A 457,829-nucleotide genomic window follows, 5' to 3' on the forward strand; every position below is an offset into this window, starting at 1 on the left:
GCCAGGAAGCTAGCCCCACTAGCGCATATCGGAAACCTAAAGACGAGCTAGCTCAGCTTCAGCAGGTATAGTTTGTACTTAAATTCGGAAAGCTTATGTACAAGCCCGCCGATCTCACTCTTGCCAGAGAGTTTTTCAACACAATAGGCCGATTGCGGACAGTCGGGACGAGCAAGTGTATGAGGATGCGGGTGCAGGAGCAAGACCTGGGTTTGTGAACCGTGTTTCGCCTAGCCCACTACCGCTGACCACTCTTGAACGAACGCCGGCCCGGAGTCCCCCTGGAGGCGCTCCTCGCCCTTCAACAGTATCTTGTTTCCGTGCATGGTGATAAGCCGTGCTTCGAACAGCTGGGGAAAAGGGAGCCAGGGTCAGGTCTGACTTTAGACACGGCCTCAACGGAGTGGCTGTTCGCATCCATAAACGCGCAAGTTGTCGGAATCATCAAAATAGCGATAGAGCGCAGCCGACGCTTGGACATGATCGCTGACCTTGTATTCAGATGTCAGACCCGACCCTATCCCTCAGGAGCGCCCAGATTTGATCTGTCTGAAGCTGGCCGTTGACCCTTGCCAACTTATCTTAACCCAGCAGCCTAAAAATGACCTCCTTACATTGAGGAGGCATCATGGGATACTTCATCTATCGCGGGGATGTGGAACACTTGGAAGGGCGTGAGCCCTTCCGTGACGGCGAGTGCGTGACTCTGGTACAGGAGACGACGAGGGTTGGACACCAGCCATTGGCGTCCTGGTCCACGCGTTGTCGACTTGAGCTACCTCAATCCGCGCACCGTGATCGCCAACTTCGTTTTCGACCGCAACGGAAGAGCACGATTCCCGAACAAGCATGGCTATCACGCAGCGCTATTCATGGGCTTTGGTGGGCGCAGCGTTTCGACCGGGAAGGTAATGCGCATTCAGGTATGGATCAACGGGTAGGCCGGAAAGTTGGACAGCGGCCCATATTCGCGCTCGGCAAAAGTCATGCCGAGGGGAGTGCCTCTAAGGATGCAGATAATGCCGATCAATTCTATGTTGTAGTTCACGAATGAAGACGGCGATCCTGACGATTGCCTTGGCCGCAAGCACAGCGCATGCCGACCTTGTCGAGTGCCCAGCAACGCAACAAGGTGCACGCCTGACAAACGCAGGCGTGTATATGCGGGAGGAAAAAGTCGAGCTGATGGGCGCCCCCAGGAGGGTGCCCGGCGGGATAGACGCAGACTTCGGCTTCACCCGCGACGACGTAAAGTGGCTCGCATGCAAGTATGAGGCTGCGACAGTGCGCTGGTACCGGCTCAGTGCGAAGGCAACGCGGTGCGATCTTAAAAAGCGCGGGGACGCCGGTGGGAAGGTAACGGCCACGGTGCTATGCAAGTGAGCTGGACGCTCACGTAGCCGGCCAGAACTTATCGAGCTGCCGCTGCAGGAGCGGGCGCCGATATCTCCGTCCGACCACAAGTGGAACTTGAAACGAGCCGGCGCGCTCGTTTCGCCATCTGACGTCCTGCAATGGGACGTCAGATGGCTTTCACAGCTAAGCCACATATGCTGGCATAGATATCAATCATCTCAGCGACGCGATCGCGGTAAAATGACAAGTCCTGGCTTTGCACCCCGCCCTGCCGCACGACCATCGAAGAAATGACCACCGTTCCAGCTGAAATCAACGCCGCCGCCCTCAAGAACAGCACCGCGGAAAAGCTCACACCGATGATGCAGCAATACATGCGCATCAAAGCCGATTACCCGACCATGCTGGTGTTCTACCGCATGGGGGATTTCTACGAGCTGTTCCTCGAAGACGCCGAGAAGGCGTCACGCGTCCTAGGCATTACGCTGACCGCGCGCGGTTCCATGAACGGCAGCCCGATCAAGATGGCGGGCGTGCCCTTCCACTCGCTCGACGGCTATCTGGCCAAGCTGGTCAAGCTGGGCGAATCCTGTGCGATCTGCGAGCAGATCGGCGACCCGGCGCTCGCCAAGGGCCCGGTCGAGCGCAAGGTGGTGCGCGTGGTCACCCCGGGCACCCTGACCGACAGCGACCTGCTGCCGGAAAAAGCCGATCGCCCGCTGCTGGCGATGTGCATGCACAGCCAGCGCAAGACCGTCACGGTCGGCATGGCCTGGCTGTCGCTCGCGAGCGGCAACCTGCGCCTGATGGAATTCTCGGGTGATGCGCGTGTGGTCGAAGCGCGCCTGGCGCATGAACTCGAACGCATCGCGCCGGCCGAGATCCTGCGCGCAGACTGCGCCGACATGTTCGAATCCGAACCGGTGGCGCACACCCAGCGCATGCCGGAATGGCATTTCGATGTATTGAAGGGCCACCAGTCGCTGCTCGACCAGCTGGGCGTGGCCACCCTTACCGGCTTCGGCGCGGACGGCCTGGGCGCCGCCTTTGGCGCGGCCGGCGCGCTGCTGCGCTATGCGCAGTCGACGCAAGGGCGCGGCCTGCAGCACGTGAACAGCCTGGCCTGCGAACTCGAAAACGAATACATCGGCCTGGACGCTGCCACGCGCCGCAACCTGGAACTGACCGAGACCATCCGCGGCCAGGAAGCGCCGACCCTGTTCTCGCTGCTGGACGGCTGCCGCACCGCGATGGGCTCGCGCCTGCTGCGCCACTGGCTGCACCATGCAAAGCGTAACCAACGGGTGGCGCGCTCGCGCCACGAAGCGATCGAGGCGCTGGCCCAGCTTGACGCTACCGGCTCGCTCTCAAGCACGCTGGCGAATGTGCCGGACATCGAACGCATCACCACGCGCATCGCCCTGCTGTCGGCGCGTCCGCGCGATTTGTCTTGCCTGCGCGACGGCCTGAAGCAACTGCCGGCCCTGCGCCAGCAGGTCGCGCGCTGCTTCATCCCGGGCCCTACCAGCCTGCTGGGCGAGATCCACGAACTGCTGGCCACGCCGGAGGCCTGCGTGGACCTCCTGACGCGCGCGGTGATGGAAGAACCGAGCACGATGGTACGCGACGGCGGGGTGTTCGCGCGCGGCTTCGACGCCGAACTCGATGAGCTGCGCGCGCTGTCCGAGAACGCCGGCCAGTTCCTGGTCGACCTGGAAACGCGCGAGCGCGCCCGCACCGGCATCAGCAACCTGCGCGTCGAATACAATCGGGTACACGGCTTCTACATCGAAGTCACCAACGGCCAGACCGACAAGGTGCCGGACGACTACCGCCGCCGCCAGACGCTCAAGAACGCCGAGCGCTACATCACGCCGGAACTCAAGGCCTTCGAAGACAAGGCGCTGTCGGCGCAGGACCGCGCGCTGGCGCGCGAGAAGATGCTGTACGACCAGCTCCTGGCCGACCTGGCACCCTTCATCGGCTGCCTGCAGTCGATCGCGAATGGGCTGGCGCAGCTCGATACCCTGGTGGCGCTGACCAGCCACGCGGTGCGCAACAACTGGTGCGCGCCACAGCTGGTGGACGAGCCGTGCTTGAGCATCGTCGAAGGCCGCCACCCAGTGGTGGAAAACCAGATCGAGCGCTTCATCGCCAACGATTGCCGCTTGTCGAACGACCGCCGCCTGCTCCTGATCACCGGCCCGAACATGGGCGGTAAATCGACCTTCATGCGCCAGGTTGCCTTGATCACCCTACTCGCCTATGTCGGCAGCTATGTGCCGGCCACCAGTGCCACGATCGGCCCGATCGACCGCATTTTCACCCGCATCGGCGCCAGCGACGACCTGGCCAACGGCCGTTCGACCTTCATGGTCGAGATGACCGAATCGGCCGCGATCCTCAATGGCGCTACCGAGAATTCCCTGGTGCTGATGGACGAAGTCGGCCGCGGCACATCGACCTTCGACGGCCTGGCGCTGGCGTGGGCGATCGCGCGCCACCTGATCGACACCAGCCGCAGCTTCACGCTGTTCGCGACCCACTATTTCGAACTGACCCAGCTGCCGGAGACGCATCCGAGCGCGGTCAACGTGCACCTGTCGGCGGTCGAGCACAAGGACAACATCGTGTTCCTGCACGCGGTGCAGGACGGCCCGGCTTCGCAAAGCTATGGTTTGCAGGTGGCGCAGCTGGCCGGTGTCCCTCCTGCCGTGATCAAGGCCGCGCGCAAGCACCTGGCGCGCCTCGAATCGCAGGCGCTGGATGCGACACCGCAGCTCGACCTGTTCGCGATCGGGAGCGAGGCGCCGCATGATGAAGTCGATGAGGCTCCAGCGACCGGCGCAGCCTTCGACGACGGGCTGCGTGATGCCCTTGCCGCGATCGACCCGGATGCCCTCACGCCGCGCGAAGCGCTCGAACGGCTGTACGAGCTGAAACGGCTCGCCGCCTGATGCCGGCGCGCCGTCCCCTCCTCCTTGCTGTGCTGCTTGCGGCCGCCCTTGCCGCAGCGCCGGCCATGTCCGCCGGTGGGCGCGACAAGAAGAAGGAGAAGGAGAAGGAGAAGGACGAGCAGGCCCACCATTTCGCCGTGGTCGGCCACCGCGCCGCGATCGACGGCGAGGCGGCGCTGAAGGAAGTGCTGGATAATGCGAAGGACGAAGACCTTGCCTTCCTGGTCGTCACCGGCATCAAAGGTCCGCAGGAGCCCTGCGGCGACCGCGTATTCCAGAAACGGCGCGATTTGTTCGACAAGGCCAGCCGGCCGGTCATCGTCTCACTCACCGGCAGCGACTGGACCGGATGCCGCAACTCGCTGGGGCGCACCAATGCCATCGAGCGCCTGAACCGCCTGCGCGAACTGTTCTACGGCGAGCCGGAATCGCTCGGCAAGGAAAGGCTGCCGCTAACGCGCCTGTCGAGCAGCCCGCGCTTTCGCAGCTATGCCGAGAACACGCACTGGCAGGTCGACAAGGTGCTGTATGCCACCATCAACCTGCCGGCGGCGAACAACCACTACTTGCCGGCGGCGGGGCGCAACAGCGAATACGAAGACCGGGCGGTGGCCAACCGCTTCTGGCTGAACCGCCTGTTCGCGATCGCGAAGCAGGACAAGGTGCATGCGGTGGTGCTGTTCTCGGAGGGGAACATGCTGCCGCTGCTGCAGCCGGCCAATGGCCTGCGCGCCCTGCTGCAGCGCGCACCCTCCGGGCATGACGGGTTTGCGGACACGCGCCGCCAGGTGCAGATGCATGCAGCGAAGTTCAAGGGACAGGTGCTGCTGGTCGACAGCGCCGGGCTGCCAAAGGATGCGAAGCCGGCGATCGAGTGGCGCGGCAATGTGGGGCATTTGTCCGTCGGGGCGCACGCAGTGGAAGTGCGGGTGGCGGATGAGGGGAAGAATGTGTTCAGCCTTGGTGAAGGGCTGCGCTGATCAGCGTTTTCAGCTGCTCAACAAACTTGGGTCCCGGCCTGCGAGGCGATGACGTATCAAGGGCCAGTGGCCCAATGCCAGTCAATTAGTCTGAACCGTAGGGTGGGCGGCTTGTAATCTGGTCCACCGGACCAGATTACCCCACGCGGTGATAGTTGCAATATGAGCCGGCGCACGGGCTGCAGCACCGTAGTTTGAACGCGTGGGCAAGGTAATTCAGGGCAATGCCCTGAATTACAAATTGCCCACCCTACCAGTAACCGGCGGCTCTTAAGTGATCGGCATTAGGGCCAGTGGCCTCAAAACCGTCATCCCCGCGCAGGCGGGGACCCAATTTACACGCATACCCGCGGCGTCACAAAGCCGCAGGCGCAGACAAATTACTGCAGCGGCTGGCTACGGAAATGGTCGCCTTCGTCGCTGTCGTCCATCTCTTCATGATGGTGGCCATGCGCGCCATGCACGTGGCCGTGGGCGATTTCTTCGTCCGATGCGGCGCGCACTTCGACTACTTCGAGTTCGAAGCGCAGTGCCATGCCGGCCAGCGGGTGGTTGCCGTCGAGGACGACCTTGTCGTCGGCGATGTCGGTCACGGTGAAGATGGTCGGTTCTTCGTCCTCGCCATCTGCCACGCCTTCGAACTGCATGCCGACTTCGAGCGGCTCAGGCAGGCGCTTGCGGTCTTCGACCTTTACCAGGGCAGGATCGTAGTCGCCGAATGCGTCGTCCGGCTCGACCTGGATCGTCGACGAATAGCCAGCTTCCTTGCCGTCGAGTTCTTCTTCGATCTTGGGCAGCGTGTTCTCGTAGCCGCCGTGCAGGTAGACCATTGGCTGGGAACCTTCTTCGATCAGGTTGTTCTGGGCGTCCGACAGCTTGTAGTTCACCGTCACGACCGTATTCTTGGCAATCTTCATCGCGATTCCTTTCATTGTAAGGCTAGGATTATAACCTTTGCCCGGGCGTCGCCTCGGTCTGGCTGGTTATAATGACGCATGAAAAAATTACAGCTCCTAGGGAATATCACTCCCGCCCAGTTCCTGCGCGACTACTGGCACAAGAAGCCGCTGCTGATCCGCCAGGCCATCCCCGGCTTCAAGCCGCTGCTCAAATTCGAGAAACTGGCCGAGCTCGCGCGCGAGAATTACGTCGAGTCGCGCCTGGTCACGCAACGCGACGGCCAGTGGAACATGCAGCACGGTCCCCTCACCGAACTGCCGGCGCGCACCGAACGCGAATGGACCATGCTGGTCCAGGGCGCCAACCTCTACGACGAACGGGCCGAAGAACTGCTGCGCCAGTTCCGCTTCATCCCTGACGCCCGCCTCGACGACCTGATGATCAGCTACGCCACCGATGGCGCCGGCGTCGGCCCGCACTTCGATTCCTATGACGTGTTCCTGCTGCAGGCGCACGGCAAGCGGCGCTGGCGCATCAGCGCCCAGCAAAACCTGGACCTGGTCGAGGGCCTGCCGCTGAAGATCCTCGCCAACTTCGAGGCCGACGAAGAATACGTGCTGGAGCCAGGCGACATGCTCTACCTGCCGCCGCACTACGCGCACGACGGCATCGCCGAAGGTGAATGCATGACCTATTCGATCGGCTTCCGTTCGCCGGGCTACCAGGAAATCGGCGAAGCTTTCCTGCAGTTCATGGCCGACTCGATCGACCTGCCGGGCCGCTATGCCGATCCGGACCTGCAGCCGGCGAAAAATCCGGCCGAGATCCCGCGCGAGATGCTGTCGACCGTCCTCGAGGAACTGAACAAGGTACGCTGGGACGAAGAAGACGTCGCGATCTTCCTGGGCGAATACCTGTCCGAGCCGAAGCACAACGTGTTCTTCACCGCCCCGGCCAAGCCGCTAGTGGTCGGCCGCTTCATGGAACAGGCCGCGAAGAAGGGCTTGAAACTGTCGAGCAAGACCCTGATGCTCTACCGCGGCAAGAACGTCTTCATCAATGGCGAGTCGTTCGCCGTGGGCCGTGCCGACAAGGCCGTGCTGGACGTCCTGGCCAACGAGCGCCGGCTGGCCGGCGCTCAGCTCGAAGGCGCCACCGACGATGTGCTCGAAGCGCTGTACACCTGGTACCAGGACGGCTGGGTCGAGCTGGGCTAAGAAAATCCCCGGAGGAACCATGCAGGAAGCACGTACGCTGCGTTTCGATACCCGCGCCGAGTTCGACGCGCAGTGGCGCGCCTGCCTGGCGGCTGCGCGCATGCGCCTGGACCTGTTCGATCCGGACTTCGAGGTTTTTTCGTTGGGGTCGAGCGAGGCCGATGCGGCACTGCGCGCCTTCTTCGCGCGTGGCGGCGTGCTGCGCCTCGCGATGCACTCGCCTGCGCACATCGAGCGCCACTATGCGCGTTTCCTCCGCCTGCTACGCGATTTCAGCCACCGCGCCGAATGCCGGGTTACGCCAAGGGCGCTGCACAACCTGACAGATTCGTTCTGCATCGCGGACGACCTGCATGTCGTGCGGCGTTTTCATAGCGACCACATGCGTGGCGAGGCCGCTTTCGACGCACTCGGGGCAGTCGACCTGCCGCGCCATCGTTTTGATGCAATCTGGGACGAATCTCGTAGCACATTGCAGTCAACCAAAACGGGTCTCCAGGCGTTATAAGGCAGTTATCAGTAGTCGCTGGGCTTGCCGGTTGCAACTTGTAACAATATGAAGCTTATTAAAGCGCAAAATACTTTCGCCAGAGCATGAGTTCGCTATTGCGATTAAGTAAATTTGGCTATAATATCGGGTCAGGAAGGTTCCGTTGCCTATCTGGCAGTCTTGCTTTCTATGAAAGCACGAGAATTCCTCTGAGCAATAATTACCGGTAATTATTATTCAAACAAGCAGTACTTACTTTTGAAATATTAAGGAAAATCATGAAAAAATCCCTGCTGATCGTTTCCCTGATGGCTGTTGCTCTGGCTGCTTGCAGCAAGAAAGAAGAAGCTGCTCCAGTCGCTCCGGCTGCTGTTGAAGCGCCTGCTGCAACCACCGACACCACCGTCGTCGCTCCAGCTGCTACCGACGCAACCGTCGCTGCTCCTGCTGCTGACGCTGCTGCTGCTGCTTCGATGGCCGCTTCGAACGCTGCCGACGCTGCTGCTGCCGCTTCGAACGCTGCTTCGCAAGCTGCTGACGCTGCAACCAAGTAATCAGATTTATCTGGTTAAGAAGAACCGGCCTTCGGGCCGGTTTTTTTACGCCTGGGGGTTTTTGTGGATACCTTAACCGGCTGCTCCAGGGCGGACAAGGAGTAAATGCCGATCACCAAAGATCGGTCGCGTACTCGTAGGGTGGGCAGGGTAATTTCGGGCAATGCCCGGAATTACGCCCGCGCGTTCAACCAAGCGGTAGCACGGACGCGGTGCGGTTTTCCCGCGATACCTATCACCGCGTGGGCGGGAGACCCGCCCACGCTACGTTTCTCACTAATTGACGGGGTTCTGCAGCAGGTCCAGTTTTCTATATCGGGCGCGTAAAAAAACCGGCCACCAGGGCCGGTTTTCCGTTTCAGCGTGAAGCTGATTACTTCAGCTCATCCGCCAGCAGCTTCAGGATCTTCGCGCCGGTCGCGCCGGTATCCGACTTGCCGTCATTGGCCTGCACGGTGACTTCACTGGTCGAGGCGCCCTGCGCGCCCTTGACCAGCACGCGATAGCGCTGGGCTTCCTTGGCTTTTTCTTCCGCGCTGCCGAAGGTGAACAGCTTCTTGAAGAAGCCTTCCTTGTTGGCGGCATCCGGATCGACGTAGCGCACGAAGTACACGCCCTGCACGCGGTCGCGGTCTTCGACGGTGAAGCCGACGCGGTCGAGCGCCAGGCCGACACGGCGCCAGGCGCGGTCGAAGCCTTCGTCCAGTTGCACGGCCGAGCCCACCAGCGTGGCGTGCTGGGTTGCCACCGGTGCGTTGGCGACCATGCCTTCGGCAGCCTTGGTTTCCTTGACGCCGGTCAGCTGGGCCACCAGGCGGCCCAGGAACTGCGATTCCAGGCCCGGGTCGTTCGGACGGGTGGTCCAGACGGTGGTTTCCTTGGACGAGCCGCTCAGCACTTCTTCGGCGCCGCGATGGCTCACATAGATCTCGGTCGAGCCGTCTGGCAGGCGCTCGAGGCGGGTGCGGAACTTGTCCCGCTCGCCAGTCGAATAGGCGCGGTCAAAGACGCGGCCCAGCGCGTTGCGGATGAAGTCCTGCGGGATCTTCGAGCGGTTCTCGACCCAGTTGGTTTCCATGGTGCCGGTCGTTGCCGATTCGGTTTCGACGGCAAAGCCCTGGTTTTCCCAGAACTGGCGCAGCTGCGGCCACAGTTGTTCCGGGGTCTGCTTGACCACTAGCCAGCGCTGGTCGCCGTTACGCTGGATGCTGACGGCGTCGGTCGAGACCGGGCCGATCGTGTCCATCGAGCCGGCGACTGGGGTAACGCCCTGGGCGGCGACTGCGCCGCGCTGCTGTTGCTGGAAGCTGGAAGCGGTAGCGACGCCCTTGCCGTCAGGGACGGCGTAGCGGTTGTCGCGCTGCAGGGCGGTCAGGTCCGGCGGGACTTCCAGCGCGGCTGCCTTCTTGGCGCCGCGGTAGTCGACCTTGTCCGATTCGAAGACGGTGGTGCAGGCCGCCAGGCTCAGGGCGATCGCGGAAAGCGTCAGCACGCGGACGGCGGCAGGCGCGGAAACCAGTTGCGCCGGGTTCAAGTTCTTATTGGTGCGAATAGTCATGTCGTTCGATGTCAGTTGCTGGGAACCGGAACCCTTGCGGGATCAGGACTGGATGAGGCCCGCCTGGGCCAGTGCGGTGCGCACGGTATCGTGGAAAGGGCTGGAGAGCGGCGCCAGCGGCAGGCGCAGGCCGGACGGGATCTTGCCCATCTCGGCGAGTGCCCACTTGACCGGGACCGGATTCGGCTCGACGAACAACCTGGCATGCAGGTCGAGCACGCGGTTGTTGATCTCGACGGCGCGCGCGATGTCGCCTGCCATCGCAGCCGCGCACAGTTCGTGCATGGCGCGCGGGGCGACGTTGGCGGTGACGGAGATGTTGCCGGCGGCGCCGCAGAACATCAGCGCCATCGCGGTCGGGTCGTCGCCCGAATACACGGCGAACGACTTGTCCACCATGCGCAGCAGTTCGATGCCGCGGCCGACGTTGCCGGTCGCGTCCTTGATGCCGATGATGTTGTCGATCGCCGCCAGGCGCGCGACCGTCTCGTTGCTCATGTCGGCCACGGTGCGGCCCGGCACGTTGTACAGGATGACCGGCAGGTCCACCGCTTCGGCGATGGCCTTGAAGTGGCGGTACATGCCTTCCTGGGTCGGGCGGTTGTAGTAAGGGACCACCTGCAGGGTCGCATCGGCGCCGACTGCTTTCGCGTGGCGGGTCAATGCGATGGCCTCGACCGTCGAATTGGCGCCCGCGCCGGCGATGACGGGGATGCGGCCGGCGACGTGTTCCACCGCCAGCTTGATCAGTTCGCCATGCTCTTCGGGGGACACGGTGGCCGACTCGCCGGTGGTGCCGACGATGACGATGCCATCGGTGCCTTCCGCGATATGCCAGTCGAGCAGCTTGCGCAGGGAATCGCGGTCAAGACTGCCGTCCTCGAACATCGGGGTGACGATTGCTACGATACTTCCCTTAATCATATGCGTTGACCGTGCCACTGAGTAAATAAAAGTCTGATTGTAGCGGATCGCCCGCCAATATGGTTCATTTCACGGCCACATTATGGTCGAGCCTGGCTTCGGTTTTGGCGAAGGCCGGGCCCGCCGCGCACAGGCGCTGGACCTGGGCCGGATGCGGGCGCTCGACGTGGCCGTCTTCATAGGCCAGCACCTGCAGCCCGCCATTCGCCGCCAGCGCCAGCAGTTCGCCGGGCGCGAGCAGGAAATCCGGGTTCGACGGCTTGCCGAATACCTGGTTCCCCTGCGCGAAGGTTTCATAGATCAGGATGCCGTCCGGCCGCAGGCTGCGCGCCAGGTCGGCGAACAAGGGGCGGTGCAGGTAGTTGGTGACGACGATCGCGGCGAAGCGGCCGGCTGCGAAGGGCCACACGGCGTCTTCAAGCTCGAGGTCGTGCAGCAGCGTGGTGACGTTCGGGCCTGCGAGCGACGCAAGGTGCTCGCCATTGCGGTCCAGCGCCAGCACGGGCAGGCCGCGCGCGGCGAACAGGCGGGTATGGCGCCCGGCGCCGCAGGCCAGGTCGAGCACTTCGCCCTCTCGCACCAGGGGCGCGAAGCGCGCCACCCAGGGCGAGACCGGCAGCGAATCGGGCAACTTCATCATCGGGTTCACGTCAGCAGCAGCGTCAGTGGCGAAGCGATCAGCTGCAGCAGCATACGGCCCAGCATCATGACCGGGCCGACCCAGAAGGACAGCAGGTTGAAGAACAGCAGCCCCAGCACGATGAAGAAGCCATAGGGCTCGATCCGCGCGAACTTGTAGGCCAGCGCGTTGGGCAGCATGCTGGTCAGGACGCGGCCGCCGTCGAGGGGCGGGATCGGGAGCAGGTTAAAGGCGAACATCAGGAGGTTGGCGATCAGGCCGGCCTGCGCCACCTTGTGCAGGAATTCCTCGCTCACGTTGAAGGCCACCAGCAGCACCGCGAAGATCAGCCACATCAGCGCCATGATGAAGTTCGCAGCCGGTCCGGCCAGCGCCACCCAGGCCATGTCGCGCTTCGGATTGCGCAGATTGCCGAATTCGACCGGCACCGGCTTGGCATAGCCGAACACGAAACCGGTGGTCAGGTAGAGCGCGATCGGAATCACGATGGTGCCAAAGAGATCGACGTGCACCAGCGGATTCAGGGTCATGCGCCCGGCGGCATAGGCAGTGTTGTCGCCGAAATAGCGGGCGACATAGGCGTGGGCGGCTTCGTGCAGGGTAATCGCAAAAAGAACGGGCAGCGCGTAGACGGCAATGTTACGAATCAGTTCATCCATGGGGGGATTCTATCAGAGGCGGGAGGGCCGGCAGTTAGGGCAGGCTGAAGGAGGCAATCGCGCAGGCGGGCCGGTTGTGGCCCGCGCATCGAACTACAAGCCAAACGCGGCCGGGTCGCCCCTGCCCTCGCGCACCAGCACCGGCGCGTCGCCGGTCAGGTCGATCACGGTGGTCGCCTCCAGCGTGCCGGCGCCGCCGTCGATCACCAGCTCGATCAGCTTGTCGAGGCGCTCGCGCACTTCGTCGGGATCGGACAGCATGTGGTCGTCGCCCGGCAGCTGCAGGGTGGTGCCGATCAGCGGCTCGCCCAGCTCTTCGAGCAGCGCCAGCATGATCGGGTTCTCGGGCACGCGCAGGCCGATGGTCTTGCGCGACGGGTGCGACAGGCGGCGCGGCACTTCGCGCGTCGCCTCGAGGATCACGGTGTAGGGCCCCGGCATGGTGGCTTTCAGCAGCCGGTACTGCGTGTTGTCGACGCGCGCGAAGTGGGCCAGCGCGGACAGGTCGTGCACCAGCAGCGTGAGGTGGTGCTTGTCGTCGACCCCGCGGATGCGGCGCAGCTTGTCGACCGCGCTCTTGTCGTCGAGGCGGCACACCAGCGCATACGCCGAGTCGGTGGGTACGGCGACGATGCCGCCACTGCCGATGATCTGCGCGGCCTGCTTGATCAGCCGTACCTGCGGGTTCTCGGGGTGGATCTGGAAGTATTGGGCCATTCGGGAGCCTTCTTGTTAAGTTTGCGCCTGGCGCAGGGCCTGGAGCGCGGCGATGCGCTGCTCCATGGGCGGGTGGGTCGAGAACAGCGCGCCCCAGCCGCCACCGCTGCCGGAAATGCCGGAAGCGGCCATCGACGAGGGCAGCGCGCCCGGTTCGAGGCCGCCGAGGCGGGCCAGCGCGTGCTGCATCGGCACCGGGGTGCCCATCAGCTTCGCAGCGCCGGCGTCGGCGCGGAATTCGCGCTTGCGCGAGAACCAGGCCACGATGATCGAGGCGACGATGCCGAACAGGATCTCGCACACGAACACGGTGACCATATAGCCGATGCCCGGGCCGCGGCCTTCGTTGCGCAGCAAGACCTTGTCGACGAAGAAGCCGACCACGCGCGCCAGGAACACCACGAAGGTATTCACCACGCCCTGGATCAGGGTCAGCGTGATCATGTCGCCATTGGCGATGTGGGCGACTTCGTGGCCCAGCACGGCCTCGACTTCGTCCTGGTTCATGCTGGCCAGCAGGCCGGTGGACACCGCCACCAGCGCGGAATTCTTGAAGGCGCCGGTAGCAAAGGCATTCGGCTCGCCGTCGTACACTGCGACTTCCGGCATCCGGATGCCGGCCCGCCCGGACAGCTTGCCCACCGTCGTGAGCAGCCACTGCTCGGTGCTGTTGGCAGGCGTTTCGATGACGCGCGCGCCGGTGGACCATTTGGCCATCGGTTTGCTCAGCAGGAGCGAGATGAAAGAGCCGGTGAAGCCAACCACCAGCGAGAAGACGGCCAGGGAACCCACATCGATCCCCTGCCCCGTGACGGCGCGCCCCACCCCGAGCAGGTTCAGGACGAGCGACACCACCAGCACGACGGCCAGGTTGGTGGCGAGGAACAGCACAATGCGTTTCATGGACGAGCCTCTTGCAGCAGAAAGATATCAGGCTGCCAAGATTGGGCTATGGGGTGGGAAATTCAAGGGCTCGGCCATACGGTTTGGATTGTTGTAGGGTGGGCGGGTCTCCCGCCCGCGCGTTCAGCCAGCATCAGATCATTCGCTGCGTCTGCCCACACGTGATGTGAACGCGCGGGGTGATCTGGTCCAGTGGACCAGATCACGAGCCGCCCACCCTACGAAAACCAATCGTGCCACACCGGCGTCACCCCCGCCGGCAGCGGCGGCAATTCCGCGAACTCCACCCGCGCTTCGCCCGGCGCATGGAAATCGGTGCCGCGCGAGGCCAGGAAGCCATAACGCCGCGCCACTTCCGCATAGGTGCCGTACTGGTCCGGCGTGTGGCTGCCCGTCACCACCTCGATGGCGGCGCCGCCGAGCTGGCGGAATTCGTCGAACAGCGCGCCCTCCGCCGTATCGCTGAACTTGTAGCGGCCCGGGTGGGCGATCACCGGGATGCCGCCGGCGCCGCGGATCCAGCCGACCGCCTGCCCCAGGGTAGCCCAGCGGTGCGGCACGTAGCCGGGCTTGCCTTCGGTGAGGTATTTGCGGAAAACTTCCGAGGTCGCGCCGCACACGCCGATCTCGACCAGGTAACGCGCGAAGTGGGTGCGCGACATCAGGTCCGGGTTGGCGACATAGTTGAGCGCGCCCTCATAGGCGCCGGGGATGCCGGCCGTTGCTAACTGGGCCGCGATCTCGCGGGCGCGCGCCTGGCGCCCGTTGCGGGTGTCGGCCAGGCCTGCGAGCAGCCCTGCGTTGTCTTCGTCGACCTGCAGGCCGACGATGTGCACCGTCTCATTCGCCCAGGTGACCGAAATCTCGACCCCGGCCACAAAGCGCATCCCGAGCTCGCGCGCGGCGGCGCGGGCCGGCTTGATGCCGCCCACTTCGTCATGGTCGGTCAGCGCCCAGACGTCGACGCCGCTCTTGCGGGCGTAGGCGGCCACCGCGGCAGGTGCGAGCACGCCGTCGGAGACATTGGAATGGCAGTGGAGATCGACTTTCATGGCACGGCGGACGCGATGGCGGTGAAGGCGATGATTGTACGCGCCAACGGCCGGCCGTGCTTTAGTAAGACTGCAACATCGACCGGATCGTGCCCTCTTTCGCCAGCACGTAGTCATGCCCCGCCAGCACCAGGTTGGTCGACGGCTGGATCACCTTGACGTTGATGAAGATGGCGTCGCGGGTCTCCGCGTACGAGCCAACCACCACCGCCTGCGCGTTGTGGGTGTGGGCCACGTCGCCGATCTCGCGCGTGAGCATCAGTTCGCCCTGGCCGCGCTTGAGGTAGACGCTGTTACGCAGCTTCATTTCCAGCATCTTCATCCCGCCCTGCGCCAGGCGCGTGGACAGCTGTTCGGACACCAGGCGGCCCAGCATCGAGGTTTGCTCGAGCGAGTCGATGTTGACGACGGTTGCCATGATCAGCGGCTTGTCGTCGAGCAGCTTGCCGCGCAATTGCAGCGCCAGCGCGTCGGCGGCGCGGTAGTTGGCCGCGACAAACGCGTTGGCCGAGACCGAAGTGTAGTTGGTGTCTTCTTTCGACTGGCTGGCGCAGCCGGCCAGCAGCAGGGCCGAGGCCAGCGCCGCGGCGCGCAAGATCGTGGTTCGCATGGCGGGCCTTTAGTGGTTGCGGACCAAGAAGGTCTTCGATGGCTGGTGGGCGGCGTCATAGAGGGCGCGGTCGCTGTCCGTGGTGTAGTACACCGAGGTGGTGCGCGCGTAGTAGCGGTGGTCGTCGGCCAGCGACAGGTTGACGATGATCTCGGTCTTCGGGGTGGCGCCGGTGGCGAACTGGGAGCGGAACCAGGAATAGGCGTCCTGGCCGGCGATGGCGGCCGTGGCCAGCCATTCGACGCTATGCTCGATCCCGGTCAGCACCCACATGCTCGCCACCAGCGCGGTACGCTCGCCGGCGAACTTGTACTGCGGGCGGTTGGGCGAGAACGCCACCACCTGGGTATCGAGCTCGATCCGCAGCGTGTTCGCATCCGCGACCTTGACCACCGTGTAGCCGTCATTGACCAGGGCCGTGACCAGGTGGGCGCTGACGCCCTGCGCGAACGCCGACGACTGCTGGGACGACACGTAGAGCGGACGGCGCACGTTCACCTTGAGCGAGGGCGCAAGCTGGGTCGTCATGTGGCGTGCGATCACGCCCCAATGGGCGGCCGCCTGCAGCTTGGCCTGCTGGGTGCCCGGGAAATTGGTGGCTACCGGAGCCGGGCTGTGGCGCATGGCGCAGCCGGCCAGTAGCAGGGCGCCGGTGAGCGCGATGACGGCGCGAACTTGCATGGGAATCCTGTGGGTCGGTGACGGCCGCGGGTGGCCGCTAAAGCAGCGACTCTAGCATAGTCATTTCCACAGGGCAATTTTGTCAACGGTTCGTGAGGGGTGCTTACAACGTTCGTGGCAGGCGACGAACCTGGAGCACGCGATGCCAGTGGCATCGCGTGCTCCTTCGCCGGGATGACGGTTTTTTGGCTTATGGTGCGAACTGACGCCGCATCTCATTTAGATGAAGACATATGCACGTCGCCCCGGCGAAGGCCGGGGCCCAAGTTTGGCACGATCAACCCGGAACCTCCGCCCCAGTCAGAAACGCCTCGATCATGGCGGCCAGCATCTCGGGCTGGTCATGGTGCAGCATATGCCCCGCCCCCGGCACCATGCGTGCCGTGACCTGCCTGATGTGGTCGCGGCGCCGGTCGACCTCCGCGCGCGCCTGCTCCTTCGGGCCCATCCAGCGCCACATGTCGGTATCTTCCGCCTCGACCCACAGCACCGGCGCGGTGATCCCGGTCCAGCAGGCCAGCACTTCGTCCGCGTGGTAGAGCAGCGGGCCGGTCATCTTGTGCGCCGGGTCACCCAGGATGCGCCACTGGCCATCCAGATCCAGCGCCGACCAGTGCCCGGCCAGGAAGGCCGCGCGCTCGCCCGGCAGGCGCGGGTTGGTCTTCTGCAGCCGCGCCGCGACTTCTTCCAGGCTGGCATAGCCGCGCATTTCGGGCTTTACGCGCAGCTCATCGAGCCATCGGGCGAAGCGCTTCGGCGCCTGCGAGGGACTTGATGCGGGCAGGCCGAAGCCCTCCAGGTTGACCAGCTTCGCGATGCGCTGCGGGCGCACGCCGGCATACAGGCTGGCGATGTTCCCGCCCATGCTGTGGCCCACCAGGTTGACCGGCTCATCCGGTGCGTAGTGGTCGAGCACCGATTCGAGGTCAGCCAGGTAGTCCGGGAACCAGTAGGTGTCTGAGTGCGAGCGCTCGCTCAGGCCGAAACCGCGCCAGTCGAAGGCGATCACGTGCCAGTCGCCCTGCAGGCAATCGACCACGAACTGGAACGAGGCCGCGACGTCCATCCAGCCGTGCTGCATGAAGATCTTGGGCGCACCTTCGCGGCCCCAGTGGCGGACGTGGGTGCGCAGGCCGCGCACGGTGAGGAATTCGGAACGGGAGGGTTGCATGCGGCCTCGGACTAGAGAGAAGGAAGAAAAAAGTACGGTCGTTCGCATTATACCGCCGCGTTTATCCCCTTGCATGCAGGCGTGCTTGATTTCGCGTTGCCCGGCCCCATTTGCCCTCGACCGGACGATGGCGGGCGCAAGGTTTACAATAGCGGCAATTCCAGCTTCCGCGAGCACATCCATGGCGATTTACCAACTGGGCGAGGTTGCGCCCGAGATCGACGCATCGGCCTTCGTGGCGGATTCGGCAACCCTGATCGGCAAGGTCACGCTCGAGGCGAACGCCTCGGTGTGGTACGGCGCGAGCCTGCGCGGCGACAACGAACGCATCACCATCGGCGAAAACAGCAACGTGCAGGAAGGCACGGTGATGCATACCGACATGGGCTTCCCGCTTACGCTGGGCAAGAACGTGACGGTCGGCCACCAGGCGATGCTGCATGGCTGCACGGTCGGCGACGGCTCGCTGGTCGGCATCCAGGCCGTGATCCTGAACGGCGCAAAAATCGGCAAGGGCTGCCTGGTAGGCGCCGGCGCCCTGGTCACCGAGGGGAAGGAATTCCCCGACCACTCGCTGATCATTGGCTCGCCTGCCAAGGTGGTGCGCACCCTGACGGAAGAAGACCTGCTGCGCCTGCAGGCCAGCGCCGCGAGCTATGTGGCGCGCGGCCAGCTGTTCAAGGCGCAGCTCAAGAAAATTGGATAAAGAATGACGACCGACGCTATGACCGATGCTATGACTGACACGCGCGACACCCTGCAAAAATTCATCTTCGATAACGCTGCCGTGCGCGGCGAGCTGATCGAGATTTCCGACACCTGGCGCGAGGTGCAGGCCCGCCATGCCTACCCGAAGGCCGTGCGCTCCGCGCTGGGCGAGATGGTGGCGGCCAGCGCCCTGCTCTCGGCCAACCTCAAGTTCAATGGCGCAATCGTGATGCAGATCCACGGCGACGGGCCGGTGCGCCTGCTGGTGGTCGAATGCGACGCCGACCTGCGCATCCGCGCTACTGCAAAACTGGCGCCGGACGCCGAGATCGCGGACGACGCCAGCCTCACCTCGATGTTCAACGCGCACGGCAAGGGCCGCTTCGTCATCACGCTCGACCCGGCCGACAAGATGCCGGGCCAGCAGCCTTACCAGGGCATCGTGCCGCTCGACGGCGAAGACATGGCGACCGTCATCGAAAACTACATGCTGCGTTCCGAGCAGATGGACACGCGCCTGTGGCTGGCGGCCGACGACAAGGTCTCGCGCGGCATGCTGCTGCAAAAGCTGCCGCGCCACAGCGGCAAGGACGACCAGCAGAAGCAGGCGACCGAAGAGGAAGACCTGGAAACCTGGCACCGCGCCGTCATGCTGGGCCAGACCCTGAAGCGCGAGGAGCTGCTCAGCACCGGCATCGAGACCCTGCTCAAGCGCCTGTTCTGGGAGGAAACCATCCGCGTGTTCGATCCGCAGCACCCGCAGTTCCACTGCAGCTGCACGCGCGAGAAGGTCGGCAACATGCTCAAGATGCTGGGCAAGCCCGAAGTGGATTCGGCGCTTGCCGACTTGGGCGAACTGGGCATCAACTGCGACTTCTGCGGCAAGCACTATTCGTTCGACAAGGTGGATTGCGCGCAACTGTTCGCCAGCGACATCCCGGTGGAAACGATGTTGCCGCCGAGCGGCAGCATCAATTAATTCCAGCCTGCCGGGATCGAACACGCCCCGTAGCGAATCGTGCCAATTATGCGTGCTTTCAACACGCTTTGTGGACAATGACCGCTACGGGCATCTCCGTCGGCTCACCTTCAACCTGACCGCAGGGACCGAAGTGTCCTTCGATTCGTTGGTGTGCGAATGACCGGCGTCGACCTCAATGGCGATGGCCTGATCATACTTTCCTCCCCTCACTCCCCGCGCCCCAGCGCTTCCATGATCTTGCCGATGTCCGCCGCATACATGCGCGCAGTCATCTGGTAGGGCCTAGCACAAGCCAGCTCCAGCGATGCACCGGTTCTCAGGCCCAGCGTGACGGCCTGCCGGCTGGCACAGGCCGCGACCATGGCCGGCAAGGCCAGGTCCCCGCCGAACACGGGCTTTCCTTCGACCTGCACCACCTCGGCATCGGCACGCAGGCGCCGGCATCCGGGCAAGCTCTCAAACAGCACGCTGTCCGGCGTCGGCGTCATGCTGCGCCGGCCGCCGCAGTCTTCCTTCACCAGCGCGGTGAGCGCTTCCAGCATCATGGCATCGACCTGCGACCGGGTCGGCAGCGTGGGCGTCGCCAGCCCCGTGGTGTCCAGTAGCGCCGCCCAGCTTTCCCGCATCGGGGCCTGTCCGTCCAGGAGGGCCGGCAGCACCCGCGGGGTGCAGGGCTGCGCGCCGCATTCGAGCGCCTGCGCGAAATCCGGTGTGGCGCCGGTACCCAGCAGGCTGTAGAAGGCGTCCAGCCGCGCGTAGGGCGATCCCCTGCCCTGGCGCGCCGCCAGCGCATACACATAGGCGGGCAGGCCGCAACTGTATTCGAAGCGGTTGGTCGCGATCTCCTGCTGCGGCACGGCGCGCCAGCGGCGATTGGCTGTCCCCAGCATGCAGGCGGCCAGCGCATCGTCGAGTTCTTCCGCAGCCTGCTGCGGCGTGAGCCAGCCCTGGCGCAGCGATACCGACCAGCGCAGGAACTCGGCGCCGCCTTCGTGGATCAGGCGCGCATCGGGATAGCCGTCGACCGCGTCGCGCAGCTGGAACCGGTGGCTCATCTCGTGCGCCACCAGCTTGTTCATCTGGCGCTGGTAGTGCGGCGCCGGCGCGTCCGGCCAATTGAACAGCGACAGCAGCAAGACCTCGCCGGCACTGCCGCCGATATTCGGGCCGCCCGGCTCGCGCGCCAGGGTGGCGGCGACGATCGGGCGCCGGAACGCGGCCTTCGGCATGGCCGCCTGCAGGTAAGCGGCGGTGCCGGCGGCCACGCTGCGGATCTGGCTGACTGCGGCCGCGTCCAATGCCGGATCGAAGTAGTCGGCATCCCTGCCGTCGAATGCCTGGCGGGTCGGGAACAACAGGGCCGGTGCATCGGCATCGGCCGGCGCCTCGCCATCGAACTGGGTCCTGGCGGTCCTGATGCTGCCGGTCGAGGCGAAGCGGTAGGCTACCTGGCCGCAATCGGAGCCCACCGCATAGTTGGACATGTGGGCATAGATCGCCCGGCCGACCGGGAAGGAACCCGGATAGCCGCTGACCTTGTCGCTGGTGGCCGGCACCCGGAAACGCAGCGCCGGGCAGCTGGCACTGCTGCGCTGCAGGGTATCGCCACCGGCCGTGCCGCAATCGCCTTGCGCTTCCCAGCGCGACCGGATTTTCGCCGCATCCGGTCCGTCCTTCACGAACGGCAGGCGCTTGCATGCGGCGGGCAGCGCGTAGCTCACTTCGAGCGCGCCGGCCGCGGCCTGCCGCACCGTCACCACGACCTCACCGGCACGCGCGGCCTGCGCGGACAGGACGATGATCGCGGCCGGCAGGATGCGGCGCAGGGCGCCCCCCCTTTCGATGGATGCAAGCCGCCCGCTCACGGCGTACCTGCCGGCTTCGCTTCGGCATATTCGTACACGACCAGCGCGTCGTTGTCCCAGCTCTTGTCGCGCATCGGCACCATGTATCCCGCCCCGCCTTCATGCAGTGCCAGCCCGGCCTTGCGCCCGCCCGACACCACGGTGGCCGAGGCCAGGCGCTTCGGCGCGCGGAAAATATAGCCCACCATCGGCAACTGGCAAATGCCTCCGGCCGCTACCGCACCGGCGCGGTACAGCAGCGGGATCTCTTCCTTGCGGATTGCGTGGGTAATTTCACATTCCAGCCGCAGGTCGCCAAGCCGGCGCGCATGTTCGGGCACGCCGGGCGTGCGCACCTGGGGTCGCCAGCGGAACTGGTCTTTCTTGCGATTCAGGAGCAGGTCCGCTTCGTCGTCATAGGCTTCCTGGCTGCGCGGCAGCACGAAGGTCGCATCGGCATCGATCGGCAGCGGGATATCGACCTTGTCCCCGGCAATGCGCAGCGCCAACCCTTCGGGCTGGGCCGGCTTTCCATCCTGCGTCAACAGCTCGAAACGCAGGCGCGCGGCCGGCGCCAGCCCGCGCTTTTCATCCCAGGCATCGAGCCCACGCAGCATGCGCCGGTAGGGCCGCAGCGCCGGGTCCTTGATGGTGCTGACCGTCACGGTCTCGACCGGCTCGGCCGCTGCCGGCGCGGCGTCTTGTCCGAAGGCGGGCATGCCCGCCGCCAGCCCGGCAGCTATCACGATGAGTCGTTTCATGCGGATCCTTTAGGAAATGATCACATGATTGTAATGACAAGCCAGCTGTAAAGATGCGCATATTTCCACGCCCCGGGGTTGAACCGGAGCAGCGTGCCGCATGAAATTCGAGCGAGTGCTAAGCTGATGCATCTTTGACAGCGTTGCGAAATGATTACGACGCTGCCGCCTTTGACCACCAGGAGAATTTGCTATGCATATGGATACAGGCATCAATACCGAAGACCGCGCCAAGATCGTCGAGTCGCTGTCGACCGTCCTCGCGGACGCCTACATGCTTTACCTGAAGACGCACAATTTCCACTGGAACGTGACCGGCCCGATGTTCTCGTCCCTGCACGTGATGTTCGAGGAACAGTACACCGAACAGTGGACCGCGCTGGACGACATCGCCGAGCGTATCCGTTCGCTGGGCCATTTCGCGCCCGCCACCTACAAGCGTTATGCCGAGCTGTCGAACATCACCGAAGAGCCTGAAGTACTTTCGGCCAAGGAAATGATCCGCCAACTGGTAGAGGGCAACGAAATCCTGACCCGCACGCTGCGCGCGGGCGTGAAGGTCGCCGACGAGATCGACGACTTCCCGACCGCCGACATGCTGACCACCCGCATGGAAGTGCACGAGAAAAACGCGTGGATGCTGCGTTCCTTCCTCGAGCAGGGTGCGGGCGCGAAGCAGGGTGACGCGTCGTCGGATTAAGCAGGAAGAAGGAGCAATCAGCTGACATGAAGCTGAAGATCAGCTGAACTGCGCCCCCTGGGAGACCGGGGGGAAACCATGCGCCGGGCGGCGCAGGCGTCAAATCAGGCGCGGCCGCCCGACATATGCAAATCGACCACCTTCATGATCTCGAGGGTCAGGTCGAGATTGAACTCCTCGGCGCCCAAGGCCGCATGCAGCGCATCGCGCGACATGCCCACTGCGGCAGCCAGCTCGCCCAGGCCGGGCGCCTGCGCCACGGCCGCCATGGCGGCGGCGATCACGGCGCCCTCGCCGTCCTCGAAGGCTTCGGCCAGGCAGTCGGCGATCGCATCGAGCGAGTCGAGCTCCGCCGGATTCGGTGGGGTGATGGGTTCGGTCATGCAACACTCCTCTTGAAGCACGTTCAGCGCTTCGTCTTGTCTTTTGGCGCAGGCGGTGGCGGCGGCACGGTCATCGAGACCGCCGGCTGCTCGTCCTTGCGCAGCACCTGCACGAAGATTTCATTCTGCTTGATCATGCCCAGGTCGTAGCGGGCACGCTCTTCGACCGCGCCCGTGCCTTCGCGCAGGTCGCGTACTTCCGATTCGAGCTTGGCGTTGCGCGCCTTGAGCCCGTCGGTCTTGAGCCGGGTCGCTTCGACCTGGCCGCGCATGTCGGCAACCGACAGCCAGCCGCCCTTCCCCAGCCACAAGGGGTACTGGATCAGCAGCAGCAGGACGGCAAGCGCAATGGTGATGAGTCGCATGGGCGCGGGGTGAAGGCGATAATATGGCCGGACAGCCTGTAAGCAGCCCGGCCGTTTGCCTTACCTGAGGCTTATTTCAAATTATAGAACGCGTCGCGGCCCGGGTAGCTGGCGACGTCGCCCAGGTCTTCCTCGATGCGCAGCAGCTGGTTGTACTTGGCCATGCGGTCCGAACGCGACATCGAGCCGGTCTTGATCTGCAGGGCGTTCAAGCCCACCGCGATGTCGGCGATGGTCGAGTCTTCGGTCTCGCCCGAACGGTGCGAGATCACGGCGGTGTAGCCGGCGCGCTTGGCCATCTCGATGGCGGCGAAGGTCTCGGTCAGGGTGCCGATCTGGTTGATCTTGATAAGGATCGAGTTGGCGATGCCCTTCTGGATACCCTCTTTCAGGATCTTGGTGTTGGTGACGAACAGGTCGTCGCCCACCAGCTGCACGCGCTTGCCCAGTGCCGCGGTCAGGATTGCCCAGCCGTCCCAGTCGCCCTCATGCATCGCGTCTTCGATCGAGATGATCGGGTACTTGTCGCACCAGGTAGCCAGCATGTTGGTGAAGTCGGTCGCGGTGAGCGACAGGCCTTCGCCCTCCAGCACATACTTGCCGTCCTTGTAGAATTCGCTGGCGGCGCAATCCAGGCCCAGCGCGATCTGCGAACCGGCTTCGTAGCCGGCCTGCTCGATCGCCTGCATGATCAGCTTGATCGCTTCTTCATGGTTGGCTACTGACGGGGCAAAACCGCCTTCGTCGCCGACCGCGGTGGAGAGGCCCTTGGAGTGCAGGATCTTCTTCAGGGTGTGGAACACCTCGGCGCCCCAGCGGATCGCTTCCTTGAAGCTTGGCGCGCCGACCGGGATGATCATGAATTCCTGGATGTCCAGGTTGTTGTCCGCGTGCGCGCCGCCGTTGATGACGTTCATCATCGGCACCGGCATCTGCATGGCGCCCGAACCGCCGAAATAGCGGTACAGCGGCAGGCCGGCTTCTTCGGCGGCGGCCTTGGCCACGGCCATCGAGACGGCCAGCATGGCGTTGGCGCCCAGGCGGCTCTTGTTTTCGGTGCCGTCGAGATCGATCAGGGTACGGTCCAGGAAGGCCTGTTCATTGGCGTCCAGGCCCATGATCGCTTCGGAGATCTCGGTGTTGATATTTTCGCAGGCCTGCAGCACGCCCTTGCCGAAATAACGCTTCGGGTCGCCGTCGCGCAGTTCGATCGCTTCGCGCGAACCGGTCGATGCGCCCGAAGGCACGGCGGCACGGCCCATCACGCCCGATTCCAGCAGGACGTCGCATTCCACGGTCGGATTGCCGCGCGAGTCAATGATTTCGCGGCCGATAATATCAACGATAGCACTCATGTTTTACAGTCTCCGGAAGGGTAAGAATTCGGTAGGCAGCTCACACTGCGGCGCGCGCTATGCCGCAGGACGCGTGATTGAATCGGTTACTTGAAGTCCGCTTCGAGGAAGCCGGTCTTCTTGACGATGCGGTCGATCTCGACCAGGGTCGTGAGCAGTTCCTTCATGCGTCCCAGCGGCACCGCGTTCGGGCCGTCCGACATGGCCTTGGACGGATCCGGATGGGTTTCCATGAACAGGCCGGCGATGCCCGCGGCAACCGCCGCGCGCGACAGCACCGGGATGTGCTCGCGCTGGCCGCCGGACGAGGTGCCCTGGCCGCCCGGCAGCTGCACCGAGTGGGTCGCATCGAACACCACCGGGCAGTTCGATTCGCGCATGATGGCCAGGCTCCGCATGTCCGAGACCAGGTTGTTGTAGCCGAACGAGGCGCCACGCTCGCAGGCCATGAAGTTATCTTCCGGCAGGCCCGCCTCGCGTGCGGCGGCGCGTGCCTTGTCGATGACGTTCTTCATGTCGCCCGGAGCCAGGAACTGGCCCTTCTTGATGTTGACCGGCTTGCCCGAACGCGCACAGGCATTGATGAAATCGGTCTGGCGGCACAGGAAGGCCGGGGTCTGGAGCACGTCGACGACGCTCGCGACCATCGGGATCATCTCTTCGTCGTGCACGTCGGTGAGCACGGGAACGCCGATCTCGCGGCGCACGTCGGCCAGGATCTCCAGGCCTTTTTCGATGCCGGGGCCGCGGAACGAGGCGCCCGACGAGCGGTTGGCCTTGTCGAACGACGATTTATAGATGAACGGGATGCCCAGTGCCGAGGTAATTTCCTTCAGCATGCCGGCGGTGTCCATCGCCATCTGGCGCGATTCGATCACGCAGGTACCGGCGATCAGGAAGATTGGCTTGTCGAGGCCGACGTCGAATCCGGCGAGTTTCATGCTGCGTCTCCTTGCAGTGCGGGCGCACTGGTTTGAACCTCAGTTTGCACATTCGCGGCGACATTCGTGTTCGCCGCCTGGTGCGCCAGCGCGGCGCGGATGAAGGACGTGAACAGCGGATGGCCGTTACGCGGGGTCGACTTGAACTCGGGGTGGAACTGCACGCCCATGTACCACGGGTGCGCGTTGTCGCCGCTGCGCGGCAGTTCCATGATCTCGAGCAGGTCTTCGTTCGGGGTGCGCGCCGACACGATCAGGCCCGCAGCTTCCACCTTCGGCAGGTAGTAGTTATTGCCTTCGTAGCGGTGGCGGTGGCGCTCGGTGACCACGTTGCCGTAGATTTCGGCGGCCAGCGTGCCCGGGTTCACCGCGCAGGTCTGCGCGCCCAGGCGCATGGTGCCGCCCAGGTCGGAATTCTCGTCGCGGCGCTCGACCTTGCCGTCGTGGTTCTGCCACTCGTTGATCAGGGCGACGACCGGCTGGTCGGTGTCCTGGTCGAACTCGGTGGAGTTCGCGTTCGGGAAGCCGGCCATGTGGCGCGCGTATTCGATCAGCGCGACCTGCATGCCCAGGCAGATGCCGAGGTAAGGGATCTTGTTTTCACGGGCGTAGCGGGCAGCCATGATCTTGCCTTCCACGCCGCGCTTGCCGAAGCCGCCCGGGACCAGGATGGCGTCGTACTTGGCCAGGTGGTCGCAGCCCTTCGACTCGATCTCTTCCGAGTCGAGGTATTCGATGTTGACGCGGCTTTCGGTATGGATGCCGGCGTGGCGCAGCGCCTCGGTCAGCGACTTGTACGATTCGATCAGGTCGACGTACTTGCCCACCATGCCGATGGTGACTTCGTGCTTCGGATTCTCGAGCGTATGGATCAGTTTGGTCCACACCGACAGGTCGGCTTTTGGTGCTTCGAGGCCGAGGGCTTCGAGGATGATGTCGTCCAGGCCCTGGTCGTGCAGCACCTGCGGCACCTTGTAGATGGTGTCCACGTCCCAGACCGAAATCACGGCCTGCTCTTCGACGTTGGCGAACAGCGAGATCTTGGCGCGTTCGTCGTCCGGGATGCGGCGGTCGGCGCGGCACAGCAGCGCGTTCGGCGAAATGCCGATCTCGCGCAGCTTCTGCACCGAGTGCTGGGTAGGCTTGGTCTTGAGTTCGCCGGCCGAGGCGATCCACGGCACCAGGGTCAGGTGCACGAAGGCCGCGCCCTTGCGGCCCGAACGCAGCGACAGCTGGCGCGCGGCTTCCAGGAACGGCAGCGACTCGATGTCGCCGACGGTGCCGCCGATTTCGACCAGCGCCACGTCCACGCCTTCGGCGCCGCGGCGGATGTAATCCTGGATCTCGTTCGTGATGTGCGGGATCACCTGCACGGTCTTGCCGAGGTATTCGCCACGGCGCTCCTTGCGGATCACGGACTCATAGATCTGGCCGGTGGTGAAGTTGTTCACCTTCTTCATGCGGGTGCTGATGAAGCGCTCGTAGTGGCCCAGGTCCAGGTCGGTCTCGGCGCCGTCGTCGGTGACGAAGACTTCGCCGTGCTGGGTTGGACTCATGGTGCCCGGATCCACGTTGATATACGGGTCGAGCTTGAGCATGGTGACTTTGAGGCCGCGCGATTCGAGGATCGCAGCGAGAGAGGCGGCCGCAATCCCTTTGCCAAGGGAAGACACGACGCCGCCAGTGACGAATACAAATTTGGTCATTGTGCTGAAGGTGCCGAACGGCACACGCGGGAAATAGAAATTATACCTTAAACGGCGCAAATACTTCTGGTCACCTGGCCAACCTCAGCCCGAGAAGTTTGCGCAGAGCAACACCGTAGGGTGGGCAAGTCCCTTGCCCACGCGGTGATAGTTTGCAGCCAGATCATCCGGCACGACCACGGAGCCCGCATCTATCACCGCGTGGGCGTGGTTCAGTCCACTGGACTGAACCACGCTGCCCACCCTACGGGTTTCGACAGTTCTACATCTTTCTCAAAGAATATGCCTGAGCAATTGACCTGTTGGCATGGGGCAATCCTATTCTGCATCTTTTTGCGGCGCTGCCATGCATACACTCTCCGACCAACCCGTCACCCCCGGCATCGCCCCGCAAGAGGCCGCGCCGCGCACCCTCGCGGCCAGCGCCTGCGCGAAGCGGAGCTGGCCGCGCAGGAGAAAGACGAAAACTGAGCATCCGCGTTGTAAATTGTCTATACAAGGGCGGATGAACCGTGCATTCGAGTTTCGTTTGGGCAATAATAGTTACTTCGTGAACCAACCACTGTAACGCCTGGCGCCTCTATGGGGCGCTGGCCACACCGATACTCATGCGCACCTTGAACAACTTCCCGATCGGCATCCGCCTGGCTGCCGGATTCGCGCTGACCCTCCTCATGGCGGTCATGATCGCCGCCACCGGCATGTGGCGCCTCGACCAGGTCGCCACCTCCGCCCGTGACACCCTGGCCACGCCGCTGGCCAAGGAGCGCATGATCGCCGAGTGGTACACCCAGATCTTCGGCGCCGTGCGCCGCACCGCCGCCATCGTCAAGAGCAGCGACCCTGGCCTCACCGCCTACTTCAAGGAAGACGCCGCCGTCACGGCCAAGGCCGCGGCCGACCTGGTCAAGCAGATCGAACCGCTGATCGCCGGCGACAAGGAAACCGCCCTGTTCAAGCGCATCCAGGACCAGCGCAAGGCCTACGGCGCCGCGCGCGACAACGCGGTCAAGGCCAAGGCCGAGGGCAACCAGGAACTGGCGGACAAGATCCTCGACGAGGCCTTCACCCCGACCGCGAAGGTGTACCAGGAATCGATCCACGAACTGGTGGCGCTGCAGCGCGAGAACATCGCCGCCACGGCCGCAGACATCGACGCCACCGCGCGCCGCGGCAACTTCATCATCGGCGGGCTCACCACCGCCGCCGTCGTGCTGGGCGCCCTGTTCTCGTGGATGCTCACGCTCGGCATCACGCGCCCGATCCGCGAAGCCGTGCAGGCAGCGGAAACCGTGGCCGCGGGCGACCTGACCGTGCGCATCGGCGCCGGCCTGGACGCGACCCGCCGCGACGAAACCGGCGCCCTGCTGCGCGCGCTGGGCAATATGAACGATAGCCTGGCCAAGATCGTCAGCGAAGTGCGCAGCGGCACCGACACCATCGGCACCGCCTCGGGCGAGATCGCCGCGGGCAGCCTCGATTTGTCGAGCCGCACCGAACAGCAGGCCGCCTCGCTCGAAGAGACCGCGGCATCGATGGAAGAACTGACCGGCACCGTGCGCCAGAATGCCGACAATGCGCGCCAGGCCAACCAGCTGGCGGTCACCGCATCGAGCGTGGCGACCCAGGCCGGCGACGTGGTCGGCCAGGTGATTGCGACCATGGGCTCGATCAACGAGTCCTCGCGCAAGATCGTCGACATCATCGGCGTCATCGACGGCATCGCCTTCCAGACCAATATCCTGGCGCTGAACGCGGCAGTGGAAGCGGCGCGCGCCGGCGAACAGGGCCGCGGCTTCGCAGTCGTGGCCTCGGAAGTGCGCACGCTGGCCCAGCGCTCGGCTGCGGCGGCCAAGGAAATCAAGACCCTGATCGGCGATTCGGTCGCCAAGGTCGATGCCGGCACCAAGCTGGTCGACCAGACCGGCGAGACCATGGACCAGGTGGTCGCGTCGATCCGCCGCGTCACCGACATCGTGGCCGAGATCTCGTCGGCGAGCCAGGAGCAGATCCATGGCATCGACCAGGTCAACCAGGCGATCGGCCTGATGGACGAATCGACCCAGCAGAACGCCGCGCTGGTCGAGGAATCGGCGGCGGCGGCCGGCTCGCTGCAGGACCAGGCATCGCGCCTGGCGCAGCTGGTGAACGTGTTCAAGCTCGACGCACGCATGGCCGCGCCGGTCACGCCTGCCGCACCTGCGCTGTCGCGTTCCCTCGTGGCGCCGGCCAGGCCGGCGGCGCGCAAGCCGGCGAGCAAGAAACCAGCGCCGGCAGCGGGCAAGCCTGCGGCACCGGTTGCGGCCGGTGCGGACGAATGGGAAACCTTCTGATCGCGCAGCAGCGAATCCAGCAAAAAACGCCCGGTTTCATCCGGGCGTTTTTTCGTCCGCGTTCGCCGCGGGTGCTGCTTTTGTAGGTTGGGCGGGTCCTCCCGCCCGCGCGTTCAACGAACGCCAGGAAGCCACCGTGCGTCCACATCAACGTGATTTGAACGCGCGGCCGGCAAAGCCGGCCACCCTACGACAATCACTTCGCGCCACAGTACCGTCACCCGATCCCGATCAAGGCAGTTGGCGCTACCTTTCCTGTTCCGAATGCGTGTAGCTTGAGACGGCAGTACTATTCGCACCGCGTCGCGACTACAAACGCACTCCCGATTGACTCGACCGTACCGACATGACCACATCCAGCCGCCCCCGCCTTCTTCACCGCCTCGCCCTGTTCGCCGTGCTGCTCCCTGGCGCCGGCGCACCCGTCACTGCCGGCATCCTGGACGAGGTACCGGACATCGGCGCCGTGACCGACTACCGCCCGAAGATCCCGCTCCGCGTCTATTCGGCCGACAGGGTCCTGATCGGCGAATTCGGCACCGAGCGGCGCGACTTCGTCCCGATCGCGAAGATCCCTTCCCAGATGAAGGCGGCCGTGCTGTCCATCGAGGATGCGCGCTTCTACGAGCATGGCGGCATCGACTGGATCCGCGCGCTCGGCGCCGCCAAGGCCAACCTGGCCAGCCTGGGCGGCGGCTACCGCCAGGGCGGCTCGACCATCACCATGCAGGTCGCGCGCAACTTCTTCCTGTCGCGCGACAAGACCCTGCCGCGCAAACTGACCGAAGCGGCCCTCGCCTACAAGATCGAACAGGCGCTCACCAAGGACCAGATCCTCGAGGTCTACATGAACCAGATCTACCTGGGCCAACGCTCGTATGGTTTTTCCAGCGCGGCGCGCACCTATTTCGGCAAGCCGCTCGAGGCCTTGACGCTGGCCGAGACGGCGATGCTGGCGGGGCTGCCGCAGAACCCGTCGCGCCACAACCCGGTCGCCAATCCTGAACGCGCGCAGCAGCGCCAGCACACCGTGCTGCGGCGCATGTTCGAGTTGAAGCACATCACCGAGGCGCAGTACCGGCGCGCCCTGGCCGAACCCCTGAAGGTACGGCAGGACGGTGGCGGGCCGGGTGCGGGGGCGGAGTACGTCGCGGAACTGGCGCGCCAGGCTGCCTTCACCCGCTTCGGTCAGGCGGCCTACGAGCGCGGCTACAGCGTCATCACGACCATCAATGCAGCGGAACAAAGCGCAGCCTACGAGGCGGTGCGGCGCAATGCCATCGCCTACGACAAACGCCACGGGTACCGCGGCCCCGAAGCCCGCATCAAGCTGCCGGCGCAAACCGCAGGCCGCGAGGAAGCCATCGCCACAGCCCTGCAAGGGCGTCCCGCGATCGCGGGCTTCGCGCCGGCCGTCGTGCTGGCCGCTTCGCCGAAGCGGGTGCGCGTGGCGACCCGCGACGGCGACACCATCGAGATCACCGGCGCCGGACTCGGTTTCGCTGCTCCCGCCCTGTCGGCCACGGCAAAGGCAGGCCTGCGCCTGGCGCCGGGAGCCGTGGTGCGCATCAGCAGCGCCGGCAAGGGAACGTGGTCCATCAGCCAGGTGCCGCAGGTCGCTTCGGCCTTCGTCGCGCTCGATGCACAGACCGGCGCCTACCGCGCGCTGGTCGGCGGCTTCGACTACCAGCTGCAAAAGCTCAACCACGTCACGCAGGCATGGCGCCAGCCGGGGTCCAGCATCAAGCCTTTCGTGTATTCGGCCGGGCTGGAACAGGGCTTCTTCCCTGGCACGGCCATCCTCGACGAACCATTAGACTTTTCAGATGACAAGGCCTACGCTAACTGGGCACCGCGCAACGACGATGGCCTGTACCAGGGCGTCGTGACGGTGCGCCATGCGCTAACGCATTCGCGCAACGTGGCGACAGTGCGCATGCTGCGTTCGCTCGACATGAGCGATACGCGCAGCCACCTGGCGCGCTTCGGCTTCGACATGGCGCGCCATCCGTCCAACCTGACCCTGGCCCTCGGCACGGGCGCGGTGACACCGCTGCAGCTAGCCGGCGCCTATGCGGTGATCGCCAACGGCGGTTATCGCGTTGAACCGCTCCTGATCACCACGATCCAGGACCGCGACGGCAAGGTCCTGTTCGAGGCGCCACGGCCACGGCCACGCCAGGACAGTGCGCGCTTGCTGGATGCCCGCAACGCCTTCCTGGCCGACAGCATGCTGCGCGACGTTGCCCGCGTCGGCACCGGCGCGCAGGCCTCGCGCCAGCTGCAGCGCAGCGACCTCGCCGGCAAGACCGGCACCACCAGCAACGCGATCGACGGCTGGTTTGCCGGCTACGGCGGCAACGTCGTCGCCGTCGCCTGGATGGGCTACGACGAGCCGCGTTCGCTGGGCAGCCGCGAGTTCGGCTCCACGCTGGCGCTGCCGGTCTGGATCGACTACATGCGCGTCGCGCTGGCCAAGGTGCCGGAGCGCGCGCCGGTAGCGCCCGAAGGCGTGGTGCGCGCGGGGGATGACTGGATTTATGCGGAGTTTGCCGGGCAGGAGCCGCAGCCGTTGGCGGATCCGGCTGCGGGCGTAGCGCCGGTGGCGGATCCCTCGATGTGATTACCTCGGCGGCATCGGGAACTGGATGGCAGGCCCCTCGGCAACGCGGTCCGGCGGGACAAAGGCCGGCGCCGGTTTTCCGGCCGGCCCCAGGTGGCGTATGAAGCGGTAAATCGCACGCAGGTCGTCCTTGTGCATGTCGCGCAAGGTAAACCACGGCATCGGCGGGCGCGTCTTCATCGTGCGCGCCAGCTTGATCCAGTCGTTTTCGCCCATGGCGTTCATGGTCAGGCGCAGGTTGGATGGATAGGTCGTACCCCAGGGGCCGCGCCAGCCCAGCTGGTCACCGGTAAGCCATTCTTTTTCGGGGACTTGTCCGGCGCTCATGGCATAGCCGGCTGTATGGCAATCGTTGCAGCCGCCGATGCGGACGAGATAGCGGCCGCGTTCGATGTCCTTGCCCGGCGCGGCCGTTCCTGCCGCCAGCGCCGCCTTGGGATGGACGGCATCCTGCGCCGCGCTCGCCGCGTGCGGTAGAGCGAGGGCCGACAGCAGGGCTAGCTGGGTGGCCTTAGCGGCGCACGCCTTCTGGAGTGAATTGACCATGGCTGCTTTCCTCTCTGGAGACGGTTGTAACCGGTGCCCAATACCGCTGCCCGGCAGCGTAGTCCCCGGAGACCCGCCGCCGACGCAGGAAAAAGATAGCGTAAATGCGGCCTTGCGGACCTCTCGCATTGGGGATATGGGCTGGGCTTCGCGCAGCCTCGGCCAGGCCGGCTCACGGCAACTTCGGGGCCGGTGCCGGCCCATGCGTTCCCTGGCAGCGCCCATCCAATGCGCGATCAGCCTGCCGCAGAAAAAGCACCCGCTTTCGGGCGAACGGAGGCAGACAGCCCATCGCCGGCGAATGCTACTATTCCCAGTGTCAGGGAGCCCGCGTATCGGTGCTTTTTCATCGTGTACGCTGGTGTCGTGCCATGGCAGCCAGGCTAGCGCATTGGCCATGCGCAACATGCGCATCGTCACCACTGCCTGGCCCCAAGGAGAACAGTCATGGGGCACTGTTCTACGCCGCCGCCGTCTTCCCGTCCGATGCGGTGACGGTTGAAGGCGTGCCTCGCGAGTATGCGGGGCGGTTCTTCTGTCCCCGCTGCGGCTCGTCCCTGTTCGCAAGGAGCGAGGACGAAGTCGAAGTCCACCTGGGAGCACTGGATGAACCCAGCCAGCTGGCGCCCACTTACGAATGCTGGGTGATCCGGCGCGAAGCCTGGTTGCCGCCGTTTCCGCTCGCCAGGCAATACGAGCGCAATCGCGCGTCCACAAACCGCAGCGAGGAGTGAATGATGCGAACCCTGCCCGTCCGGCTGCACCCGCGACAAGACCTGCGCGGCGCGCTGGCATCGATTCTGGCCGACACCGGGGGCGGCGCTGCCTTTGTCTTGCAGGGAATCGGCAGCCTGAGCGTGGCGCGGATCCGGTTTGCCGGCAAGCCCGAGGCTACCGAACTGCGAGGCGACCTCGAAATCCTCACCCTGGCGGGGTCCTTGTCGTCCGACGGCTGGCATTTGCATATCACCGTGGCCGATGCACAGGGACGCGTCACGGGCGGCCATGTGGCGCCGGGGTGCATCGTTCGCACCACGGCCGAGATCCTGCTGGCGCTGCTGCCGGAAAATGCGTTCAGCCGCGAACCGGATGCGGAATCGGGCTGCAATGAGCTGGTGATCCGGCCGGTCGCGCCGCCGGGCGGCGCCTGAACTTCAGTCGGCCACCACGTGCCAGACGCCCTTCATCTTGTCGCCCTTGCGCTCGCCCGGCTTGGCATCGTTGGCGAACAGGTACAGCGGCTTGCCCTTGTAGGCCAGCTGTTTGCTGCCGTCGTCGCGCGTGACGATCGAGTACGGTGATTCGATCCGCTCGACGGTGAGCGGAACCGGTGGCCACATCTTCGCGCACTGGGCATTGCAGCTGCTCTTGCCGGAGCCGGCGATATCCTTGTCATAGGTATAGATCGTCATGCCCGCGCCGTTGACCAGGATGCCGTCGGCCACGTTGACGGGTTGTGCAATGGCGTCACCGGCGGCCAGCAGGAGCGCAGCGCCGAGGGCCGCAAGCAGGGGGTGAATCGCTTTCATGGCCATCTCCCGGAAAATGGACTGCATGTGTCCAGTATAGGCCGGGGATCGGGCGTTTGCGGCGAAGATGCATCGCATGCAGCGGCAAGCTTTCCGCGCGTGAAAGGAAGCAAGCCCGGCGGTTTCAGGCGCTCAGCTTGCGACCATACGGTGATCCCGCGCCCATTCACGCAATGCGTCGTTGAGACGGGTTTGCCAGCCCTCGCCCGTTCCCTTGAATGCCTCGACAAGGTCACGATCCAGGCGAATGTTGGTCGCCACTTTGGTTCCACTTCCGGCAGGCCGCCCGCGGCCACGAGTGGGCGTGACTGCTGCCCATTGCGCATCGGTGTAGGGGATCGCGTCGGGGTCCTGCATGGCCGCTTTGGTGATGGCAGCGTCCTCTGCTTGAGTAGGGAGAACCGTTCCCGGTTTAAGTTTCGGCATATCGTTGCACCTCTCTCAAATTTGCTTTACGCAGGCTGATAATGCGGCGTACTTCTTCACGGTCCACATACACCACGTAATAAAGACGGTCGCTGATATAGGCGATCGCGCACATGCGTGTTTCGCCGTAGTCGTAGCGCTCATCCTTCCACGTCAGTGCGTCCTCCCATTCGATCGCTGCGGCCGCCGCCAACGAAATACCGTGTTTCCCGGTATTGGCCTTGTCCTTCGTGGTATCGAATGCGATCTCCATAACATAATTGTAGATACATTAAATGGAGATGTCAAAATATTTGTATCTACAAATATTCATTCTTCAGACTGGCTACTACGTGCTCTACCAGCATGGACGGCGACTGGCGCAGGTCAAGCGTCATGCCGCCCTCGTCTCGCTGCAGTGGCTCGAGATCGCGCAATTGGCTGTCGAGCAGCGACTGCGGCATGAAGTGGCCCGCTCGCGCAGCCATCCGCTGCGCGATCAGCCCGCGCTCGCCGTGCAGATGGACGAAGCGGACAGCACCACTGTCGCCGCGTAAGATGTCGCGGTAAGCGCGCTTCAGGGCGGAGCATGCCAGCACTACCTGCTCGCCCGCGTCCCATGCGTGCTCGATCTCTGCACGCAGCGCCTGCAGCCATCCCTGCCGGTCCGCATCGCTCAGCGGCACACCGGCTGACATCTTCGCCACGTTTTCCATAGGATGAAAGCGGTCGCCCTCAATGAAACGAGCGCCCAGAGTTTGCGCCAGGCGCATGCCGACTTCGCTCTTGCCGCATCCGCTCACACCCATGACAACCCAAGCAATCGGCGCTTTCCTACGTGCATTCGTTTTCATCAACGTATTCTCGCGCATCCTAGGCAGGCTTAGGGCGCATCAGCAGAAATCCCGGCTCTGCGAGCTTAAGAATGCCTAACAAAACCACTTACTTGCCCTGATAGAAACGACCTCGTACACTGCGGCAATCCGACTGTCCGCTTTCGGCCCAGCCTGTGTAAAAATGTAAGGCCGCGTAAACGAAACCGCATCGGTAAACGTTGAGCCAGTATCTCATCACTACGGGTGCCACATGAAGCGCTTTATCGAAGGCGAAGATCGCGGACAGGGCACGCTGTTTCCGGAGCACCTGGACGACTATGTGACCGAGAATTATCCGGTTCGTGTTGTCGATGTATTTGTCGAAGAGCTTGATCTTGCCAGCCTCGGATTCGAGCGCGTACATCCGGCAAAGACGGGGCGACCGGCCTACCATCCCGCCGTGCTGCTCAAGCTCTACATTTACGGCTATCTCAACCGTATTCAATCGAGCCGGCGGCTGGAACGGGAAGCCCAGCGAAACGTCGAACTGATGTGGCTGACGGGTTGCCTGGCGCCGGACTTCAAGACGATAGCGAACTTCCGAAAAGATAAGGGCAAGGCGATCGGCAAGGTCTGCCGGCAGTTCGTCGTTCTGTTCCAGCAGCTGGATCTTTTCTCCGATGCAGTCGTCGCGATCGACGGAAGCAAATTCAAGGCCGTCAACAGCAGTGACCGCAACTTCACCGATGCGAAACTCAAGCGCCGGATGGCAGAGATCGAAGCGAATATCGGTCGCTACCTGGCGGAACTTGACACGGCTGACCGTCAGGAGCCAGCCACTTGGCGCTCAAGTTGCAAAGCCTGCCCACTCAAGGATAAGTGCACGCCGAGCTCGCAGCGGCGCGTGACCCGTTGGGAACATCAGGACGTGCTCGACGACATGCAGGCGCGTCTTGAACAGGCGCCAGACGCCATGCGAATCCGGCGTTCGACTGTCGAGCATCCGTACGCGACGATCAAGGCGTGGATGGGAGCAACGCACTTCCTGACAAAAGGCCTGGAGCGTGTGAAAGCCGAGATGAGCCTGCACGTGCTCGCCTATAACTTCAGGCGCTTGATGGCGATTCTGGGCATTGAAAAGATGCTGGCAGCAATCCGGGCGTATGCCCGTTTTCTGACGCTGCATGCCCTGCTTGAAGCGTTCTCTGTGCTGACATTGATGAAACTGCCCAATTGGGACTACGCGGCCTGGAACGCTTCGTTGTTTTCCAGGATGAGCGTTGGCGCGTACAAATCGGCCGCCAGTCCTTCAATTTGAGTTTTTACACAGGCTGGGCCAAGAGCGGACGTCCGCAGTTGTAGCGAGCTGCAGACGATGCAGCCAGCCACCGAAGTTTCTTTACGTGGCCGGTCGGCTAAGTCCCCAATCCCAAAGTATGATTGCCGACAGAGCACCTTGTAGCATGACACCTTGGATATGAGACCCGATTTATCCTGAAACTGGATCGCGAGGTGATATGGAAAAACGTCTTGTGTTCGCTGTTGCGGTTGTAGGTGTCGTCCTCGCGATCATCGTACCCCCATGGCTGGCCTGGAACGAAGCGCAGCGTCAGGCCTATCAGACCGAGAGCACACTCGCGCTCGGGTATGCGAAAGACGTCCTTCGCCGACTTGATGAAACTGGAGGTCAGTCCCTCCAAGGCATTGAACGGCTGGAGCGCATCGGTTCGGGGCCTTGCTCGCCTGAGGCGCAGGCACTGATGCGGCAGATCGATCTGACGTCGACCTATATTCAGGCGATTGGACACATCAGTAACGGCACGCTGATTTGTTCGTCGATGGGCTATGCGCCTGTATCACTCGGGGCGCAAGCATTCCGATCGTCCACCGGAGTTATCCTTTATACAGCCATACCAATCGGCGACAGCATAATGAGTCGGCTCGTTGGTTTTCAGCGCGGTAAATTCGTAGCGTTGTTTCACCGCGACCTGCCGCTCGACACCTGGACCGCCGTGCCAGGCGTATCGCTAGGCGTTGTGCATCTGGATTTACCGGTTACGGGGGATCCAATTATCCACCGCGGACATGTAGACGGTCGTTGGCGGCTGCGGTTGGAGAGGCGGTTTGACACGACGTTTGTCGCCGACGGTTACCTTGTTGCCGTCGTGCGGTCACGGCGATTTCCAATTGTCGGCATTGCCGCGGTGCCGGAAATTCATTTAAGCCACCAGACAATGAACCTGGCGAAGCGTCTGGTACCAGCGAGCATGTTGGCCGGACTGGCGTTGGCGGTTGCAATCGTATTGCTCGCAAGACGCCAGGTCTCGCTTGCGAATTCGTTGAGGCAAGGCTTGCGCCACCACGAATTTTTTCTGGCTTACCAGCCGGTCGTTGAGCTGACGAGCGGTCGCTGGGTAGGCGTGGAGGCGCTGTTGCGCTGGCGCCGTCCTACTGGCGAACTGATCGGCCCCGACGTGTTCATTGCCGTTGCCGAACAAACCGGTACTATCAACAGGCTGACTGAGCGAGTGCTAGAACTTTTGCAACACGATCTGGGCGACTTTCTAGTGCATCACCCGGAATTCCATATTGCACTGAACCTCTCGGCGCACGATCTGACCTGCGATAACATTGTCAGAATGCTCGAAAGGCTGCTCATGGAGACGGGCGCAAAGCCCGCGAACTTGATCGTTGAAGTAACCGAGCGGGCGTTACTCGACTTAGCGTCCGCCGGGCCGGTGCTCGCAGCCTTGCGAGCACGGGGAATCGAAGTAGCAATCGACGATTTCGGCACTGGCTACTCGAGTTTGTCGTACCTTGAGTCGCTTGAACTGGATTTCCTGAAGATCGACCGCTGCTTTATCGAGACAATTGGCACGCGGGCCCCGACCAGCCAAGTGGTACAACATATCATCGCGATAGCCCGTACCATGGGATTGCGGATGGTCGCCGAGGGCGTAGAAACCGAAGCGCAGGCACGTTACCTTGCCGAGCATGGGGTGCAATATGCCCAAGGATGGCTTTTTGCGAAAGCCATGTCCTTCAAGGAGCTTGTAAGCGCTTTAAACGAGCACGGGTCGACGGTGAACGTGACCGCAACCAATGACCGCTAGCGGCAGTTTGGTGTCGATGCAAACGGCGGATTCACAAACTCCAGATGGTGAGAAGGTAGGTCAGGTCAAACGTTCAGCGACGACCTCTACCAGCGATCAACAAGTAAGAGATAACCCGGCGTTAGGAGAAGGTCTGCAATGGGGTCGAGAGCTGTCGTGCACTGGACGGCAGCAACCGGCCCATCAGTGGACGTACACAGTCTTAGTCCACGCCTGAAGATTGGCGGCCGCGTTCGCAGACAGACTGATGCCATGGCGCGAGCACTTCTCCCAGAATACCTTTGGGCGCTTATAGCAATTTATCTCGCGACGCGCTGGCGACTATTGAAATCGGTATGCCCGGTGAGTATTACCGCGCCGAAGCATCAGCAGAAATCCCGGCTCTGCGAGCGCAACTTCCCCAGCAGATGCGACATGTCCACCAGCCGCTTGGCCACCAGGTGGCGCACCTCGCCCTGCTTCTGCCAGATCCCGTAGACGCCCAACAAGGGCGCGTTGAGCACCTCGCGCCGCTGCTGCTCGACCAGGGTCGGCCAGATGATGACGTTGATGTTCCCGGTTTCGTCTTCCAAGGTCATGAACAGCACGCCTTTCGCCGTGCCGGGGCGCTGGCGCACCGTGACCAGGCCGCAGGCGCGCGCCAGCTGGCCGTCCTGGAAATCCATCAACGTGGAAGCCGGCAGGAAGCGTTTCGCCAGCAGCTGCTCGCGCAGCAGCGCCAGTGGGTGGCGGCCCAGGGTCAGCCCTTGCGCGCGGTAGTCGCCGACGATCTCGTCGGCTTCGGACGGTGCGGCCAGCACCGGTACTTCTTCCAGCAGCGTAGTCGGGCGCAGCAAGTCCTTGTCCGGCACCGCGCCCACCGCCTGCCACAAGGCTTCGCGCCGGTGCCCGGCCAGCGACTGCAGCGCATTGGCGCCGGCCAGCACCTGCAGGTCGCCCCGGTCGAGGTTGGCGCGGCGCGCCAGGTCGGCCACGCTCTCGAAAGGCCGGATCGCGCGCGCATCCTCGATGCGGTTGGCCACCTCGTGTTTCAGGCCGCGCTGAAGCGAGAGCCCGAGGCGCACCGCCGGCTGGCGCGAACGGTCGAGCGGATCGAATTCTTCCAGTACCGAATCCCAGCCGCTGATGGCGACATCCGCCGGGCGCACCTCGATGCCGTGGCGGCGCGCGTCCTGTACCAGCTGCGAGGGGCTGTAGAAACCCATCGGCTGGCTGTTGAGCAGCGCGCACAGGAAGGCCGCCGGCTCGTGGCATTTGAGCCAGGAGCTTGCATAGGCCAGCAGTGCGAAGCTGGCCGCGTGCGATTCGGGAAAGCCGTATTCGCCGAAGCCCTGGATCTGGCTGAAGATCGCCTCGGCGAATTCGAGCGTGTAGCCGCGCTCGAGCATGCCGTGCACGATGCGTTCGTAATACTGTTCCAGCCCGCCCTTGCGCTTCCAGGCCGCCATCGCACGGCGCAGCTGGTCGGCCTCGCCCGGCGTGAAGCCGGCGCCTAAAATCGCCACCTGCATCACCTGCTCCTGGAAAATCGGCACGCCCAGCGTGCGCTCGAGCGCCACTTTCATCTCGGAGCTGGGGTAGACCACCTTTTCGAAGCCCTGGCGCCGCCGCAAATAGGGATGGACCATGCCGCCCTGGATCGGGCCGGGGCGCACCACCGCCACTTCGATCACGAGGTCGTAGAAGCGGCGCGGGCGCATGCGCGGCAGCATGCTCATTTGCGCGCGCGACTCGATCTGGAATACGCCCACGGTGTCGGCCGCGCAGATCATGTCGTAGGTCGCGACGTCGTCGGGCGGGATGTCCTGCATCTCGAACAAATTGCCGTGACGCTGTCCGACCAGCTCCAGCCCGCGCCGCAGCATCGACAGCATGCCCAGCGCCAGCACGTCGACCTTCATCAGGCCGAGTTCTTCGAGGTCGTTCTTGTCCCACTGGATCACACTGCGGTCCGCCATGGTGGCGTTCTCGATCGGCACCAGGCGCGAGAGCTTGCCGCGCGCGATGACGAAACCGCCCGGGTGCTGCGACAGGTGGCGCGGGAAGTTCAGCAGCTTGTCGGCAAGCGTGGCCCACTGCTGCGCCAGCCGCGACTCCGGATCGAGTCCCGCTTCCGCCAGGCGCGCCAGCAAATCGGCACGGCTGTCGAACCAGTGATGGGTCTTGGCCACCTTCTCGACGATGGCCAGGTCGATGCCGAGCGCGCGGCCGCTGTCGCGCAGCGCGCTCTTGGGACGGTAGCTGATCACGACCGCCGCCAGCGCGGCCCGGTCGCGCCCATATTTGTTGTAGATGTACTGGATGACTTCTTCGCGGCGCTGGTGCTCGAAGTCGACGTCGATGTCGGGCGGCTCGTTGCGCTCCTTGGAGATGAAGCGCTCGAACAGCAGGCTGGCGCGGGCCGGGTCGACTTCGGTGATGCCGAGGCAGTAGCACACCGCCGAGTTGGCGGCCGAGCCGCGTCCCTGGCACAGGATGTGCTGCGAGCGCGCGAAGCGCACGATGTCGTAGACGGTCAGGAAGTAGTGCTCGTAGCGCATCTCGGCAATCAAGGTGAGCTCATGCTCGATCTGGGCCTGCACCTTGGCCGGGATGCCGTCGCGGAAGCGCCGGTGCGCGCCGATATAGGTTTCCTCGCGCAGGAAGCTGCTGGCGTTGTGGCCGGGCGGGACCACTTCGTCCGGGTATTCGTAGCGCAGCTCGTCCAACGAGAAGGTGCACAGGCGCGCGATGCGCACCGTCTCGTCCAGCGCCTCGCGCGAATAGATGTTGGACAGGCGCAGGCGTGAACGCAGGTGCTGCTCGGCGTTCTGCGCCAGGCCGTAGCCGCATTCGGCCACCGGCTTTTTCAGGCGGGTGGCGGTGAGCGTGTCCTGCAGGGGCTTGCGCGAACGGACGTGCATCACCACGTGGCCGAGCGCCGTGATCGGCAAGCCGTGCTGCCAGCCCACCTCCTCCACCGTCATGCGGTGCGCCTCGTCGAAAGCGCGGTGCAGCAGCGTGAGACCCAGCCAGGCGCGTCCCGGGAAGGTGGTCGCCATCCAGGCGGCCTGCGCGTGCAGGCGGTCGACGTCTTCCGCTTCGTGCCCCGGATACTGCGGCAGCAGGATCGCCAGGCAGTCGGGCAGGTGCTTCAGGTGCTTGTACGCGGGCGCGGGATCGGCCAGGTCGCCCGGCGTGAGGAAGTAAGTCCCCTTCTCGCTGCGCGTGCGGCCCAGCGTAATGAATTCCGCCAGGTTGCCATAGCCGTTGCGGTTCTTGGCCAGCACCACCAGCGACAGCGCCGGGCTGCCGTCCGCGTTCGTGAGGTGGAAGTGGGCGCCGATCACCAAGGGAAGGCCGGCCTTCTTCGCCTCGGCATGGGCCCGTACCACGCCGGCCAGCGAGCATTCGTCGGTCAGCGCCAGTGCAAAATAATCGAGCTTCACCGCCCGCGCCACCAGTTCTTCCGCATGCGAGGCCCCCTCCAGGAAGGAGAAGTTCGACAGGCAGAACAGCTCTGCATAGGTTGGCAAAGCCTGGGGTGGCGGTGAAAATAAATCAGTCATCGGCATGCGGTCATCGAGCAGGCTACAATGCTGGATAAACCGATAGTACTGTATAAAAACACAGTATAACCGAGCCGGTCCCTGCTGCAAGGAAAACCCATGCAAGTTCGTGCGTTGAAATGTTTTGGTGAAGCGCCAGGGGGCGGCAACCCGGCCCTCGTGATCGAGGGCGACAGCTTGGATGAAGCGGCGCGCCGCGCCTTTGCGCAGGCACGCAATACCACCTGCGTCTTCCTCGATGGCGAGGTCGTCGATTTCTACTACCCGCACATGCGCAGCCCGCTCTGCCTGCACGCGACCCTGGCCGTAGCGCATGCCCTGTTCGCGCGCCACCCGGAGGCCCCGGTGCTGGCAGTGACGACCGCGATGCGCGGCCAGCGGCTGGAACTCAGGCGTGACGGTGCGGATTATTTCGTGCGCCTGCAGCCGCAGGAAGTCCCGCAGCCGCCGCTGGCGTCCGGCCTGCTGGAGCGCCTGTTGGCGGCGCCCTGCTTCGTGCCTGTGTCGCCGCCGCACGTGGCCTCGGTCGGCAGCCCCAAGCTGCTGGTCGAGCTGCCCGATGCAGCCGTACTGCATGGCCTGCGCCCTGGCCTGGACGCCATCACCGCCTGGGGCAAGGAACTTGGTGTGAATGGCATCTATGCCTGGTGCCGCCTGCCAGACGGCAGCTACGAGGGACGCAACTTCAACCACCTCGATCCGAAGCTGGAAGACAGCGCCACCGGCGTGGCGGCCGGCGCGCTCACCGCACTGCTCGGCCACGGCCTCACGCTGCGGCAGGGCCACGCCGCCAGCCAGCCATGCCTGATCAGGACAAGGATGGAGGACGGCGCGATCCTGGTCGGCGGCCGGGCAGAAGCTGCGGCCATCGTCGTCGCGTAGAACGTGGGTCCAGGCCTGATGCCGGCCACTCGAGAGCCGCCGCTGACTCGTAGGGTGGGCGGATTCCGCCCACGCGGTGATAGTTAGCGTAGAAAAGCCGCACCACGTCCGTGCAACCGCTGGTTGAACGCGCGGGCGGCGAAGCCGCCCACCCTACGGTTTTCCCTAGGCCGGCCGGTGCTCAGTGCCCGCACCGCGCGTCACATGCAGCATGCGGCTCGGCGCCCGCACTTTCGCGGTATGCCACACCCCACGCGGCACCACTGCCGCACCGCTGCCATCGAGCGCAATCGTCTCCACTACGCCGCCGCACTCCAGTTGCAGGTCGACGGCGCCTGCCAGCAGGTACACGAACTCGTCGCCGTGCGGATGCATTTCCCAGTTCGGCCAGTCTTCGGTGAAGGCGAATTCGCTAATGACCCAGTCCTGGCCGAGCTGCGCCATCACGGCCTCGGGCAGCTGCCAGAAACGGTCGCCAGGGATTTCCTGTGCCTTGCCGTCGGGCGCAAGATGAACGTAGGTGTGCTGGGGATTGAGGGACATCGCCGCTCCAGAGATGCTTCGGATACCAGCCATCCTAGCAGCCGGCGCTCCAAATTGTTATTACTACCATCAACAAATTAGCATACAAAATTCGGCAAATGCCAGATTTTTCGCTGAAACGTTTTGTAGCATTCCTTACCGGACTGGACCACCTGTGTGCGCCGATGTGCGGTGTAATGGGTCATCGACATTCCACCGTGCCACCAGGGAGAACCAAGCATGAAAACCAAATTGATCGCATCGGCACTTCTTGCCTTGAGCGTGGCCGCCAGCGGCAGCGCATTCGCCCAACGCGGTGACCATGGCAACGACAACCGCGACGGTTACGCGCAGCGCCAGGATAACGACCGCTACGATCGTGGACACAATGAGCGCGACCGCTATGATCGCGACCGTCATGATGCCCCACGCAGCAATGGCCGTGACTATCGCGGGAGCGATGCCCGCAACTACGATCGTCGCGACGCCCGTAACTACTATCGCGACGACCGCCGCGGCGGCGGCCCCCGTCACGACCTGCGCCGCGGCCAACGCCTGGGCAACGAGTACCGCGGCAACCGCTACGTCGTCAACGACTGGCGCGCCCGCCGCCTGAGCGCGCCGCCGCGGGGGCATCACTGGGTCCACGCCGGCAATGACTATGTGCTGGCCGCCATCGCCACCGGCCTGATTGCCCAGGTTTTGCTGAGCAATTAAGTCCTGCACTAAAACACAGGCCGCACCCCGCAACAGGGTGCGGCTTTTTTTCGTGCCTTACACGAGCTGCTTGTAGAACACCAGGGTGTCGACCAGGCCGCCGTCCGGCCATAAGGCGTAGTCGGGAATGCGCCCGCACAGCTGCCATCCCAGGCGCAGGTACAGCCGCTCGGCATCCGGGCTGGCGGTGTCGAGCACCAGCAGGGTCTTGCCGGCATCGCGGCCGGCCTCTTCGGCGGCACGCATCAGCGCCTCCCCGGCGCCGCTCCTGCGTGCCGCGCGGTGCACCAGCAGCTTGCTGATCTCGGCGCGGTGCGGCTGGTTGTCGGGCTGGGCCAGCACGAGCTGCACCGTGCCGACCACCGCTCCGCCGGTTTCGGCGACAAACAGCAGGCGTTCCCGCGCCGCCACGCCACGCGCAACGCCATGCCAGAAGTCCTGCACCCGCTCCGGCGTGAGCGGATTCATGAAGCCGACCGACGCGCCACCGTCCACGCAGTCTGCCAGCACGGCAGCCAGGGCGGCCAGCAGGGCCTCGTCGGGTTCATCGATGCGGCGTATCGTCAGGGACACGGCGACTCCTTCAGGCTGGGGTGGACAGGATCACGACGGCATAGCGGGCAGCCGTGGCGTGTGCATTGGTGTAGGCGACGGGCCGGTCGAGGTCGAACGCCAGGCAGTCGCCCTGTGCCAGGGCCCAGGATTGCTCCCCGACCACGAGCTCGATCGCGCCGTCCAGGACCCAAACCTGCTGGCGGATGGCGCGGGAATGCTGGGAGGTGTCATACGCCACGTGGGCGCCCGGCGGCAACTCGACCTCGACGATGCGCAGTGGCGTGACCGAGGGAGATGGCGAGACGTTACGCCGGACATACCCGGTTGCAGGATCGCGCCAGACCACCTGCTCGGCGCGGCGCGACAGCGGCGACGCGCGTGGTCCGGTATCGTCGAATAATGCGGCCAACGGCAGGCCCAGGCCCGTGGCGAGCTTTTCCAGCACGACTGCGGTCGCATTGCCTTCACCCCGCTCGATCAGGGAAATCGTCGAACGGCTGACGCCGCTGCGTGCAGCCAGGTCGTCCAGCGAGAACTGCTGCTCCTTGCGCAGCGCCTTCACGCGCGCTGCAATACGGGCACTAATATCCATCGCTACCTCCAATACAATGGACAAATATTCCAATATACTGGACAAATTGTCAAGCAGGGGGGCCGAAAAGCCGGAAAAGCGCGCCAAGCGCGGCTGGATTCCAGCCGGCAAAGCTGGTATACACTCCGGCACGCTATTCCAGCCTATCCATACTGTGCAAATGAAACCACAACTCCTTGCCTACGCCCTCCCCCTGATCCTGTTCGGCGCTGCTGCCACCGCGCGCGCCGACGTCGACTACCAGCTGCGCATCACCGACGCGGCCCAGCACCTGGCGGAAGTGCGCGCTACCTTCCCGGCCACCAACGGCACCACGCTGGACGTGCAGATGCCGAACTGGCGCACCGGCCGCTACAACATCCTGAACCTGGCCAACGGCGTGCGCATGTTCAAGGCCTTCGACGCCAAGGGCGCGCCGCTGGCAGTGGCCAAGACCGACAAGGGCACCTGGCAGGTCCGCACCAAACCGGGCGACGCGGTGACCGTGCAGTACGAGTTGTATGCCAATACCCTGGGCGAACGCACCCGCCACATCGACGACACCCACGCCTACCTCGATGCCAGCGGCGTCTTCGTCTATGCCGCGCCGTTCCGCAAGGAGCCGGTCAAGGTCAAGCTGGACGTGCCGCAGGGCTGGCAGTCGCGCTCGGGCATGGACGCGGGCAGCTGCGGCCACTGCTTCGTCGCGCCGAACTACGACGTGCTGGTCGACGCACCGATCGAGACCGGCATCCACGAGTTCTATACCGAGAAGGTCGACGGACGCACCATCGAGCTGGCGCTCTGGGGCCAGGGTAACCACGACGGCAAGCAGATGATGGTCGACCTGAAGAAGATCGTCGCCGAGACCGCGAAGCTCTACGGCGGCAAGTACCCGTTCCAGCGCTACCTGTTCATCGTCCACGCCACCGACGGCGTCGGCGGCGCCACCGAACATGCCAATTCCACCGTGATCCAGAAACCGCGCTGGACCTTCGCGCCGCGCAAGCAATACCTCGACTTCGTGCGCGTCGCCGCCCACGAGTTCTATCACACCTGGAACGTCAAGGCTTACCGTCCGAAAGAGATGGTGCCCTACGATTACCAGAACGAGAACTACAACCGCCTGCTGTGGATCGCCGAAGGCCATACCTCGTATTTCGAAGAGCTGATCGTGCTGCGCGCCGGCCTGGAAAAGCGCGACGAGTTCATGGAGGAATACGCGAAGCTGGTCGACGACTACCAGCACCAGCCCGGCCGCTTCCAGCAAAGCGCCGCCGATGCCAGCTTCGACGAGTGGATCGCGGTCGGCGGCGAGCGCGCGCGCAACGCCTCGGTGAACATCTATTCGAAGGGCCAGCTGCTGGCGCTGATGATGGACATCGAACTGCGCAAGCAAACCCGCGGCGCCAAAGGCCTGGAAGACGTGCACCGCATCCTGTTCGAGAAGCACTCGACCGCCCAGGGCGGCTACGACATCGGCAACGTACAGGCCGCGCTGCGCGCCGTGAGCGGCCAGGACTGGACCGGCTGGTGGAACCAGTACGTGGACGGCACTGCCGAGATCCCGCTCGATTCGCTGCTGGCCCAGGTCGGGATGCACAAGTTCATCGACGTGCCGAAGGACCAGGAACAGAAAACCGAATGGTGGTCCGGCTGGACCCTGCGCGAAGGCAGCGACCCGGCGGTGGTCACCGTCGTCGAGCGCGACGGCCCGGCGTGGAAAGCCGGCGTGGTCGCCGGGGACACCCTGCTGGCGGTGAACGGCCTGCGCGTGTCCGCCAAGGACATCGGCGACAAGATGTCGCTGTCCAAAGCCGGCCCGTTCAAGCTGCACCTGTTCCGCCGCGACGCGCTGGTGGAAATGCAGGTCTCGCCCGTGCTGCAGCCGAAAGGCAAGGCCAAGATCAAAGCGCTGGACAAGGCGAATGCCGCGCAGAAGACGATGAACGCGGCATGGCTCGGCGTGGCATGGCCGAAGGAAGACGCTGCAAAGGCCGACGCGCCGAAGAAGTAATTCCCTCCTCCGCCTGATGCTTGGGGCAAAGCCGCGGCCTTGGTCCAGTACCAAGGCCGCGGTTTTTTGGCGCTGCGCCCGGCCTTCAGGCGCGATTGATCGACAGGCCGCCATCGACCAGGCTGGCCGTGCCGGTGACGAAACTCGCGTCGTCCGATGCAAGGTAGAGCACCGAGCGCGCCAGTTCTTCCGGGGTCGCCACGCGCTTGAGCGCATGCAACTGGGTGACGAAGGACGTCTTGTCGGGCGTGTCGTTCATCTCGCGGTACATGGCGGTGTCCACGGCACCGGGCAGGATCGCATTGACGCGGATATTGTTCGGTCCGAACTCCGTGGCCAGGGCCTGGGTCAGTCCAATCAGGCCCGACTTGCTGGCCGCATAGGCGGCAAGGCCGGGAAAGGCCGCGGTATAGCCCACGAAGGTCGAGGTGAAGATGACCGAGCCACCGCCGTGCTTGAGCATCTCGGCGATCTGGTGCTTGGCCCCCAGGAAGGATCCAGTCAGGTTGATGGCAATGGCATCGTTCCAGCCGGCCTCCGAGATACCGGTGGAGGGACCGGCCTCGCCCATCACGCCGGCATTATTGAACGCGATATCGAGCCGGCCATAGGTCGCTACGGCCAGTTCGACCAGGGATTTCGCATAGTCTTCCGAGCGGACGTCGCCTGCCAGGCTGACCGCCTGTCCGCCGGCTTCGACGATCTCCGCCACCAGCCCGGCCAGTTCGTCGGCACGGCGGGCCCCGACCACCAGCAGCGCGCCTTCGGCGGCAAACAGCAGGGCGGACGCGCGGCCGATGCCTGCGCTGGCGCCGGTGATGATGGCGACTTTATTGTGTAAACGTTTCATGGCTATTTCCTATTAAATGAATGGGTGTATGGATCAATCGATAAAGGCGCGGATTGCGGCGATGGTGGCGGCGGGCGCCTCCTCCATCAGCCAGTGGCCGGCGTCGGGGATGACCACCTCGGTCACATCGGTAGCGGCGTGGCGCATGACCATCGCTTCGTTCGCGCCAAATGACTTGGCGCCACCGATCGCCAGGACCGGCATGCGGAGCTTTTTGCCGGCGAGGGCTTTGCGGTTGTCTTCGGCGTCCTGGGGAAAGCTGCGGAACTGTGCAAAGGCAGAGCGCATGGCGCCGGGACGGGCGTAGAGCCTGGCGTAGTAGACGCGGGTAGCCTCGTCGACTTTCGCGGGATTGCCGGCGAACTCGTTCCAGAAACGGTCGAGGTAGATGCGCTCACGGCCGGCAACCAGGCGTTCGGCATCCGGGCCGCCAAAGGAGAAATGCCACAGCAAGGGATTGCGCACGATCTCGTCCCATGGACCGATACCTGGCACCGGCGCATCCATGACGACCAGGCGCTCGGTTTTTTCTGGATAGCGGGCCGCATACGCGAACGCCACCATAGTGCCGATGTCATGGCCGACCACCGCTGCGCGGTCGATGCCCAGGCGCGACAGGACGGCGCGTACGTCGCCGGCCTGCGTCCATTTGTCGTAGCCCCCCTCGGGATGGGACGACAGGCCCATCCCGCGCAGGTCGGGAACCACGACCGTATGCCTGGCGGCCAGCTCGGCGGCCAGCGGCGACCACATGGCGCCGGTGTCGCCGAAGCCGTGCAGCAACACCACCGCAGGCCCTTTGCCTCCCACCATCACGTGCAGGGTGGCGCCCTCGGACTGGACCTGCTGCGCCCGGAAGGACGAAGGAAAAGGCTGGACTTCCGCAGAGGCCGGCATGGCCAGTGCCAGGGCGATCGCGGCGCTTGCAATAAACTTGAACATGGTGACCTCCTTTCCCTGGCATGGGTGGCCGGCTGGCCCTCGCACTGCCCTTGGGAATGGATCGAGTATGGTTTAGGATGCTTGCAGCGGGTAGCCACCACATGCCGCACCAGCTTTCCGGAAAAAGCGAACAATCATGAAACTCGAGGGCATCGCCACCTTTGTTAGCGTCGCCGAATGCGGCTCGCTGACCGAAGCCGCGCGCCGCATGCGCGTGTCGCGCTCGGTCGTCAGCGACCGCCTGGTGGAGTTGGAACGTTCGCTCGGCACCCGCCTGCTGCAGCGCTCCACGCGCAAGGTCAGCGTGACCGAGGATGGCGCCGCATTCCTCGAGCGCGCCGTGCGCATCGTGCGCGAGGTGCAGGACGCTGCCGCCGAGTTGACCGAGCGCCGCGGCTCCCTCAGCGGGCCGCTGCGCATCTCGGCCCCGGTCACCTTCGGGCGCATGCACCTCGGCCCTGCCCTGTATGCCTTCCTTGCCCTGCATCCTGACATCCGACTGACGCTGGACCTGAACGACCGCCGGGTCGACCCGACCTCGGACGGTTTCGACGCAATCGTCCGCCACGGCCCGATGTCCGACAGCTACCTTGTCGCCTGGCCGCTGGCCACCAGCCGCCGGGTGATGGTCGCGGCGCCGGACTATCTGGCCCGGCACGGCACGCCGGCCTCCCCGACCGAACTGGAAGGCCATCGCGGCATCTTCTACAGCAACCGCGGCAGCGACGACTGGCGCTTCCTGCACCAGGGCCAGACTCTTGTGGTCCAGGGCCGACAGGGCGTGGTACTGAACAACGGCGACATGATGCGCGATGCGGCAGTTGCCGGACTGGGCATCGCGCTGCTGCCCTCCTTCATCGTCAGCGAGGCCCTGCAGGCGGGCACGCTGCGCATCGTCGATATCGGCATCGAGGCCGACCAGGAACACATCTATATCGCCCATCCGGACGGCCGCAACCCGTCCGCCAAACTGCGGGAACTGGCGGCCTGGCTCAAGGAGTCATTCGGCAGTCCACCCTATTGGGATAAAGCGGCAGCGGCCGGAAACGGCGATAGGACTTAGTTAGACCTTTACAACGTTGTGTTAATACCACATCGCCTTGGTACTCCGGCAGGGATTGTTTAGTATTCAATTTTCCCCCGGAGAAATCTGTGCTTACACTCAAACGCCTTCCCCAGTCGGTCCTGCTCGCCCTGTACGGCGGCGCCGCATTCGCCGCCCTGATCCCAGCCGCCCACGCCCAGGACACCGCATCGACCACGCCGACGGCGCCGGTCGCCGCGCAAGCCGAAGCCGTGCAGAGCGTGAGCATCGTCGGCTCGCGCCGCGTCGGTAACGCTTCCTCCACCGACACCGCGGTGCCGGTCGACTTCATCCCGATGACCAAGGCCACCGAGCAAGGCGGCCAGTTCGACCTGGCCCAGGTGCTGAACAACGTCTCCCCTTCGTTCAACTCGACGCGCCAGACCGGCGCCGACGGCGCCGACCTGGTCGATTCCGCCGCGCTGCGCGGCCTGGGCTCGGACCAGACCCTGGTGCTGGTGAACGGCAAGCGCCGCCACACGACCGCGCTGGTCAACCTGTTCGGTGCGCGCAACCGCGGCAACACCGGCACCGACATGAACGCGCTCCCGCTGATGGCCATCCGTAACGTGCAGGTGCTGCGCGACGGCGCCGCCGCGCAATACGGCTCGGACGCGATCGCCGGCGTGATCAACATCGAATTGAAGAAATCCCTTGGCTGCGAATCGGTGCTGGGCTATGGCCAGTACAGCGAAGGCGACGGCGAAAACTGGCTGGCCTCGGCCTATTGCGGCGTGGCCGTGGCCGGCGGCGTGCTGGGCATCACCGGCGAATATTACGACCGCGGCCGCTCCAACCGTGCCGAAGAAGGCAACCCGCGCATCATCGGCGACACCAAGGCGCAAAATAAGACCCTGTACGTGAACGGCGAATTCCCTGCCGGTCCGGGCAAGCTGTACCTGGCCGCGGGCGTGCAGACGCGCGACGCCTCGTCGGCGGCATTCGCCCGCGGCGGCCTGGGTTCGGACGACATCCCGTCGCGCAATTCGGCAGCCATGTACCCGGACGGCTTCGTCCCCTTCATCAACGGCGACGTCGATGACCGCTGGGGCACGGTCGGCTACCGCTGGCGCGTGGGCGAATGGAATGCCGACCTGTCGCAGACCTATGGCTACAACCGCCTCATGTACAACATCGCGAACACGCTCAACGCGTCGATCGCGAACCTCGACCTGACGGGTGGCGGCCGTGGCGTGAGCGCCTCCGCCTTCGATGCGGGCGGCTTCTCGTTCCGCCAGGCGACCACCAATGTCGACGTCAGCCGCTTCTACGGCGGCGTGATGAACGGCATGAACGTCGCCTTCGGCCTCGAGCACCGCCGCGAGAACTACAAGATCTTCGCGGGCGAAACCGGCTCCTGGATCGACGCCGACGGCGTCGGCGAAGGCGGGAATGCCGGCAGCCAGGGCTTCCCGGGCTTCCAGCCGGGCGACGAGACCGATGCCGACCGCCACAGCAGCGCCGGCTACGTCGACATCGAAACCGACGTCACCGACCGCTTCAAGCTGCAGGCCGCGCTGCGCCACGAGCGCTATTCGGACTTCGGCTCGACCACCACCGGCAAGCTGGCCGGCGCCTACCGGATCAACCCGCAGGTACTGCTGCGCGGTTCGGTCAGCACCGGCTTCCGTGCGCCGTCGCTGCAGCAGGCTTACTTCTCGTCGACCTTCACCGACTTCGTCAGCGGCCAGCCGCTGGACGTGGTGCTGGCGCCGAACGGCGGCCCGGTGGCCAATGCCGCCGGCATCCCGCAGCTCAAGGACGAACAGTCGAAGAGCTATACGCTGGGCCTGACCTGGTCGCCAACCCAGGCCACCTCGGTCACGGCCGACCTGTACCGCATCAACATCGACGACCGCATCGTGCTGTCGGGGCGCTTCGACGCCGACAACTACCCTGCCCTCGGCGCCACCCTGCAGCAGCTGGGCGTGGGCCAGGCGCAGTTCTTCGTCAACTCGGTGGACACCAAGACCCAGGGCCTGGACGTGACGGTGTCGAACCGCATGGACCTCGGCCCCGGCAAGCTGAACACCTTCCTGGCCCTGAACTTCAGCAAGACCGAAGTCACCGGCGTGCATGCACCGAGCGCCCTGATCGGCTTCGAGGACGTGCTGCTGTCCGAGCGCGAACGCCTGTTCATCGAAGAAGGCGCACCGCGCCGCAAGGCCACGCTGGGATTCGAGTACGCACTCGGCAAGCTGGAAACCTCGCTGCGCGTCGTCCACTTCGGCCCGCAGACCCTGGGCACCTTCTCGGGCCCGCCGGTGGCGAACCAGTATTACGAGGCCAAGACCTCGGCCGACCTGTCCTTCACCTGGGCCTTCACCAACAAGACCAAGTTCACGGTCGGCGGCACCAACATTTTCAACGTCAAGCCGACGGTGCAGGATGCGAACGAGACCGACAACGGCTTCAAGTACGAGAGTGTGCAGTTCGGTCTGAATGGCGCGGCCCTGTTCGCGCGCCTGTCGCACCGGTTCTGATACCAGTCCTGGCCGGGCAGCAGCATGGAGGGTCCCGATGGGACCCTTTTTTTTGTCCCGGCCCCATGCATGGAATGAGTAGTGTTCGCTTGGGAACAGAGCGCGCGCACGCGGATGCGTATAATTCGCTGAACAATCCTCGTTGGGTCTCAAGCAACGATTTTGACCAAAGTCCCGCGCCTCGGCGAGGCACCGATAGGCTTTCCATGAACACTACTGTCACACCCCGCATCTCCACCGGCATCACCGGGCTCGATGACATCCTCGGAGGCGGCCTGACGCCCCAGCGTGTCTACCTGGTCGAGGGTTCGCCCGGCGCCGGCAAGACCACGCTTGGCCTCCAGTTCCTGCTCGACGGCGTGGCCAAGGGAGAGTCGGGCCTCTACATCACCCTGTCCGAGACGTCCGACGAGCTCAGGGCGGTCGCCGCCAGCCATGGCTGGACCATCGAGGCGCTGTCGCTGTTCGAGCTGGCCGACGACTCCGAGCTCGACCTGGATGCGCAGCAGTCGGTGTTTCATCCGTCCGAAGTCGAACTGGGCGAGACCACCCGCAAGGTCATGAACCAGGTCGACGAAGTCAAGCCGGTGCGCGTGGTATTCGACAGCCTGTCCGAGATGCGCCTGCTGGCGCAGAATCCGCTGCGCTACCGCCGCCAGATCCTGGCGCTCAAGCAGTTCTTCTCCGCGCGCGCCTGCACCGTGCTCCTGCTCGACGATAAAACCAGCCAGGCCGACCAGCACCTGCACAGCATCGCACACGGCGTCATCAGCCTGGAGCAGATCGCCAAGGACTTCGGCAAGGAACGCCGGCGCGTGAACATCATCAAAATGCGCGGCCTGCGCTTCCGCGGCGGTTACCACGACTATACGCTCGACACCGGCGGCATTACGATGTACCCGCGCCTGGTGGCGGCCGAGCACACCAGTGAGTTCACGCCCTCCATTCGCTCTACCGGATCTGCCGGTTTCGACGAACTGCTCGGCGGCGGCCTGGTGCGCGGTACCAACACCCTGATGGTCGGGCCTTCCGGGATCGGCAAGACCACCCTGTCGACCCGCTGCCTGATGTCGGCCCTGGAGCGCGGCGAGAAAGCCTCGCTCTACCTGTTCGACGAAGGGCTCGGCACCTTCTTCGTTCGCAGCGCCGCGCTTGGCATGGACATGAGGCCATATGTGGACAGTGGCCAGCTGCTAATCCACCACATCGATCCGGCCGAACTGTCGCCGGGCGAATTCGCGCAGATGCTGCGCGACGCGGTCGAGCTGAGGGGCGTCAGTTTCCTCATCATCGACAGCCTGAACGCCTACCTGCAGGCCATGCCGGGCGAGCAATTCCTGATCCTGCAGATGCACGAACTGCTGTCCTACCTGAACCAGCAGGGCGTCACCACGGTGCTGGTGCTTGGACAGCACGGCATGATCGGCGAAGTAAAATCGGACGTCGACCTGAGCTACCTGAGCGACAGCACCGTGCTGCTGCGCTTCTTCGAATCGAACGGGCGCCTGCGCCGCGCCATTACCGTCATCAAGTGCCGCGCGGCGGAACACGCGCAGACCATCCATGAACTGCAGCTCAACCGCGATGGCATCGGCATCGGTGCGCCGATGGAAGGCTTCGAAGGCGTCCTGACCGGCCTGCCGAGCTACCGTGGCACGACTCCGATGATGGCCGCGCTGCCGCATGCAGCAAGCTAGCCCGCACGAAGAACGGATCCTGATCCTGGCGCCGCGCGGACGCGACGCCGAGGTCATGTGCTCGGTGCTGACGCGCGACAGCGGCCGTTGCGAGGTCGTGCACAGCTTCGCCGAACTGTCCGCCGGTATCGAGCATGGGGCGGGCAGCGCGATCGTGGCCGAGGAAGCGCTGCACGGCATCGACCTGGCGCCGCTGCATGCCTGGCTCGCACGCCAGGAGCCCTGGTCGGACTTCCCCTTCGTGATCCTGCTCGCCAAGGCCATCGGCCTGCCGCAGGAAAGCGCGCGCGGAAGGGTGGAAGAGCTGGGCAACATCATCCTGCTCGAACGCCCGCTCAACGCCCAGACCCTGCGCAGCGCCGCCAATTCGGCACTGCGCGCGCGGCGCCGCCAGTACCAGGCACGCGACCTGCTGGCCGACCGCGAACGCACCGCGGCCAGCCTGCAGCAAAGCCAGCACGCCCTGCTCTCGCTGAACGAGACGCTCGAGTCGCGCATCGAGGAGCGCACCCGCGCGCTGGCCCAAGCCAATGACCGCCTGATGAATGAAGTGATCGAGCGCGAACGCGTGCAGCAGGCGATGGTGCAATTCCAGAAGATGGAAGCGATCGGCCGCCTTACCGGCGGCATCGCCCACGACTTCAACAACCTGCTCAACGTGGTCCAGGGCAGCATGGACCTGATCCTGCTGCTGTCGAAAGACGAGGTCGCGAAGGGGCGCGCCGAGATCGCGCGCCGCGCCTGCCAGCGCGGCGGCAAGCTCACCAGCCAGCTGCTGGCCTTTGCCCGCAACCAGAACCTCGACCTGCGCCAGTCCGAAGTCGAGGCCCTGTTCGACGGCGTGCGCGAGCTGGTGGCCACCTCGGTCGGTTCCGCGATCCGGCTGCATTTCGAGGTCACCCAGCCCTGCGCCAGCGTGCTGGCCGATGCCAACCAGATGGAGATGGCCTTGCTGAACCTGGCCATCAATGCGCGCGATGCGATGGACGGCCATGGCGAATTGTCTTTCCACGCGGGCGACGCGGCGCCGCCGGACGGGCTGCTGCCGCCGGGCGACTATGTCCGTATCGCGGTCACCGACAGCGGCCAGGGCATGACGCCGGACGTCATCGCCAAGGTGTTCGAGCCCTTCTTCACGACCAAGGCGGTCGGCAAGGGCACCGGCCTGGGCCTCTCGCAGGTGTACGGCATGGCGCGCCAGTCCGGCGGCGCGGCGCGCATCCTCAGCCAGCCTGGCGCCGGCACCACGGTCGAGATCTGGCTGCCGGCCGCGCGCGGCCTGCACGAGCCCGAGCTGGCGCTGCCGCCCGCGCTGCCTGAAGTCAGGCAGGGAGCGCGCATCCTGATCGTCGAGGACGACAATTTTGTGCGCGAATCGATGGTGTCGTCCCTCGAGGCCTTCGGCCACGTGGTGACCCAGGCCCCCGATGGAGAAGCTGGCCTGCGCGAGCTGCATCGCGCCCGCCCGGACCTGATCATCACCGACTACCTGATGCCGGGTATTACCGGAGCCGAACTCATGTTGCGCGCGCGCGAAGTCTTCCCGGGAATCCCGATGATCATCGCCACCGGCTATGCGGACATGCATGCGATCGACGAGGTGCTCGGCAATGACATCCTGCTGCGCAAGCCCTTCCAGCTGGCCGAGCTGGCGGTGAGCGTCGAACGCGCGCTCGAGCGCGCAGCCCAGTAAGCGCTGCCGCGCTGGGCGGCACCGGCCCTTTACCGCTCCAGCGGATTGCTGCGCACATAGGCGATACAGCGGCGCAGCTTGTCCACCTCCGCCAGCGCCCGCTCGCTCCACAGTGCCTTGACGCTGGTGCGTTCCAGCAGTTCGGTGCACAGGGCTTCGAGCTGCGGGTCGCGCGCATAGTAGGCGGCCAGCACGTTGCGGGTGCAGCCGGGGTAACCCGTGAAATAGAAGGAGCTCGATACCGGCCTCGGATTGAGCACGACATTCAATCCCCTGGCCGTCTTGAACAGCGCCAGGATTGGCAACAGGCGCCGCTTCATCTGCAGCGCCATGTCGGCTACCGTGCGCCCTGCGTCGCCCGCCGTCCTCACGACATAGGTCTTGCCGCGGCCGAGTTCCACGCCCGGCGGCGGATCCATCAGCCAGGCCTGTTGCTCCAGCACGAAGGCTTCGTCGCCGGCAGCATGGTCCGGCGCAGTCGACCCGTATTCGAAATAGGCCGCGACCCTGCCTATCTTGTCGAACCAGCTGGCGACATCGAGCTTCCACACCAGGTGGTCCCCTTGCGCGGCGACCGACAGCCGCAATTCATGCGCGCCGTTCGGGAACGCGTGGCGGTACTGCCTGCAGGCGTCGTCCTGCGGATGCGGTGACGGCATGGCGGGTTCGAAACCCTGCTCCTCCAGCAGCGGCCCAAGCTGCGCGGCAATCATGGCCAGCAAGGGCTCCGGTTCGGAAAACAGGAAAGCGTGGCCGGGCAAGCCGCCCGCGCCAGCCGGCAAGGGAGGTGCATCCGGCTGCTGCCTGGCCTGCATTACATGACTCATCTGACGTGATTCCGGCCCCGGTGTGTTGACAAGGGCGGAGCATAGCACCGGCATGTACGGGCTAAAGTCATCAATTCTCACATCCGCCCGATGCCGGTGCCTTTCATTTCCCTTGCATTGGCAAGGCGACCTGGACGCCGTCGAAAACGAGTCGGTGCCACACTTGGCTCACCCAACGACATGCACCGAGGAGCAACCATGAGTATCGATCCGCACACGCAGGACCACGACGACGACGTGCACGCCGACGCAGAACAGGCGCACGAAAGCAAGGCCGGGCCGAACGAGGTCGACGGCCTGAAAGACAAGAAACCGGAAGACCTGACGCCGGAGGAGCTCAGGCTGATGGCCGATACGATGCCGGGCGAAGGACCGGGCAACTGACATGTTCCTCTTCTTCTCGAACAAGCTCGGTTGCCTCGGTTCCATCGCGGTCTCGGTCGTGCTGACGCTGCTGGTGCTGCTGTTGATCGGCGTGTTTTAGGTTCTTCTGTATCCAGAACCTTCAAACTCCGGTTAACCACCGGACCGTAGGGTGGGCGGATTCCGCCCACGCGGTGATAGTTGGAAAATGAACAGCCGAGCGGGCTGCAGCACCGTGATTTGAACGCGTGGGCGGACGAGCCGCCCACCCTACGGTGCAGCGATTACCGGCTTTTCAGCGTCCGCACATGCGCCAGCACTTCTTCCTCGCGGCCCGCGGCCACCGCCTGCGCCGCGGACTGCCCGCCCAGCGCAGCTTGCGGCTGGTCCATCCAGGCACTGGCCGCATCATCGCTTCCCAGCACGCCGCGTACTTCGTGCATCACCGTGTAATAGGCCTGCGCCTTGCGCGACTGCTGCCCGAAGCGTTCGCGCAGCGCGGCAAATGCATCGGGGTTCAGTTGCTTGTCATCCGCCATGGCGAGGTGTCCTTATTTGGTGACGGCCAGCAGCGAACGCTTGCCGCCCTTGAAGGTGTACAGCGTGATGGTGCCGTCGCGGATGTCGCCGCGTGCATCGAACGCGATCGGCCCGGTCACGCCCTTGTACTGGATCCTGGCTAGCACCGGCAGGTAGCTGGCCGGCGCCGAGGAACCGGCTTTCACCATGGCCTCGGCCATCGTCATTACCGAGTCAAAGGCATAGGGCGCGTTGATCTGCACGTCGATGCCGAAGCGCTTTTTATAATCGGCGCGGAACTTGTCCATGCCGGCCCTGGCCTCGCCCTGCACGCCGCCCGCTTCCGCGCACACGACCTGGCCATCCGCCATGGTGCCGCCTGAGAGCTTGTGGGTTTCGTCCGAGCAGATGCCGTCGCCCCCCATCATGCGCACGTTCATGCCGAGCTGCTTCATCTGGCGCAGCATCGGGCCGGCGGTCGCGCTCATGCCGCCAAAGAACACCAGGTCCGGTTTGGTCGCGCGGATGCGCGTGATGATGGCGCTGAACTCAAGCGCGTGGTCGTTCGTGAACTCGCGCGCCACCACCGTGCCGCCCTGCTTCTGCAAGCTACGCGAGAATTCAGTGACCAGGCCCTGGCCGTAGGCGGTGCGGTCGTCGACCACCGCGACACGCTTGGCCTTCATGCTGCCAACGGCGTAGCGGCCCAGCGCCTGGCCCAGCTGCACGTCATTGGCCACCACGCGGAAAGCCGTGTTGAAGCCCTGCTGCGTGTACTTCGGGCTGGTGCTCGACGGCGACACCTGCGGGATGCCGGCCGCGTGGTAGATCTTCGAGGCGGGAATCGTGGTGCCCGAGGTCTCGTGGCCAACCATGCCGTGGATCTTCGCATCCACCAGTTTCTGCGCCACGCTGGTGGCCTGCTTCGGGTCGCCCGCGTCGTCTTCGGCACGCAGTTCGAAACGCACTTTTTTCCCGCCGATGCTCGTGCCCCTGGCGTTGAGCGCCTCGATCGCCATGCGGGCGCCGTTCTCGGTGTCTTTGCCGAAATAGGCCACTGGGCCGGTCACCGCGGCCGCGTGGCCGATCCTGACCACTTCCTGGGCCGAAGCCGGAAGGCTCACGGCAAGGGCCGACAGCACGGCCAACAGGACTGCTTGCTTCTTCATCGATTCCTCGTCAATTTATCCGCCAGGACCGGCAACATTGGCCGGCCCAAAAGAACATTTTAACGTCAGCGCGCCAGCCCTGCCGGCGAGCCCATGTACGCTTGGAAAATCGCGTGACAATTGGATAGAATTCAGCCGGGAAACTCTTGTATTCTGCCCAACTTGCATACAGAGAGGGCCGGCCCGGCCAGGACCCCTCCAAGCCCGCGGAGACCACCATCCTTACCCCATCCTTGCGACGTATTGCCCGTTTTGCGGCAAGCGTGCTGCCATTCCTTGCCCTTGTGCCGGCCCACGCCGGCCAGCTGTCCGCCGACCACCCGCCCTACCGCTGCGACGACGGAGGCCGGACGGTGGTATCGGCAACGCCCTGCCCCGGCGGTAAAAAGCCGGATGAGCCAGTGCGGCGGCAGCGGCTTGGCGCCGAGGCCAAGCGCGAATGCGGCCTCCTGCAGACGGCCATCCAGGAATCGGAAACTGCCGAACGGGGACCGCGTTCGCCGATGATGGAATCGGTGCAGCAGGACCTGTTCATCCTGCGCAAGCGTTATAAAAAGCTGGGCTGCCAGATTTAGTCAGGTAGGATTGCAGTCGTTTGCGCATGCATGCGGTCAAACCAGGTCTACCATTCCAGCGAGCAGGTTTGTCGAGTACGAGCTGATTCCGGATTACAAACAGGTCATCAATTAAGCGCCGGGTTCTTCAGGAGGGAAAGTGATTACTCGCATCGCGTCTTGTAGTTGCGGCCAGCTGACGGCCCAGGTTAGCGGCGAACCGGTCCGCAACTCGATCTGCCATTGCCTGGCTTGCCAGCGCCGTACGGGCAGCCCCTTCGCGCAGCAAGCCAGGTTCCCGCGCGAGAACGTGCGCTTCGCCGGCACCTCGACCGAGTACGTGCGCACCGGGGACGAAGGCACGCGCGCCCGCTTTCACTTCTGCCCGCAATGCGGCGCGACGGTCTGGTATGAACCAGAAGCCTTCGACGGATTCGTGGGCATTCCGGTCGGCGCCTTTGCGGACCCCGCCTTTCCCGCCCCGACGGTGTCGGTCTACGAGGAGCGCATGCATGCCTGGGTCGTCCCTCCCCGCGATGCAGAGCATTTTTCCTGAGTTCGCCCATGCGGCAACAGGCCGGCGCGAAAAACTGCAGCGGCATGTCGAAACCGGGACTGCTGCTTCGTCATAGCACCAGAGGGTCGTCCTCTACTTCCAGTCAAGGGAACCGATCATGTCCACCAATACCGTAGAACTGCACCGCGTCCTCAAATCCACGGCCGACCGCGTGTACCGCGCCTTCACCACGCGCGACGCCTTTGCAAAATGGCTGCCCCCGAATGGCTTCATCGGCACCGTGCACGAAATGGACAGCCGGGTCGGCGGCCGTTACCGGATGTCGTTCACCAATTTCACGACGCAGCACAGCCATGCCTTCGGCGGCGAATACCTGGAGCTCGAGCCGGGCAAGCGCCTGCGCTATACCTCTGCGTTCGAGGATCCGAACCTGCCGGGCCAGATGCAGACCACAGTCACGCTGCGCGAGGTATTTTGCGGTGTAGAAGTGAAGATCAAACAGGAAGGGATCCCCGCGATGATCCCGGCGGAAGCCTGCTATCTCGGCTGGCAGGAATCGCTCGAGCTGCTGGCGAAGCTGGTCGAAGCCGAGATCAGGGACTAGCCGAAGGGTGAGTACTCAAGCCTTGAAGGCCACAGTGGCCGACAGGCCGCCCAGGCGTTCCGACTGCCCCAGCACCAGGCTGGCCCCATGCCGCTCGGCGATGGCCTTGATGATCGCCAGCCCCAGCCCGCTGCCGGCGGCCTCGCTGCCGGCGACGCGGTAGAAGCGGTCGAACACGCGCTCGCGTTCGTCAAGCGGGATGCCGGGGCCGCTGTCCTCGACCGTGACCACGATTTTATTCGGCTCGTTGCGCACCGAGATATCGGCCGTGCCGCCACCCGGCGTGTACTTGATCGCATTGTCCACCAGGTTGCGCAGCAGGATCTGCAGCGCGTCCGGCTGCCCTTCCACGCTGGCCGGGTCGGCTTGCTGCACGCCGACGTCGACGCCCTTGGCCGCAGCCACGCCGGCCAGGTCGGCCACGGTGCGGCGCGCGAGGTCGGCCAGGTCGACCTGGCGGCACACCGCGCCGGTGGCGGCGCTGGCTTCCTGGCGCGCCAGCACCAGGAGCTGCTCGACCAGGCGGGTGGCGCGGTCGATGCCGGCGGTCAGGCGCGACACCGCGACTTTGCGCGCTTCTGGCGACTCGGCGCGGTCCAGGCTTTGCGCCTGCAGCCGCAAGGCGGCCAGCGGCGTGCGCAGTTCGTGCGCGGCGTCGGCCACGAAATTCTGCTGGGCGTCGAAGGCGGTCTGCACGCGCCCGAACAGCAAATTCAGTTCCTGCACCAGCGGGCGCACTTCGTCCGGCAGGCCGTTGTCGGAGACCGGCGACAAATCGTCGGCCTGGCGCGAAGCCACCTGCTTGCGCACGCGCGCCACCGGTTCGAGCGAGCCGCTCACCACCCACCAGACGACCAGCATCAGGATCGGCATCATCACCGCGATCGGCCCCAGCGTGCGCAAGGCCAGGTTACCGGCCATGTTGCGGCGCACGGCCAGGTCTTGCGCCACCTGCACGGTCTGGTTCTCGGTCTGGATCGAGAACACGCGGTAGACGGTGTTGTTGGCCTTGACGTTGGAGAAGCCCAGTACCGCGCGCTGCGGCAGCTGGGCGCGCGAGACGCTGTGGAACATCTGCACCCCGTCGGGGGACCACATCTGCACCACCATGTCATTGCTGCCGCCTTCGGCCTGGACCCGCGCCTTGGCCTCGGTGTTCGACAGCGGCGTGCCGGAACGCAGCGACAGCGCCATCTGCTGCATGTGGTAGTCGAAGATCTGGTCGGCGTCGTGCAGCGCGGTGCGGTAGGCGATGGAAGCCTGCGCCAGCGCGGCGATGGTGATCGCCGCCAGCAGGTACCACAACAGGCGCCCACGCAACGAGTGGGTAACCTTGGATTTGAACTTCATGCCTTCGGCACCATGTAGCCGACGCCGCGCACGTTCTGGATCACGTCGCTGCCCAGCTTCTTGCGCAGGCCGTGGATATACACTTCGACCGCGTTGCTCGAGACCTCGTCGCGCCAGCTGTACAGCTTTTCTTCGAGCTGGGCACGCGACAGCACGGCGCCGGGCCGGGCCACCAGCGATTCGAGCACAGCCCATTCGCGCGCCGACAGCGAAACCGGGACGCCGTCGACCAGCACTTCGCGGGTGGCGGGATTGACCGTGAGGTTCTTGTATTCGAAGATGGGTTCGGCGCGTCCGGCAGCGCGGCGCAGCAGTGCGCGGATGCGCGCCAGCATCTCATCTAAATCGTAGGGTTTGAGGACGTAGTCGTCCGCACCGGCGTCCAGCCCGGCAATGCGCTGGGCCACCGAGTCGCGCGCGGTGGCGACCAGTACCGGCGTGCGGTCCTTGCGGGCGCGCATGGTACGCAGCACCTCGAGGCCGTCCTTGCGCGGCAGTCCTAAATCGAGCAGCACCAGGTCATAGTTCTGGTTCTGCAGGAGGGCCGTGTCGGCCATTTCGCCGTCCTTGACCCAGTCGACGGCGTAGTGCTCGGCCCTTAACAGGTCGAGCACTACTTCGCCGATCATCGTATCGTCTTCTACCAACAGTAGCCGCATGAATTCCCCGTTCTTGAAACACCTGCGGGCAAAGGACGCTACGCTTCCTTAACCAATCCGCACAGGAATGAAGATTCTGTCACTCCCGCGCTGGATCAGCAAGGCCACTGACTTGGAGGCCTTCGCCACCACGTCGCGGACCTGGTCGAGCGAATTGACCGCCCGGCCGTTAACTGAAATAAGTACATCGCCCGGCTCGACGCCGGCAATCGCCGCCGCACCCGAGGTTTCCTCGATCACGAGGCCGGACGCGATACCGCTCTGGCGGCGCTCGATCGGCTCCAGCGGACGCAGGGCCAGGCCCAGGCGCGCGCTGTTGTCGGGCGCTGCCGCCAGTTCTTCTTGCGGGCGCCTGGTCTTCTCGGCCGCATCGCCCAGGGTCGCATCGACCCGTACCAGTTTGCCGTCGCGCCAGACATCCAGCGCCACGCGTTCGCCCGGACGGGCCAGCGCAATGATACTCGGCAGGTCGCCCGAGGAGACGATCATCGTGCCGTTGACGCGGCGGATCACGTCGCCCGACTTCAGGCCGGCGCGTTCGGCCGGGCCGCCGCGCTCGACGCTGGAGATGAGCGCGCCTTCCGGCGACTCGAGGCGGAAGGAATCGGCAAAGGCCTGGCCGACTTCCTGCACGCTGACACCGAGCTTGGCATGTTGCACCTTGCCGGTAGCGACGATCTGGTCCTTGATCTTGACCGCGACGTCGATCGGGATCGCGAACGACAGGCCCTGGTAGCCGCCGGTCTGGCTATAGATCTGCGAGTTGATGCCCACTACTTCGCCGCGGGTGTTGAACAGCGGGCCGCCCGAGTTGCCAGGGTTGACCGCGACGTCGGTCTGGATGAAGGGCACCACGCCATCCTGCAGCGAACGGCCGGTGGCGCTCACCACGCCGGCGGTGACGGTGCTTTCCAGGCCATAAGGCGAGCCGATGGCCAGCACCCATTCGCCGGCAAGCAGGGAGCGCGATTTGCCGACCGGGGCCACCGGCAGGTTCTTCGCATCGATCTTCAATACGGCCACGTCGGTGCGCGGGTCGGTGCCCAGGACCTTGGCGCGGAATTCGCGGCGGTCCTGCAGCTTGACGGTGACTTCGTCGGCGCCTTGCACCACGTGGGCGTTGGTCAGGATGACGCCGTCCGGGCTTACGATGAAGCCCGATCCGGCGCCGAAAGTGGGAGCTCCGCGGCCGCCGCCGAAGCGCGGATCCTGGAACTGTCGGAAAAAATCGTAGAGCGGATGGCCCGGCTCGACCTGCGGCGCGTTGCCGCGGTTCGCGGTCTTGGTGCCGCCCCTGACCTGGATGTTCACCACCGCCTTGCCATGGTTGGCGGCGATGCGGGTGAAATCAGGAAGGGTGACCGTGGCGGCAGGCGTGCCCGCAGCAGGGGCGGGTGCCGGCGCGACGGCCTGCAACGGTGCAGCGACAGCGGCTGGCGCAGTTTCGGCTGCAACGTTGTTGTGGTTGACGGCAAGCGCACCGACCGCTCCGCCGACGACGCCGGCGGCACACAGGGCCAGCGTGAGGCGTTTGGCAGTGATGGCTGTGACGGCACCTTCGTTACGCATGTATGTGCTCCTGATGAAAAATGGTTGACCGATGATGGTGTCCATCGATGGTTGTATCTTCCCAAAGCTGGCTTAGACCATGCTTAAGCTGGCCTTAGGTAAGTCTTAACGTAGGGTGGGCGGGTCTCCCGCCCGCGCGTTCAAATCACGGTGATGAACACGCTCCGTGGTTTATCCACGTTCGTTGAACGCGTGGGCGGCGAAGCCGCCCACCCTACGAACCCCAATCGTCAAAAAGGGCGCCCCTCGGGACGCCCTCTTTCACACTACTGCCCTGCCTTAAGCGGCGTCGCGCTGTTCCAGCGTCTGCACGTTGGAGACCGCGCCGCTGGCATCGCCAATGTTGATCTTGCGCGGCTTGAAGGCCTCAGGCACTTCGCGCACCAGTTCGATGGTGAGCATGCCGTTATCGAACGAGGCGCTGGTGACCTTCACGTGGTTCGCCAGCTGGAAGCGCTGCTCGAAATCGCGGGCGGCGATGCCGCGGTGCAGGAAGGTATGCTGGGTCTCGTCTTTCTGCTTGCGGCCGGTGACGTGCAGGGTGTCACGCTCGGTGATGATTTCCACTTCGTCGCGGGTGAAGCCGGCCAGCGCCATCACGATGCGGTATTGGTCTTCGCTCACCAGTTCGATGTTGTACGGAGGGTAGCTTGGCTCGCCGCGCTGCTCGAGCAATGTGGCCAGGCGATCGAAACCGATGGCGGAACGGTACAGGGGAGTCAGGTCGAAAGTACGCATGGTAAGTATCCTTGTGATTTAAGCGATAAGTTGCCGGACCTCATCGTGAGCATCCGGTGACTCCAATCTAGTGCCATGCCAGGCCAGTTTCAAGGCATACGAAATATCGATTTTTAGGCAATTTTGCAAATTTTATTTGCATCGATATCGCACGATGGATCCAGGCCCAATGCTGTCGCTGCCTTGCGCTGGTTGCGCCCGTTTCACACCCCACCCGCACGCGATTCGCGGATCTGCGCTACCGTGGCGGCCACAACCACGACCCTTGTTCCCATGTTCTCGATTGTCCTCAACATCATCGGCACCCTGCTCCACCTGTACGTCACTGCCCGCCTGTATTCGATCGACGCGATCCGCAGCCGCATCCCGGCGCGAGCGTGGATCGTGGGCGCGCTCCTTGTCTGGCTGGTGTATTTCGCCGGCGTGCGTATCGGCGACGAAGCCCTCGACTGGCGCTGGTGGCCGGGACAGTTCGCGCTGACCTGGCTCGGCATCCTGTTCGTGATGGCGCTGCCCCTGCTTGCCGCCGACCTGCTCACCGGCTTCGGCTTCTGGTGGCGCGCGCATGCGCAGAAAGTACGGGCGAGCGCCGCCATCGCCGGCCTGCTGCTGGCCGCCTTCGCCCTGTTCCAGGGCATGCGCGCCCCGGTCATCGTCGAGCAGGAAGTCGTGCTGAAGAACCTGCCGCAAGCGCTCGACGGCACCGTCATCGTGGCGGTCAGCGACATCCATCTCGGCGCCCAGCGCCGCTCGGCATGGCTGGCGCGGCGCGTGGAGCAGATCAATGCGCTGCAGCCCGCGGCGGTGCTGATGCTGGGCGACCAGGTCGAGGACAATCCGGTCGGCGAAGCGCAACTGGCCCCTACCCTGCGCGCCCTGGACGCGCCGCTCGGCGTGTGGGCGGTGACCGGCAACCACGAGTTTTACGGCGATGCCGAAACGACGGTGCGCGAGTTCGAGGAAGGCGGCGTGCGCTGGCTGCGCGACCGCCAGGTGGAGCTCGCCCCGGGCCTGGTGCTGGCGGGGATCGAGGATATCGGCGCGGCCATGCGCCGCGGCGGCAGCCTGACCGGCGGCCTGGCGCGCACGCTGTCCACGCCTGGCGGCACGGCGACCATCCTGATGTCGCACATCCCGGCCGGCGCCGTGATCGACGAAGCGCGCGCACGCGGCGTCGACCTGATGCTGTCCGGGCACACCCACGGCGGCCAGATCTGGCCATTCAGCTATGCGGTGCAGAGCCGCTTCCCGAAATACATCGGTGCGCATGACATCGCAGGAATGACCCTGTACGTCACGCGCGGCGCCGGCAGCTGGGGCCCGCGCATGCGCCTGTGGCAGCCGGGAGAGATCATCAAGCTGACGCTGCGCGCGCCGCGCTGAGGTGCCTCAGAGCTCCCACTGCAGCTTGACGGTCAGCGACTTGCTGCGCGTGGCGGCCAGCGGCGACTTGTCATCCACATAGCCGGCCGACACCGAGCGCCCGTGGCGCCACAGGTGGCGGTACAGCAGCGAGCGGTGTACCTGGCGCTCGCTCCAGGCCTCGAGCTGGGTGACGCCGTCGTCGCGCCGCGCCGCCCAGGTGTTCTGGGCCAGCAGCCGTAGCGAGTCGCGCGGGGTAAAGTGCAGCATCGCGAGCGAGCGCCAGGCGTTGTCGGCAAAGGCCGGGTGGCCCAGGGTGCCCTGCACCCAGGTGCGGTTCCAGTGCTGGTCGAGTTCCAGCGCCCAGCCGCGCTGCAGCGGAAAGCGCAGGCCGACGTCGAGCGCCAGGTTGCCGCCCGGGCCGACGCGGTCGGCATCCACATCCAGCTGGCGCCCGAGCGTGACTTCGGCTGCGATCTTCGACACCCACGGAAACGGCGCCGTCTCGACGCCGAAGTGCAGTGCGCGCGTGTCGTGCAGCCTGCCGCCGCGGCGCCCGCGCTGGTGGTCGAACCCGAGCTGGGTCCAGAACTTGGTCTGGTGGGGCGCCGATATCCAGAATCCCGGCCGCAGCTTGCGCTCGACCACTTCGTTGCCCGGCTGGCCGGAGAGCGCATCGCCGAGCGTGCGCGTCTCGTGCACTCCCAGGTGCGCCTCGAATTGGTACAGCTCCAGGCCCCCCACCCGCTGTTGCCCGAGGATCCGGTTCAGGTCGATATCCATCTTGACGATACCGGCCTGCGGCACGAAACCGTTATCGTTGACAAAGCCCGGCCCGATAGCTTCAATCGCGAATTCGTTCCACCAAGCTTCCGAACTGTGGAGGTATTTGGCCTGCAGGTAGGCGCCGCTGCGGCGCGCGCTGCGAACCGGCAGCATCGCCTCGTCGAAGCCGGACGTGGTCCGCGAATGCATCGCGGTGACCGTGACCTGGCGCTGCCCCTCCTCGCCGCCGCCGCGCCACTGGCCATCGGCGCCGACCACCTCGTTGGCACCGAGCCCGCCGTAGGCGCGCTGCGAGGCAAAGGCGCCCAGCAGCAGCCCTTCGCCGTGCCAGCGCGCCCGCCACAGGCTGGCCAGCGTGGAGCGCAGCTGCACATACTCGAGGGTTTCGTAAGGGCGGCCGCGCAGCACCAGCCCGCCCTCCTGGTCGCGCAGGCTCATGGCGGTGGCATCGGCGCCCGCCGACCGCCAGGTGGCGCGCAGGCCCCAGGCCGGATCGCTCACCGTGCGCGAATAAAAGGCCGGCAGCGGCAGGCCCAGCACGTCCGCACTCTCCAGGAAGAAGCCGCGCTTTTCGGGGAGGCTCAGGGCGATATTGCCGGCGCCCTGGGATACCGGCTGGTCGACCTCTACTTGCGAATAATCGGGGTTGATGGTGGCATTGAACACCCAGTCGGCACGCGGGCGGGCGTTGATCTCGAGGCCAAGGTCGGCCGAACGCCCCCGCTGGCGCAGGGCGCCGTTTGCAGTACGGTCGCCGCGCATCGTGAGTTCGGGACGCAGTTCGAAGAAGCGCCGGTCGCGCGCCGCGGCGACCGTGCCATCCATGCCCTCGACCGGCTGCAGGAAAGCCAGGTGGCTCAGCGCATCGGTGCGCAGGGGAGCGCTGACCAGCATGGAGCCGCCTGCATGCGGGATGCTGCGCTCGACCATGACACGCCACTGCTTGCCGCCGGCATAGGGAAAGCGCAGGTTCGACAGCGGCCAGCGCACTTCCATGCTATAGCCGTCCTGCAGCCGGATCACGGCGGCGTCGATGGGAAAGTCGGGCCCCAGGTCGGACTCGTCGTCGGCGGCGCGGTGCAGGCCGTCGCTGAGGACGCCGGCGAGGTTCACGCGCACGAACTGGGCGGCGCGCCCATGGCCGACCGGATCGATCCAGATGCCGATGAAGTCCTGGTCCACGTCCACCTTGTCGCGTCGCGCCAGCGAGCCGCGCATCGCGGCCGGCGCATCGTCCCAGGCGCGGATGCCGAAGACGAGGGCGTCATCGGTGGCCAGCAGCCTGGCCTCGGTGCGCACGCCTTCCGGCAGAGGCTTGCCGTCGCGCGGCGCGTGCTTATGGAAGGCCTGGTAGGCAGGCGCGCCCTGCCAGGCCGGTTCGTCGAGCCGGCCGTCGACCACGGGCGCAGGCATGCCGGCGATGCGCATGGCGCGCATGCGCTGGCGTGGTTCGCCGCTCTCGACGGGAAGCTGCGCGCCGGCGTCGGCCGCAGCTAGTACGCCTGACAGCAACAGGCCTGGGACTTTCAACAGAAGGGTGGGCACGCCGCAACAATGAACCGCTCAGCCAAGGGGAGCGGAGTGTAGCATGGTCATATTGCAAGATCTACACTGCGAAAGCGCTCAGTCCTGCAGCCGCGCCCCGCTGCAGACCATCTCCTGCAGCGTTTCCTGCGACAGCGCCGGACTGAAATAAAAGCCCTGCATCTGGTCGCAATCGTGGTCGCGCAGGAAGGCGAGCTGCTCGCGCGTCTCGACGCCTTCGGCGATCACCCTCATCTTCAGGTTGTGCCCGAGCGCGATGATGGCGCGGGTGATGACGGCATGTCCGTCATGGACGACGTCGCCCAGGAAGGAGCGGTCGATCTTGATGAAATCGACCGGGAATTTCTGCAGGTAGCTCAGGCTGGAGTAGCCGGTGCCGAAGTCGTCGATCGACAGGCGCACGCCGAGCGCCTTGAGTTGCGCCAGCGCTTCCATGGCGTCGTTGGGCTGGTCCATCAGCTGGCTTTCGGTCACTTCGAGCTCGAGGCTGCGCGGCTCCACCCCGTGGCGCTCCAGGGTGTGCGCCAGCCGCTCGGCGAAGTCGCGCTGGCGCAGCTGGCGCGCCGACAGGTTGACCGAGATGATGAAGTCCTCGGCACCCAGGGCGCGCAGCGCCTTGAGGGCCCCACAGGCCTCGTCGATCACCCATTCGCCCATCGGCACGATCAGCCCGGTCTCTTCGGCCACCGGGATGAAGCGGTCAGGCAGGATGGTGCCCTCGACCGGGTGCTTCCAGCGCACCAGCGCCTCGGCCCCGACCACCTTGCCGGTCTTGAGATCCACCTTCGGCTGGTAGCCCAGTACCAGCTCGTGTTCCCGGATTGCCCGGCCCAGGTTCGCTTCCAGCATCAGGTGCTCGTGCACGATCTGGTTCAGGCGGGCGGAATAGAACTGGAAGTTGTTCTTGCCGAGTGTTTTCGCGTGGTACATCGCGGCATCGGCGGCGCGCATGACTTTCTCGGCGCTGTCGCCGTCGTCGGGGAACACGCTCACGCCGATGCTGGCGCCGGGCCTGATTTCATGCCCGTCCCAGGTGATCGGTGCATTCACGCTGCGGCGCGCCCGCTCGACCAGGTCGGCGATGCGGTCGTGGCTGGGCTGGTTACAGATGACCAGCACGAACTCGTCCCCGCCGACCCGGGCGACGGTGTCGTCGTCGCGCATGTTCTCGCGCAGCCGGCCCGCCACCTCGCGCAGCACCAGGTCGCCCGCGTCGTGGCCGAAGTTGTCGTTGATATGCTTGAAGTTGTCCAGGTCGAGGAAGGCCAATGCGCCAAGCGTCTTGTTCTTGACCGCGAAATCGACCGCGGTTTTCAGGCGCTCGTGCAGCAGCGTGCGGTTGGCCAGCCCCGTGAGCGGGTCGTGGTGGGCCATGTGGTGCAGGCGGCGCTCGTAATGGCGCGCCTCGGTGATGTCGTTGATCACCCCGACGAAGTGGGTGACCTCGCCGTCGACATTGGCCACCGGGTCGATGCGCAGGTCGTTCCAGAAGATCTCGCCGTTCTTGCGCCGGTTGCGCAGCACCGAACGCACGCTTTCCTTGCGCTTGAGCGCTGCGCTGATGCGCTGGTGTTCATGCGTGTCGCAGTTCTCAACCCGCATGAAGCGCGGATCGCGCCCCTTGATCTCGGCCAGTTCGTAGCCGGTGAGCTGCTCGAAGGCCGGATTGACGTATTCGATGCGGTGCTCGCCTTCCTCGCAATGGGTGATGACGATGGCGTTGATGCTCGAATAGATGGCGCGTTCGCGCACCCGAAGGCCGTGCTCGGCATGCTTGCGCGCTGTGATGTCGAGCCCGGTGCCGACGACGGCGGCCAGGCTACCCAGGCTGGTGCGGGCACAATGGAACAGGAAGGTGGTGCGCTTGCCGTTTTTGCCGACCAGCTCGGCTTCGTGCGAGGACCCGCCATCTTCGAAGGCGCTGAGGATCTTGGCCAGGATGGCGGGACGGTCGACCTCGTCGAAAAAGAACTGGACGTCGGAGGTCGGCATTTCTTCGCTCGACATTTCCAGCGCATCTTCGAGCTGGTGGTTCCACAGCAGCAGGTGGCCGCTTTGGTCGATGACGTAGAACACGCACGGCAGCGCGTCGATGAATTCGGCAACCGGGAGATCCTGGATCAGCGCGTAGCGCGGCTGGGCCTGGCCGGGACGGGGAATCACGATGACGCTGAAGGTGCCAGGCTGGTCGGGGTCGAAGGACTGCTCGGCCACCAGCACGCGCACCGCCAGCCTGCGGCCGTCGGCGCATTTCAGGATGCCCTCGGTCTCGATGTCGGCACGCTGGGCGATCGTTGGCGCCGGCCCGGGCGGGTCGTCGAATTCGATGATCGAGTCGAGCGTGCCGCCGTTGATGTCCGCCACGCTATAGCCGGCGAGCTTCTCGCAAGCCTTGTTCCAGCTCGACAGCTTGCCCGCCGCATCGACCACGAATACTGCCAAGGGCATGGGTGAGAGGTTCACGGTTCCGCCTGTCTCGCCGCGCCGGCGCTTCCGCCATGGAACCGTCGGCCGGCAACACCATCATACCGCAGCCCGTAAATACGAGCATGTGACTGTGTCCTGCTGTGCGAGGGGTACATTGCCGCACCCTCAACTAGAATGGCGACATGGCGCCGCAGCCCGCGGCGCCGATGAAACGGGGAAGCAGGATGGAGGCGGTGATCGATCCGGGGGAAGTGCAATTCAGCGCCATCCGGGCCCAGGGGCCGGGCGGCCAGAACGTCAACAAGGTGTCGTGCGCGGTGCACGCGCGCTTCGACATCACGGCCTCGTCCTTGCCCGAGCACGTCAAGGCGCGCCTGCTGGAGATGCGCGACAGCCGCATCACGCGCGAAGGCGTGGTGGTGCTCAAGGCCCAGGCCTCGCGCAGCTTGGAGCAGAACAAGGAAGACGCCCTGCAGCGGCTGCAGGCGCTGGTGGACCAGGCCGCCATTGTGGAACTGGTGCGCCGCCCTACCCGGCCTACCCGCGGCTCGCAGCGGCGCCGGCTCGACGGCAAGACGCGCAGCGGGCTCGTCAAGGCTTTACGAGGCAAGGTCACCGAATAAGGCAGCCTTGCCCTGATGCCAGTCAGTTGAGAAGAATTTGTAGGGTGGGCGGGTTTCCCGCCCACGCGGTGATAGTTACGGTTGAACAGCCGCACGGGCTACAGCACCGTAATTTGAACGCGTGGGCAAGATAACTCAGGCCAATGGCCTTATGCCAGTCAATAAGAAGAATTTGTAGGGCGTGGGCGGGTTTCCCCGCCCACGCGGTGATAGTTACGGTTTGAACAGCCGCACGGGCTACAGCACCGTCAATTGAACGCGTGGGCAAGGTAAATCAGGGCAATGCCCTGATTTACGAATTGCCCACCCTACGGGTGACCAGCGGCTCTTAAGTGTGACTGGCATTAAGCCTTGCCCCTGCTTGATCAGGCGGCCGGTATGTCCTTGCGCGGTTCGCTGCCGGCGGGATCCGGCCCGGCCTTGGCGATGATCACGGCAACGTTCTGCAGTTCCCGCACCACGCCGATGACGGTGGGCTCGAAGCGTTCGAACATGTACCGGGTTGCCGCCTCGGGCGACAGGCCTTCGGGGGTTTCGTGCACCAGGCGTTTCATGGCCAGCTCACGCACATGGTAGGCAAACAGCAGCTCGGTATGGTCCATTCCAGGCTCATCGCGGTAATATGGAAAGCGCAACGATAGCACGCGCGCCCACCGTCACGCGTGGCGGTGGCAGTCCACGATTCAGCCATTCCGACCATTTTTATCCATTACCCCGCATGGACAATTTCAACCCTTCTGTTTCGATGCTGGCGGCGCTCGACCACCCGGTGTGGTCGGCGCTGGGCAGCGGCCATCAAGCCCTGGCGCTGGGCGATGGACTGGCCAGGCGCTACCCGCGCGACATCGGCCCCTTCGCCGCGCTGGCCGACGCCAGCCCGGCCGCCTGGGCGGCATTGGGCAGGCTGCTCGCAGCCGGCGAAGCGGCCATGCTGGTGACGGCCGCGCAGGTCAAGGCCCAGCCCGGCTTCACGGTCACGCCGCTCGATCCGGTCTGGCAGATGGTGGCCACGCGCGACCCCGGCCCCCCTGCCGCCACCTTTACGGTGCTCGGTGAGGCGGATGCGGCCGGGATGCACGCCCTGGCCACGCTGACCAATCCGGGCCCGTTCGGGCCGCGCACCCACCAGCTGGGGGAATTCCTGGGAGTGCGCGACGGCGGCAGGCTGGCCGCCATGACCGGCGAGCGCATGCGGCTGGAAGGCATGGTGGAAGTGAGCGCGGTCTGCGTGCATCCGGACCATCGCGGCAAAGCCTATGCGCGCGGCCTGATGGTCGACAAGATGCGCCGCATCATCGACCGCGGCAGCATCCCTTTCCTGCATGTCTACCCGAGCAACCACAGCGCGGTGGCGCTGTATGAATCGCTGGGCTTCGTGGTGCGCCGCCAGCTGCACCTGGCACGGGTGGCAGTGACGGGCTGAAGCACCGATCCATGCGACAATTTGCGGATGATGAAACTCAGCGACTACCAGGCACTGTTCCGCGCTTCTCCCTACCCCTACCTGGTGATGGCGCCGGATCTCACGATCATCGGCGCCAGCGGCGCCTACCTGCGCTCGGTCCAGCGCACCGAAGCAGACATCGTCGGGCGCTATGTCTTCGATGCCTTCCCGGAAGACCCTGACAATCCCGAGGCTACCGACATCACGGAAGTAAGAGCCTCGCTGCTGCGCGCGCTGGCCAAGGGCGAGCCGGACACGACCGCGTTCGTGCGGTATGCGGTGCCCATCGAGACGCCCGAAGGCATCAAGTTCGACGAGCGCTACTGGAGCACGGTGCATACGCCGGTGCTGGGCGAGGACGGCACGCCGATCATGGTGGTTCAGAACCCGGTGGACGTCACCGAGCTCTACCGCTTCGATGAGCAGTCGCAGGTGGCCACGCTCCAGCTGACGCCCCCGAGCAGCAACAATGCCGAGAATTTCAACCGCGCCCAGATGCACGAAGCCCTGTCGCGCATCCTGAACAACGAACGCGAACACCTGCGCAGCCTGTTCAACCAGGCGCCCGGCTTCGTGGCGGTGCTGATGGGGCCGAAGCACGTGTTCGAGATGGTGAACGAGGCGTATTACCAGCTGGTCGGGCACCGTGAACTGGTCGGGAAAGCCGTGTGGGAAGCGCTGCCGGAAGTGGCCGGCCAGGGCTTCGAGGAATTCCTCGACCGGGTCTACACGACCGGCGAACCCTGGGTCACGCGCGCCATGCCGATTGCAGTCCAGCGCGAACGCGACGGACCTATCCTCCAGCGCTACATCGACCTGGTCTACGAGCCTTACCGCGACGAGTAAGGCACCACCATCGGCATTTTCGCTCAGGGCTATGACGTCACCGATGCGGTCGAGGCCCAGGCCGCCAAGCGCGAAAGCGACGAGCGCCTGCGCGACGGCATGGATGCGACCAAGATGGTGGTGTGGGAGTGGAATCTGGTGACGGACGAGCTGGTGTATTCGGAAAATACCGCGGTGGTGCTGGGTTTCTCGCCTTCCTCGATGGGCAAGGCCTCGCAATACATCCACGCAGAAGACCGGGACAAGGTCGCCAGCGCGCACCGGGCCGCCCTGGACGGCGCCGGCGCCTACGAGGTGGTGGTGCGCTTCATCCGTCCCGACAACGGGCGCCAGATCTGGGCCGACAGCCGCGGCAAGCTGCGCTACGACAGCGAAGGCCGCCCTGCCCGCATGCGCGGCGTGACGGTGGACGTGACCGAGCGTTACCAGGCCGAACTGGAGCTGCGCGAAGCCAACCGCAAGAAGGACGAATTCCTGGCGATGCTGGCGCACGAGCTACGCAATCCGCTGGCGCCGATCAGCACGGCGGCGGAAATGCTGCGCATGACGGCCGGCGGCGACGCCCGCACCCGCAAGGCCAGCGAAGTGATCAGCCGCCAGGTCAAGCACATGACCTCGCTGGTGGACGACCTGCTGGACGTGTCGCGCGTGACGCGCGGCCTGGTGCACCTGGAAAAGGAGACCATCGACGTCAAGTCGGCGGTGGCGAGCGCCGTCGAGCAGTCGCGGCCTCTGATCGAAACGCGCCACCACTCGCTGACAGTGCGCACCGACGCCGCCCAATCCACTGTCCACGGCGACCGCACCCGGCTGGTGCAGGTGATCGTCAACCTGCTCAACAATGCCGCGAAATACACGCCCCAGGGCGGCGAGATCGCCCTGGCGGTGCATGCCGGGGCGGACATGGTCAGCATCAGCGTGGCCGACAACGGCATTGGCATCGACAGCCGCCTGCTGCCGCAGGTATTCGACCTGTTCACGCAGGCCGAGCGCACGCCGGACCGCGCCCAGGGCGGGCTCGGCATCGGCCTGGCCCTGGTGAAAACCATGGTGACCCTGCATGGCGGCACGGTGACGGCGGACAGTGCCGGGCCGGGCCTGGGCAGCACCTTTACCATTTCGCTGCCGGCCATCGCGCAGGGGCAAAATCGCCGGCCGGACGCGCCTGCTGGTGGCGATGCCGCCGGCGCGCCGGCGCGGCGCGTGATGATCGTCGACGACAATGTGGACGCCGCCGAGTCGCTGGCGGTTTTGCTGGAAGCGCAGGGGCACCAGGTAGCGGTACAGTCGCATCCGCACGATGCGATTGCCGCGGCGAAGCAGGATCCGCCGCAGGTCTTCATCCTCGATATCGGCTTGCCGGAAATGGACGGCTATGAACTGGCGCGGCGCCTGCGCGCCGACCCGGCGACCGGGCAGGCGCTGTTCGTCGCCCTGACCGGCTATGGCCAGGCCCACGACCGGATCCTGTCCAGGTCGGTCGGTTTCGACCACCATTTCGTCAAGCCGGTGGAACTGGAGAAGCTGAAGGGCATCTTCGCGACGCTGCGGGACTGAGGGGCAGGCGCGGGCGTAGCCGGGGCTGCACTCCTGCGGCCCGTTCGGCTTCAGGTCTGCAGCAGTTTGATGAGCTGGCCTATACGGTAGGGCTTGGCGATGAACAGCTGCTTCAAGGGCTGGCCCTGGGCCAGGGTGGGCGCCATATAGCCTGAGGCCAGCACAATCTTGACTTTCGGATAGCGCCTGCCGATCTGGTCCGCCAGTTCGAGACCGTTCATGCCGGGCATCATGACGTCGGACACGACGGCGTCGATGTCGGGATGCATGGCCAGCAGGTCGAGGGCCTCGGCAGCGGAATAGGCAACGAGCGTATCGAGCCCGTGCGCCGTCAACAGCACTTCGGTGAGGTCTGCCACGTCGGCTTCGTCGTCGACGACCAGTATCTTGCGGATGGTCCCGGTTTTCTCCCCTTCTTGCCCAAATGATTGCACGCCCCAGGATGAACTGGGCGGGCGCCCTGTGCCGCTAAACATGCGACTGTTCAGTGATCCGAACACGCGACCTCCACTGATGTCATTGTTTATCGCACATGCCGTGCGATCCGATGACTCTAGTATCGGCCAATGCTGGCCATGGCGGCGCTCGGTTTACGGATGGAATTGGTCCTGCCCTTCGGCAATGAAATAGTCGCGCGTCGGCTTGTCGCTTTACGATACGGAAGAATTGAAACATAGCTGGTCAAGGTAGTAGGGGCAACTGCTATAATTTCGCGACATTTTCCTGGTGATTCCCTTGCGTCGGATTGTCCACATCCTCCTGCTGCTGTGCTTGCCCCTGTATGGTTTCGCCATGCAAGGCAGCCTGCCGCCTGTCGCGGCCGCGGTCTCGCTCGTCCACGAGCTGGAGCACGATGAGGGCATCCACCACCACCATGAGGACGACGGTTCCGTTCACTATGACGAATCGGACGAGTCCCTCGATCACGCGCAGGAACATTCCTCGCCGTCACAACCCGTCAGCTTCGGTCTTTCGCGCCTGGTACTCCCTCCTGAACAGCCTGTGTCCGAGCTGGATCCGTATGTCCCCCACACGGTTCCTGAACCGTTCCTCGACGGACCACACAGGCCCCCTGCTTTCTCCCTCGGCCACGCTGCCGGGGGCACGCTGCACGCATAGTCGAAAGATGCAGGCGCAACGCAGGTTGCGCTGACGTGCTCGCCCTCGGTGATTCTGAATGTCACCCGATGGAGAACACATGCGCACCTGCCGCCTGTCCCTTTACCTTATCGGTGTTGCACTTGTCCTGCCATGCCAGGTCATAGCAGCACCGTCCGCGCCGACTGTAGTTGGCACCACATTGAAGCAAGCCGTCGAGAGCGCATGGCAGCGCGCACCCGCCGCCCGCACGGTCGAAGCGCGCCAGGACGAAGTGCTTGCTGCGCGCGACAATGCCCGGTCCTGGCTCGCTTCCAACCCGACGCTCGGCTTGTCCCAGCGTACGGACCAGGGTTCGTCCGAGCGCGACCAGCGAGAGTCAGAGATCTCGATATCGTCTTCGTTCTGGCTGCCAGGCCAGAAGAGCGCCCGCGAAGCGCTGGCCGCACGCAGCACGGAAGAAGTCACCGCTCACATCGGCGCCACGCGCCTGGCTGTGGCTGGGTTGGTACGCAACCGCATGTGGGAAGCCGCAGCCGCGCAGGTCAGGCTTGAGGAGAAGCAGGACCACCTGCATCATCTGGAGGGGCTTCTTGACGAGGTACAGCGTCGCGTCAAGGCTGGCGACTTGGCACGCAGCGACGGGCTGCTCGCGCAGCAGGAAGTCCTGGCTGCCCGGATCGATGTCGCGAATGCCCGCACTGCGGCCTTTGAAGCGCTGGCACGCTATCGCGCGCTGACCGGCCTGCCTGACTTGCCGGCGCTCGACCCCGAACCGCTCCCTGACGGCAACGCTCCTGCGAATCCGCGCCTGGCAGCCGCCCAGGCTTCCGAACAACGGGCGCGGGCGGCGCTGCGCCTGGCCGCTGCTTCCCGCTCGGCGCCGCCGACGATTGCCTTGTCGGTTCGCAGGGAAGATGAAAGGCTGCTGCGGGAGCCTGTCAACAGTATTGGCGTAGCCCTGCAGATCCCGATTGGCACCGCCGCACGCAATCGTACGAACGAAGCCCAGGCACAAACCGTGATCGCGACTGTAGCGGCGGAAGCAGCCGAGATCCAGGCAAATGCAGTGGCCGATATCGAGATCGCGAAAGAACGGCTTGCGAATGCACGCACTGCCCTGGAGACCGCTACGGCACGCGCTGCCGCCCTGCACGAACACACTGCGCTGTTCGAAAAAGCGTTTCGACAGGGCGAAAAGGGGCTTGCCGAACTACTCCGTTCGCGGGCACTCACCCACGAGGCCGACGTCGCCGTCGCCCAACAAAAGGTTGCACTCGGGCTCGCTCATGCCCAATTCAATCAAGCCTTAGGAATTCTTCCATGAAATACCTGCACCTCTTGTTTGCCGCCATGCTCGTCATGTCGCCGGCATTCGCCAGCCCCGGCGCACACGGGCCCGACGGGGAACACCTCGACGGCCAGGCGGCCGCCAGCGGCACCGCCTCGTCCGTTCCCCGCATCGAGACCTTCACAGAGGCGTTCGAACTGCTCGGCCATCTTTCCGGCGGCGAGTTGTCGATCATGATCGACCGCTACGAGACCAATGAACCTGTGCTGAACGGCGCACTTGAGGTCCAGTACAAAGACCTCAAGGCGAAGGCGAAATTCCACGCCGATCTCGGCGACTACGCAATCGACGATCCAAAGTTCCTTGCCGCCATTTCCAAGCCCGGTACGCATGCGCTGCTGTTCACCCTGGTTGTAGGCGAAGAGAGCGATCTGCTGGAAGGTAGGCTGACGGTGGCCCAAGCCGTCCGCGACCACGGGCACGATCATCCGCTCGATCGCCGCTGGCTGCTGGCGGCGGGGGCAGCCACCACACTGGCCGCTGCCGCAGTGTTCGTCGTGCGCCGCCGGCGTCAACGCAAGGAAGCTTGATATGAAAATGACCCAACGAATCGTTGCCGGCCTTGTCACCGGTATGCTTGCGACCTCCCTGTTCGCCTCACCCGGAGCGCACGGGCCAAACGGCGAGCACCTGGACGGCCAGGCCACCGCCACCGCCGGTGGCCTGGCGCGCCTGCCCGATGGCAGCGTCAACGTTCCCAAGTTGGCGCAGCGCCGCATGGGCGTGCGCACGCTGATGGTGAAGGAAGGAGAATATGCCCGCACCGTGGCATTGAACGGCCGCGTGAGCATCGACCCGAACGCGGGCGGGCGGGTGCAGGCGCCGTTCTCCGGCCAGATTGCGCCGGGGCCGAACGGCCTGCCCGTTGCCGGCCAGCGTGTTGTGAAAGGCCAGGTGCTGGCACGCCTTCGTCCCACCGGCGGCGCCATCGAGCGAGGTAATCAGGCGGCACAATTGGCAGGGCTGCGTGCCAATCGGGGGCTGCTGGCGAAGCGGGTGGAACGCCTCAAATCGCTCGAAGGCGTGGTGCCTGCCAAGGAAATCGAAGCCGCCCAGGCTGAACTGGCCGCCACCATCGGCCAGGAGCGGGCGGTCGCCGGTTCGATCAGCGGCGTCGAGGCGATCCTTGCCCCGGCCAGCGGCATCATCGCCAGCGCGTCGGTGCTGAACGGCCAGATCGTCGAGTCGCGCGACGTGCTGTTCGAGATCGTCGATCCGCAGCGCATGGTCATCGAGGCCTTGTCATCTGATGTGGGGATCGCGCGCAAGATCAGCGCGGCAAGCCTCGTCGATGTGCCGGATGCCGGGCTGACGCTCATCGGTGGCGGACGCAGCCTGCGTGACGGCGCCGTACCGATCAATTTCCGTGCGCGAGGAACTGCGCTCGACCTGGCAGTGGGCCAACCGGTGACGGTCCTGGCCAGGCTCGATACGAAGGTCAAGGGCATCGCCCTGCCGGCCGCGGCACTGGCCCGTAACCCCGCCAATGAAACGGTGGTCTGGATCAAGTCCGGCACCCAGCGCTTCATTGCCCTGCCGGTGGAGGCAACTGCCCTGGACGCGCGTACCGTCATCGTCACCAAGGGGCTCAGCCCTGACAACAGGGTGGTGGTCATCGGGACTTCCCTGATTAACCAAATTAGATAAGCTGATCAGGTGACCATCCATGTTTAATTCGATAGTTCGCTTCAGCCTGCGCAACCGCCTCTTTGTCCTGGCGGCAGCACTGATGCTGATGGTCTACGGCGCATTGAGCGCATTGCGCACGCCGGTAGATGTCTTCCCTGACCTGAACAAGCCGGTGGTCACGGTGCTGGCCGAAGCCGGCGGCATGGCCCCGGAAGAGGTCGAGCAGCTGGTATCGTTCCCGATCGAGACTTCGCTCAACGGCATGCCGGGCGTCACGCGCGTGCGCTCGGTGTCGGGCGTCGGTTTGTCCATCGTGTATGCCGAGTTCGACTGGGGAACCGACATCTACCGCAACCGGCAGCTGGTCTCCGAGCGGATCACGCTGGTCAAGGAACAGCTGCCCGGGAACATATCGCCGGTAATGGGACCGGTGTCCTCGATCATGGGCGAGATCATGCTGATCGCACTGCCGATCGATGTCGCCAAAACCGACCCGATGAAGGCGCGCGAGTATGCCGACTTCGTATTACGGCCGCGTTTGCTCTCGATCCCGGGAGTGTCGCAGGTCATTCCGATCGGTGGCGAGGTTCGCCAACTGCGCGTCGAGCCGGATACGGCGCGGATGGCGCAATTTAATGTGTCGTTGGAACAGGTGACAACGGCGCTGCGCGGCTTCGCGGCCAACACCAGTGGCGGTTTCGTCGACCTGAACAACCGCGAATACCTGATCCGGAACCTGGGCCGCACCAATCGACTGGACGACGTCAAGGGCCTGGCGATTACCTACCGCAACGGTACCCCTGTCCTGCTTGAACAGGTCGCCGGCGTGACCTACGCCCCGGCCTTCAAGCGCGGCGATGCTGGCCTGGACGGCAAGCCGGCTGTCATCGTGAGCGTGCAAAAGCAGCCTGCCGGCAACACCGTGCGCCTGACACGTGACATCGAGACCGCACTGGCGGAGCTGAAACAGGGCCTCCCGCCTGGCATCTCGCCGCCGGTCGTCCTGTTCCGGCAGGCCAATTTCATCGACGCTTCCATCGGCAACGTCGTCGAGGCCCTGCGCGACGGTGCGATCCTGGTCGCGATCGTCCTGTTCGCCTTCCTGCTCAGCGTGCGCACGACCCTGATCTCGCTGATCGCCATTCCCCTGTCGCTGGCAGTGACGGCACTTGCCTTCCACCTGCTCGGCCAGTCGATCAACGTGATGACGCTCGGCGGCCTGGCTATCGCCATCGGCGAACTCGTCGACGATGCGGTGGTGGACGTCGAGAACATTGTGCGCAGGCTCAAGCAGCGTAAAGAAGATGGCCAATCGGTGCTGGAAACCATCTGGCATGCATCGGTCGAGGTGCGCTCGGGCATCGTGTACGCCACCGTCATCGTTGTGCTCGTGTTCGTGCCGTTGTTCGCTTTGCCCGGCATCGAGGGCCGCCTGTTCGCGCCGCTGGGCATCGCCTACATCGCCTCGATCCTGGCCTCGATGCTGGTGTCGATGACCGTGACCCCGGTCCTGGCCTACTACCTGTTGCCGAAAATGAAGCGCCTCCACCGCGGCGACAGCCCCATCGTACGGCGCATGAAGCAATGGGATACGGCCGCGCTGAACTGGTCGTTCTCGCGTGTACGCCTGCTGCTGGCGACCGCCCTGATTATCGTGGTCGCGGCAGCGGCCTCCGTGCCGTTCTTCCCGCGCGCTTTCCTGCCAGCCTTTAACGAAGGCTCGCTGGTGATGGGCATGACCTTCACGCCCGGCACGTCGCTGGCGGAGGCGAACCGCATGGGATCGCTGGCCGAGACCCTGATCGCCCAGGTGCCGGAAGTGACCCGGGTCGGGCGCCGTACCGGCCGCGCCGAACTGGACGAGCATGCCGAAGGCGTCCACTCGTCCGAGATCGACGTCGACCTCAAGGCTTCAAGGCGCTCGCGCGAAGAGATCATGGCAAGCATCCGCAACCAGCTGTCCGTGATTCCAGCCTCGGTCGCAATCGGACAGCCGATCTCCCACCGGCTCGACCACCTGCTCTCCGGCGTGCGCGCGCAGATCGCACTGAAAATCTACGGCGACGACATCGACACCCTGCGCGGTCTCGCAGACGGCCTGCAGGGGCGCCTGCGCGCGGTGCCGGGCCTGGTCGACCTGTCGGTGGAGCGGCAGGTATTGATCCCGCAGATTAAGGTGCGGATCGACTACCGCAAGGCCGCGCAGTATGGCCTGGCGGCCGGCGATGTGCTGCAGGCGCTGCAGGCCCTGGCCGAAGGCACGCGCGTCACCCAGGTCATCGACGGCGCGCGCCGCTTCGACCTGGTCGTGCGCCTGGCCGACGTCGACCGTTCGCCGCAGGACCTGGCGCGGGTGATGCTCGCCAGTCCTGCAGGACAGATTCCGCTCTCGAGTGTCGCCACCGTCGAAGAAGGCGATGGCCCGAACCAGATCGGCCGGGAGAACGGGCGCCGCCGGATTGTTGTGTACGCAAATACGGACGGCTCCAATATGTCACGCATTATCGAAGACGTGCGCAAGACGGTCGCCGCCAGCCAGCTTCCGGGTGGCTACTTCGTCAGTGTCGAAGGACAGTTCCAGGCGCAGGAGCAGGCGCAGCAGCTGATCGCCGGCCTGTCGCTGGCTTCCCTCCTGCTGATTTTCCTTGTGCTCTATTCGCGCTATCGCTCGTCGACGCTGGCACTCGTCATCATGGGCAATATTCCCTTCGCCCTGGTGGGCAGCGTGGTCGCCATGTGGATTGCCGGCGTGTCGCTGTCGGTCGCCTCGATGGTCGGCTTCATCACTCTGGCCGGCATCGCAACCCGCAACGGCATTCTCAAGGTGAGCCATTACATCAACCTCTGCAAGTTCGAGGGCGAGACATTCGGCTGGCCGATGATCGTGCGCGGTTCGATCGAGCGCCTGACCCCGGTCCTGATGACGGCACTCGTCGCGGCCTTCGCATTGACGCCGCTGCTGCTGGCCGCGGACGCGCCGGGCAAGGAGATCCTGCACCCGGTCGCGGTCGTGATCTTCGGCGGCCTGATCAGTTCCACCTTGCTCGATTCGCTGCTCACGCCGCTTATTTTCTGGAAGGTAGGACGCCGCCCGCTGGAGAGGCTGCTGGCTGAAAAAGGCGGCGACGCATATTGATTCATCACGGGCCAAGTGGCGGCGCCCATTTTCAGCCGCCACAGTTTTCTGGAGCATGTAATGAAAAAGATTTTCGTAGCAGCGGCCCTCGCGGCCAGTATTGTCTTCTCAAGCAACGTCCTTGCGCACGGTGCCAAGCCCAAGCATGGCGGCATCGTACAGAGCGCGGGCGACCTGGCGTTCGAACTGGTCACCAAGGACGGCGGCACGACGATTTATGTCGACGACCATGGCAAGGACCTTTCAACCGCAGGCGCAACCGGCACCTTGACGGTATTGAAGGGTGCGAAAAAGACCGAGCTGCCGCTCGAGGCGGGTGGCAATAACACCCTGGTCGTCAAGGGCGGCGCCAAGCTGGCCCCGGGCAGCAAGGCAGTCGCTGCGATCACGTTTGCGGACAAGAAGGCAGTCAGCGTCCGCTTCTCCATCAAGTAATAGCCACTCCGGTGGCGGTTGCGGCGGTCACCGGAGAGCGAACTGGGTAGACTTTGCGCATACATGAAGCTTAAGGATAGATAATGAAGTGGCTCGTCACGAAATATTTGATTACTGCGGCGGTCGTCGTACTGGTGTCGGAGGCCGCAAAACGCAGTGATCGCTTCGGCGGGTTCGTCGCGGCCCTGCCGATGATCACATTACTTACCCTGGTGTGGCTGCATATCGAAAACCAGCCAGAGGCCAAGCTCGCGAATCACGCCTGGTACACGTTCTGGTATGTGGTGCCGACCCTTCCAATGTTCCTGGCATTCCCGTGGCTGCTTCAGCGTTTCGGGTTCTGGTGGACCTTGGGCTCTTGCGCACTGATCACGATGGCTTGTTTTGGAGCATTTGCACTCGTGGTGAAACGGTTCGGGATCACGCTGCTTTAAGGTCGGGCATTGGAAGGCGCTTCGAGCGGATTGATAAGCTTGCGCTGGAGGTGTCAGGCCGATAGCGTTTGAGCAGAGTTTGTCCTGCATCCGCCGCTCTTGCGCAACTGCTACCGCAGGCTGGCCAGCTGCACTCGCTACCCGAACAAGCCATGCAAATACCAGCGCGGCTCGGCATCCTCGCCGGCGCCGACCATGCGCTCGCAGTAGATCCAGTACAGCGCATGGTCTTGTCCTCGCACCTTTTGCTGCACTGGCACCCATTCGTTCCTTTTATCGCGATTCACTGCGATCTTTCCCAAAAGTGAAAATATTCACAGCGCATATTTTTGATGAAAAGTATTCAAATTTAGTTCAGACTGTGAATCGTATCGCCGGGAGTCAGCGATGAGCCGCAGCATTCTCGTACCGCAACGTTTATTCCGCATCCGCGTCAGCCGCTCGTGCGGCTGGTGCTCAGCTTTCGTTCTTGTAAAGCAGTGTCAGGAGCTCGCAATGAATATTCTGTTGGTACGCAGAAATGCATATTGCTTGATGTTTATCCTACTCGCCGGGTGGCTCCCCTTCATCGGCGGATGCGCTCGCAGCGACGCGACCACCGAGGGAGCCGATACGCCTCCGGCGGTATCGGTCGCGCCGGTGGTCCGTCGCACAGTGCAGGAATTCGATGAATTTACAGCGCGCCTCGAGGCGCCTGGCACCGTCGAGGTGCGTTCGCGGGTAGCCGGCATGCTGACCAGGGTGCACTTTCGCGAAGGGCAGCCGGTCAAGCAAGGTGACTTGCTCTTCACGATCGATCCACGTCCATTCGCCGCTGAGGTGGCGCGCGCCGACGCCCAGCGCGCAGCGGCGCGGACCCAGGTCGAACTGAACAAGAGCGAGCTCGCGCGCGCGGATAAGCTGGTGGCAATCCGGGGCGTCAGCGCCCAGGAGATCGACCAGCTGCGTTCGGCGCTGAAGACGGCGGAGTCGAACGTGAAAGCGGCCGGGGCGGCCGTCACGCAGGCTCGGCTTAACCTGGAATTCTCGCGCATCACCGCGCCCATCGCCGGCCGCACCTCGCGCGCCAACATCACTGAAGGAAACCTGGTCGGGTTGGGCGACCCGGTACTGACCACGGTAGTATCGAGCGATAAGGTCTACGCTTACTTCGACGCCAGTGAAGCGATCTACCTGAAATACATGCGCGCGGCCCGCGAGGGCAGCCGTCCATCCTCGCGTGAAACCCCGAACGAGGTGCGGCTGGGCCTGGCCAACGAGGAAGGCTACCCGCACACGGGGCGGATGGACTTCGTCGACAACCGGCTTAACCCGGCCACCGCGTCCATCCGCGGCCGCGCCGTATTCGACAACCGCGACGGCCTGTTCACGCCAGGATTGTTCGCCCGCATTAAGCTAGTAGGTAGCGGCAGCTACTCTGCATCCCTGGTGCTGGACCGTGCGATTAGCACCGACCAGACGCGAAAGGTGGTGCTGGTGGTCGGCAAGAACAACGTCGTCGAACAGCGCGAAGTCAGGACCGGCGCCCTGTTCGACGGAATGCGCGCCGTAACCGGTGTCAATCCCAATGAACTGGTTATCGTCGACGGCCTGCTGCGCGCCTTTCCCGGCGCGCCGGTCACGCCCCAGGTGCTCAAAGTCGATGCCCAGGGCCGGCCGATCCCGGCACCGCCGGGCATCCCTACCCTCCCCAAGAACTAGGAGCGCACATGGATATCTCGCGCTTCTTCATCGATCGTCCGCGCTTCGCGACGGTCCTGTCGCTGTTCATCTTCCTGTTCGGGCTGATCGCGATCTTCCAGCTGCCCATTTCCGAATACCCCGAAGTGGCGCCGCCACAGGTCGTGGTACGGGCCCAGTTCCCGGGTGCCAATCCACGGGTGATTTCGGAGACGGTCGCGGCGCCGCTGGAAGAACAGATCAATGGCCTGCAGAACATGCTTTATTTCGAAAGCCAGGCCACCGCCGACGGCAGCATGACCTTGACCGTCACCTTCCGCGTTGGCACCGTGCCGGAAGACGCAGAGACGGCCGTGCAGAACCGCATCAATCGCGCCCTGCCCCGCTTGCCTGACATCGTGCGCCAAATTGGCGTGACGACCGAGAAACAGGCTCCCAACCTGACTATGGTGGTGCACATGGTTAGTCCAGACAACAGCCGCGACGCGCTCTATCTCCGCAATTACGCCAACTTGAACGTGCGCGATGACCTGTTGCGCATTCCAGGCATGGGCTCGGTGCTCCTGTTCGGCGCTGGCGACTACGCCATGCGGATATGGTTGAATCCCCCGGCACTGGCGGCGCGCGGCATGACCGCGGCGGACGTGATCGGCGCCATTCGCGAACAGAATGCGCAAGTGGCGGCTGGAGTGGTGGGTTCCCCACCGGCACCCGACAACACCGATTTCCAGCTGCAGGTCAATGCCCAGGGCCGGCTGGCGCGCGAAGAAGACTTCGCCGAGGTCATCGTACGCAGCGATCCCGCCACCGGCGCCGTGGTGCGCGTGCGCGACGTCGGCCGGGTCGAGATGAGCGCCAACTCGTATTCGCTGCGCAGCCTGCTCAACAACAAGGAGGCGGCGGCCATCGCGATCTTCCAGTCGCCCGGCTCGAACGCGCTGCAGCTGTCGCAGGACGTGCGCGCCACCATGGAAAAGGCCAAGGCCAGCTTCCCCAAAGGGGTGTCCTACGACATCGTGTACGACCCCACGCGCTTCGTCCAGACCTCGATCGAAAAAGTGGTCACCACCCTGATCGAGGCGGTGCTGCTGGTGGTGCTGGTGGTCATCATCTTCCTGCAGACCTGGCGCGCCTCGGTGATCCCGCTGCTGGCGGTGCCGGTCTCGATCGTCGGTACTTTCGGCATGTTGCTGGTGCTCGGCTACTCGATCAACACCTTGACCCTGTTCGGGCTAGTGCTGGCCATCGGCATCGTGGTCGACGATGCCATCGTCGTCGTGGAGAACGTCGAGCGTAACATCCAGGACGGCCTGACACCCCACGAGGCGACCGTGCAGGCGATGCGCGAGGTGAGCGGGCCGATCGTGGCCATCGCGCTGGTCCTGTGCGCCGTGTTCGTGCCGCTGACGTTCGTGCCTGGCCTGTCGGGACAGTTCTACAAGCAGTTCGCGGCCACCATCGCGATCTCGACCGTCATCTCGGCGTTCAACTCGCTGACCCTGTCGCCGGCGCTGGCGGCCCTTCTGCTTCGCCCCCACGACGCGCCGAAAGACCGGGTGATGGTGGTGATGGACCGGCTGTTCGGCCGCTTTTTCCATTGGTTTAACTGCTTCTTCCAGCGCCGCAGCGGGCAGTACAGCCGTGGCGTGACCGGGCTGCTCGCCCGCAAATCCCTTGCCATGGCGGTCTACGGCCTGCTGCTGGCCGCAACCGTCCTGCTGTTCGCCCGCACCCCCACCGGCTTCGTGCCGGCGCCGGACAAGCAGTACCTTATCGGTATTGCCCAGCTCCCTGCGGGCTCGTCGCTGGCGCGTACCGAGAAGGTCATCCGCGACATGAGCGACATCGCCCGCAAGGTGCCCGGCATCGTCGATTCGATCGCCTTCCCCGGCCTGTCGATCGCCGGCTTTTCCGCCGCGCCTAACGAAGGGATCGTGTTCTTCGGACTCGCACCGTTCGAGAAGCGCACCGCCTCTTCCCTGTCCAAGGACGCCATCCTGGCGCGCGTCAACGGCGAGATCCAGGCGATCCAGGGGGCGCGCATGTTCGTCGTTCCGCCTCCCGCGGTCGATGGCCTGGGCAGTGCCGGCGGCTTCAAGCTGCAGATCCAGGACCGGGGCGGCCAGGGCGAGCAGGCGCTGTACGGCGCCGCATGGGGCCTGCTGGGGCCGATCTACGGCAATCCGAAGTCGACCATCGGCACGCCGTATTCCACTTACGACATCAACGTTCCCCAGCTGTTCGCCGATGTCGACCGCACCAAGGCCAAGCAGATGGGCGTGCCGCTGCAGGCCATCTACGACACCCTGCAGATCAACCTCGGCTCGCTCTACGTGAACGACTTCACCCGCTTCGGCAAGACCTACCAAGTGGTGGTGCAGGCCGACTCGCCGTTCCGCTCGCAGGCCGACAGCATCGCCCGCCTCGAGACCCGCAACGCCGCCGGACAGATGGTGCCGCTGGGCTCGGTGATGCAGGTGACGCCGACCTTCGGCCCGACCCGGGTGACACGCTACAACGGTTTCCCCTCGGCCGATATCAACGGCGCGCCCAAACCCGGCTTCTCGAGCGGGGAGGCGGAAGCCGAAATCGAGCGGCTGGTGCGCGGACTGCCACGCGGCATGTCCTACGAGTGGACCGACCTGACCTACCAGGACCGGCTGACCCGCTCGGTGACGCTGCCGGTGCTGGGCACCGAAGTGCCGACCCTGGCCGCAGTGCTGCTGCTGTCGGTGGTGCTGGTGGTTCTGGTGCTGACGGCGCAGTACGAAAGCTGGTCACTCCCGCTGGCCATCATCATGATCGTCCCGATGTGCATCCTGTCAGCCCTGTTCGGCGTCTGGATCTCGAGCCTGCCGCCCTTCTCGCAGACCGGCGACCTGAACCTCTTTACCCAGGTGGCGCTGGTAGTGCTGGTCGGCCTGGCCTGCAAGAACGCCATCCTGATCGTGGAATTCGCCAAGGAGCTTGAGGAGCGCGGCATGGCGATACGCGACGCCATCATCGAAGCCTGCCACCTGCGCCTGCGTCCGATCCTGATGACCTCGATCGCATTCTGCGCCGGGGTGATGCCGCTAATCCTCGGCAGCGGCGCAGGCAGCGAGATGCGCCGCGCGATGGGCATCGCGGTATTCTCGGGCATGGTCGGCGTCACCCTGTTCGGCATCTTCCTGACACCGGTGTTTTACTCGCTGCTGCGCAAGGGCACCGAGAAGCACCGCGAACACGCCGCTGCCGTGCGGCGCGAGGTCGACGCCTGCGCCCACCCCTTCCATCCCGGCGTTGACGATGCCGCGCAAGGCAAGGAGCAGACATGAACGCTTCTCCCAGCATCGGTCGCGCCAGCGCCCTGGCGCTCGGGGCGCTGGCGCTGACTGCCTGCTCGCATGCGCCCATGTTGCCCATGTTTTCCCCGCCCGCGCAGGAGCGTTTCGTGCACGCGCCGCAGGATGCGCAGGCCACGGAACCGGTAGGCGCATTCTGGAGCGGCTTTCAAGATCCGCTGCTCGACGACCTGGTGCGGCGCGCTCTCGCCGCCAACACCGATGTGCGCAGCGCCGCGGCTAGCCTGCGCGAAGCGCGCGCCATCAGCCGCGGCGCCGACGCCAACCTGCTGCCGAGCGCCGGTTTGGCGCTGGGCGCGGCGCGGGTGCGCGCCCAGGACGACCTGGGCGTGTCCTCAACCCGCAGCAACTACGCGGCCGGCCTGGACCTGCTGTGGGAAGCCGACCTGTTTGGCGGCCTGGGCGATGCCCGCCGCGCCGCGCAGGCCGGCGTACGCGCCGGTGCCGAGGGCGTGCGCGCGGCACGGGTGAGCGTGGTGGCCGAAGTGGCGCGCAACTACTTCGAACTGCGCGGCCTGCAACAGCAGCTGCGCGTGGCGACGGCCTCGCTCGACACCCAGCAGCAGGCGCTGCGCCTGGTGGAGGCGCGGCTCGACGCCGGGCGCGGCACCGCGCTCGACACCGAGCGCGCACGCGCACTGGTGCAGTCGACCGCGGCCAACGTGCCGGCGCTGGAAGCGGCCCTCATCCGCACCCGGCACCGCATCGCCGTACTGTGCGGTCGGCCGCCGTCCGCGTTCGACGCCGAGCTGGCGCCCGAACAGCCGCTGCCCGCGCTGCAGGCGATCGCCCTGTCCGGGATCGGCTCTCCGGCCTCGCTGCTGCGGCGCCGTCCGGACATCCTGGCGGCCGAGGCCCGGGCCGCCGCCGCCGCCGCCCAGGCCGGCGTGGCGCGCAGCGCGTTGTTCCCGCGCGTAATCCTCGGCGGTACCCTGGGCCAGAACGCGTCGCGCCTGAGCGCCTTGGGCGACGGCGCCTCGTATGTCTACAACCTGGGCGCGCAGCTGACCTGGAACCTGCTCGACTTCGGGCGCATTCGCGCGCGCATCGCCGCCGCCGATGCCCGCAATGAACTGGCGATCGTCGCCTACGAGCGGACGGTCCTGGCCGCACTCGAGGAAACCGAAGGCGCACTGGCTGCCTACACGCGCAGCCAGCGCCAGGCCGAGCTGCTGTTCGATGCGGCCCGCGCATCCGAGCAAGCGGCCCTGATCGCGCGCGAGCGTTTTTCGGCCGGCTCCACGGACTTCCTCACCGTGCTCGATGCCGAACGCGAGCTGCTGGCGGCGCGCGACCGCCTGGCGCAGTCCCAGACCGGGGCGGCAACAACGTTGGTTGCTGTCTACAAGGCGTTGGGCGGGGACTGGGAGGCGCCCGTCCCGGCAGCGGCTGCGCCGACGACGGCGCCTGTCCAGCCGGCCGGAGTGCCATGATGAGCGAGGACGCCACTTCGGTGATCGTGACGCGCCGCGCCCAGGCCTTTCCCAAGCTGGACGCGGGCGAGATCGCCAAGTTGCGCAGGTTCGGCGCCGTCCACAGCTGGAACGACGGCGACTGCCTGTTCGCCGCCGGCGCAGCGGGGCCAGGCATGTTTGTGGTGTTGTCGGGCATCGTCAGGGTGAGCCGGCGAGACGGCTTGGGCGGCACTGTCCCGGTGGTTGATCAGGGTCCTGGCGAGTTCCTTGCAGAAGTCGGTCAGTTATCGGGAGGTCCGGCGTTCGTCGACGGTCACGCTGCCGGCGCGGTCGACGCCCTGCTCATCCCGCCAGAACAGTTGCGCGCCTTGGTCGTGGCGGAGGCCGAACTCGGCGAGAAGATCATGCGCGCGCTGATCCTGCGCCGTGTCATCCTGATCGAACAGGGCAGCAGCACCGTGGTGGTTGGGGTCACCGGTGCGTCCGACACGGTCCGCCTGGCCGGATTCCTGACGCGCAACGGCCATCCCCACCAGGTCGTCGATCCGGGCGCTGAAGCTGCCCAGGCACTGGTCCAAGCGCATGCGGCCGGGCCCGCCGACCTGCCTCTCGTGCTGTGCCCGACTGGCCAGGTGCTCAAGAACCCACGCGAATCGGAGCTGGCACGCTGCATCGGCATGGTCGACCCCGCACGCGTGGTCGGGCGCCGCTTCGACCTTGCCGTTGTAGGCGCGGGCCCGGCTGGACTCGCGGCTGCGGTGTACGCGGCCTCGGAAGGCTTGTCGGTGGTGGTGCTGGACGCCCGGGCCTTTGGCGGCCAGGCGGGCTCGTCCGCGCGGATCGAGAACCTGCTCGGTTTCCCGACCGGCATCAGCGGCCAGGCGCTGTCGGGCCGGGCATTCGTGCAAGCCCAGAAGTTCGGCGCCGAGATCGCCATCCCAATGACCGTGTCCCGCCTCGACTGCAGTTCCGCCCACGCCGGCCTGCTGCGCCTCGAGCTCGGCGAGTACGGTGCGTTCGGAACGCTCGAGGCACGGACCGTGGTGCTCGCCACAGGTGCGCGCTACCGGCGCCTGGACCTGCCAGGACAGGAACGCTTCGAAGGCCGTGGCATCGCGTTCTGGGCCACGCCGCTCGAAGCGCGGCAGGTGCAGGGCCAGGAGGTGTTGCTTGTAGGCGGCGGCAACTCGGCCGGACAGGCTGCCGTCTACCTGGCTGGCCACGCCCGGCGCGTGCGTATCCTGGTCCGCCGTCCGCTGGTGGAAACGATGTCGCAATACCTCGTTGATCGCATTGCTGCGTCGCCGGCCATCGAGGTGGTCGTTGGCGCGAGGGTTGTCGCCCTGTCGGGGGACGAGGAACTGGAGCGCGTGCGCTGGAAAATGGCAGATGGGGAAACTGACGAGCCGGTCCGGCATTTGTTCCTGTTCATCGGCGCGGAACCGGCCACCGAATGGCTTCACGGCTGTGGCGTCGCGCTTGAGCGTGGCTTCGTCCTGACCGGCGGCTCGCTTCCCGTGGATGCGGCCGGCGCCCCTTCCGCCGTGCGCGCCCCCGCCCAGCACGAAACCAATGTGCCGGGCGTGTTTGCGATCGGTGACGTACGTGCCGGGTCGGTCAAGCGGGTGGGCGCCGCCATCGGCGAAGGCGCCGCGGTAGTGGCGCAACTGCATGCCTACCTGGCTTTGCTGCCTTGCGCCTGAAGCGACCGGGTCCACATACAGGACCAGCCCTCATGTGCTGATGTACCAGATAGCTTTCACCAAGACTGGATTGGGTCCTGCACGTCGAATTCGCGCTGCAGATGAGAGCGCCATCAGCGAAGGCGCGCCGCCGCGTTTGTACTTGCCCTTGACGCGCCTGTTTTGCGAACAAATCCCGGCCGAGCTCTGCGGACCTGCATTCATGACCGGCTCAACATGGCCCTCGGCAATTTCACCCCAGCCGAAACTTGCTCTTGCCGCCTGACATCTACTTTCAGCGTGCTCTGAAAATAGGGAATCAGCATGTTAGTTCTATCTATTTATTCTCAATCTCGTGGTTCCGAAATCGATAAATTTGCGCAGCTTGAGAGGCAACGCAGCAACGCGCCGCTTATGGCAGCCAAAAACACATTTATTCAAGGGTGAGTACTTAGTCAGGCAAGTACCATGCTCGTGCGCGAGATGGGACAAGCAGGCCTTCGCCACTGGCGGCCACGCATCATTTATTAAGCTACGAAGAGCATGCCAAGATCTATTTCATAGTCGTGTTGCTCAGAATGCGCGGGGGGGGTTGGTATTGATCAAAAGACTTTGACGTTGAGCCAGAATTTTTCTTTAGATGTGGACAACTTGCATGAGGCAACGCGCATCAATGTCGCTAACTGGCATACCGCAGATGGAAATTATATTTCTTTTATCAAAAAGGGAAATCCGATGCGGGCTTCACGGATTATTTTCGCAGCTTCCTCTGCTGTAATGAGTTCGTTGAGTCCAAAGAGCAGACAGGGCTGTTGATTCGGACGATCCGCGATTATTTCGTCGCGGAGAAGATGGACGCGGAGGAAGCAAAAAAATATTAAGGAAAAAGCCTTCAACTATTTTTTGGAACAGGCTCGCGATGGAAAAGGTGTTAGCCTATAGATTGCCATGCAAGGCATTACAAACCAGGGTGGCTGGCATGCTCTGCGCATCGCCCAGCCACGAACACTGTGCGGGAACAGGTCGAGCACGACGGCCAGGTACAGCCAGCTAAGGCCGGTGCGGATGTACGTGATATCCAATGCGTAATTCAAGTTCGGCGCTCATAACGAGAAGACAAGGGAAAGCGGAAGGAGCGGTAATCACCACCGCTATCTGAGCAACAACGTCAGCCCTTGGTTCAGCCATAGGATTCTTTAGGCGCGAATTCCCGTCCGTGGATGCGAATGGAATACCCATTTCATGGCGTTCGCCATTCGAACCAGACAGTTCCGCTTCATCACCCTAACTCTGTCCATATTGCCTATTCGGCTTTGGTATTAATATCACCAGATTGCCTGATGAAAACATGGCTTGAAAAAACGGAGTGGAAAAGGATGAGCAGCACATCCCAAAGAAATGCCGTCCAGTCTGAACTGAGCGGCATCACAGTGCAACGAGCGAAGTGCTTAATACTTCGATTTAACGACCAAGGTCGCCGTGGCTTCATGTTGGTTGCTGCCACAGACGGTCTGTAACGCACCTGGTTTCAGTCTGTTCACATAGATTCCCTTACGATACGAGGTTACCTTGACCGTTATCGTGCACGAGCCCATTGCCGGGATGGTGCCATTGTGCAAGGTCACTGTCGAGCCCCCGTTGGGCGCTGTCACTTTCCCCTGGCAAGTCGTTCTGGCGCCGCTGTAAGAGCTGCTGACGATCTGCACTCCGTATGGCAGCGTGTCAACGAGCTTCTTGATCAGGCTTGCGGCCATGTAGTTGGGATTAATCAACGTAATGGTCAGCACCGACAACTGACTTTCCTTGATAGTCGATGGGCTGAATGACTTCTTCACAATGGGCGGAATGTGTTTGACGATGACCGTCAAGGTCGCCACCGCCGGCGCGGTATTGCTGCCATTCGTAGTCTGCAAGGCACCGACACCCAAGGTGTTGGTAAAGTACCCTGCAACGTTCGAAGTGACCCGAACCGTTACTCTGCAGGAACTATTGGCAGGGATGATGCCTCCGGACAGGGTTACCGTCGACCCGCCGGGGGTGGCCGTGACGATCCCGCCGCAGGTAGTTGTTGTGTTCGCTGGCGAGGCAACGACAACACCGCTAGGCAAGGTGTCGACGAGCGGCACAGTCTGGATGGCGGGAAGAGCACCTGTGTTGCTCAACGTGAGGGTGAGCGTCGAGAACCCACCCTTGGCAATGGTCGCCGGGCTGAATGCTTTGCCCAGCGTTACGGAAGAGGTTGGGGTAACCGGGGTAACAGTGAGGGTCGCAGTAGCCGGGCCTGTGTTACTGCCATTGCTGGTTTGCAACGAACCAGCGGCCACGGTGTTGAGATACGCTCCCCCGGTGGTGGCAGTCACGTTCGCGCTTACAGTGCATGAGCCATTCGCGGGGATTGCGCCTCCAGTGAGGGTCACCGACGAGGTCGAGGTCGTGACCGCACCACCGCACGTGGTGGTGGCATTGGGTGTAGCCGCAACCGTCAAGCCAGTGGGCAAGTTGTCAGTAAATGGAGCGGTCAGGGTAGCGGCTGAGCTACCAGTGTTGCTCAATGTGAGGGTGAGGGTCGACGTTCCGCCGGCGGCGATGGTCGGCGGATTGAATGCCTTGCTCACCGAAACCGACGCAGCGACACAGGTGGCGGGAGTGACGATATTCGAGTCGAGCGTCACAGAACCATTTCGCGCCAGGGCTCTGCCCGCAAGGGTTGCATTGGTGGTCAGCGTAATGCTTGTGAGCGCAACGATATTACCGACGAAGTTCGTGCCCGTACCAATGACCGCGGAACTGCCGACCTGCCAGAACACGTTGCAGGCCTGAGCCCCGTTAATCAAGGCCACAGTCGCGTTGCTGCCGGTAATAAGAGTGCTCCCGGTTTTGAAGATAAATACCGCATTCGGATCGCCCTGCGCATCGAGGGTTACCGTGCCAGTCAACGACGCTGAGGACGCAAAGCAATAGACACCGGGGACCAGCGTCATGCCGCTGAGATCGGTTGGCACGCCGAACGTGGTGTTGCATGGCTGACTCGCGAGGCTGTTGTAGGCAATCGTCGTGTCCGCCTGCGCACCCTGCGCGACGGCATCGGCGGCATGTATCGCACCGTTCACGATCCCGGGTGGAAAACCCGTGATCGCACTCCCAGGGAAAACCCCCAGATCTCCATTGAGGATTGTCGGGCCAGTATTCGTGACCGTTTGGCCACCCAGAACTGCAAAACTGCCGGCAGTACCCAATGACGGTGCCACCTGAGCAAAAGCGGAATTAAAAGGAGCTGCCGCGCACAGCATAATCAGCATGACTAGCGCTAAACACTTTCGCGAGACCCACGAATTGATGGAATCTTTGGGCGTTCGCCATGTAGACGGAACCGCCAGCGTCCGAGCAAAATCTATTACATCGTGTTTCAATGTGCCATGCATGATTTTTCTCCTTTTTATCCTGAAAATAACCCAATCTTCCTGAAAAACAAAAGCCCGATAGCACGCAAGGCAAGCGTCGATGATTGTTTTCAATCGTCAAAAAAAGATAGGGAAACGAATTACTTTCCTCGATCACAATTCAGTTCATTTTTTCGTCGCCTCCTTCCGTTAATCTATTGATTTGCGTTAGCAGTATTATCTCAATGTTATCTGGGCAAAAAAAACGCACCGACGTAACTAATGGTGCATACAGATTTATACGAAATAACCTCCTACCGCAAGCGGCGCACGAATATTTAATTGAATGCGCTTCAATCGAAAAAAATTGGAGAAACTTATTTCGATTTGGCTAAGTAGTTATCCAAAATTTATTGTGAACTTGCTTTCGAAGCCACTCATCAAGGACTGAACCTCGTCAAGCAGGTCCGCCCCGCTTTTGGCGGCGAAGCGGCGCCAAAAATGCTTGGCGCGCTTCCACAGAATCTCGATACGATTAAGTTCTGGACTATAGGGCGGCAAATAATACAAGTACAGCCCGTGCCTCGCCCACTGGCGGCGCTTCTTTTCCATGGGCTTACCTTTGTGAATCCCTGCATTGTCGATCAGGACAACGCGTGGAACCGAGGGAGGGTGGGCTGCAATTTGATCGAAAAAAATGATCATATCGTTGCGTGTGGTCGGTCGCTGCTGAGTTGTCCAGGTCAATTGGCCGTCGTGGCGCAATGCCCCAGGCACATTGCCGCGCTGCCGATGCGCCAACGGTTCGACTGAGCGCGCCGATCCTGCTCCAGCCGTACAACGGTTCGACTGAGCGCGCCGATCCTGCTCCAGCCGTACTGCACCGGGGGATTCGGACTGAAGCCGGATTCGTCGAAATATAGCAGCTCGCATTGCTGCTCTTGATCGAGCCCGGCCAGCGCCCCCATCACTTTGCTGGCGTGCTCGAACGCCTCTTGATTCGCTTTTTTTTAAACTGTACCGATAGCGCTTGTACGTGAAATCCATCTCCTTGAGATACCGTTTGGCCGTGTTCTCGCTGATGGGTGCATGGTCTCGGCTTTGCTCGATCTGACGCAGCAAGGCGACCACGGTCCCGCCTTCGGATTGCGCCAGCTCGCCAAGAGCCTGTTGCTGCTGGGGCGTCCACTTCCTCGGCCGGCCGGTATGACGCCCTTCGTACAGTCCGGCCAGCCCAAGCTTGCCCCAGCGCTGACGCCAATGCTCCACGCTGTTCAAATGCACACCGAACTCGTCAGCAGTCTTTTGAAGGGTCAATCCCTCGCTTAACCGCAAAATCCCTTGAGCTCGCATCCGTGTCCTGGGGTGCGGGTGAAAAACGCCCATCTCACGCAGCGTGCGTCGCTCGTGCTCGGACAGTTCCAAGTGCTTCATCGCTCAGCTCCTGCTGCATTGCCAATTCGACTTTGACAGCAAAAAATGGGCGACTACTTAGTTTGGCTGAGGAATTCGAAATATTACGGATAAAACAAATTTCGTAATTAATTTAACGAGTTAATGCCGGTTTAATAACTTACCGGAAACCCATTGTCGTACAGGCGTCCCGGCAGCGGCACCGCAAGGCACGCTCCCGCAGCAGTTCTCTGTCAGGAAGGCAATCAGGCCAAGGCTGGGCCAGCTGCACTCGCTAGCCAAACAGACCATGGAGAAACCAGCGTGGTTCAGGGTCTTCGCCGGAACCACCCACCCGCTCTCGATAGACCCAGTACAAAGCGTGCTCCTGACCTTCTGCAATCCAGTAATCTCTAGCGGCCGTATCGCCCCACCACCCTGCTTCTACACGTTCCGGGCCTGACACCATTCGCAGCGGCGAACCATAGAATGGCCTGTGGTTTCGTACAAGCAGCAGGATGGGCTTCACTAGCAGCCACGTCGGTCGAAGAACGCTGCTCAGGTTCTGCGGTAGCTGGTCAGCAACCACCGCTTCGCGCACCTTCTCATGGATGGGTACCCACGTATTCGCAACCTCGGGTCGATAATCCGCCACAGGCCTCACCTGGCGAACCTTGTCCTCACCAAGGCGCGCTACGAGCAGTTCAATCATGCGTGCCTGGTCCTCCTCAGTGCCGCCGGGCTCAGGGAAAAGCGACTCGGTGGGAGGTTCCATTGGTTGCAGTTGGGTCGTCTGGAGCGCCAATCCGATCACTGGAGCTTCCAATACCAATTTCCCAAGTCGTTCCTTCAGCAAACGCACGATGTGATCGCTATGCCAGATCGGCTCGGCCAAGAGGATCTCGACTTCGGTCGGCGCGCGTGCAACCCGGCCGCGCTCATGTTCCAGCTTGAGCGTGAGACCCCTTACTGCGAACTGCATCGCACACAGCCAGCCGATCAGCTGTAGAACCAGGCGTTGCGCGCCTGCTAGCAGTAGATCGGCATTCTCGATGCGGTCAAAAAGCTCCATCTTTGCCTCGAACTTCGTGGGCGCCTCAATCCATTCAAACATCTCAGGCACGCTGCCGAAAGCGCAATCGAGGAGGTCGAGCAATGCACGGCCACATCGGCGTTGAAGGCCTGGGCGCGGTAGCCGTCGTAGGTCGTCGATCGTATCGCAGCCAATCCCCTCAAGCCAGCTAGCGAAAGGCCTCGCTTCTGGGAGAACCATTGCAGGAAGACGATACAACGCGCGGTCTGATGACTGTTGCTTTAACCTGCGACCGCCGCCAGCTCGAGCGAGCATCCACGCTGCCCGCGCGGTTGGAGCGCAGCTCAATTTCCCCGTGAATCCCAGGTCACGAAGATCGGCGCGAACGCGCCTGCATAACGATCGTATGCCACCGAACAAGCTCAAGCTCGCGCCGATATCCAGCAACAGCGTCGACTCTTCCGCGAGCGTTACTTGCGGCGTGTACTGCAACATTGCCATCGCGACGGCCTGTAATGCAGCTACTTCCCGTGCCGCAGTACGCTCGTAGAGTCGAGCATCTGGTATCAGCATTAACACACCACCGCGACGCATTGCGGGCATGACGCCGGCAATGCGTGCGCCGTGCGACATCGTCAGCACCTTTTCTCGCTCGAGAACAACCGTAACGCTGTTACTCGACCAGCTCGGTTCGAAGACCTCGAGCGGAAGTTGGGGTAGATATAGTCCGATCCACAGGCGCATGGCGATGAACAAAAGATGGGGACAAGGGCAAGAACAGCGCAGTTTCACGCTGCGGGCCCCGACGTTTCAGAAAGTCGATCTCGATACCGCCGAACGCTGGCCGGATCCCGAGTCGAAGCAGCGCAGGTGAAGCATCCTGTGATGCTGCAAACGGGCGGAACAAAAAGAAAAGGCTCTCTCCGTCTGCAGCCGCCAAACTCAAACGTCGCAGACTCTCGTTTCGAATATGGCCTGGCCAAAACAAAAGAGCGTGACACCCCCCACTTCGGAGGACTTGTTCTGCTGCCCAAAGGGCGTCGGCTGTACGATCAGGCTGCACCCAAGTGACTTGAGATGGGTTCAACCCCATCGCGGCCAGTGCAATCGAATTTGGGACATGTGGCGGCTGAATTAACATTACCCGGCGTTTTCCAGCTGCCGCCAAGGCGGGTTGCAGAAGCCTCAGCTCGCCTGTACCGGGCTGGCGTAAATGTAGCTCAACCATGCTGCTGGCCGGCCACCCCCCTCCCGGTAACTGGGCAGATAGAACAGGATAGCCAGTGTCAACACAGCGTGTGCCCGAACGACCGAGCTGCGAGGCGCGCCATAGCGACGGATGAATCAACTCCGGTGCCGAATGGATCTTAGGCAACATATCAACCTCATAATACTGTATATCCATACAGTATATGATCGATGAGGTTTTAGCAAGCCGTGGATGCTTGAAGCTCCATCGAGCGCCGCCTTTCCTCCGGCCCGCATTCTGCCTGTATCCACTGAGCAACATTGCGGTGCATGGGGCGGCTGTAGCAGGACAATGCAGCGCTCGGCGCAGGCTTGCAGGGCCGGGCGCGGCAGGCGCATTTCATCGATGCCTGGCTGCTGCTGTAACAGCTCGACGAGGGTGCCGGACGGCCAGCCGCCGCCGGGCAACTGGGACGAGAGCGCCGCATGCCCCGTGTCGATGCAGCGCGTGCCGGCATGCGCCAGTTGCGATGCGCGCCAAAGCGAAGGATGCAAGTTCAGCGCAGCCAGATGAGGTGAGCAGTTCATGATGATCTGGCAAAAATACTGCATAAACGTACAGTTCTAGTTCATTCCGGATTTGGCAAGATGTATTCATGTTGAACATACCAATCGGAGCATTGGTATTGACAGAAGGCAAACTCGCACCGCTCCTAAAAACCCGGCTGCAGCAGGGAAACATGGAATAATGATGGCTCGTCCATTTACATCCAGACAATGCTCCTTAAGTCCCCTGCTCCCCACGGAGCCCGCCCGTGACTTCGCTCCAGCTCGTCGGCGCCGTCCTGTTCGCGATTGCCCTGGTCCATACCTTTTCCACCAAACTGTTCCACTCGCTGGCCCGGCGCCATCCGCGCCACGCCGGCCTGTTCCACCTGCTGGGCGAGGTCGAGGTGGTGTTCGGCTTCTGGGCCTTCGTGCTGGTCCTCAGCATGGCCCTGCTGGCCGGCGGCGACGCGGCCATCGGCTATGCCGAATCGCGCCATTACACCGAGCCGCTGTTCGTGTTCGTCGTGATGGTGATCGCGGCCTCCCGGCCGGTGCTCGATGCCGTGCGTGACCTGCTGGTCTTCCTGGCCAACCTGGCCCCGGTGCGCACCGAGGTGGCGCTGTGCTGGCTTGGCCTGGCGCTGGTGCCCCTGAGCGGTTCCCTGATCACCGAACCGGCCGCCATGACCCTGGCCGCCCTGATGCTGGCGCCGCAGGTGTTCAGGCCAGGCATTCCGGAAGTGCTGAAATACGGTGCGCTCGGCGCGCTGTTCGTAAACGTCTCGATCGGCGGCACGCTCACCTCCTACGCGGCCCCGCCGGTGCTGATGGTGGCCGGCGCCTGGGGCTGGGACAGCGCCTTCATGGCGTCCACCTTCGGCTGGCGCGCGGCGGTCGCGGTGGCCTTCAACGCCACCATCATCACGGTGCTGCTGCGGCGCTACCTGACGCCCGCGGATACTGTGGCCGACGTGCGCATGCCCCTGGTGGTGTCCGGCGTCCACCTGGCCCTGCTGGCCGGCGTCGTCCTGTTCGCACACCACCCGGTGCTGTTCATCGGCCTGTTCCTGCTCTTCCTCGGCTATACCCAGGCCTACCCGAAACACCAGTCGCCGCTGATCCTGAAGGAAGGCCTGCTGGTGGGTTTCTTCCTGGCCGGGCTGGTAGTATTAGGCGGCATGCAGCAGTGGTGGCTGCAGCCGCTGGTATCAAGCCTGGAGCCGACCGCGCTGTTCTTCGGCGCGCTGGCCCTGACGGCAATCACCGATAATGCAGCCCTGACCTACCTCGGCTCGCTGATCGAGGGGCTGTCCGATCACGCGAAGTACATGCTGGTGGCCGGCGCGGTCGGCGGCGGCGGGCTGACCGTGATCGCCAACGCCCCCAACCCGGCCGGCGCCGCCCTGCTGCGCGCGGGCTTCGAGCACGGGTCGATCGGCATGGGCGGACTGTTCCTGGGAGCGCTCGCTCCCACCTGCGTGGCCGCGGCGATGTTCCTGATCTGAGACGAAGGAGACGCAATGGACGACGACATCCTGGTCAGCAAGGCCGGCACCATCGAACGCTGCTGCCGGCGCGCGCGCGACGAATACGAGAAGGACCCGGCCACCTTTTCCGGCGACCTCACGCGCCAGGATGCGGCCACCCTGAACGTGATCCGCGCCTGGGAAGCCGCCATCGAGATGGGCGACTACGTGATCGGCAACGCCCGCCTCGGCCTGCCGCAGGACGAACGCGAAGTCATCACCCTGCTGGCCGAACACGGCTGGATCGAAGCCACCCTGGCCGAAGACCTCAAGCGTACCGGCGAATTCTGCCGCGCTGAATGGGATTACCAGGAAGCGCCGCTGCCGGCGCTGGTCACCATCATCAAGCGCGGGCTGGACGACTTCACCGCCTATGCGGGGGCGCTGGTGAGCGGCGCCGCGACGGCCTAGGCGCCACTGTCTGTCGGGGCGCGATGAACAACCAGGAACCGCAGCAATATGCCTTGCAGGCCTTGCCCAGGTGGCATCCGATGGGCGGCGTCCGGCGCCGCCTGGTGCGCAAGGGCCAACCCCTGCCCGTCGTGGTGAACGGCGACGCCCTCGATTTGCAGGTGGCGCTCGGCCCGTTCACGCTGCTGGCGACCAGCTACGACTATTTCGACGGATGTCATCACTGGCTCTACCTGCTGCGCTGGGATGGCACCCTGGTGGACCAGCTGCGCATGCCCGACCAGTTCGGGTACATCCAGGACGTGCTGGTCCTGGCCGACAACGATCTGTCGTTCGGCTATCTCGGGACCAACGACCGCTGGCGCCTCGCCATCAGCGAACAGGGCTTCCGCTCGTTCTCGCCCAGGGCACTCCTGATGCGCCCGAACCGCTTCCTGTTCGCCAGGCGCCACCTGCTCACGCAACGGACGGCCGGTATTCCCTGGTCCTGTCCACCGGAGGACGCGTCGCCCGGGCAGCCGCCTGGCGCGTGACAAACCGCGCAGCTTGCAGCGCGCCGGCAATCAGGCGCACTTCCTCATGCGACGGCATGCGCCGCCAGGCGGCGCTGCCCGATACGCAGTACCAGGGCCTGCAGCGCGCCAACGAAGGCGGATGCTGCCCAATACAATCCCACGCCGGATGCCAGTTTCCACATGACGAATGCCGTGACCAGGACTTGCACGGCAACCATCCACACAGCCGTGCCGTTTGCCGATGGGAAGTACCAGGCCGAAACGGCCGTCAGCAGCAGCACCAACCCCGTCAGCAGGACATCGGGCGCTGCCAGGCTCCTGATCCACAGGAAGGAGCCCGCACCGGAACTGGCCTTGCTGATCGCCTGGTAGAGCAGTGCGAAGACCGGCAACTGGAGCAATCCTCCCAGCAGGCTGGAACGATCCAGCAGGTGGGCACCGTTTTCCTTGTACAGCACCGAGATCGCCTTGAACATTTCCTGGGGATGTGCCGCCAGGCGCTCCCTGATCGCCGTCACTTGCGGTTCCAGTGCTTTGATTTTCTGTTGGTTCGCCAGCATCTTGCGCGACAGGTGCAGCGTCAGTGGCAGCAGGGCCAGCCGTACCGCGAGCGCCAGCACCAGGATGGCCCAGCCCATGCTGCCATCGAACAGCTGGGCAAGGAAAGACATCGCAGACGCCAGGAATTCATTCATTTGCTCGCTCGCTTTCATTAATAAAGAATCAATGACAGCGATTGTATAGAGGAATTACTCAGGGAAAATATACCCTTTTCGATGTTTTACTTCCGTTTTCCAGAAGCATATGTAGATCGCGTCCAGGCGCGGCAGCCCGGACAGGGATGACAGCCCTGAAGCTTGCTGCCATGATAGTTCCATTCGAAAGGACATTCATGATCGACATCGACCCGAGGCAGCAGCAGGTCAGCACACTGAGTGACGAAGGCCGGCTCGGCGAGGCACTGGCCCTGCTGCAGGAGCTGTACGCCGAAGCCGAATGCGAGCCGGCGCCGGACAGGACGCGCTATTTCATGACGCTGTTCCAGTGGCAGCTGCTGACCGAGAAGTATCCACCGGCATGCACGGCCCTGGCCGCGGTACGTGACGAGCAGGCCGCGCGCCTGCTGGCCGGTGAACTACATGCCGGCCGTGAAGACAGCGAAGCCAGTCGCAAAGAGCCATGGCGGCGCGTGTCGCGTTTCGCGCTCATCATCGACATGAACCGCACGCTGGGCGATGCCCACGCGACCCGCGCACTGTTCCTGCAACTGGAAGCCTCGCAGCCGGAACTGGCGCGGCGCTATGCCTGGCAGGCGCTTCCCGACATCGTCGAGGCAGGCGATTTCCTGCTTGCAGACCGCTATCGCGGCAACCCGCTCGCGCTGCTCGATGAAGTCAACCAGACCGCCCTGCGCATGCCCTTGTTCCCGCCTGACGGCAAGGCGCCGCGCCTGGGCGCGGAGCTGATGAACCTGGCGGGCGAGGTGCGTGTCGGCATCGCTGTCCTGCGTGGCCTGGGCCATGAGGCGCAGGCCGCGGCACTGCGCACCGCACTGCTGGCTGGCCTGGCGGCCGGGCCGCTGCGCACGCTGGCGGAGCGCGAACTCGACGAGCCGGGAACGATCAGCCGCGAGCTCGGCGCGCACCAGATGGCCTGCGAAAACAAGGCACTGCCGGGCCAGGCAACTCCTGCCTGAGAGCTTGTGCGCTTCAGCCCTGCGGCTCGTGCACGTCGGATACTTCCACGTCCTCGGCAGCGATCTTTTCCTCGGCCAGCGCGTGGTCTTCTTCATCCGCCGCCAATCCCTCCTGCTCCACGCCACGTGCCATGTCATAGGTGAGCTCGACCAGCATCGGGAAATGGTCCGAGCCGAAGTGGGGAAGCCGCTGGATGTGGGACAGCGTAAAGTGCTCGCTGTGGAACAGGTGGTCGAGCGGCCAGCGCGCGAACCAGTAATCGGCATGGAAGGTATTGAACATGCCGCGCCCGATACGCGGATCGAGCAGGCCGCTGATCTTGCGGAACAGCCGGGTGGTGGTCGACCACGCCACGTCGTTCAGGTCGCCCGCAACGATCACCGGGGTGTCCAGCCCGGCCTCGCCCACGCTCTTGGCGACCACCAGCAGTTCGGCGTCGCGCTGGGTCGATTCCTCGTGCTCGGTCGGGCTGGGCGGGGTCGGGTGCAGGAAATGCATGCGCACCTTTTTCCCGCAAGGCAATATCACCAGCGTATGGATCGAGGGAATGTCGTCCTCGACCAGGAATTGCAGGGCGCTGTCTTCCAGCGGCAGCCGCGAATACACGTGCATGCCGTATAAATTCTCGAGCGGGCATTTGATTGCATGGGGGTAGTCTTTGTCGAGCACATCGAGCTTTTCCTGCCACCATGCATTCGTTTCCAGGGTGACGAAGATATCCGGCTGGTGCTCGCGGATCAGGGCGATCAGGCCATCGGCATTCCGGTTCGGCATCAGCACATTCGCCGTCAAGATACGGAACTGGCGCTGGGTCTCGGCGTTGACGGCTGCTTTCACCTCTCGGGGAAAGGCTTTGGTGTACGGAATGATCCACCAGGCCTGGTAGACCAGGCAGGCGGCATTGGCTACCAGGATCAGGTGATGGGTGGGGTCGTCCCATCCGAGGAAGACCAGCTGGCCTACCAGCACGGCAAGGGAAATAATGGCCAGCTGCAGGCGCGGGAAATCCCAATCACGAATCCACCACACGGGATTGCGTAGCAGCGGCAGTAGCGTCGCAAGCACGATCACGGCAACCAGGGTCGCGAAAACGGGTAGCAGCATGGCAGTCTCGAAGGCAGTTAATCAACTCATCACAAAATGCGATGGCCCGAGTATGCCGACGTCAGGTGCGCCAGTCTGTGCGCTAGCGTGCGTAAACGCATAGGATTATTAAAATACCAACTGAATCCGGCGCGCCAAACTCTTTCTTTATTACAGCTACTTACACAAAGCATTCGGGCCCGCCTTCTCAAGGGTGCACCGGGCTTGTACCATTAGCGCCATCGAAGTTTTTCCACGAAAGAAGTCCATGACCACCAGCACCCTCCCCCGCGCGCTGAGCCTGGCCGCCGTATTGGCCGCCTTCGCCGCCTGCGCCGTGCCCGGCCAAGCCAATGCCACCAGCTTCACCTCCTCGGCTTCCAGCGCGGGTTCGGCCTCGTCGGGCAGCGTCTCCGACTCCATCGGCAGCTCCAGCAACAGCTCGGGCGACGACAAGAAAGTGGCTGCCGGTGAATACCGGGTGATCGATGTCGCCCAGGCCCCGGCCAAGCCGAATACCACCCGCATGACCCTGCGCGCCGTCGCTGCTGGTGCGGCGCGCGAGTTCCACCTCGACGTGCCGAACCGCGCCCTGGCCCAGCGCCCGGTGAACGCTGGCGAACTGGTGCAGGTCAGCGAACGCGCCTACGGTTATGAGTTCGCCCACGCCGATACCAGGCGCTCCTTCTTCCTGGCGCTGCAGGACGACTGGTACCGCGACCTCGGCTCGCGCAAAGTCACGATCTGATGTTTCTCCGTTCGGCCGCCGCTGCGCTCCTGCTGGCCGCCAGCGCGGGCGCATCGGCGGGGCTGCCCACCTTCTGCGAAAGCTCGCTCGACATCAGCGCGGCCGACCAGGACCGCGTACTGCGCTTCGCCGCCGCCGTCAAGGGGGAGCTGGAGCGTTCCGGCGAAGGCGTCGCGCTGATCGCGCGCGCCGGCCTGGACCTGAGCCGCTTCGGCCAGCTGTATTCGCATGCCGGCATCGCCCTGCGCGACAATCCCGGCGGCCCCTGGGCCGTGCGCCAACTCTATTACGCCTGCGACGAATCGCGCCCGCGCCTGTTCGACCAGGGCATCGCCGGCTTCGCGCTTGGCGCCGATGCGCCCTCGCGCGGCCATATCTCGCTGCTGTTCCTGCCGCAAGAAGACGGCGCGCTCCTGGCGACCGCCGCACTGGACAAGCGCCTCGGGCTGTCCCTGCTCTCAAGCCAATACAGCGCCAACGCCTATGCCTACGGCACCCGCTACCAGAACTGCAACGGCTGGGTGGCCGAGCTGATTGCCAGCGCCTGGGGCCGCCTCGACGGCCGGGAGCACGCGCGTGAGGACGCACAGGCGTGGCTGCGTACCCAGGGCTATACCGCCGGGCCGGTCAGGATTCCTTCGCACTGGATGATGTTCGCCGGGCAGTTCGTGCCGCTGGTGCACATGAACGACCACCCGGTGGAAGATGCGCACGCCCTCGCGCTGCACGTGAGCGTGCCGGCCTCGATCGAGGGCTTCGTGCGCCGCCAGGCGCCGCAGGCGCGGCGCGTGGAGCTGTGCCACGACAGCAGCCGCATCGTCGTGCGCCGCGGTTGGGAGCCGATCGGCGCCGCCTGCGAGCCACAGCCGGGCGATGAGGTGATCAGCCTGGCGCAGTAAATGCCCGCGGCCGGCGTAATGGCGTTCAGTTAAACGCAGGGTGGCCGGGGTAACTCGGGCCAGTGGCCTGAGTTACGAACGGCCGCGCGTTCAACTTCGATGTGATCTGCCACAGCGCGTCGGTGATTTGAACGCGCGGCTGGCGAAGCCAGCCACCCTACATTTTCATGCTAACTGAACGGCATTACTGTAGCCGGCGGCTGTTTATTTGCCGGCGATATTCAGGATATTGCCATCCGGGTCTTTCAGCCATGCGACTTTCATCCCGCCGCCGACGTGGATGTCGCCTTCCAGCCGCATGCCGTCCATGTTGTAGTGCTCGAAGCTGGCACCCTTCGATTTCAGGTCGACCACGATTTCCTCGATCTGGTCGCCGACATCCCAGGTAATGGCGGTGGCCTGGTTGGTGCCTGCAAACTCGGACCGGTACACATAGATCTTCGAATTGCCGCTCTGGAAAGACAGCACCTCGCCTCCCGTGCAATCGGCCGCATCGCCTTCCTGCAGTCCCAGTACCGTGCTGTAGAACTCCCTTGCCTTCGCGATATCGCGTACACCGACCGTTGCAATTGCTTGCGCATTCGACAGCATGATCGCCTCCCTCGGGAAAGTATGCGGATAGCCTACTGCGATCCGGTCAGGCGCAGCGCACCACTGAGAGAACTTTTAGACAAGAAAAAACCCCACATCAAGCGGGGCTTTGGACTGGCGCCGGCACGCTGCTTACGCTGCGTGATCCGCCAGCTTGCTCAGCACGGCAGGCGAGACCGAATCGCGTCCGCGGCTCATGCTGTAAAGCGCCCAGACGTCGCCGGCATCGGCCTTGCGGAGGGCACCCGGCGACGGACGGCTGAACAGGCCCTGGATAAAATCGAGGGCGATACTGGCGATATTGGTCGAAGCTGGCAGGGTAAGCGACATGATATTCCTCACGGGCGAAAAATTTGATACCTCCAGTATGCGCTCTTTAAGATAGAAATCAAATTGCGATCCATGATGATCGTCATTCACAAATCAACTATCTTGCGGATGCCGTGCGTGCCCTGCTATAAGATGAACTGGTATCATGCGCGTTTTCCGGACGCCGGCCCCGACGCTGTCTGACAGCGCGCCCGTCCCTCACCCTACAGAAGATCAAGAATGAGCACACCATCCAACCTGCCCTCCTTCTGGAGCCGGCTCTCGATCGCTTTTGGCAGTTTTTTCAAGTCGCTGGGCGACGCGGAATTCGCCGCGCGCGTGCGCGATGACGGGGTCGGTCCTGTGGCCTCTCCTCCACCGTCACCGGCCCCTGCTCCGGCACCTGCACCGGCCGCACCAACGCTGCGCGTGCCGACCGCCGAATCGGCCCTGCAGCTCCTGAACCTGTTCCAGCGCGAAGCACGCCTGATCGACTTCGCCCACGAAAACCTGGGCGCCTATTCCGACGCCGATATCGGCGCCGCGGCCCGCGTTGTCCACGAAGGCTGCGCGCGCGTGCTGCGCGAGCATTTCACCATCGAACCGGTGCGCAGCGAAGCGGAAGGTTCCCGCATCACGCTGGAAGAGGGCTTCGACGCCGCCAGCGTGCGCCTGACCGGCAACGTCGTCGGCCAGGCCCCGTTCAAGGGCACGCTGTCCCACCGCGGCTGGCGCGCATCGAAGGTGCAGCTGCCGCAGTTGGCGGAAAAGCACGACGCACGCGTGCTGGCCCCGGCGGAGGTGGAACTGTGAGCGACGCACAAAACGCCCGCTACGCGATCGGCATCGACCTGGGCACCACCCACAGCGCCCTGTCGTATGTCGACCTGCAGGCCAGCGACGGCGAAAAGACGCTCGACGGCGTGCTGGCCATCCCGCAGCTGACCGCGCCGGGCACGGTCGAAGCGCTGCCGCTGCTGCCGTCCTTCCTCTATCTGCCGCACCCGGACGAACTGGCGCCGGGCGAACTGGCGCTGCCGTGGAGTGAGGATGGCGAAGCCACGATTGCAGGCGAGATGGCGCGCAGCCGCGGCGCCACCACGCCGATCCGCCTGGTGTCGTCGGCCAAGAGCTGGCTGAGCCACCCGAGCGTGGACCGCCGCGCCGCCATCCTGCCGCACGACGCGCCGGAAGAAGTCACCCGCGTCTCCCCACTCGAAGCGTCAACCCGCTACCTGGCGCACCTGGCCCAGGCCTGGAACGCGGCCTATCCGGATGCGCCCTTCGAGCAGCAGCAAGTCACCGTCACCATTCCCGCTTCCTTCGACCCGGGCGCGCGCGAACTCACCGCCGAAGCGGCGCGTCATGCCGGCTTCGTCCCGACCCTGCTGGAAGAGCCGCAGGCGGCCCTGTACAGCTGGATCCAGGGCAGTGGCGGCGCCTGGCGCAAGCAGGTCAAGGCCGGCGACATCGTGCTGGTGGTCGACGTTGGCGGCGGCACCAGCGACTTCTCGCTGATCGCCATCCTCGAACGCGACGGCAAGCTGGAACCGCACCGCGTGGCCGTGGGCGACCATATCCTGCTGGGCGGCGACAACATGGACCTGGCGCTGGCCCACCTGGTGGCGCGTAAACTCCAGGCGGGCGGCACCCAGCTGGACTCCTGGCAGATGCGCGCCCTCACCTATGGCTGCCGCAGCGCCAAGGAACACCTGCTGGCCGACGCCGAAGCCACGACATGGCCGATCGTCGTGCCGAGCCGCGGCTCGAAGCTCATCGGCGGCTCGATCCGCACCGAACTGACGCGCGACGAAGTCACTGCCTTCATTACCGATGGCTTCTTCCCGCGCGTGGAAGCATCCGCCCGCCCGGCGGTACGTACCCGCGCCGGCCTGACCCAGGTCGGCCTGCCCTATGCGCAGGACGCCGCCATCACACGCCACCTGGCCGCCTTCCTGGCACGCCAGGCCGGCGCCGCCGCCGAGCTGGAAGGCTTTGGCGGCCGCGATGGACACAGCTTCCTGCACCCGAGCGCGGTGCTGTTCAACGGCGGCGTGTTCAAGTCCGCCATCCTGTCGCAGCGCGTGATGGACACCATCAACGACTGGCTCTACATGGAAGGCGCGGAGCCTGCGCGCATGCTCGCAGGCGCGGACCTCGACCTGGCGGTGGCGCGCGGCGCCGCTTATTACAGCTACGCGCGGCGCGGCGGCGGTGTGCGCATCCGCGGCGGCACGGCCCGTTCCTATTACGTGGGCGTGGAGTCGTCCATGCCGGCCATTCCGGGATTGGCCCCGCCGATCGAGGCGCTGTGCGTAGCGCCCTTCGGCATGGAAGAAGGCAGCGAACTCGAATTGCCGGGCCAGGAATTCGGCCTGGTGGTGGGCGAGCCGGTCACCTTCCGCTTCTTCGGTTCCACCACGCGCCGCCAGGACCGCATCGGAGAGGTGCTGGAACTCTGGGGCCCGGACGACCTGCAGGAACTGAACGAAATCCAGGCTACGTTGCCGGCAGAAGGCCGCGTGTCGGGCGACGTGGTGCAGGTGAAGCTGCACGCACTGGCGAGCGAATCCGGTACGCTCGAACTGGCCGCCGTCGCAAGGGATGGCCAGCGCTGGAAGATCGAGTTCGACGTCCGCGGCGCGGCGGGCGTGCAGTGATCCCTCCATTGACTGCGCAGTGACCTACCTCGTCAGCATCGACCTGGGCACCACCAATACGGTGCTGGCCTATGCCGCCCCTGGGGCTGCGCAGGTTGAATTGCTGGCGATCGACCAGCTGGTGGCGCCCGGCGAAGTCGCCGGGGCGCCGCTGCTGCCGTCGATGCGCTATCACCTCGCCGAGGGGGAACTCGCCCTCGGCGAACTCCAGTTGCCGTGGCCGCCGCAAGACCCGGCCGGGGTCGAACGCGTTGCGCTCGGCCGGCTGGCGCGCGTGCTCGGTGCGCAGGCGCCGGGGCGGCTGGTGGCCAGCGCCAAGAGCTGGCTCTCGCATGCAGGCGTCGACCGCATGGCGCCGATCCTGCCCTGGGGCGCGGATGACGCCGACGTACCGAAGGTGTCGCCGGTCGTGGCCAGCGCCAGTTATCTAGCCCACCTGCGCGCCGCCTGGAATAAACGCTTCCCCAGGGCGCCGCTCGAACGCCAGCAGATCGTCCTCACCGTTCCCGCCTCTTTCGACGAAGGCGCGCGTGCACTCACGCTCGAGGCGGCGCGCATGGCGGGACTGCCGGAACTACGCCTGCTGGAAGAACCGCAGGCCGCGCTCTACGACTGGCTGTACCGGCACCGTGCCACGCTGGCCGAAGACCTCGCGCAGACGCGGCTGGTGCTGGTGGCCGACGTCGGTGGCGGCACCACCGATTTCAGCCTGGTCAAGGTGGAGTTGGGCGAAGACGGCCAGCCGAAACTCACCCGCATCGGCGTGGGCAACCACCTGATCCTCGGCGGCGACAACATGGACCTGGCGCTGGCCCACCTGGCCGAATCGCGCCTCGGTGGGCAGGATGCGCAGCAGGGGTCGCACCCACAGCGTTTATCCGCCGGCCGGCTGGCCCAGCTCACCGAACGCTGCCGCGCCGCGAAAGAACAACTCTTGGCCCCCGATGCGCCGGAACAGGTCAACGTCACCCTGCTCGGTGCCGGCTCGCGCCTGATCGGCGCCAGCCGATCGGCGGCGATCACGCGCGGGGATGTGCAGCGCATTGTCATGGACGGTTTCTTCCCGCCCAACGAAGCGCAGGAGCCGGCCAGGCGGGCGCGCGCCGGCATCGTCGAATTCGGTCTGCCGTACGCGAGCGACCCGGCCATCACCCGCCATCTGGCCGGCTTCCTGCGCCAGCATGCGCAGGCGGCGCGCGAAGCACTCGGCATCGAGGACGACGGCAGTTTGCCGGTGCCCGACACCCTGCTGCTCAACGGCGGCGTGTTCCGCGGAGCCACACTGGCGCAACGCCTTGGCGACGTCTTGTCCGGCTGGCGCGGCGCGCCGGTCCAGGTGCTGCACAACGACGACCCGGACGTGGCCGTCGCACGCGGCGGCGTCGCCAATTCGCTGGCGCGCGCGGGCCAGGCGCCCGGCATCGAGAGCGGCTCGGCGCGCAACTATTACCTGCTGCTGGATGCCGAACATTCGGGTGAGCTGCTCCGCGCCGTTTGCCTGTTGCCGCGCGGTGCGCCGGCCGGCGACGAGGTTCGTCTCGAGGGCCGCAGTTTCGCGCTGCGCCTGGGACGGCCGGTGCGTTTCCACCTGGTCTCATCGACGGCCGATCCGGGCGGGCGGCTGCCGCAGCCGGGCGAGCTGCTCGACCTGCCGGCCACCGATATCGTGCGCCTGCCGGCCATCTCCACCGTCCTGCGCGGCGGGGGCGCAACGCGCGCGGCGGAGATCCCGGTGCAGCTGGCCGCGACCCTGTCGGAAGTCGGCACGCTCGAGGTGTTCTGCGTGGCCGAAGACGACGCCTCCCGCCGCTGGCGCCTCGAATTCCAGCTGCGCGGCGAAGGCGACGAACCGGTGGAGGATGCTGCGCTGCCACCGCAACTGATTGATGCGATCGAGCGCATCGAGCGCATCTTCGGCAATCGTTCGCAGCAGGTCGACCCGCGCGAAGTGCGCCAGCTGCGCGCCTCGCTCGAACATCTGCTGGGCGCGCGCGAGCGCTGGACTACGCCGCTGCTGCGCCGCCTGTTCGACGCATTGCTGGCGCGCGCAAAGGGACGCCGCAGGTCGAGCGAACACGAACGCGCCTGGCTGAACCTCGCCGGCTACTGCCTGCGTCCGGGCTTCGGCCATCCGCTCGACGAATGGCGCATCGAGCAGCTATGGGCGCTGTTCGACACCGGCGTGCAATACCACAAGGACAGCCAGGTGCGCGCCGAATGGTGGACGCTGTGGCGGCGCGTGGCCGGCGGACTGTCCGTCGAGGCCCAATTGCGGCTGCTCGACGATTTCGCCTTCAATTTACAGGCCGATGCCTCGGAACGCGGCCGCCGCCCCGTCACGCTGGTGGACGGCACCGAGGACGACATGCTGCGCGTGGGGGCCTCGCTCGAACGTATCCCGTCCGCCTACAAGTCCGAGATCGGCGAATGGTTAATCAAGCAGATCATGGAGATGCCGCGTGGGGCCAGGATCGACGCCCGCGCCGCGGCCAGGTACGCCCGTTACTTGTGGGCGCTGGGCCGCGTCGGCGCGCGCCAGTCCTTCCATGGCGCCGCGCACGAGGTAGCGCCCGCTGCCTCGGCCGAAGCCTGGCTGGCCCGGCTTTTGACGCTCGACTGGAAGAAAATCGAACCGGCCGGCTTTGCCGCCGCCCATATCGCGCGCATGACCGGCGACCGCTCGCGCGACATCGGGCAGGCGGTACGCGACGAGGTGCTGCGGCGCCTGTCCTCCACCGGCGCGCCTCCAGCCTGGGCTGCGATGGTGCGCGAGGTGGTGGAACTCGACCAGGCCGTCGAGACCCGCATGCTGGGCGATGCGCTGCCGCCGGGCCTCAAGCTGCTACGCTGACGCACCAACGCTCGCTTCGGCTTTAACAGAACACGAAGTCTTCGTTGGATGCGGGGACACCGCGCACCACGTCACCGAACACGAACCAGGCAGACCCGGCAACCCCAACGACAGACAAGACCCACAACAAGAATGCAGACATGATCGACTCCTTGGCAAGCTCAAGTTTCGCACACATGTGCGAAATTACTTCAAAAAAATGGACGGACCTGTCCTGTTCCGCCCCGACCACGCGACCTATTCCAGGTCGCTGAAACTCTTGTACGTCGATATCAGCCGGTTGAACGCCCGCTGCGCCCTGCGCGGCACAGTGTCGTCGTGCAGGAAGCGCGCGTCGTGCATCACGCCGATCACCAGGCTGTAGATCTCGAACACCAACTGCTCCGGCTCGGTGTCCGGCCGCAGGTGCCCGGCTTCCATCGCCTGCAGCACGGTCTTGCGCAAGGAAGCCCGCCAACGCACGACTCCCTCTTCGATCCGGTCGCGCAGCGGGCCGGGCACGTCGTCGAATTCAAAGGCGCCTGCCGCATACAGGCAGCCGCCGCGCGCCGTCTCGCTGCCGATCTTCTTGAGCCACAGATTCACCTGCAGCGTCAGGCGCGACAAGCCCTTGGGCACCTGCAGCGAGGGCAGGAACACTTCGTCCGCAAAGCGCCGGTCGTATTCGTCCAGCACCGCACCTTGCAGCGACTCCAGCGAACCGACACGTGAAAACACGCCGCTCTTGCTGATGCCGGTGCGCTTGGACAGCTCGCCCAGCGACACCTTGCCGATACCCTCGGCTGCCGCCATGTCGACCGCAGCCTCGAGGATCGCGGCGTAGGTCGCTTCGCTTTTTGCGGTGATGGCGGCGGTGGTGTTCATGCGCTCACTTTAGCACACGTGTGCGAAACCACAAGAAGATTTTGAGGACGATTGCAGGATAAGTACACACAGGCAGCGGCAGGGGAAGTAGTCAGGCGGACAAAGCGGACGAGCTAGCCAGGGCATTCCCGGCTGACTTCGTCAATGGACATCGGACTATTGACGCCTCACCACCGGACACGATGACGGCGTACCCGGTGGCAGCGAACGGCGAGACAACTGAGACTGGCGCGCGGGCTGGGGCCAGCCCGCGCGCCAACGCCCCGGCTCAGCGGCGGCTAAGCCAGCCCAGACGGGCGAAAACGGTATCGAACAGCGAGATCACCGAGCGGGTCGGAATCAGTTTGCCCAGTGGGCCAGCATAGTTGCAGCGCGAGTTGACGGTCATTTGTTTTATCTCCGAAACATTACTTGGCACATTAACCATAGAGCAAATCGTTTTCTGTGCGCTAACTCGCTTAGCGGGCGAACTCGGCGTTTTCTGCCGCGCGCGGCAGCATACGATTGCGCCATATCATTCAACTAGCGAGGTCGCTCCCTACCCTTGATGGATAGCTTGGCTGGCTTTGCCGGTAACCCAACCGACCATGGAGGTAATGATGAGCTACGCAGATCGTGACAGGTATGGCATGTACAAGGACACTCGCAGCACCGGTCCCGGGCCGGCGCTGATGGGCGCGGACACACTGATCAGTGATAGTGTAGTCAATGCCGCAGAGGAAGATCTCGGCGACATCAAGGAAATCATGCTCGACATGCAGACTGGCCAGGTGGCCTATGTCGTGCTGGCTTTCGGCGGTTTCCTCGGGCTGGGCGAAAAGCTGTTCGCCGTGCCCTGGCAGGCGCTGCACCTCGATACCGTGAACAAGCGCATGGTGCTGAATATAGAGAAAGACCGGTTGAAAACCGCGCCCGGCTTCGACAAGGATGCCTGGCCGGACATGAGCGATGTCACCTGGGCCAGCAGCATCCACAGTTTCTATGGCACAGATATCAGCCGCCCGGGCGCGCCTTCGATGGGGCCGGGCTCGTCGGTGCGGGGCATGACGGGCAGCACCGGCGCCGGCTCGGCGATGGGCAGCGGCATGGGGTCGAGCATGGGTGCGGGGTCGGCCGGCACCAGCAGCGGTGCGGGCAGCAGCCTGGGGGTAAGCGTGGGCTCAGGCAGCGTGCACGGGGACTCCTATGGGGTGGGCGGCAGTGCCGATCCACGGCCGGGGCATGACGGGGATGACAAGGACCTGAGCCGGATTCGCGGCAGTAATATCGGGTGACCTTGTAGGGTGGGCGGGTCCTCCCGCCCGCGCGTTCAACCTACGTTTGAATGGCCACAATACGTGTATAAAATCGCGATTTGGACGTGATTAAACACGGATTGTGGTCATTCGTGGTTGGGATGTTTCATCATGCCGCGTCATCGCACATGTGATTTGAACGCGCGGGCGTTCGTAATTCCGGGCATTGCCCGAAATTACCCCGCCCACCCTAGGGGAATCGGCAAATCAATTACCCGCTCACCGGATCATCGATTCCCACACCTTCTGCAGCCGCTTGGCCGACACCGGCATCGGCGTGCGCAGCTCCTGCGCGAACAGCGACACCCGCAGCTCCTCCAGCATCCAGCGGAACTCCAGCATGCGCGGGTCGTTGTTCTTGCTGGAGAGATTCTTGAGCGTGCGCTGGAACTGGCTGGCCGCCGTCTGCCATTCCGCCATCAGCTGCGCATCGCGCGACGGGTTGCCGCGCAGTTTCTCCAGCCGCACGTTGATCCCCTTCAGGTAGCGCGGGAAGTGCGACAGCTGGCTGTACTCGTTGTCCGCGATGAAGCGCTTGTGCACCAGTCCTTGCAGCTGGGCCTGGATGTCCGCCGCCACTGCCGGGGCCAGGCTCTGGATGCGCTTGGGCATGCCGTGGAATTCCGCCAGCACCGAGCCCACCAGCCGCGCGGTCTCGTTGATCAACAGCCCGATGCGGGCCTTGCCTTCGTCCCGGCGATTGTTGAACGAGGCTGCATCCGTCGGCAATGGATCCTGCAGGCAGGCGATGTCGACCGCCTTGGCGATGATCTGGTCGCGCAGGTCTTCCTGCGAGCCCACGCTCATGAACTGCATGCCCATGTTCTGCAGGCCGGGGATGTTCTTCTCGGCGAACTTGAGCTGTTCCTTCAGTTGCAGCATGAACAGGCGGCGCAGGCCGACGCGGTGCGTGCGTGCCGCCACGTTCGGGTCGTCGAACACTTCCAGGTCGCAGTGCGTGGTCTTGTCCACCAGCGCAGGGAAGCCGATCAGCGTCAGCTTGCCTTGCGTGATTTCGAGCAGTTCCGGCAGCGGGCCGAAGCTCCAGGTGCTCAAGCCGGTGTGCTGGCTTGCGCCTGCCGGCGCCGCCGGTGCAGCCGCAGCGGCAACCGGCTTGGCGCCGGCCGAACCGACGGCGGGTGCCCCGCCCTTCCCCTTGGCGGCAACCGGCGCAGCAGCAGGTGCCGCGGCCGGCTGCAGCCGCGCAGGCGCTGCCGACGGCGTAGCCTCCGCCAGCTTCTGGAAGCTCTCGCGCGCCTGTCCGCCCAGCTCCGCCTGCAGCGTCGCCAGGTTGCGGCCCATGTCGAGCTGGCGCCCGTGCTCGTCGATCACCTTGAAATTCATCGACAGGTGCACTGGCAGCGTCTCCAGCTTGAAGTCGCCGGTCAGCACGTTGACCCCAGTCTGCTCGCGCACGTCCGCAATCAGGACGTCGACCAGGTCGCCCCGGCCGAACGTACCCGCGCGGTCGATGCGCTCGACGAAGCGCGCCGCGTAATCCGGCAGCGGCACGCAATGGCGGCGCAGCTTCTGCGGCAGCGATTTCAGCATCAGGTGCACCTTCTCCTTCAGCATGCCCGGCACCAACCAGCCCGCCCGCTCGTGCGGGATCTGGTTGAGCGCAAACAGCGGCACGGCGAGGGTCACGCCATCGCGCAGGCTGCCCGGCTCGAAGTGGTAGCCCAGTCCCATCTCGATGCCGGTGACGTTCATCGTCTTCGGGAACAGGTCGGTGGTGACGCCGGCCGCCTCGTGCCGCATCAGCTCTTCGCGGATCAGGTAGAGCAGCTTGGGGTTCTCGCGCGAAGCGTCCTTGTACCACTTCTCGAAACCGGCGCCATTCACGACCGCCTGCGGGATTTCCTTGTCGTAGAAGGCGGCGATCAGCTGCTCGTCCACCAGCACGTCCAGGCGGCGCGACTTGTGCTCGAGGTTCTCGATGTCCTTCACCAGCTTGTGGTTGTGGGCGAAGAAAGGCGCACGGGTCTCGTAGTCGCCCGCCACCAGCGCGTCGCGAATGAAGATCTCGCGCGCTTGGGTCGGGTTGTACTGGCTGTAGTTGATGCGGCGGTTGTTGTAGATGACGATGCCGTACATCGTCGCGCGCTCGAGCGCCGTCACTTGCGCCTGGCGCTTCTCCCAGCGCGGCTCGCCCCAGGACTTCTTCAGCAGGTGCGCGCCCACCTTCTCCACCCACTCGGGCTGGATCTGCGCGATCGTGCGCGCATACAGGCGCGTGGTCTCGACCAGCTCGGCCGCCATCACCCAGCGCCCCGGCTTCTTGGCCAGGTAGGAGCCTGGCCAGATATGGAACTTGATGCCGCGCGCACCCAGGAACACCGGCTCGTCCTCGGCCTTGAAGCCGATGTTCCCGAGCAGGCCGGTGAGCAGCGCCAGGTGCAGCTGGTCGTAGGTGGCAGGGGCCGTATTCAGGCGCCAGCCCTGTTCGCGCGCGACCGTCAGCAGCTGCGAATGCACGTCGCGCCACTCGCGCAGGCGCAGCTGCGACAGGAAGTTGGCGCGGCAGTTTTCCTGCAGCTGGCGGTTGGTCTTCTTGTGCTCGATGGCGTCTTCGAACCAGGCCCAGATCTTCAGGTAGCTGAGGAATTCGGACTTCTCGTCGGCGAATTTCTTGTGCTTCTCGTCGGCCTGCTGCTGGTATTCGATCGGGCGGTCGCGCGGGTCCTGCGTCGACAGTGCCGAGGCCACAATGAGCATCTCGGTGAGGCAGTCATTGTCGACCGCGGCCAGGATCATGCGGCCCACACGCGGGTCGAGCGGCAGCTTGGCCAGCTTCATGCCCAGCGGGGTCAGGTCGTTCAGCTCGTCGACCGCGCCGACTTCCTGCAGCAGCTGGTAGCCATCCGCGATCGCGCGGCCCTGTGGCGGCTCGATGAAGGGGAAAGTCTCGACGTCCGCCAGGTGCAGCGACTTCATGCGCAGGATGACCGAAGCCAGCGACGAGCGCAGGATCTCCGGGTCGGCGAATTTCGGGCGCTTGTTGAAATCGTCTTCTTCGTACAGGCGGATGCAAACGCCGTCGGCCACGCGGCCGCAACGGCCGGCACGCTGGTTGGCCGACGATTGCGCCACCGGCTCGACCTGCAGTTGCTCGACCTTGTTGCGGAAGCTGTAGCGCTTTACGCGCGCCAGGCCCGTGTCGACCACGTAGCGGATGCCCGGCACCGTCAGCGAGGTCTCGGCCACGTTGGTGGCCAGCACCACGCGGCGCGCATTGGTGGTCTTGAACACGCGGTCCTGGTCTTCCACCGACAGTCGGGCGAACAGCGGCAAGATCTCGACGTGCGGCGGATGGTGCTTGCGCAGCGCCTCGGCGCAATCGCGAATCTCGCGTTCACCCGGCAGGAACACCAGCACGTCGCCCGAACCGATCCGGCACAGCTCATCGACCGCGTCGACCACGGCTTCCATCAGGTCGCGCTTGTCGCGTGCCGCCTGGGCCTTGGTCGTGCCTTGCGGCGCCGGCTCGCCCGGCTTCGGATTGGTGGCCGTGACCGGGTCGCGGTCGACCGGGCGGTAGCGCACTTCCACCTTGTACAGGCGGCCCGACACCTCGATGACGGGCGCGGGTTTGCCCGGCGTGCCAAAGTGGCGCGAGAAGCGGTCGGCATCGATGGTCGCCGAGGTGATGATGATCTTCAGGTCCGGCCGGCGCGGCAACAGCTGCTTCAGGTAGCCGAGCAAAAAGTCGATGTTCAGGCTGCGTTCGTGCGCTTCATCGATGATGATGGTGTCGTAGTTGCGCAGCAGCGGGTCGGTCTGGGTCTCGGCCAGCAGGATACCGTCGGTCATCAGCTTGACCGAGGCGCCGCGCTGCAGCGTGTCGGTAAAGCGCACCTTGAAGCCCACGTGCTCGCCCAGCGGCGAGCCGAGTTCCTGCGCGATGCGCTTGGCCGTGCTCGATGCGGCGATCCGGCGCGGCTGGGTGTGGCCGATCAGGCCTTTCTGGCCGCGGCCCAGCTCCAGGCAGATTTTAGGGAGCTGGGTGGTCTTGCCGGAGCCGGTTTCGCCGGAGACGATGACCACCTGGTTCTCTGCGATCGCCTTGGCGATTTCGGCGCGGCGGCCGGAGACCGGCAGGTCTTCGGGATAGACGATCGGCGGCAGCGGCGTGCGGAAGGGCGCGGGACGCTCGCCTTTTTCGGGACGCGGTTTGGCTTCGCCGCGCGGCTCGGTACGCTGTTCGCCCTGCTGGCGCGGCGCGCGTTGCGGCTGCGGCGGGTTTGGCTTGCGCTCGCCTTGCTGCGCGGGCGGGCGCTGGCCCTGCTGGCGGGCGGGACGCGCTTCGCCCTCGGCACGCGGTGCGCGCGGTTCGTTGCGCGGCCTCTTGGTCTGCAGTTCACCATCGCGCGTCTGCGTCATCGGCGCACGCAGTTCACCCTCAGGGCTGCGCTTGCGCGGCTCTGGAGCGGAAGGATTCTGGGAAGCGGCACGCGCCGGTGGAGGCGAAGGCTTGTTACTCTGTTCAGACATTAGTTTTTACAAGGTATTTGGTGCGCACATCGCGCAGCGAATTATAATGCGGCAAATGGAAAATCCTACCCAATTCGTCCAGTGGCTGCGCTCTGTCGCGCCGTACATTCACGCCTTTGGCGGCAAGACCTTCGTTGTTGCATTCCCGGGTGAACTGGTCGCCTCCGGCGCCCTGCCGGTGCTGGCGCAAGACCTGTCCCTGCTGGTGGCGCTCGGCATCCGCGTCGTGCTGGTGCACGGTTCGCGTCCGCAGGTAGCCGAACAGCTCGGCCTGCGTAACGTCGAGGGCCGCTTCCATAACGGCGTGCGCATTACCGACACCGCCGCGCTCGAGTGCGCGAAGGAAGCCGCCGGCGAACTGCGCCTCGACATCGAAGCCGCCTTCAGCCAGGGCTTGCCGAACACCCCGATGTCGCACGCCCAGATCAGCATCGTATCGGGCAACTTCGTCGTTGCGCGCCCGCTTGGCGTGATCGACGGCGTCGACTTCGAACTCACCGGCGTCACCCGCAAGATCGCGGCCGAGAAAATCCACCCCATTTTGCAAACCGAAGACAGCCTGGTGCTGCTGTCGCCGCTAGGCTTCTCGCCAACGGGCGAGATCTTCAACCTGACCATGGAAGACGTGGCCGCATCGACCGCGATCGCCCTGCACGCCGACAAGCTGATCTTCATCACCGAAACCCCGATGATGGTCGATGCCGCCGGCACCGAAATCCGCGAACTGTCCTCGCACCAGGCCGAAGCCGTGCTGCAGGCGGGTTTCCTGCCGCCGGACGCCGCCTTCTACCTGCAGCACGCCGTCAAGGCCTGCAACAGCGGCGTCGACCGCGTGCACGTGGTGCCCTTCGAAATGGATGGCTCGGCCCTGCTCGAGCTGTTCACTCACGACGGCGTCGGCACCATGATCAGCCACGAGAACCTGGAAAGCCTGCGCCAGGCCACAATTGAGGACGTCGGCGGAATTATCAAGCTCATCGAGCCACTGGAAGCCGACGGCACCCTGGTGTACCGCGGCCGCGAGCTGATCGAGCGCGAAATCGACCAGTTCTCGGTGATCGACCACGACGGCGTGATCTTCGGCTGCGCCGCGCTCTACCCGTTCCCTGAATCGAAGATGGGCGAGATGGCCTGCCTGACCGTGAGCGCCGAGGCGCAAACCCAGGGCGACGGCGAACGCATCCTCAAGCACATGGAAAACCGCGCCCGGGCGGCCGGCCTGACCAAGCTGTTCGTACTGACCACCCGCACTTCGCACTGGTTCAAGAAGCGCGGCTTCGTCCCGGCCTCGGTGGACGACCTGCCGAAAGACCGCCAGCACATGTACAACTGGCAGCGCCGGTCACAGGTTCTGATCAAAACCTTATAATGCCGGTTTCGCACTGAACCGCGTTTAACACGATAACAGGAGTACACGATGGCCCGCACCGTCCAATGCATCAAACTGAACAAGGAAGCCGAAGGCCTGGACTTCCCGCCGGTCCCAGGCGAAATGGGCAAGAAGCTCTACCTGTCGGTGTCGAAAGAAGCCTGGCAGGCCTGGCTCAAGCACCAGACCATGCTGATCAACGAGAACCGCCTGAACCTGGCCGATGACCGCGCCCGCAAATACCTGGCGACGCAGATGGAGAAGCACTTCTTCGGTGACGGCGCCGATGCGGCCGTGGGTTACGTGCCGCCAACGGCCTGAGTTTCCACACACGCGGCTCAATCCCGGCCGCCGCCCAAAAAACGTCGCTCCGGCGACGTTTTTCGTAGGGTGGGCAGGTTTCCTGCCCACGCGGTGATAGTCACCCTGAGCAATCCACAGCGCGTCCGCGCTACCGCTGGTTGAACGCGCGGGCGGCGAAGCCGCCCACCCTACGTAAAGCGGGAAATTCGGATCCCCTACATCTTCACGCACTGCCTCAACTCGCAACGCGCCGTAAACACCTTCCCGCGCATCGCCCCATCTTCGCAGCGCATCCGGTAAACCTCCACCGGCCCCGCCTCGGTCATCAGCCCCGCGCCCTGCCCGCCCGTGCAGCCCTGCGCCTTCGCCATCTTTTCGACAGTCGCCGACGACACGCCGGTGCGGAACGGCACGCGCTCGATGGGCGCACCATGACCGTCGGTCAGCACAGGCGTGGCCGGCCTCGCAGCCGCCACAGCCACCGGCGCCGGCGGCATGGTGCTCCTGAACAGGGAACAGCCGCTCAACAACACGGCCGTCGATACAGCCACCAGCAGCGCATGCTTCATCGTGCGTTCTCCGGGTAGGAGTTAAAAGGTCAGGGTCTTGACGCCTTCGGCGGTGCCGAGCAGGCAGACATTGGCGCCGGCTTTAGCGAACAGGCCGACGGCAATCACGCCCACGATCTGGTTGATTCTCTCTTCCAGCGCTACCGGGTCGGCAATCGACAGGCCGACTACGTCGATCAGCTCACCGCCGTTGTCGGTAATGAAGGCGTCACTGCTGCCCGGCTTCGTGCGCAGGCGCGGCTCGCCGCCGAGTTCCGCCAGCTTGCGCATCACGGAGGCGCGCGCCATCGGGATGACTTCGACCGGCAGCGGGAATTTGCCCAGGGTCTCGACCAGCTTCGAGCCGTCGGCGATGCACACAAAACGCTTCGCTACCGAGGCCACGATCTTCTCGCGTGTCAGGGCCGCGCCGCCGCCCTTGATCATGGCGCCGCTGGCGGTGATCTCGTCCGCACCGTCGATATAGACCGCCATCGAGGTGACGTCGTTCAGGTCGAACACCGGAATACCATGGCCGCGCAGGCGCGCAGCGGTCGCTTCCGACGAGGCCACGGCGCCCTGGATGCGGTCCTTGATCTTGGCCAGCTCGTCGATGAAGAAGTTGGCGGTCGAGCCGGTGCCGACGCCGATGATCTCGCCTTCCACGACATATTGGATGGCGGCGCGGGCTACTTCTTGCTTGAGTTCGTCCTGGGTCATGATGCTTTTAAGGGTAGAGAAGAAAGACGCCATTTTAGCGGATCGTACCGTCCATACCGCGAAAACGTCGTTTCATCCCACCGGCTTGCCAGTCGATGCACTACGCATTGCAATGATTGCATCACTGCATCAAACTGGATTTTTTCCCGCTGGCTTAACGGAATCCCTGATGAAACTCTTGACGAAAAAACGCGTGGCGATTGCAGCCGGACTGATCGTGGTGGCCGGGTCGGCTTACGCCTGGCTGGCCCCGAAGGCAGAAGAGGTCGCGCCGCCGCCGAAATACCGCTTCACGGCGGTGGACGTAGGCAGCATCAACCAGACCGTGACCGCCACCGGCACCATCAACCCGGTCGCGCTGGTGAACGTCGGCTCGCAGGTGTCGGGCACCGTGGTCGAACTGAACGTGGACTTCAACGACCGCGTGACCCGGGGCCAGGTGCTGCTCAAGCTCGACCCGACCATCTTCAATGCCCAGGTGCGCCAGGCCCAGGCCAGCCTGGCGTCCGCCCAGGCATCGCAGCGCCTGGCCCAGGCCAACTTCCAGCGCAACGAGCAGCTGGTGAGCCGCAGCTTCGTCTCCAGCGTGGCGCTCGACCAGACCCGCCGCGAGCTGGACGTCGCCAAGGCGAACATCCAGCTGGCCCAGGCCCAGCTCGAGCGCGCCCAGGCGGACCTGAACAACAGCGTGATCCGCTCGCCGATCGACGGCGTCATCATCAAGCGCACCATCGACCTGGGCCAGACCGTGGCAGCTTCGTTTACCACGCCGAACCTGTTCCAGATCGCGCGCGACCTGACCAAGATGCAGATCGATACCAGCGTCTCGGAAGCCGACGTCGGCGCCCTGAAGGATGGCCTGCCAGCCCGCTTCGTGGTCGACGCCTATCCGGACCGCGAATTCCACGCGACCATGCGCCAGTTCCGCCTGGCCGCCAACGTGGTGCAGAACGTCGTCACCTACAACGTCGTGCTCGATGTCGACAACAAGGACGAGATGCTGAAACCCGGCATGACCGCCCAGGTGCGACTGGTCGTCGCCAATCGCGCCAACGTGATGCGCATCCCGACCACCGCGCTGCGCTTCACCCTGCCCGAGGAAGAGCTGGAAAAGCAGAAAAAGCTGGAAAAGGAAACGAACAAGGGAGCGGTCAAGACGGTGGCCCTGACGCCGGCATCGGTCCAGGACGACGATCTCGCTTTCCGCAGCGCGAACGAGACCGCGCGCATGTTCAAGGTCTACCGCCTCGATGCGAAGAACGAACCGCAGCCCGTGGACATCCGCGCCGGCCTGTCGAACTTCCGCTATACCGAAGTGGTGGGTGGTGGCCTGAAGGCGGGCGATCGGATCGTCACGCGCACGCTGGTGCAGAAACAGGACGATGACCTGTGATCGCGCACCCTGCCAGCGCACCGCTGATCGAAATCCGCGGCGTCACCAAGACCTATACCAGCGGCAGCGTCGACACCCAGGTGCTGTACGGGATCGACATGCAGGTGATGCGCGGCGACTTCGTCTCGGTCATGGGCCAGTCCGGATCGGGCAAATCGACGCTGATGAACATCCTCGGCTGCCTCGACCAGGCCACCGGCGGCAGCTATTCCCTCGACGGCGTCGACACGCGTTCGCTGTCGCGCGCCCAGCTGGCCGACATCCGCAACCGCAGCATCGGCTTCGTGTTCCAGAGCTTCAACCTGATCAAGCGGATGAACGTGGCCGAAAACGTGGCGCTGCCGCTCATCTACGCGGGCGTAAGCCGCGGCAAGGCGTATGCGCGCGCGGTGCAGGAACTCGAGCGCGTCGGATTGGGGGGACTGGCCAAGCGCACCCCGAGCCAGCTCTCGGGCGGCCAGCAGCAGCGCGTGGCGATCGCCCGCGCCCTCGCCACCGATCCGCCTATGCTGCTGGCGGATGAACCCACCGGTAACCTCGATACGCAAACGAGCGACGACATCATGTCGAGCTTCCGCCAACTGAACCAGGAGCGCGGCATCACCATCGTGCTGGTCACCCACGAGCCGGATGTCGCCGCTTACAGCCGGCGCCTGGTGCGCCTCAAGGATGGGCGGGTGATCTACGACGGGCCGGCGGCCGCGGGCCTCGGAGCAAGCGTCGTCCACGCGGAGGTGATGGCATGAACTTCGTCCAGGTATTGATCGAATCCTTCCGCTCGATGGCGGCCAACCGCCTGCGCACTGCCCTGACCATGCTCGGCATTATCATCGGCATCGCCTCGGTGGTGCTGCTGCTGGCGATCGGCGACAGCATGCAGCGCTTCATCGGCAAGGAACTGCAGGCGCTCGGCACCAACATGCTCTATGTGATGCCGGGCGGCGACCGCACCGCCGCGCAGCGGGCCCGTGCCGGCGCCGTGCCTTCGCTGTCGCTGTCCGACGCCGCCGCGCTCAACAAGCTGTCCAGCCTGGTCGCCGCAGCCCCTGCCCTGCAGGGCAACTTCAAGCTCAGCGCCGGCAACGAGACGGCGAACAGCATGGTGCTGGGCGTGACCCCGTCCATGTTCAAGATCCGCAACTGGAAGCTCGACCAGGGCAACAGCTTCAGCGAAGCCGACATCCGCGCGTCCGCGCGCATGGTCGTGATCGGCCAGAAAGTGGCGGACCAGTTCTTCTACAAGGCCGATCCGCTCGGGCGCTACATCCGCATCGAGAACGTCGCCTTCCAGGTGATCGGCGTGCTTGACGGCGAAGGCAAGCAGATCGACGGCTCGGACCTGGCCGAACTGGTGCTGGTGCCGATCACAGCGGCCAGCGCAAACCTGATCCGCACGCCCTTCCCGCAAAACGTGCACTACATCGCGACGCAAGGCCGTCCCGACATCGCGCTGAGCGACGCGATCGAGGACATCAAGGAAACGCTGCGCGACCGCCACCGCATCCGCCTCGACGATCCGGACGATTTCCGCGTACAGAATATCGCCTCGTTCGCGGAGACGGCCAACAAGATCAGCGCCGGCGTCGCCATGCTGCTCGGGCTCATTGGCGCGATTTCGCTGCTGGTGGGCGGAATCGGGATCATGAACATCATGCTGGTGTCGGTGACCGAGCGGACGCGCGAGATTGGTATTCGCATGGCGATTGGCGCGCGGCCGAGTGCCGTGCTGCTGCAGTTCCTCGCGGAGTCGGTGGTGATCTGCGTGGCTGGTGGCCTGGTGGGCGTGGCGATTGCGATGGGTGGGGCGGCGGCGATTACGTCGACCGGGAAGTTCGATGTTTACCTGACTTTCCAGGGGGTGCTGGTGGCATGCGGGTTTGCGACGGCGGTGGGGGTGTTCTTTGGCTTCTACCCGGCACGGCGGGCGTCAAAGTTGCTCCCTGTGGACTGCCTGCGCTATGAGTAAGAAAGGTACTCGGCCATGAAGCACCTGAAACCGGCGTCACGGCTCTGGATCGGCGTGGCGGCAGTGATCGCCGCGCTGGGCGTTGCGATCCACCTGGCCTGCATCGCGGGCGGGCCCTCCTGGTATGCCTTCTTCGGTGCGCCGCCGCGGATCGTGGCGTCTGCCCGTGATGGAACCTGGCTCGCGCCGGCTGGCACCGCGGGCATTGCAGTCCTGATGGGCATGTGCGCTGCCTATGCCTGCTCAGCACTCGGCCTGATCCAAAGGCTGCCTTTGCTGCGCCCGGCATTGGCGGGCATTGCCGCAGTTTGCCTGGCGCGTGCCCTCGTGCTGGTGCCATTCGCCTGGATCCATCCTGAACTGCGTACGCAATTCGAATTGATCGCCGCACTCACCTGGGGAGTGGCAGGGACTGGATTTTCCGTCGCATTCGCTACTGCACGCCTTCGCTGAGCTGAGCAGTCGCCAACTGCCTGGTATGCGTTCATGCGCGCCTTGCCAGCCAGCGTGCCGGCCCGCGATGCAGGTTGTGCCGGTCCCGAGGGTCAACAAGGAAGGACGCCAACACCTGCTCATACAAGACCAGGCTGTCGCAATAGTGCTGCTGGCGCATCGCGTGCGGCTTCTTCAAGTACTTGAGCACAAAGTAATCCGCCAGCAGGTCACCTTGCGCTTCCATGTTGTAGTCGCTCAGATCGGCATCTGCGCGCAGGGTATAGCCATAATGAAGACCGATCCGGACGGCCCCGCGCAGCCTTACCGGATACCCCAGCTGATGCTGCCAGACATGCACCATCTCATGCATGAACCAATGGATGGCGCCGGGATCGGCGCGGGTGTAATCGGGCAGGAAGCAGGAGCGGTGGAAGTACATGCTGCCGTTGGGCGTCATGCAGCAGTTCTTCGGCTGCAGGGGCATGTAGCGGCGGCCGTGGATACGGACGCGGCTGTAATCGATGGCGTCGCGGAACAGCAGCGACGCCATCGCGATCTCGGCCTCGGTCAGGGGACGGGATCGCGGTCGTTTCATGCGAACCTTAAGCAGCGCGCAGCGCGGCCGCCGCCTTGGCCAGCGCGGTGATCCCGGCCCAGTCGCCGGCAGCGATCAGGTCCTTCGGGGTCAGCCAGGAGCCGCCGACACAGGCCACGTTCTTACAGGCCAGGAAGGTCGGCGCGGTCTCGATCGAGATGCCGCCGGTCGGGCAGAAGGTCACGTCCGGCAGCGGGCCGCCGATCGCGTTGAGCATGCCGACGCCGCCCGCCGGCACCGCCGGGAACAGCTTGAGCTGGCGGAAGCCGGCTTCGCGCGCGGCCATCACTTCGGAAGGCGTCATCACGCCCGGCAGCAGCGGCAAGCCGCTCTTTTTCGCCGCCTCGATCAGCATCGGGGTCAGGCCCGGCGAAACGCCGAACACGGCGCCAGCGTCGCGCGACAGCGCGAATTCTTCCGCCTGGGTCAGGGTGCCGACGCCGACGATGGCGCCTTCGACCTGGCTCATGGCGCGGATCGCGTCCAGGCCGTGTTTGGTGCGCAGCGTCACTTCCAGCACGCGGATGCCGCCGGCCACAAGGGCCTTGGCCAGCGGTACGGCGTGCTCCGGATCGTCGATGGCGATGACAGGGATGACGCTCGCCGAGCGCATGATTTCAAGTAAGGTCATTTCTGCGTCCTAAAGAGAAAGTCTTCATCGGAACCTGGCACGACTTCATCGGCATTGATGCCTTCGTGCAGCGGTACGGTAGTCGGGATTGGGGACGGCATCGGGAAGGTGGCCGCGCCCTGCTCCGCCGGCGTGCTGGCGTTGCGGAACATGGCGAACAGCTCGCGCCCCATGCCGATGTGGCTCTTCGACAGGTCGGTGGTCGCCATGCTGCGCGAGGCCCAGACGTTGTCGGGCACCAGCGCTGCAAACGAACCGGTGGTGGCGTCGACGCGAATGAGGTCGCCGTCGCGCACCAGGCCGAGCGGGCCGCCTGCCAGAATTTCTGGCGACACGTGGATCGCGGCCGGCACCTTGCCGGAAGCGCCGGACATGCGGCCATCGGTCACCATCGCCACCTTGAAGCCGGCATCCTGCAGGTTCGACAGCGCCGGGGTCAGCGCGTGCAGTTCCGGCATGCCGTTGGCGCGCGGGCCCTGGAAGCGGATCACGGCCACGAAGTCGCGATTGAGCTTGCCGTCCTTATAGGCCTGCATGAAATCTTCCTGCGAATCGAAGGTCAGCGCGGGCGCCTCGACCACGTGGTATTCCTTCTTCACCGACGAGATCTTCATGATCGCGCGGCCCAGGTTACCCTGCACGAGCACCATGCCGCCGTTGTCGCTGAACGGGTTCGCCGCCCCACGCAGCACGCTGTCGTCGCCGCTTTGTTGCGGCACATCGCGCCACACGACCTTGCCGTCTTCACCAAGGAAAGGCTCCTTGCAATGGTTGCGCAAGCCGTGGCCGAGGATGGTGTTGACGTCTTCGTGCGCCAGGCCGGCGTCCAGCAGTTCGCGGATCACGAAGCCCGGGCCGCCGGCGGCCTGGAAGTGGTTCACGTCGGCTTCGCCGTTCGGATAGATGCGGGTCAGCGACGGCACCACCTTCGACAGCTCGTCGAAGTCGTTCCAGTCGATCACGATGCCGGCAGCACGGGCGATCGCCACCAGGTGCAGCGTGTGGTTGGTCGAGCCGCCGGTCGCGTGCAGCGCGACGATGGCGTTGACGATGCTTTTTTCGTCGACGATGCGGCCGATCGGCATGTAGCTGCTGCCCTGCTGGGAGATCGCAACCGCCTGGTGGCTTGCTGCGCGGGTCAGCGCATCGCGCAGCGGCGTGCCCGGGGTGATGAAGGCGGCGCCCGGCAGGTGCAGGCCCATCATCTCCATCAGCATCTGGTTGCTGTTGGCGGTGCCGTAGAAGGTGCAGGTGCCGGCGTCGTGGTAGGACTGCGCCTCGCATTCCATCAGCTCTTCGCGGGTGGCCTTGCCCTGCGCGTAGAGCTGGCGCACGCGCGCCTTTTCCTTGTTCGACAGGCCCGAGGTCATCGGGCCGCCCGGAACAAAAATGCCCGGGATATGGCCGAAGTGCAGCGCGCCGATCAACAGGCCCGGCACGATCTTGTCGCAGATGCCGAGGTAGAGCGAGGCGTCGAACATATTATGCGACAGCGCCACGGCGGTGGACATGGCGATGGTGTCGCGCGAGAACAGCGACAGCTCCATGCCCGGCTGGCCTTGCGTCACCCCGTCGCACATGGCCGGCACGCCGCCCGCGAACTGGGCCACGGCGCCGATCTCGCGCACCGCATCCTTGATCAGTTTCGGGAAGTATTCGAAGGGCTGGTGGGCCGACAGCATGTCGTTGTAGGAGGATACGATGGCGACCGAGGGCTGCTTGTACTCGCGCAGCTTCAGCTTGTCGTTGGCCGGGAAGGCGGCGAAGCCGTGCGCCAGGTTGGTGCACGACAGCGCGCCGCGCTGCACGCCCTGGATCCGGGCCGCTTCGAGATGCGCCAGGTAGGCCGCGCGCGACGGGCGGCTACGCTGGATGATCCGCTTGGTTACCTGTTCGACTACGGGGTGCAGCGCCATGATCGTTCCTTCTTAAATTTGGTATCTGAAATTTTACTACAGTTTTATTGAGGTTGTCTGGTAGGGTGGTCGGGTTTCCCGACCGCGCGTTCAAATCACGATGACTCTGCCCTTGCAGCTGCTCACAATCCACCTATCACCGCGCGGGCGGGGTACCCGCCCACCCTACGAATTCGGGCTGACCTTACGCTGCTGCCCTTGGCAGCCTCACAACACAATGCGAATACGACCACTTTATATGTAGTGAATTTACGCACGCATATTGTATTATTCGATAATCTGCTATTGACAACATTGTGCCATCGACACCGACCCCATGCGCCAGCTTTCCCTGACCTCTACCTCCAGCTTCCAGGCCCTTGAAACCCACGCCATCGAGGCTGAAGACTGGGAGATGCGCAGCCTGTTCGCCGCCGATCCCCAGCGCTTCGAGCGCTTGTCATGCGAGGCCGCAGGACTCTTCCTAGACTATTCAAAAAATCGCCTCGACGGGCGCACGCTTGAACTGCTCGCGGCGCTGTTGCGCGAGCGCGGCGTCGAGGCCCGCCGCGATGCGATGTTCGCCGGTGAACGCATCAACAACACCGAGAACCGCGCCGTATTGCACACGGCCCTGCGCGCGCCGCGTGGCGCGAAACTCGTCGTTGAAGGCCAGGACGTGAACGCCGACGTCCACGCAGTGCTCGACCGCGTCAAGCTGTTCAGCGACGCCGTGCGCAGCGGCGACTGGCTGGGTTATACCGGCAAGCCGATCCTTGATGTCGTCAACATCGGCATCGGCGGCTCCGACCTGGGCCCGAAGATGGTGGTGCTGGCGCTGCGCCACTATGCGCATCCGCGCCTGCGGATGCATTTCGTGTCGAACGTGGACGGCCACGACATGGATGCGGCGCTGATGCATGTCGACCCGGAAACCACGCTGTTCATCGTCGCCTCCAAGACGTTTACTACCGCCGAGACCATGATGAACGCGCAGACCGCGCGCAAGTGGTTCCTGCAGAATGCGCCCGAAGAAGCGCTGGCCAGGCACTTCGTCGCCGTCTCGACGAATACCGAGGCCATCAAGACCTTCGGCATCGACCCGGCCAACATGTTCCCGTTCTGGGACTGGGTTGGCGGCCGTTATTCGGTCTGGTCGGCCATCGGCCTGCCGGTCGCACTGGCCGTGGGCTTTGGTTATTTCACCGACTTCCTGGCCGGCGCGCACGAGCTGGACGAGCACTTCCGCACCGCCCCGGTGGAGGAAAACCTGCCGATGATCCTGGCCCTGGTCGGCTTCTGGAACCGCCAGTTCCTCGGCGCCAGCTCGGTCACCATCGCGCCCTACCACCAGGACCTGAACCGCTTCCCGGCCTATTTGCAGCAGCTCGACATGGAGAGCAACGGCAAGCGCGTCACGCGCGACGGCGAGCCGGTCGACACCCCGACCTGCCCGGCGATCTGGGGCGAACCCGGCACCAACGGCCAGCACGCCTATTTCCAGCTGCTGCACCAGGGCACCGACCTGACCCCGATCGACTTCATCGCCGCCCTGCGTCCTGCGCATGAAATGCAGAACCACCACACTGCCCTGCTGGCGAACTGCTTCGCGCAATCCGAAGCCTTCATGAAGGGCAAGACCCTCGACGAAGTGCGCGTCGACCTGCAGCAGCAAGGCCTGGCGCTGGGCGAAATCGAGCGCCTGGCGCCGCACAAGACCTTCCCTGGCAACCGCCCGAGCAATACGATCCTGATGGAGCGGCTCACGCCCGCGACGCTGGGCGCCCTGATCGCGCTATACGAGCACAAGACTTTCGTGCAGGGCGTGCTCTGGGATGTCAACAGTTTCGACCAGTGGGGCGTTGAACTGGGCAAGGTGCTGGCCAAGAAGATCGAAGCCGAGCTGGCTCTTGATGCGCAGCCCGAACTCCACGACAGTTCCACCAACGGCCTGATCGCGCGCGCCAAGGCCGCCGTCTGAACCCCAACTGAACGATTACATGGCAACCGATAAATTCGAAGTGGCGCACGACGCGCCGATGCTGGTCGGCGAATCCGCAACCTGGCACGAGGTCGAGTCGGCCCTGTACTGGGTCGACATCAACGGCCTGACCGTCAACCGCGTACACCCGGCCAGCGGCAAGTTCACGTCCTGGAAGATGGGCTCGGAACCGTCGGCACTGGCCATCGACGGCGACAACAACCTGATGGTCGCCACGCGGGCCGGCCTGGTTTGCCTGAACACGACCAGCGGCAAGGAAGTGCCGATTGCCGATGCGCCTTACGACACGTCGATCGTGCGATTCAATGACGGCCGCGTCGACCCGGCGGGCCGCTTCTGGATCGGCACCATGTACGAGCCGCGCGACAAGCCGGCTGCGGAGATGTACGTGCTGGAGCGCGGCCAGCTGCGCCGCGCCTGGCAAGGCGGCATGACCAACTCGAACGGCCTGGCCTGGAGCCTGGACGGCCGCACGATGTTCCACGCCGATACGACGACGCACCGCATCGACTGCTACGACTTCGACCCGGACACCGGCGTGCAGTCGAACGGGCGCACGATCAAGACCTTCTCGACTGATAAGGCAGCCGCGGATTATGGCGGCCGTCCGGATGGTGCGACGGTGGACAGCGAAGGCGCTTACTGGGTGGCGATGTTCGAAGGGGGGCGTGTGCTGCGGATTGCGCCAACCGGCGAGATCCTGCGCGAGATCGCGCTGCCGGTGCGCTGCCCGACCTCGGTGGCGTTCGGCGGCTCGGACCTGCGCACGCTGTATATCACCAGCGCCAGCCATGGGCGGTCGGCGGAAGAGCTGGCGAAATATCCGCTCAGCGGGAAGCTGCTGTCGATTCGGGTGGATGTGGCGGGGCGGGAAGAGCCGGAGTACCAATCGTAAACATTGCGATCGATCGAAACCGCTTAAATCAATGTCACCACTGAATCGTAGGGTGGGCGGCTCCACCCGGTAATGGGATCAATTCGCGCCGTATGTACACAGGTGAATCCGACAAAACGGTGGAGCCGCCCACCCTACGAAGCCCATCGGTTTCGTAGTATATTTTCTTGCTAACACGATATTCGTGTAGTAAATTTACATCCAAGTCCTCACTCTCTCCCAGATTCCTATGGCACTTTCCGATTTCGACCTCGTTTTCTTCGGCGGCAGCGGCGACCTTGCGATGCGCAAGCTGCTCCCCGCGATGTACTCGCGCGATGTCTGCAACGACTTGCCTGATACAGCCCGCATCATCTGCGTCGGCCGCGAGGAAGCGACGCAGGAAGAATTCCTGAACATGGTCGAGACCAACTCGAAGCAGCACATCAAGGAAGCGCCTGCCGAGGAAAGCTGGCAGCGCTTCCTGAAGCGCATCGTCTACGTGTCGCTCAACGCCACCGACCTCAAGACCTACGGCCCGCTGGTCGAGGCGCTGCGCAAGGACGAGTCGCTGACCCGCGTCTACTACCTCGCGACTCCGCCGCATTTGTTCGCCACCATCTGCGACAACCTGGCCGCAACAAGCCTGGTATCGCCGAACTCGCGCGTGGTGCTGGAAAAGCCGCTCGGGCGCGACCTGGCCTCGGCCAAGCAGATCAACCTGGACGTCGGCAAGGTATTCGCCGAGTCGCAGATCTACCGGATCGACCATTACCTGGGCAAGGAGACGGTGCAAAACCTGCTGGCCCTGCGCTTCGGGAACATCCTGTTCGAGCCGCTGTGGCGCCGCGAGTGGATCTCGGACGTGCAAATCACCATCGCCGAGAAGATCGGCGTGGGCAACCGCCTGGGCTATTACGACACCTCGGGCGCGCTGCGCGACATGCTGCAGAACCACCTGCTGCAGCTGCTGTGTATCGTCGCGATGGAGCCGCCGACCTCGATTTCGCCGGATGCCGTGCGCGACGCCAAGCTGCAGGTGCTGCGTTCATTGAAGCGCTTTACGCCGACCACGCTGTCGCAGAACATCGTGCGCGGCCAGTACCGCGGCGGCTATGTCGATGGCCAGGCGGTGCCGGGCTACCGCGACGAGCCGGAAGCGCCAAAGGGCTCGAAGACCGAGACCTTCGTGGCCGTGAAGGCCGAGATCGACACCTGGCGCTGGGCCGGCGTGCCCTTCTACCTGCGCACCGGCAAGCGCATGGCCGATCGCCTGGCAGAAATCGTGGTGCGCTTCAAGCCGATCCCGCATTCGATCTTCAACCAGCCGACGTCGAGCTTCCAGCCGAACAGCCTGGTGATCCGCCTGCAGCCGGACGAAGGCCTGTCGATGAACCTGATGGCCAAGACCCCGGGCGATTCCATGCGCCTGAAGCAGGCCGAGTTAGAGCTGGACTTCCGCGAGCAGTTCAAGAGCCCGCGCATGGAAGCCTACGAACGCCTGCTGGTCGACGTGCTGCGCGGCCAGCTCACCCTGTTCATGCGCGGCGACGAGCTCGAAGCGGCCTGGGAATGGGTCGAGCCGATCCTGGAACACTGGGAACAGGACGATTCGACCCCGGTCCCTTACACCTCGGGCACCTGGGGCCCGGCCGCCTCGAGCGCGCTGATCGGCCGCGACGGCCTGCAGTGGCGCGAAGAAGTGCTGCCGGAAGATTAAGGCGTATTCACCATGCTGCTCGATTCCATCCGCACCCAGCTCGACTCGCTCTCGAAATCCGAGCGCAAGGTGGCGCTCGCCGTGCTCGCCGCGCCCTCGAGCACGGTGAGCCAGAACATCACCGCGCTGGCCAAGAACGCGCAGGTGTCCGAGCCGACCGTGGTGCGTTTCTGCCGCACCCTTGGCTACGACGGCTGGCACGAGTTCAAGCTCAAGCTGGCACAGGGCCTGGCACTGGCGCTGCCTGGTGCGAACGAACAGCCGGCGCCGGACGACCTGGCGGCGGACCTGGTCAACAAGATCTGCAGCCGCTCGATCAACACCCTGCTCGACCTGCGCAACAACCTGAAACCGGAGCTGGTACAAAAGGCGCTCGATATCCTCTCGCGCGCCAACAAGATCGAGTTCTACGGCCAGGGCTCGTCGGGCTTCGTCGCCTGCGACGCCCAGCACAAATTCTTCCGCTCGGGCGTGCCCACTGTGGCCTATACCGACCCGGCCATCCATTCGATCGCCGCGGCGCTGCTGCGCGAAGGCGATGCGGTGGTGGCGATTTCGCAACGCGGTAACAATCCTGCCCTGACCCGCTCGGCCAAGCTGGCCCGGCGCGGCGGCGCCGACGTGATCGTGCTGGCGCCGTCCGGCACACCACTGGCGGAGATCGCGACCCTGTTCATCCCGATCGACCTGGTGTTTGCGATCGACCCCTACACGCCGATTTCGGCGCGCCTGGCTTACCTGGTGGTGATCGACGTGCTGGCGGTAGGGCTGGCGCTGCAGCGCGGACCTGAGTTTCGCAAGAAGATGCAGAACGCCCAGAAGGCGCTGCAGGAGTTTGATATGCAGTTTGACTCGTTTATTGGCTGAGGCGGTTAACGTCAACCTGGGCCCCGGCCTGCGCCGGGGCGACGGGCACATGTTGTTGGCCTCAAAACCGTCGCTCCCGCGCAGGCGGGAGCCCAATCTTGATTGAGCAGCCGCGGCGTTGAAAATGCCGCAGGTGTAAAATACCCGGTTTCCAAAGCATCCCGGGCTCCGCCATGCATATCAATCCAGAACGCAGCACCCGTCCCGACTACGCCCTGCTGGAGCGCCAGGTCGAGAGCGTCCTTGAAGGCGAGCGTAGCCTGATGGCGAACGCCGCACAGTTTTCCGCCCTCGTCTACGACACGCTGTCCGAGCTGAACTGGGCCGGTTTCTATTTCACCGTGCCGGCCCGCAAGGGCGACGGCCAGGACCTGCTGGTCGGCCCCTTCCAGGGCAAGCCGGCCTGCGCCCGCATTCCGTTTGGGCGCGGCGTCTGCGGCACGACCGCGGTGGAGCGCAAGACCATCGTGGTCGCCGACGTGCACGCCTTTCCCGGCCATATCGCCTGCGATTCGGCCTCGAATTCGGAGATCGTGATCCCGCTGATCAAGGATGGCGAAGTCGTTGGCGTGTTCGATATCGACAGCCCGGTGCTGGACCGGTTTTCGGACGAAGACCGTGAAGGGCTGGAGCGCATGATTGCCGCATTCCTCGACGGCACAGACTTCTCGTAACCCGTAGGGTGGGCAAGTCCCTTGCCCACGCGTGCAAATCACGGTGCTGCAGCCAGTGCGGCGGTTCATATTGAGCTATCACCGCGCGGGCGGGAGACCCGCCCACCCTACGAAAAACATTCACTCTTATAGTAGCCAAGCCATGAACCAACTCGAACAACTCAAGCAATACACCACCGTCGTCGCCGACACCGGCGACTTCCAGTCGATCAAGGCCTACACGCCGCAGGATGCGACCACCAACCCGTCGCTGATCCTGAAGGCCGTGCAGAAGCCGGAGTACCGCCCGCTGCTGGAAAAGGCGATCGCCGATGCGCCGCACGCGAGCATCGATGAAATCGTCGACAACCTCCTGATCGGTTTCGGCGTCGAGATCCTGAAGTTCGTGCCGGGCCGCGTCTCGACCGAGATCGATGCCGCGCTGTCGTTCGATACCGAAGCCACCGTGGCCAAGGGCCGCGAACTGATCGCCCTGTACGAAAAGGCCGGCGTCTCGCGCGAGCGCGTGCTGATCAAGATCGCCTCGACCTGGGAAGGCATCCGCGCCGCCGAGGTCCTGGAAAAGGAAGGCATCCACTGCAACCTGACCCTGCTGTTCTCGCTGTGCCAGGCGATCGCCTGCGCCGACGCCGGCGTGCAGCTGATCTCGCCGTTCGTGGGCCGCATCTATGACTGGTACAAGAAATCGACCGGCACCGACTACCAGGGCGCGGACGATCCGGGCGTACAGTCGGTCAAGCGTATTTACCAGTACTACCGCACTTTCGGCTACAAGACCGAAGTAATGGGCGCGAGCTTCCGCAACACCTCGCAGATCCAGGAACTGGCCGGCTGCGACCTCTTGACCATCTCGCCGGACCTGCTGCAGAAGCTGGCCGACAGCGATGCCCCGCTCGAGCGCAAGCTGGTCGCCGAGGCGCAGGCCGGCCTCGAGAAGATCACGATGGATGAAAAAACCTTCCGCTTCATGCTGAACGAAGACGCGATGGGCACCGAGAAGCTGGCCGAAGGCATCCGCGCTTTTGTTGCCGACTCGATCAAGCTCAAGCAGATGATCGCAACGATGCGTTAAGCAAAACGCATGCAGTAAATACAAAAGCGCGCCATGGGCGCGCTTTCTTTTTGGGGTTCGTAGGGTGGGCGGATTCCGCCCACGCGGTGATAGTTGTGACATGAACCGCCGCACGGGGTGCAGCACCGTCACTTGAACGCGCGGGCGGGAGGACCCGCCCACCCTACGAAACCATCAGCAGTTGCGCAACCCCGACAAATACGTATCCATCACCGCCCCGCCCAGTTCCACCAGGTCGTAGGCATCGGTATCGAACAGCCAGTTGCGGATCAGGCCATCCATGATGATCCACATGCCATTGGCCACCGTCACGGGATCGAGATCCTGCCGCACGCTGCCCAGCGCCTTGGCCTGCTTCAGGCGTGTTTCGACCCGCTGCATCCAGATCAGCTGCTTCTCGCGCCGCCCCTCGCGCATGACGACGGCATCGGCCACGAATTCCATCTTGAGCGTGACGATCTCGAACACGCGGCGTGCTTTCGGATCGCTGGCCGTGACCCGCAGCACCGTCATCACGTACTCGCGCAAATCCTGCATCGGATCGCCGCCTTCATTGGTATCGAGCAGCAGCATGGCTTCTTCCAGCGGCATCTTGGCCCGCTCCATCATGGCCTGCAGGAGGGCGCCCTTGTCGAGGAAATGCCAGTAAATCGCGCCGCGCGTCACGCCAGCTTCGCTGGCAATATGCTGTAAAGTTGTCCGTGAAACGCCTTGCTCGGCGAACAATTTTTCAGCGGCGTCCAGGATGCTGTCTCGGGTCGCGGCAGCTTCCGCCTTGGTTTTACGTGCCATTTTTTTCCTTGCCCTTCATTTGAAGGCTACCTCAAACATTAAACATACAACCGTGATAGTATATAAAACTGCTCGTAATAGCCAGTGACGATTCGTATGGTGTGGAAATGCCCGCATACGTTTGTCCAATCAACAAACCAGAATGAAAGCACACGTAATGCGCTCACACCACTCTACCCTGCCGCTCACCCGGATCGCCGCTGCCACCCTGGTGGCCGCCGCCCTGCTGTCGGCCTGCGGCAAGAAAGATGCAGCCCCGGCCGCCGGCGGCCCCGGGGGAGGCATGCCGGCGCCGGAAGTCGGCGTCATCACCACCAAATTCGAATCGGTCGCCCTGCAGACGGAATTGCCGGCCCGCGCCGAGCCGGTGCGTACCGCCCAGGTCCGTGCCCGCGTCAACGGCGTGGTGCTCAAGCGCCTGTTCACCGAGGGTAGCGAGGTCAGGGAAGGACAGTCGCTGTTCCAGATCGATCCGGCTCCTTACCAGGCGCAAGTGGCTGCGGCACAGGCCGATCTTGGCCGCGCCCAGGCCAGCCTGACCCAGGCCGCGTCGCTGGCCGAGCGCTACAAGCCGCTGGTCGAGGCCAACGCCATCAGCAAGCTGGAATACACCAACGCCGTCGCCGCGCAGAAGCAGGCCGAGGCTGCGGTGGCGGCCTCGCGCGCCCAGGTGCGCATCGCCCAGATCAACTCGGGCTACGCCAACGTCAATGCACCGATCTCGGGCCGCATCGGCCGTGCGCTGGTGACCGAAGGCGCACTCGTCTCCGCGGCTGAAGCGACCCAGATGGCGCTGATCCAGCAGAACAACCCGATGTACCTGAACATCACCCAGTCGGCCACCCAACTGCAGCGCCTGCGCAAGCAAGCGGGCGGCGGCGCCAAAGACGCGCCGGTCACCGTGATGCTCGACGACGGCACCGAATTGCCGACCCGCGGCCGCCTGCTGTTCTCGGACGTCACCGTCGACCCGGGAACCGGCCAGGTTACCTTGCGCGCGACGGTCCCGAATCCGGACAACGCCCTGCTGCCGGGCCAGTACGTGCGCGTGCGCCTGGCGCAGGCCCAGGTACCGAACGGCATCATCGTGCCGCAGCAGGCCGTCACCCGCGGCGGCGCCCAGGGCGACACCCTGATGGTGGTCGGCGCCGACAACAAGCCGACCCCGCGCACCGTCAAGATCGGTTCGCAGCAAGGCGCCAGCTGGGTCGTCACCGAAGGCCTGAAAGAAGGCGAACGCGTGATGGTCGACGGCTTCCAGAAACTCCAGATGCTTCCGCCGGGTACCCCGGTCAAGGTGGTGCCGTGGGCTCCGGGCACTGCCGCACCGGCCGCCGGCTCCGGCGCAACAGTATCCGCCGCCGCACGCTAAGCGCCAGCAACAAGAACAGGATTTAACATGGCACGTTTCTTTATTGACCGCCCAATTTTTGCCTGGGTGATCGCGCTGTTCATCATGGTGATCGGCGGCGTCTCGATCACCCAGCTCCCGATCGCACAGTATCCGAACGTGGCACCGCCATCGATCGTGATCAATGCCGCCTATCCGGGCGCATCGGCCCAGACCCTGGAAGACTCGGTCATCTCCGTCATCGAACGCGAGATGAACGGCTCCCCGGGCCTGATCTACATGGAATCGAGCAGCTCGGCCAACGGCAGCGGCTCGATTACCCTCACTTTCGAGACCGGCACCAACCCGGACCTGGCGCAGGTGGATGTCCAGAACCGCCTGGCGCGCGCCACCCCGCGCCTGCCGCAGGCGGTGAACCAGCAGGGCGTGCGCGTCGACAAGGTGCGCGCCAACTTCCTGCTGTTTACCATCCTGTCGTCCAGCGACCCGAAATGGGACCCGATCGCGCTGGGCGACTACGCTTCGCGCACGGTCCTGCCCGAGATCCAGCGCATCAAGGGCGTGGGCACCGCGCAGCTGTTCGGCACCGAGCGCGCGATGCGCATCTGGATCGACCCGGCCAAGCTGGTGGGCTTCCGCCTGTCGCCAGCCGACGTCAATAACGCGATCCGCAGCCAGAATGCCCAGGTGGCATCGGGCACCATCGGCGAACTGCCGCTGGCGCAGGGCCAGGAAATCAGCGCTACCGTGGTCGTCACCGGCCAGCTCACCACCGCCGAACAATTCGGCAACGTCGTGCTGCGCGCGAACCCGGATGGTTCCACCGTGCGCCTGAAGGACGTGGCCCGCATCGAGATCGGCGGCCAGAGCTATTCCACTTCGGCGCGCCTGAACGGCAAGCCGTCCACCGGCATCGGCGTGCAGCTGGCGCCTAGCGGCAATGCGCTGGAAACCGCGCGCCTGGTGCGCGAGCGCATGGAAGAACTGTCGAAGTTCTTCCCGCCCGGGATGAAGGCCACCGTGCCTTTCGACAGCTCGAAGTTCATCGACATCTCGATCGAGCAGGTGCTGCATACCCTGATCGAAGCGATCGTGCTGGTGTTCCTGGTGATGTATTTGTTCCTGCAGAACTTCCGCTACACGATCATCCCGACCATCGTGGTACCGGTGGCGCTTCTCGGCTCGCTGGCGACCCTGCTGGCGCTGGGCTATTCGATCAACGTGCTGACCATGTTCGGCATGGTGCTGGTGATCGGTATCGTGGTCGACGATGCCATCGTGGTGGTCGAGAACGTCGAGCGCATCATGAGCGAAGAAGGCTTGAGCCCATTGCTGGCGACCCGCAAAGCCATGGGCCAGATCTCGGGCGCCATCATCGGCGTGACCGTGGTGCTGATGTCGGTGTTCGTGCCGCTGGCCTTCTTCGGCGGCGCGGTGGGTAACATCTACCGCCAGTTCGCGGTGGTCATGGTGTCCTCGATCGCCTTCTCGGCCTTCCTCGCGCTGTCCCTGACCCCGGCGCTGTGCGCGCACCTGCTCAAGCCGGTCGAAGCGGGCCACCACCACGAGAAGAAAGGCTTCTTCGGCTGGTTCAACCGCCGCTTCAGCCGCACCGCCAAGGGCTATGAAGGCTGGGTCGGCAAGATCATCCGCGGATCAAGCCGTGCGCTGGTGGCCTTCGTCCTGATCGTCGGCGTGGTCGGCCTGCTGTTCGCCCGCATGCCGAATTCCTTCCTGCCGAACGAAGACCAGGGCTATGTGATCGCCAACATCCAGTTGCCGCCGGGCGCCACGCTCGAGCGCACCAACGAGGTGATGCGCACCGCCGAAACCTTCATCATGAAGCAACCGGAAGTGGCCAACATGGTCAGCGTGCTGGGCTTCTCGTTCTCGGGCGCCGGCCAGAACATGGCGCTGGCCTTCATCCCGCTGAAGGACTGGAGCGAGCGCAAGGGACCCGATTCAAGCGCCCAGTCAGTGGCCAACCGCATCATGGGCGGCCTGTCCGGCGTGCGTGACGCGTTCATCTTCGCCCTGTCGCCGCCGCCTATTCCCGAACTGGGACGCGGCACCGGCTTCACCTTCCGCCTGCAGGACCGCGGCGGCGCCGGCCACAATGCCCTGCTGGCGGCACGCAACCAGCTGCTCGGCATGGCCTCGCAAAGCCCGGTGCTGGCCGGCGTGCGTCCGGAAGGCCTGGAAGACGCGCCGCAGGTGATGCTCGACATCGACCGCGACAAGGCGCAAGCCCTGGGCGTGAGCTTCGAGTCGATCAACAGCGCGATCTCCACCGCCCTCGGTTCGTCGTACGTGAACGACTTCCCGAACGCCGGCCGCCTGCAGCGCGTCGTGGTGCAGGCCGAAGCCAGCGCCCGCATGCAGCCGGACGATTTGCTGGAGCTCAATGCGCTCAACACGCAAGGCCAGCCGGTACCGCTGTCGTCGTTCGCCTCCACCCGCTGGGTGACCGGCCCGATGCAGACCATCCGCTACAACGGCTATCCGGCGATGAGCATCGCGGGCGACGCCAAGCCTGGCTATTCGACCGGCGACGCGATGGCCGAGATGGAGAAGCTGGCAGCCAAGCTGCCGCAGGGCTTCGCCTTCGAGTGGACCGGCCAGTCGCGCGAAGAGGCGCAGTCCGGTTCGACCATGGGCATCCTGATGGCCTTCTCGATGCTGGCGATCTTCCTGGCGCTGGCGGCCCTGTACGAAAGCTGGTCGATCCCGGTGGCGGTGCTGCTGGTGGTGCCGCTCGGTATCCTGGGCGCGATCCTGGCGGCCATGATGCGCGGCTACCCGAACGACGTGTACTTCAAGATCGGCCTGGTGACCATCATCGGCCTGGCGGCGAAGAACGCGGTGCTGATCATCGAGTTCGCGAAAGACCTGCAGGCGCAGGGACGCTCGCCGATGGAAGCGGCAATCGAAGCGGCGCACCTGCGTTTCCGCCCGATCATCATGACCTCGCTGGCCTTCATCCTCGGCGTGCTGCCGCTGGTGATCGCAGGCGGCGCCGGCTCGGCATCGCAGCGCGCCATCGGTACCGGCGTGATGGGCGGTATGATTACGGCTACCACGCTGGGCGTGCTGTTCGTGCCGATGTTCTTCGTGGTGGTGCGCAAGCTGTTCAAGGGCAGCGAGCGCCAGCGCAAGAAGTACGCACATGAAGAAGAAGCTGCAGCCGTAGCGGCAGTTCACGAAAAAATATGATCGCCATGATGAAAAAAAATAATCGACTGGTACGGCTGGCGCCGATGGCGCTGGCACTGACGCTGGCAGGCTGCATGTCGCTGGCGCCGAAATACGAGCGCCCTGCGGCCCCGGTGGCCCAGGCCTTCCCCGAAATGCCGAAACCGGCCAACGCCCCTGCCGCCAGCCTGGCAAACGAGGCGCCGGTCAACCTGGCCTGGCAACGCTTCTTTAACGATGCCCGCCTGCGCGGCCTGATCGAGCAGGCGCTGACCAACAACCGCGACCTGCGCATCGCAGTCGCCAACATCGAGCAGGCGCGCGCGCAGTTCCGCATCACCCGCGCCGACCGCCTGCCGACCATCGGCGCCGCGATTACCGGACAGCGCCAGACCACCGGCGAAGATCAGCCGATCGACAGCATCTACCAGGCCGGCCTGTCCGTCTCGGCCTTCGAGCTCGATTTGTTCGGCCGCGTGCGCAACCTGTCCGATGCCGCGCTGGCGCAATACCTGGCCACCGAAGAAGCGCGCAAGACCACCCAGATCAGCCTAATCTCGTCGGTGGCCAACGCCTACCTGCAACTGCTGGCCGACGAGGAACTGCTGGCGATCACCCAGCAGGCGCTGGGCACGCGCCAGGAATCCATGCGCCTGACCCAGCTGCGCTTCGATAACGGCGTGGCCTCGCGCCTGGACCTGCAGCAGGCCCGCTCGCTGGTGGAAACCGCGCTGACCACCCTGGCTGCGCAACAGCGCCAGCGCGCCCAGGACATCAACCTGCTCACGCTGCTGGTGGGCGGATCGATCGACCCGAACCCGGCCGGCACCACCCTGGCAGCGACCGACCTGCCGGACCTGCCGGCCGGCCTGCCTTCGGACCTGCTGATCAACCGCCCGGACATCCGCTCGGCCGAACAGGGCCTGATCGCGGCCAACGCCAACATCGGCGCGGCGCGCGCGAACTTCTTCCCGCGCATCACGCTGACCGGCAGCGTCGGCAGCGCCAGCACCGAACTCTCCGGCCTGTTCAAGAGCGGCACCTTCGGCTGGACCTTCGCGCCGCAGGCGATCCTGCCGATCTTCGACTATGGCCGCAACGTCGCGGTGCTGGGCTCTGCCAGAGCCGGCCGCGACATCGCGGTGGCGCAGTACGAGCGCTCGATCCAGACCGCCTTCCGCGAAGTGGCCGATGCGCTGGCCGGGCAGTCGACCTTCAGCGAGCAGCTGCGCGCCCAGCGCGCGGTCGCCGAAGCCGAAGCCGACCGCTTCAACCTGGCCGACCTGCGCTACAAGAACGGCGCAGCCAGCTACCTCGACCTGCTGGACGCGCAGCGTTCGCTGTTCCAGGCACAGCAGGCGGCGGTGCAGGCGAATCTGCAGCGCTTGCAGAACCAGGTGACCCTGTACCGCGTGCTGGGTGGCGGGTGGAGTGAGCCGGGGACGCCGGTGGCGGCGCGCTGAGCGTTTCTCGATGATGAAAGGCCGGGCTGTTCGCAGTCCGGCTTTTTTTTGCCTGCATTATCGTGCGCTGCAAAATTGGGCGAGCAAACCCTTATCGCCGGATGGGGCAACATGGACTTCAACGCCCACATGCGCAACACCGCCTATCTCGACAAATCCGCCGACGTGCGCATGATGTCGTGACATCGACCGCGGGGCTGGTTCGACCTTCGCCAGCGCAAGCTGACGGTGCCGCCCGCGAACCTGGCCGAACCGCTGCGCGCACTCGACCACAGCGACGACTTCCAACTGCTGCCGTACAGCGCGCCCTAACCCTTCCATCGGGCGCGCTGAATTGAAGCGCGGAATTGACGCGGCGGGGCTTTGCCAATCTGGCTACACTGGATGCATCGAAGCCTGAAGGCTGCGTCACTGCCATGCGCAAATTCGCCCGCTCACACTGGAAGATCGTCATTGCGATCCTGCTTGCGGTCGCGCTGGCCACCCTGACGCTGGAGACCGATTCCGCCCCGCCGGTTCCCGACCTGTCCGCGCGCCTGCTCAGCCACGTGCAGGCGATCGCTGCCGAAGAGCACAATACCGCCCACCCGCGCCAGCTCGAGCAGGCGGCGCGCCACATCGAAACCACCCTGCAGGGCTATGGCTACCATCCGCGCCGGCAGGTATACGCTGCCGGCGGCCGGAAGGTGCGCAATATCGAAGTCTCGGTGTCGAACACGGCGCCGGGCGCCAGGCCCGAACGCATCTTCATCGTCGGCGCGCATTACGATTCCGCACGCGGCGCCCCCGGCGCCAACGACAATGGCAGCGGCACCGCGGCCGTGCTGGAACTGGCACGGCTGCTCAAGGCCATGCAGCCGAGCCGCGGCACCGAGGTGAAATTCGTCTTTTTCGTGAACGAAGAGCCGCGATGGTTCATGGGCGAAGAAATGGGCAGCATGCAGCATGCGCGCGAACTGAAACTGGCCGGACAGAAGGTGGAAGGCGCGCTGATACTGGAAACGATCGGCTGGTATTCGGAAGCGGAGAACAGCCAGGGCCTGCAGCCGGGACTCGAGAAACACTACCCTAGCACCGGCAACTTCATCGCCTTCGTCGGCACGCTGGAATCGTCTGCCCTGGTGCGCCAGGCGCTGGCGGCCTTCAAGGCGCAGTCCGATTTCCCCGCCGAGGGGCTGGCGGCCCCGGCCCACGTGATGGGGGTGACGCTGTCCGACCACGCCTCGTACAACGGGCAAGGCTATCCGGCGCTGATGATCACCGACACTGCCTTCCTGCGCTATCCCTACTACCATACTGCCCAGGACACGCCGGACAAGCTCGATTACGCCAGCATGGCGCGCGTGGTGAAGGGACTGGCGCGCACCATCGAATCGCTGGCGGGGGCGAAGTCGATCTGAACCCACGCCATGCCCAATGCCGGTCGACTAGTGAGGACCGTAGGGTGGGCGGGGTAATTTCGGGCAATGCCCGGAATTACGAACACCCACGCGGTGATAGTTGCAATATGAACCGACGCACAGGCTGCAGCACCGTAATTTGAACGCGTGGGCAGGAAACTTGCCCACCCTACGAGTTAGCGGGGTTCTCAGTGACCCGGTATTACGCCCTGTCTGACTTCTAGAGCGTCAACCGGCCAGGAACATCTCCTGCAAATCATTCAGGAAGCGCTGCCCCAGCTCAGTCGGCCGGATCAGCTTGTGGTCGCGGTACAGCAGGCCCTTGGCTTCGGCCTCGTTCAGCTGCTTGCCGATGGCGCTGATGTTCATGCCGGTACGCTCGCCGAACAGGTTCGGGTCGAAGCCGTCGACCAGGCGCAGGGTGTTGAGCATGAACTCGAAGCCCATGTCGGCGCGGGCGATCTCGTGCTCTTCCTGCACCGGGTTGCCGCGCCTGGCCGCCTCCATGAAGGAGTTCGGCTGCTTGTAGCGCGCCTGGCGCAGCACGCGGTGCGGGAACGAGATCTTCGAATGCGCGCCGGCGCCGATGCCGAGATAGTCGCCGAAGCCCCAGTAGTTCAGGTTGTGCTTCGCCTGCTTGCCGGCCTTGGCATAGGCCGAGACTTCGTAGTGCTGGTAGCCGCTGGCGCTTGTGGCTGCCAGGATCATGTCCTGCATGTCGGCGCTCAGGTCGTCGTCCGGCAGGGCCGGCGGATACTTCGCGAAGACCGTGTTCGGCTCCATCGTCAGGTGGTACATCGACAGGTGCGGCGGCGCGAACGACATTGCCGTTTGCAGGTCGCGCTGCGCCTGCTCGAGCGTCTGCCCGGGCAGTGCGAACATCAGGTCGAGATTGAAGTTGTCAAACGTCGAACGTGCGATCTCCACCGCGCGCAGGGCTTCGGTTTCGTCGTGGATGCGCCCCAGCGCCTTCAGGTGGGCGCCGTTGAAGCTCTGGATGCCGATCGACAGGCGGTTGATGCCGCTGTCGCGGTAGGATTTAAAACGCTCGGCCTCGAAGGTGCCGGGGTTGGCTTCCATCGTGATCTCGGCCCCGATCTCCAGCGGCAGCAGGGTGCGCACGTCCGACAGTAGCCGGTCCAGCCCCGCTGCCGACATCAGGCTTGGGGTGCCGCCGCCGATGAAGACGGTGTGGATCTTGCGGCCCCAGATCATCGGCAGCGACTGCTCCAGGTCGAGGCGCACGGCGTCGAGGTATTCTTTTTCGGGCAGCTCGCCCTTGGCCTCGTGCGAATTGAAATCGCAATAAGGGCATTTGCGCACGCACCACGGGAAGTGGATGTAGAGCGACAGCGGCGGCAAGGCCGTCAGGTTCAGCGCGCCCGGTTTCAAGTACTGCAGCGCAGTCGTGGCCGGTGAACGCGGCTCCGACGGCGTGGGGCCGGCGACTTTAATCGGGATCATCGCAGCTTCTCTACCAGCGCGCGCAGGGCCTGGCCGCGGTGCGAGTGGGCGTTCTTTACATCCGGTTCGAGTTCGGCGGTGGTCTTGCCGAGCAGCGGGATCAGGAAGTGCGGGTCGTAGCCGAAGCCATTGGCGCCGCGGGCCGTAGCGATGATCTCGCCGTTCCATCGCCCGTCGGCGATGACCGGCTGCGGGTCATCGGCGTGGCGCACGTAGACCAGCACGCAGTAGTAATACGCGGACTTGTCGCCTTGCTGCGCCAGGTCGGCGACCAGCTTGGCGTTGTTGCGGGCGTCGGATTTCGGTTCGCCGGCAAAGCGTGCCGAATACACGCCGGGAGCGCCGCCCAATGCGTTGACGCAGACGCCCGAGTCGTCCGCCAGGGCCGGCAGGCCGGTCAGGCGCGCCGCGTGGCGCGCTTTCGCCAGCGCATTTTCCACGAAGGTGCCGAACGGCTCTTCCGCTTCCGGGACGTCGAATTCGCCTTGCGGGTGCAGTTCGAAGCCGATGGGTTCGAGCAGTTGCGCGAATTCCTTGAGTTTGCCGGCGTTGTTGGAGGCGAGGATCAGGCGTTGGGTCATGGGGTGTCGAGGGTGGTTGCTGCGGAGGGTGGGTATTTTAGCGCGTTGGGCTAAAGGATGCTTTGGTAGCTGCGGTGCGGAATTGGATCCCGGCCTCCGCCGATGACGGTCTTTCAGGTAACGGTGAACTTAAGTGATCGCCATACTCAAACAACGTCGTACCGGCGAAGGCCGGTACCTAATTTTCTATCCGGAGTCGCACGACCAGATCAGCCAACAAGGCCCAATGACTGCTTCTGCAACCTGATCAACTCCGTGATTCCCAGTTGCCCCAGGTCGAGCAGCCGGTTCATCCCCGCCCGATCGAACGCCGCCCCTTCCGCCGTCCCCTGCACTTCAATAAAGTGCCCCTGCTCGTTCATCACCACGTTCATGTCGGTATCGCAGTCCGAATCCTCGATGTAGTCCAGGTCGAGCACCGGCATGCCCTTGTAGACGCCGACCGAGATCGCCGCCACGAAGTGCCTGACCGGCACCGTACTCAAGAGGCCCTGCCCCACCAGGGCATTGAAGGCGTCGTAGGCCGCGACCATGGCGCCGGTGATCGAGGCGGTGCGGGTGCCGCCGTCGGCCTGGATCACATCGCAGTCCAGGTGCAGGGTGCGCTCGCCGAAGGCTTCCAGGTCGAAGGCGGCGCGTAGCGAGCGGCCGATCAGGCGCTGGATCTCCTGCGTGCGGCCCGACTGCTTGCCGCGTGCGGCCTCGCGGTCCATGCGGGTGTGGGTCGAACGCGGCAGCATGCCGTATTCGGCGGTCATCCAGCCCTGGCCCTTCCCTTTCAGGAAGCCCGGCACCTTTTCTTCGATGCTGGCGGTGCAGATCACCTTGGTGTCGCCGCATTCGATCAGCACCGAGCCTTCGGCGTGTTTCGTGTACTGGCGGGTGATGCGGATGCTGCGCAGCTGGTCGACGCTGCGGCCGCTCGGGCGTTGTTCGAAGCTCATGGAAGGCCTTTTTTATTTAAGTAACTGGGAAGACTTTTCGATCGCCTCGCGGATCTCGGCAATCGCTTTTTCGATTTCGTTTTCGTCGAAGGCGTCTGCAAAGATGTCGGGAGCGGCGGCCAGGGGCTGGCCGGCCGTGATCGTCGAGCTGACGGCATCTTCGGCCAGCATCTGGGTCGAGATCATGTCGGGCGCGGTGCCGGCAGCGGCCTCCGCGCCCTGCCAGGTAATCGCCAGCGCCGTCGTGTTGTCGCCGCGCGCGCCGCCGATGGCGGCCGACATCGCCACCAGGTCGGGCACTGCCTGCACGATGGTGGAGGTGGACAGCCGGTGCACGATCTCGGTTTCCGGCAGCACTCCCCACAGGCCATCCGAACAAAGCAGCAGGGTGTCGCCCGGTTCCAGGCTGGCCTGGCGCGAGATGTCGATTTTCGGTTCCTGGCCGGCGCCCAGGCAGTTGTACAGCTTGTTGCGGTCGGGGTGGGTGTTGCGGTCGGCCTCGCTGGCCCTGCCCTTCTCGATCAGGTATTCGAGGTGCGAATGGTCGCGCGTGCGTGCCAGCACCTGGTTGCGCCGCACCCAGTACAGGCGAGAATCGCCGCAGTGGGCCCAGACGGCGCAGTTGTGCTGCACCAGGCAGGCCACGATGGTGGTGCGCGGCGTTTCTGGCAGCTTGTTGGCCTCGGCATAAGCCAGGATGTCCCAGTGCGCCTGCTGAAGCGCCTCTTCCAGGAAGCGCTCGGCCTTCTTGATGTACGGGCGGGCCTGCATGCGGAACATCATCGACAGCGTCTGCAGCGCGATAGTGGCGGCGATCTCGCCGCGCAGGTGGCCGCCCATGCCATCGGCCAGCACCAGCAGCAGCGCGTCGCGCGTGAAGCTGTAGCCCATGCGGTCCTGGTTGACCTTGCGCCCGCCGATGTGGGTCTGCTGGTAGACGGAAAACTGCATGCTGCCTCCTTCAATCCTGAGTACGGGCCTTGCGGCCGATGCCGCCAAGCCGTCCGACCAGCCCGCGCCAGCCCGCCGCGGGCGCTGCCGGCTCCTCGTCTTCCACTTGTGCCGCCACCGACGGCGCCGCCTGCAGCACCTTCTGCATCGCGAACACGCTTGGCAAGCGCGCGAGCGGATCGAGCGCCATGCACGACCCTACCATGTCCACCAGCTCCGGCGAATAGCTGCCTGCCAGTTTCGCCAGCTGCGCAGGGGTCTTGTCGCCCTGCTTGCGCGCCTCGACCGGCTGCGGCATCGAGCGCGTCATGCAGGCGTACATGGCGGCGCCGATGCTGTAGATGTCGGTCCAGGGCCCCAGCTGGGCGGCCTTGCTGTACAGCTCGGGCGCGGCGAAGCCCGGCGTGTACATCGGCGCCAGCATGGGCACGTCGATATTGATGGTCTGGCGCGCCGCGCCGAAGTCGAGCAGCAGCGGCGAACCGTCGCCGCGCAGGTAGATATTGGCCGGCTTCAGGTCGAGGTGCAGCAGCTTGTTGGCATGGACTTCGCGCACGCCGGCGCAGACCCCGTTGAACAGCTGGCGGATCGAGTCTTCGCCCATGCGGCTGCCCCTGGCATGCAGGCGCGCGATGTGGTCCTGCAGCGTGTGGCCGGATTCGTAGGCCATCACCATATAGACCGTCTCGTTGGCGCGGAAGAAATTGACCACCCGCACCACGTTCGGGTGGACGATGCGCGCCAGCGCCCGTCCCTCTTCGAAAAAGCACTTCAGGCCGATGCGGAAGACCGCCAGGTTGGGCTTGGAAACGCTGGGCGCGAGCTCACCCGGAGCGCGCAATGCGAGCTGGCTGGGCAGGTATTCCTTGATGGCGACGGCATTGCCTTCGGCGTCATATGCCAAATAAACAATACTGAACCCGCCGGACGCAATTTTCTTTACAATGCGATATCCAGCAATTTCCAGGCCATCAGGCAAGGGTGCGTTGTTCTGTGCGGCCATCCAGGAGATCCTTGCTTAACAGGACGATTGTGTGGGATAAATGTTCGCTTTGTAAAGGGCAGCTGCCCTATAGAATAAAACCGGGGACTTCTTTGAGCATTTCTAGCATGACAGGTTATGCGGTAGCCACCAGCGAAGGCGCTGCCGGCACCCTCACAATCGAGATCAAGAGCGTCAATTCACGCTTCCTGGACCTCCAGTTCCGCATCAACGACGACTTGCGCGCGCTCGAACCCGACCTGCGCTCCGCGATCATGGCCGCGATCACCCGCGGCAAAGTCGAAGTGCGCCTGTCGTTCGGCCGCAAGACCACGGGCGGCTCTCAGGCGCTGAACCAGGAACTGCTGGCCGACCTCGCCCGCCTGCAAGGCGAAATCGCCAGGCACTTCGCCGCGGCCGCGCCAATGAGCATCGCCGAACTGCTGCGCTGGCCCGGCGTGATCGAAGAATCGACCGTGGGCCAGGAGTCGCTCCAGCTCGACGTCGCTGCCCTCACCGCCACCACCGTCGCCGCTTTCGTGGACAGCCGCCGCCGCGAAGGCGCGGCGCTCGAAGCCATGCTGCAGTCGCGCATCGAAACGATGGAAGTGATCGTCAAGCGCATCACGCCGCTGATCCCGCAGGTGATCTCGCAGTTCCAGCAGAAGGCCATCGAACGCATGCAGGACGCGCTCGGCCTGGCCGGCCACGGCAACCCATCCACGCTCACGCGCCAGGAAGTACTCGAGCGCATCCGCCAGGAAGTGACACTGTACGGCATCCGCATCGACGTGTCCGAAGAGCTGTCGCGCCTGTCGGCCCACCTGAACGAAACCCGCCACATCCTGAAGAAGGGCGGCCAGGTCGGCAAGCGCCTGGACTTCATGATGCAGGAACTGAACCGCGAGGCGAATACGCTGGGCGCCAAGGCCTCGGTGAAGGAACTGGCCGATGCGTCGATGGAGCTGAAACTGCTGATCGAGCAGATGCGCGAGCAGGTGCAGAACCTGGAATAATTTGTTGTCGGGGCGCAACGCTGCGCGGCCGGCTTTGAACGCGCGGGCGGGGGACCCGCCCACCCTACGACAGGCGATACGCTTTACGTAGGGTGGGCAAGTCTCTTGCCCGCGCGTTCAAACTTATAATGACCACCACGCGGCCTCATCTCACCGCGAACACGTACTAAGGATAAACAAAATGATCACTCCCGCCCTCTCCGGCAGCCTGTTCGTCGTCGCCGCCCCGTCCGGCGCCGGCAAATCGACCCTGGTCAACGCCCTGCTGAAGCTGGAACCGGGCATCAAGCTGTCGATCTCGACCACCACGCGCGCCCCGCGCCCGGGCGAGCAGGATGGCCGCGAATACCATTTCACCTCGGCCGAAGACTTCGTCTCGCGCGCGGACCGCGGTGAATTCATGGAATGGGCGGAAGTACACGGCAACTACTACGGCACCAGCCGCCTGAGCGTGGAACAGGAAATGAAGCTGGGGACGGATATCTTGCTGGAGATCGACTGGCAGGGCGCGCGCCAGGTGCGCAAGCAGTTCCCCGACGCGGCCGGCATTTTCATCTTGCCGCCTTCGATCGAAGCGCTGGAAGAGCGCCTGCACAAGCGCGGCACCGACGAGCCCCACATCATCACCCGCCGCCTGCTGGCCGCCGGGGGGGAGATCGCTCACGCTCCGGACTTCGAATATGCTATCATCAACGAAGAGTTCAATGTCGCCCTCTCGCAGCTGCAAGCGATTGTCATCGCGACACGTTGCCGCTTCGCCCAACAGGCGGCCCGCAACGCCGACTTGTTTGCCCAGCTTGGAATCCACGCGCAACAACCAGCTTAGTATCCCGCAAGTGCGCGGCGCCGCAAGGTTCGCCGCAATATCGTCTATCTAGGAGTAACCATGGCCCGTATCACCATCGAAGATTGCCTCAAAAACATCCCGAACCGTTTCCAGCTGACCCTGGCCGCGACCTATCGCGCACGCCAGCTGCTGCAGGGCCACACCCCGAAAGTCGAAGCCAAGGACAAGCCGACCGTCGTCGCGCTGCGCGAAATCGCCGCCGGTAAAGTGGGCATCGAGATGCTCAAAAAGGTGCCGATGTAATACCCCGGGGTGGCTTGAATTCGGGAATCGTTGAATCTGTTATTCTGTGCCTACACTGGCTGATCGATATAACGCATGAAACTGACTTCCCCGGATTCGACCCATCCAGGCACGACCCCTACCCGCTCGCGACGATCGGGTAAACCGCAAGACGCCGAAGCACCGGCGCCCGCCCCGGGCGTTGCCTCGGTCACGCAGCTGATCAACAAGCTGTCCGACTACCTCACTCCCGCCGAACTCAAGAAAGTCAAGGAAGCCTACCGCTTCTCGGACGAGATGCATCTCGGCCAGGTGCGCAAGTCGGGCGAGCCGTATATCTCCCATCCGATTGCCGTCGCGGAAATCTGCGCCGAGTGGAAACTCGATGCCCAGGCCATCATGGCCGCGCTGCTGCACGACGTGATCGAAGACCAGGATGTGAAGAAAGACGACCTGGTCGAGCGCTTCGGCGCCCAGGTTGCCAACCTCGTCGACGGCCTGTCCAAGCTGGAAAAAATCGAGTTCCAGAGCCAGGTCGAGGCGCAGGCCGAGAACTTCCGCAAGATGCTGCTGGCGATGGCCTCGGACGTGCGCGTCATCCTGATCAAGCTCGCCGACCGCCTGCACAACATGCGCACGCTCGGCGTGATGGTCGCGGCCAAGAAGCGCCGCATCGCGCGCGAAACGATGGAAGTCTACGTGCCGATCGCGCACCGGCTCGGCCTGAACAACATCTACCGCGAGCTGCAAGACCTCTCGTTCTCGCACCTGTATCCCTTGCGTTACCAGACCCTGGCCAAGGCCATCAAGGCGGCGCGCGGCAACCGCCGCGAAGTGGTCAAGAAGATCCTCGAATCGGTCAAGGCGCAGCTGGCCACGGCCAGCATCACGGCCGAAGTCTACGGCCGCGAAAAGACGCTGTACGGCATCTACAAGAAGATGCGCGACAAGCACCTGTCGTTCTCGCAGGTGCTCGACGTGTACGGCTTTCGCGTCGTGGTCGATACGGTCCCGAACTGTTACGTGACCCTCGGCACCCTGCACGCGCTGTACAAGCCGATGCCGGGCAAGTTCAAGGACTACATCGCGATCCGCAAGATCAACGGCTACCAGTCGCTGCACACGACCCTGATCGGCCCTTACGGCACCCCGGTCGAATTCCAGATCCGCACCCAGGACATGCACCGCACCGCCGAAAGCGGCGTGGCGGCGCACTGGCTGTACAAGACCGGCGACTCGAACATGTCGGACCTGCAGCAGCGCACCCACGCCTGGCTGCAGTCGCTGCTCGACATCCAGCAACAGACCGGCGATTCGGCCGAGTTCCTCGAACACGTGAAAGTCGACCTGTTCCCGGATTCGGTCTACGTGTTCACGCCGAAATCGAAGATCATCGCGCTGCCGCGCGGCGCCACCGCGCTCGACTTCGCGTACTCGATCCACACCGGCATCGGCGACCATACGGTGTCGGTCAAGATCAACAACGAGACAGCGGCGCTGCGGAACGAATTGCACAACGGCGACATCGTCGAAATCGTCACCGACCCCGAATCTCGCCCGAGCCCGACCTGGCTGAGTTATGTCCGCACCGGCAAGGCGCGTTCGGCGATCCGCCACTACCTGCGCACGGTGAACGTGAACGAGTCGGTGGAGCTGGGCCAGGAACTGCTGGCCGGGGCCCTGGCCGCGCGCAACATCAATCCGGACCTGTCCCCAGGCGCCATCGAAAAACTGCTGGCCGAATCCTCGGCCAAGTCGATGGACGAGCTGTATGCCGACATCGGCATCGGCAAGCGCATGCCGGCCCTGGTGGCGCGCCATATCTCCAGCCTGATCGAAGCCGACCCCGACCACCCGCCTTCGTCCCAGGCGGTCCCTGGCAGCGACATCGACCCGGTCACGATCTACGGCAGCGAAGGCGTGTCGGTGCAGCTGGCGCCATGCTGCCTGCCGATCCCGGGCGACCAGATCCTGGGCCAGCTGCGGCGCGACCAGGGCCTCGTGGTGCACACCTACGACTGCCTCCCGGCCAAGCGCGTGCGCGCCAAGGAACCGGACCGCTGGATCGCCGTGCAGTGGGGCGAAGAGCTGAACCGCCGCTTCGACTGCCGCATCCGCCTGCTGATCAACAATGAAAAAGGCATCCTGGCGCGCGTCGCGGCCGAGATCGGCGAGTCCGACGCCAACATCACCTATGTGGGCATGGACGAGGACGACGAACACCTGATGACCCAGCTGCGCTTCACCATCCAGGTGAAGGACCGGGTGCACCTGGCGCAGCTGATCCGCAACCTGCGGCGGGTGGCGGGCGTGAACCGGGTCGAGCGCGAGCGCTCCTGAGCTGCTCGCCACCAGCCGCGATGCAGGAACCAGCCATGCCGGCGCCCGGGGACGAAATCCAGGCGCTCGCCAACGAAGCGATGCAGGCCGCGCTGCGCGAAGCCGAGGTGGGCCAGCTGCAACAGGCAGACGCGCTGTACCGCGCCGTCCTCGAGCTCCAGCCTGGCCACCCAGGCGCACACTTCGGCCTGGGATCGATCGAACTGCAGGCCGGGCGGCTGCTCGGGTCGCTCCCGCATTTCGCCAGTGCACTGCAGGGAGATCCGGGCGAAGAGCGCTACTGGCTGACCTATATCGATGCGCTGATGCAGGCGCGCCAGTTTGCCACCGCGCGCGAGCTGATCGGGCTTGGCCGGCGCCACGGCCTGCAGGGCCCGGCGGCGGATGCGTTCGAGCAGCAGCTGGCAACAACCGGCGCCCCGGATACGCAGGAGATCGACGCCGCCGCCGCCCTGTTTGCGCAAGGGCAGGACGAGGCGGCCGGCAACGCGGCGCGGGCGCTGGTCGAACGCTTCCCGCAGCATGCGTTCGGATGGAAGCTGCTTGGCGCCGTCCTCTACAAGAACCGCCTGCTCGCGCCGGCCATCGAAGCGATGCAAAAGTCAGTCAGATACGCGCCTGACGACGCGGAGACACTCAGCAACCTGGGCCTGGCACTGAAGCAGGCCGGCGTGCTGGCGGAGGCAAAGACCGTCCTCGAGCAGTCCATCGCACTGCGCCCGCGCAGCAGCCATGCGCACAACAACCTGGCCGCCACGCTGCAGGAGATGGGACGCCTGGCCGAAGCGCACGCCAGCGCCAATACCGCCCTGGCACTCGACCCCGATAACGTCGACGCCTGGAACACCCTCGCGGTCGTGCTCGGCAACCTGGGCCGGTCCTGTGAGGCAGTCGCAGCCTACCGCCGCGTGCTGGCGCGCAGTCCGAACGACACAGATGCGCATGGCAACATGTTGTTTTGCATGACGCACATGGAGAGCGTGACGCCGGACACCCTGTTCGACGAGCACCGCCGCTTTGGGCAGCGGCTCGAAGCGCGCCTGGAAACGCGGCGTGCATGGGACAATACCCCCGAGCCGCGGCGGCGCCTGCGCGTCGGGTTCGTATCGGGCGACCTGCGCAACCATGCGATTGCCAACTTCGTCGAACCGGTATTCAAGCGCCTTGCCATGCAGCCTGGCCTGGCCTTGCATGCGTATTACAATTACCCGCTCCACGACGACGTGACCGCACGCCTGCGCGGCACCATGGCGCAGTGGCGCGACGTCGCCGCGCTCGACGACGACGCGCTCGACGCACTGGTCCGCGCCGACGGTATCGACATCCTGATCGACCTCTCCGGCCATACCGGCCACAACCGCCTGCCCGTGTTCGCGCGCAAGCCGGCGCCCGTGCAGGCGTCCTGGATCGGCTATCCAGGCACCACCGGCCTGGCGGCGATGGATTATTACCTGGCCGACCGCCATGTCCTCCCGCCCGGGCAGTTCGACCACCTGTTCACGGAGAAGCTGGTGCACCTGCCGGTGGCCTGGGCGTTCGAGCCGGCTGCCACGGCGCCGGACCTGGCAGCACCACCCGCGCTGGCGAACGGCTACCTCACCTTCGGCAGCTTCAACCGGATCAGCAAGATCAGCCGCAACGTGGCCTCGGTGTGGGGAAAGCTGTTGCGCAGCCTGCCGGATGCGCGGCTGGTCGTGGCCGGTATGCCGGTCGCGGGGGGCGGCGACGAGCAGCTCCAGGCCTGGCTGCAGGAGGAAGGCATCGATCCTGGGCGCTTGCGCTTCCATCCGCGCGCCGGCATGCGCGAATACCTGGCTTTGCACAACCAGGTCGACATATGCCTCGACACCTTTCCTTACTCGGGCGGCACCACGACACTGCACGCGCTCTACATGGGCGTGCCGACGCTGACGCTGGAAGGCGCCACGATGGCGGGACGGCAATCACGATGCTTGCTTGCGCATTACGGCTTGATGGAATTCATAGCCAGCGATGCCGAGGATTTTGTCAGCAAGGGCGTGGCGGCAAGCAGGGACCTCGCGGCACTGGCGCAGGTGCGCTCCGCGCTGCGCGGCAGTTACCCTTTATGGACAGCGGATGGCGTCGACCGGATCGCCGCCAGCCTCGACAATGCGCTGCGCCTGATGTGGGAGCGCTGGTGCGCGGGCCTGCCGGCCGCGGCGTTCGAAGCGCCGGCGGCGCCGGGCGATGCCTGACCGTCCGCGGCCTGTCACAAGGCTCTGCCATTCGATCGAAGACCAGCCGCCCGTCCTGGTTTAAGCTGGGCACTCACCAGCCATCGGAGAAACCACATGGTCAGCAAGAACACGATTTGCCTCTGGTACAACGGCACTGCCCTCGACGCTGCGCAGTTCTACGCAGCGACCTTTCCTGACAGCACAGTCACGGCCGTCCATCGCGCACCCGGCGACTATCCTGCCGGCAAGCAGGGCGACGTGTTGACGGTGGAATTCACGGTGATGGGCATTCCCTGCCTGGGCCTCAACGGTGGCCCCGGCATGACCCACAACGAGTCGTTCTCGTTCCAGGTCGCGACCGACGACCAGGAAGAAACCGACCGCCTGTGGAATGCGATCGTCGGCAATGGCGGCCAGGAAAGCGCATGCGGCTGGTGCAAGGACAAGTGGGGCCTGTCGTGGCAGATCACGCCGCGCGTGCTGATCGAGGCGTATACCGACCCCGACCAGGCCGCGGCCAAGCGCGCCTTCGACGCGATGATGCAGATGACGAAGATCGACGTGGCGACGATCGAAGCGGCGCGGCGCGGCTGAGGCGTCCGGCATTGCACGAGGGGTACCAGGGCAGGCATGCCGGCGATGCGGATGGTCGGATGCTGTCGCGCCGGCACAGGATAACAAGGGCCGCATCCATCGATGCATAAAATTTCGCCAGGCGTTGACGGGACGATAAGTTCATCAATATAGTGTTATCTTTTTCTACACACTATGCCCACGAAAATCATCCTCGCACTGGTACTCGCCGTCTGCTCGGCCATGGCCCAGGCCTCGGTCGTCACGTATTCGTTCAGCGGGGTATTTGGCGCGCCGACACGCACCAATATGTCCGGCAAACCTGCACTGGAGCCGCTGTTCCAGGATCTCGTCAAGGAAGGCGATCGCTTTTCGGGAACATTCAGCTTCGACACCGCAGCTGTCGCGACCTCGTATGCAGAAGCGCCGTTCAACTGGGCACTCTATCCAGGGTTGGACTTCCAGCTGAAAGCGTCCGGCGCATTCAATGCGGCCGTACCGGCCTGGACCCCCTCGCACATCCAGGTCACGGACGACAATGCCCCCTTCGGCGGGACCGCCTATGACGAGTTGATCGCCAATGGCAGCGCCAGGCTGGACAGCCAGCACACACTGTCGGTCGTCCTGCGCCTGGCGCCGGTGGACAGCAGCGCATTCAATGATTTCCGGGTGCCACACGGCTTCGACAGCTTTGCCGACGCATTTATCGGACTGCGCCTGTTCCACTACGACCAGTTCATGTACGACTACGTGAGCGGCCACCTGCAGGTCACGCTGGTCGACACTGCCGCCATTCCGGAACCGGCTACCGGCCTGCTGATGCTGGCCGGCCTCGGCGCCCTGGGCCTGCGCCGCCGCCGCTGATTCAACAGCTGGCTCGCCGGCCAGCCTGCCGGCGAGCCGGCGGCTAGCCCGCCAGCGCCGCCCGCTGGCGCTCTTCCTGTTCGCGCAGTTCCGGCGTCATGGTGTCGCCGAAGTCTTCCATCTCGAAGATCTGGCGAATCTCGATCTCGGCTTCGCCGCTCAGCATCGGCATCGGCACCCGCTTGACCCAGTCGATCGCTTCCTGCTTCGAGTTCACGCGCCAGATCCAGAAACCGGCCAGCAGTTCCTTGGTCTCGACGAAGGGGCCGTCGAGTACGCGCACGCTGCCGTCCTTGCTAAAATGCACGCGCGCTCCCCGCGATGACGGCTGCAGGCCCTCGCCTGCCAGCATTACGCCCGCCTTGATCAGTTCGTCGTTGAAATTGCCCATCGCCGCCAGCAGGTCTCCGCCCGGCATCACGCCGGCTTCGGTGTCCTTGTCCGCTTTCAGCAAAATCATGAATCGCATCGCATCCTCCGTATAGTTGGGTTGAATACGGCCTCGGCTTGTACCTCCCTCGCCTGCCGTTTGACAAGTCGACGATCGGCGCGAAGCGATATCGACACGGGATCGGCATCGGCGCGGACTATTTTTGAATTATTTTTGCGGCACGAGTTCCAGGATGCTGTCGAAGGCCGCGCAAGCGCCGGCGCAGGCCTCTGCAATCTCTTCCGCGCTGCGCACGTTCGCGCGCAGCGCCAGCATGAAAGCACGCCAGCGCGGCCCCGGGCCACCCTGTTCGCCGCGCAGGTAGCGCAGCGGATGCGGTCCGAAGCGTTCCGCCAGGCGCGCATGCAGCACGGCGCCGCCCAGCTGCGACCCCTCGATCACATAGGCCACGCCCCAGCGGTAGGCGGCGCTGGCGCCGCGCGGCCACTCAGCGGCAGGGCGTACTGCCGGCGGCACCGGCATGCCGGGCTCGCGCAGGTCGGCGTCGATCAGGGACAGGCGGTGGGTCGGCGGCAGGCTTGCTTCGGCCTGCGGGCCGTCGGCATAACCGTCCAGCCAGGCCTGCAAGGGCAGCAGCCAGTCGCGCACCATCAATAAATGCCCGGCGTAGTCGGGCAGGGAGGGTGCGGGAGCGGACAGGGGCAGGCCGCTGTCGAGCCGCTCGTGGCGCGCGCCGGTGGCGGCCCGCAGCGCGGCCAAAGGGTCGGCCAATGCTGCAGCGCCGCGCGCGGTGTCGTTGGACCGGTTCATGGAAGAGGGGTAAAACGCCGAATTGCTCATCTTACCAGCCCTCCCCCTCTCAGTCGGCGATCGGCTCCGGATACTCAACAGAAAGAATCTCCAGCTCTTCGGCGCCGAGCGGGGTCTGCAGGGTGATGACGTCGCCCTCCCTGGCCTTGGTGAGTGCGCGCGCCACCGGCGAGACCCAGCTGATCTTGCCCTTGAGCGGGTCGAGCTCGTCGATGCCGACGATCGTGACGGTGTGCTCTTCGCCTGCCTTGTTCAGGTAGGCGACGGTGGCGCCGAAGAAGACCTGGTCGTTGCCATGGTGAACGCTTGGGTCGACCACGGCGGCCGAATCGAGGCGCTTGGTAAGGAAGCGGATGCGCCGGTCGATCTCGCGCAGGCGGCGCTTGCCGTAGATGTAGTCGCCGTTTTCCGAGCGGTCGCCGTTCGAGGCGGCCCAGTGCACGATGCGCACGACTTCAGGACGGTCGACGTCGATCAGCTGCAGCAACTCGTCCTTGATGGCCTGGTAGCCGGCGGGCGTGATGTAGTTCTTGGCCCCGGCAGGAATGGCCTGGGCGAGCGCCAGCGCTTCGCCGTCATCGTCGTCGTTGTCGGACTCTTTTACAAATGCCTTGTTCATGGTGGGTATTGTAACGGCACCTGTCTCCGGAGCGCCTTGTTGCCGTATCATGCGCTCATGAGCGGAAAAAATACGGGTGCCGATCGGGATGAAAAAACGCGCTTGCCCGCGCGGGTAACGCTACAGCGCGCCAGCGCCTTCTGGCGCCGCACCCGGGTGGCTGTCTATGCCGCGCGGCGCGGCCTGCGCCAGTTGCTGCGCCGTGCGGGGCGCCAGCCCAGCCACCTGTCGCGCGTCCTGCGGCGCTTGGGCATGCGGTTCAAGGTGCGCCAGCAGACCCTCGCCGACAAGAAGGCCGACACCGAACACTCATGAGTCCGAATCCGACCCTTGCCGCCGAAATGCAGGCGGCCGCCTCTGAAATTTACCTGCTCGACGCCGCCACCCTCGGCATCGTCGACGCCAACCAGGCCGCGCGCCTGAACCTGGGCCATGACGCCGCAAGCCTGGGCGCGATGGATGTGTACGCCATCGCGCCGGCGCTCGACCCGGCCGTGCTCTCAAGCCTGCTGGCCGGCCTGGGCGAGGAAGTCGGCGCCCAGGTGGGCCTGCGCACCCGGCTGCGGCGGCTCGATGGCAGCAGCTATCCAGTGAAACTGTGTTTCTTGCGCATCGTGCGCGACGGCCGCTCGCTGCTGCTGGCGATCGCCGACGACCTGACCCTCGAACAGGCGGCCGCCCAGGCGCTGGCGCAGTCGCAGGCGCGTTTCGACGCCATCGTGCGCAACACGCCGGGACTGGTGTTCCAACTCGCGCACTATGGCGACGGCCGCCTTGAATTCCCGTGGCTGAGCGACGGCTGCCAGGCCCTGCTCGGGCTATCGGTGCTCGAACTGCAGCGCGACGCCAGCCTGTTCGAAGGGCTGATCCTGCCGGAAGACCGCAAGGGCTACCTGGAATGCATGCAGGTTTCGCGCGACGAGTTGACTGCCTGGAACTGGGAAGGCCGGATCTGGATCGACGCCTGGAAGGACGTCAAGTGGATCAACCTGCGCGCCACCCCGCACCCCGTCGATGGCGGCGCGGTGCAGTGGGACGGCATCATGACCAATATCAGCGACAGCAAGCAGGAGCAGCACGAGGTAGTGCGCTCGCGCTCGCGGCTGGCCGAGCTCACCGATCACATCGAGCAGGTCAAGGAACAGGAACGGGCCCGCATCGCGCGCGAGATCCACGACGACCTCGGCGGCAACCTCACCGCCATCAAGATGGCGCTGGCCATGCTGGCCGCGCGCCTGCCCGAGCAGCCGGTGCTGCTGGAAAAGGCGAACTACCTCGACGACCTGGTCGATCGCACGATCGAGGCGGTGCACCGGATCTCGCTCGACCTGCGCCCGACCATGCTCGACCTGGGCATCGTGGCCGCGCTGGAATGGCAGGCCAGGGAATTCGAGAAGCAGATGGGCATTGCCTGCGTGTTCCGCAGCCCGGACAAGGACATTCTTCTCGACGATGACCACGCGACCGCACTGTTCCGTATCTTCCAGGAAGCGCTGACGAATATCGCCAAGCATGCCGCCGCCACCCGCGTGACGGTGTCGCTGCGGCAGCAGCGTGCCCACCTGACCCTGGTCATCTGCGACAACGGCCGCGGCATCGAACCCGCCGACCGCCTCAAGCCGCAATCCTTCGGGCTGCGCGGGATGAGCGAGCGGGCCAAGGCGCTGGGCGGTACGCTGGCCTTGTCGCCGGCGCCCGGAGGTGGCACGATGGTGACTATCAAGACTAGGCTGGCTGCCCCGCGACTTCCGCACGAGGCGCCAGCCCATGAGTTGAGCAACAGCGCAGGACAGAATGACTGACAAAGCAACCATCCGTGTATTCATCGCCGACGACCATGCCATCGTGCGCGAAGGCCTGAAGCAGATCCTGGCCGAGCAGGGCGACATCATCGTGGCCGGCGAAGCGGAAACCGGGCTCGACGCCATCAAGCTGGTCGGCAAGTCGCGCCCGCACGTGATGCTGCTCGACATCTCCCTGCCCGACCGCAACGGCATCGAAGTGCTGAAACAGGTGCGCAAGGACTGGCCCGACCTGGCCGTGCTGATGCTGTCGATGCACCGGGAAGACCAGTACGCGATCCGCTCGCTGAAAGCCGGGGCGTCGGGCTACATGACCAAGCAGAGCGCCCCGCGCGAGCTGGTTACGGCAATCCGCCAGGTGGCTGCCGGCCAGAAATATGTCAGCGCCGCGCTGGCCCAGACCCTGGCCGCCCAGGTCGGCGAAGACCACGACGCGCCGCCGCACGACGCTTTGTCCGACCGCGAATACCAGACCCTGACCATGATTGCCTCAGGGATGTCGGTGAGCGACATCGCCCGCGAACTGTCGCTGTCGGTGAAGACCGTCAGCGAGTACCGCGCCCGTTTACTGGTAAAGATGAAGCTTAAGAACAGTGCCGAGTTGACGCATTATGCGATTCGGAACCAGTTGGTGGGCTAGCTTGTCTGGGGTGGGGTGGGCGTTCCCGTACCGTTACCTACGAACCGCCGCTGACCCGTAGGGTGGGCAAGTTTCTTGCCCGCGCGTTCAACCAGCGGTAGCACGGACGCAGTGTGGTTTAGCTACGCTAACTATCGCCGCGCGGGCGCATATCAGGCCACTGGCCTGATATGCCCTGCCCACCCTACGGTTTAGCGGTGAATCACAGGTAATGGTACTAGGGAGCGCCGAACCCTTCAGAGTTGCGAATCTAGCCTCAGAAAGATTTGTTACTGTTTTTTAATTGATGGTTGGCAAGAAAGTTGCTTATCATTACGCCAAACAGCAATCCGCGTCATTACAGCCATGTCCACCACGTCGTCCCCCTCCCCTGTCGTCCCCGGCCAGAACCCTGCCGATATCGCCCGTGAAGCGTTCCGGCGCCTGGCGACGCGCCGCATTGCGCCGACCCCGGATGCCTACCGCGCCATCTATGATGAGATCGCGGGCGTTCCACCTGCCTCGCCGGCACCGGTCGCCAACCCGGCAGCCGACGTGCTGGAAGCGTTCGCGCGCCGGTTGGCCGATACGCCCGGCGAGGTCTCCGAATACGGCCGCCGCCTGCAGCGCGCCGCCAAGACCGCCGACTGGAGCACCTATACCCAGGCGCTGGGCCAGATGGCCGAACGCCACCTGCGCCGCAACACCCCGGTGATGGCAATGGGCGACGAAGACCCGGACATGCGCCACCTGCGCGACATGCTCGTCCGTTCTCTGGCCTTTGCCCTGGCTACCCTGCTGGCCGGCAGCAAGGATTTGGTAGTGGAGGCCGAAACGCTGGGCGGCGCCGTCAAGCAGGCGCGCGGCGAGGAACTCGGTGAACTTTCAAGCCGCCTCAAGCAGCTGTGCTACCAGGTGGAGCTGCACAGCGGCGACCAGTCCGAGCAGCGCGAACTATTGCTGCGCCTGTTCCGCCTTCTACTGGATAACGTCAACGAACTGCTCGACGACGACAGCTGGATGCGCGGCCAGATTGCCGCCGTGCAGGACCTGATTTCCGGCCCGCTCGACACCCGTTCGCTGGAAGACGCGACCCGCAGCCTGAAGGACGTGATCCTCAAGCAGGGCCAGCTCAAGCACAGCATCTCGGACGTGCGCGCGACCGTGAAGAACATGATGATGACCTTCATCGACCGCCTCGGTTCGGCGGCGGCCTCGAGCGGCGACTACCACGCCAAGCTGGGCGGTTTCTCGAAGCGCATCAGCGGGGCCGCCAACATCGACGAACTCAACGACGTGCTGGAAGAAGTGCTGCGCGAGACCCGCCTGGCGCAGGACGAAGCGCTGGCCTCGCGCGACCGCATGGTGGCGGTGCACCGCGAGGTGCAGGAAGCCGAGGAACGCATCCGCCTGCTGGAAGCGGAACTCCAGCATATGAGCGAGCTGGTGCGCGAAGACCAGCTGACCGGCAGCCTGAACCGGCGCGGCCTGGAAGAAGTGTACGAACGCGAGAGTGCACGCGCCGACCGCCGCAACACGCCGCTGTGCGCGGCGATCCTCGACCTCGACAATTTCAAGAAGCTGAACGATACCTACGGCCACCTGGCCGGCGACGGCGCCTTGAAGCACCTGGTGAAGGTGGTGCGCGACACGCTGCGCTCGATGGATGTGATCGCCCGCTTCGGCGGCGAGGAATTCCTGATCCTGCTGCCGGAGACCACGGTCGAGGCGGCGGCGGCGGCGATGGTGCGGGTGCAGCGCGAGCTGACACGCCATTTCTTCTTGTACGAAAACGAGAAGATGCTGATCACCTTCTCCTGCGGCGTCGCCCTGCGGGTACCGAACGAAGGCCAGGAGAGCCTGATGGCGCGGGCCGACCGCGCCATGTACCAGGCCAAGCAGACCGGGAAGAACCGGGTCGTGGTCGCTAATTAAGCTGCGCTAACCTGCCTGAGAGTAAGATTAACCGGTCTTATTGTACGAGCGCGCCCGGCCGTGGCGCGTTGCGCATCTCGTCCTTGGCGCCTTGTGCGCCCACCGCCTTGAGCATGCGGTCGGTCGAGGTACGCTTGGTCAGGCGGCTACCGGTCATCGTGTGTCCGTCCTGACCGGCCGTATTGAAGCTGTCGGCGGCGACTTCCGCCATCGTCGGCGTTGGATCGGTGTCGGGCGCCGAGGCGCATCCCGCCAGTGCCAGCGCCAACACGGCACATCCTGCTGCAATCGTCTTCATTTCTGTCTCCGGGCAAGAACTGCGGTTGTTCGTTTTATCGTCCATTGGGCAGCGCCCGACAAAATCGTAACATTTGTTCATCACACCGGCTCATCTGGAGAAAAATTATTCGCGGCGGGTCAGTCTTTCTTGCCAGGACGTCACGCTTCTCGGGCCGCCATGGGCTGGCGGATAGGTTTTTTTCGCGTCCTTGAGAGGAAAAATAAAAGTTTTTTTGCCCTAAAGTTCGGAAATTCACGGTCGTTTAGACGTATCGCCCAGAGGAACTTGAGAAAAAAAACGCGAAATTAATTGGGTGCCAGCCCTCAAGTTCTTGCCGCAAAGCACGTTACCAGCAACAACAGCGGTGTGATCGTCACGGAACAGCGTGGCGCACCAAAGTGAACAGGGCAAGGCAGCCCACCCCTGAAAGACCTAGTCTGGAGAAACACCATGGCATCCGTAATCAATACCAACGTCGCATCCCTGAACTCGCAGCGTAACCTGTCGACCTCGCAAGCTTCCCTGAACACCTCGATCCAGCGCCTGTCGTCGGGTCTGCGCATCAACAGCGCCAAGGACGACGCTGCTGGCCTGGCAATCTCGGACCGCATGAGCTCGCAGATCCGCGGCATGAATCAAGCAACCCGCAATGCGAACGACGGCGTGTCGATGGCCCAGACGGCTGAAGGCGCCCTGTCGAGCTCCGGCGACATCCTGCAACGTGTCCGCGAACTGGCAGTCCAGTCGTCGAACTCGTCGAACTCGGCCAGCGATCGTAAAGCACTGCAGACTGAAGTCACCCAGCTGACCTCGGAACTGAACCGCATCTCGAACACCACCGAATTCAACGGCCAGAAGCTGCTGGACGGCTCGATGGGCACCGCGAACTTCCAGGTTGGCGCCAATGCCGGCCAGCTGATCTCGATGACTGGTTCGAACTTCAGCACCTCGACCTACGGCAACAACCGCCTTGACGCCAGTGCAGTCCAGGCCGGCACCGCAGCCACCAATGGCGTCACTACCGGCGCCTTGGCCATCAATGGTTCGGAAGGTTCGAAAAGCATCACCGTGAACGCCGGCGACTCTGCCAAGACGACCGCAGCGGCCATCAACAATTCGAGCGGCGAAACCGGCGTCACCGCAAGCGCCAAGACCGAATCCCTGGTGATGGCCACCGCAAACAAGTCGTTCTCCTTCGAGCTGACTTCGGACAACAGCACCGCGGTCACGGTCTCGTTCTCGGTCGGCGCCGCCGACTCGAACGGCTACGCCGCCGCGGTCAGCGCCTTCAATGCCCAATCGGCCAAGACCGGCGTTACCGCATCGTACGATGCGGATAACGGCGGCCTGAAGCTGACCAACGCCCAAGGCAACGACATCAAGCTGAAGAACACCTCGGCCGATGCCGCTGCGGACGCGACCATGGGTACCTACGGTCCAACCGGCGCGCCAGTCGCTGCCCCAGCGGCCACGGAAGGCGCCGACGGCGCTACCGCCGTCGGTCGCCTGGTGCTGGACTCCGAGAAGAGCTTCTCGGTGACCGACGCCAGTGGTTTCAACCTGGACGGCGGCGGCACGACCGGCTCGTCGGAACTGAAGTCGGTCGCCAACCTCGACGTGAGCACCTTCGAAGGCGCACAGCTGGCCATCAAGGTTGCCGATGCAGCCCTGGGCGCAGTCAACGGCCAGCGCGCTGAATACGGCGCACTGCAGTCGCGTTTCGAATCGGCAATCTCGAACCTGTCGTCGACCACCGAGAACCTGTCGGCATCGCGTAGCCGCATCGTCGACACCGACTTCGCTGCTGAAACCGCGAAAATGACCCGCGGCCAGATCCTGCAACAGGCTGGCACCTCGATGCTGGCCCAGGCCAACTCGCTGCCGAACGGTGTCCTGTCGCTGCTGCGTGGTTAATTATCGACGGACTAACTAGTCCATCCGTGCTGTAAAACGGTTCCTCGGCTGAAGAAATTCAGCCGGGGAATTTTTGCTAGGGAGTCACATGAACATCCAATCTCTTGGTTCACCCGTGGCGGCGCGGCTGGAGGAGCGCACGCTCCCGGCGATCGAGCAGAAAAACGCGCAGCCGGCCAATACGGTGAAAGCCGCCGACGCCGACGCCGCCGGTGCCGTGACGCCGGCGCGCGAGCAGCCGTCGCGCGAGCAGGTCGACGATGCCGTCCGCAAGATCAACGAAGGCATGGCCGCCACCTTGCAAAGCCTGGAATTCGCGATCGACGACGAGAGCAAGGAAATCGTCGTCAAGATCATCGACCAGGGCACGCGCGAAGTCGTGCGCCAGATCCCGTCGGTCGAAGCGCTCGAGATCGCCAGGTCCATCGACAAGATGCGCGGCCTCCTGATCAGCCAGACCGCCTGAACTGGTTTCACCCGCTTTGCCCAAGCCGGCGTGCCTTCCTTTCCGGAACGCGCGCCGCGCTCCCACGCCTGCCGCCGGCACCCGAACCGGCGAATGATGTCTGCCTGTCATCCCTATCTTTAACTATTTGAATTGGGATACCTTTCCCGCTCTTAAGTCCGGTTTGCTTCTGCCGATAATGACTTACATTATCGCTTTCACGGGAGAAACAAAGTGGGCATCAGTTCATCCGGTATCGGTTCCGGCCTCGACGTCGACGGCATCATCGCCAAGCTGATGCAGGCCGAGGCGGCGCCGCTTGCCAACTTCGACAAGAAGGCAGGCGCGCTGCAGACCCGACTGGCCGCGCTGGCCAAGGTCAACGCCGCGGTCGGCAGCTTCCAGGGCGCCCTGACCTCGCTCAATTCTCCCTCGACCTTCAGCGCCCTCAATTCACTGTCGAGCAACAAGGACCTGTTGAGCGCCAGCGCCGGCACCGGCGCGGTGCCTGGCAAGTACAGCATCAACGTGTCGCAACTGGCCTCGGCCCAGAGCCTGACCACTGCCGGGCGCGCCAGCATGAGCGCCACCATCGGCAGCGGCGCCAAGACCACCCTGACCTTCCAGTTCGGCAGCATCGGCGGCGGCAGCTTTGGCGTGGCCGGCACGGCGCTGGGTCCATCGATCGCCACTGGCGGCATCAGCAACGGTTCGCTGTCGGTCAATGGCACCGTCATCGCCACCGGCGCGGCCACCCGCAGCGCGGCCCAGCTGGCCGAAGCGATCAATGCCAAGACCGAAACCACCGGCGTCACCGCCAAGGCCGGGACTGCCACCAGCGCGGCCAACCTGTTTGCCGGCTTTGGCCCGGTCACCACCGCCGCCAGCGCCAGCTATACCCTGTCGGTGGGCGGCGTCGCAATCGCGAGCCAGGCCGGCACCGGGGCCACGCTCGATGCCGCCGGTATCGATGCCGCGCTGGCAGGCGGCACCGTCAGCGCGGCGCTGGCGACGGCCAATATCACCTTCACCGGCAACGCCCAGGATGGCAGCCTGCAGTTCACCGCGGCCGACGGCTCCAACCTGACCGTGCTCGAGGCGATCGGCGGCAGCGGCGCCGTCACCGGCGGCCTCGAAGGCGCCGGCGTGGCCAACACGGGCACCAGCGTGACCACCACCGCCGGCGTGACCCTGAGCTCAAGCGAAGGCAAGCAGATCATGGTCGGCGGCAGCAATCCGGGAGCAGCGGGCCTGGTTGCCGGCAGTGCCGGCAGCTACCTCGGCGGCGCAGCGTTTGCCCAGGACGGCGCGCAGGCCAGCGGCACGGTGACCCTCGACGCCGGCAGCCAGTCGCTGCAAGGCATCCGCGACGCCATCAACAAGGCGAACATCGGCGTGACCGCCACCATCGTCTCGGACGGCGGCGACAACCCCTACCACCTGGTGCTGACCTCGAACAAGACCGGCGCCAAATCGTCGATGAAGATCGGCGTCGACGGCGCCGACGGCCAGCCGGCCGACCCGGCCATCGCCGCCCTGCTCGGCCACGATCCCTCCGGCGCCCAGGGCCTGACCCAGACCAGCGCCGCCCAGGATACCCTGCTCAACATGAACGGGATCGACATCCGCAGCAGCAGCACGACCGTCACCGATGCGGTGCAGGGCGTCTCGCTGGACATCACCGCGACCGGCAGCACCAACCTGAACGTGACCCGTGACACTGCCTCGATATCGACGGCGGTCAACAATTTCGTCAAGGCCTACAACGAACTGAACAAGACGATTTCCAGTCTCACGGACTACAACTCGGAAACCAAGAAAGCCGGCGCGCTACAGGGCGACGCGTCGGTGCGCTCGATCCAGAGCCAGCTGCGGCGCCAGCTCGGCGGCGCGGTCGAAGGCCTGGGAGGCAAGCTGACCACGCTCGGCCAGGTCGGCATCACCTTCCAGAGGGATGGCAGCCTGGCCGTCGATACGACCAAGTTGAACAAGGCCGTGAACGACAACTATGCGGAGATCGGCGGCCTGTTCGCGGCGGTGGGCAGCGCTACCGACGGCATGATCAAGTTCGACAAGTCGTCCGCGGCCACCAAGCCCGGCACCTATGGCATCAATATCACCAGCCTGGCCAGCCAGGGCACGCTCACCAGTGCCGCCGCCCTGAGCGGAGCGACCACGATCGGCGCGAACACGACCTGGCGCATCACGCTCAACCAGACCGACCCGGTCAGCGAAAAGAAGACCCAGGACATCACATTGGCCGCCGGCACCTACACCAATGCGCAGCTGGCAGCCATGCTGCGCGCGGCGGTGAATGGCAATACCACTTTCGCAGGCGCCGGCGACACGGTCGAGACCAAGGTCGATGGCGACGGGCGACTGTCGATCTCCTCGAGCAAATACGGCTCGACCTCGAACCTGGCGATCGCCAGCGTCAGCGGCAGCTCGCCCGACATCGTGTTCGGCAGCGCCACGCCAGAGGCCGGCAAGGATGTCGAAGGCACGATCGGGGGCGTCGCCGCAACCGGCAATGGCCAGGCGCTGACCGCTGCCGCGGGTTCGCCCGCAGACGGCATCCAGGTGTCGATCAATGGCGGCCTGGTTGGCGAACGCGGTACCGTCAATTTTTCCAAGGGCTTTGCGTTCGAGCTGACCAACCTGGCCACCGGCTTCGTCGGCAAGGACAGCCTTATCTCCAACAAAACCGACGGGTTGAACATCTCGATCAAGTCCATTGCTACGGCGCGCGACCGGTTCAGCGCGCGCCTGGAAACCATTGAAAAACGCTACCGGGCCCAGTTCACCGCGCTCGACAGCGCCCTGATGTCGATGCAATCGACCTCGGCATACCTGACCCAGCAGCTTGCGGCGCTCAGCGCGAACGCAGGCTAATCTCACAGTACCTGGAGAACAAGATGTTTGGAACCATGCAACGCGGCGTTGGCGCCTATGCGAAAGTCGGTCTCGAGACCGGCGTCGCGTCCGCCTCCCCGCACAAACTCATCGTCATGCTGTACGACGGCGCCCTGGTGTCGATCCTGGGCGGCATCAGCAACATGAAAGCCGGGAATGTCGCCGCCAAGGGCGCCGCCATCTCGAAAGCCATCAACATCGTCGACAACGGCCTGCGCGCCGCGCTCGACAAGAAGGTTGGCGGCGAGATCGCCGAGAACCTGGACGCCCTGTACGAATACATCAGCGCGCGCCTGCTCAAGGCCAACCTGTCCAACGACCCGGCGATCCTGGAAGAAGTGCACGCCCTGCTGTCCGACTTGCGCGACGCCTGGAATGCGATCGACCCGCTGGCCGCCGCGCCTGCCGCCGCCGCCGCCGCCCCTGCGCCAATGCGCGCACCGACCCTGATGAGTGCCTGAACCATGCCACAGATGACCAGCGAAGATATCGTCGACGTGTACGAGACCATGGCGGTGATCACCGACCAGATGCTGCGCGCTGCCAATGACAACGATTGGGACCGCCTGACCCAGCTCGAGCAGCAGTGCGCCCTGCACGTGCGCCAGCTGAAGGAACACGAGCCGCAGCCGCTGGCCGGCGCCGCACGCGTCAAGAAGGTCGATGCGATCCGCCGCATGCTTGCCGCCGACCGCCAGATCCGCGACCTCACCACCCCGTGGATGGCGCGCCTGTCGGCCCTGATCAGCAACACCTCGACCGAACGCCGCGTCGCCCGCGCCTACGGTATCTAGGGCCGCAAGGCCTTTTGTAGAGCATGCTTCCGCGCGACCTCGTCTCTGCCGTCGTGCGCACCGGCCCGGTCATCCCGGCCGATCAGGTAGCCAACCCGCGCGAGCAGCAAGCCTTCGCGCGCGCCCTCGCTCCACAATTGGGCAAGGCACTCCACGGTGAAGTCCTGGCCAAGCTGGCCGACGGCAGCTTCGTCGTCAAGGTCGCCAACATCGCCGCCCGCATGCAGTTGCCGCCAGGCGCCCAGGTCGGGGCAGACGTGCCGCTGACCCTGCTGTCGGTCTCCCCGCGCCCTACCTTCCAGGTCGGCACAGGCGCCACGCCGGTGTTTTCCGAAGCCGGCCCGCCGCTGCCGCAAGGCACCGACCCAGACAAGGCGCCGCTCGCCATGCGCGAAGGCGGCGCGGCCCAGGGCGCCGCCGCGGCCGGACGCACCGCCGCCCTGCTGCAGGCGACCGCGGCCGGCGCCGGTGCACTGCTCGGCAGCTTTGAGGCCAACACCACCACGCTGAGCCAGGCCGGCAAGACCATCGGCGGCGTGCTGGCCGCCGCCTTGAGTGCCGAGTCGCCGATGACGGCGCTGGTCGGCCGCGCCCCGCTGGTGGCGGCCAGCGGTGCCGATGCCGCCAGCATCGCGAAAGGACTGGAACAGGCGGTCGGCAAGAGCGGCCTGTTCTACGAATCGCATGTCGCCGAATGGGCGCAGGGCGCCCGCGGCCTCGCCGAACTCAATGCCGAACCGCAGCAGCAGCTGGCGCGCGAAGGCGTGCGCCAGTCGCCGCTCGACCCGGCCACCGCCCAGTTCATCAACCTGCAGCTGGCGACCCAGGAACAGGCTCATCTCGCGTGGCAGGGCAATTTGTGGCCGGGCCAGCCGATGCAGCTGGAAGTCGCCCGTGATACGCACGAAGGTCACGACGGCGCCGACGAAGCGGAAGCGTCCTGGCACAGCCGCCTGCGCCTGCATTTCCCGGAGCTCGGCGAACTCGACGCGCGCCTGAGCTTCAGCGGCGGGCGCCTGCAGGTGCAGTTTGCCGCCGGCAGCGAGGCCACCGCCGGCCTGCTGCGCCAGCACATGGGGAGCCTGGCCGGCGCGCTGGATGCGGCCGGCACCCAGCTGGCCGGCTTCGAGGTACGCGCGCCTGCATCCGATGCCGGACCCCGCCCCCAGGCGGACGAGCAGGCAGGATGACCGGCAAGGACACGAAGCGGCGCCAGAACGCCGTCGCGATCGCCTATGGCGCCGGCGACGCGGCGCCCAGGGTCGTGGCCAAGGGCCAGGGCCTGGTCGCCGAGCAGATCATGCGCCGCGCGAGCGAGGCCGGGGTCTTCGTGCACGAGTCGAAAGAGCTGGTCCAGCTGCTGATGGGCGTGGACCTCGACCGTGAGATCCCCCCTGCCCTGTATCGCGCAATTGCGGAACTGTTGGCATGGCTATATCATATTGAGTCGGCTCAAAAGCATGGGACCCCAATGTCCCCGCCGGATCCGACGCCCCACCTCAACCTGGACGACGCGGCGAACGCCGGTATAAGCAATGAATAATCAGGAACTGGAAAACTGGCACGACTACGAGGTGGAGTCGCGCCGTGAAATCGTGGCGCTGCTGCGCCAGATCGGCGAGAAGCACCAGCTGATCCGCATGCTGGTCAAGGGCGAGGCCGATGTCTGCGTCACCTCGATCCTCGAGGTCGATCCCGACACCAACACCATGGTGCTCGACCGCTCCATCGACCGCAGCCAGAACGACCGCATCGTCGCCGCTGGCGAGGTGCGCTGCGAGACCTCGCTCGACAAGATCCGCATCCTGTTCACGGCCGACGAGCTGCGCCCGACCCAGTTCGAGGGCAGGGACGCGCTGCGCGCGGATATCCCCGCGACCCTGATCCGCCTGCAGCGCCGCGAGTATTACCGGATGGAGACGCCGGTGTCGAACCCGGTGCGCGCGATCATCCCGCTGCCACCCGAGCTCGCCATCAGCACGGGCGCGAGTTCCGCCGTATTCCCGCTGCACGACATCAGCTGCGGCGGCATCGCCATCCTCGACAACAAGCTCCAGCTCGACACCACGATCGGCGCCGACTTCCCGAACTGCCGCATCGAACTGCCCGAGATCGGACCGGTCACCGTGACGCTGCAGGTGCGCAATTCGCTCGACATCACCCTGTTGAACAACAAATCCAACCGCCGTCTCGGCCTGCGATTCATCGACATCTCGCGTGGCGGCATGGCGGGCGTGCAGCGGTATATCACCAAGCTCGAACGCGAACGCAATGCGCGCCTGGCCGGCCTGGCCTGAGCTAGGCGCAGCATCATGGTGGTGACTTCCCTGCTGCGTCGAACCTGGTAGTTCTGATAGGTGATTTTTTATTAACGATCACTAATTCAGTTACACTAGCGGTACCTTATCCCAGGTATCGAGATGCCATGCATTCCCCGGCCGCCAACTTTTTTTTCAGCGCGTTTGCGCATTCCGCCGTTGGTATGGCGCTGGTTGGGCTGCATGGCGGCTGGCTGGAGGTTAACCCTGCGCTGTGCCGTATGCTGGGTTACGCGCGCGACGATTTGATGGCGCGGACCTTCCAGGACGTCACGCATCCTGACGACCTGCCGCGTGACCTGGGGCTGATGAACCAGGTCCTGGCCGAGAAAATCGACTGCTACCACCTCGAGAAACGCTATCGCCAAGCCAACGGGGACATCATGTGGGGCCTTCTCACTGTGTCACTCACCCGCGACGTTGCCGGCCGTCCTGAATGTTTCCTTGCGCAGGTCATCGATATTACGCAGGAAAAGCAGGCAGTGGCCGAACGCGAGGCCTTCTTTGCGCTGTCGCCTGACCTGCTTGCCATTGCTGACCGACGCGGCTTCCTGGTCCAGGTCAATCCATCGTGGACTGAAACCCTGGGGTGGACTGCGGAAGAACTGACTTCGCGCCCCTTCATCGACTACGTTCATCCCGACGATGTCGCCCGCACCCGGGCCGAAGCCGCGGCCGTGCGCCAGGGAGGACTGGCAAAAGGCTTCCGCAACCGCTCTCGCGACCGGCGAGGTGATTACCGCTGGCTCGAATGGAATACGCGCGAGGCGGGTAACAGCCTGCTGTACTGCACGGTACGGGACGTCACTTCCCAGATGGAGAACGAGGACAGGCTGCGCAGCCAGGAACAAAAAATCCGTCTTCTCATCGATAACGCCAACGACGCCTTCCTCGGCATGAACGAGCTAGGCATCATTACTGAATGGAACAAGCAGGCGGAGACCACCTTCGGCTGGTCGGCACAGGAAGCCATCGGGCAGCCGATGAGCGAGCTGCTGACACCCCCGCGGCTGCGCCAGCGCCATCTCGACGGAGTGAGCACCTTCCTGCGCGATGGCCGCGAACAGGCCCGGCAAAAGCGGGTCGAGGTGCCGGCCTTGCGCAAGGACGGCTCTGAAATCATGGTCGAAGTCACGGTCGGGGTGGTCCCCTTCGCGGGTGAACAGTATTTCCACGCCTTCCTGCGCGACGTGTCCGAACAGCGCCGAATGACCGAACAATTGCATTACCGTGCCACCCACGATTTTCTCACCGGCCTGCCAAACCGCTATGAATTCATGAGCCAGTTGCAGCATGCGATCGAGGCCGCAACGCGGGCTCCGCGCCCGCTGGTATTACTGTTCATCGACCTCGACGGCTTCAAGGCGGTGAATGACATGTTCGGCCATGAAACCGGCGACACCGTGCTGATCGAATTCGGCCGCCGCCTGGAACACGCGGTACGGCGCACCGACCTGGTGGCGCGGCTGGCAGGCGACGAATTCATGGTGGTGCTCGACCACGTCCCGGAGTTGTCCTACGACGCCATCGAGGTCAGCCGCAAGATCCTCGAGGCTGCCGGCCAGCCCTATGCCGGGGTCGCAGGCCGCCTTGAACTGGGCGCCAGCATCGGCGTCGCGCACTACCTGCAGGGCGATACCGCCGACACCCTGCTGTCGCGCGCCGACGCGGCCATGTATGTGGCGAAGAATGCGGGCAAGAGCCGGGTTGCGTACTTGCGCGAGGGTGAATGGGTGGTGAGTAGCTGATCGCCGCGTGAATAGGAGCATGCCGGACAATTCACAATTGCCCGTGAATTGCCGCGAATCGTAGGGTGGGCAGGTTTCCTGCCCACGCGGTGACAGGTTGACGATGATAAATCGCGGCAGTTCCGGCGGTGGTTGAACTGCCCGTGAATTGCCGCGAATCGTCGGTTCTAGGCCCCGGCACTTGCCCCGCCTCCCGGCCGGATCAGCCCCCGCTGGGTCGCCACCACCACCGCATGGGTGCGCGCCGTTGCATCGAGCTTGCTCATCACGCCCTTGACGTGGGTTTTCACGGTGCCGACCCCGATCCCCAGCTTGCGTGCGATCGACTTGTTGCAGCAGCCCTGCGCCAGCAGCTCCAGCACGTCGGTCTCGCGCCCGGTGAGCGCTTCGCGCGTGAGGCTGTCGGCGACGCTGCGCGTCATCGATTCGCTCAGGTAGCGCTGGCCGCGCGCCAGCAGGCCGACCGCGTGCGACAGTTCGTCCGGTGCGCAGGACTGCAGCAGGTAGCCCGACACCCCGGCATCCATCGCCAGGCGCACTTCCCACTCCTTGTCGAACTGCGTAACGACCAGCACCCCGGGCGGCGGCCCGGCTACCGCGGACTTGCCGGCGGGCTGGCGCGCCAAGGCGATGCCGGCGTCGTAGTCGGTAATGAGCACCCGCGCAACGCTCTGGGCCTCCGGCTGTCCCAGCTGGGTACTGACGCGCAGGCCGGGATTCCCGGACAAAACGGCATGCATACCAACGGTCATGATCGGGTCGGCGTGCATGATGTGGACGGCGAATAGATTCGGTTGCATGTGCATGCTCCTGCGTAGGGCAGCGGCAATGGCGCGGCTAGCTCCCATATTGAAACGACAACGCCGGCAAGGCAAGCAATGATATGTAAAAACTGGTTAAAGTGTCTCTCCGGCGTCAGGGGCCCCTCCGTATAAGGGCGTATGCGATATACTTGGCCGATCATGCGCCTGACTTCCTTCACCGATTACACCTTGCGGACCCTGCTCCACCTCGGCAGCAATCCCGGCCGGCTCGTGACGATCCAGGAAATCGCGGACCTGCACAGCATCTCCAAGAACCACCTCATGAAAGTGGTGCACGAGCTGGGCCGCAATGGCGTCATCGAGACCATTCGCGGTCGCAACGGCGGTTTCCGGCTGGCGCACCGGCCCGACGAAATCAATATCGGCGCCGTGGTGCGCCAGAGCGAGAGCGATTTCTACATGGCCGAGTGCTTCGACCCGGGCGGAAATCCCTGCGGCCTGGTCAAGGCCTGCGCGCTCAAAGGCGTGCTGACCAACGCCACCGCCGCCTACCTCGCCGAGCTCGACCGCCACACGCTCGCCATGCTGCTGCCGGAACCGGCGCCGCGCGATGGCAGCGTCCCGATGACCTTCCAGCGCAAGGAAGCGCAGGCGGCGTAGGTAAAAATTACTTTTCTGCAATCATGTATGGCGGTAGGCTTGGCCTTATTCGCCTTCGCCGCCGAATGCCATGCATGCTTTCAAACGTCTTGCCCTGCCCCTCCTTCTTCTCGCAACATGCATGGGCGCCGCCTGCGCCGCTCCTGCCACGCCAGGCTGGGAAGCCGCAGTGCGCAAGGCCGACGCCTCTTACTGGGACGCCTATAGCCGCCGTGATCCGGCTGCGATAAATGCCTTCCTTGCCGACGACGTCGAGTTCTACCACGACCGCGGCGGTACGCTGATGGGCAAGGCCGAGCTTGGCAAGGCCAACGATGGGATGAAAACCAGCAAGGCACACCTGCGCCGCGTCCTGGTTCCCGGCACCCTGCACGTGTGGACGAGCAGCGCAGCCTGGCAGCCGGCTTCAAGCGCCACTTGGTCAAGCCCATCGACGCCCAACTGCTGCTGGGCGCTGTCAACGCTGCCTGAGGCAAGCGTCGCCCTGGCCACGTTGCTGTTCCGCTTCCCCTGGCGGCAGGGTGGCCGGCTGCGCCGGCCGTGCGTTCAGGTCACCGATGCACAGCGGCAAATCACACCGGAGTTGAACGCGCGGCCGGAAAATCCGGCCACCCTACGTTTTCCAGCCGGTTTTGTCCCAAAAAGGCAACGCCTGCTATGTCCGTTTCCGCACAGAACGAACTCTTGGCCAGGGATATGCTTGAGGTGTGACGGGGCGCATCCATTGCCCGATTCCATGAGCTCGACCACTGGCCGATTACTGCAGCTTTACCGAAACTGAACCATGCCTACCCCTGCCAGCACCAACGCCGCGACGAACGACATTCCGGCCGCCACCAAGAACCGGCGCCGGGCGCCCTTGTCCCTCGCTGCATGGAAGCAATTCGTCAGTGTCGCTAAGCCCTACTGGCTGGAAGAAGAAAAAAAGAAGGCGTGGTTCCTGCTGTCGCTCCTGATCGTGCTGATGCTGGTCGAGACCAAGTTCGCCGTCATGCTCAACAACGAGGCCGGCGAGATGACCTCGGCGCTGGCCGGCAAGGACGGCGGCCGATTCTGGGGATCGGTGCGGGCCTGCCTGACCATCCTGGCCTTCGCGATCCCGATCTACGCCTTCTATTACTACATGCGCGACCTGTTCGCCAACCACTGGCGGCGCTGGCTCACCAGCCGTTTCCTCGACAGCTACCTGAAGGGGCGCAAATATTACGAGCTCGGCTCCAGCAGCGAGATCGACAACCCCGACCAGCGCATCAGCGAAGACATCAACACCTTCACCGGCAGGTCGATCCACTTCCTCTTGATTTTCCTCGGCTCGATCATGCAGCTGGTCGCCTTCAGCGCCGTGCTGTGGTCGATCTCGCACCTGCTGGTCGGCGTATTGGCGGTCTACGCGCTGGCAGGTACCGCGATCGCCCTCTACGTCTTCGGCAACCCGCTGATCCGCCTGAACTTCTGGCAGCTGCGGCTGGAAGCGGACTTCCGCTTCAGCCTGATGCGCGTGCGCGAAAACGCCGAGTCGATCGCCTTCTACCGCGGCGAGGAGCAAGAGCGCGCCCACATCGACAGCAAGTTCGACAAGGTAATCCAGAACTTCGCCCGCCTGATCAAGAAGCAACGCAACCTCAACCTGTTCCAGCGCACTTTCAGCCAGCTCACGCTGGTGCTGCCCTTCGTGATCCTGGCCCAGGGCGTCCTGTCCGGCGAACTCGAAGTGGGCCGGGCGATCCAGGCAGCCGGGGCATTTACTGCCGTGCTCGCTGCGGTGGGCGTCATCGTCGACAATTTCGAGAGCCTGAGCCGCTTCGTGGCGGGCATCGACCGCCTGCAGGGCTTGTCCAGGCTGGTGCTGCCCGACGCGGAACCCAAGCTTGATGCCGACATCAAGCATCCGCGCATCCAGCGCCATCCGGGCGAGCGTCTCGCGCTGGATGCCCTCACCCTGCATCCGCCACGCTCCGAGCGTGTGCTGATCAAGGAGCTGAGCCTGGCCCTGAGGCCGGGCGACGCGCTCCTGATCACCGGCGACAGCGGTTGCGGCAAGAGCTCGCTGCTGCGCGCAATCGCGGGGCTGTGGCATACCGGCAGCGGCGCGATCCACCATCCGCCTGCGGAAGATTTCTTCTTCCTGCCCCAGCAGCCCTACCTGCAGCACGGCACCCTGCGCAGCCAGCTGATCTACCCGAGCGCGCAGTCCGACCTGGGCGACGAGGAGCTGCTGGATATCCTGGAGCAGGTCCACCTGCCCCACCTGGCCGAGCGCGTCGGCGGCCTGGGCGCCGAGCAGGACTGGGAAAAGCTGTTGTCGGTCGGCGAACAGCAACGCCTGGCCTTCGGCCGCGTGCTGGTGCACGCACCGCGCATCGTGATCCTGGACGAAGCGACCAGTGCGCTCGACAGCAGCAACGAAGCCTCGCTGTATGCGCGCCTGCGTGAAAGCGGGACCACCCTGATCAGTATTGCGCACCGGCCGGCAGTACTGCGCCACCATACCCATGTGCTGCGCTTGCTGGGTGAAGGGGCGTGGGAGCTGCATGAGGCGAGTGGGTATCAGTTCGATGGGCAGCTGCCGGAATCGCGCGCCAGCGCTGCCGATGTGCCGACGACGCGGGAAGCGCGTGTGGTCGCGGTCGCGGGGTAGGCTGGCGGGAACGACCGGGACGGTCAGGCGTTAGCAAACGTAACTTCGATTGAAACCCAGCGGCGCAAGCCTAGACTGGGCTGAAGCCAAGCTAATGGGGGTGGAGATGACTATCCGAAGCGTACGAATGTTGACACGGTGTGCAGCGGGACTGCTGCTCGCTGCCGGGCTCGGGGGATGCGCCGTGTATGGGCCGCCCTCCGGCTACTCTGGCTATGATCCCTATTACGGGAACAGTGGCTACTCCGGCTATTACGGTTCGCCCGTGGAGCTGAACCTTGGCCTCGGCTACTACGGTGGCAACCGTCATGGAGACTATCGCCGCGATGGGCACAGGCATGACCGACGGCACCATGATGGTCGACGAGGCCGTGACCGGGGCCGCGATTAGGTAGATCCGGAGCCCGCTTCCCGTTGAGCGACAGCGTGATGCTTTCGACGGGCGGCGGCTGTCCGGCGGTCTGCTTTCGACCAAAGCAGACCTTCCGCGACTGCGTTTAATTTGTTCTCGATCAGAAGATCGGATCCATTGTTATTTACCAAATCTCACCATTTGGCCGACAGCAGAAGCAACAATCTATCGATCTGCCTACGAGCGACTTTCTGGATCAGTTCGTCGTTCAGGAGGAATGCCCTCCTCAAAGCCCGCTACGAACAGCATGAGCAAGTCGTTGGCAACTTTCTCATGTCCTGCTTCCAGCAAGTCATTTGCGATCTTTGTCAGCTCGACCGGGCTGGCCTTAGCGTCCATGTTATCGACTGCATGTCTTGTCACCTTGCCAAGCTGGAACGCTAACTCAGCAATCATAGTTTTTTCTGTGGCACTCATTCACACTCTTTCATCTTGGTCGCGCGCTTGTTCACGCTAAGGTCTGTCGCAGGCCGAACCTGCCCGCTCGGCGCAGCATATCAGGTTGCCGTTGAGGGAGGTCACGGTTGGTACGAACGGCAGGAAACGACCCGAAGCGGTCATAACACGCCAAGCCTTTCCAGCTATGTCTGCGATGCCCGATGGCGAATCTGCCGCTCTTGCGGATAAGGATCGTGATCAGCCGGATCACTCGGTATGTACTCACCGCGCTCATGCAAGCAATAGCAGTTCGTCATCGCGTCCACGTGGTATGACGCCTCGAATGTTGCAACCAAACGTGCGCCGTCACCAGGTTGTGCTCGAGCATCTTGCCCGGCCCAACGAGGCAGAGCGAGTCGAGCAACAGGTCAATGGGTTCATGGCCGCATGCGCTTTACCGACCGTCATCATTACTTTTCCTTGTTGATCATCTGCAGAAGCTTGAACGCTTCTCGCTCGATCGCCGGTTCGGCCTCCGCCAGTTGCTTGCTCGCCTGAACATAGGCAGCACGCTTGCGTTCCTTCTTTTCTTCCGGCGGGACGACCGGCTTCATGCCCGGCATCATGATCTGCGAGCCGCTGTTGTACTTCTGATGGATGACCTTCTTGCCGTAGGGAGTGCCATAGAAACGGGTCATCTCGGTGGCGGTATCGGCAGAAATGACGGACGCCAGTGGCGCCGCCATGCGCTGGTACACCACTGCCGGCGGCGTTTTGTCGAGCTTGGCAAACACGGCCTTGCGCTGCGCTTCGCTTTGATAGCGGCTGCGGGCGGCAACGCCGCGCACGACCTTTTCGGCCTGCATGGCGCCAAGCAGGTCGTGCACTGCCTTGATGTGGACGGGTGTCATCGCCGCAGCCTGGCTTGCGGGCGCCGGCGCGGCGGCGAAGGCGGGAGTGACGGAAAGCAGCGATACGCCGAGCAGGGCTTGAACTGCAAACTTCATGGTGTTCCTTTCGGATGAGGATGAGCTCGCCACTCGCGCGCGGGCGGGAATGACGCATGTCGAACGAGACAATGCATGCCTGTTTGCAGGCAGCCGATTTTAACCGGGAGACCGGCAGGCTGGTGACACGCCAGACCGCATGGAACCTATTTCGCGCTCGTGCGTGCAGCAGCGAGAGCCCGGCACTGATCGATATTGCGCTGCGCCTTGGGACCTTGCCGCTTCTCCCACAGCGCGAGCACCGCTTGCGCACGCTCGAGCGCGGGACCGAACCAGGCCCGGTCCTTCTCGGCCACGGCCTTGTCCATGTGTGGAAGTTCGCGATCGATTAGCGCGACAGTGTCAGCGGGAAAGGTAGCGGCCTGGTCTTGGGCATTTGCCGTCAGTGAACACAGCAGCAAGAAGGCGACAAAAGTACAACGCATCGGTTCCCTTGAAAAAGAAAAGATCGCACAGCAATAACTGGTCTCGCATTGCCCAGGCCACAATGCACAACCGGCCTTGCGGCCGGTTCGATGCTATCAGTTTGCCAGCAGAAACAGTCGCCTTACACCTGCATGTTCATGATGTCATGATAGGCTGACACGAGTTTGTTGCGTACTTGCACCGTACTCTGGAAAGCGATGCTCGATTTCTGCATGGCGATCATGGTGTCGGACAAACTCACGGTATCATCACCCATCGCAAACCGCTTGCCCAAATCGGATGCCTCCTTCTGGGTCGCGCTGACGCTTTCCAGCGTCGTCTTCAATGCATCAGCGAAGTCGAGCTTGGCAACCGCGGGGCTGGCGCCTGGTGCGCCGAGGCCGACGGGCGCAACCGGGCTCGCTGCCGGCTTGGTCGCCGCAGCTTTCAATTGCTCCATCATCGCCTGGATCCGGCCTGGATCGATACCGCCGATGCCGCCAATACTCATTGCTTTCTCCTGCTGGTCAAGGGCTGTCAAATACAACCGCTTTATTCAGGCTTCCAGAATATCAGCCTGCAGCCAAGTTCCTCCCTCGAAGAAGCACGGTTTTCCACCCCTATTTCAAGGTTTGAATGTTGCTCTGTGGCTTCATAATGCGTCTAATCCCTCCATCCCGGACACCAACCCACCATGGCAGCAGTTGCTGAAGACTTGATCGACACCCCGGCCGCAGGTCGCCAGGGCTTTTTCCAGAGCACGATGGGGCGCCGCGTCGCCCTTGGCGGCGGCATTGCGCTTGTCCTTGCCATCATGATCGCGCTGTGGATGTGGAGCCAGGCCCCGGAATACCGCGTGCTGTTCTCGAACTACAGCGACCGCGACGGCGGAGCGATTACCGCTTCGCTCGACCAGATGGGCGTGCAATACAAATTCTCCGAAGGCGGCACTGCGATCCTGGTCCCGGCCGAGCAGATCCACGATTTGCGCCTGAAGCTGGCCTCGCAAGGCCTGCCGAAGGGCGGCAACGTCGGTTTCGAGCTGATGGAAAACCAGAAGCTGGGCACCTCCCAGTTCCTCGAACAAGTGAATTACCAGCGCTCGCTGGAGGGCGAACTGGCGCGTTCGATCCAGTCGCTGGGCTCGGTCAGCGCCGCGCGCGTCCACCTGGCGCTGCCGAAACCGTCGGTCTTCGTGCGCGACCAGCAAAAGCCGACCGCCTCGGTGCTGCTGAACCTGCAGCCGGGCCGGGCCCTCGATCCGGGCCAGGTCAGCGCCATCGTCCACCTGGTCGCTTCCAGCGTGCCGGAACTGACGGTCGGGAATGTTACCGTGGTCGACCAGACCGGCAATTTGCTGTCGGATACCTCGAACAAGGGTCCGGGCGCCAAGGGCCTGGATGCAACCCAGCTCAAGTATGTCGAGCAGGTGCAGCAGAACATCATCAAGCAGGTCGAATCGATCATCGTGCCGCTGGTCGGCAAGGGCAACGTGCGCGCCGAAGCCACCGCCGAAGTCGACTTCGCCCAGGTCGATACGGCTGCCGAGATGTACAAGCCGAACTCGCCGCCGGAGCCGCAGGCCATCCGCAGCCAGCAGACGTCCGAGTCGAGCCAGCCGGGCCCAAGCGCCTCGGGCATCCCGGGCGCGCTGTCGAACCAGCCGCCGGGCGTGGCCACCGCGCCGATCGACGGCCAGCCGCCAGCCGCGGGCGCAGCGGCGGCTGGCGGCCCAACGCGCAAGGACGCCACCACCAATTACGAAGTCGACAAGACCATCCGCTACGAGCAGCGTCCGATGGGCGGCATCAAGCGCCTGACCGTGGGCGTGGTCGTGAACCACCGCCGCACCGTGGACCCGAAATCCGGCAAGATCATCGTGCGTCCGCTGGCCGCCGCCGAAGTGGCCCAGATCAACGAGCTGGTGAAGCAGGCGATGGGCTATTCGCAGGCACGCGGCGACACCCTGAACGTGACCAATGCCCCGTTCGAAGGCGTCGACCGCCCGGATGACACCATCCAGCAGCTCGACTGGTGGCGCGACCCGGCCAACCTGCCGCTGGCCAAGGAAATCGGCAAATACCTGCTGCTGTTCGCGATCCTCGGTTTCCTGTATTACCGTATCCTGTTGCCGCTGATGCGCCCGGCGATCAAGAAGTTCGATGAAGCCACGGCGCCGCCGCCGGAACCGGAACCGGAAAGCACCGAAGCCGCCGATGCCCAGGCCGTGGCGGTCGAGGAAGAGATGGAAGAACAGGAAGTGGAACGCCAGAACCAGGGTTACCGCGCCAACCTGGTGATGGCGCAGGAACTGGCCCGCAAGGATCCACGTATCGTGGCTAACGTCGTCAAAGCATGGTTGGGTACAAATGAGTGACAAGGATAAAGAAGGCATCCAGCAGGCAGCGATCCTGATGCTGGCCCTGGGCGAAGCGGAAGCTGCCGAAGTGATGAAATTCCTGGGCCCGCGCGAAGTGCTGAAACTCGGCGGCGCAATGGCGCAAATGAAGGCCGTGCAGCATGGCGAAGTGGTGAAGGTGCTGGAAGCCTTCGTCGTGGAGACCAACCTGCATTCGACCGTGGGCCTGGATTCCGACGAATATATCCGCCAGGTGCTGACCAAGGCGCTGGGCGACGACAAGGCCGCCGTGCTGCTCAACCGCATCCTGGGCGGCAAGGACGCCTCGGGCATTGAAAGCCTGAAGTGGATGGACTCGCCGTCGGTGGCCGAACTGATCCGCAACGAGCACCCGCAGATCATCGCCACCATCCTGGTCCACCTCGAGCGCGACCAGGCCTGCGAAATCCTGGCGAACTTTACCGAACGCCTGCGCAACGACGTGGTGCTGCGTATCGCCACGCTCGACGGCGTGCAGCCGGCCGCCTTGCGCGAGCTGAACGACGTGCTGACCAAGCTGCTGTCGGGTAACGAGAACATCAAGAAATCGTCGCTGGGCGGCGTGCGCACCGCTGCCGAGATCCTGAACTTCATGAGCGGCGAGCAGGAATCGGCCGTGATGGACAACATCAAGAACTACGACAACGACATGGCGCAGAAGATCATGGACGAGATGTTCGTGTTCGATAACATCATCGACATCGACGACCGTGGCATCCAGCTGCTGCTGCGCGAAGTGCAGTCCGAGATGCTGATCATTGCCCTGAAAGGCGCCTCGCAAGACCTGCGCGATAAGATCTTCAAGAACATGTCGCAGCGTGCGGGCGAGATGATGCGCGAAGACCTGGAGTCAAAAGGTCCAGTGCGCCTGTCCGAGGTCGAATCCCAGCAGAAGCAGATCCTGCAGATCGTGCGCCGCCTGTCCGACGAAGGCCAGATCGTGCTGGGTGGTAAAGGTGAGGATTCCTTCGTCTGATGATTCCTAAGGAACAGCAAAGCGCCTACCAGCGCTGGGAAATGACCTCGTTCGGCGACGAGCGCCCGAGCACGGTCGCGCGCCGCGCCGCGATGGCGCCGCCGGCCGCGCCGGCCGCCCCTGCGGTGAACGTGGATGCGGGTGAAATCGTGCGCAACGTGCCGATGCCGACCGCTGAAGAACTGGAAGCGATCCGCGAGCAGGCGCGCGCCGAAGGCTATGCCGAAGGCCTGCTTGAAGGCCAGGCTGCGGGCCAGGCCCAGGGCTATGCCGACGGCGCCGCCGCCGGCCAGCTGGAAGCCAGCGCCGAGCTGGAACACCTGCGCTCGATTGCCGCGACCTTCAGCGACGCCGTGGTGCAGGCCGACGAAACCATCGCCCACGACGTGCTGGAACTGGCCCTGCGCCTGGCGCGCGGCATGGTGCGCACGGCGTTCGAGGTGCGTCCCGAACTGATTTTGCCGGTGGTGCAGGAAGCGATCGGCTACCTGCCGGTGCTGGCCCAGCCGGCCGTGCTGACGCTCAACCCGCTGGACGCCGAGATCGTGCGCGACGCCATGGGGCAGGAGCTGATCAAGGGTGGCTGGCGGATTGCGGAAGATATCGGCATGGCGCGTGGCGGGTGCAAGGTGGATACGGCGAGCAACCAGATCGATGCGCAGGCTGCGGCGCGTTGGGGGCGGTTGACCCACTCTCTGCAATCCAATGTCGACTGGATGGGTTCGTAGGGTGGGCGGCTTCGCCGCCCGCGCGTTCAACCTCCGCCGGAACCACCGCGACATAATTAATTTCGGCGATCACCGCGTGGGCGTTTGTTATCCATGCCCCCGGCATGAATAACCCCGCCCACCCTACATTGATCAACCGATGACGAATCACACCGCCGACCGCCACACCGCCCGCTGGAAATCGTTCTTGAAAGACTGCGACTCGCTGGTAGGCTTCGCCGAACCCATGCAAGTCTCGGGCCGCATCACGCGCGTGGCCGGCCTGGTGATGGAATGCGTCGGCCTGAAGCTGGCCGTGGGCAGCGCCTGCACCATCCCGATGCCCAACGGCACCCGCATCGAGGCCGAGGTGGTCGGTTTCGAAGGCGAGCGCCTGTTCCTGATGCCGCAGAGCGACGTCGAAGGCGTGGTGCCCGGCGCGCGCGTGTTTCCGGTCGAATCGGCACTGCCGAAACCCGGCAGCGTGCAGCACCCGCGCCGTCGTCCGAGCGACCGTACGCGCCACCTGCCGGTGGGCATGCAGCTGCTGGGCCGCGTGGTCGACGGCGCCGGCCGCCCGCTCGACGGCAAGGGTCCGCTCAGCACCGACGAAGTCGGGCCGCTGAACGCCCGCCCGATCAATCCGCTCGACCGCGCGCCGATCACCGACACCCTGGACGTGGGCGTGCGCGCGATCAATGCCATGCTGACGGTCGGCCGCGGCCAGCGCCTGGGCCTGTTCGCGGGTACCGGTGTCGGTAAATCGGTCTTGCTGGGCATGATCGCGCGCTACACCACGGCCGACGTGATCGTGGTCGGCCTGATCGGCGAACGGGGCCGCGAGGTAAAGGAATTCATCGAGCAGATCCTGGGGCCGGAAGGCCGGGCCCGCTCGGCGGTGGTGGCCGCGCCGGCCGACTCCCCTCCCCTGCTGCGCCTGCAGGGCGCGGCCTATGCCACCGCCATTGCCGAACATTTCCGCGACCAGGGCAAGAGCGTATTGCTGATCATGGATTCGCTGACCCGCTACGCGATGGCGCAGCGCGAGATCGCCCTGGCGATCGGCGAGCCGCCGGCCACCAAGGGCTATCCGCCTTCGGTGTTCGCCAAGCTGCCGGTGCTGGTGGAACGCGCCGGCAACGGGCTGGAGGGCGGCGGGTCGATCACGGCCTTTTATACCGTGCTGTCCGAGGGCGATGACCAGCAGGATCCGATCGCCGATGCGGCGCGCGGTATCCTGGACGGCCACATCGTGCTGAACCGCCACCTGGCCGAGGCCGGCCACTATCCGGCGATCGACATCGAACAGTCGATCTCGCGCGCCATGCACGGCATCACCACCCACGAGCACCAGCTGGCCGCACGCAAGCTCAAGCAGCTGTACTCGCGCTTCCAGCGCTCGCGCGACCTGATCAGCGTCGGCGCCTACGCCGCCGGCAGCGACCCGGTGCTCGACCAGGCCATCGCCAAGAATGACCAGATCGAAAATTTCCTGTGCCAGGAAATCCACGACAACGCCACCATGCTGGAGAGTTTGGGGCAATTGACCTCTCTATTCTAAAGATGAAAGGATGCCGGGCGGAACTATACTGTGCTCATTAATTGTGAACCTTTATGGCCCAAGCATCCGCATTAACTACCCTGATCGACCTTGCGCAGCGCGACTCCGACGCGATTGCCAAGCGACTCGGTGCGGCCCTGAAGGCGGTCGAGGAAGGCGAGCAGAAGCTGGTGATGCTGGACGGCTACCGCGACGAATACGTGCGCAAGCTCGACGCGGCGCAGATGGCAGGCATCACCCCGTTCTCGTACCAGAACTTCGTGGCCTTCATCGGCAAGCTGGACAACGCTATTCAAGGCCAGCGCGAAGTGATCAAGCATGCGCAGTACAAGGCGGATACCGAGAAGAAAGCCTGGCAGGAAAGCGAGCGCAAGCGCCTGTCCTACCGCACCCTGAACGAACGCGCAGCAAGCGAAGCGCTGGCGATCGAGAACAAGCGCGACCAGAAACTGATGGACGACCACGCAGCCCGTGGCGCCCGCTACAAACAACGCTGATTCACCGCCGATTTAGGCCCAAACGCATATGACGATGCAGACGACACCCCTTCCGTTCCAGGTCTCCGGCGCCAACGCGCTGGCGCAGCCGCAGCGCAATGCCGCTGCCGGCGTGCAGGCGCCGAATGCGGGCCAGTTCGGCGCCACGCTGTCGCGCGAAATCGCCCAGCGCCAGCAAGCACCTAGCAAGATTACCGGCGCACCGATGCCGGCGCCGAGCCCTGCTTCCGCGAACAAGCCGGCTGCGCCCGCCAGGCAGCAGGCCGCCGAGAAGCCGGCCGCGCAAGGCCCGAAGGCCGCCGCGCGCGAACCTGCGAAACAGAACGAAGCCGTAGCCGATGCGCCTGCAACCGCCCAGTCGGGCGCGCCTGCGAAAGCCGAGGGCACGGAAGACGCGGCAGCTGCCGCTGAATCGGCCAGCGCGGCCGCTGTCGCCGCAGCCGAGGCCGCAGCCAGCCCGGTGACCGACATGCTCGCCTTCATGGCCAGCCTGGCGCAGCCGGCAGCTGCCGTCGCCGTACCGGTAGCCGCTGAAGCCACCGCTGCCGCCACCGGCGCCGACGTTCAGCTGGCTGCGCTGCAGTCCGCGTTTGCCAAGCTCGACACGCTTGAAGTCGCCGTGACCACGGGCGATCCGGCCCTGGCCACCGCCACCGAAGGTGATGCCGGCTTCTCGCTCGCCACCGGCGTGCAGCCGACGACGCAAGAATCGGCTGAACTGCGCGCCGACCTGCGCACCCTGCAGCAGACCGCCCAGGCCGCCGTGCAAGGCGACCCGAAGTCGCTGCAGGGCGGACGCGAGGCTGCGGTTGATGCCGCCGCCATCGTCGAAGCGCCGGCCCCGGCCGCCACCCAGCTGCAGGCCCAGGCCGCGAAGCTCGAGGCACTGGCCCCGGCTGCCGTGCCGGCCGACCGCATCCCGGCGCGCGTCGGCACCCAGGCCTGGGACAACCAGGTCAGCCAGCGCATCGTCTACATGGTCGGCAAGGAGCAGGCCGCGACCCTGACGCTCAACCCGCCGGACCTCGGCCCGGTGCAGGTGGTGCTGAACGTGAGCAACGAAGGCACCAGCGTGGCCTTCTCCTCGAATGAACTGCAAGTGCGCCAGGCCCTCGAAAACGCCCTTCCGCGCCTGCGCGAGATGATGAGCGAGAGCGGCATCATGCTGGGTAACGCGACGGTGGATGCGGGGACGCAGGAACAGCGGCAGGCCCAGGATGGCGAGCGGCGCAATGGGAATGGCAATGGCCGTGCAGGCGTCGACAATGGCGGCACGCTCGCTGCCGCCGATGACGCCAGTGCTCGCCCGGCTACACGGACCGTGATGCTCGGCGACAATGGCATGGTCGATACGTTTGCGTAAGCCGTAGGGTGGGCGGCTTCGCCGCCCGCGCGTTCAACGAACCCGGCCGAACCCACGGAGCGAGTTCATTGACGTGATTTGAACGCGCGGGCGGGAGACCCGCCCACCCTACGAGCAACTATCGCCGGGATTGCCGCCCGTTATCCCCTCTTTTCGGGGCTTGCCGGCCTACCCTTCCCACCGATAATGCCATAATGACGCACCCATTCTTTTAGGCAGTAAAGAGGCATCTTGAAAGCGAATCCGAAAATGAAGGCCGACCCGAAAGCAGACGCAGCCGTCGTAGTTCCGGCCGGCTCCAAGAAAAAGCTGATCGTCATTGCCGTGGCGGCCGTGCTGCTGCTCGGCGGCGGCGGCGCTGCGGGCTGGTATTTCCTGAGTGCGGGCGGCGACGAGGCTGCAAGCGCCACTGCCAAGGATGACAAGAAGAAGAAAAAGAAAGAATCCGGGGTCAAGCCCGAATACGTGCCGGTCGAGCAGTTCACCGTCAACCTGCAGCCGGAAAACGGCGAGCAATACCTGCAGGTGCAGTTCACGCTGCAGGTCGAGGGCACCGAACAGGGCACCCTGATCAAGGACAACATGGCGATCGTGCGCAACCGCGTGCTGCTGCTCCTGTCGGGCAAGAAGGCGTCGGAAATCAGCACCGTGCAGGGCAAGCAGCAGCTCGCCGCCGAGATCCAGGCCATCATCCGCGAGCCCTTCGAGAAAGAAGGCGACGAGCAGGAAGTAACGGACGTACTATTTACCTCGTTTATCATCCAGTAGGCTTGACGTACCATGGCCGATAATTTCCTCTCCCAGGAAGAAGTCGATGCCCTCCTCAAGGGGGTCAACGGCGACCAGGACGACATTGCCGCGCCTGAAGACACCTCGGGGGTACGCACCTATAACCTGGCGACGCAGGAGCGGATCGTCCGCGGCCGCATGCCGACGCTCGAGATCATCAACGAGCGTTTCGCCAGGTATTTGCGGGTGGGCCTGTTCAACTTCCTGCGCCGCAGCGCGGAAGTGTCGGTCGGCTCGGTGCGGGTCTCGAAGTACAGCGAGTTCATCCGCAACCTGGTGGTCCCGACCAACCTGAACCTGATCCACATGAAGCCGCTGCGCGGCACGGCGCTAATGGTGTTCGACCCGGGCCTCGTGTTCCTGCTGGTGGACAATTTGTTCGGCGGCGACGGCCGCTTCCACACCCGCGTGGAAGGCCGCGACTTTACCCAGACCGAGCAGCGCATCATCCTGCGCATCCTGGACATCGTGTTCGAGGCCTACGGCAAGTCGTGGGAACCGGTGTATCCGGTCGAGTTCGAATACATCCGTTCCGAGATGAACACGCAGTTCGCCAACATCGCGACCCCGAACGAGGTCGTGGTGTCGTGCACCTTCACCATCGAACTCGGTTCGGTGTCGGGCCAGATCCACTTCTGCATGCCGTATTCGATGATCGAGCCGATCCGCGATGCGCTGACCTCGAGCCTGCAGGGCGAGGCGCTGGAAGTCGACAAACGCTGGGTGCGCCTGATGACGCAGCAGATCCAGGTCGCCGAAGTCGAGCTGGTGGCGGTGCTGGGCGAAGGCCGCGCCAACTTCGACGAGATCCTGAACATGAAGATCGGCGACGTCATCCCGATCTCGGTGCCGGAAACCCTGCAGGCCACGGTAGACGGCGTGCCGGTGATGGAATGCAGCTATGGCGTCTTCAATGGCCAGTATTCGCTGAAGGTAGAGAAACTGCTGGCCAACAGCGACAGCTTCAACAAATAACACTAAGATATTGCAGTCATCAATAGCGGCAGCAATTAATAGCAGCACGTAATGAATTGACCGGCGGCGTGCCGGCAACAGGAGAGCAAGATGTCTGATACCCAGGATGACCAGGACGGCCTCGACGATTGGGGCGCGGCGATTGCCGAGCAGGCCGCAGCCGAAGCGGCGGCGCTCGAACGCCAGCAGCAGCAAGCAGCAAGCGCGCCGACCGCTGCCGTGTTCAAGGATTTCTCGAACAAGGGCACGCGCAACGAGACGCCCAACGATATCGACTTCATCCTCGACATCCCGGTCCAGCTGACGGTCGAACTTGGCCGCACCAAGATCGCGATCAAGAACCTGCTGCAACTGGCGCAAGGTTCCGTGGTCGAGCTCGACGGCCTGGCCGGCGAGCCGATGGACGTGCTCGTCAACGGCTGCCTGATCGCCCAGGGCGAGGTCGTCGTCGTGAACGACAAGTTTGGTATCCGTCTCACTGATATTATTACGCCATCGGAACGGATCAGAAAACTGAATAAATGACCTCTCGCAACGTCGCTTCACCGCATTCTCTCAATCCTGCTGTGCGACCGGTGGCGGACGACGTTGTAGGGCGGGCGGGGCAAAACAGTCCAGTGGACTGTTTTGCGCCCGCGCGTTCAATCTTGGCCAGATCTGCCCGTGCGTTTATGCCGCCGCTAACTATCACCGCGTGGGCAGGGAACCTGCCCACGCTACGGGTTGCGGCAGCGGCGCTGTTGCTGCCCTTGTCAGCGTGCGCGGCGCCGGTGGGCGCCGATCAAACGCCGGCGGCCCAGCAACAGGTCAGCGCGCCTGCAGCAGCGCCGGCAGTTGCGTCACAGCCTGCCCCCCGCGTTGCACCGACTGCTCAAGAAGTCACCGCGCCCATTCCAGTCACGCCTCCCGCCTCCGTCGAAACCCAACCCCTGCCCCGCGGCGCCACCACGGCCGGACGCCCGGCCACCCCGGCACGCCCTGCACCATCCGGCCCGATCTCGACGCCGGTACAAGGCCCGGGCCCGGATGCCCCGACCACCGCGACGCCAGCGGTCCCTGCTGCTGCCGACACCCCTGCCGCGACCACCACCGCCCCCGCCGCCACGCCGGCTCCCGGCCAGCGTCCGCCGCAAGTGGTCATGCCCGGCTCGGCCACGCCCGGCGCCGGCAGCCTGCTGCAGACCATCCTGGCCCTGGTGCTGGTGCTCGCGCTCCTGCTCGGCATGGCCTGGGTACTGAAGCGCTTCGGCCCGCGCGGCATGATGGGCGCGAGCGCGAACCTCAAGCTGGTGGGCGCCCTGAATATCGGCGGCCGCGAACGGATCATGGTGGTCGAAGTCGGCGACCAGTGGATCGTCGTCGGCGCCTCGCCCGGCCGCGTGAATGCGCTGGCCACCATGCCGCGCCAGGAAGGCGCGCAGGGACATGATGCGCAACTCGCCGCGCACACGACGCCGGCCGCCAGCTTCGGCGACTGGCTCAAGAACACGATAGACAAACGCAATGCGAAATAAACGACTCCTGCTGTGGGTGGGACTGGCGGGACTGGCGCTGCTGCCGCTCGCCGCCTTCGCCCAGTCCGGCATCCCGGCCTTCACCTCGCGCCCCGCCCCGGGCGGCGGCACTGCCTTCTCGCTGCCGGTCCAGACGCTGATCCTAATGACGGCGCTGACTTTCCTGCCCGCCGCGCTCTTGATGATGACTGCCTTCACCCGCATCATCATCGTGCTGTCGCTGCTGCGCCAGGCGCTCGGCACCCAGACCGCGCCACCCAACCAGGTGATGGTGGGCCTGGCCCTGTTCCTGACCTTCTTCGTGATGGGCCCTACTTTCGACCGCATCTACACCGAGGCCTACCTGCCGCTGCAGGAGAACCGGATGGAGATGAGCGAAGCGCTCGACAAGGGCGTGGTGCCGCTGAAGGAATTCATGATCAAGCAGACCCGCCAGTCGGACCTCGCCCTGTTCGTGAAGATCTCGCGCTCGCCGGCCCTGCAGGGCCCTGAAGACATCCCGCTGCGGGTCCTGATCCCGGCTTTCGTCACCAGTGAACTCAAGACCGCCTTCCAGATCGGCTTCGCCATCTTCATCCCCTTCCTGATCATCGACATGGTGGTGGCCTCGGTGCTGATGGCGATGGGTATGATGATGATGTCGCCGGCCGTGATATCGCTGCCCTTCAAGCTGATGCTGTTCGTGCTGGTCGATGGCTGGCAACTGCTGCTGGGCTCACTGTCCCAGAGCTTCTACTAGGAGGCCCGCATGACTCCCGAAACAGTCATGACGATGGGCCGCAACGCGATGGAAGTCACGCTGATGGTGTCCGCCCCGCTGCTGCTGGTGGCACTGATCATCGGCCTGATCATCAGCATCTTCCAGGCCGCGACCCAGATCAATGAAGCCACGCTCTCCTTTATCCCGAAACTGGTTGGCATCTTCGTTGCGCTGGTGGTGGCTGGCCCCTGGATGCTGTCGGTGATGCTCGACTACATGCGCCAGGTCTTTACCGGCATCCCCGGCATGATCGGCTAAGGGGACCTTGCGCCGATGCTGAGCCTGACCACGGGCGAGATGAATGCCTGGATCGCAGGGCTGCTCTGGCCGCTCACGCGTATCCTCGGCCTGGTCGCCTCGGCGCCGCTGTTCGGCAATACGGCCGTGCCGATGTCGATCAAGGTGGGCCTGGGCGTGCTGCTGGCCGCCGTCATCGCCCCCACCGTCCCCGAAGTGCCGGCGCTCGACCCGAGCTCGTGGGCCGGCCTGCTGATCCTGGTGAAGGAACTCCTGATCGGCGTGGCCATGGGCTTCGCGATGCGCATCGTGTTCGCCGCCATCGAGTACGCCGGCGAGGTCGCCAGCATGACCATGGGCCTGGGCTTCGCCATGTTCTTCGACCCGAATTCGCGCGGCCGCTCGTCGGCGGTCGGCCAGTTCCTGGCGCTGGTGGCGACCATGGCCTTCCTGGCCGTGAACGCCCACCTGGTGCTGCTGGCCGCACTGGCCGAAAGCTTCGTCACCCTGCCGATCGCCAGCACCCCGTTCTCGGGCAACGCCCCGCTGGAACTGGCGCGCTGGGGCGGCCGCATTTTCTCGGCCGGCCTGCAGCTGTCGCTGCCGATCGTCGCCGCCCTCCTGATCACCAACGTGGCGCTCGGCATCCTGACGCGCGCCGCGCCGCAGCTGAACATCTTCGGTATCGGCTTCCCGGTGACGCTGGGCGTGGGCTTCCTGACCCTGAGCCTGACCCTGCCCTACCTCGGCATGCCGATCGTGAACCTGTTCAACCAGGGGATCGAAGCCGGGCGCGCGGTGCCGCGCGCCGGAGCGCAGCGGCCGGCGCAGCCGGCGCCTGTATCGGCATCGACACCGGCGCCGGTTGCACCGATCCCCACGCCGGGATAACAATCCCGGGCATCAGCGCACCGCCACGGACTGCTTGCCGGCAGCCGAGATCACCTGCTGGATCGCCGCCTTCACGATCTCCGGCGAGGTCAGCGCCATCTGGTGGCTGGAATCGGCGACGACGATTTTCGCCTTCGGATAGAGCGCGCGCACCTGCTTGCGTGTGTCCTCGTCCATCCGGAAGGCACCAAAATCCACTGCAACGGCAGTCGAGGAAGTCGGCCGGTTAACCAGGCGCACGATCGGCTTGTCGTCGATGCCTTTCATGCCAAGTACCATGTCGCCGGTCTCGTCGATCTTTTCGATTTCGCGCCAGACCGAGCGCGAAAATCCCAGCTGCCCGGCCAGGCGCGACCACAGCGGAAACTCCTCCACCGGCTTGACCATGCGCGGATACAGCGAGTCGACCAGCACCAGGCCCTTTACTTCTTCCGGATAGGCGCGCGCGAACAGCTGCATGTACAGGCCGCCGAGCGAATGGCCAACCAGCACATAGGGCGGGCGCAGGCCCTTGTGGCGCAGGACCTCGCGCAGCTCCTCGACAATGGTGCGGCCGTCGCGCGGCGTGGCGGCGACGGAGCTGTTGCCATAGCCGGGACGGTTATAGGCGAAGACGGTGGCGTCCAGCCCGAGCTGTTCCGGCACCGTGCCCCACTTGTCGATCGTATTGCGCGAACCGCCTTCAAACACCACCACGTCCTTCGACGCGGGATGGCGGATCGTCAGGGACTCGACCTGGCGCCCGCCGATCGTGTCGACGACAGGTGCGGGTGCAGCGGCGCAGGCCTCGCCCGGAGCACCAAGCAAGGACAGGCAGAAGGTGGACAGGATCAGTGCAGGCTTGAACATGGGCGTCTCCATAACGAAAACGCCAGCATCGCCGCCGCGCGATCCCGGCGCACCCGCATTGCGACGGATCGACGGCACACGCGACGAATGGCAAGCTCCCAGTACCGGCTACATCGCCTTGAACAGGTGGACAAAGGCCCGGCTGACCGGCAGCTCGTCGGCATGGCCGCGCATGCGCAGGAACAGGCGGCTTGCCTCGTCGCGCCGGGTGCCCTCCAGCCAGGCCAGGTTGACCACGGTGGAACGGTGCACCTGCCAGAACCCGTCCGGGTCCAGCTGCGCGGCCAGGTCGGTGATCGTGGTGCGGATCAGGTATTCGCCATGGCTGCTCGCGACCACGGTGTATTTGTCGTCGGCGCGGAAAAAGCGGATATCGGCGACATCGAGATGGCGCGTGCGTTCACCCTGGCCGGCCAGGATGTAGCGCAGCCGCGGGCGGGCCGGCGCGGCCATCAGCTGCTGCAAGACCTTGGCCAGCGCCGGACCCGAGGTATCGGCATCCGGCGCGGAACCAGGCACCGTAACCCGCGCCGCACGCAGCCGCGCCACGGTGCGCGCCAGCCGCTCCGTGCTCACCGGCTTGAGCACGTAGTCGAGCGCCGCATGCTCGAAGGCCTGCAGCGCGAATTCGTCGAAGGCGGTCACGAACACCACCCGGGTATGGCCCTCGATCCCCTGCGCCACCTCCAGGCCGGACAGGCCCGGCATCTGGATGTCGAGGAAGGCCAGGTCGGGCTCGAGTTCGGCGATGCGGGCGGCGGCATCGATGCCGTTGCGCGCCAGGTGGACGATCTCGAGTTCGGGCCACAGCGCCAGCAGCTGGTCGCGCAGGTAATGCGCCAGGTGCGGCTCGTCGTCCGCGATCAACGCGCGCGTCATGCCGCCACCGCGGCCGCGACAGGTGCGCCGCTCTCGTCGCCACGGTAGGGCAGCTCCAGTACCGCCTCGGTGCCCGCCGTTCCCGCCTGCAGGACCAGGCTTGCGCCCGCGCCGTACTGGGTGTGCAGGCGCGAACGCAGGTTGGCCAGCGCCATCCCGGCCCCGGGACGCAGGCGGCGGCTCGGGGTGTCCAGGCCGATGCCGTCGTCCGCCACCTTGACCACCAGGCGGCCGCCGCGCACCTCGGCGCTGACGACAACCGTGCCGCCGTCGAGCGTCGGCTCGAGGCCGTGATGAATGGCGTTCTCCACCAGCGGCTGCAGCATCAGCGTCGGCATTCGCGCCGCGCGCGCCTCAGGGCTCGCCTCGATGCGGAACCGCAGGCGCTCCTCCATGCGGATCTGGAGCAGCGACAGGTAGCTGTGCACCATCTCGAGCTCGGACGCCAGGCTGCTGTCGGTCTGGCGCAGCTGGGACAGGCCGGCGCGCAGGTAGCCAGAGAAGGTCTCGAGCATCCGCTTGGCGCGCGGCGGGTCGGCATCCATCAGGCTCTGGATGTTGGCCAGGGTGTTGAACAGCAGGTGCGGCTCGATCTGCCCCTGCAGCAGGCGCAGGCGCGCCTCGTTCGCTTCGCGTTGCAGCTGCTGCTGGCGCAGGCGCGAGCGCCACCACGCCCAGTTAACCCCCATCACGAACAGCAGGAACACCGCGAACTTGGTCAGGGCTGCAGGCAGCGAGATGAACATGCCGCCCAGGTCGAAGCCGACCAGGATCGGCACGATGGTGAAACCGATGGTCATGCCGAGGATAATCGCCCCCAGTGCCAGCGCACTGAGCGCCATGCCGGCGCGGATGTCGCGCACGTCGGCCATGCGCTCGACGAGCAGCCCCGGGAGCCAGCGCGGCGCCAGGCGCAACACGCCGAACAGGGTGTGCACGATGCACAGGCAGATGCCGACATTGGGCAGCAGCGAGGCCCACCACCACCCGGGCCGGTCGACCCGGCCGAAAATGGCGACGAAGGACATCAGCCCCAGGGCCAGCGCCACCGCGACGAAGGAAGCGAGGAACAGGCGGGTGGCGAGGGGCACGTCGTAGTCCGGGCGCAGCTCCCACAGCGAGCGCCAGCCCTGCAGCAAACTTGTTTTTCTTGGCATGGCGCGAGTGTACCGATCAGTTGCCGCGCTGGCGAGCATTCGCGGCGCGACCGGCCATCTCATCGGCGGGCGGTGAGAATGTGCGAAGATTGACAGGCTTTTAAGAAATATACTGACTGGTTATCCGTAGCAAATATGTCATAACCAACAGGAGACAGGATGAATTCGACGACCATGTCGCGCCGCCGCTTTACGGCGCGCGCAGTAGCAGTTCTGGCAGCACTTCCACTGACCTGCGCGATGGCCGCGCCGTTTTCCTCGGAGCGCATTACCGTGCGCACCGAGGGCACCGGGCCGGACGTGGTGCTCATCCCCGGCCTGAATTCGTCGCCGCGCGTGTGGGCCTCGACCGTCAAGAAGCTTCCCGGCTACCGCTACCACCTGGTCCAGGTTTCCGGATTCGCCGGGCAGCCTGCCGCCGGCAACAAGGAAGGAACCGTGGCTGCGCCAGTCGCCGACGAAATCGCCCGCTACATCGAGGCGGCGGAACTCAAGCAGCCAGCGGTGATCGGCCACTCGATGGGCGGCACCATCGGCATGATGCTCGCCAGCCGCCATCCCACCCGCCTGTCGCGCTTGATGGTCGTGGACATGTTCCCCTTCCTCGGCACTTTCTTTGCCGGTCCGGGGGCGAGCCCGAGCCAGGTCGAAGCCGTGGCCGACCGCATCGGCGCCGGCATGCGCGCCGCCACGCCGGAGCAGCGGGCAAAGAGCACCAACGACACCATCGCCGGCATGATCGACACCGAGGCAATGCGCCCCGTCGCAATCAAGGATTCCACCACCAGCGACCCGGACGTCAGCGGCCGCGCCTATCGTGAACTCATCGTCACGAACCTGATTCCCGAACTCTCGAGGATCAGCGTACCGGTCACCGTGCTCTACGTCCAGCCAAAGACAGTGCCGCTGGCGCCCGCACAGTTCGATGGCGTCTACAAGGGCGCCTATGCACCAGTCAAGCAGCTGACCCTGAAGCGCATTCCGGACAGCGCCCACTTCATCATGTGGGACCAACCGCAGCGCTTCCAGAGCGAAGTGGCGTCGTTCCTGTCGCCGCGCTGAGTACGCAAACAGAGGGATAAGCGAGCATGCCCACCCGGGAAGACATCGTCCTGCTGGCGAGCTATAACGCGTCCATGAACAGCAGGCTGTATGCGGCGGCGGCCGCGTTGCCGAAGGACGCGTTGAGCGCGGACCGGGGCGCCTTTTTCGGCTCGGTGCTGGGCACCCTGAACCATATCGTGGCCGGAGACACCATCTGGCTGCGCCGGTTCATGGGGCATCCGTCGGATTTTTCGTCGTTGCAGGCCATGGCCGGGATTGCCGCTCCTGCCGGTCTTGCGTACCCCTACAGCGATGACCTGGATTCGCTCCGGGAACATCGCGTGCGGCTCGATGCGATCATCGAGGCGCTGGCGGCAGAGCTGTCGGATGGCGACCTGGTACAGCCGCTCTCGTACCGGAATTCGCGCGGCGAATCGCGGAAGCATTTCGGCAGCTTGCTGCTGCACCTGTTTAATCACCAGACACATCACCGGGGTCAGGCGAGTACCTTATTGTCGCAATTCGGCGTTGATATCGGGGTTACTGATTTGCTTGGATGGATACCCGAGACCAGTAGACACTAACGTAAGTAATTTTGCCTAGCATTGGCGGTTGAGTTTACAGTCGAGAGCGGACGGCTGCTGATTTCTGACAGCTCCGATTTCGGCCAATTGCGGACGCTGAAATGGCTTAGTGTACGGCCTTGTTAATCTCGCAACAAGACGGCAGGTTTTATTCGATGCTATAAGCCTAGCAAAATCTATGTGATGCGGGACCTCGTCGACATCGTCGCGTGATAGTAAAGAGTACTGCTAATCCATCTTGCGTGCGATTGCCGGAGGTCCGACCTGCACGAGTCGCCGAGCTCCGCTATTGCCCGCGAGCAGCCGACTCACGCGTTTTCATGAGGTATTTTGAATGTTCTCCCACACTACAGTACAGTATGGACAGGTTGCTTGTCTGAAGAATACGGGTCGTGGATTAACTTTGTGGAGCTCGATGCATAAAGCTCGCGAAGAAGATCTCTGCCGGTAGCGGCCGACCTGTGAGAAAGCCCTGGATACTGTCGCACTCTGTTCCTTCCAATACTGCACGCTGTTCTTCGGTTTCGATACCTTCACATATGACATGCAGGTTTAGAGACTTGGCCAAGGCAACAATGCCTTTGATTAGTGGCAACGCCAATTCATCTACAGCAAGTGCAGTAACAAATGAACGGTCGATCTTTATGGCAGTAACAGGTAGCCGGCTGAGGTAAGCCAAGTTTGAGTACCCGGTACCAAAATCGTCGAGTGCAATACGAAAGCCCTTCATTTTAAGAGCTGCCAAAACCTGCGATGTTGCGTCAAAATCCTGTGCAAGCATGCTTTCCGTTACCTCGAGCTTGATGCAGTCCGCACTAATTCCGTGATGCTTGGTCACTTGAGCCAGCATCTCCGGCAAGTCGCGGTTTGCGAGTTGACGCGCCGATACATTGACTGACATCTTGAGCGAGTGGCCCTTACTCTCCCATTCACGGAGCTGGCGACATGCTTCATTGAACACCCAAGCACCCATTTCGATAATCAGCGGCGATTCCTCGGCGATTTCAAGGAACGCAGCGGGACTGAGTAGCCCAAATTCTGGATGCTGCCACCTCACCAGTGCCTCTGCCCCAACGACGCTATTGTCTCGCAGGCTAAGTTGTGGCTGATAATACAAGAGAAACTCGCCGTTCTGAATTGCGTGCAGCATGTCGTTTCGCAAACGATGGCGCCGCATGTCCCAACTATTCGCCTCGCCGTTGTAAACGCTAAGTGAATGACGGCCGTTTACCTTGGTAAGATACATTGCGGTATCAGCCTGGTTGAGCAACTCGTCCGCAGTTTGCGTGCCGTCATGCGCTAGCGCAATTCCGATGCTCGCGCCGATGGTAATGTCGCGTCCGCGTAGCTCGATCGGGGTTGCGATTGCGGCTAGGAGCTGTGACGCAAGAGTGCGAATATGCCCCTCGTCACTGCCGGACACGATTACGACGAACTCGTCTCCGCTATTTCGGGATGGGTAGCAGGTCTCCGAAGAAAATTTCTGTAATCGGTTTCCGATTGCAACCAGAACCTCGTCGCCGGCAGCATGGCCAAAAGCATCGTTTATCTCCTTGAAGCGATCTAGATCGATGAAGATGGCCGCTACCTCATCTCCTGACGCGCTATTAGTGTGAAGCCGACGAGTAAGCGTTCTGAGACAAGCGGTGCGGTTAGGCAAACCTGTGAGAGCGTCATGGGTAGCCGCATATACGAGCGCAAACTCATATTCTTTGCGGTGCGAAATGTCTATGAAAAATATCCTCAATCCCTCTTCCGATGGATATGTTCTAGCTTCAAGCCAGCGCCCAACGGGTGCGTAGAACGCCTCACAATGACCAAACTGCTGAGTGCGCATCACACGCTGGTATGTCTCATGGAACACCGAACCTACTGCTTGGGGAAATTCATCCCATAAGTTTTTGCCGACAAGGTCGGTAGGCCGCCTGTCGAGCCAAACGCCAGCCTGAGCATTTATATAGGTAATGTTCCAATTATGGTCGACCGAAATACAGCCTTCGGTGATCCTGCTTAGGATTGACGCCACCTGCGCGTTGGCTCGCGTGACTTCATGCTCGGCCTTACGCCTTGCGGTGATGTCATGTTGAATGCCAACGAAATGGGTGACGTCGCCAAGCTCATCGGTAACCGGAAACATGTAAAGATGAGTCCAGAATAGTTGACCATTTTTGCGATAGTTCCGGAAGATTGCCTCGCACGAGGTGCCCGTGCGGATCGCTTCAGAAAGGACTGCGCGGCCAGGTTGCTCCCGGTCGTTTTGCTGAAGAAGTCGGCAATTGCGCCCAAGAACTTCATCAGCGCGGTAACCAGTGTAGATTTCGAAAGCGGGGTTCACGAAGACGATCGGATTATCAATACCCTTTGCATCAGTGATCAGGATTGCGGAACTGCTGAGCTTCAGCATCGCGCGAAGGAAGTGCTCACTGTTTCTTCCTATACTTCGGAATTCCATTGCTGCTCCTGACGAGTATCGTTCCAATCTTACTGTTCACGTCGATTCGCTAGCGTATGACGGGTATTGCCCCTCCAACAGATGAGAATCCGCTAGCGAAAGAACGGCATAATGAATGTTGGCTCGACACTCGTGGCCGACCTTGAGGCGGCGAAATCGGTTGAGCCAACTAGGGCTTCGCTCCAAGACCTGGCGCCATCAGCCAAGCCGTTCGTGCCGCCACGCCGAAACACGCAATCCCTGCTACGATTCCTTACCAATGCAGCAAAGCTCGATTGGCAAGTAGCTTTTCGGGACGCTTACGAGCTGAGCGTCACAGGCCTTTGACAGCCAAGATCGCGTCGTTAAGCGGTATGACTAGCGGCTAGCCATACACTTGCGCACGCGGCGTTCGGACAACTAGGGCACTCCCCATAGCTTAATATTTGAATAAACGTGTAAAGTCGATTGCTTTGCCTAAACCTACCATTTTTCATCCAGAGCATTGTAATGGATTGTAAAAATATTATGCTGAACGCATATTTTGATGTGAAGAGGTTTTACATATCAAATAAAATTTCTCTTGCGTAATATGTGTCCTATGATGGAGTCATTTTCTGAATAGATTGAATAGGGGTGGCATGCGCTAACGCTCGATGCGTTTGATAATAACGGTAATCCGTAAGTCGCTCTGTTTCAGCTGTAAGCATAGTAAGTTTAAGCGCCTACCTCGGGTCGTTGCTATGCCCGAATCCGAACCAGGGAGTCCCTGCAAAAGGCAGACAGCTTACACCTTCAAAAATCGACCATACTGACGAAATTTCGAAGGTCGTTGAACAGATCGGTTTCGAATTTGAGGTACGCGGCGACGTCCTTAGAATTTGGTATTACATGCCCAAATCTTACGAGGACTTACCGCATGCCTAATCGATGCCGAAGGTCTGCTTTGGGTAGAAACCTGCCATGCACTAGACGGCTGCAGTCGGCCATTTACGGCCGTTCTCTACTCAGCGCGCGCGAGTTTTCATTGTCAAATGGAACAAGAATACCGCGACGACCAGGCCAACGAACGTGCCGCCAATATCGTGGGGATCGTAAATCAATGTGCGACTCGTCCGCTGCATCATTTCCCAACCAATCAGGGCGGCCGCAGTCGCGAGCACGAGCCACATAAACACCTGCCGCGCCGCCAGGTACGTCGCAGCGGGGCGCTGGTCCAACCAGATGCTCAGAGCGATAAACGGGATCGCGATCGCGGCTGTAACATTAGGAAGCACGCCTAGTAGGTAGGCAACGGTCCCTGGATCAGGCTCGAACCGGCGCGCGAAATGGACCAGGCTTAGAGCCGCGAGTGCTGCGATTCCCACAAGTGAACAGCGGGTAGAAGGTTTCATATCAGAAAGGCTTAGTCAAATCCGTCGAGCAGGCAAATTACTTTTTTGTTATTGCGCAGTTGTCAAAAGCAGCGGCCCCTAACCCGGAAGACGATCGCCCTGTTGCGAACGTTAGCGTCGGGCCGAAGGCGGCCGTTCAGCTCAGCATAGCCTGTCGCCAGGGCGGAAAATCGCGGTCTGTCACGAAGGACTGGATACGACCCATAACGGGCGTTGCTTAAACCAGCACCCGGCTTTTGCGCAAAATCGAAAGCGAGATAAAAAAAGTCCAAAGTGCGAAAAGTGAGAAAAAAGCTCGCTGTGTAAATCCTCGAAGTGACTCAGGGTCATTGCCAGTCAAGTTGAGCCAAAGGTAGACGACGCCCGCCAAACTTGACAACGCGGTGATCTGACGGTGCCAGGGTTGGTCAAGCCAGCTCTCTAGTTCCATATGGGAGATTGCTGGTGCAATCAGATTAATTACCCCGGCTGCATATAGTCCATGCATCGGCGTCCCCATAGGCCAAATGCCGTTTGATACCATGGAGAGGCCGAATATAATCCAAGTCATCGCGGCCAGCGATAATTTTTGGCGAGACAATTTTCCAACGGCAAAACCAAACAGAATGAAGCCGATACCAGAGCCCATAGCTGCTACCCGCATAAAAACACTTGAGATTTCGCCGCTTGCCAGAAGCTCGCTCCCATGCTGGGCTAGCGCGCTGTACCCAGGCTGAGCGAGGCCAGCTGCCGAAAGCCATAGGATAAACCAAGGTAGTGGTAGTAACCCCGCGTGGAGCATTACTCGTACGCTTGTCTTTTGATTCGTGATTTCCATGGTGCTTGCTGTTCCTTCGAAACTGTTTTTATTTTTTTTGAACGGTGATTGTGAGCCGTCAGTGCCGTGCCTCATCATTTCCCCGGTGGGGCAGGCGTGGCGCTGACGAGGTGATTCGTCCAACAGTATTCGCGCGCAATAGCGCGCAGCAATTCCGCCAACAGCGCACCGCCAAGCGTGAGAATTTCGTAGTCTAGCGTGCAAATTCTATCCCGCCTACCATTTTCGGATAAACATGCGGTCCGCCAACCAGGTGCAGATCAAGAACCCAAAGTTTGGAAAAATTACATGGGAACTGGATTGAACTTCAACAAAAGTGAATTTACTCTAGTTCCGCTTGGACCATAAGCTATCAGCAGACTCGACACCGCCTAAGCGCCTATTAAGGACAATTAAGCTACGCGCCTCATTTCTAGCGATAGCGATTTCGCGAAACGGCCTGCACTCTCTATTACCGCCAGGCGGAAGTGATGTTGGTTGACTTACGAGCTCCTCCTGGACTAGAGGCAAAAACAAAATAGATCAAGTGAGGTCCGCTTTTGGCCGAACTCGGCCGTTCGACACAGCATAACAGGTAGCCGAAGCGGAGGACTCTCGAACGATTACGACCGACCGGAACCGACCCAAAGCAGACCTAGGACGCGCTGACGTTAGGCGAACTTCCGTAGAAGACAAACAGCCGGGAACTGTCTTCGCTCATCCTCACACAGCGGCTAGTACCGGAATTCTTGGTTTGAGCCATAAAATTCCCCTCTTCATCGGATTGATTGGATTGGCAACGACGTTATCGCATAACATTCTTGACAATCATTCATCCTGGAGAACCCATGAAATCACCGGCATCCGCCCTATTAGCCGCATTGCTGCTGGCAGGTTCTGTCTCCTTCGCCCAGGATACTAAGAAACTGTCAGAAGCCAAGGTGACTGGCGCATCCATTCATGCTAATGCATTGCTCGAACAGGCACGCATTGCGGGTAACCCCTTTAGACCAGCTCCTTGTGAGACGGGTATTTTCCAAATCAATAAGGCAACATTCGTCGCTGTTACAAGAGCAGAAAGTGGATTTAACTATACTTTTAGCGACGGGATTGTCGGCAACACGCAGCACGCCAATGCGCTGATCAAGTGTGGGCAAGGTGCGGTTCTCGTTGGCGCAAAGGAGACCTGGCCGAGAGTTGCCGTTGTCGAATCGAATACACGATTTGAGTCTAACGGCGTCACGCTCGCCGGCCGCTTGATGGAACTCCCGGGCGCGGGAAAGGACACGCCTCTGGTCGTCTACGCGCATGGTTCCGAAGATGACGGCTGGATTGATCGCGCGGGCGATCCTTACCAAATGGTGGGACGGGGCGTGTCGGTATTCGTCTATGATAAGCGCGGCACTGGGCTTTCCGAGGGAGAGTATACGCAGAATTTTCCACGCCTGTCCGATGACCTGGTAGCGGCGTCGCGCGAAGCCAAACGGCTGGCGCAGGGCCGCTTCGGTCGTTTCGGACTGCTCGGCTTGAGCCAAGGTGGATGGATCGCCCCGCTCGCGGCGGTGAGTGCCAAGGCAGAGTTTCTCGGCATCGGCTTCGGCTTGGTCGTTGACATCGCAGAACAAGATGCTGCTCAAGTCACGAAGGAACTGCGGGATCGCGGCTATGGCGACGATATCCTTGCCAAGGCCAAGGCGGCGACGGATATAACGCGAAGATTGGTGAAATCTGGATACAAAGAGGGTCTGGACGAACTTGCAGATTTCCAGAATAAATTCGGAAAAGAAGCTTGGTTTTCTCTTGTAAAGGGTGGGTACACCGGCGTGTACTTGAGTATGTCCGTGGATGATCTGCGCAAAAATGGCGTACCGCAATTAGATAAGCTGGGTGTCGACTGGTCGCAAAATCCCATGCAGGTCTTAAAAAAGGTCGATGTGCCGCACATGTGGGCATTGGCAGATGAAGACCGGCAAGCCCCTATTGCGCTGACCGTTGAGCGGCTCTCGAATTTGCGTAAAGAAGGTCAGGACATCTCAATGTATATATTCCCCGATACCGATCACGGCATGTGGAATTACGAGCAAGCGGCCGATTTTTCGCGCAAGCATACTCGAATTACTCCGGGCTTTTACGATCTGATGGCTGACTGGGCAAAAGGCAAACTCGGCGAAAAGTACGGGAAGGCGTATCGCAGATAGCGGCCGTAAGCGGGAGTCCCACGTTGGCCTGCTGAAGCAGGCCAACCGCACCCCAGGAGCATTCACCGACATCGAAGCGAGTCAGATGGCGACCGCGTATTGCGTGCAGCGGGCCGATCTTGTCGGGCTACCAGTCAGTGGCAGATAATGCTGGTTCGCGGCAATGGAATGCAGGCCGGCGCGGTTACATGTAGGTTCGTTTGCAGCTAGTTTCTGCCGCTCGTCGATACGATGGCCCGGAAACACAAGCGCCAAGTCGACGGCAGTTAGCCCATAGATGAGACCGATATCAAGGTCAGAATTCGCGAACGGTCGCTGTCGGCCGCGCAGTCGATCACTGACGGTCTGGTTTCGACCCAAAGCAGACGGATCGGAACACGGATCCGACGTTGCGTTTGCCGAGCTAAATATCATCATTTCGTCAACCCGATTGATCTCGAAGCACTTTCGAAAGTCCTCGCACTGTAGGTTGGCAGGACCGCCGCAACGCTTCACGGACCCACTGACAGGCTCGACTTGGTCAATAAATATAACGTTTCTTGCATGTAAGTTAAGTAATAGTCTCCTGATTGTTGGAAATGATGTCATACTGAATTTTCGTCTCGTGATTTTCAAGCTACCACTCTAACGTTCCGGCAGGAAAGTTCTAGCCTCACTTCATTAGCAATACTACTGGCACTCTGCCAGGGCACTTCGGCCCGCCTATCTTTCGATTTTTTACGCTCGTCACATCAAGTGATGAGCGCTCGGCCGTTCTCGGCCCGGTTTTTCTTCGTACTAGCCTCGCAAGTTGCGCATCAATTAACGTGCAAATGCCGGCTGGGTATGGCTGCTTCCCGACAAATCGGAATTGCAGCAACCAATAGGAGTTCATCATCGACGATATTTCAGGTTTTTCTTCATTGAGTCAGATCGATATTGACGTGATCGATCTAGCAGAATTAGGTAAGGGTGTTTTCGAGGGCAGTCCAGACTGCATCAAGCTGCTGGACGCCGACGGTCACATACTCGCGATGAATCGTAATGGCATATGTGCCATGGAGATCGATGACTTCAAGTCCGTGCGCGGGGCCATGTGGCCAACCCTTTGGACCGAAGAGAACCGCCACGCCATTGAAGCGGCGATCGTAGCCGCCCGCAGTGGGCGCAACTACAGCCTGAATCTGGCATGTCCGACTGCCAAAGGCTCGCCACGCTGGTGGGATGTAACGGTGTCACCGATTATCAGCGCCGATGGGCGGGTCAACAGAATCCTTTCCGTGTCACGCGACATCACAGAAGCGCGCTTTGCAATGGAAAAGGTGCGTGTGAGCGAAGCGAGGTTCCGCTCGCTCGTGACTGCAACAGCTGCAATCGTCTGGGGTATGCCTGGATCGGGCCAATTCGATGAAGAGCAACCTGGCTGGTCCTCGTTCACGGGCCAGCTTTTCGAGGCAATGAAAGGTCTTGGCTGGCTCGATGCCGTGCACCCTGACGATCGGCAGGAGACAGCCGTCTTGTGGGACCAGGCAGTCAGTACCGGCGGTCTGTTCGAGGGCGAACACCGGCTGCGTCGAGCCGATGGCCAGTTCCGTCACATGAGCATGCGTGCCATGCCGATCAAGGGGCATGACAACACCATTATCGAATGGATCGGCGTTCACACTGACATTCATGACCGAAAAAGCGGGGAAGCGATTCTTCGCGACAATGAAGAGCGCGTGCGGCTTGCAACTGAGTCGGCCGAACTCGGCTTGTGGGCATGGCTTCCCAGCACCGATGAGGTCGTTTGGGAAAACGACCGGCCCTATGAAATATTTGGCCTTGATAAACGCGAGCCTGCAGTGACAGCGCGCGAGTTTTTGACCAGGTTCGTTCATCCGGACCACATTGCCGAGTTTGGGCATGCCGTCACAAATACGATTGAGACCGGCGCGCGCCTGCATTTCACGGGAAGAATTCGACGCACGAACCAAGAGCTGCGCTGGGTGGAATTTTTTGGTAATCTGCAGCCGGACCTGGACGGCGACCCGTTGCGCATCATCGGCACGGTGGCCGATATCACCAGTGGTAGGGAGCGTGAGGAAGAGTTACGACGCCTTGCAGCCAACCTGTCTGAGGTTGACCGCCGGAAAACAGAGTTTCTAGCCGTTCTTGCCCACGAATTACGTAATCCGCTTGCACCGATACAACACGGGCTGCAACTTATTCGTACCCAGCCCGGAAATGCTGACGTATTGGATAAAGTACGCACCATGCTGGACCGGCAGGTGAATCAGATGGTTCGGCTCGTCAATGACCTGCTTGATGTCGCCCGTATAACCAGCGGAAAAGTCGAACTCAGGAAGCGCCGTGCTGAAATTAGCGACTTGGTGCAGATCGCCGTCGAGACGAGCATGCCGTTGATTAACTCCTCGAACCATAGTTTTTCGATCAAGGTTCCTACTGAATCGATGCCTGTTTATGTCGATCCGGAGCGCATCTCCCAAGTCATCAGTAATTTGCTGAACAATGCCGCCAAGTACACGCCGTCGGGAGGCGAGATCTCGCTCGACGTCAGTTGTCATCAACACGAAGTAATCATTTCGGTGACCGACAACGGCATCGGTATTGCACCGCAGTCGATCGGAGGCGTGTTCGACATGTTCCGTCAGGTTGGGCAGGACATCGAGCGGTCTCAAGGTGGGCTTGGCATTGGACTGTCCTTGGTTAGACAGCTCGTCGAGCTACACGGGGGAACGACATTTGCAACAAGTCCAGGCGAAGGCGGCGGCAGTACCTTTGTGATCCGTCTGACGATGATCGATGCACCGATGGCGACACTACTGCAGACTGAGACGCTACCGGTACTAATCGAGCCCAAGAAACTACGGATATTGGTTGCTGACGACAACATCGACGCGGCCGAGATTTTTTCGATGCTGTTACAGGTTTTAGGACACGATATCGAGATTGCCCATAATGGCCACGCAGCAGTAAAAATGATTCGCGAGCTTCATCCAGATATTGCCTTTCTTGACATCGGAATGCCGGGTCTGAACGGATATGAAGTTGCAAACGCTATCCGCAACAATGCAGAGTTGGCTGACGTAACGTTAGTCGCGCTTACTGGCTGGGGCAGCGAGCAAGATAAGAAACAATCCACAGCATCTGGCTTTGATTATCACTTCATCAAGCCTGTGGACATGAAGCTCATCGATAAATTGTTATTGCAGATTATCGCCTCGCATTGAGATTATGCGTCTCTAATTGAAATTTATGTCTGCCTGAATGTATGACAAACGGTGATTTTTAAGTCAGCGCAATATGCCCTGTTTCAGGGCGACTATTTTGCGGCAATACGTTGATCAACTCATCTAATAACCGACGTAAGAAGCATGACCGGAAATCAAACGAAGATCGGGTTTTCCCAGTAAGAGACCAGATATAAGTTAGCAGTCGTACTTTACAGCCTGGATACGGATTGTTTGCGAGGTGTTAGCTCGGCGGCGCCCGAAGGCCGTCCGGCGGCCCGATAGATTAGGCGTCATCTAGCCACGCGACGCCGGTGAACGAGCCAATAGTGATGAAGGCATGGCCAGCCGTGCGGCAAACAGCCTCAGAGCTTCTTCGGCCCCATCACTTTTACCGTGCGCCAGCGAAAGTTGTCGTTATCCGCCGGAATCCACTGCTGGCACCAGAAGTTGATGCATTCCTGCCCTTCTGTTCCGGGCGCGATCGCCAAGAAACTTTCCTCGTCGTAGTGCTGCACCTGGGACCGCTGCCAGGTCTGGCAGAACTTGCAGCGGATTTCTCCAAAGCCTTTCTTCATCGCGAGTTCCAGGGGCCAAGGTAAGCGGCGCCGGAACGTTCGAAGCAAGTTGAGGGCATCGACAAGGACCATAAGAATATCGAAGGCATGGCCCTTGTTCGCTTCCGCTTGGTCGACCAGTTAAGCTTGTAGACAGCGATCATCAACATTGAATGCAGTACGACCATGCCGAATGACATAAAGCGACAGCCTAGGTCCTTCTCGGTTCGGGCCCGTCTGTCGCAGGTCGCGTTCCATATTTTCATCTTGACTGGCTGCTATTGGCCGGCAGCAGACCTACCAAGACCGTTTGCTGCTCATTTGGCAGCAAGCGCTCCGGGTAGCCGCGTGAACCGCTGGCGGTCAGAAGTTCTTGGTAGGACTTAGGTGCGGAGATTAGATGCGGAAGTCAGCCAGCGTCTTACCGCCTGCGATGGCTTCGGCAATCCACTTCGGCTGCCGTCCACGGCCGGACCAAGTTTGAGCGTCGTCCGCCGGATTTTGATACTGCGCCTTCACCTTTTGACCTTTCCCTTTGTTCGACTTTTTCGTACCCGTAGCAAGCAGCTCATCTACAGATAAGCCGGCCTCTTGAGCAATCGAAAGAATCTGCTGCCGTGCTTTGGCCAGGTCACCCTGTTGGCGGCTCTTGATCTCTTTTTCGATGTCGTGCTGCAGGCCCTTCAGCTCGCTCAGGTTGTAGCTTGACAGGTCTATGTTCGCCATTGAAGTTTCCTTTTCGATGAGGGTTGAACGTACTTTCTTCGATTCTACTATGCGCTTGGGAATTCAAATCGCTATGAAGTGCCGATGGTGTCGTTTAGGAGGGCGAGACACAATGCTTGGAGCAAAATCAGCTTCCACCACCAAGGAGTAATCATGGACGAGCGCATCGACAAAGGAAAGCTTTTTGTGCCCTGGAATAAAGGACGGCTGGTAGGTCAAAAGCTGCCACTCAAACTACGAGAAATTTGGGCAATTAGAATACGGTTACAGCTAGCAGAACGCTTAAGAGATCTTGCCCTGTTCAACCTGGCGATCGACAGCAAGCTCCGCGGGTGCGACTTGGTGAACCTTCGGGTAAAGGACATCGCACAGGGCAGAAATGTTTCTCATCGCGCCATAGTCATGCAACAGAAGACTCAGCGGCCTGTACAGTTCGAAATCACCGATCTAACTCGTCAGTCTGTCCTTGGCTGGATCGACAACCAGGGCCTGAACCCTTCTCAGTTCCTGTTTCCAAGTCGAGTCTCAGCCGTGCCTCACCTCTCTACTCGCCAGTACGCTCGCATCGTTTCCAGATGGGTAAAGTAAACTCAATTGGTCTAGATTGCACTGCCTACGGCACACATTCAATGCGGCGGACTAAGCCGACGTTGATCTACAGGCGGACGAAAAATCTTCGGGCGGTTCAGCTGCTTCTTGGGCGTACTAAGCTTGAAAGCACTGTACGGTATCTTCGGATCAAGGTGGATGATGCCCTTGAGATTGCGGCGCAAACTGGCATTCCCCCATCGTCACGGAAAGACCGGGGTCAGGTCTGACATCCAGGCACGACCTCTGCCTTACTTGCCGAACAGGGTCGGGGTCAAGTCTGACGAGAGGTCTGGTAACTAAGCCCGGGGATCGCGATGATCTCCCCTGCTAGTTGAGGCCCCATCGTAGCCCCTCACCCAGCCGCGGAACGAGAAAAAGCGGCATGGAACAACGCAGGCTCCACGGATCCCGACTCACGCAGCAGCGCTTCTTCCCGACTTGGAGCCAGCATCGGCATGCGCTCCGTCAGCGGCCGCTTTGAACCGCCGGCACTGACGCCGTGCTCGGGCCAAGCCACCATTCGCCGGTATAGGCAGCCGCCTGCGGCTGTTCGCGGTAAGCAGGCAACGAGCCTACGGGCGCCGTGCCAGGTGCCGGCCATGCCGTGACGCCGCACTCCGGCGTGCAGACCCATGCTGTGCCGCTCGTTGTTGCCACCAAAACGGAGACTGGCGACAGGTCCGAGAGCAGCACGCCCATCGGAGTCGGCAGCCTTCGCCCATCAGGCATCGGGGGCATTGCTTGCAGGCGGTTATGAACATTGCCAGTCAGGGTCAACACGATTGCCTCGGGACGGCGCCTGCGCTCGGCGCGCACGCGCGCCGCCATGCGCTCGTCGCCCGTCATGCCAAACGCGGCCCCAGCTGCTACACCCTCCTCCAGCACGAAGACGTTCAGGTTTGGCGAGCGCTGTTTTGCGAGGCGGAGTTGTTCAATGACTGAGCATGGCCATACTCGAGCGGCCGTCCTGGAAGGCGCGCGTCCAGAACGGGGAATCCAGCAGCTTCGCGACTGCAGGCTTGCCGCCATCCGAGGCGAGATAGCCGGCGAGCGGTTCGACCTGGTCCGGGCCGAGTTCCAGTCCGACCGACACTGCGTGGCCACGCTCGAGTGCGTTACACACCGCGGCGTCGAATGCGGCCGGTGTTTCGGCGGTCCCGTGCACCTCGCCCATCAGGATCAGTTTCCCGGGCTGAAATAAGCTCGCGAGCCCCGCAGGCACCATGCAACCCGCGACGGCATGGGCGGACGCGATGACAGGCATCGCGAGGCCGACCAGGGCGGTGAATGCAATGCCAGTGGAAATACGGAGAAAGCGGGTTGGGATCGTCATACGTTCTCGTTCTGGACTGCCTCATGTCGGCGACATGAAGGAGAACATGGTACCGGTATCGAACGAAGGGAAATCCTCGCTTTCTATCAGCTGGGAACGGACATGCAGTCAATTCCGGCAGCGTCTCGCGAGTGTGCGGGAGCGACGAGTAAAAGCCGCCTCACACCAGCCAGCGCCAGATGCCAGCCGCCCACCCAGCCATCGGAATGTGCGCCCAGGTCGCCAGCAGCCAGAACACCAGCCCACCGCCAAGCGCATGCGCCCCGAAGCCGCCGAAGCGCGCCCGTCCCTGCGCGATGGCCGCAAACGGCCAGTAACTCGTGCGCCCTTCCCACGCTGTCCACCCCTGCGGATCGAGCCCGGCCTTCTTGCGGTCCTGGAGCGCGGCGCCGACTAGCGACAGCACGATGATGGCCACGGCCACGATGATATTTTTCGTCACCGGATACACCAGGATGTGCACGATTCCCCAGATGGCGAAGGCCCACATCATCGGATGCCGGGTGATGCCGAACACGCCGCGCGCCTCTGCGCTGGCGGCATTGCTGGCGCCGGGCATGGCCGGGTTGCGGATCAGCGATCCGAGCAGCATGACGGAAGCGGCCAGCATCAGGACAGTGGCCAGCGCCCACAGGCCATCGCCGACATTCCATAACGGGGCCGTTTCCGGAGCCTTTGGGTAGACCGAGGCCATTCCACCCAGGGTAGCGAAGGCAACCACGGAATACAGGGCCAGGAAGCCTTTTTCGCCCATGGCGGCAACCAGGGGACGGCGCAAGGGATGCGACAGGATGAAATGCGAGCCCACGAACGCGGCGGCAGATGCCAACAGCAAGATCGAACCGTCCATGCGCAGCTCCTCGTTGATTGATGAGTAGCGCAAACTATAGCACTTGCAATGCGGTCAACCTGGCCAATTCGATGCAAGATTCCGCAACGACTGGCGGATGGTCAAGGTGCGCTTCCGAATCGCGCGGCAGCGTGGCCCGGGCCTGACGTCTTGCTTCGTGGCGTGGGTGGCGACACGACAGTAAACAGCGTGTTTAAAATTGAACAAACCTGACAGGCAAAGGCCGCTCCAACGCGTGCGCAGGAAGCGCGCTCGATTGACTGGCCGGCCTCCGCTGCCGGAGCCCCCTGCCCCGGCAGTTCGAACCACGTCCACACGCATAGGAATCAAGAAGAATGAATACTCCCAGCCTGCTTTCCTCCGCCCTGATTGGCGCCGTCGCCAGCGCGCGCTCGATGACGCCCATGGCCACCCTCGCGGCGGCCCGCCTGGCCGGCCGCCGCACCTCGGGCGAGCTGTTCCTGCTGGATCGTCCCCTCTTTAAATATGGCGCGCTCGCCATGGGCGCCGGCGAACTGTACGGCGACAAGATGAAGTCGGCGCCCGACCGCACCGTCTTCCTGGGCCTGCTGGCGCGCGTCATGAGCGCCGGCATCGCCGGCGCAGCGCTGGCGCCGCGCGGCCGGGAAACGGCCGGAGCGGCAGTTGCAGTCGCCACCGCCGTGCCGCTCGCGTATTGCACGCTGGCCGCGCGCAAGCAAGCGATGGCGCGTATCGGCCAGACCAAGAGCGGGCTGATCGAAGACGCGCTGATCATCGCCGCGGGCATTGCGGTGGTGGCACTGGCGACGCGGCCGAGCCGCGGGTGAGCACGGTCCACTGGTAAGCGCCCACCAAAGCAAAAGAGCCGGCTCGCGCCGTAATGCGGATCACTTAAGCGCCGCTGGTCCCGTAGGGTGGGCAAGTCCCTTGCCCACGCGTTCAAACTACGGTGCTATAGCCCGTGCGGCTGTTCAAACCGTAACTATCACCGCGTGGGCGGGAAACCCGCCCACCCTACAAATTCTTCTTAACTGACTGACTTTACGGCTCGCGCCGGCTCTTTGTCCTTGCGCCCTGCCCCGCCGTTTACAGGTAGTTAAACAGCGACAGCCCCGACATTGTCTTGAACGACATCTGCGCCGCCTGCAGCGTCATCTGCTGCTGCGAGAAATCGGAAATGGCCTTGACCATGTCCAGGTCCTGCAGGTCCGACAGCGTGGCCGCGTACTGGATATCGAGGTCGTCGCCGGCGCTATCCAGGTAGTCGAGTTCCTTCATGTGCGCGCCCACCGATGCCTGCACGGTCAGCACGTTGTCGTGCGACGACTTCAGGTTGTCCAGCGCGGTAGCGATGTTGTTGGTCAGCGCAGCCTTGCCGGCCGAGCCATCGGCCGGGGCGCGCAGTGCCGCGATCAGGTTGGTCACGGTGGTGAAGACCGACTGCTTTTCGCTCGGTTTGGCGGTGAAGTTGTCGCCGTCGGCCGGCTGGCCCTTGATGTCGAAACTCAGGCCGCCGAAGGTGATCGCCTTGCCGGCCTCGTAGGCCTGCGCGGTCATGCCCGGTACCGCGACGTCGGTGCCGGTGGTGGTGTCGACCACGCTATAGGTGGTCACCGCCGGCGTACCGGTAACGGCGAAGGTCAGCTTGTAGTCGCGGCCGGCATCGGCCTGGACGCGGTCGACCACCGATCCTGACGAAATGATGGCGGCGCCCGTGTTGGCGGCCGCGGCCTGGGTCTGGAAGTTGCCGTTACCGGTCGGGTTGTTCTCGAACACTGCGCTGCCCGAAGCCGACAGCGGCATGCGGCGCGACGCGGCCACCTGCAGCTGGCGCTGGCCCTGGTCGCCCTTGTAGTCGGCGCCGCCGGGCGTCGTGGTAAACGGCTGGGTGGTGGCCATATAGCCGGAGAACAGGTAGCCGCCGGCGCCGTCGGTGGAATTGGCCACGCCCAGCAAGTCGGCCAGGCGCCCTTCCAGCTCCGTCGCCAGCAGCTGGCGGTCCTTGGTCAGCATGCTGCCATTGCCGGCGGTGACAGCCAGCTCCTGGATGTCCTGCAGCAGGTTGCCGGCGTTTTGCAGCGCGCCTTCGACGGTGGTCAGCGACGAGCGCGCGCTGGCGCGGTTGGTCGCGAACTGGAGGTTCATCTCCTTGGTCTGGCTCACTTCGAGCACGCGCGCCGAGGCCACCGGGTCGTCGGCCGGGGTCAGAATGCGGCGCTCGGTCGAGAGCTGCATCTGGGTGCGCGCAAGCGCGCTCTGCAGCGAATTGAGCTGGCTGGTCGCGTTGCCGTAGATGGACAGTGAACTGATGCGCATGGGTGCCTCGTGTTTTTTCTGTGACTGATGCGGTGTTTCGATCAACGGCCGATCGACAGCAGCGTATCGAAGATGCTGCCGGCGATCTGCATCACCTTGCCGGCGGCCTGGTAGGCCTGCTGGTACTTGATCAAATTGGTCGCTTCCTCGTCCAGGTTCACGCCCGAGACATCCTGGGCCGCGGCCTGGGCCTGGGTCAGCAAGGCTTCGCCGGCCTGGCCATTCACCTGCACTTCGCGGGTCTTGTTGCCGACCGTGCTCACCAGTTGGGCGTAGGACGATTGCAGGGTGGCGGTGCCGTTGTTGAAGATGTTCTTGGTCTGCAGGTCGCCCAGCAGGCCGATGTTGCGGGTGTCGCCGATGCCGCCGCCGTTGCTGGCAATCTTGAAGGTGTCGCCGTCGCCCGGCGCACCGCTCATGGTCACGCTGATGCCCCCAAACGTGTAGGTCGAACCAGCCTTGAATTGCACGCTGCCCGAGGGGACCGTGCTGGCGGCGCCGGTGCTGTCGACCACGCGTACGGTCCCGGCCGGGAAGCCGGTCAGGTTGCCGCTCGCCTTGTCGAAGCTGAGCGTCACCGGCAGCGCCGGGGCGCCGCCCAGGAAGTTCGCGTCGACCTTGCCTTCGCTGATCTTGGCAGTGCCGGTATTGCCCACCGGTGCGCTGGTGGCGATCGGCGCGGCCGCGGCAATGCCCGCCACATCCTTGACCAGCACGTTGAAATTGGCGGCGCCGCCGATGGTCGGGCGCACCAGGAAGTTGTCTTCTTTGGCCGCGGTGCCGGTGATCTTGAAATCGACGCCGTAGATGGTCTGGGCCGCACCGGCGCCGGTGTAGGCGGTTTTCTGGTTGTCCGACAGGCGGATCACCTGGTAATCGGTACCGTCGAATTCGACCTTGAAGTCGCTGTCCGCCAGGGCCGCCGGGTTGCTCACCACCGCCTCGACCTTGGTGGTGCTGGTCGACGCATTGTTGATGTTCTTGCCGACATAGGCCGGCGCCAGGCTGAAGAAGTCGCCGCCGGGTGCGCCGTTCTGGTCCAGGCCCAGCTTGTGCTGCTGGTTGAACTCGAAGGCCAGGCCGATCGCGACCTTGCCCAGCGCGCTTTGCGCCGGGTCCAGCGTCTTGCTGCGGAACTCCAGGGCGCCGCCCAGGGTGCCGCCGGACAGGGCGTTCTCGCCCAGTACCGAGACCTTGCTGCCGGTCACGTAACCGACTTCGAGGCGGGTCAGGTCGGTCGGCGACTTGGTGGCCGCCAGCTCGAAGGCGCGCTGGCCGACGACCAGCGGCTGGCCGCTGCCGATCGACACCGTCAGGCTGCCGTTGTCGCCCGGGCGCACGGTGGCTTTTACTTGCGTGTTCAGTTCCATCACCAGCTGGTCGCGCTTGTCGAGCAGGTCGTTCGGCGCGCGCTGCATGGCCGAGGCGAAGGTGCCGATCTTCTCGTTCAGGTCGGCGATCTGGCTGGCATAGGAATTGATCGTGGTGATGCTGCTCTCGATCGTGCTGTTGATGCCTTCGCGGATCTCGCCGAGGCGGCTATCGAGGGCCTGGAAGCGCGTGGCCAGGGTGTCGGCACTGGACAGCATCGACTGGCGCGACGGGACCGAGCCGCGGTTGGCGGCCATGTCCTGCACGCCCTTGAAGAAGCTCTGCAGCGACGGCGACAGGCCGGCGGTCTGGTCGGCCAGCATGTTGTCGATCTGGCTGATCTGGCTGTAGTACGAGTCCAGCCCGCTCTTGCTGGCCTGGGCGTTGCGCACCTGGGTGTTGAGGAATTCGTCGCTGTAGCGCTTGATCTGGTCGATCTGGGTGCCGGTGCCGATGAAACCGACGCCGGTCTCCATCATCGGGGCGGTCGACTGCACCACGGTCTGGCGGTTGTAGCCGGCCACGTTGGCGTTCGCGATGTTGTGGCCGGTCGTGGACAGGCCCGCCTGTGCGGCGAACAGGCCGCTCTTGCCAATGCTGAGGAGGTTACCGGACATGTTTGCTTTCTTTCTCTGACTATCTTATCTACGGCAACTTTTCAGAAAACTGTAGGGTGGGCGGGTTTTCCCGCCCACGCGGTGATCGCTATCGGCTCCGCTATCGTGCCGGATGATCTTGCTGCGAACTATCACCGCGTGGGCAAGGTAATTCAGGCCAGTGGCCTGAATTACGAATTGCCCACCCTACGGGGTTCGTGGTCATTTCGTTCGGCGGCGGGTCTTGAGTCTGTTTAAGCCAATGAATTCTTGATAACGCGGGTCAGCTTGGCGGCGTAATTCGGATCGGTCGCATAGCCGGCGCGCTGCAGGCCGTGGGCGAAGGCCGAGGCGTCGCCGCCGCTGGCCAGCACTTTTTCGTAGCGCGGGTTCTTGGCCAGCATGTTAGCGTAGTCCTTGAACGAATCGGCCGGCGTGTCGTAGGCGCGGAACTTTTCTACTTTCTGCTGCGGACGGCCGTTGACGTATTCGGTGGTGACTGCGGTGGCGACCTTGCCCTTCCAGCCCGGGCCGGCCTTGATGCCGAACAGGTTGTTGCTGTTGGTTCCGTCCGCATTGCGGATCATGCGCTTGCCCCAGCCGCTTTCCAGCGCGGCCTGGCCCAGCATGAACTTGGCCGGCACGCCGGTGGCGCGCTCGGCTTCGGCGGCATGGGCGTGCAGCTTTTCCTGGAAGGCGCGCACGTGTGGCGTCTGCACGCGGCCGGTGGCGGTGGTCAGGGGCAGCGGCGCGGCGCCCGGGGTGCTCAAGCCGGTCTTCATGATGGTGGCGGCATCCTTCCCCGGCGGCATGCCCTGCAGCGGCGCGACCGCGGTTGCGGCGGCGGCAGCCTTGCCGGCCGCCCCGGTATCCGACGTGCCGTCCGCGCCAATGGCCAGCGCCTGGGCGCCCATCTGGTTCGAGGTCAGCTGGCGGGTGAGCATGTCGGCCAGGCCGACGCCGCGCTTGGCCAGGTTCTGGCTCATCTGCTGGTCGAGCATGCCGGTGAACATCTTGGACTGCTGGTTGTCCATCATCCCCTCTTGCGGGGTGGCGTCGCGCATGCTCTTCATCATCATGTTGATGAACATGGCTTCGAACTGGGTAGCCGCCTCCTTCAGCGCGGCAGGCGAGCCGGCCTTGGCCGATTGCTTGAGATCGCCCAGGCCCTTGGTGTCGAGGGCGAACTTGCTGGTCAGGTCAGTGGAAGGAGAGCCGATCATATGAGTGCTTTCTTAGATGATCTCGAGTTCGGCGCGCAGCGAGCCGGCGGCCTTCAGGGCCTGCAGGATGGCCAGCAGGTCTTGCGGGGTGGTGCCGATCGAATTCATGGCTTTCACCACTTCGGCCAGCGAGGCGCCGCCCTTGACCATCAATACGCGGCCCGGGTCTTTCTTGACGTCGACCGAGTTCGACTGGGTCACCACGGTGGCGCCGCGCGAGCGCGGGGCCGGCTGGCTCACGTTGGTGTCCGCGCCGACCGTCACGGTCAGGTTGCCGTGCGAGATCGCGCAGTTGTCCAGCATCACGGCCTGGTTCATCACCACCGAGCCGGTGCGCGCATTCATGATCACCTTGGCCGCATCCTTGGCGCGGGCGATGTCGATGCTTTCCAGCTGGCCGATGAAGGCCACGCGCTGGTCGCTGGAGGACGGGGTGCGTACGCGGATCACGCGGCCGTCCAGCGCCGTGGCAATGCCCGCGCCGAACTGGTCGTTGATCGCTTCGGTCACGCGGGCGGCGGTCGAGAAATCGGTTTCCTTCAGCTCGAGGCGGATCTGGTTGTCCGCGCCGAGGGTCGAGGCGACGGCGCGTTCGACCGTCGCGCCGGCGGAGATCTTGCCCACCGACAGGTGATTCACCTGCACCTGCGCACCGCCCGACTGGGCGCCGACGCCGCCGACCAGCACATTGCCCTGGCCCATGGCATACACCTGGCCATCGGCGCCGTGCAGCGGGGTCATGAGCAGCGTACCGCCGCGCAGGCTTTTCGCGTTACCGATCGACGACACGGTGATGTCGATGGTCTGGCCCGGCTGGGCAAAGGCCGGCAGCGAGGTCGTGACCATGACGGCCGCGACGTTTTTCAGCTGCAGCTGGGTGCCCGGCGGCAGGTTCACGCCCTTCTGCTGCAGCATGGCCTGGATCGACTGCACGGTGAACGGGGTCTGGCTGGTCTGGTCGCCGGTGCCGTCCAGGCCCACGACGATGCCGTAGCCGGACAACTGGTTCTGGCGCACGCCGGCGATGCTGGCGAGGTCTTTCAGGCGCTCGGCCTGGGCCAGTGGAGCGGCGCCCAGCAAGGCGGCGCACAGCATGGCGATCGAGGTGATTTTCATCTGCATATCCTCAGAACGGCAGCATCGACTGGAAGAAGCGCGAGAACATGTTGCTCACCTCGGCGCGGTCGACGCGGCTGTTGGTGCGGTATTCGACGCGCGCGTCGGCGACCAGGGTCGACGAGACCATGTTGCCCGGCTGGATGGTGTCCGGAGCGACCATGCCCGAGAAGCGGATGTACTCGACGCCCTTGTTCATGGCGACCTGCTTCTCGCCGGCGACGATCAGGTTACCGTTCGGCAGCACTTCGGTGACGGTCACGCCCAGCGTGCCGCTGAAGTTGTTCGACGCGCTCTGGGTGTCGGCATCGGCAAACTTGTTCGCGCCTTCCAGCGCCACGCCGGTGCCGAGCTTGGCTTGTAGCGGGCCCGGGATCGAGAAACCTGCGCTGCCCGACTTGCTGCCGGTGCTGGCGCCGGACTTGCCGGCCGAGGTGCGCTCGGAAATGTTCACCGTCAGCAGGTCGCCGATATGGCGCGCGCGGCGGTCTTCGAACATCGGGCGGTAGCTGCCCGCGTTGTAGATGGCGCCGTCGTTGGCGGGCGCGGTCTGCACCAGCATCGGGCGGCTCGAGGTCGGGCCCTGCACGATGCTGCTCGGGGTGGTCGAGCAGCCGGCCAGCGCCAGCAAACCAGCAAGGATAAAGAGAGAAGCGAATTTAGAGCTCATGATCATAACTGCGACAGTTTCTGCAGCATCTGGTCGGACGTGGTGATCGCCTTGCTGTTGATCTCGTAGGCGCGCTGGGTCTGGATCATGTTGACCATTTCCTCGACCACGTTGACGTTGGAGGATTCGACATAGCCCTGCATCAGCACGCCGGAACCGTTGGTGCCCGGGACGTTCAGGTTCGGGTTGCCCGAAGCGCCGGTCTCGACGTACAGGTTCTCGCCGCGCGATTCCAGTCCGGCCGGGTTGATGAAGGTGGCCAGTTGCAGCGAGCCGACCTGGGTCGGGGCCGCGGTGCCCGGCAGCTTCACCGACACGGTGCCATCGCGGCCGACGGTGATCGATTCGGCATTGGCCGGGATGGTGATGGCAGGCTGGACGACGAAGCCGCTGGAAGTGACCAGCTGGCCGTTGGCATCGGTCTGGAAGGAGCCGTCGCGGGTATAGGCCTGGGTGCCGTCCGGCAGCAGCACCGGGAAGAAACCGGAGCCGTTGACCATGACGTCCTTCGAATTGCCGGTCAGCTGGGGATTACCCTGGGTGAAGATGCGCTCGGTAGCGACGGTGCGCACACCGGTACCGATCTGCAGGCCCGAAGGCAAATTCGTCTGCTGCGACGATTGCGCACCTGGCTGGCGCACGTTCTGGTACAGCAGGTCCTCGAACACCGCACGGGAACGCTTGAAGCCGTTCGTGCTGACGTTGGCGAGGTTGTTGGTGATGACGTCGAGGTTGGTCTGCTGCGCTTCGAGGCCGGTCTTGGCAATAAACAGCGATCGGATCATGGAATTCTCCTAAGTGCAGCGGACACGGTCCGCCACGTACAGGAGAATTATGCTGCAGCAACTATCAATTCAAAGCGAGGATCTGGGTGGCTTTCGCGGCGTTATTCTCGGCGTTCTTCAACAGGCTCATTTGGGTATCGAAGGAACGTGCCAATGCGATCATGTCGACCATCGAATCGACCGCGCTGACATTGCTGCCTTCCAGCGCGCCGCCGGCCACGCGTACCGCCGGGTCGGCCTGGGCGGCGGAACCGTCCTTCAGGCGGAACAGGCCGTCGTCGCCGCGCACCATGTTGCCCGTTGGCGGATTGACCAGCTTCAGGCGGCCGAGGATGTTGGCGGCTGCCGGCTGGTCGGTGGTGGAGACGGTCGAGATGGTGCCGTCGCCGCCCACCGTCACGATGACGTCAGGCGGGATCGTGATCGGGCCGCCCTCGCCGGCGATGGTGGCGCCGTTGGCGGTGGTGAGCAGGCCATTGGCGCTGGTCTGCAGCGAACCGTTGCGGGTATACGCTTCGGTGCCGTCGGCCATCTGCACCGCCAGCCAGCCTTCGCCCTTGACGGCGACGTCGAGGTCGCGCCCGGTGACCTGCAGCGCGCCCGAGGAGAAATCGGCGCCCGGTGTCGAATTGACCACGAAGGCGCGCGTCGGCAAGCCTTCGCCTTGCACCGGCACCGCACGGAACACGTCCATCTGGGCCCGGAAGCCCGTGGTGTTCACGTTGGCCAGGTTGTTCGAGGTCGTGGCCTGCTTTTCCAGGATGTGCTTGGCGCCGCTGCCGGCGGTGTAGATCAGGCGATCCATCGTATATTTTCCTCGTTGCGACTATTCGAATTCTTGCTGACCGCGTGGGCAGGAGACCTGCCCACCCTACGGGTTCGTGGCTTTTTTGCCGATGCGGCCATCGACCGGTTTTCGTTTTTGGTAGGGTGGGCGGGGTAATTTCGGGCAATGCCCGGAATTACAAACGCCCACGCGGTCAAATCACGCTGGCATTAACGCAAATTCACCAAGGTCTGCAACACCGAATCCTGCGTCTTGATCGTCTGCGCATTGGCCTGGTACACGCGCTGCGCGGTGATCATGTTGACCAGCTCGGCGGTCAGGTCGACGTTCGAGCTCTCGACGGCCGACGACTGCAGCACGCCCATGCTGCCCGAGTTCGGGGTGCCCATCAGCGGCACGCCCGAGTTGGCCGACTCGGCCCAGGCATTATTGCCGAGCGGCTCGAGGCCATTCGGGTTGGTGAAGTTCGCCAGCACCACCTGGCCCAGCGGCTTGGTCTGGCCGTTGCTGTACTGGCCCAGGATGATGCCGTCCTGGCCGGTGGTGAAGCGCTGCAGGTTGCCGGCGGCATAGCCATCCTGCACGATTTTCTTTTCGCTGGTGGCGGTGCCGTACTGGGTGGTGCCGTCGTAGTCGATCGTCATCGTCATGATCGCTTCGGCGCCGGTGGCCGGGAACACCGGCAGGCTCGCGGTCATCTTGCCGGCGCTGGTCGAGGTAACCTTGTTCAGGCCGCCATTCGTGTCGAACACCAGGGTGCCGATGCTCTTCGGCGGCACGTCGACGGCCTTCGCCATGGCTTCGTCGACTTCCGCCGGCGTGGTGCCCGGCACCAGTGCGGCATTGGTCGCGGCAGTGGTGATCGCGGTCTGGTTGGCAGCGGTGCCGCCGGCGGTGCCGGCAGCGGCCGACACCATGGCCGAGGCCGCAGTGGCGTAGCTGTTCAGGGCGGCAGCGATGGTGGCCGGCACCGGCGGCACGGCCTTGGTGGCGGCTTCCCAGTTGGCGCGGGCGGTGTTCACCGCGGTGAAGGCGCCGCCGGTACCCTGGGCCGCGCCGGCAACTGCCAGGTTGGTCACTTCGGTGCCGTCGTTGGCGGCGTACACGTCCCAGCCGCCGGTGGCATTGCGTGCGTAATAGGTCGACAGTACGTGCGGATTGCCCAGCGTGTCGTACACGCTCATCGGGGTCTGCTTGTTGTAGGTGGTCGGGTCGTCCGCGTTGAAGGGCGAATTGGCCGGGGCCTGGCTACGCGAGTCCAGGTTCAGTTCCATCTTGACTTCCGAGGTCTTGACCGGCTGCAGGTCGGCGGTGTCGATCTGCAGCGGCGCCGGGGCGCCTGCCGAGAGCTGGCCGTTGGCATTCAGGCCGTAGCCGGTCAGCTTGGCACCTTGCGCGTTGACCATGAAGCCGTTCTTGTCGAGGTCGAACTGGCCGTTGCGGCTGTACTGGACCAGGCCCGAGGTTTCGGTGCGGAAGAAACCGGCGCCGTTGATGGCGATGTCGAGCGGGTTGTTCGAGGCTTCGACGTTACCCTGGGTGAACTGCTGCGCAATGCCCGCCACCTTCACGCCGATACCGGCGGTGACGCCGCCCGAACCGTTGAGCGAGCTGGCGTAGACGTCGGCGAACCGGGTGGTCGAACCCTTGAAACCGACTGTGCTCGCGTTGGCGATATTGTTACCGATGACGTCGAGGGATTTGGCAGCGCCGTTCAAGCCGCTCAGGCCTTGTTGGAAAGACATGGTGTACTCCTAATAGGTTGGTAAGCGGCTGGCTTACAGGATTTGTTTGATATCGGCCATGCTGACGGAACCCTTCACCGGAAGGTTCAGCTTGATGCCGTCCTTGCCGCTGGTGGTCACGCTCGCGACGCTGTCGAAGGACAGCCCTTTTGCATCGGTCAGGGCCTCGCCGCCGCGGGTAGCAACGACGCGGAAACTGTAGTTGCCGTTGGGCAGCGTCACCGGCTTGCCGGCGGCATCGAGGTTTTTCGGGTCGGGTACACCGTCCCAGGCCAGCGGCAGCACGCCGGCGGCCTGGGGGCCGAGATCGATGGCCTGGACATCCTTGCCGGTGACCGGATCGGTGATCACCACCTGCACCTTGTCGGCCGCGCTGCCGAGCTCGACGCCGAGGATGGCCTTGCCCGACTGCAGCTGGACCTTGTTGCCCTCGACCAGCACGCCGTGGCCGATCAGGTTGGTCGCCTGCATCGCCTCGGCCGACTGGTAGCTGGTCTTCAGCGATTCCAGGGTGGTATTCAATTTGTTGACGCCGGTGACGGTGGACAGCTGGGCCAGCTGGCTGGTGATCTGTGCGTTGTCGAGCGGGTTCAGCGGATCCTGGTTCTTCAGCTGGGTGACCAGCAGGGTCATGAACTTGTCGGTGTCGGCCTGGACGCTGTCGGTCTCGACCTTCTTCTTGGCGTTCATGGTCGACATCAGGTCAGTGATGTTGGCGGCCGGGCTGTTGTTGGCGATGGTGGTCATGGTGTATTGGTGTCTGGTGTTACTGGCCGAGGGTCAGGGTCTTGAGCAGCATGGTCTTGGCCGCATTCATGGTCTCGACATTGGTCTGGTAGGAGCGCGAGGCCGACAGCATGTTGACCATCTCGTCGACCACGTTCACGTTCGGCATCGCCACATAGCCCTTCTCGTCGGCCATCGGGTGCTTGGGGTCGTAGACCTGCTTGAGCGGCGACGGGTCCTCGACCACTTCGCGCACCCGCACCCCGGTGGCGCCGGACTGCTGCGGCACCGCCTCGAACACGACGGCCTTGGCGCGGTAGGCTTCGCCGTTGGCGCTGGTGGCGCTGTCGGCATTGGCCAGGTTGCTGGCCACGGTGTTCAGGCGCTGCGCCTGGGCGCTCATGGCCGAACCGGAAACGTTGAAGATATTGAATAGCGACATGAGTTACTCCTTACTGGCCCTGGATGGCCGCGAGCAGGCCCTTGATCTGGCTGTTGATCATCGTGATGCCGGCTTCGTAGCGCAGCGCGTTGTCGGCAAACTGGTTGCGCTCCACGTCCATGTCGACCGTGTTGCCGTCGACCGCGCCCTGCACCACGCCGCGGTACATCACCGGGGTGCCGTTCGAGAGCATGTCGCCGGTCGGCTTGCCCTGGCCGATGTGGTTCCGGGCGGTGGTCGCCATCGGGCCGGAAGCGCCCTTGGCCGCCAGCGCACCCTGCAGCGCGGCGGTGAAATCGATGTCCCGCGCCTTGTAGTTGGGCGTGTCGGCGTTGGCGATGTTCGAGGCCAGCAGCTCCTGGCGCTGGGCGCGCAGGGACAGGGCCTTCTCGTTGAAACTCAGGTACTGGTCGACTTTGCCGATCATGCTGCCTCCGGGCTGGGACTTATTGGGACAGCACCGATCATACGGACGGGCAACAAACACCAATCGATGGAGAAAGGACGGCAAACCCCGGCTATTCAAAGTTTCGCCATGGAATCATGCTGCCTAAAATGGCAGCATTCGAGGTAACGCTTGCGTTGCCGCGGATCGTAGGGTGGGCAGATTCTGCCCACGCGTTCAACGCCGGGGTGATTTGCCGCGGCGCGTAAATGCATACGTGATTTGAACGCGTGGGCAGGAAACCTGCCCACCCTACGGACATCCTCTTACCGGAGTTAGCCTTTCATGAAACACCACATCGCTGCCCTGCTCCTGCTGATCGCGCCATTCGCCTCCGCGCAACAGCCTGTCGCCGCGCGCCAGAACCTCCCTGCCCTGCGCGCGGTGGTGGAACAATACCTGCAGACCCAGACCGCCGGCCTGCCGGGCCAGGTGAGCGTCAAGGTCGGCAACGTCGACCCGCGCACCAGCCTGGCCGCTTGCCCGGCGCCGGAAGCCTTCCAGCAGCCGGGCGCGCGGGCGTGGGGGAAAACAACGGTGGGCGTGCGTTGCACCGCGCCGGCGGCATGGACGGTGTATATTCAGGCGAGCGTGAACGTGGTGGCCGATTACGTTGCCGCGGCCGTGCCGCTGGCCCAGGGCCAGGCAATCGACGCCAGCCAGCTCGTCATGATGAAGGGCGATATTGCGGCGATGCCGAACGGCATCATCACCGACATGGCCCAGGCGATCGGCCGTACGCCGACCGCCTCGCTGCAGGCGGGAACGCCATTGCGGCTCGATACGCTGAAAAGCAAACCCGTGGTCCAGCAAGGCCAGGCAGTGCGGCTGGTCTCGAAAGGCGCGAATTTCTCGGTGTCCGCCGAAGCGCGCGCGCTCGGCAATGCCGGCGAAGGCCAGGTGGCGCAGGCGCGCACCCAGTCCGGCACCGTGGTGAGCGGCACCGCGCGTAGCGGCGGCGTTATCGAAATCGCTATCTGAGGCTGCAGCCAGCGACGGCGCCTAATTTCATTCAATGGCCTTTTCTGCACTAAAGTTTGTGAAATCCGCGCCGTTACCGGATGCAGATACCGGAGTTTCCGCTCCGAACAGAGAAGGATGATGCTGTGAAAATCAACGATACCATCAAGGGCAACCCAGGCCTTCAGCCGGCGACGACGCCGGCCAACAACACCCGTACCGACAAGGCCGCGACCACCGCAGCCACGCCGGCGGCGACCGATAGCGTACGCCTGTCCTCGCAGGGCCAGGCCATGGCGGCTGCGGTCGGCGGCAACAACCAGGTGTTCGACACCAAGAAAGTTGAACGCATCAAGATGGCCATCGCCGATGGCCAGTTCCAGGTCAATTCCGAGAAAGTCGCCGACGGCCTGCTCGACACCGTGCGCGACTTGCTCCATTCACGCAAGCGATAATTTTTCATGCCCACCAGCCCAATCTCGACCCTCGCCACTGAACAGCAACACGTCATCTCCCTGCTGGAGCTGATGAAGCAGGAACAAACGCTGCTGGTCGCAGCGGACGCCGATGGGCTGGCGGAACTTACTCCACGCAAGAATGCGCTGTTGCAGGCGCTGGCCGAGCTGTCGGCCGAACGCCACGCGGCGCTGCTTGCTGCCGGCTGCGAAGGATCGGAAGCGGGCATGGAACCGTGGCTGGCTGTCGGCGGCACCGCCGAAGCGCGCAGCCAATGGGAACAACTGTTAGAGCTCGCCCGCCAGGCCAAGGAACTCAACCGCGTCAACGGCATGCTGATCAACAAGCAGCTGGCCCACAACCAGGGCGTGCTCAACGCCCTGCGCATGCCGGCCGGCGCCGAAGCCGGCGGGGTGTATGGTTCCAGCGGGCAGACGGTGGGCAGCGGACCGTCGAAGCGCTTCGTGGTCGGCTGAGGATTCCCGCATCAAACAACAACGGTCGCCCAGGCGGCCGTTTTGCGTGAGTGAGAGACGCTGATCAAACCAGTCATCCAGATTGACGACGTTCCAGGCAATACTGCGCTGCTTTCCGCGCTCGATCTCAGCCGATGCGAGACTTGATGTGTGTTCCCGGGCGCACATCGGCCTTCGCCAAAACGCGTGCGATAACGCCTTCAGGAATCCTGACGCTTTCCAGGAACTCTCTGGTGTATTCACAGCTGAGTGAGCGGCGCAGCACTACACCGACATCAACCAGCATTTGTTGATGGGTGTTGGTGCGGCGTTCGAAGAGACATTCGCTGTTCGAATCATTCATACACCTGAGCCACTCCTGAAAATGCTTACTGTATGCTCGGGTCGCCGACCGATACGGGTTCTACCAGATCGCCGCACTGAAGTTCACAGCATGGGCGGACTGCGCCTGGCAAAAGTATTCGAGCAATCACGGCTTCCGAGGTTTTCACATCCTCCAGAAATCCGCGCGCGTAGGCAGAGCCGCAATCCCGCCGCAGAGCAACGCCAATGTCCACCAACGCCTGCCGATAAGTGTCGATACGGCTGTCAATCATGTCGTCCATACCAGCCTCCATCGGTTCACTATACGCCGCAAACGACTTGAGCTTGCCACCATATTTCGGTATCGACCAGGCATACAGGATAGGTCTTACGTCTATTGCATCCCAGGTTGAAGTCACGCTTCCAGGAATGAGTCATTCCGTCACGACGAATCGGTCGATGAGCCAGGCAGGGTCGATTCGGGATACAGGCGGCGCCTGGTTGGTCGTGTTAATACGCGGATGATCACATCGGGTGGTGTGTGCTGGTCAAGAAGTTCTTCCGCGGCGGAGAACACATCATGCGAACTCGCCGCATTGATTGCCGCATCGATCAGCAGCGACGTGCGGAAATCGGACCGGCGGTCTGTCGGGTAGTCCAGGCTATATCTCATGGCGGCCCCTGGTAGATGCTGATTCGCCCTTGTTAGATACCTGCGTTCACGAGACAGACTCGAACCAATCGAAAATTTACATAGATTGATGTATGGCTCCGGGACAAACCTGGAACGGCGAAGGCCATGCGCGAGTGTTGCGGTCAGGCGCCCACACTGCATGCAGCGGTCCGTCGAGCGCTTTCGCAGGTAGAATTCGCTCTCGATAAAATTAAGGAAAACAATGAAAAAGACCGACCTGGCAAAGAGCGACGCCAAGAAACTGATGAACCAGATGGGCCCGAAGGGTGGCGCCTTCGGCGCGGCCAGCACGCCTGGGCTTGATCGCCGCGAACAGCGCGAGCGTGAACGCGCGCTGGGACTGGTGCCGTTTGCCGTCAAGCTCAACAGCGAACTGGTGCAGCAGCTGCAGGCGCAGGCGACAGAGCGCGGCGTCGACATGAACGCGCTGGTGGCGGATTTGTTGCAGAAAGGCTTGTCCGCCTGAACATGGAGCCGCGAACCCGCCATGCGGGCTCGCGACCATCGTTATCAATGCCCCGTGCCGATGACGGTTCAGCGCCCTGGCGTCGCTGCGACGCTGGCCAGCACCTCCGTCAGCGCACCGACGTCGTACGGCTTGCCAAGCACGGCCGACCGCTCCAGGCCGCTCGTGCTGCTACGGCCGGAGGCGAACACCACTCCCAGCCCGGGAGCCTGCCTGCGCGCAGCCTGGGCGAGTTCCTCCCCGGACATGCCCGGCAGCTCCAGGTCCGTCATCAGGATATCGGCTACGGCCAGCGCGGGCAGCGCCAGCGCCGCCTCGCCGCTGGCCGCGCTGGAGACCATGTAGCCGAGCAGCTCCAGCAATTCCGTCGTGGTGGTGCGCAGCGACTCGTCGTCTTCGACCAGCACGATCCTCAGGGCGGCCATTGCCTTGGCTGAGGCGGCGGCTTGCGACCGGGCCTGGGCCAGGTCGCGCACCGAACCGGCGCGCTGGTCGCGGTTGGCCAGCACGTGGCGGATCTTGGAAGCCAGCGCGGCGCGGGTATAGGGCTTGCCCAGCAGTTCGACCCCGGCGTCGAGGCGCCCGCCGTGGACGATCGCGTTTTCGGTATAGCCCGATGTGAACAGCACGGCCAGGTTGGGAATGGCTTCGCGCGCCTTGCGCGCCAGGTCGGGACTGCGCAAGGGTCCCGGCATCACGACGTCGGTGAATAGCAGGTCGATCGGGATGCCGCTCGAGACGATCGCCATCGCACTGGCGGCGTCGGGTGCTTTCAGCACACGGTAGCCCAGCTCGCCCAGCATGTCGACCACGGTTTCGCGCACGCCCTCGTCGTCTTCGGCAACCAGGATGGTTTCCGTGCCGCCCTTGGGCTCGCGCAGGTCGACCGGGGCCAGCGCGTCCTCGGCCTCCAGGGAACGGGGCAAATACATCTTGACGGTGGTGCCGAAACCCATCTCGCTATAGATCTTGACATGGCCACCGGACTGCTTGGCGAAGCCGTATACCATCGAAAGCCCCAGCCCGCTGCCCTTTCCTTCGGCCTTGGTCGAGAAGAAGGGTTCGAACGCCTGCGCAACGACGTCAGGCGGCATGCCGCTGCCGGTGTCGCTGACGGCAATCATCACGTACTGGCCCGGCGTGACTTCCGGGTGCGTTTCGGCGTAGTGATCGTCGAGCTGGGCGTTACCGACCTCGATCGTCAGCTTGCCGGCGCCGTCCATGGCGTCGCGCGCATTGATGCACAGGTTGAGGATGGCGTTCTCGACCTGCGAAATATCGACGAAGGCATTCCACAGGCCGGCCTGGATCACGGTTTCGGTCTCGATCGCCTCGCCCAGCGCGCGCCTGAGCATGTCGTCCATGGCAGCCACGTTACGGCCGATACGCACCACCTTCGGCTCCAGCGCCTGGCGCCGGCCGAAGGCGAGCAGCTGGCTGGCCAGCTTGGCGCCGCGCAGCACGCCCCCCATGGCGTTGTCGATGCGGCGCTGCGCGCGGGGATTGCTGGCCACGTCCGTGCCGAGCAGTTGCAGGTTGCCGGCGATGACTTGCAGCAGGTTATTGAAATCGTGCGCGACGCCGCCGGTGAGCTTGCCGATGGTCTCCATCTTTTGCGATTGCTGCAAGGCCTGCTCGGTCCGGCGCATGGCGGCGGCCGCTTCGCGCTCGGCCGTGACATCGCGCGCTACCGCGTGGATGAAGCCGGCATCGGGCGAGGCCGACCAGGCCAGGATGCGGTAGCTGCCGTCGCGGTGGCGGTAGCGGTTCTCGAAGGTGAAGGTGGTGCGCCCCTCGCTCAGGCCGGCGACCTCGCGCAGGGTCGCGTCCAAGTCCTCAGGATGGACGAGGGACAGGAAAGCGGTGCCGACCAGGTCCGCTTCCGTCCATCCCAGGACCGTGGTGAACGCCGGATTGACGGCCACGATCGTCGAGCTGAAATCGGCCACCAGCATCAGTTCGGTCGAGAGCCGCCAGATGCGGTCACGCTCCGCGGTGCGCTGGCTGACCTGTGCGGCCAGGTTGTCGTTGAGCGTGGCGAGCGCGTGGGCCGCGGCCTTCTGGTCTTCGATGTCGGTATTGGTGCCGACCCAGCGCGTAATGGCGCCGGCCTCGTCGCGCACCGGCAAGGCGCGGCCCAGGTGCCAGCGGTAGTTGCCCTCGCGGTCGCGCAGGCGGAATTCGATTTCGTAGGTGCTGCCGGTGGCCAGGGCCTGGCTCCACGCGGCCACTGCGGTTCCGATGTCGTCGGGATGGACCAGCTCGGCCCAGCGCCCTGCGTCCAGCTGGCCGGGCTGGTGGCCGGAATAGCTGTAGACGCGGTCGTTGAACCAGTCCAGCAGGCCGTCCGGCGGCGCCGACCAGACCTGGTTCGGCAAGGCCTGGGCCAGGGTGCGGAACAGCGTTTCGCTGGCCCGCATGGACTGTTCCGCCACCACGCGGTCGGTGACATCCGCGCCCTGGACAAAAATGCCGTACACGGCGCCATGCTCGTCACGCACCGGCTGGTAGACGAAGTCGACAAATACTTCCTTCGCGGGCGCATGGTCGGTCGCAACGGTGGCAAACGGCGTCGCGACGCCCGAGAACGCCTCGCCGCTCGCGTACAGGCTGTCGAGCAGGGCCGCGAAGCCCTGCTCGACCGCTTCCGGCAGGGCCTCGGCGATGGTTTTGCCCATAACATCGCGGAAACCCACCAGCTCGCGGTAGGCCTCGTTGACCTGCACGAAACGGTGCTGCGGTCCTTCGAGCATGGCCATGAAGCCGGGCGCCTGGTTGAACATGGCTTGCAGGCGCGTCCGTTCGCCCTGCAGGAAGCGCTCCACGCGCACCTTGTCCGAAATGTCGGCCACCATCGCCATGACGCCGACCGGCAGGTGGGCTTCGCCAATGATGGGCGAATAATCCAGGTCGAACCAGATCTGCTCGTCGCGGCCGTTGCGGTTCAGCGTGAGCTCCTGGCCGGCGTAATGCAGGGTCTTGCCGCTCAGGCAAACGCGCATGACCTCGTCGTTGAAGTCGCGCGCTTCCGGCCACGCGGCGCGAACGTCGATGCCCAGCAGCGCCGGATGCTTGTCGCCCGCGATCTCGGCATAGCCACCGTTGTAGATCATGACGCCGGCCTCGCCCCACATGGTGGCGATCGGGAAGGTGGAATGCAGGATCAGCGAGACCGTGCTTTTCACGCTTTGCGGCCAGGACTCGATGGGGCCCAGCGAGGTCGCCGACCAGTCGAAACGGGCAATCAGTTCGCCGATGTCGCCTGTGTTATCGAGAAACGACATGGCTACAGGCAAAGGCAGGGCACCAGGATGATTCATGGGAGCGAGAAAATTGGGGCGGTGGGCGATTATACGTGAGCACGCCGGAGCACGGACGCGCGTGCGGCCTGGGCGGGTGCTCAGCCCCGCCCCGCCCGCAACATGGCCTCGATCCGCCCCGGCTCCACCGGCCGGCTGAAGTGGTAGCCCTGCATCTGGTCGCAGCCCTGCTTCGACAGATAGGCCAGTTGCTCGCCCGTCTCGACCCCTTCCGCAATCACGTTCAGCTTCATCGAGTGCGCCAGCGCGATTACCGCGTTGACGATGGCGGCGTCGTCGGCGTCCTGGGTCAGGTCCATCACGAAGGAGCGGTCGATCTTGAGGCTGTGGATCGGGAAGCGCTTCAGGCTGGCCAGGCTCGAATAGCCGGTGCCGAAATCGTCGATCGCCAGCTGCACGCCCATGGCGGCCAGCCGGCCCATGGTCTCGGCGGCGGCGATCGGGTTTTCCATCAGCACGCTCTCGGTGATCTCCAGGGTCAGGTAGCCTGGGTCGCAACCGGTGCGCGCCAGCAGCCCGGCCACGCACTGGGCCACGTCCTGGCCCAGGAACTGGCGCGCCGACAGGTTCACACTGATCCGCACCGGGGGCAAGCCGGACTGGCGCCAGGCCACCTGCTGCTCCATGGCCGTCAGCAGCACCCATTCGCCGATCGGCACGATCAGGCCGGTTTCCTCGGCCAGCGGGATGAAGTCGGCGGGCGACACCATGGCGCGGTCTTGCGGCTGCCAGCGCAGCAGCGCTTCGACGCCGGTGACCACGCCGCTGCCGATGTCGACCACCGGCTGGTAGTGCAGCAGGAATTCCTGGCGCTGCAGGGCGCGCTGCAGGGCGCCTTCCATGCGCAGGTGTTCGACCGCCTGGGCGCCCATCTCGGCGGTGTAGAACGAATAATGGTTGCCGCCCTGCCCTTTTGACCCATACATGGCGCTGTCGGCGCATTTAAGCAGGGTGGCGCTGTCCTCGCCGTCGCGCGGGTACATGGCGATGCCGATACTGCCCGACGGGAAGACTTCCTGGCCGCACAGCGTGGTCGGCTGGAACAGGTTGTCCAGCAGCTTGCGCGCGACCCGGGCCGCGTCTTCCTGCCCCGCCAGGTCGGGCAGCACCACCACGAATTCGTCGCCGCCCTGGCGCGCCACGGTGTCGCTCTCGCGCAGGCTGTTCGACAGGCGGCGCGCGATCTCGACGATCAGGCCATCGCCGGCGTCGTGCCCGAGGCTGTCGTTCACGTGCTTGAAGCGGTCGAGGTCGATGAACATCACCGCCACCTGCCGCCCTGCCCGGTGCGCATGCATGATGGCCTGGCCCAGGCGGTCCTGCATCAGGACCCGGTTCGGCAGGCCGGTCAGGGCGTCGTGGTTGGCCATGCGCAGCAGCGCTTCCTCGGCCTGTTTCTGGCGCTGGATGTCGTTGATGACGCAGATGAAGCGCTGGCTGCCGTTCACGTCGCGCATCGACGAGACGTTCACGCTGACCCAGACGCGGGCGCCGTCGCGCCGCAGCAGGCGTTTTTCCAACTGGTAGTCGCTGATCTGGCCGAGCTTCAGGCGTGTCATCAGCGCCTGTTCTTCCGCCATGTCTTCCGCGCAGGTGAGCTGCTGGAAAAAGCGCTGCAGCAGCTCGATCTCGGTATAGCCGAGGATTTGCGACATCTTGCTGTTGGTGCGAAGCACGCGCCCGTCGGCGCCCAGCAGCACGATGCCCACCGCGGCCTGGCTGAAGGTGAGCCGGAAGAATTCCTCGCTCTCCTGCAGGCGCAGGCGCGCCTTGCGGCGGAAGGTGATGTCCTGGCCGATCAGCAGCAGCATGTAGCTGCCGTCCTTGCGGGTGCGGCGGATGTTGAAGTCGACATAGCGCACGCCGTCGGCGCGGCCGTCGAGCGTCACCAGCACGTTGTCTTGCGGCGTGCCGGAAGCCAGCGCCTCGGCCGCGTGGCGCGCCAGTTCCGGGCAGGCGATCAGGTCGTCCAGCGCCAGTTCCTGCTCGAGCAGCAAATCGTCCGGCACGCCGAGCAGGTCGGCCATCATGCGGTTCATCGAGCAGGCGCGCAGCGCGGCATCGACCATCACCAGGCCGGCGGGCATGGCATCGATCACCTGTTCGAGGTAATTCTGGTTCTGCAGGTGGGGATCGACGAAAATTGAGCTCATGAGGAACCTGCAGCGGGTCAGGCAATATTTATGCTGGGATAGTGTCATTGCATCATAGCAATCGACGCTGCGAGAATCGAGTGAATAATCACGAATTATCACAGCTGTTGTGAATACACCATATTGCGAGTGTGGTTTTGTTGCCGACGGTCAATAAAGTCTTGGGATAGCGCAAGACATGGGCTCGATGGCGGCAGCACAGTAGGACGAATCCCATCCTGCCGAGGAGCCTGCCATGCTACGCCGCCTTCCCCTTTTCCTGTTGCTTGGCCTCGCTGCCGCCCCTGCCCTGGCCCAGGACGTGAGCGTCACCATCACACCCGTGCGCCAGAATTTCGCCCGCAGCGACGACGTGCGGGTCGAGGTCACGCTGTCCAACCATGGGCTGGCGCCGCAGTTCATCCTGAAATGGCATACCCCGGTCGAGGGCGTGGAAGCGCCGCTGTTCGACGTGCAGCGTGATGGCCAGCCGGTGCGCTACCTCGGCATCGAAGCCAAGCGGTCGGCGCCGGGCCCGAACGACTACGTCCGGCTGGAGCCGGGCGCCTCGATCTCGACGACCGTCGAGCTGTCGGCGCTGTACGAGATGAACGTGACCGGCGCCTACACGCTGCGCTACCGCACCGCTGCCGCCGGCCTGTTCGGCAGCGCCAGCGTGCGCCAGATGACGGGCGCGCTGGCCTCGAACACGGCCGGGATCTGGATCGAAGGGCGGCTGCCGCGCGGCGCAAGGGGGCCGGCCAAGCAGGCCGCCACCGGCAGCGGACTGGAATTCAGCAAGTGTTCGAATGCCCAGCAGGAGCAACTCGTGGCTGCCGTCGATGCGAGCCGTGCGATGACGGTCGACAGCCACGCTTACCTGAGCGCCGGCAAAGCCTACGGCGCACGCTACGGCACCTGGTTCGGCGCCATCGATCCCGAGCGCGGCGCGGCAGTGACCAGGAACTTCGCGGCGATCCGCGACGCCTTCGAGACCAAGCCGTTAAAAATCGACTGCGGCTGCACCGCCTCCTACTTCGCCTATGTCTACCCGGCCCAGCCCTACACGATCTATGTCTGCAAGGCCTTCTGGACGGCGCCGCTGACCGGCACCGATTCGCGTGGCGGCACCCTGCTGCACGAGCTGAGCCACTTCAACGTGGTGGCCGCCACCGACGACCATGTGTACGGGCAATCCGGCGCGTCGGACCTGGCGCGCAACGACCCGGCGCGTGCGGCGAACAATGCGGATTCGCACGAATATTTCGGGGAGAATTCGCCGCCACTACAGTAAGAGAATATTAATTTCTAGCACTTGTACATACGAATTCCCAGCGCACGATTGAAGATTTTGTCACTTGTTGACTTTCCACAAAAATTGTCACGTTCGACGCGAATCAACTTTACACATACTCATCATTCCGTGATTATTCACTTGAGTTAATTCCATATCACCGGAGTAACTCAATAAGGCTGAGGTAAGGCCACATAACTATTTTTCATACGGAGAAATGAATATGAGCTGGAACGGCATCTTGAAATCGGCAGTAGGCGCGGCGGCGCTGATGGTGGCATGTGGCGCGGTCGCGGCGCCCAAGGGCGTGACGGTCAGCGTCGTGCCCGACAAGAACGCGCTGGGCAAGGAAGACGACGTGGTGGTGAAGGTCACCTTCACCAACGCGTCCAGCACGCCGCAGTACATCCTCAAGTCGCGCACGCCGTTCAACGGCATCGAAGAAGCACTGTTCGACGTCAAGCGCGACGGCCAGCCAGTGCCTTACCTCGGCGCCCACATCAAGCGCGGCGCGCCCACCGCAGCCGACTACTTCGTGCTCAAGCCAGGCGCCTCGCACACCGTCAAGGTCGAGCTCTCAAGCCTGTACGACATGAGCGTGAGCGGCGACTACCAGATCAGCTACAAGCAGGCCTCGCCGCAGCTGTTCCTGGCAACGCCGGCGGCCAATGGCCGTTCGGGCGCCGCCGCTGCCGCCGATGCCGACTCGGCCAGCGCCGACAATGGCTCGCTGGTCTCGGCGCCGGCTTCGGTGTGGATCGACGGGCGCGTGGCGCGCGGCCAGAAATCGCAGGTGATGCTAGACATCGAAGCGATGAAGGCCGCCGCTGCCCAGCCGTCCGCGGCCAGCGTCAGCTACAGCAAGTGCACCACCTCGCAGCAGACCACGATCGCCTCGGCACTGGCGGCCGGCTCGACCATGGCCAACAACAGCGACGCCTACATGCAGGCCGGCGCCATCGGCACCCGCTACACCAAGTGGTTCGGCGCCAACAACGCCACCCGCGTTGCGACCGTGAAGGCGAACTTTGCCAAGATCAAGGATGCGTTCGCGAACAAGCCGGTGGTGGTCGATTGCGGGTGCAACCAGAACTACTACGCCTACGTGTACCCGACCCAGCCGTACAAGATCTGGGTCTGCAAGGCCTTCTGGACCGCGCCGATGACCGGTACCGACTCGAAGGGCGGCACGCTGGTGCACGAAATGAGCCACTTCAACGTGGTGGCCGGTACCGATGACCACGTGTATGGCCAGTCGGGCGCAGCAAGCTTGGCGATCAGCAACCCGGCGCAGGCCGTGGACAATGCTGACTCGCACGAGTACTTCGCCGAAAACACCCCGGCGTTGAACTAAGCGTTTGGGGCGGATCCGTCTTGAACGTTTGGGCAGATCCAACATGATCGTTTGGATTTGATCCGTCGCGGATCGTTCGGATCTGGTCGGTCCTGAGCGTTTGGGACTGATTCGTCGCGGACCGTTTTGGTCTGATCCGTCGCGGATCGTTTGGGGCTGATCCGTCGCGGATCGTTTGGGGCTGATCCGTCGCGGATCGTTTGGAGCTGATCCGTCGCGGATCGTTTGGGGCTGATCCGTCGCGGATCGTTTGGAGCTGATCCGTCGCGGATCGTTTGGGGCTGATCCGGCGCGCATCGTAGGGTGGGCAGATTCTGCCCACGCGTTCAAACCGTGCATGAGCAAAGGTATCGTTTATTCATGAGCTGGTTGAACGCGTGGGCAAGGAACTTGCCCACCCTACGGTGTGCGGCAATTCTCCTGTCAGCGGCTGAAACTGAACCGCACCGGCACCGCCGGGCTGTGCGTCACCGCATCCAGCTTCCCCACATCGGCCAGCCACGGCCCGTCGTAGCGGATCTCGTAGCTGCCCTTCCCCTTCTTGAATGCATAGGCCGGCGTGATGTCGATGGTGTTCATGTGCATCGTGTGCGGCGCGACCGGGTGGTAATCCTGCGCCGTGAGCGCACCGCGCTTGACCATCATGCCGGTGTAGTCGAGCGGCTTGCCGGCCTTGTCCAGCACCTCGAAGCGGCGGCCGGTCAGCTCGTCCCCGGCGGCCACTTCGCGCGGCACGTAGATCGTGCTCTCGCCATGGTTCTCGACCGTCAGGCGCACCCGCACCTTGCCTTCCGTGGTCTCGACTTCGAGTTGATGGCGGACAGTCGCGTCTTTTTCCACCGCGCCGACGGCGCTCACCAGGCCACCGAGCGTGAGGAAGAGCAGCGGAAGGATTCGTTTGACATGCATTCGTGCTCCTTGAAAGAATATTTCAAACAGACGGCAAAAACGTTATTTTATTTCACCCGCCTATTGCAGGCCCGCGGGCAGCGGCTCCGGCGTCGACGCCAGGATCATCACGGCAACGCGCCGGTTGCGCGCCTGGTTGACCGGGCTGTCGTTGCGCGCCACCGGCCGCGTCGAGCCATGCCCGATCGCGGCCAGCCGCGCCTCTTGCACGCCGCCCTCGATGAACAGGCGCACCACGCTGGCCGCGCGCACCGCAGACAGTTCCCAGTTCGACGCAAACTGCTTTGTTGCGATCGGCAGATTGTCGGTATGGCCCTCGACCTCGATCTGTTGCGGTGCGTTCTTCAGCAGCCCCGCGACCTGGCCCAGCACCTCACGCGCTTCGGACTGCAGCTCGACCTCGCCCTGGTCGAACAGCACGCTGGCATTGATCTCGACGCTGATGCCGCGCGCATTCTGCGTCACCCTCACCTGCCCCGATTTCACCAGCGGCAGGAGGGTCGCCGACAAGTCCCTGGCCAGGGTATCCATACGCTGGCGCTCGCGCCGCGCGGCCTCCAGGCGCTTGCGGTTGACGATATGCGACAGCGGCAGCACCGGCTCGACGCTGGTGGCAGCCTGCGGCGCCATGGTGCGTCCGCCGAAGGCGTCGCCCAGCGATTCGGACAGCACCGCGTACTTGCCTTCGTTGACGATGGAAATCGCGTACATCACCACGAAGAACGCGAACAGCAGCGTGATGAAGTCGGCGTAGGAAATCAGCCAGCGCTCGTGGTGCTCGCCGGAGGCGGAATGATCGTCGTAGCGTTTGCGCGCCATGGTCGAGGGCTTAGTGGCGCATCAGCAGGCTGGCCACCCGCTCGTCGACCACGCGCGTGTGGTCGCCGCTGGCGAGGTCGTGGAAGACTTCGGCGAGAATCTCGTACTGGGTCACCTTGTCGGTGACGATGGCTTTCAGCTTGTTCCCGACCGGGTAGAAAAACAAATTGGCCAGCCCCACGCCGTACACGGTGGAGACGAAGGCCACCGCGATACCGGAACCCAAGCGCGACGGATCCGACAAATTTTCCATCACGTGGATCAGGCCCAGCACCGCACCCAAAATGCCGATGGTCGGCGAATAGCCGGCGGCCGATTCCCAGATGCGCGCAGCCTGGCGCTGGGCGAATTCGTAGGCGCTGATTTCGCTCTCCAGCAGGCTACGGATTTTATCGGGGTTGATCCCGTCCACCACCAGGCGCAAGCCCTTCTGGATGAATTTGTCGGGCGTCGCCATGTACTGTTCGAGCGACAGCAGGCCGTCGCGGCGCGCCGTTAAACTCCACAGCGCGATCTCGCGCGAGAGCTTGTCGCGGCCGGACTTCGGCGGGAAGAACACCCAGCGCAGCATGCGCATGCCGTTCACGAAGCTGCGGGTTTCGCTTTGCAGCAGCACCGCACCGAAGGTGCCGACCACCACGATGGCGAAGGCGGCCGGCTGGACCAGCGAGGCGAACTTGCCGCCGTCGAGGGTGTGGCCGACCAGGATGCCCGCCAGCGCGAGCACCAGTCCGGCTACGCTGGCCCAGTCCATAACTGCTCCTTGAGTGCTGCGCGCAGCCGCGCCACCGCCTGGGTGTGCAACTGCGAGACGCGCGATTCGCTCACGCCCATGACCGCGCCGATCTCCTTCAAATTGAGTTCTTCCTCGTAGTAGAGGCCCATCAGCATCTTCTCGCGCGGCGGCAGCTTGTCGATGGCGTCGATGACGGCCTGGCGGAAGTCGGTATCGAGCAGCGCGCGCAGCGGGTCGGCATCGTCCACCGCATAGCGGTCGAGGAAGCCGGCGCTGCCGTCGCCGTCGTCGTCATGGAAATCTTCGTAATACAGCAGCTGGTGGCCGCCGCCGTCGCCCAGGATGTCCTGGTAGTCCTCGAGCGACATCTTGAGCGACTTGGCGATTTCGGATTCGCTGGCCGGGCGCCCCAGGCGCTGCTGCAGCGCTTCCATCGCGGCTTCGACCTTGCGCATGTTCTGGCGGGTGCTGCGCGGCATCCAGTCGCTGCTGCGCAGTTCGTCGAGCATGGCGCCGCGGATACGCAGCACCGCATAGGTCTCGAACTGGGCGCCGTGGTTGTCTTCGTAGCGGTTGATCGCATCGAGCAGGCCGATCATGCCCGCCTGTACCAGGTCGTCCACTTCCACCGAAGGCGGCAGCTTGGCCTTCATGTGGTGGGCAAGACGCTTCACCAACGGCATGTGCTCCGTCAGTAAATGGTTCTTGTCCGTTATGCCTTTGACCGTATACATGCTTTAGCTGTCTTCTCTTCTTCTCTACAGTCAGGACCCGAAATGTGCGCTGCCTCCCCGGCCCATCGCGTGCAGCGCGAACTTGCCCGCCAGCTGGCGGAAGGCAACCGATGCACCCGCAAGCGGGAAGGCATCGACCACGGCGCGGCCAAGGCGTGCGGCGCGCTGCAGGTATTCGTCGGCCGGTACCGAGCCCATCGAGTTCAGCGTCACTGCCAGGTAGCGTGTTGCCGCAGTAGACATATTATCGTATACAACCTTGGCTTCCGCCTCTGTCGCACCGGTAACCAGGATGCCGAAGGGACGGCGGCCGAGCTGGTGCGACAAATGCTTGATCAATGCGTAGGCATTCGTGATCGAGGCGGCCGAGGTGCCGACCTGCACCACGATCTCGGAACTGGCCATCAGCGGCAGCGGCAATTCGCCGTCCTGGCCGAGTTCGGCGTCCACCATCACGATGCCGGCCTGCTTGACCAGCACGTCGAAAGTCTTGGCCAGGCGGCGCGTATCTTCGGCGCGCTGCGAGGTGCCGAGCGAGGCCACCGAGAAGCCCTGCGGCACCGCGTGCAGCACCTGGTTCAGTCCGCATTCCTGGCGCGCCACATTGGCCAGCGAGGCCGCGCGGCTGATGCCGAGGCGGCGGGCCACGCCATATTCGCGATCGCAGGCGTCGACGATCAGCACGTCATTGCCGGTCTGGGCCAGCGAGGCGCCCAGGTTGACCAGCATGGCGCCCTTGTCGTCTTCGGGGGTGGCGGAAAGGAAGGTGACGATGCGCGGGCGCGGGCCCTGCAGCATCCGGCGCAGGCCTTCGGCCTGGTCGAAATCGAAACTAGCCAAGGGACACCTCGCGCAGGCTGCGGTCGTTGTGCAGGTTGCCCGCATTGGCGCCGGCGGCGGCCATCATCAGCGGCAGGTCGGCATCGGAGAAGCCGTTGCCGGCGCCCTTGCTGCGGAAGGCACGGTCGACCAGCATGGCGCGGTCGGCCAGGTGCAGGTCTTCCGGCACGCGCTGGCCGTTCGAGATGTAGTGCAGGTTCAGCTTCTGGCGGATGACGACGTCGAGCACGTTGCCGATCGCGGCGGCTTCGTCGAGCTTGGTCATGATGCAGCCGGCCAGGCCGCTGCCCTGGTAGGCGCGCACCACTTCGTTCAGGGTCTCGTTGGTCGAGGTCGCGTTCAGGCACAGCAGGCGCTTCACGTCGGCGCCGGATTCGCTCAGCATGGCCACTTGTTCCGTCACCATCTGGTCGCGCTGCGACATGCCGATGGTGTCGATCAGCACGGTGTGCTTGTTCTTGAGTTCTTTCAGTGCGATGCGCAGGTCGGCTTCATCCTTCACCGAGTGCACCATCACGCCCAGGATCTTGCCGTAGATGCGCAGCTGCTCGTGGCCGCCGATACGGTAGGCATCGGTGGTGATCAGGGCCAGCTTGTCGGCGCCGTGACGCATCACGCAGCGCGCTGCTAATTTTGCGGTGGTGGTGGTCTTGCCGACGCCGGTCGGGCCGACCAGGGCGAACACGCCGCCACGCGACAGCAGGTCGTCTTCGTTGGCGATGGTGGTCAGGTTACGGGCCAGCACGGTCTTGATCCAGCGCAGCGCTTCGGCGGCATCCTTGGTGGCCGGCATCTTGTCGATCAGGTAGCGCGCCAGCGTCGCAGAGAAACCGGCAGCCAGCATCTCGCGCAGCACGGCGTTCTTCTGCGGCTCGCGCTGCGAGCTGGCGTTCCACGACAGCTCGGCCAGCTGGGTTTCCATCATGCCGCGCATGGCGCGGATCTCGCTCATCATGCCGCTCATTTCAAGCGTGGCCGATTCCTTGGCCTGGGCAATGGCGGCGCTCATCATCGAGCTCATGGCAGCCATGTCGATCGTGGCTTCCTGGGCCGGGGCGCGGCGGTTGGCATAGGTCGGCGGGATTTCTTCGGCGGCCGGCGCTGCGCGGCGTTCCACATAGGGCCGGGCCACGCTTGGCTGGCCGGCGAACGGGTCCATCTGCGGCTGCGGTGCGGTGGCGCGCGGTGCGGGCTGGCGTGGTTCAGGGGCGGTAAAGGCAGGAGCGAAGGCGGCCGGGGCGCGGGCGAAGGCCGGTTCCGGGTCGAAATCGTTGTCGAAGGCGCCAAACTGCGGCGTTGATTCTTCGATGCTCGGGGCGGACAGCGAAGCGACGTCGTCGTTGTCCAGCGCCAGGATCTCGACCACGCCGTCGACCGGGCGGTTGGAGAGGATGACTGCGTCAGGGCCGAGCGCCTCGCGCACCTTGCGCAAGGCGTCACGGGAGGTAGCCGCTGTAAATTTCTTCACGTTCATCGTTGTTCTCCGCACTTCGCTTGTTTGTTCTATGTCTGCTGCAGGCGAAACCGCCCGTCCATAGGTCACATTATTGGCGATGCCGTGCGGAAACCATCGGGGGAGAAGGAAGGGGAAAAGGGTCTATTTCAAATGGCATCGCAGATTTGTAGGGTGGGCGGGTTCTCCCGCCCACGCGGTGATAGGTGGACGTGGATATGCCGCGGCGGTGTCGACAACCGTGGACCGCGTGGGCGTAATTCCGGGCACTGCCCGGAATTACCCCGCCCACCCTACAAAATCACATCGGCACACCCACCAAACTGGTCACCCGAATCGTCTTGGTCTCCGGAATCTCGTTATGCGACAGCACCTTCAGCTGCGGCACCGCGCGGCGCAGGAAACGCGACAACAGCACGCGCAGTGGCGCCGGCACCAGCAGCACCGGGGAGAGGCCAAGCTCTTCCTGCTGCTGGGCCGCATTCGCCGCCTGCTGGGCGATGGTGTCGGCCAGGCCCGGTTCGATGCCGGCGCCCTCGCCGCCCGTGCCCATGGCCTGCATCAGCAGCCGCTCGAGGCGGTTGTCGAGGGTCATGACCGACAGCTCGTTCATGCCCGGGAACAGCTGCTGCACGATGGCGCGGCCCAGCGCCACCCGCACCATCGCGGTCAGCTCGTTCGGGTCTTGCGTCTGCGTCGCATATTCCGACAGCGCCTCGATGATGGTGCGCATGTCGCGGATGTGGACGCCTTCCTGCAGCAGGTTCTGCAGCACTTTCTGCAGGGTCGACAGCGAGACGACCTTCGGCACCAGGTCTTCCACCAGCTTCGGGGTTTCCTTGCCCAGGTGGTCGAGCAGCGCCTGCACTTCCATGCGGCCCAGCAGCTCCGAGGCGTGGGTCGTGATCAGGTGGTTCAGGTGGGTTGCCACCACGGTGCCGGCGTCGACCACGGTATAGCCCATGCTCTGCGCTTCGTCGCGCAGGGTGGCGTCGATCCAGGTGGCCGGCAGGCCGAAAGCCGGGTCGACCGTCACGATGCCGGGCAGCGTGCCGCTGGCCATGCCCGGGTTGATCGCCAGGAACTGGCCGTTCATCGCCTCGCCGGTGCCCACTTCCACGCCCTTGAGCGTGATGCGGTAGGCCGAGGGCTTGAGTTCCAGGTTGTCGCGGATGTGCACCGGCGGCGCCAGGAAGCCGACTTCCTGGGCGAATTTCTTGCGGATGCCCTTGATACGCTTGAGCAGCTCGCCGCCCTGGGTCTTGTCGACCAGCGGGATCAGGCGGTAGCCCACTTCCAGGCCGAGGGTGTCTACCGCCATGACGTCCTGCCAGGTCGCTTCTTCCGATTCGCTTGGCGCCGCTGCACCGCCGGCGGCGCCGGCAGCAGCTGCCTCGGCTGCCGCGGCCGCTTCCTGGGCCGGCGCCTCCTTGCGGCGCTTGGCGATCATATAGCCGCCGCCGACCAGGGCGCCGCCCAGCAGCAGGAACACCAGGTTCGGCATGCCCGGGATCAGGCCCAGCGCCAGGATGATGCCGCCGGTGATGTACAGGGCTTCCGGGCGGGCGAACAGCTGGGTGGTGAGCTGGGTGCTGATATCGTCGTCGTTGGCCACGCGCGAGACCACCATACCGGCCGCGATCGAGATGATCAGCGACGGCAGCTGGGCCACCAGGCCGTCACCGATGGCCAGCAGGGTGTAGACCTCGGCCGCTTTGCCGAAGGCCATGTCGTGCTGCACCATACCGATGATCAGGCCACCGACAATGTTGATGACGGTGATCATGATGCCGGCGACGGCGTCACCCTTGACGTACTTCGAGGCACCGTCCATCGCGCCGTAGAATTCCGCTTCCTGGGACACTTCGCTGCGGCGCTTGCGGGCGTCGGCTTCGCCGATCAGGCCCGCATTCAGGTCGGCGTCGATCGCCATCTGCTTGCCCGGCATCGCGTCCAGGGCAAAGCGCGCGCCGACTTCGGCGATACGGCCCGCACCCTTGGTCACCACCGAGAAGTTAATGATGGTCAGGATGACGAACACCACGATACCGACCGTGTAGTTACCGCCGATCAGGAAGTGGCCAAAGGCCTCGATGACCTTGCCGGCGGCGGCGCCACCGGTATGGCCTTCGGTCAGCACGATACGAGTCGAGGCCACGTTGAGCGACAGGCGCAACATCGTGGAGACCAGCAGGATGGCCGGGAAGGCCATGAAATCGAGCGGCTTGACCGTGTACAGCGCAGTCAGCAGGACGATGACCGACAGCGCGATGTTAAAGCTGAAGAACACATCGAGGATGAAGGCCGGCAGCGGCAGGATCATCATCGCCAGCAGGACGATGATGAGCAGCGGCGCGGCCAGCGCGTTGCCGCCCCTGGCGCCGAGGCCGTTCATCCATGCTGGCAGTCTGATGCTGTTCATTAGTGCGTTGCTCCGTTATTGAGGCTGCCCGGACCCTTGTAGGCCGGATCGTTCGGGTCCATCTCTGCCGGCACCGCCAGTCTGGTCGGTCGATCCGGGTAATCGCCATCGCCAGTCTTGTAGGCGCGCAGCTGGTAGACATAGGCCAGCACTTCGGCAACGGCCGAGAACAGCTTTTCCGGGATCTCTTCGTCGATGTCGGTGTGCTTGTATAACGCACGGGCCAGGGCCGGGGCTTCCAGCAGGGTCACCTTGTGCTCGGCGCCGAGTTCGCGGATCTTGGCGGCGACATCGTCGATACCCTTGGCCACCACGCGCGGCGCGCCCTTCTGGCCATCGGCATACTTCAGCGCTACCGCATAGTGGGTCGGGTTAGTGACGATCACATCAGCAGTAGGCACATTCTGCATCATGCGGCCGCGTGCCATTTCGCGCTGGAGCTGGCGAATCCTGCCCTTCATCTGCGGATTGCCGTCCGATTCCTTGGATTCCTGGATCATTTCCTGGCGCGTCATCTTGAGCTTGTCGTTGTAGTGCCACAGCTGCCATGGGCCGTCGATGGCCGCGATCACGCCCAGCGCGCCGACGATGAACAGGAAGGCTTTGCCCATCAGCTCGCCCACGTGGGCGCTGCCGGCATTCAGCGGCTCGACCGCCAGGCCGAGCACCGCTTCCTTCTGGCCCATGATGACGACCCAGGCCACGGATCCGACCACCACGGTCTTGGCGATGGCCTTGAGCAGCTCGATCAGTGCATTGGTGGAGAACATGTTGCCGATGCCTTTGATCGGGTTCAGCTTCATGAAATTCGGCATGAACGCCTTGGACGAGAACAGCCAGCCGCCAATCAAGAGCGGCGAGGCCAGCGCGACCAGCATGATCAGGCCGGCGAGCGGCAGACAGGCGATCAGGACGCCCACGAGGTCGTTCGTGATGCGTTCGATCAGGATATTCGGGTTGTAGACCTGCTCGCGGCTCAGTGACAGGCCGGAATGCAGGGTCTCGCCGAGCTTGCCGGCAAGGGTGCCGCCGGTCGCGTACAGGCCGGCGCCGGCGGTCATCAGGACGGTGAAGGTAGCCAGTTCGCGCGAGCGGGGAACGTCGCCATCCTCACGGGCTTTCTCGAGCCTCCTGGGTGACGCTGGTTCGGTCTTCTCTGCATCGCTGTCTTCCGACATCCACTGCTCCTGTTAATTACTACCAAGAACAGGATTATCGCAGGTGTTGCCGTACGGCTAGAAGCGAAACAGGGTGGGAAAGGCCCTCTATTTGCTGTTATGTGCGTGGAAGCTACTCAGCAGTAAGTTGGACGGGGACAGACAATTGTCGAGACGGCAATAAATTCTCTCACCCGGGCTCGTCCCGGGCCTGGCTGCCGCAGCCCCGCGGCCCTTCACGCTCCTGCGCGCGCTGGTAGCTGCTCTCGAAAATCGACGCCGTCACCACGGCCAGGTCGCAGTCGCCATAATCGATGATGACGTCGCCAGCGTCCGCGCGCAGGGTGCCGCGCCCGCCGGACAATTCAATCTCGATGCTCGCGCTGCTGCGCCAGGCCCATACTGCCTTGTGGCGTTTGACATACGAGCCGTTATCACCCGCCTGCAGTGGCGCGACCGGATCGTAGGAGGCGAAAAAGCGTGCCCGCGGGACCGGCCAGCGCTCTTTTTCAATGCCTGACAATATGGCATCCCCGGCCTGGTAGCGCACCTCGCCCTCACGGGTCGTGACCCTGCCGTCCCGCCCGGCGAACTCGACGGTAACCGGCAGCGGGCGCTTCACGGCGAGGAAGGCCCCCGGCTGGCTGGCGATGTCGAACGCGCTCATACCAGCTCGAGCGGCTGGTCGGCCATCAGCTCGGCCCATGCATCGTGCTCGGCATACATGGTCGCGGCGGCTTGCACGGCAAGGGCGCGCAGGGCCAGCGGATCGCCACTGCCGCGCACCCCTTGGATCAGGCGCTGCAGCATGTCCAGCCGCTGGCACATGCGTCCCGAATTCTTGGCGAGGCGCTGCAATTCCGCCTTGGACGCAATCCCGTGCATGGCGGCGGCAAGCGCCGGGAGAAATGCGGTCAGGAAAAGCGGCCAGCGCGCCCCATGGAGCATATCCGTCGGCAGCAAGGCGCAGTTGGGACGCAGGATGCTGGGCGGTGCATGGCAGTATTCCATGATCATGTGAAAGCCCACCCACAGCACCACCACGCAGAATACGCATGCGATCGCGTCGCGCAGACGGTGGTGGGTCTGCTCGTAGCGGCCCCTGCTGCGTTGGTGATAGGTTTTCTGGTCCTCGATCAAGGCATCGAGGCTGTCCACGAGGTCGGGAAACCGCGTCTTGACACAATGCCGGCCCTCCTCGCCCGGTATGCCCGCGTCGCGCAGCAGCTGGATCACCAGCCAGTGGAAGGGCTTGTCGAGCACCGGCTGCGGCCTGTGGGTGGCGTCGTATTTCCAGACTCCGCGATGCAGCAGCGGCAGGCTGGCGAGCAGTGGATGTAATAGCGCGCTCAAGCGTAAGGCTTCCGCCGACTGGCGGAAATGGACCCACCGGTCGTGATTGGTCATTTGCCGGTGACGATTACCATAGACCGTCAAGCCGATCAGCGCCACCAGCAGCAACTCGAGCAGCGGCCAGGCAGTCCAGGACAGCCAAACTTGTCCCGCCACCGCGGCGAATACCGCCAGGCTGGCCGCCAGGTTGACTACCACGACCTGGTCGCGATGGCTGTACGCCGCATAGGTCGCCGCACGGTCGATCCGGTCGAACCATTCCCAGGTCGCTGCGCGCAACCGGCTCTGCTCCACCAGTTTGGCCGGCCCGCGCTGCTCTTGCACCGGGCTGAAAAACTTGACCTTCCAATTGCCGAACAGCGTGAGGAACAGTGTGTAAAACATGCCGTGCCAGGTTGCGCGCCGGCCGGGATCGCCGTAGCGGAGCCGCAGCATCGCATCGATCGCCGCGGTCTTCTCGAGATTCCAGTAGACAGCGAGCCGTTCCTCCATCCTGGCTCCCAGTGCGGCCGGTTCGACCTGGTCGACGAAGTCGTCGGCGATCCTCCGCACCTGCTCCTCGTCCTTGCCCAGGGTGGTGACGGCCCACTCGTCGAGTCCCCGGGGCCTGAGGATGTGGATCCCGCCGGCGTCCTCGGCACTGATGTCGATCCATACGATCGGCATGTGCCGGCAAATGGCTTCGACCAGGATGCCGTCGCGCTCCGCCGAGTAATCGCTCAGCGGAGCGCCATGGCAGAGCACCACCATCGCATCCGCGTAGCCAAGCTTGGCTTCGTCGGCGGCGTCCGCGGCGGTATCCGGGGAGGCACAGGTATTTTCCATGAGCAGTGCGACACGGTCCGGAGGCAAGCCGCTCTCGACCCAGGACGGGGCCAGGACATGCCGTTCGCACCCGTATTTTTTTGCAATCTCTGCCGAGCTGGCATCGATGTCGGCGGCGGCGCCGGTGATGAGCCGCAACTGCGCGCCTTGCTGCAAGGCCACGTGCAGGAAGCTGCGGATGACCTGGTCGAGCACGCCAAGGACGCGCTTCTTGTGGTCCGCATCGTCGGGTAGCCCGGTACCGCGCGCTGCCATCACCCAGACATTGCGGGCTTGCCGCCTGAACGGCGGTGTCGGCTTCTCATCCATCCCTGTACCCGTGCTCATGGAGGAACCGTTTGCCGTTCGGCAGTGATTTTTATCACGCCGCCGACCTTGCGCAACTGCAGGACTTCGCGCACCCGCCCCTGGCGTTCAGTTTCAGCATTGCTGGCGGTGATATCCACCGTAAAAGCAAGATAGGCAACCTGTCCGTTCTCGGCGAATTCGTGTTCGATTTCACTGCTTATTTGGAAGCGGATGTTCGGCCACGCTCTGTACAGGTCCTGCTTGTCCCTCGCCACGAACTGTGCTCCCCGTCCGACGTCGAGGTAGTCCACTCCATCGTCGTAGAGCGCGAGGATCTGCCCGATGTCGCGGCGGTTATGGGCGATGACGAACCGGATAGGAAACAGCTGGAGATCATCGATGTTGATCAGCTGCAGTGCAGGCGCCTGCGGCGCATCCGGAACAGCGGGCGGGACGGGATCGGCCTGTGCCTGCGTGGTGGACGGCTCGCTGGTGTTCGCCGGGCCAGTGTCGGAAGCGGCCCCGACGGGAGGCGGCGCGGAGGCAGGCGGCGTGCCGGCAGCAGCCTCGCCGCCGGGATTGGCCTGCACCGGCCCGGCCGTGGGCGGCTCCACCGCGGGCGCGGGATCCTGCTGGCTGGTTTTCTGTTCCGGTTCGACCTTGCCCGATTCGGACACCAACCCGACGATCAACAGGAAGAAAAACATCAGCGCCCCACCCAGCGCCACGTGGCGCCACTTGCCCCCGCGCCGGCCCGGACCGGCTTCATTCCAGCCCCCCACCGCAGCTCCAGCGCCCATCGAATCGATCACCGGTTCAGGTACAGCCGGTGGCGGTGGCGGTAGTGGCGGCGGCGCCGCGTGCGGCGGCGTGCGAGGCGCTGACCGCTTGGCCAGCGTGGCAAGGAGTTCCCCGTAGCCCTGCTGGTATCCGGCAGTAAAGTCGATGTACTGGATCCGCTTCAGGCGAAATGGAATTTCGCACGGATGCAGCAGGATCGGGACGACCCGCTTTTCCTCGCCCAGGGTGTAATACACCTCATCGAGGACGTTGAACGAATTGACCGAGGCCGGCGACAGCACCACCACCAGGCAGGAACAGCCCTTGAGCGCACCTTCGACCGATTGGTCCCAGCGCGCGCCCTTCGGAATGTCGAGCTGGTCGACCCATAGCTCGACGCCGTCCACGCGCAGTGAGCTGGCGATTTTGAGGACGAACTCGGCATCGCTGCGCGCGTAACTGAAGAAGACCCTGCCCTGTGCGCCAGGGGGCGCACCGCTTTCGTTGCCGGGGCTGGAAGCTTCATCGTTGCTGTCGTCAGACGTCATCGCTGCGACCGGCGATCAAGGCGTACCCTGCACAACGATGTCCGACACATCCGCTGCCATGTCGCCCCTCCGCATTGTAGTGAGCGCCGCTCTACCTGAGTTCGCTAACAGCAGGGTGAAACGCGTCAATGATCACATTACACTAGGCCAGAAACATGTAGACGCTTTGCGCCACCGCAAACGTGCGGTGCCGGACGCACAAAAAGCGGGATGCTTGATGGGATGTCCCGGATGCTGCGGCCTTCCCCGGTCAGCCGGCCAGTTCCGCCACCGCAAACGGCGTCCCGTGCCTGTCTCGGTCCGACAAGGATGGCGCACCCGCCAGCGGCCAGCGGATCGCCAGCTGCGGATCGTCCCAGGCAATGCAGCGCTCGTGCTCCGGGAAATAATAATCAGTCGACTTGTAAACGAACTCCGCCCCCTCCTCCAGCGCCAGGAAGCCATGCGCGAAGCCCGGCGGGATCCACATCTGCCGCTTGTTCTCCGCGCTCAGCACATTGCCTACCCACTGGCCGAAGGTCGGCGAGCTGCGCCGCAGGTCCACCGCCACGTCGAACACGCTGCCGGCGATCACGCGCACCAGCTTGCCCTGGGGGTGCCGGATTTGATAATGCAGGCCGCGCAAGACGTTCGCCGCGGACTTCGAATGGCTGTCCTGCACGAATTCCACCGGGCGCCCCAGCAGCTCCTCGAAACGGCGCGCATTGAAACTCTCGAAGAAGAAACCACGCTCGTCGCCGAACACGCGCGGCTCGAGCAGCAGCACGTCGGGGATCGGCTGAGGCGTGGCAATCATGGGATGAGGTTCGGCTCGCTGAGCACGCGCATCAGGTACTGGCCGTAGCCATTGTTCTGCATCGGCGCGGCCAGTTCGGCGAGCTGGGCGGCGCTGATCCAGCCCAGCCGGTACGCGATCTCTTCCGGGCAGGCCACCTTGAGGCCCTGGCGCCGCTCGATGGTGGCGATGAAATGGCTGGCGTCGAGCAGGGACTCGTGGGTGCCGGTGTCCAGCCAGGCATAGCCGCGGCGCAGGATCTCGACCTGCAGCCGGCCCAGTTCCATGTAGGTGCGGTTCATGTCCGTGATCTCGAGCTCGCCGCGTGCGGACGGCGTGAGCGCACGCGCGATCTCGACCGCCTCGCCGTCGTAGAAATACAGGCCGGTCACCGCGTAGTTCGAGCGCGGGGCGCGCGGCTTTTCTTCCAGGCTGATGGCGCGGCCCTGGGCATCGAATTCCACCACGCCGTAGCGTTCCGGGTCCTGCACGTGGTAGGCGAACACGCTGGCATCCTCGCGGCCGGCTGCGCGGTGCAGCATCTGGAACAGGTCGTGGCCGTAGAAGATGTTGTCGCCCAGGACCAGCGCCGACGGGCTGCCGGCCAGGAAGCCTGCACCGATCAAATAGGCCTGGGCGATGCCGTCCGGGGATGCCTGCACCGCATACGAGATGTCCAGCCCGAAGCGCGAGCCGTCGCCCAGCAGCTGCTCGAAGCGCGGGGTGTCCTGCGGGGTCGAGATGACGAGGATCTCCTGGATCCCGGCCAGCATCAGGGTGCTGAGCGGGTAATAGATCATCGGCTTGTCGAACACCGGCATCAGCTGCTTCGACACCGCCAGGGTGGCCGGGTACAGGCGGGTGCCGCTGCCGCCTGCCAGGATAATGCCTTTACGCTTCATGGGTTTCCTTGCTCCGCCAGTTCGGCGATCAAACGGTCGATATGGTAGCGCCAGTCCGGCAGCGCGAGGCCGAAGGTGTTGCGGAATTTGCCGGTATCGAGCAGCGAATTGGCGGGACGCGCGGCTGCAGCGCCCCAGTCGCTTGCCGCGACCGGCACAATGCGCCCGCGCGTGGCCTGCAGCCTGGCGCCGCGTGCCAGCGCCTGCCCGACAACATGCACTGCATAGGCGTGCCAGGTGGTGTGGCCGGCGGCCGTCAGGTGATAGGTGCCCGACAGCGAAGGCGCCGCGTCACCCGCCAAGGCGATGCGCTGCAGCGCCAGCGCGGTGGCGTCGGCCAGCAGTTCCGCGCTGGTCGGCGCCCCTGACTGGTCGGCGACGACGTCGAAGCCCGTGCGCTCCCGGGCCAGGCGCAGGATCGTCTTCGGAAAATTGGCGCCGTGCCGCCCGAATACCCAGCCGGTACGCAGGATCAGGTGACGCGCGCCGCTGGCGCGGACGCGCTCTTCGCCCTCGAATTTGCTGCGGCCATAAGCCGACAGCGGATTGGCGGCATCGGTTTCGATATACGTGCCCGGCTTGCGTCCATCGAATACGTAGTCGGTCGAGTAATGCACCAGCCAGGCGCCGCAGGCCGCGGCTTCTTCGGCCAGCAGGCCGGGCGCCAGCGCATTGATGCGGTGGGCCAGGGCTTCGTCGGTTTCGGCGCGGTCGACCGCCGTGTATGCGGCGGCATTGACGATGATGTCCGGCTCTAAGGCGCGCACGCAAGCGCGCAGCGCATCGAGGTCAAGCAGGTCGGCGTCACGGTGGCCGAGTGCGCGCAGCTCGCCGAGCGGGGCCAGCGAACGTCCCAGCTCCCGGCCGACCTGGCCATCCTTGCCGAACAGGAGGATCTTCATTCCCTGTAATGCCCGGAGACCCACTCGCGGTAGGCGCCGCTGGTAACATTCGCGACCCAGTCTTCGTGTTCGAGGTACCAAGCGACCGTCTTGCGGATGCCGGATTCGAAGGTCTCCGCCGGGCGCCAGCCGAGTTCGCGCTCGACCTTGCCCGCATCGATCGCATAGCGGCGGTCGTGGCCGGGACGGTCCTTCACAAACGTCACCTGGGCCGCGTACGAAGCGCCGTCCGCGCGTGGGCGCAGCTCGTCGAGGATCGCGCACACGGTGTGGACGACGTCGATGTTCGCCATCTCGCTGCAGCCGCCGATGTTATAGGTCTCCCCTACCCGGCCGGCGTCGAGCACGCGGCGGATCGCGCTGCAATGGTCGCGCACATAGAGCCAGTCGCGCACCTGGCGCCCGTCGCCGTATACCGGCAGCGGCTTGCCTTCGAGGGCGTTGTGGATTACCAGCGGGATCAGTTTTTCCGGGAAGTGGAAGGGCCCGTAGTTGTTCGAGCAGTTCGTCGTCAGCACGGGCAAGCCATAGGTATGGTGCCAGGCGCGCACCAGGTGGTCCGAGGCGGCCTTGCTGGCCGAGTAAGGGCTGTTCGGCTGGTAGGGGTGTTCTTCGGTAAAGGCCGGTGCCCCGGGATCGAGCGAGCCGTAGACCTCGTCGGTGGACACATGCAGGAAGCGAAAAGACGCGCGCTCGTCCTGCGGTAGCTCGGCCCAGTATCCGCGCACCGCTTCCAGCAGCTGGAAGCTGCCCGTCACATTGGTCGCGATGAAGGCGGCCGGGCCGGCGATCGAGCGGTCGACATGGCTTTCGGCGGCGAAGTTGAGCACCGCGCGCACCCGGTGCTCGCGCAGCAGGCGCGCGACCAGTGCGGCGTCGCCGATATCGCCGCGCACGAAGTGGTGGCGCCGGTCGCCTTCGAGGGCGGCCAGGTTGGCCGGGTTGCCGGCATAGGTCAGCTTGTCGAGGTTGACGACCGGCTCGTCGCTGGCGGCAAACCAGTCGAGCACGAAGTTCGAACCAATGAAGCCTGCGCCCCCGGTCACTAGGATGGTCATACGCTAACCCGTTTATTGAATCCGGGCATGCGCCCGCCAACCCGGATTATGGCGCGTTTTTGACGCTTCCGGGTTGGCGTGGGGACTTAGAGCCCGCGCTGGATGAAGGAGGAGTTCGGCTGCTCGAGCACGATATCGGCGACCCGCTCCGGGCGCTTCATGCGGCGGCGGCGCGCCCACCAGGCCGAAACCACGAAGGCATACACCGACAGGTACAGCAGGAAGCTGGCCAGCACGCCCTGCAGCAGCGCTTCGGGCATGTCGTAGAAGCGCACTGCCAGCATGGCAGGCACCACGGCGACCGCCCAGGAGAACGGCGACACGCAGGCATTGCGCAGCGAAGCCGGTAGCGCGCGGAAATAGCGCGCCGCGATCGCGGTTTTCACCAGGCTGTGCAGGTGCCAGCTGTCCGGATGACCCGGATGGCGGCGGCACCACAGGCGGCGCCCGATGGTGAACAGGGTCTCGAAGATGGGGTAGCCGCAGGCCAGCAGCGGCGCCCAGGGCGACACGCCCGGGTTGCGGTAGACCAGCATGACCGACAGCCAGGACAGCAGGAAGCCGAGCAGGTAGGCCCCGCCATCACCGAGGAATAGTTTACCGAAGGGGAAGTTCACGACGAAGAAGCCGGCGGTGACCGCGCACACGATGAAGCACAGCTGGGCCAGCTCGGCGTCGCCTGCGTTCTGGGCAATCAGGCCGACTGCCGCCATGCCGATCAGCACGGTGCCGCTGGCCAGGCCATTGAAGCCGTCGATGATGTTGACCGCATTGGCCACCCCGCCGACCGCGAAGGCAGTGAACAGCACCGAGAACGGCAGCCAGGCCAGCAGCGCGTCTAGCGGCGCTACCCCGCTGGATACCAGGCTGATGCCGGTCAGGCCCCAACAGCAGACGCCGCTGGCCATGGTGGCGAGCAGGCGCGCCCGCACCGACACATTGCCGGTCAGGTCTTCGGCCAGGCCGAATACGAAGGCGGGCATAGCGGCCACCAGCACCGGCAGCAGCAGCTCCTGCTGGCTTTCCGACAGCGCACCTAAAGTCAGCCACAGGCCGAGCATGATGGCGGCGCCACCGACGCGCGGCGTCGGGGTGATATGGAATTTCTGGACGCCTTGGGTTGCGTCGAGCGAATAGCGGCCATGCCAGCGCGTCGTCAGGACAAGCAGCAGCGAACAGAACAGCGTGATGGCGAAGCCCAGCTCAAGGCCGGCATAGGGAAGATTAAAAATACTCATAGAACCACTTTGTTAACTCGTCAATTCTATCGCATTTCAACATTATCACGGTCCGGAGGTGTTACAAGCTGTTTCAGAAGGACCGTCTGCAAGTCCTTGATTGTGAAAGAACAATTGGGCGATTCTAGTGAGTTTGATTATCCACAATCAACCTTCCTTGAACTTCTCCTACTATTTCTCCACAATTTGTTACACTTTTCTTGCGGAAATATTCGTAGTGAATAACATTCCGCGCCAACGAAAGCTGGTCCATGGCATCTTTCTTCCAGCGTCCTGCCGCGTCCCGTTGTTTCCTGCCCTTCTTTCTTCTTTTTGCGATGGCCAAGCCTGTCCACGCCCAGCCGTCCACCGAGCTGGCCGAACTGCGGGCGCGCCAGCTCGAGGCGGAAACGCGCCAGGCAGTGGCCGAAGCCGAACGCGCCGAACTGCTGGCGCGCCTGCCCCCGGCCCAGTCCAAAGCCCTGGCCGGCACGGTGGACACGCGCCAGTTCGGCACCGCCGGGCTGGTCCGCGCTTTCGACCTGGCACGCGAGCTCGCCGGTGAACTGTGCGCGCAGCTGCCCGCCGACCGCCAGGCCGCCCTCTACGACCCAACCACGGCCCAGGGCATGGTGGCGGCCCGTACCGTGGACAGCGCCCTCTCCCGCCTGTCGAGCGACATGGCCGCCAAGAACAAGGAACTCCAGCTTTACCTCGACACCAACCGCCCGCCCGGCTCCGGCGCGGCCGCGCTGCCACTGGCGGTGTTGGCCGTCGTGCCCGCGACCGTGCGCGCCGGCGCCGACATCGCCGCCTTGCTGCGCAGCGACGTGGCAGCAAGCGGCATCGGCTATGGCGAAGGTGCGCGCAGCCTGTTCGCCAGCGCCCTGGCGCAAGCCTGCCCGGGCCGCATCAGCGGGCTGGGCGCCGGCTATCTTGGCGAGCTCGACTGGGCGCGCTACGAGAAGCTGCTGGGCCGGGTCGGCGCACTTGCCGGGCACCGCGCCGCCTACGCCGGGCGCATCACCGAGCTGCAGGGCCTGGTCGATGCCGTCAAGGGCGAGCAGAAGAAGGAATTCGCCGCGGTGGCGCAGGCGGCGCTGGCGCAACTCAAGGTGGTCGATACCTTCGTCGATTCGCTCAAGGCGGGCGAAGCCAGCGAAAAAAGCCCGCTGTTCAACGCCGCCCGCTACCTTGGCTACAGCGAACGTACCGCCGGCAGCCTGGTGCTGGATGCCGACCTGCGGCTGGAAGGCTTGGCCATCGTGAAGGAAAACCTGTTCACGGGCCAGCACCTGCGCCTGTCCGGCGTGGCCTTTCTCTGGTACCGGCTGCACGAAGCGGACGGCCGCCTGCTGCGGGCCGAGGCGCTGCGCCGGATCACCCGGCCGGTGGAAGTCGACCTGCGCGGAACCGGCGCGCCGGATACCTTCTGGTCCGGTCCGTAGGGTGGGCGGCTACACCGTTCTGGGTGATTAACTGGCAGGTTCGAGCCGCCCGCGCGTTCAAACCACGGTGATAAGCATGCTCCGCGGTTTGCATACGTTCCTTGAACGCGCGGGCGGCGCACACGGTACGGGATAATCCCCTGCACAGGTGCAGCCGCCCACCCCACGGGTCAACGCTGCTTCACCGCCTGGTCGATCGCGCCGAACACCGACTTGCCCTTCTCGTCCAGCATCTCGATGCGGATCGTGTCGCCGAAGCGCATGAACGGCGTGCTGGCTTCGCCATCGGCGATCATCTCCAGGCAGCGCTGCTCGGCAATGCAGGAATAGCCCTTTTTTGTGTCCTTGTTCGAGACCGTGCCCGAGCCGACGATGCTGCCGGCGCGCACGTTGCGGCTCTTGGCCAGGTGGGCGACCAGCTGCGGGAAGTTGAACACCATGTCGGTGCCGGCATGCGGCTGGCCGACCAGGTGCCCGTTCCAGCTCGAGCGCAGGGGCAGGTGCACCTTGCCGCCGCGCCAGGCCTCGCCCAGTTCGTCGGGCGTGACGGCCACCGGCGAAAAACTCGTGGCAGGCTTCGACTGCAGGAAGCCGAAGCCTTTGGCCAGCTCGTCGGGGATCAGGTTGCGCAGCGAGACGTCGTTGGCCAGCATCAGCAGGCGGATCTGGCCGTGCGCCTCGTCGGGCGTGGCGCCCATCGGCACGTCGCCGGTCACCACCGCCACCTCGGCCTCGAAATCGATACCCCATTCCTCATGCGCCAGCACGATGTCGTCCATCGGCCCCAGGAAATCGTCGCTGCCGCCCTGGTACATCAGCGGGTCTTCCCAGAACGAGGCCGGCATCTCGGCCTTGCGCGCGCGCCGCACCAGTTCCACGTGGTTCACATAGGCCGAGCCGTCGGCCCACTGGTAGGCGCGCGGCAGTGGCGCCATGCAGTTAGCCGGGTCGAAGTCGAAGGGGCGGCGCGCGCGGCCTTCCGCCCTGCCCTCGTTCAGCAGCAGGTAGAGGTCTTGCAGTTGGGGCGCGATGTAGGCCCAGTCGTCGAGCGCGGCCTGCAGGGTGGGCGCGATACCGTCGGCGACGTGGGCAGTCTTCAGGTCGCGCGAGACGACCAGCAATTGGCCGTCGCGGCTACCGTCTTTGAGTGTGGCGAGTTTCATGGCGGGTTCCTTTGGCAACCCGCCATTTTAAACGCCCGGATTAATACTTGACCATGACGCCGGCGCCGATACTGCGCTGGAAATAGTTATAGTCGATCAGGCTCTGGCCATAGCCCGAGAACCAGTTGACATAGCCCTTGAGCGGTCCGGCCAGCGGGAAGCCCCAGCCGAGCTGGGTCGCGCCCTTGTTCGTATGCAGGTTACGGCGCAACATGGCCGAGAACTCATGCCCGTCCATGCGGTAGGTGCCGGTCAGCTCGGCGTGGCCCAGGTAGTCGAGGATGTCGGGGTTGTTGTCTTCCTCGAGTGACTCGTTGACGCGCTTCCAGACGCGCGCGCTCATGCTCAGCGGGCCACGTTCCAGCCCGACCTGGGCATAGAAACGGTTCCAGCTGCGCGAAAGGCTCGCCGACTGTCCATTCGACTGGTGGGTGAAGCCCAGGTTCAGGAATTTCACATTCGTGCCCAGCACGCTGAAGTTCAGCGGCGTCACCAGCATGATCTCCGGCTGGTAATTCGTCTCGCGGAAAGGACTCGACGATTCGCGGTTGGCCGCCTGCCAGAAACTGTTCTGGGTATAGCCGAACCACAAATCGACCGGCAGCTCGAACGCGGTCTCGACCACCTTCATCTTGAAACCGAGCTGGAATTCCAGTTCCGCGTGCGACAGCTTGCCGGTGAAATCCTTGGCGCGGAACGGCTCGTAAGGCGACTCGTTCGGGCGGTAGGTACGGTTGGCGATCAGGTAGTTCGGGTTATGCGGGCGGAACACGAAGGTGCCGCGGCGGTGCTTCTCGTTCAGTTCCCAGTGGCTGTCCGTGGTGTGTTCGGCGGCGGCTTCGACGGCCGGGTCGATCGAGGCGGCTTCGTCGGGCTGGGGCTTGGTCGGGAAGGCGGTCGGCTGCATGACGGGGGTCGCCGCGGCGTTCGCGTTTACAACAGGCACCGCGGGCGCATTGATCGCGCCATGGGCAGCGGCCAGGCGGTCGAAGCAGGCGAGGCGCTGGGCGGTGTCGGGGAGCTGGGCGCAGCCGGTGAGCTGGGCGGGGAGTTGCTGGGCGGTGGCGGGAAGGGCGAGCAGGAGCGGCAACAGTGCTGCGGGAATCGATTTCAAATGCATGGGACTTTCTTCGGAAACGGTGGTACGGCCGTGATGTCACCTGAGTGACATTACGGATTTTCAACAGTTTCGCGGAAAAAACGGATGCGTGTCGCACCGCTTGCGGCGGTGCAACATCGGCAAGGGGGTATGTTGCTTTGGTAGGGTGGGCGGGGTCATTGCGGGCAATGCCCGGAATGACGAACGCCCGCGCGTTCAACCAGTGGCAAGATCATCGTGCCAGGTATTTCAGCCACAAGCGATCACCGCGTGGGCGCACAGCAGGCCACCGGCCTGCTGTGCCCTGCCCACCCTACGGTGTGCGGCAATTCTTACGGCACCAACAAATCCAGCTGTTCCTTCTCCAGGAAGCACCATTCGCCTTCTTGCAGCCCCAGCGCTTCCAGCGTCAGCCCGCCGATCTGCGAGCGGTGCAGCGAACTGCAGTGATTCCCCGCCGCCGCCAGCATGCGCTTGACCTGGTGGTATTTGCCCTGCTCCAGCACGATCTCGAGCAGGTGCTCGCCGCGCTGCACGCAGGACAGGGCTTTCAGCGGCGCCGGCTCGTCGTGCAATTGCACGCCTGCCAGCAATTGCTCTACCAGTTCCGGCGTCACCGGCTCGGCGGTCGTGGCCTGGTATACCTTGGGCACGTGGCGCTTGGGCGAGGATTGCGCGTGGATGAAGGGGCCGTCATCCGACATCAGGAGCAGGCCCGTGGTGTCGTGGTCGAGCCGGCCGACCGGCTGCACTTCCCGCCAGGTAAATTGCTCGGGTAGCAGGGTCAGCACGCCCGGATGGTGGCTCGGCTTGCGCGAACATTCGAAATTGGCCGGCTTGTACAGCGCCACGTAGAGATGCTCGCGGTAGCGCCATTCCTCGTCGAATACCGTCAGCACCAGGTCGGCGGTGTCGAAGGTGGCCTTGTAATTGTCTTCGACCGTGCCGTTGACCGACACGTCGCCGTCCTCGATCAGGGCACGGCAGTATTTGCGGGTGCCGAATCCCTGCGATTGCAGGATCCGGTCCAGGGAAAGTTTGCTCATGGGGCGCCACTTTAACAGAACGGGCAGGCCCGAACTAGCTTGGACTCCTACCCGCCAGCAGCAGCTCCTACCCCACCAGGGTAGGAGCTGCCCCACCCCGCTGGAATGATCCTGCGAGCGGACGTTCAATGCATTCACTCATTTGACGAACGTCAAGCTTCGGAAATTTCCTATTGATAGACTTCAACGCGTTAGGAATCCGCCTAACGGCTCGAGGAAACCTTTAGAGTAGCGTTACCTCGCATCGAAGAATAGGACATGACCGTGCATACCGACGCGCAACTGACCGATGGACCATTCCAGCCACATAACAACACGGCGGAACGGCACAAGATTGCCCGATTTCACGCTTCCGGTTTTCCGGCCCAGTTGGCCTTGGCACGCTGGCAATATGGTGGGGAGGCGCCCCACCTGCACCCCGGCGTGCCGGCCCTGCGCGCCGCCTTCTATGAAGCTGCGCGGCACGACTTCCAGGCCTGGCTGGAGTGCGGCGGCTTCCACGCGGTCGAGCTCCCGGTGCCCGACGAAGCGCCCGTCCCCAGGAAATCCCAGCCCGTGCCCGGCGGCGATACGCAGCAGGTCGGTACCCTCAATTGAGCTGCGTGGCGCTGGAAATGAAAACGACGGCCGGAGCCGTCGTTTCCATTTCCTGAAAAGGAACACAACTGTGAGGAATTGAATTCTCTCGAAGCCGCACCCTTGGTGCAGTTGGGGGAGCGTCTTTCAGTTGGGATATTCACACCTCTGAGTGTGGCCTGCCCGTCCCGCAAGTCGCTACACACAATATAGAACAAGAAATGCGGGATGCAAGCAAAATGTCATCTTAATTGCGGCACCGCGCCGCGGTAGGCGGCATTCACGGCCCCATTGCCGACTGCCGCGCCGAACTTTTTCAGCACGCGTTCCGGCAATCCTTCGTGGGCGGTGTAGTCAACGATATCCTCGGCCTTGACGATGTCGCGCGCCACGGTATCTACCGTGCCGAAGCCATCGGCCAGGCCCATTTCCACGGCTTTCGCCCCGGTCCAGTACAGGCCCGAGAAGGTTTCCGCGGTTTCTTTCAGGCGCTTGCCGCGGCCGGCGCGCACCACTGAAATGAATTGCTGGTGGATTTCGTTGAGCATCGCCTGGGCGTGGGCCTTGTGCTTGTCCGACTGCGGGCTGAACGGGTCGAGGAAGCCCTTGTTCTCGCCGGCCGTCAGCAGGCGCCGCTCGACGCCGAGTTTTTCCATGGTGCCGGTAAAGCCGAAGCTGTCCATCAGCACGCCGACCGAGCCGACGATCGAGGCCTTGTTCACGTAGATGCGGTCGGCCGCCGAGGCGATGTAATAGCCGCCCGAGGCGCACATCTCGTCCACCACCACGTACAGGGGCTTGTCCGGGTAGCCGCGCTTGAGGCGCTGGATCTCGTCCACGATGATGCCGGCCTGCACCGGGCTGCCGCCGGGGCTGTCGATGCGCAGCACCACCGCGGCCGAGCCGGAATCGGAGAATGCCTTGTTCAGCGAAGGAATGACGGTATCCGCCGCGCCGCTGCCTTCTGCTTCGATCTCGCCGTTAATTTCGATCAACGCGGTATGCCGCCCCAGGTTTTCGTCGCCGCCCAAGCCGAAGGTGGAATCGTAATAGGTTAACAGGGCAATAATTCCCAGCAACAGAAAGCCAAGCTTGAAGAAAATGCCCCAGCGGCGCGCGGCGCGGCGTTCGCGCACGGTGGCGAACACCAGCTTTTCGAGGGTCTCGCGTTCCCAGTTGCCCGCGGTCGGGTTGGCGGCGAGCCGCTTTTCGGCTGGAAGCTCGGCTTGATGGTCGTGACTCGGTTGGTCGCTCATAGGTTCCAAAATCGGTTCCGGATTCTTAAACTGTCCCGCCAGCTGCCGGGACCTGCACCATGGCGTCGGGTTGCCACCAGATACCGCCGTCGTATTCGAGCACGGCGATCGGCCGCAGCCGCCCGCCCCGGCACGGGCCGCCGGCGCATCTGCCGGTGTCCGGTTCATACATGGCGCCGTGGGTCGAGCACATCAGGTACAGCCCGCTGGACTCGAAAAAATCGCCCTGCGACCAGTCGAGCTCGATCGGCACATGGGCACAACGGTTCAGGTAGGCAAATGGTTTACCGTCGTAACGTACCACAAAGCCCGTGGTGGGGTGCCCAAAGGCAATGACCGGGAAGCGCACGCCCTTGCCGCCGTCGAGCAGCGCGGCGGCTTCGCAGACATACATGCCGCGATCTTCCACGATTATCCCGTCATCCTCATGCATTCTCCAGCAACCAGGCATGCAGCTCGGGAATCGACTTGGCCGAGAACAGTGGCCGGCAAGCCTGCAACTGGTGCACTGGATGCGCGCCGAACTCGACCGCGATGCCGGAGGCGCCGGCATTGGTCGCCATCATCAGGTCGTGCGTGGTGTCGCCGATCATGGCGGTGCGGCGGAGAATCTGGCCCAGCTCGCGGGTGAGTTCCTGCAGCATCGCCGGGTGCGGCTTGGAGAAAGTCTCGTCGGCGCAGCGGGTGGCGTCGAAGGTCGACAGCAGCCCGGCCGCGTTCAGCGAACGGTTCAGGCCGACGCGGCTCTTGCCGGTTGCCACGGCCAGGAAATAGCCCTCCTGCTTCAGTTCGCGCAACATCTCGCGAACGCCCTTGAACAGCACCAGTTCGTGGTCCTTCGTCAGGTAATGGTAGCGGTAGCGCTCGACCATCCGCGGATACATGGCCGGCTCGATGTCCGGCATCACGGCCTGCATCGCCTCGGACAGGCCGAGGCCGATCACGTGCGCAGCCGAAGCGTCGCTCGGCACCGGCAGGCCGAGGTCGCGCGCCGCCGACTGGATGCAGCGGACGATGGTCGCCGTGCTGTCCATCAGCGTGCCGTCCCAATCGAAGACGATCAGGTCAAATTGCTTTCTTGGCATTATCGTAGGCAGCCTTGCTGCCGAATCCTTGGTTTGTAGGGTGGGCGGGTTTACCGCCCACGCGGTGATAGTTAACGGATGAATAGTCGTGCGGGATGATCTTGCGGCCGCTTGAACGCGCGGGCGGGAAAACCCGCCCACCCTACGAAAAACAAGCATGCAACATTATCGATCATGCCACGGCTTGCCCCAAGCTTACCAAGAATCGTTCGCATTCGGCAGGCAGCGGCGCGCGCAGGGTCATCGGCTCGCCGCTATCCGGATGCGTGAACGTGATCTGGTGCGCATGCAGGAACATGCGCTTGAGCGCGCCGCGGGTCGCGGTGCCCTTCTGCAAGGCCTTGTTGAACGGGAAATCGCCGTACTTGTCGTCGCCCAGGATCGGGAAGCCGCTCGAGGCCAGGTGCACGCGGATCTGGTGCGTGCGCCCGGTTTTCAGTTCGGCCTCGAGCAGGGCAAATTCCTGCCACTTGCGCTTCAGATTGAACACCGTATGCGATTCCATGCCGCCGGCCTGCACCACGACGCGCCGCTCGCCGTCCGCCGTCGTGTATTTATGTAAAGGAAGCTTTACATGCTGGCGTTTATTGATCCAGTCGCCGTGCACCATCGTGAGGTAGCGCTTGTCGGTATGGCCATCGCGCATCTGCTCGTGCAGGTTGGTCAATGCGGAACGTTTTTTCGCCAGCAGCAGCAGGCCCGAGGTTTCGCGGTCCAGCCGGTGCACCAGTTCCAGGAACTTGGCCTGCGGGCGCGAGGCGCGCAACTGCTCGATGACGCCATAGGACACGCCCGAGCCGCCATGCACGGCCACGCCGGCCGGCTTGTCGATGACGAGCAGGTGGGTGTCTTCGAACACGATGTCGAACTCGGCGCCGGGCGCCACCTGGCTGCTGCTTTTCTCGGCGATGCGGATCGGCGGGATGCGCACCACGTCGCCTTCGACCAGCCGGTACAGCTGGTCGATGCGGCCCTTGTTGACCCGCACTTCGCCGGAGCGCAGGATGCGGTAGACGTGGCTCTTCGGGACGCCTTTACAGATGCGCAACAGGTAATTGTCGATGCGCTGGCCGGCTTCTTCTTCGGCGATGGTAAGGAACTGCGCCTGTAGTGCTTGCTGTGATGAAGGGGGAACAACATCGTTTTGTATCGCCATTCGCATTGTCTTCCCAGAAATTCTCTCTAAGTCCTTCATTTTGAATATATAATCGACAGGCGGCGGTCAAACCTCTGCTGGTGTAAGAATTAAAACGATATTTTACACAGGGGCGCGCTCCATCGGCCCCGCCAGAGTGCAAATCGATGGAAAAAACGTGTACGCACATTCAGGCGCGAATCAGGGTTGCACCTGCAGTTGTAATCGGGTTGCGCGCGTGGGTGCAGGATTGGATTGTTTGGATTTATAAGGATAAGTACCGGCGAGCCGCCCCGTTTGGCGGCTCGCCGGTTGATGGTGTCGATAACGCTTGTCGTTGTGGCCCGACCCGATGGTGGCTTCACCTGAAGGCTTGAGAATATAGGCTGGTTGATCGCCTCGTATCAAGGTCCTGGTTGTTCGCTGGCTTCGGTCTGGCTCGTTGTTGCACACCGCCTCGCTGTTCCCGCCGTGCCCACCCCAACGTGGTGGCAGTCGGAAGCAGTTGCAGGTTGCGGCGTGCGTAGACAATGACGTTCGGCTCCATTTGCGCCCTGTGCGGCCGCGACGCTACGCGTCGCCGTGCCCCACACCCGGGTATTCCCCCCTCCAACATTCTTTCTCCGCGTACATCCCATGTACTTTCGCCGCGTCTTACAAACGCGGCATGACACGGCCCCCGGGCCGCGGAGTTAATAAAAATGAAACGCATGTTGTTTAACGCTACGCAGCAAGAAGAGCTGCGCGTAGCAATCGTCGATGGACAGAAACTGATCGACATCGACATCGAAACAGCCGGACGAGAGCAGCGCAAGTCCAATATCTACAAGGGTGTCATCACCCGCATCGAACCTTCCCTCGAAGCCTGCTTCGTCAGCTATGGCGAAGACCGCCACGGTTTCCTCCCCTTCAAAGAAGTCGCCCGCACGTATTTCCGTGACGGCGTCGACGTGCGCAACTGCACCATCAAGGAAGCGCTGCGCGAAGGCCAGGAAATCATGGTCCAGGTCGAGAAGGAAGAACGCGGCAACAAGGGCGCAGCCCTGACCTCGTTCATCTCGCTGGCGGGCCGCTACCTGGTCCTGATGCCGAACAACCCGCGCGGCGGCGGCGTGTCGCGCCGTGTCGAAGGCGAAGAACGCCAGGAACTGCGCGAGACGATGGACAAGCTCGACCTGCCGCAGGGCATGTCGGTAATCGCCCGCACAGCAGGCATCGGCCGCAACGTCGAAGAACTGCAGTGGGATTTGAACTACCTGATGCAGCTGTGGCGCGCGATCGAAGGCGCCGGCAAGTCGGCCGGCGGCGCCTTCCTGATCTACCAGGAATCCTCGCTCGTGATCCGCGCGATCCGCGACTACTTCCAGCCAGATATCGGCGAAGTCCTGATCGACACCGACGACATCTTCGACCAGGCCCAGCAGTTCATGAGCCACGTGATGCCCGACATGGCGCACCGCGTGAAGCGCTACAGCGACGACGTGCCGCTGTTCTCGCGCTTCCAGATCGAACACCAGATCGAAACCGCCTACGCGCGCACCGTGCCGCTGCCATCGGGCGGCGCGATCGTCATCGACCACACCGAAGCGCTGGTCTCCATCGACGTCAACTCGGCCCGCGCCACGCGCGGCTCGGACATCGAGAACACCGCCTTCAACACCAACTGCGAAGCGGCCGACGAAGTCGCCCGCCAGCTGCGCCTGCGCGACCTGGGCGGCCTGATCGTGATCGACTTCATCGACATGGAAGTGGCCAAGAACCAGCGCGAAGTCGAGACCCGCCTGAAAGACGCCCTGCACCACGACCGTGCACGCGTCCAGATGGGCAAGATCTCGCGCTTCGGCCTGATGGAACTGTCGCGCCAGCGCCTGCGTCCGTCGCTGTCGGAGGGCTCGCACGTGACCTGCCCGCGCTGCTCGGGCACCGGCCACATCCGCGATACCGAATCGTCCGCCCTGCAGGTGCTGCGCATCATCCAGGAAGAGGCGATGAAGGAAAATTCGGCCGCGATCCACGTGCAGGTGCCGGTCGATGTCGCCGCTTTCCTGCTCAACGAAAAGCGCGGCGAAGTGCTCAAGATCGAGAGCCGCCACCGCATCACCGTGATCCTGATCCCGAACAAGCACCTGGACACGCCGCACTACAAGCTCGAGCGCATCAAGCACGACGACCCGCGCCTGGAAGACGCCCACGCCAGCTACACGATGGCGGAATCGGCCGACACCGACATGGCCTACGCCAAGCGCCAGAAAGAAGAAGCCAAGCCGCGCCAGGAAGCCGTGGTCAAGACCATCACCCCGGCCCAGCCGGCACCGATGGTGGACCGCAGCGAAGCGGCCAAGCCGGCCAAGCCTGTTGCCGCCGCCCCGGCTGCCGCGCCAGTCGCCGCCCCGGCGCCTGCCGAAACCGGCTTCTTCGCCCGCATCCGCAACTTCTTCATGGGCGAGCCGGTTCCACCGGCGCCGGCCCCGGCCCCCGTCGTGGCTGAAAAGCCTGCTGCCCCGTCGACGGGCGAACGTGGCCAGCGTGGCCGCAACGGCAGCGGCCGTGGCGCCAAGGGCGGCCGTGACCGCAGCGAGCGTGACGCAACCGGCAAAACCGACGAGACCGTGAAAGCCGCAGAGCTCGAAGGCAAACCGGCACGTCCACCGCGTCCACCACGCGAACCACGTCCACCGCGCGAAGCGCGTGAGGGTGGCGAAGCCGCACAAGCCGCACCACGTGCCGAGCGTGGCGAGCGTCCGGAACCGGGCGAGCGCAAGGAACGCGCACCGCGCCAGCCGCGTGAGCGTGGCGAACGCGCCGCCCAGCCGGTCGAAGCCAAGGCAGAAGAACTGAAACTGCACGCGGTCCCGGTGCCGGTCGAGGCCGAACTGTCCACCAGCACCCCGCACGGCGATGTGCTCGAGCACGCGGTGAAAGTCGCCTCGACCGGCCCGGCCGGCGAGGAACTCGACGCCGACGGCGACGAGCCACGCCGCCGCCGCCGCCGCGGTGGCCGCAACCGCAACCGCCGCGACCGCGATGGTGTCGAGGGTAGCGAGGCCGTCGAAGGTGCAGAAGGCGCACCGGCCTTTACGCCGGTTGCCGACGAAGAAGCCGCTAAAGTCGCGGCCCAGGGCCGTCCGCCACGGGCCAAGCAGGCCGCGGCATCGGCCGAGCCGGCGCCATGGGCCTTCCCGACCTCGGCGTCGGTGGCTGCTGCCGCTGCTGCCAAGGCGCAAGCCGAGGCGCCTGCTGCTGTTGCTCCTGCTGTTGCTCCTGCTGCTGCTCCTGCTGCAGCACCGGTGGCGACTGCCGCCGGCGAAGCGGGCGCATGGGCCTTCCCGACCAGCGCGTCGGTGGCTGCTGCGCAAGCGGCGGCTGTTCCGATTGTCGAGGCTGCTCCTGCTCCGGTCGCTGCTGCTCCAGTTGCTGCTCCTGCTCCTGCCCCGGTCGCTGCAGCACCTGCGCCTGTGGAAGTTGCTGAGGCACCTGTGCCAACTGCCCCGGCACCGGTTGCGGCTCCTGCGCCTGTGGCCGCCGCACCGGCTCCGGTTGCGCCTGCACCAGCCCCGGCGCCTGTCGCCGTCCAGCCAGCGGTGAACATGGACGACGTGCTGTCCAAGGCCGGCCTGCAACTGGCATCGACCGATCCGGAAAAGCTGCGCGCCGCCCAGGAAGCCGCTGCCCAGGCCGCGTCGACCCAACGCGTTGGCCGTGCCCGCAAGCCGGTGGCCGCACCGGTGGACGAGCCGCTGATCCAGGTGGATACCTCGCGCCAGTAAGCCTTGGTGCTTAGATGGTGAAAAAGGGAAGCTTCGGCTTCCCTTTTTCGTTTGCGCTGGTGGTGTGCTGCGAACTTGGGTCCCGGCCTGCGCCGGGACGACGGTTTTTAAGTTAGAGGTACAAACAGCGCAAACTTTTTACCCGCTCCCCCGGCACGTCATCCCGGCGAAGGCGGAAGCAATGCCACCGGCCTTGCTTCCGCCAAGCTTCGCAACCGAAGTCCCTTCAGCAAGCCCCGCGACATATTGATGGGTTACGATCACACCATGCAAGCCCCCGACCCCATCCCCCTCCGCGTCGCCCTGCTCTACTGGCTCAAGCTCGGCTTCATCAGCTTCGGCGGCCCCGCCGGCCAGATCGCGCTGATGCACGCAGAACTGGTCGAGCGCCGCCGCTGGATTTCGGAGCAGCGCTTCCTGCACGCGCTGAACTACTGCATGCTGCTGCCCGGCCCGGAAGCGACCCAGCTGGCGGTCTATATCGGCTGGCTGCTGCACCGCACGCTGGGCGGTATCATGGCCGGGCTGCTCTTCATCCTGCCCTCGCTGCTCTTGCTCATCGGGCTGTCCTGGATCTACCTGGCCTGGGGCCACCTGCCGGCGGTCAGCGGGATCATGGCCGGGATCAAGCCGGCGGTGGTCGCCATCGTTATCGCAGCCGCCTGGCGCATCGGCACGCGCACCCTGCGCAACGGCGTGCTGTGCGCGATCGCCGCGCTGGCCTTCGTTGCGATCGCCGTGTTCGATATCCCCTTCCCGCTGATCGTGCTGCTGGCAGCCATGGCCGGCCTCATAGGCGGGCGCATCTGGCCGCACCGATTCCAGCCCGGCGGTGGCCATCCGCTAGAGCGCAAGCATTACGGCCCGGCGCTGATCGACGACGACACGCCAACGCCCGAACATGCCCGCTTCTCGCTGCGCCACCTGCTCAAGGTCGCGCTGATCGGCTGCGGGCTCGCGCTCGCCGCCTGGCTGGCCCTGGCCGCCGTCTACGGCGTGGACGGCACCCTGGCCCGGATGGGCTGGTTCTTCACCAAGGCAGCACTGATGACCTTCGGCGGCGCCTACGCGGTGCTGCCCTATGTGGTGCAGGGTGCGGTCGAGAAGTACGGGTGGCTGAGCGCGGCGCAGATGATCGACGGGCTGGCGCTGGGCGAAACCACGCCCGGGCCCCTGATCATGATCGTGGCCTTTGTCGGCTTCGTGGGCGGCTGGACCCATGCGCTGTTTGGTCCGGATTCGCTGCCGCTTGCCGGCGCGGCCGGCGCGCTGGTGGCGGCGCTGTTCACCTTCCTGCCGTCCTTCGTCTTCATCCTCGCCGGCGGCCCGCTGGTCGAGTCCGGGCGCGGCAACGTCCGGTTCACGGCGCCCCTCACCGCCATCTCGGCCGCCGTGGTCGGGGTGGTTGCCAGCCTGGCCGTATTCTTCGGGCAGCATGTGTTCTTTGCGGGCGGCACAGCGCAGCCGGCGGCGATCGTCATCGGCGCGGCCGCCAGTATCGCCCTGCTGGGCTTCAAGGTCGGGCCAATCCGCCTGATCGCCGCCTGTGCGCTGGCGGGCCTCGTGCTATCGTATTGGCATGTCTGAAAAAATCATCATGATCAACGACTTGCGCTCGCCGATGCTGACAGTGCCGGCAGAGGCGGACGCGCCCACCGGACGGCTTGTGGACGCCCTCGGCAGGCCGCTGCACGACCTGCGCATCTCGGTCACCGACCGCTGCAATTTCCGCTGCGTGTACTGCATGCCGAAGGAAGTGTTCGACAAGGACTACGCCTACCTGCCGCACAGCGAGCTGCTCTCGTTCGAAGAGATCACGCGGGTCGCCCGCATCTTCATTGCGCACGGCGTCGAGAAGATCCGCCTGACTGGCGGCGAACCGCTGCTGCGCAAGAACCTCGAACGCCTGGTCGGCATGCTGCGCGCCCTGCCCACGCCGAGCGGGCGTCCGCTCGACCTCACACTCACCACCAACGGCTCACTACTGGCGCGCAAGGCACAGGCCCTGAAAGAAGCGGGCCTGGACCGCGTGACGGTATCGCTCGACGCGCTCGACGAGGCCATGTTCCGCCGCATGAACGATGTCGATTTTTCGGTCGCCGACGTACTGCACGGCCTGGACGCCGCGCACGCGGCCGGGCTCGGGCCGATCAAGGTCAACATGGTCGTCAAGGGCGGCACCAACGACGGCCAGATTTTGCCGATGGCGCGCCACTTCAAGGGTTCGCCCTTCATCCTGCGCTTCATCGAGTACATGGACGTGGGCGCCTCGAATGGCTGGAACATGGACGAGGTCATTCCTTCCGCAGAGGTGATCCGGCGCATCGGGGCGGAGTTGCCGGTCGCACCGACCTCGGCCAACTACGCGGGCGAAACCGCCGCGCGCTGGCGCTACCTCGACGGCAGCGGCGAAGTCGGCGTGATCTCCAGCGTCACCCAGGCCTTCTGCCACGACTGCTCACGCCTGCGCCTTTCGACCGAGGGCAAGCTCTACACCTGCCTGTTCGCCACCCGCGGCAACGACCTGCGCGCCCTGCTGCGCACCGGCCGCGCGGACGAGGAGCTGTCGGCCGCCGTTGCCCAGCTCTGGCGCGGGCGCACCGACCGCTATTCGGAAACCCGCACCATCGATACGTCGGGTCTTGCGCCGGGCGCGAAGCGGGTCGAAATGTCTTACATCGGCGGTTAAAAAAAATGGACAAGAAACTCATTACAGGACTGGTCCTGGCGGGCGGGCGCGGCTCGCGCATGGGCAATGTGGACAAGGGCCTGCAGCCCTTCCGCGGCAGCACGATGGCCCAGCATGTGATCGACCGGCTCGTGCCACAGGTCGGCAGCGTCATGGTCAACGCCAACCGCAACCTGGAAGCCTGGCTGGAACTCGCTGCCCCCGTGTGGGCCGATGAAACGGCCGGTTTCGCGGGTCCGCTGGCCGGGCTGGAAGCCGGACTGCGCCACTGCGTCACTCCATGGCTGCTGGCCGTGCCCTGCGATTCGCCCTTCCTGCCGCAAGACCTGGCTGTCAGGCTGGCCGCCGCGGTCGAAGACGCGGACGCCGACCTCGCCTTCGCCGTGACCCAGGAGCCCGGCATGCGCCCGCAGGCGCATCCGGTGTTCTGCCTGGTGAAGGCGAGCCGGCTGCCGGTGTTGTCGCAGTATCTTGCCGAGGGCGGACGGCGCATGGATGGCTGGTACAAGGGCCTGAAGGCGGTCGAGGTATTGTTCGACGATGCCGATGCCTTCCGCAACATCAACACGCTCGAAGAGCTGCACGTGTTGGACGACACGCTGCCGCCGACGCTGGCCAAGGTAACCAGCTGCCTGGACGGCTACGACCCGGACGCGCTGCCGGTGCGCGACGCCCAGCGCATCATCCGAGACTTCGTCCAACCCGTGCGTTCGATCGAAAAGGTCGCGCTGCGCGCTGCGCTGGGCCGTGTGCTCGCTGTAGATGTCATCTCGCCGATCGACGTGCCTGCGCACGACAATTCGGCGATGGATGGCTTTGCGCTGCGTGGCGACGACCTGCTTGTCGATACGCCGGTGACGCTGCGGGTGATCGGCACGGCTTTCGCCGGCAATCCGTCCGGCCTCGTTCCGCAATCGGGCGAATGCGTGCGCATCATGACGGGCGGCGTCATGCCCCTTGGCTGCGACAGCGTGGTGCCGCAGGAATTCGTCAAGCAGGATGGCGACAGCATCAGCCTGGGCGCCGGCGTGATCCGCCCTGGCGACAACCGCCGCTTCGCCGGCGAAGACCTGAAAGCCGGCAGCGAAGCACTCAAGGCCGGCCGCATCGTGCGCCCGGCCGACCTGGGCCTGCTGGCATCGCTCGGCATGCCCGAAGTCGCGGTGCAGCGGCGCCTGCGTGTCGCTTTCTTCTCGACCGGCGACGAGCTGCGTTCCGTCGGCGAACCGCTTATTGAGGGCTGCGTCTACGACAGCAACCGCTACACGATCTACGGCATGCTGCAGCGCCTGGGCTGCGACTTCATCGATATGGGCGTGGTGCGCGACGACCCGCAAGCGCTGGAAGACGCCTTGCGCAGCGCCTGCGAGAACGCGGATGCCATCATCACCTCGGGCGGGGTCTCGGTCGGCGCGGCCGACTATACCAAGCAGGTCATGGGCAAACTCGGCGACGTGACTTTCTGGAAGATCGGCATGCGCCCCGGGCGCCCGCTGGCCTTTGGCCGCATCAAGTCGAACGGCCGCAGCGCTTTCCTGTTCGGCCTGCCGGGCAATCCGGTGGCGGTGATGGTGTCCTTCTACTTCTTCGCGCGCGAAGCGCTGCTGCGCATGATGGGCGCCGACGCCCCGCTGCCCCTGCTGCGCGCACGCTCGAGCGTAGCGATCCGCAAGAAGCCCGGCCGCACCGAATACCAGCGCGGTATCCTGTCGCAGGGTGCGGACGGCCAGCCAGAAGTGCGCATCACCGGCTCGCAAGGTTCGGGCATCCTGCGCTCGATGTCCGAGGCGAACTGCATGGTGGTGTTGCACGACGAGCAGGGCAATGTCGTGACGGGCGACATGGTCGATGTCTTAATATTTGAGGGTTTGATGTAGGGTGGGTGGCTCTGCCGCCCACGCGGTCAACGTTTGATCGGCCACACATCGCCTTTTGGATGCTGCCCTACGATGCGCCGATGTCCTCCTATCGCCGCGCCTTCACCGGCACTTCCTACTTTTTTACGGTCGTGACTCACGACCGGGGCCCCATCCTGTGCGATGAGCCTGTACGCCAAGCCCTACGCTCTGCGATCAAACGGGTTCGACTGCGCCTCCCGTTTCAGACCGATGCGATGGTGCTGATGCCGAATCATCTGCACTGCATCTGGACGCTACCAGATGGCGATACCAACTTCTCCACACGATGGTCGCAGATCAAGCACGACGTTTCCTACATGTGCCGCGACTTGTACCCCGCATCGTTGTCCAGATCGCGACAGCGCCAGCGCGAAGCGCCGATTTGGCAGCGCAGGTTTTGGGAACACCAGCTTCATGACGAGCACGATATGGAACGCCATATCGATTACATCCACTTCAATCCAGTGAAACATGGGTTGATCCAAGCGGCGTCGGCGTGGACGTATTCGACGTTTGCGAGATATGTTCGTGAGGGGATTTATGCGCCGGATTGGGGTGGCAATCCGGAGTGTGAAGACATGAGGTTCGAATAAGCAGCGCGAGGACGCATCCGTTCGACAGCGTGGGCGTTCGTAATTCCGGGCATTGCCCGGAATTACCCCGCCCACGCTACCGTCACTCATCAATATCCGATCTTTCCGAGCCGAGCAGTAGTTGCGCCGCTTCGGCCGGCAAGGCTTCCACCGACTTCAATTTTTTCGCCATGGCGCGGCTGCGCACTTCGGCGCCTTCGATGTTCCTGGCGGCCTTTTCCAGGGTTGCCTTGGTGGTCGCCAGCACATCACCGAACTTGGTGAACTCGGTCTTCACCGCGCCAAGCACCTGCCACACTTCGGACGAGCGCTTTTCCAGCGCCAGCGTGCGGAAGCCCATCTGCAGGCTGTTGAGCAGTGCGGACAGGGTCGACGGGCCGGCAATCGACACGCGCAGGGTGCGTTGCAGGTCGTCGGCCAGGCCGGGACGGCGCATCACTTCCGCATACAGGCCTTCGGTCGGCAGGAACAGGATCGCGAAGTCGGTGGTCTGGGGCGGCGACACGTATTTCTCGCAGATGGTCTTGGCTTCCAGGCGCACCGCGCGTTCCAGCTCGGCGCCGAAGCGTGCCACGCCGTCGGCGTCGGCCCGGTCGGCGGCTTCCAGCAGGCGTTCGTACTGCTCTTTCGGGAACTTGGCGTCGATCGGCAGCCACAGGGGCGCGCCGCCATCAAGCACACCCGGCAGCTTGATCGCGAATTCCACCCGCGCGCCGGTGCCGGCGACGGTCTCCACGTTCTTGGCATACTGGTCATTGGTGAGCACCTGCTCGAGCAGCATCTCGAGCTGCACTTCGCCCCAGGTGCCGCGGGTCTTGACGTTGGTGAGCACCCGCTTCAGGTCGCCCACGCCGATCGCCAGCTGCTGCATCTCGCCCAGGCCCTGGTGCACCTTGTCGAGCCGGTCGCTGACCTGTTTGAAGGATTCGGTCAGGCGCGTTTCCAGCGTGGCGTGCAGCTTTTCATCGACGGTCTGGCGCATCTCTTCCAGGCGCTTCGCATTGTCGTTCTGCAGGTCGCGGATCTTGGTTTCCAGCGTGCCGCGCACTTCCAGCATGCGTTGGGCGTTCGATTCGGTCAGGTTCGACAGGGTCTGCTGCAGCGTGTCGGCGAAGCGCTTGAGCGCGCGCGCCTGCTCTTCGCGGCCGCTGCTCGATTGCAGCTGCATCTGCTGGCGCATGCTGTCGAACTGCTGCACGCCGGCGGCATGGTACTGGCCCATGTGCCCTGCCATCTCCTGGCGCGTGGCCTGGGCGGTGGATTGCAGCTCCAGGCGCAGCTCGCGCTCCAGGCGTTCGATGTGGCGGCCGTCGCCTGCATTGCGGGCGCGGTGAAGTAACAGCAGCTGCAGGACGATGATGATGAGTGCAGCCAGCACGATCAGGAGTTCAATGAATCCCATGTCAGTCCGCCTTGTTCCGCATCCAGTCGGCAGTCTGGTAGAACGACTGCATCAGCCGCATCCGCAGTGCTTCGTCGTATCCGAGGTCTTCCATCGCCCAGGCCATCGCGCGCAGCCACTGGTCGCGCTCCTGGGTGCCGATCGCGAACGGCAGGTGGCGCGCGCGCAGGCGCGGGTGGCCGTGGCGCTCGACGAACAAATCGGGGCCGCCGGTCCAGCCGGACAGGAACATGAACAGCTTCTCGCGCGAGCTGTCGTTGGGGGTCGGGTGCATGGCGTGGATGACGGCGAATTCCGGCTCCAGCTCCATCAGGTCGTAGAAGCGGTCGACCAGTTCGCGCAGGCGGCTGGCGCCGCCCATCACGTCGTACAGCGTTTGGGATTCAGGGATAGACGATTGGGACATGGGCAGCATGATAGCGCAGCCGGGACGGCCCGTGGCCCTCCCGGCACACCCCTGTTGCAAACCTGCTTAAGCCTCGCGCAGGGTCTGCAGCGGCGGCTGGCGCAGCACGCTGCGCAGGCCCAGCCAGCCGCCCAGCAGCGCACACACCACGCCCACCGCCACACCGGCCAGCCACACGCCCGGCTCGAAACGCCACGGGAACTTGAAGACGTATTCCGCAAGCGCCCAGCCCATCGCTGCCGCACCGCTGGCGGCCAGTACGCCGGACAGGCTGCCCACCAAAATGAATTCGATGCGCTGGGCCGTCGCCAGCTGCCCCTTGGTGGCGCCGAGCGCGCGCAGCAGTCCCGCTTCGCGCGTGCGCTCTGACTGCGATCCCATCAGCGCCGCATACAGCACCAGCACGCCCGAGGCGAGCGTGAACACGAACAGGAATTCCACCGCCACCACGACCTGGTCGAGCACGTCCTGCAGCTGGCGGATGATGCCGGAGACGTCGATCACGGTCAGGTTCGGGTAGGCGCGCGTCAGGCTGTTGGTCAGCCCGCCCGCGCTGCCGGGAAGGTGGAAAGCCGTCATGTAGCTGCGCGGGGCATTGACCATCGCTTGCGGATTGATGATGACGAAGAAGTTGGCCCGCATCGAGCCCCATTCGAGCTTGCGCAGGCTGGTCACCTTCGATTCCACCACCAGGCCGCCCATGTCGAAACGCATCACGTCGCCCAGCTTCAGGCCCAGGGTCTGCGCCAGCTTCTGCTCGACCGAGGCTTCGCCCATCGCCGCGGCCGCGCCGGGGACGTCGGCGAACCACTTGCCGGCCACCACCTCGTTCGACTCCGGCAGCTCGCTTGTGGTCGACAGGTTGAATTCGCGTTCCGCCATGCGGCGCGCTTCGCCGTTCTGGAAGCTGTCGCGGGTGAGCTGCTTGCCGTTGATGGCGGTCAGGCGGCCGCGGATCATCGGGAACAGCGTCACATCCTTGACGGCGGCGCCCGCCAACTGGCGTTCGACGCCCGGCGCCTGTTCCGGCTGGATATTGATGATGAAGCGGTTCGGCGCATCCGGCGGCGTGGCCGTGCGCCAGGCCGACATCAAATCGCCGCGCACCACGGTGAGCAGGAGCAGCGCCATCAGGCCGAGCGACAGCGACACCACCTGCACCACGGTGGCGCCGGGACGCCGCTGCAGCGAGGTGATGGCGAAGCGCCAGCCCTGGTGCTTGAAGGCGCCGCGCAGGTGGCGCAGCAGGCGCAGGCCCAGCCAGGCCACCAGCGCGAACACGCCCAGGCCGCCGAGGAAGCCGCTAGCTGTCATCAGGGCCAGCTTGGTATCCCCGGCCTGCCACAGCAGCAGCGCCAGGAACACGCCGATGCCCAGGCCATAAGTGGCCAGCGCCAGCGGCTGCGGGGCCGCCGCTTCGCGCCGGATAACGCGGTTGTGCGGCACGTTGCGCAGCTGGAGCACCGGCGGCAGCGCGAAGCCGACCAGCAGCAGCAAACCGGTAGCGATGCCCTGCAGCGCCGGCAGCATCGACACCGGCGGCAGGTCAGGCGGCAGCAGGCTGCCGATCAGCTCCAGCAGGATGAAGTGGGCGCCGAAGCCCACCAGCACGCCCAGCACGCTGCCCGCCAGGCCGACCAGCGCAAATTCGATCAGGTAGAGCGCGCCCACTTCGTTCTGGGTCATGCCAAGGCAGCGCAGCATGGCGCAAGCATCCAGGTGGCGCTGCATGAAGCGGCGCGCCGCCATGGCTACCGCTACGGCCGCCAGCATGGCCGACAGCAGCCCGACCAGCGACAGGAAGCTGTCGGCGCGGTCGAGCGTAGCGCGCATCTCGGGGCGGCCGTTTTCCAGGGTTTCGATACGCACGCCGCGCACGTTGCGCGCCGCCAGGTCGGCACGCAGCCATTTTTCGAAGGCGGCGACGGTCGCCATGTCGTTCTTCGAGGTCGACGCCACTTGCAAGCGGTAGGTCACGCGCGAGAATTCGTCCACCAGTCTGGTGGCCGGCAGGTCTTGCAGCGACAGCATCACGCGCGGCGCAAAATTGGCGAACGAGGCGCCCTTGTCGGGTTCGGTGGCGATCAGCTGCGCGATGCGGAACGTCTTGTCCCCCAGCTGGATGTTGCTGCCTACACCGACGCGCAACGCCGGCAGCAGGTTGGCGTCGACCCAGACCGTGCCCGGCTCGGGCGTGGCGCGGGTCTTCCGGCCGATGGCGCCACTCGCCTCGTCGGGATTGGTGGTGATGCCGAGCTGTCCACGCAGCGGGTAGCCCGGCTCGACGGCCTTCACCGCGGCCAGCTGGGCGGCGGAGGCGTCGCCCTCGCCCGCCTGCGCCATGCTCTGGAAGGCCACGGTTTCCGCCACCAGCAGGCCGCGCCGGCGCGCTTCCTCGCGCCAGGTTTTCTGGATCGGGTCGTCGGCATTGACCAGCAGGTCGGCGCCGAGCAACTGGTGGGCGTCGCGGTTCAGGCCTGCGCGCATGCGGTCGATGAAGAAGCCGACCGAGGACAATGCTGCCACGGCCACGATCAGGGCCACCAGCAGGAAGCGCAGTTCGCCGGCGCGCCAGTCGCGCGCGGTCATGCGGAGGGACTGTCTGAACATGTGCTGCCCTTATGGGTTGGCGAAGGAAGGGGTGGCGAAGAAGGCGTCCACCTCGGCCAGGTAGGCGCGCTTGCGCTCCGGGTCGAGGAAGGAGGCGGCGAAGCTGTTGTGCGCCAGCTGGCGCGCGTGGCCTGCATCGAGCGGCAGCGCTTCGAAGGCGGCCAGAAAATTGTCGTTCATGTAGCCGCCGAAATAGGCCGGGTCGTCGGAATTGACGGTGGCCACCAGGCCCTGGTCGAGCAGCTCGCGCAGGTTGTGACTGCCCATGACGTCGAACACGCGCAGCTTGATGTTCGACAGCGGGCACACGGTCAGCGCCATTTTTTCGCGCACCAGGCGCGCCACCAGCTCCGGGCTTTCCAGGCTGCGCACGCCGTGGTCGATGCGTTCGACCTTGAGCACGTCGAGCGCGCTTTCGATATAGGCGGGAGGGCCCTCCTCGCCCGCATGCGCCACCAGCCGCAGGCCAAGCTGGCGGGCGCGCTCGAACACGCGTGCGAACTTCTCGGGCGGATGGCCGACCTCGGACGAATCGAGGCCAACCCCGATGAACTTGTCGCGGTAAGGCAGCGACTCGTCGAGCGTGGCCAGCGCTTCTTCTTCGGACAGGTGGCGCAGGAAGCACATGATCAGGCTGGCGCTGACAGGGCTGTCCTGGCAGGCGCGCCATATGCCCGTGATAACGGTCTCGAAGGGAACGCCGCGCGCGGTATGGGTCTGCGGATCAAAGAAGATCTCGGTGTGGCGAACGTTATCAAGCGCGGCGCGCGCCAGGTAGGCGGCCGTCATGTCGTAGAAATCCTGCTCGGTCAGGAGCACGCTGGCGCCGGCGTAATAAATGTCCAGGAAGGATTGCAGGTCGCTGAACGCGTAGGCCTCGCGCAACGCCTCGACCGAGGGATAGGGCAGCGAGACACCGTTTCTTTGTGCCAGCGCAAATATCAGCTCCGGCTCCAGCGAGCCTTCGATATGGATATGTAATTCGGCCTTTGGCATGGCAAGCAGAATGTGGCGCAGCTGGTCGTTCAACATAGTTTCTCCGGCGGGACAAGGCATGACGGACAAGTGTAACGCATGCGTGCCAAAGGCTTTCCGTCATAGGCAAAACCGGTACTTCCCGAGTGCTATTTGCGTGCGCCGCCGCTTGGGCATACAGTGCAGTATCGGCACGCGATCACGGAAAAGACGGCAGGCCGCACGCAGGCCCACAGGCATCGATCGACAGCCATGACGGGAAGACAATAACGTCGATTTGTAGCCTTTCCGCCACCCTGAAAAAACCTTCTTTCCTTATTCGATTCAAGCACTTACAGAACTTACATCAGCTTGCACGACACGCTTTGACTTCGGGAACTATTAGGCACATAATAAATTTCACAAACGCAAAAAATGACCCTCCCCAACAGCTGGGAGACCGGACGCCCTAGTCCGGGTCAATAACAATTCGCAGCATCCGCGGCGCCGGCCATCCCGGTTCTGCATGCGGGCGACCAATGAGGAGCAAGCCCAAGAAAACCCCGGGGCCCGAGGCTGCCTTTGAAATTTCTTCTGCCATGACAGTGATCGTTGCTAGCACACGCTGTTTGTACATAAAGGACATTCGAAATGAGCATCTTTGACAACTACGCAGCCCGCTACGAGCGCACCCGGGAAGAGGAATATTCGATGTCGGAGTTCCTCCAGTTGTGCAAACAAGACCCCCTGACCTACGCCACTGCCCCGGAACGCATGCTGGCCGCCATCGGCGAGCCGACCCTGGTCGACACCCGCCTCGACCCGCGTTTGTCACGCATATTTGCGAACAAGGTCATCAAGATCTATCCGGCCTTCCGCGAGTTCTACGGCATGGAAGAAGTAATCGAGCAGGTGGTCTCCTACTTCCGCCATGCGGCGCAAGGCCTGGAAGAGCGCAAGCAGATCCTGTACCTGCTGGGGCCGGTCGGTGGCGGCAAATCGTCGATCGCCGAAAAGCTCAAGAGCCTGATGGAGCACGTGCCCTTCTATGCGATCAAGGGTTCGCCCGTCAACGAGTCGCCGCTCGGCCTGTTCAACGAAGTCGAAGACGGCACCATCCTCGAAGAAGACTATGGCATCCCGCGCCGCTACCTGCGCGCGATCCCGAGCCCGTGGGCGGTCAAGCGCCTGCACGAGTTCGGTGGCGACATCAACAAGTTCCGCGTCGTGCGGCGCTATCCGTCGATCCTGAAGCAGGTCGCAATCTCCAAGACCGAGCCGGGCGACGAGAACAACCAGGATATTTCCTCGCTGGTCGGCAAGGTCGACATCCGCAAGCTCGAGGACTATGCCCAGGACGATCCGGACGCCTACAGCTATTCCGGCGGCCTGTGCCTGTCCAACCAGGGCCTGATGGAATTCGTCGAGATGTTCAAGGCGCCGATCAAGGTGCTGCACCCATTGCTCACGGCCACGCAGGAGGGCAACTACAAGGGCACCGAAGGCTTCGGCGCGATTCCATTCGAGGGCATCGTGCTGGCGCACTCGAACGAGTCCGAGTGGAAGACCTTCCGCAACAACCGCAACAACGAGGCTTTCCTCGACCGCATCTATATCGTCAAGGTGCCTTACTGCCTGCGCGTGTCGGACGAGATCAAGATCTACGACAAGCTGATGCACAACTCCTCGCTCGACAAGGCGCCCTGCGCCCCGGGCACGCTGCGCATGATGGCGCAGTTCGCGATCCTGTCGCGCCTGAAGGACCCGGAAAATTCCAGCGTCTATTCCAAGATGCTGGTCTACGACGGCGAGAACCTGAAGGACACCGACCCCAAGGCCAAGTCGCTGCACGAATACGTCGACTATGCCGGGGTGGACGAAGGCATGAACGGGCTGTCGACGCGCTTCGCCTTCAAGATCCTGTCCAAGGTCTTCAACTTCGACAATACCGAAGTGGCGGCGAATCCGGTGCACCTGCTCTACGTACTCGAACAGCAGATCGAGCGCGAGCAGTTCCCGCCGGAGACCGAGCAGCGCTACCTGTCGTATATCAAGGAGCACCTCGCGCAGCGCTATGTCGATTTCATCGGCAAGGAAATCCAGACCGCCTACCTGGAAAGCTATTCGGAATACGGCCAGAACATTTTTGATCGCTACGTGACCTTTGCCGACTTCTGGATCCAGGACCAGGAATTCCGCGATCCGGACACCGGGGAGAGCTTCGACCGCGAATCGCTGAATGCCGAACTCGAGAAGATCGAGAAACCGGCCGGCATCTCGAACCCGAAGGATTTCCGCAACGAGATCGTCAACTTCAGCCTGCGTGCGCGGGCCACGAATGCCGGCAAGAACCCGGCATGGACCAGCTACGAAAAATTCCGCAGCGTGATCGAGAAGAAGATGTTCTCGAATACCGAGGAACTGCTGCCGGTGATTTCCTTCAACGCCAAGGCGAGCGCCGAAGATGCCAACAAGCATGCCGACTTCGTGGCCCGCATGGTCGAGAAAGGCTATACGCCGAAACAGGTGCGCCTGCTCTGCGAATGGTACTTGCGTGTAAGGAAATCCTCCTGACAGGGCGCAGCGCACGCCGCAAAAATGGCGTGCGCCGCACACGCGATTGCGCTGCGTATTAAGATAGACGTATCGAGATTTCGCAGCCCGCCCGCATAGCATCGGCGGCTCGAAGAACCGTCGCGAGCGGCAGCAGTTGCGGTCGAGAAGCGCAACCGTACAAGCGTACGGTGAGCATCGCAGACCGCAACTGCAACGCGCAGCAGGTTCTTCGAGCCGCCACCACAGGAGGCCAGTTTTGACTTATCTCATCGACCGTCGCTTGCAGGGCAAGAACAAGTCCGCGGTCAACCGCGAACGCTTCCTGCGCCGCTACAAGGCGCAAATCAAGGATGCGGTCGGCCGCGCGATCAAGGGCCGCTCCATCACCGACATCGAGAACGGTGAAAAGGTCACGATTCCCGTCAAGGACGTGAGCGAACCCCATTTTGGCCATGCCCATGGCGGCGTCTGGGAAACGGTCAACCCCGGCAATACCGAATACCAGAAAGGCGACCAGTTCAATCGCCCCCGCAGCGGTGGCGGCGGCGCCGGGCGCGGACGCGCCGGCAACAGCGACCAGACCAACGACGACGATTTCATCTTCGAGCTGTCGCGCGAAGAATTCATGAACTATTTCTTCGAAGATCTTGAGCTGCCGAACATGGTCAAGACCCAGCTGGCCCAGACCATCGAGTTCAAGAGCCAGCGCGCCGGCTACAACGTGTCCGGCACCCCATCGAACATCCACGTGCTGCGCTCGTTGCGCGGCGCACTCGGCCGCCGCATCGCTGTCGGCGGCCCGGCCCGGCGCCAGCTCAAGGAGGCCGAAGAAGAATTGCAATTGCTGCTCGATGCCGGGGCCCCCGTCGACGACGAGATGGTGGTGGAACTGAAAGAGCGCATCCACCACCTGCACATCCGCCTGAATGCCATTCCTTTCATCGACCCCTTCGACCTGCGCTATTCGAACCGGATCAAGGTGCCCAAGCCGAGCACCCAGGCGGTGATGTTCTGCATCATGGACGTCTCCGGCTCGATGGACGAGACCCGCAAGGACACCGCCAAGCGCTTCTTCATCCTGCTCTACCTCTTCCTCAAGCGCGTCTACGAGAAGATCGAAGTGGTCTTCATCCGCCACCATACGGCGGCGGCCGAGGTCGACGAAAACGAATTCTTCCATTCGCGCGAATCCGGAGGCACGGTGGTGTCCTCGGCCCTGCACCTGCTGCAGAAGGTCATCGCCGAGCGCTACGGCAGCTCGGACTGGAACGCCTACGTGGCCCAGGCTTCGGACGGCGACAACTGGGACAACGATTCGGTGCTGTGCAAGCAGATCCTGAACAACGCCATCATGCCGCGGGTCCAGTACTACACCTATGTCGAGATCACCGACGGCCCGCCGCAGAACCTGTGGGAGCAATATTGCGAGGTGGCCGACCACCACAAGAATTTCGCCATGCAGAAGATCGTCACGCCGGCCGACATCTACCCGGTCTTCCGCGAGCTGTTCAAGAAGCAGCCGAAGTAACAGCGAAGCAAAAGACGATACGGAGGCACCCCATGCCACGAGACCCGAACAACCCGCGCGCCCTGCCCGAACAGTCGGAATGGACTTTCGACCTGATCGAGCAGGCGCACGACGAAATCAAGCGGGTAGCCAAGCGCTACAACCTGGACACCTATCCAAACCAGCTCGAGATCATCACCGCCGAGCAGATGATGGACGCCTACACTTCGGTCGGCATGCCGGTGTCCTATAACCACTGGTCCTTCGGCAAGCATTTCCTGTCAACCGAGAAGAGCTACAAGCGCGGGCAGATGGGCCTGGCCTACGAAATCGTCATCAATTCGAATCCCTGCATCGCCTACCTGATGGAAGAGAACAGCCTGACGATGCAGGCGTTGGTGATCGCCCATGCTGCTTACGGGCACAATTCCTTCTTCAAGGGCAACTACCTGTTCCGCACCTGGACCGATGCCGACGCGATCGTCGACTATATGGTGTTTGCCAAAAACTATATCGCCGAGTGCGAGCAGCGCTATGGCATCGACGCGGTCGAAGACCTGCTCGATTCATGCCATGCGCTGCAGAATTACGGGGTCGACCGCTACAAGCGCCCGGCTAAGCTCTCGGTGGCGCAAGAGAAAGCGCGCCTGAAAGAGCGCGAGGAATACGCCCAGACGCAGGTCAATTCCATCTGGCGCACCCTGCCGCTGCGCGAGGAACAGGTGCTTAACGCGGCGCCGGTGCGTTTCCCGCCCGAGCCGGAAGAAAACCTGCTCTACTTCATCGAGAAATACGCGCCCCTGCTGGAACCCTGGCAGCGCGAGCTGGTCCGCATCACGCGCAAGATCTCGCAGTATTTCTATCCGCAGCGCCAGACCCAGGTGATGAACGAAGGCTGGGCCACCTTCTGGCACTACACGATCCTGCAAGACCTGTACAAGGAAGGCATCGTCGGCGACGGCTTCATGCTGGAATTCCTGCAAAGCCATACGAACGTCGTCTACCAGCCGCCGGCCACCAGCCCCTACTACAGCGGCATCAACCCATACGCGCTCGGTTTTGCGATGATGACCGACATTCGGCGCATTTGCGAAGAGCCCACCGACGAAGACCGGGCCTGGTTTCCCGACATTGCGGGCAGCGACTGGCTCAAGACCCTGGATTTTGCGATGCGCAACTTCAAGGACGAGAGCTTTATCGCCCAATACCTGTCGCCCAAGTTGATCCGCGACTTCCACTTCTTCGCCGTACTCGACGACGACCGCAGCGACAAGCTGACAATTTCGGCGATCCACGACGAACAGGGTTATCGCTACGTGCGCCACAAGCTTGCTGAGCAGTACAACATCGGCAGCCGCGAACCGAATATCCAGGTCTGGCAGGTCAATACCCGGGACGACCGCGCCCTGACCCTGCGCCACACCCAGTTCAACCGGCGTCCGCTGAACCAGCAGGCGCAGGAAGTGCTGAAGCACGTGGCCCGCCTGTGGGGTTTCGACGTGCGCCTGGAAACCGTGGACCCGAGCGGACACGTGGTGAGTTTCCTTGAGTGCCGGCGCGAGAAGCGCGGCCGCTGACGGCTCAACCCCTTCCCCCTCGCCCACCCACGCCTGCGGGCCTGCGGATGGGCGATTCCGCCCCCCCCGCTCCATCGATGCCTCGCGCAAGGCGGGACGCGCCCTTGCCTGACCCCGGGACTCGGATTACCATGCATGCGGCATAAAGGTGCACTTGCGTGTTAGAAACCGTACTTACCGGTCAAGGTGCGTATCCAATTGCCGGTAGATACCGTTGCCCATTACACTTTTTTCCTCGGCATCCCCGGCTGGGTTGCCATCCCATCCCCACCCCGGCCTCCAGCTCCCCGCAAGTTTTTTTGCGCGTCAGTGCGCTAACACACTGTTCAAACCGCTCGGACTCATGTAGTTTTGCTATGCAGACGTCGCGATGGTGGAGCCAAATGCTTATTATTCGCACAACTGAAGCATATCAAGACGCGTTTCACCCATCACTTTCATTTATGGGTTATACGAGAAAGCGTGCGGTTTTTGGCAGGTCAACAGTACGCACGGGTTTCATAAAACTGGCTATAGTTTGCAGAAAGATCACAAATTGATCATATGAAATTTGCCAGATGCCGCTTTGGGCATGAAAAATTTGGTAAAACCGGCATTCCTGCCTGACGATCCACACCTGGAGGACAACCGCGACAAACAATTACAAATCATCCTTGCTTTCTGGACCACAAACACTCTGGCGCCAGGCACATATAGATGAGCTTGTTTGCCTGTTTTTACAGGCAGATAGGACTCTTTTGGGGATGCAAAAATGTATGCCCAAAAAAGAATTCGTAGGTATAATTCTTTGATGTCCCGCAAGCGGCCCTAGATTTTTGTCGTGTTGAGTGGGTTTAGTGGCAACAAAAAAGAGTTGGTATTGGAGAAAGATGGCATGAATTTTACGCATGAGAAGAACCCGGGAAAGAATTTCACAGGTCTCGCCATTGTCATCCTGTTGCACGTACTGGTAGCTTGGGCTGTAGTCAATGGCCTGGGCACCCGGATCGTTAACAAGGTAACCGAGGCTGTGGAAACGAAACTGATCGAAGAGGTGAAGCCGCCGCCACCGCCGGACACGCCGCCACCGCCGCCACCGCCGGAAATGAAGGCTCCGCCGCCGCCATTCATCCCGCCGGTCGAAGTGCAGGTGCAAACGCCTCCGCCGCCGCAGAATGCGATCACGACGGCAACTAACACGCCGCCGCCGACCACCTCGCTGGCACCGCCCGCACCACCAGCTCCGCCGGCACCACCGGCAGCAGGGCCACGTGGTCCGAGCCGTACCGAAGCAGTGGCCGACTTCAACACTTGCGCACGCCCGGAATACCCGCGTTCGTCGCAGCGTAACGAAGAGACCGGTACCACGACCCTGCAGTTCCTGATTGGTGCTGATGGTCGCGTGATGGATTCCAAACTGCAGAAGTCGAGTGGCTTCCGCGACCTGGACCGAGCCGCACAGTCGGCTCTGAGCAAATGCCGATTCAAGCCGGCCATGGTTGATGGCCAGCCGCAACAGGCGTGGACAGCGGTGCAGTACGTCTGGACGCTGGAATAAAACCGAGACAGAACACCGTCTCAACTCTTGATTTTCGTTGTTATAAGTTCAGCGAACTGTCTATTTTATATATTTGGAGGAAGCATGTTTAAGAATACCCGTTTGTCCGCTATGCTGGCGGCTGTCCTGTTCTCGGTAACGGCAGCATCGGCCCTGGTCTCCGCACCAGCCTTCGCTGACGCTCCTGCCGCAGGCGCCACCGCTCCGGCGGCTGACGCGGCTGCTCCGGCGGTCGACGCAGCTGCAGCACCAGCAGCCGACGCTGCCGATGCTGCTGCTGCTCCTGCTGGCGACGCAGCTGCTCCGGCTGCTGCCGGCAGCACCGAAGAAGTCCACAACCCATACGGCATCGGCGCCATGTGGGAAGAAGGCGACTTCGTCAACAAAGGCACCATCATCATCCTGGCCCTGATGTCGATCGGTTCGTGGTACATCATCATCACCAAGCTGATCGACCAGCAGAAGATCATGCGCCAGTCGAAGGAAGCTTCGGCCAAGTTCTGGAAAGCTCCATCGATCGCTGCCGGTTCGGCATCGCTGAAAGAAGGCTCGCCATTCCGCTTCATCGCTGAAACCGGCACCAAGGCTACCCAGCACCACGACGGCGCCCTGCTCGAGCAGATCGACCTGTCGACCTGGGTCACCATGCAGATCCAGCGCGCAGTGGACCGCGTCCAGTCGCGCCTGCAAGATGGCCTGTCGTTCCTGGCAACCGTCGGTTCGACCTCGCCGTTCATCGGCCTGTTCGGTACCGTCTGGGGCATCTACAACGCGCTGACCGCCATCGGTATGTCGGGTAACGCGTCGATCGACAAAGTCGCAGGCCCAGTGGGTGAAGCACTGATCATGACCGCATTCGGTCTGTTCGTTGCAGTTCCTGCGGTCCTGGGTTACAACTGGCTGGTGCGTCGTAACAAGTCGGTCATGGAAGACGTCCGTTCGTTCTCGGCTGACGTGCACTCGGTCCTGATCTCGGGCGCCATGTCGACCTCGAACGCAGCGACCGGCGCCAAGAAGGCTGGTTAAGTCATGTCGATGAGTGTCGGCTCCGATTCCGGAGATGAAGATGCCGTGATGTCAGAGATCAACACGACGCCGCTAGTCGACATCATGTTGGTTCTCCTGATCATCTTCCTGATCACCAGCCCGGTGGTTCTGAACCTGCAGAAGGTCGCCCTTCCGTCGGAAGCGAACCAGGTCACCAAGACCAAGCCGGAGGACGTCAACATCACCATCAATAAAGATGGCGAGATGTACTACAACCAGACGCGCATCGCGAATACGGACGAGCTGTTCAAGTTCCTCGCGGAGCAGTCGGTGAAGCAGCCGCAGCCGGCGGTGAAAGTTCGTGGCGACCAGCAAAGCCGCTATGAAGCCATCGGCCGGGTCATCTACACGGCTCAGCGTGCTGGGATTCAGAAGGTCGGTTTCGTGATCGAACCGCCTGACAAGGGCTAATACCCTGTCCGCGATATCAAGGCTCCACTGGAATCTTGATATCGCGTCCGTTGCCCCAACATTTGAAAAGGAAACACCATGAGCATGAACGTGGGTTCGGGCTCCGCACAAGGAGCCGATCCGGAACCGATGATGGAAATGAACATGACGCCGCTGATTGACGTCCTGCTCGTTCTGATCATCATGATGATTATCACGATTCCGAAGCAAAACCACTCGGTCAACCTGAACATGCCGGTCGGTACCCCGCCGCCATCGAATGTGAAGCCAGTGGTAGTAACGATCGACGTGGACTTCGACGGCACCATCCTCTGGGACGGTGAAGTCATTCCAGATCGCCCAGCCCTTGAAGCGAAGATGAACAGCGTCGCTGCAATGCCTGACCAGCCGGAAGTGCACCTGCGTCCGAACAAGCTGGTCGAGTACAAGGTGGTTGCCGGTGTCATGGCAACGGCCCAGCGTCTCGGCGTCACCAAGATCGGCATGGTCGGTAACGAGCAGTTCCAGTAATCGACACATGTATGACCAACACGGCAGGGTTTCCCTGCCGTGTCCATTTTGAAGAAGGATGTTTTCCGATGATTAAATTCCGTCTCGCACACCTTGGCCTCGCACTGGCCGCCCTCGGTTTCACCGCTGCCGTGCCGGTCGTTGGCCTGGCCCCTGTGCATGCCGCGGTCCTGCGCGCCGAAATCGGCAAGCCGATCCAGCAAGCCCAATCGCTGATGAAGCAAGGCAACCACAAGGGTGCCCTGGCAGCCCTGCGCGACGCGGACAAAGCGGCCAAGGACGACAACGAACGCTTCCTGATCGAGCGCGTACGCGCCTCGGCGGCCTCGTCTGCCGGCGACTGGAGCACCGCTGCCACCTCGTTCGAAAAGCTGCTCGATTCGGGCAAGCTGAACGCCGGCGAGCGCTCGCAGTTCTCGGAAGGCCTGGTCGGCATCTACATGCGCGCCGGCGACCTGAACAAGGCGAACGCCACCATCCAGAAGCTGCTCAAGAACGGCAACGATCCAAAGCTGCGCGCCTACCTGATGCAGAACTACTACAAGCAGGGTAATGTTGCCGCGCTCGAGCAGGAACTGCGCAATGCTGAAAAGAGCGGCCGCCTGAGCGAAGACGAACTCGGCATGCTGGCGAACATCCAGCTGAAGAAGAACGACAAGGCCGGCTACGTCAACACCATCGAAAAGCTGGCCTCGAACTACCCGAAGGCCCAGTACTGGACCGACCTGCTGAACCGCGTGCAGGGCAAGCCAGGCTTCTCGAGCAGCCGCCTGGCAGTCGACATCTACCGCCTGAAGCTGGCCAACAACCTGCTGAAGAAGCCGAGCGAATACATGGAAATGGCCCAGCTCGTCCTGCAGGCCAAGGCTCCGGCTGAAGCACTGAAGGTGATCGACAAGGGCTACAAGGCCGGCGCCCTGGGCACCGGCACCGACGCTCCTCGCCACCAGCGCCTGAAGGAACTGGCCGAGAAGAACCTGGCTGAGCAGAACAAGAACGTCGCTGCCCTGGAAGCCGAATATGTGGCCGCCAAGGACAACGACGCGCTGGTCGGCCTCGGTTATTCGCTGGTCCAGGCTGGCCAGGCCGACAAGGGCCTGAAGATGATGGAGAGCGCGATCAAGGCCGGTGGCCTGCGCTACGCTGACGAAGCCAAACTGCGCTTGGGCGAAGCCTATGCCGCAGCCGGCAAGAAGCAGCAAGCCATCAACACCCTGAAATCGGTGGGCGGCAAGGAAGGCACTGCCGACCTCGCCCGCTACTGGATCATGGCAATCAACCGCCCGATCGCTTAATCGGGCAGCAGTCATGAAACGCCGCCTGTTCGCAGGCGGCGTTTTTTTTGCTCGGGCCTTGGCCTGCGGCGTGTGCGCTGCCGGGATCCGTAGCGCGGGCAGGGCTGTTGAGTCCAGTGGACTCAACAGCGCCCGCGCGTTCAAATCACGATTGCGTTCACGCGCCACGGCAAATTACACGGACGTTGAACGCGCGGGGTGATCTGATCCAGTGGACCAGATCACGAGCCGCCCACCCTACGAGTGCAAGACCAACAGCAGTGACGCCGCCCCACGTTGCTGTGCAACATCCGAGTTACCGTATAATCAGCATTTCGCGCCGGAGCGGCCGGCTGCGCAACTGGAACCATTGATGAAGGTATTTCGCGGACTTCCCAACGACAGGGCGCGCGCACCCTGCGCCCTAACGATCGGTAACTTTGACGGTGTCCACCGCGGCCACCAGGCATTGTTGGCCCACGTGCGCGGCGCCGCCGCGACGCTGGGGATCGAAGCCGCCGTCATGACCTTCGAACCGCACCCGCGCGAATACTTTGCGCAGCGCGCAAACGACCTCTCCAAAGCCCCCGCTCGAATCGCCAACCTGCGCGACAAGCTCAGCGACCTGGCCGACTCCGGCATCGACCGCGTCATCGTCGAACACTTCAACGAACACTTCGCCGCCCAGGCGCCGCAGGACTTCGTCAAGCGCGTGCTGGTCGACGGCCTGCATGTGAAATGGCTGATGGTCGGCGACGACTTCCGCTACGGCGCCCGGCGCGCAGGCGATATCGCCATGCTCGAGGCGGCCGGCCGCGAATTCGGCTTCCAGGTCGAAACATTGAAAGCCGTGCTGCACGGCGAGCGCCGCATTTCATCCTCGGCCGTGCGCGAAGCGCTGGCCGCGGGCGACTTCGGCGCCACGCAAGAATTGCTGGGCCACCCCTACACCATGTCGGGCCACGTGATCCACGGCCAGAAGCTCGGCCGCACGCTCGGTTTCCCTACCCTGAACCTGCGCGTCGCGCACCGCCCTGCCCTGTGCGGCATTTTCGTGGTGCAGGTGCATGGCCTGGCCGACGGGCCCTTGCCGGCCGTCGCCAGCCTCGGCGTGCGCCCCACCGTCGAGGACGCCGGCCGCATGCTGCTCGAAGTCCACGTCTTCGACTACCAGGCCTCCGCCTACGGCAAGCTGGTGCGGGTGGAATTCCTCGCCAAGCTGCGCGACGAAGAAAAATACATCGACCTGCCCACCCTCACCGCCGCGATCGATCGCGACGCCGTGCAGGCGCGCGCCTGGTTCGCACACCGCAACGGCGCGCTGACCGCGACCGACCGAATTTGACGCCGCCTGGAACCCTCGAGCGCTGTCCGCGGCCCCGCCGCGACCTGACCTGAATCCCCTAGAGAAGAACCCTATGTCCGATACCAAACCTGTCCAGAATGCCGCGCCGAAAAGTGCGAAGAAGCCAGAGAGCAAATACCCGGTCAATATGACCGACACCCCGTTCCCGATGCGCGGCGACCTCGCCAAGCGCGAGCCGGGCTGGGTCAAGCAATGGCAGGAAAAAAAGCTTTACCACCGCATCCGCAAGGCATCCGCCGGCCGTCCGACATTCATCCTGCACGACGGTCCTCCGTATGCGAACGGCGACATCCACCTCGGCCACGCGGTCAACAAGATCCTGAAGGACATGGTGGTGAAATCGCGCACCATGGCCGGTTTCGACGCGCCCTATGTACCGGGTTGGGATTGCCACGGCATGCCGATCGAGATCCAGATCGAAAAACTGTACGGCAAGAACCTGCCGACCGCCGAAGTGCTGCAGAAGGCCCGCGCCTATGCGCTCGAGCAGATCGACCGCCAGCGCGCCGGCTTCATCCGCCTGGGCGTGCTCGGCGAGTGGGAAAACCCGTACATGACCATGGCCTACGGTAACGAAGCCGACGAACTGCGCGCGCTGGGCAAGCTGCTGGAAAAAGGCTATGTGTACCGCGGCCTGAAACCGGTCAACTGGTGCTTCGACTGCGGCTCGGCCCTGGCCGAAGCGGAAGTCGAATACCAGGACAAGCGCGACCCGGCGATCGACGTCGGCTTCCCGTTCGCGGAGCCGGAAAAAGTCGCCGCCGCCTTCGGCCTGGCCGAGCTGCCGACCGCCAACGGCTTCATCGTGATCTGGACCACCACCCCGTGGACCATCCCGTCGAACCAGGCCCTGAACGTCAATCCGGAAGTGACTTATTCGCTGGTGCAGACCGAGCGCGACGGCCTGCCGCTGCTGCTGATCCTGGCCTCCGACCTGGCCGAGTCGGTGCTGGCACGCTACAAGTTCGAAGGCACCACCATCGCCACCACACTCGGCGAAAAACTCGGCGGCCTGCAGTTCAAGCACCCGATGTATGCGGCCGATCCGTTCTATGACCGCAACTCGCCGGTCTACCTGGCCGACTACGTCACCACCGAAAGCGGCACCGGCGTGGTCCACTCGGCGCCGGCCTACGGCATCGAAGACTTCCAGTCGTGCAAGGCGCACGGCATGAAGGACGACGACATCCTCAAGCCTGTGATGGGCGATGGCCGCTTCGCCTTGAGCCTGCCGCTGTTCGGCGGCATGACGATCTGGGAAGCCTCCAAGCCGATCTGCGCCGCGCTGACGGATGCCGGCGCCCTGTTCGAACTGAAGATGTTCGACCACAGCTACATGCACTGCTGGCGCCACAAGACCCCGATCGTCTACCGCGCGACGTCCCAGTGGTTCGCCGGCATGGACACCATCCCGAAGGACGGCAGCAAGAGCCTGCGCGAGACCGCGCTTGCTGGCATCGCCGAGACCAAATTCTTCCCCGAGTGGGGCCAGGCGCGCCTGCACGGCATGATCGAGAACCGTCCGGACTGGACCCTGTCGCGCCAGCGCCAGTGGGGCGTCCCGATGGCCTTCTTCATCCACAAGGAAACCGGCGACCTGCACCCGCGCACCCCGGAACTGCTGGAGCAGGTGGCCAAGCTGATCGAAGCAAACGGCATCGATGCCTGGCAGAGCCTCGACCCTGCCTCCCTGCTGGGCGACGACGCCCACCACTACGAAAAGAACAAGGACACGCTGGACGTGTGGTTCGACTCGGGCGCGACGCACCAGACCGTGCTGCGCGGCTCGCACGCCGAACAATCCGCCTTCCCGGCCGACCTGTACCTGGAAGGCTCCGACCAGCACCGCGGCTGGTTCCATTCGTCGCTGCTGACCTCGTCGATGCTCAATGGCCGCCCGCCCTACAAGGCGCTGCTGACCCACGGCTTCACGGTGGACGAGCATGGCAAGAAGATGTCGAAGTCGCTCGGTAACACGCTGGCGCCGCAGAAGATCTCGGATACCCTCGGCGCCGACATCCTGCGCCTGTGGGTCGCTTCGACCGACTATACCGGCGAGCTGTCGATCAGCGAAGAGATCCTCAAGCGCGTGACCGAATCCTACCGCCGCATCCGCAACACGCTGCGCTTCCTGCTGGCCAATACCTCGGACTTCGATCCAAGCAAGCATGCCGTGCCGGTGGCCGACATGCTCGAGATCGACCGCTATGCGATCGCCGCAATGGCAGCACTGCAGAAGGACATCGGCGCGCACTTCGAGCGCTACGAATTCCATCCGGTGGTGTCGCGCCTGCAGAACTACTGCTCGGAAGACCTGGGCGGCTTCTACCTCGACATCCTGAAGGACCGCCTGTACACCACCGGCATCGACTCAAAGGCGCGCCGTTCGGCCCAGACCGCCCTGTGGCATATCGCCCAGTCGCTGCTGCGCGTGATGGCGCCGATCCTGTCGTTCACCGCCGAGGAAGCCTGGGCCGTGTTCGCCGACAGCCAAGCCTATGCAGACAGCGATGAAACCATCTTCACCCAGACCCAGTGGACCTTCCCCGAGTTGGCGGACGGCGAAGCGCTGCTGGCCAAGTACGCGGCGCTGCGCGACGTGCGTACCGACGTCACCAAGCAGCTGGAAGAAGTGCGCGCTTCCGGCGCCATCGGCTCCTCGCTGCAGGCGGAGCTGAGCATCAAGGCTGCCGGCGACAAGTACGCGCTGCTAGCGAGCCTGGACGATGACCTGAAGTTCGTCTTCATCACCTCGCAGGCCAGCGTCGAGCAGGTGGCCGATGCCGCCAACGAAGCGGTGGCCGTGACACCGTCGGAGGCAGCCAAGTGCGAGCGCTGCTGGCACTACCGCCGCGACGTTGGCCACGACCACGAGCGTGCGGGCCTGTGCGGCCGCTGTACCAGCAACCTGTTCGGCAGCGGCGAGCAGCGCCGGTTCGCATAACAGAACCCCAGTCCCCTCGCGGGGTCCACCGCCATGCCGTTCTTGAGAACGGCATGGCGGGTATCGACACATTCATCATGGCTACCAAAAAGAAAACCGCACCCCTGGGCGCCAAGCCCGTCTACAAGAGTTCGGCCAGCCTGCTGCCGTGGTTCGGCATCGCCCTGGTCATCGTCCTGCTCGACCAAGTCACCAAGCTCACCGTCGAACGCAGCTTCGCCTACGGCGAAACGCTGCCGATCACCGGCTTCTTTAACCTGATCAAGGTGTACAACCCAGGCGCGGCGTTCAGCTTCCTGGGCGATGCCGGCGGCTGGCAACGCTATTTCTTCACCGGCATCGCGGTTGTCGCCGTCGGCTTCATGCTCTACCTGATGAAGAAGCATTCCAGCCAGCGCCTGTTCTGCTTCGCGCTGGCCCTGATCATGGGCGGCGCCATCGGCAACGTGATCGACCGCCTGGCCTATGGCCACGTGATCGACTTCCTCGATTTCTACTGGAAGGGCGTCGGCCACTTCCCGGCGTTTAACATCGCCGACATCGGCATTTCGATCGGCGCCGTCCTGTTCATCATGGATGAACTGCGCCGCGTGAACAAATCGTGATGCGCAAATCCTGATTCTGGAGGCAGCATGAACATGGACCTCAGGGGCAAGAAGATCGTCCTCGGCCTGACCGGCGGGGTGGCCTGCTACAAGGCGGCGGAACTATGCCGCGCCCTGGTCAAGCAGGGCGCCAGCGTGCAGGTGGTGATGAGCGAAGCAGCCACCCACTTCATCGGCGCGGTGACCATGCAGGCGCTGTCCGGCCAGCCGGTCTTCACCGACCAGTGGGACCCACGCATGGCCAACAACATGGCCCACATCGACCTGACCCGCAACGCGGACGCGGTGCTGGTGGCGCCCTGCTCGGCCGACTTCATGCGCAAACTGGCGCATGGGGCCTGCGACGACCTGCTCTCGACCCTGTGCGTGGCGCGCCCGCGCCATGTGCCGCTCCTGGTAGCACCGGCCATGAACGTCGAGATGTGGGAAAACCCGGCGACCCAGCGCAACGTCGCGCAGTTGCGCGAGGACGGCGTCGAGCTGTTCGGCCCAGCAGCGGGCTCGCAGGCCTGCGGCGAAACGGGCCTGGGGCGCATGCTCGAGGCTGAGGAACTGGTCGAGGAACTGATCGCTTCCTTCCAGCACAAGGTGCTCGCGGGCCGGCGCGTGCTGATCACGGCCGGACCGACGTTCGAGCCAATCGACCCGGTGCGCGGCATCACCAATCTCTCGTCCGGCAAGATGGGCTACGCGGTGGCGCGCGCCGCGCGCGAAGCCGGCGCCGAGGTCACGCTGGTGTCCGGCCCTACCGCCCTGCCGACCCCGCACGGGGTGCGCCGCATCGACGTGCTCACCGCGCAGCAGATGCACGATGCGGTCATGGCCGGCGTCGAGGGACAGCATGTCTTCATCGGCGTGGCGGCGGTGGCCGACTGGCGCGTGGCGAATGCGAGCGGCCAGAAAATGAAGAAAACAGACGATGGCGCCGCACCGCAGCTGGAATTCGTGCAGAACGCCGACATCCTGGCGTCGGTTGCCGCCACCACCTCTCTGTCGGGCTGGCCCTATTGCGTGGGCTTTGCCGCCGAATCCGAGAACCTGGTGGAATTCGGCGCGGCCAAGCGCCTGAAAAAAGGTATTCCCCTGCTGGTGGGCAATATCGGTCCCCAGACCTTCGGGCAGGATGAGAACACGATCATCCTGTTCGACGACAGCGGCCACACCCTGCTGGAGCGCGCCGACAAGCTCACGCTGGCGCGCCAGCTGGTATCCGAAATCGCGAAGCGCCTGGAACGGCGATCGCTGCTGACCTGAACCAACACAAGAAGAACATGAAGAACATCGACCTGAAGATCCTCGACCCGCGCATGAAGGAGCTGCTCCCAAGCTACGGCACGCCCGGCAGCGCGGGCCTCGACCTGCGCGCCTGCGTCGACGCGCCGCTCACGATCGAGCCCGGCCAGACCGTGCTGGTGCCGACCGGCCTGGCCATCCACATCGGCGATCCGGGCTATGCCGCCATGATCCTGCCACGCAGTGGACTCGGCCATAAGAACGGCATCGTTCTCGGCAATCTGGTAGGCTTGATCGACTCCGATTACCAGGGACAGCTGATGGTCTCGACCTGGAACCGCAGCCATACGACCTTCACGCTGCAGCCGATGGACCGGCTTGCCCAGCTCGTGATCGTGCCGGTGCTGCAGGTAGGCTTCAACGTGGTAGACGAGTTCGCATCCAGCGAACGGGGCGCCGGAGGATTCGGCAGCACCGGCAAACAGTAGGGAGTTCGAAAAACCGTCGCGAGCGGCAGCAACCCGGCCCGAGAAGCGCAGCTGTACGAAAGTTCAGTGAGCATCGCAGGCCTGGAGTGCAAGGCGCAGCAGGTTTGTCGACGCTTCCGATAACAAGAATAATTTGAGGAGGACCATGAACCGCATCCATCGCCTGCGCCAGGCTGCGCTGGGCGTCACACTCGCCGCATTGCTGTCGGCCTGCGCCACGCAAGGCCCAATGCAACCGGGGCAACCCCGTCCCACCGCTCCCGGCGAACCGGCCGCCCCGCAAGTGACTCCGGAAATGACGGCGGCAGCCGACACGCTGACGAAAATGGCGGCGCTGCAGGACCGCCTGTACAAGGTCGCGGCTCCGCTCCTCATCGACAATGCGGAACTGTGCACGCGCCATGCGCGCAACCTGCTCGGCTTCACCGCCAAGAACCGCTACACCTATCCTGGCCAGTACAACGAAGCCGCGCACCTGGTGCTCGGCATGGGCGAGCGCCTGCGCGTGACCAATGTGCTGGCCGGCAGCGGCGCTGCCAAGGCCGGCCTGCGCCAAGGCGACGAACTGCTGGCCGCCGGCGGCACGCCGCTGCCGCCCGGCCCGAATGCGCTGACCCAGGCAGGCGCCGTGTTCCGCCCGATCGTGGCCAAGCAGGCCTCGCTGCCGCTGACGATCGAGCGCAATGGCAAGCCGCGTGACCTGACCGTCCCGGTCACGCGCGCCTGCGCCTTCGGCATCGAACTGGGCAACGCGGACAACGTCAACGCCTACGCCGACGGCCAGCGCGTCATGCTCACGCGCGGCATGATGGGCTTTACCCAGAGCGACGACGAGCTGGCCTATGTGATCGCACGCACGATGGCGCACAACATGCTGGGCCACGCGGCCACGCAGCGCAATGCGGCCACCATCGGCGGCATCATCGAGAACCTCACGAACATCTCGCCGGACACCTCGATGCTGATCGGCAGCGGCGGCATCAAGGCCATGCCGGCTGCGCTCGACGCGGCCGCCGACCGGCTGGCGGTCTACCTGCTGGCGCGCGCCGACTACCGCATCGACGGCGTGGCGACGTTCTGGAAGCGCTTCCTCGGCACCTATCCGGCATCGGTCCTGAATGGCCACACGGCCAACCACCCGTCGATGGCACAGCGTATCGCCGCCATCGACAAGGCGGTGGCCGAGGTCAAGGCCAAGAAGTCGGCCAAGCAGCCGCTGACGCCGTAGGGAGTGCAGTTGTAGCGTGGGCGGGGTAATTTCGGGCGATGCCCGGAATTACAAACGCCCACGCGGTGATAGCGAACGCTTCAGCAGCCGCACGGGCAGTGCCACCGTGATTTGACCGCGTGGGCGGGAGGCCCGCCCACGCTACATATGCCCTCTTCGGCAGACCACTCCCATTTTTTGTATCATGGTCCATCTCCACCACTTGTGCCGTGCACACGGCCGGCATTCATGGACAGCATCGACCTCGACGTACTGAAGACCTGCGACGCCTGGCTGGCCTCTGGGCACCGCTGCCAGCTGGTCACGGTCATCAAGACCTGGGGATCGAGCCCGCGCCCGATCGGCGCCACTCTCGGTATCCGCGACGACGGCACAGTGGTCGGTTCGGTGTCCGGCGGCTGCATCGAGGACGACCTGATCGACCGGGTGCGCAACAAGGGCATCGAACTGGCGCGTCCCGAGATCGTCAGCTACGGCATCAGCGCCGACGAGGCGCACCGCTTCGGCCTGCCCTGCGGCGGCACCATCGAGCTGGCCATCGAGCCTTTATCCAGCGACAGCCGCATCCGTGAACTCCTGGGGCGCCTGCTCGAGGGCGAACTGGTCGAACGGCGCGTGAACCTGGACACCGGCGCGGTCACGTTGGAGCGCGCCGCGGCCAGCGCCATCCAGCGCGTCGAGGACGGCGTACTGGCTACCATCCACGGCCCTCGCTGGCGTTTGTTCATCATCGGCGCCGGGCCGCTGTCGCGCTTCCTGGCCCAGGTGGCAAGCGGCATGGATTACCGCGTGACCGTCTGCGACCCGCGCGAGGAATACCGCAGCGGCTGGAACCTGCCCGGCGTGGAGCTGGTGCACGCCATGCCCGACGATCTCGTGATCGAGGCGCGGCTGGATGCACGCAGCGCCGTGGTCGCCCTCACCCACGATCCCAAGCTGGATGACCTGGCGCTGATGGAGGCGCTCAAGTCCGACGCTTTCTACGTCGGTGCGATCGGCTCGCGTCTGAACAACGAGAAGCGGCGCGAACGCCTCAAGCTGTTCGACCTCGACGACGCCCAGTTGGCGCGCCTGCACGGGCCGGTCGGCATCTACATCGGCAGCAAGACGCCAAGCGAGATCGCGATATCGATCATGGCGCAGATGACCGCCGTGAAGAACGGCGTGCCGGCGGATTTGCTGGTACCGCATGCGGCGGCACCGGCGCCACCGACGACCGCCGCCTGCGCGCGCGACACCTGAATGCCCTTGCAAACAATTTGAATGCAATAAACGGATGGCGCAACGGTGGGCGCGCCGCCATAATCGCAGCTTCGCCCCGAACCTTCCTTCCATGAACACCGTCAACATGCTGCGCCTCGTGGCGCTGGCCGCCATCTGGGGCGGTTCCTTCCTTTTCATGCGCATCGCGGCACCCGTGCTCGGGCCTGCGGTTCTGATCGAATACCGGGTCCTGTTCGCGGCCCTGTTCCTGGCCGGCGTCGCCTGGTTCATGCGCTTGCGCGGCAAGGGCGCGCCGCTCGAGCTGCGCCAGCACTGGAAGCATTACCTGATCCTGGGCTTCTTCAACTCCGCCCTGCCCTTCCTGCTGTTCGCCTTTGCCGCGCGCACGCTGTCGGCCTCGGTGCTGTCGGTGCTGAACGCGACCGCGCCGATGTGGGGCGCCCTGGTTGGCGTGGTCTGGGCGCGCCAGTCGCTGGGCGGACGGGCGGCGCTTGGCCTGCTGCTGGGCACCGCGGGCGTGGCGCTGCTGGTCGGCTTCGACCACGTCTCGGAGCGCCCGGGCGCCTTTGTCGCCATCGGCGCCGCGCTGGTGGCGGCCTTCAGCTACAGCATCGCCAGCCAGTACGCCAAGTCGGCCAAGGCCGTGGCGCCCTTCGCGAATGCGCACGGCTCGATGTGGGCCGCGACGCTGTGCACCATCCCGGCGCTGGCCTTCTTCCCGCCGCCGGGCGAACCGACGGTCGGCATCATGGCTGCCGTGCTGGCGCTGGGCGTGGTCTGCAGCGGGATCGCCTACATCCTCTACTTCAAGCTGATTGAGGAAGTCGGCACCACGTCGGCGCTGACGGTGACCTTCCTGAACCCGATGTTCGGCATCTTGTGGGGCGCACTGTTCCTGCATGAGGTGATCGGCTGGCATACCCTGGTGGGTTCGGCCATCGTGCTGGCCGGTACGGCGCTGGTGACCGGCTTCCGGCCCTCCTTCCTGCGCACGCCCGGCGCCGTGCAGAGCAAGTGATGGGAGCGCAGCGCGACATCGCCCTGCCCCCTGGGTACCGCATCCAGGACGTGCTTGCCTTCCACAGCCGCGATGCCGAAGGGGTCGCGGAACAGGTGGGGCCGCAAGGCTTGCGCAAGGGTGTGCTGCTGGATGGCGTGCCGGTCGTGCTGGAGGTGACTTTCGACGCCGGTGCCGCGCGCTGCACGGTCGATGCCGATGGCGGGCTGACGCCGGCGCTGCTGGCACGTGCGAATGAAGCACTGCTGAATATCCTCGGCCTGCGCATCGACCCCGCCGCGTTCGCTGCCTTCGTGCGCAACGACCCGCTGCTCGCGCCGCTGGTGGCGCGCCAGCCGGGCCTGCGCATCGTCCAGTCGGCAACTGTGTTCGAAGCCCTGACCTGGGCCATCATCGGCCAACAGATCAACCTGCCGTTTGCGATCTCGCTGCGGCGCAGCTTCATCCAGGTGGCCGGACGCCCGCACACGAGCGGCCTGTGGTGCTATCCGGAAGCGCAGGACGTGGCGAGCCTTGCCTTGGAGGACCTGACTAGCCGCAAGTTCTCGCGCTCGAAAGCCGAGACCCTGCTGCGGCTGGCCCAACTCGTCAGTGACGGCGCCGTCGTGCTCGACCGCGAGCGGCCGGTTGCGGAGGTGATGCAGGAACTGCTGGCGATCAAAGGCATCGGCCCCTGGACCGTGAACTACGCGCTGCTGCGCGGCTATGGCTATCCCGATTGTTCATTGCATGGCGACGTGGCGATCCGCACCGCCTTCCACCGCTTGCTGGGTGGCGATGAACGTCCGGATATACCGGCGACGGAGCGCCTGCTGGAACCCTATGCGCCGCACCGCACGATGGCGGCTGCCTACCTGTGGGCCAGCCTCAGCGATGCAGGCAATTAAGCCAGGTAATCAAGCCGGTCGCACCAGCCCGGCAGGCTTCGTATCATTAGTTCCATCGCGGCAGTACATCGAACTGCTGCGCGCCCTCCCCTGAAAAACGTATCAGCTCAGGTAAGGGAACCGTAGCAAGATTGTCGCGTCCGTAATGGCCCCCGAGGGCACTCGGGATCCGGAGGCAATACTTGCGGTCGTCGGTGAGCGGTCCCAGCGTCGCTTCGGCAAGGTGCACGACTTCCGGCATATACCAGTCGTTCAGGAAATCCTGGTTATAGGACAGCGCATCGAGCGCGTCGCGGCTGTCGGCCAGCGGTTCGCAGCACAGGTCTTGCGGCCGCAGGCGCCAGTAGCGCCCCTCGTCGTCGCGGATGATGAGATTGCCGAATGCATTGGCCCCGAGGACCTCGACGGCGGTCAAGCCAACCCAGCCCCAGGCCTCGTTGATGTCGTCTACGTTGATCATGCTGTTGTCTGCCCTTTAGCGTCATCGACCGGGATGGCACCGGCCGTCAGGTGTTCGACTGGGCTGGGCAGGCAAGATTGCGGGCACACGCCCGGGGTTTGACCTGCGTCGCAAGAGTGGAAAGAAGCATGGGGAAAGACCAAAGAAAAAGCCGCCGACTCTTGCGAATCAGCGGCTTTTGAATTTGGTTGCGGGGACAGGATTTGAACCTGTGACCTTCGGGTTATGAGCCCGACGAGCTGCCAGACTGCTCCACCCCGCGGAATGAATTATACGCCGGCCGACCGGATTACGCAAATGCAATTCCTTAAAAGACTGAATTTGCAGTACAAGCCCGCTCCGGCCACCGGCGGCGACACAGTGCGCCGGGCTGCGCGGCACCTCATGCACGCGGGATTTCAGTGTAAAGTAAGCACAATTCCACACTCCCGACGCCCTATGAAATTCTGTTCCGAGTGCGCCCACCCGGTTGCCCTGGCCATCCCCGAAGGCGACAACCGGCCGCGCTATGTCTGCCCGCAGTGCCAGGCCATCCACTACCAGAATCCCAAGCTGGTGATCGGCACGCTTCCCGTCTGGGAACAGGATGGCAAGCTGCAAGTGTTGCTGTGCAAGCGCGCGATCGAACCGCGCTATGGCTACTGGACCTTGCCGGCGGGCTTCATGGAGAACGAGGAAACGACCGAGCAGGCCGCCATCCGCGAGACCGAAGAAGAAGCCGGCGCCGACATCGAACTCGGCAAGCTGTTCACCCTGCTGAACGTGGCCCACGTCCACCAGGTGCATTTGTTCTACCTGGCGCGCCTGCGCAGCCTCGACTTTGCTCCGGGCGAGGAAAGCCTCGAGGTGCAGATGTTCACGCAAGACGAGATCCCCTGGGACGACCTGGCCTTCCCGACGGTGCGCAACACGCTTGAACTGTTCTTCGCCGACCGCGTCAAAATTCGCGAGGGCGGCAGCTACGGATTCCATAGCCGGGACATCGTGCGCCCGATGCTGGCCCCCCGCGAACCCGATTGACCCATTGAAGGCCGCATGATCCCCTGGCTCGAGCCGACTTCGCCGTTTCCCGACGTGTCCGAGGCATTGACCATGGACGCGCCGGGCCTGCTCGCGGCCGGCGCCGACCTGTCGCCGCAGCGCCTGCTGCTGGCCTACCAGAACGGCATCTTCCCCTGGTTCTCGGAAGGCCAGCCCATCCTCTGGTGGAGCACCGACCCGCGCATGGTGCTGCATACCGACCGCTTCAAGGTGAGCGACAGCCTCAAGAAAACGCTGCGCCGCATCGAGCGCAGCCGCACTGAGACCGCGGGTGGCGACGAGCCCCGCTGGGATGTCCGCTTCGACAGCGCCTTCGAGGACGTGATGCGCGCCTGCGCCGAGCCGCGCCGGGATGGGCCGGGCACCTGGATTTCCGAAGACATCATCGACGGCTATACCGGCCTGCACGCCATGGGCTATGCCCATTCGTCCGAAGTCTGGCTCGATGGCGAACTGGTGGGGGGAGCCTATGGCGTCTGCATCGGCCGCATGTTCTACGGCGAATCGATGTTCGCGCGCGTGCCGGATGCCTCCAAGGTGGCGCTCGCTTACCTGGTCGCCTTCCTGCGCAAGCATGGCGTGCGCATGATCGACTGCCAGCAGGAGACCGGCCACCTGGCTTCGCTGGGTGCGGCGCCGATCCCACGCAGCGCCTTCCTCGCGCACCTGCGCGAAGCCATTCGTGAGCCCGCCATCCCGCGCTGGGAGGTAGCGGCACCGTTGACTCCTTAACGGTTGCACGGCCCCGAATTCGCTAAAATAGGTGCACCACGTCGTCCCGAGAGCTTTGCATGACGCACCTAAATGACCTGCCCTTCGCCACGCTGCAGTTCTATACGACGGCGCCCTATCCGTGCAGCTATCTCGATGCACGGCAGGCTCGTTCGCAGGTCGCGACGCCTTCGCACCTCATCAACGCCGACGTGTATTCCGAACTGGTGCGCAACGGCTTTCGCCGCAGCGGCATCTTCACCTACCGCCCTTACTGCGACGGCTGCCAGGCCTGCATCCCGGTGCGTGTGAAATGCGACGACTTCACGCCCAACCGCACCCAGCGCCGCGCCTGGAAGCGCCATGGCGACCTGGTTGCCATGGTGGCCAACCTGGCCTTCTCGGACGAGCATTACGCGCTCTACTTGCGCTACCAGACCACCCGCCACGTCGGCGGCGGCATGGACCAGGACAGCCGCGACCAGTACGCCCAGTTCCTGCTGCAAAGCCGCGTCAACACCCGCCTGGTCGAGTTCCGCGAACCGGACGGCACCCTGCGCATGGTGTCGATCATCGACGTGCTGTCCGACGGCCTGTCCTCGGTCTACACCTTCTTCGACCCGGACCTGCCGGGCGCCTCCTTCGGCACCTATAACGTGATGTGGCAAGTGAACCAGGCGCGCGAACTCGGCCTGCAGTATGTCTACCTGGGCTACTGGATCGAGCAGAGCCCCAAGATGGCCTACAAGATCAATTTCCGGCCGCTGGAGGCGCGCATCAGCGGCGAATGGGGCGTGCTCGACCGCTGAGGGCAAGACCGCCTTCTCCGCGCGTCTGCGCGCCCCGGGTAAAATAGCGGGAGTCACATTCTTGAGTCCCCCATGTCCCTGTACACCCTCGCCCGCCCGCTCCTTTTCTCACTCGATGCCGAGACCGCCCACCACCTGACCCTGCCGCTGCTGCGCAGCGCCGCTTCGCTCGGCCTGACCAAGCTCGCCGGCAAGCCCGCGCCAGACCCGCGCACGGTCATGGGGATCAGCTTCCCGAACCCGGTCGGCCTCGCCGCCGGCCTGGACAAGGATGGCGCCTATATCGACGGCCTCGCCTCGCTCGGTTTCGGCTCGATCGAAATCGGCACCGTGACCCCGCGCGGCCAGGCCGGCAACCCGAAGCCGCGCATCTTCCGCCTGCCGCAGGCCCAGGGCATCATCAACCGCATGGGTTTCAATAACGGCGGCGTGGATGCCTTCGTGGCCAATGTGCAGGCTTCCCGCTTCTACCAGGACAAGCAGGGCGTACTCGGCCTGAACATCGGCAAGAACGCCGACACCCCGATTGAGCGCGCGGCCGACGATTACCTGCACTGCCTGCGCAAGGTCTACCCTTACGCCAGCTACGTGACGGTGAACATCTCCTCGCCGAATACCAAGAACCTGCGCCAGCTGCAGGGAGAATCCGAGCTCGATTCCCTGCTGGCGCAGTTGAAGGAAGAACAGTTGCGCCTGGCCGACCAGCACAAGCGCTATGTGCCGGTAACGCTGAAGATCGCACCCGACATCGACGGCGACCAGGTCCGCAACATCGCCGGTGCCCTGCTGCGCCACAAGATCGACGGCGTCATCGCCACCAACACCACGCTCAGCCGCACTGCAGTGCAAGGCATGCAGCATGGCGAGGAGACCGGCGGCCTGTCGGGCGCGCCGGTGTTCGAGTTGTCGAACACCGTGATCCGCTTGCTGAAGGCGGAGCTGGGCGACGCGCTGCCGATCATCGGCGTGGGCGGCATCATGCGCGGCGAGGATGCGCGCGCCAAGATCGCCGCCGGCGCCCAGCTGGTGCAGCTCTACAGCGGTTTGATCTACGGCGGCCCGGCGCTGGTGCGCGAGTGCGCCGCCGCACTGCGCCGTTAAACAAGGAAGCCCATGGACCGCAGGCAGCTGGGACAAAGCGAGTTGATGGTGTCGAAGGCCTGCCTCGGCAGCATGACCTTCGGCGAGCAGAATCTTGAAACCGAGGCGCACAGCCAGCTCGACTACGCGCTCGAGCGCGGCATCAATTTCATCGACACCGCCGAGATGTACCCGGTGATGGCGCGCGCCGAGACGCAAGGCGTGACCGAGCGCTTCATCGGCAGCTGGCTCAAGAAAACCGGCCGCCGCAGCGAGGTGGTGCTGGCCACCAAGATCGCCGGGCCGAACACCAACATGCCGTGGATCCGCGGCGCCCGCCACAACCTCGACGCCACGAATATCCGCACGGCCGTCGAAGACAGCCTGCGCCGCCTGAACACCGATTACATCGACCTCTACCAGGTCCATTGGCCGAGCCGCAATTTGCCGATCTTCGGCGCCAACAGTTTTAATCCCAAGGCCGAACGGGCCGCCGTGCCGATCGAGGACACGTTGGAAGCGCTGGGCGAGATGGTCAAGGCAGGCACGATCCGCCACATCGGCATTTCGAACGAAAGCGCCTGGGGCGTGTGCGAGTACGTCAAGCAGGCGGAGGCGCGTGGGCTGCCGCGCATCGCGACGGTGCAGAACCTGTACAACCTGACGGCGCGTGCGTTCGAGACCAGTTTGATGGACGAGGCCTGCTACCGCGAAGGGGTGAGTTTGCTGGCTTACAGCCCGCTGGCGTTCGGGCAGCTCACGGCTAAATACCTGGACGATCCGCAAGCGCGCGGGCGGCTGACGATCTTCCCGCCGAACTGGAGCCCGCGTTATGTGCGGCCTGGCGTGCTGGCTGCGACTGCGGAGTATGCAGCGCTGGCGCGTTCACACGGATTGAAACCGTCGCAGATGGCGCTGGCGTGGTGTTATTCACGCTGGTTCGTGGGGTCGACGATAATCGGGGCCACGAATCTGGAACAGCTGAAGGAGAACATCGATGCGGCGGACGTGGTGCTGCCGGCGGAGGTGGTGGAGGGAATTGAGGGGATTCATGCGAGGTACACGAATCCGGGGCAGTGAGGGGCTGATTGAGACTACGACTTCGGAGAAAAACTTGGATCCCGGCCTGCGCCGGGATGACGGTTTTTAGGTTGGCAACTTACGACAGCATCTTCGCCCTGCGTCCCTAGCACGTCGTCCCGGCGCAGGCCGGGACCCAAGTTCGCATGGCACCTACTAGTTCATGCGCTGGTCACCATCATCAGCGCCAACAACCTCACTCCGCCGTCTGCAACGCCTTCTCGATATCCGCCCTCGTATACCCCTGCGCAAACCGCTCGATGAAGTGGAAAGCATACGCGCGCAGGTAAGACCCGCGCCTTACCGCCAGCCGGGTCACGTTCGGCGCAAACAGGTGCGAGGCCTCGATCGCACGCATGCCCTTGTCGCGTCCATGATCGAAAGCCATCGAAGCCACGATTCCCACGCCCATCCCCAGCGACACGTACTGCTTGATGACGTCCGAATCCATCGCGGTCAGCACGATGTCCGGCGCCAGCCCGGCTTCGCGGAAGGCGGCGTCGATGTGGCTGCGGCCGGTGAAGCCCTGGTCGTAGGTGATCAGCGGATACTCTGCCAGGTCGTCCAGCCGCAGCGGCGTGGCGGACGAAAAGATCGGGTGGCCTTCAGGCGCCACCACCAGGTGGCTCCAGCGGTAGCAGGGGAAGGACACCAGGTCCGGAAAGGCCGACAGCCCTTCGGTGGCGATGCCGATGTCGGCTTTGCCCGACAGGACCCATTCCGCGATATGTTCCGGGGCGCTCTGCTGCAGGGCGATGCGTACGCCCGGGAAGGCGTTGCGGAAGGATTGCACCACCTGCGGCAGCGCATAGCGCGCCTGGGTGTGCGTCACCGCCACCGTGAGGGTGCCGCTGTCCTGCGCGGCGAATTCTGCACTGGCCTGCTGCAGGTTTTCGGCTTCCACCAGCAGGCGTTCGACGATCTTGAGGATGCCCTTGCCCGGCGGCGTGAGGCCGGTCAGGCGCTTGCCGTTGCGCTCGAAGATCACGACCCCGAGTTCGTCCTCGAGCTCGCGGATCTGGCGCGAGACGCCCGGCTGCGAGGTGAACAGCGCATTGGCGACGTCGGTCAGGTTGAAGTCGCGGCGCGCGGCTTCGCGCACGGAGCGCAGTTGTTGGAAATTCATAGGCCCGCCATTCAGATTCCGTCGCCTGCATCCACGAAGACTTCCATCCGGCGCGGCTTGACCACCAGCGTGTCGCCTTCCTTGAAGCCGTGGCGCGAGAACAGCTCGTTCGGCATCACCGCTTCGATCAGCTGCTGGTTGTCGGCGCGTTCCAGGTCGAGCTGGGCCAGCGGGCCGATGGCATGCGCGCGGCGCAGTTTGGCGACCACGCCGCCGGTGTCGCCGGCGCCGGGGATGTAGCGTTCGACGTCGAGGTCGTGCGGGCGAACATAGCCGATGCCGTTGCCGTTGCGCGCGCCCGCTTCGCCGGGCACCTCGAACTGCACGGCGCCGCTGGCCAGCACGCCATCCTGCACGCGGCCGTGGAACAAATTCACGTTGCCGAGGAAGCCGTAGACGAAGGGCGAGGCCGGGTGGTTATAGACGGCGTCCGGCGTGCCGAGCTGCTCGATGCGGCCCTTGTTCATCAAGACCACCTGGTCGGCCACTTCCAGCGCTTCTTCCTGGTCGTGGGTGACGAAGATCGAAGTCACGTGCAGGTCGTCGTGCAGGCGGCGCAGCCAGCGGCGCAGCTCCTTGCGTACCTTGGCGTCGAGTGCGCCGAAGGGCTCGTCGAGCAGCAGCACGCGCGGCTCCACCGCGAGTGCACGTGCCAGGGCGATGCGCTGGCGCTGGCCGCCCGAGAGCTGGGGCGGATAGCGATCGGCGATCCAGTCGAGCTGCACCAGCTCGAGCAGCTGGCGCACCTTGTCGCGGATCTGCTGTTCGGACGGGCGATCCTTGCGTGGCTTGACGCGCAGGCCGAAGGCGACGTTCTCGAACACGGTCATGTGCTTGAACAGCGCGTAGTGCTGGAACACGAAGCCGACCTGGCGCTCGCGCACGTGGCGGTGCGAGGCGTCCTCGCCGTCGAGCAGCACGGCGCCAGAGTCCGGATGTTCCAGGCCCGCGATGATGCGCAGCAGGGTCGTCTTGCCGCAGCCCGAAGGCCCGAGCAAGGCGGTCAGCTGTCCGTCCGGGAACTGCAGCGAGACGTCGTCGAGCGCGGTGAACTGGCCGAACTGCTTGCGGATGTGTTGGACTTCGATCGTCATGCTAGCGCTTCCTTCTGTCGTTCGTCGGCGGCGGCCTTGCGGGCTTGATGCAGGCGCCATTCGATAAAGCTCTTCACCGCCAGGGTCACCAGCGCGAGCAGCGCCAGCAGCGATGCGATCGCAAACGCGGCCGTGAAGTTGTATTCGTTGTAGAGGATCTCGACTTGCAGCGGCATGGTGTTGGTCTCGCCGCGGATATGGCCCGAGACCACCGACACCGCGCCGAACTCGCCCATCGCGCGGGCATTACACAGGATCACGCCGTACAGCAGGCCCCACTTGATGTTCGGGAGCGTCACCCGCATGAAGGTCGACCACCCGGAGGCGCCCAGCACCAGCGCCGCTTCTTCTTCTTCGGTGCCCTGCTGCTGCATCAGCGGGATCAACTCGCGCGCGACAAACGGGAAGGTGATGAACACGGTGGCCAGCACGATGCCCGGCACGGCGAACAGGATCTTGATGTCGTGTTCCATCAGCCACTCGCCGAACCAGCCCTGGGCGCCGAACATCAGCACGTAGATCAGGCCCGCGATCACCGGCGACACCGAGAACGGCAGGTCGATCAGGGTCAGCAGGATGCTCTTGCCGCGGAACTCGAACTTGGCGATGCACCACGCAGCCGCGACCCCGAACACCAGGTTGAGCGGCACCGAGATACCGGCCGCGATCAGGGTCAGCTTGATGGCCGACAGCGCGTCCGGGTCGGTGATCGACTCGACATAGGTGCCCCAGCCCTTCTTCATGGCTTCGGTGAAGACTGCCGCCAGCGGCACGAACAGGAACAGGGTCAGGAAGCCCAGCGCCACCGCGATCAGGAGGTAGCGCACCCAGTCCGGTTCCAGCACATTGGTCGACGGGCGCCGCACTGGTGCAGCCGCTTTTGGCGCGGCCTTGATGTTGTCGAGGACTGCGCTCATTTCTTTCCTGCCCGTTTGCGTGTCCAGGCCTGCAGCAGGTTAATCGTGAGCAGCAGGATGAAGGAGATGAGCAGCATGACCACGGCGATGGCGGTGGCGCCCGCGTAATCGTACTGCTCGAGTTTGGTGATGATGAACAGCGGCGTGATCTCGGAGACCATCGGCAGGTTGCCCGCGATGAAGATCACCGAGCCGTATTCGCCGGTGGCGCGCGCGAAGGCCAGCGCGAAGCCGGTCAGCAGCGCCGGCGTAATCGTCGGCAGCACCACGCGAACGAAGGTGTGGAGCGGCGAGGCGCCGAGGCTGGCTGCCGCTTCTTCGAGTTCGCGCTCGGCTTCTTCCAGCACCGGCTGCACCGTGCGCACCACGAAAGGCAGGCCGATGAAGGTCAGCGCGACCAATATGCCAAGCGGGGTGAAGGCCACCTTGATGCCGAACTTGGCGAGCTGCTCGCCGATCAGGCCGTTGTGCGAGTACAAGGCGGTGAGCGTGATGCCGGCCACCGCGGTCGGCAGTGCGAACGGCAGGTCGACCAGGGCGTCGATGATGCGCTTGCCGGGGAAGGTATAGCGCACCAGGACCCAGGCGACGATGCCCCCGAAGATGACGTTGATGAAGGCTGCGATCAGGGAGGTGCCGAAGCTGAGGCGGTAGGAAGCCATCACGCGCTCGGAGGTGACCGCGGTCCAGAACGCCTCCCAGGTCATGGTGAAGGTCTTGAGGAAGACCGCCGACAAAGGGATCAGCACGATCAGCGCGAGGTAGAACAGCGTGAAGCCGAGCGAGATCCCGAAGCCGGGGATGACCCGACCCGGTGACTTGCGTGGCTGAGCGAGCGATGTCATGGAGGAGCCCTTATTACATATTCTTCTAACGGGCTGCCATATTCCCACACAGCCCTCATATTACAAACGAAGCAATCCTTATTTGCATAGACAGATCAGCTATTAGCTTTGGCGAAATGCGTCACAGCACCAGCTTGGCTGCGACGCCGGTGAGGGTCATGGCCAGCAAGGCGCGCAGGAAGCGCTCCGGCACCTTGCGCGCCATCATGGCGCCCAGCGTGATACCCGGCACCGAGCCGATGAGCAGGGTCGCCAGCAGCATCCAGTTGATCGAGCCCAGCCACCAATGGCCGAGCGCGGCGATCGCGGTCAGCGGCACGGCATAGGCGATGTCGGTGCCGGCTACCTCGGCGGAGGTGAGCCGTGGGTAGAGCATGACCAGCAGCGTGGCGCCGATCGCGCCGGCGCCAATCGAGGAGACAGTGACCAGCACGCCCAGCACGGCGCCCGAGATGATGGTGGCCGCGGCCAGCTTGCGTCCCTGCAGCTGGCGCCCGGGATGGGCATTGATCCAGCGCAGCATGCGCGCGCGGAACAGCAGCGCGACCACGGTGAGCATGACGGAGACGGCGATCGAATAGCGGATCACCTGCCCCACCTGCGGGTTGACGGTGCCGAACTGGCTCAGGGCCAGCGTGGTCAGCAGCGCGGCCGGCAAGGCGCCCAGGCAGAGGTGGCGCACGATCGGCCACTGGACGGTGCGGTTGAAGCGATGGGTGATGGTGCCGACGCCCTTGGTGATCGAGGCGAAGGCCAGGTCAGTGCCGACCGCGACCGAGGGCGAGACGCCGAACAGCAGCGTGAGCAGCGGCGTCATGAGCGAGCCGCCGCCGACGCCGGTCATGCCGACCAGCAGCCCTACCGCGAAACCCGCTATTACATAAGTCATCGACATGCCAGTGCCCTCATTTAAGGCACAGCGTAAGGGGACTCAGCGGTAATGGGAAGGACAGGTTTCTTATTTGCTTATGCAGGAAGGATCTGGCCGTTGTAGGGTGGGCGGGGTAATTCTGGGCAATGCCCCAATGCCAGTCAAGTAGTGAGAACGTAGGGTGGGCAGGTTTCCTGCCCACGCGGTGATAGTTGCAATGTAAGCAGCCGCACGGGCTGCAGCAAAGTGGTTTTAACGCGTGGGCAAGGAACTTGCCCACCCTACGAGTCACGGGCAGCTCTTAAGTGACTGGCATTAGGGCAATGCCCGAAATTACAAACGCCCGCGCGTTCAAATCACGGTACTGCAGCCTGTGCGGCTATTCAAATCGCAACGATCACCGCGCGGTCGGCGAAGCCGACCACCCTACGGATCACTTGTTTGGCTGAGGCGTCAGGCGCAGGTAAGGACGCGGCGAGGTATAGCCCTTCGGATACTTCTGCTCGATAACGGCAGGATCTTGCACGGTCAGCGGAATGATCACGTCGTCGCCATCCTTCCAGTTGCCCGGCGTGGCCACGGTATAGCCGTCGGTCAGTTGCAGGGCGTCGATCACGCGCAGCACTTCGTCGAAATTGCGGCCAGTGCTCATCGGATAGGTGATGGTCAGGCGCACCTTCTTGGCCGGGTCGATCACGAACAGCGAACGCACCGTGGCCGTGGCCGAGGCTTCCGGGTGGATCATGTCGTACAGGGTAGACACCGAACGGTCGGCGTCGGCGATGATCGGGAAGCCGACCACGGTCTGCTGGGTTTCCTCGATGTCCTTGATCCAGTCGCGGTGCGTGCTGGCCGGATCGACCGACAAGGCGATGGCCTTGACATTGCGCTTGTCGAATTCAGGCTTGAGCTTGGCGGTCAGGCCCAGTTCGGTGGTGCAGACCGGGGTGAAGTCGGCCGGGTGCGAGAACAGTACTACCCAGGAATCGCCCGCCCACTCGTGGAAGCGGATCTTGCCGGCACTGGAATCCTGCTCGAAGTCAGGGGCGGTATCGCCGAGGCGTAAGGTCATTATTAACTCTCCATGGTGATGGGACTGCGGGGCATATGAGCGGTCGATTAAGGGTCGTACCGGGCGCGCCAGACTCCCTAGTCTAAGGAAACCCGGCGCTTACGCAAACGACAAGTTTGTTATTTGCTTGTGCGCCGGCGGTGCTGAAGGATATGCAGTTCTTGCTGGAGCCACCTTGATCTTGCCAAGGTGGCTGGCTGACCTATCCGCTACAGGTAGCGGGTATACAGGACGACAGCCCAGGTCGCCACCGCCAGCAGCAGGGTGAGCGCCACTGCGGCGCTGCCCATGTCCTTGGCCACTTTCGACAGCGGGTGGCGTTCCAGCGAGATGCGGTCGACGATGGCCTCGATGGCCGAGTTGATGATCTCGACGATCAGCACCAGCACCAGCACCCCGACCAGGGCCAGCTTCTGGAACCCGGATACCGGCAGCAGGAGCGCGACCACGGTCGCCACGGCGATCACCATGATCTCCTGGCGGAAGGCCGCCTCGCTGCGCCAGGCCCAGGCCACGCCGTCCCAGGTATTGCGGAAGGCGGCGGCAATGCGTGCCATGCCGCGCTTGGTCTTGAATTCGCTGATCGGTTGTTCCATCGTAGGTAGGCGCAGGCTCGGTTGGTTGATGACAATATCGAACTGTCATTATGCCGTGCCGGTGGAATGTTGCCCATCGAAGCCCGCCGGTTTGCGTCCGCGTTTCACATCATGGTATAAAGAGGCTCGATACTGCACCGCACCAACCACATCATGAAAATGGAAACCCCAGAATCGGCAGCAGCCGGCCCGGCCAAGACGTCGATCCAGGTGATCGACCGCATGATGGCCCTGCTCGACGCCCTGGCCAGCTATTCCGACCCGGTGAGCCTGAAGGAATTGTCCAAGGTATCGGGCCTGCACCCTTCCACCGCGCACCGCATCCTGAACGATATGGTGGTGACGCGCTTCGTGGACCGGGTCGAGCCGGGCACCTACCGCCTCGGCATGCGCCTGCTGGAACTGGGGAATGTGGTCAAGAGCCGTTTGTCGGTGCGCGAAGCGGCGCTCGATTTCATGCGCGCCCTGCACAAGAAGACGCAGCAGACGGTGAACCTGTCGGTGCGCCAGGGTGACGAGATTGTCTACATCGACCGCGCGTTTTCCGAGCGCTCGGGCATGCAGGTGGTGCGCGCGATCGGCGGGCGCGGCCCGCTGCACCTGACCTCGACCGGCAAGCTGTTCCTGTCGGTCGACGATCCGAAGGGCGTGCGCGCCTATGCGACCCGTACCGGCCTGGCCGGCCACAACAAGAATTCGATCACTGAGCTGGCGCGCCTCGAGCGCGAGCTGAGCCTGGTGCGTTCGCGCGGCTATGCGCGCGACAACGAAGAGCTTGAACTGGGTGTGCGCTGCATGGCCGCCGGCATTTTTGACGACAGCGGCAAGCTGGTGGCCGGCCTGTCGATCTCGGCGCCGGCCGACCGCCTGCAGGAAGAATGGCTGGAAGACCTGGTGCAGACGGCGTCCAGCATTTCCTCAACGCTGGGTTACCGCCCTGCTCTGCAGATATAAGAGCGCCCGACAACCCACCATGACTTTGTTGCATCGTCTCGCCGTACTAGCGTACTGTCCTCGACGATGCGCCTTGTCCTGGCGGGTTGTCAGCCGCTCTTGTTAATGCAGGGCGCCTGTCCCGCTGGCCGCGCTCATCACCGGATTCGGCACCGGCCCACCCAGGGTGCCGGGCGCCAGTACCTGGATCTTGTCCGGCGCCATGGCTTCCAGGAAGCGGCGCACCCGGCCCGCGTCCGCGGTACGCGACATCTTTCCCTTTGAATCCAGGAAGACCATGATCACACTGCGGCCGTGAATCGCCGCCTGCATCACCAGGCAGCGACCGGCTTCGTTGATGAAACCGGTTTTCTGCAGGCCGATGTTCCAGTCCGGCAGCGCCACCAGGTAATTGGTGTTCGCATAGCGCATCGGCCGGCCGCTGGCCCTGACGATTGAATTCGGCGTGGTGGAATATTCGCGCAGCAGCGGTTCGCCGTAGGCCTTGGCCACGAGCCGCGCCAGGTCGCGCGCGCTCGACACGTTACGGCTCGACAGGCCACTGGCATCGACATACCGCGTGTCCGTCATGCCCAGTTCGCGCGCTTTCGCGTTCATCGCGGCAATGAAGGCGTCGGTGCCACCCGGATAGTTGCGGCCGAGCGCAGAGGCGGCGCGGTTTTCCGAACTCATCAGGGCAATATGCAGCAGTTCGCGGCGCGTCATGCGCGAGCCTACCGGCAGGCGCGAGCTCGAATATTTGTGGCGGTCGACGTCGGCATCGGTGATGCGCAGGACTTCCTCGAGGTCCAAGTTGGCCTGCACGACCACGAGCCCGGTCATGAGCTTGGTGATCGAGGCGATCGGCAGCGCGACGTTGGCATTCTTCTCGAACAGGACTTCCGAGCTGTCCTGGTCGAGCACCAGCGCTACGTTGGAGCGCAGCGACAGCGAATCGGCGGTGCGGCTCAGGCCGGCGACGTCGCCGAAAGTGCGGGGAGCGTAGGCGGCGACGCGCGGCGTGGACTTGCCCGCCCGGCGCACCAGCTGGTAAGTGACCTTGCGCTTGCCGCGCACCATTTCCACGCGGCGCACCATGCGCTCGCGGTTATCGGCAGCGATGACGTGCGCCAGGTCCTGGCGCTTGCCGCGTGCAGCCTTGCCACGTACGGCTTTCTTTCGCACTGCCTTCTTGGCGACGGCCGTGCGCTTCTGCTTCTTCTTGACGCCCTGGCTTTTTTCGGCGCCGGCTCCGGCTCCGGCTCCAGCGGCCTGGACAGGCTGAAACGCAAACAGCAGCGACACGATGGCAGCCAATGCAACTTTGAACATCTGGAAACCCTTCGACGCAAACTGATGAGGTACAAAATGCAGTTTAGCCGATCAAGACGCCATCGCAAGTGAAATGTAAATTCCGTGCGGCAACACAACGAAATATTCCTGCCGCCTCCGATAGCTTACCGCCTTTAGTCGAAGAACCGGGCGAATTTGCTTGCCGGCTCGCGTTCCGTCACCAGCGAATTCTCGATTTTTTCGGGATCCGCCCAGCCCAGGGCCATCCCGCACACGACCATTTCATTTTCCGGCAACTGCAGCTGTTCTGCAATCACGCGGTGATATTGGGTGAACGCGGCTTGCGGACAGGTATCGAGCCCGCGTCCGCGCGCCACCACCATGATGCTCTGCAAGAACATGCCGTAGTCAAGCCAGGAACCCTGCTCCAGGATGCGGTCGATGGTAAAGACCAGGCCGACTGGCGCGCCGAAGAACTCGTAGTTGCGCGCATGCTGGGCGGCCATGCCCGCCTTGTTGTCGCGCGTCAAGCCCAGCAGCGAGTACAGGTCCCAGCCCACCTTGCGGCGGCGGTCCACGAAGGGCGACACCCATTCGCGCGGATAGTAGGCGTACTCCTCGGTGTGCTGGCGCGCCTGCTCGGGGTCGGCGTTGACGGCCTGGATCGCGGCGCACAGGTCCTGGCGGGCCTGCCCCGTCACGACATAGACCTTCCATGGCTGGGTGTTGGTGCCGGAGGGCGCGCGTGCCGCCACGTCGAGGATGCGCTCGACGTCAAGCCGGTCAACCGGCCTGTCCAGGAAAGCGCGGATCGAACGGCGCGACGTGATGGCCGCATCGACGGCTTCCTGCTGGGGGGTCTTGATCATGGGGTCTCCTTATTTTTTGACAACGAATGCAACGCCGAGCACGGCAAGCGCCATGCCGGCCAATGCGAGGGCGCTGAACGACTCGCCGAACAGCAGCCAGGCCATGATGGCGGTGGTGGGCGGCGTCAGGTACAACAGGCTGGTCACCTCAAGCGCCTGGCTGCGGCGAATCAGCGTGAACAGCAAAAAGATGGCGCCGATCGACAGCGCGAAAATCGACCACAGCCAGGCCAGGATGAAATCGAGGCTCCAGTCGACCGTCGACAGCTCCCAATCCAGTCCTTCCAGCACGATGGCCAGTGGCAGCAGCGCCGCCACGGTGGCGGCGAACTGGATGACGGTGCCGGTGCGCAGGTCGAAAGCCGGGCAATAACGGCGCTGGTACATGGTGCCGGCCGTGATGCACAGCAGCGCCAACACACACAGCGCGAGGCCGGCCGCGCTCAAGCCGGCCAGATGGAACTTGGCCACCACGACCAATGCCACACCAGACAAGCCGAGCGCCAGCCCGAGCCACTGGCGCGGCCGGACCCGTTCGCCGATCAGCGGCGCGGCGGCGGCGGTGAGGATGGGCTGCATGCCGACAATCAGTGCGGTGAGCCCGGCAGGCATGCCGAGCTTGATGGCGGCCCAGACGCCTCCGAGGTAGCCCGCCTGCAGCAGCAGGCCCGCCACGGCCACATGCAGCAGCCGGCCACGCGGCCAGGGCGCACGAAAAAACAGCACCACCGGCAGCAGCACGGCCAGCACGCCGAGGCTGCGCAGGATCAGGAAAGTGAGCGGCGGCGCATACGGCAACCCCAGCTTGGCGACGATGAAGCCGGTACTCCAGAGGAAGACGAAGAACAGCGGGACTGGCGACAGCCAGGAAGAAGATGCGACAGCGGGCGCATTGGTAGGGGTGCCGGGCGACATGGCAGGCGCTGCTGGGCAGCTTGAGAAAATCACAAGTAGGCAGTCTAACATGGGGCACGGCAGCCGTTTGGCCGACGAGCCAAACGCCGATTTGTTGCTATAAATCAAACAAAAGCGGTTGAAATTTCTTGCAAACAATGCATTCCAGAAAATTATGCACATCGGATGGTGCAGTGCGTCAAAATCGCTTGACTCGCCTGTCCACTTGGTTCAAAATTCGCTCTGTTGCGGTGCACAAAAAAGAGTTTCGTCGAAACCAAACGAATAAAACCTGCCTCACCGGTCCAAGCAACATTTCATCCACTTGAACTTTTTGAATTTTGGAGATCCACATGTTTGCAATCCCTGAGCAGTTCTCGAACGCCACCAAAGCCAACCTGGAATCGCAGTTTGCGCTGTTTTCCTCGCTGACCGCCAAGACCTTCGAAGGCATGGAGAAACTGGTCGAGCTGAACATCAACGCCGCCCGTACTTCGCTGGAATCGTCGCAGAACGTCACCCGTCAGCTGCTGAGCGCGAAAGACCCGCAAGAATTCTTCTCGGTCACCACCTCGCAAGCCCAGCCAACCGCTGAAAAAGCGATGTCGTACAGCCGCCAGCTGGCCTCGATCGCCAGCGGCACCGGCGCCGAGTTCTCGAAAGTCGCTGAAACCCAGATCGTCGAAACGAATCGCAAGGTCATCGCACTGGTCGACGAAGTGAGCAAGAACGCCCCGGCCGGTTCGGAAAACTTCGTCGCCGCCGTCAAGACCGCGATCAGCAACGCCAACGCTGGCTACGAACAGTTCAGCAAGACCAGCAAGCAAGCTGCTGAAGCCATCGAAACCAACGTGAGCGCCGCCGTGAACCAGTTTTCGGCAACTGCTAGCAAGGCTACTGCGACCGCTACGGGCGCTGCAGCCGCCGCCTAAGCTGCGACTCGTTAAGTGAAAAAGCCGGAACGGTGACGTTCCGGCTTTTTGTTTTTTGTGGGTGGCCGTCCACTGCCGCATATTTTCACCACGTCCCGATGAGCCCTCATCCCGGCGCAGGCCGGGATCCAATCTTGTGTGCGCGCCGCTATCGTTTGAAGCAAGAGGTACGCAACGAACCTGGATCGCGGCCTTCGCCGGGATGACGGTCTTACGGTTGGTGGGCGGAAACGCGTTAGCGTGCAGTGTTGCGCTGACCCGGTGAAGCAGGAAGCAGTAAGGCGGCAGAACCGCCCGGCCTCACTCCCCCAGATACGCCGCCTGCACCCTTGGATCATTCAGCATATCAGCCGCATTCCCCGTCATCGTCACCTGCCCCGACTCCATCACATAGCCGCGGTGCGCGGCCTGCAGAGCCAGCTTGGCGTTTTGCTCGACCAGCAGGACCGTGATCCCCTGCTGCGACACGTCGCGGATCACTTCGAAGATTTTCTCGACCATGATCGGCGATAGGCCCATCGACGGTTCGTCGAGCAGCAGCAGGGTCGGATGGCTCATCAATGCGCGCGCCATGGCCAGCATCTGTTGCTCGCCGCCCGACAGGGTGCCCGCCAGCTGGCTTGACCGCTCCTTCAGCCGCGGGAACACACCGTACCACTTCTCGATATCCAGCGCGATTCCCGCCGCATCATCGCGTGTGAACGCCCCCATCTGGAGGTTCTCATGGATGGTCATACGGGTGAACACGCCCCGCCCTTCCGGCACCATGGCCAGCTTCTGCTGCACCATCCGGAACGACTGCGTGCCCTTGAGCGACTTGCCCAGGTAGGAAATCTCGCCTTCGACCTTGCAGGGCGGAAGGGTTCCGGTAATCGCCTTGAGGGTGGTGGTCTTGCCGGCGCCGTTGGCGCCGATCAGGGTCACCAGTTCGCCCTTGTTCACTTCCAGGTCCACGCCCTTGACCGCCTTGATGCCGCCATAAGCGACCTTCAGGCCGGACACTTTCAGGATATTTTCGCCCATCGCTTTTTCGTTCATCAGTGGGCTCCGCCCAGGTAAGCCTTGATCACGGCCTCGTTCTTCTGGATCTCGGCGGGCAGGCCTTCCGCGATCTGCTTGCCGTATTCCAGCACCGTCATGCGGTCGCACAGGCCCATCATCAGCTTGACGTCGTGCTCGATCAGCAGCACGGTTTTGCCCTGCGCCTTGATCTTCACCAGCAGCTCGCGCAGCCCCAGCTTTTCGGTGGCGTTCATGCCGGCCGCGGGTTCATCGAGCGCCAGCAGCTGCGGATCGGTGGCCAGTGCGCGTGCGATCTCGAGGCGGCGCTGGTCGCCGTAGGACAGGTATTTGGCCGTGCGGCTGCCAAACTGGCCGATGCCCACGAAATCGAGCAGCTCTTGCGCACGCACGCGGATCGCCGCTTCTTCTTCGCGCGCCGCCTTGTGGCGGAAGATCGCACCGAACACGCCCTGGCGGGTGCGCACGTGGCGGCCCACCATCACGTTTTCGAGTGCGCTCATTTCGCCGAACAGGCGGATGTTCTGGAAGGTGCGGGCGATACCGGCCCTGGCCACTTCGTGCGGGGCCGAGGGCGAATAGGGTTTGCCGCCCAATTCGAAGCTGCCGCTGTCCGGCTGGTACAGGCCCGTGATCACGTTGAAAAAGGTGGTCTTGCCGGCGCCGTTCGGACCGATCAGGCCATATATCTGGCCGCGCTCGATGCGGATGCCGACATCGGTCAGCGCCTGCAGGCCGCCGAAGCGTTTGTTCACGCCGGCGATGTTGAGAATGAGGTCGCTCATGCTTTCGCCCCCTCTTCCTCGTCATGCACCAGCGCCGCGTTCGGGCGCTCTTCCTTGTTTGGCGACGGCCACAGGCCGGCCGGGTTGACCAGCATGATCAGCACCAGCGCCAGGCCGTACAGCAGCTGGCGCAGCACTTCCGCTTCGATCACGACGGTACCGAACAGCGCCTGCTGCGCGGGCTCCACCACGTGGCGCAGCACTTCCGGCAAGGCCGCCAGCAGCACGCCGCCCAGCACCACGCCGGGAATGTGGCCGATCCCGCCCAGCACCACCATCGCCAGCACGGCGATCGATTCGGTCAGCGAGAACGATTCCGGCGACACGAAGCCCTGGAAGGCGCCGAACATCGCGCCGGCCACGCCGCCGAAACTGGCGCCCATCGCAAAGGCAAGCAGCTTGACGTTGCGGGTATTGATGCCCATTGCCTTGGCTGCGATCTCGTCTTCGCGGATCGCCACCCAGGCCCGGCCCAGGCGCGAATGCTGCAGCCTCGAGGTGATGAAGATGGTCGCAATGGTCAGGCCCAGGAACAGGAAGTAATACGCGTTCACCGAGGGCATCGAGAAGCTGCCGATGTGCACCGTGGCCTGCGAGCCCGCCTCACCGGCGAGCGACACCCCGAACACGCGGATCGGGTCGATCATGTTGATCCCCTGGGGCCCGTTGGTGAAGTTGATCGGGTCGTTCAGGTTGTTCATGAAGATGCGGATGATCTCGCCGAAGCCCAGCGTCACGATGGCCAGGTAATCGCCGCGCAGCTTCAGGGTCGGGGCGCCCAGCAGCGCACCGGCCAGGCCCGCGACGATGCCTGCCAGCGGCACGATCGCCCACACCGACAGGTGGATACCGTTCTGCTGGATCTCGGGCCCGAAGAAGGCCACCAAAGCCTCGCCTAGCGCGGGCGAATAATAGATCACCGATTCGAGCAGGGCCGCGAACTGGGGCGAGGAGAACAAGCCGACCAGGTAGGCGCCGACTGCGAAGAAGGCGATATAACCCAGGTCGAGCAGGCCGGCAAAGCCGACCACGATGTTCAGGCCCAGCGCCAGCATGATGTACAGCAGCGCGATGTCGATGATGCGCACCCAGGAGTTGCCGAACTGGGCGGCGACAAAGGGGAAGACCAGCATCAGCACCAGCACCGCGGCCATGCTGAGACGAGCCCGGCGCGGCTTGTGCTGGAGGTCGAAAGTCAGGAGTGCCATGGTGTTTGTCTCCTTGCTTTTTAAGCGCGGTCGGCCACGCGCTCGCCCATGATGCCGGACGGGCGCAGGGTCAGCACGAGGATCAGCACGACGAAGGCGAAGATGTCCTGGTAGTGGCTGCCCAGGAAGCCGCCGGTCAGGTCGCCGATATAGCCGGCGCCCAGCGCTTCGATAATGCCCAGCAGGATGCCGCCGATCATGGCGCCGTAAATATTCCCGATCCCGCCCAGCACCGCGGCGCAGAAGGCCTTCATCCCCGGCAGCACGCCCATAGTAAAGGTGATCGAGGCGTAGTTCGCGCCCCACATCACGCCGGCCACCGCCGCCAGCGCGGCGCCAATCGCAAAGGTGGCGACGATGACGCGGTTCGAATCCACGCCCATCAGGCCCGCCACACGCGGGTTCTCGGCCACCGCGCGCATCGCGCGGCCCATCCGGGTGCGCTCGACCAGCAGCACCAGGCTGAACATCGCGATCGCGGCCAGCACCAGCAGCAGCACCTGAGTCTGAGATATCAATGCGCCGCCGATCGAGATCGGTTCCGGCGACAGCAGTTGTGGGAACGGCAGCGGGCTGCGGCCCCAGATCATCATGGCGAAGGTCTGCAGCAGGATCGACACGCCGATCGCGGTGATCAGGGGCGCCAGTCGCGGCGCATTGCGCAGGCGCCGGTAGGCGACCCGCTCGATCAGGATATTCACCAGCATCGCCACCGGAATTGCACCGAGGATGGCGATGGCCAGCTGCAGGTAGCCCGGCAGGCCGGGAGCGTATGCGTCGAGCAGCTTCAGCAGGCTCAGGCCGACCATCGCGCCGATCATCAGGACGTCGCCGTGGGCGAAGTTGATCAGGTTGAGCACCCCGTACACCATGGTGTAGCCGAGGGCGACCAGGGCATACATGCTGCCCAATACCAGGCCGTTGAGAATTTGTTGGATGAAGGTTTCCATCGTTTCGCTTGTCTAGTTTCCAAAAAACCGGGCCGGCTAACAAAAAGCGGCACTCCGGGAAACCCGCAGTGCCGCTCATGGCCGTGCTATCGCATGCTTGCTTTGTCTATGACGACGATTCCGAGCGCTGTCATCATAACTTGGCAGACGGAAAACTAATACCCGAAACAGTACCGTTCCAGCAAATTCATCGCGAAATCGTAGGGTGGGCAGGGCACAGCAGGCCGGTGGCCTGCTGTGCCCTCACGCGGTGATCGCTGACGGCTTCGCTCTCGTGCGGGGGATCTTGCAGCTAACTATCACCGCGTGGGGCAGAATCTGCCCACCCTACGAGATCCGGCTTACCTTATACCCTACGAAACCCGCGCCCCGTCCAGGCCTTTCGGCAGCGGGAACACGACATTCTCTTCCACGCCTTCGAGCGCACGGACGCTGGCCGCGCCCAATTCCTTGAGGCGGTCGATCACGGCCTGCACCAGCACTTCCGGGGCCGAGGCGCCGGCGGTCACGCCGATGCGCTTCTTTCCGGCGATCCACTGCGGATCGATGGCGGCGGCATTGTCGACCATATAGGCCGGCGTGCCCATCTTGTCTGCCACTTCGCGCAGGCGGTTCGAGTTCGAGCTGTTCGGGCTGCCGACCACGATCACGACTTCCACCTGGGGCGCGAGGAATTTCACGGCTTCCTGGCGGTTGGTGGTGGCGTAGCAGATGTCGCCCTTCTTCGGCTCGATGATGTTCGGGAAGCGTGCTTTCAGCGCCTCGATGATCTCGGCGGTATCGTCGACCGACAGCGTGGTCTGCGAGACGTAGGCCAGCTGGTCCGGGTTGTTGACATGAAGCGTGGCGACGTCGCCCACCGTTTCAACCAGGTGCATGCCCTCTTCGGCCTGGCCCATGGTGCCCTCGACTTCCGGGTGGCCGTCGTGGCCGATCATGATGATTTCGCAGCCCTGCTTGCGCATCTTTGCCACTTCGACGTGGACCTTGGTCACCAGCGGGCAGGTCGCATCGAAAATCGTCAGGCCGCGCGATTCCGCCTCGAGGCGGACGGCTTTCGAGACACCGTGTGCCGAGAAGACCAGCGTATTGCCGGGCGGGACGTCGTCGAGGTCTTCAATGAAAATCGCGCCTTTGTTGCGCAGGTCTTCGACCACATACGCGTTGTGCACGATCTCGTGGCGCACATAGATCGGGGCGCCGAACTGGCGCAGAGCGCGCTCGACGATCTCGATGGCGCGGTCCACGCCGGCGCAGAAGCCGCGCGGCTGGGCTAGCAGAATTTCGTTTTCCATGGAGGGTCCTGTTTTACAACACCGAAATCAGTTTCACTTCGAACTGCAGGGCCTGGCCGGCCAGCGGGTGGTTGAAGTCGAACAGCGCCGAGGTCTCGCGCAGTTCCAGCAGCATGCCGGCAAAGCGTCCGCCCTTGGGCGCATTGAACTCGACCAGCTCGCCCACCTTGTAGTCCGCATCCGGCACCGAATTCTCGGCCAGCGTGGCCTTCGACACCGACTGCACCAGCTCGGGGTTGCGCTCGCCAAAGGCCTCAAGCGCGCTCAGCTCGAAAGTCTGGTGCGCGCCTTCCGCCAGGCCGATCAGGCGTTGCTCGAGGAACGGTGCCAACTGGCCCTGTCCCAGCATCAAGGTGGCCGGATTGCCCGCAAAGGTAGTGATCAGATCAGTACCGTCGGCGGTAGCCAAACGATAATGCAGGGTCAGGTAGGACGCGTCGTTGACGACAGCAGCAGACGGGGTGGACGACGGGACGTTGGACATGTTCGTTTGTTATGACAGGCAAGCCTGTTGCAGGCAATCCGCTATTTTACCGCTACTAAGCCACGGCCGGGCTCCCGCGCCGCAGGACGCTCTTTTTTATGGCAAGGATCAGACATGGGAATTTGTGACTGGCCGGAGCAGCAACGCCCGCGCGAACGCCTGATGAGCGCCGGCGCGGGCGCGCTCTCGGATACCGAACTGCTGGCGATCTTCCTGCGCGTCGGCGTGGCGGGAAAAAGCGCCGTGGCGCTGGCGCGCGACACCTTAGAGCATTTCGGCTCGCTGCACCGGCTGCTGCATGCGACTGCGGGCGAGTTCGGCGAGCTGCACGGCCTCGGCCCCGCCAAGTATGCCCAGCTGCAGGCGGCCGTCGAGCTGACGCGGCGCGCCGTGGCCGAGAATTTCGAGCGCACCGGAATGTGCTCGCCGGACGCAGTCAGGGAATACCTGCGCAGCCAGTTCGCGCTGCAGGCGCATGAGTCCTTCGTCGTGCTTTTCCTCGACGTCAAGAACCGGCTCATCAGTTATGAAGAAATGTTCCGCGGCACACTAACGCATACCAGCGTCTACCCGCGCGAGGTCGTCAAGGCCGCCCTGCGGCGCAATGCCGCGGCCGTCATCCTGGCGCACAACCATCCTTCCGGCGCACCGGAACCCAGCGAAGCGGACCTGCGCCTGACATCAAGCCTGGTCCAGGCGCTGGGGCTTGTGGATATCCGGGTGCTCGACCATTTCGTGGTGGCCGGCATACAGGTGCATTCGTTTGCCGAGCACGGACAGCTGTAAGGCTTACTTGCCGAGGACTTCTTCCACCTACTTCTTGTCGACAAATTCCGCATCGGCGCTCACCGCCTCATTGACCTGCTGGTTCGACATCAGTTCCATCATGGCGACTTCGCCCAGCGACTTGAATGCCGAGGCCATGCCTTGTCCACCGGCTGCCTGGATTGCCACGCGCGTCTGTGCGGCACAGTTGACGGTCAGCAGGCGGGTCACGAGGGCGCCCATCTGCTTGTTGGCGTCGATACGAGCGGTGTCGATGACAGCTTGGGGGCGCCGACTCTAGCATGCCTGTCTTGTGAGCAACGAGCTACGGGCTCAAGGATGAGAGTCGAAGGCGATCCGCAACAATGGCTGGCATGGATGCAAATACGACGCCGCCAGCTGTACGAACTGTCCGGGCGGGGCGTGAAAATCCCGCCATATCGAGCTCATCTACAATTGTTAAATTTATGTATCATCGAAAGTCACAATTGTTTTCTGCAAGTGATTGATTTGCTGTCTGTTTTCACGCTATACTCTCGTTTTTCCAGTCCTGGAACATTATTTAAGGAGTGCACTATGGCACGTGTCTGCCAAGTTACTGGCAAGGGCCCGATGGTTGGTAACAACGTCTCCCACGCTAACAACAAAACCAAGCGTCGCTTCCTGCCGAACCTGCAGAACCGTCGCATCTATGTGGAATCGGAAAACCGCTGGGTCTCCCTGCGTCTGTCCAACGCCGGTCTGCGCGTGATCGACAAGCTCGGCATCGATGCCGTGCTGACCGACATGCGTGCCCGTGGCGAAAAAGTTTAATTAGGGAGCTATCATGGCAAAAACTGGCCGCGACAAAATCAAGCTGGAATCGACCGCAGGTACCGGTCACTTCTACACCACCACCAAGAACAAGCGCACGATGCCGGCGAAAATGGAAATCACCAAATTCGACCCAAAAGCACGTAAGCACGTGATCTACAAGGAAACCAAGATCAAGTAATCGATCTTGCTTCTCCCGAAAAGCCGCCCGTTTCGACTGGCGGCTTTTTTATTTTTCCATCTGTAAAAATTTCTGCCCTGCCGGCCAGCGTTGGCATGACCGTAGGCTGGCCGGCTCCGCCGGCCGCGCTTTCAACTCACTGGCGCGCTGTGGCAGATGAATTCGGCGCCAGACTGCTCCGCACGCCAGGCCACAAACAGTGAGTATCCAGCGCACGTAAAAAAAGCTCCCGAAGGAGCTTTTTTGGTATGCAGTTTGAAGCTTGCTTATGCGTAGCTGCGCAGGCGCAGCGAGAACTCCTGCAGCGACTTGATGCCCGAGGCTTCGGCGCGTGCACACCAGTCCTGCAACTGCTGCAGCAGCTGGTCGCGGGTCGCATGCGAACGTTCCCAGATCGCGCCCAGTTCCACGCGCATCTGGTGCATCGTTTCCAGCGCCTTGCTGTGCTCGAACAGTTCGACCAGTTGCTGCTTCTGCGACGATTCCAGCTTGGCCGGCTCGCGCTGCATCAGCTTGCGCGAGCTCTTCAGGAAGCGCGTCTCCAGCTCGGCCTTGTGCTTCAGGTGCTCGAATTCCTCGCGGAAAGCATGGCGCACCGACAGGGCGTACTTCGCCATCACGTCGTAGCGGTTGGCGATCACCGACTGCAGGGTGTCGAGGTCGGCCACCAGCTTGTCCTTGGCGAACTCCGGCTTTGGCGCGACTTTCTTCACCTTGGCCAGGCGCAGGGTTTCCAGGATGCGGATATAGCCCCAGCCCAGGTCGAACTCGTACCACTTGCTCGACAATTTGGCCGAGGTGGCAAAGGTGTGGTGGTTGTTGTGCAGCTCTTCGCCACCGATCAGGATGCCGAACGGGATGATGTTGGTTGCCGCATCGCTGCAGTCGTAGTTGCGGTAGCCCCAGTAGTGGCCGATGCCGTTGATGATGCCGGCGGCAGTAATCGGGATCCACATCATCTGCACGGCCCAGACCGAAATGCCGACGATGCCGAACAGCGCAACGTTAATGAACAGCATCAGCACGACGCCCATGGCGCTGTGCCTGGTGTACAGGTTGCGCTCGATCCAGTCGTCCGGCGTACCGTGGCCATACTTCTCCATGGTTTCCTTGACCTTGCTCTCGGCACGGTACAGCTCGGCGCCCTCGAACAGCACCTTGCGGATGCCGCGGGTCTGTGGGCTGTGCGGGTCTTCCTCGGTATCGCATTTGGCGTGGTGCTTGCGGTGGATCGAGGCCCACTCCTTGGTCACCTGGCCAGTGGTCAGCCACAGCCAGAAGCGGAAGAAATGGCTCGGGATCGGGTGCAGGTCGAGCGCCCGGTGCGCCTGGTGGCGATGCAGGTAGATCGTCACAGCGGCGATCGTGATGTGCGTCAGCCCCAGCGTGGCGAAGAATACTTCCCAGCCGGTGAAGTCAAGCAGGCCGGTGGACATGAATTGCAGCACGGCTTGCACTGGTTCGCTACTAAAGAAATCCATTGAGTCTCCAAGAAGTTGCCTGGGCCACCTTGACGCGGCAGCCTGCAACCATGCATTTTACGCGGTTCTAATGACGCACGGCACGCGTGCGTGCCTTAATTCACCTTAAACCGGGGTGCGTGCCACAAGCGATGTTATATGCGCATCGAGTAAGCGGGTATCAATAGTCGGATGACCAAGTTTTATCGTCCCAGCCTTCACCAGGGCGTAAATTTTCTGGTTGACGTCCGAAATCGGACCGCCCTGCCCGTTCTCCGGATCGCCCAGCCAGAAGCCGACTTCCAGTTCGTAACCGTCCGCCGCGAAGGCATTGAGCAGCACGTTCGGGGCCGGATCTTCCAGCACGCGGGCGACGCCGCTCGGCTGTGCTTCCAGCAGCGGCATGACGACCGACAGGTCGCTGTCATAGGACACGGTCAGCCTGGTGGTGGCGCGCACGTTGCGGTTGAAGGCAGACTGGTTCAGCACCACGCCGGTGATCAGCATCTCGTTCGGCAACAGGGTCTGGGTGCCGTCCGCGCCGCGCAGCACGGTATAGCGCGTGTTGATGCGCGCCACCTTGCCCGAGTATTTGTCGATCGTGATCGGGTCGCCGATGGTCAGGCTGCGTTCCAGCAAAATGATGAAGCCGGACACGTAGTTACTCGCTATACGCTGCATGCCCAGGCCAAGGCCGACGCCGAGGGCGCCGCCAAACACCGACAGCACGGTCAGGTCTAGCCCCGCCAGCGACAGGCTGAACAGCACGGCAACGAGGATCAGCACGGCGCGGCTCATGCGCGCCAGCACCACCTTCAGCGAGCTGTGCATGCGGTCGACCCGCATCAGGCGCTCTTCCAGCGCGGCGCCGGCCCATAGCGCCAGCATCATCAGCACCACGATCGAGACGATGCCTTCGACCAGGTCGGACAACTTGATGCCGTTTTTACCCAAGGGCAGATAAGTACGCTCGAAGAAGCGCATTACATCCGGCAGCACGCCCGTGATATGCAGGGCCACGCCGAGCCAGACGACCAGTGCGAAGATCTTTTCGAAGGTTTTCAGCGCTTCGCCCAACTGGCCGCGCCGTGCAAAGATGCGGCGCAGCAAGTAGAAGAAGGTGCGGATGACTGCCAGCGAGGATGCCAGAGGCACCGCAACGTCGAGCAGGTGCACGCTCTGGTAGCCGGCCATGACAGCGCGGGTTGCCGCCAGCAGGCCGAGGGTCAAGAGCGGCCCCAGCACGCGGCCAAAGCTGCCCATGCCGACACCGATCAGGCCCGTGTGCTGGTGATTCTGCAGCCACGAGCGGTGGATCAGCCGCGCCAGGCCCCAGCCGGCGGCCACGCACAGGACGATCGCAAGCGCCTGCCACAGGATGGCAGGCTTGGGGATGTCGCCGAGCAGGTCGGCCAGCAGTTGCTGGAGCGGCATGCCCGCGGCCTCAGGCGTCGGTGCTACCGGATGCGTCCTCGGTAGCGTCGTCCGCGTCGGCGGCGGCCTTCTCTACTGGCTCCGCCTTGGCCTTGGCCTTGCGCTCCAGCACGGCAGCGAAGAAGCCGTCGGTCTGGTGCTTGTGCGGCAGCATTTTGAGGTAATCGCCCATCTCGAGCGGGATCTTCTGCTCGGCCAGGACTTTGCTCATCGGGACCAGCTCGAAGTCCGGATGCGTGCCCAGGAATTGCTCGACGATGAAGTCGTTCTCTTCATTCAGGAGGCTGCAGGTGGCATACACCAGGCGGCCGCCGCCCTTGAGCAGGCGCGCCGCGCCGTCCAGGATCGCGGCCTGCTTTTCCTGCATCTCGCCGATGGCTTCAGGGCGCTGGCGCCACTTCACGTCCGGATTGCGGCGCAGGGTGCCCATGCCGCTGCACGGTGCGTCGACCAGCACGCGGTCGATCTTGCCGGCCAGGCGCTTGATCTTGGCATCGCGCTCGTGCGCGATCAGCACCGGATGCACGTTCGACAGGCCGCTGCGCGCCATGCGCGGCTTCAGCTTGGCCAGGCGTTTTTCGGATACGTCGAAGGCATACAGGCGGCCGGTATTGCGCATGGTGGCGCCCAGTGCCAGCGTCTTGCCGCCGGCGCCGGCGCAGAAGTCGACCACCATCTCGCCGCGGCGCGCGCCGACGATCTGGGACAGCACCTGGCTGCCCTCGTCCTGTACTTCGATGGCGCCGTCCTTGAACAGCGGCAGGTTCTGCAGCGCAGGTTTTTTCAGCACGCGCAGGCCCAGCGGAGCGTAAGGCATCGGCTCGGCGGCGATCGGCGCCTTGGCCAGTTCGGCCATCACGTCGTCGCGGTTGGACTTGATCGAATTCACACGCAGGTCGAGCGGCGCCGGGGTATTCAGCGCAGCGGCCAGTTCCAGTGTTTCCTTCTCGCCGTATTGGGCGACGAACTTGTCGTACAGCCAGGTCGGCAGGTTGGCCTGCATCTGTGGCGGCAGCAGGGTACGGTCGACTTCCTTGATGCGGGTGAGGAAATGGGTCTCGTCCTCGCTCAGGCCGCCGAGGGCGTCGATGCCCGCGGTTTCAGCCAGGCCCAGCAGGGCCAGCTTGCGCATCGACGGCGTGTTGCCGGCGCCGGCGAAATCGGTGAAGAAGGATTTATTGCGCAGCACCGCATAGACTGCTTCGGCGATGACGCCGCGCTCGCGGCCACCGAAACGCGGGTGGTCCTTGAAGTAACGCGACAGGGTAACGTCGGCCGGCGACATAAAGCGCAGGACCTCGCGCAATACCTCTTCCGTATTGCCGAGGATTGCTGGTGGCAATCTCATGAATTTCCTTAGTTAAATGCTTGTGGTTTCGGCGGGCGCAGCATTCGTGATGCGCACTTCGCCGTCTGTAATACTGAGCCTGTCTTCAACGAACAGGCGCACCGCATGGGGATACAACTTGTGTTCCTCGACGAGAACGCGGGCAGACAGCGTGTCTTCGGTGTCGTCCGGCAGCACCGGCACGCGTGCCTGCGCCACCACCGGGCCATGATCGAGCTCGGCCGTGACGAAATGGACGGTCGCGCCATGCTCGGTTTCACCGGCATCGAGTGCCTGCTGGTGCGTGCCCAGCCCCGGGAACAGCGGCAGCAGCGACGGATGGATGTTCAGCATGCGCCCTTCGTAATGCGCCACGAAAGGCGCTGTCAGGATGCGCATGAAGCCGGCGAGCACCACGAGGTCGGGGGCAAAGCGATCGATCGATTCCTGCAAGGCCGCGTCGAACTCGGCCCGGCTGGAAAAGTCCTTGTTGGCCACGACGGCTGTCGGGATGCCGCGGGCCTTGGCAAATTCCAGGCCTTTTGCTTCCGGTTTGTTGCTGATGACCGCTGCGATACGGGCCGGCCATCCTTCGTTTTCGGCTGCACGTACGACCGCTTCCATGTTGCTGCCGCGGCCGGAAATGAGGATCACAATATTTTTCATACCCCGCATTGTACCGTAAGGCACGGGGGCAACCCCGGGAACCGGGGGAGGCTTCGGTTCTTACGCCGGAATGGCGAAAGAGTAAAATACTCTAAATGGGACCTTCTTTTCGGCCCAGAACTCGGCCGCGTCGCGGAAGACGTCGAGCAGGTTCTCGCGTGCTTCCTTGTCGAATTTCTGGGCGCTCGGCAGTTGTTCCAGCACCACAAGAAAGCCTGGCTGAGGGCCGGCTTCGGCCACGGTCTCTGTCAGGCAGCGGCGCAGCGCGTCGAAATTCTTGCTGCAAGGTTTGGGGAAATAAAAGTTTTCGCCGATGCGGGAGCAGACCTGTTGCTTGGTCAAGGTATTGGCGCAATGCGCATACAGGAAGTGCTGACCCAGGCGCGCAGCCTCCTGCTGCAGCTCGGCCACGCGGAAGGCGCGGATCGATTGCACAAGATTGGGCGGCACTCTCATCAACAAACTCATTTTGTCCTCAAATTGACCATGTGGGTAGCACGTATTCGCCAAAGCGCCACGCCGCGACGGTTGGCATACGTCGCTGTTCTCTCCTGCTTTCGTTTCCAAACGCCAATAAAAGTCCCTGATTTGTGTAAGGGTAACGTTTTGTGGTATTGGAAGCAACCCAAATGTGATTCCAGGAATCGACTTTGTAAGAATTGGTAGGAGCAAATACGGGGCTTCCGGGCTCTCTGCACGAGCCCTGTCATTCTGGCGATAAGCAGAAATGCCTCGCACCCCTGTTACATTTTGTTGCCACGCGGATCCGGTGCACCCTGCCAGCGGGATTACCATATGAAGTATGAAAGTCCAGGGGATGTTCTCCCTCCGGACTCCTTGATTCCCACTATGAGGTAGAACATGAACATCCAAGCCAAACTGATGATTGCCGCCATGGGTTTTGCCGCTCTGCCGCTGGCCCAGGCCCAGGGCACCGACTTCGAAGACTTCGGCCGCGTGGTGCGGGTGCAGCCGCGCGTGGAACAGATCCGCATGCCGCGCCAGGAATGCCGCACCGATTACGTGCAGGTGCCGGTCCAGCAGGAACGCGGCGCCGGAGGCGGTATCGTCGGCGGTATCGTCGGCGGCTTGCTGGGTAACCAGGTCGGCAGCGGCAGCGGCCGCGTAGCCGCCACGGCGGCGGGCGCCATCGCTGGCGCCATGGTCGGCGACCGTGCGGAAAATAATAACCGGCCGCAAGGCGTGCAGGAACAGGCCGTGCGCCAGTGCCGCAACGTCGATGCGTACGAATCGCGCACCGCCGGCTACGACGTAACCTACGAATACCGTGGCCAGTCCTACACCACGCTGATGAACCGCGATCCGGGCAACCGCGTGCGCCTGCGCGTGTCGGTCCAGCCGATCGACGGATATTGATCCGCTGCCGGCGCCGCTGCCGGCACTGATTGGCAGCACCGGGGCTAACGTGCTTGCGCTGCGGGAACCCCTCCCCCGATAATAGGGCGATTCAACCAGGTCGCCCTATGCTCATCAAACGCAAATCCATCGAACAGGCCGAATCCTCGCGCCGCCCCACGCGCAAGCCCAAGTTCGCCCCCGTCACCTTGTCCGAACAGGACGGCGTCCGCTACCTGCACTTCGGCACCGAATGGGTGCAAGGCGCGATGCGCCTGCGCAAACCAGACTGGCCGGAGCTCGAGTACGCCCAGCAGATGATGGCCTGGATGCTGTTCATCGAATCGCCGCGCGCCATCGCCCAATTGGGACTCGGTGCTGGTACCTTGACCAAATTCTGCTATCGCCAGTTCCCGCAAGCGAGCGTCACCGCCGTCGAGCTCAATGAATCGGTGATCGGCATCTGCGCATCGATGTTCAAGCTACCCGAGAACGACGAACGGCTGGCGGTGTTGACGGCCGACGCCATGGACTTCGTGCACGACCCAAGCAACCATGGCGCTTTCGATGTCCTGCAATGCGACCTGTATGACGCAACGGCGCGCGGGCCGGTGCTGGATACTCCAGAGTTCTACCAGGCCTGCAACGACTGCCTGGTTGAGGGTGGCATCATGACGGTCAACCTGTTCGGCGACCACCCGAGTTTTGCCAAGAATCTAAAAGCCATGAAGTTCGCCTTCGACCATGTGATCTGCCTGCCGGAAGTCCATGACGGCAATGTCGTGGCGCTGTGCTTCCGCGACCGGCCGCAACTCGATAAAGAAGTATTGGCTGCCCGGGCCGCGCAGATCGTAGCCGCCACCAAGTTGCCGGCCAAGTCCTGGGTCAAGGGCATCTTCGCCGCCGACTGAACGTTTACTGCCGGGAGCCGAACGTGAACACGCATGCCGTCCCATCGACCGCCAAGCCGCCGCGCCTGCGCGCGCTCGACCTGCAATCGATCTTCTCCTGGCTGCTGGCTGACGGCATCGTCACCAAGGAAGCGGTCAAGGCGCAATTCGCCCAGGCCCAGGGCATCCTGAAGAATGCGGTCGGCTCCATGCATCCGCTTACGGCCGTGGCCCAGTGCAAGCTGGTGTCCGCGCAACCGCCGCACCGGCTGCTGACCCTGGACGTGCTGACCGAATGGTGCGCGACCAAGGTCGGCCTGCCCTTCATCCGTATCGATCCTTTAAAGATCGACTTCACCAAGGTGGCGGACGTGATGTCCGCCAGCTATGCGGCGCGCTTCAATATCCTGCCGGTGGAAATGACCGGGTCAACGTTGGTTGTGGCGACAGCCGACCCGGCGAATATCGAGTGGGAAGCGGAGATCGCCAAGGTCTCGCGCCGCAAGATCGAACTGGTGCTGGCCAGCCCGCTCGATATCGCCCAGTACATCTCGCAGTTCTTCAGCCTGGCCAAGACGATCCGCGATGCCAACCGCCACACCGGGCAGGACCTGGCGATGCGGAACAACTTCGAACAGCTGGTCGAACTGGGGAAATCGAACAAGCAGTTCGATGCGAATGACCAGCACATCGTCAACATCGTCGACTGGTTATGGAGTTATGCCTTCGAGCAGCGGGCCTCGGATATCCATCTGGAGCCAAAGCGCGAAATGGCGGTGATCCGTTTTCGCATCGACGGCGTGCTGCACCAGGTCTACCAGGTGCCCGCAGTCGTCATGATTGCGATGACGGCGCGGATCAAGCTGCTGGGACGGATGGACGTCATCGAAAAACGCCGTCCGCAGGATGGCCGCATCAAGACGCGTACCGCTGGCGGCCAGGAAGTCGAATTGCGCTTATCGACGCTGCCGACGGCATTTGGCGAAAAGCTGGTGATGCGTATTTTCGATCCGGAGGTGGTAGTCAAGACCCTGCCGGAGCTGGGATTCCCGCCTGAAGATGCGCAGCGCTGGGATGCGCTGACCAGCCGCCCGCACGGGATCATCCTTGTCACGGGGCCAACCGGGTCGGGCAAGACCACTACCTTGTATACAACGCTCAAGGCGCTGGCCACAAGTGAGGTGAATGTCTGCACGGTCGAAGATCCGATCGAGATGGTCGAGGCAGCGTTTAACCAGATGCAGGTACAGCCGGGGATCGACTTGTCTTTTGCGGATGGCGTGCGTGCGTTGATGCGGCAGGATCCTGACATCATCATGGTCGGCGAGATTCGCGATTTGCAGACGGCCGAGATGGCGATCCAGGCGGCGCTGACCGGGCACCTGGTGTTCTCGACACTGCATACGAATGATGCGCCGGCGGCTGTGGTGCGTTTGCTGGAGCTGGGAGTGCCGGATTATCTGCTGGAAGCGACGCTGATTGGCGTGATGGCGCAGCGGCTTGTGCGCACGCTCTGCCCTGATTGCAAGGCGCCGGGCGGCGAGATCAGCGACGAAGTGTGGCAGAGCATTGGTGGGGCCTGGAATATTCCGAAGCCTGCCGTTGTGTATCGGCCGATCGGCTGTCCAGAATGCCGCCAGACCGGGTACCGGGGCAGGATTGGTATCTATGAATTGCTGACGGTCAGCGAAGGGTTCGCGCACATCGTTCGGGAGTCGGGCGATATCCAGAAGCTGCGCCAGCAAAGCGTGGCGGATGGGATGAAACCGCTGCGGATCGCGGGGGCGATGAAGGTGGTCGAGGGCGTCACGACTGTGGACGAGGTGTTGAAGGTGACTGCGGCGCTGGCATCAGCGTGAGTTGCACAATGGACACTAGCGCAAACCGGAACACCCGGCTATAATGCTGCCTCTTTCGGGTCGTTAGCTCAGCTGGTAGAGCAGCGGACTTTTAATCCGTTGGTCGCAGGTTCGAATCCCGCACGGCCTACCACGAATTACCAAGAAGCCCACGAATTCACGTTCGTGGGCTTTTTGCGTTCTGGTCGCTCTCTGGTCGCTTCGGAAAGCGTGCAGCCTCGTTTGGCCCTCAGCATCAACAGCGACTTTCTCTGACTACGCAAGTCGAAACCGACTTCAACACGTGAACGATAGTGCACTTTTGTTGGACAACCTCTGGTCACAAGGGGTCCGGCAATCCAATCGACATTTCCCCGCTTCGTCAACTGTGACCACAGCCATTCAATCGCGTCCAATTAGGCGATATTATTAATATTGCGTACAATTGGCATCGTCCAGTTCCTCATAAAATGGCCCCATCCATAACGATTAGCGATAATTACGGAAAGATCGAAACGACCAATCTCACTAGACGCGAGTTAGTCGGGAAATGGTGATTTTTAAACGTCTATTTACGTGGAGACAAACACAATGGAACACCCCGAAGCGGATAAGCGGTTAAACATAGAAGAATTTTTTGGGCAAGCACGGTTTGACATTGAACATGCATTGAGCATGTATGCATTGAGCTATTGCACAATTCCCGCTGAAGCGATATATGACAAAGATGCTCTGGCGCCTTTCATGAGCGTTATAGAAAAATGTCATATCTATCTCATTGGATATACTCCAATAATTGAACTTACCAGCGTCGAACAGAAAGAAAGTACCCTAGAGCTTAAATTCGAAGTTCTAGGAAAACAGTACAGCATTTCTTATCCTATACCAGCCGGTTTTTCGCTAAAAACAGATGAGAACCGGTCTTATTTGCAAAATAGTGCTGGCGAAAAGATATGGCCGAAAGATGACGACATCCAGCAGAAGGTTAGTGCAGAGTCAAAGGATATTCTCTTCGAGGTTAAATATGTGGGACAGGCTTACGGCCAGGATGGATCACGGAATGCTATCGACCGCCTACTTAAGCACGAGACACTCCAGAAAATTTCGTTAAAAGGCGTGCCGAAAGGTTATAAAATAACCTTACTACTCTTGGCGGTTCAGCCAAATAATCAGATTATCACTTCCATGAATCCATTTGCTAAAACGCAAGAGGATGGTGCAGCGAGAATCGAGTCCGGCTTGACAAAATTGTTTAACACGACTGAGGCCGAACGTATTTCTTTGTATGAGGCCGCACTGATTCGATATTTCTATCCTGAGTTCAATAGGGAATTCAAAGATAGTTTCCCATCAACAAACCTAAAAATCCTTCAGGATTGTTACAAGAAAGATTTTTGCTCAATAATTGCTGAAATATGTTTTGATGAACTTCCATTTCAGCTATGGTCAAATTCAATCGACCCTTCGCTGTACCATGCAGCGAAATTCGATATACATAAGGATGAAGATCGAAGGATGTTCTTTGGATTATGATGTATTCTAAGTGTGCAAAACATTTTCGCGCACCTCGAAATCGAAATTCTTCTGATTAGCCTAGTGTAGACAGCCCCCTCGCACGAAAATTAGGGCACTTCGAGGAGCCTCGCGAATGCGCTGAATGGGGGGGCAGTCATCTATCCAAGCCTTCCCCCGACGTTCCCTGACTATAACCGCTACAGGGCACTTGTAGAGAAACGCTATAGGCTGGGAAGAACGTCGTTCGTCTTCCAGATTTGCTAACGCTCACGCTCGGCCATGCTAGTGATCCGATTGAACAGCGCCACTGTACTGCTTCAGCACCGCCAAGTCGGAGCGGATTGAATAAAATCTGTACATCCGACAGTGATTGGGGTCCAACCGCTAAAGCGGAAGCAATAAGTACATCACCGCATTAATTCTTTCTGGAACCTCTTCCACAATGGGCGCAATTGTTTCCTTATTTCCTTGGAATCCAGATATTGTGCAGCTCTATATCCATAGCTAATGAAATTACGTCGACCGAAATAAGTGTACTTCCTCAACAAGCTCTTCATAAATAAGGGCCGCGGCTCCCCTCCTCGATCGATTCGCAGTTGATTCCTCTTGCGCATCGTCGCCTTGGCTAATTTTACTCCACGACGGAGGCGATCTGAGTATCGTGCCAAAGACGCAGACCGTAACAGCACGCGCTGCCCATCAAATAAGAAGCCTAAATATTGGAGTGGCTTTTCTGAGCGCAAACAACCGTTAATTGTTTGAAAGTGCCTTCGCTCAGTTTTCGAAGGCTGGATTCCCAGCTTAATACCTGATATATAATCGGTAGCGAATTTTTCGCAATTCGACGCCTCATTAGGCGGAACTATAAATAACATATCATCACAATAGCGGAAATATTTCCCGCCAACACTTCCTACATAACGCGCAATTCGCTCATCAAACTCAAGCATGTAAATATTCGACAAGAGAGCGCTTATTGATGATCCTTGAGGTATGCCCTTTACATCACTGTGTTTGCGTATGATTTTGGCCGAACGAATCTTTTCGCGGAAATCCTCAGGACTGCACAGCCTGAGACCAGCAGCGCGTTGATTGTGCTTAGAAAGTCCAAGGATGTCCAAAGTGGCATCCAGGTTCACCATCGAATAACGGGTCAACGCGCGAAATACCGCGTAGTGATCATGCGGCAGAACGTTCATACCGAGAACGGAAGCCCACTGGGACTTGAGGATTGCGTGATCAAGATTATCAAAGAACCCCTTGATATCCAATCCTAGAACATGGCATTCACTGTGTTCCGCAATAGAAGAAAATGCCTCCGCAGCAAAATTTATATTGCTTTTGCCCAAGGTACGGAACGCCAATACATTAGTATTTAGCCCTCGCTTATTGAGTTCGCCCTCATACTTCGAGGTTAGAAGATGGCAATAATAGGAAAATATGTGGCTGTCTATGTGCGATGCATACGCCACTTTGCGGGGCTTTGATTTGCGTACTAACCTTCGTAAGTCATCACACCACTTCACTTTAGAAGTGACAATGTCAAAATCAATGAAGGGAAGGAAACCGCGTTTAGCAACCCGCTGGGGGTCGGTCACAATTTTTGATGCAGTTAAACAAGAAACAGGACGATCGAAATGGGTGTACCCACGCCTGCGAAACCAAGGTTCCTTTTTGGATAGCATTCTGATTCCAGTCTAGCAAACCGAGAGAGCGAAGATGGCGGCAATCTGAAAACCGCTCTCCCGGATAGACCAAGTAATCCTCTTACCTTTACACCCGTAGGGGCCAAACCGCGTATGTTAGAAATGTCGTACCATGCTCACATGCAACTGGAGGTGTCCTTGCGGAATCCCGTCGTCACTCTGTTATCACTTGTCCTGGCTTGGCTGCAGCTGGGCGAAGTTGACAACTTGTAACACTCCTCCATGTCAATACATGGAGCAGTGTTACTATAGCACTATTTCCCAAACAATACTCATGTCATCTCACCATCAGGTAGTGATGTTGCTGGAATGTAGCACATCAGCATCACCATGAACTAGTCGGCTTTAAGCTAGATCTCGTTTTAGAATGCGCAAGCCTGTCGTAACTATACAAGATAGCTGCACGGAGATCGTAACTTTCCTCGTGCCTGTGTGCAAGCCGTGCAGAGCGCACTGAGTCGGTTTTGAGTTGCCGATCGCTATTGAACGGGTGTGCAACATGTGCAACGTGTGCAACATCGTCGCGTACATGGACATTGAAAATCGTCGACCTAGTAGGGTATAGATGAGCCGATTTACAGGCAAATTGGTCCACTTCGACAAGCTTAGCGAATGCGCTGAGTGGGGGGCAGTCATCTATCCAACCTTTCCCCGGACTTTCCCCAGCTATAACTGCTATAAGCGCTAGTCGATATTGGACCTCAAAGCACCTAGTTTGATGCTTCACTGTGGCGAAAGTACAAATATGCCAAGCCGATCGGTCCAACGGAAATGGCGAAACTCCAGCGCATCACCACCGTCATCAACTTCACAGCAAGCATAAGCAGCGCGTTTGCGAGAAAAGTTTGTCGCACGATGAAGTCCATGACGCTTAGCATCACGAAGATGAATATCGGCGCGCCATTCCGAAGATGAAGTGACGGAAATGGTAAAGAGCGGACAATCCGCCAAACGTCTTGGCGATTACACGGGCGCATCGGATCCGCATTGTCGTGATTAAGTGCCCGAGCGTACGGTAGGCCCGCCCGCCCTGCTACCGGCCCTCACAAATCTCAGTCAACGCCACCCCGGCGTTTAGGCAGGTGCAGCAGACGGCAACGCTGGCCCCTACCAAATCTCGCAATCTCCCTCAACCAGTGTGCAAGGTGTGCAGGCCAGCTCTGTACGCCCTGCACAGTCACGTCAACAGACCATGAAAACCAAGAAGACAAACGCGCCCTTTTCCCCTTGGCGATAGCCACATCGCCAAGGGCGCACAACCCGCGGTAGGCGGTCTTGTCGTCAGCCCGACAACATTACTGGACCGGTATGTTACCGGTGACTGATCAAGCTTGGCGGAAGACATCAGGGCGGATCAAGCTGCCATTCATGATGGCGGTCAAATGCTTTCCTCTTACCGCATCGCGCCCACCGTCCCCCTTTGGCTCATCAACGAGGCTAACCGCGCCAGCACGACGATCCTGCTGCCCGACAAATACTGACTCCTGCGGGTTTCGCCGAATCGCACTGGTCTGCCGCCACCACGACCGGAAATGGACCGGAGACCGCAACAGCAGCCGAGCTGAGATAGGACACCGTGCGATGACACAAGCGTAGCAACCACCATCTGACCGTGAGCGTCGACGCTGTGCGCCGCTCCACGGATTCGAACTTCCCGGAACGCTTTCCACGGTCCGATCAACCCACCAACCCACCATCAAGGACAGTCAATGCATGAACAGACAATTTCGCTTCAACAAAAAACTCATCGATGCACTCCCTCCCCACCCAGGCGACGCCAAGGCGAAGGAGAGCGAGTATTCCGATACGGAGGTTGCCGGACTGCGTATCATCGTCAATCGCCGTGGCCGCAAGTATTTCCTTTTTCGCTATTCATTTCGCGGTGCCAAGCGCAGCATGAAGCTGGGAGATTATCCGCAGATGGACGTGGCGGATGCCAGACACCGCACGCTGGACTATCGCGCCCAGATCGCTACCGGAACTGACCCACAGGCGGCGGCAACGGTCGCGTCGTCATCACAGTTAACGCTTCGCACTTTCGTGACCGACGACTATCTACCGCACGCGTATGCCACCAAGCGCAGCGCCAAGGACGACGAAAGCAGGCTCCGCAACATCCTGCCCGAATTCGGCGACCTTCCGCTTGGCCAAATCAGCAGCCATTCGATCCAGCAATTCCATGACCGCTTACGTTTGCAGAAGTGTGCAGCCACCGCTAACCGCCACCTCGCCTTGCTCAAGCGATGCTTCAACCTGGCCATCATCTGGGGCAAGCTGGTTGGGGCCAACCCGGTCCGTGGAATACGAATGCATCAGGAAAACAACCAGCGTCAGCGCTACCTATCCGGCGACGAACTCCGTTCATTTCTGAACGCCCTGGACGAGGAAGCGAGCCGCCCGCTTGCTGACGCGCTGCGCTTCCTGCTCATGACCGGCGCACGCCGTAACGAGGTACTGCTGGCCCGGTGGGACGCAATCGACATCGACAAGCGGCAGTGGTTCCTGCCGAACACGAAGAGCGGCAAGAGCAGGTTTGTCTTGCTCAACGATGGCGCGATCGAGCTGCTTCGCCAGCGCGATCGGCAGGCTGGGAATGTTTATGTGTTCCCCGGCAAAAACGCGGGGGAAGCCATCTGCAACCCGTACAAGGGCTTCAGGCGCGTCCTGAAACGTGCAGGGATCAGCGATCTACGGATTCATGACCTGCGGCACAGCTTCGCCAGCCTCGCGATCAACAACGGGGCCACACTCTACGAAGTGCAGCACTTGCTGGGCCACTCCGACAGCAAGACCTCGCAACGGTACGCCCACATGGCCTCGGACAACCTGCGCAAGGCCAGTGCGCATGTGTCTGCCGTAATCGCCAAGGCCCAGCCAAAAGCAATACCGGTGGCGTAAACGAAGAATCGCTCAAGGGTCACTTGAGCGATTTTTTTTCGTGGGGGGGGGAGGAAGCAGACTAGGCCGCAATGCAGTCCAGATCAGGCCAGATCCGTTTGGTAAGGATCGCATAGCCGCGCACGCGGTTATTGCAGAACCGACATACACGCCGTCCCGGCTGCTCGATCTTGAGGGCATTCAAACCCGCCAAGTCATTGAGCATGCGCGTTGCTTCACCTTCACCGCCGAACTCCCGGTTAAACACATCGACCGGGATGACCGTAATGTCGTCGGCCACAAACGCGACCGCCTCGCAGTCAAGCTCGGGCTTACCCATCTGAATGTCCGCCGTGTTTTCATCAAGGAATTGGCGAACGCGGTCCAACGCCCGCGACCGTGCGCCCCACCACAGGGAAACGACCAACTTGATTGCCGCATCAATCTTGTCCAGCGCGTCTTCATCGAAGACACCGGCCATGACCGCGATCCGACCGGCCACAACTGCGCCCGCGAAGCGCTTGACCACCCGACGCTCGCCAGGCCCGCAGTCCGGCGGCAGCAGTTCGTTCTCGATATCCGGCGCCATCGCCAACAAGTCGTTCACCACGTCCGGGTTATCGCAGCAGTACTGGATGATGGCTTCCCCTGCCGTACCGTACTGCTCGCCACATGCGCGCTTGAGATGACTGGTCGCGGCGTTGAACGAGTCGAACGAACTGAAGCAGTTCAGCACGCCAACATCACCGATTGGAATATCGATAGCCCGGTCCGACTGACCGCCATGCATGGGCTTCCCACTGGCCGCGATAGTATCGGCAATCGACACTTCGGCCGACACAATAACGTTCGACTGCCAGCGCTCGCGTGCCGCCGCCTCACCGGTCGAAGTCATGCGATGCTTGCCTTCGCCCGAAGCCATCATGTAGCACGCCTGATAGACAATCGACGCACTGCCCTCGGTCAATTCATCGAGCAGCACCGGCAAGGGGCTGTACCTGCCCAAGAGCACCTCGAAGCCATTGAGGGTGCCGTTGAATCGGGCGATATACGCGACATCCTGCACCTGCGCACCCTGCGCTGGATCAACCGCATTTCCAAAGATGCTGGCGGCGCATTGTTGCACGAGGGTCTTGCCAAGTCCCTTCGGCCCACAGAGATTATAGAGACTCGAACTGAGACCAAGACGGTCCAGGAAAGGGCTGCCGATCGAAATACAGGTCATCGCCAACATGATCGGGTTCGCGACAATGAGCGTACCGATCTGCGTGCGCCAGCCCTCCGGCGTCCCGCGCGATTGCATTGCACTGTCGCGGGAACACTCGACCCAAAAGCTGTCCACATCGATGCCGCTGCTGGCGATCAGCTTCTTCCCGGTGAAGAATGCGCGATGGCCGGCGACCCAGCGTGGACTCTTCACCAGCTCGCGTGCTGCGAGCTTGCCCGCAGTCACCGCCGACGCGAGCAGGTACTTCGACGCATGCTGTGCATGACAGACGACAATACCGCGCGCGCCGAGGATTTCGCAGATTGCCTTGGGATTGGACAGCTTCGCCATTTCGACCCTCACCATGCAGGGCTTCGCCCCCTTGACGAACGGTGAAATTGCAATTGCGCAGGTGGTGGTGTTGGTCGCAGGATCGAACACGAACCCTTCCACGTAAGCTTCGCCCATCATGACGGTCAGGTAACGATCCTTACCTTCATCGAACTGGACCGAACCATTCTGGGTAATATAGTTGCCGACCTTGCCGGTGGCCGCGGTCGAAATGCTGGGCTTATTCATACTCTCTTCCTTACACGTTTCTCTTCGATTCGGTCCATGCGTACACGTCACCGCGCGCGTAGCGCACCGACCTGCCCACCTTGACGAAAGGGATCTGGGGGCCCAACCCGGTGGACCGAGCCTTCTCCAGGGTCTGCGGCGCGATGCGTAACAGCGTGGCTACTTCTTTCGTGGTCAAAAAACTGCTCAGTTCGTGCATCTGATTCTCCTGTGGGATTGCGCTTAAAAAATTCAGCGTTCTCATCTTAATTCGGCCACACGATCAAAGAAAGACCTTTTAAAACAGTGACTTAACGTCGCGAAGGTGGTGCGCCGGGTCGGTTCCCTGGCCGTCCTAACGGGCGGAAAGGACTTCGACCAGCCGCGTCCTAGCAAGTCGTTCAGGCCCCGAAAAATCGGCTGCATCCCGTTACTTCCGCCAGCCAAGGTGAATTTCGCACTGTTTTTTCGCCCGTTCCGGCACGGCACCTGCCGGTGCTCAGCCATAAAATATTTTTTAGCTGTTGTCGATAAGCGACAAATTAGGCCGCATCCCGTCACACCAGCCCGCCAACCAAATTGTTTGCATCGATCAATGCTTGGTCTTGCAGGTGTGCGTAGCGTGCAGCGGTCACGTTCGGCGACGAATGACGAAGCGCCTTCGAGACCGTAAACAGCGGCACGCCCGCGTTGACGGCGATCGATGCCCAGGTTCTGCGGAGGTCATGGATGGTGAATGCGTTAATACCCGCACTCGCGCAGATGCGCTCGAACGCTTTCGCGGGACGGGTCATGGGTTTGGTGGGATCCTTGCCCGGAAACAGGTAGCCATTCTTACGATTACCGATCACGTCACGCAGCAGTTGCACAACAGCCGAACTAAGGCAGATATGCGCGGCCTTGCCCGACTTGGTCATGGGCAGATACCACACGCCACTATCGAGGTTGATGTCCGCCACCTTCGCGCCCAGCGCTTCCCCGAGTCGAGCCGCCGTCAGGAAGAGCAGCATAAACAGCGAAGCAGCAGCCCGGTTACTCTCGCCCTTGCACGCCGCCTTAAACGCAAGGCGTTCGGCGGAGTCAAGCACGCGGGTGCGGATATTCAGTTCCAACAGCGGGCGAATGTGTTTGGCGGGACTTTTCGGGCACAGGTCGTTCTCAACGGCGTGACGCCAGATCGCCTTAAGCAAGGCGAGGTAGCGATTTACAGTAGCGGGCGACAGCTCTTCCTGCTCGCGCAGCATATCGAGGAAGGCGACGATGTTCGACGACTTGATTGCCGCCAGCGGCATGTGGCCAAACTCGCTCGACAGCCAACGCTCGAATTTTTGAACGTCGTCCTTGATGCTGCGCTTACGGTTCTTCACGGCTGGATAGTAGTGATCGGACCACAGCTGGCCAAACGTTATGCCGTTGCGGCTGGCGGAACGCGGGTCAATCCCCTGCCCTGCCTGGATGCGAATAGCCGCGCATGCCGAACGGGCCTGCTCGACCGTGAACTGAGGGCTGTAGTCCCCGAGTGCCAACGACAGGCGTTGTCCGTGGAGGATGGGGCGCGAGCGGAAATTGATGCGTCCGCCGCGATACAGAACCGCGATAAGACCGACGCATTTCGTGTCGTAGCAGTCGAGCTGATCCTTATCGCTATAGGCGAGAAACCAAGTCAGGGCGGCGTTAAGGCTCGCTTTCGTGAAGCAAAACTTGGTCGAGAAATTGTTGGCATTCGTCTCTGGTGGCATGCTGATAGTCCTCTACTAGAACTACCGGGATCAATCATACCGGCTGACTATCTGGAGCGCATCCCACACCGTCAAGTTCGATCAAGGAACGGGCGCGAATAGCGTGGCAATTTCCAACATGCGGCTACTTGGTTGGCCAATTCGTAACCCGAGGGCACGAACACGCTACCCATGCGCACTGTGCAATCAGGTCGAATAGCACGGGCGATTCGCCGCACTGGTTGACCTGCCGGGCTAAATATAAATCAGGAACTGTCCTGGGCCGCCCTCCAATCCGCATAGCGTCTACAATGCTCTTGCCGCAGTGACCCAACTGGGCAAATTCCCATCCGGGCCATCGCGAACAATATCGGGAGAGGCTGGCTTCGCTTAAACTCCACGCGGCTCGACGTGTTGCTGCTCTATGGGGTGCAAATGTGCAGGTAGAGCTGTGATAGCGATACTTCATTCACCCGCTCGAAATTGCTGTGCAGGTGTGCAGCGCGCACACGGCGATTTCTTATCGATAGTCGCCCGACGTCTGCTCGTCAAATTATATGGACAGTCCGCCTCGTCCTTCTTCGGAGGAAGCTCGCGAATGCTATATTGATACAGGCGAAAAGACCTTATTAAGGACCGGCATGCATCCAGTATGTTCGATATGCGTGTTCAACCACGTGCGCTCGACCTTATTAATGTCCGCGCATGCGTACCAATAGAATAAAATCGCTCTTCCCGCTGAAGTAACATTAACTTTTTCAGGAGTATCCAAATGATTGCGCATTCGTTTGCGCAAATTTTTGGCAAGCCCGACATACAATACAACGCCTGAAAAAGTGGTTAGGACATAACAGCCTGCCTTATTAGGAATGAAGGCTTCGCGGCTAAGACGAAAAGCCTCCTTGTTTTTTGGCGAGGGCGAAAGCTGCTCTACGTTCATATTTCAATCGTTGCGTTCATCGACGTAGCATGTAGTGCTTTCGTCATTGCATGGAAAACTTGGTTAATTGCGCCAGCATTCAGGCCACTACCCTGGCCGCCCTTCTTCCACCAGTCTGGATGGCTAACCCCGGCATATTCACCATCGACATTTTCCAAACAGCGCTTCATCAGCGCATCCATAGAAGCGACAGTATACTTACCCGTATCCTGAAGTTTGGTGAAAAATGGTATCGAAAACTTGCAAAATAGTTCTACACCATTATATTTATACAGGGTACTAGAGTTGCCATCATCTAAATTATTGGCAATAGCAGTCCAATAATTCAAAAATATGCGCTTCTCTTTATCAAAATCGTTAAGGACCGACAAAGGGTTATTTGCTGTAAGCAAGTACTTTACGATAGCCTTAACAAAGGAGTGTTGGTTCACGGTGGACTTGTCGCCGTCGGCATTAGCCATATGAATTTTTTTGAACCAAGGGGAGTCGGCAGTATCGTTGAGATAATCCACGTACTTTACTGCCTTATCGACTTCACCTTTTTGCACGGTGTTAAGAATCCATTTCGGCAAACTCGGCAAGTCTTCTTCAACCTCGAATGCAGCACTGAGCCTCGCCAATATGCGCTGCTCGACCGATTTATCCACGCTCTTTTGAGTAGTATTAACGATTAGAAAATGGCACATTTGGGCGATTTTTGGCAAACTTACCGCAATATTCACCGGAACTTCAAAATCTAAAACCCGGTCGTCCTTTTCCATGGCCAGCCTAAGCCCTTCGAGCCGGTGCTGTCCATCCACAACACTAAAAGGCCCGGTTGCGGCACTATCAATTTCCAGCGTATTATTTTTTTCATCGAACTGGATATCATTGTGAGTAGCAAGAAAAATCGAGGTAGGGAGAAACACGTCGTTACTATCCTGACCTTTAAGAATATAGTCGGCTAACTTCTTAGCACGGGCACGGTTCAGCAAACGCTGATAACCCTTGCTTTCGGTATCTTCCGGGTCCAATGTTTCTACACTATAGAAACCCTCGGACATGAGATCGCATACTTTCATGGAAGTGGTATAGAGCAAGAGGTCGCCTTGACGAACACGGGCAGCAGCAATATTCAACTTAGTCATAGGGATGAACTTTGTGGTTGATGGTTGGGAGTTGACGAGCAGGTTTTCGCCCAACGCGGCATCGGGGTCATGAGCGGCCATTCGTATGACGACAGGTTTTTTGGTTTTATCGAGAATAAACGCCCGGTTTAACCGGGTTGCCCCGTAGACCTGCGCTAAGAGCGCGTGTTCAAGGTCAGCGTAATTTCCTCGCTCAACGTGCATTTTATGACGTTCAGTTGCATAAAATTCAGGATAGTAGCTCTTGATCACTTCGCGGATTCCTTGCGGGGTGATCCCGGTGCTGGCGGCTGCGACTATTTCCTTAACAACGTCCGAGAAACCCATATTGTGCCTATTGTTCGAGTGAATATTTCCTCTCTGAAATTATAGCGGAAAAGGACTTATGTGACTGACTGTCCAGTACTTTTTATGAGAGCCCCTTCCCTTGCTCGCTGTGCAGGATGGGCGGGGGTATACGGAGCCAGGGACCTCACCGGCCACTGTCCGACGTACCGAATTTAACGGGATGGCGCAGATATATTATTGATTGGTAGTACCCATCGAAGCCCCAAGCCCGACTGCGGACTTGGGGCTTTTTCCATTGGCGTAACATCACGAAAGCTCTGAGGAATAATGAAAATCACCGCAAGCCCGACCTGGCAATGGTCAAGCACTAAACCCATCGGATCGCCCACGACCACCCGATCGAGCAATGTTCCTACCTCGCTCCCAGACATTAAGCAGGCGCTGCTACCGCGCAGTCTCGATGTGTCGTTCGCACTGAGCTACCGCCGCTAGTAGCCCACATCGACAACAGGCGGCGTCACCGCGCCGCTGTGGAGGCTGTGCAAGCGAAGACCCGAAGCCCCGCACTGACTATCGGTGCGGGGCTTTGTCGTATCCCATCCATTTAAGAACACTACACGAACCCTATGAATCGCACAGATACCCAATACACCGGTCACGGCTCCGAAGAAGCAACCGTAACCCCTGCCGCACAGCCCTGCTGGCTGCTCAAGACGGCGAAGGCTCCGAAGCTGGGCAAGCACGCCGAAGGCGGGATTGCCTACCAGATCGCGACCGGTAGCGATCGTCAAGAGCCAATGATTCAGATTGCCGGCAACGATGGGGGCGGCTACTTCAGTAAAGAGGCTATCTGCTTCAGCCGCGTTGTGGCGTGTCTCGTTCAGCATCCGAAGGGCGAGCCGTTCCCTTCCAAGTTGTTCCAAGGCGCGTTCGCAGGGCGGTCGAGCAATAACGCAGGATTTCTCGCCGCTATCCTCCGTGCCGAAGGGTTGCTTGCCGCCGCACCCGAAACCGAAGGTCGTCACCTCATATCCGGTGATTGGATGGCTTGGAAGGCCGCGCTACTCGCCGAACCGGGCCAGGCCATTAATACCCCTCCAGTAGCACAGCCAGACAGTTCACCTGAAAGCGAAATCGCTGCAAGTGCTACTGAGGAAGAGAAAGCACCACCTCGACGCGGCAAGAAGTAGACCATCAATTACCGCCAAGGCCCATGAGAGTGAACAGCAACGATCCAACTGGGCGACAAACCGGGCTGCTGGTGAGCTACTTGATGCGCACACCGAACATCTACATTTTCGGCGGCATGTTGAAGCACATCGTCTGCCCGGTCACGCATCCCAACTTCACAGACATAGACTTGATCGCCATCGATGTGGCCGAACTTGACCGCATCCGGGATGCCTTCGCATACATGTTCAGAGAGCTTCCAAGAATCGGAACCGGCCCGCGCTATTTCATCGGCAAGTCAAAGCAGAGCGCCAAACCAATCCAGCTCGTCCTAATGCGCTGCCATCGCCACGCGATGCAGTTCGTGATCGAAGGTCCGCAATACGACATTGACCGGGCCGCCTACTGCAACGGCCAGTTTTACTTCGATCCGGCCCTTGGAGAAGAAGCCATCAGAGCTGCCATCACGGCCAAGCGGGCAACGCGTAAACAAGGCCACCGCAACATGACGCACTTCGCGCCGCATCGCCAGCAGATCGAGCAGCGGCACAGGCTCAAGCTCATGCGAAAGGGCTTTACGATCATCGACTAACCCATCCACTTTATCCACAGAAAGATAACCAGATGACCACCACGATTTACACGACCGCAGAGGCATTGGCAACAGTCCTTGCTATCAAGGACCTCGATTACTACGACCGGTGCAACCTCGCCGACAACGATACAACTGACCTAACTCACAATCCGGGCTATTACCTCAAGAACGCCAATAAACTCAACTGGGCCGCGCTCCATGACGACGCCTCCGTCGTTACGCGCATCCTCGCCAAGGACCAAGGCATGTACGCGGCCCACGTCAGCATCCCAGCGAATCTGCGCGGCTGCCTCTTCGAGAATGCGCCCAACCTCCCGCCGCTCTACAAGCAAATCATCGAATACTGGTCGGGCGAGCCGCTGAATACGAACGCTGGTGGCGCAGCCTATTACCAGAATCCGATGAACGCCTACGAGATCGATCTATCGCCCCTCGACGCCGAGCACGAGGCAGGAAACTATGGCGGTAACGTGGCCGCGATTGATGCCTTACTGTCGGAAGGGGTTGTCGTCAGCATCAACGGCTTGGGCAGCCTAACCAGGCACGCAGGCGATGACGATTTTGTGGAAGTAGAAATCCCGATCGACGGGGCGATGCTGTTTCTGGATAACCCGGATTTCCGTACCCAACGGGCCTACAATCAGCCGCCCAGCGAACGCACTGAACGCATCTTTTTGAAGATCGTCGACATCCGTAACTCGCCTGACCCCGACCGTATATTCGTTGACGCACTGCGGTATGAGGAACTGGACTACGGCTTCTTCTACTGAGTATCGCTGGATCAAAGTGCAGGGTGTGCAGACCATACTTTTTCGTACCTTCCAGCTAATTCTGCGCGCGGCACAGCAATATCTGGCGACGCATTCCTCACCCCTCCGGCGCAACCGCGCCAGCGCTCCTTCAAGCGGTCGTGACGTGTGCAAGGGAATAGCGACTTGCTTTGGAGGGGAAGTGAATATTCAACCAAAATGTTGCATCTAGGCTATCATCTGGGATGCTGCAAAAACCCGATTAAGGCAGCACGCACAAGGATTGCCAGCCCCGATGACTAACAAGAAAAGCCTGTCCGAACGCGACATCTGCACGAAATACATCACCCCGGCCATTACCGCAGCTGGCTGGGATCTCCACACGCAGATTCGCGAAGAAGTGAGCTTCACCAAGGGCCGTGTCATCGTTCGTGGAAAGCTTCATACGCGCGGCGTACAGAAGCGCGCGGACTACATCCTGTACTACAAGTCCAACATCCCGGTCGCCGTCATCGAAGCCAAGGAAAACGGCCATAGCGTTGGGGCCGGTATGCAGCAAGCGCTGAACTATGCTGAAACGCTGGGCGTACCGTTTGTGTTCAGCTCCAACGGCGATGCCTTCCTAATTCATGACCGTACCGGCTTTGCTGGCGAGGTCGAACGGGAACTGGCACTGGACGCCTTCCCCTCGCCTACTGAACTTTGGCAACGCTATTGCCAGTGGAAGGGACTGGAAACTGCAGAAGCGCGCCATACGGTTGAGATGCCGTACTACGACGATGGCAGCGGGCGCGCCCCGCGCTACTACCAAGCCAACGCCATCAACAACACCGTGGAAGCGGTCGCCAAAGGTCAGCAGCGCATCCTGCTGGTCATGGCTACCGGCACAGGCAAGACCTACACCGCGTTCCAAATCATCTGGCGCTTGTGGAAGTCCGGCACCAAGAAACGCATCTTGTTCTTGGCTGACCGCAACATCTTGGTGGATCAAACTAAGAACAACGACTTCAAGCCGTTCGGCGCGGCAATGACCAAAATCAGCAAGCGCCAAATCGACAAGAGCTATGAAATCTACCTGTCCCTGTATCAGGCCGTCACTGGCAGCGAGGAAGAGCAAAACATCTACAAGCAGTTCTCGCCGGATTTTTTCGATCTGATCGTGATCGACGAGTGCCATCGCGGCAGCGCTGCGGAAGACTCGGCTTGGCGAGAAATTCTGGCTTATTTTTCCTCGGCCACGCACGTCGGCTTGACGGCGACACCAAAGGAAACGAAGGATGTGTCGAGCATCGTCTATTTTGGTGAGCCAGTCTACAGCTACACGCTCAAGCAGGGTATCGAGGACGGCTTCCTCGCTCCGTACAAAGTTGTGCGTATTGACATCGACAGGGACGTACAGGGCTGGCGTCCCAGCAAGGGCCAGGTTGACGACAAAGGCCAAGCGATAGAAGACCGCGTGTACAACCAGATCGACATGGACCGCACGCTGATCCTGAAGCAGCGCACCGAGTTGGTCGCCAAGAAGATCACCGAGTTTCTAACCGCAACTGATCCCTACGCCAAGACCATCGTATTCTGTGACGACATCGACCACGCCGAGCGCATGCGCCAAGCCTTGGTCAACCTAAATCCGGAACGGGTCAAGGAAAGCCGAAAATACGTCATGCGCATCACCGGTGACGAAATCGAAGGCAAGGCAGAGCTGGACAATTTCATCAATCCTGAAGAGCGCTACCCGGTGATCGCCACCACTTCCAAGCTGATGACAACCGGTGTCGATGCGCAGACCTGCAAGCTGGTGGTGCTGGACCAGCACATCAAGTCGATGACCGAGTTCAAGCAGATGATCGGGCGCGGCACGCGCATCAACGAGGACTACGGCAAGTTCTGGTTCACCATCATGGACTTCAAGAAGGCCACCGAGCTATTTGCCGATCCCGCGTTCGATGGCGAACCCGTGATCATCTACGAGCCCAAGGGCGATGAATCGCCCGTGCCACCGGAGAACGATCCAGAAGAAGTAGTCATAGGCGAAGACGGCAAGCCAATACCACTGGGTGGCACCGATACCGGCACCGGCGGTCCAGGCGACGACGGCGAACCTGGCCCCGGACGCGTCAAATATGTGCTCGGCGATGTGACGGTATACATCGTCGCAGAGCGTGTCCAGTATTACGGCCCAGAAGGCAAGCTAATCACCGAATCGCTCAAGGACTACACGCGCCAGACCGTTCGCAAGAATTACTCATCCCTCGATGACTTCCTGCGCCGCTGGGACAAGACCGAACGCAAGGCCGCGATCCTGCGTGAACTGGAAGAACATGGCGTCCTGCTCGAACCGCTGGCCGAAGAAGTCGGCAAGCATTTCGACGCCTTCGATCTGATCTGCCACGTTGCCTTCGACCAACCGCCGCTGACTCGCCGCGAGCGCGCCGACAACGTCAAGAAACGCAACTACTTTGCCAAATACGGCGAGCAGGCGCGCAAGGTGCTCGAAACACTGCTCGAAAAATATGCCGACACCGGTATCGCGAACATTGAAGACATCAAGATCCTCACGCTCGATCCCTTCAAGAACATGGGCACCGCCAGCGAGCTGGTATCGGCCTTCGGCGGCAAGCAGGGCTATACTACCGCCCTGCACGAGCTAGAGAAGCACCTCTACGCATAGTTGTCAGTTTTTCCTCATTACCCGTTACAGTAAAGCCGTCCACTTCATGAGTATTTCCAGCACCATCAAATCCATCCAAGACATCATGCGCAAGGACGTCGGTGTCGATGGCGACGCCCAACGCCTTAGCCAGTTGGTCTGGATGCTTTTCCTGAAAATCTTTGACGACCGCGAGAGCGAATGGGAACTGCTGCAAGACAATTACAAATCGCCGCTGCCTGAAAAATACCGCTGGCGTAACTGGGCGGCCGACGCCGAAGGTATGACCGGCGAAGCGCTCAAACAGTTTCTCGACAACGACATGTTCCCCGCCCTGCAACAACTGGAAGCAAAAGGTGGCGACCAGCGCGCCTACGTGATCCGCTCCGTATTCGAGGATGCCTACAACTACATGAAATCCGGCCAGCTAATCCGGCAGGTCGTGAACAAGATTCAAGAAGGCGTTGACTTCAACAAGGCGCAAGAGCGCCATCTGTTTGGCGACATGTACGAACAATTGCTGCGCGACCTGCAGGCCGCAGGCAACGCGGGCGAGTTCTACACGCCACGCGCCGTGACCGAATTCATGGTACGCATGGTGAACCCGCGCCTTGGTGAAAAGGTGATGGACCCGGCTTGTGGCACGGGCGGTTTCCTGACCTGCTCGATTGAGCACATCCGCAAGCAAGATGTGAAGACCGTCGAAGATGAAGACCGACTGCAAGCGGGCATTCATGGCATCGAGAAGAAGCCAATGCCGCACCTGCTCTGCACCACCAACATGATCCTGCACGGCATCGACGTACCGATCAATATCCGCCACGACAATACCTTATCCTACCCGCTGATCAGCTGGGGACCACAGCAGCGCGTCGATGTCATCGTCACCAATCCACCGTTCGGCGGCATGGAAGAAGACGGCATCGAAACAAACTTCCCCGCCGCTTTCCGTACCCGCGAAACTGCCGATCTGTTCCTGGTGCTGATCATGCAAATGCTCAAAGCCGGTGGCCGCGCGGCACTGGTTTTGCCCGACGGCTTCTTGTTCGGCGAAGGCATCAAGACCCGCATCAAGGAAAAGCTGCTGGAAGAGTGCAACCTGCACACCATCGTCCGCCTGCCAAATGGCGTATTCGCCCCGTACACGGGCATCAAAACCAACCTGCTGTTCTTCAGCAAAGGCACGCCAACCCAGCACATCTGGTTCTACGAGCACCCTTACCCGCCCGGCGTAAAAAGCTACAACAAAACCAAACCGATGAAGATCGAAGAATTCGATACCGAGGCAGCGTGGTGGGGCACGGAGGCGGACGGCTTCAAGCACCGGGTCGAGAACGAACAGGCGTGGAAGGTCAGCCTGGACGAAATCAAGGCACGCAACTACAACCTCGATTGCAAGAACCCGCACATCGGCGAGCAGGAAATCCACGACCCCGATCTGCTACTGGCGCAATACAAGGCCATGCAGGATGATATCGCCACGCTACGCGGACAACTTAAAGACGTACTGACCGAGGCGCTTCAGCGCGAGGTCAAGGCATGAGCGCGATTCAGCAATTGCTGACCGATCATATCGACATCTGGACAGCAGCAGAAACCGAAAAAAAATCCGGACGGGGCCGCGCGTCCGGTAGCGCTGCAGGCGTTTATGGCATAAAAAAAATGCGCGAGTTGATTCTTGAACTCGCTGTGCGCGGCAAGTTAGTTCCACAGGACGTTAACGACGAACCGGCCAGCGAGTTGCTCAAACGAATACAGATTGAAAAGGCCAAACTCCTTGATGAAGGCAAAATTAAGAATGGCAAATTGCTTGATCAAGATGTCGTTGAAGAAATGCCATTCACCTTGCCAACTGGCTGGGCTTATTCACGATTAGGCAATGTCGTCGACATAATTCGGGGCATCACCTTCCCAGGCAGTGAAAAAACCAAGGTGCCTGCAGATGGGCGAGTCGCATGTTTAAGGACGTCTAATGTTCAAGATCAAATTGAATGGCACGATATTTTGTATATCCGCGAAGAATTTGTTTCCCGCGACGACCAAATACTAATGCCCAGAGATATTGTGATGTCCATGGCGAATAGCAGGGAGTTAGTCGGAAAAGTCGCATTGGTTGGCTCAACGATTAACCAAAGGACTTCGTTCGGCGGCTTTTTGGGAGTCCTGAGGCCATATCTAATTGAACCTCGTTTTGTAATGGCACTCCTAAGAACACCTCACACACGAGAAGCCCTTATTGACAGTGCAAGTCAGACGACCAATATTGCCAATATTTCTCTTGCAAAACTAAGACCTCTTTTCTTTGCCATTCCGCCACTCGCTGAACAGCATCGCATCGTCGCCAAAGTCGATGAACTGATGGCCCTGTGCGACCAACTGGAAGCCCAGCACAGCGACGCCGCCGACGCCCACGAACAACTCGTCAGCTACCTGCTAGGCACGATCACACAATCGCAAAGCGCAGCTGACTTCAACGCCAACTGGCAACGCATCGCAGCGCATTTCGGCACCTTGTTCACCACTGAAGCAAGCATCGACGCGCTCAAACAAGCCTTGCTGCAACTGGCGGTCATGGGGAAACTGGTAGCACAAGACGCCAACGATGAACCAGCCAGCGAATTACTCAAACGCATACAGGCTGAAAAATCTAAATTGGTTGCGGAAGGCAAGATTAGGAAGGACAAACCGCAGGTTGCGACTCCTGAGGATCAAGAGCCATTTGAGTTGCCACCTGGATGGGCATGGAGTCGTTTATCCAACATCGCCACGATACTCTCTGGGCATGGCTTCAATAGCGAGGATTTCAACAACGAATCAGGAGCAAAAGTAATAAAAATCACAAACGCTGGAGTTTATGAATTTATAGAATCGAGCGATTACCTACCTGAAAATTTTAAAATTGAGTATCCTCGATATATTGTAAATGAGGGTGATTTAATATTAGCTCTAACGCGACCCTACATCTCAACCGGACTAAAAATAAGTCAATGCCCGCCAAGCTACAATAATTCACTCCTAAATCAGCGAGTTGCCGCAATAAAACCAAATTGCGAAATATTGAATAGATATTTATTTACATTCCTAAAGAGTCCTCATGTTTTAAAGATATATCAAGATAAATTTGGGAATTCAGGATTACAACCAAATTTGAAGGTATCAGATGTATCAGAGTTGATAGTCGCCATTCCGCCTCAAAAAGAACAACCGCGCATAGTCGCCAAGATGCAAGAATTTTTGGAAATATGCGACCAACTAATGTCTCGCATCACAACTGCTGACCAACACCAAAAAAAGCTGGCGGATGCGCTAGTTGAACAAGCAGTGGCGACATGAAGTAGATCTGGAATTTCGGCAGGTCGAAATCTGTTCTGAGATAGATAGCAAACCTGCGTTCATCTTCCGATTCTGGTGTGCAGGGTGTGCAAATTGTCGGCGAACACGTCATCAACAACATCGCTCATCGGCAAACTGGATGCGCCCAGCAGCATTGAAGACGGCGTCTGGTCGCTCTCTGGTCGAAGCAAGATACATCAGGGTCAAGCGGCATCCATCACCGTCAAGGTCGGGTCGAACTGAATAAAAACGAGACATTCGGCAATGAATCAGGCGCGGCAAGGAAGTCCTTACAGCAACGGATACGGGAACGCCTAGGAACCACAACGCAATAGGGGCTGCTTCAGGAACTTTTAATCCGTTGGTCGCAGGTTCGAATCCCGCACGGCCTACCACGAATTTAGCAGTAGCCAAGAAGGCGTTACGAGTGATCGTAGCGCCTTTTTTTTTGAAAACATGATCTGGGGAGTTACGCAAATTTCCGATCGCTATCTAGGTTCTCCGTTACAGATCCGAGTAATACCTCATCAGAACCCCCATAAATTTTTCGAAATCTAAGATAGCCTGCATAAACTGGGTAAACCATCGGCTCGCGGCCGCTATTAACCATACGGGGAATCTTCCCAGTTTTACTAAAATCGTCAGCAGCCTTCCGCTTCGCAGGATCTAAACCATCGAGGTTTGCCATAGCTCTCTCGCCTCGAGGATCATTTTGACTTTGAGCAAACTTCTTCCTTTTCAGCCACTCGCTTAAATCGCGACGCAAGTCATTAGCATTATCTGCGCCATCAAGCTTGAATGAAGCGCGGGAATCATGGATATATTCATCAAAGAATTGAATAACCGGTGTCGTAGGCATAGCGTTTTCATTCCACCATCTAGCGATCTCTTTCCATTCGGATTTTTCTTCATTGTCAAAGCCGGGCTTCTGCACATGCGAGAAATAGCGCGCGCCCCTTTCCTTGAACCATTGAACAAATGCCCCGAGCTCTTGCTCAAACTCAATACTCGCGCTATGAATATCGTTTTGATGTAACGTTGACGCGCGGGCGAAGCTCGGAATCTTCACTATCGATCCCTTTCCACTGAGCTTTCGAAAAGTTCTCCACTCAATGTACTTTCTTCCATGTTCGCGCATGATTTTATGAATTGGACCCTGCTTCTCGACACATGTCGCAATATATGCATTGAAATCAGAAATTGTTTTGGGCGTGACTCGAAAGCCTTTCTTCGCTTCTTCATTAGCATGCTCGAGCTTCAATGGTACACCGCTCAAACGTGCTGTTTTATACATCATTAGAAGCGGAATTCTCGACATCATGTCGGCACCTTTCGCCTCTACTCCCTTACCCTGCTCACTTGGCCCATACCCGCCACCGACATCAGAATGGGCCCCGGGCAAAACAATTTCCTGGCAACCCGTTGAGATTACACCGCCTACGGAGATCGAATCCAACGGGAAGCTTCTCCTAACCTCATGTGCAGCTACAAGATGCAAACACTGGAGTCCTGAAGGTATGCGCAAACTGTCCTCTGAGTCTGCCCACGCGCTGTGCCCATCGAGCTGTCGACCAAAAATACTATTTCCCAGTGTATTACCTGCGCCGATGGAAGCCACCGTATCAAATACTCCTAGAAAATCAAACTGTACATTGAACCCGCCGAGCGTGAGGCCGTTCTTCTTCCCTAGAATATGAGAATCCAATGCGCAGATGGAATGTAACCAGTTAGTAAACGCTCGAGCTTGGGTCGCGCCGCGCGAAAATCCAAAAATCGATATGTGTATAGTCTTAACAATTGCAGGGTCGATTTTTTTCGGAATGCCAGTGCGATTATCTTGCCAGTGTTGTGACACGGCCGAATGCAGCCTTTGCAAGAGATACTGGAAATAAATGAATGCCGTAGTGTCGCGATCTGGCGCGGCGGACCTGACATTATTAATCGGCTTTGATAATGGCGTTGATTCGCTCAACAAGCGTCGAGCATTTTTGTTGAGCACAACTCGCTTATACATATCATCAAGATCAGATTTCTCAACGAGAGTTTTCTTATGGAAGTAGCGGTGTACGTTATTTATCGCTTGAACTAGTGCCCAGATTATACGTCGCTCGCCAAATCTGCCAAATGCTGCCCCTAATGTCAAATCGTCGCCCACTCCTGTGTCATTGACAAGTGAGAATGGAGAAGCTACACCGGGAATGTATATCTTGAAAAAATGTTCATGCTGGGCGGGTTCATGCCTCCAGTCGGAATCCTCGCCAAGAACTCCTTTTACGCTTTCTCCCGGATAACAATTGTATAGATGCGCAACGTTTGAGAAGTCATTTCCCGCTACCGCATTCCGGTAATTGTTCTTGGTTCCATCAAAAAAGAAACCAAAAAATAGATTCGTATCGCATGATTTTTTAGGATCGGTGCGCCCCAGCATCTCGCGTGACTCCCATTTACGCTTGATATAATAAGCACCAGCATCTCCGAAAAACTTTTTAAAATCTTCGGCTTGAGTGAATTCAGGGGGAACTAAATCACATAAAGACGCTGTCATGGCCGAGCTTCCATAATTTCATTAAGTCGCTGCCTTGTCTCGGCTAGTCCCTGTTCAATTCTCTTTTTTACAGCTGCAATGTATTTTGGATCGCTCGGCCCGGTGAAACCCGCCACATCTTCTGGACTGTATTGTTTTTCGGTTTTCCATATTCTCCCAGCAGTCGCAATAGGAGATTTTTGTAGCCCATTTAACAATGAAACGGCAGCATTAACCCCTGCCTCCTCATGCTTCTTGGAAATTGCCCATCTCTCTCGCCTATGTTCAAGCGAAGGAATTGGCCAACCTTTTATTTCACCAGGCCAGTTTGGATGATTAGGCTCGAAATCACTTGAGACTGCACTAATCTTTCCATCAGCTCTACGCAATATCCAAAGCTCTCCAGGTTTTCCGCTTGCGTAACGAGGAACGTCCACTTGGTGAACTTGATGAATTTCCTGGCTTTCACCATTACGGCTAGTCTTTAGCCAATGGATTGTTCTTATCTCCAATTTTGTACCAGGCCGCCAATTCTTTGGGAGCGTCGCACAGCAAGTTATGCCTCCAGCGCCAAACGGGTCAACCAACTCCCCCCCGCTGCTTGACGTCGGGACTGTAGGGTCCATGACAAAGAATCGAAACGTGTTTTCGCTATAATTAACTCCATGCAGATTCACCCCTACTGTTTTTTGCTCAGCAGCCGACAGCAGTGAGATATGCAGCATGCAAACACATAGAACAGATAGTTTTTTCATCTAGCAATCCTGAGTCAAATATCTCGAAATCAAAAATTTAAATGCTGCTTTTAAAGAATGACACAGATATCTCTAGCCAGATAAGGGTTCCGAAGCACATTCGCCATCGCGTTCAATTATGCAGTGCATATTCACCCACTCTTGCAGCATGATCGGCAATTTCGCCTCGACTTCATCATGATGATTATTTGCATACCAAATCGCCCATTCGACCGTATCGACATCGGTCAAATTAGCTCTCACCGAGATTTTTAGCGCGGCCACTATCGAGCCCCATATCCGTCCAGAGGCTCTGCCGGGCTTTTCGCCGCGATATGCCATCACGGCAAGTATCTCATCAGCACGGCTATCCTCTATCAACGCATTGAACTGTGATATTTCGAGGCAGGGATCGGAGATTGGAGGGTGAGGCTGATAAGACTGCTCCCTTATAACGATAATTTCCCACTCACCATCTCTGCGGATAAAGGACCAATTGGCGGCAGGACCTAAGAAACTGGCCTTTTGTTTGGAAGTAAGAACTCTGAAAATTGCAGGAATTCTACGCGTGTCAGCGAATCTAAAATTGAATCGGCTGCTATCTGCTTCAACAATACACCATGCAGCCAATCGAATTGATAGTACGGACAAACTTTCTGTAGTCTCTATAGCGCTAACCATAGGCCAGCCGCTACAGCGCCCCAATAGGACACCAATCCTTTTATCAAGGGGATTGAATCCGATCAAGAAAGGAGAAACGTCTCGTGTTTTCGTACTGCAACTTGGCAACAAATCGAATAGAATTCTTTTTTCTTCGTCGGGAAAGATCTTATGAATTCCTTCTCTAAATGCACCATCTACCAACATATAGATCGAGTATGCGGGCGGAAGGTTAGATGCGCGACTGCGAAGTTTCTCAATACAATCTAGGGAAAAACTATCAATGAGCATACTTATTCAACCATTGAAAATGCAGGTCCTGCAGCGAGGGATTTTTTTAGACACTCAACGCATACACTGCGTGGCAAAACGGGAATCGGATAGCTTATGTCGCCCGAATTGACAAAACTCTTCTTTCCTGCATGTACCTTAATTTTTCCGGAACAGCTCACCACGATATTTCCGGCGTCAATCGTGACGTTGGCTCCGCCCGCAGTAGTAAGGCTGATCTTTTTAACAGCTGCAAAGTCGACATTAGCGCTGACGCTGACGACACTCAACTCGTTTTTGGCATTTACCTTTAACTCATCAGCCTGCGACTGAACATCGACTGCATCCTTTGCCGTGATAAGTTGCAGTCCCATGCCGATCTCACCCGGCTTCACTGCACCACCTAGTATTCCAATGGCTTGCTTCGATTGAAGCCGCATTTGTGCCCCCGTCACTAGCTGAGTATCCTGGCCGCTGATGACGACAGTGGCTTCACCGTTCGCCAATTGCACACTCTGCCCAGCGTTCGCAGCAAAACCTTCGATTGCCGAGATCGCGACCAACGGGTCCGTCGAACCCGGAACCTTCTCATCGCCCGCCCGGGTATTTTTTGCAGTGGCGTCAGCAAGCGCAGCGTCAAGATCTATTGTCGCGGTCATTCCAGACAAACCCGTCGACATCGCCTTCAGCGGCGCGGCCTTGGTATCCAGCACGCTTTCGTTTGCCTTCGCCGTCCCTAGATGAGCCGCCAGCCCCACGGTTTGATGAGTCTTGCCAGCCGAGCTAAACGCGTCTGCTAAGGCTACTGCTTGCTTCAACAATGCCGCCCCAGCAGCGTTCTCACCGATTGGATCCCGAGCCGCCGATCCATGCTTGATCTTGTAACTCGACACCAGCAACCCCGCCCCGGCCCGCACTGCCCCATACGCATCCGTCCGAAGCTCCGCCCCAAGCCCCCGCACGCTCCCTCGATAATTGTCGGCAGCGTGAATCAAATGACCAAGGTTCAACTCACTCCCCGCATACGTACTCCTGAGCTGCACCCGCCCCTGCCCATCCGTATCGTCGAACAGCAACTGCGAATACCCATACCCCCCACCAAACTCCTTGCTGCGTATCCCCCACTGCGCCGTTGCATTCCGATGCCCCGCACTATCCGCCGACGCGCCATGCCACACCGGGCTGTTCCCACCCGCGAGATTCCCCTGCCCCGACGTCGCGTGATCGTGTGCAGCCTCGAAACAGGAGATATCTGCCTCGCCGTCGCGCCGTCCACCCGGCGTAGGCAAAACACCACCCTCCCCCTGCCCGTTGTACAGCGCCCCGACAATCAGCGGCCGGTCGATATCCCCCTCCAGGAACTGCACCAATACCTCCTGCCCAATACGGGGAAGAAAATGGTGACCCATCCCCCCGCCAGCCGAACGCTGCGCAACGCGTACCCAGCAGGTCGCATCCCCGCTGTCCTGCCAGTGGAACCGGATACGAATCCGTCCCAGCCGGTCGCAATACAGCTCGTCCGCACCGTCGGCCTGGTCACTGCCCCCGGCGCCAACGACAATCGCGCTCTGCGCACCAAATGCAGTAGGTTTCGACGACATATGTCCGACGCCGCCGGCCAAGGAAGGACGCCAGATAAGCCCGGAAGAAAGCGCATCGAAGCAGTTCGCATAGCCAGTCTCGCGGGCTTGGGCAATCGCCAGCGCAAGCTCCGGCGACACATCCGCGCCGACGACGTCTTCAAGCAACTCCGGAATCGGCCCGAACAGCTCGGCGAGGGCATGCTGCGCAGCCGGCGGCATGTTGTTGACGCCGATGCTTACTACCCGCAGCACCGTGAACGACGCCGACTCGCCCAGCTGCTGGAGCGGCGCGCCAATTACCTGCATTTGCGTCCCCGCCCGCAGCGTGCGCACCGTCGAGCGGCCCTGCCAGAGCTGGCCGCGCGCTTCCTGTCCCTGCATCTGCAAGTCGGCATAGCGCTGCGCCTGCTGCCAGTCGGCGTAGGCGTACTGGCCAGGCACGTCAGAGGATTCGAGCTCAGGCAGCTTGCTGCCGCCGGGATAGTGAGACGGCGAACTGGCGCCAACGACCTGCCTGGCCTTGTAGTCGTAGCTGAGCACGCTCGTCAGAGAAGCATGCAAACGCCGTTGCGCCGTCAGGGACTGGATGGTGTCGGACTCCTCCATTGCTCGCGCTCCGTGAAAGCGAATGCCCACATTGGCCGCGCTGCTGGCGTCTTCCGGTATGGCGCTGGCCTGGCTGCTGTCGGCGAACAGCACCAGCCCCGGACCATCCACGGTCTGCTCGACACGCCAGCACAGGCCTTCTTCAGCCAGCAACCTCTGCACGAAGGCGAGGTCGGATTCGCGGTATTGGCAGCAATAGCTGCGCGGTACGGCATCCGCCATGAAGGACGCGGTGTCCTTGCTCCAGCGCCAGCGTGCGGCCGGCAGGTAGGCATCGAATACCGCGTCGATGATCTCGATGACGCTTTTGTCCTGCCAGACCCGGCTATTGCGCACATGCTCCAGCCGCCATAGCCATGACGACATCCGCACGCGGTAGCGGGCAAGGCCGCCATCGCTGCCGAGCATGGCGGCTTCGCTGATGTCGCCGGCAAAGCGCTCGCGCGTCCCGTCGGCCAGGCTGATCTCGAGCGCCGCAGCCTGGCCGAGCAGCGTCGCGGGGTCAAGGTAGGCGTCAGTTGAAAGCGCGATCACGTCGCGCGTGCCGACTTCCTGTATCCCGTCTTCGGCAACGAAGGCTTCGACCAGCAGGCTGGTGTCGTCGTCATCGCCGATCCTGAGCGCGTACAAGCGGCTCGCACTGCTGAACTCCGCCAACGCAGCAACAATCTGGTCCGTCAGCGCAGTGCTCATGAGCGGTGCAACTCCTTGTGGGAATGGTGCCCGGCGCACCGGACGGCGGCCGAAGGCATCACGATATAAGCAGTCTCGACAGCAATTCTTGCGTCGTGTCATCCGCCGGACGCTTAAGACAGCGCACCGCCTACCGGACGCAGCCAAAGCGCAGAAAACAGTTAAAATTATTGCAACTTACATCTCGGTATCGGGCTATGAAATACATCCAGAACATTTTCCTTGTCGGCTACATGCTGATCGTCGGCCTGTTTTTCATCTGCGGCCTTGGCCTGATCATCATGGCCGGGGTGGAGACTTGGGGCGCCCTCGATCCCCGCGCGGAGTTCAAGGTCCGCGACCGCTTCGAACTCATCCTCGAGTGCATCGGCCTGCTGACCATTGCGGTCGCCTCGCTCGAGCTTGGCCAGACGGTGCTCGAGGAAGAAGTCCAGCGCTCGGTCAACATCAGTTCCCCTACCCGCGTGCGGCGCTTCCTGTCGCGTTTCCTGATCGTGGTGGTGGTATCGCTGTCGATCGAATGCCTGATCGGGGTGTTCCAGTTCATGCACAGCAAGCCGGAATACCTGCTGCATTCGGCATCGGTCGGCCTGGCAGCCGCTGCGATCCTCGCAACCTGGGGCCTGTTCATCCGCAATAATGTGGAAGCGGAAAAGCTGGAACCGCACTCGATGCGCGAGGTGCAGGCAGAAGACAAGGAAGTTGCGACCTGAACGAAAAGCCGAGGTAAATCACGCGAATTTTCATAACAATGAAACGAAGCACTTGGATATTCGCGCAAACGCCGCTATAATCTTGGCTTCCTTGGGTCGTTAGCTCAGCTGGTAGAGCAGCGGACTTTTAATCCGTTGGTCGCAGGTTCGAATCCCGCACGGCCTACCAAGATTCTGCAATGAAGGCGTCATGAGAAATCGTGACGCCTTTTTTGTTTTTATCTTGCCGATCACTGTCCCGTCACGGCGTCGGCATGTCGCCGCGCGACACCGATAACCGTCCATGCCCTACGCCATCGCCGTTCCCGTCCACTTCGAACTCGTCATCAAGAAGAGCCGCTTCCTCGCTTGCGTCCAGCCGATGCCCGACCGTGCCGGCGCCCAGCAGGTCGTGGCCGGCCTGCGCGCCCAGCATCCGGGCGCCGCGCACGTCTGCTGGGCGTTGCTGGCAGGCGGCCAGTCGGCCGCAGTCGACGATGGCGAGCCGAGCGGCACGGCGGGCCGCCCGATGCTCGACGTGCTGCGCCACCAGGACCTGGAAGGCGTACTGGCCACCGTGGTCCGCTATTTCGGCGGCGTAAAGCTGGGTGCAGGCGGATTGGTGCGTGCCTATACGGACAGCGTGGCGCAAGCCTTGCTGCAAGCGCAGAAGGTGCCGATCATCAAGCTGCAGCAGCTGCGCTGCACGGCGCCCTATGCGCTGGAAGGCATGGTGCGCAGGGAACTCGACGCGGCCGGCGCCAGCCTCGACCAGGTCGCCCACGGCGACGAGGTACTGTTCGACTTCAGCCTGCCTGTGCAGGACGCCGCCGCGCTGCGCCTGCGGCTCGACAACGCCGGCCATGGCCGCATCGCCTGGCCAAGGATGGACGAGCAAGCAGGCGAGTAGCTACCCGCTCATCTCCCCACGCTATACCTGTCATCACGACAGGAAAGCGGACTGCACGCGCGCCAGCCGCTATAGTGCCGCTCCAGCCTGCCCTTCCCCCCCCCTTATTTTGATCAAGAAAAGCCTCGTTCCCCTCGCCCTCGGTGGTTTCGGCATCGGCATGACCGAATTCGTCATCATGGGCATCCTTCCCGACATCGCCAACGGCCTGCAGATCAGCATCCCGCAAGCGGGTTACCTCATCACCGCCTACGCACTGGGCGTCGTGGTCGGCGCGCCGACCTTGGTCAGCCTGCTGGCGCACCGGCCGCCGCGCAGCGTGCTGGTCTGGTTCATGCTGATGTTCACGGTGTTCAATGCGATGTCGGCCTTTGCGCCGAACTTCGAGGTGATGATGCTGTCGCGCTTCATGGCGGGCTTGCCGCATGGCGCCTTCTTTGGCGTCGGGGCAGTCGTGGCGAGCCGCCTGGCCGATGAAGGCAAGGTTGCGGCGGCGATGGCGACCATGTTTACCGGCCTGACCCTGGCGAACGTCATCGGGGTGCCGGCCGGGACCTGGCTGGGGCATAACCTGAGCTGGCGGGCGGTGTTCCTGGTGGTGGCGGCAATCGGCGTGATCACCGTCCTGAGGCTGCGCCAATGGGTGCCGCACATCGCGCCCAAGCCGCGTACCCGCCTGATGCAGGATTTGCGGATCTTCCGCAGCCGCGCCCTGTGGCTGGCGCTGGCCATTACCTCGATCGGTACTGGCGGTTTCTTTGCCTTCTTCAGCTATATCGCGCCGCTGCTGACCGAGGTCACGCGGTTCCAGCCATCGACCATTCCGATGGTGATGACGGTGGTGGGGGTCGGCATGACGGTGGGCGTGCTGCTGGGCGGCCAACTGGCCGACCGGGTGGCGCCGCTGCCGGCGATCGTGATGCTCCTGGCGAGCATGACCGCCCTGCTGCTGTGTAATGGCTTGTTTGCCACATCGCAGACGGCCATGCTGGTGCTGGCCTTTGCCACCGGCGCCAATGCGCTGGCGCTGGGTCCGCCGATCCAGATGCTGCTGATCGAGCATTCGCGCGAGGCAGAAATGCTGGGCTCGTCGCTGGGCCAGTCGGGATTCAATGTCGGCAACGCCCTGGGCGCCTTCCTTGGCGGGATTCCGCTGACTCTCGGCTATTCGTATGCGTCGCCGCAGTGGGTGGCGGCCGGGCTGGCGCTGTCCGGCGTGCTGCTGGCGCTGCTCATGCTGGTGCAGGGGCGCGCTCCGGCACCAGCCGCTGCCTGACATACCGCGAATCTCAGACCAGGGTCGCGTCGCCCAGTGCCTGGGCCGTGTCCGCCGCCTCGTCGAGCAGCGCACGCACGATGGCGGCGTCGAGCGGACCGGCATCCAGTCGATCCTCGCCTGCGCCCAGCGGCGACGCGACCGTCGCATAGCGGTTCGCCAGCAGCAAGGTGTCGAGCAGCGTATGCGGCTCAGGGTTCAGGACGCCGTCGCGTAGCGCGGCAATGGCCCCTGCCACGTCGGCCGGGATCGACAGCTTGCGGATGACTTCGGCGCTGACCACGTCTTCGCATAGCGCGCCCCAGTTCTCAGGGTCGTCCTCCAGCAGGCCGGGGAATTCGTCGGCGCGCGACAGCAAATAAAAGCCGCCGACTTCATGCACGATGCCGGCGAACAGCGCGGTATCCGGATCGACACGGGTGACGCGGCGCGCCAGCACCTGGGCCAGGGCCGCGACATAGGCCGTGTGCGCCCACAGCTGCTCGGCCTTGGCGCGCAGCACCGGATCGGCAATGCGGTGGCCGAACTGGCGCACCATCAGGGCGGCGACCAGCCCGCGCAGGCGGCGGTAGCCGATGCGCAGCACGGCCGCGCGCACATTGGTCACCTGCACGCCACCGGCGCCGAAGGCGGCGGTGTTTGCCATGGCCACGGTACGTGCCGCCAGCTGCGGTTCGGACAGCACCAGCCGGATCGCTTCCTCCACATGGCAATCGGGATCCTCCAGCGCCAGCTGCAGGCGCAGCACGGCGTTCACGCTGGTGGGAAAGGTGATTTCCCCACGCGCGGCCTGGGCGGCAATGTATCCGAAAGCTTCGAGTTTGTTCACGCGGGCATTATACCCCCGGTATCAGACGGGCCCGGCCGTTCTCGGTACCACCTTGCGCAAACGAAAAAGCCCGAACGGCAATCGTTCGGGCTTGGATCCTGCAGGCTTCGGGGAGCGGACCGGAAAGCGGCCCGCCTACCCGATTACTTGACCTTGATCGAGTTCTTGACGCGGGTCACGCCTTCGACGCCCTTGGCGACTTGCTCGGCACGCTCGACTTCCGCTTTCGACTCGGCAAAGCCGCTCAGCATGACCACGCCTTTTTCGGTCTCGACCTTGATGGCCAATGCGCTGGTGTTCGGCGCCTTGACCAGGCCGGCCTTGACCTTGGTGGTGATCATGGCATCGGACACGTTGGCGACGCCACGCTCGCCTGCACGCTCGGTCTTGGCGGCGGCAGTGGCTGCTGCTGCTTCGGTACGGTCGCCGGCATCGGCGGCTGCCATGCGGGTCTTGTCGCCGGCGCGTTCGGCCGAGGTGGCCACTTTGCGGCTGTCGTTTTCAACGACGCAGGCGGTCTTGCTGCCCTGCTGTTCGCATTTCTCGACGGCAGCGGCTTTCACCGGATCCTTGGTGTCGGTGCTGGCGATCAGGCCGCCATCGGTATCGGCCTTCGTATCTGCTTTAGTAGCGGCTGCAGCGCCTGCAGCGGTGGCGCCGGCGGCGCTACGGCCCATGGCGGTGTCGCGGCTGGCTTTGGTGTTGGCCAGCGCGGCGGTACGCGCCGACTTGGCGGTGGCCATGCAGCTGTCCTTCTGGTTGCCCTTCATGGTGTCGCATTTTTCTTCGGCCAGTTCATACTCGGCTTCGGCCAGCTTGCGGCGGGCGGCATCGCGGTTGGCCGGGGTGTTGTCGTACTTGGCGACGGCATCGGCTTCGGCGCGCGCGCGCATCACGTCGGCCTGCTCTTCGCAGACGTCTTCATCCTTGAGCGCGTCGCATTTCTGTTTGGCTGCCTTGTGGTCGGCCGCGATCTTGTCCATCGCAGTGCGATAGCCTGCGGTATCAGATTTCTGGGCAAAAGCAGGGGCTGCGGCGATCGTTGCGCCAACGGCGGTGGCCAGCAGGGTGGCGAGGAGCTTGTTCATGATGGTGTCCCTTTATAGTCGGTTGTTGTGACAGCGTCCATTAAACGCCCCCTACCCGACACCATCTGTGCGACAACGTACACTTGTCGATAAAACATCAATTTGTACGTACGCCAGCCCAGCCGTATTGGCCGGCACCGGCGCTCATTCGTCGTCGAGCAAGCCTTCGCGCCAGAGGCCGGCGGCATCGTCGAAAGGCGCGGTTGCGGCGCCGAAACCGCTGCCGTCTTTGGCCAGGCGCACCCAGACACGGGTGTCATGGCCGCTGCGCGGCACGGTCACCCGGTCACGCACGCCGGACAGCCAGCGATAGACCCGCGCGTACTCGTCCGGGTTGCTGCGGCGCGTCCAGGCCAGTGCGACCAGGTCGGCATAGCCTTCTTCGCGGCGCGTTTCGCGCATCGCCCTGGCGGCCTTCAGCATCGACACATCGGCCGCCGTTTCCTCGCCCACTTCCTCGAAACCGGCCGGCAGCGCATGCCAGACGCCTTGGGCATAACGCCAGCAGTGCGCGATCTCGTGCGCCGCCATTGCTTCGATCAGGGCGCCCTGCGCGGCCTCCGGGATGCCGGCCAGCACGGTCTCGGCGTCCGGGTTGTTACGCAGCGACAGGACCAGCTTGCACCGTCCCTTGTCGAAGCCCATCGCCAGCGGCACGTCGCCGGGACGGGGCTGCGGTTGCACGGTGATGTCGAGCGGCAGCTTCATCTTCTGGGAATAGGCCAGCACCGGACCGGCGGCGCTGAGCCAGCGCTGTTCCAGTGCGGTCAGCTCGGCCGCTTGAATCGACGGCGCATGGATGGATGCAGCCAGCAGGACAGTAACGAGCAGCGGCAGCAGGGGCTTGGACATGATGATTCTCCCAGGGATAATGAAATGCCTAACGGCAATTCTAGACCGAGGTTAAGCCCTGCCTGGAGGAATATATTGCGCTGTGTCCAAAAGCATAAGGGCCGCGGAAGCGGCCCTTATCAATCACATATTCAGGCCACGGAAGCGAGCCTTATCGGTCAATCATTGTTGCTCAGCAATCGGAGAGTCCGACCAGGGCGGGCCGTGGTTCCGGCTGTTGCGCCTTATCCACCCGGAGCTCGCCCACCGACTGCGCCAGCCGATCGGCTTCCGCCTCCAGAGCGGTCGCGGCGGCGGTCGCCTGCTGCACCAGCACCGCGTTGTGGCAGACAGCTTCATTCATGTGCCCGATGGCGCCGCCAACCTGGCCGGCATGCATGCCTTCGCCCGCAGCGGCATGCCCCGTCTCACCCATGAGCTCGATAAGACGGCGCATCGCGGCGGCGATATCGTCCATCCTCGATCCGGCTTCGTCGACCAGCCGGGCGCCCGCCTCGACGTGTTCGGCCGAGCTGCCGACCAGTTCGCGGATGTCCCTTGCCGCGGCGGCGGAGCGCTGGGCAAGCTGGCGCACTTCCGTTGCCACGGTCTGGGAAACCTTGCCCTGCCCGCCCGCCCTGGCTGCTTCGACCGCCGCATTCAAGGCGAGGATATTGGCCTGGAACGCGAGGCCATCGGCCACGCCGATGATGTCGACGATCTTGCTTGACGATGCACTGAGCGCCGCCATCGTCTCGATCACCTGGGACACTGGCGCATCGGTGCGGCGCGTTGCCAACGCTTCCCGGACGAACTGGCGCCTCAGGCCGCGCGCGATATACCAGGCGGCGAAAGCGCCGGTCACGAGGGCGCACAGGCACAGCAACACCATCCATGCGGAGAACCCGGACGCCAGGCGGCGCGCTCCCGCGGCATGTTCATTGTTGAGCTTCTCCTGCAGCTCGATGAAACCATTGATGCTGGCAAGCCAGTCGACGAAGGCAGGCGCGGCCTGTTGCGACAGCAGCGCCGTCGCTTCCGCCACCTGGCCGGCGGCGTGCAGCGCCACCACGCGGTCGATCAGCGGCCGGGTGCGGCGTTCCTGTTCCTTGATGGCTGCCAGCGCGTCCTTTTCGGCCGGCAAGATATCCGGCAGCTCATGGAACAGCGCGTCCATCGGCGAGGCCGAACGGGCGTAATTATCGTCCAGGGTCTTGATCAGGCCGATCGGCGCGGCGGTGTGCGCCGCGTTGGGCGCCAGGACCACGTCGCGCAATGCGATCGCGCGGTCACGCACGCTGGCGCGGAGGTTGACCGCATAGCGCTGCTTGACGCTGGTGACGTCGTTGATGTGGTTGAGGGCGCGGTCGATCTCCACGACGCGGCCGGCGGCCAGCACCGACAGGACGATCATCAGGAGGAAAAAGGCGCCGTAGCCGAGAGCCAGGCGGGCGCCGATGGTCAGGGGCTTGTTTGTCATGTCTATACTCGAAGTCAACTACCGGGATCGGCGCACACAGGCGCAATAATTTCCCAGTAGCAATATCTCGACTATATCATGGCGTATGTACCAATTGTCCTGGCGACCACATCAACTTAGGTAAATCCGGCAGCACTGTTGCGCGGTTTCCAACAACACTGCCGAAAAGACCACAGGCGCCTTATTTCGTTAACGCTGCTGCTGTTGTGAAGGCCGGGCGGATATCGTTCGGCACCGAGGTTTTCAGGCGGTCGAGCGCCTTCTGCACTTCGGGGCGGATCACCACGTACTTGTCCATCATCGCCTTCGCGCGGGCATAGTCGCCGGTCGCTTCGATGGTCAGGAACTCGCGGTCGAGGTCGATGACGGCCCCCTTGATCTTCTTGAAGTCCACCGCGAAAGTGCCGTCGCTTTTCGCCACGAAGGCGCCCTTGTCGAGCAGGTAGTTCACCTGGATCGCCATGCCGCGCGCGTGCGACGAAGTCAGGCCGAAGTGCAGCGTGCGGAAGCTCGAGGCCAGGAAAGTGTTGTACAGCTTGCGCTCCGCAAGCACGCCCTGCCCCAGCCCGTCCTTCAGCAGTCCCTTGTCCATCATATATCCCAGCGCCCACAGGCCGGTGATGTCGGCCTTGGCTTCCTCGATGGTCGAATAGGTGTCCTTCAGGTCCTGGCGCGGGGTCGATTCCTTGCCGTCCTTCTTCGTATGGTGCGGGCCGAGGCCGTGCATGATCTCGTGCGCCAGGATGTGGGTGAAGAAGGAATCGAAATCGAGGTCCTTCTGGTCCGCGGGGCTCAGCACCAGCTTCGAGATCGGCTGCAGCGTCGATTTGAACTTGGCTTCCTGGACGTTCTTGAGCATCACGCGCTTGGAGCCGCGCTCGCGGATCACGCGCTCGTCGTTCGGCAAGTTGTAGGCGGCGGTCTGCACGCCCATGTTGCCGTCGCCGGCGCCATACACCTGGTTGACCACCACCATCGGGGCAATCGCGCCGACCTTCGGGTTGCGGTACTGCTTGTCGACCGGCAGGTTGTTTTCCAGCTCCTGCAGGTGCTTGCCGAAGAAGTCGAGCTTCTGCGTTTCCTTCTGGTCGCGGATGCTGACATAGGCCTCGAAGGCAGCCTTGTAGCCGAACAGCTCGTCGTTATAGGTTTCATACGGGCCGATGGTGATGTCGACCGGCGAATCGAGGTCCATCCAGGCGAAGTCCGAGGCCAGGTAATCGTTGCTCAGGAAGGCATCGGCGCGCAGCGTCAGGAATTTCTTGAGCGAGGCGTTGTCGGTGGATGCGGCGGCTTCACGCAGCAGCTTGGCGAGCTTTTCCAGGTCGGCGCGGTATTCGTCCGAATACTTCACGGTCGTGAACTTGCCGTCAGGGCCGGTGCGGATCACGGTGAAGAACCACTGCGCGTCCGATTTATGCGCGGCCGGGAGCGCGTTCATCCAGCTTTCCAGTGCGGCCTTGGAGGCGTTCTCCGGGTAGAAATTGGCGCCGGCCGGCTTCCTGGCCGGGATCTTGATGCCGGCGTACTCCGCAGGCATGAAGGACTGGTTGTCGTCGAGACCCGACCACGGGCCCTTGTTCAGCCAGAACGCGTTCTGGCGCGCGCGGCCCAAGTCGGTGGTGTCTTTCTGCAGGGCGGCCCACAGCGCTTCGTTGCCGGACCAGCGCTGGCGCAGCTGCAGGGTGTCGATGATCTTCGCCGCTTCGATCAGCTTGACGACGGCGGCGCGGTCGCCTTTCGACAGCTTCGACGTATCGGCACGCAGCTCGACCGGCGCGAAGCGCTTGGACATGGCCTGGAGCTGGGCGACATTGGCTGGTTCGGCCTGCGCGACGCCGACGGCCGCGAACAGCATGAGAGGAGCGAGGATGTTCTTCATGGGTCTCTTTATTTTAGGAATGACAACGCAATATTGTAATCCTGGGGAGAGCCCGGTGCCGTTGAGATTTCGATATGTATGAGCCGTCGAATCCCGTAGGGTGGTGCGGCTCCACCCGGCAGCTGATTGCCAGCCGGTGTGTGCGCCGCCCACGCGTTCAACCAGCATACGAATTGCCGCGCGGGCGGCATCACCGAGGTTTGAACGCGTGGGCAAGGGACTTGCCCACCCTACGATGTCGCGGGTGTCTTAGGGTGCGGCCAATCGTATGTGCAAATCCATGTCAGCGGGTTTCGTAGGGTGGGCGGCCCCCACGCGGTCAAGTCAACGCACGGTCGGCAACGCCGGCCCCTGCTCCCACCCCCCGCCCAGCGCCCGCGCCACGGCCACGGTCGCCAGCAGCCGCTGCGTGCGGATCTGTGCCGCCGCCCGGTCTGCCGCCAGCGAATTACGCTGCGCATCCGTCACGTCGAGATAGGTCGACACACCGCGCTCGTAGCGCGCTTTCGCCACCAGCAGCGCGCGGGCCGCGGCCTGTTGCGACTGCGCCTGCACCTCGCCCTGCTGCCGGCGCTGCTGCACGTCCGACAGCGCATCTTCGACTTCGCGCAGCGCGATCAAGAGGCGTGTTTCGTGATTGGCCACTGCTTCGTCGTAGCGCGCTTTTGAGAGCGCCAGGTTGGCGCGGTTGCGGCCCGCATCGAATACCGGCAGCGACAGCGCAAGCGGCCCGGCCGAGAACTGGCGCGCACCGCCGCTGGCCAGGTCGCGCAGGTGTTCCGAGGCGAAGCCGAAGTTCGATGTCAGCGACAGCGACGGATAGAACCCACCTTCGGCCACGCCCACCTGGGCATTGGCCGCGCGCAGTTGCGCCACGCTGGCCGCCAGGTCCGGCCGCTGCTTCAGCAGGCTGGCCGGCAGGCCGACAGGAATACTTGGCGGCAGCGGCAGCGCGCTACTCGCACCACCGGCCAGCAACGGCGCGCTCGGCGAGGCGCCGACCAGCGTCGCCAGTGCATGCTCCACCGCGTTGCGCTGGCGCTGGGCCTCGTGCAGGTCGGCTTGTGCATTCGCGCGTTCGATGCGGGCGCGCGAGACATCCAGCTCGTTCGACAGCCCGGCCTTGAAACGCGCCTCGACGAGTTCCTGCGCTTCGCGCCGTGCACCCAGCGCGTCGCGCAGGATCGCCATGTCGGCATCCAGCCCGCGCAGCTGCCAGTAGGATGCCGCCACCTGGCCGGACAGCAGCAGGATCACGCCGTCGCGATCATCCTGCGCCGCCAGCGCCTGTGCATCGGCCGCTTCGACCACGCGCCGCACGCGGCCCCACAGGTCGAGTTCATACGACAGCGAAGCGCCAACGCTGAAGTTGTTGCCCTCGATCGAACGCCCGCCGAGCGCGATGCCCTGCGCGGTCTCGGCCGAGCTGCGCGTATTCGAGATGCCGGCGCCCAGCGCCACGTTCGGCGCCTGCCCCGCGCGCACCACGCCCAGTTGGGCCTGGGCCTGCAGCAGGCGCTGCGCGGCCGCCTTCACGCCGGGGTTGTCGCGCAGCGCACGCTGCTCCAGGCTGTCGAGGGTGGCGTCGCCGAAGACGGTCCACCAGGCCGCCGGCAGCCGCGCTGCCTCATTCGTTTCCGCGCTGTGGCGGTAAGCAGGTGCAGCGGCACCCGCCGGCTCGGTGAATTCCGGACCAACTGTCGCGCAGCCGGCCAGCGCCGCAGCCAGCGCGGACACCAATGCAAGATTCTTCAGCATGTCTGTTCCCTACTTTCGTTATCAGTGCGCACCTGAGGCGCCACCCGGCGACTTCACCTTGTCGGCCAGCCAGATCACGGCGATGCAGCCGATCAGCACCAGGCCGACGATCCAGAAGCCGTCGTTGTAGGCCATCACATAAGACTCGCGCCGCACGATGCGGTCGATCACGGCGAGGGCCTGGTTGGCCGCGGTGGCCGGATCCATGCCGCCGGCGATGAAGCCCTGGGTCAGCCCTTCCAGGCGCTGCTGGGTAGCCAGCGAATAATTCGACACCGCTTCGCCCAGGCGCGCCGAATGGAGCGCGTGCTCAAGGCCGTGGCCAGCAGGGCGATGCCGATCGAGCCGCCCAGGTTGCGAGTCATGTTGAACAGGCTGGAGGCCGAGGGCATGTCCTTTGGCGCGATGCCGGCCATGGCGAAGTTCGACAGGGTCAGCATCACGAAGGGCTGGCCGATCGCGCGCACGACCTGGGTCACCATCAGCTGGTCGTAGCCGGTGCTGGCATCCATGAAGGCATTCATCAGGCAGGAGCCGCCGAACAGCAGCAAGCCGAACGAGCACAGGATGCGGTTATCCACCTTCGAGGACAGCGCCGCCGCGAAGGGCATCACCAGCAGCTGCGGCAGGCCGACCCAGGCGATCACTTCGCCGATCTGCATCGGCGTGTAGCCGGCGATCTGGCCCAGGTAGAGCGGCAGCAGGAACGACGATCCATATAGGCCCATGCCGGTCACCGCCGACAGCACGGTCGCCACCAAGAAGTTGCGCTGGCCGTAGAGGCGCAGGTTCACGAACGGATCCGGGCGGGTGACGCTCAGCGCGATCCAGCCCAGGATGCCCACCAGCGACAGCGAAGCAAAGGTGATGATGAAGGACGACTCGAACCAGTCCTTCGAATTGCCTTCTTCCAAAAAGATCGTCAGGCAGGCCAGGCCCATCGCCATCAGGCCGATGCCGAGCCAGTCGGCATTGAGCAGCGTGCGCAGGTTCGGCTTTTCCGGGTTGAGCCCGTAGACCATGCCGGCGATGAGCAGCACGCCCGGCACCCAGTTGATATAGAAGATCGACGGCCAGCCGTACAGCTCCGACAAATAGCCGCCCAGGGTCGGGCCCATGGCCGGCGCCAGCGTGGCGGTCAGGCCGAAGATCGCCATGCCGGCCGCGCGCTTGGATGCCGGCAAGCGCGTCATCACCAGCGTCATCGCCATCGGGATCAGGGCGCCGCCGGTAAAGCCCTGCAGCATGCGGAACACGATCATGCTTTCCAGGTTCCAGGCCGCCCCGCACAGGGTCGAGAACACCAGGAACAGCGCGGTGGTGCCGATCATGTAGAAGCGCGCACCGAAGGCGCGCGTGAACAGCGCGGTCATCGGGATCACGACGATCTCGGCGCACAGGTAGGCGGTCGAGATCCACGAGCCCTCTTCCTGCGTGGCGTTCAGGGTGCCGAGGATGTCGCGCAGCGACGAATTGGTGATCTGGATGTCGAGGACGGCCATGAAGGCGCCCAGCATGCCGGCGGCCACCGCGATCCAGGTGCGGAGGTCAACCCGCGCCCCGTTGGCCGGCGCTCCAGGCATCACGCCGGCGTGGGCGTCCTTGGTGAGGCTGGTCATGGCAGGGCCTTAGTGCGCGGCCGCGGTCTGGGTGTGGCGGGTGTCCTGCCCAAGTTCGACTTCGGCCACCACCGACATGCCCGGCACCAGGCGGCCGGCGTATTTCTTTACGTCGGCCGGGTCGAGCACGATCTTGACCGGCACGCGCTGGACGATCTTGGTGAAGTTGCCGGTCGCGTTATCGGCCGGCAGCAGCGCGAACTGGTTGCCCGAGGCAGGCGAGAAGCTGTGCACGCGGCCCGCCAGGTGCTTGCCCGGCAGCGCATCGACTTCGAGCGCGACCTGCTGGCCGGGCTCCAGCCCGCCCAGCTGGGTTTCCTTGAAATTGGCGGTGACCCAGACTTCGTCTTCGACCACGGCCAGCAGCTGCTGGCCCGGCTGCACGCGCGCGCCGACTTCGACGCTGCGCTTGCCGATGCGGCCGGCCACCGGCGCCAGGATGCGGTTGTAGGCAAGCTGCTGGCGCGCATCCTTGAGCTGGGCCTGCAGCACCTTGACCTGGGCCTTGAGCACGTCGCGGCCGGCGCCGGCTGCAGCGATCTGCGCCTGCGCCGCGGCGGCGTTGTCGCGCCGTGCGGCGACATCGGCGACCGCGCCGGCGCGCGCGGCGTTTGAAGCATCCACTTCCGACTTCGACACCGCCTTCATGGTCTCGGTGTAGAGCTGGCCGAAGCGCTCGGCATCCTGGCGCGCACGCACCAGCTGGGCCTCGGCCTGGCGTACTTGGGCGCCGGCGGCGGAGGCCTGCGCTGTCACCTGCATCACCTGGGCATCGGCCTGGCCGATTTGCTGTTCCACCGAGGCGATCTGCGCCTCGATCTGCTCCACGCGCACGCCGTGGTCGGCGGGGTCGAGCTCGGCGATCACGTCGCCGGCCTTGACTAGCTGGTTGTCGTCGACCAGCACGCGCGTCACCACGCCGGGCACGCGGCTCGATACCGGGTGCACGCGCCCGGTGACATAGGCATTCTCGGTCTCGACGTAATGGTGGCTGCGGTACCACATGCGTCCACCCGCGCCGAGGGCGACCAGGGCGATCAGCCCCACCACGCCGAGCACGCGCTTGTTGGGCGGGGTCTTGCCCGGCGCAGCCGCCGGGGTCGCGGCCTGGGTCGGAGGGGTTTGCGCTGCCTGGGTATGCGAATCTGCCATGGGAACGACCTTGATAAATGAAATGGACTCATCGCATTATTCGCCAAGCCTTAGTTGAAGTCAAGAAATGAAACGGTTGCGTTTCATTCTTGATTTCAGTAGAGTGGCCGTATGAGCAAACCGACGCCAGACACCACCCCGCCCGCCAAGGCCGCCGGCCGCCCCAAGGCGTCCGAGGTCGAAGCGCGCACCCAGGACTTGATCGAGGCGGCGGCCGGGCTGTTCCTGAAACACGGCTATACGGGCACCAGCCTCGAAACGATCGCGCGCGAAGCGCACGTCGCGGTGCGCACCATCTACGTGAAATTCGGCGGCAAGGCCGGGTTGCTGAAAGCGGTGTTGCAGGCACGCCGCGAGCGCTTTTTTGCGATCGGTGGGATGGACCATGACGCGCGACCGCTGCGCGAGGTCATCGGCGAATTCGCCGTTCACTTCTACGACATGCTGTGCGAGCCCGATGCGGTGGCCCTGCAGCGCGTGGTCATGGCCGAGTCCGGCACCAATCCGGAGCTGGCGGAAGCTTTCTATGAGGCCGGGCCGCGTATGACCCGCGACATGCTCGAGCGTTACTTCGCCCGCCCGGACATCCGCGCGCAGCTGCGTCCGGACGTGCCGCTTGCCCTGCTGCCCTCGCACCTGATCGCCTGTATCAATGGCGACCCGGTGATCCGTTTCCTGTTCCCGGACCGGAAGCAGGGCCATGAGGAAGCGCGCCGGCTGCTTGCCGAGCGTCTAGAACTGTTTTACCGCAGCATTTTGTAAGGTCAATCTGTGCGTCATCGCACCGACCTGGTGCGAGGATTTGTGACAATCTGACCTCCTTTACAGGAGGATGTCATGAATAATAAAACGACAGCGGCGCTTGGCCGCGAGGAGGCAGTATGAGCAAGTCGTCCCGATACGAATGGCGCGATCAGCAGGCGTCGCTGCAGGAGCGCATGAAAGGATTCATGGCGAATCCGGGCACGGAACAGCTGGAAGCAGTCCTGGCCGAGATGCGTGCGTACGCAGCCGCAGCACAGAATGGCTCGATCGAGATTCCGGAACGGTTTATCGCTTTCAGCTGATCGACCGACACCCCTCAACAATGCCGCCCCGCGCAAGCCGGGCGGCATTGTTCATTGCGGGTTGGTTAATTGACTGTTGCCGGTGTAGGGCTACCGTTGGAACTGGTCTCGAAATCGAACACCCGGGTCAGGCAAAAGACCTTGCGCGGTGCGCGGTGGCGTTCGTGGATTTCTCGGGTCATCACCTCGACCCGCCGCGGCTGCAGCGACACCTGGCGCGGATCGATGAAGTCGGCTGTTCCCTGGCTGAAGCGGGCCGCCAACTGCTGGGAGATGGTGCCGTGCACGACCGACGGCTCGCCGTGGAGCGTGGTGCGGAGCTCGAAGGCGCGCGATTCGGGAAGGACAAAGACGGTACCGACGTATTCATTGCCGTGTTCGTACATAGCAGTCTCCTGTGGCATTACACGACTGGCGACAAGTGGGCTTGCCGCCGCACGCGACCATCATAGCCTGTCAATACGGAGGCAGGCGCTTGTCACGATTGACATTTGCAACCGTAATAAAACTACGGAAAACACGGTTGACTTCGCTATGCGGCAGGAGTAGCGTCACCTCGGTGTATGGATGAGCTACCCACACGAGGTAGGGAAAGTACACGAAAGCTGCAAGAACAGGATCAGAGACCGGCCGGAGCGCCCGCCTGCCCTGGACCAGCAGCGCACATAAAACAGATAAACATCGGAGACAACAATGAAATTGCATCAACGAATGCTGGCCGCCTGCATTGCCGGCGCCCTGCTCGCCGCGCCTGCCTCGGCCGCCATCAACCCGACCAAGCTCGGCGCCGCCTACGACGCCACCAAGGCCAACGTCACCTTCAAGGTCTATTCCAGCAAGGCCACCCGCATCGAACTCTACCTGTACAGCACCGCTACCGGCACTGCCGAAAAGGCGCGCTACGTGCTGGCGAACACGAGCGGCACCTGGAGCGTGACCATCCCGACCGCGACGCTGAGCAGCCAGGGCCTGGGCGGTACCCTGTACTACGGCTACCGCGCATGGGGCCCGAACTGGCCGTACAGCGCCAGCTGGACCAAGGGTTCCGGCACCGGTTTCGTGAGCGACGTCGACGCCGCCGGCAACCGTTTCAACCCGAACAAGCTGCTGTCCGATCCGTATGCGCTGGAGCTGAGCCACGATCCGACGACGGCCACGATGACCAACGGCACCATCTATGCCAGCGGCGCCACCTACCGCAACATCGACAGCGGCACCTCGGCCCCAAAAGGCATCGTGCTGGCCGGCGACACCCAGTCCTTCGGCACCAAGCCGACCCGCGCATTGAAGGACGACGTCGTCTACGAGGCGCACGTGCGCGGGCTGACCATGAACGACACCGGTATCAGCGCCGCCTACCGCGGCACCTACAAGGGCGCGGGCCTGAAGGCGGCCTGGCTGGCCAGCCTGGGCGTGACCGCCATCGAATTCCTGCCGGTGCAGGAAACCCAGAACGACACCAACGACAACGACCCCAACAGCAACAGCGGCGACAATTACTGGGGCTACATGACCCTGAACTATTTCGCCCCGGATCGCCGCTATGCCTACGACAAGACGCCGGGCGGTCCCACGCGCGAGTTCAAGGAGATGGTCAAGGCCTTCCACGACAACGGCATCAAGGTGCTGGTCGACGTGGTCTACAACCATACCGGCGAAGGCGGCGCCTGGAGCCCGACCGACAAGACCACCTACAACATCACCAGCTTCCGCGGCCTGGACAACCCGACCTATTACAGCCTGACCTCGGACATGCAGAATTCCTGGGACAACACCGGCGTCGGCGGCAACTACAACACCCGCAACACGATCGCCCAGAACCTGATCGTCGATTCGCTCGCCTACTGGCGCGACAAGCTGGGCGTGGACGGCTACCGCTTCGACCTCGCTTCGGTGCTCGGCAACACCTGCCAGCACGGCTGCTTCAACTTCGACAAGATGGATGCAGGAAACGCACTGAACCGCATCGTGGCGGAACTGCCGCCACGCCCTGCCCTCGGCGGCACTGGTGTCGACCTGATCGCCGAACCATGGGCCATCGGCGGCAACTCCTACCAGGTCGGCGGCTTCCCGAGCGGCTGGGCCGAATGGAACGGCGGCTACCGCGACGTCGTGCGCCAGGCGCAGAACAAGCTGGGCAGCGTGGCGATCACGACCGGGCAGATGGCCAGCCGCTTCGCCGGCTCCAGCGACCTGTACGGCGACGACGGCCGCAAGCCCTGGCACTCGGTCAACTTCGTCACCGCTCACGACGGCTTCACGCTCAAGGATTTGTACAGCTGTAACAGCAAGAACAACAACCAGGCCTGGCCATGGGGCCCGAGCGACGGCGGCGAGGACAATAACAACAGCTGGGACCAGGGCGGCATCGCAGCCGACCAGCGCAAGGCGGCGCGCAACGGCATGGCGCTGATGATGCTGTCGGCTGGCGTGCCAATGATCGTCGGCGGCGACGAAGCCCTGCGCACGCTGAACTGCAACAACAACCCGTACAACCTGGATTCGTCGGCCAACTGGCTCGGCTGGACCCGCACCACGGACCAGGCCAACTTCCAGGCCTTCTCGAAAGCGATGATGGCCTTCCGCAAGGCGCATCCGGCGCTGCGTCCGGCGAACTTCTACTCCAGCGTGGACAACAACGGCAACGTGATGGAGCAACTGCGCTGGTTCAAGCCGGATGGCGGGGTGGCGGATGCGGCCTATTTCAACAATAGCGCCAACCACGCGATTGCCTGGCGCATCGATGGCACGGAGCTTGGCGATCCGGCATCGGCGATTTATATCGCCCACAATGCGTGGAGTGCGCAGGTCGACTTTACGCTGCCATGGGCGGGGACGGGCAAGACCTGGTATCGGGTGACGGATACGTGTAGCTGGGCTGAGGGTGCGTCGCAGGTACGCGCGCCTGGCGCGGAGGACCTGGTGGGTGGGGAGAATTTTTCCTACGGCCTTTGCGGGCGTGGCACGCTGGTGTTGATTGCGAAGTGAGGGGGGAGCGGCGGACTAATACCGGTCAATCAAGAGTCGCTCGTCAATCGTAGGGTGGGCAAGTTCCTTGCCCACGCGTTCAAATCACGGTGCTGCTGCCTGCGCAGTTGCTCAGGCTCAAACTATCACCGCGCGGGCGGCGCACACTCCGCTGTAGAATCGCCGGTCGAGTGGAGCCGCCCACCCTACGGTTCTCATTGGTTGACCGGCAGTTGGCAGCGGGTAGGCCATGGCTGCCAGCAATCGCGTAAAAGAGACGGGACCCTCGAGGGTCCCGTTTCTTCTACATCGCCATCAAGGCGATCACTTCTTCTTCACCGGCGGCAAATCAGTACACACGCCCTTGTACGCCTCCGCCGCCATCCCGATCGACTCACCCAGCGTCGGGTGCGGGTGAATGGTCTTGCCGATATCCACCCCATCCGCGCCCATCTCGATGGCCAGCGCCACTTCGCCGATCATGTCGCCGGCATTGGTGCCGACGATGGTGCCGCCGATGATGCGCTTGGTCTCGGCATCGAACAGCAGCTTGGTGAAGCCTTCGTCGCGGCCGTTGGCGACCGCGCGGCCGCTGGCGTTCCACGGAAAGTGGCCCTTCTCGACCTTGATGCCCTTCTGCTTGGCTTCGTCTTCGGTCAGGCCGACCCATGCCACTTCCGGATCGGTGTAGGCCACCGACGGGATCACCTTGGCGTCGAAGTAGGCCTTTTCGCCGTGCGCGGCTTCGGCTGCGACGTGCGCCTCGTGCACCGCCTTGTGCGCCAGCATCGGCTGGCCCACCAGGTCGCCGATGGCGAAGATGTGCGGCACGTTGGTGCGCATCTGGCCATCCACGCCGATGAAGCCGCGGTCGCTTACCACCACGCCGGCCTTCTCGGCGGCGATCTTCTTGCCGTTCGGGCTGCGGCCGACGGCCACCAGCACCAGGTCGTAGACCTGGGCTTCCGGCGCGGTGGCGCCGGCTTCGGCGGCTTCAAACGTGACCTTGATCCCTTCCGGCAGCGCTTCCACGCCGACGGTCTTGGTCTTCAACATGATGTTGTCGAAGCGGTGGGCGTTGAACTTCTGCCAGACCTTGACGGCCTCGCGGTCCGCGCCCTGCATCAGGCCGTCCATCATCTCGACCACGTCGATGCGCGCACCCAGGGTCGAGTACACGGTCGCCATTTCCAGGCCGATGATGCCGCCGCCGATGACCAGCATGCGCTTCGGTACCTGGCGCAGTTCCAGCGCGCCGGTCGAATCGACGATGCGCGGGTCTTCCGGCACGAAAGGCAGCTTCACCACGGCGGAACCGGCGGCGATGATCGCCTTCGCGAACTTGACGACTTTTTTGGCGCCATCGGCACCGGTGACTTCGACGTGGTTCGGGCTCAGGAACTGGCCCACGCCCTGCACCACATTGACCTTGCGCGCCTTGGCCATGAAATTCAGGCCGCCGGTCATCTTCTTGATGACGCCGTCTTTATAGGCGCGCAGCTTGTCGATGTCGACGTCGGGCTTGGCGAAGCTCACGCCGAGATCCGCCATGTGCGCGGTCTCGTCCATGATGTGCGCCACGTGCAGCAGCGCCTTGGACGGGATGCAGCCGACGTTCAGGCACACGCCGCCCAGCGTCGCATACTTCTCGACCAGCACCACGTTAAGCCCCAAGTCGGCCGCGCGGAAGGCAGCCGAATAGCCACCGGGACCGGCGCCCAGCACCATCAGTTCGCATTCGATGTCGACCTGGCCGCTGTAGCTGGCCGCACCCGGCGCCGGGGCCGACGCGACACTTGCCGCCGGCGCCGGATGGGCCGGTGCATAGGAATCGGTCGGCATCGACGCGGCGGTTGGCGCCACTGCCTGCGCCGCAGGCTTGGCTTCGGCCGAAGGGGCGGCAGCAGGTGCAGCGGCAGATGCCGCGCCCTCTTCGAGCGTCAACAGCATCGTGCCTTCGTTGACCTTGTCGCCCACTTTAACGGTGATGTCCTTGACGACACCCGCATGCGTCGACGGGATCTCCATGCTGGCCTTGTCCGATTCGACGGTGATCAAGGACTGGTCGACCTTGATGGTGTCGCCAGGCTTGACCAGCAGCTCGATCACTTCGACGTCCTTGAAGTCGCCGATATTCGGGACCTTCACTTCAACAGTGCTCATACTCGGCGCTCCTTACAGAAGGGTCTTGCGCAGGTCGGCCAGCACCTCCGCGAGATAGGCTGCGAAGCGCGCGGCACCGGCGCCGTCGATCACGCGGTGGTCGTAGGACAGCGACAGCGGCAGCATCAGGCGCGGCTGGAAGGCCGAACCGTCCCACACCGGCTTCATCGCCGACTTCGACAGGCCCAGGATTGCCAGCTCGGGTGCATTGATGATCGGTGTGAAGGCCGTACCACCGATGCCGCCCAGCGACGAAATGGTGAAGGTCGCGCCCTGCATCGCGGTCGGCGGCAGCTTGCCGTCGCGCGCCTGCGCAGAGAGCTCGCCCATTTCAGTGGCGATCTGCGACACCGTCTTCTTGTCGGCATCCTTCACGACCGGGACCACCAGGCCATTCGGGGTGTCGGCGGCGAAGCCGATGTTGTAGTACTGCTTCAGGATCAGGTTCGCACCGTCTTCGCTGAGCGACGCATTAAATTGCGGGAATTTTTTGAGCGCAGCGACGCTCGCCTTGATGACGAAGGCCAGCATGGTCAGCTTGACGGCCGACTTCTGCTTGGCCAGCGCGGCGTTCGAATCGACACGGAACTGTTCCAGGTCGGTGACGTCGGCTTCGTCGAAGGTCGTGACGTGCGGGATCATCACCCAGTTGCGGTGCAGGTTCGGGCCGGAGATCTTCTTGATGCGCGACAGCGGCAGCAGTTCGGTCGGGCCGAACTTCGAGAAGTCGAGCGACGGCCATGGCAGCAGGTCGAGGCCGACGCCCGAGCCGCCGGCTTTCGTCGGTGCGGCGGCAGGTGCAGCCATCACGCCCTTGACGAAGTTCTGCACGTCGAGCTGGGTGATGCGGCTCTTCGGGCCGGTGCCCGGCACGCGCCCCAGGTCCACGCCCAGTTCGCGGGCGAACTTGCGGATCGACGGCGAGGCGTGGGCTTTCGAGCCGGTGACGCCTGGCGCCTGGGCTGCGGCGGCCGGAGCCGATGCAGCCGGTGCCGGCGCGGCAGCCGGGGCCGGCGCTGCAGCAGGGGCAGCTGCGGATGCCGCAGCAGGAGCCGCAGCAGCAGGCGCGCCGCCAGTGGCTTCGATCATCAGCACCAGCGTTCCCTTGGCCACCTTGTCGCCGACCTTGACCTTTACTTCCTTGACGACGCCAGCGTGGCTGGAAGGAATCTCCATGCTCGCCTTGTCCGATTCGACCGTCATCAGCGACTGGTCGACCTTGATCGTGTCGCCCGGCTTGACCATCATTTCGATGACTTCGACTTCCTTGAAGTCGCCGATGTCCGGCACGGTGACTTCGACGATGCCGCCCGAGGCTGCCGGGGCAGCGGCTGGTGCCGGTGCAGCTTCGGCAGCCGGTGCGGCGGCAGGCGCCGGGGCAGCATCAGCCGTAGCAGGTGCGGCGGCAGGCGCGGCAGCGCCGCCCGCTTCTTCCAGCAGCAGCACCAGCGAACCCTCGGCAACCTTGTCGCCGACCTTGATCTTGATTTCTTTCACGACGCCGGCATGGCTCGATGGGATTTCCATGCTCGCCTTGTCCGACTCGACCGTGACCAGCGACTGGTCGACCTTGATCGTGTCGCCCGGCTTGACCATTAGTTCGATCACTTCCACTTCCTTGAAGTCGCCGATGTCCGGGACTTTGACTTCCACAATGCTCATAGTGTTAGCTCCGTTTTTATTTGAGTTAGCTGTGAAACCGTCGTCCCGGCGCAGGCCGGGACCAAGTTCAGTGTGCAGGCCACACACGCAAACTTGGGCTCCGGCCTTCGCCGGAGCTTGTTTCCGCCAGTGGCGGAAACGACGGTAACGAGCATTTACTGGGTCACAGGATTCGGCTTGTTCTGGTCAATACCGTACTTGGCGATCGCCTGCGACACGATCGAGCGTTCGATCTTGCCTTCGTCGGCCAGCGCGCGCAGGGCGGCGATGGTGACGTAATAGCGGTTCACCTCGAAGAACTCGCGCAGCTTGACGCGCGAGTCCGAGCGGCCGAAGCCGTCGGTGCCCAGCACTTTATAGGTGCGGTCCTTCGGCATGAAGGCGCGGATCTGCTCGGCGAACATGCGCATGTAGTCGGTGGTCGCGATGATCGGGCCCTGGGTATTCTGCAGCAGCGAAGTCACGTAAGGCACGCGCTGTTCAAGCTCAGGGTTGACCATGTTCCAGCGCTCGCAATCCTGGCCGTCACGGGCCAGCAGGGTCAGCGAAGGCGCCGACCACACGTCGGCGTCGACGCCCCAGTCGTTCTTGAGCAGCTCGGCGGCGAAGATCGACTCGCGCAGGATGGTGCCGCAGCCGACCAGCTGGACGCGCGGTGCAGCCTTCTCGGCGACCGGTGCGCCTTCCTGCAGCAGGTACATGCCCTTCAGGATGCCCGCTTCCTGGCCGGCTTTCAGGCCCGGGTGCGCGTAGTTCTCGTTCATGATGGTGATGTAATAGAACACGTCTTCCTGTTCCGTCACCATGCGGCGCAGGCCGTCCTGGATGATCACCGCCACTTCATGCCCAAAGGTCGGGTCGTACGGCAGGCAGTTCGGGACGGTCGCAGCGATGATGTGGCTGTGGCCATCTTCGTGCTGCAGGCCTTCGCCGTTGAGCGTGGTGCGGCCGGCAGTACCGCCCATCAGGAAGCCGCGTGCGCGGATGTCGCCCGCCAGCCACACCAGGTCGCCGACGCGCTGCATGCCGAACATCGAGTAGAAGGTGTAGAACGGGATCATCTGGCGATTGTTCGACGAGTACGAGGTCGCCGCGGCGATCCACGAGCTCATGCCGCCCGCTTCGTTGATACCCTCTTGCAGGATCTGGCCGGCCTTGTCTTCGCGGTAGTACATGACCTGGTCGCGGTCGACCGGCTCGTAGAGCTGGCCCTGCTGGTTGAAGATGCCGATCTGGCGGAACAGGCCTTCCATGCCGAAGGTGCGCGATTCGTCGACCAGGATCGGGACGATGCGCTGGCCGAGGCTCGGGTCTTTCAGCAGGCTGGTGATCACGCGCACGTAGGCCTGGGTCGAGGAGATCTCGCGGCCTTCCGGGGTCGGGTCGAGCACGGCCTTGAACGATTCCAGCGGCGGCACCACCAGGGCTTCGTCGGCCTTGGAACGGCGCTGCGGCAGGTAGCCGCCCAGGGCCTTGCGGCGCTCGTGCAGGTATTGCATTTCAGGCGAATCGTCGGACGGCTTGAAGAACGGGATCTCGGCCAGCTTGTCGTCCGGGATCGGGATATTGAAGCGGTCGCGCATCTCGCGGATCGCGGCGTCGTCCAGCTTCTTGGTCTGGTGCGCGGTGTTGCGCGCCTCGCCCGACTTGCCCATGCCGAAGCCCTTGACGGTCTTCACCAGCAGCACGGTCGGCGAACCCTTGTTCTCCTGCGCGTTCTTGAACGCCGCATAGATCTTGTGCGGGTCATGGCCGCCGCGGGTCAGGCGCCAGATGTCGTCGTCGCTCATGTTGGCAACCATCTTCAGCAGCTCCGGGTGCTTGCCGAAGAAATGCTTGCGCACGTAGGCGCCGTCCTTGGCCTTGTAGTTCTGGTATTCGCCGTCGACCGATTCCATCATCACGCGCTGCAGGATGCCGTCCTTGTCCTTGGCGAGCAGCGGATCCCACTGCGAGCCCCAGATGACCTTGACGACGTTCCAGCCGGCGCCGCGGAAGTCGGCCTCCAGCTCCTGGATGATCTTGCCGTTGCCGCGCACCGGGCCGTCCAGGCGCTGCAGGTTGCAGTTCACGACCATCACCAGGTTGTCGAGGCGTTCGCGTGCGGCCATGCCGATCGCGCCCATCGATTCCGGCTCGTCCATCTCGCCGTCGCCGCAGAAGACCCAGACTTTACGGGCTTCGGTATCGGCGATGCCGCGTGCGTGCAGGTATTTCAGGAAGCGCGCCTGGTAGATCGCCATGAGTGGGCCCAGGCCCATCGACACGGTCGGGAACTGCCAGAAGTCCGGCATCAGTTTCGGGTGCGGGTACGACGACAGGCCCTTGCCGTCGACTTCGCGGCGGAAGTTCAGCAGTTGCTCTTCGGTGATGCGTCCCTCCAGGTACGCACGCGCATAGATGCCCGGGGACGAGTGGCCCTGGATATACAGCAGGTCGCCGCCATGCTCTTCGGTCGGGGCGTGCCAGAAGTGGTTGAAGCCGATCCCCAGCATGTTCGCCAGCGAGGCGAACGAGGAGATGTGGCCACCCAGGTCGCCGTCGGCGCGGTTGGCCTTGACCACCATCGCCATCGCGTTCCAGCGCATCCACGAGCGCAGGCGCTCTTCGTATTCCAGGTTGCCCGGGCAGTTCACGTTCAGGTGGGCCGGGATCGTGTTGACATAGGCCGTGTTGCTCGAGAACGGAATGTGGGCGCCGCGGCGGCGTGCCAGGTCGACCATGCGCTCCATCAGGTAGTGCGCGCGCTCGGTGCCTTCGTGTTCGATCACCGCTTCCAGCGCGTCCAGCCATTCCTGGGTTTCGAGCGTGTCCGGGTCATTGGCGGCTTGCGCCGTCAACTGGTCGAGTTGAGCTGACATTAATGCGTCTCCTTAGAATTGCGCCCCACCCGATCAGTCGAAATGGCTGGCGGCGATTTGGTGAAATTTCAAATGTCTGAAAATAAACCCTTCGATTCTACCAGCGGGTCTATTATTTTTCAAATTGCGATATGCTATTTCATATAGTGAAATCTCGTGCTGCGACCGCACATTTTCGGAGGGCGGGCGGCTGCGCCGACCGCGCGTTCAAATTACGTATCCTGGCCTGCTCCGTGGCTTGCATCCGTGCGTTGAACGCGCGGGCGGGAGACCCGCCCACCCTACGATGTCAGGCTTATCAAGCTTACAACGAAGGGGGCGCAAAATACCACCAGCCGCTCTCTTACCTTTGGCGGAGCACGAAACGCATCTGCCTGCAAATATGACAATGCTTCGCCATGGGCGGCGCGCGATATAGGTGCGGGCCGTATAATTTCGTTTTTGCCTAGCCACGAGCCCGAACATGCCTGCCCAATTGATCGACGGAGTCCTCCTTTCCCAACAACTGCGCGGTGAAATCGCCGAACGCGCCGCCAGGCTTACCGCCGCCGGCAAGCAGCCCGGCCTGGCCGTGATCCTGGTCGGCGAGGACCCGGCCAGCCACGTCTACGTGCGCAACAAGGTCAAGGCCTGCGGCGACGTCGGGTTCCATTCGGTGCTGGAAAAATACGAGGCCGACCTGAGCGAGGCAGCCCTGCTCGAGCGCATCGCGGCCCTGAACTGCGACCCGGCCATCCACGGCATCCTGGTGCAGATGCCCCTGCCCAAGCACATCGACCCGAGCAAGGTCATCGAAGCGATCGCCACCAGCAAGGACGTCGATGGCTATTCCGTGCTGTCGGCCGGCGAACTGGTCGCCAACCTGCCGGGCTTCCGCCCGTGCACGCCTTACGGCTGCATGAAGCTGATCGAAAGCACCGGCGTCGACCTGCGCGGCAAGCACGCGGTCGTGATCGGCCGCTCGAACACTGTCGGCAAGCCGATGGCCCTGCTGCTCTTGCAAGCCAATGCCACCGTCACCATCTGCCATAGCGCGACGCCGGACCTCGGCCTGTACACACGCCAGGCCGACGTGGTGGTTGCCGCCGTGGGCCGCCGCAATACATTGAAGGCCGACATGGTGAAACCGGGCGCGATCGTGATCGACGTCGGCATGAACCGCGACGATGCGGGCAAACTGTGCGGCGACGTGGACTTTGCCGGCGTCCGCGAGGTAGCCTCGCACATCACCCCGGTGCCGGGCGGCGTCGGCCCGATGACGATCACGATGCTCTTGATGAATACCGTCGAGTCCGCGGAACGCGTGCACTCGAGCAGCCAGGAATGCCCCAGCCAGGCAACGGGAATGGAACCGAAGCCCGGCGTGGCCTAACATTAGAAGGAACACCATGACCATCGCAGCCAGCAATCCCCTTCTCGATTTTTCCGGCCTGACCCGTTTCGATGCGGTCAAGCCCGAGCACGTCACGCCGGCCATCGAACAGCTGATCGAGGAAGCATCCGAGGTCGTGACCCGGTTGGAAGCACCCGTCGACACGGTCACCTGGGACAGCTTCGTGGTGCCGCTGGAAGAAGCCACCGAACGCCTGGGCCGCGCCTGGGGCGTGGTCAACCACCTGAACAACGTGATGGACACGCCCGAACTGCGCGCGGTCTACAACGAGAACCAGCCGAAGGTCACCGAGTTCTGGACCTCGCTCGGCCAGAACGAGGCGCTGTTCGCCAAGTACAAGCTGCTGCGCGCCGGCAGCGATTACGACAGCTTGAACCCGGCGCGCAAGAAGATCGTCGAAAACGCGCTGCGCGACTTCCGCCTGGGCGGCGCCGAGCTGCCGGAAGAGCGCAAGCAGCGCTTTGCAGAGATCCAGGAACTGCAGGCCGCGACCTCCACCCGCTTCTCGGAAAACGTGCTGGACGCGACCAACGACTACAAGCTGGTGGTCGAGAGCGAAGCGGAACTCGCCGGCGTGCCGGATGACGTGAAGGCGGCCGCCCGCGCCGCCGCCGAAAAGGACGGCAAGGCCGGCTGGCAGTTCACCCTGCACTTCCCGTCCTACTACCCGGTGCTGCAGTTCTGCGACAACCGCTCCTTACGCGAAACGGTCTACCGCGCCAGTGCCACCAAGGCCTCGGACGCCGGCCTGATGTTCAGCGAGCTGGAAAAGTGGGACAACTCGTCCAACATCGTGAACCTGCTGCGCCTGCGCAACGAAGAAGCCAAGCTGCTCGACTACGGCAACTTCGCCGAGGTCTCGCTGGTGCCCAAGATGGCGCAAAGCCCGCAGCACGTCATTGAATTCCTGGAAGATTTGGCCAAGCGCGCGCGCCCGTTCGCCGAGAAAGACCTGGAAGAGCTGCGCGCGTTTGCCCGCGACGAGCTGGGCATCGACGACATGCAGTCCTGGGACGTGGCCTACGCCTCCGAAAAACTGCGCGAGAAGCGCTACGCCTTCTCCGAAAAGGAAGTGAAGGAATACTTCCCCGAGCCGAAGGTGGTGGGCGGCCTGTTCACCATCATCCAGGACCTGTTCGGGGTCGTGATCAACACGGACGAAGCGCCGGTCTGGCACCCGGACGTGCGCTTCTTCCGCATCGAGCGTGACGGCGACCTTATTGGCCAGTTCTACCTGGACCTGTACGCACGCCAGGGCAAGGGCCAGGGCGCCTGGATGGACGACGCGCGCGGCCGCCGCCTGGCCACGGGCGGCATCCTGCAGACGCCGATCGCCTACCTGACCTGCAACTTCACCCCGCCCGCTACGGTGGACGGCAAGCTGCAGCCGTCGCTGTTCACCCACGACGAAGTCATCACCCTGTTCCACGAATTCGGCCACGGCCTGCACCACATGCTGACCGAAGTCGAGGAACTGTCGGTGTCCGGCATCTCGGGCGTGGAATGGGATGCGGTGGAACTGCCGTCCCAGTTCATGGAGAACTTCTGCTGGGAGTGGGACAAGCTGCAGCAGATGACCGCCCATGTGAAGACGGGGGAGCCGCTGCCGCGTTTGCTGTTCGACAAGATGCTGGCCGCGAAAAACTTCCAGTCCGGTATGGTGACGCTGCGCCAGGTCGAGTTCTCGCTGATCGACATGCACCTGCACTACGACTTCGATCCGGAGAGCCAGCGCACCGTGCAAGACCTGATCAACGACGTGCGCGAGAAATTCTCGGTCCTGGTCCCGCCCGCCTTCAACCGCTTCCAGCATTCGTTCGGCCACATCTTCTCGGGCGGCTATGCGGCCGGCTACTACAGCTACAAGTGGGCCGAAGTGCTGTCGGCGGATGCGTATGCGGCCTTCGAAGAAGCGCTGGAGCGCGGCAACCTGGCGGAAACCGGCAAGCGCTTCCAGCGCGAGATCCTCGCCATGGGCGGCTCGCGCCCGGCGCTGGAATCGTTCAAGGCCTTCCGCGGCCGCGAGCCCTCGATCGATGCACTGCTGCGCCACAGCGGCATGAACGGTTAAGCTATTGTTGACCTAAACCCGGGGCGGCCATGTGCCGCCCTGTATATTTCTACCCATCATGACGCGCATCGACTTCCATACCAATATCCCCGACAAGCTGGCCTACGCCTGCCGCCTGGCGCGCAAGGCCTATGCGGCCAAGGCGAAAGTCGTCGTGCTGGTGGACAGCGCCGCCCAGGCCGAAGCGCTCGATGCGGCGCTGTGGACGGTATCGGATACCGATTTCATCCCGCACGTATTCGCGGACGACCCGCTGGCAGCCGTCACGCCCATCATCGTCACCTTCGACGAAGCGGTAGCGCTGCCGCACCACGACATGCTGGTCAACCTCACACGCCGCACGCCCGCCAGGCTGGACGAATTCGCGCGCGTATTCGAGATCATCTCGCTCGACGAAGACGATGCGGCGGCCGGCCGCCAGCGCTACTCGGCCTACAAGAAGCAGTCCTATCCCCTGACCCACTTCGTCGCAGGACAGTCATGAACGAGAACCCCGCATTCGACCCGAGCATCCCGGTGCTGACTGAAGTCGTGAGCGAGCCGGCGCCTGCGCCGGTCGCTGCCGCGTCGGCTACCGAGCCTGTGGCCGAACAGCTCGAACGCCGCGCCCTTGAGCGCTGGACCGGCGAGGAATGGAGCGTGCTGGAACGCCGCGTGACCGAGCGCGTGCTGCAGCAGCTGCAGGGGCGGATCGATTTCGTCCTCGAGCAGCGCGTGCGCGATGCGATGGCGGATGCGATGCAAAGGTCGCTGGAGCGGTTCAGTGCGGATTTGCGGGAGGGCTTGCAGGAGGCGCTGGGGGAGATTGTCAGCAAGGCGGTGGCGCAGGAAATCACGCATTTGCAGACACTAGGTCAGTAAGGCCTGAACACTCGCACCTCGTAGGGTGGGCAGATTCTGCCCACGCGTTCAACGCACGTTGGAAAATCCGCGTTGCGTCCATCCACGCGATAGTTGAACGCGCGGGCGGGAGACCCGCCCACCCTACGTGCAACACGACCCAAACACTTCCGCTAAGATTGCATCCTCTGCAATCACCCTAGCGGCTCCTGTGAACCGAAAGATCCTCATCGCAGCGCTCGCGGGCGCGGGCATCGTATTGACGGGCACCGCCCTCTATTTCACCGACCTCGTCGAGCGCCAGCCGGGCGCCCCCATCGTGCTCACGCCGAAGGTCGCAAAGACGGCCCCGTTCTGGCCGGCCCGCGTCGCCCCTATTGCCGGCGACGGCATCCCCGGCACCGTGGACGGCCCGGCAGCAAGCAGCCGCTTCAGCGACCCCTTCGGCGTTGCCCTCGACAGCCGCGGCAAGATCTACGTCGCCGATGGCGGCGACAGCAACCGCATCCGCACGATCGCGCCGGACGGCACGGTGGCCACCTTCGCCGGCGGTCGCGAAGGTTTCGCGGACGGCGCCGGCACGGCAGCCAGCTTCCACACCCCGTCGGCCCTGGCCTTCGACCATGCGGGCAACCTCTACGTGGCCGACACCGGCAACCACGCCATCCGCAAGATCGCACCCGACGGCACGGTGACCACGCTGGCCGGCAGTGGCGCACGCGGTGACCTGGACGGAATCGGGCGCGCCGCTGGGTTCAACGGCCCGGTCGGCATCGCCGTCGACGCCGCCGGCATCGTCTACGTGGCCGACACCTATAACGACCGCATCCGCCGCATCGCCAGGGACGGCAGCGTGACCACGATCGCAGGCGGCGCCAAGCCCGGCATGGCCGACGGCCTTGGCTCTCTAGCCGCCTTCGACACCCCGAGCGCCATCGCGGTGGCCCTCGACGGCACACTCTACGTGGCCGACACCGGCAACCACGCGATCCGGAAAATCGCCCCGGACGGCATGGTGACGACGATCGCCATGCCTCCCGAAGGCGAACGCCGCCCCGTGCTGCGCCGCCCGGTCGGCCTGGCGCTCACGCGCGACGGCTACCTGTACATCGCCGCCGGCTCGGGCGGGCGCATCCTGCAGCTCACGCCACAAGGCGAATACCGCGCCCTGCTCGACGCCGACGTCCCGGCGTCCGTTGACGGCTTCGGCCCCGACGGCACCGTGCAGCTCTACGGCCCGCGCGGCATCGCGGTCGAACCCGCCGGCAGCCTGGTGGTCGCCGATGCCCAGTCGCACCGTGTGGAGCGCCTGGCGGTGCCACGGACCAGCGAAGCAGCCCCTGCCAGGCCGCAACCGGTGGCGGTGCGGCGATCGGCGCCGATGCCGTGGCCGGTCGGGCCGCAGGACATGGCGCACGAGGTCGTGGGCGTGATGGGCGAAGTGCGCGGCAGCTATAACGGCGACAGCCGCGACCACTTCCACGCCGGCCTCGATGTGCGCGCGGACGTCGGCGCCCGGGTGCTGGCCGTCGTGCCCTCGAAAGTATCGGACCCGTTTGCGAACTGGGGTTTCGATTCGCTCAGCGAAGGCATCAGCCTCGGTCCGCTGTCCTATATCCACATGCGGGTCGGGCGCGACACCCGCGGCAAGCCGCTCGACCCGCGCTTCCAGGTGCAGCTCGGTGAGCGCGGCAAGGCCGAGCGCGTGCGGGTGCCGCGCGGCACCCGCTTTGCCGTGGGCGATCCGATCGGCACCATCAATGCGATGGCCCACGTGCACCTCGACTATTACCAGGGCGGCGCGGTGGTCAATCCGCTGACGCTCCCCTTCATCGGCTTCACGGATACGGTGGCGCCGCAGATCAACAGCATCGCGCTGTTCGACAGCAGCGGCAAGCGCTTGCGGGCAAAGAAGCGCGAACCGCTGCGCGTGCCGCGCTCGCTGGGTGAAGTCAACGTGGTGGTCGATGCTTACGACCAGGTGAACGGGAACCTGGCCCGGCGTCGCCTCGGCCTGTACAAGCTCGGCTACCAGCTGCTGCGGGCCGATGGCTCGCCGGTGGCCGGCTACGAACGCCCATTGATCACCCAGGTGTACGACCGCCTGCCGCGCAATCCGGACGCGGTCAAGCTGGTGTACGCACCCAACAGCGGGATCACGGTTTACGGTAGCAAGGCCACGCATTTCGCCTATGCTGTAAACAACCGCCTGCAGGATGGTGAAGTGACGGCCGGCAGCTGGCAAATCGGTGCGCTGGCGCCGGGCGACTACATCCTGCGCATCCATGCGGCCGACTACGCCGGCCAGGTGGCGCTCGAAGGACGCGACCTGCCGCTGAGTATCGAATAGGCCGCGCGGAACATATCGCCCGATTCGGCGTCTATCGTAGAGAGCCGAGGGGCTGGAGGAAGCGCCATGGACCGATACGACGTACTCATCGCGGGGGCCGGGCCGACCGGCCTGGTGCTGGCGCTGGCGCTGGCCAAGCAGGGCATCAAGGTCTGCATCGTCGACAAGACCGCCGGGCCGGGTACCACCTCGCGCGCCATGGCCGTGCATGCACGCACCCTCGAACTCTACCGCTCGCTCGGGCTGGCCGACGAAGTCGTCGCGGCCGGCAGGCCGAACACCGCCATCAACCTGTGGGTCAAGGGAAAGCGCCGTGCCCAGCTGGCCTTCCAGTCCGCCGGCGAGCGCCTGACGGCCTTTCCCTACGTGCTGATCTATCCGCAGGACGCGCACGAAGCGCTGCTGGTACGCCACCTGGAAGAGATGGGCATCTCGGTCCAGCGCCATACCGAACTGGCCGACTTCGAGGAACAGGGCGACTCCGTGGTCGCGCGCCTGCGCCGCAACGGCGGCAACGACGTGCAGGTCGAGGCGCGCTACCTGGCCGGCTGCGACGGTGCGCGCTCGACCGTCCGGCGCAGCCTTGGCACCGGCTTCGCGGGCGGCACCTACGACCACCTGTTCTACGTGGCCGACGTGCAGGTGCATGGCGCCGCCGTCAACGGCGAAATCCATGCCTCGCTCGACACCGCCGATTTCTGCATCCTGCTCTCGTACAGCGACACCGGCCGCGCGCGCCTGATCGGCACCGTGCGCGACGAGCGCGCCCAGCATCCAGAGAGCCTCACCTTCAACGACGTCAGCCACCGCGCGCTCACCAGCCTCGGCATCGAAGTCGATGCGGTGCACTGGTTCTCGACCTACCGGGTGCACCACCGGGTCACCGACCACTACCGGCGCGGCCGCGCCTTCCTGCTCGGCGACGCCGCCCACGTACACAGCCCGGCCGGCGGCCAGGGCATGAACACCGGGATCGGCGACGCCATCAACCTGGCCTGGAAGCTGGCCGCGGTGGTGCGCGGCGACGCGCCCGACAGCCTGCTCGACACCTATGAGCCCGAGCGGATCGCCTTCGCACGCAAGCTGGTCGAGACCACCGACCGCATGTTCACCTTCATCACGGCCGAGGGCAATTTCGCCGATTTCGTGCGCATGCGCATCGCACCGATCTTCGCCGGCGCCCTCTACAGCGTGGGCACGGCACGCGAACAGATCTTCCGCATCCTGTCGCAGACCATGATCAGCTACCACGACAGCCCCTTGAGCAGCGGTACCGCCGGCCGCATCCATGGCGGCGACCGGGTGCCCTGGGTGGTGCGCGACGGCAAGGACAACCATGCGCCGGCCGAAGCCATCGACTGGCAGGTGCAGGTCTACGGCAAGGCCTACGACGACCTGCGCGCGTGGTGTGACCGCCACTGCATGCTGCTGCGCGAATTCGACTGGGGCAAGGAAGCCGTAGACGCCGGGTTCGCGCGCAATGCCAGCTACCTGGTGCGTCCCGACGGCTATGTGGCCCTGTGCGACCCGGGCGCCTCGGCGCAGGCACTGGAAGACTATTTCTGCGACCTCGACTACCACCGCTTCCGCGTCTGCCCGCCTAGACAGGCTGCTCTATGATCGGCGCATAAACAGGGTTCTTGATGGGGGATTTGATAGACATATATGTCTAGATGGTCTATTGTCGAGGCATTCCCTCATCGACAAGGACTCTCACTCATGCTGAAACGATACGCCGCGACCCTGCTGCTGGCGGCCACCGCTCTCCCCGGCCTGGCCGCCGACCTGCCCACCCATCCCTTCATCCACATCAGCGCCGCCGCCAGCATCGGCATGCTGCCCGACACCGGCGAGATCGACTTCGAGATCGTGTCCGCCGACACCGATGCCGCCACCGCGTGGCAGCAGGTGAACGAACGACTGGAGGCCGGCCGGGCGCTGTTCGCCAGCCACGGCATCGCGCCTGGAGACGTCACCGTGCAGGACATCCTGCGCCGCCCGCGCAAGACGGAAGTGGCCGGCGACGCGCCGCCGCAGATGGACACCCGGGTTGCCGTCAACGTCACGGTGCGCAACATGGCGGCGTGGTCCGCCATGGTCCGCGCGCTGATGACGATGCAGAATGTCGAGTCGCTGGCCGTCGCCTTCAGCCGCAGCGACCGCGACAAGATCGAAGCCGAACTGGTGACCCAGGCCCTGGCCAATGCCAAGGGCAAGGCGCAGAACATGGCGCGCGGCATCGGCGCAAAGCTGGGGCCGGCGACGGGCGTCTCGCTGGGCGCACTGAAGAATTTGTCGAATGCGATGGGGATGGCGACGGATCCGAACGGGCGCTATTCGGACGGCGGCTCCGAAGCGCCGCGCGACCTGACGCTGGTGGCGGCCATGACGCTGGTGCAGGGTGTGGATGTGATCTACCGCATCGCGCGCTAGGGTTTGGCGCAGACACCATGTCGCACCGTAGGGTGGTCGGCTCTGCCGACCGCGCGTTCAAGCAGACCGTGCGCCGCCACAGTGCATGCCGGAGTTGAACGCGCGGTCGGGAGGACCCGACCACCCTACCTGTCGGGCACCCGTGCACTCCGGTGGTGCGCTGGCGCAAATGACTGCCAATATCCCTTTGCGAAGGCGAAAAACTGTTGTACCTTTTACTGTGGAAATCTTGATCGCCGCGACGGCGGCCCAGCTTCATCACCCACGGAGAACACCACATGCAGCTCAGTCTCAAGCTCATCGCGCTGGCCGCCGCACTGGCAGCCGCAGGCAGCGCCCAGGCGCAGCAAGTCGTCAAGATCGGCCACGTCGGCCCGGTCTCGGGACCGAACGCCCACCTCGGCAAGGACAACGAGAACGCGGCGCGCATGGCGATCGACGAACTTAATGCCAGGGGCGTCATGCTGGGCGGCCAGAAGGTGAAGCTGCAGCTGCTGGCCGAAGACGACGGCAGCGATCCGAAGCAAGGCACGGCGGTGGCGCAGAAGCTGGTCGACGCCAAGGTGAATGGCATCATCGGCCACCTCAATTCCGGCACCACCGTGCCGGCCTCGAAGATCTACCACGACGCCGGGCTGGTGCAGATCTCGCCGGCCACCACCGCCACCCAGTACACGCGCCAGAAATTCCCGGGCGCTTTCCGCGTGGTGGCGAGCGACGCCAAGCTGGGCGGCACGCTGGCCAAGTACGCGGTCGAGACGCTCAAGGCGAAGAACATCGCCATCATCGATGACCGCACCACCTACGGCCAGGGCGTCGCGGCCGAATTCGCCAGGGGCATCAAGGGCCCGGGCGTGAAGATCGTCGCCAAGGAATTCACCAGCGCCACGGCCACCGACTACACCGCCATCCTGACCTCGATCCGCGCCAAGAAGCCCGACCTGGTGTTCTTTGGCGGGATGGATTCGGTGGCCGGCCCGATGCTGCGCCAGCTGAAGGCGCTCGGCATCGAAGCCAGGTTCATGGGCGGCGACGGCATCTGCACCGAGGCCCTGGGCCGCCTGGCCGGCCAGGCCATCGGCGAAGGCAAGGTGGTGTGCGCCGAAGCGGGCGGCGTCAAGGGCCCGCAGGAACAGACCATGGCCGACTTCCGCGCCCGCTTCAAGCAGAAGACCGGCGCCGAGGTGCAGCTGTATGCGCCGTATGTGTACGACTCGGTGATGGTGATGGCCGCCGCGATGCAGAATGCGAAATCGGCAGAGCCGGCGAAATACCTGCCGGAGCTGAAGAAGATCCGGTATGAGGGCGTGACCGGGACCATCCAGTTCGACCAGTCGGGCGATATCCTGAATGGGGCGTTGACCTTGTTCACCTACAAGGGTGGCAAGCGGACGCGGATCGACGTGATCCGTTGATGTTGCATTTGTAGGGTGGGCGGGTTTTCCCGCCCACGCGGTCCGCCAAAGCCAGCACTGTCGCGGCATTTCACAGTTCACCTATCACCGCGTGGGCGGGAGACCCGCCCACCCTACGAAACCCGAACCGTTCCAACAATAAAAAAGCGCGCCATGCTTACGCAGGCGCGCTTTTTGTATTCCAGCAGACGCGAATTACTTCTGCGCCATCACCCATTTCACCAGGCTACGGGCTTCGGCCTCGCTCACCTGCGGGTTGGCCGGCATCGGCACCGGGCCCCAGACGCCTGCGCCGCCCTTCATGACCTTCTGCACCAGCTTGTCCTCGGCAGCTTTCTGGCCGGCGTACTTGGCGGCGACGTCCTTGTAGGACGGCCCGACCAGCTTGTTGGCGACCGCGTGGCAAGCCATGCAGTTCTTGGCCTTCGCCAGGTCTGCCTGGGCGAAGGCGCTGGTGGACGCGAAGGCCGACATCACCACACACAACAACAAAGACCGTTTCATTTGTTTCTCCTGGTTCATGACAATCTTATTCTACCGTGATTCCTGACAAGGTCACGCAGGGATACACTCTGTAACGAGAGCGCAACGGACGAGCTTGACTAACCCGCAACTCTCGGCTGAATTTTTCCACACAGCATCATTTTGTTTGTACTATGGGAAGAGAAGGAGTTTCCCATGCCACTGATCTTGCTGATTGCCGCCCTCTGCGGGCTGCGTTTTTTTGAAGTATGGCGTTTTGCCGACCTGTCCTGGTGGTACATCGTCGGGCTGATGGTGTTCGCCTTTATCTGGTTCGAATTCATCGAAAAGCTGCTCGGGCTCGACAAGAAGAAGGAACACAATGTCCAGTCCAAGCACCGTGCGGCGCGCGTGAAGCAGGCCTTCGACAAGCGCCGCTGAGCATTTCCCGATCAACGCAGGATGGTGTGTGATATGTTCCGCATATCACCGGACCCAACCCATACATCCTGCGTATCAATGACACCCGAACTCCGCCAGCTCCGCTATTTTCTGACGGTCGCCGAAGAACTGCATTTCGGCCGCGCCGCCGACCGGCTGCACATGACCCAGCCTCCCCTGTCCCAAAGCATCGCGAACCTCGAAGAGCTGCTCGGCGCCCCGCTGTTCCTGCGCAACCGGCGCCAGGTGGCGCTCACCCCCGCCGGCACTGCCCTGCTGCCCGAAGCGCGGCGCATCCTCGACGATGCCGCCCGGCTGCCCGAACTGGTGCGGCGCGTGGCCGGCGGCGAAGCCGGGCGCCTGACCCTGGCCTTCGTCTCGACCGCCGACTACAGCGTGCTGCCCGCCATCCTGCAGCGCTACCGCGCCGCCTTCCCGGGGGTAGCGCTGGTGCTGCGCGAAGCGACTTCCGACGTGCAGGCCGATGAATTGCTGCACGACCGTATCGACGCCGGCTTCGTCATCCCCCCCCTGCCCGGCAAGATGGACGCGGCCATCGACTACCTGAAGCTGCTGGAAGAACCGCTGATCCTGTGCGCGCCCGCGGGCCTGCCTGCGCTCCAGGCAAAGGGCCCGGTGCGCCTGCGCGACCTGCCGCCGCTGCCGCTGGTGATCTTCCCGCGCGCGGTGGCGCCAGGCCTGCACGACGCCATCCTTGGATGCTTCCACGCGGCCGGCATTACCCCCGTGATCGGCCAGGAAGCGATCCAAATGCAGACCATCGTCAGCCTGGTGTCCGGAGGCATGGGATTGGCACTTGTGCCACAATCGGTGTCGAACCTGATGCGCGCCGGCGTAGAATACCGTGCCCTGGTCGACCCCACGCCGCTCGCCGAACTAGGGCTGGCCTGGCGCCGCGACAACCCCTCGCCGGTCTTGCAGGGGTTTTTGGATTTAATAAGGAAGAACTGATTATGCTAGTACACCCGAACCCGGACCCGGTCGCCTTTTCGATCGGGCCGGTGGACATCCACTGGTACGGCCTGATGTACGTGCTGGCCTTCGGCCTGTTCCTGGCGCTGGGCCGCCTGCGCATCCGCCAGCCGCACATCGCCGCACAGGGATGGAAAGCCGAAGACCTCGACGACATGCTGTTCTACGGGATGCTGGGCGTGGTGCTGGGCGGGCGCCTGGGCGAAGTGCTGTTCTACCAGCCCGCCCATTTCTTCGCCAATCCGCTCGAGATCTTCAAGGTCTGGCAAGGCGGCATGTCCTTCCACGGCGGCTTCCTGGGCGTGCTGGTCGCGATGGCGCTGTGGGCGCGCAAATCGAAGCGCAACCTGCTCGACGTCTACGATTTCATCGCACCCATGGTGCCGCTCGGGTATGCGGCCGGGCGCCTGGGCAACTTCATCAACCACGAGCTGCCGGGCCGCATCGCCGACCCGAGCCTGCCCTGGGCCATGCTGTGGCCGGGCGTCGAAGGCCCGCGCCATCCGTCGCCGCTGTACCAGATGCTGCTCGACGGGATCGTCGTCTTCATCATCCTGTGGCCGTATGCGCGCAAGCAGCGCCCGCGCCTTGCGGTCGGCGCCATGTTCACGCTGCTGTACGGGTGCGCGCGCTTCACCACCGAATACTTCCGCGTGCCGGACTGGGAAATCACGGTCGCCGGCATCCCGGTCACCTCGGGCCAGGTGCTGTCGCTGCCGATGATCGTCGGCGCCCTGGTCATGCTGGCCTGGGCGTATCGCCAGGCGCCCGGGCGCCCGGTGCACGCCTGAGTCATCAAGCGGGTGTGAGCGCCCGCTGCAGGTCTTCCAGCGTGGCCGGCTTGGTCAGGTGCAGGTCGAAGCCGGCGCCGGCCGCCTGCGCCACGTCGGCCTTCTGGCCATAGCCCGTCAGCGCCACCAGCCGTAGCGCCGGCGCACCTTCGCGCAGGCGGGCGGCCAGCGCGTAGCCGTCCATGTCGGGCAGGCCGATATCCAGCACGGCCACATCGGGCGCATGCCGTCCGGCCTCCACGATCGCCTGCGCCCCAGTCCCTGCGACCCACACCACATGTCCCATGTGCTCCAGCAGCGCGCCCGTCACCGCCGCCGCGTCGGCATTGTCGTCCACCAGCAGCACGCGCAGGCGCCCCGGCTCCGGCGCGCGCTCGCTATCCTGGTCAAGCGTGGCCATGGCCCCGAGCGGCAGCACGACCTCGAAGCGGCTGCCCTTGCCCTCTCCTTCGCTGGTGGCCGCCACCGTGCCGCCATGCAGCTCGACGATCCGGCGCACGATGGCCAGGCCCAGTCCCAGCCCGCCGGTATGGCGCGCCAGCGGCTGCGGCGCCTGGAAGAAGGGATCGAACACGCGCTCGAGCATCGCGCGGCTCATGCCGACGCCGCGGTCGATCACTTCCAGCCTTGCCGTGCCACCTGCCACTGACAGCACGACACGCGTGCTGCCCTTGCCGAAGCGCGCCGCATTCGACAGCAGGTTGTTGAGCACCTGCGTCAACCGGCTTTCGTCGCCCTGCACCCAGGCCGCCTCGGGGGTGCTGGCATCGATCGGGACACCCGGGAAACTGGCCACCACGTGGCGCACCACCTCGGCCAGGTTCACCGGCCGCAAATCGATCTGCAGCTTGCCGCTGGTGATGCGCGAGACGTCGAGCAGGTCGTCCACCAGCCGTTTCAGGTGATTCACCTGGCGCCGCAGGATGCTGCGTTCGCGCTGGCTGGAAGCCTCGTTGCGCAGGTCCATCAGGTCGAGCGAGGTGACGATGGGGCTGAGCGGGTTCCGCAGTTCGTGCCCCAGCATGGCGAGGAATTCGTCCTTGACCCGGCTGGCGTCGCGGCTGTCGTCCAGTGCGCGCTCGAGCGAGGCCAGCAGCTGCGAGCGCTCGTCCTCGTGCGCGTCGCGCTGGGCGGCGGCGGCCTGCAGCGCCGCTTCCATCTGGTCGATCTCGGTGATGCGCGAGGGCGACACCACGACCGGCAGGCCCGCGCCCAGCGCCGTGGTGCCCTGCTGCAGGCTGCGGAAAGAGCGCACGATGCGCCCCGAAAGGAAGGTGGCGATGAGGGTGCAGGCCAGCAGCGAGGCGGCCAGTCCGGATGCATAGAACACGATGCCCTGCAACGAAGCCGGCGCCAGCACCGCGGTGGGCACGCCGATCGCCACCGCCCATCCGTAGCGCGAGCGGGTGAAGGCGGTGACCACCGGCTCGCCTTCGAGCGAACTGGTTTCCCCCACGGCTTCGGCCCCGCCCTCGCGGATCAGGCGCACCAGCGAAGGGTGCGGCGATTTGCCGACTGCCCGTGCCTGCCCCTTGGAGCGGGCCACGATGGTGTCGCCGCCGTCGATGATGGCGATCACGGAATTGGGCGGCACGTTCTGGCGCTCGATCACGCGCAGCATGCGGCCGGGCTGGATGACGGCGGTCAGGATATAGGCGCGGCCGGCTTTGTCCTTGATGGGCACCCGCACCGGGAAGGCGGGACGGCCACCCTTGCCCACGGCGATCCGCCCGGCGACCGGCGTGCGGCTGTTCTGCGCCTGCCTCAGACTGGCGGGATCGGCGATGCCGCCGCCGGTGCTGCCGAAAGGCGCGGCGGTACGGAACAGGATGGCGCCACTGGCGTCAGTGAGGATCACGGTCAGCCATTCCGGCTGGGCCGCCACCTGGGCACGGGCGATGTCGTAGAAGCCGCGCAGGTCGCCGACTTCCATCGCGGGCGTGCGCGCCATGCTGGTCAGGGTGGACGCCGCGCCATCGAGTTCGGCGTCGACGGCGCTCGACAGCGCGCGCGCCAGGTCGAGCAGCGAGCGTTGCTGCTCGCGCTGCTGGTAGTCGCTGACCAGGTGCAGGCCCCACACGCCCATCAGCGCCAGCGGCAGCAGGCCGGCCGCAGTCAGCAGCACCAGCAGGCGCCGGAGCGAAACGGTAGAGGCCTGGCGCAGCAGCATGGAGTGCCCGTATGTCAAAGAGACATTATAGGCATGGAGGGGCTGGAAACGCCGGAGATGACGGGCTTGCCGGACGCCGTGGCGCCGGCCGCCAGCTTACTCGTCGAATTCTTCGGCCAGGTTCTTCCAGCCGCGGCTCTTGGCGAAGGCTGCGAATTCTTCCGGCGCTTCGAGCACGATCAGGCGGCTTTCCTGCAGGCCCGGGTCGCTGTGGCCGAAATCCGGCCCCTTGTACCCGAGCGAACGCAGGCGCTCGACGATCTGCTTTGTGAGCACGGTGTCTTTATAGGCGCCGGGGTCGAGCTGGGCCTTGAAGTCCACGTATACGTCGATGATCCCGTAGCCCTCGTCGAAGATGCGGATCGCCTTGACGTCCAGGGTACGGCCGTTACTGTCCTTGGCCTGGAAGGCGCCGGACAGTTCAATGTCGGAATCGGTAGTCATGGTGGAAGCATACCATTCCCGGTGCAGGCTGCGCTCAGGCGCCGCGTGCGGCGAGATGGTGGGCGACCAGGGCGTTGGCGTGGCCATGCCCCAGTCCGTGCTCGGCCTTGAGCCAGCCGACCAGCTCCATATGCTTCAAGCCGGGCTTGCCGGACAGGAGGCCCAGCCAGTGCGCCACGGGCTGCCCGTATTTTTTCTCGATCGACGGGAAATAGGAAGCGGGTCCTTTGGGTGTTGTCTTTTCAGTCATGATATTCTCCGTTCGTTATTGAAGCTGCTGACTTCCACGACGATCGGCGGAACCGGGAATCGACATGCGCAGCGCGGGTTTCGCAAATTTATCGATGAAAGAAGCAGGGAGATGAGCGCACTCGCGCACGCACGAAGGTTCGGATGGTGGCTGGCACTGGCGGCGCTGGTGCTGCTGGCGCTCGCCGCCTTCTTCCTCATGTGGCGCCCGGCGCTCGAACCACAGGCGGCGCCTGCACGTATCGACACCGCCCTGGTCGAACGCGGCGCCAATTTGTCGCGGCTCGGCATGTGCGCCGCCTGCCACACCGCCGACCCGGCACGACCCTTCGCGGGCGGCCTGGCGCTGAACACCCCGTTCGGCACCGTCCATAGCACCAACATTACCCCGGATGCCCGCACCGGCATCGGGCTCTGGAGCGAAGAAGCGTTCACGCGCGCGATGCGCCAGGGCGTGTCGCGCGACGGGCGCCTGCTCTACCCGGCCTTCCCCTACAACCACTACGCGCAGCTGGCGCAGGACGACATCCGCGCGCTGTATGCCTATGTGATGACGCGGCCGGCGCTGAGCGTACCGGCCCGCGAGAACGACATGGCCTTCCCGTTCGGCTTCCGGCCGCTGGTGGCGTTCTGGAACCTGCTGTACCTCGACGACGCGCCATGGCAGGCCGACCGGCGCCAGTCGGCCCAATGGAACCGCGGCGCCTATGTGGCGAACGCGCTGGCCCACTGCACGGCATGCCACACGCCGCGCACGATGCTGGGCGGCCCTGACCTGACGCGCCAGCTCGATGGCGGCGATGCCGAAGACTGGTACGCGCCCGCGCTGAATGCGAACTCGCCCTCGCCCCTGCCGTGGACGCGCGAGCAGCTGCTGCACTACCTGCGCAGCGGCATTGCACCCGACCATGCGATCGCGGCCGGGCCGATGCAGGATGTCGTCGTCAACCTGGGACAGGCGGATCCGAACGACCTTGCCGCCGTCGCCACCTATATCCATAGCTTTCTTGCCCAGGCTCCTGCGCGCGCGACGCCGGCGAACAGGCCGGGCAGCCTGCCCGTTCCGGCTGCCGGCGATCCCGATGGGCAGCAGATGCGTGTCGGCTACGAGATCTATGCGATGGCCTGCGCACGCTGCCACGATGCCGGCCGGGATGCCAGTTCGGGCAGCGCGCTGCCGTTGCAAAAAGCGGTGGCGTTGTACGACCCGAACCCGCGCAATTTGATACACCTGATCCGGGAAGGCGTCGCGCCGCCAGCCGGCGAGCCGGGACGCTCCATGCCGGGCTTTGCCACGATGCTGGACGATGCACAGGTGACGGCGCTGGCCGCCTACCTGCGCCGCTACGGCGCCGGGGCCGCAGCCTGGCCGGACCTCGAGGACAGCATCCAGAAAGTGCGGCAACCATGACCTCCTACCGCCTGCAAGTCAACGGCAAGCCGCACACGGTCGACGTCGATCCGGATACGCCGCTGCTCTACGTGCTGCGCAATGACCTGAAGCTCAACGGCGCCAAGTTCGGCTGCGGCCTCGGGCAGTGCGGCTCCTGCACGGTCATGCTCGACAAGGCGCCGGTGATGTCCTGCGTGCTGCCGGTGTCGCTGGTCGGCACGCGCGCGGTGCGCACGGTGGAGTCGCCGGGCACGCGCTGGGTGCCGGGCGTGGTGCTGCAGCAGGCCTTCATCGACGAGCAGGCCGCGCAGTGCGGCTACTGCATCGCCGGCATGATCATGCGCGCCACCGCCCTGTTCGAGCGGGAGTCCACACCGACCGATGAGCAGATCCGCAACTGGATGCAGCCCAACCTGTGCCGCTGCGGCACCCACATGCGCATCCTGCGCGCGGTGCGCCGCGCCGCCGACGTGCTGGCGACGCAACCGGTGCGGAAGAAGCGATGACGACCGCGCCTCCGAACCGCGGCCGGCGCCGCTTCCTGGCCGCGAATGGTGGCCTGGTGCTGTCGTTTGCGCTGCCCGCGCATGCCGCGGCGCAGGGCAGCAAACTGCCCGGGAGCCTGGACAAGACGCCCTGGCTCGATGCCTGGATCCGGGTCGGCGCCGACAACCGCGTCACGGTCTTCACCGGCAAGGTGGAGCTGGGCCAGGGCATCCGGACCGCGCTGCTGCAGGTGGCAGCGCACGAACTGCAGATCGACCCCGGGCGCCTGGTGCTGGTCACCGCCGACACCGACCGCACGCCGGACGAAGGCTATACCGCGGGCAGCCATTCGATGCAGGACAGCGGCACCGCGCTACGCCATGCGGCAGCCCAGGTGCGCGCCCTGCTGCTGGGGCGAGCGGCCGCGCGCCTGGCCGTGCCGGCGGCAGCGCTGGTGCAAACCAACAGCGTGTTCCGCGCTCCGGATGGACGGCGCGTGAGCTTCGGCGAGCTGGTGGCCGATGGCGAGCAGCATGTGCGCGCCACCGGCGTCCTGCCCCCGCGTCAGCTTGGTGCGCCACGCTATGCCGGGGTGACGCTGCCGCGGGTCGACATTCCCGGCAAGCTGAAGGGAGAACTCGCCTACGTGCACGACCTGCGCCTGCCCGCCATGGTGCATGCGCGCGTGGTGCGCCCGCCCTCGCAGGCGGCAAGGCTGCTCGGTGTCGACACGGCGCAGGTCGCGCGCCTGCCCGGCGTGCTCGAGATCGTGCGCGACGGCCGCTTCCTGGCCGTGGTCGCCGACGAGGAGTGGCGCGCGGTAAAGGCGGCGGCGGCGCTGGCGCGGGCCACGCGCTGGGAAGTGCCGGCCACGCTGCCAGTGGGCCAGGAGCTGGCATCGCTGGTGCGCAGCCTGCCATCGCAGCCGCAGCAGGTGCTGGCACGCGGCGCCGCAGGCAGCGCCGGCCAGACCCTGCGCGCCACCTACACCCGCCCCTTCCAGCTGCACGCCTCGCTGGGGCCTTCCTGCGCCGTCGCGCAACTCGAAGAAGGCCGCTACACGGTGTGGACCCATTCCCAGGGCGTATTCCCGCTGCGTGCCGCGCTGGCCGAACTGCTCGGGGCGCCCGAGGAAGCGATCCGCTGCGTGCATATGGAGGGTTCCGGCTGCTATGGCCATAATGGCGCCGACGACGTGGCGGCCGACGCGGTGCTATTGGCGCGCGCCTTCCCCGGCAGCCCGGTGCGGGTGCAGTGGATGCGCGAAGAAGAGCACTGCTGGGAGCCTTATGGCCCGGCGATGGTGGCGGACGTGCAGGCCACCCTGGATGCGGGCGGCCGAATCGTCGACTGGCAGTACGAGGTCTGGAGCGGGTCGCACAACACCCGCCCCGGCAAGGCCGGCAACCTGCTGGCCGCCACCCACCTGGCGCGGCCCTTCGCGCCGCCGCCGCCGAAGCCGATCCCGCAGCCGCAAGGCAGCGGCGACCGCAACGCGATTCCGTATTACACCCTGGCGAATGCGCGCGTCACGCACCGGCACCAAGTGGCCGGCCTATTGCGCACCTCGGCCCTGCGTTCCCTGGGCGCCTATTGCAATGTGTTCGCCATCGAGAGCTTCATGGACGAACTGGCGCGCGCAGCAAAAAACGACCCTGTGGTCTTCCGCCTGCGCCATTTGCAGGATGCGCGCGCGATCGAGGTGGTGAAGCTGGCGGCCGCGAAATTCGGCTGGGATGGCTACAAGAAAACGGCAAGGCGTGGCCGCGGATTTGCTTTTGCCCGCTACAAGAACCTGGCAGCATATTGTGCGATCGCGCTGGAAGTCGAGGTGGCATTGGACACCGGCTTCGTGCGCATCACGCGCGCGGTGGCCGCAGTCGATTGCGGCGAGATCGTCAGCCCGGACGGGGTGCGCAACCAGGTCGAAGGCGGCATCATCCAGTCGGCCAGCTGGTCGCTGCTGGAGGCGGTGCGCTTCGACGCCAGCCGCGTGCTGACGCAGGACTGGGCCAGTTATCCGATCCTGCGTTTCGATGGCGTGCCGGACCGGGTGGACGTGCACCTGCTCGATCGTCCCGGCCAGCCCTATCTCGGCACCGGCGAAGCGGCGCAAGGGCCGGCAGCGGCGGCGCTGGCCAATGCGGTGGCGGACGCCTGCGGCGTGCGCGTGCGCGACTTGCCGCTGGACCGCGCCCGCATGCGCGGGTTTGCCACCTAGGGTGGGCGGCTCCACCTCGGTGGTGGATCAGCCTTCGGTTCATGGGCCGCCCACGCGGTGATCGTTATCGGCTCCGTGAGCGTGCCGTATGATCTCGCTGCGAACTATCACCGCGTGGGCGGCGCAGACAGCCCGACATACGCCATGCCAGGGTGGAGCCGCCCACCCTACGGGTTGATGCCCTTCCAGAACATGTACGCCGCCAGCGCATACAGGATCACTGCGAAGATCTTCTGCAGCCGCCGCACCGGCATCTTGTGCGCGGTGCGTGCGCCGAGCGGCGCCATGCTCACGCTGGCCAGCGCGATGATCGCCAGCGCCGGCAGGTAAATAAAACCGAGCGAATACGCCGGCAACCCGGCCTCGCCCCAGCCATGATAGATGTTCGAAAGGGTGCCCGAGAGCGCGATCGGGAAGCCCAGCGCCGCGCTGGTGGCCACCGCATTATGAATGCGCACGCCGCACCAGGTCATGAAGGGCACCGACACGAAGCCCCCGCCCGCGCCGACGATGCCCGACAGGGTGCCGATGACGCCGCCCGCCGCGAACATGCCCGGTGCGCCCGGCAGCTCGCGCGTGGCCGCCGGCTTTTTTCCGACCAGCATCTGGGTCGCCGAGAAGGCGACGAACACGCCGAAGAACAGCGCCAATACGGAAGCATCCATCTGCTTGCCGATCCAGGGCCCGATCCAGGAACCGACCAGGATACCCGGCGCCAGCAGCTTCACGACGGGCCACAGCACCGCGCCATGCTGGTGGTGGGCGCGCACCGAGGACAGCGAGGTAAACAGGATGGTGGCGAGCGAGGTGGCGATCGCCATGTGGATGACCAGTTCCGGGGCAATGCCGCGCGCCGTGAAGATCATCGTGATGAAGGGGACCAGCACCATGCCGCCGCCGATGCCGAGCAGGCCGGCCGCAAAGCCGCCGAACGCGCCCATCGCCAGCAGCGCCAAAATCAAGCCGATGTCCATCAGCGCTTCCCTTCCTTCAGTAGCGCGACGACGGTGTTCCACTGCGCCTGGGTCACGGGCGAGATCGAGAGGCGGCTGCCCTTCTGCAGCAGCACCATGTCTTCCAGTGCCGGGATGCTGCGCATCTCGGCGAGCGGCAGGTAGCGCCCCGCTTCGATGGCGCGCACGTCGACCGAGATCCAGCGCGGCTGCTCGAGGGTCGCTTTCGGGTCGTGATAATGCGAGGCGGCGTCGAACTGGGTCGCATCCGGGTAAGGGCTGCTGGCCACTTCGGCGATGCCGGCCACGCCGGGCACCGCGCAGCTGGAGTGATAGAACAGGATGCCGTCGCCGACCGACATCGCGTCGCGCATGAAATTGCGCGCCTGGTAGTTACGCACGCCGAACCATGCCAGCGTCTGCGCGGGCGCCGCCAGCACGTCGTCGAAACTGACTTCGTCCGGCTCGGATTTCATCAACCAATAGCGCACCGCGCCTCCATCCATACAAACTGCGCTAACTGCGCAAACTGCGGCGGGTCGGGACCGACGCGCGCAAAAAAAAGCGGCTGCGTACCAAAGTGCGCAACCGCTCGTGTGTGTAGCCCCGCCTGTGCCGTTATTGCCGGCATCCCGAACCAAAAGGCTCAAGGTGGTCGCAGTCAGCTCAATTTCGGGTTCGTCAAACTAGTGACGATCGCGCCCACCAAGCATTGTTCCACAACCTATGCGAAAGAATGGTTCAAGGAATATATGGCAAATCTCGAACACCGCAGGGTAGCCGCCAGTTTACTACGCTGGACGCCCATGTCAAACGAATTCAGGCACTCACGACAGATTTTCCTGCGGCGACAACGCGCCGTCGAGGACCGTGTGCATCGCTTCGAGTTTTTGCTTGACTTCGAGGATGGACATGTCCGACAGCGGCCCTTGCGGCGACTTCACCGACAGGAATTCGGCGGCGACGCTGAGCGCAGCCATCACTGCGATGCGGTCGGTGCCCTTGACCTTGCCCGAGTCGCGCAGCGCGCACATCTTGCCGTCCAGGTAATGGACGGCTTCGCGCAGCGTGCGTTCTTCGCCGTCGCGGCAAGCCAGGCGGTAGGACTGGCCCATGATGCTGCAATCGAGATGGATCATTGGGTGGCCTCGCTGTCGTGTGGAGTAGTGGACTCGGCGCCATCATCGGCAGCGGCAAGGTCCTCGGCATCGTCGGGCGTGGCCTGGGCCTCGGGCGCAGGGAACTGCTCGAGCAGCGCCTCGACCCGGCTCTGGGCCAGCAGCATGCGCTCCTTGAAGGCGAGGTTTTCGGCGCTCAGCAGGCTGTTGGCCTGGCGCAGCAGGTAGTTCTCGGCACGCAATGACTGGGTCAATTGCGCGAGCCGGTCAATTTTGTCTGAGAGGTCTTGGAATTCGGAAATCATTCAACACTATAGGTCTGAGAGGGTTTTTCAGTCAACCGTATTGCACGCACCCTGATGGGGCGCGAAGGGCGATCGCAAGGCGTGCGGCAGCGGCGCACCATCCAGTGTAACCTGCCCGCCTGTTGTCTGCGACACCACATCCGCCAAGGGTTGAGCCCCCTCATATTGCGATTTCGCAAAAAAGTCGGTTAGCACCTTCACATTGAGCCTTGAAATAGGGGGTTATCGTCCCTATAATTAGCTCTCGTTAGCACTCGTTAGTAGAGAGTGCTAACAACTGCAGTGACCAATTCCAGCCGACGCACCGTGTGCGGCGGCGCCAACAGCTAGTCAAACCACTGAAAAACAAGGAGTTTTGCATGAACCTTCGTCCTCTGCACGATCGCGTAATCGTGAAGCGTCTCGACCAGGAAACCAAGACCGCATCCGGCCTGATCATCCCTGATGCAGCCGCCGAGAAGCCGGACCAGGGCGAAATCCTCGCCGTCGGCAACGGCAAGGTGCAGGACAACGGCCAACTGCGCGCGCTGGAAGTGAAAGTCGGCGACCGCGTCCTGTTCGGCAAGTACTCGGGCCAGGCCGTCAAGGTCGATGGCCAGGAACTGCTGGTCATGCGCGAAGAAGACATCATGGCCGTCGTGGCCCTGTAATCGTCCGTACCCCTTATACAAAATCATTCGGAGCAATACACATGGCAGCTAAAGAAGTAATCTTCGGCGACGCAGCGCGCGCCAAAATGGTCGAAGGCGTCAACATCCTCGCCAACGCAGTCAAGGTCACCCTGGGCCCGAAAGGCCGCAACGTCGTGCTGGAGCGCTCGTTCGGCTCGCCGACCGTGACCAAGGACGGCGTCTCGGTCGCCAAAGAGATCGAACTCAAAGACAAGCTCATGAACATGGGCGCGCAGATGGTCAAGGAAGTCGCTTCGAAGACCAGCGACAACGCCGGTGACGGCACCACCACCGCGACCGTGCTGGCACAAGCCATCGTCCGCGAAGGCATGAAGTTCGTTGCCGCCGGCATGAACCCGATGGACCTGAAGCGCGGCATCGACAAGGCAGTTGCTGCCACCGTCGAAGAGCTGGCGAAGATCGCCCGTCCATGCACCACCACCAAGGAAATCGCCCAGGTCGGCGCGATCTCGGCCAACTCGGACTACTCGATCGGCGAGCGTATCGCTGAAGCGATGGACAAAGTCGGCAAGGAAGGCGTCATCACCGTGGAAGACGGCAAGTCGCTGAACGACGAGCTGGATATCGTGGAAGGCATGCAGTTCGACCGCGGCTACCTGTCGCCGTACTTCATCAACAACCCGGACAAGCAAGTCGCCGTTCACGAGAGCCCGTTCATCCTGCTGTGCGACAAGAAGATCTCGAACATCCGTGACCTGCTGCCAATCCTGGAACAAGTCGCGAAAGCCGGCCGTCCGCTGGTGATCGTCGCCGAAGACATCGAAGGCGAAGCGCTGGCGACCCTGGTCGTCAACAACATCCGTGGCATCCTGAAGACCGTCGCCGTCAAGGCGCCAGGCTTCGGCGACCGCCGCAAGGCCATGCTGGAAGACATCGCTGTCCTGACCGGCGGCCAGGTCATCGCCGAAGAAGTCGGCCTGACCCTGGAAAAGGTCACGCTGGCGGAACTGGGCCAGGCCAAGCGCGTCGAAGTGGGCAAGGAAAATACCATCATCATCGACGGCGCCGGCGCCGCTGAAAACATCGAGGCACGCGTCAAGATGGTGCGTATCCAGATCGAAGAAGCGACCTCGGACTACGACCGCGAAAAGCTGCAAGAGCGCGTGGCCAAGCTGGCCGGCGGCGTTGCCGTGATCCGCGTCGGTGCAGCCACCGAAGTCGAGATGAAAGAGAAGAAGGCCCGCGTCGAAGACGCACTGCACGCCACCCGCGCTGCGGTCGAAGAAGGCATCGTGCCAGGCGGCGGCGTTGCCCTGCTGCGCGCACGCTCGTCGATCAACATCAAGGGCGACAACCCGGACCAGGACGCAGGCATCAAGATCGTCCTGCGCGCCATGGAAGAGCCGCTGCGCATGATCGTCCAGAACGCCGGTGACGAGCCATCGGTCGTGGTCGCAGCTGTGATCGCCGGCACCGGCAACTACGGCTACAACGCCGCCAACGGCACCTACGGCGACATGGTCGAAATGGGCGTGCTGGATCCAGCCAAGGTCACCCGTTCGGCACTGCAGAATGCAGCGTCGATCGCCGGCCTGATGCTGACCACCGACTGCATGGTCTCGGAAGCGGCTGAAGACAAGCCAGCCGGCGGCATGGGCGGCATGGGCGGCATGGGTGGCATGGGCGGCATGGACGGCATGATGTAATTGCCACGCCCGGTATGGGTGGCGCCGGTTGATCCGGCGCTACCCTGTTCTGTCGAAAAGCCTGCAAGGTTTGCGCCTTGCAGGCTTTTTTCATTGTTGATCGAGGAAGGCAGGAGCGGCGGCGGTAGCGTCGTCGCGCACAGTAGGGTGGGCAGGTTTTCCTGCCCACGCGGTGATAGTTACAGGTTAAACAGCCGCGCAGGCAGCATCACCGCGGTTTGAACGCGCGGGCGGGAGACCCGCCCACCCTACGATCCAACGGCGACGCGGCCGTCCGCCTGTACGAACCGAGCAGGACCAGCACGCTTGTTACCAACTCCGCCAGCCCAACGGGCAACCCCTGTATCGGCATGCCCTGCGCTTCCAATGCCGCCCCGAATGCCGGCACACCCAGAGCCACCAGCCCCAGGAAGGCATGCGACATCAACAGCGCCCCAATCATCAGGCGCAGCAGCAGGACAGAGGTAATAAACTTGAGTTGGGTGTTCATGGCATGCCCTTTCAGGGATTGGTTGAGAAGTCCCCACTCTACCTAGGCAAAAATGCAAGTAAAATAGGCGCCCATGCAAGCACCCTATGCAAAAATGCAATCAGCCCTCGACCTGCAGGACCTGGAGACCATCCTGGCCCTGCACCGCGGCCGCACGCTTGCCGGGGCGGCCGAGCGCCTGAAGGTCGATACGTCGACCGTCTTCCGCGCGATCAAGCGCGTCGAGAAGGAGGTCGGCGAATTGCTGTTCGAGCGCGGCCGCCAGGGCTATACCGCCACCGAACTCGGGCGCGAACTGGCCGGCCACGCCGAACGCATCGAAACCCAGCTCGAGGAGGCGCGCGAAGCTGCCTTCAACCAGGCGGCGCAACCTTCGGGCACCTTGCGCATCACGCTCACCGACACCCTGCTGCACAGCGTGCTGCTGCCGGTGCTGGCGCGTTTCACTGCCGCCTACCCGCAGATCGCCCTGGAGCTGGTCACCACCAATGTGCTGGCCAACCTGAGCCAGCGCGAAGCCGACATCGCCATCCGCGTTACAAGCAGCCCGCCCGAGCACCTGGTCGGCATCCGGCTCGGCACCATGCGTTCGGCCATCTATGCCGGCAAGGATTACCTGGCCACGCAGCCCGCGGGCCGGCACTATGGCGAGATGGACTGGGTCGCGCTCGACGACAGCCTGCCGGATCATCCGTCGCAGCGCTGGCGCCGCGCGGCCTTCCCGAAGCTGGCGCCGCGCCATAAGGCGGGCAACCTGCTGGCGGTGGCCGGGGCCGTCGTGAACAACCTGGGCGTCGCCATCGCCCCGCTTGCGGTGCTGCGCGAGCACCCGCAAGTCGTGATGCTCGATGGCCCGCTGCCGGAACTGGACATCGGCCTGTGGCTGCTGGCCCACCCCGATACCCGCTACCTGGGACGGATGAAAGCCATGTTCGACTTCCTGCGTGCGAACATCGACCTGCCGGCGTAAGCCGGCGCCTTCCTACCTGAGCCCCTCGTGATGACCCCCACCTTCTTCGCCGACGCATCCGCCTTCCGCAGCTGGCTCGCAGCCAACGCTCCAGGTGCCACCGAACTGCTGGTCGGTTTCTACAAGGTCGGCTCCGCCCAGCCCTGCATGTCGTGGTCCGAATCGGTCGACGAAGCCCTGTGCTTCGGCTGGATCGACGGCCGCCGCAAGCGCATCGACGACGAGAGCTACGTGATCCGCTTCACGCCGCGCAAGCCGACCTCGACCTGGAGTGTGGTGAACATCGCCAAGATGGACAGGCTGCGTGCCGAGGGCAAGATGCTGCCGGCCGGCGAGGCGGCCTTCGCACATCGCCTTGAAGCAAAATCCGGCATCTATTCGCACGAACGCACCGATACACCGTCGCTGTCCGACGCGGAACTGGCCCTGTTCGCCGATGATCCTGCTGCCTGGGACTATTTCAGTGCCGCGCCGCCCGGCTACCGCAAGACCGTCCTGCACTGGATCACCGGCGCGAAACAGGACAAGACCCGCGCGAGCCGGCTGGCAAAACTCATGACCGCCTGCGCGGCCCACACGCGCCTCGCATAAGCCAGCATCAGGGCTGGCGCTTTGCTCAAGGCAGCCCTCGGGAAGTGATATTGCCGGGAGAACATGCAAAGTGTAGACTGCCCTGTCACCCAACGAGGCTTTCCATGTTCCCACGCGCTGCATCCCGTCCTTCCCTGTCCCTGCTGGCCGCCGCATTCGCCCTGGCCCTGGCGCTCGGGGGCTGCAAGCGCGCCGAACGCGAGGCGCCCAAGCCCGCCCCGGCCCCGGTCAAGGAAGCGCCGGCGCGCAGCAAGGAACAGGCCATGGCCGCCCTGCTCGCGGTGCCGGAACTGAAGGCGTGGTCGGAACAGATCGAGAAGCGCTCGAAGGGCAAGGCCCATGGCGCGGTCATCGAAGACAACCCGGCCCCGCGCGAGATCAACGGCAGGAAGTACTACCAGCTGACCTTCGTCGAGAACCGCGCCAACGAAGTACGCCGCCGCGAAAGCTTCCTGGTGGCCCAGCAGGGCGACGACATCCTGGTGGACGACACCGAGACCGATACCCTGCTCACGCTGCAGGAATGGCGCCGCGACATCAAGCGCGTGGACCTCAAGAGCGCCGACTGAACCGCCGCGCAGGGCAGGCCATGACGCGGACCCCGCTGTCCATCCTGCTGGTGGAAGACCATCCGACGATTGCCCGCCAGGTGGTGGCCTTCCTGGAAGGCCTGGGCTGGCAGCTCGACCATGCCGGCACCGGCGCCCTGGCCATCGACCTCGCCACGCGCGAAGCCTATGACCTCGTCCTGCTCGACCTGAACCTGCCGGACATGGACGGCCTCGCGGTCTGCCGCGCGATCAAGGCGCGGGCCCCGCGCAACGTGCCGGTGCTGATGCTGACGGCGCGCGATGCCTTCGAGGACAAGGCGCGCGGTTTCGGCGACGGGGCCGACGACTATCTCACCAAACCCTTCGACCTGCGCGAGCTGGCCTTGCGCTGCGAGGCGCTGGCGCGGCGCGGCCGGCTGCATGTCGAGCAGGAGCTGCGCGTCGGCCCCCTGCTCCTGCGGCCGCGCGAGCTGCGCGCCCTGTACGGCGGCGAGCCGCTGGCGCTGACCCAGGTCGGCTTCCAGGTCCTGCTCATGCTGTGCATGGAGTATCCACTTGCGGTGTCGCGCTCGGCGCTGGTGCAGCAGGTCTGGGGCGCCAATCCGCCCGACAGCGATGCCCTCAAATCGCATATCTATGCGCTGCGCAAGCAACTGGAACGCGCCAGCGGCCAGAAGATGGTGGCGACGATCCCCCACCTCGGTTACCGGCTCGACCTCGGAGCCGCGGCCGATGTTTAGGTCGATCCGGCATGGCCTGTTTGCCGCGCTGGCCGGCTTCACGATCCTGATCTGCGTCTGCTATACCGGGCTTGCGGTGGTCATTTCCTATGTCACCGAAGACATGCTGGTCGACCGCCTGATGGAACGCGAGGCAGCGGCGATCGCGGCGCACGTCCGCGCCCACGGCGAACTGCCACCGGCACGCAGCGATTTGATCCGGGTCCACGACAGGGTCGATGCGCTGCCCGAGCCCGTGCGCCGCCGGGTGGCCCTGGGTGCCGCACGCGCAGAAGTCTTCACCGGAACCGGCCAGCACTATCACCTGCGCACGCTCGACCTGGACGCCGCCGGCATGCCGCGGCGCCTGTACCTGCTGGCCGACGCCGGCCCGATCCTGGTGGTCTCGAAGCTGGTCCAGGACGTGGGCGGCGTGCTGGTCTTCGTTGCCCTTGGCCTGATCGGGCTCGCGCTGCTGCTGGCCTGGTTCCTGTCCCGGCGCCTGGTCGAGCCGCTCCAGCTGCTGGCGGACGAGGTCAGGAAAGTGCAGCCGGGCGGGCCGGTCGCGTTCAGCGCCAGCCGCCGCCCGGACGAAATCGGCTACCTCGCCGGGCGCCTTGGCAGCACCATCGCCGAACTGCACACGGCACTGCAGCGCGAACACGCATTCACCCGCGACGTCAGCCACGAACTGCGCACACCGCTGACCGTCATGAACAATACGCTCGTCCTGGCGCAATCGCGCACTTTGGGCAAGGATGACTTCGCGCAGCTGCAGGAGGGCCTCGATGAGGTCCGCGATGTCATCGAGGTCCTGTTCGCACTGGCGCGCGCCGAACACGTCGCGATGGATGTGCTGGACCTGCGCGCCTGTATCGAGCGGAGCCTGCTGCGGCTCATGGACAACGGCTGGGACAACGGCTGGGACAGCGAAGGCTTGCAGCTCGACCTGCCCGAGCGCCTGGAGGTGACCGGCAACCGGCACCTGGCCACGCTGCTGGTCGATAACTGCCTCGGCAACGCGCTGTTCCACGGCGGCCCCCGTACCCGGCTGACGCTCGGCTGGGCCGATGGCGTCCTGACTATCTCCAATACCGTCGACGCCAGGCAGCCAGGCCGCGTGCAGGGCTTCATGCATGGCCAGAACCTGCTCGAGCGTATTGCACAGGCGATGCGCTGGGAACTGCGCTTCCACGCCGATGGGACAAGCTACCGGGTCGAACTGGTGCCGACGCGCACAGGCTGAAAAAGCCGCAGGATTTCACCGCGATTTCACCAGCAGCTTCCTATGCTGTGTGCTTTTCCACTTCCCGAGCACGCATCATGAAACTCCCGATCATCCTTGCCGTCCTGGCCTGCGCCTCGTTCCCGGCGCTGGCGCAAATGAAGTCCGTCGTCCACAAGGAAGAAAAGCGCCGCTATATCGTCTACACGCCGCCGTCCTATGCCAGCCAGCCGCAGAAGGCCTTCCCGGTGGTCTTCAACTTCCACGGCAGCGGCATGAGCATGGCCGAACAGATGCTCTACACGCAAATGAACCGCGCCGCCGACCGCCACGGCTTCATCGTGGTCTACCCCCTGGGCATCAAGCAGGACTGGAACGTGGGCTTCGACATGTCCTATCTCGACGGCCCGGACGACATCGGCTTTACCGAAGCGCTGCTCGGGAAGCTCAAGGGGGATTACCGCATCGACAGCGGGCGCGTGTACGCCACCGGCCTGTCGCGCGGCGGCTTCTTCGCCCTGCGCATCGCGGCCGAGCTGCCGCAGCTGTTCGCGGCGGTGGCCTCGGTGGGCGGACCGATGCCGCTGCCCGTGGTCCAACACCATAAAGCCCCTGGCAAGGTCGGCGTGCTGCTGGTGCACGGCACCGCGGACAAGGTCGTCGCCTATGGCGGCAAGCCGGGCGGCTACCTGTCGGCGGAAGACACCTACGGCTACTGGCTGAAGCAGAACGGCCTGGAAGCTGCCGGCGCCACCCGCCGCACCATCGATGGCGACCCGGGAGACGGCACCGAGGTGACCTGGATTGAACAGGGAAATGGCGCGCAGGGCGTGGCGCTCGCCACCGTCCGGGAAGGCGGCCACACCTGGCCGGGTGCCGATCCCTTCAACCTTGGCCTGCCGATCGGGAAGACGACCCGCGATATCGATGGCAACGAGATGATCTGGCAGTTTTTGGCCAGGCACCGCCGCTAGCGCGGGCGCGGTTTCGGCGCGCACGACAGCAGCACGATTGAGCCGGCGCAAACTGTGCGCAGCCGTGCTATCTATCTTGAAAGGGCCGCTGGCCTTAGCCGGTTCACCTTCCGTTCCGGTGTCCGGCCGCTCCCCTTCTCCCTGGGCCAGCGGCCCCCTCGTGGATCTCTCCAGCCAGAGCGACATCGGCAGCCTGAAAGCGGACATCCTCTGTCGGTCTTCGTTGGCGCCTTTATCTTCGCCATTGCCGCGCTGAGCGCAACGACGAACGACCATGTCGGCAAGACCGGCCGCTTCACCCTGTTCGTGCTGACCTTGCTGACAGTGGTCGCCGTCGTCACGGTGTTCGTACGCTGGGTCGACAGCATCGCCCGCCTCGGGCGCTTGAGCGGCGTCATAGCCAAGGTAGAGGCGGCAACCGCCAAGGCCATGCAGCGGCGTCAACAGCGGCCCTTCCTGGGCGGGCTGGCCGCCTCCAGCCCGCCCGCCGGCCTGTCCTTCCACAGCGAGGAGAGCGGCTACCTGCAATGGGTCGACATGGCGGCACTCCAGGGCATCGCTACCCGATACAAGCTGCGCATCACGCTGGCCGGGGTGCCCGGTTCGATGGTCATGCCGACTCGCCCGCTCGGCTATATACTGCCCGACTCGAGCGACAGCGGGCCGCTCGACCCCGGCCTCTTGCGCAAAGCGTTCGTGGTCGGGCCGGTTCGCCGGTTCGACGACGACCCGCGTTTCGGCCTGGTCGTACTCGCCGAGATTGCCTGCCGCGCCCTGTCTCCGGGAATCAATGACCCAGGCACCGCCATCGGCATACTCGGTTCGCTGCACCGCCTGTTCGCCACCCTGGCCAAGCCCGGCGAGCAGCTTGCGCCGGAATACGGCCGGATCGAACTGCCCCCGTTATGCCTCCGGGACATGTTTGACGATTTCTTTCCTGCCATCGCGCGCGACGGGGCCGGCCTGATCGAAGTAGCAATGCGTCTGCAGCGAGTACTGGGCGAGCTCGGGCACTCCGGTGATGCCCATATGCGCCTCGTCGCCAGGGAGGATGCCGCGCTGGCGCTGCGACGGGCCGGACAACTGGACGGATTTGCGCCAGACCTTGCATTACTGCGCCTTCAGCATGCAAACTATTGGGAGCAGGCAGCAGCAACACGCGGGGGAGGTTTTCCTCCATCGGTTGGCAAGACATGAATGCCGCACTGTCGATCAATCAGCTTTTACCTGGAGCACCGATATGCATCAACAAATCTCAGGCGGATGCGCATGCGGAGCGATCCGCTACACCTCGGCGCGCGAACCGCTCGCCATGATCAACTGCCATTGCAGCGACTGCCAGCTCTCGAGCGGGGCGCCGTTCGCGTCGGGCATTGTCGTCATGACTGACGACCTCGAGGTCAGCGGTACGCCGAAGAACCATGCCGTCGGCGCAAGCAGCGGCGGGCTCGTCACGCGCGGTTTCTGCGGCGACTGCGGCACGCCGCTGTTCACCCGGAGCGCCGTCAACGCACAGTTCACCTCGATCCGCTTCCCGACGCTCGACGACGCCTCGGGGTTCAAGCCCATGCTCGACATTTATACGGCAAGCGCGCAGCAATGGGTGTGCCTCGACCCGGCCATTCCACACTTTCCGCAGTCGCCGGCCTGACCCTTTCTTGCTGCAGCCCCTGGCCCGTGACGACGGGCGGCGTCTTGCATCAACCGCAGGTTTCCACATAGGCCACCGCCGGCTGCAGGCCGGCGCGCACCTTGGTGACCTTGCCGCCGGTTGCTTCCAGGATGAGTGCGCCACGTCCGCCGGCGCTCGGGAAGGCCAGGTAATGGCCGTTTGCATCGTATTTGTGCGGGGTGAGCACCCCTTCCGGATAGCTGGCGCGGATGCCGTCCAACGGGTCGCCGATGGCGATGCCCATGACGTTGCCCGTGCCCGGCTCGGCATCGGCACGCGTCACGATGCCCTGCTCGACCATGAAGCGCAGGCCGGGCAAGGCCGGGAAGCGCACCATGCTGCAGGCCGGATCGAAGGGCGCTGGCAGCACGGCCTGCGCTCCCGTGGCCTGCTCCGCCTGCGCCAGGCTCATGCCGAAGCGGACGGCGCCCACCCCGCTGGCGCTGAGCAAGCCCGGCGCGGACGGCGCCGGGGCCGCCGTGGCAGGCGCCTGCGCGCCGGCCTGCACTCCGGCGGTGCTGGTGCCCGCCGTTGGCACGGCTGGTGTCTCCACCGGTTTCGAGCAGGCGCCCAGCAGGGCAATGGTACCGAGTATGAATAGTTGCCGCATCGATGTCCTTATCGTTATGCGATGCAAACTGCATCGCCGCCTCGACTATAAATGCCAGGCAAAATCCCTGACGCACAGCCCAGTGGCGAATGGCAGCAGCAAGATCGAGAGGGAATAAACGACAGGTAGACACTCCGCTCATCTTGAAAGAGCCGCTGGCCGCAGCCGGTCCACCTACCGTTCCGGTGTCCGGCTGCTCCCCTTCTCACGGGCCAGCGGCGCCCTCGCCCTCATCGCTCCAGCCCAGCTATCCAGTTCAGCTGTCCAGATGAGAGATCAATAGCCTGCGCGCATCGTCGCCCTGGGCTTCGCCATGCTGGCCATCCACCGACAGCCCCACCGCCACGATATCGATCAGCAGGAGCTGCAGGATGCGCGAGATCATCGACAAAAAGTCCGTGCTGTCCTCGGCATGGTCGACCGCCAGGCAGACCGTGGCCTTGCGCGCCAACGGCGACTGGCTGTTGCTGATGGCGATCACGTCGGCGCCGGCGGCGCGGGCGATGTCCACCGCCTCCAGCAATTCGTTCAGGCTGCCCGAATTCGACACCGCGATCACCACGTCGCCCGCCTGCAGCAATTCGGCCGCCAGCTTGAACAGGTGCGAGTCGCCGTAGAGCGAGGTCGGGATGCGGAAGCGGAAGAACTTGTGCTGCCCGTCCAGCGCCACCGCGCGCGAATTCCCCATCGCGAAGAATTCGACGCGGCGCGCGCGGCTCACCAGTTCGATCGCGCGCTCTAACGAGCGCACGTCGAGCTGGTCGCGGAAGCGCAAAATCGCCGACACCGTGTTGTCGATCACCTTGGCCGACAAGTCATGCGTGCTGTCGCTGGTGCGCACCTGGCTGTGGCGCACCGGAATCGATCCGGTCAGGCTGCTGGCGAATTTCAGCTTGAAGTCGGCCAGCCCCTGGAAGCCGAGCGAGCGGCAGAAGCGGATCACGGTCGGCTGGCTCACATCCGCCAGGCGCGCCAGCTCGGCGATCGGTTCGTTCAGCACGAGGCGCGGCTGTTCCAGCACCAGGGCGGCGACCCGCTGTTCGGCCGGGCTCAAGCCGTGGCGCAGTTGGCCGATGCGCTCCATCAGCGTATTGGCGCCGCTGCGCCCGCGCAGGTGTTCCGCGAGGATGGTTGCCACGCCATGGAAGGCCGGATTCGGCGCGGTGATGACATAGGTCGGGATCTCGGCCAGGTAGCTGGAAAAGCGTCCCTTGGCCTCAAAGCGCGCACGGAAAGGCGAGGCGGCGAACCACTCGCCCATGCGCGGCACGATGCCGCCGCCAATGAAGATGCCCCCGAAGGCCCCCAGGGTCACCGCCAGGTTGGCGGCGGCGGCGCCCAGCATGCCGCAAAAGCATTCCAGTACTTCGAGGCAGAGCGGGTCCTGCGATTCGAGTGCGGCGGCGATGATGTCGGCGGCCTTGCGCGCCGGGGCCTCGACGCCGTTGCGAGCGGCCAGCGCGCGGTGGATGATTTCCATGCCCGGGCCGGAAATCAGGCGCTCGTTCGACACGTGCTGCCATTCGCGCCAGGCCACTTGCAAAATGGCGAATTCGCGCTCGTCGCTCGGGGCGAAGTTGACGTGGCCGCCCTCGCTGCCCAAGGTGACGAAGCCGTCGGCGGTCGGGATCAGGCCCGATACACCCAGGCCGGTGCCGGGGCCGAGTACCCCGACCACTGCGTTCGGGGCGGCCCTGCCCTGTCCCACCTGCATCAAATCTTCCTGCCCGAAGCCGGGAATGGCCATGGCCAGCGCGGTGAAATCGTTGACGATCAGGAGCGTGCCCAGGCCCAGCTCGCGCCGCACCGCATCGGTCGAAAATTGCCAGTCGCGGTTGGTCATGCGTACCAGGTCGCCGCTGACCGGATTGGCCACGGCCAGCGCCGCATGCTGGAGCTTGACTCCGGCGTGGTCGGCCAGGTAATGGCGCAGCAGCGGCACGATGCCGTCGAAGTCTTCGCACTTCAGCACGCGCACCGCGCTGAACACGCCCGGCGCGGCCTGCAGCGCGAAGCGCGCATGGGTGGCGCCGATGTCGGCCAGCAGGCGCGGTCCGTCCGCAAAAGCCGTGCGGGCGGATTTTTCCGCAGATTTGTCCGCGAGCGTATCGAGCGCCGGCTGGCTGCCCATTATTCGGCGTTGGCCGGAACGCTGCCCAGCCAGGCGCCGTAAGGCGGCAAGGTGACGCGGCTGGCCGCGGCGCTGCCCGGCAGGCCGAGGGTGTCGAGTGCCCTAGCCTGGGCAGCCTCTGCCCAGTCGAAGCTGACCGGCTCGGGCCCCAGGTTGAACGCGGCCAGCACCCCGTCCATGCCGTCCACGTCGCGGCGCAGCGCCAGCACCGGTTCCGGCGCATCGAAGAAGACGATCTCGCCGCGGGTCAGCTGCGGCATCGTGCGGCGCCAGGCGATGAAGCGGCGCGCAAAGTTCAGGGGCGAATCGGGGTCGCTGTCCTGGCGGTCGACCGCAACCGCCGCGTGCGGCCCTGCCACTGGCAGCCATGGCTGGCCGCTGGTGAAACCGGCCTGCGGCGCGCTTGCCTGCCACGGCATCGGCGTGCGGCAGCCGTCGCGGCCCTTGAACTCGGGCCAGAAAGTGATGCCATACGGGTCTTGCAGCAGCTCGAAAGGCACGTCCGCTTCTTCCAGGCCCAGTTCTTCGCCCTGGTACAGGCAAGGCGTGCCCTTGAGCGTGAGCTGCATGGCCAGCACCAGTTTGGCCAGGGCGGGCGTCGGCTTGCCGTCGCTCCAGCGGGTCGCCACGCGGATGGCATCGTGGTTGCTCACCGACCAGGAGGCCCAGCCGTCCTTCACGCGCTCGTTGAACTCTTCGACCTGGGTGCGGATATGCGCTGCCGTGTGCACAGGCGTGAGCAGGTTGAAGCTGTAGGCCATGTGCAGCTTGTCGCCGCCTTCGGTGTACTCGGCCATTTGCTCGAGCGCGTCGTCGGAGCTGACTTCGCCGATCGAGACCGCGCCGAACTCGTCGAGCTGGGCGCGCACCCGCTGCAGGAAGGCGATGTTTTCGGGCTGGGTCTTGTCGTAGAGGTGGGCCTGCATGCCGTAGGGGTTGACGTCGGTGACGGTCGAGGTGTCGCGCACCAGCGCCGGCGGGTTGCTGCGCAGCTGGCGGTCGTGGAAGTGGAAGACGCAGGCATCCATGCGCACGCCGTCCACGCCGCGCTCGAGCCAGAAACGCTGGGCGTCCAGGTGGGCCTGCTGCACTTCCGGATTGTGGAAGTTCAGTTGCGGCTGGCTCACCAGGAAGTTATGCATGTAGTACTGCTTGCGGCGGGTATCCCACTGCCATGCCGAGCCGCCGAACACCGACAGCCAGTTGTTGGGCGGGCAGCCGTCCGGCAGCGGGTCGGCCCACACATACCAGTCGGACTTCGGGTTGTCGCGGCTCTTGCGGCTCTCATTGAACCAGGCATGGGTGTCGGCGGTGTGCGACATCACCTGGTCGATCATGATCTTCAGGCCCAGGCTGTGCGCTTTCGCGACCAGCCTGTCGAAGTCGCCCAGGTTCCCGAACAGCGGGTCGACGTCGCAGTAGTCCTCGATGTCGTAGCCGAAGTCCTTCATCGGCGACTTGAAGAAAGGCGACAGCCAGACGATGTCCACACCCAGGCCCGCGATGTAGTCGAGCCGGTCGGTGATGCCCGCCAGGTCGCCCACGCCGTCGCCGTTGGTGTCGAGGAAGCTGCGCGGATAGACCTGGTAGATGATGGCTTCGCGCCACCAGTTCGGGTTGTCGTTCTTCGAAGTCTGGTTCATGGCTGGTCCGTCCGGAATTTTTGAGAATTCTAGGCAATATACAGCAGGAGAATTAACTTTACAATCACTCCAGCCGCTCAGGAAAATCCGCTTAATCCTTTCAATTCATAGACTTATAGAAGATTATCACTTTCGGACGAAACGCAAAAAGTAGCTAAACTACGGCAGTTTTGTAACTCCTTTGTTTCGCTGCAATATTTTTATTGCAAGTAGCCCGGCCTCGTCATAGGATCGCACCTGTTTCGATTTTCCGAGAGCACCATGACTTCTCCAGCAACGACGCACATCACCGACACCGGGCGCATGCCGCGGCAGATTCCCTACATCATCGCCAACGAAGGCTGCGAGCGTTTCAGCTTCTACGGGATGCGCAACATCCTGACGCCTTTCCTGATCTCCACCCTGCTGCTGTTCGTGGCCGAGTCCGAGCGCACCGGCGAAGCCAAGCACGTCTTCCACACCTTCATGATGGGCGTGTATTTCTTCCCGCTGCTGGGCGGCTGGCTGGCCGACCGCTACTACGGCAAGTACAACACCATCTTCTGGTTCAGCCTGATCTACTGCGCCGGCCACGCCTGCCTGGCCATCTTCGAGGACAGCGTCAAGGGCTTTTATTTCGGCCTGTTCCTGATCGCCTTCGGCTCGGGCGGCATCAAGCCCTTAGTAGCCAGTTTTGTCGGCGACCAGTTCGACAAGACCAACAAGAGCAAGGCAAAAGTCGTGTTCGACGCGTTCTACTGGATCATCAACTTCGGCTCCTTCTTTGCGTCGCTGCTGATGCCGCTGTTCCTGCGCGACTACGGTCCCTCGGTCGCCTTCGGCATCCCGGGCATCCTGATGTTCATCGCCACCATGATCCTGTGGAGCGGCAAGAAGAAATACGTCCACGTGCCCCCTAGCCAGAGCGACCCGCATTCCTTCCTGCGCGTGGTGAAAACGGCCGTGCTGGCGCAGCGTCCAGGCGCGGGCCGTCCCGGCTTGATCGTCGCGATCCTGGGCATGATCGGCGCCGTGTACTCGCTGGCGCGCACCCCCGACTGGGGCTTCGTCATCGCCGCCTGCCTGGCGCTGGTGCTCCTGATCGCCTTCGTCGGCACGGGCGCATCGATGCAACTCGATCGCGCCCGCGGCGTGCACCCCGACATTGCCGTGGACGGCGTGCGCGCCGTGCTGCGCATCCTGATCGTGTTCGCGCTGGTGACCCCGTTCTGGTCGCTGTTCGACCAGAAGGCCTCGACCTGGATCGTGCAGGCCAACACCATGTCCACCGACGTCAATTTGCTGGGCTGGAGCTTCAGCGTGCTGCCGGCCCAGATGCAGGCGCTCAATCCGCTGCTGGTGATGATCCTGATCCCGTTCAACAACCTGGTGCTGTTCCCCCTGCTGGCCAAGATGGGTTTCGAGCCGACCGCGCTGCGCCGCATGACCGCCGGCATCGCCTTCTCGGCGCTGGCCTGGATCGTGGTCGGCAACCTGCAGGTGCAGCTCGATGCCGGCGACCCGGTCTCGATCGCCTGGCAGATCCTGCCCTACGCATTGCTGACCCTGGGTGAGGTGCTGGTCTCGGCCACTGGCCTGGAATTCGCGTACAGCCAGGCGCCGGCCGCGATGAAGGGCGTGATCATGGCCCTGTGGTACCTGGCGGTCACCGTCGGCAACCTGTGGGTGCTGATCGTGAATTCGGGCGTCAAGAACGAAGCCGTCATCGCCCAGATCGAAAGCTCGGGCGTGGGCGTGATGGCCTTCCAGATGTATTTCTTCGCCGGCTTCGCGCTGCTGGCGGCGCTGGTATTTGGGCTATACGCTCGGCGCTACAAGATGGTCGATAACTACCGCGGGTAAACGACGCTTCTATCACCACGTACGTACGAACAGCGATAACCGTAGGGTGGGCAGGTCTTCCTGCCCACGCAGTCAACCATCGCTGATTTATCCACTTTATTGCTGGGTCACCGCCGCATAACCGCGTGGGCGGGAAACCCGCCCACCCTACATGACCCAACTCCGATACGCCGCCCTCGCCCTCGCCGCTGCCGCCCTCGCCTCCTCCGCCCACGCCGCGGTTCCTGTTGACGCCTGCAATAACGAAGGCTTTCAAATTGTCCTGAACGCTTCCAGCGCCACGCTGGAAGCGCGCGCTGTCTGGCTCGACAAGCGCCTGGTCAAATGGCCGGGCGCCGAGGCTGGCGGCATCTACCGACTGTACCACTCGGCCAAGGCATCCATCGTCGCCAAACCGGGTGCGAAGGTGGAAGGCTTTGACGGCGCACTGGCGCTGGACGCATTCACCGGCCAGGTGCCCACCGCCGCCGCCACGCGCTTCAAATGGGTCGGAGCCGGCCCGGTGCTGTCGCTGCGCGCAGCCGACCTGGCGCGCATGAACGACCTGCACCGCGGCCAGCTGGTGCTGGTGCAGGAAACGCCCGACGGACTGGCGCGCGCCGTAACGCGCATCCAGGTGGCCGGCGCGCTGGACGACATGTATGCCGCGGCCGACGGCATCGCAGACCTCGGCGCCACCCCGAAGAAAGGACGCACGGGCTTCCGGTTGTGGGCCCCGACCGCCCGCACCGCTGCCGTCTGCACCTACGACAGCGGCACCGGCCGCGCCACCGCCGTCCACGCGATGAGTTTCGACGGACGCACGGGCGCCTGGGAAGCCAGGGTAGCCAAAGACCTGTCCGGCAGCTATTACAAGTACGCGGTCGACGTCGCGGTCGACGGCATGGGCCTGGTGCGCAACCTCGTCACCGACCCGTATTCGGTCAGCCTGACGACGGACTCGAAGCGCAGCTATATCGCCGACCTGGATGCGCCGAAGCTGAAGCCGAAGGGCTGGGACGCTACCCGTCCGCCGAACACGGTAAAAGCCCAGACCGACATGGTCATCTACGAGCTGCACGTGCGCGACTTCTCGCTCAACGACCCGAGCGTGCCGGCGAACAAACGCGGCAAGTACGCGGCCTTCGGCGAAGCCGGTTCGAACGGCATGCGCCACCTGAAGGCGCTGGCGAAGGCCGGCATGACCGACATCCACCTGCTGCCGGTCTACGACCTGGGCAGCGTGCCGGAAAAGGATTGCGCCCTGCCCCTGCCTTCTGGTACGCCGGATGGCGAGACCCAGCAGGCATTGATGCGCAAGACCGCCGACACCGACTGCTTCAACTGGGGCTACGACCCCTACCACTACAACGCGCCGGAAGGCAGCTACGCCAGCGACCCATCGGACGGCGCACGCCGCATCGTCGAGATGCGCCAGATGGTGATGGACCTGCACCGCGCCGGCCTGCGCGTCGGTACCGACGTGGTCTATAACCACACCTTCATCGCCGGCCAGAACGAGAAATCGGTGCTCGACCGCGTGGTGCCGGGCTATTACCACCGCCTGAATGCGCTGGGCGCCATCGAGCGCTCCACCTGCTGCGACAACACGGCCACCGAGAACACGATGATGGCCAAGCTGATGATCGATTCAGCCGAGCTCTGGACCCGCCACTACAAGATCGATTCCTTCCGCTTCGACCTGATGGGCCACCAGCCGAGAGAAGCGATGGAGCGCCTGCAAAAACGCGTGGACAAGGCCGCTGGCCGCCACGTGCAGCTGATTGGCGAAGGCTGGAACTTCGGCGAGGTAGCCGACGGCGCCCGCTTCGTGCAGGCGTCGCAGCTGTCGCTCAACGGCTCCGGTATCGGCACCTTCAGCGACCGCGCGCGCGACGCCGTGCGCGGCGGCTCGGCCGGCGACTCGGGCGAAGCGATGGTCCGCCAGCAGGGCTATATCAACGGATTGGTGTACGACCCGAATGCTTCAAAAGCCGGCCTCAAGGCGGCCGACCTGCTGCGCGCCGCGGACCTGATCCGCGTCGGCCTGGCCGGTTCGGTGCGCAGCTACCCGCTCCAGACCGTGGACGGCCAGGTGCGCAAACTGGAAGACATCGCCTACGGCAACCAGCCGGCCGGCTATGCGAGCCAGCCCGGCGAAGTGGTGAACTATGTCGAGAACCACGACAACCAGACCCTGTACGACATCAACGTGCTGAAGCTGCCGGTAGCGACCAGTACCGCCGACCGTGCGCGCGTGCAGGTGCTGGGCATGGCGATCAATGCCTTCAGCCAGGGCGTGGCCTATTACCATGCGGGCATCGACACCCTGCGCTCCAAGTCGCTTGACCGCAACAGCTTCAATTCGGGCGACTGGTTCAACCGCATCGACTGGACCTACCAGGACAACTACTACGGCACCGGCCTGCCGCAATCGGACGACAACGGCAAGGACTGGGCGCTGCTCAAGCCCTACCTGGCCAATGCCGCGCTCAAGCCGCAGCCCGCCGACATCGCCTTCGCACGCGACGCCTTCCGCGACCTGCTCGCGATCCGCGCCAGCTCGACCCTGTTCCGCATGCGCACGGCGGAAGATATCGTCCAACGCCTGCGCTTCTTCAATACCGGGCCGGGCCAGGAGGCGACCGTGCTGGCGGCCTCGATCGACGGCAAGGGCTATCCTGGCGCGAAGTTCGCCGCCATCAGCTACCTGGTGAACGTGGACAAGGTGGAGAAACGCGTCAGCGACCCGCTGCTGCGCGGCAAGCGGCTGACGCTGCATCCGGTGCACAAGGCGGCCGGCGCCGCCGACAAGCGCGCCGCGCAGGCACGCTTCGACAGCGCCAGCGGCACGTTTACCGTGCCGGCGCGGACTGCCGTAGTCTTCGTCGCCGAGTAGGGTTCAGGAGGACGCCTGGCCTGCCGCCATGCGCAGGCGGGCGATCTCCACCGAGCCATTCTCGTCGAAGACCGGGCATTCCTCGGCCAGGCTGACCGCTTCGTTGAAGTCGCTTGCTGCAATGATGGAATAGCCCGACAGCGAAGCACTGCTCAGTTTCGGGCCGACCAGCCGGCTCGGGACCTCGACGCTGTTGTGCGCCAGGCTGCCGCGGTCCACCAGCGCGGAACCCAGCATCTCGAACCACGCCTCCCAGCGCTGGGGGTCGTGCGGCGGGCCTTCCGCCTCGTCGACGGTCGATCCGCGGTAAACGATCAGGTAGCGTTCCATGCAGGCTCCTAGGGTGAATGTTTAGCAAAACCATAACAGAAGCCCCCACCCGGCGACGCACAGCTTGGCTTCCCCTTCATCCTTGCGCAGCTGGCCAAGTCCCGGCTCGGCTACTACACTGGATCGACGGGGCATGTCGCCAGCGACGCCTTCCCGGCAGTGGCGCCTCAGGCGAATTGCCTAGTCGCATGTTAAGCTGGCCACCTTATATAAAGGGCATGTGACATGAGCGCATTGGTGAGGACCGGGATAGTCGGTCTCGACGAAGTGATGCACGGCGGTATTCCGCGCAATAACAACCTGCTCGTCGAGGGCCCGCCGGGCTCCGGCAAGACCACGCTGGGCCTGGGTTTCATTTACCACGGCGCACTGGACCATGACGAGCCGGGCGCGATCGTTTCGTTCGAACTCGACCCTGCCAAGCTGCTGCGCGATGCCGTCGGCTTCAACTGGGACCTGCAGGGCCTGATCGACCAGGGCAAGATCAAGATCATCCAGACCAGCCCGGCCGTGCTGCTGAGCGAATTCCGCAGCGAGGATGGCGCCTTTGCCGCATCGCTCGTGGCCATGGGAGCCAGGCGCCTGCTGATCGATGGCCTGACGCCCCTGCGCCTGTATGCCGAAGCGCACGACATGCCCTTCCGCGAAGACGTGCACCTCCTGATCGAAGGCCTGACCCGGCTGGGCGTGACCACCATGGTCACCGCCGAGAAGGACGAGTCGATGACCGGGGTGCTGGCGCACGAGCGCTTCGTGTTCGATACCATCATTTCGCTGACGCGCGAGGAGAACCGCCGGCGCGTGCAGCGCCGCCTGACGGTGCTGAAATCGCGCGGCCAGGACTTCATCGGCGGCAGCCACACCATGCGCATCGAGCCGGGAATGGGCGTGCATGTCTATCGCCGCGCCCAGTCGCGCCCCCTCGGCTCGGTCCACCAGCCGACCTCGGAAGAACGCCTGTCGACCGGGTCGCTGGCCATCGACAAGATGATGGACGGCGGCATCTACAAGGGATCGGTCACGCTGGTGAGCGGCATTTCCGGCACCGGCAAGACGGTGCTGAGCGTGCAGTTCCTGACCAACGCGATCAAGGATGGGCACAAGACCCTGCTGGTGAGCCTGGACGAGCACCCGGCCCAACTGATGCGCAACGCGAGGTCGCTCGGCTTCGAGCTGCAACCACTGGTCGATGCGGGCGACATGTTCATCCATTACGAATCGCCGCTGGAGCTGGACCTCGACGTGCACTTCGACCACATCGTCAAGCTGGTCGAAGAGCACGGGATCGACTGCGTGGTGTTCGATTCGATCGCCGTGTACGAGATGACCAGCCGCGGCGAAGTGGCCGACTACTTGTATGCGCTGGCGACTTACTTCAAGAACCGCCTGGCCACGACGCTGTTCAACTACGAAAGCCCGGAACTGCTGGGCGTATCGCAGATCAGCGAAGAACTCAAGGGCTCTCACCTGGTCGACAACATCATCTTGCTGAACTATGTCGAGGTATCCACCGTCCTGCGCCGCGCGATCATGGTGCCGAAAGTACGCGGCAGCCGCAACATGCAGGTGACGCGCGAATACACCATCGGCACCGGCGGCCTGCTGCTGGTCGACGAAAGCGACAGCGAAACCCAGGCCAGCGCAGTGCCGCAACTGCCGTTTTCCTCGTATTACGGCCTGCTGTCGCGTTCGCCTTCACGGCAAAGTCCGGTCATCGAGGAGGCATTGGCGCGGGGCGCGGAGATGCCGGAATCGGCAGATTTGCCGACCGAACGGCCATAGTGATCACGGCGAAGCTCCCGGGCAGTGCGCCGGTCGACTGGGACGACTGGGACACGCCATTGCGCCAGTTCACCGAGGCAACCGGGCTGGTGACCTCGGCCTACGACCCGGACGGCGTGCGCCGCATCGGGCCGAAGACCGGCTCGCGCCTGTCTGCGCTGCTGCTGCGCTCGCGCCTGTGGGCCGAGGACGGCCCCGGGACGGCGCTCGAGCGCACGCTGGTCGAGGCCGCGTGCGCCGATGGCCAGCCGGCGTCGGCCCAGTTCGACGGGCTGCGCATCTGCTCGCTACCCCTGCTCCTGCGTGGCAAGGTGTACGGCGTGCTGGTGTTCGGCTGGCGCTTCGCCGATTTCAGCTCGCCGCTCGAGTGCGAACGCATCGCCAAGCAGGTGGGCCTGCCCGGCCACCTGCTGTGGAACGAGGTGCGCCTGGACGCGCCGGTGTCGGAGCAGCGCATGGGCACCTATGCGGCGCTGCTGGGCACCCTGGCCGCCACGCTCGACCGCCAGCGCGAGACCATCGACGACCTGACCCGCGTGAACCGCACGCGCGAACTGTTCCTGGCCACCGTCTCGCACGAAATGCGCACCCCGCTGTCGGCCTTGTCGATGCGCATCGAACTGATGCTGCGCACCGTGCCCGACCTGCCGCCCAAGGTCGTCAGCGGCCTGGAATCGATGCGCGTGCACGTGCGCCAGGAGGCCGGCATGGTCGACGACCTGATCGACGCCGCCCGCACGCTCACCGGCCAGATGTCGATCACGCGTTCGCAGGTGAAGCTGGGACAGGTGCTGCGCGACGCCATCTCGACGGTGGAAACCTTTGCTCACACGAAACGCATCCTGATGCAGGTCACGCCCAGCGATTACGGCGACCACATCGGGCTCGAGGCGGACGGCCGCCGCCTGCAGCAGGTGATCTGGAACCTGCTGTTCAATGCCACCAAATTCACCCCCGAGGGTGGCGCCATCCGCATCGAGGTCAAGCGCAGCAGCGACATGGTGGCGATCGACATCACCGACTCCGGCCAGGGCATCGAGCCCGAAGACCTCCCGCACGTCTTCGGCGCGTTCACGCTGCAGCAGCACGACAACGCCACCGGCCTCGGGCTGGGCCTGTACATCGCGCGCCGCATCGTCGAGCTGCACGAGGGCAGCCTGAGCGTCAGCAGCGAAGGCCGCGGCAAGGGAGCGACCTTCGCCATCCGGCTGCCGCTGGCCGACTTCCCGCATCCCGCGTCCTGACGCTTCCTTCCGTGTTTTCCGTCCCGCACTGTATAGTGGGGTGGAAGGCGCACGCCCTATCCACCGTAGTTCCTCACCGACCGGAGCAATACCATGAGTAAAAGCCAGGATGCCAAGAAAACCACCAAGAAAGAACCGGCCAAAACGATGAAGGAGAAAAAGGAGGCGAAGAAGGTCAAGAAAGAGGAACGCGCGCGCCAGCAATAAAATCCAGCGGCCGTCACGCCGTGCGGCACCTCGAGTGGCTATACTGTCGTCCTTCCGCCATGCCCGTGGCAGGCAGCTCCTGCCGCAGCGGCATGTGGCCGGATCGACAAACCGACAGACCACGACGAATAGAAGCCCAATGCACGCCGAACCCGTTTCCCGAAGAATCCGCGCGCTGGTCCGCGCCCTGCCACGCACGGGCATCACGCTGAGCGAATTGGTGCAGCGCGTAGGCGACGATGGCTTGCTGATCCTGGCCGCCCTGCTGACCCTGGTGTTCCTGCTGCCGGTATCGATACCGGGCGTGAGCACCGTGTTCGGCGCGGCCATCCTGCTGATCGGCATGAGCCGCCTGTTCCGGCGCGCGCTGTGGATTCCGTCGAGCATGAAGCACCGGATGATCGCTACCCGCAAGCTGCGTCCGGTGCTGCGCAAGGCGCTGCCGTGGCTGCAGAAGATCGAACGCGTGAGCCGCCCCAACCGAATCCAGTGGCTGGTGGCGGACGGCGCCATGGAGCGCCTGAACAACCTGTCCCTGATCCTCGGCGCCGTATTGCTGATGATGCCCTTCGGCCTGATACCGTTCAGCAACACCTTCCCTGCGGTGGCGCTGCTGTTCCTCGCCATTGGCCTGCTGCAGCGGGACGGCGTATGCGTATTGCTGGGTTACATCGGCAACCTTGCCACCATCGTGTATTTCACCCTGCTGATCGGCGGCGGCGGGCTTGCTGTGCGCGAAGCATTCCAGCGCCTGGCGACCTGAGGCCGGGCAGCCTGGCGGGGACGCGACCGGCCGGACCTGCGTTACAGCCCGAGCTGCCCCAGGATCGCCTCTTTGACCGCCTGCAGTTCCGGCTGCGACACTTTGCGCGGATGGGGCTGTCCGATCGGGAAGACCGACGCGATGCGGGTCGGGCGCGGGGACAGCACCACCACGCGGTCGGCCAGGTAGATCGCCTCTTCCACGTCGTGGGTGATCAGGATGACCGTATGGCGCTCCTCGCGCAGGATGCGCAGCAGTTCGTTGCGCATCTTCAGCGCCGTCAGGGCGTCCAGCGCGGAAAACGGCTCGTCCATGAACAGGATGTCCGGCTTGACCGCCAGTGCGCGCGCAATCTCCACCCGCTTGAGCATGCCGCCTGAGAGCTCGTGCGGGTAGGCTTTTTCAAAACCCTTCAGTCCCACCACGTCGGCGTAATGGTCGGCGGTCGCCGCCCTGGCGGCATCGTCGGTGCTGGAAAGGCCGAACATCAGGTTCTCCTGCACCGTCAGCCACGGGAAGACCGAGCCATGCTGCGAGATCACAATGGCGTTCGGCGTCGGCCGCGTTACCGGCTGGCCGTCGATCATGACGGAACCGCTGTCCGGATGCTCGAAGCCGGCCAGCAGCTTCAGCAAGGTCGACTTGCCGCAGCCGGAAGGCCCGACAATGGCCACGAATTCGCCGGGCGCCACGGCCAGGTCGATGCCGTCCACCACCGGCAGCGATTTGAAGCCCTTGCGCGCGCCGCTCACCAGAATCTTAGCGTCCATAGCGCCACCTTACCCCTTTGAGTCCTTCGAGTCGGCGCATCAGGGCGTCGATGCCCAGGCCGATCAGTCCGATGATGATCATCGCCGCCACCACCAGGTCGTAGCGGTTGCCGGCATTGCGCGAGTCCATGATCAGGTAGCCCAGGCCCGAGCGCAGCGCGATCATTTCCGCCGCCACCACCACCAGCCAGGCCACGCCCAGGCCAATGCGCATGCCGGTCAGGATTTCCGGCAGCACGGCCGGCACGATCACCTGGCGAAACAGCTTGGCGCGCGAGACGCCGAAGTTCTCGGCCGCGCGCAGGTAGCGGCCCTCGATGGTGTGCACGCCTGCTGCCGTCTGCACGATCATCGGGAACACCGAGGCCAGGAAGATCAGGAAGATCGGCGACATGTCGCCCACCCCGAACCACAGGATCGCGATCGGGATCCAGGCGATCGGCGAGATCGGGCGCAGGATCTGGAACACCGGGTTGAGCGTGCGGTAGGCGGCGTCGACCCGCCCCATCCACAAGCCGAGCGGCACCGCGCAGACCAGCGCGATCAGGAAGCCCGTCGCGACCCGGCCGAGCGAAGCGCCGATGTGCTCCCACAGCGTGCCGTCGTCGACCAGCTCCATGGTCCCGGTGACCACCTGCAGCGGCGTCGGGAAGATCACGCTCTCGGTCTGCACCACCACCGCCCACCAGATCGCCACGATGGCGGCGAGCACCAGCAGCGGGGGCCCTATCCTGTTCAGTCTATCCATAGTCTATGCGTTGTCGTTCATAAGGGACCTGGCGCGCCAGCGCAGCCGCGCGAGGCCTGCGGCAGGCGCTTCCCGGACGAGGACGGTCATCTTGCCGCTGGCATGCGCCGTGCAGTCGAAGGGATGCTCGCCGGCCTGGGCAAAGGGCAGGCGGAAGTCCTGACCCGGCATAATGAGCACCGGCCCGAACATCTGCGGTACGGTATCGCTGTTGCGCAGCAGGAGCACGTCGCGCACGCCGAGCGTGAGGGTGATCTGCTCGGGCAGGATGGATGTCTTGTCGCCCTGCATGCGGCGTTCCCAGGTGCCTTTGGGGATCTCGAATAGCTGGTCGCGCGAAGCAACGTGCAAGGGCGCGAAGGCGGCCCAGGCAAGCAGCGCGGCCAGCAGCGCCATGGCTGCCGCAAGTCCGATGCGCCGCTTCATTCAGCGGCGAGCACGTTCACGTCGTGCACGATCTCGTCCGCAGGGCGGCCAAAGGGCATCAGGGCGCGCAGCATGCCCTTCTTGTCGATGAAGTACAGGTAGGACGAGTGTCCCATCTGGTACCCGGTCTTGCCGCCCGCCGTGTGCTTCGTGGCCGTGATGCCGTAGTCCTTGCGAATAGCCGCCATCTGCTCGGGCGTGCCGGTGATGCCGACGAAGCCCTTGTCGAATTGCGCCAGGTAAGTCTTCAGGCGCGCGGGCGTATCGCGTTCCGGGTCGACCGAAATGAACACCACCTGCAGCCGGTCGGAATGAGCCCCGAGCTTCTGGCGCGCGGCGGCCAGCGAGGCCAGCGAAGCCGGGCACACCGCCGCGCAATGGGTGAAGCCGAATTCGAGCACCACGACCTTGCCGCGCAGCGCGGACAGGCGGAAGGCGCTCCCATCAGCCGCATCCTGCGCGATTTCCGGCGCCATGCGGGCGGGCGAAAACACGCCGGATTTCAGCGCCGGCGCCGCCTGCACGGTGGAGGCGCACAGCAACAGCGCCGCCAGCAGGGCGCGCTTCACAGCGCCACCTTTACCGGGCGGATGTTCTTCACGAAGCTCTCGTCCACGTACTGTTCATAGGCCACCGGGCGCTTGAGCGTGCCGGCCTCGATCGACAGCTTCATCAGCTCGTCGAACTCGGGGCGGATCATGCGCAGATCGCCGTAGGTCACGCGGTCGGCCGGGTTCTCCATCACGAACTTGATGATGTTCGGGTCCTGGTTGAAGAACTTGCGCCCGGAGGCGATCATGGCCGCCTTGCCGCGGTTGACGGGCGTGGCGTCGAGCCAGTTGCCGGCGGCCTGGACGTAATTAACCAATTCCTGCACCAGCGGGCGGTTAGTCTTGATCAGTTCTTCGCGCACGGTCAGCACGCAGCAGATGTAGTTGCGCCATTCGTTGCGCGTCATCGACAGCGGACGCGCATAGCCGGCGCGCTGGGCGGCGGCGCCGAACGGCTCGCCAGTGCAATAGCCGTCCACCGCTTTCGCATACAGCGCGGCCGGCATGTCGGGCGGGGCCATCTCGATGATCTGCAGGTCTTTCGGCGACATGCCTTCGCGCGCCAGCATCTTGCGCAGGAAAAGGAAGTCGACCGCGAAGCGGCTCGGGATGGCGATGCGCTTGCCGCGCAGGTCGGCGAATTTTTTATAGGGCGAATCGGTGCGCACCATGATCACGGCGCCGGAGCGGTGGCCGAGCGAGACGATCTTGAGCGGAATGCGCTTGTCGGTCAGGTCCATGACCAGGGGAGCCAGCATGTAGGCGGCCTGGATGCGGCCCGTCATCAGGGATTCCTTGATCTCGGGCCAGCCCGAATACTTGCTGTATTCGAAGGCCGTGAAGGGCGCGTCCGGCTTGCCGTCGGCCGCCGCCTTGGCCTTGCAGGCGATCGGCAGGGTCAGGTTGCAGGTGACGGGCAGGCCGCCGACGACCAGCGGGGCCGGGGCGGCGCTGGCGCTGCCCATGCCTACCAGCGGCAGGCTCAATGCGCCGCCTATCAATTGGCGCCGGCGCAGGGAATGCTCAAGCATGGAAACGCTTCCAAAATCGTGGTTCGGCCAATTCTAGCACTGGAGGGCTGCCTTCGCGAGCATTAGCTGTCGAGGTGGGAAATCAGCAGGCGGCGCTGGTCGCGCTGTTCCATATCGCCCTCGCCCGCCGCCTCGCCCTGGTTGCCGAGCGAAATCCCGACCGACATGATGTCGATGAGGAGTAGCTGCAGGATGCGCGAGATCATCGACAGGAAGGTGGTGCTGTCTTCGCTGTGGTCCACCGCAAGGCAGACGCTGGCCTTCTTGGCAAGCAGGGACTTGCTGCTGGTGATGGCGATGACGTCGGCCCCGCCCGCACGCGCGATGTCGACGGCCTCCAGCAGCTCCGGCAGCTGGCCGGCGGTGGAGATCGCGATCACCACGTCGCCCGGCCCCAGCAGGCCGGCGGCCAGCGTGAACAGGTGCGAATCGCCGTACAGCGCGGCCGGGATGCGGAAGCGGAAGAACTTGTGCTGGCCGTCCAGCGCCACCGCGCGCGCATTTCCCATCGCGTAGAACTCGACGCGGCGGGCGCGGCGCAGCAATTCGATGGCGCGGTCGATCCCGTGCACATCCAGCTGGTCGCGAAATTTCAGGATCGCCGACACCGTGTTGTCGATCACCTTGGCCGACAAATCGTGGGTGCTGTCGCTCATGCGCACCTGGCTGTGGCGCACCGGGATGGTGCCGGTCAGGCTACCGGCGAACTTCAGCTTGAACTCGGCCAGGCCCTGGAAGCCCAGCGAGCGGCAGAAACGGATCACGGTCGGCTGGCTCACATCCGCCAGGCGCGCGATTTCGGCGATCGGCTCGCCCAATATCTTGCGCGGGTGTTCCAGCACCAGTGCGGCGACGCGCTGCTCGGCCGGCGAGAGTTCGTGGCGCAGCTGCTGCACGCGGTCCATCAGGGTGTTAGCGCCGCTGCGCCCGCGCAGGTGTTCGGACAAGATCGTCGACACGCCATGCAGCGCCGGGTTCGGCGTCATGATGATATAGGTCGGGATCTGCGCGATGTAGTCGGTGAAGCGGCCCTTGGCCTCGAAGCGGGCGCGGAAGGGCGAGGTGGCGAACCATTCGGCGATGCGCGGCACGATGCCGCCGCCGATGAAGATGCCGCCAAAGGCGCCCAGCGTCACCGCCAGGTTGGCCGCCGCGCCGCCCAGCATGCCGGCGAAGACCTCGAGTGTCTCGAGGCAGAGCGGGTCGCGCGCATCGAGCGCACTGCCCACGATGTCGGCGGTGCTGCGGCTCGGGGCCTCGACGCCGTTGCGCTGAGCCAGCGCGCGGTACATCAGTTCGATGCCGGGGCCGGAAATCAGGCGCTCGTTCGACACGTGCTGCCATTCCTGCCAGGCGTACTGCAGGATCGCGAATTCGCGTTCGTCGCTCGGGGCGAAGTTGACGTGGCCGCCCTCGCTGCCGAGGGTGATGAAACCATCGATGGTCGGGATCACGCCCGAGACGCCCAGGCCGGTGCCCGGCCCGAGCACGCCCGCCACCGCATGGCTTTGCGGCGCGCCGCCGCCGACCTGCATCAGGTCCTGCGGCTTGAAGCCCGGCAGCGCCATGGCCAGCGCTGTGAAGTCGTTGACGATCAGCAGCGTCGACAGGCCGAGCGTGCGGCGCACCTCGTCGGTCGAGAACTGCCAGTCGCGGTTGGTCATGCGGATGGTGTCGCCGCTGATCGGATTGGCCAGCGCGAAGGCGCCGTGGTTGATGCGCACGCCGCCCGTCTGCGCCAGGTAGGCATGCAGCAGCGGCACGATGCCGGTGTAGTCGTCGCAGCGCAGCACCGCGACCTGGCGCAGCACGCCGGGTGCAGTCTCGAGGCCGAAGCGCGCATGCGTGGCGCCGATGTCCGCGAGCAGGCGCGGGCCATCGGCAAACGCGGCGCGGGAGGGTTTCTGTTCGGTGTCGGGTTCAACAGTCATTACATAAGGATACCATTGATCGACGGAAAAACCGAAGGGTCGAGGCCCGACCCCGCCCGTTCAGGCCTGCCGTTTCTAATGCAGCAAGGCGCGCAGTTCGCCAACCGACAACTGCCTTTCCTGCGCATCGTGGAAACGCAGCAGCAGGTGCTCGATGTCCCTCGCCGTACGCGCGCGGCTGAACAGCCAGCCCTGCACGCAATGCACGCCCCGGCTCGTGAGCCAGGCGAGATCGGCCTCGTCCTCTAGTCCCTCGCAGATGAGCTCCGCGTCGAAGACCCGGGCCGCGCCGTGGATCAGGGAAAACAGTCCCGCCTTCTTGTGGTCGGATGCAACACCATGCACGAACTGGCGATCCGCCTTGAGGCGATCGAAGGTGAAATCGGCAAGGGCATCGAGGTTGGACGAACCGGTGCCGAAGTCGTCGATCGCGATGTGCACGCCAAGCGAACGCAGTGCCGCGATCCGTGGATACAGCGGCTGCAGCGAGTCGAGCAGCACGCTTTCGGTCACCTCGAGCTCGATCAGCCTGCCCGGCACGCCGGTTTCGCGCAGTATCGTTTCCAGGCGTGCGAACAGCTCAGGATGCATCAGCGACACACGCGAAAAATTAAGCGCCACCGGGACCGGGTCCAGGCCCTTGGCCAGCCAGCGTTTCAGGTCTTCGCAAACGAGCCGGGCGACGTGTGCATCGAGTTCGAAGATGCGTCCGGACTGCTCGGCCTGGGGCACGAACATGGCAGGAGCGACCAGGCCGAACTCCGGATGGCACCAGCGCACCAGCGCTTCCAGACCGATCAGCTTGCCGGCTTCGACATCGATCTGGGGCTGGTAATGCACCTCGAGCCGGCCGTGGCGGCGGTCGCCGCGCAGGGCGTGGCGCAATTCGTAGCGCAAGCGCGCACGCGCGGCCAGCGCGCTGTCGTACTCGGCCACGACGCTGCGGTCGAGGTTGCGGCGAATCGAGGATGCCGCGCCGTCGGCGGCATCGAGTGCGTCCACTGCGCTGCCGCGCTGCGATGCGCCCTGGCGCCAGATGCCGATGCGGCCGTGCAAGGGCTGCACATAGCCGTTCCCGACCTCGAAGGGCAGGTCGATCAGGTCGCGTAGCTGGGCAAGGCAGGTATCGAGTTGGTCTGGCGGGAGGTCGAGTGCGAAGGCAAAACGGTCGCCGCCGAGATGGCCCAGCAGCGCGCCGTCGCCGCCCCATGACGCCAGCCGGTCGCCGAGCTGGCCCAGGATGCGGTCGCCGGACAGCCTGCCGAACAATTCGTTGACCTGGCGAAAACCAGTAAGGTCGATGAAGCCGACCGTCACCCTGGCCTCCTCGCGCGCCAGCATGTAGTCGAGGTGATGCAGGAAAACGGTGCGGTTGAACATCCCGGTCGACAGTTCGAAATAGCGGTGCTCGAGCAGGTCGACCACGATACGTGCCATCAGCCGGAGCTGGGTGACCTGTTCGTCGTCGAGATGATGCGGGTCCCTCCTCATCACCCACAATGTGCCCAGCAGGCGGGCCGCGCTGCCATCCAGCGGGATACCCGCATAGTGGAGGTAGTGCGGCGGCTCGGTAACGAGCGGATTGTCGGCAAACCGTGCGTCGAGACGGGCGTCGGCGACCTCGAACAGCGGCGCATTCTCGCGCACTGCACAGTGGCAGAAGGAGCCGGCGAGCGGCAGCAGGCGGGCGTCGGCGCCGACCCGCGAGGGCAGCCAGATCTGCGAACGGAATACCAGGCTGATGCCGCCGATGTCGGAGCCTGTCAGGCTGACGGCCAAGCGGGCGATGTAGTCGAGCTTCGGATCGGAGGGCTCGAGCAGCACCCGGTCGCCGCGTCCATGCCCGGGCGCATGGGCGATACTTCCCGCGTCCAGGATTCCGTCCATCGACGGAATCCTGCTGTATGTCCATCCCTCTGGCCAGTTCGCGCGCATTGCTTAGCCATCCATGCAGGTTGACGCGCCCGAATCGCATTTTCGCCGATTCGGATGCAAGTATTTACGCGCCCCAGAATACCAGCAATGGAGGCCGGCGTGTGTGCCGCGGGAGGGCTCAGTCCAGCGCGATCAGGGCGACCGGCGCTGCCGTACCGAACTGCACCTTGCCGCCGCTGACCACGGCCGACTTGCCCGAATACCAATCGCGCACGGTCTGGCCGTCGTTGAAGACGCCGGCCACCGAAATCGGCAGCGCCTTGTCGGCCGGCAGGTCGAGCGCCACGACCACGCGGTCGCTCGCGCCGTCCTGCTGCCAGGTACGCTTGAAGGTGTAGGGGCTGGACGCGATCATCTGGTGCCTGCCTGCGCCGACGGCAGGGTGGGCAGACCGGAAGCGGCCCAGGCGGGCCCAGTGCTCGCGCACTTCGGCCACGCGGTTGCTGCCGCGCTGCGCGTTGGCCGCCAGCTCGTCCCAGTTCATGAACGAGCGCAAGCTAGCATCGCCTTCGGCGCCCTCGACCTTCAAGAGGCGCGCGGTCTCGTCACCGTAATAAATCTGGGCCGAGCCCGGCGCCAGCATCAGCTTGTTGGCGGATTCGAAGGGGCGCTGGCGCAGCGGGTCGAAGGGGCTCCCATCGTCGTGCGAGCTGATGTAGTTCAGGACCGAATAACCCTTCATCGGACCGTGCAGCGCGTTCGAATAATCCGAGAACAGCTTTTCATAGCCCTGCGCGGCGTCGGTCTTCATGCTGAAGTTGATCATGCTGTCGAAGCCATTGGCCAGGTAGTCGACCTTCACGCCGCCGCCCATGTCGAAGCTGCGGCCATGGTTGATGGCATAGCCGTAGACTTCCGAGGTCATGAAGAACGGCAGGTCGCCGAGCTTCCTGGCCGGGTTGGCGCGCTTCCAGTCTTCATAGGCCAGGCTGGCTTCCTGTTTGAGTTCCTTCCACACGCCGGGTTCGGTGTGCTTGACGGTGTCGGCGCGGAAGCCGTCGACGCCGTACTTGCGCACCCAGTCGGCATGCCATTTCACCAGGTAGAAGCGCGGCGCGCGCGGATAGCCGGTGCGCTTGAAGAAGGCGTCCAGCTCCTTCACTTCGCGCTCGTAGCGCCCTTCCTTCTTCCATTTCGCGACAAGTGCGGGCGGCAAGGCGACGTCCGCGTTGCTGTTGGTGAGGAAGTCCGGCAGGTTGTCCACCAGGGTGCAGTCGATGGTGGTCGGCGCGTCCTTGTAGGTGCATTTCGGCTTGGTGCGTACCCAGTCCGCAGGCCATACCGGGTCGGCTTGCGTGACCGGGCCGGTATGGTTCATCACCACGTCGAGGATCACGCGGATGCCGTTGACGTGCGCGGTGTCCACGAAGGTGCGGAAGTCTTTTTCACTGCCCAGGTTGGCGTCTACCGCCGTGAAGTCCTTCGCCCAGTAGCCGTGGAAGCCATAGGTCTTGCCGGTGCCTTCGTCGGTCGGCGCGTGGATCTGCTCGACCGGTGGGGTGAGCCAGATCGCATTCACTCCCAGGTCCTTGAAATAGCCTTCGCGGATCTTGGCCGTGATGCCGGCCAGGTCGCCGCCCATGAAGCCGCGCAGCTTGGCGCCGTCATCCTTGCGGCCGTATGCGTGGTCGTTCGACTTGTCGCCGTTGTTGAAACGGTCCGTCAGCAGGAAGTAGACGGTCGCGTTCTCCCAGACGAAAGGCTTGCCCGCGGGCTGGGCGCGGGCGGTCTGGGCAGCAACGCTGGAGGCGGCGCCGAAGGCGAGCAGCATGGCGCAAGCAAGGACGGGAAGTTTCATGCGGGTTCCTGTGGTGGTGGAGGGGTCAGGTGATCACGGTCGGGCTCTCCCGGCCGGTGTGGTGGCGCAGTCCCGAGATATTCCCGGCGATGGCGACCAGGTCGGAGAGTGCAACCTGGGTGTCGATGTCGTGGCGCGCCGGGTCGGCCTCGAAGCGTTCGAGGTAGAGCCGCACGGTGGCGCCTTCGGTGCCGGTGCCGGACAGGCGCAGCACGATGCGCGAGCCGTCCACCATGGCGATGCGGATGCCCTGGCGCGTGGCGACCGAGTGGTCGACCGGGTCGGTATAAACGAAATCGTCGGCCAGTGCCACGCGGTAATGGCCGAAGCTCTGGCCCGCCAGCTCGGGAAGTCTTTCGCGCAGGGCGGTCATCATGGCGTCGGCGGCGGCGGCATCCACCGCTTCGTAGTCGTGGCGCGAATAATAGTTGCGGCCGAAGCGCGCCCAGTGCCCGCGCACGACCTGCTCGACGGACTGCCCGCGCACAGCGAGCAGGTTGAGCCAGAACAGCACGGCCCACAGGCCATCCTTTTCGCGGATATGGTGCGAGCCGGTGCCATAGCTCTCCTCGCCGCACAGGGTCACGAGGTTGGCGTCCATCAGGTTGCCGAAATACTTCCAGCCGGTCGGGGTCTCGAAGCAGGAGATGCCCAGCGCGGCGGCCACGCGGTCCGCGGCCTGCGAAGTCGGCATCGAGCGCGCGATGCCCTTGATGCCGCCCTTGTAACCCGGCGCTACGGTGGCATTGGCCGCGATGATGGCCAGGCTGTCCGAGGGCGTGACGGCAATGCCGCGGCCGACGATCATGTTGCGGTCGCCGTCGCCATCCGACGCCGCGCCAAAGTCGGGCGCGTCAAGGCCTTCCATGTGGGCGATCAGTTCGGCCGCATTGACCGGGTTCGGGTCCGGGTGCCCGCCGCCGAAGTCTTCCAGCGGTTCGCAGTTGACCACTGTGCCCGCGGGTGCGCCGAGCATGCCCTCGAGGATGGTTTTCGCATATGGGCCCGATACGGCGTGCATGGCGTCGAAGCGCATGCGGAAGCCGCCGGCGAATAGGGCTTCAATCGCCTTGAAGTCGAACAGACGCGCCATCAGTTCGGCATAGTCGGCGACCGGGTCGATGATCTCGACCACCATGTTCTCGATGCGGGTTTTGCCGACCTGGTCGAGGTCGACCGGGCCGGCGTCGCTGATGCGGTAGGACGTGAGCGCCTGGGTGTGCGCGAACATCGCGTCGGTGATCTTTTCGGGGGCCGGTCCGCCGTTCTCGATGTTGTACTTGATGCCGAAGTCACCAGTCGGGCCGCCTGGATTGTGGCTGGCCGACAGCACGATGCCCCCGAAGGCCGCGTGCTTGCGGATGGTGCAGCTCACGGCCGGCGTGGAGAGGATGCCGCCGCGCCCGACCAGCACGCGCGCCACGCCGTGGGCGGCGGCCATGCGCAGGATGGTCTGGATCGCGTCGCGGTTGAAATAGCGGCCATCGCCGCCGACGACGATGGTGCGGCCCTCCCCCTCACCCGGATCGCCCAGGGTGAGGAAGATCGCTTCGACAAAATTCTCGAGATAGCCCGGTTGCTGGAACTCGGTTACCTTCTTGCGCAGGCCCGAGGTGCCGGGCCGCTGTCCGGCGAACGGTGTGGTCGGGACGGTCTGGATGCTCATGCTTCGCTCCTGTCGTTATAACGTGATGCAACATCGCGGCAGGACGCACGGGATGTTGGCAAAACGTTACGATACGACAGGCGCGAAATCACTGGCGCGAGCCTTAGATGGCTGCCTTGACCGGCGCGGCCCGGTCCGTGACGAACAGCGTCAGCACGGCTGCGATCAGCATGCAGGCGCCGCCCAGCACCAGGGTCTGCACCGTGTGGCCGCCGAAGAAATGCTTGGTCACGCCGCCCAGCAGCAGGCCGCTGCAGATCTGCGGGATGACGACGAAGAAGTTAAACAGGCCCATGAAATAACCCATGCGCTTGGCCGGCAGCGAGCCTGCCAGGATCGCGTAGGGCATGGTCAGGATCGATGCCCAGGCCAGGCCGACGCCGATCATCGGCAGCATCAGCATCTGCTTGTCGGTGATGAAATAGATGCTGGCCAGGCTCAGGCCACCAATGGCGAGGCAGGTGGCGTGCACGGTCTTGCGGCTGGTGGCGCGCGCGAAAATCGGCAGGATGAAGGCGGCCAGCGCCGAGACGCCGCTGTAGACCGCGAACATGATGCCGACCCAGCTGCCGGCCGACTGGAACTCCGAAGATTGGGCATCGACCGTGCCGAAGACGTTGTCGGCGATCGCCGAACCGGTATAGATCCACATCGCGAACAGCGCGATCCAGGTGAAGAACTGCACGAAGGCCAGTTGCACCATGGTCTTCGGCATCTTGGCGAAACCACCGACGATTTCCTTCAAGGCCACGCCAAAGCTGCGGGCGTGCTTGCGCTCGGCGTTGAAGGCCTCGAGGTCGGCCGGCGGCTGTTCGCTGGCGGTGAGCACGGTCCACAGCACGGCCAGGAAGAAGATGGCGCCGCCGGCATAGAAGGAATAGCGCACGGTGTCGGGAATCAGGCCGCCCACCGCCTCGTTCGACACGCCCATCGATTCGAAGAAGGTCGGCAGCAGCGAGGCGATCACCGCGCCGCAGCCGATGAAGAAGGTCTGCATCGCATAGCCGGCGGTCTGCTGCGAAACGTCCAGCTTGTCGCCCACGAAGGCGCGGAACGGCTCCATCGACACGTTGATGGCGGCGTCCATCAGCCACAGCACGGCCACGGCCATCCACAATACCGAGGAATTCGGCATCAGGAACAATGCAATGGCGGCCAGCACGGCGCCGATGAAGAAGAACGGGCGGCGGCGGCCCCACTTCGGGTGCCAGGTGTTGTCGCTCAGGTAGCCGATGATCGGCTGCACCAGCAGGCCGGTGACCGGTGCGGCCAGCCAGTACAGGGCCAGGTTGTCGGGGTCGGCGCCGAGCGTCGAGAAGATGCGGCTGGTGTTGGCGTTCTGCAGTGCGAAGCCGAACTGGATGCCGAAGAAGCCGAAGCTCATGTTCCAGAGCTGCCAGAACGACAGGCGCGGCTTGATCACGCCGGTGTGCATATCCATGTGTGTCCCCAATCTGGCCCGAAAGGATGCCGGGCTCTCGTGTGATGTCGGCAGGCTGAAGTGGTACAGCCTGCGCGCTAGCTTAGCTAAAGCTGTAGCAAAATAACATGGGGATTTATGGGTGTCAATCGAAGAGCTCTCATAGTAGAATCGCCACAACACCGAGGCTGAAATAGCCCGTTTCTGTAGTCAAACAACAGAAGATTTTTCCAAGGAGACCCCGCATGCCATCGCTTCGCCACCCTGCCCTTCCCCTCCTGTTCGCCGCCGCCCTGTGCCTGCCGGCCGCTGCCGCCGACAAGGTCGAGACGCCGAAAGCCTCGACCGCCCTGCCCGGCGTGAGCCTGCTGGGGGAACCGCTGGAGATGGCGGGCCTGAACCGCAAGCGCCAGGTGCGGCTGTACCTGCCGCCCGGCTATGCGACATCTGGCAAGCGCTACCCGGTGCTCTACATGCACGACGGCCAGAACCTGTTCGACACCGCCACCGCCTATGCCGGCGAATGGAAAGTGGACGAGACCCTGGACGCGCTGGCGAAGGAAGGCAAGCTGGAACTGATCGTGGTCGGCATCGACAACGGCGGCGAGAAGCGCATGACGGAGCTGAACGCCTGGAGCAGCGAACGCTTTGGCGCCGCCGAGGGGCGCGAGTACACCGACTTCATCGTCAAGACCCTCAAGCCCTTGGTCGACACGCGTTACCGCACCTTGAGCGGACGCGAGCACACCGCCATCATGGGCAGCTCGATGGGCGGCCTGGCCTCGCATTATGCGCTGGCGCAGTATCCGCAGGTGTTCAGCAAGGCGGGCGTATTCTCGCCGGCCTACTGGACGGCCCAGCCCTCGTTCGGCTTCGTGCAGGCCAAGCCGGTGCCGAAGGACGCGCGGGTCTACATGCTGATGGGCGAAAAAGAAGGCCCTGGGATGGTGGAGGACGTGAAGCGCATGGCGGAAGTGGTGCAGAAGACCGGGCATCCGGCGGCCAACACGGTACTGAAAATCGTGCCGGGGGCGGAGCACAACGAGGCGTTCTGGTCGGGGGAGTTGCGCGAGGCGCTGCTGTGGATGTTTGCGCCTGAAACGACGAAGGTCGCGAGCAGCCGTTAAATATAGGGTGGGCGGGGTAATTTCGGGCAATGCCCGGAATTACGAACGCCCACGCGGTGATCGTTATCGGCTCCGTCGTCGTGCGGGCTGATCTCGCTGCAAACTATCACCGCGTGGGCAAGGTAACTCAGGCCAATGGCCTGAGTTACGAATTGCCCACCCTACGGTGTAACTTAGCCTTTACGATGCGGCTTCTTCGTGCCCGCCTTGGTGAACGACTTCTTCTTTTCCGACGGTGCCGACGGCGTTTCACCATCGCGCGTGATGTTCAGCTGCTGCCCCGCCACCCACACGGTCTTCAGGTGGCTGACCAAATCCGGCGGCATGTCGTCCGGCAGGTCGAGCGTACTGAAGTCGTCATAGATCTCGATGCGGCCGATGTACTTGGACGGGATGTTGGCTTCGTTGGCAATCGCGCCGACGATGTTGCCCGGCTTGACGCCATGCTGGTGGCCGACTTCGATGCGGAAGGTGGCCATGCCCGGTTCCGACTCGCGTGCAACGCGTTCCTTCTTGAACGCGCCAGGACCATTCGATTCGCGCGGCTCGCGTGCTTCACGCGGCGCACGCGCAGGACGGTCTTCCCAGGTGCTGGATGCTTCGCGCGATGCGAATTCGGCACGCGGTTCGCGGTCAGGACGCTCGATCAGCAGCGGCACGTCGCCGCGGCCCAGCTTTGCCAGTGCGGCGGCGATGTCGACCGCCGGCACGTTCTGCTCGCGCTCGTATTCCTCGATCAGCGAACGGAACTGCTCCAAGCCGCCTGCAGCCAGCACCTCGGTGATCTGGTCCTTGAACTTGGCGATGCGCACGTCGTTCACCGCCTTCACGGTCGGCAGCGTCAGCTGCGCCACCGGCTGGCGCGTGGCGCGTTCGATGGCTTTGAGCAGGCTGCGCTCGCGCGGGGTGATGAACAGGATCGCGTCGCCGCTGCGGCCCGCGCGGCCGGTGCGGCCGATGCGGTGGGTGTAGCTTTCAGGGTCCGACGGCACGTCGTAGTTGATCACGTGGCTGATGCGCTCGACGTCGAGGCCGCGCGCGGCGACGTCGGTCGCCACCAGGATGTCGATCTTGCCGTTCTTGAGCTGCTCGATGGTGCGTTCGCGCGCCTGCTGGGCCATGTCGCCGTTGATGGCAACCGCGGCGAAACCGCGCGCCTGCAGCTTGGTCGCCAGTTCTTCGGTGCCGAGCTTGGTGCGGGCGAAGATGATCATGCCGTCGAACGGTTCTGCTTCGAGGATGCGGGTCAGCGCTTCCAACTTCTGCATGCCCGACACCAGCCAGTAGCGCTGGGTGATGTTCTCGGCGGTGCCGGTCTTGGCGGCCACGGTGACTTCCTGCGGGTCGCGCAGGTAGGTCTTGGCGATGCGCTTGATCGCCGGCGGCATGGTGGCCGAGAACAGCGTGGTCTGGCGCTCGGCCGGGGTCTTTTTCAGGATCTGCTCGACGTCGTCGATGAAGCCCATGCGCAGCATTTCGTCGGCTTCGTCCAGCACCAGCGTCTTGAGCTTCGAGAGGTCGAGCGAGCCTTTCTCGAGGTGGTCGATCACGCGGCCCGGGGTGCCGACGATGACGTGCACGCCGCGGCGCAGCGCCTGCAGCTGCGGGCCGTAGCTCTGGCCGCCGTAGATCGGCAGCACGTGGAAGCCCTTGATGTGGTTGGCGTAGCTCTGGAAGGCTTCGGCCACCTGGATCGCCAGCTCGCGCGTCGGCGCCAGCACCAGCGCCTGCGGCGTCATTTGCTTGATGTCGATGTTCGACAGGATCGGCAGCGCGAAGGCCGCGGTCTTGCCGGTGCCGGTCTGGGCCTGCCCGAGCACGTCACGGTTGGCCAGCAGCAGCGGGATGGTTGCAGCCTGGATCGGCGACGGCGTTTCGTAGCCGACGTCCTTCAGCGCCTTGAGGACGGGCGCGGAGAGTTCGAGGTCGGAAAACGACGGGAGGGGAGTGTCTGACATAGAAAACTTTCAAAAACGGAACTAAACCGCCAGTTTACTCTCTTGGAGCACGGGGGCGGGCACAATTTGGAACAGATCGGGGTTGGTAGGGTGGGCGGGTCTCCCGCCCGCGCGTTCAACCAGCGTTTGCACGGACGTGCTGCGATATTCTTGGGCTAACTATCACCGCGTGGGCGGGAGGACCCGCCCACCCTACGAAAAACGGCCCCATCGGCTATTCGCACATGGGGCCGCGAATGATACAGGTAAACACTACATCTTTTTGGCCGGACACATCTTCGCAATGTACTCGTCATGCGTCGGCATCACCTTGACGCACTGGGCGATCACGCTGCGCACGCTCTCCAGGTAGTCGGCGATGTCCGCTTCCGATTGCGTATCGGCCAGCGGATGGTAGCCGTCGATCGGCATGTTCTGCCCTTCCAGCACCTGGATCCAGCCGACCTCCGAGAACAACTCGTTGTCGACCCGGACCACGCGCCCGTGCGAGCGGTACATGTCCATCTTGCGCTGCAGGGTCTCCGGAATCGCCATGTTGGCGCACTCGGTCCAGTAGCTTGAGTCGCTGCGCTGGTTCAGCTTGTAGTGCAGGACGATGAAGTCGCGGATGCGCTCGTACTCGAAGCGCGACTGGCGGTTGAATTCGTCGCGGTCCACCTCGCTGAAACGGCGGTCCGGGAAGAAATCGACCAGGCGCTGGATGGTCGACTGGATCAGGTGGATGCTGGTCGATTCGATCGGCTCCAGGAAGCCGCCGGCCAGGCCGACGGCAACCACGTTGCGGTTCCAGGCCTGCTTGCGCATGCCGGTCTGGAACTTGATGAGGCGCGGCTCGGCCAGCGCCTTGCCGTCCAGGTTCGCCAGCAGGGTCGATGCGGCTTCGTCGTCGCTGATGAAACGGCTGCAGTAGACGTGGCCGTTGCCGGTGCGGTGCTGCAGCGGGATGCGCCACTGCCAGCCCGATTGGTGCGCGGTGGCGCGCGTATAGGGCGTCATGGCGGCGACTGATTCGCAGGGCACGGCCAGCGCGCGGTCGGCGGGCAGCCAGCCGCTCCAGTCTTCGTAGCCGGTGTGCAGGGTCTGTTCGATCAAGAGGCCGCGGAAACCCGAGCAGTCGATGAACAATTCGCCCTCGACCCGCTGGCCGCTTTCGAGCACCACGGCGTCGATGTGGCCATCGCCTTCACGCTGGGTCGCGCGGGTGATCTTGCCCTCGATGCGGATCACGCCGCGCGCTTCGGCCAGCTTGCGCAGGTAGCGCGCATACAGGCTGGCGTCGAAGTGGTAGGCGTAGGCGATGTCGCGCAGCGGCGAATTCGGCACGTCGTGCCGGGCCGGCATGAATTTGTTGGCCTTGGCGGCCATGCGCGAGATCGAGTATTCCTCGAGCGGCGCGGCCTTGCCGATACGGCGCATCTTCTGCCAGTACTGGTCGAAGGGCACGGTGGCCAGGTCCTGGCCAAGGCGGCCGAAGCCGTGCATGTAGCGCTCGCCCAGCTTGCCCCAGTTGACGAATTCCACCCCGAGCTTGAAGCTGCCCTGGGTCTCGCGCATGAATTCGTGCTCGTCGATGCCCAGCACGCGGTTGAAGCGCTGGATCATCGGGATGGTCGCTTCGCCGACGCCGACGATACCGATCTCGTCGGATTCGACGAGGCGGATGTTATAGCGGCCGTTGAGCATGGTCGACAGCGCCGCCGCGGTCATCCAGCCGGCGGTGCCGCCGCCGACGATGACGATGTCTTTGAGTGGTTCAGTGTTCATGTGCGTGTTCCCGGATTTTGTAGGGTGGGCGGGTCTCCCGCCCACGCGGTGATCGTTATCGGCTCCGCTTTCGCGCCGCATGATCTTGCTGCTAACTATCAGATTGTTATCGGCTCCGCTTTCGCGCCGCATGATCTTGCTGCCAACAATCACCGCGTGGGCGGCACAGCCGCCCACCCTACGAAAAACAACCCCTGGCAGGCGGTGCCTGGCAGGGGTTGATACTGTACCGCAGTTCAGCTCAGCTTAGAACTTGTAGCTGGCGCCGAAGTGGTAGGTGCGGCCGTAGGCGCGGCGGTTCGACGGATTTTCTTCGTCGGTGGTGTACTCCAGGAACGGTGCGTTGTTCCAGTTCTGCGCCTGGGCATACAGACTCACACCCTTGAGCCAGCCGCGCTGGATCTCGTACGATGCCTGCAGGTCGACGATGGTCTCGCCCTTGATGAAGGTGAGCTGCGCGTTGTCCTGGAAGTCCGACACCTGGCCCAGGAAGCTCGAGCGCTTGCGCGCCGCGGCGGCGACCTGGAAGCCGTTCTTCTCGTAGTACAGGCGCAGGTTGGTCACCTTGCGCGACAGTCCAGGCAGCGGGATGCTGAGCGGATCGCCGTTCACGTTGGCGAAACCGCTTTCCGGCAGGTTCACGTTGCTCTTGGTATCCGAGTGGTTGACCATCACGCCGAAGCCATCGAGGTACTCGGTCAGCATCGAGAACGGCACGTTCACGGCCACTTCGAAGCCCTTCAGGTTGCCGCCGTCGCCGTTGACCGGCTGGTTCAGCAGGCCGATGGTCGAACCGGCATACGGGCCGGACAGCGGCAGCGGGGTGGTCGGCGTCACGAAGGGCGCGAAGTCGAACACGCGCGGCACGCGCAGGATATAGGTGTCCAGCTTCTTGTAGAAATAGGCGGCGCTGATGTAGCCCTTGTTGCCGAAGTACTTTTCGTACGACAGGTCGAAGGCCTTGGCGCGGAACGGCTTGAGCTGCGGATTGCCCGAGCCGCCGGTCAGGATTGGCACGCCCTGGCTGGCGATGCCGAAGCCGCTACCGGCGCGCAGATCGTCCAGGTTGGCGCGCGACACCACCTTGGCCAGGCCCAGACGCAGCTTCTGCTCGTTCTTCAGGTCGAAGCTCATGTTCAGGCTCGGCAGCACATCCCAATAGCTGTCTCCGTCGCTCACGCGCTGCGCCGGGCAGGTCTGGGCGGTATTGCCAGTGCAGCGCGAACGGTCGACGACGAAGCCGCCACCGCGCTGGTTGGTATGGATCGCCTGCACGCCGGCATTACCCGTGTAGTTCAGGCCGAACAGCTCGCCTTCCAGGTCGCCCATCACGTAGGCGGTGTTGATGCGCTCGCTCACGTCCCAATACTTGTTGAGGATGTCGGCGTCGACCTTCGGCGCCAGCTCGTAGACCGAGCCGAGCGAGCCGCGCGGATCCCACGACACGACGTTGAAGCCCGAATTGCCTGCCTGGGCGATCTCGCTGCCCGGCACCGTTACCGCGGCGTAGGGACCGGCGCCACCCTTGATTATCAGGCGGCCTTCGGGGCCGGTGCGCGACTTGTCGCGCGAGGTATGGTTGTAGCCGAAGCTGGTGGCGACCAGCGGGCCGAATTCGACGGCGCGCTTGGCGGTCAGGCGAATGGCCTTGACGGTGTCTTCGACATACGGCTGCGCCAGGTAACCGGCCTGCGGCGAGGATTCGCCGCCGGACCAGCCCATCACGTCGGTCAGGCGCGCAACCGAGCGGTCGGCGTAGTTGCTGCCCGGGGTGTACTGCACCTGGGTCACGTTCGAACCGTTGAAGTTGGCGTAGCGCAGGGTGTCCTGGGCGCGACCGGCGAGACCGGCGGTGGTCTCGTAGCGCGAGGACAGCTTGGTGGCCTTCGACCAGGTCAGGTCGGCCGCGGTGGTCCAGTCGGCGATCTTCAGTTCGGAATTCCAGCCGACGGTCTTCAGATCGTCCTCGGCGCCTTCGTAGTGGTTACGCACCACGCCCTTCCAGTTGCTGATGGTGCCGCTGGTGGCGACGCCGTTCGACACGGTGGCGCTGCTCAGCACGTGCGGCAGCTCGTAGGCGCCTCCGGCGTTGAAGGCCACGCCGCCTTCGAAACCGGTCTTCTTCTGGCCGGTTTCGCCGGCCGAGTAGAACAAGTCGACGGTCGACTTGAAGTTCTTGTTAGGACGGAACTGCAGCGAAGCGAAAGCGCCGTCGCGTTCGTTCGAATCGACCACGGTGTCGTAGCCGAAGCCGCCCGGGGTGGTCACGTTGGCGCCGTTGAACGGCATGGTGGTGGTGCCCCAGGAATTGAAGGTGGTCTGGCCGCCGCCGGTTTCTTCGTAGCGGGTGAAGCCCACTGCCACGCCGATGGTGCGGTTCGCGAACTGGTCGACGTAGGACAGGGTCGCGCGCTTGCCGTCACCTTCCGGCAGGCCGTCGGGGTGCTTCACGCCCAGGCGCGTCTTCTTGTAGCTGACGGCGACGGTGCGCTTGCCGAAGTCCAGCGGCTGCACGGTGCGCAGGTCGATGGTCGAGGCCAGGCCCTGGCCGATGACGCTCGCGTCCGGGGTCTTGTAGATGACAATGGAACCCATCAGTTCGGCCGGGAACAGGTCGAACTCGGGCGAGCGGGCATTGCCGGTCGAGGCCATTTCGCGGCCGTTGAGCAGGGTGCCGTTGAAGCTTGGCGACAGGCCGCGCACCGAGATGTCCGCGGCGCGTCCCGAACCACGGCTACGCTGGGCCGATACGCCCGGCAGGCGCGAGATAGACTCGGCGACGCTCTGGTCAGGCAGCTTGCCGATGTCTTCGGCCGAGATGGCTTCGACGATCGAACTGGAATTCTTCTTGATCGAGATGGCCGCTTCGATACCGCGGCGGATACCGGTGACCTGGACCGTGGCGACGCCCGGCTGGGCAGTCGAGCCCGGCGGCGTCGGCTCGGCGGCGGCGGCTGCCTGCTCGGCCGAAGCCGGTGCGGTCGCGACGCTCGAGGTGGCGTTGGTCGTGGTGGTGGTGTTGTCCTGCGTGGTCGCTTGCGCGTAGGCACTGCCTGCGAACACCGACAGGAAGACGGCGCAGCCTGCGGCGACCGGGCTCAGTTGGAATGCAAGGCGGGCCGGAGCGACGCGCTTGGTTGCGAAGATGTTCATGTGTCCCCTCAAAAAGACAGATTTTATTTTCTCGAAACTACGGCGCAACAGGCAGCACAGCAGCCCCAAGCAAACGGTTTAGACGTTCTGCTGAGAATTCTGTACTAAAACTAGATGCACTGTCAACGAGAGTTGCTTGTAACTACGATAATGGCATGTTTTTCTAAAAGCAGGCTGGAACGCACGTGTTTTGCGTTGTATTTGGGCTACAACGAAGGTGGGGAGGCGTTGTAGTCAGACTACAAATGTCATTTCTTGATGCATATTCCCAATATGGTGCACCAGCATGGTGCGAACCAGCGGCGCGGAGTTAGAAGTCGAGCTAATAATTCGCAATGGAAATGAAGATTTCCTTATAGTAAGCTGTACTTTGACTAGATTGGCAGCGGCGTAGGATGTGTTCACCATCCTTCTTCTGTAGTACTCTTCGTGCAACATAACTAAGCACGGCAGTCCTCACGGCATCAGGCCTGGCACATAAGCTGTAGTCTGACTACGCAGTACGGTCATTGTGTCATCCTGACAGTGGGGACGCCCAAGATCCCATGAGACAGCTCCTCGCCAGCCTCCTGATCGGCGCCGCATTCGCTCCCGCCGCATTCGCCCAATCCCCCGCCATCGCCCACATGGAGCCGCCCTTCTGGTGGGCCGGCATGCAGCACAAGGGCCTGCAGCTGATGGTGCACGGCGAGCGCATCGCCGAGCTGGAGCCCTCGCTCACCTACCCCGGCGTGCGGATTGCCAGCGTCACCCGGGTGCCCAGCAAGAACTACCTGTTCATCGACCTGGCGATCGGCGCCGAGGCCAAACCGGGCAAGTTCGACATCCTGTTCAAGGGCGCCCAGCGCCAGGCCAGCTATACCTACGAGCTGCTGGCGCGCGAGCAGGGTTCGGCACAGCGCATCGGTTTCAACAGCAGCGACGCGATCTACCAGGTGATGCCGGACCGCTTCGCCAACGGCGATATGAAGAACGACAGCACCCCGGATACCCTGGAAAAGGCCAACCGCGCCAACGGCTCCGGGCGCCATGGCGGCGACATCCAGGGCATCATCGACCGCCTCGATTATGTGAAGGACATGGGCTTCACCCAGCTGTGGCCGACGCCGCTGGTCGAGAACAACATGCCGGCCTATTCCTACCACGGCTATGCCGCCACCGACCATTACCGCATCGACCCGCGCTACGGCAGCAATGCCGATTTCCGGCGCCTGTCGCAGGAGGCGAAAGGGCGCGGCATTGGGCTGATCCAGGACGTGGTGCTGTCGCACATCGGCAAATCGCACTGGTGGATGAAAGACCTGCCGACGCCGGACTGGGTCAACTACGGCAAGTTCGTGCCGACCCAGCACCACCGCACCGCCGTGCAGGACCCCTACGCATCGAAGGAAGACGCCGACAACTTCACGCGCGGCTGGTTCGTCGAGAGCATGCCCGACCTGAACCAGTCCAACCCGCTGGTGGCGAATTACCTCATCCAGAACAATATCTGGTGGATCGAGTACGCAGGCCTCTCGGGCCTGCGCATCGACACCTTCGGCTATTCGGACGGCGCTTTCCTGTCCGAGTACACGCAGCGCATCATGGCGGAATACCCGAAGCTGAACATGGTGGGCGAGGAATGGAGCAAGCTGGTGCCGGTGGTGGCGCGCTGGCAGCGCGGCAAGGACAATTTCGACGGCTACCGCGCATCGACCCCGAGCCTGATGGACTTCCCGGTAGCCGAAGCGATGCGCACGGCGCTGGCTGACAAACAGGGAAATAACATCTTCGGCGAGATCTACGAGACGCTGTCGCTGGATTACCTCTATCCCGAGCCGGGCAACCTGGTGCTGTTCGCGGACAACCACGACATGTCGCGCATCTGGAGCGTCGTGGGCGAGGACATGGACCGCTACCGCATGGCCATGGTGCTCCTGATGACGCTGCCGCGCATCCCGCAGTTCTACGTTGGCGACGAGATCCTGATGACCAGCGCCACCAGGGAACGCAACGACGTCAGCTACCGCAGCGACTTCCCGGGCGGCTGGGCCGGCGACAAGACTGATGCCTTCGCCGGCAAAGGCCTCGGCGCCCAGCAAAGGGCAGCGCAGGACTTCGTGCGCAAGCTGGCCAACTGGCGCAAGGGCCAGCCGGTCATCCACCACGGCAAGCTGATGCACTTCGGCCCGCAAGCCAACACCTATGTCTATTTCCGCTACGACGGCAAGAAGAAGGTGCTGGTCGCTTTCAACGCCAATGCGAAAGAAATGGTGCTGGATGTTGCGCGCTTCCGCGAAATGCTGGCGGGGGTGGCGGGCGGGGTGGATGTATTGAGCGGCAAGCGCTTCGATTTGCGCAGCGAACTGCGGTTGCCGGCAAAGGCGAGCGTGATCCTGGAGCTGGATCCGGCCAATTAAACCAGGTCACTCCCCTGAGCGCAATCGCATGAGCGTCGGGTGGGCGGGGTGATTTCGGCCTGGCCGGAATTACGAACGCCCACACGGTGATAGTTAGGGGTTAAACAGCCGCACGGGCTTCAGCACCGTGATTTGAACGCGTGGGCAAGGAACTTGCCCACCCTACGATTGACCAGCGACTCTGATCAGCCGACCGGGTTCGCGCCAAGTCAGGCCGTCTCGAACCCAGTCCGAGCGTCATCGCATGACCGTAGCGTGGGCGGGGTGATTTCGGCCAATGGCCGGAATTACGAACGCCCACGCGGTGATAGTCAGGGCTTGAACAGCCGCACGGGCTACAGCACCGTGATGTGAACGCGCGGGCAAGGTAATTCAGGGCAATGCCCTGAATTACGAATTGCCCACCCTACGATTGACCAGCGACTCGGATCAGCCGACCGGGTTCGCGCCAAGTCAGGCCGACTCGAACCCAGTCGGAGCGTCATCGCATGACCGTAGGGTGGGCGGGGTGATTTCGGCCAATGGCCGGAATTACGAACGCCCACGCGGTGATAGTCAGGGCTTGAACAGCCGCACGGGCTACAGCACCGTGATGTGAACGCGCGGGCAAGGAACTTGCCCACCCTATGATTGACCAGCGACTCGGATCAGCCGACCGGGTTCGCGCCAAGTCAGGCCGTCTCGAACCCGGTACCGGGCGCCGGCCGCGCTTCCTTGCGCGACGGGCCATGCACCATCAGGTAGAGCCGTCCCTCGAGCACGCGAAATTCAAGCGGCATCGCCATCGGCTCCACTTCGCCATCGGCCGCCACCTTCATTCGCTTGCGGCCATACACGGCCGGCGTGCGCACGGTCAGGCGCTTGAAGGCGAAGGCTTCGACGTCGGCCTCGCCGAGGCGGCCGAGCGCCCCGCGCACCAGCAAACCAAGCAAACCAAGCCGCCCCATCGGCCGCGGCGCGATGGCCACCAGCTGCCCTTCTTCGACCGCCTCGGTCAGTCCATCCATGCCGACCTGCTCGAGCTGCAGCCGGTTGTTCCCGATGAACAGCGTGGTGGTGCGCAGGCGGCGCTCCTTGCCGTCGAGCTCGAGCGTGATGCGCAGGTGGCGCGCAGGCCGCAAGACGATCTTGAGTGCGGAGAAAAACGCGACTACCCGGCTGCGCCCGTACTGCGCCTTGTCGATCTCGCGTTCTTCCAGCAGCTTCGGGTAAAGCCCGACGCTGGCGTTGACGAGGAAGACCTTGTTGTTGACCACGCCGACCTGCACCGGCCGCACATGGGCGCGCAGCAGCGCATACACGGCTTCTTCCAGGTCTTCCGGGATGCCGTGGGTGCGGCCGAAATAATTGAAGGTGCCTTGCGGGAGCACGCCGAAGGTGCAGCCGGCCAGCACCGCTTCGTGGGCCACCGTGTTGATGGTGCCGTCGCCGCCCGCCGCCACCAGGATGCCGCCACCGGCAATGGCGCGGGCCGCCATGCTGCGCGCCATCGCCTGCAATTCCGCGGGGTCGTCGACCAGCTCGAGATGGCAGGGTCGGCCGGCGGCGGCCAGCACGGCTTCAATGGTCGAGCGGCGCAACTCGGTCTCGGAGTGGCCCGATCCTGCATTCAGGACAATGAAAAACGGCGCGTCTGGACTCGGCTCTGTGGTTGGCATCGATGGTTTTGGGTGAATAGCGTGTGGACGATTCGACAAGACCATCGTATCACCTGCCCGTGCTAGAGCGTGTTCCGCTTCCTTTTTCCAACTACCTATTCCTGCGCCGCCAGCTCCATCAGGTAAACATTGACCCCGGGCTGGCCCGGGTTCAGCACCGCGAAGCGCTCGAAGCGCAGGCCCAGCTTGAGCAGCAGCCCGATCGAGGCAGCATTTTCTGGGTCGGTGATGGCCGCCAGGCGGGCAATGCCCAGGGTGCGCGCATGCCCTGCGACGGCCTGCGCCGCCTCGAAGGCATAGCCTTGCCCGCGGTGGCGCGCCAGGAAGGCGTAGCCGATGTCCACGTCCTCGAGCGCCTCGCGCTTGACCAGGCCCGACAAGCCGATCGGCGTACCGCCATCGAGCAGTTCCACCACGTAGAGCGAATGGCCGCGCGAACGCTGCATCGCCACCGGCCCTTCTTCGATCGCGCGCTCCGCCGCGTCGAGCGTGCGCAGGCCGCGGTCGCCGATGTGGGCGATGAAGGCGGGGTCGTTGACGAGTTCGAGGTAGAAGGCGGCGTCGCCAGGCGCGGCGAGGCGCAGGCGCAGGCGTGCGGTACGCAGGACCTCGGCGCGACCGGGCATCGAGGGTTCCGCCATCATGCAGCAGCGATCATGAATCCACCGTCGGCCAGTGGTCGGGGTCCTGCAGCAGCTGGTACATCACATAGGCATCCACATAACCTAGCGCCTTGTGGCGGTAGGCCTTGGGCAGGGTGCCGACGATCGAGAAGCCGAGTTTTTTCCAGAGCCGCACCGCGGCGGTATTGGTGCTGACCACATAATTGAACTGCATGGCGAGATAGCCCTGGCGGCGCGCCTCGCCCAGGCTATGCTCGCCCAGCATGCGGCCGATGCCGGCGCCTTGCGCCGACGGGCTGACCATGTAGGAAGCGTTGGCCACATGATGGCCGCGTCCGACCTGGTTGCGGGTCAGGCGGTACATGCCGAGTACCCGCGCGCTGCCGGAGGTCGCGATGAAGCTCGCCACGTCGGGGCCGAGCCAATAGGCATGGCCCGCCTCGCGTGAGGTCGCAGTGGTGAACGGGTAGGTCTCGCCGGCGGCAACGTGGGCACTGAAAATGCTCCATATCGCCTCGAAATCATGGTCGCCGGCGGGGCGGATCTGGATGTCTTTCACGGAGTTTGGGGGTGCTGCACTTGAATGCGCGAAACCTGAAAGCGGTCTATTCTAGCCCGGATTGCCGGTATTTTCACGTATTGTGCGCAAACTGCGGGACGTGGCGGAAGCCGGTGCCGGCGGGCCGCTCGGGCAGGTGCAGCGTGGCCTGGGCCGATGGAGCCTCGGCGATGACCGTCCCGCGCCGGATCACCAGCCTGCGCGCTGCGCGCAGGCGGATCGCCTCCACCGTCGACCCGGCATCGAGCAGCACCAGGTCGGCCTTGCAGCCCGGCGCCAGGCCATAGCCCTCGAGGCCGAGGATGCGCGCCGGGGTCTCGGTCACCGCCAGGAAGCACTGGTGCATCGCCTCCACGCCGGTCATCTGCGCCACGTGTAGTCCCATGTGCGCCACTTCCAGCATGTCGCCCGAGCCCATCCCGTACCACGGATCCAGCACGCAGTCGTGGCCGAAGGCGACATCCACGCCTGCCCCCAGCAGTTCCGGCACCCGCGTCATGCCGCGCCGCTTCGGGTAGCTGTCGTGGCGGCCCTGGAGCGTGATGTTGATGAGCGGGTTGGCAATCGCCGCCACCCCGCTCTCGGCGATCAGGGGCAGCAGTTTGCTCACATAGTAGTTGTCCATCGAATGCATCGAGGTCAGGTGCGATCCGGCCACCCGCCCCTGCAGGCCGAGGCGCTGGGTTTCATAGGCCAGGGTTTCGATGTGGCGCGACATCGGGTCGTCGGTCTCGTCGCAATGCATGTCGACCCGCAGTCCCTGCTCCGCCGCGAATTCGCACAGCAGGCGCACCGACTCGGCGCCTTGCGCCATCGTGCGTTCGAAATGCGGGATGCCGCCCACCACGTCCACGCCCATCGCGATGGCGCGTTTCAGGTTGGCGAAGGCGCCCGGGCTGCGCAGGATGCCGTCCTGTGGGAAGGCGACCAGCTGCAGGTCGAGGTAAGGCGCGACGCGCCGTTTCACTTCCAGCAGCGCCTCGACGGCCAGCAGGCGGTCGTCGCAGATGTCGACGTGGCTGCGGATCGCCAGCAGCCCGCGCGCCACCGCCCAGTCGCAATACTGCAAGGCGCGCCCGATCAGCGCCTCCTGCGCCAGCAGCGGCTTGAGTTCGCCCCACAAGCGGATTCCTTCCAGCAGGGTGCCGCTCTGATTCACGCGCGGCAGGCCATGGCTGAGCACGGAATCCATGTGGAAATGCGCGTCGACGAAAGGCGGGGTGACCAGGTCGCCGCCGGCGTCGATCTCGCGTGCGCCCTGGGCCGCTAGCCGCGCTTCCACGGCGGCTACCAGGCCGTCCTTGATGCCGATGTCGATGCCGCGGCTGCCGTCCGGCAGGGTGGCGTTGCGAATCACGAGATCCATGCGCGCTCTCCTTTGGTTTTTCCTGATTGTAGCGATGAATTGGCGCTTCGAGCTTGCCACGGTGCACCGGTAACTCATGCAGGCTGCATCGGTAATGCTGCATCGCAATATTTCTGCTCAAGAATACGGCAATAATTGCTTTGCAAGCTGTGCCAATCATGGCTACACTAGCCGATATTGCAGCGCGCCATAAATGACTAAAGGAAATCCTATGACTTCACTTGCAGAACAATTTTTCGCAGCAGCAGGCAAGACTCCATTTTCAGCGCCATTTTCGGCACCGTTCGCAGGCCAACTGGCGCCGCAGCTTCCCGTGCAGATTCCAGCCCAGCTCCGGACCCAGTTCGAAACCCAGGTCGATTTCTTCCAGTCGTTCACCAAGCAGGCTTTCGACAGCGCCAGCCGCGTCGTCGCCCTGAACCTGGCCACTTCGCGTGCTTCCGTCGAGCGTTCGACCCGCGCGGCACAGGCCCTGATCGCTTCGCGCGATCCACGCGACGTCCTGAGCCTGGGCGGCGCCGCCGAGGAACAGATGCACAGCCTGTTCGACTACAGCCGTGAACTGATGAGCATTGCGAGCAGCGTGCAGCCGTATGCCTTGGGCGTCAAGGCACCGGCAGCGGCAACCCAGCTGGCAGCGCCAATCGAAAATGCCGTCGAGGCGGTTGAAGCCGCTACTGCACCAGTTGCACCGGTTGCACCAGTCCACACTGCATCGGCCGAGCCGGTCGTCGTCGCGGAACCGGAGCAGGAGCCTGTTGCCGAACAGCTCGCCGTCGAGGAGGAACCGGCGCCGGTTGCCGACCAGACCGAGATCGTCATGGCCGCCGGCCAGGGCGAGCCGCAGGCCGGCGTCGCCCCGCATCCTGCGTCGGCCCCGATGCCTGCCGAAGAAGCCAGCATCCAGATCCAGGTGCAGAAGGTCGCCCCGGCATCGACTTCGTCCAAGCGCAGGAAGTAAACAGCACCACGCAAGCTGGCCTCGGGCGCTGCGCCCGATTGGCAAAGCGTCTACACTAGCGGGCTTCGGCCCGCTTTGTCGTTTTTCGGGCACACAATCTCCAAGGAAGAACATGAGTCTCGCAAGGCTGATCGGCGGCTTTGTCCGCCGGCATTGGCATGCCTATGTCTCGTCGGCCTTCATGCTGGCAGGCGTCGCCATCTGCACGGTCTTGATCCCGCGCAAGGTCGGCGCCCTCATCGACGGCCTCGCCGCGCACCGGCTCGACCAGGACGCGCTGCTGCTGGGACTGGCCCAGCTGCTCGGGCTCGGCCTGGCCATCTATGTGCTGCGCGTGGGCTGGCGCATCCGCCTGTATTCGGCCGCCTACAACCTGGGCGTCGAGCTGCGCACCCGCCTGTACGCGCGCCTGGCCGCCCAGGGCCCCGCCTTCTACGGGCGCCAGCGCACCGGCGACCTGATGGCGCTGGCCACCAACGACATCGACGCCATCGAGATGGCGGCCGGCGAGGCAATGCTGGCAGGCTTCGACGGCACCCTGACCCTGCTCATGGTGCTCGGCATCATGACGCTCGGCGTCGACTGGCGCCTGGCCAGCATCGCCCTGCTGCCCTTCCCGCTGATGGCGCTGGCCTTCTGGCGCATCTCGTCGCACATCCACAAGGCGGAAGGCGATGCCCTCAAACGCTTCTCGGCACTGAACGACCACGTGCAGGAATCGCTCACCGGCGTGCGCACCCTGCGCGCGCTGGGCCTGGAAGACCGCAGCGCGGCCCAGTTCAGCGAACTGGCAGGCAACGCGGCCGACGCGAGCCTGTCGGCGCAGCGCTGGGAGGCCGCCTACGAGCCGGCGGTCGGCCTGACCTTGAGCGCCGCCACCGGGCTGACCCTGGGACTGGGCGGCTACCTGGTCTGGAACAACGAGCTGACCGTCGGCGCGCTGACCAGCTTCTCGATGTACCTGGGCCAGCTGATCTGGCCGATGTTCGCGGCCGGCTGGGTGCTGTCGCTGATCGAGCGTGGGCGCGCGGGCCTGGCCCGGCTGCAGCCGCTGCTCGACACGCCGCTGACGGTGGACGACAAGGGCACCCTCGAACAGGTCGGACGCGGTCCCTTGGTCGTCAAGGACGTCACGTTCGCCTATGGTGAAGCGGACCGCCCGGCCCTGAGCGAGGTATCGGTCGCGATGCAGCCGGGCCAGACACTCGGTCTGGTCGGCCCCACCGGCGCCGGCAAGTCGACCCTGCTGCGCGTGCTGCTGCGCCAGGCCACGCCGCAGCAGGGCGCGGTCAGCTGGGCCGGGCATCGCCTGGAAGACTACCGCTTGAGCGCCCTGCGCGCCGCCCTGAGCTGGGTGCCGCAGGAGTCTTTCCTGTTCTCCGCCACCATCGCGGAAAACATCGCGCTGGCGCGCCCGGGCGCCTCGCGCCTGGACGTCGAAGAAGCCGCGCGCATGGCCTCGATCCACGACGACATCCTGCGCTTCCCACAGGGCTACGACACGCCGGTGGGCGAAAAAGGTATCACCCTGTCGGGCGGCCAGCGCCAGCGCGTGGCGATCGCGCGCGCCCTGCTGGCCGACAGCTCGCTGCTGCTGCTCGACGACGCGCTGTCGGCGGTGGACACCGGCACCGAGACGCGCATCCTCGAACACCTGGCCGAACTGCGCGCAGCGCGGCCCGAGCGCGCGGCGATCATCGCCAGCCACCGCTTGTCGAGTGTCGCCGGTGCCGACCGCATCGTGGTGCTGCGCGATGGCCGCATCACCGAATCCGGCACCCACGATGAACTGCTGGCGCTGGATGGCTGGTATGCCAGCCAATGGCGCTATCAACAACTGGAGGCCAGTATCGATGCAGAGTGATGCCATTGCACGGACCAAGCCCGACACCTCCGCCAGCGCCATGAAGGTGCAGGCAAAGCACGCTGCGCGCCTGCTGCGCCGCGCCGCCCATCCGGACCGCCGCCACCTGTACTGGGCCACGCTGTGGCTGGGGGTGGCCGCCGCCCTGGAAGTGGTGGGGCCGCTGCTTGGGAAGATGCTGATCGACGACCACCTCTTGACGCGCAACCTGGATTGGACCCGGATCTGGCTGCTGCTCGGCGGCCTGGTGCTCACCGGCTGGGCTTCATCGTGGATCCGCTACCTGCAGCTGATCCGCCTGTCGGGCCTCGCCATGCGGTCGGTGCGCCG

The 457,829-nt window shown here is 63.6% G+C and carries 401 protein-coding genes, 3 tRNA genes, 1 other RNA gene and 6 pseudogenes (1 of these 411 running past the window's edge); 208 read left to right on the plus strand and 203 right to left on the minus strand.

All coding sequences use genetic code 11. The annotated features are described in order from the left end of the window. Window positions 1-728: 728 nt before the first annotated feature. The 4 genes from HGB41_RS23930 to HGB41_RS05475 all read left to right on the plus strand — a co-directional run bounded on the left by HGB41_RS23930 (window position 729) and on the right by HGB41_RS05475 (window position 5,293). Window positions 729-941 (plus strand): BPSL0067 family protein, encoded by a 213-nt coding sequence (locus HGB41_RS23930; RefSeq protein ID WP_371868455.1) that lies wholly within the window; start codon window positions 729-731, stop codon window positions 939-941. Between the two features lie 109 nt (window positions 942-1,050). Continuing rightward, window positions 1,051-1,383, plus strand: a complete 333-nt coding sequence (locus HGB41_RS23935; RefSeq protein WP_371868456.1) for an STY0301 family protein — start codon at window positions 1,051-1,053, stop codon at window positions 1,381-1,383. A gap of 263 nt (window positions 1,384-1,646) precedes the next feature. Beyond that, window positions 1,647-4,313 carry a DNA mismatch repair protein MutS gene (gene mutS / locus HGB41_RS05470; protein WP_171082032.1) on the plus strand — a complete coding sequence of 889 codons (2,667 nt, stop codon included), beginning with the start codon at window positions 1,647-1,649 and terminating at the stop codon, window positions 4,311-4,313. 65 nt (window positions 4,314-4,378) lie between these two features. After that, on the plus strand, window positions 4,379-5,293 hold the full coding sequence (locus tag HGB41_RS05475) for a hypothetical protein (RefSeq protein WP_229422829.1): 915 nt from the start codon (window positions 4,379-4,381) through the stop codon (window positions 5,291-5,293). A 380-nt stretch (window positions 5,294-5,673) separates the two neighbouring features. On the opposite strand, the gene HGB41_RS05480 is transcribed toward HGB41_RS05475, so the two are convergent. Beyond that, complete coding sequence (locus HGB41_RS05480; protein WP_171082036.1) at window positions 5,674-6,210, minus strand: FKBP-type peptidyl-prolyl cis-trans isomerase; 537 nt, start codon at window positions 6,208-6,210, stop codon at window positions 5,674-5,676. Between the two features lie 78 nt (window positions 6,211-6,288). Between HGB41_RS05480 and HGB41_RS05485 the strand changes: the two genes are divergently transcribed. The 3 genes from HGB41_RS05485 to HGB41_RS05495 all read left to right on the plus strand — a co-directional run bounded on the left by HGB41_RS05485 (window position 6,289) and on the right by HGB41_RS05495 (window position 8,454). Further along, window positions 6,289-7,410: a cupin domain-containing protein gene (locus HGB41_RS05485; RefSeq protein WP_171082037.1), complete on the plus strand. Its 1,122-nt coding sequence runs from the start codon at window positions 6,289-6,291 to the stop codon at window positions 7,408-7,410. 19 nt (window positions 7,411-7,429) lie between these two features. Then, window positions 7,430-7,918 (plus strand): DUF7931 domain-containing protein, encoded by a 489-nt coding sequence (locus tag HGB41_RS05490; protein WP_171082039.1) that lies wholly within the window; start codon window positions 7,430-7,432, stop codon window positions 7,916-7,918. Window positions 7,919-8,178: 260 nt separating this feature from the next. Next, window positions 8,179-8,454, plus strand: coding sequence for a hypothetical protein (locus HGB41_RS05495; RefSeq protein WP_171082041.1), 276 nt, complete (start codon window positions 8,179-8,181; stop codon window positions 8,452-8,454). Window positions 8,455-8,827: 373 nt separating this feature from the next. Here the strand turns inward: HGB41_RS05495 and bamC are convergent, their stop codons facing one another. The 10 genes from bamC to HGB41_RS05545 form a co-directional block, all read right to left on the minus strand. Then, the gene (gene bamC, locus HGB41_RS05500; protein ID WP_171082043.1) at window positions 8,828-10,012 is read right to left on the minus strand and encodes an NlpB/DapX family lipoprotein; all 1,185 of its coding nucleotides are present in this window, start codon (window positions 10,010-10,012) and stop codon (window positions 8,828-8,830) included. Window positions 10,013-10,054: 42 nt separating this feature from the next. Next, a complete protein-coding gene (dapA, locus tag HGB41_RS05505) occupies window positions 10,055-10,936 on the minus strand; it encodes a 4-hydroxy-tetrahydrodipicolinate synthase (RefSeq protein WP_171082056.1) in 882 nt (293 codons plus the stop codon). 64 nt (window positions 10,937-11,000) lie between these two features. Next, window positions 11,001-11,576 (minus strand): class I SAM-dependent methyltransferase, encoded by a 576-nt coding sequence (locus HGB41_RS05510; RefSeq protein WP_371868457.1) that lies wholly within the window; start codon window positions 11,574-11,576, stop codon window positions 11,001-11,003. Between the two features lie 5 nt (window positions 11,577-11,581). After that, complete coding sequence (locus tag HGB41_RS05515; RefSeq protein ID WP_171082058.1) at window positions 11,582-12,235, minus strand: site-2 protease family protein; 654 nt, start codon at window positions 12,233-12,235, stop codon at window positions 11,582-11,584. A gap of 93 nt (window positions 12,236-12,328) precedes the next feature. Next, entirely contained in the window at window positions 12,329-12,952 is a 624-nt protein-coding gene (locus HGB41_RS05520; RefSeq protein ID WP_171082061.1) for an L-threonylcarbamoyladenylate synthase, read from the minus strand. 15 nt (window positions 12,953-12,967) lie between these two features. After that, on the minus strand, window positions 12,968-13,855 hold the full coding sequence (gene htpX / locus HGB41_RS05525) for a protease HtpX (RefSeq protein ID WP_171082063.1): 888 nt from the start codon (window positions 13,853-13,855) through the stop codon (window positions 12,968-12,970). 218 nt (window positions 13,856-14,073) lie between these two features. After that, the gene (locus tag HGB41_RS05530) at window positions 14,074-14,907 is read right to left on the minus strand and encodes a 3',5'-nucleoside bisphosphate phosphatase (RefSeq protein WP_171082065.1); all 834 of its coding nucleotides are present in this window, start codon (window positions 14,905-14,907) and stop codon (window positions 14,074-14,076) included. 61 nt (window positions 14,908-14,968) lie between these two features. Further along, the gene (locus HGB41_RS05535; protein ID WP_171082067.1) at window positions 14,969-15,517 is read right to left on the minus strand and encodes a FlgO family outer membrane protein; all 549 of its coding nucleotides are present in this window, start codon (window positions 15,515-15,517) and stop codon (window positions 14,969-14,971) included. 9 nt (window positions 15,518-15,526) lie between these two features. Further along, on the minus strand, window positions 15,527-16,198 hold the full coding sequence (locus HGB41_RS05540; RefSeq protein ID WP_171082070.1) for a hypothetical protein: 672 nt from the start codon (window positions 16,196-16,198) through the stop codon (window positions 15,527-15,529). A gap of 277 nt (window positions 16,199-16,475) precedes the next feature. Beyond that, on the minus strand, window positions 16,476-17,369 hold the full coding sequence (locus HGB41_RS05545; RefSeq protein ID WP_171082072.1) for an alpha/beta fold hydrolase: 894 nt from the start codon (window positions 17,367-17,369) through the stop codon (window positions 16,476-16,478). Between the two features lie 181 nt (window positions 17,370-17,550). On the opposite strand from HGB41_RS05545, the gene HGB41_RS05550 reads away from it, so the two are divergent. Both HGB41_RS05550 and hslO read left to right on the plus strand, forming a co-directional pair. Continuing rightward, window positions 17,551-18,075 carry a gamma carbonic anhydrase family protein gene (locus HGB41_RS05550; protein WP_171082074.1) on the plus strand — a complete coding sequence of 175 codons (525 nt, stop codon included), beginning with the start codon at window positions 17,551-17,553 and terminating at the stop codon, window positions 18,073-18,075. 3 nt (window positions 18,076-18,078) lie between these two features. Next, entirely contained in the window at window positions 18,079-19,056 is a 978-nt protein-coding gene (gene hslO, locus HGB41_RS05555; RefSeq protein WP_171082076.1) for an Hsp33 family molecular chaperone HslO, read from the plus strand. Window positions 19,057-19,265: 209 nt separating this feature from the next. On the opposite strand, the gene HGB41_RS05560 is transcribed toward hslO, so the two are convergent. Both HGB41_RS05560 and HGB41_RS05565 read right to left on the minus strand, forming a co-directional pair. After that, the gene (locus HGB41_RS05560) at window positions 19,266-20,924 is read right to left on the minus strand and encodes a hypothetical protein (protein WP_171082078.1); all 1,659 of its coding nucleotides are present in this window, start codon (window positions 20,922-20,924) and stop codon (window positions 19,266-19,268) included. Then, window positions 20,921-21,664, minus strand: coding sequence for a hypothetical protein (locus tag HGB41_RS05565; protein ID WP_171082080.1), 744 nt, complete (start codon window positions 21,662-21,664; stop codon window positions 20,921-20,923). Before HGB41_RS05565 ends, HGB41_RS05560 begins: the two co-directional genes overlap by 4 nt. Before the next feature lie 193 nt (window positions 21,665-21,857). On the opposite strand from HGB41_RS05565, the gene HGB41_RS05570 reads away from it, so the two are divergent. After that, complete coding sequence (locus tag HGB41_RS05570; RefSeq protein ID WP_171082082.1) at window positions 21,858-22,364, plus strand: Dps family protein; 507 nt, start codon at window positions 21,858-21,860, stop codon at window positions 22,362-22,364. Between the two features lie 104 nt (window positions 22,365-22,468). Here the strand turns inward: HGB41_RS05570 and HGB41_RS05575 are convergent, their stop codons facing one another. The 5 genes from HGB41_RS05575 to pyrG form a co-directional block, all read right to left on the minus strand. Next, window positions 22,469-22,747 carry a helix-turn-helix domain-containing protein gene (locus HGB41_RS05575; RefSeq protein WP_171082084.1) on the minus strand — a complete coding sequence of 93 codons (279 nt, stop codon included), beginning with the start codon at window positions 22,745-22,747 and terminating at the stop codon, window positions 22,469-22,471. A gap of 23 nt (window positions 22,748-22,770) precedes the next feature. Next, the gene (gene ftsB, locus HGB41_RS05580; protein ID WP_171082086.1) at window positions 22,771-23,112 is read right to left on the minus strand and encodes a cell division protein FtsB; all 342 of its coding nucleotides are present in this window, start codon (window positions 23,110-23,112) and stop codon (window positions 22,771-22,773) included. Between the two features lie 71 nt (window positions 23,113-23,183). Next, window positions 23,184-24,467 (minus strand): phosphopyruvate hydratase, encoded by a 1,284-nt coding sequence (gene eno, locus HGB41_RS05585; protein WP_171082088.1) that lies wholly within the window; start codon window positions 24,465-24,467, stop codon window positions 23,184-23,186. Between the two features lie 86 nt (window positions 24,468-24,553). Then, window positions 24,554-25,408 carry a 3-deoxy-8-phosphooctulonate synthase gene (gene kdsA / locus HGB41_RS05590; protein ID WP_171082090.1) on the minus strand — a complete coding sequence of 285 codons (855 nt, stop codon included), beginning with the start codon at window positions 25,406-25,408 and terminating at the stop codon, window positions 24,554-24,556. Next, entirely contained in the window at window positions 25,405-27,114 is a 1,710-nt protein-coding gene (gene pyrG / locus HGB41_RS05595; RefSeq protein ID WP_171082092.1) for a CTP synthase, read from the minus strand. Before pyrG ends, kdsA begins: the two co-directional genes overlap by 4 nt. Window positions 27,115-27,722: 608 nt before the next feature. Between pyrG and HGB41_RS05600 the strand changes: the two genes are divergently transcribed. Both HGB41_RS05600 and HGB41_RS05605 read left to right on the plus strand, forming a co-directional pair. After that, window positions 27,723-29,447: a methyl-accepting chemotaxis protein gene (locus HGB41_RS05600; RefSeq protein ID WP_171082094.1), complete on the plus strand. Its 1,725-nt coding sequence runs from the start codon at window positions 27,723-27,725 to the stop codon at window positions 29,445-29,447. Window positions 29,448-29,793: 346 nt separating this feature from the next. Next, window positions 29,794-32,070, plus strand: coding sequence for a penicillin-binding protein 1A (locus HGB41_RS05605; protein WP_171082096.1), 2,277 nt, complete (start codon window positions 29,794-29,796; stop codon window positions 32,068-32,070). Here the strand turns inward: HGB41_RS05605 and HGB41_RS05610 are convergent, their stop codons facing one another. After that, window positions 32,071-32,616 carry a cytochrome C gene (locus HGB41_RS05610; RefSeq protein WP_171082098.1) on the minus strand — a complete coding sequence of 182 codons (546 nt, stop codon included), beginning with the start codon at window positions 32,614-32,616 and terminating at the stop codon, window positions 32,071-32,073. Window positions 32,617-32,987: 371 nt separating this feature from the next. Between HGB41_RS05610 and HGB41_RS05615 the strand changes: the two genes are divergently transcribed. Together HGB41_RS05615 and HGB41_RS05620 are read left to right on the plus strand one after the other, a co-directional pair. Continuing rightward, on the plus strand, window positions 32,988-33,350 hold the full coding sequence (locus HGB41_RS05615) for a GFA family protein (RefSeq protein ID WP_171082099.1): 363 nt from the start codon (window positions 32,988-32,990) through the stop codon (window positions 33,348-33,350). A gap of 3 nt (window positions 33,351-33,353) precedes the next feature. Next, window positions 33,354-33,767, plus strand: a complete 414-nt coding sequence (locus HGB41_RS05620) for a PPC domain-containing DNA-binding protein (protein WP_171083406.1) — start codon at window positions 33,354-33,356, stop codon at window positions 33,765-33,767. Between the two features lie 3 nt (window positions 33,768-33,770). Here HGB41_RS05620 and HGB41_RS05625 read toward each other — a convergent pair whose 3' ends face one another. From HGB41_RS05625 to HGB41_RS05640, 4 genes are all read right to left on the minus strand, one after another. Beyond that, entirely contained in the window at window positions 33,771-34,145 is a 375-nt protein-coding gene (locus HGB41_RS05625; RefSeq protein WP_171082101.1) for a COG4315 family predicted lipoprotein, read from the minus strand. A 132-nt stretch (window positions 34,146-34,277) separates the two neighbouring features. Next, window positions 34,278-34,571, minus strand: a complete 294-nt coding sequence (locus HGB41_RS05630; protein ID WP_171082104.1) for a BrnA antitoxin family protein — start codon at window positions 34,569-34,571, stop codon at window positions 34,278-34,280. Continuing rightward, window positions 34,558-34,824 carry a BrnT family toxin gene (locus HGB41_RS05635; protein ID WP_171082106.1) on the minus strand — a complete coding sequence of 89 codons (267 nt, stop codon included), beginning with the start codon at window positions 34,822-34,824 and terminating at the stop codon, window positions 34,558-34,560. The genes HGB41_RS05630 and HGB41_RS05635 overlap by 14 nt, the downstream gene beginning before the upstream one ends. Window positions 34,825-34,870: 46 nt before the next feature. After that, on the minus strand, window positions 34,871-35,404 hold the full coding sequence (locus tag HGB41_RS05640; RefSeq protein ID WP_229422831.1) for a gluconokinase: 534 nt from the start codon (window positions 35,402-35,404) through the stop codon (window positions 34,871-34,873). A 232-nt stretch (window positions 35,405-35,636) separates the two neighbouring features. On the opposite strand from HGB41_RS05640, the pseudogene HGB41_RS05645 reads away from it, so the two are divergent. Together HGB41_RS05645 and HGB41_RS05650 are read left to right on the plus strand one after the other, a co-directional pair. Further along, a pseudogene (locus HGB41_RS05645) lies at window positions 35,637-36,527 on the plus strand (transposase); the annotation flags it as partial. Window positions 36,528-36,882: 355 nt separating this feature from the next. Further along, entirely contained in the window at window positions 36,883-38,478 is a 1,596-nt protein-coding gene (locus HGB41_RS05650; RefSeq protein ID WP_171082109.1) for an EAL domain-containing protein, read from the plus strand. Window positions 38,479-38,843: 365 nt separating this feature from the next. Here HGB41_RS05650 and HGB41_RS05655 read toward each other — a convergent pair whose 3' ends face one another. Next, window positions 38,844-42,026 carry an error-prone DNA polymerase gene (locus HGB41_RS05655; RefSeq protein WP_171082111.1) on the minus strand — a complete coding sequence of 1,061 codons (3,183 nt, stop codon included), beginning with the start codon at window positions 42,024-42,026 and terminating at the stop codon, window positions 38,844-38,846. A gap of 99 nt (window positions 42,027-42,125) precedes the next feature. Here HGB41_RS05655 and HGB41_RS05660 point away from each other — a divergent pair, with 99 nt between their 5' ends. After that, a complete protein-coding gene (locus tag HGB41_RS05660) occupies window positions 42,126-42,908 on the plus strand; it encodes a PhzF family phenazine biosynthesis protein (RefSeq protein WP_171082114.1) in 783 nt (260 codons plus the stop codon). A gap of 165 nt (window positions 42,909-43,073) precedes the next feature. Here the strand turns inward: HGB41_RS05660 and HGB41_RS05665 are convergent, their stop codons facing one another. Then, a complete protein-coding gene (locus HGB41_RS05665) occupies window positions 43,074-43,451 on the minus strand; it encodes a cupin domain-containing protein (RefSeq protein ID WP_171082116.1) in 378 nt (125 codons plus the stop codon). Between the two features lie 219 nt (window positions 43,452-43,670). Between HGB41_RS05665 and HGB41_RS05670 the strand changes: the two genes are divergently transcribed. Next, window positions 43,671-44,147, plus strand: coding sequence for an RcnB family protein (locus tag HGB41_RS05670; protein WP_171082118.1), 477 nt, complete (start codon window positions 43,671-43,673; stop codon window positions 44,145-44,147). Between the two features lie 57 nt (window positions 44,148-44,204). On the opposite strand, the gene HGB41_RS05675 is transcribed toward HGB41_RS05670, so the two are convergent. Continuing rightward, window positions 44,205-44,720, minus strand: a complete 516-nt coding sequence (locus HGB41_RS05675; protein WP_371868460.1) for a GNAT family N-acetyltransferase — start codon at window positions 44,718-44,720, stop codon at window positions 44,205-44,207. Between the two features lie 10 nt (window positions 44,721-44,730). Then, on the minus strand, window positions 44,731-45,294 hold the full coding sequence (locus tag HGB41_RS05680) for a helix-turn-helix domain-containing protein (protein ID WP_171082120.1): 564 nt from the start codon (window positions 45,292-45,294) through the stop codon (window positions 44,731-44,733). A 160-nt stretch (window positions 45,295-45,454) separates the two neighbouring features. Between HGB41_RS05680 and HGB41_RS05685 the strand changes: the two genes are divergently transcribed. After that, the gene (locus tag HGB41_RS05685) at window positions 45,455-47,290 is read left to right on the plus strand and encodes a M61 family metallopeptidase (RefSeq protein ID WP_171082122.1); all 1,836 of its coding nucleotides are present in this window, start codon (window positions 45,455-45,457) and stop codon (window positions 47,288-47,290) included. A gap of 85 nt (window positions 47,291-47,375) precedes the next feature. Here the strand turns inward: HGB41_RS05685 and HGB41_RS05690 are convergent, their stop codons facing one another. Further along, a complete protein-coding gene (locus tag HGB41_RS05690; protein WP_171082125.1) occupies window positions 47,376-48,140 on the minus strand; it encodes an SDR family oxidoreductase in 765 nt (254 codons plus the stop codon). Between the two features lie 33 nt (window positions 48,141-48,173). After that, window positions 48,174-49,082 carry an alpha/beta fold hydrolase gene (locus HGB41_RS05695; protein ID WP_171082127.1) on the minus strand — a complete coding sequence of 303 codons (909 nt, stop codon included), beginning with the start codon at window positions 49,080-49,082 and terminating at the stop codon, window positions 48,174-48,176. A 136-nt stretch (window positions 49,083-49,218) separates the two neighbouring features. On the opposite strand from HGB41_RS05695, the gene HGB41_RS05700 reads away from it, so the two are divergent. From HGB41_RS05700 to HGB41_RS05715, 4 genes are all read left to right on the plus strand, one after another. After that, on the plus strand, window positions 49,219-50,145 hold the full coding sequence (locus HGB41_RS05700; protein ID WP_212760858.1) for a LysR family transcriptional regulator: 927 nt from the start codon (window positions 49,219-49,221) through the stop codon (window positions 50,143-50,145). Between the two features lie 89 nt (window positions 50,146-50,234). Beyond that, window positions 50,235-52,649 carry a TonB-dependent receptor plug domain-containing protein gene (locus tag HGB41_RS05705; protein WP_171082129.1) on the plus strand — a complete coding sequence of 805 codons (2,415 nt, stop codon included), beginning with the start codon at window positions 50,235-50,237 and terminating at the stop codon, window positions 52,647-52,649. A gap of 206 nt (window positions 52,650-52,855) precedes the next feature. After that, window positions 52,856-54,346: an ATPase domain-containing protein gene (locus tag HGB41_RS05710; protein WP_171082131.1), complete on the plus strand. Its 1,491-nt coding sequence runs from the start codon at window positions 52,856-52,858 to the stop codon at window positions 54,344-54,346. Beyond that, a complete protein-coding gene (locus HGB41_RS05715) occupies window positions 54,333-56,039 on the plus strand; it encodes an ATP-binding protein (protein ID WP_171082133.1) in 1,707 nt (568 codons plus the stop codon). Before HGB41_RS05710 ends, HGB41_RS05715 begins: the two co-directional genes overlap by 14 nt. Before the next feature lie 29 nt (window positions 56,040-56,068). On the opposite strand, the gene HGB41_RS05720 is transcribed toward HGB41_RS05715, so the two are convergent. Then, window positions 56,069-56,866 (minus strand): hypothetical protein, encoded by a 798-nt coding sequence (locus HGB41_RS05720; RefSeq protein WP_171082135.1) that lies wholly within the window; start codon window positions 56,864-56,866, stop codon window positions 56,069-56,071. 198 nt (window positions 56,867-57,064) lie between these two features. Here HGB41_RS05720 and HGB41_RS05725 point away from each other — a divergent pair, with 198 nt between their 5' ends. After that, the gene (locus tag HGB41_RS05725) at window positions 57,065-57,250 is read left to right on the plus strand and encodes a hypothetical protein (RefSeq protein WP_171082137.1); all 186 of its coding nucleotides are present in this window, start codon (window positions 57,065-57,067) and stop codon (window positions 57,248-57,250) included. Window positions 57,251-57,513: 263 nt separating this feature from the next. Here the strand turns inward: HGB41_RS05725 and HGB41_RS05730 are convergent, their stop codons facing one another. Continuing rightward, complete coding sequence (locus HGB41_RS05730; protein ID WP_171082139.1) at window positions 57,514-57,768, minus strand: antitoxin Xre/MbcA/ParS toxin-binding domain-containing protein; 255 nt, start codon at window positions 57,766-57,768, stop codon at window positions 57,514-57,516. 12 nt (window positions 57,769-57,780) lie between these two features. Further along, entirely contained in the window at window positions 57,781-58,917 is a 1,137-nt protein-coding gene (locus HGB41_RS05735; protein WP_171082141.1) for a branched-chain amino acid ABC transporter substrate-binding protein, read from the minus strand. Window positions 58,918-59,180: 263 nt separating this feature from the next. Between HGB41_RS05735 and HGB41_RS05740 the strand changes: the two genes are divergently transcribed. The 3 genes from HGB41_RS05740 to HGB41_RS05750 all read left to right on the plus strand — a co-directional run bounded on the left by HGB41_RS05740 (window position 59,181) and on the right by HGB41_RS05750 (window position 60,592). After that, entirely contained in the window at window positions 59,181-59,492 is a 312-nt protein-coding gene (locus HGB41_RS05740; protein WP_171082143.1) for a DUF4124 domain-containing protein, read from the plus strand. A 139-nt stretch (window positions 59,493-59,631) separates the two neighbouring features. Then, entirely contained in the window at window positions 59,632-60,027 is a 396-nt protein-coding gene (locus HGB41_RS05745; protein WP_171082145.1) for a GFA family protein, read from the plus strand. Between the two features lie 118 nt (window positions 60,028-60,145). Next, window positions 60,146-60,592 carry an SRPBCC family protein gene (locus HGB41_RS05750; RefSeq protein ID WP_171082147.1) on the plus strand — a complete coding sequence of 149 codons (447 nt, stop codon included), beginning with the start codon at window positions 60,146-60,148 and terminating at the stop codon, window positions 60,590-60,592. 15 nt (window positions 60,593-60,607) lie between these two features. Here HGB41_RS05750 and HGB41_RS05755 read toward each other — a convergent pair whose 3' ends face one another. The 4 genes from HGB41_RS05755 to HGB41_RS05770 form a co-directional block, all read right to left on the minus strand. Then, window positions 60,608-61,942, minus strand: a complete 1,335-nt coding sequence (locus HGB41_RS05755) for an ATP-binding protein (RefSeq protein WP_171082149.1) — start codon at window positions 61,940-61,942, stop codon at window positions 60,608-60,610. Beyond that, entirely contained in the window at window positions 61,939-62,601 is a 663-nt protein-coding gene (locus HGB41_RS05760) for a response regulator (RefSeq protein ID WP_171082151.1), read from the minus strand. Before HGB41_RS05760 ends, HGB41_RS05755 begins: the two co-directional genes overlap by 4 nt. A 48-nt stretch (window positions 62,602-62,649) precedes the next feature. Beyond that, window positions 62,650-64,170, minus strand: coding sequence for a Do family serine endopeptidase (locus tag HGB41_RS05765; RefSeq protein WP_171082153.1), 1,521 nt, complete (start codon window positions 64,168-64,170; stop codon window positions 62,650-62,652). A gap of 279 nt (window positions 64,171-64,449) precedes the next feature. Next, complete coding sequence (locus tag HGB41_RS05770; protein ID WP_171082156.1) at window positions 64,450-64,908, minus strand: Hsp20 family protein; 459 nt, start codon at window positions 64,906-64,908, stop codon at window positions 64,450-64,452. 273 nt (window positions 64,909-65,181) lie between these two features. Here HGB41_RS05770 and HGB41_RS05775 point away from each other — a divergent pair, with 273 nt between their 5' ends. Continuing rightward, window positions 65,182-66,291 (plus strand): metallophosphoesterase, encoded by a 1,110-nt coding sequence (locus HGB41_RS05775; protein ID WP_171082158.1) that lies wholly within the window; start codon window positions 65,182-65,184, stop codon window positions 66,289-66,291. Window positions 66,292-66,297: 6 nt separating this feature from the next. Here HGB41_RS05775 and HGB41_RS05780 read toward each other — a convergent pair whose 3' ends face one another. After that, a complete protein-coding gene (locus HGB41_RS05780; RefSeq protein ID WP_171082160.1) occupies window positions 66,298-68,601 on the minus strand; it encodes a DOMON domain-containing protein in 2,304 nt (767 codons plus the stop codon). 78 nt (window positions 68,602-68,679) lie between these two features. After that, complete coding sequence (locus HGB41_RS05785) at window positions 68,680-71,064, minus strand: sensor domain-containing protein (protein WP_171082162.1); 2,385 nt, start codon at window positions 71,062-71,064, stop codon at window positions 68,680-68,682. Between the two features lie 188 nt (window positions 71,065-71,252). On the opposite strand from HGB41_RS05785, the gene arfB reads away from it, so the two are divergent. Beyond that, window positions 71,253-71,651: an alternative ribosome rescue aminoacyl-tRNA hydrolase ArfB gene (arfB, locus tag HGB41_RS05790; RefSeq protein WP_171083413.1), complete on the plus strand. Its 399-nt coding sequence runs from the start codon at window positions 71,253-71,255 to the stop codon at window positions 71,649-71,651. A gap of 365 nt (window positions 71,652-72,016) precedes the next feature. On the opposite strand, the gene HGB41_RS05795 is transcribed toward arfB, so the two are convergent. Continuing rightward, the gene (locus tag HGB41_RS05795) at window positions 72,017-72,253 is read right to left on the minus strand and encodes a hypothetical protein (protein ID WP_171082164.1); all 237 of its coding nucleotides are present in this window, start codon (window positions 72,251-72,253) and stop codon (window positions 72,017-72,019) included. Window positions 72,254-72,369: 116 nt separating this feature from the next. On the opposite strand from HGB41_RS05795, the gene HGB41_RS05800 reads away from it, so the two are divergent. Genes HGB41_RS05800 through HGB41_RS05810 form a run of 3 tightly spaced genes read left to right on the plus strand, consistent with a single transcriptional unit; the run spans window position 72,370 to window position 75,498 of the window. Further along, complete coding sequence (locus HGB41_RS05800; protein ID WP_171082166.1) at window positions 72,370-73,074, plus strand: GNAT family N-acetyltransferase; 705 nt, start codon at window positions 72,370-72,372, stop codon at window positions 73,072-73,074. A gap of 27 nt (window positions 73,075-73,101) precedes the next feature. Further along, window positions 73,102-73,941, plus strand: coding sequence for a PAS domain-containing protein (locus HGB41_RS05805; RefSeq protein WP_171082168.1), 840 nt, complete (start codon window positions 73,102-73,104; stop codon window positions 73,939-73,941). A 15-nt stretch (window positions 73,942-73,956) separates the two neighbouring features. After that, window positions 73,957-75,498: a hybrid sensor histidine kinase/response regulator gene (locus HGB41_RS05810; RefSeq protein WP_371868493.1), complete on the plus strand. Its 1,542-nt coding sequence runs from the start codon at window positions 73,957-73,959 to the stop codon at window positions 75,496-75,498. Window positions 75,499-75,548: 50 nt separating this feature from the next. Here the strand turns inward: HGB41_RS05810 and HGB41_RS05815 are convergent, their stop codons facing one another. Continuing rightward, the gene (locus HGB41_RS05815) at window positions 75,549-75,974 is read right to left on the minus strand and encodes a response regulator (RefSeq protein ID WP_171082172.1); all 426 of its coding nucleotides are present in this window, start codon (window positions 75,972-75,974) and stop codon (window positions 75,549-75,551) included. Window positions 75,975-76,200: 226 nt separating this feature from the next. Then, entirely contained in the window at window positions 76,201-76,437 is a 237-nt protein-coding gene (locus HGB41_RS05820) for a hypothetical protein (protein WP_171082174.1), read from the minus strand. A 259-nt stretch (window positions 76,438-76,696) separates the two neighbouring features. Between HGB41_RS05820 and HGB41_RS05825 the strand changes: the two genes are divergently transcribed. The 6 genes from HGB41_RS05825 (at window position 76,697) to HGB41_RS05850 (ending at window position 83,581) form a co-directional block, all read left to right on the plus strand. After that, entirely contained in the window at window positions 76,697-77,923 is a 1,227-nt protein-coding gene (locus HGB41_RS05825) for a TolC family protein (protein WP_171082177.1), read from the plus strand. Next, on the plus strand, window positions 77,920-78,477 hold the full coding sequence (locus HGB41_RS05830; protein WP_171082179.1) for a hypothetical protein: 558 nt from the start codon (window positions 77,920-77,922) through the stop codon (window positions 78,475-78,477). Before HGB41_RS05825 ends, HGB41_RS05830 begins: the two co-directional genes overlap by 4 nt. A 1-nt stretch (window position 78,478) precedes the next feature. Beyond that, window positions 78,479-79,594, plus strand: coding sequence for an efflux RND transporter periplasmic adaptor subunit (locus HGB41_RS05835; RefSeq protein ID WP_171082181.1), 1,116 nt, complete (start codon window positions 78,479-78,481; stop codon window positions 79,592-79,594). Between the two features lie 19 nt (window positions 79,595-79,613). Further along, a complete protein-coding gene (locus tag HGB41_RS05840) occupies window positions 79,614-82,712 on the plus strand; it encodes an efflux RND transporter permease subunit (protein ID WP_171082183.1) in 3,099 nt (1,032 codons plus the stop codon). A gap of 60 nt (window positions 82,713-82,772) precedes the next feature. Next, entirely contained in the window at window positions 82,773-83,147 is a 375-nt protein-coding gene (locus tag HGB41_RS05845; protein WP_171082185.1) for a hypothetical protein, read from the plus strand. Between the two features lie 83 nt (window positions 83,148-83,230). Continuing rightward, entirely contained in the window at window positions 83,231-83,581 is a 351-nt protein-coding gene (locus tag HGB41_RS05850) for a DUF3147 family protein (protein WP_171082187.1), read from the plus strand. Window positions 83,582-83,718: 137 nt separating this feature from the next. On the opposite strand, the gene HGB41_RS23710 is transcribed toward HGB41_RS05850, so the two are convergent. Further along, window positions 83,719-83,841, minus strand: a complete 123-nt coding sequence (locus tag HGB41_RS23710; protein ID WP_267874171.1) for a hypothetical protein — start codon at window positions 83,839-83,841, stop codon at window positions 83,719-83,721. Between the two features lie 274 nt (window positions 83,842-84,115). Here HGB41_RS23710 and HGB41_RS05855 point away from each other — a divergent pair, with 274 nt between their 5' ends. From HGB41_RS05855 to HGB41_RS05870, 4 genes are read left to right on the plus strand one after another with little or no spacing between them, the layout of a single operon-like run. Then, the gene (locus tag HGB41_RS05855) at window positions 84,116-85,282 is read left to right on the plus strand and encodes an efflux RND transporter periplasmic adaptor subunit (RefSeq protein WP_171082189.1); all 1,167 of its coding nucleotides are present in this window, start codon (window positions 84,116-84,118) and stop codon (window positions 85,280-85,282) included. 8 nt (window positions 85,283-85,290) lie between these two features. Beyond that, window positions 85,291-88,578, plus strand: coding sequence for an efflux RND transporter permease subunit (locus tag HGB41_RS05860; protein WP_171082191.1), 3,288 nt, complete (start codon window positions 85,291-85,293; stop codon window positions 88,576-88,578). Continuing rightward, window positions 88,575-90,038, plus strand: a complete 1,464-nt coding sequence (locus tag HGB41_RS05865; RefSeq protein ID WP_171082193.1) for an efflux transporter outer membrane subunit — start codon at window positions 88,575-88,577, stop codon at window positions 90,036-90,038. Before HGB41_RS05860 ends, HGB41_RS05865 begins: the two co-directional genes overlap by 4 nt. Then, window positions 90,038-91,723 (plus strand): FAD-dependent oxidoreductase, encoded by a 1,686-nt coding sequence (locus HGB41_RS05870; RefSeq protein WP_171083415.1) that lies wholly within the window; start codon window positions 90,038-90,040, stop codon window positions 91,721-91,723. The genes HGB41_RS05865 and HGB41_RS05870 overlap by 1 nt, the downstream gene beginning before the upstream one ends. A 965-nt stretch (window positions 91,724-92,688) precedes the next feature. On the opposite strand, the pseudogene HGB41_RS23940 reads toward HGB41_RS05870, so the two are convergent. From HGB41_RS23940 to HGB41_RS23390, 6 genes and pseudogenes are all read right to left on the minus strand, one after another. Continuing rightward, window positions 92,689-92,805 (minus strand): annotated as a pseudogene (locus tag HGB41_RS23940) (IS3 family transposase); the annotation flags it as partial. Between the two features lie 345 nt (window positions 92,806-93,150). After that, complete coding sequence (locus HGB41_RS05880; protein ID WP_171082196.1) at window positions 93,151-95,001, minus strand: DUF7933 domain-containing protein; 1,851 nt, start codon at window positions 94,999-95,001, stop codon at window positions 93,151-93,153. Between the two features lie 480 nt (window positions 95,002-95,481). Beyond that, window positions 95,482-96,516 (minus strand): IS630 family transposase, encoded by a 1,035-nt coding sequence (locus HGB41_RS05885; RefSeq protein WP_171082197.1) that lies wholly within the window; start codon window positions 96,514-96,516, stop codon window positions 95,482-95,484. A 253-nt stretch (window positions 96,517-96,769) separates the two neighbouring features. Further along, window positions 96,770-98,251: a Y-family DNA polymerase gene (locus HGB41_RS05890; RefSeq protein WP_171082200.1), complete on the minus strand. Its 1,482-nt coding sequence runs from the start codon at window positions 98,249-98,251 to the stop codon at window positions 96,770-96,772. Continuing rightward, entirely contained in the window at window positions 98,181-98,885 is a 705-nt protein-coding gene (gene imuA / locus HGB41_RS05895) for a translesion DNA synthesis-associated protein ImuA (protein ID WP_171082202.1), read from the minus strand. Before imuA ends, HGB41_RS05890 begins: the two co-directional genes overlap by 71 nt. A 116-nt stretch (window positions 98,886-99,001) precedes the next feature. Next, window positions 99,002-99,283, minus strand: a pseudogene (locus HGB41_RS23390) (translesion DNA synthesis-associated protein ImuA); the annotation flags it as partial. A 227-nt stretch (window positions 99,284-99,510) separates the two neighbouring features. Between HGB41_RS23390 and HGB41_RS05900 the strand changes: the two are divergent. The 3 genes from HGB41_RS05900 to HGB41_RS05910 are packed head-to-tail and all read left to right on the plus strand — an operon-like array spanning window position 99,511 to window position 101,714. After that, entirely contained in the window at window positions 99,511-100,749 is a 1,239-nt protein-coding gene (locus HGB41_RS05900) for a putative Na+/H+ antiporter (protein ID WP_171082204.1), read from the plus strand. Window positions 100,750-100,764: 15 nt separating this feature from the next. Continuing rightward, entirely contained in the window at window positions 100,765-101,181 is a 417-nt protein-coding gene (hepT, locus tag HGB41_RS05905) for a type VII toxin-antitoxin system HepT family RNase toxin (protein WP_171082207.1), read from the plus strand. A gap of 23 nt (window positions 101,182-101,204) precedes the next feature. Continuing rightward, on the plus strand, window positions 101,205-101,714 hold the full coding sequence (locus tag HGB41_RS05910) for a hypothetical protein (protein ID WP_171082208.1): 510 nt from the start codon (window positions 101,205-101,207) through the stop codon (window positions 101,712-101,714). A 44-nt stretch (window positions 101,715-101,758) separates the two neighbouring features. Here the strand turns inward: HGB41_RS05910 and yidC are convergent, their stop codons facing one another. Further along, a complete protein-coding gene (gene yidC / locus HGB41_RS05915) occupies window positions 101,759-102,391 on the minus strand; it encodes a membrane protein insertase YidC (RefSeq protein WP_171082210.1) in 633 nt (210 codons plus the stop codon). 197 nt (window positions 102,392-102,588) lie between these two features. Between yidC and HGB41_RS05920 the strand changes: the two genes are divergently transcribed. Further along, window positions 102,589-103,392, plus strand: coding sequence for a hypothetical protein (locus HGB41_RS05920; RefSeq protein ID WP_171082212.1), 804 nt, complete (start codon window positions 102,589-102,591; stop codon window positions 103,390-103,392). Between the two features lie 13 nt (window positions 103,393-103,405). Here HGB41_RS05920 and HGB41_RS05925 read toward each other — a convergent pair whose 3' ends face one another. Next, on the minus strand, window positions 103,406-104,497 hold the full coding sequence (locus HGB41_RS05925; RefSeq protein ID WP_171082213.1) for an endonuclease/exonuclease/phosphatase family protein: 1,092 nt from the start codon (window positions 104,495-104,497) through the stop codon (window positions 103,406-103,408). 247 nt (window positions 104,498-104,744) lie between these two features. Between HGB41_RS05925 and HGB41_RS05930 the strand changes: the two genes are divergently transcribed. After that, window positions 104,745-105,224: a hypothetical protein gene (locus HGB41_RS05930; protein WP_171082215.1), complete on the plus strand. Its 480-nt coding sequence runs from the start codon at window positions 104,745-104,747 to the stop codon at window positions 105,222-105,224. Beyond that, window positions 105,224-106,123, plus strand: coding sequence for a DUF2145 domain-containing protein (locus tag HGB41_RS05935; protein ID WP_171082218.1), 900 nt, complete (start codon window positions 105,224-105,226; stop codon window positions 106,121-106,123). Before HGB41_RS05930 ends, HGB41_RS05935 begins: the two co-directional genes overlap by 1 nt. A gap of 204 nt (window positions 106,124-106,327) precedes the next feature. On the opposite strand, the gene HGB41_RS05940 is transcribed toward HGB41_RS05935, so the two are convergent. Both HGB41_RS05940 and HGB41_RS05945 read right to left on the minus strand, forming a co-directional pair. After that, complete coding sequence (locus HGB41_RS05940) at window positions 106,328-106,714, minus strand: VOC family protein (RefSeq protein WP_171082221.1); 387 nt, start codon at window positions 106,712-106,714, stop codon at window positions 106,328-106,330. A 132-nt stretch (window positions 106,715-106,846) separates the two neighbouring features. Continuing rightward, a complete protein-coding gene (locus HGB41_RS05945; protein ID WP_171082223.1) occupies window positions 106,847-107,044 on the minus strand; it encodes a hypothetical protein in 198 nt (65 codons plus the stop codon). A 219-nt stretch (window positions 107,045-107,263) separates the two neighbouring features. On the opposite strand from HGB41_RS05945, the gene HGB41_RS05950 reads away from it, so the two are divergent. Genes HGB41_RS05950 through HGB41_RS05960 form a run of 3 tightly spaced genes read left to right on the plus strand, consistent with a single transcriptional unit; the run spans window position 107,264 to window position 112,534 of the window. After that, window positions 107,264-107,836 carry a DUF2760 domain-containing protein gene (locus HGB41_RS05950; protein WP_171082225.1) on the plus strand — a complete coding sequence of 191 codons (573 nt, stop codon included), beginning with the start codon at window positions 107,264-107,266 and terminating at the stop codon, window positions 107,834-107,836. Next, window positions 107,833-109,683, plus strand: coding sequence for an Hsp70 family protein (locus HGB41_RS05955; RefSeq protein ID WP_171082227.1), 1,851 nt, complete (start codon window positions 107,833-107,835; stop codon window positions 109,681-109,683). Before HGB41_RS05950 ends, HGB41_RS05955 begins: the two co-directional genes overlap by 4 nt. Before the next feature lie 19 nt (window positions 109,684-109,702). After that, the gene (locus HGB41_RS05960) at window positions 109,703-112,534 is read left to right on the plus strand and encodes an Hsp70 family protein (RefSeq protein WP_371868461.1); all 2,832 of its coding nucleotides are present in this window, start codon (window positions 109,703-109,705) and stop codon (window positions 112,532-112,534) included. Window positions 112,535-112,771: 237 nt separating this feature from the next. Here the strand turns inward: HGB41_RS05960 and HGB41_RS05965 are convergent, their stop codons facing one another. Continuing rightward, window positions 112,772-113,398 (minus strand): TetR/AcrR family transcriptional regulator, encoded by a 627-nt coding sequence (locus HGB41_RS05965; protein WP_171082232.1) that lies wholly within the window; start codon window positions 113,396-113,398, stop codon window positions 112,772-112,774. Window positions 113,399-114,027: 629 nt separating this feature from the next. On the opposite strand from HGB41_RS05965, the gene HGB41_RS05970 reads away from it, so the two are divergent. Further along, window positions 114,028-114,672, plus strand: a complete 645-nt coding sequence (locus HGB41_RS05970; protein ID WP_229422833.1) for a PRC-barrel domain-containing protein — start codon at window positions 114,028-114,030, stop codon at window positions 114,670-114,672. Between the two features lie 240 nt (window positions 114,673-114,912). On the opposite strand, the gene hrpA is transcribed toward HGB41_RS05970, so the two are convergent. After that, window positions 114,913-119,187, minus strand: coding sequence for an ATP-dependent RNA helicase HrpA (gene hrpA / locus HGB41_RS05975; RefSeq protein WP_229422835.1), 4,275 nt, complete (start codon window positions 119,185-119,187; stop codon window positions 114,913-114,915). Window positions 119,188-119,242: 55 nt separating this feature from the next. Between hrpA and argA the strand changes: the two genes are divergently transcribed. Continuing rightward, the gene (gene argA, locus HGB41_RS05980) at window positions 119,243-120,556 is read left to right on the plus strand and encodes an amino-acid N-acetyltransferase (protein WP_171082236.1); all 1,314 of its coding nucleotides are present in this window, start codon (window positions 119,243-119,245) and stop codon (window positions 120,554-120,556) included. A gap of 48 nt (window positions 120,557-120,604) precedes the next feature. After that, window positions 120,605-120,877, plus strand: a complete 273-nt coding sequence (locus HGB41_RS05985; RefSeq protein WP_091874761.1) for an oxidative damage protection protein — start codon at window positions 120,605-120,607, stop codon at window positions 120,875-120,877. A 197-nt stretch (window positions 120,878-121,074) separates the two neighbouring features. On the opposite strand, the gene HGB41_RS05990 is transcribed toward HGB41_RS05985, so the two are convergent. Together HGB41_RS05990 and rpiA are read right to left on the minus strand one after the other, a co-directional pair. Continuing rightward, window positions 121,075-121,428: a hypothetical protein gene (locus tag HGB41_RS05990; protein ID WP_171082238.1), complete on the minus strand. Its 354-nt coding sequence runs from the start codon at window positions 121,426-121,428 to the stop codon at window positions 121,075-121,077. A 21-nt stretch (window positions 121,429-121,449) separates the two neighbouring features. Then, entirely contained in the window at window positions 121,450-122,127 is a 678-nt protein-coding gene (rpiA, locus tag HGB41_RS05995) for a ribose-5-phosphate isomerase RpiA (protein WP_171082240.1), read from the minus strand. Window positions 122,128-122,296: 169 nt separating this feature from the next. On the opposite strand from rpiA, the gene HGB41_RS06000 reads away from it, so the two are divergent. The 4 genes from HGB41_RS06000 to HGB41_RS06015 are packed head-to-tail and all read left to right on the plus strand — an operon-like array spanning window position 122,297 to window position 125,939. Next, a complete protein-coding gene (locus HGB41_RS06000) occupies window positions 122,297-123,520 on the plus strand; it encodes an efflux RND transporter periplasmic adaptor subunit (RefSeq protein ID WP_171082242.1) in 1,224 nt (407 codons plus the stop codon). Then, a complete protein-coding gene (locus tag HGB41_RS06005; RefSeq protein WP_371868494.1) occupies window positions 123,520-124,266 on the plus strand; it encodes an ABC transporter ATP-binding protein in 747 nt (248 codons plus the stop codon). Before HGB41_RS06000 ends, HGB41_RS06005 begins: the two co-directional genes overlap by 1 nt. Further along, window positions 124,263-125,486, plus strand: a complete 1,224-nt coding sequence (locus HGB41_RS06010) for an ABC transporter permease (RefSeq protein WP_229422837.1) — start codon at window positions 124,263-124,265, stop codon at window positions 125,484-125,486. The genes HGB41_RS06005 and HGB41_RS06010 overlap by 4 nt, the downstream gene beginning before the upstream one ends. A 15-nt stretch (window positions 125,487-125,501) precedes the next feature. After that, window positions 125,502-125,939 (plus strand): hypothetical protein, encoded by a 438-nt coding sequence (locus HGB41_RS06015; protein WP_171082244.1) that lies wholly within the window; start codon window positions 125,502-125,504, stop codon window positions 125,937-125,939. A gap of 31 nt (window positions 125,940-125,970) precedes the next feature. Here the strand turns inward: HGB41_RS06015 and HGB41_RS06020 are convergent, their stop codons facing one another. From HGB41_RS06020 to edd, 3 genes are read right to left on the minus strand one after another with little or no spacing between them, the layout of a single operon-like run. Continuing rightward, window positions 125,971-126,516: a Rhs element Vgr protein gene (locus tag HGB41_RS06020; RefSeq protein WP_212760859.1), complete on the minus strand. Its 546-nt coding sequence runs from the start codon at window positions 126,514-126,516 to the stop codon at window positions 125,971-125,973. 7 nt (window positions 126,517-126,523) lie between these two features. Beyond that, entirely contained in the window at window positions 126,524-127,147 is a 624-nt protein-coding gene (gene eda, locus HGB41_RS06025) for a bifunctional 4-hydroxy-2-oxoglutarate aldolase/2-dehydro-3-deoxy-phosphogluconate aldolase (RefSeq protein ID WP_171082245.1), read from the minus strand. After that, complete coding sequence (gene edd, locus HGB41_RS06030; protein WP_171082247.1) at window positions 127,144-129,063, minus strand: phosphogluconate dehydratase; 1,920 nt, start codon at window positions 129,061-129,063, stop codon at window positions 127,144-127,146. The genes eda and edd overlap by 4 nt, the downstream gene beginning before the upstream one ends. Before the next feature lie 316 nt (window positions 129,064-129,379). On the opposite strand from edd, the gene pgi reads away from it, so the two are divergent. The 6 genes from pgi to tal all read left to right on the plus strand — a co-directional run bounded on the left by pgi (window position 129,380) and on the right by tal (window position 136,251). Next, window positions 129,380-131,023 carry a glucose-6-phosphate isomerase gene (gene pgi / locus HGB41_RS06035; RefSeq protein WP_171082249.1) on the plus strand — a complete coding sequence of 548 codons (1,644 nt, stop codon included), beginning with the start codon at window positions 129,380-129,382 and terminating at the stop codon, window positions 131,021-131,023. Window positions 131,024-131,042: 19 nt separating this feature from the next. After that, window positions 131,043-131,939 (plus strand): SMP-30/gluconolactonase/LRE family protein, encoded by an 897-nt coding sequence (locus HGB41_RS06040; protein WP_229422839.1) that lies wholly within the window; start codon window positions 131,043-131,045, stop codon window positions 131,937-131,939. Between the two features lie 229 nt (window positions 131,940-132,168). Beyond that, complete coding sequence (zwf, locus tag HGB41_RS06045) at window positions 132,169-133,638, plus strand: glucose-6-phosphate dehydrogenase (protein WP_171082251.1); 1,470 nt, start codon at window positions 132,169-132,171, stop codon at window positions 133,636-133,638. 12 nt (window positions 133,639-133,650) lie between these two features. After that, window positions 133,651-134,505: an SIS domain-containing protein gene (locus tag HGB41_RS06050; RefSeq protein ID WP_171082253.1), complete on the plus strand. Its 855-nt coding sequence runs from the start codon at window positions 133,651-133,653 to the stop codon at window positions 134,503-134,505. 173 nt (window positions 134,506-134,678) lie between these two features. After that, entirely contained in the window at window positions 134,679-135,179 is a 501-nt protein-coding gene (gene msrC, locus HGB41_RS06055; protein WP_171082256.1) for a free L-methionine (R)-S-oxide reductase MsrC, read from the plus strand. A 142-nt stretch (window positions 135,180-135,321) separates the two neighbouring features. Next, window positions 135,322-136,251: a transaldolase gene (tal, locus tag HGB41_RS06060; protein WP_171082258.1), complete on the plus strand. Its 930-nt coding sequence runs from the start codon at window positions 135,322-135,324 to the stop codon at window positions 136,249-136,251. A gap of 174 nt (window positions 136,252-136,425) precedes the next feature. On the opposite strand, the gene HGB41_RS06065 is transcribed toward tal, so the two are convergent. Then, on the minus strand, window positions 136,426-137,043 hold the full coding sequence (locus tag HGB41_RS06065; protein WP_171082260.1) for a TetR family transcriptional regulator: 618 nt from the start codon (window positions 137,041-137,043) through the stop codon (window positions 136,426-136,428). A gap of 142 nt (window positions 137,044-137,185) precedes the next feature. Here HGB41_RS06065 and HGB41_RS06070 point away from each other — a divergent pair, with 142 nt between their 5' ends. The 5 genes from HGB41_RS06070 (at window position 137,186) to HGB41_RS06090 (ending at window position 144,449) form a co-directional block, all read left to right on the plus strand. Next, on the plus strand, window positions 137,186-138,415 hold the full coding sequence (locus HGB41_RS06070) for an efflux RND transporter periplasmic adaptor subunit (RefSeq protein ID WP_229422841.1): 1,230 nt from the start codon (window positions 137,186-137,188) through the stop codon (window positions 138,413-138,415). A gap of 27 nt (window positions 138,416-138,442) precedes the next feature. Beyond that, window positions 138,443-141,607, plus strand: a complete 3,165-nt coding sequence (locus tag HGB41_RS06075) for an efflux RND transporter permease subunit (RefSeq protein WP_171082261.1) — start codon at window positions 138,443-138,445, stop codon at window positions 141,605-141,607. Beyond that, entirely contained in the window at window positions 141,604-143,049 is a 1,446-nt protein-coding gene (locus HGB41_RS06080; RefSeq protein ID WP_371868462.1) for an efflux transporter outer membrane subunit, read from the plus strand. The genes HGB41_RS06075 and HGB41_RS06080 overlap by 4 nt, the downstream gene beginning before the upstream one ends. Window positions 143,050-143,124: 75 nt before the next feature. Continuing rightward, complete coding sequence (locus HGB41_RS23395) at window positions 143,125-143,232, plus strand: thioesterase family protein (protein WP_229422843.1); 108 nt, start codon at window positions 143,125-143,127, stop codon at window positions 143,230-143,232. A 233-nt stretch (window positions 143,233-143,465) separates the two neighbouring features. Then, a complete protein-coding gene (locus tag HGB41_RS06090) occupies window positions 143,466-144,449 on the plus strand; it encodes a M28 family peptidase (protein ID WP_171082264.1) in 984 nt (327 codons plus the stop codon). Between the two features lie 228 nt (window positions 144,450-144,677). Here the strand turns inward: HGB41_RS06090 and hemW are convergent, their stop codons facing one another. The 5 genes from hemW to HGB41_RS06115 all read right to left on the minus strand — a co-directional run bounded on the left by hemW (window position 144,678) and on the right by HGB41_RS06115 (window position 149,392). After that, window positions 144,678-145,913, minus strand: coding sequence for a radical SAM family heme chaperone HemW (gene hemW, locus HGB41_RS06095; protein WP_171082266.1), 1,236 nt, complete (start codon window positions 145,911-145,913; stop codon window positions 144,678-144,680). Then, window positions 145,910-146,494: an RdgB/HAM1 family non-canonical purine NTP pyrophosphatase gene (gene rdgB, locus HGB41_RS06100; protein ID WP_171082268.1), complete on the minus strand. Its 585-nt coding sequence runs from the start codon at window positions 146,492-146,494 to the stop codon at window positions 145,910-145,912. The genes hemW and rdgB overlap by 4 nt, the downstream gene beginning before the upstream one ends. A gap of 209 nt (window positions 146,495-146,703) precedes the next feature. Further along, window positions 146,704-147,438: a ribonuclease PH gene (rph, locus tag HGB41_RS06105; RefSeq protein WP_171082269.1), complete on the minus strand. Its 735-nt coding sequence runs from the start codon at window positions 147,436-147,438 to the stop codon at window positions 146,704-146,706. Between the two features lie 12 nt (window positions 147,439-147,450). Continuing rightward, window positions 147,451-148,389 carry a PP2C family protein-serine/threonine phosphatase gene (locus HGB41_RS06110; protein ID WP_171082271.1) on the minus strand — a complete coding sequence of 313 codons (939 nt, stop codon included), beginning with the start codon at window positions 148,387-148,389 and terminating at the stop codon, window positions 147,451-147,453. 10 nt (window positions 148,390-148,399) lie between these two features. Then, complete coding sequence (locus tag HGB41_RS06115) at window positions 148,400-149,392, minus strand: serine/threonine protein kinase (protein WP_171082273.1); 993 nt, start codon at window positions 149,390-149,392, stop codon at window positions 148,400-148,402. A 107-nt stretch (window positions 149,393-149,499) separates the two neighbouring features. Between HGB41_RS06115 and HGB41_RS06120 the strand changes: the two genes are divergently transcribed. The 7 genes from HGB41_RS06120 (at window position 149,500) to HGB41_RS23140 (ending at window position 157,431) form a co-directional block, all read left to right on the plus strand. After that, window positions 149,500-150,387, plus strand: coding sequence for a YicC/YloC family endoribonuclease (locus tag HGB41_RS06120; RefSeq protein ID WP_171082276.1), 888 nt, complete (start codon window positions 149,500-149,502; stop codon window positions 150,385-150,387). Window positions 150,388-150,568: 181 nt separating this feature from the next. Further along, a complete protein-coding gene (gene gmk, locus HGB41_RS06125) occupies window positions 150,569-151,213 on the plus strand; it encodes a guanylate kinase (RefSeq protein WP_171082278.1) in 645 nt (214 codons plus the stop codon). 60 nt (window positions 151,214-151,273) lie between these two features. Beyond that, window positions 151,274-151,477: a DNA-directed RNA polymerase subunit omega gene (gene rpoZ / locus HGB41_RS06130; RefSeq protein ID WP_019922806.1), complete on the plus strand. Its 204-nt coding sequence runs from the start codon at window positions 151,274-151,276 to the stop codon at window positions 151,475-151,477. A gap of 75 nt (window positions 151,478-151,552) precedes the next feature. Beyond that, window positions 151,553-153,796, plus strand: coding sequence for a RelA/SpoT family protein (locus HGB41_RS06135; protein WP_171082280.1), 2,244 nt, complete (start codon window positions 151,553-151,555; stop codon window positions 153,794-153,796). A 35-nt stretch (window positions 153,797-153,831) separates the two neighbouring features. Continuing rightward, window positions 153,832-156,012 carry an O-linked N-acetylglucosamine transferase, SPINDLY family protein gene (locus HGB41_RS06140; protein ID WP_171082282.1) on the plus strand — a complete coding sequence of 727 codons (2,181 nt, stop codon included), beginning with the start codon at window positions 153,832-153,834 and terminating at the stop codon, window positions 156,010-156,012. Window positions 156,013-156,108: 96 nt separating this feature from the next. Then, window positions 156,109-156,588, plus strand: coding sequence for a VOC family protein (locus tag HGB41_RS06145; RefSeq protein ID WP_171082284.1), 480 nt, complete (start codon window positions 156,109-156,111; stop codon window positions 156,586-156,588). A gap of 174 nt (window positions 156,589-156,762) precedes the next feature. After that, a complete protein-coding gene (locus HGB41_RS23140) occupies window positions 156,763-157,431 on the plus strand; it encodes a PEP-CTERM sorting domain-containing protein (protein WP_212760860.1) in 669 nt (222 codons plus the stop codon). Window positions 157,432-157,474: 43 nt separating this feature from the next. Here HGB41_RS23140 and HGB41_RS06155 read toward each other — a convergent pair whose 3' ends face one another. The 3 genes from HGB41_RS06155 to greB all read right to left on the minus strand — a co-directional run bounded on the left by HGB41_RS06155 (window position 157,475) and on the right by greB (window position 159,251). Next, window positions 157,475-157,900, minus strand: coding sequence for a YciI family protein (locus HGB41_RS06155; RefSeq protein ID WP_171082285.1), 426 nt, complete (start codon window positions 157,898-157,900; stop codon window positions 157,475-157,477). 129 nt (window positions 157,901-158,029) lie between these two features. Next, window positions 158,030-158,632, minus strand: coding sequence for a biliverdin-producing heme oxygenase (locus tag HGB41_RS06160; RefSeq protein WP_171082287.1), 603 nt, complete (start codon window positions 158,630-158,632; stop codon window positions 158,030-158,032). Between the two features lie 49 nt (window positions 158,633-158,681). Next, window positions 158,682-159,251 carry a transcription elongation factor GreB gene (gene greB / locus HGB41_RS06165; RefSeq protein ID WP_171082289.1) on the minus strand — a complete coding sequence of 190 codons (570 nt, stop codon included), beginning with the start codon at window positions 159,249-159,251 and terminating at the stop codon, window positions 158,682-158,684. 102 nt (window positions 159,252-159,353) lie between these two features. On the opposite strand from greB, the gene HGB41_RS06170 reads away from it, so the two are divergent. The 4 genes from HGB41_RS06170 (at window position 159,354) to HGB41_RS06185 (ending at window position 163,607) form a co-directional block, all read left to right on the plus strand. Continuing rightward, a complete protein-coding gene (locus tag HGB41_RS06170; RefSeq protein WP_171082291.1) occupies window positions 159,354-159,566 on the plus strand; it encodes a hypothetical protein in 213 nt (70 codons plus the stop codon). After that, window positions 159,563-161,053: a sensor histidine kinase gene (locus HGB41_RS06175; protein WP_229422845.1), complete on the plus strand. Its 1,491-nt coding sequence runs from the start codon at window positions 159,563-159,565 to the stop codon at window positions 161,051-161,053. The genes HGB41_RS06170 and HGB41_RS06175 overlap by 4 nt, the downstream gene beginning before the upstream one ends. Next, on the plus strand, window positions 161,046-161,693 hold the full coding sequence (locus HGB41_RS06180) for a response regulator (protein WP_171082292.1): 648 nt from the start codon (window positions 161,046-161,048) through the stop codon (window positions 161,691-161,693). Before HGB41_RS06175 ends, HGB41_RS06180 begins: the two co-directional genes overlap by 8 nt. A 345-nt stretch (window positions 161,694-162,038) precedes the next feature. Further along, complete coding sequence (locus HGB41_RS06185) at window positions 162,039-163,607, plus strand: GGDEF domain-containing protein (protein ID WP_171082294.1); 1,569 nt, start codon at window positions 162,039-162,041, stop codon at window positions 163,605-163,607. A 37-nt stretch (window positions 163,608-163,644) separates the two neighbouring features. On the opposite strand, the gene HGB41_RS06190 is transcribed toward HGB41_RS06185, so the two are convergent. Continuing rightward, the gene (locus tag HGB41_RS06190; RefSeq protein WP_171082296.1) at window positions 163,645-163,905 is read right to left on the minus strand and encodes a hypothetical protein; all 261 of its coding nucleotides are present in this window, start codon (window positions 163,903-163,905) and stop codon (window positions 163,645-163,647) included. A gap of 432 nt (window positions 163,906-164,337) precedes the next feature. Between HGB41_RS06190 and HGB41_RS06195 the strand changes: the two genes are divergently transcribed. The 9 genes from HGB41_RS06195 to HGB41_RS06235 all read left to right on the plus strand — a co-directional run bounded on the left by HGB41_RS06195 (window position 164,338) and on the right by HGB41_RS06235 (window position 174,019). Continuing rightward, window positions 164,338-165,801: a flagellin N-terminal helical domain-containing protein gene (locus HGB41_RS06195; RefSeq protein WP_171082298.1), complete on the plus strand. Its 1,464-nt coding sequence runs from the start codon at window positions 164,338-164,340 to the stop codon at window positions 165,799-165,801. Between the two features lie 88 nt (window positions 165,802-165,889). Beyond that, window positions 165,890-166,267 (plus strand): flagellar protein FlaG, encoded by a 378-nt coding sequence (locus tag HGB41_RS06200; RefSeq protein WP_171082300.1) that lies wholly within the window; start codon window positions 165,890-165,892, stop codon window positions 166,265-166,267. 213 nt (window positions 166,268-166,480) lie between these two features. Next, window positions 166,481-169,138: a flagellar filament capping protein FliD gene (gene fliD / locus HGB41_RS23945; protein ID WP_171082302.1), complete on the plus strand. Its 2,658-nt coding sequence runs from the start codon at window positions 166,481-166,483 to the stop codon at window positions 169,136-169,138. A 23-nt stretch (window positions 169,139-169,161) separates the two neighbouring features. Further along, window positions 169,162-169,620, plus strand: coding sequence for a flagellar export chaperone FliS (gene fliS / locus HGB41_RS06210; RefSeq protein ID WP_171082305.1), 459 nt, complete (start codon window positions 169,162-169,164; stop codon window positions 169,618-169,620). A gap of 3 nt (window positions 169,621-169,623) precedes the next feature. Further along, complete coding sequence (locus HGB41_RS06215; RefSeq protein ID WP_229422847.1) at window positions 169,624-169,953, plus strand: flagellar protein FliT; 330 nt, start codon at window positions 169,624-169,626, stop codon at window positions 169,951-169,953. A 23-nt stretch (window positions 169,954-169,976) separates the two neighbouring features. Next, window positions 169,977-171,143, plus strand: coding sequence for a flagellar hook-length control protein FliK (gene fliK, locus HGB41_RS06220; RefSeq protein ID WP_171082307.1), 1,167 nt, complete (start codon window positions 169,977-169,979; stop codon window positions 171,141-171,143). Then, entirely contained in the window at window positions 171,140-171,496 is a 357-nt protein-coding gene (locus tag HGB41_RS06225) for an EscU/YscU/HrcU family type III secretion system export apparatus switch protein (RefSeq protein WP_171082309.1), read from the plus strand. Before fliK ends, HGB41_RS06225 begins: the two co-directional genes overlap by 4 nt. Further along, window positions 171,489-172,250, plus strand: a complete 762-nt coding sequence (locus HGB41_RS06230) for a flagellar brake protein (protein ID WP_171082311.1) — start codon at window positions 171,489-171,491, stop codon at window positions 172,248-172,250. Before HGB41_RS06225 ends, HGB41_RS06230 begins: the two co-directional genes overlap by 8 nt. Window positions 172,251-172,378: 128 nt before the next feature. Beyond that, on the plus strand, window positions 172,379-174,019 hold the full coding sequence (locus HGB41_RS06235; protein ID WP_171082313.1) for a PAS domain S-box protein: 1,641 nt from the start codon (window positions 172,379-172,381) through the stop codon (window positions 174,017-174,019). A 167-nt stretch (window positions 174,020-174,186) separates the two neighbouring features. Here HGB41_RS06235 and HGB41_RS06240 read toward each other — a convergent pair whose 3' ends face one another. Then, the gene (locus HGB41_RS06240) at window positions 174,187-174,819 is read right to left on the minus strand and encodes a response regulator transcription factor (protein WP_229422849.1); all 633 of its coding nucleotides are present in this window, start codon (window positions 174,817-174,819) and stop codon (window positions 174,187-174,189) included. Between the two features lie 162 nt (window positions 174,820-174,981). On the opposite strand from HGB41_RS06240, the gene HGB41_RS06245 reads away from it, so the two are divergent. From HGB41_RS06245 to HGB41_RS06255, 3 genes are all read left to right on the plus strand, one after another. Next, window positions 174,982-175,443, plus strand: a complete 462-nt coding sequence (locus tag HGB41_RS06245) for an RrF2 family transcriptional regulator (protein WP_171083440.1) — start codon at window positions 174,982-174,984, stop codon at window positions 175,441-175,443. Window positions 175,444-175,513: 70 nt separating this feature from the next. Beyond that, window positions 175,514-176,224 carry a nuclear transport factor 2 family protein gene (locus HGB41_RS06250; RefSeq protein WP_171082315.1) on the plus strand — a complete coding sequence of 237 codons (711 nt, stop codon included), beginning with the start codon at window positions 175,514-175,516 and terminating at the stop codon, window positions 176,222-176,224. Between the two features lie 3 nt (window positions 176,225-176,227). Further along, window positions 176,228-178,081, plus strand: a complete 1,854-nt coding sequence (locus HGB41_RS06255) for an ABC transporter ATP-binding protein/permease (protein WP_171082317.1) — start codon at window positions 176,228-176,230, stop codon at window positions 178,079-178,081. Window positions 178,082-178,670: 589 nt separating this feature from the next. Here HGB41_RS06255 and HGB41_RS06260 read toward each other — a convergent pair. Continuing rightward, entirely contained in the window at window positions 178,671-178,910 is a 240-nt protein-coding gene (locus HGB41_RS06260) for a hypothetical protein (RefSeq protein WP_229422851.1), read from the minus strand. 431 nt (window positions 178,911-179,341) lie between these two features. Continuing rightward, on the minus strand, window positions 179,342-179,878 hold the full coding sequence (locus tag HGB41_RS06265) for a hypothetical protein (protein WP_171082319.1): 537 nt from the start codon (window positions 179,876-179,878) through the stop codon (window positions 179,342-179,344). 56 nt (window positions 179,879-179,934) lie between these two features. Between HGB41_RS06265 and HGB41_RS06270 the strand changes: the two genes are divergently transcribed. Further along, window positions 179,935-180,210: a hypothetical protein gene (locus tag HGB41_RS06270; RefSeq protein WP_171082321.1), complete on the plus strand. Its 276-nt coding sequence runs from the start codon at window positions 179,935-179,937 to the stop codon at window positions 180,208-180,210. Window positions 180,211-180,425: 215 nt separating this feature from the next. Here HGB41_RS06270 and fliE read toward each other — a convergent pair whose 3' ends face one another. Continuing rightward, complete coding sequence (fliE, locus tag HGB41_RS06275; protein WP_171082323.1) at window positions 180,426-180,794, minus strand: flagellar hook-basal body complex protein FliE; 369 nt, start codon at window positions 180,792-180,794, stop codon at window positions 180,426-180,428. A gap of 183 nt (window positions 180,795-180,977) precedes the next feature. Here fliE and fliF point away from each other — a divergent pair, with 183 nt between their 5' ends. The 13 genes from fliF to fliR all read left to right on the plus strand — a co-directional run bounded on the left by fliF (window position 180,978) and on the right by fliR (window position 192,951). After that, a complete protein-coding gene (gene fliF / locus HGB41_RS06280; RefSeq protein ID WP_171082324.1) occupies window positions 180,978-182,660 on the plus strand; it encodes a flagellar basal-body MS-ring/collar protein FliF in 1,683 nt (560 codons plus the stop codon). Then, window positions 182,653-183,657: a flagellar motor switch protein FliG gene (fliG, locus tag HGB41_RS06285; protein WP_171082327.1), complete on the plus strand. Its 1,005-nt coding sequence runs from the start codon at window positions 182,653-182,655 to the stop codon at window positions 183,655-183,657. Before fliF ends, fliG begins: the two co-directional genes overlap by 8 nt. Further along, entirely contained in the window at window positions 183,657-184,385 is a 729-nt protein-coding gene (locus tag HGB41_RS06290) for a flagellar assembly protein FliH (RefSeq protein ID WP_229422853.1), read from the plus strand. Before fliG ends, HGB41_RS06290 begins: the two co-directional genes overlap by 1 nt. Window positions 184,386-184,524: 139 nt before the next feature. After that, entirely contained in the window at window positions 184,525-185,925 is a 1,401-nt protein-coding gene (gene fliI / locus HGB41_RS06295; protein ID WP_171082329.1) for a flagellar protein export ATPase FliI, read from the plus strand. Between the two features lie 53 nt (window positions 185,926-185,978). Next, a complete protein-coding gene (gene fliJ / locus HGB41_RS06300) occupies window positions 185,979-186,422 on the plus strand; it encodes a flagellar export protein FliJ (RefSeq protein ID WP_171082331.1) in 444 nt (147 codons plus the stop codon). Between the two features lie 34 nt (window positions 186,423-186,456). After that, window positions 186,457-187,785 (plus strand): flagellar hook-length control protein FliK, encoded by a 1,329-nt coding sequence (locus HGB41_RS06305; RefSeq protein WP_171082333.1) that lies wholly within the window; start codon window positions 186,457-186,459, stop codon window positions 187,783-187,785. A 249-nt stretch (window positions 187,786-188,034) separates the two neighbouring features. Further along, a complete protein-coding gene (gene fliL, locus HGB41_RS06310) occupies window positions 188,035-188,553 on the plus strand; it encodes a flagellar basal body-associated protein FliL (RefSeq protein WP_171083445.1) in 519 nt (172 codons plus the stop codon). 12 nt (window positions 188,554-188,565) lie between these two features. Beyond that, entirely contained in the window at window positions 188,566-189,549 is a 984-nt protein-coding gene (gene fliM / locus HGB41_RS06315; protein WP_171082336.1) for a flagellar motor switch protein FliM, read from the plus strand. A 90-nt stretch (window positions 189,550-189,639) separates the two neighbouring features. Beyond that, window positions 189,640-190,074 carry a flagellar motor switch protein FliN gene (gene fliN, locus HGB41_RS06320; protein ID WP_171082338.1) on the plus strand — a complete coding sequence of 145 codons (435 nt, stop codon included), beginning with the start codon at window positions 189,640-189,642 and terminating at the stop codon, window positions 190,072-190,074. Between the two features lie 146 nt (window positions 190,075-190,220). Next, entirely contained in the window at window positions 190,221-191,063 is an 843-nt protein-coding gene (gene fliO / locus HGB41_RS06325; RefSeq protein ID WP_171082340.1) for a flagellar biosynthetic protein FliO, read from the plus strand. Then, the gene (gene fliP, locus HGB41_RS06330; RefSeq protein ID WP_171082342.1) at window positions 191,053-191,802 is read left to right on the plus strand and encodes a flagellar type III secretion system pore protein FliP; all 750 of its coding nucleotides are present in this window, start codon (window positions 191,053-191,055) and stop codon (window positions 191,800-191,802) included. Before fliO ends, fliP begins: the two co-directional genes overlap by 11 nt. A gap of 9 nt (window positions 191,803-191,811) precedes the next feature. Continuing rightward, window positions 191,812-192,081, plus strand: coding sequence for a flagellar biosynthesis protein FliQ (gene fliQ / locus HGB41_RS06335; protein WP_171082344.1), 270 nt, complete (start codon window positions 191,812-191,814; stop codon window positions 192,079-192,081). A gap of 15 nt (window positions 192,082-192,096) precedes the next feature. Continuing rightward, window positions 192,097-192,951, plus strand: a complete 855-nt coding sequence (gene fliR, locus HGB41_RS06340; protein WP_171082346.1) for a flagellar biosynthetic protein FliR — start codon at window positions 192,097-192,099, stop codon at window positions 192,949-192,951. Between the two features lie 12 nt (window positions 192,952-192,963). Here fliR and HGB41_RS06345 read toward each other — a convergent pair whose 3' ends face one another. The 3 genes from HGB41_RS06345 to HGB41_RS06355 form a co-directional block, all read right to left on the minus strand. Continuing rightward, entirely contained in the window at window positions 192,964-193,800 is an 837-nt protein-coding gene (locus tag HGB41_RS06345) for an alpha/beta fold hydrolase (protein WP_171082348.1), read from the minus strand. A 108-nt stretch (window positions 193,801-193,908) separates the two neighbouring features. Continuing rightward, window positions 193,909-194,679, minus strand: a complete 771-nt coding sequence (locus tag HGB41_RS06350) for a LytR/AlgR family response regulator transcription factor (RefSeq protein WP_171082350.1) — start codon at window positions 194,677-194,679, stop codon at window positions 193,909-193,911. Next, window positions 194,676-195,836, minus strand: a complete 1,161-nt coding sequence (locus tag HGB41_RS06355) for a sensor histidine kinase (RefSeq protein ID WP_171082352.1) — start codon at window positions 195,834-195,836, stop codon at window positions 194,676-194,678. The genes HGB41_RS06350 and HGB41_RS06355 overlap by 4 nt, the downstream gene beginning before the upstream one ends. 159 nt (window positions 195,837-195,995) lie before the next feature. Here HGB41_RS06355 and HGB41_RS06360 point away from each other — a divergent pair, with 159 nt between their 5' ends. Continuing rightward, the gene (locus tag HGB41_RS06360) at window positions 195,996-196,898 is read left to right on the plus strand and encodes an alpha/beta fold hydrolase (protein WP_212760861.1); all 903 of its coding nucleotides are present in this window, start codon (window positions 195,996-195,998) and stop codon (window positions 196,896-196,898) included. A gap of 26 nt (window positions 196,899-196,924) precedes the next feature. Then, window positions 196,925-197,464, plus strand: a complete 540-nt coding sequence (locus tag HGB41_RS06365; protein WP_171082354.1) for a DinB family protein — start codon at window positions 196,925-196,927, stop codon at window positions 197,462-197,464. Window positions 197,465-197,861: 397 nt separating this feature from the next. Here HGB41_RS06365 and HGB41_RS06370 read toward each other — a convergent pair whose 3' ends face one another. Continuing rightward, the gene (locus tag HGB41_RS06370; RefSeq protein WP_171082356.1) at window positions 197,862-199,916 is read right to left on the minus strand and encodes a putative bifunctional diguanylate cyclase/phosphodiesterase; all 2,055 of its coding nucleotides are present in this window, start codon (window positions 199,914-199,916) and stop codon (window positions 197,862-197,864) included. A 717-nt stretch (window positions 199,917-200,633) separates the two neighbouring features. Here HGB41_RS06370 and HGB41_RS23950 point away from each other — a divergent pair. Continuing rightward, window positions 200,634-200,822, plus strand: a complete 189-nt coding sequence (locus HGB41_RS23950) for a DUF6678 family protein (RefSeq protein WP_371868465.1) — start codon at window positions 200,634-200,636, stop codon at window positions 200,820-200,822. Window positions 200,823-200,902: 80 nt separating this feature from the next. On the opposite strand, the gene HGB41_RS06375 is transcribed toward HGB41_RS23950, so the two are convergent. Both HGB41_RS06375 and HGB41_RS06380 read right to left on the minus strand, forming a co-directional pair. Continuing rightward, the gene (locus tag HGB41_RS06375) at window positions 200,903-201,289 is read right to left on the minus strand and encodes a hypothetical protein (RefSeq protein WP_171082358.1); all 387 of its coding nucleotides are present in this window, start codon (window positions 201,287-201,289) and stop codon (window positions 200,903-200,905) included. Between the two features lie 217 nt (window positions 201,290-201,506). Then, a complete protein-coding gene (locus HGB41_RS06380; RefSeq protein ID WP_212760862.1) occupies window positions 201,507-202,229 on the minus strand; it encodes a DUF998 domain-containing protein in 723 nt (240 codons plus the stop codon). Between the two features lie 704 nt (window positions 202,230-202,933). Between HGB41_RS06380 and HGB41_RS06385 the strand changes: the two genes are divergently transcribed. After that, the gene (locus HGB41_RS06385) at window positions 202,934-204,283 is read left to right on the plus strand and encodes an alpha/beta hydrolase family protein (RefSeq protein ID WP_171082360.1); all 1,350 of its coding nucleotides are present in this window, start codon (window positions 202,934-202,936) and stop codon (window positions 204,281-204,283) included. Between the two features lie 902 nt (window positions 204,284-205,185). Next, on the plus strand, window positions 205,186-207,495 hold the full coding sequence (locus tag HGB41_RS06390; RefSeq protein ID WP_171082362.1) for a PAS domain-containing protein: 2,310 nt from the start codon (window positions 205,186-205,188) through the stop codon (window positions 207,493-207,495). 365 nt (window positions 207,496-207,860) lie between these two features. On the opposite strand, the gene HGB41_RS06395 is transcribed toward HGB41_RS06390, so the two are convergent. Next, on the minus strand, window positions 207,861-208,073 hold the full coding sequence (locus HGB41_RS06395; RefSeq protein ID WP_171082364.1) for a hypothetical protein: 213 nt from the start codon (window positions 208,071-208,073) through the stop codon (window positions 207,861-207,863). A gap of 375 nt (window positions 208,074-208,448) precedes the next feature. Beyond that, window positions 208,449-208,778, minus strand: a complete 330-nt coding sequence (locus HGB41_RS06400) for an H-NS histone family protein (RefSeq protein WP_171082366.1) — start codon at window positions 208,776-208,778, stop codon at window positions 208,449-208,451. A gap of 153 nt (window positions 208,779-208,931) precedes the next feature. Between HGB41_RS06400 and HGB41_RS06405 the strand changes: the two are divergent. Further along, window positions 208,932-209,596: pseudogene (locus HGB41_RS06405) on the plus strand (tyrosine-type recombinase/integrase). Window positions 209,597-210,300: 704 nt separating this feature from the next. Here the strand turns inward: HGB41_RS06405 and HGB41_RS06410 are convergent. Together HGB41_RS06410 and HGB41_RS06415 are read right to left on the minus strand one after the other, a co-directional pair. Then, on the minus strand, window positions 210,301-210,702 hold the full coding sequence (locus HGB41_RS06410; protein WP_171082367.1) for a hypothetical protein: 402 nt from the start codon (window positions 210,700-210,702) through the stop codon (window positions 210,301-210,303). Between the two features lie 160 nt (window positions 210,703-210,862). Further along, the gene (locus tag HGB41_RS06415; RefSeq protein WP_171082369.1) at window positions 210,863-211,552 is read right to left on the minus strand and encodes an NnrU family protein; all 690 of its coding nucleotides are present in this window, start codon (window positions 211,550-211,552) and stop codon (window positions 210,863-210,865) included. Between the two features lie 335 nt (window positions 211,553-211,887). Here HGB41_RS06415 and HGB41_RS06420 point away from each other — a divergent pair, with 335 nt between their 5' ends. After that, window positions 211,888-212,361 carry a hypothetical protein gene (locus HGB41_RS06420; RefSeq protein ID WP_171082372.1) on the plus strand — a complete coding sequence of 158 codons (474 nt, stop codon included), beginning with the start codon at window positions 211,888-211,890 and terminating at the stop codon, window positions 212,359-212,361. 259 nt (window positions 212,362-212,620) lie between these two features. Here HGB41_RS06420 and flgL read toward each other — a convergent pair whose 3' ends face one another. The 11 genes from flgL to flgB all read right to left on the minus strand — a co-directional run bounded on the left by flgL (window position 212,621) and on the right by flgB (window position 223,738). Beyond that, window positions 212,621-213,850 carry a flagellar hook-associated protein FlgL gene (gene flgL, locus HGB41_RS06425; RefSeq protein ID WP_171082374.1) on the minus strand — a complete coding sequence of 410 codons (1,230 nt, stop codon included), beginning with the start codon at window positions 213,848-213,850 and terminating at the stop codon, window positions 212,621-212,623. A 41-nt stretch (window positions 213,851-213,891) separates the two neighbouring features. Then, entirely contained in the window at window positions 213,892-215,838 is a 1,947-nt protein-coding gene (flgK, locus tag HGB41_RS06430) for a flagellar hook-associated protein FlgK (RefSeq protein WP_171082376.1), read from the minus strand. Window positions 215,839-216,071: 233 nt separating this feature from the next. After that, window positions 216,072-217,040, minus strand: a complete 969-nt coding sequence (gene flgJ / locus HGB41_RS06435) for a flagellar assembly peptidoglycan hydrolase FlgJ (protein WP_171082378.1) — start codon at window positions 217,038-217,040, stop codon at window positions 216,072-216,074. Window positions 217,041-217,052: 12 nt separating this feature from the next. Continuing rightward, window positions 217,053-218,156 (minus strand): flagellar basal body P-ring protein FlgI, encoded by a 1,104-nt coding sequence (locus HGB41_RS06440; protein ID WP_229422855.1) that lies wholly within the window; start codon window positions 218,154-218,156, stop codon window positions 217,053-217,055. Between the two features lie 10 nt (window positions 218,157-218,166). Continuing rightward, entirely contained in the window at window positions 218,167-218,826 is a 660-nt protein-coding gene (locus HGB41_RS06445; protein ID WP_371868467.1) for a flagellar basal body L-ring protein FlgH, read from the minus strand. Between the two features lie 2 nt (window positions 218,827-218,828). Next, a complete protein-coding gene (gene flgG / locus HGB41_RS06450) occupies window positions 218,829-219,611 on the minus strand; it encodes a flagellar basal-body rod protein FlgG (protein WP_171082384.1) in 783 nt (260 codons plus the stop codon). Between the two features lie 64 nt (window positions 219,612-219,675). After that, a complete protein-coding gene (flgF, locus tag HGB41_RS06455; protein ID WP_171082386.1) occupies window positions 219,676-220,416 on the minus strand; it encodes a flagellar basal-body rod protein FlgF in 741 nt (246 codons plus the stop codon). Window positions 220,417-220,607: 191 nt separating this feature from the next. Then, the gene (locus HGB41_RS06460) at window positions 220,608-222,143 is read right to left on the minus strand and encodes a flagellar hook protein FlgE (RefSeq protein WP_171082388.1); all 1,536 of its coding nucleotides are present in this window, start codon (window positions 222,141-222,143) and stop codon (window positions 220,608-220,610) included. A 33-nt stretch (window positions 222,144-222,176) separates the two neighbouring features. Beyond that, window positions 222,177-222,890, minus strand: a complete 714-nt coding sequence (locus tag HGB41_RS06465; protein ID WP_171082390.1) for a flagellar hook assembly protein FlgD — start codon at window positions 222,888-222,890, stop codon at window positions 222,177-222,179. Window positions 222,891-222,909: 19 nt separating this feature from the next. Then, window positions 222,910-223,311 (minus strand): flagellar basal body rod protein FlgC, encoded by a 402-nt coding sequence (gene flgC / locus HGB41_RS06470; RefSeq protein ID WP_171082392.1) that lies wholly within the window; start codon window positions 223,309-223,311, stop codon window positions 222,910-222,912. Between the two features lie 10 nt (window positions 223,312-223,321). Next, on the minus strand, window positions 223,322-223,738 hold the full coding sequence (gene flgB, locus HGB41_RS06475; RefSeq protein WP_171082394.1) for a flagellar basal body rod protein FlgB: 417 nt from the start codon (window positions 223,736-223,738) through the stop codon (window positions 223,322-223,324). Window positions 223,739-224,041: 303 nt separating this feature from the next. On the opposite strand from flgB, the gene flgA reads away from it, so the two are divergent. The 3 genes from flgA to HGB41_RS06490 all read left to right on the plus strand — a co-directional run bounded on the left by flgA (window position 224,042) and on the right by HGB41_RS06490 (window position 225,648). Then, on the plus strand, window positions 224,042-224,737 hold the full coding sequence (flgA, locus tag HGB41_RS06480; protein ID WP_171082396.1) for a flagellar basal body P-ring formation chaperone FlgA: 696 nt from the start codon (window positions 224,042-224,044) through the stop codon (window positions 224,735-224,737). 125 nt (window positions 224,738-224,862) lie between these two features. After that, window positions 224,863-225,171: a flagellar biosynthesis anti-sigma factor FlgM gene (gene flgM, locus HGB41_RS06485; protein ID WP_171082398.1), complete on the plus strand. Its 309-nt coding sequence runs from the start codon at window positions 224,863-224,865 to the stop codon at window positions 225,169-225,171. A gap of 6 nt (window positions 225,172-225,177) precedes the next feature. After that, window positions 225,178-225,648 carry a flagella synthesis protein FlgN gene (locus tag HGB41_RS06490; RefSeq protein ID WP_171082401.1) on the plus strand — a complete coding sequence of 157 codons (471 nt, stop codon included), beginning with the start codon at window positions 225,178-225,180 and terminating at the stop codon, window positions 225,646-225,648. Window positions 225,649-225,775: 127 nt separating this feature from the next. On the opposite strand, the gene HGB41_RS06495 is transcribed toward HGB41_RS06490, so the two are convergent. The 3 genes from HGB41_RS06495 to HGB41_RS06505 all read right to left on the minus strand — a co-directional run bounded on the left by HGB41_RS06495 (window position 225,776) and on the right by HGB41_RS06505 (window position 226,624). After that, entirely contained in the window at window positions 225,776-225,991 is a 216-nt protein-coding gene (locus tag HGB41_RS06495) for a hypothetical protein (RefSeq protein ID WP_171082403.1), read from the minus strand. Between the two features lie 25 nt (window positions 225,992-226,016). Then, the gene (locus tag HGB41_RS06500; RefSeq protein ID WP_171082405.1) at window positions 226,017-226,253 is read right to left on the minus strand and encodes a hypothetical protein; all 237 of its coding nucleotides are present in this window, start codon (window positions 226,251-226,253) and stop codon (window positions 226,017-226,019) included. A 140-nt stretch (window positions 226,254-226,393) separates the two neighbouring features. Next, entirely contained in the window at window positions 226,394-226,624 is a 231-nt protein-coding gene (locus HGB41_RS06505; RefSeq protein WP_171082407.1) for a hypothetical protein, read from the minus strand. A gap of 223 nt (window positions 226,625-226,847) precedes the next feature. Here HGB41_RS06505 and HGB41_RS06510 point away from each other — a divergent pair, with 223 nt between their 5' ends. Beyond that, a complete protein-coding gene (locus HGB41_RS06510) occupies window positions 226,848-227,111 on the plus strand; it encodes a hypothetical protein (RefSeq protein WP_171082410.1) in 264 nt (87 codons plus the stop codon). Between the two features lie 68 nt (window positions 227,112-227,179). On the opposite strand, the gene HGB41_RS06515 is transcribed toward HGB41_RS06510, so the two are convergent. Both HGB41_RS06515 and HGB41_RS06520 read right to left on the minus strand, forming a co-directional pair. Continuing rightward, the gene (locus HGB41_RS06515; RefSeq protein WP_171082412.1) at window positions 227,180-230,395 is read right to left on the minus strand and encodes a PAS domain S-box protein; all 3,216 of its coding nucleotides are present in this window, start codon (window positions 230,393-230,395) and stop codon (window positions 227,180-227,182) included. A gap of 116 nt (window positions 230,396-230,511) precedes the next feature. Next, window positions 230,512-232,584, minus strand: coding sequence for a putative bifunctional diguanylate cyclase/phosphodiesterase (locus HGB41_RS06520; RefSeq protein ID WP_229422857.1), 2,073 nt, complete (start codon window positions 232,582-232,584; stop codon window positions 230,512-230,514). Between the two features lie 235 nt (window positions 232,585-232,819). On the opposite strand from HGB41_RS06520, the gene HGB41_RS06525 reads away from it, so the two are divergent. Both HGB41_RS06525 and HGB41_RS06530 read left to right on the plus strand, forming a co-directional pair. Then, window positions 232,820-233,857: a M35 family metalloendopeptidase gene (locus tag HGB41_RS06525; RefSeq protein ID WP_171082416.1), complete on the plus strand. Its 1,038-nt coding sequence runs from the start codon at window positions 232,820-232,822 to the stop codon at window positions 233,855-233,857. Window positions 233,858-234,098: 241 nt separating this feature from the next. After that, window positions 234,099-235,211 (plus strand): M35 family metalloendopeptidase, encoded by a 1,113-nt coding sequence (locus HGB41_RS06530; RefSeq protein ID WP_308788923.1) that lies wholly within the window; start codon window positions 234,099-234,101, stop codon window positions 235,209-235,211. A gap of 423 nt (window positions 235,212-235,634) precedes the next feature. On the opposite strand, the gene HGB41_RS06535 is transcribed toward HGB41_RS06530, so the two are convergent. The 16 genes from HGB41_RS06535 to HGB41_RS06610 form a co-directional block, all read right to left on the minus strand. Continuing rightward, window positions 235,635-236,120: a hypothetical protein gene (locus tag HGB41_RS06535; RefSeq protein ID WP_171082418.1), complete on the minus strand. Its 486-nt coding sequence runs from the start codon at window positions 236,118-236,120 to the stop codon at window positions 235,635-235,637. A 60-nt stretch (window positions 236,121-236,180) separates the two neighbouring features. Next, on the minus strand, window positions 236,181-236,939 hold the full coding sequence (gene motD, locus HGB41_RS06540; RefSeq protein ID WP_171082420.1) for a flagellar motor protein MotD: 759 nt from the start codon (window positions 236,937-236,939) through the stop codon (window positions 236,181-236,183). A 10-nt stretch (window positions 236,940-236,949) separates the two neighbouring features. Further along, the gene (locus HGB41_RS06545; protein ID WP_171082422.1) at window positions 236,950-237,693 is read right to left on the minus strand and encodes a flagellar motor protein; all 744 of its coding nucleotides are present in this window, start codon (window positions 237,691-237,693) and stop codon (window positions 236,950-236,952) included. Next, window positions 237,675-238,409, minus strand: a complete 735-nt coding sequence (locus tag HGB41_RS06550; RefSeq protein WP_171082425.1) for an RNA polymerase sigma factor FliA — start codon at window positions 238,407-238,409, stop codon at window positions 237,675-237,677. Before HGB41_RS06550 ends, HGB41_RS06545 begins: the two co-directional genes overlap by 19 nt. A gap of 30 nt (window positions 238,410-238,439) precedes the next feature. Further along, window positions 238,440-239,249, minus strand: a complete 810-nt coding sequence (locus HGB41_RS06555) for a MinD/ParA family ATP-binding protein (protein WP_171082427.1) — start codon at window positions 239,247-239,249, stop codon at window positions 238,440-238,442. After that, window positions 239,242-240,723, minus strand: a complete 1,482-nt coding sequence (gene flhF / locus HGB41_RS06560) for a flagellar biosynthesis GTPase FlhF (RefSeq protein WP_171082429.1) — start codon at window positions 240,721-240,723, stop codon at window positions 239,242-239,244. Before flhF ends, HGB41_RS06555 begins: the two co-directional genes overlap by 8 nt. Before the next feature lie 280 nt (window positions 240,724-241,003). Beyond that, window positions 241,004-243,124 carry a flagellar biosynthesis protein FlhA gene (gene flhA / locus HGB41_RS06565; protein WP_171082431.1) on the minus strand — a complete coding sequence of 707 codons (2,121 nt, stop codon included), beginning with the start codon at window positions 243,122-243,124 and terminating at the stop codon, window positions 241,004-241,006. Then, window positions 243,124-244,302: a flagellar biosynthesis protein FlhB gene (gene flhB, locus HGB41_RS06570; RefSeq protein ID WP_171082434.1), complete on the minus strand. Its 1,179-nt coding sequence runs from the start codon at window positions 244,300-244,302 to the stop codon at window positions 243,124-243,126. The genes flhA and flhB overlap by 1 nt, the downstream gene beginning before the upstream one ends. Before the next feature lie 169 nt (window positions 244,303-244,471). Next, entirely contained in the window at window positions 244,472-244,948 is a 477-nt protein-coding gene (locus HGB41_RS06575) for a PGDYG domain-containing protein (protein ID WP_171082436.1), read from the minus strand. After that, window positions 244,945-246,768: a hypothetical protein gene (locus tag HGB41_RS06580; protein WP_171082438.1), complete on the minus strand. Its 1,824-nt coding sequence runs from the start codon at window positions 246,766-246,768 to the stop codon at window positions 244,945-244,947. The genes HGB41_RS06575 and HGB41_RS06580 overlap by 4 nt, the downstream gene beginning before the upstream one ends. Before the next feature lie 14 nt (window positions 246,769-246,782). Further along, the gene (locus tag HGB41_RS06585; RefSeq protein ID WP_171082440.1) at window positions 246,783-248,075 is read right to left on the minus strand and encodes a TIR domain-containing protein; all 1,293 of its coding nucleotides are present in this window, start codon (window positions 248,073-248,075) and stop codon (window positions 246,783-246,785) included. A gap of 250 nt (window positions 248,076-248,325) precedes the next feature. Beyond that, window positions 248,326-248,871 carry a dTDP-4-dehydrorhamnose 3,5-epimerase gene (rfbC, locus tag HGB41_RS06590; RefSeq protein WP_171082442.1) on the minus strand — a complete coding sequence of 182 codons (546 nt, stop codon included), beginning with the start codon at window positions 248,869-248,871 and terminating at the stop codon, window positions 248,326-248,328. Next, the gene (gene rfbA / locus HGB41_RS06595; protein WP_171082444.1) at window positions 248,868-249,752 is read right to left on the minus strand and encodes a glucose-1-phosphate thymidylyltransferase RfbA; all 885 of its coding nucleotides are present in this window, start codon (window positions 249,750-249,752) and stop codon (window positions 248,868-248,870) included. Before rfbA ends, rfbC begins: the two co-directional genes overlap by 4 nt. Continuing rightward, window positions 249,749-250,654, minus strand: a complete 906-nt coding sequence (gene rfbD, locus HGB41_RS06600; protein WP_171082446.1) for a dTDP-4-dehydrorhamnose reductase — start codon at window positions 250,652-250,654, stop codon at window positions 249,749-249,751. The genes rfbA and rfbD overlap by 4 nt, the downstream gene beginning before the upstream one ends. Continuing rightward, window positions 250,651-251,712: a dTDP-glucose 4,6-dehydratase gene (gene rfbB, locus HGB41_RS06605; protein ID WP_171082448.1), complete on the minus strand. Its 1,062-nt coding sequence runs from the start codon at window positions 251,710-251,712 to the stop codon at window positions 250,651-250,653. The genes rfbD and rfbB overlap by 4 nt, the downstream gene beginning before the upstream one ends. A gap of 86 nt (window positions 251,713-251,798) precedes the next feature. Beyond that, window positions 251,799-252,950, minus strand: coding sequence for an MraY family glycosyltransferase (locus HGB41_RS06610; protein WP_171082450.1), 1,152 nt, complete (start codon window positions 252,948-252,950; stop codon window positions 251,799-251,801). Between the two features lie 251 nt (window positions 252,951-253,201). Here HGB41_RS06610 and HGB41_RS06615 point away from each other — a divergent pair, with 251 nt between their 5' ends. Continuing rightward, window positions 253,202-254,377: a hypothetical protein gene (locus tag HGB41_RS06615; protein ID WP_229422859.1), complete on the plus strand. Its 1,176-nt coding sequence runs from the start codon at window positions 253,202-253,204 to the stop codon at window positions 254,375-254,377. A gap of 170 nt (window positions 254,378-254,547) precedes the next feature. On the opposite strand, the gene HGB41_RS06620 is transcribed toward HGB41_RS06615, so the two are convergent. The 3 genes from HGB41_RS06620 to HGB41_RS06630 form a co-directional block, all read right to left on the minus strand. Next, window positions 254,548-255,540, minus strand: coding sequence for a fumarylacetoacetate hydrolase family protein (locus HGB41_RS06620; protein ID WP_171082451.1), 993 nt, complete (start codon window positions 255,538-255,540; stop codon window positions 254,548-254,550). 40 nt (window positions 255,541-255,580) lie between these two features. Continuing rightward, window positions 255,581-256,660 (minus strand): phospholipase A, encoded by a 1,080-nt coding sequence (locus tag HGB41_RS06625; protein ID WP_171082454.1) that lies wholly within the window; start codon window positions 256,658-256,660, stop codon window positions 255,581-255,583. Window positions 256,661-256,971: 311 nt separating this feature from the next. Continuing rightward, window positions 256,972-257,685, minus strand: a complete 714-nt coding sequence (locus HGB41_RS06630; protein ID WP_171082456.1) for a pseudouridine synthase — start codon at window positions 257,683-257,685, stop codon at window positions 256,972-256,974. A 258-nt stretch (window positions 257,686-257,943) separates the two neighbouring features. Here HGB41_RS06630 and HGB41_RS06635 point away from each other — a divergent pair, with 258 nt between their 5' ends. Next, on the plus strand, window positions 257,944-258,282 hold the full coding sequence (locus HGB41_RS06635; RefSeq protein ID WP_171082458.1) for a hypothetical protein: 339 nt from the start codon (window positions 257,944-257,946) through the stop codon (window positions 258,280-258,282). Between the two features lie 221 nt (window positions 258,283-258,503). Here the strand turns inward: HGB41_RS06635 and HGB41_RS06640 are convergent, their stop codons facing one another. From HGB41_RS06640 to HGB41_RS06655, 4 genes are all read right to left on the minus strand, one after another. Then, complete coding sequence (locus tag HGB41_RS06640) at window positions 258,504-259,517, minus strand: S49 family peptidase (RefSeq protein ID WP_171082460.1); 1,014 nt, start codon at window positions 259,515-259,517, stop codon at window positions 258,504-258,506. Window positions 259,518-259,542: 25 nt separating this feature from the next. Then, window positions 259,543-259,950, minus strand: a complete 408-nt coding sequence (locus HGB41_RS06645; RefSeq protein ID WP_171082462.1) for a Rieske (2Fe-2S) protein — start codon at window positions 259,948-259,950, stop codon at window positions 259,543-259,545. Then, window positions 259,943-260,602, minus strand: a complete 660-nt coding sequence (locus HGB41_RS06650) for an HAD-IA family hydrolase (protein ID WP_171082464.1) — start codon at window positions 260,600-260,602, stop codon at window positions 259,943-259,945. Before HGB41_RS06650 ends, HGB41_RS06645 begins: the two co-directional genes overlap by 8 nt. Before the next feature lie 172 nt (window positions 260,603-260,774). Beyond that, on the minus strand, window positions 260,775-261,758 hold the full coding sequence (locus HGB41_RS06655) for an RluA family pseudouridine synthase (protein ID WP_171082466.1): 984 nt from the start codon (window positions 261,756-261,758) through the stop codon (window positions 260,775-260,777). 680 nt (window positions 261,759-262,438) lie between these two features. Here HGB41_RS06655 and HGB41_RS06660 point away from each other — a divergent pair. The 5 genes from HGB41_RS06660 (at window position 262,439) to HGB41_RS06680 (ending at window position 270,684) form a co-directional block, all read left to right on the plus strand. After that, a complete protein-coding gene (locus tag HGB41_RS06660) occupies window positions 262,439-265,504 on the plus strand; it encodes an Rne/Rng family ribonuclease (RefSeq protein WP_171082468.1) in 3,066 nt (1,021 codons plus the stop codon). Window positions 265,505-265,771: 267 nt separating this feature from the next. Further along, on the plus strand, window positions 265,772-267,091 hold the full coding sequence (gene chrA / locus HGB41_RS06665; protein WP_171082470.1) for a chromate efflux transporter: 1,320 nt from the start codon (window positions 265,772-265,774) through the stop codon (window positions 267,089-267,091). Beyond that, window positions 267,084-268,193 (plus strand): GTP 3',8-cyclase MoaA, encoded by a 1,110-nt coding sequence (gene moaA, locus HGB41_RS06670; protein WP_171082472.1) that lies wholly within the window; start codon window positions 267,084-267,086, stop codon window positions 268,191-268,193. Before chrA ends, moaA begins: the two co-directional genes overlap by 8 nt. Before the next feature lie 5 nt (window positions 268,194-268,198). Then, window positions 268,199-270,070: a molybdopterin molybdotransferase MoeA gene (gene moeA, locus HGB41_RS06675; protein ID WP_171082475.1), complete on the plus strand. Its 1,872-nt coding sequence runs from the start codon at window positions 268,199-268,201 to the stop codon at window positions 270,068-270,070. Between the two features lie 80 nt (window positions 270,071-270,150). After that, a complete protein-coding gene (locus tag HGB41_RS06680; protein ID WP_171082477.1) occupies window positions 270,151-270,684 on the plus strand; it encodes an REP-associated tyrosine transposase in 534 nt (177 codons plus the stop codon). An 82-nt stretch (window positions 270,685-270,766) separates the two neighbouring features. Here the strand turns inward: HGB41_RS06680 and HGB41_RS06685 are convergent, their stop codons facing one another. From HGB41_RS06685 to HGB41_RS06700, 4 genes are all read right to left on the minus strand, one after another. Next, window positions 270,767-272,086 (minus strand): DNA recombination protein RmuC, encoded by a 1,320-nt coding sequence (locus tag HGB41_RS06685; RefSeq protein ID WP_171082479.1) that lies wholly within the window; start codon window positions 272,084-272,086, stop codon window positions 270,767-270,769. A 1-nt stretch (window position 272,087) separates the two neighbouring features. Continuing rightward, window positions 272,088-272,492, minus strand: coding sequence for a group II truncated hemoglobin (locus HGB41_RS06690; RefSeq protein ID WP_171082481.1), 405 nt, complete (start codon window positions 272,490-272,492; stop codon window positions 272,088-272,090). 66 nt (window positions 272,493-272,558) lie between these two features. Continuing rightward, window positions 272,559-275,102 carry an ABC transporter permease gene (locus HGB41_RS06695; RefSeq protein ID WP_171082483.1) on the minus strand — a complete coding sequence of 848 codons (2,544 nt, stop codon included), beginning with the start codon at window positions 275,100-275,102 and terminating at the stop codon, window positions 272,559-272,561. A 9-nt stretch (window positions 275,103-275,111) separates the two neighbouring features. Continuing rightward, complete coding sequence (locus tag HGB41_RS06700; RefSeq protein ID WP_171082485.1) at window positions 275,112-276,134, minus strand: adenosine deaminase; 1,023 nt, start codon at window positions 276,132-276,134, stop codon at window positions 275,112-275,114. Window positions 276,135-276,707: 573 nt separating this feature from the next. Between HGB41_RS06700 and HGB41_RS06705 the strand changes: the two genes are divergently transcribed. From HGB41_RS06705 to HGB41_RS06785, 17 genes are all read left to right on the plus strand, one after another. Then, on the plus strand, window positions 276,708-278,630 hold the full coding sequence (locus HGB41_RS06705) for a PrkA family serine protein kinase (protein ID WP_171082487.1): 1,923 nt from the start codon (window positions 276,708-276,710) through the stop codon (window positions 278,628-278,630). Between the two features lie 238 nt (window positions 278,631-278,868). Further along, a complete protein-coding gene (locus tag HGB41_RS06710; RefSeq protein ID WP_171082489.1) occupies window positions 278,869-280,140 on the plus strand; it encodes a YeaH/YhbH family protein in 1,272 nt (423 codons plus the stop codon). A 32-nt stretch (window positions 280,141-280,172) separates the two neighbouring features. After that, window positions 280,173-281,696 (plus strand): SpoVR family protein, encoded by a 1,524-nt coding sequence (locus HGB41_RS06715; RefSeq protein WP_171082491.1) that lies wholly within the window; start codon window positions 280,173-280,175, stop codon window positions 281,694-281,696. An 874-nt stretch (window positions 281,697-282,570) separates the two neighbouring features. Next, window positions 282,571-283,233: an energy transducer TonB gene (locus HGB41_RS06720; RefSeq protein ID WP_171082493.1), complete on the plus strand. Its 663-nt coding sequence runs from the start codon at window positions 282,571-282,573 to the stop codon at window positions 283,231-283,233. Window positions 283,234-283,317: 84 nt separating this feature from the next. Beyond that, entirely contained in the window at window positions 283,318-284,259 is a 942-nt protein-coding gene (locus HGB41_RS06725; protein ID WP_212760864.1) for a MotA/TolQ/ExbB proton channel family protein, read from the plus strand. Between the two features lie 3 nt (window positions 284,260-284,262). After that, window positions 284,263-284,691, plus strand: a complete 429-nt coding sequence (locus HGB41_RS06730) for an ExbD/TolR family protein (protein ID WP_171082495.1) — start codon at window positions 284,263-284,265, stop codon at window positions 284,689-284,691. Between the two features lie 78 nt (window positions 284,692-284,769). Next, a complete protein-coding gene (locus HGB41_RS06735) occupies window positions 284,770-285,201 on the plus strand; it encodes an ExbD/TolR family protein (protein ID WP_212760865.1) in 432 nt (143 codons plus the stop codon). A 68-nt stretch (window positions 285,202-285,269) separates the two neighbouring features. Then, window positions 285,270-286,496, plus strand: coding sequence for a tetratricopeptide repeat protein (locus HGB41_RS06740; RefSeq protein ID WP_171082498.1), 1,227 nt, complete (start codon window positions 285,270-285,272; stop codon window positions 286,494-286,496). Window positions 286,497-286,848: 352 nt separating this feature from the next. Continuing rightward, entirely contained in the window at window positions 286,849-287,820 is a 972-nt protein-coding gene (locus HGB41_RS06745; RefSeq protein ID WP_171082500.1) for a bifunctional riboflavin kinase/FAD synthetase, read from the plus strand. A gap of 73 nt (window positions 287,821-287,893) precedes the next feature. Then, window positions 287,894-290,785, plus strand: a complete 2,892-nt coding sequence (gene ileS / locus HGB41_RS06750) for an isoleucine--tRNA ligase (RefSeq protein ID WP_171082502.1) — start codon at window positions 287,894-287,896, stop codon at window positions 290,783-290,785. A gap of 77 nt (window positions 290,786-290,862) precedes the next feature. Next, window positions 290,863-291,390 carry a signal peptidase II gene (gene lspA / locus HGB41_RS06755; RefSeq protein WP_171082504.1) on the plus strand — a complete coding sequence of 176 codons (528 nt, stop codon included), beginning with the start codon at window positions 290,863-290,865 and terminating at the stop codon, window positions 291,388-291,390. Between the two features lie 33 nt (window positions 291,391-291,423). Continuing rightward, window positions 291,424-292,644 (plus strand): bifunctional phosphopantothenoylcysteine decarboxylase/phosphopantothenate--cysteine ligase CoaBC, encoded by a 1,221-nt coding sequence (coaBC, locus tag HGB41_RS06760; RefSeq protein ID WP_171083459.1) that lies wholly within the window; start codon window positions 291,424-291,426, stop codon window positions 292,642-292,644. A gap of 17 nt (window positions 292,645-292,661) precedes the next feature. Beyond that, entirely contained in the window at window positions 292,662-293,111 is a 450-nt protein-coding gene (dut, locus tag HGB41_RS06765; protein ID WP_171082506.1) for a dUTP diphosphatase, read from the plus strand. A gap of 145 nt (window positions 293,112-293,256) precedes the next feature. Next, window positions 293,257-294,339, plus strand: coding sequence for a M48 family metallopeptidase (locus HGB41_RS06770; RefSeq protein ID WP_171082508.1), 1,083 nt, complete (start codon window positions 293,257-293,259; stop codon window positions 294,337-294,339). 228 nt (window positions 294,340-294,567) lie between these two features. Further along, the gene (locus tag HGB41_RS06775; protein ID WP_171082511.1) at window positions 294,568-295,581 is read left to right on the plus strand and encodes an XdhC family protein; all 1,014 of its coding nucleotides are present in this window, start codon (window positions 294,568-294,570) and stop codon (window positions 295,579-295,581) included. A 91-nt stretch (window positions 295,582-295,672) separates the two neighbouring features. Then, on the plus strand, window positions 295,673-296,581 hold the full coding sequence (locus HGB41_RS06780) for a DMT family transporter (protein ID WP_229422861.1): 909 nt from the start codon (window positions 295,673-295,675) through the stop codon (window positions 296,579-296,581). After that, window positions 296,581-297,468, plus strand: coding sequence for a DNA-3-methyladenine glycosylase family protein (locus HGB41_RS06785; protein ID WP_171082513.1), 888 nt, complete (start codon window positions 296,581-296,583; stop codon window positions 297,466-297,468). The genes HGB41_RS06780 and HGB41_RS06785 overlap by 1 nt, the downstream gene beginning before the upstream one ends. A 46-nt stretch (window positions 297,469-297,514) precedes the next feature. Here the strand turns inward: HGB41_RS06785 and HGB41_RS06790 are convergent, their stop codons facing one another. Then, window positions 297,515-297,928 (minus strand): T6SS immunity protein Tdi1 domain-containing protein, encoded by a 414-nt coding sequence (locus HGB41_RS06790; RefSeq protein ID WP_171082515.1) that lies wholly within the window; start codon window positions 297,926-297,928, stop codon window positions 297,515-297,517. Between the two features lie 185 nt (window positions 297,929-298,113). Further along, window positions 298,114-298,190, minus strand: a tRNA-Met gene (locus HGB41_RS06795). A gap of 176 nt (window positions 298,191-298,366) precedes the next feature. Here HGB41_RS06795 and HGB41_RS06800 point away from each other — a divergent pair. The 5 genes from HGB41_RS06800 to HGB41_RS06820 all read left to right on the plus strand — a co-directional run bounded on the left by HGB41_RS06800 (window position 298,367) and on the right by HGB41_RS06820 (window position 302,649). Further along, window positions 298,367-298,948 (plus strand): NUDIX hydrolase, encoded by a 582-nt coding sequence (locus tag HGB41_RS06800; protein ID WP_171082516.1) that lies wholly within the window; start codon window positions 298,367-298,369, stop codon window positions 298,946-298,948. A 15-nt stretch (window positions 298,949-298,963) separates the two neighbouring features. Further along, entirely contained in the window at window positions 298,964-299,701 is a 738-nt protein-coding gene (gene aat / locus HGB41_RS06805; RefSeq protein WP_171082518.1) for a leucyl/phenylalanyl-tRNA--protein transferase, read from the plus strand. A gap of 59 nt (window positions 299,702-299,760) precedes the next feature. After that, complete coding sequence (locus HGB41_RS06810) at window positions 299,761-300,489, plus strand: arginyltransferase (protein ID WP_171082520.1); 729 nt, start codon at window positions 299,761-299,763, stop codon at window positions 300,487-300,489. A 72-nt stretch (window positions 300,490-300,561) separates the two neighbouring features. Next, window positions 300,562-301,590, plus strand: a complete 1,029-nt coding sequence (locus tag HGB41_RS06815) for a quinone-dependent dihydroorotate dehydrogenase (protein ID WP_171082522.1) — start codon at window positions 300,562-300,564, stop codon at window positions 301,588-301,590. Window positions 301,591-301,602: 12 nt separating this feature from the next. Beyond that, window positions 301,603-302,649: an aldo/keto reductase gene (locus tag HGB41_RS06820; protein WP_171082524.1), complete on the plus strand. Its 1,047-nt coding sequence runs from the start codon at window positions 301,603-301,605 to the stop codon at window positions 302,647-302,649. 196 nt (window positions 302,650-302,845) lie between these two features. On the opposite strand, the gene HGB41_RS06825 is transcribed toward HGB41_RS06820, so the two are convergent. From HGB41_RS06825 to HGB41_RS06855, 7 genes are all read right to left on the minus strand, one after another. Continuing rightward, a complete protein-coding gene (locus HGB41_RS06825) occupies window positions 302,846-303,775 on the minus strand; it encodes a CysB family HTH-type transcriptional regulator (protein ID WP_171082527.1) in 930 nt (309 codons plus the stop codon). 11 nt (window positions 303,776-303,786) lie between these two features. After that, window positions 303,787-304,869 carry a sulfate/molybdate ABC transporter ATP-binding protein gene (locus tag HGB41_RS06830; protein ID WP_171082529.1) on the minus strand — a complete coding sequence of 361 codons (1,083 nt, stop codon included), beginning with the start codon at window positions 304,867-304,869 and terminating at the stop codon, window positions 303,787-303,789. After that, window positions 304,866-305,786, minus strand: coding sequence for a sulfate ABC transporter permease subunit CysW (cysW, locus tag HGB41_RS06835; protein WP_171082531.1), 921 nt, complete (start codon window positions 305,784-305,786; stop codon window positions 304,866-304,868). Before cysW ends, HGB41_RS06830 begins: the two co-directional genes overlap by 4 nt. After that, entirely contained in the window at window positions 305,783-306,631 is an 849-nt protein-coding gene (gene cysT / locus HGB41_RS06840; protein WP_171082533.1) for a sulfate ABC transporter permease subunit CysT, read from the minus strand. Before cysT ends, cysW begins: the two co-directional genes overlap by 4 nt. Before the next feature lie 121 nt (window positions 306,632-306,752). Then, window positions 306,753-307,526 carry a sulfite exporter TauE/SafE family protein gene (locus HGB41_RS06845; RefSeq protein ID WP_171082535.1) on the minus strand — a complete coding sequence of 258 codons (774 nt, stop codon included), beginning with the start codon at window positions 307,524-307,526 and terminating at the stop codon, window positions 306,753-306,755. 409 nt (window positions 307,527-307,935) lie between these two features. After that, a complete protein-coding gene (locus HGB41_RS06850; RefSeq protein WP_171082537.1) occupies window positions 307,936-308,574 on the minus strand; it encodes a peroxiredoxin in 639 nt (212 codons plus the stop codon). Between the two features lie 209 nt (window positions 308,575-308,783). Further along, on the minus strand, window positions 308,784-309,170 hold the full coding sequence (locus HGB41_RS06855) for a diacylglycerol kinase (RefSeq protein ID WP_171082539.1): 387 nt from the start codon (window positions 309,168-309,170) through the stop codon (window positions 308,784-308,786). Window positions 309,171-309,323: 153 nt separating this feature from the next. On the opposite strand from HGB41_RS06855, the gene HGB41_RS06860 reads away from it, so the two are divergent. Next, the gene (locus tag HGB41_RS06860; protein WP_171082541.1) at window positions 309,324-310,124 is read left to right on the plus strand and encodes an IclR family transcriptional regulator; all 801 of its coding nucleotides are present in this window, start codon (window positions 309,324-309,326) and stop codon (window positions 310,122-310,124) included. Window positions 310,125-310,226: 102 nt separating this feature from the next. Here the strand turns inward: HGB41_RS06860 and HGB41_RS06865 are convergent, their stop codons facing one another. The 3 genes from HGB41_RS06865 to HGB41_RS06875 form a co-directional block, all read right to left on the minus strand. Further along, window positions 310,227-311,435, minus strand: coding sequence for a serine hydrolase (locus tag HGB41_RS06865; RefSeq protein WP_171082542.1), 1,209 nt, complete (start codon window positions 311,433-311,435; stop codon window positions 310,227-310,229). A gap of 134 nt (window positions 311,436-311,569) precedes the next feature. Continuing rightward, window positions 311,570-312,265, minus strand: coding sequence for a nitroreductase (locus tag HGB41_RS06870; protein ID WP_171082545.1), 696 nt, complete (start codon window positions 312,263-312,265; stop codon window positions 311,570-311,572). 9 nt (window positions 312,266-312,274) lie between these two features. Next, window positions 312,275-313,180, minus strand: a complete 906-nt coding sequence (locus HGB41_RS06875) for a DMT family transporter (protein WP_171082546.1) — start codon at window positions 313,178-313,180, stop codon at window positions 312,275-312,277. A gap of 332 nt (window positions 313,181-313,512) precedes the next feature. Between HGB41_RS06875 and phaP the strand changes: the two genes are divergently transcribed. Next, window positions 313,513-314,091, plus strand: a complete 579-nt coding sequence (gene phaP, locus HGB41_RS06880; protein WP_171082548.1) for a phasin family protein — start codon at window positions 313,513-313,515, stop codon at window positions 314,089-314,091. 300 nt (window positions 314,092-314,391) lie between these two features. Here the strand turns inward: phaP and HGB41_RS06885 are convergent, their stop codons facing one another. From HGB41_RS06885 to HGB41_RS06910, 6 genes are all read right to left on the minus strand, one after another. Beyond that, window positions 314,392-315,114 carry an ABC transporter ATP-binding protein gene (locus tag HGB41_RS06885; RefSeq protein WP_171083463.1) on the minus strand — a complete coding sequence of 241 codons (723 nt, stop codon included), beginning with the start codon at window positions 315,112-315,114 and terminating at the stop codon, window positions 314,392-314,394. Between the two features lie 14 nt (window positions 315,115-315,128). Then, a complete protein-coding gene (locus HGB41_RS06890; protein ID WP_171082551.1) occupies window positions 315,129-315,896 on the minus strand; it encodes an ABC transporter ATP-binding protein in 768 nt (255 codons plus the stop codon). Next, on the minus strand, window positions 315,893-317,104 hold the full coding sequence (locus tag HGB41_RS06895; RefSeq protein ID WP_171082553.1) for an ABC transporter permease subunit: 1,212 nt from the start codon (window positions 317,102-317,104) through the stop codon (window positions 315,893-315,895). The genes HGB41_RS06890 and HGB41_RS06895 overlap by 4 nt, the downstream gene beginning before the upstream one ends. A 20-nt stretch (window positions 317,105-317,124) precedes the next feature. Next, the gene (locus HGB41_RS06900) at window positions 317,125-318,054 is read right to left on the minus strand and encodes a branched-chain amino acid ABC transporter permease (protein ID WP_171082555.1); all 930 of its coding nucleotides are present in this window, start codon (window positions 318,052-318,054) and stop codon (window positions 317,125-317,127) included. 353 nt (window positions 318,055-318,407) lie between these two features. Then, window positions 318,408-319,349, minus strand: a complete 942-nt coding sequence (gene ispH / locus HGB41_RS06905) for a 4-hydroxy-3-methylbut-2-enyl diphosphate reductase (RefSeq protein ID WP_171082557.1) — start codon at window positions 319,347-319,349, stop codon at window positions 318,408-318,410. A gap of 13 nt (window positions 319,350-319,362) precedes the next feature. After that, window positions 319,363-319,833 carry an FKBP-type peptidyl-prolyl cis-trans isomerase gene (locus tag HGB41_RS06910; RefSeq protein ID WP_171082559.1) on the minus strand — a complete coding sequence of 157 codons (471 nt, stop codon included), beginning with the start codon at window positions 319,831-319,833 and terminating at the stop codon, window positions 319,363-319,365. Window positions 319,834-319,947: 114 nt separating this feature from the next. Between HGB41_RS06910 and radC the strand changes: the two genes are divergently transcribed. Continuing rightward, window positions 319,948-320,619 (plus strand): RadC family protein, encoded by a 672-nt coding sequence (gene radC, locus HGB41_RS06915; protein WP_171082561.1) that lies wholly within the window; start codon window positions 319,948-319,950, stop codon window positions 320,617-320,619. Window positions 320,620-320,646: 27 nt separating this feature from the next. Here the strand turns inward: radC and HGB41_RS06920 are convergent, their stop codons facing one another. After that, the gene (locus tag HGB41_RS06920; protein ID WP_171082563.1) at window positions 320,647-320,841 is read right to left on the minus strand and encodes a hypothetical protein; all 195 of its coding nucleotides are present in this window, start codon (window positions 320,839-320,841) and stop codon (window positions 320,647-320,649) included. A 333-nt stretch (window positions 320,842-321,174) separates the two neighbouring features. Between HGB41_RS06920 and rpmB the strand changes: the two genes are divergently transcribed. Beyond that, on the plus strand, window positions 321,175-321,411 hold the full coding sequence (rpmB, locus tag HGB41_RS06925; protein ID WP_171082564.1) for a 50S ribosomal protein L28: 237 nt from the start codon (window positions 321,175-321,177) through the stop codon (window positions 321,409-321,411). A 13-nt stretch (window positions 321,412-321,424) separates the two neighbouring features. Next, window positions 321,425-321,592 (plus strand): 50S ribosomal protein L33, encoded by a 168-nt coding sequence (gene rpmG / locus HGB41_RS06930; RefSeq protein WP_005665735.1) that lies wholly within the window; start codon window positions 321,425-321,427, stop codon window positions 321,590-321,592. A gap of 266 nt (window positions 321,593-321,858) precedes the next feature. Here rpmG and HGB41_RS06935 read toward each other — a convergent pair whose 3' ends face one another. The 5 genes from HGB41_RS06935 to HGB41_RS06955 form a co-directional block, all read right to left on the minus strand. Continuing rightward, window positions 321,859-323,073: a DesA family fatty acid desaturase gene (locus tag HGB41_RS06935; protein ID WP_171082565.1), complete on the minus strand. Its 1,215-nt coding sequence runs from the start codon at window positions 323,071-323,073 to the stop codon at window positions 321,859-321,861. Window positions 323,074-323,178: 105 nt separating this feature from the next. Then, window positions 323,179-324,486 (minus strand): mechanosensitive ion channel family protein, encoded by a 1,308-nt coding sequence (locus HGB41_RS06940; protein WP_171082566.1) that lies wholly within the window; start codon window positions 324,484-324,486, stop codon window positions 323,179-323,181. A 10-nt stretch (window positions 324,487-324,496) separates the two neighbouring features. Then, the gene (locus tag HGB41_RS06945; RefSeq protein ID WP_171082567.1) at window positions 324,497-325,834 is read right to left on the minus strand and encodes an RsmB/NOP family class I SAM-dependent RNA methyltransferase; all 1,338 of its coding nucleotides are present in this window, start codon (window positions 325,832-325,834) and stop codon (window positions 324,497-324,499) included. A gap of 12 nt (window positions 325,835-325,846) precedes the next feature. Further along, window positions 325,847-326,479, minus strand: coding sequence for a phosphoribosylglycinamide formyltransferase (gene purN, locus HGB41_RS06950; RefSeq protein ID WP_171082568.1), 633 nt, complete (start codon window positions 326,477-326,479; stop codon window positions 325,847-325,849). A 60-nt stretch (window positions 326,480-326,539) separates the two neighbouring features. Beyond that, window positions 326,540-326,947: a barstar family protein gene (locus tag HGB41_RS06955; RefSeq protein WP_171083465.1), complete on the minus strand. Its 408-nt coding sequence runs from the start codon at window positions 326,945-326,947 to the stop codon at window positions 326,540-326,542. Between the two features lie 393 nt (window positions 326,948-327,340). Between HGB41_RS06955 and HGB41_RS06960 the strand changes: the two genes are divergently transcribed. The 6 genes and pseudogenes from HGB41_RS06960 to HGB41_RS06985 all read left to right on the plus strand — a co-directional run bounded on the left by HGB41_RS06960 (window position 327,341) and on the right by HGB41_RS06985 (window position 332,096). Then, entirely contained in the window at window positions 327,341-327,856 is a 516-nt protein-coding gene (locus HGB41_RS06960) for a glycine zipper 2TM domain-containing protein (RefSeq protein ID WP_171082569.1), read from the plus strand. A gap of 107 nt (window positions 327,857-327,963) precedes the next feature. Next, entirely contained in the window at window positions 327,964-328,746 is a 783-nt protein-coding gene (locus tag HGB41_RS06965) for a spermine/spermidine synthase domain-containing protein (RefSeq protein WP_171082570.1), read from the plus strand. 23 nt (window positions 328,747-328,769) lie between these two features. Next, window positions 328,770-330,584: a type IV pilus assembly ATPase TfpB gene (gene tfpB / locus HGB41_RS06970; RefSeq protein ID WP_503827417.1), complete on the plus strand. Its 1,815-nt coding sequence runs from the start codon at window positions 328,770-328,772 to the stop codon at window positions 330,582-330,584. A gap of 57 nt (window positions 330,585-330,641) precedes the next feature. Further along, window positions 330,642-330,717: transfer RNA gene (locus tag HGB41_RS06975), tRNA-Lys, on the plus strand. A gap of 262 nt (window positions 330,718-330,979) precedes the next feature. Next, a pseudogene (locus tag HGB41_RS23955) lies at window positions 330,980-331,120 on the plus strand (DUF2026 family protein); the annotation flags it as partial. A 34-nt stretch (window positions 331,121-331,154) separates the two neighbouring features. Continuing rightward, the gene (locus HGB41_RS06985; RefSeq protein WP_171082571.1) at window positions 331,155-332,096 is read left to right on the plus strand and encodes a hypothetical protein; all 942 of its coding nucleotides are present in this window, start codon (window positions 331,155-331,157) and stop codon (window positions 332,094-332,096) included. A gap of 389 nt (window positions 332,097-332,485) precedes the next feature. Here HGB41_RS06985 and drt2 read toward each other — a convergent pair whose 3' ends face one another. Then, on the minus strand, window positions 332,486-333,763 hold the full coding sequence (gene drt2 / locus HGB41_RS06990; RefSeq protein ID WP_171082572.1) for an antiviral reverse transcriptase Drt2: 1,278 nt from the start codon (window positions 333,761-333,763) through the stop codon (window positions 332,486-332,488). 1,352 nt (window positions 333,764-335,115) lie between these two features. Here drt2 and HGB41_RS06995 point away from each other — a divergent pair. Further along, a complete protein-coding gene (locus HGB41_RS06995) occupies window positions 335,116-335,265 on the plus strand; it encodes a plasmid related protein (RefSeq protein ID WP_171082573.1) in 150 nt (49 codons plus the stop codon). Window positions 335,266-335,497: 232 nt separating this feature from the next. Continuing rightward, complete coding sequence (locus HGB41_RS07000; protein ID WP_171082574.1) at window positions 335,498-336,682, plus strand: tyrosine-type recombinase/integrase; 1,185 nt, start codon at window positions 335,498-335,500, stop codon at window positions 336,680-336,682. Between the two features lie 61 nt (window positions 336,683-336,743). Here HGB41_RS07000 and HGB41_RS07005 read toward each other — a convergent pair whose 3' ends face one another. From HGB41_RS07005 to HGB41_RS07025, 5 genes are all read right to left on the minus strand, one after another. Continuing rightward, a complete protein-coding gene (locus HGB41_RS07005; RefSeq protein WP_171082576.1) occupies window positions 336,744-338,447 on the minus strand; it encodes a DUF927 domain-containing protein in 1,704 nt (567 codons plus the stop codon). A gap of 10 nt (window positions 338,448-338,457) precedes the next feature. After that, on the minus strand, window positions 338,458-338,646 hold the full coding sequence (locus tag HGB41_RS07010) for a helix-turn-helix domain-containing protein (protein WP_171082577.1): 189 nt from the start codon (window positions 338,644-338,646) through the stop codon (window positions 338,458-338,460). A 337-nt stretch (window positions 338,647-338,983) separates the two neighbouring features. Further along, the gene (locus tag HGB41_RS07015) at window positions 338,984-340,165 is read right to left on the minus strand and encodes a site-specific integrase (RefSeq protein WP_171082580.1); all 1,182 of its coding nucleotides are present in this window, start codon (window positions 340,163-340,165) and stop codon (window positions 338,984-338,986) included. Between the two features lie 580 nt (window positions 340,166-340,745). After that, window positions 340,746-341,084, minus strand: coding sequence for a GIY-YIG nuclease family protein (locus tag HGB41_RS07020; protein WP_171082582.1), 339 nt, complete (start codon window positions 341,082-341,084; stop codon window positions 340,746-340,748). Next, window positions 341,081-342,538, minus strand: coding sequence for a DGQHR domain-containing protein (locus HGB41_RS07025; protein ID WP_171082584.1), 1,458 nt, complete (start codon window positions 342,536-342,538; stop codon window positions 341,081-341,083). Before HGB41_RS07025 ends, HGB41_RS07020 begins: the two co-directional genes overlap by 4 nt. Window positions 342,539-343,125: 587 nt before the next feature. On the opposite strand from HGB41_RS07025, the gene HGB41_RS07030 reads away from it, so the two are divergent. From HGB41_RS07030 to HGB41_RS07055, 6 genes are all read left to right on the plus strand, one after another. Then, a complete protein-coding gene (locus HGB41_RS07030) occupies window positions 343,126-343,689 on the plus strand; it encodes a hypothetical protein (RefSeq protein WP_171082586.1) in 564 nt (187 codons plus the stop codon). A 29-nt stretch (window positions 343,690-343,718) separates the two neighbouring features. Beyond that, entirely contained in the window at window positions 343,719-344,261 is a 543-nt protein-coding gene (locus HGB41_RS07035) for a hypothetical protein (RefSeq protein WP_171082588.1), read from the plus strand. Between the two features lie 32 nt (window positions 344,262-344,293). Beyond that, window positions 344,294-345,034, plus strand: coding sequence for a hypothetical protein (locus tag HGB41_RS07040; protein WP_171082590.1), 741 nt, complete (start codon window positions 344,294-344,296; stop codon window positions 345,032-345,034). A 274-nt stretch (window positions 345,035-345,308) separates the two neighbouring features. Then, window positions 345,309-347,684 carry an EcoAI/FtnUII family type I restriction enzme subunit R gene (hsdR, locus tag HGB41_RS07045; protein WP_171082592.1) on the plus strand — a complete coding sequence of 792 codons (2,376 nt, stop codon included), beginning with the start codon at window positions 345,309-345,311 and terminating at the stop codon, window positions 347,682-347,684. Between the two features lie 46 nt (window positions 347,685-347,730). Continuing rightward, complete coding sequence (locus tag HGB41_RS07050; RefSeq protein WP_171082594.1) at window positions 347,731-349,206, plus strand: type I restriction-modification system subunit M; 1,476 nt, start codon at window positions 347,731-347,733, stop codon at window positions 349,204-349,206. Next, window positions 349,203-350,996: a restriction endonuclease subunit S gene (locus tag HGB41_RS07055; RefSeq protein WP_171082596.1), complete on the plus strand. Its 1,794-nt coding sequence runs from the start codon at window positions 349,203-349,205 to the stop codon at window positions 350,994-350,996. Before HGB41_RS07050 ends, HGB41_RS07055 begins: the two co-directional genes overlap by 4 nt. Window positions 350,997-351,465: 469 nt before the next feature. Here HGB41_RS07055 and HGB41_RS07060 read toward each other — a convergent pair whose 3' ends face one another. The 4 genes from HGB41_RS07060 to HGB41_RS07075 all read right to left on the minus strand — a co-directional run bounded on the left by HGB41_RS07060 (window position 351,466) and on the right by HGB41_RS07075 (window position 358,066). After that, window positions 351,466-353,541 (minus strand): T6SS phospholipase effector Tle1-like catalytic domain-containing protein, encoded by a 2,076-nt coding sequence (locus HGB41_RS07060; protein ID WP_171082599.1) that lies wholly within the window; start codon window positions 353,539-353,541, stop codon window positions 351,466-351,468. Beyond that, a complete protein-coding gene (locus HGB41_RS07065; protein ID WP_171082600.1) occupies window positions 353,538-354,275 on the minus strand; it encodes a DUF3304 domain-containing protein in 738 nt (245 codons plus the stop codon). Before HGB41_RS07065 ends, HGB41_RS07060 begins: the two co-directional genes overlap by 4 nt. Before the next feature lie 72 nt (window positions 354,276-354,347). Beyond that, entirely contained in the window at window positions 354,348-355,205 is an 858-nt protein-coding gene (locus HGB41_RS07070; RefSeq protein WP_171082603.1) for a DUF4123 domain-containing protein, read from the minus strand. A gap of 2 nt (window positions 355,206-355,207) precedes the next feature. Continuing rightward, the gene (locus HGB41_RS07075; protein WP_171082605.1) at window positions 355,208-358,066 is read right to left on the minus strand and encodes a type VI secretion system Vgr family protein; all 2,859 of its coding nucleotides are present in this window, start codon (window positions 358,064-358,066) and stop codon (window positions 355,208-355,210) included. 197 nt (window positions 358,067-358,263) lie between these two features. On the opposite strand from HGB41_RS07075, the gene HGB41_RS07080 reads away from it, so the two are divergent. The 4 genes from HGB41_RS07080 (at window position 358,264) to HGB41_RS07095 (ending at window position 360,944) form a co-directional block, all read left to right on the plus strand. Next, window positions 358,264-358,779 carry a hypothetical protein gene (locus HGB41_RS07080; protein ID WP_171082606.1) on the plus strand — a complete coding sequence of 172 codons (516 nt, stop codon included), beginning with the start codon at window positions 358,264-358,266 and terminating at the stop codon, window positions 358,777-358,779. 93 nt (window positions 358,780-358,872) lie between these two features. Further along, window positions 358,873-358,948 (plus strand) — tRNA-Lys (locus HGB41_RS07085). Window positions 358,949-359,062: 114 nt separating this feature from the next. Further along, window positions 359,063-359,668 (plus strand): IMPACT family protein, encoded by a 606-nt coding sequence (locus tag HGB41_RS07090; protein ID WP_171082607.1) that lies wholly within the window; start codon window positions 359,063-359,065, stop codon window positions 359,666-359,668. Between the two features lie 109 nt (window positions 359,669-359,777). Beyond that, window positions 359,778-360,944 (plus strand): MFS transporter, encoded by a 1,167-nt coding sequence (locus HGB41_RS07095; protein ID WP_171082609.1) that lies wholly within the window; start codon window positions 359,778-359,780, stop codon window positions 360,942-360,944. Between the two features lie 13 nt (window positions 360,945-360,957). On the opposite strand, the gene HGB41_RS07100 is transcribed toward HGB41_RS07095, so the two are convergent. From HGB41_RS07100 to HGB41_RS07135, 8 genes and pseudogenes are all read right to left on the minus strand, one after another. After that, window positions 360,958-361,773 carry an HDOD domain-containing protein gene (locus tag HGB41_RS07100; protein ID WP_171082611.1) on the minus strand — a complete coding sequence of 272 codons (816 nt, stop codon included), beginning with the start codon at window positions 361,771-361,773 and terminating at the stop codon, window positions 360,958-360,960. Between the two features lie 143 nt (window positions 361,774-361,916). After that, complete coding sequence (locus HGB41_RS07105) at window positions 361,917-362,861, minus strand: BON domain-containing protein (RefSeq protein ID WP_171082613.1); 945 nt, start codon at window positions 362,859-362,861, stop codon at window positions 361,917-361,919. 144 nt (window positions 362,862-363,005) lie between these two features. Beyond that, on the minus strand, window positions 363,006-363,713 hold the full coding sequence (locus tag HGB41_RS07110) for a hypothetical protein (protein ID WP_171082615.1): 708 nt from the start codon (window positions 363,711-363,713) through the stop codon (window positions 363,006-363,008). Window positions 363,714-363,885: 172 nt separating this feature from the next. Then, the gene (locus HGB41_RS07115) at window positions 363,886-365,172 is read right to left on the minus strand and encodes a methyl-accepting chemotaxis protein (RefSeq protein ID WP_171082616.1); all 1,287 of its coding nucleotides are present in this window, start codon (window positions 365,170-365,172) and stop codon (window positions 363,886-363,888) included. Between the two features lie 181 nt (window positions 365,173-365,353). Next, window positions 365,354-367,054, minus strand: coding sequence for a DUF8614 domain-containing protein (locus HGB41_RS07120; RefSeq protein ID WP_171082618.1), 1,701 nt, complete (start codon window positions 367,052-367,054; stop codon window positions 365,354-365,356). Window positions 367,055-367,378: 324 nt separating this feature from the next. After that, window positions 367,379-368,812 carry an efflux transporter outer membrane subunit gene (locus HGB41_RS07125; RefSeq protein WP_171082620.1) on the minus strand — a complete coding sequence of 478 codons (1,434 nt, stop codon included), beginning with the start codon at window positions 368,810-368,812 and terminating at the stop codon, window positions 367,379-367,381. Between the two features lie 21 nt (window positions 368,813-368,833). Then, window positions 368,834-370,431, minus strand: a pseudogene (locus HGB41_RS07130) (DHA2 family efflux MFS transporter permease subunit). A gap of 9 nt (window positions 370,432-370,440) precedes the next feature. Next, the gene (locus HGB41_RS07135) at window positions 370,441-371,583 is read right to left on the minus strand and encodes an HlyD family secretion protein (protein WP_171082622.1); all 1,143 of its coding nucleotides are present in this window, start codon (window positions 371,581-371,583) and stop codon (window positions 370,441-370,443) included. A 111-nt stretch (window positions 371,584-371,694) separates the two neighbouring features. Here HGB41_RS07135 and HGB41_RS07140 point away from each other — a divergent pair, with 111 nt between their 5' ends. Together HGB41_RS07140 and HGB41_RS07145 are read left to right on the plus strand one after the other, a co-directional pair. Continuing rightward, window positions 371,695-372,345, plus strand: a complete 651-nt coding sequence (locus tag HGB41_RS07140; protein ID WP_171082624.1) for a TetR/AcrR family transcriptional regulator — start codon at window positions 371,695-371,697, stop codon at window positions 372,343-372,345. A gap of 119 nt (window positions 372,346-372,464) precedes the next feature. Further along, window positions 372,465-372,650 (plus strand): hypothetical protein, encoded by a 186-nt coding sequence (locus tag HGB41_RS07145; RefSeq protein WP_171082626.1) that lies wholly within the window; start codon window positions 372,465-372,467, stop codon window positions 372,648-372,650. A gap of 65 nt (window positions 372,651-372,715) precedes the next feature. On the opposite strand, the gene HGB41_RS07150 is transcribed toward HGB41_RS07145, so the two are convergent. Further along, window positions 372,716-373,036 carry a hypothetical protein gene (locus HGB41_RS07150; RefSeq protein ID WP_171082628.1) on the minus strand — a complete coding sequence of 107 codons (321 nt, stop codon included), beginning with the start codon at window positions 373,034-373,036 and terminating at the stop codon, window positions 372,716-372,718. 307 nt (window positions 373,037-373,343) lie between these two features. Between HGB41_RS07150 and HGB41_RS07155 the strand changes: the two genes are divergently transcribed. Then, the gene (locus tag HGB41_RS07155; RefSeq protein WP_171082630.1) at window positions 373,344-375,638 is read left to right on the plus strand and encodes a glycogen debranching protein; all 2,295 of its coding nucleotides are present in this window, start codon (window positions 373,344-373,346) and stop codon (window positions 375,636-375,638) included. Window positions 375,639-375,941: 303 nt separating this feature from the next. Here HGB41_RS07155 and lpdA read toward each other — a convergent pair whose 3' ends face one another. The 3 genes from lpdA to aceE all read right to left on the minus strand — a co-directional run bounded on the left by lpdA (window position 375,942) and on the right by aceE (window position 382,303). Continuing rightward, entirely contained in the window at window positions 375,942-377,780 is a 1,839-nt protein-coding gene (lpdA, locus tag HGB41_RS07160; protein ID WP_171082633.1) for a dihydrolipoyl dehydrogenase, read from the minus strand. Between the two features lie 12 nt (window positions 377,781-377,792). Next, window positions 377,793-379,442: a dihydrolipoyllysine-residue acetyltransferase gene (aceF, locus tag HGB41_RS07165; RefSeq protein ID WP_171082637.1), complete on the minus strand. Its 1,650-nt coding sequence runs from the start codon at window positions 379,440-379,442 to the stop codon at window positions 377,793-377,795. A 155-nt stretch (window positions 379,443-379,597) separates the two neighbouring features. Continuing rightward, window positions 379,598-382,303 carry a pyruvate dehydrogenase (acetyl-transferring), homodimeric type gene (gene aceE, locus HGB41_RS07170; RefSeq protein ID WP_171082639.1) on the minus strand — a complete coding sequence of 902 codons (2,706 nt, stop codon included), beginning with the start codon at window positions 382,301-382,303 and terminating at the stop codon, window positions 379,598-379,600. A 463-nt stretch (window positions 382,304-382,766) separates the two neighbouring features. Between aceE and folD the strand changes: the two genes are divergently transcribed. The 8 genes from folD to HGB41_RS07210 all read left to right on the plus strand — a co-directional run bounded on the left by folD (window position 382,767) and on the right by HGB41_RS07210 (window position 392,805). Continuing rightward, on the plus strand, window positions 382,767-383,675 hold the full coding sequence (gene folD / locus HGB41_RS07175) for a bifunctional methylenetetrahydrofolate dehydrogenase/methenyltetrahydrofolate cyclohydrolase FolD (RefSeq protein ID WP_171082642.1): 909 nt from the start codon (window positions 382,767-382,769) through the stop codon (window positions 383,673-383,675). A 16-nt stretch (window positions 383,676-383,691) separates the two neighbouring features. Then, window positions 383,692-385,767, plus strand: coding sequence for a M3 family metallopeptidase (locus HGB41_RS07180; RefSeq protein ID WP_171082644.1), 2,076 nt, complete (start codon window positions 383,692-383,694; stop codon window positions 385,765-385,767). 58 nt (window positions 385,768-385,825) lie between these two features. After that, window positions 385,826-386,251 (plus strand): DNA polymerase III subunit chi, encoded by a 426-nt coding sequence (locus tag HGB41_RS07185; RefSeq protein ID WP_171082647.1) that lies wholly within the window; start codon window positions 385,826-385,828, stop codon window positions 386,249-386,251. Beyond that, window positions 386,248-386,628, plus strand: coding sequence for a DUF2486 family protein (locus HGB41_RS07190; protein ID WP_171082650.1), 381 nt, complete (start codon window positions 386,248-386,250; stop codon window positions 386,626-386,628). Before HGB41_RS07185 ends, HGB41_RS07190 begins: the two co-directional genes overlap by 4 nt. 190 nt (window positions 386,629-386,818) lie before the next feature. Continuing rightward, entirely contained in the window at window positions 386,819-388,957 is a 2,139-nt protein-coding gene (locus HGB41_RS07195) for an NHL repeat-containing protein (protein ID WP_171082651.1), read from the plus strand. A gap of 66 nt (window positions 388,958-389,023) precedes the next feature. Continuing rightward, complete coding sequence (locus HGB41_RS07200) at window positions 389,024-390,577, plus strand: FAD-dependent oxidoreductase (RefSeq protein ID WP_171082653.1); 1,554 nt, start codon at window positions 389,024-389,026, stop codon at window positions 390,575-390,577. A gap of 99 nt (window positions 390,578-390,676) precedes the next feature. Then, complete coding sequence (locus HGB41_RS07205) at window positions 390,677-391,390, plus strand: SIMPL domain-containing protein (protein WP_171082655.1); 714 nt, start codon at window positions 390,677-390,679, stop codon at window positions 391,388-391,390. A gap of 278 nt (window positions 391,391-391,668) precedes the next feature. Continuing rightward, complete coding sequence (locus HGB41_RS07210; RefSeq protein WP_171082658.1) at window positions 391,669-392,805, plus strand: branched-chain amino acid ABC transporter substrate-binding protein; 1,137 nt, start codon at window positions 391,669-391,671, stop codon at window positions 392,803-392,805. Between the two features lie 195 nt (window positions 392,806-393,000). On the opposite strand, the gene HGB41_RS07215 is transcribed toward HGB41_RS07210, so the two are convergent. Continuing rightward, window positions 393,001-393,309, minus strand: a complete 309-nt coding sequence (locus HGB41_RS07215; RefSeq protein WP_171082660.1) for a c-type cytochrome — start codon at window positions 393,307-393,309, stop codon at window positions 393,001-393,003. A 174-nt stretch (window positions 393,310-393,483) separates the two neighbouring features. On the opposite strand from HGB41_RS07215, the gene HGB41_RS07220 reads away from it, so the two are divergent. The 3 genes from HGB41_RS07220 to lgt all read left to right on the plus strand — a co-directional run bounded on the left by HGB41_RS07220 (window position 393,484) and on the right by lgt (window position 395,492). Beyond that, a complete protein-coding gene (locus tag HGB41_RS07220) occupies window positions 393,484-393,708 on the plus strand; it encodes a hypothetical protein (protein ID WP_171082662.1) in 225 nt (74 codons plus the stop codon). A gap of 78 nt (window positions 393,709-393,786) precedes the next feature. Continuing rightward, the gene (locus HGB41_RS07225; RefSeq protein WP_171082664.1) at window positions 393,787-394,680 is read left to right on the plus strand and encodes a LysR family transcriptional regulator; all 894 of its coding nucleotides are present in this window, start codon (window positions 393,787-393,789) and stop codon (window positions 394,678-394,680) included. Between the two features lie 2 nt (window positions 394,681-394,682). Continuing rightward, complete coding sequence (lgt, locus tag HGB41_RS07230; RefSeq protein WP_171082665.1) at window positions 394,683-395,492, plus strand: prolipoprotein diacylglyceryl transferase; 810 nt, start codon at window positions 394,683-394,685, stop codon at window positions 395,490-395,492. Between the two features lie 4 nt (window positions 395,493-395,496). Here the strand turns inward: lgt and HGB41_RS07235 are convergent, their stop codons facing one another. The 3 genes from HGB41_RS07235 to HGB41_RS07245 all read right to left on the minus strand — a co-directional run bounded on the left by HGB41_RS07235 (window position 395,497) and on the right by HGB41_RS07245 (window position 398,356). Continuing rightward, window positions 395,497-397,662, minus strand: coding sequence for a hybrid sensor histidine kinase/response regulator (locus HGB41_RS07235; RefSeq protein WP_171082667.1), 2,166 nt, complete (start codon window positions 397,660-397,662; stop codon window positions 395,497-395,499). Between the two features lie 96 nt (window positions 397,663-397,758). After that, window positions 397,759-398,193 (minus strand): hypothetical protein, encoded by a 435-nt coding sequence (locus tag HGB41_RS07240; protein WP_229422865.1) that lies wholly within the window; start codon window positions 398,191-398,193, stop codon window positions 397,759-397,761. Then, window positions 398,141-398,356, minus strand: coding sequence for a DUF4287 domain-containing protein (locus HGB41_RS07245; RefSeq protein WP_171082669.1), 216 nt, complete (start codon window positions 398,354-398,356; stop codon window positions 398,141-398,143). Before HGB41_RS07245 ends, HGB41_RS07240 begins: the two co-directional genes overlap by 53 nt. Before the next feature lie 111 nt (window positions 398,357-398,467). Between HGB41_RS07245 and HGB41_RS07250 the strand changes: the two genes are divergently transcribed. The 3 genes from HGB41_RS07250 to HGB41_RS07260 are packed head-to-tail and all read left to right on the plus strand — an operon-like array spanning window position 398,468 to window position 402,455. Beyond that, window positions 398,468-399,766, plus strand: a complete 1,299-nt coding sequence (locus tag HGB41_RS07250) for a c-type cytochrome (RefSeq protein WP_171082671.1) — start codon at window positions 398,468-398,470, stop codon at window positions 399,764-399,766. Then, window positions 399,763-400,254: a (2Fe-2S)-binding protein gene (locus HGB41_RS07255; RefSeq protein WP_171082673.1), complete on the plus strand. Its 492-nt coding sequence runs from the start codon at window positions 399,763-399,765 to the stop codon at window positions 400,252-400,254. Before HGB41_RS07250 ends, HGB41_RS07255 begins: the two co-directional genes overlap by 4 nt. Then, window positions 400,251-402,455, plus strand: a complete 2,205-nt coding sequence (locus HGB41_RS07260; RefSeq protein ID WP_171082675.1) for a xanthine dehydrogenase family protein molybdopterin-binding subunit — start codon at window positions 400,251-400,253, stop codon at window positions 402,453-402,455. Before HGB41_RS07255 ends, HGB41_RS07260 begins: the two co-directional genes overlap by 4 nt. Window positions 402,456-402,622: 167 nt before the next feature. Here the strand turns inward: HGB41_RS07260 and HGB41_RS07265 are convergent, their stop codons facing one another. The 5 genes from HGB41_RS07265 to HGB41_RS23410 form a co-directional block, all read right to left on the minus strand. Beyond that, window positions 402,623-403,429 carry a sulfite exporter TauE/SafE family protein gene (locus tag HGB41_RS07265; RefSeq protein WP_171082678.1) on the minus strand — a complete coding sequence of 269 codons (807 nt, stop codon included), beginning with the start codon at window positions 403,427-403,429 and terminating at the stop codon, window positions 402,623-402,625. Then, window positions 403,429-403,899 (minus strand): EVE domain-containing protein, encoded by a 471-nt coding sequence (locus HGB41_RS07270; RefSeq protein WP_171082680.1) that lies wholly within the window; start codon window positions 403,897-403,899, stop codon window positions 403,429-403,431. Before HGB41_RS07270 ends, HGB41_RS07265 begins: the two co-directional genes overlap by 1 nt. Window positions 403,900-404,007: 108 nt before the next feature. Beyond that, window positions 404,008-404,189: non-coding RNA, 6S RNA (gene ssrS, locus HGB41_RS07275), on the minus strand. A 46-nt stretch (window positions 404,190-404,235) separates the two neighbouring features. Next, entirely contained in the window at window positions 404,236-404,547 is a 312-nt protein-coding gene (locus HGB41_RS07280; protein ID WP_171082682.1) for a cell division protein ZapA, read from the minus strand. After that, entirely contained in the window at window positions 404,544-404,780 is a 237-nt protein-coding gene (locus tag HGB41_RS23410) for a hypothetical protein (protein ID WP_229422867.1), read from the minus strand. Before HGB41_RS23410 ends, HGB41_RS07280 begins: the two co-directional genes overlap by 4 nt. 410 nt (window positions 404,781-405,190) lie before the next feature. Here HGB41_RS23410 and groES point away from each other — a divergent pair, with 410 nt between their 5' ends. Next, window positions 405,191-405,481: a co-chaperone GroES gene (gene groES, locus HGB41_RS07290; protein ID WP_091872698.1), complete on the plus strand. Its 291-nt coding sequence runs from the start codon at window positions 405,191-405,193 to the stop codon at window positions 405,479-405,481. 41 nt (window positions 405,482-405,522) lie between these two features. After that, window positions 405,523-407,169: a chaperonin GroEL gene (gene groL / locus HGB41_RS07295; protein WP_171082684.1), complete on the plus strand. Its 1,647-nt coding sequence runs from the start codon at window positions 405,523-405,525 to the stop codon at window positions 407,167-407,169. A 208-nt stretch (window positions 407,170-407,377) separates the two neighbouring features. On the opposite strand, the gene HGB41_RS07300 is transcribed toward groL, so the two are convergent. After that, window positions 407,378-407,659 (minus strand): DoxX family membrane protein, encoded by a 282-nt coding sequence (locus HGB41_RS07300; RefSeq protein ID WP_171082686.1) that lies wholly within the window; start codon window positions 407,657-407,659, stop codon window positions 407,378-407,380. A 94-nt stretch (window positions 407,660-407,753) separates the two neighbouring features. On the opposite strand from HGB41_RS07300, the gene HGB41_RS07305 reads away from it, so the two are divergent. The 8 genes from HGB41_RS07305 (at window position 407,754) to HGB41_RS07340 (ending at window position 414,340) form a co-directional block, all read left to right on the plus strand. After that, window positions 407,754-408,629, plus strand: a complete 876-nt coding sequence (locus tag HGB41_RS07305; protein ID WP_229422869.1) for a LysR family transcriptional regulator — start codon at window positions 407,754-407,756, stop codon at window positions 408,627-408,629. Window positions 408,630-408,659: 30 nt separating this feature from the next. Then, on the plus strand, window positions 408,660-409,220 hold the full coding sequence (locus HGB41_RS07310) for a YdeI/OmpD-associated family protein (RefSeq protein WP_171083473.1): 561 nt from the start codon (window positions 408,660-408,662) through the stop codon (window positions 409,218-409,220). Window positions 409,221-409,324: 104 nt separating this feature from the next. Then, window positions 409,325-409,789: a hypothetical protein gene (locus tag HGB41_RS07315; protein ID WP_171082690.1), complete on the plus strand. Its 465-nt coding sequence runs from the start codon at window positions 409,325-409,327 to the stop codon at window positions 409,787-409,789. Window positions 409,790-409,809: 20 nt separating this feature from the next. Continuing rightward, the gene (locus HGB41_RS07320; RefSeq protein ID WP_171082692.1) at window positions 409,810-410,511 is read left to right on the plus strand and encodes a response regulator transcription factor; all 702 of its coding nucleotides are present in this window, start codon (window positions 409,810-409,812) and stop codon (window positions 410,509-410,511) included. Next, complete coding sequence (locus tag HGB41_RS07325) at window positions 410,504-411,736, plus strand: sensor histidine kinase (protein WP_171082694.1); 1,233 nt, start codon at window positions 410,504-410,506, stop codon at window positions 411,734-411,736. Before HGB41_RS07320 ends, HGB41_RS07325 begins: the two co-directional genes overlap by 8 nt. A 77-nt stretch (window positions 411,737-411,813) precedes the next feature. Continuing rightward, window positions 411,814-412,689 carry a CE1 family esterase gene (locus HGB41_RS07330; protein ID WP_171082695.1) on the plus strand — a complete coding sequence of 292 codons (876 nt, stop codon included), beginning with the start codon at window positions 411,814-411,816 and terminating at the stop codon, window positions 412,687-412,689. A 54-nt stretch (window positions 412,690-412,743) separates the two neighbouring features. Then, window positions 412,744-413,886, plus strand: coding sequence for a DUF2254 domain-containing protein (locus tag HGB41_RS07335; RefSeq protein WP_171082697.1), 1,143 nt, complete (start codon window positions 412,744-412,746; stop codon window positions 413,884-413,886). 43 nt (window positions 413,887-413,929) lie between these two features. Next, window positions 413,930-414,340 carry a GFA family protein gene (locus HGB41_RS07340; RefSeq protein WP_171082699.1) on the plus strand — a complete coding sequence of 137 codons (411 nt, stop codon included), beginning with the start codon at window positions 413,930-413,932 and terminating at the stop codon, window positions 414,338-414,340. A gap of 49 nt (window positions 414,341-414,389) precedes the next feature. Here HGB41_RS07340 and HGB41_RS07345 read toward each other — a convergent pair whose 3' ends face one another. The 3 genes from HGB41_RS07345 to HGB41_RS07355 form a co-directional block, all read right to left on the minus strand. Further along, the gene (locus HGB41_RS07345; RefSeq protein ID WP_171082702.1) at window positions 414,390-414,971 is read right to left on the minus strand and encodes a hypothetical protein; all 582 of its coding nucleotides are present in this window, start codon (window positions 414,969-414,971) and stop codon (window positions 414,390-414,392) included. 256 nt (window positions 414,972-415,227) lie between these two features. Continuing rightward, window positions 415,228-417,102, minus strand: a complete 1,875-nt coding sequence (locus HGB41_RS07350) for a glucokinase (RefSeq protein WP_171082703.1) — start codon at window positions 417,100-417,102, stop codon at window positions 415,228-415,230. Beyond that, on the minus strand, window positions 417,102-418,745 hold the full coding sequence (locus tag HGB41_RS07355) for an alpha-glucosidase (protein WP_171082706.1): 1,644 nt from the start codon (window positions 418,743-418,745) through the stop codon (window positions 417,102-417,104). Before HGB41_RS07355 ends, HGB41_RS07350 begins: the two co-directional genes overlap by 1 nt. 303 nt (window positions 418,746-419,048) lie before the next feature. On the opposite strand from HGB41_RS07355, the gene HGB41_RS07360 reads away from it, so the two are divergent. Then, window positions 419,049-420,587, plus strand: a complete 1,539-nt coding sequence (locus HGB41_RS07360) for a POT-type proton-dependent oligopeptide transporter (protein ID WP_171083475.1) — start codon at window positions 419,049-419,051, stop codon at window positions 420,585-420,587. Window positions 420,588-420,738: 151 nt separating this feature from the next. Then, window positions 420,739-423,465, plus strand: coding sequence for an alpha-1,6-glucosidase domain-containing protein (locus HGB41_RS07365; protein ID WP_171082709.1), 2,727 nt, complete (start codon window positions 420,739-420,741; stop codon window positions 423,463-423,465). Between the two features lie 3 nt (window positions 423,466-423,468). Here the strand turns inward: HGB41_RS07365 and HGB41_RS07370 are convergent, their stop codons facing one another. Continuing rightward, a complete protein-coding gene (locus tag HGB41_RS07370) occupies window positions 423,469-423,795 on the minus strand; it encodes a YciI family protein (protein ID WP_171082711.1) in 327 nt (108 codons plus the stop codon). A 225-nt stretch (window positions 423,796-424,020) separates the two neighbouring features. Between HGB41_RS07370 and HGB41_RS07375 the strand changes: the two genes are divergently transcribed. The 3 genes from HGB41_RS07375 (at window position 424,021) to HGB41_RS07385 (ending at window position 427,791) form a co-directional block, all read left to right on the plus strand. Then, window positions 424,021-425,577, plus strand: a complete 1,557-nt coding sequence (locus tag HGB41_RS07375; protein ID WP_171082712.1) for an ATPase domain-containing protein — start codon at window positions 424,021-424,023, stop codon at window positions 425,575-425,577. Next, window positions 425,577-426,821, plus strand: a complete 1,245-nt coding sequence (locus HGB41_RS23960) for a sensor histidine kinase (protein ID WP_171082714.1) — start codon at window positions 425,577-425,579, stop codon at window positions 426,819-426,821. The genes HGB41_RS07375 and HGB41_RS23960 overlap by 1 nt, the downstream gene beginning before the upstream one ends. Window positions 426,822-427,167: 346 nt before the next feature. Continuing rightward, a complete protein-coding gene (locus HGB41_RS07385) occupies window positions 427,168-427,791 on the plus strand; it encodes an exopolysaccharide biosynthesis protein (RefSeq protein WP_171082716.1) in 624 nt (207 codons plus the stop codon). A gap of 41 nt (window positions 427,792-427,832) precedes the next feature. On the opposite strand, the gene HGB41_RS07390 is transcribed toward HGB41_RS07385, so the two are convergent. The 10 genes from HGB41_RS07390 to HGB41_RS07435 all read right to left on the minus strand — a co-directional run bounded on the left by HGB41_RS07390 (window position 427,833) and on the right by HGB41_RS07435 (window position 440,088). After that, complete coding sequence (locus HGB41_RS07390; RefSeq protein ID WP_171082718.1) at window positions 427,833-428,561, minus strand: ABC transporter ATP-binding protein; 729 nt, start codon at window positions 428,559-428,561, stop codon at window positions 427,833-427,835. Further along, complete coding sequence (locus HGB41_RS07395; RefSeq protein ID WP_171082720.1) at window positions 428,551-429,309, minus strand: ABC transporter permease; 759 nt, start codon at window positions 429,307-429,309, stop codon at window positions 428,551-428,553. Before HGB41_RS07395 ends, HGB41_RS07390 begins: the two co-directional genes overlap by 11 nt. Window positions 429,310-429,312: 3 nt before the next feature. After that, window positions 429,313-429,735 (minus strand): cupredoxin domain-containing protein, encoded by a 423-nt coding sequence (locus HGB41_RS07400; protein ID WP_229422873.1) that lies wholly within the window; start codon window positions 429,733-429,735, stop codon window positions 429,313-429,315. After that, on the minus strand, window positions 429,732-430,304 hold the full coding sequence (locus HGB41_RS07405; RefSeq protein ID WP_371868474.1) for an SCO family protein: 573 nt from the start codon (window positions 430,302-430,304) through the stop codon (window positions 429,732-429,734). Before HGB41_RS07405 ends, HGB41_RS07400 begins: the two co-directional genes overlap by 4 nt. Continuing rightward, the gene (locus HGB41_RS07410) at window positions 430,301-431,317 is read right to left on the minus strand and encodes an ABC transporter substrate-binding protein (RefSeq protein WP_171082722.1); all 1,017 of its coding nucleotides are present in this window, start codon (window positions 431,315-431,317) and stop codon (window positions 430,301-430,303) included. Before HGB41_RS07410 ends, HGB41_RS07405 begins: the two co-directional genes overlap by 4 nt. Before the next feature lie 62 nt (window positions 431,318-431,379). Continuing rightward, entirely contained in the window at window positions 431,380-433,248 is a 1,869-nt protein-coding gene (locus tag HGB41_RS07415; RefSeq protein ID WP_171082724.1) for a glucokinase, read from the minus strand. A gap of 75 nt (window positions 433,249-433,323) precedes the next feature. Further along, window positions 433,324-435,135: a putative bifunctional diguanylate cyclase/phosphodiesterase gene (locus HGB41_RS07420; protein ID WP_229422875.1), complete on the minus strand. Its 1,812-nt coding sequence runs from the start codon at window positions 435,133-435,135 to the stop codon at window positions 433,324-433,326. Between the two features lie 166 nt (window positions 435,136-435,301). Next, window positions 435,302-436,981: an alpha-amylase family glycosyl hydrolase gene (locus HGB41_RS07425; protein ID WP_171082728.1), complete on the minus strand. Its 1,680-nt coding sequence runs from the start codon at window positions 436,979-436,981 to the stop codon at window positions 435,302-435,304. Between the two features lie 25 nt (window positions 436,982-437,006). Next, window positions 437,007-438,647: an alpha-D-glucose phosphate-specific phosphoglucomutase gene (locus tag HGB41_RS07430; RefSeq protein WP_171082729.1), complete on the minus strand. Its 1,641-nt coding sequence runs from the start codon at window positions 438,645-438,647 to the stop codon at window positions 437,007-437,009. A 103-nt stretch (window positions 438,648-438,750) separates the two neighbouring features. Next, window positions 438,751-440,088: an MFS transporter gene (locus HGB41_RS07435; RefSeq protein ID WP_171082730.1), complete on the minus strand. Its 1,338-nt coding sequence runs from the start codon at window positions 440,086-440,088 to the stop codon at window positions 438,751-438,753. Between the two features lie 224 nt (window positions 440,089-440,312). Between HGB41_RS07435 and HGB41_RS07440 the strand changes: the two genes are divergently transcribed. After that, on the plus strand, window positions 440,313-441,194 hold the full coding sequence (locus HGB41_RS07440) for an alpha/beta hydrolase (RefSeq protein ID WP_171082731.1): 882 nt from the start codon (window positions 440,313-440,315) through the stop codon (window positions 441,192-441,194). Between the two features lie 173 nt (window positions 441,195-441,367). Here HGB41_RS07440 and HGB41_RS07445 read toward each other — a convergent pair whose 3' ends face one another. The 3 genes from HGB41_RS07445 to HGB41_RS07455 all read right to left on the minus strand — a co-directional run bounded on the left by HGB41_RS07445 (window position 441,368) and on the right by HGB41_RS07455 (window position 448,069). Next, entirely contained in the window at window positions 441,368-443,152 is a 1,785-nt protein-coding gene (locus tag HGB41_RS07445; protein ID WP_171082732.1) for a DEAD/DEAH box helicase, read from the minus strand. A 252-nt stretch (window positions 443,153-443,404) separates the two neighbouring features. Beyond that, window positions 443,405-444,916 carry a tryptophan halogenase family protein gene (locus tag HGB41_RS07450; protein ID WP_171082735.1) on the minus strand — a complete coding sequence of 504 codons (1,512 nt, stop codon included), beginning with the start codon at window positions 444,914-444,916 and terminating at the stop codon, window positions 443,405-443,407. 246 nt (window positions 444,917-445,162) lie between these two features. Then, window positions 445,163-448,069, minus strand: a complete 2,907-nt coding sequence (locus tag HGB41_RS07455) for a TonB-dependent receptor (RefSeq protein ID WP_171082736.1) — start codon at window positions 448,067-448,069, stop codon at window positions 445,163-445,165. Between the two features lie 545 nt (window positions 448,070-448,614). Between HGB41_RS07455 and HGB41_RS07460 the strand changes: the two genes are divergently transcribed. Next, the gene (locus HGB41_RS07460; RefSeq protein WP_171082739.1) at window positions 448,615-450,468 is read left to right on the plus strand and encodes a glycoside hydrolase family 13 protein; all 1,854 of its coding nucleotides are present in this window, start codon (window positions 448,615-448,617) and stop codon (window positions 450,466-450,468) included. 671 nt (window positions 450,469-451,139) lie between these two features. Here HGB41_RS07460 and HGB41_RS07465 read toward each other — a convergent pair. The 4 genes from HGB41_RS07465 to HGB41_RS07480 form a co-directional block, all read right to left on the minus strand. Further along, window positions 451,140-452,126, minus strand: coding sequence for a diacylglycerol/lipid kinase family protein (locus HGB41_RS07465; protein ID WP_171082741.1), 987 nt, complete (start codon window positions 452,124-452,126; stop codon window positions 451,140-451,142). A gap of 95 nt (window positions 452,127-452,221) precedes the next feature. Further along, the gene (locus HGB41_RS07470; RefSeq protein WP_171082743.1) at window positions 452,222-452,752 is read right to left on the minus strand and encodes a GNAT family N-acetyltransferase; all 531 of its coding nucleotides are present in this window, start codon (window positions 452,750-452,752) and stop codon (window positions 452,222-452,224) included. Between the two features lie 28 nt (window positions 452,753-452,780). Continuing rightward, complete coding sequence (locus tag HGB41_RS07475; RefSeq protein WP_171082745.1) at window positions 452,781-453,308, minus strand: GNAT family N-acetyltransferase; 528 nt, start codon at window positions 453,306-453,308, stop codon at window positions 452,781-452,783. Window positions 453,309-453,381: 73 nt separating this feature from the next. Then, entirely contained in the window at window positions 453,382-454,674 is a 1,293-nt protein-coding gene (locus HGB41_RS07480; RefSeq protein WP_171082747.1) for an amidohydrolase family protein, read from the minus strand. Window positions 454,675-454,987: 313 nt separating this feature from the next. Here HGB41_RS07480 and HGB41_RS07485 point away from each other — a divergent pair, with 313 nt between their 5' ends. From HGB41_RS07485 to HGB41_RS07495, 3 genes are all read left to right on the plus strand, one after another. Next, a complete protein-coding gene (locus HGB41_RS07485) occupies window positions 454,988-455,635 on the plus strand; it encodes a phasin family protein (protein WP_171082748.1) in 648 nt (215 codons plus the stop codon). A 112-nt stretch (window positions 455,636-455,747) separates the two neighbouring features. Beyond that, window positions 455,748-457,499, plus strand: a complete 1,752-nt coding sequence (locus tag HGB41_RS07490; protein WP_171082750.1) for an ABC transporter ATP-binding protein — start codon at window positions 455,748-455,750, stop codon at window positions 457,497-457,499. Further along, window positions 457,489-457,829, plus strand: partial view of an ABC transporter ATP-binding protein gene (locus HGB41_RS07495; RefSeq protein WP_229422879.1) — the beginning only. Its footprint extends 1,468 nt past the window's final position; the window shows 341 of its 1,809 coding nt (coding positions 1-341); it begins with the start codon at window positions 457,489-457,491; its stop codon lies beyond the right edge, outside the window. Before HGB41_RS07490 ends, HGB41_RS07495 begins: the two co-directional genes overlap by 11 nt.

Source organism: Telluria aromaticivorans, from assembly GCF_013003915.1.
Lineage (GTDB): Bacteria > Pseudomonadota > Gammaproteobacteria > Burkholderiales > Burkholderiaceae_D > Telluria > Telluria aromaticivorans.

Bases quoted from the DNA above. Each gene is read 5' to 3' on its own strand.
- HGB41_RS23935 (WP_371868456.1), top strand. From the start codon at position 1,051: ATGAAGACGGCGATCCTGACGATTGCCTTGGCCGCAAGCACAGCGCAT.
- mutS (WP_171082032.1), top strand. From the start codon at position 1,647: ATGACCACCGTTCCAGCTGAAATCAACGCCGCCGCCCTCAAGAACAGC.
- HGB41_RS05475 (WP_229422829.1), top strand. From the start codon at position 4,379: ATGTCCGCCGGTGGGCGCGACAAGAAGAAGGAGAAGGAGAAGGAGAAG.
- HGB41_RS05480 (WP_171082036.1), bottom strand. From the start codon at position 6,210: ATGAAGATTGCCAAGAATACGGTCGTGACGGTGAACTACAAGCTGTCG.
- HGB41_RS05485 (WP_171082037.1), top strand. From the start codon at position 6,289: ATGAAAAAATTACAGCTCCTAGGGAATATCACTCCCGCCCAGTTCCTG.
- HGB41_RS05490 (WP_171082039.1), top strand. From the start codon at position 7,430: ATGCAGGAAGCACGTACGCTGCGTTTCGATACCCGCGCCGAGTTCGAC.
- HGB41_RS05495 (WP_171082041.1), top strand. From the start codon at position 8,179: ATGAAAAAATCCCTGCTGATCGTTTCCCTGATGGCTGTTGCTCTGGCT.
- bamC (WP_171082043.1), bottom strand. From the start codon at position 10,012: ATGACTATTCGCACCAATAAGAACTTGAACCCGGCGCAACTGGTTTCC.
- dapA (WP_171082056.1), bottom strand. From the start codon at position 10,936: ATGATTAAGGGAAGTATCGTAGCAATCGTCACCCCGATGTTCGAGGAC.
- HGB41_RS05510 (WP_371868457.1), bottom strand. From the start codon at position 11,576: ATGATGAAGTTGCCCGATTCGCTGCCGGTCTCGCCCTGGGTGGCGCGC.
- HGB41_RS05515 (WP_171082058.1), bottom strand. From the start codon at position 12,235: ATGGATGAACTGATTCGTAACATTGCCGTCTACGCGCTGCCCGTTCTT.
- HGB41_RS05520 (WP_171082061.1), bottom strand. From the start codon at position 12,952: ATGGCCCAATACTTCCAGATCCACCCCGAGAACCCGCAGGTACGGCTG.
- htpX (WP_171082063.1), bottom strand. From the start codon at position 13,855: ATGAAACGCATTGTGCTGTTCCTCGCCACCAACCTGGCCGTCGTGCTG.
- HGB41_RS05530 (WP_171082065.1), bottom strand. From the start codon at position 14,907: ATGAAAGTCGATCTCCACTGCCATTCCAATGTCTCCGACGGCGTGCTC.
- HGB41_RS05535 (WP_171082067.1), bottom strand. From the start codon at position 15,517: ATGCGAACCACGATCTTGCGCGCCGCGGCGCTGGCCTCGGCCCTGCTG.
- HGB41_RS05540 (WP_171082070.1), bottom strand. From the start codon at position 16,198: ATGCAAGTTCGCGCCGTCATCGCGCTCACCGGCGCCCTGCTACTGGCC.
- HGB41_RS05545 (WP_171082072.1), bottom strand. From the start codon at position 17,369: ATGCAACCCTCCCGTTCCGAATTCCTCACCGTGCGCGGCCTGCGCACC.
- HGB41_RS05550 (WP_171082074.1), top strand. From the start codon at position 17,551: ATGGCGATTTACCAACTGGGCGAGGTTGCGCCCGAGATCGACGCATCG.
- hslO (WP_171082076.1), top strand. From the start codon at position 18,079: ATGACGACCGACGCTATGACCGATGCTATGACTGACACGCGCGACACC.
- HGB41_RS05565 (WP_171082080.1), bottom strand. From the start codon at position 21,664: ATGAAACGACTCATCGTGATAGCTGCCGGGCTGGCGGCGGGCATGCCC.
- HGB41_RS05570 (WP_171082082.1), top strand. From the start codon at position 21,858: ATGCATATGGATACAGGCATCAATACCGAAGACCGCGCCAAGATCGTC.
- HGB41_RS05575 (WP_171082084.1), bottom strand. From the start codon at position 22,747: ATGACCGAACCCATCACCCCACCGAATCCGGCGGAGCTCGACTCGCTC.
- ftsB (WP_171082086.1), bottom strand. From the start codon at position 23,112: ATGCGACTCATCACCATTGCGCTTGCCGTCCTGCTGCTGCTGATCCAG.
- eno (WP_171082088.1), bottom strand. From the start codon at position 24,467: ATGAGTGCTATCGTTGATATTATCGGCCGCGAAATCATTGACTCGCGC.
- kdsA (WP_171082090.1), bottom strand. From the start codon at position 25,408: ATGAAACTCGCCGGATTCGACGTCGGCCTCGACAAGCCAATCTTCCTG.
- pyrG (WP_171082092.1), bottom strand. From the start codon at position 27,114: ATGACCAAATTTGTATTCGTCACTGGCGGCGTCGTGTCTTCCCTTGGC.
- HGB41_RS05600 (WP_171082094.1), top strand. From the start codon at position 27,723: ATGCGCACCTTGAACAACTTCCCGATCGGCATCCGCCTGGCTGCCGGA.
- HGB41_RS05605 (WP_171082096.1), top strand. From the start codon at position 29,794: ATGACCACATCCAGCCGCCCCCGCCTTCTTCACCGCCTCGCCCTGTTC.
- HGB41_RS05610 (WP_171082098.1), bottom strand. From the start codon at position 32,616: ATGGTCAATTCACTCCAGAAGGCGTGCGCCGCTAAGGCCACCCAGCTA.
- HGB41_RS05615 (WP_171082099.1), top strand. From the start codon at position 32,988: ATGGCAGCCAGGCTAGCGCATTGGCCATGCGCAACATGCGCATCGTCA.
- HGB41_RS05620 (WP_171083406.1), top strand. From the start codon at position 33,354: ATGCGAACCCTGCCCGTCCGGCTGCACCCGCGACAAGACCTGCGCGGC.
- HGB41_RS05625 (WP_171082101.1), bottom strand. From the start codon at position 34,145: ATGAAAGCGATTCACCCCCTGCTTGCGGCCCTCGGCGCTGCGCTCCTG.
- HGB41_RS05630 (WP_171082104.1), bottom strand. From the start codon at position 34,571: ATGCCGAAACTTAAACCGGGAACGGTTCTCCCTACTCAAGCAGAGGAC.
- HGB41_RS05635 (WP_171082106.1), bottom strand. From the start codon at position 34,824: ATGGAGATCGCATTCGATACCACGAAGGACAAGGCCAATACCGGGAAA.
- HGB41_RS05640 (WP_229422831.1), bottom strand. From the start codon at position 35,404: ATGAAAACGAATGCACGTAGGAAAGCGCCGATTGCTTGGGTTGTCATG.
- HGB41_RS05650 (WP_171082109.1), top strand. From the start codon at position 36,883: ATGGAAAAACGTCTTGTGTTCGCTGTTGCGGTTGTAGGTGTCGTCCTC.
- HGB41_RS05655 (WP_171082111.1), bottom strand. From the start codon at position 42,026: ATGACTGATTTATTTTCACCGCCACCCCAGGCTTTGCCAACCTATGCA.
- HGB41_RS05660 (WP_171082114.1), top strand. From the start codon at position 42,126: ATGCAAGTTCGTGCGTTGAAATGTTTTGGTGAAGCGCCAGGGGGCGGC.
- HGB41_RS05665 (WP_171082116.1), bottom strand. From the start codon at position 43,451: ATGTCCCTCAATCCCCAGCACACCTACGTTCATCTTGCGCCCGACGGC.
- HGB41_RS05670 (WP_171082118.1), top strand. From the start codon at position 43,671: ATGAAAACCAAATTGATCGCATCGGCACTTCTTGCCTTGAGCGTGGCC.
- HGB41_RS05680 (WP_171082120.1), bottom strand. From the start codon at position 45,294: ATGGATATTAGTGCCCGTATTGCAGCGCGCGTGAAGGCGCTGCGCAAG.
- HGB41_RS05685 (WP_171082122.1), top strand. From the start codon at position 45,455: ATGAAACCACAACTCCTTGCCTACGCCCTCCCCCTGATCCTGTTCGGC.
- HGB41_RS05690 (WP_171082125.1), bottom strand. From the start codon at position 48,140: ATGAAACGTTTACACAATAAAGTCGCCATCATCACCGGCGCCAGCGCA.
- HGB41_RS05695 (WP_171082127.1), bottom strand. From the start codon at position 49,082: ATGTTCAAGTTTATTGCAAGCGCCGCGATCGCCCTGGCACTGGCCATG.
- HGB41_RS05700 (WP_212760858.1), top strand. From the start codon at position 49,219: ATGAAACTCGAGGGCATCGCCACCTTTGTTAGCGTCGCCGAATGCGGC.
- HGB41_RS05710 (WP_171082131.1), top strand. From the start codon at position 52,856: ATGAACACTACTGTCACACCCCGCATCTCCACCGGCATCACCGGGCTC.
- HGB41_RS05715 (WP_171082133.1), top strand. From the start codon at position 54,333: ATGCAGCAAGCTAGCCCGCACGAAGAACGGATCCTGATCCTGGCGCCG.
- HGB41_RS05720 (WP_171082135.1), bottom strand. From the start codon at position 56,866: ATGAGTCATGTAATGCAGGCCAGGCAGCAGCCGGATGCACCTCCCTTG.
- HGB41_RS05725 (WP_171082137.1), top strand. From the start codon at position 57,065: ATGAGTATCGATCCGCACACGCAGGACCACGACGACGACGTGCACGCC.
- HGB41_RS05730 (WP_171082139.1), bottom strand. From the start codon at position 57,768: ATGGCGGATGACAAGCAACTGAACCCCGATGCATTTGCCGCGCTGCGC.
- HGB41_RS05735 (WP_171082141.1), bottom strand. From the start codon at position 58,917: ATGAAGAAGCAAGCAGTCCTGTTGGCCGTGCTGTCGGCCCTTGCCGTG.
- HGB41_RS05750 (WP_171082147.1), top strand. From the start codon at position 60,146: ATGTCCACCAATACCGTAGAACTGCACCGCGTCCTCAAATCCACGGCC.
- HGB41_RS05755 (WP_171082149.1), bottom strand. From the start codon at position 61,942: ATGAAGTTCAAATCCAAGGTTACCCACTCGTTGCGTGGGCGCCTGTTG.
- HGB41_RS05760 (WP_171082151.1), bottom strand. From the start codon at position 62,601: ATGCGGCTACTGTTGGTAGAAGACGATACGATGATCGGCGAAGTAGTG.
- HGB41_RS05765 (WP_171082153.1), bottom strand. From the start codon at position 64,170: ATGCGTAACGAAGGTGCCGTCACAGCCATCACTGCCAAACGCCTCACG.
- HGB41_RS05770 (WP_171082156.1), bottom strand. From the start codon at position 64,908: ATGCGTACTTTCGACCTGACTCCCCTGTACCGTTCCGCCATCGGTTTC.
- HGB41_RS05775 (WP_171082158.1), top strand. From the start codon at position 65,182: ATGTTCTCGATTGTCCTCAACATCATCGGCACCCTGCTCCACCTGTAC.
- arfB (WP_171083413.1), top strand. From the start codon at position 71,253: ATGGAGGCGGTGATCGATCCGGGGGAAGTGCAATTCAGCGCCATCCGG.
- HGB41_RS05795 (WP_171082164.1), bottom strand. From the start codon at position 72,253: ATGGACCATACCGAGCTGCTGTTTGCCTACCATGTGCGTGAGCTGGCC.
- HGB41_RS05800 (WP_171082166.1), top strand. From the start codon at position 72,370: ATGGACAATTTCAACCCTTCTGTTTCGATGCTGGCGGCGCTCGACCAC.
- HGB41_RS05805 (WP_171082168.1), top strand. From the start codon at position 73,102: ATGATGAAACTCAGCGACTACCAGGCACTGTTCCGCGCTTCTCCCTAC.
- HGB41_RS05815 (WP_171082172.1), bottom strand. From the start codon at position 75,974: ATGTTTAGCGGCACAGGGCGCCCGCCCAGTTCATCCTGGGGCGTGCAA.
- HGB41_RS05820 (WP_171082174.1), bottom strand. From the start codon at position 76,437: ATGTTCCTGCGCGTGATCGAGGGACTCGTCCGATTCGTCATAGTGAAC.
- HGB41_RS05825 (WP_171082177.1), top strand. From the start codon at position 76,697: ATGCGCACCTGCCGCCTGTCCCTTTACCTTATCGGTGTTGCACTTGTC.
- HGB41_RS05830 (WP_171082179.1), top strand. From the start codon at position 77,920: ATGAAATACCTGCACCTCTTGTTTGCCGCCATGCTCGTCATGTCGCCG.
- HGB41_RS05835 (WP_171082181.1), top strand. From the start codon at position 78,479: ATGAAAATGACCCAACGAATCGTTGCCGGCCTTGTCACCGGTATGCTT.
- HGB41_RS05840 (WP_171082183.1), top strand. From the start codon at position 79,614: ATGTTTAATTCGATAGTTCGCTTCAGCCTGCGCAACCGCCTCTTTGTC.
- HGB41_RS05845 (WP_171082185.1), top strand. From the start codon at position 82,773: ATGAAAAAGATTTTCGTAGCAGCGGCCCTCGCGGCCAGTATTGTCTTC.
- HGB41_RS05850 (WP_171082187.1), top strand. From the start codon at position 83,231: ATGAAGTGGCTCGTCACGAAATATTTGATTACTGCGGCGGTCGTCGTA.
- HGB41_RS05855 (WP_171082189.1), top strand. From the start codon at position 84,116: ATGTTTATCCTACTCGCCGGGTGGCTCCCCTTCATCGGCGGATGCGCT.
- HGB41_RS05860 (WP_171082191.1), top strand. From the start codon at position 85,291: ATGGATATCTCGCGCTTCTTCATCGATCGTCCGCGCTTCGCGACGGTC.
- HGB41_RS05865 (WP_171082193.1), top strand. From the start codon at position 88,575: ATGAACGCTTCTCCCAGCATCGGTCGCGCCAGCGCCCTGGCGCTCGGG.
- HGB41_RS05870 (WP_171083415.1), top strand. From the start codon at position 90,038: ATGAGCGAGGACGCCACTTCGGTGATCGTGACGCGCCGCGCCCAGGCC.
- HGB41_RS05880 (WP_171082196.1), bottom strand. From the start codon at position 95,001: ATGCTGATTATGCTGTGCGCGGCAGCTCCTTTTAATTCCGCTTTTGCT.
- HGB41_RS05885 (WP_171082197.1), bottom strand. From the start codon at position 96,516: ATGAAGCACTTGGAACTGTCCGAGCACGAGCGACGCACGCTGCGTGAG.
- HGB41_RS05890 (WP_171082200.1), bottom strand. From the start codon at position 98,251: ATGCGCCTGTGGATCGGACTATATCTACCCCAACTTCCGCTCGAGGTC.
- imuA (WP_171082202.1), bottom strand. From the start codon at position 98,885: ATGTTGCCTAAGATCCATTCGGCACCGGAGTTGATTCATCCGTCGCTA.
- hepT (WP_171082207.1), top strand. From the start codon at position 100,765: ATGGACGACGACATCCTGGTCAGCAAGGCCGGCACCATCGAACGCTGC.
- HGB41_RS05910 (WP_171082208.1), top strand. From the start codon at position 101,205: ATGAACAACCAGGAACCGCAGCAATATGCCTTGCAGGCCTTGCCCAGG.
- yidC (WP_171082210.1), bottom strand. From the start codon at position 102,391: ATGAATGAATTCCTGGCGTCTGCGATGTCTTTCCTTGCCCAGCTGTTC.
- HGB41_RS05920 (WP_171082212.1), top strand. From the start codon at position 102,589: ATGATCGACATCGACCCGAGGCAGCAGCAGGTCAGCACACTGAGTGAC.
- HGB41_RS05925 (WP_171082213.1), bottom strand. From the start codon at position 104,497: ATGCTGCTACCCGTTTTCGCGACCCTGGTTGCCGTGATCGTGCTTGCG.
- HGB41_RS05930 (WP_171082215.1), top strand. From the start codon at position 104,745: ATGACCACCAGCACCCTCCCCCGCGCGCTGAGCCTGGCCGCCGTATTG.
- HGB41_RS05935 (WP_171082218.1), top strand. From the start codon at position 105,224: ATGTTTCTCCGTTCGGCCGCCGCTGCGCTCCTGCTGGCCGCCAGCGCG.
- HGB41_RS05940 (WP_171082221.1), bottom strand. From the start codon at position 106,714: ATGCTGTCGAATGCGCAAGCAATTGCAACGGTCGGTGTACGCGATATC.
- HGB41_RS05945 (WP_171082223.1), bottom strand. From the start codon at position 107,044: ATGTCGCTTACCCTGCCAGCTTCGACCAATATCGCCAGTATCGCCCTC.
- HGB41_RS05950 (WP_171082225.1), top strand. From the start codon at position 107,264: ATGAGCACACCATCCAACCTGCCCTCCTTCTGGAGCCGGCTCTCGATC.
- HGB41_RS05965 (WP_171082232.1), bottom strand. From the start codon at position 113,398: ATGAACACCACCGCCGCCATCACCGCAAAAAGCGAAGCGACCTACGCC.
- HGB41_RS05970 (WP_229422833.1), top strand. From the start codon at position 114,028: ATGTACAAGGACACTCGCAGCACCGGTCCCGGGCCGGCGCTGATGGGC.
- hrpA (WP_229422835.1), bottom strand. From the start codon at position 119,187: ATGTCTGAACAGAGTAACAAGCCTTCGCCTCCACCGGCGCGTGCCGCT.
- argA (WP_171082236.1), top strand. From the start codon at position 119,243: ATGGAAAATCCTACCCAATTCGTCCAGTGGCTGCGCTCTGTCGCGCCG.
- HGB41_RS05985 (WP_091874761.1), top strand. From the start codon at position 120,605: ATGGCCCGCACCGTCCAATGCATCAAACTGAACAAGGAAGCCGAAGGC.
- HGB41_RS05990 (WP_171082238.1), bottom strand. From the start codon at position 121,428: ATGAAGCATGCGCTGCTGGTGGCTGTATCGACGGCCGTGTTGTTGAGC.
- rpiA (WP_171082240.1), bottom strand. From the start codon at position 122,127: ATGACCCAGGACGAACTCAAGCAAGAAGTAGCCCGCGCCGCCATCCAA.
- HGB41_RS06000 (WP_171082242.1), top strand. From the start codon at position 122,297: ATGAAACTCTTGACGAAAAAACGCGTGGCGATTGCAGCCGGACTGATC.
- HGB41_RS06010 (WP_229422837.1), top strand. From the start codon at position 124,263: ATGAACTTCGTCCAGGTATTGATCGAATCCTTCCGCTCGATGGCGGCC.
- HGB41_RS06015 (WP_171082244.1), top strand. From the start codon at position 125,502: ATGAAGCACCTGAAACCGGCGTCACGGCTCTGGATCGGCGTGGCGGCA.
- HGB41_RS06020 (WP_212760859.1), bottom strand. From the start codon at position 126,516: ATGAAACGACCGCGATCCCGTCCCCTGACCGAGGCCGAGATCGCGATG.
- eda (WP_171082245.1), bottom strand. From the start codon at position 127,147: ATGACCTTACTTGAAATCATGCGCTCGGCGAGCGTCATCCCTGTCATC.
- edd (WP_171082247.1), bottom strand. From the start codon at position 129,063: ATGGCGCTGCACCCCGTAGTCGAACAGGTAACCAAGCGGATCATCCAG.
- pgi (WP_171082249.1), top strand. From the start codon at position 129,380: ATGCGCCAGCTTTCCCTGACCTCTACCTCCAGCTTCCAGGCCCTTGAA.
- HGB41_RS06040 (WP_229422839.1), top strand. From the start codon at position 131,043: ATGGCAACCGATAAATTCGAAGTGGCGCACGACGCGCCGATGCTGGTC.
- zwf (WP_171082251.1), top strand. From the start codon at position 132,169: ATGGCACTTTCCGATTTCGACCTCGTTTTCTTCGGCGGCAGCGGCGAC.
- HGB41_RS06050 (WP_171082253.1), top strand. From the start codon at position 133,651: ATGCTGCTCGATTCCATCCGCACCCAGCTCGACTCGCTCTCGAAATCC.
- msrC (WP_171082256.1), top strand. From the start codon at position 134,679: ATGCATATCAATCCAGAACGCAGCACCCGTCCCGACTACGCCCTGCTG.
- tal (WP_171082258.1), top strand. From the start codon at position 135,322: ATGAACCAACTCGAACAACTCAAGCAATACACCACCGTCGTCGCCGAC.
- HGB41_RS06065 (WP_171082260.1), bottom strand. From the start codon at position 137,043: ATGGCACGTAAAACCAAGGCGGAAGCTGCCGCGACCCGAGACAGCATC.
- HGB41_RS06070 (WP_229422841.1), top strand. From the start codon at position 137,186: ATGAAAGCACACGTAATGCGCTCACACCACTCTACCCTGCCGCTCACC.
- HGB41_RS06075 (WP_171082261.1), top strand. From the start codon at position 138,443: ATGGCACGTTTCTTTATTGACCGCCCAATTTTTGCCTGGGTGATCGCG.
- HGB41_RS06080 (WP_371868462.1), top strand. From the start codon at position 141,604: ATGATCGCCATGATGAAAAAAAATAATCGACTGGTACGGCTGGCGCCG.
- HGB41_RS06090 (WP_171082264.1), top strand. From the start codon at position 143,466: ATGCGCAAATTCGCCCGCTCACACTGGAAGATCGTCATTGCGATCCTG.
- hemW (WP_171082266.1), bottom strand. From the start codon at position 145,913: ATGATCCCGATTAAAGTCGCCGGCCCCACGCCGTCGGAGCCGCGTTCA.
- rdgB (WP_171082268.1), bottom strand. From the start codon at position 146,494: ATGACCCAACGCCTGATCCTCGCCTCCAACAACGCCGGCAAACTCAAG.
- rph (WP_171082269.1), bottom strand. From the start codon at position 147,438: ATGAGCTTCGAACAACGCCCGAGCGGCCGCAGCGTCGACCAGCTGCGC.
- HGB41_RS06110 (WP_171082271.1), bottom strand. From the start codon at position 148,389: ATGCAGTTTTCCGTCTACCAGCAGACCCACATCGGCGGGCGCAAGGTC.
- HGB41_RS06115 (WP_171082273.1), bottom strand. From the start codon at position 149,392: ATGGCCGCACAGAACAACGCACCCTTGCCTGATGGCCTGGAAATTGCT.
- HGB41_RS06120 (WP_171082276.1), top strand. From the start codon at position 149,500: ATGACAGGTTATGCGGTAGCCACCAGCGAAGGCGCTGCCGGCACCCTC.
- gmk (WP_171082278.1), top strand. From the start codon at position 150,569: ATGATCACTCCCGCCCTCTCCGGCAGCCTGTTCGTCGTCGCCGCCCCG.
- rpoZ (WP_019922806.1), top strand. From the start codon at position 151,274: ATGGCCCGTATCACCATCGAAGATTGCCTCAAAAACATCCCGAACCGT.
- HGB41_RS06135 (WP_171082280.1), top strand. From the start codon at position 151,553: ATGAAACTGACTTCCCCGGATTCGACCCATCCAGGCACGACCCCTACC.
- HGB41_RS06140 (WP_171082282.1), top strand. From the start codon at position 153,832: ATGCCGGCGCCCGGGGACGAAATCCAGGCGCTCGCCAACGAAGCGATG.
- HGB41_RS06145 (WP_171082284.1), top strand. From the start codon at position 156,109: ATGGTCAGCAAGAACACGATTTGCCTCTGGTACAACGGCACTGCCCTC.
- HGB41_RS23140 (WP_212760860.1), top strand. From the start codon at position 156,763: ATGCCCACGAAAATCATCCTCGCACTGGTACTCGCCGTCTGCTCGGCC.
- HGB41_RS06155 (WP_171082285.1), bottom strand. From the start codon at position 157,900: ATGCGATTCATGATTTTGCTGAAAGCGGACAAGGACACCGAAGCCGGC.
- HGB41_RS06160 (WP_171082287.1), bottom strand. From the start codon at position 158,632: ATGAACCGGTCCAACGACACCGCGCGCGGCGCTGCAGCATTGGCCGAC.
- greB (WP_171082289.1), bottom strand. From the start codon at position 159,251: ATGAACAAGGCATTTGTAAAAGAGTCCGACAACGACGACGATGACGGC.
- HGB41_RS06175 (WP_229422845.1), top strand. From the start codon at position 159,563: ATGAGTCCGAATCCGACCCTTGCCGCCGAAATGCAGGCGGCCGCCTCT.
- HGB41_RS06180 (WP_171082292.1), top strand. From the start codon at position 161,046: ATGACTGACAAAGCAACCATCCGTGTATTCATCGCCGACGACCATGCC.
- HGB41_RS06185 (WP_171082294.1), top strand. From the start codon at position 162,039: ATGTCCACCACGTCGTCCCCCTCCCCTGTCGTCCCCGGCCAGAACCCT.
- HGB41_RS06190 (WP_171082296.1), bottom strand. From the start codon at position 163,905: ATGAAGACGATTGCAGCAGGATGTGCCGTGTTGGCGCTGGCACTGGCG.
- HGB41_RS06195 (WP_171082298.1), top strand. From the start codon at position 164,338: ATGGCATCCGTAATCAATACCAACGTCGCATCCCTGAACTCGCAGCGT.
- HGB41_RS06200 (WP_171082300.1), top strand. From the start codon at position 165,890: ATGAACATCCAATCTCTTGGTTCACCCGTGGCGGCGCGGCTGGAGGAG.
- fliS (WP_171082305.1), top strand. From the start codon at position 169,162: ATGTTTGGAACCATGCAACGCGGCGTTGGCGCCTATGCGAAAGTCGGT.
- HGB41_RS06215 (WP_229422847.1), top strand. From the start codon at position 169,624: ATGCCACAGATGACCAGCGAAGATATCGTCGACGTGTACGAGACCATG.
- fliK (WP_171082307.1), top strand. From the start codon at position 169,977: ATGCTTCCGCGCGACCTCGTCTCTGCCGTCGTGCGCACCGGCCCGGTC.
- HGB41_RS06225 (WP_171082309.1), top strand. From the start codon at position 171,140: ATGACCGGCAAGGACACGAAGCGGCGCCAGAACGCCGTCGCGATCGCC.
- HGB41_RS06230 (WP_171082311.1), top strand. From the start codon at position 171,489: ATGAATAATCAGGAACTGGAAAACTGGCACGACTACGAGGTGGAGTCG.
- HGB41_RS06235 (WP_171082313.1), top strand. From the start codon at position 172,379: ATGCATTCCCCGGCCGCCAACTTTTTTTTCAGCGCGTTTGCGCATTCC.
- HGB41_RS06240 (WP_229422849.1), bottom strand. From the start codon at position 174,819: ATGCAACCGAATCTATTCGCCGTCCACATCATGCACGCCGACCCGATC.
- HGB41_RS06245 (WP_171083440.1), top strand. From the start codon at position 174,982: ATGCGCCTGACTTCCTTCACCGATTACACCTTGCGGACCCTGCTCCAC.
- HGB41_RS06250 (WP_171082315.1), top strand. From the start codon at position 175,514: ATGCATGCTTTCAAACGTCTTGCCCTGCCCCTCCTTCTTCTCGCAACA.
- HGB41_RS06255 (WP_171082317.1), top strand. From the start codon at position 176,228: ATGCCTACCCCTGCCAGCACCAACGCCGCGACGAACGACATTCCGGCC.
- HGB41_RS06260 (WP_229422851.1), bottom strand. From the start codon at position 178,910: ATGAGTGCCACAGAAAAAACTATGATTGCTGAGTTAGCGTTCCAGCTT.
- HGB41_RS06265 (WP_171082319.1), bottom strand. From the start codon at position 179,878: ATGAAGTTTGCAGTTCAAGCCCTGCTCGGCGTATCGCTGCTTTCCGTC.
- HGB41_RS06270 (WP_171082321.1), top strand. From the start codon at position 179,935: ATGTCGAACGAGACAATGCATGCCTGTTTGCAGGCAGCCGATTTTAAC.
- fliE (WP_171082323.1), bottom strand. From the start codon at position 180,794: ATGAGTATTGGCGGCATCGGCGGTATCGATCCAGGCCGGATCCAGGCG.
- fliF (WP_171082324.1), top strand. From the start codon at position 180,978: ATGGCAGCAGTTGCTGAAGACTTGATCGACACCCCGGCCGCAGGTCGC.
- fliG (WP_171082327.1), top strand. From the start codon at position 182,653: ATGAGTGACAAGGATAAAGAAGGCATCCAGCAGGCAGCGATCCTGATG.
- HGB41_RS06290 (WP_229422853.1), top strand. From the start codon at position 183,657: ATGATTCCTAAGGAACAGCAAAGCGCCTACCAGCGCTGGGAAATGACC.
- fliI (WP_171082329.1), top strand. From the start codon at position 184,525: ATGACGAATCACACCGCCGACCGCCACACCGCCCGCTGGAAATCGTTC.
- fliJ (WP_171082331.1), top strand. From the start codon at position 185,979: ATGGCCCAAGCATCCGCATTAACTACCCTGATCGACCTTGCGCAGCGC.
- HGB41_RS06305 (WP_171082333.1), top strand. From the start codon at position 186,457: ATGCAGACGACACCCCTTCCGTTCCAGGTCTCCGGCGCCAACGCGCTG.
- fliL (WP_171083445.1), top strand. From the start codon at position 188,035: ATGAAGGCCGACCCGAAAGCAGACGCAGCCGTCGTAGTTCCGGCCGGC.
- fliM (WP_171082336.1), top strand. From the start codon at position 188,566: ATGGCCGATAATTTCCTCTCCCAGGAAGAAGTCGATGCCCTCCTCAAG.
- fliN (WP_171082338.1), top strand. From the start codon at position 189,640: ATGTCTGATACCCAGGATGACCAGGACGGCCTCGACGATTGGGGCGCG.
- fliO (WP_171082340.1), top strand. From the start codon at position 190,221: ATGCCGCCGCTAACTATCACCGCGTGGGCAGGGAACCTGCCCACGCTA.
- fliP (WP_171082342.1), top strand. From the start codon at position 191,053: ATGCGAAATAAACGACTCCTGCTGTGGGTGGGACTGGCGGGACTGGCG.
- fliQ (WP_171082344.1), top strand. From the start codon at position 191,812: ATGACTCCCGAAACAGTCATGACGATGGGCCGCAACGCGATGGAAGTC.
- fliR (WP_171082346.1), top strand. From the start codon at position 192,097: ATGCTGAGCCTGACCACGGGCGAGATGAATGCCTGGATCGCAGGGCTG.
- HGB41_RS06345 (WP_171082348.1), bottom strand. From the start codon at position 193,800: ATGTTCAAGCCTGCACTGATCCTGTCCACCTTCTGCCTGTCCTTGCTT.
- HGB41_RS06350 (WP_171082350.1), bottom strand. From the start codon at position 194,679: ATGACGCGCGCGTTGATCGCGGACGACGAGCCGCACCTGGCGCATTAC.
- HGB41_RS06355 (WP_171082352.1), bottom strand. From the start codon at position 195,836: ATGCCAAGAAAAACAAGTTTGCTGCAGGGCTGGCGCTCGCTGTGGGAG.
- HGB41_RS06360 (WP_212760861.1), top strand. From the start codon at position 195,996: ATGAATTCGACGACCATGTCGCGCCGCCGCTTTACGGCGCGCGCAGTA.
- HGB41_RS06365 (WP_171082354.1), top strand. From the start codon at position 196,925: ATGCCCACCCGGGAAGACATCGTCCTGCTGGCGAGCTATAACGCGTCC.
- HGB41_RS06370 (WP_171082356.1), bottom strand. From the start codon at position 199,916: ATGGAATTCCGAAGTATAGGAAGAAACAGTGAGCACTTCCTTCGCGCG.
- HGB41_RS06375 (WP_171082358.1), bottom strand. From the start codon at position 201,289: ATGAAACCTTCTACCCGCTGTTCACTTGTGGGAATCGCAGCACTCGCG.
- HGB41_RS06385 (WP_171082360.1), top strand. From the start codon at position 202,934: ATGAAATCACCGGCATCCGCCCTATTAGCCGCATTGCTGCTGGCAGGT.
- HGB41_RS06395 (WP_171082364.1), bottom strand. From the start codon at position 208,073: ATGAAGAAAGGCTTTGGAGAAATCCGCTGCAAGTTCTGCCAGACCTGG.
- HGB41_RS06400 (WP_171082366.1), bottom strand. From the start codon at position 208,778: ATGGCGAACATAGACCTGTCAAGCTACAACCTGAGCGAGCTGAAGGGC.
- HGB41_RS06410 (WP_171082367.1), bottom strand. From the start codon at position 210,702: ATGACGATCCCAACCCGCTTTCTCCGTATTTCCACTGGCATTGCATTC.
- HGB41_RS06415 (WP_171082369.1), bottom strand. From the start codon at position 211,552: ATGGACGGTTCGATCTTGCTGTTGGCATCTGCCGCCGCGTTCGTGGGC.
- HGB41_RS06420 (WP_171082372.1), top strand. From the start codon at position 211,888: ATGAATACTCCCAGCCTGCTTTCCTCCGCCCTGATTGGCGCCGTCGCC.
- flgL (WP_171082374.1), bottom strand. From the start codon at position 213,850: ATGCGCATCAGTTCACTGTCCATCTACGGCAACGCGACCAGCCAGCTC.
- flgK (WP_171082376.1), bottom strand. From the start codon at position 215,838: ATGTCCGGTAACCTCCTCAGCATTGGCAAGAGCGGCCTGTTCGCCGCA.
- flgJ (WP_171082378.1), bottom strand. From the start codon at position 217,040: ATGATCGGCTCTCCTTCCACTGACCTGACCAGCAAGTTCGCCCTCGAC.
- HGB41_RS06440 (WP_229422855.1), bottom strand. From the start codon at position 218,156: ATGAAAATCACCTCGATCGCCATGCTGTGCGCCGCCTTGCTGGGCGCC.
- HGB41_RS06445 (WP_371868467.1), bottom strand. From the start codon at position 218,826: ATGAGCTCTAAATTCGCTTCTCTCTTTATCCTTGCTGGTTTGCTGGCG.
- flgG (WP_171082384.1), bottom strand. From the start codon at position 219,611: ATGATCCGATCGCTGTTTATTGCCAAGACCGGCCTCGAAGCGCAGCAG.
- flgF (WP_171082386.1), bottom strand. From the start codon at position 220,416: ATGGATCGCCTGATCTACACCGCCGGCAGCGGCGCCAAGCACATCCTG.
- HGB41_RS06460 (WP_171082388.1), bottom strand. From the start codon at position 222,143: ATGTCTTTCCAACAAGGCCTGAGCGGCTTGAACGGCGCTGCCAAATCC.
- HGB41_RS06465 (WP_171082390.1), bottom strand. From the start codon at position 222,890: ATGACCACCATCGCCAACAACAGCCCGGCCGCCAACATCACTGACCTG.
- flgC (WP_171082392.1), bottom strand. From the start codon at position 223,311: ATGTCGCTATTCAATATCTTCAACGTTTCCGGTTCGGCCATGAGCGCC.
- flgB (WP_171082394.1), bottom strand. From the start codon at position 223,738: ATGATCGGCAAAGTCGACCAGTACCTGAGTTTCAACGAGAAGGCCCTG.
- flgA (WP_171082396.1), top strand. From the start codon at position 224,042: ATGAAACACCACATCGCTGCCCTGCTCCTGCTGATCGCGCCATTCGCC.
- HGB41_RS06490 (WP_171082401.1), top strand. From the start codon at position 225,178: ATGCCCACCAGCCCAATCTCGACCCTCGCCACTGAACAGCAACACGTC.
- HGB41_RS06495 (WP_171082403.1), bottom strand. From the start codon at position 225,991: ATGAATGATTCGAACAGCGAATGTCTCTTCGAACGCCGCACCAACACC.
- HGB41_RS06500 (WP_171082405.1), bottom strand. From the start codon at position 226,253: ATGGACGACATGATTGACAGCCGTATCGACACTTATCGGCAGGCGTTG.
- HGB41_RS06505 (WP_171082407.1), bottom strand. From the start codon at position 226,624: ATGAGATATAGCCTGGACTACCCGACAGACCGCCGGTCCGATTTCCGC.
- HGB41_RS06510 (WP_171082410.1), top strand. From the start codon at position 226,848: ATGAAAAAGACCGACCTGGCAAAGAGCGACGCCAAGAAACTGATGAAC.
- HGB41_RS06515 (WP_171082412.1), bottom strand. From the start codon at position 230,395: ATGTCGTTTCTCGATAACACAGGCGACATCGGCGAACTGATTGCCCGT.
- HGB41_RS06520 (WP_229422857.1), bottom strand. From the start codon at position 232,584: ATGAGCTCAATTTTCGTCGATCCCCACCTGCAGAACCAGAATTACCTC.
- HGB41_RS06525 (WP_171082416.1), top strand. From the start codon at position 232,820: ATGCTACGCCGCCTTCCCCTTTTCCTGTTGCTTGGCCTCGCTGCCGCC.
- HGB41_RS06535 (WP_171082418.1), bottom strand. From the start codon at position 236,120: ATGCATGTCAAACGAATCCTTCCGCTGCTCTTCCTCACGCTCGGTGGC.
- motD (WP_171082420.1), bottom strand. From the start codon at position 236,939: ATGGCGCGCAAACGCTACGACGATCATTCCGCCTCCGGCGAGCACCAC.
- HGB41_RS06545 (WP_171082422.1), bottom strand. From the start codon at position 237,693: ATGGACTGGGCCAGCGTAGCCGGACTGGTGCTCGCGCTGGCGGGCATC.
- HGB41_RS06550 (WP_171082425.1), bottom strand. From the start codon at position 238,409: ATGTATACGGTCAAAGGCATAACGGACAAGAACCATTTACTGACGGAG.
- flhF (WP_171082429.1), bottom strand. From the start codon at position 240,723: ATGAACGTGAAGAAATTTACAGCGGCTACCTCCCGTGACGCCTTGCGC.
- flhA (WP_171082431.1), bottom strand. From the start codon at position 243,124: ATGAACAGCATCAGACTGCCAGCATGGATGAACGGCCTCGGCGCCAGG.
- flhB (WP_171082434.1), bottom strand. From the start codon at position 244,302: ATGTCGGAAGACAGCGATGCAGAGAAGACCGAACCAGCGTCACCCAGG.
- HGB41_RS06575 (WP_171082436.1), bottom strand. From the start codon at position 244,948: ATGAGCGCGTTCGACATCGCCAGCCAGCCGGGGGCCTTCCTCGCCGTG.
- HGB41_RS06580 (WP_171082438.1), bottom strand. From the start codon at position 246,768: ATGGATGAGAAGCCGACACCGCCGTTCAGGCGGCAAGCCCGCAATGTC.
- HGB41_RS06585 (WP_171082440.1), bottom strand. From the start codon at position 248,075: ATGACGTCTGACGACAGCAACGATGAAGCTTCCAGCCCCGGCAACGAA.
- rfbC (WP_171082442.1), bottom strand. From the start codon at position 248,871: ATGATTGCCACGCCTCAGCCGATCCCCGACGTGCTGCTGCTCGAGCCG.
- rfbA (WP_171082444.1), bottom strand. From the start codon at position 249,752: ATGAAGCGTAAAGGCATTATCCTGGCAGGCGGCAGCGGCACCCGCCTG.
- rfbD (WP_171082446.1), bottom strand. From the start codon at position 250,654: ATGAAGATCCTCCTGTTCGGCAAGGATGGCCAGGTCGGCCGGGAGCTG.
- rfbB (WP_171082448.1), bottom strand. From the start codon at position 251,712: ATGACCATCCTAGTGACCGGGGGCGCAGGCTTCATTGGTTCGAACTTC.
- HGB41_RS06610 (WP_171082450.1), bottom strand. From the start codon at position 252,950: ATGAGTATTTTTAATCTTCCCTATGCCGGCCTTGAGCTGGGCTTCGCC.
- HGB41_RS06615 (WP_229422859.1), top strand. From the start codon at position 253,202: ATGGCATCTTTCTTCCAGCGTCCTGCCGCGTCCCGTTGTTTCCTGCCC.
- HGB41_RS06620 (WP_171082451.1), bottom strand. From the start codon at position 255,540: ATGAAACTCGCCACACTCAAAGACGGTAGCCGCGACGGCCAATTGCTG.
- HGB41_RS06625 (WP_171082454.1), bottom strand. From the start codon at position 256,660: ATGCATTTGAAATCGATTCCCGCAGCACTGTTGCCGCTCCTGCTCGCC.
- HGB41_RS06630 (WP_171082456.1), bottom strand. From the start codon at position 257,685: ATGAGCAAACTTTCCCTGGACCGGATCCTGCAATCGCAGGGATTCGGC.
- HGB41_RS06635 (WP_171082458.1), top strand. From the start codon at position 257,944: ATGACCGTGCATACCGACGCGCAACTGACCGATGGACCATTCCAGCCA.
- HGB41_RS06640 (WP_171082460.1), bottom strand. From the start codon at position 259,517: ATGAGCGACCAACCGAGTCACGACCATCAAGCCGAGCTTCCAGCCGAA.
- HGB41_RS06645 (WP_171082462.1), bottom strand. From the start codon at position 259,950: ATGCATGAGGATGACGGGATAATCGTGGAAGATCGCGGCATGTATGTC.
- HGB41_RS06650 (WP_171082464.1), bottom strand. From the start codon at position 260,602: ATGCCAAGAAAGCAATTTGACCTGATCGTCTTCGATTGGGACGGCACG.
- HGB41_RS06655 (WP_171082466.1), bottom strand. From the start codon at position 261,758: ATGGCGATACAAAACGATGTTGTTCCCCCTTCATCACAGCAAGCACTA.
- HGB41_RS06660 (WP_171082468.1), top strand. From the start codon at position 262,439: ATGAAACGCATGTTGTTTAACGCTACGCAGCAAGAAGAGCTGCGCGTA.
- chrA (WP_171082470.1), top strand. From the start codon at position 265,772: ATGCAAGCCCCCGACCCCATCCCCCTCCGCGTCGCCCTGCTCTACTGG.
- moaA (WP_171082472.1), top strand. From the start codon at position 267,084: ATGTCTGAAAAAATCATCATGATCAACGACTTGCGCTCGCCGATGCTG.
- moeA (WP_171082475.1), top strand. From the start codon at position 268,199: ATGGACAAGAAACTCATTACAGGACTGGTCCTGGCGGGCGGGCGCGGC.
- HGB41_RS06680 (WP_171082477.1), top strand. From the start codon at position 270,151: ATGTCCTCCTATCGCCGCGCCTTCACCGGCACTTCCTACTTTTTTACG.
- HGB41_RS06685 (WP_171082479.1), bottom strand. From the start codon at position 272,086: ATGGGATTCATTGAACTCCTGATCGTGCTGGCTGCACTCATCATCATC.
- HGB41_RS06690 (WP_171082481.1), bottom strand. From the start codon at position 272,492: ATGTCCCAATCGTCTATCCCTGAATCCCAAACGCTGTACGACGTGATG.
- HGB41_RS06695 (WP_171082483.1), bottom strand. From the start codon at position 275,102: ATGTTCAGACAGTCCCTCCGCATGACCGCGCGCGACTGGCGCGCCGGC.
- HGB41_RS06700 (WP_171082485.1), bottom strand. From the start codon at position 276,134: ATGTTGAACGACCAGCTGCGCCACATTCTGCTTGCCATGCCAAAGGCC.
- HGB41_RS06705 (WP_171082487.1), top strand. From the start codon at position 276,708: ATGAGCATCTTTGACAACTACGCAGCCCGCTACGAGCGCACCCGGGAA.
- HGB41_RS06715 (WP_171082491.1), top strand. From the start codon at position 280,173: ATGCCACGAGACCCGAACAACCCGCGCGCCCTGCCCGAACAGTCGGAA.
- HGB41_RS06720 (WP_171082493.1), top strand. From the start codon at position 282,571: ATGAATTTTACGCATGAGAAGAACCCGGGAAAGAATTTCACAGGTCTC.
- HGB41_RS06725 (WP_212760864.1), top strand. From the start codon at position 283,318: ATGTTTAAGAATACCCGTTTGTCCGCTATGCTGGCGGCTGTCCTGTTC.
- HGB41_RS06730 (WP_171082495.1), top strand. From the start codon at position 284,263: ATGTCGATGAGTGTCGGCTCCGATTCCGGAGATGAAGATGCCGTGATG.
- HGB41_RS06735 (WP_212760865.1), top strand. From the start codon at position 284,770: ATGAGCATGAACGTGGGTTCGGGCTCCGCACAAGGAGCCGATCCGGAA.
- HGB41_RS06740 (WP_171082498.1), top strand. From the start codon at position 285,270: ATGATTAAATTCCGTCTCGCACACCTTGGCCTCGCACTGGCCGCCCTC.
- HGB41_RS06745 (WP_171082500.1), top strand. From the start codon at position 286,849: ATGAAGGTATTTCGCGGACTTCCCAACGACAGGGCGCGCGCACCCTGC.
- ileS (WP_171082502.1), top strand. From the start codon at position 287,894: ATGTCCGATACCAAACCTGTCCAGAATGCCGCGCCGAAAAGTGCGAAG.
- lspA (WP_171082504.1), top strand. From the start codon at position 290,863: ATGGCTACCAAAAAGAAAACCGCACCCCTGGGCGCCAAGCCCGTCTAC.
- coaBC (WP_171083459.1), top strand. From the start codon at position 291,424: ATGGACCTCAGGGGCAAGAAGATCGTCCTCGGCCTGACCGGCGGGGTG.
- dut (WP_171082506.1), top strand. From the start codon at position 292,662: ATGAAGAACATCGACCTGAAGATCCTCGACCCGCGCATGAAGGAGCTG.
- HGB41_RS06770 (WP_171082508.1), top strand. From the start codon at position 293,257: ATGAACCGCATCCATCGCCTGCGCCAGGCTGCGCTGGGCGTCACACTC.
- HGB41_RS06775 (WP_171082511.1), top strand. From the start codon at position 294,568: ATGGACAGCATCGACCTCGACGTACTGAAGACCTGCGACGCCTGGCTG.
- HGB41_RS06780 (WP_229422861.1), top strand. From the start codon at position 295,673: ATGAACACCGTCAACATGCTGCGCCTCGTGGCGCTGGCCGCCATCTGG.
- HGB41_RS06785 (WP_171082513.1), top strand. From the start codon at position 296,581: ATGGGAGCGCAGCGCGACATCGCCCTGCCCCCTGGGTACCGCATCCAG.
- HGB41_RS06790 (WP_171082515.1), bottom strand. From the start codon at position 297,928: ATGATCAACGTAGACGACATCAACGAGGCCTGGGGCTGGGTTGGCTTG.
- HGB41_RS06800 (WP_171082516.1), top strand. From the start codon at position 298,367: ATGAAATTCTGTTCCGAGTGCGCCCACCCGGTTGCCCTGGCCATCCCC.
- aat (WP_171082518.1), top strand. From the start codon at position 298,964: ATGATCCCCTGGCTCGAGCCGACTTCGCCGTTTCCCGACGTGTCCGAG.
- HGB41_RS06810 (WP_171082520.1), top strand. From the start codon at position 299,761: ATGACGCACCTAAATGACCTGCCCTTCGCCACGCTGCAGTTCTATACG.
- HGB41_RS06815 (WP_171082522.1), top strand. From the start codon at position 300,562: ATGTCCCTGTACACCCTCGCCCGCCCGCTCCTTTTCTCACTCGATGCC.
- HGB41_RS06820 (WP_171082524.1), top strand. From the start codon at position 301,603: ATGGACCGCAGGCAGCTGGGACAAAGCGAGTTGATGGTGTCGAAGGCC.
- HGB41_RS06825 (WP_171082527.1), bottom strand. From the start codon at position 303,775: ATGAATTTCCAACAACTGCGCTCCGTGCGCGAAGCCGCGCGCCGCGAC.
- HGB41_RS06830 (WP_171082529.1), bottom strand. From the start codon at position 304,869: ATGACGATCGAAGTCCAACACATCCGCAAGCAGTTCGGCCAGTTCACC.
- cysW (WP_171082531.1), bottom strand. From the start codon at position 305,786: ATGAGCGCAGTCCTCGACAACATCAAGGCCGCGCCAAAAGCGGCTGCA.
- cysT (WP_171082533.1), bottom strand. From the start codon at position 306,631: ATGACATCGCTCGCTCAGCCACGCAAGTCACCGGGTCGGGTCATCCCC.
- HGB41_RS06845 (WP_171082535.1), bottom strand. From the start codon at position 307,526: ATGTCGATGACTTATGTAATAGCGGGTTTCGCGGTAGGGCTGCTGGTC.
- HGB41_RS06850 (WP_171082537.1), bottom strand. From the start codon at position 308,574: ATGACCTTACGCCTCGGCGATACCGCCCCTGACTTCGAGCAGGATTCC.
- HGB41_RS06855 (WP_171082539.1), bottom strand. From the start codon at position 309,170: ATGGAACAACCGATCAGCGAATTCAAGACCAAGCGCGGCATGGCACGC.
- HGB41_RS06860 (WP_171082541.1), top strand. From the start codon at position 309,324: ATGAAAATGGAAACCCCAGAATCGGCAGCAGCCGGCCCGGCCAAGACG.
- HGB41_RS06865 (WP_171082542.1), bottom strand. From the start codon at position 311,435: ATGTTCAAAGTTGCATTGGCTGCCATCGTGTCGCTGCTGTTTGCGTTT.
- HGB41_RS06870 (WP_171082545.1), bottom strand. From the start codon at position 312,265: ATGATCAAGACCCCCCAGCAGGAAGCCGTCGATGCGGCCATCACGTCG.
- HGB41_RS06875 (WP_171082546.1), bottom strand. From the start codon at position 313,180: ATGTCGCCCGGCACCCCTACCAATGCGCCCGCTGTCGCATCTTCTTCC.
- phaP (WP_171082548.1), top strand. From the start codon at position 313,513: ATGTTTGCAATCCCTGAGCAGTTCTCGAACGCCACCAAAGCCAACCTG.
- HGB41_RS06885 (WP_171083463.1), bottom strand. From the start codon at position 315,114: ATGGGCGAAAATATCCTGAAAGTGTCCGGCCTGAAGGTCGCTTATGGC.
- HGB41_RS06890 (WP_171082551.1), bottom strand. From the start codon at position 315,896: ATGAGCGACCTCATTCTCAACATCGCCGGCGTGAACAAACGCTTCGGC.
- HGB41_RS06895 (WP_171082553.1), bottom strand. From the start codon at position 317,104: ATGGCACTCCTGACTTTCGACCTCCAGCACAAGCCGCGCCGGGCTCGT.
- HGB41_RS06900 (WP_171082555.1), bottom strand. From the start codon at position 318,054: ATGGAAACCTTCATCCAACAAATTCTCAACGGCCTGGTATTGGGCAGC.
- ispH (WP_171082557.1), bottom strand. From the start codon at position 319,349: ATGGAAAACGAAATTCTGCTAGCCCAGCCGCGCGGCTTCTGCGCCGGC.
- HGB41_RS06910 (WP_171082559.1), bottom strand. From the start codon at position 319,833: ATGTCCAACGTCCCGTCGTCCACCCCGTCTGCTGCTGTCGTCAACGAC.
- radC (WP_171082561.1), top strand. From the start codon at position 319,948: ATGGGAATTTGTGACTGGCCGGAGCAGCAACGCCCGCGCGAACGCCTG.
- HGB41_RS06920 (WP_171082563.1), bottom strand. From the start codon at position 320,841: ATGGGCGCCCTCGTGACCCGCCTGCTGACCGTCAACTGTGCCGCACAG.
- rpmB (WP_171082564.1), top strand. From the start codon at position 321,175: ATGGCACGTGTCTGCCAAGTTACTGGCAAGGGCCCGATGGTTGGTAAC.
- rpmG (WP_005665735.1), top strand. From the start codon at position 321,425: ATGGCAAAAACTGGCCGCGACAAAATCAAGCTGGAATCGACCGCAGGT.
- HGB41_RS06935 (WP_171082565.1), bottom strand. From the start codon at position 323,073: ATGGATTTCTTTAGTAGCGAACCAGTGCAAGCCGTGCTGCAATTCATG.
- HGB41_RS06940 (WP_171082566.1), bottom strand. From the start codon at position 324,486: ATGCCGCTCCAGCAACTGCTGGCCGACCTGCTCGGCGACATCCCCAAG.
- HGB41_RS06945 (WP_171082567.1), bottom strand. From the start codon at position 325,834: ATGAGATTGCCACCAGCAATCCTCGGCAATACGGAAGAGGTATTGCGC.
- purN (WP_171082568.1), bottom strand. From the start codon at position 326,479: ATGAAAAATATTGTGATCCTCATTTCCGGCCGCGGCAGCAACATGGAA.
- HGB41_RS06955 (WP_171083465.1), bottom strand. From the start codon at position 326,947: ATGAGTTTGTTGATGAGAGTGCCGCCCAATCTTGTGCAATCGATCCGC.
- HGB41_RS06960 (WP_171082569.1), top strand. From the start codon at position 327,341: ATGAACATCCAAGCCAAACTGATGATTGCCGCCATGGGTTTTGCCGCT.
- HGB41_RS06965 (WP_171082570.1), top strand. From the start codon at position 327,964: ATGCTCATCAAACGCAAATCCATCGAACAGGCCGAATCCTCGCGCCGC.
- HGB41_RS06985 (WP_171082571.1), top strand. From the start codon at position 331,155: ATGGAACACCCCGAAGCGGATAAGCGGTTAAACATAGAAGAATTTTTT.
- drt2 (WP_171082572.1), bottom strand. From the start codon at position 333,763: ATGCTATCCAAAAAGGAACCTTGGTTTCGCAGGCGTGGGTACACCCAT.
- HGB41_RS07000 (WP_171082574.1), top strand. From the start codon at position 335,498: ATGAACAGACAATTTCGCTTCAACAAAAAACTCATCGATGCACTCCCT.
- HGB41_RS07005 (WP_171082576.1), bottom strand. From the start codon at position 338,447: ATGAATAAGCCCAGCATTTCGACCGCGGCCACCGGCAAGGTCGGCAAC.
- HGB41_RS07010 (WP_171082577.1), bottom strand. From the start codon at position 338,646: ATGCACGAACTGAGCAGTTTTTTGACCACGAAAGAAGTAGCCACGCTG.
- HGB41_RS07015 (WP_171082580.1), bottom strand. From the start codon at position 340,165: ATGCCACCAGAGACGAATGCCAACAATTTCTCGACCAAGTTTTGCTTC.
- HGB41_RS07020 (WP_171082582.1), bottom strand. From the start codon at position 341,084: ATGAACGTAGAGCAGCTTTCGCCCTCGCCAAAAAACAAGGAGGCTTTT.
- HGB41_RS07025 (WP_171082584.1), bottom strand. From the start codon at position 342,538: ATGGGTTTCTCGGACGTTGTTAAGGAAATAGTCGCAGCCGCCAGCACC.
- HGB41_RS07030 (WP_171082586.1), top strand. From the start codon at position 343,126: ATGAATCGCACAGATACCCAATACACCGGTCACGGCTCCGAAGAAGCA.
- HGB41_RS07040 (WP_171082590.1), top strand. From the start codon at position 344,294: ATGACCACCACGATTTACACGACCGCAGAGGCATTGGCAACAGTCCTT.
- hsdR (WP_171082592.1), top strand. From the start codon at position 345,309: ATGACTAACAAGAAAAGCCTGTCCGAACGCGACATCTGCACGAAATAC.
- HGB41_RS07050 (WP_171082594.1), top strand. From the start codon at position 347,731: ATGAGTATTTCCAGCACCATCAAATCCATCCAAGACATCATGCGCAAG.
- HGB41_RS07055 (WP_171082596.1), top strand. From the start codon at position 349,203: ATGAGCGCGATTCAGCAATTGCTGACCGATCATATCGACATCTGGACA.
- HGB41_RS07060 (WP_171082599.1), bottom strand. From the start codon at position 353,541: ATGACAGCGTCTTTATGTGATTTAGTTCCCCCTGAATTCACTCAAGCC.
- HGB41_RS07065 (WP_171082600.1), bottom strand. From the start codon at position 354,275: ATGAAAAAACTATCTGTTCTATGTGTTTGCATGCTGCATATCTCACTG.
- HGB41_RS07070 (WP_171082603.1), bottom strand. From the start codon at position 355,205: ATGCTCATTGATAGTTTTTCCCTAGATTGTATTGAGAAACTTCGCAGT.
- HGB41_RS07075 (WP_171082605.1), bottom strand. From the start codon at position 358,066: ATGAGCACTGCGCTGACGGACCAGATTGTTGCTGCGTTGGCGGAGTTC.
- HGB41_RS07080 (WP_171082606.1), top strand. From the start codon at position 358,264: ATGAAATACATCCAGAACATTTTCCTTGTCGGCTACATGCTGATCGTC.
- HGB41_RS07090 (WP_171082607.1), top strand. From the start codon at position 359,063: ATGCCCTACGCCATCGCCGTTCCCGTCCACTTCGAACTCGTCATCAAG.
- HGB41_RS07105 (WP_171082613.1), bottom strand. From the start codon at position 362,861: ATGAACAAGCTCCTCGCCACCCTGCTGGCCACCGCCGTTGGCGCAACG.
- HGB41_RS07110 (WP_171082615.1), bottom strand. From the start codon at position 363,713: ATGTCCAAGCCCCTGCTGCCGCTGCTCGTTACTGTCCTGCTGGCTGCA.
- HGB41_RS07115 (WP_171082616.1), bottom strand. From the start codon at position 365,172: ATGACAAACAAGCCCCTGACCATCGGCGCCCGCCTGGCTCTCGGCTAC.
- HGB41_RS07120 (WP_171082618.1), bottom strand. From the start codon at position 367,054: ATGAAGAACATCCTCGCTCCTCTCATGCTGTTCGCGGCCGTCGGCGTC.
- HGB41_RS07125 (WP_171082620.1), bottom strand. From the start codon at position 368,812: ATGCTGAAGAATCTTGCATTGGTGTCCGCGCTGGCTGCGGCGCTGGCC.
- HGB41_RS07135 (WP_171082622.1), bottom strand. From the start codon at position 371,583: ATGGCAGATTCGCATACCCAGGCAGCGCAAACCCCTCCGACCCAGGCC.
- HGB41_RS07140 (WP_171082624.1), top strand. From the start codon at position 371,695: ATGAGCAAACCGACGCCAGACACCACCCCGCCCGCCAAGGCCGCCGGC.
- HGB41_RS07145 (WP_171082626.1), top strand. From the start codon at position 372,465: ATGAGCAAGTCGTCCCGATACGAATGGCGCGATCAGCAGGCGTCGCTG.
- HGB41_RS07150 (WP_171082628.1), bottom strand. From the start codon at position 373,036: ATGTACGAACACGGCAATGAATACGTCGGTACCGTCTTTGTCCTTCCC.
- HGB41_RS07155 (WP_171082630.1), top strand. From the start codon at position 373,344: ATGAAATTGCATCAACGAATGCTGGCCGCCTGCATTGCCGGCGCCCTG.
- lpdA (WP_171082633.1), bottom strand. From the start codon at position 377,780: ATGAGCACTGTTGAAGTGAAGGTCCCGAATATCGGCGACTTCAAGGAC.
- aceF (WP_171082637.1), bottom strand. From the start codon at position 379,442: ATGAGCATTGTGGAAGTCAAAGTCCCGGACATCGGCGACTTCAAGGAA.
- aceE (WP_171082639.1), bottom strand. From the start codon at position 382,303: ATGTCAGCTCAACTCGACCAGTTGACGGCGCAAGCCGCCAATGACCCG.
- folD (WP_171082642.1), top strand. From the start codon at position 382,767: ATGCCTGCCCAATTGATCGACGGAGTCCTCCTTTCCCAACAACTGCGC.
- HGB41_RS07180 (WP_171082644.1), top strand. From the start codon at position 383,692: ATGACCATCGCAGCCAGCAATCCCCTTCTCGATTTTTCCGGCCTGACC.
- HGB41_RS07185 (WP_171082647.1), top strand. From the start codon at position 385,826: ATGACGCGCATCGACTTCCATACCAATATCCCCGACAAGCTGGCCTAC.
- HGB41_RS07190 (WP_171082650.1), top strand. From the start codon at position 386,248: ATGAACGAGAACCCCGCATTCGACCCGAGCATCCCGGTGCTGACTGAA.
- HGB41_RS07200 (WP_171082653.1), top strand. From the start codon at position 389,024: ATGGACCGATACGACGTACTCATCGCGGGGGCCGGGCCGACCGGCCTG.
- HGB41_RS07205 (WP_171082655.1), top strand. From the start codon at position 390,677: ATGCTGAAACGATACGCCGCGACCCTGCTGCTGGCGGCCACCGCTCTC.
- HGB41_RS07210 (WP_171082658.1), top strand. From the start codon at position 391,669: ATGCAGCTCAGTCTCAAGCTCATCGCGCTGGCCGCCGCACTGGCAGCC.
- HGB41_RS07215 (WP_171082660.1), bottom strand. From the start codon at position 393,309: ATGAAACGGTCTTTGTTGTTGTGTGTGGTGATGTCGGCCTTCGCGTCC.
- HGB41_RS07220 (WP_171082662.1), top strand. From the start codon at position 393,484: ATGCCACTGATCTTGCTGATTGCCGCCCTCTGCGGGCTGCGTTTTTTT.
- HGB41_RS07225 (WP_171082664.1), top strand. From the start codon at position 393,787: ATGACACCCGAACTCCGCCAGCTCCGCTATTTTCTGACGGTCGCCGAA.
- lgt (WP_171082665.1), top strand. From the start codon at position 394,683: ATGCTAGTACACCCGAACCCGGACCCGGTCGCCTTTTCGATCGGGCCG.
- HGB41_RS07235 (WP_171082667.1), bottom strand. From the start codon at position 397,662: ATGCTGCTGCGCCAGGCCTCTACCGTTTCGCTCCGGCGCCTGCTGGTG.
- HGB41_RS07240 (WP_229422865.1), bottom strand. From the start codon at position 398,193: ATGGCCACGCCAACGCCCTGGTCGCCCACCATCTCGCCGCACGCGGCG.
- HGB41_RS07245 (WP_171082669.1), bottom strand. From the start codon at position 398,356: ATGACTGAAAAGACAACACCCAAAGGACCCGCTTCCTATTTCCCGTCG.
- HGB41_RS07250 (WP_171082671.1), top strand. From the start codon at position 398,468: ATGAGCGCACTCGCGCACGCACGAAGGTTCGGATGGTGGCTGGCACTG.
- HGB41_RS07255 (WP_171082673.1), top strand. From the start codon at position 399,763: ATGACCTCCTACCGCCTGCAAGTCAACGGCAAGCCGCACACGGTCGAC.
- HGB41_RS07260 (WP_171082675.1), top strand. From the start codon at position 400,251: ATGACGACCGCGCCTCCGAACCGCGGCCGGCGCCGCTTCCTGGCCGCG.
- HGB41_RS07265 (WP_171082678.1), bottom strand. From the start codon at position 403,429: ATGGACATCGGCTTGATTTTGGCGCTGCTGGCGATGGGCGCGTTCGGC.
- HGB41_RS07280 (WP_171082682.1), bottom strand. From the start codon at position 404,547: ATGATCCATCTCGATTGCAGCATCATGGGCCAGTCCTACCGCCTGGCT.
- groES (WP_091872698.1), top strand. From the start codon at position 405,191: ATGAACCTTCGTCCTCTGCACGATCGCGTAATCGTGAAGCGTCTCGAC.
- groL (WP_171082684.1), top strand. From the start codon at position 405,523: ATGGCAGCTAAAGAAGTAATCTTCGGCGACGCAGCGCGCGCCAAAATG.
- HGB41_RS07300 (WP_171082686.1), bottom strand. From the start codon at position 407,659: ATGAACACCCAACTCAAGTTTATTACCTCTGTCCTGCTGCTGCGCCTG.
- HGB41_RS07305 (WP_229422869.1), top strand. From the start codon at position 407,754: ATGCAATCAGCCCTCGACCTGCAGGACCTGGAGACCATCCTGGCCCTG.
- HGB41_RS07310 (WP_171083473.1), top strand. From the start codon at position 408,660: ATGACCCCCACCTTCTTCGCCGACGCATCCGCCTTCCGCAGCTGGCTC.
- HGB41_RS07315 (WP_171082690.1), top strand. From the start codon at position 409,325: ATGTTCCCACGCGCTGCATCCCGTCCTTCCCTGTCCCTGCTGGCCGCC.
- HGB41_RS07320 (WP_171082692.1), top strand. From the start codon at position 409,810: ATGACGCGGACCCCGCTGTCCATCCTGCTGGTGGAAGACCATCCGACG.
- HGB41_RS07325 (WP_171082694.1), top strand. From the start codon at position 410,504: ATGTTTAGGTCGATCCGGCATGGCCTGTTTGCCGCGCTGGCCGGCTTC.
- HGB41_RS07330 (WP_171082695.1), top strand. From the start codon at position 411,814: ATGAAACTCCCGATCATCCTTGCCGTCCTGGCCTGCGCCTCGTTCCCG.
- HGB41_RS07340 (WP_171082699.1), top strand. From the start codon at position 413,930: ATGCATCAACAAATCTCAGGCGGATGCGCATGCGGAGCGATCCGCTAC.
- HGB41_RS07345 (WP_171082702.1), bottom strand. From the start codon at position 414,971: ATGCGGCAACTATTCATACTCGGTACCATTGCCCTGCTGGGCGCCTGC.
- HGB41_RS07350 (WP_171082703.1), bottom strand. From the start codon at position 417,102: ATGGGCAGCCAGCCGGCGCTCGATACGCTCGCGGACAAATCTGCGGAA.
- HGB41_RS07355 (WP_171082706.1), bottom strand. From the start codon at position 418,745: ATGAACCAGACTTCGAAGAACGACAACCCGAACTGGTGGCGCGAAGCC.
- HGB41_RS07360 (WP_171083475.1), top strand. From the start codon at position 419,049: ATGCCGCGGCAGATTCCCTACATCATCGCCAACGAAGGCTGCGAGCGT.
- HGB41_RS07365 (WP_171082709.1), top strand. From the start codon at position 420,739: ATGACCCAACTCCGATACGCCGCCCTCGCCCTCGCCGCTGCCGCCCTC.
- HGB41_RS07370 (WP_171082711.1), bottom strand. From the start codon at position 423,795: ATGGAACGCTACCTGATCGTTTACCGCGGATCGACCGTCGACGAGGCG.
- HGB41_RS07375 (WP_171082712.1), top strand. From the start codon at position 424,021: ATGAGCGCATTGGTGAGGACCGGGATAGTCGGTCTCGACGAAGTGATG.
- HGB41_RS07385 (WP_171082716.1), top strand. From the start codon at position 427,168: ATGCACGCCGAACCCGTTTCCCGAAGAATCCGCGCGCTGGTCCGCGCC.
- HGB41_RS07390 (WP_171082718.1), bottom strand. From the start codon at position 428,561: ATGGACGCTAAGATTCTGGTGAGCGGCGCGCGCAAGGGCTTCAAATCG.
- HGB41_RS07395 (WP_171082720.1), bottom strand. From the start codon at position 429,309: ATGGATAGACTGAACAGGATAGGGCCCCCGCTGCTGGTGCTCGCCGCC.
- HGB41_RS07400 (WP_229422873.1), bottom strand. From the start codon at position 429,735: ATGAAGCGGCGCATCGGACTTGCGGCAGCCATGGCGCTGCTGGCCGCG.
- HGB41_RS07410 (WP_171082722.1), bottom strand. From the start codon at position 431,317: ATGCTTGAGCATTCCCTGCGCCGGCGCCAATTGATAGGCGGCGCATTG.
- HGB41_RS07415 (WP_171082724.1), bottom strand. From the start codon at position 433,248: ATGACTGTTGAACCCGACACCGAACAGAAACCCTCCCGCGCCGCGTTT.
- HGB41_RS07420 (WP_229422875.1), bottom strand. From the start codon at position 435,135: ATGGACGGAATCCTGGACGCGGGAAGTATCGCCCATGCGCCCGGGCAT.
- HGB41_RS07425 (WP_171082728.1), bottom strand. From the start codon at position 436,981: ATGAAACTTCCCGTCCTTGCTTGCGCCATGCTGCTCGCCTTCGGCGCC.
- HGB41_RS07430 (WP_171082729.1), bottom strand. From the start codon at position 438,647: ATGAGCATCCAGACCGTCCCGACCACACCGTTCGCCGGACAGCGGCCC.
- HGB41_RS07435 (WP_171082730.1), bottom strand. From the start codon at position 440,088: ATGGATATGCACACCGGCGTGATCAAGCCGCGCCTGTCGTTCTGGCAG.
- HGB41_RS07440 (WP_171082731.1), top strand. From the start codon at position 440,313: ATGCCATCGCTTCGCCACCCTGCCCTTCCCCTCCTGTTCGCCGCCGCC.
- HGB41_RS07445 (WP_171082732.1), bottom strand. From the start codon at position 443,152: ATGTCAGACACTCCCCTCCCGTCGTTTTCCGACCTCGAACTCTCCGCG.
- HGB41_RS07450 (WP_171082735.1), bottom strand. From the start codon at position 444,916: ATGAACACTGAACCACTCAAAGACATCGTCATCGTCGGCGGCGGCACC.
- HGB41_RS07455 (WP_171082736.1), bottom strand. From the start codon at position 448,069: ATGAACATCTTCGCAACCAAGCGCGTCGCTCCGGCCCGCCTTGCATTC.
- HGB41_RS07460 (WP_171082739.1), top strand. From the start codon at position 448,615: ATGAGACAGCTCCTCGCCAGCCTCCTGATCGGCGCCGCATTCGCTCCC.
- HGB41_RS07465 (WP_171082741.1), bottom strand. From the start codon at position 452,126: ATGCCAACCACAGAGCCGAGTCCAGACGCGCCGTTTTTCATTGTCCTG.
- HGB41_RS07470 (WP_171082743.1), bottom strand. From the start codon at position 452,752: ATGCCCGGTCGCGCCGAGGTCCTGCGTACCGCACGCCTGCGCCTGCGC.
- HGB41_RS07480 (WP_171082747.1), bottom strand. From the start codon at position 454,674: ATGGATCTCGTGATTCGCAACGCCACCCTGCCGGACGGCAGCCGCGGC.
- HGB41_RS07490 (WP_171082750.1), top strand. From the start codon at position 455,748: ATGAGTCTCGCAAGGCTGATCGGCGGCTTTGTCCGCCGGCATTGGCAT.